The 449,289-nt window shown below is 68.0% G+C and carries 394 protein-coding genes, 7 tRNA genes, 3 pseudogenes and 1 riboswitch (1 of these 405 cut by a window edge); of the genes and pseudogenes, 216 read left to right on the forward strand and 188 right to left on the reverse strand.

Features of this window, described 5'->3' with window-relative positions; all coding sequences use genetic code 11:
- The 4 genes in view from ACU4E7_RS13520 to ACU4E7_RS13535 are tightly spaced (at most 21 nt apart) and all read left to right on the forward strand, a layout consistent with a single transcriptional unit that may run on beyond the window.
- A protein-coding gene (locus ACU4E7_RS13520; protein ID WP_447019158.1) for an AMP-binding protein crosses the window boundary here: on the forward strand, positions 1-1,539 show its 3' portion. 201 nt of this gene lie to the left of the window's left edge; the window shows 1,539 of its 1,740 coding nt (coding positions 202-1,740); the start codon falls outside the window, past its left edge; the stop codon is at positions 1,537-1,539.
- Positions 1,540-1,560: 21 nt separating this feature from the next.
- Positions 1,561-2,748, forward strand: a complete 1,188-nt coding sequence (locus tag ACU4E7_RS13525) for an acetyl-CoA C-acyltransferase (RefSeq protein ID WP_238121481.1) — start codon at positions 1,561-1,563, stop codon at positions 2,746-2,748.
- A 3-nt stretch (positions 2,749-2,751) separates the two neighbouring features.
- Positions 2,752-3,948, forward strand: coding sequence for an acyl-CoA dehydrogenase family protein (locus ACU4E7_RS13530; RefSeq protein ID WP_447019159.1), 1,197 nt, complete (start codon positions 2,752-2,754; stop codon positions 3,946-3,948).
- 10 nt (positions 3,949-3,958) lie between these two features.
- Positions 3,959-5,113 (forward strand): acyl-CoA dehydrogenase family protein, encoded by a 1,155-nt coding sequence (locus ACU4E7_RS13535; protein WP_447019160.1) that lies wholly within the window; start codon positions 3,959-3,961, stop codon positions 5,111-5,113.
- A gap of 235 nt (positions 5,114-5,348) precedes the next feature.
- Here ACU4E7_RS13535 and ACU4E7_RS13540 read toward each other — a convergent pair whose 3' ends face one another.
- The 8 genes from ACU4E7_RS13540 to ACU4E7_RS13575 form a co-directional block, all read right to left on the reverse strand.
- Positions 5,349-6,518, reverse strand: coding sequence for an acetyl-CoA acetyltransferase (locus ACU4E7_RS13540; RefSeq protein ID WP_447019161.1), 1,170 nt, complete (start codon positions 6,516-6,518; stop codon positions 5,349-5,351).
- Positions 6,519-6,540: 22 nt separating this feature from the next.
- Positions 6,541-8,346 (reverse strand): TRAP transporter large permease, encoded by a 1,806-nt coding sequence (locus tag ACU4E7_RS13545; RefSeq protein WP_238122011.1) that lies wholly within the window; start codon positions 8,344-8,346, stop codon positions 6,541-6,543.
- 325 nt (positions 8,347-8,671) lie between these two features.
- Complete coding sequence (locus tag ACU4E7_RS13550; RefSeq protein WP_238121488.1) at positions 8,672-9,229, reverse strand: NADPH-dependent FMN reductase; 558 nt, start codon at positions 9,227-9,229, stop codon at positions 8,672-8,674.
- A 101-nt stretch (positions 9,230-9,330) separates the two neighbouring features.
- On the reverse strand, positions 9,331-10,452 hold the full coding sequence (locus ACU4E7_RS13555; protein ID WP_447019162.1) for a DUF1513 domain-containing protein: 1,122 nt from the start codon (positions 10,450-10,452) through the stop codon (positions 9,331-9,333).
- A gap of 79 nt (positions 10,453-10,531) precedes the next feature.
- Positions 10,532-11,647, reverse strand: coding sequence for an imelysin family protein (locus ACU4E7_RS13560; RefSeq protein WP_447019163.1), 1,116 nt, complete (start codon positions 11,645-11,647; stop codon positions 10,532-10,534).
- A 20-nt stretch (positions 11,648-11,667) separates the two neighbouring features.
- A complete protein-coding gene (locus tag ACU4E7_RS13565; RefSeq protein WP_447019164.1) occupies positions 11,668-12,933 on the reverse strand; it encodes a di-heme oxidoredictase family protein in 1,266 nt (421 codons plus the stop codon).
- On the reverse strand, positions 12,930-14,426 hold the full coding sequence (locus ACU4E7_RS13570; RefSeq protein WP_238121496.1) for a multicopper oxidase family protein: 1,497 nt from the start codon (positions 14,424-14,426) through the stop codon (positions 12,930-12,932). Before ACU4E7_RS13570 ends, ACU4E7_RS13565 begins: the two co-directional genes overlap by 4 nt.
- Before the next feature lie 36 nt (positions 14,427-14,462).
- On the reverse strand, positions 14,463-15,737 hold the full coding sequence (locus ACU4E7_RS13575) for an imelysin family protein (RefSeq protein WP_238121497.1): 1,275 nt from the start codon (positions 15,735-15,737) through the stop codon (positions 14,463-14,465).
- A gap of 551 nt (positions 15,738-16,288) precedes the next feature.
- On the opposite strand from ACU4E7_RS13575, the gene ACU4E7_RS13580 reads away from it, so the two are divergent.
- Entirely contained in the window at positions 16,289-17,131 is an 843-nt protein-coding gene (locus tag ACU4E7_RS13580; protein ID WP_447019165.1) for an FTR1 family iron permease, read from the forward strand.
- A gap of 239 nt (positions 17,132-17,370) precedes the next feature.
- Positions 17,371-17,775: a winged helix-turn-helix domain-containing protein gene (locus tag ACU4E7_RS13585; protein WP_238121501.1), complete on the forward strand. Its 405-nt coding sequence runs from the start codon at positions 17,371-17,373 to the stop codon at positions 17,773-17,775.
- Here ACU4E7_RS13585 and modC read toward each other — a convergent pair.
- The 4 genes from modC to ACU4E7_RS13605 all read right to left on the reverse strand — a co-directional run bounded on the left by modC (position 17,699) and on the right by ACU4E7_RS13605 (position 21,311).
- Positions 17,699-18,883, reverse strand: a complete 1,185-nt coding sequence (gene modC, locus ACU4E7_RS13590) for a molybdenum ABC transporter ATP-binding protein (RefSeq protein WP_447019166.1) — start codon at positions 18,881-18,883, stop codon at positions 17,699-17,701. The two genes, ACU4E7_RS13585 and modC, sit on opposite strands and share 77 nt — an antisense overlap.
- The gene (gene modB / locus ACU4E7_RS13595) at positions 18,880-19,572 is read right to left on the reverse strand and encodes a molybdate ABC transporter permease subunit (protein WP_447019167.1); all 693 of its coding nucleotides are present in this window, start codon (positions 19,570-19,572) and stop codon (positions 18,880-18,882) included. Before modB ends, modC begins: the two co-directional genes overlap by 4 nt.
- A gap of 165 nt (positions 19,573-19,737) precedes the next feature.
- Positions 19,738-20,547, reverse strand: coding sequence for a molybdate ABC transporter substrate-binding protein (gene modA, locus ACU4E7_RS13600; protein ID WP_238121503.1), 810 nt, complete (start codon positions 20,545-20,547; stop codon positions 19,738-19,740).
- A 236-nt stretch (positions 20,548-20,783) separates the two neighbouring features.
- On the reverse strand, positions 20,784-21,311 hold the full coding sequence (locus tag ACU4E7_RS13605) for a DedA family protein (protein WP_238121504.1): 528 nt from the start codon (positions 21,309-21,311) through the stop codon (positions 20,784-20,786).
- 401 nt (positions 21,312-21,712) lie between these two features.
- Here ACU4E7_RS13605 and ACU4E7_RS13610 point away from each other — a divergent pair, with 401 nt between their 5' ends.
- The 7 genes from ACU4E7_RS13610 to ACU4E7_RS13640 all read left to right on the forward strand — a co-directional run bounded on the left by ACU4E7_RS13610 (position 21,713) and on the right by ACU4E7_RS13640 (position 27,894).
- Positions 21,713-23,377: a DEAD/DEAH box helicase gene (locus ACU4E7_RS13610; protein ID WP_447019168.1), complete on the forward strand. Its 1,665-nt coding sequence runs from the start codon at positions 21,713-21,715 to the stop codon at positions 23,375-23,377.
- A gap of 123 nt (positions 23,378-23,500) precedes the next feature.
- Positions 23,501-23,776, forward strand: coding sequence for a translation initiation factor IF-1 (gene infA / locus ACU4E7_RS13615; RefSeq protein WP_238121507.1), 276 nt, complete (start codon positions 23,501-23,503; stop codon positions 23,774-23,776).
- A gap of 124 nt (positions 23,777-23,900) precedes the next feature.
- Positions 23,901-24,395, forward strand: a complete 495-nt coding sequence (locus tag ACU4E7_RS13620) for a DUF2165 family protein (RefSeq protein WP_238121509.1) — start codon at positions 23,901-23,903, stop codon at positions 24,393-24,395.
- A gap of 273 nt (positions 24,396-24,668) precedes the next feature.
- Positions 24,669-25,451: an ABC transporter ATP-binding protein gene (locus ACU4E7_RS13625; RefSeq protein WP_443266049.1), complete on the forward strand. Its 783-nt coding sequence runs from the start codon at positions 24,669-24,671 to the stop codon at positions 25,449-25,451.
- Positions 25,448-26,260 (forward strand): ABC transporter permease, encoded by an 813-nt coding sequence (locus ACU4E7_RS13630; RefSeq protein ID WP_238121513.1) that lies wholly within the window; start codon positions 25,448-25,450, stop codon positions 26,258-26,260. The genes ACU4E7_RS13625 and ACU4E7_RS13630 overlap by 4 nt, the downstream gene beginning before the upstream one ends.
- Before the next feature lie 14 nt (positions 26,261-26,274).
- Complete coding sequence (locus ACU4E7_RS13635; protein ID WP_238121514.1) at positions 26,275-27,297, forward strand: ABC transporter substrate-binding protein; 1,023 nt, start codon at positions 26,275-26,277, stop codon at positions 27,295-27,297.
- Between the two features lie 390 nt (positions 27,298-27,687).
- Positions 27,688-27,894 carry a cold-shock protein gene (locus ACU4E7_RS13640; protein ID WP_238121517.1) on the forward strand — a complete coding sequence of 69 codons (207 nt, stop codon included), beginning with the start codon at positions 27,688-27,690 and terminating at the stop codon, positions 27,892-27,894.
- 74 nt (positions 27,895-27,968) lie between these two features.
- On the opposite strand, the gene ACU4E7_RS13645 is transcribed toward ACU4E7_RS13640, so the two are convergent.
- Both ACU4E7_RS13645 and ACU4E7_RS13650 read right to left on the reverse strand, forming a co-directional pair.
- Positions 27,969-28,598, reverse strand: a complete 630-nt coding sequence (locus ACU4E7_RS13645) for a L,D-transpeptidase (RefSeq protein WP_238121519.1) — start codon at positions 28,596-28,598, stop codon at positions 27,969-27,971.
- Positions 28,599-28,767: 169 nt separating this feature from the next.
- Positions 28,768-29,610 carry an alpha/beta fold hydrolase gene (locus ACU4E7_RS13650; RefSeq protein ID WP_447019169.1) on the reverse strand — a complete coding sequence of 281 codons (843 nt, stop codon included), beginning with the start codon at positions 29,608-29,610 and terminating at the stop codon, positions 28,768-28,770.
- Positions 29,611-29,774: 164 nt separating this feature from the next.
- On the opposite strand from ACU4E7_RS13650, the gene ACU4E7_RS13655 reads away from it, so the two are divergent.
- Positions 29,775-31,103: a hypothetical protein gene (locus ACU4E7_RS13655; RefSeq protein ID WP_447019170.1), complete on the forward strand. Its 1,329-nt coding sequence runs from the start codon at positions 29,775-29,777 to the stop codon at positions 31,101-31,103.
- A gap of 24 nt (positions 31,104-31,127) precedes the next feature.
- On the opposite strand, the gene ACU4E7_RS13660 is transcribed toward ACU4E7_RS13655, so the two are convergent.
- From ACU4E7_RS13660 to ACU4E7_RS13670, 3 genes are read right to left on the reverse strand one after another with little or no spacing between them, the layout of a single operon-like run.
- Positions 31,128-31,991: a siderophore-interacting protein gene (locus ACU4E7_RS13660; RefSeq protein WP_447019171.1), complete on the reverse strand. Its 864-nt coding sequence runs from the start codon at positions 31,989-31,991 to the stop codon at positions 31,128-31,130.
- A complete protein-coding gene (locus ACU4E7_RS13665; protein ID WP_447019172.1) occupies positions 31,988-32,953 on the reverse strand; it encodes an alpha/beta hydrolase in 966 nt (321 codons plus the stop codon). The genes ACU4E7_RS13660 and ACU4E7_RS13665 overlap by 4 nt, the downstream gene beginning before the upstream one ends.
- Positions 32,950-35,238 (reverse strand): TonB-dependent siderophore receptor, encoded by a 2,289-nt coding sequence (locus tag ACU4E7_RS13670; protein WP_447019173.1) that lies wholly within the window; start codon positions 35,236-35,238, stop codon positions 32,950-32,952. The genes ACU4E7_RS13665 and ACU4E7_RS13670 overlap by 4 nt, the downstream gene beginning before the upstream one ends.
- Before the next feature lie 302 nt (positions 35,239-35,540).
- Here ACU4E7_RS13670 and ACU4E7_RS13675 point away from each other — a divergent pair, with 302 nt between their 5' ends.
- The 5 genes from ACU4E7_RS13675 to ACU4E7_RS13695 all read left to right on the forward strand — a co-directional run bounded on the left by ACU4E7_RS13675 (position 35,541) and on the right by ACU4E7_RS13695 (position 40,285).
- Positions 35,541-36,593 carry a helix-turn-helix transcriptional regulator gene (locus tag ACU4E7_RS13675; RefSeq protein WP_447019174.1) on the forward strand — a complete coding sequence of 351 codons (1,053 nt, stop codon included), beginning with the start codon at positions 35,541-35,543 and terminating at the stop codon, positions 36,591-36,593.
- Between the two features lie 104 nt (positions 36,594-36,697).
- Positions 36,698-37,144, forward strand: coding sequence for a MarR family winged helix-turn-helix transcriptional regulator (locus tag ACU4E7_RS13680; protein ID WP_238121529.1), 447 nt, complete (start codon positions 36,698-36,700; stop codon positions 37,142-37,144).
- Positions 37,141-39,216 carry an FUSC family protein gene (locus tag ACU4E7_RS13685; protein WP_447019175.1) on the forward strand — a complete coding sequence of 692 codons (2,076 nt, stop codon included), beginning with the start codon at positions 37,141-37,143 and terminating at the stop codon, positions 39,214-39,216. Before ACU4E7_RS13680 ends, ACU4E7_RS13685 begins: the two co-directional genes overlap by 4 nt.
- Positions 39,213-39,416, forward strand: coding sequence for a DUF1656 domain-containing protein (locus ACU4E7_RS13690; protein ID WP_447019176.1), 204 nt, complete (start codon positions 39,213-39,215; stop codon positions 39,414-39,416). Before ACU4E7_RS13685 ends, ACU4E7_RS13690 begins: the two co-directional genes overlap by 4 nt.
- A gap of 2 nt (positions 39,417-39,418) precedes the next feature.
- On the forward strand, positions 39,419-40,285 hold the full coding sequence (locus tag ACU4E7_RS13695) for an efflux RND transporter periplasmic adaptor subunit (protein WP_447019177.1): 867 nt from the start codon (positions 39,419-39,421) through the stop codon (positions 40,283-40,285).
- Between the two features lie 28 nt (positions 40,286-40,313).
- Here the strand turns inward: ACU4E7_RS13695 and ACU4E7_RS13700 are convergent, their stop codons facing one another.
- Together ACU4E7_RS13700 and ACU4E7_RS13705 are read right to left on the reverse strand one after the other, a co-directional pair.
- Positions 40,314-42,527 (reverse strand): transglycosylase domain-containing protein, encoded by a 2,214-nt coding sequence (locus tag ACU4E7_RS13700; protein ID WP_447019178.1) that lies wholly within the window; start codon positions 42,525-42,527, stop codon positions 40,314-40,316.
- Positions 42,528-42,779: 252 nt separating this feature from the next.
- Positions 42,780-43,238 (reverse strand): annotated as a pseudogene (locus ACU4E7_RS13705) (YidB family protein); the annotation flags it as partial.
- A 168-nt stretch (positions 43,239-43,406) separates the two neighbouring features.
- On the opposite strand from ACU4E7_RS13705, the gene ccmI reads away from it, so the two are divergent.
- From ccmI to ACU4E7_RS13725, 4 genes are all read left to right on the forward strand, one after another.
- A complete protein-coding gene (ccmI, locus tag ACU4E7_RS13710; protein ID WP_447019179.1) occupies positions 43,407-44,564 on the forward strand; it encodes a c-type cytochrome biogenesis protein CcmI in 1,158 nt (385 codons plus the stop codon).
- A 125-nt stretch (positions 44,565-44,689) separates the two neighbouring features.
- Positions 44,690-45,166, forward strand: coding sequence for a cytochrome c maturation protein CcmE (gene ccmE, locus ACU4E7_RS13715; protein WP_238121540.1), 477 nt, complete (start codon positions 44,690-44,692; stop codon positions 45,164-45,166).
- Between the two features lie 5 nt (positions 45,167-45,171).
- On the forward strand, positions 45,172-47,154 hold the full coding sequence (locus ACU4E7_RS13720; RefSeq protein ID WP_238121541.1) for a heme lyase CcmF/NrfE family subunit: 1,983 nt from the start codon (positions 45,172-45,174) through the stop codon (positions 47,152-47,154).
- On the forward strand, positions 47,154-47,660 hold the full coding sequence (locus tag ACU4E7_RS13725) for a cytochrome c-type biogenesis protein (protein WP_447019180.1): 507 nt from the start codon (positions 47,154-47,156) through the stop codon (positions 47,658-47,660). Before ACU4E7_RS13720 ends, ACU4E7_RS13725 begins: the two co-directional genes overlap by 1 nt.
- A gap of 35 nt (positions 47,661-47,695) precedes the next feature.
- On the opposite strand, the gene ACU4E7_RS13730 is transcribed toward ACU4E7_RS13725, so the two are convergent.
- From ACU4E7_RS13730 to ACU4E7_RS13740, 3 genes are all read right to left on the reverse strand, one after another.
- Entirely contained in the window at positions 47,696-49,189 is a 1,494-nt protein-coding gene (locus ACU4E7_RS13730; RefSeq protein WP_238121543.1) for a carboxypeptidase M32, read from the reverse strand.
- 157 nt (positions 49,190-49,346) lie between these two features.
- Positions 49,347-49,682, reverse strand: coding sequence for an antibiotic biosynthesis monooxygenase family protein (locus ACU4E7_RS13735; RefSeq protein ID WP_447019181.1), 336 nt, complete (start codon positions 49,680-49,682; stop codon positions 49,347-49,349).
- A gap of 44 nt (positions 49,683-49,726) precedes the next feature.
- Complete coding sequence (locus ACU4E7_RS13740) at positions 49,727-51,850, reverse strand: TonB-dependent hemoglobin/transferrin/lactoferrin family receptor (protein WP_447019182.1); 2,124 nt, start codon at positions 51,848-51,850, stop codon at positions 49,727-49,729.
- A 359-nt stretch (positions 51,851-52,209) separates the two neighbouring features.
- Here ACU4E7_RS13740 and ACU4E7_RS13745 point away from each other — a divergent pair, with 359 nt between their 5' ends.
- Genes ACU4E7_RS13745 through ACU4E7_RS13755 form a run of 3 tightly spaced genes read left to right on the forward strand, consistent with a single transcriptional unit; the run spans position 52,210 to position 54,999 of the window.
- Positions 52,210-53,121 (forward strand): heme/hemin ABC transporter substrate-binding protein, encoded by a 912-nt coding sequence (locus ACU4E7_RS13745; protein ID WP_238121546.1) that lies wholly within the window; start codon positions 52,210-52,212, stop codon positions 53,119-53,121.
- On the forward strand, positions 53,118-54,206 hold the full coding sequence (locus ACU4E7_RS13750; RefSeq protein ID WP_447019183.1) for a FecCD family ABC transporter permease: 1,089 nt from the start codon (positions 53,118-53,120) through the stop codon (positions 54,204-54,206). The genes ACU4E7_RS13745 and ACU4E7_RS13750 overlap by 4 nt, the downstream gene beginning before the upstream one ends.
- Before the next feature lie 4 nt (positions 54,207-54,210).
- Positions 54,211-54,999 (forward strand): heme ABC transporter ATP-binding protein, encoded by a 789-nt coding sequence (locus ACU4E7_RS13755; protein WP_447019184.1) that lies wholly within the window; start codon positions 54,211-54,213, stop codon positions 54,997-54,999.
- 43 nt (positions 55,000-55,042) lie between these two features.
- Here the strand turns inward: ACU4E7_RS13755 and ACU4E7_RS13760 are convergent.
- A pseudogene (locus ACU4E7_RS13760) lies at positions 55,043-55,495 on the reverse strand (peroxiredoxin); the annotation flags it as partial.
- 261 nt (positions 55,496-55,756) lie between these two features.
- Between ACU4E7_RS13760 and ACU4E7_RS13765 the strand changes: the two are divergent.
- A complete protein-coding gene (locus tag ACU4E7_RS13765) occupies positions 55,757-59,323 on the forward strand; it encodes a YhdP family protein (RefSeq protein ID WP_447019185.1) in 3,567 nt (1,188 codons plus the stop codon).
- 36 nt (positions 59,324-59,359) lie between these two features.
- Here the strand turns inward: ACU4E7_RS13765 and tyrS are convergent, their stop codons facing one another.
- Positions 59,360-60,607 carry a tyrosine--tRNA ligase gene (gene tyrS, locus ACU4E7_RS13770; RefSeq protein ID WP_447019186.1) on the reverse strand — a complete coding sequence of 416 codons (1,248 nt, stop codon included), beginning with the start codon at positions 60,605-60,607 and terminating at the stop codon, positions 59,360-59,362.
- Between the two features lie 151 nt (positions 60,608-60,758).
- On the opposite strand from tyrS, the gene ACU4E7_RS13775 reads away from it, so the two are divergent.
- Both ACU4E7_RS13775 and ACU4E7_RS13780 read left to right on the forward strand, forming a co-directional pair.
- Complete coding sequence (locus tag ACU4E7_RS13775) at positions 60,759-61,892, forward strand: anhydro-N-acetylmuramic acid kinase (protein WP_447019187.1); 1,134 nt, start codon at positions 60,759-60,761, stop codon at positions 61,890-61,892.
- 97 nt (positions 61,893-61,989) lie between these two features.
- Complete coding sequence (locus ACU4E7_RS13780) at positions 61,990-63,588, forward strand: APC family permease (RefSeq protein WP_238121553.1); 1,599 nt, start codon at positions 61,990-61,992, stop codon at positions 63,586-63,588.
- A gap of 65 nt (positions 63,589-63,653) precedes the next feature.
- On the opposite strand, the gene ACU4E7_RS13785 is transcribed toward ACU4E7_RS13780, so the two are convergent.
- Positions 63,654-64,316: an alpha/beta hydrolase gene (locus ACU4E7_RS13785; protein WP_238121554.1), complete on the reverse strand. Its 663-nt coding sequence runs from the start codon at positions 64,314-64,316 to the stop codon at positions 63,654-63,656.
- A 386-nt stretch (positions 64,317-64,702) separates the two neighbouring features.
- Here ACU4E7_RS13785 and ACU4E7_RS13790 point away from each other — a divergent pair, with 386 nt between their 5' ends.
- From ACU4E7_RS13790 to ACU4E7_RS13815, 6 genes are all read left to right on the forward strand, one after another.
- Entirely contained in the window at positions 64,703-65,881 is a 1,179-nt protein-coding gene (locus ACU4E7_RS13790) for a cysteine desulfurase family protein (RefSeq protein WP_447019188.1), read from the forward strand.
- A 48-nt stretch (positions 65,882-65,929) separates the two neighbouring features.
- Positions 65,930-67,402 carry a Fe-S cluster assembly protein SufB gene (sufB, locus tag ACU4E7_RS13795; protein WP_238121556.1) on the forward strand — a complete coding sequence of 491 codons (1,473 nt, stop codon included), beginning with the start codon at positions 65,930-65,932 and terminating at the stop codon, positions 67,400-67,402.
- Positions 67,403-67,486: 84 nt separating this feature from the next.
- Positions 67,487-68,236 (forward strand): Fe-S cluster assembly ATPase SufC, encoded by a 750-nt coding sequence (gene sufC, locus ACU4E7_RS13800; RefSeq protein ID WP_238121557.1) that lies wholly within the window; start codon positions 67,487-67,489, stop codon positions 68,234-68,236.
- Positions 68,237-68,246: 10 nt separating this feature from the next.
- Positions 68,247-69,551 carry a Fe-S cluster assembly protein SufD gene (gene sufD / locus ACU4E7_RS13805; RefSeq protein ID WP_238121558.1) on the forward strand — a complete coding sequence of 435 codons (1,305 nt, stop codon included), beginning with the start codon at positions 68,247-68,249 and terminating at the stop codon, positions 69,549-69,551.
- Positions 69,552-69,878: 327 nt separating this feature from the next.
- A complete protein-coding gene (locus tag ACU4E7_RS13810) occupies positions 69,879-70,256 on the forward strand; it encodes an SUF system Fe-S cluster assembly protein (RefSeq protein WP_238121559.1) in 378 nt (125 codons plus the stop codon).
- A 4-nt stretch (positions 70,257-70,260) separates the two neighbouring features.
- Positions 70,261-70,677: a VOC family protein gene (locus ACU4E7_RS13815; protein WP_238121561.1), complete on the forward strand. Its 417-nt coding sequence runs from the start codon at positions 70,261-70,263 to the stop codon at positions 70,675-70,677.
- Positions 70,678-70,742: 65 nt separating this feature from the next.
- On the opposite strand, the gene ACU4E7_RS13820 is transcribed toward ACU4E7_RS13815, so the two are convergent.
- Positions 70,743-74,405: a sensor domain-containing protein gene (locus ACU4E7_RS13820; protein WP_447019189.1), complete on the reverse strand. Its 3,663-nt coding sequence runs from the start codon at positions 74,403-74,405 to the stop codon at positions 70,743-70,745.
- A 235-nt stretch (positions 74,406-74,640) separates the two neighbouring features.
- Here ACU4E7_RS13820 and ACU4E7_RS13825 point away from each other — a divergent pair, with 235 nt between their 5' ends.
- Together ACU4E7_RS13825 and ACU4E7_RS13830 are read left to right on the forward strand one after the other, a co-directional pair.
- On the forward strand, positions 74,641-75,042 hold the full coding sequence (locus ACU4E7_RS13825) for a HesB/IscA family protein (RefSeq protein ID WP_238121565.1): 402 nt from the start codon (positions 74,641-74,643) through the stop codon (positions 75,040-75,042).
- Between the two features lie 78 nt (positions 75,043-75,120).
- Positions 75,121-75,205 (forward strand) — tRNA-Leu (locus ACU4E7_RS13830).
- 178 nt (positions 75,206-75,383) lie between these two features.
- Here the strand turns inward: ACU4E7_RS13830 and ACU4E7_RS13835 are convergent.
- Complete coding sequence (locus tag ACU4E7_RS13835; protein ID WP_238121566.1) at positions 75,384-76,187, reverse strand: hypothetical protein; 804 nt, start codon at positions 76,185-76,187, stop codon at positions 75,384-75,386.
- A 244-nt stretch (positions 76,188-76,431) separates the two neighbouring features.
- Here ACU4E7_RS13835 and ACU4E7_RS13840 point away from each other — a divergent pair, with 244 nt between their 5' ends.
- Both ACU4E7_RS13840 and ACU4E7_RS13845 read left to right on the forward strand, forming a co-directional pair.
- Entirely contained in the window at positions 76,432-77,028 is a 597-nt protein-coding gene (locus ACU4E7_RS13840) for a superoxide dismutase (RefSeq protein WP_238121567.1), read from the forward strand.
- 380 nt (positions 77,029-77,408) lie between these two features.
- Entirely contained in the window at positions 77,409-79,079 is a 1,671-nt protein-coding gene (locus ACU4E7_RS13845; RefSeq protein WP_447019190.1) for an ArnT family glycosyltransferase, read from the forward strand.
- A gap of 30 nt (positions 79,080-79,109) precedes the next feature.
- Here ACU4E7_RS13845 and ACU4E7_RS13850 read toward each other — a convergent pair whose 3' ends face one another.
- Positions 79,110-80,093 (reverse strand): zinc transporter ZntB, encoded by a 984-nt coding sequence (locus tag ACU4E7_RS13850; RefSeq protein WP_238121569.1) that lies wholly within the window; start codon positions 80,091-80,093, stop codon positions 79,110-79,112.
- 91 nt (positions 80,094-80,184) lie between these two features.
- Entirely contained in the window at positions 80,185-81,048 is an 864-nt protein-coding gene (locus ACU4E7_RS13855; RefSeq protein ID WP_447019191.1) for an amino acid ABC transporter substrate-binding protein, read from the reverse strand.
- A 214-nt stretch (positions 81,049-81,262) separates the two neighbouring features.
- Between ACU4E7_RS13855 and ACU4E7_RS13860 the strand changes: the two genes are divergently transcribed.
- Genes ACU4E7_RS13860 through ACU4E7_RS13870 form a run of 3 tightly spaced genes read left to right on the forward strand, consistent with a single transcriptional unit; the run spans position 81,263 to position 83,848 of the window.
- The gene (locus ACU4E7_RS13860; protein WP_447019192.1) at positions 81,263-82,261 is read left to right on the forward strand and encodes an ABC transporter substrate-binding protein; all 999 of its coding nucleotides are present in this window, start codon (positions 81,263-81,265) and stop codon (positions 82,259-82,261) included.
- Positions 82,262-82,271: 10 nt separating this feature from the next.
- Positions 82,272-83,063, forward strand: a complete 792-nt coding sequence (locus ACU4E7_RS13865; protein ID WP_238121572.1) for an ABC transporter permease — start codon at positions 82,272-82,274, stop codon at positions 83,061-83,063.
- 2 nt (positions 83,064-83,065) lie between these two features.
- Positions 83,066-83,848, forward strand: coding sequence for an ABC transporter ATP-binding protein (locus ACU4E7_RS13870; protein ID WP_447019193.1), 783 nt, complete (start codon positions 83,066-83,068; stop codon positions 83,846-83,848).
- An 18-nt stretch (positions 83,849-83,866) separates the two neighbouring features.
- Here the strand turns inward: ACU4E7_RS13870 and ACU4E7_RS13875 are convergent, their stop codons facing one another.
- From ACU4E7_RS13875 to ACU4E7_RS13910, 8 genes are all read right to left on the reverse strand, one after another.
- A complete protein-coding gene (locus ACU4E7_RS13875; RefSeq protein WP_447019194.1) occupies positions 83,867-84,775 on the reverse strand; it encodes an NAD(P)/FAD-dependent oxidoreductase in 909 nt (302 codons plus the stop codon).
- 151 nt (positions 84,776-84,926) lie between these two features.
- Positions 84,927-85,703 (reverse strand): ferredoxin--NADP reductase, encoded by a 777-nt coding sequence (locus ACU4E7_RS13880; protein ID WP_447019195.1) that lies wholly within the window; start codon positions 85,701-85,703, stop codon positions 84,927-84,929.
- Positions 85,704-85,881: 178 nt separating this feature from the next.
- Positions 85,882-86,772: a dTDP-4-dehydrorhamnose reductase gene (rfbD, locus tag ACU4E7_RS13885; protein WP_337927119.1), complete on the reverse strand. Its 891-nt coding sequence runs from the start codon at positions 86,770-86,772 to the stop codon at positions 85,882-85,884.
- Entirely contained in the window at positions 86,772-87,833 is a 1,062-nt protein-coding gene (gene rfbB, locus ACU4E7_RS13890; RefSeq protein ID WP_447019196.1) for a dTDP-glucose 4,6-dehydratase, read from the reverse strand. The genes rfbD and rfbB overlap by 1 nt, the downstream gene beginning before the upstream one ends.
- Positions 87,834-87,905: 72 nt before the next feature.
- Positions 87,906-88,871 (reverse strand): class I SAM-dependent methyltransferase, encoded by a 966-nt coding sequence (locus tag ACU4E7_RS13895; protein ID WP_238121578.1) that lies wholly within the window; start codon positions 88,869-88,871, stop codon positions 87,906-87,908.
- 7 nt (positions 88,872-88,878) lie between these two features.
- Positions 88,879-90,258, reverse strand: a complete 1,380-nt coding sequence (locus ACU4E7_RS13900; protein WP_238121579.1) for a cytochrome P450 — start codon at positions 90,256-90,258, stop codon at positions 88,879-88,881.
- On the reverse strand, positions 90,255-91,436 hold the full coding sequence (locus ACU4E7_RS13905; protein WP_238121580.1) for a glycosyltransferase: 1,182 nt from the start codon (positions 91,434-91,436) through the stop codon (positions 90,255-90,257). Before ACU4E7_RS13905 ends, ACU4E7_RS13900 begins: the two co-directional genes overlap by 4 nt.
- A gap of 90 nt (positions 91,437-91,526) precedes the next feature.
- A complete protein-coding gene (locus tag ACU4E7_RS13910) occupies positions 91,527-92,906 on the reverse strand; it encodes a cytochrome P450 (RefSeq protein ID WP_447019197.1) in 1,380 nt (459 codons plus the stop codon).
- An 853-nt stretch (positions 92,907-93,759) separates the two neighbouring features.
- Here ACU4E7_RS13910 and ACU4E7_RS13915 point away from each other — a divergent pair.
- Positions 93,760-94,551 (forward strand): annotated as a pseudogene (locus tag ACU4E7_RS13915) (LTA synthase family protein); the annotation flags it as partial.
- A gap of 26 nt (positions 94,552-94,577) precedes the next feature.
- Here the strand turns inward: ACU4E7_RS13915 and ACU4E7_RS13920 are convergent.
- The 5 genes from ACU4E7_RS13920 to ACU4E7_RS13940 form a co-directional block, all read right to left on the reverse strand.
- Positions 94,578-96,023: a glycosyltransferase gene (locus tag ACU4E7_RS13920; protein WP_238121581.1), complete on the reverse strand. Its 1,446-nt coding sequence runs from the start codon at positions 96,021-96,023 to the stop codon at positions 94,578-94,580.
- 138 nt (positions 96,024-96,161) lie between these two features.
- Positions 96,162-97,517 carry an aminotransferase class I/II-fold pyridoxal phosphate-dependent enzyme gene (locus ACU4E7_RS13925; RefSeq protein WP_447021635.1) on the reverse strand — a complete coding sequence of 452 codons (1,356 nt, stop codon included), beginning with the start codon at positions 97,515-97,517 and terminating at the stop codon, positions 96,162-96,164.
- Between the two features lie 23 nt (positions 97,518-97,540).
- Positions 97,541-105,007: an SDR family NAD(P)-dependent oxidoreductase gene (locus ACU4E7_RS13930; RefSeq protein ID WP_447019198.1), complete on the reverse strand. Its 7,467-nt coding sequence runs from the start codon at positions 105,005-105,007 to the stop codon at positions 97,541-97,543.
- A 596-nt stretch (positions 105,008-105,603) separates the two neighbouring features.
- Entirely contained in the window at positions 105,604-106,929 is a 1,326-nt protein-coding gene (locus ACU4E7_RS13935; protein ID WP_238121584.1) for a glycosyltransferase family 4 protein, read from the reverse strand.
- On the reverse strand, positions 106,926-108,080 hold the full coding sequence (locus ACU4E7_RS13940) for a polysaccharide pyruvyl transferase family protein (RefSeq protein WP_447019199.1): 1,155 nt from the start codon (positions 108,078-108,080) through the stop codon (positions 106,926-106,928). The genes ACU4E7_RS13935 and ACU4E7_RS13940 overlap by 4 nt, the downstream gene beginning before the upstream one ends.
- 235 nt (positions 108,081-108,315) lie before the next feature.
- Between ACU4E7_RS13940 and ACU4E7_RS13945 the strand changes: the two genes are divergently transcribed.
- Entirely contained in the window at positions 108,316-110,175 is a 1,860-nt protein-coding gene (locus ACU4E7_RS13945) for a capsular polysaccharide export protein, LipB/KpsS family (RefSeq protein WP_447019200.1), read from the forward strand.
- Between the two features lie 12 nt (positions 110,176-110,187).
- Here ACU4E7_RS13945 and sseA read toward each other — a convergent pair whose 3' ends face one another.
- From sseA to ACU4E7_RS13965, 4 genes are all read right to left on the reverse strand, one after another.
- Positions 110,188-111,027 carry a 3-mercaptopyruvate sulfurtransferase gene (gene sseA / locus ACU4E7_RS13950; RefSeq protein WP_447019201.1) on the reverse strand — a complete coding sequence of 280 codons (840 nt, stop codon included), beginning with the start codon at positions 111,025-111,027 and terminating at the stop codon, positions 110,188-110,190.
- Positions 111,028-111,115: 88 nt separating this feature from the next.
- Positions 111,116-112,147: a cysteine synthase A gene (locus tag ACU4E7_RS13955; protein ID WP_447021636.1), complete on the reverse strand. Its 1,032-nt coding sequence runs from the start codon at positions 112,145-112,147 to the stop codon at positions 111,116-111,118.
- A gap of 72 nt (positions 112,148-112,219) precedes the next feature.
- Complete coding sequence (locus ACU4E7_RS13960) at positions 112,220-113,686, reverse strand: cryptochrome/photolyase family protein (protein ID WP_447019202.1); 1,467 nt, start codon at positions 113,684-113,686, stop codon at positions 112,220-112,222.
- Between the two features lie 181 nt (positions 113,687-113,867).
- Positions 113,868-114,749, reverse strand: a complete 882-nt coding sequence (locus ACU4E7_RS13965; protein WP_238121589.1) for a LysR substrate-binding domain-containing protein — start codon at positions 114,747-114,749, stop codon at positions 113,868-113,870.
- A gap of 223 nt (positions 114,750-114,972) precedes the next feature.
- Here ACU4E7_RS13965 and ACU4E7_RS13970 point away from each other — a divergent pair, with 223 nt between their 5' ends.
- Positions 114,973-115,299 carry a DUF1127 domain-containing protein gene (locus ACU4E7_RS13970; protein WP_447019203.1) on the forward strand — a complete coding sequence of 109 codons (327 nt, stop codon included), beginning with the start codon at positions 114,973-114,975 and terminating at the stop codon, positions 115,297-115,299.
- 110 nt (positions 115,300-115,409) lie between these two features.
- Here the strand turns inward: ACU4E7_RS13970 and ACU4E7_RS13975 are convergent, their stop codons facing one another.
- From ACU4E7_RS13975 to ACU4E7_RS13985, 3 genes are all read right to left on the reverse strand, one after another.
- Positions 115,410-116,522: a DUF937 domain-containing protein gene (locus ACU4E7_RS13975; RefSeq protein WP_447019204.1), complete on the reverse strand. Its 1,113-nt coding sequence runs from the start codon at positions 116,520-116,522 to the stop codon at positions 115,410-115,412.
- 267 nt (positions 116,523-116,789) lie between these two features.
- Entirely contained in the window at positions 116,790-118,631 is a 1,842-nt protein-coding gene (locus tag ACU4E7_RS13980; protein WP_447019205.1) for a monovalent cation:proton antiporter-2 (CPA2) family protein, read from the reverse strand.
- Between the two features lie 165 nt (positions 118,632-118,796).
- Positions 118,797-119,384 carry an invasion associated locus B family protein gene (locus tag ACU4E7_RS13985; RefSeq protein WP_238121595.1) on the reverse strand — a complete coding sequence of 196 codons (588 nt, stop codon included), beginning with the start codon at positions 119,382-119,384 and terminating at the stop codon, positions 118,797-118,799.
- A 537-nt stretch (positions 119,385-119,921) separates the two neighbouring features.
- On the opposite strand from ACU4E7_RS13985, the gene coxB reads away from it, so the two are divergent.
- The 9 genes from coxB (at position 119,922) to ACU4E7_RS14030 (ending at position 127,974) form a co-directional block, all read left to right on the forward strand.
- Complete coding sequence (gene coxB, locus ACU4E7_RS13990; RefSeq protein WP_447021637.1) at positions 119,922-120,758, forward strand: cytochrome c oxidase subunit II; 837 nt, start codon at positions 119,922-119,924, stop codon at positions 120,756-120,758.
- A gap of 152 nt (positions 120,759-120,910) precedes the next feature.
- Positions 120,911-122,515 (forward strand): cytochrome c oxidase subunit I, encoded by a 1,605-nt coding sequence (ctaD, locus tag ACU4E7_RS13995; RefSeq protein WP_238121597.1) that lies wholly within the window; start codon positions 120,911-120,913, stop codon positions 122,513-122,515.
- Between the two features lie 132 nt (positions 122,516-122,647).
- Positions 122,648-123,553 carry a heme o synthase gene (locus ACU4E7_RS14000; RefSeq protein WP_447021638.1) on the forward strand — a complete coding sequence of 302 codons (906 nt, stop codon included), beginning with the start codon at positions 122,648-122,650 and terminating at the stop codon, positions 123,551-123,553.
- A complete protein-coding gene (locus ACU4E7_RS14005; RefSeq protein WP_447021700.1) occupies positions 123,550-123,828 on the forward strand; it encodes a hypothetical protein in 279 nt (92 codons plus the stop codon). The genes ACU4E7_RS14000 and ACU4E7_RS14005 overlap by 4 nt, the downstream gene beginning before the upstream one ends.
- Positions 123,829-123,838: 10 nt before the next feature.
- A complete protein-coding gene (locus ACU4E7_RS14010; RefSeq protein ID WP_447019206.1) occupies positions 123,839-124,435 on the forward strand; it encodes a cytochrome c oxidase assembly protein in 597 nt (198 codons plus the stop codon).
- Positions 124,436-124,545: 110 nt separating this feature from the next.
- On the forward strand, positions 124,546-125,379 hold the full coding sequence (locus tag ACU4E7_RS14015; protein ID WP_447019207.1) for a cytochrome c oxidase subunit 3: 834 nt from the start codon (positions 124,546-124,548) through the stop codon (positions 125,377-125,379).
- Positions 125,380-125,424: 45 nt separating this feature from the next.
- Complete coding sequence (locus tag ACU4E7_RS14020) at positions 125,425-125,811, forward strand: DUF983 domain-containing protein (RefSeq protein WP_238121600.1); 387 nt, start codon at positions 125,425-125,427, stop codon at positions 125,809-125,811.
- The gene (locus ACU4E7_RS14025; RefSeq protein WP_238121601.1) at positions 125,808-126,644 is read left to right on the forward strand and encodes an SURF1 family protein; all 837 of its coding nucleotides are present in this window, start codon (positions 125,808-125,810) and stop codon (positions 126,642-126,644) included. Before ACU4E7_RS14020 ends, ACU4E7_RS14025 begins: the two co-directional genes overlap by 4 nt.
- Before the next feature lie 85 nt (positions 126,645-126,729).
- Positions 126,730-127,974, forward strand: a complete 1,245-nt coding sequence (locus ACU4E7_RS14030; protein ID WP_447019208.1) for an NAD(P)/FAD-dependent oxidoreductase — start codon at positions 126,730-126,732, stop codon at positions 127,972-127,974.
- A gap of 46 nt (positions 127,975-128,020) precedes the next feature.
- Here the strand turns inward: ACU4E7_RS14030 and ACU4E7_RS14035 are convergent, their stop codons facing one another.
- Complete coding sequence (locus tag ACU4E7_RS14035; RefSeq protein WP_238121603.1) at positions 128,021-128,581, reverse strand: hypothetical protein; 561 nt, start codon at positions 128,579-128,581, stop codon at positions 128,021-128,023.
- A gap of 10 nt (positions 128,582-128,591) precedes the next feature.
- Positions 128,592-129,605: a P1 family peptidase gene (locus ACU4E7_RS14040; RefSeq protein WP_447019209.1), complete on the reverse strand. Its 1,014-nt coding sequence runs from the start codon at positions 129,603-129,605 to the stop codon at positions 128,592-128,594.
- Between the two features lie 205 nt (positions 129,606-129,810).
- Between ACU4E7_RS14040 and ACU4E7_RS14045 the strand changes: the two genes are divergently transcribed.
- Positions 129,811-130,542 carry a cytochrome c biogenesis CcdA family protein gene (locus ACU4E7_RS14045; protein WP_238121605.1) on the forward strand — a complete coding sequence of 244 codons (732 nt, stop codon included), beginning with the start codon at positions 129,811-129,813 and terminating at the stop codon, positions 130,540-130,542.
- Positions 130,543-130,607: 65 nt separating this feature from the next.
- Here ACU4E7_RS14045 and ACU4E7_RS14050 read toward each other — a convergent pair whose 3' ends face one another.
- From ACU4E7_RS14050 to ACU4E7_RS14075, 6 genes are all read right to left on the reverse strand, one after another.
- Complete coding sequence (locus ACU4E7_RS14050; protein WP_238121607.1) at positions 130,608-131,708, reverse strand: branched-chain amino acid ABC transporter substrate-binding protein; 1,101 nt, start codon at positions 131,706-131,708, stop codon at positions 130,608-130,610.
- A gap of 90 nt (positions 131,709-131,798) precedes the next feature.
- Positions 131,799-132,257 carry a DUF6867 family protein gene (locus tag ACU4E7_RS14055; RefSeq protein ID WP_447019210.1) on the reverse strand — a complete coding sequence of 153 codons (459 nt, stop codon included), beginning with the start codon at positions 132,255-132,257 and terminating at the stop codon, positions 131,799-131,801.
- A 1-nt stretch (position 132,258) separates the two neighbouring features.
- A complete protein-coding gene (locus ACU4E7_RS14060; protein WP_238121611.1) occupies positions 132,259-132,981 on the reverse strand; it encodes an ABC transporter ATP-binding protein in 723 nt (240 codons plus the stop codon).
- Complete coding sequence (locus ACU4E7_RS14065) at positions 132,978-133,901, reverse strand: ABC transporter ATP-binding protein (protein ID WP_238121612.1); 924 nt, start codon at positions 133,899-133,901, stop codon at positions 132,978-132,980. Before ACU4E7_RS14065 ends, ACU4E7_RS14060 begins: the two co-directional genes overlap by 4 nt.
- The gene (gene livM, locus ACU4E7_RS14070) at positions 133,901-135,388 is read right to left on the reverse strand and encodes a high-affinity branched-chain amino acid ABC transporter permease LivM (RefSeq protein WP_447019211.1); all 1,488 of its coding nucleotides are present in this window, start codon (positions 135,386-135,388) and stop codon (positions 133,901-133,903) included. Before livM ends, ACU4E7_RS14065 begins: the two co-directional genes overlap by 1 nt.
- Complete coding sequence (locus ACU4E7_RS14075) at positions 135,388-136,305, reverse strand: ABC transporter permease subunit (protein WP_238121614.1); 918 nt, start codon at positions 136,303-136,305, stop codon at positions 135,388-135,390. The genes livM and ACU4E7_RS14075 overlap by 1 nt, the downstream gene beginning before the upstream one ends.
- Positions 136,306-136,511: 206 nt before the next feature.
- On the opposite strand from ACU4E7_RS14075, the gene ACU4E7_RS14080 reads away from it, so the two are divergent.
- The 12 genes from ACU4E7_RS14080 (at position 136,512) to ACU4E7_RS14135 (ending at position 151,667) form a co-directional block, all read left to right on the forward strand.
- The gene (locus ACU4E7_RS14080; RefSeq protein ID WP_238121615.1) at positions 136,512-136,976 is read left to right on the forward strand and encodes an SRPBCC family protein; all 465 of its coding nucleotides are present in this window, start codon (positions 136,512-136,514) and stop codon (positions 136,974-136,976) included.
- A 25-nt stretch (positions 136,977-137,001) separates the two neighbouring features.
- Positions 137,002-138,057 carry a bile acid:sodium symporter family protein gene (locus tag ACU4E7_RS14085; RefSeq protein ID WP_447019212.1) on the forward strand — a complete coding sequence of 352 codons (1,056 nt, stop codon included), beginning with the start codon at positions 137,002-137,004 and terminating at the stop codon, positions 138,055-138,057.
- A 151-nt stretch (positions 138,058-138,208) separates the two neighbouring features.
- On the forward strand, positions 138,209-138,766 hold the full coding sequence (locus ACU4E7_RS14090) for a (2Fe-2S)-binding protein (protein ID WP_447019213.1): 558 nt from the start codon (positions 138,209-138,211) through the stop codon (positions 138,764-138,766).
- 101 nt (positions 138,767-138,867) lie between these two features.
- Positions 138,868-141,237, forward strand: a complete 2,370-nt coding sequence (locus tag ACU4E7_RS14095) for a xanthine dehydrogenase family protein molybdopterin-binding subunit (protein ID WP_447019214.1) — start codon at positions 138,868-138,870, stop codon at positions 141,235-141,237.
- 9 nt (positions 141,238-141,246) lie between these two features.
- Positions 141,247-142,047, forward strand: coding sequence for an FAD binding domain-containing protein (locus tag ACU4E7_RS14100; RefSeq protein WP_238121619.1), 801 nt, complete (start codon positions 141,247-141,249; stop codon positions 142,045-142,047).
- Positions 142,048-142,137: 90 nt separating this feature from the next.
- Positions 142,138-143,055: an AAA family ATPase gene (locus tag ACU4E7_RS14105; protein WP_447019215.1), complete on the forward strand. Its 918-nt coding sequence runs from the start codon at positions 142,138-142,140 to the stop codon at positions 143,053-143,055.
- A 19-nt stretch (positions 143,056-143,074) separates the two neighbouring features.
- A complete protein-coding gene (locus tag ACU4E7_RS14110) occupies positions 143,075-144,259 on the forward strand; it encodes a vWA domain-containing protein (RefSeq protein ID WP_447019216.1) in 1,185 nt (394 codons plus the stop codon).
- 248 nt (positions 144,260-144,507) lie between these two features.
- Positions 144,508-146,646: an EAL domain-containing protein gene (locus ACU4E7_RS14115; protein ID WP_447019217.1), complete on the forward strand. Its 2,139-nt coding sequence runs from the start codon at positions 144,508-144,510 to the stop codon at positions 146,644-146,646.
- Positions 146,647-146,874: 228 nt separating this feature from the next.
- Positions 146,875-148,824 carry a sensor histidine kinase gene (locus ACU4E7_RS14120; protein WP_447019218.1) on the forward strand — a complete coding sequence of 650 codons (1,950 nt, stop codon included), beginning with the start codon at positions 146,875-146,877 and terminating at the stop codon, positions 148,822-148,824.
- Positions 148,825-148,958: 134 nt separating this feature from the next.
- Positions 148,959-149,579 carry a Maf-like protein gene (locus tag ACU4E7_RS14125; RefSeq protein ID WP_238121624.1) on the forward strand — a complete coding sequence of 207 codons (621 nt, stop codon included), beginning with the start codon at positions 148,959-148,961 and terminating at the stop codon, positions 149,577-149,579.
- Positions 149,576-149,785 (forward strand): DNA gyrase inhibitor YacG, encoded by a 210-nt coding sequence (gene yacG, locus ACU4E7_RS14130; RefSeq protein WP_447019219.1) that lies wholly within the window; start codon positions 149,576-149,578, stop codon positions 149,783-149,785. The genes ACU4E7_RS14125 and yacG overlap by 4 nt, the downstream gene beginning before the upstream one ends.
- A 397-nt stretch (positions 149,786-150,182) precedes the next feature.
- Positions 150,183-151,667: an aldehyde dehydrogenase gene (locus ACU4E7_RS14135; protein WP_447019220.1), complete on the forward strand. Its 1,485-nt coding sequence runs from the start codon at positions 150,183-150,185 to the stop codon at positions 151,665-151,667.
- A 38-nt stretch (positions 151,668-151,705) separates the two neighbouring features.
- Here the strand turns inward: ACU4E7_RS14135 and tmpT are convergent, their stop codons facing one another.
- Both tmpT and ACU4E7_RS14145 read right to left on the reverse strand, forming a co-directional pair.
- Entirely contained in the window at positions 151,706-152,344 is a 639-nt protein-coding gene (gene tmpT / locus ACU4E7_RS14140) for a thiopurine S-methyltransferase (RefSeq protein WP_447019221.1), read from the reverse strand.
- A 93-nt stretch (positions 152,345-152,437) separates the two neighbouring features.
- A complete protein-coding gene (locus ACU4E7_RS14145; RefSeq protein ID WP_238121628.1) occupies positions 152,438-153,358 on the reverse strand; it encodes a hypothetical protein in 921 nt (306 codons plus the stop codon).
- Between the two features lie 358 nt (positions 153,359-153,716).
- Between ACU4E7_RS14145 and ACU4E7_RS14150 the strand changes: the two genes are divergently transcribed.
- Positions 153,717-155,132, forward strand: coding sequence for an aspartate aminotransferase family protein (locus ACU4E7_RS14150; protein WP_447019222.1), 1,416 nt, complete (start codon positions 153,717-153,719; stop codon positions 155,130-155,132).
- A gap of 71 nt (positions 155,133-155,203) precedes the next feature.
- Here the strand turns inward: ACU4E7_RS14150 and ACU4E7_RS14155 are convergent, their stop codons facing one another.
- The 4 genes from ACU4E7_RS14155 to ACU4E7_RS14170 all read right to left on the reverse strand — a co-directional run bounded on the left by ACU4E7_RS14155 (position 155,204) and on the right by ACU4E7_RS14170 (position 158,070).
- On the reverse strand, positions 155,204-155,800 hold the full coding sequence (locus ACU4E7_RS14155; protein WP_238121630.1) for a glutathione S-transferase N-terminal domain-containing protein: 597 nt from the start codon (positions 155,798-155,800) through the stop codon (positions 155,204-155,206).
- An 80-nt stretch (positions 155,801-155,880) separates the two neighbouring features.
- Positions 155,881-156,729 carry a 23S rRNA (adenine(2030)-N(6))-methyltransferase RlmJ gene (locus tag ACU4E7_RS14160; protein WP_238121631.1) on the reverse strand — a complete coding sequence of 283 codons (849 nt, stop codon included), beginning with the start codon at positions 156,727-156,729 and terminating at the stop codon, positions 155,881-155,883.
- 25 nt (positions 156,730-156,754) lie between these two features.
- Positions 156,755-157,393, reverse strand: coding sequence for a ribonuclease T2 (locus tag ACU4E7_RS14165; protein WP_238121632.1), 639 nt, complete (start codon positions 157,391-157,393; stop codon positions 156,755-156,757).
- 149 nt (positions 157,394-157,542) lie between these two features.
- A complete protein-coding gene (locus ACU4E7_RS14170) occupies positions 157,543-158,070 on the reverse strand; it encodes a hypothetical protein (RefSeq protein WP_238121633.1) in 528 nt (175 codons plus the stop codon).
- A gap of 306 nt (positions 158,071-158,376) precedes the next feature.
- On the opposite strand from ACU4E7_RS14170, the gene ACU4E7_RS14175 reads away from it, so the two are divergent.
- Positions 158,377-159,618: an ornithine decarboxylase gene (locus ACU4E7_RS14175; protein ID WP_447021639.1), complete on the forward strand. Its 1,242-nt coding sequence runs from the start codon at positions 158,377-158,379 to the stop codon at positions 159,616-159,618.
- On the opposite strand, the gene msrP is transcribed toward ACU4E7_RS14175, so the two are convergent.
- The 5 genes from msrP to ACU4E7_RS14200 form a co-directional block, all read right to left on the reverse strand.
- Entirely contained in the window at positions 159,615-160,580 is a 966-nt protein-coding gene (msrP, locus tag ACU4E7_RS14180; protein WP_447019223.1) for a protein-methionine-sulfoxide reductase catalytic subunit MsrP, read from the reverse strand. The genes ACU4E7_RS14175 and msrP overlap by 4 nt on opposite strands.
- A 141-nt stretch (positions 160,581-160,721) precedes the next feature.
- A complete protein-coding gene (locus ACU4E7_RS14185) occupies positions 160,722-161,348 on the reverse strand; it encodes a DUF992 domain-containing protein (protein ID WP_238121635.1) in 627 nt (208 codons plus the stop codon).
- Between the two features lie 36 nt (positions 161,349-161,384).
- Positions 161,385-161,897 carry a DUF992 domain-containing protein gene (locus tag ACU4E7_RS14190; protein WP_238121636.1) on the reverse strand — a complete coding sequence of 171 codons (513 nt, stop codon included), beginning with the start codon at positions 161,895-161,897 and terminating at the stop codon, positions 161,385-161,387.
- Positions 161,898-162,133: 236 nt separating this feature from the next.
- Positions 162,134-162,601: a DUF992 domain-containing protein gene (locus ACU4E7_RS14195; protein WP_238121637.1), complete on the reverse strand. Its 468-nt coding sequence runs from the start codon at positions 162,599-162,601 to the stop codon at positions 162,134-162,136.
- Between the two features lie 137 nt (positions 162,602-162,738).
- Positions 162,739-163,941 (reverse strand): pyridoxal phosphate-dependent aminotransferase, encoded by a 1,203-nt coding sequence (locus ACU4E7_RS14200; RefSeq protein ID WP_238121638.1) that lies wholly within the window; start codon positions 163,939-163,941, stop codon positions 162,739-162,741.
- Positions 163,942-164,245: 304 nt separating this feature from the next.
- Here ACU4E7_RS14200 and ACU4E7_RS14205 point away from each other — a divergent pair, with 304 nt between their 5' ends.
- From ACU4E7_RS14205 to ACU4E7_RS14220, 4 genes are all read left to right on the forward strand, one after another.
- Positions 164,246-164,869 (forward strand): glutathione S-transferase family protein, encoded by a 624-nt coding sequence (locus ACU4E7_RS14205; protein ID WP_238121639.1) that lies wholly within the window; start codon positions 164,246-164,248, stop codon positions 164,867-164,869.
- Between the two features lie 165 nt (positions 164,870-165,034).
- Positions 165,035-165,457 carry a hypothetical protein gene (locus ACU4E7_RS14210; RefSeq protein ID WP_238121640.1) on the forward strand — a complete coding sequence of 141 codons (423 nt, stop codon included), beginning with the start codon at positions 165,035-165,037 and terminating at the stop codon, positions 165,455-165,457.
- Positions 165,429-166,673 carry a PQQ-dependent sugar dehydrogenase gene (locus tag ACU4E7_RS14215; RefSeq protein ID WP_447019224.1) on the forward strand — a complete coding sequence of 415 codons (1,245 nt, stop codon included), beginning with the start codon at positions 165,429-165,431 and terminating at the stop codon, positions 166,671-166,673. The genes ACU4E7_RS14210 and ACU4E7_RS14215 overlap by 29 nt, the downstream gene beginning before the upstream one ends.
- Positions 166,674-166,755: 82 nt before the next feature.
- Positions 166,756-168,147: an 8-oxoguanine deaminase gene (locus tag ACU4E7_RS14220; protein WP_447019225.1), complete on the forward strand. Its 1,392-nt coding sequence runs from the start codon at positions 166,756-166,758 to the stop codon at positions 168,145-168,147.
- A 4-nt stretch (positions 168,148-168,151) separates the two neighbouring features.
- On the opposite strand, the gene ACU4E7_RS14225 is transcribed toward ACU4E7_RS14220, so the two are convergent.
- Positions 168,152-168,514 (reverse strand): DMT family protein, encoded by a 363-nt coding sequence (locus ACU4E7_RS14225; RefSeq protein ID WP_238121643.1) that lies wholly within the window; start codon positions 168,512-168,514, stop codon positions 168,152-168,154.
- A gap of 183 nt (positions 168,515-168,697) precedes the next feature.
- On the opposite strand from ACU4E7_RS14225, the gene ACU4E7_RS14230 reads away from it, so the two are divergent.
- The 3 genes from ACU4E7_RS14230 to ACU4E7_RS14240 all read left to right on the forward strand — a co-directional run bounded on the left by ACU4E7_RS14230 (position 168,698) and on the right by ACU4E7_RS14240 (position 173,139).
- A complete protein-coding gene (locus tag ACU4E7_RS14230) occupies positions 168,698-169,381 on the forward strand; it encodes a hypothetical protein (protein WP_447019226.1) in 684 nt (227 codons plus the stop codon).
- 71 nt (positions 169,382-169,452) lie between these two features.
- Positions 169,453-172,266: an excinuclease ABC subunit UvrB gene (uvrB, locus tag ACU4E7_RS14235; protein ID WP_447019227.1), complete on the forward strand. Its 2,814-nt coding sequence runs from the start codon at positions 169,453-169,455 to the stop codon at positions 172,264-172,266.
- A gap of 243 nt (positions 172,267-172,509) precedes the next feature.
- Positions 172,510-173,139, forward strand: a complete 630-nt coding sequence (locus ACU4E7_RS14240; RefSeq protein ID WP_447019228.1) for a trimeric intracellular cation channel family protein — start codon at positions 172,510-172,512, stop codon at positions 173,137-173,139.
- A gap of 21 nt (positions 173,140-173,160) precedes the next feature.
- Here the strand turns inward: ACU4E7_RS14240 and ACU4E7_RS14245 are convergent, their stop codons facing one another.
- Positions 173,161-173,586, reverse strand: a complete 426-nt coding sequence (locus tag ACU4E7_RS14245; protein WP_447019229.1) for a DUF930 domain-containing protein — start codon at positions 173,584-173,586, stop codon at positions 173,161-173,163.
- Between the two features lie 238 nt (positions 173,587-173,824).
- Between ACU4E7_RS14245 and ACU4E7_RS14250 the strand changes: the two genes are divergently transcribed.
- Positions 173,825-174,379, forward strand: coding sequence for a DUF2478 domain-containing protein (locus tag ACU4E7_RS14250; RefSeq protein WP_238121648.1), 555 nt, complete (start codon positions 173,825-173,827; stop codon positions 174,377-174,379).
- Positions 174,380-174,500: 121 nt separating this feature from the next.
- On the forward strand, positions 174,501-175,211 hold the full coding sequence (locus tag ACU4E7_RS14255) for a hypothetical protein (RefSeq protein WP_447019230.1): 711 nt from the start codon (positions 174,501-174,503) through the stop codon (positions 175,209-175,211).
- A 6-nt stretch (positions 175,212-175,217) separates the two neighbouring features.
- Here ACU4E7_RS14255 and ACU4E7_RS14260 read toward each other — a convergent pair whose 3' ends face one another.
- The gene (locus ACU4E7_RS14260) at positions 175,218-175,664 is read right to left on the reverse strand and encodes a GtrA family protein (RefSeq protein ID WP_238121650.1); all 447 of its coding nucleotides are present in this window, start codon (positions 175,662-175,664) and stop codon (positions 175,218-175,220) included.
- 271 nt (positions 175,665-175,935) lie between these two features.
- Here ACU4E7_RS14260 and carB point away from each other — a divergent pair, with 271 nt between their 5' ends.
- Together carB and greA are read left to right on the forward strand one after the other, a co-directional pair.
- Entirely contained in the window at positions 175,936-179,301 is a 3,366-nt protein-coding gene (gene carB / locus ACU4E7_RS14265) for a carbamoyl-phosphate synthase large subunit (RefSeq protein ID WP_447019231.1), read from the forward strand.
- A 213-nt stretch (positions 179,302-179,514) separates the two neighbouring features.
- Positions 179,515-179,988: a transcription elongation factor GreA gene (greA, locus tag ACU4E7_RS14270; protein ID WP_238121652.1), complete on the forward strand. Its 474-nt coding sequence runs from the start codon at positions 179,515-179,517 to the stop codon at positions 179,986-179,988.
- Between the two features lie 110 nt (positions 179,989-180,098).
- Here the strand turns inward: greA and ACU4E7_RS14275 are convergent, their stop codons facing one another.
- A complete protein-coding gene (locus ACU4E7_RS14275) occupies positions 180,099-181,016 on the reverse strand; it encodes a LysR family transcriptional regulator (protein ID WP_238121653.1) in 918 nt (305 codons plus the stop codon).
- 109 nt (positions 181,017-181,125) lie between these two features.
- Here ACU4E7_RS14275 and ACU4E7_RS14280 point away from each other — a divergent pair, with 109 nt between their 5' ends.
- Both ACU4E7_RS14280 and ACU4E7_RS14285 read left to right on the forward strand, forming a co-directional pair.
- On the forward strand, positions 181,126-181,560 hold the full coding sequence (locus ACU4E7_RS14280; RefSeq protein ID WP_238122019.1) for a CidA/LrgA family protein: 435 nt from the start codon (positions 181,126-181,128) through the stop codon (positions 181,558-181,560).
- On the forward strand, positions 181,547-182,245 hold the full coding sequence (locus tag ACU4E7_RS14285; RefSeq protein WP_238121654.1) for an LrgB family protein: 699 nt from the start codon (positions 181,547-181,549) through the stop codon (positions 182,243-182,245). The genes ACU4E7_RS14280 and ACU4E7_RS14285 overlap by 14 nt, the downstream gene beginning before the upstream one ends.
- Here the strand turns inward: ACU4E7_RS14285 and ACU4E7_RS14290 are convergent.
- On the reverse strand, positions 182,230-183,354 hold the full coding sequence (locus ACU4E7_RS14290; RefSeq protein WP_447019232.1) for a COX15/CtaA family protein: 1,125 nt from the start codon (positions 183,352-183,354) through the stop codon (positions 182,230-182,232). The two genes, ACU4E7_RS14285 and ACU4E7_RS14290, sit on opposite strands and share 16 nt — an antisense overlap.
- Positions 183,355-183,474: 120 nt before the next feature.
- On the opposite strand from ACU4E7_RS14290, the gene ACU4E7_RS14295 reads away from it, so the two are divergent.
- A complete protein-coding gene (locus ACU4E7_RS14295) occupies positions 183,475-183,687 on the forward strand; it encodes a DUF2842 domain-containing protein (protein ID WP_238121656.1) in 213 nt (70 codons plus the stop codon).
- A gap of 4 nt (positions 183,688-183,691) precedes the next feature.
- Here ACU4E7_RS14295 and ACU4E7_RS14300 read toward each other — a convergent pair whose 3' ends face one another.
- Both ACU4E7_RS14300 and ACU4E7_RS14305 read right to left on the reverse strand, forming a co-directional pair.
- Complete coding sequence (locus ACU4E7_RS14300) at positions 183,692-185,233, reverse strand: hypothetical protein (RefSeq protein ID WP_447019233.1); 1,542 nt, start codon at positions 185,231-185,233, stop codon at positions 183,692-183,694.
- A 92-nt stretch (positions 185,234-185,325) separates the two neighbouring features.
- On the reverse strand, positions 185,326-186,159 hold the full coding sequence (locus ACU4E7_RS14305) for an enoyl-CoA hydratase (protein WP_238121658.1): 834 nt from the start codon (positions 186,157-186,159) through the stop codon (positions 185,326-185,328).
- Between the two features lie 128 nt (positions 186,160-186,287).
- Between ACU4E7_RS14305 and ACU4E7_RS14310 the strand changes: the two genes are divergently transcribed.
- The 4 genes from ACU4E7_RS14310 (at position 186,288) to rpsI (ending at position 189,154) form a co-directional block, all read left to right on the forward strand.
- Positions 186,288-186,749, forward strand: a complete 462-nt coding sequence (locus tag ACU4E7_RS14310; RefSeq protein WP_447019234.1) for a PaaI family thioesterase — start codon at positions 186,288-186,290, stop codon at positions 186,747-186,749.
- Positions 186,750-186,786: 37 nt separating this feature from the next.
- Complete coding sequence (locus ACU4E7_RS14315) at positions 186,787-187,974, forward strand: GGDEF domain-containing protein (RefSeq protein ID WP_447019235.1); 1,188 nt, start codon at positions 186,787-186,789, stop codon at positions 187,972-187,974.
- A gap of 234 nt (positions 187,975-188,208) precedes the next feature.
- Complete coding sequence (gene rplM / locus ACU4E7_RS14320) at positions 188,209-188,670, forward strand: 50S ribosomal protein L13 (RefSeq protein WP_238121661.1); 462 nt, start codon at positions 188,209-188,211, stop codon at positions 188,668-188,670.
- A gap of 1 nt (position 188,671) precedes the next feature.
- Positions 188,672-189,154, forward strand: coding sequence for a 30S ribosomal protein S9 (rpsI, locus tag ACU4E7_RS14325; protein WP_238121662.1), 483 nt, complete (start codon positions 188,672-188,674; stop codon positions 189,152-189,154).
- Positions 189,155-189,246: 92 nt separating this feature from the next.
- On the opposite strand, the gene ACU4E7_RS14330 is transcribed toward rpsI, so the two are convergent.
- The gene (locus ACU4E7_RS14330) at positions 189,247-189,846 is read right to left on the reverse strand and encodes an alpha/beta fold hydrolase (protein WP_447019236.1); all 600 of its coding nucleotides are present in this window, start codon (positions 189,844-189,846) and stop codon (positions 189,247-189,249) included.
- A gap of 48 nt (positions 189,847-189,894) precedes the next feature.
- Positions 189,895-190,188 (reverse strand): hypothetical protein, encoded by a 294-nt coding sequence (locus ACU4E7_RS14335; RefSeq protein WP_238121664.1) that lies wholly within the window; start codon positions 190,186-190,188, stop codon positions 189,895-189,897.
- 220 nt (positions 190,189-190,408) lie between these two features.
- Between ACU4E7_RS14335 and ACU4E7_RS14340 the strand changes: the two genes are divergently transcribed.
- Positions 190,409-191,287: a histidine phosphatase family protein gene (locus ACU4E7_RS14340; protein WP_447019237.1), complete on the forward strand. Its 879-nt coding sequence runs from the start codon at positions 190,409-190,411 to the stop codon at positions 191,285-191,287.
- Here ACU4E7_RS14340 and ACU4E7_RS14345 read toward each other — a convergent pair.
- The 4 genes from ACU4E7_RS14345 to ACU4E7_RS14360 all read right to left on the reverse strand — a co-directional run bounded on the left by ACU4E7_RS14345 (position 191,284) and on the right by ACU4E7_RS14360 (position 193,774).
- Positions 191,284-191,733, reverse strand: a complete 450-nt coding sequence (locus ACU4E7_RS14345; RefSeq protein ID WP_447019238.1) for a DoxX family protein — start codon at positions 191,731-191,733, stop codon at positions 191,284-191,286. The genes ACU4E7_RS14340 and ACU4E7_RS14345 overlap by 4 nt on opposite strands.
- Positions 191,733-192,527 (reverse strand): HvfC/BufC family peptide modification chaperone, encoded by a 795-nt coding sequence (locus ACU4E7_RS14350; protein WP_447019239.1) that lies wholly within the window; start codon positions 192,525-192,527, stop codon positions 191,733-191,735. The genes ACU4E7_RS14345 and ACU4E7_RS14350 overlap by 1 nt, the downstream gene beginning before the upstream one ends.
- A gap of 1 nt (position 192,528) precedes the next feature.
- Entirely contained in the window at positions 192,529-193,404 is an 876-nt protein-coding gene (bufB, locus tag ACU4E7_RS14355; RefSeq protein WP_238121668.1) for an MNIO family bufferin maturase, read from the reverse strand.
- Between the two features lie 94 nt (positions 193,405-193,498).
- Entirely contained in the window at positions 193,499-193,774 is a 276-nt protein-coding gene (locus ACU4E7_RS14360) for a BufA1 family periplasmic bufferin-type metallophore (protein ID WP_238121669.1), read from the reverse strand.
- A gap of 168 nt (positions 193,775-193,942) precedes the next feature.
- On the opposite strand from ACU4E7_RS14360, the gene ACU4E7_RS14365 reads away from it, so the two are divergent.
- The 7 genes from ACU4E7_RS14365 to ACU4E7_RS14395 all read left to right on the forward strand — a co-directional run bounded on the left by ACU4E7_RS14365 (position 193,943) and on the right by ACU4E7_RS14395 (position 199,526).
- The gene (locus ACU4E7_RS14365; protein ID WP_337927124.1) at positions 193,943-194,515 is read left to right on the forward strand and encodes a sigma-70 family RNA polymerase sigma factor; all 573 of its coding nucleotides are present in this window, start codon (positions 193,943-193,945) and stop codon (positions 194,513-194,515) included.
- Positions 194,512-195,150, forward strand: coding sequence for an NrsF family protein (locus ACU4E7_RS14370; protein WP_238121670.1), 639 nt, complete (start codon positions 194,512-194,514; stop codon positions 195,148-195,150). Before ACU4E7_RS14365 ends, ACU4E7_RS14370 begins: the two co-directional genes overlap by 4 nt.
- A gap of 256 nt (positions 195,151-195,406) precedes the next feature.
- The gene (locus ACU4E7_RS14375) at positions 195,407-195,583 is read left to right on the forward strand and encodes a hemin uptake protein HemP (protein WP_238122021.1); all 177 of its coding nucleotides are present in this window, start codon (positions 195,407-195,409) and stop codon (positions 195,581-195,583) included.
- Between the two features lie 239 nt (positions 195,584-195,822).
- A complete protein-coding gene (locus tag ACU4E7_RS14380; RefSeq protein WP_238121671.1) occupies positions 195,823-197,562 on the forward strand; it encodes an ArnT family glycosyltransferase in 1,740 nt (579 codons plus the stop codon).
- On the forward strand, positions 197,559-198,452 hold the full coding sequence (locus tag ACU4E7_RS14385) for a phosphatase PAP2 family protein (protein ID WP_238121672.1): 894 nt from the start codon (positions 197,559-197,561) through the stop codon (positions 198,450-198,452). Before ACU4E7_RS14380 ends, ACU4E7_RS14385 begins: the two co-directional genes overlap by 4 nt.
- A 41-nt stretch (positions 198,453-198,493) precedes the next feature.
- Positions 198,494-199,195 carry a glycosyltransferase gene (locus tag ACU4E7_RS14390; RefSeq protein ID WP_447019240.1) on the forward strand — a complete coding sequence of 234 codons (702 nt, stop codon included), beginning with the start codon at positions 198,494-198,496 and terminating at the stop codon, positions 199,193-199,195.
- Position 199,196: 1 nt separating this feature from the next.
- On the forward strand, positions 199,197-199,526 hold the full coding sequence (locus ACU4E7_RS14395; protein WP_238121674.1) for a lipid-A-disaccharide synthase N-terminal domain-containing protein: 330 nt from the start codon (positions 199,197-199,199) through the stop codon (positions 199,524-199,526).
- 82 nt (positions 199,527-199,608) lie between these two features.
- Here ACU4E7_RS14395 and ACU4E7_RS14400 read toward each other — a convergent pair whose 3' ends face one another.
- Entirely contained in the window at positions 199,609-200,532 is a 924-nt protein-coding gene (locus tag ACU4E7_RS14400; RefSeq protein WP_447019241.1) for a bestrophin family protein, read from the reverse strand.
- Between the two features lie 9 nt (positions 200,533-200,541).
- A complete protein-coding gene (metC, locus tag ACU4E7_RS14405; protein ID WP_447019242.1) occupies positions 200,542-201,732 on the reverse strand; it encodes a cystathionine beta-lyase in 1,191 nt (396 codons plus the stop codon).
- Between the two features lie 171 nt (positions 201,733-201,903).
- Here metC and ACU4E7_RS14410 point away from each other — a divergent pair, with 171 nt between their 5' ends.
- The 5 genes from ACU4E7_RS14410 (at position 201,904) to ACU4E7_RS14430 (ending at position 207,026) form a co-directional block, all read left to right on the forward strand.
- Positions 201,904-202,914 (forward strand): amino acid ABC transporter substrate-binding protein, encoded by a 1,011-nt coding sequence (locus ACU4E7_RS14410; RefSeq protein ID WP_238121677.1) that lies wholly within the window; start codon positions 201,904-201,906, stop codon positions 202,912-202,914.
- A gap of 117 nt (positions 202,915-203,031) precedes the next feature.
- Positions 203,032-204,324, forward strand: a complete 1,293-nt coding sequence (locus ACU4E7_RS14415; RefSeq protein ID WP_238121678.1) for an amino acid ABC transporter permease — start codon at positions 203,032-203,034, stop codon at positions 204,322-204,324.
- Position 204,325: 1 nt separating this feature from the next.
- Complete coding sequence (locus ACU4E7_RS14420) at positions 204,326-205,711, forward strand: amino acid ABC transporter permease (protein WP_447019243.1); 1,386 nt, start codon at positions 204,326-204,328, stop codon at positions 205,709-205,711.
- Between the two features lie 47 nt (positions 205,712-205,758).
- Complete coding sequence (locus tag ACU4E7_RS14425; RefSeq protein WP_447021640.1) at positions 205,759-206,520, forward strand: amino acid ABC transporter ATP-binding protein; 762 nt, start codon at positions 205,759-205,761, stop codon at positions 206,518-206,520.
- A gap of 206 nt (positions 206,521-206,726) precedes the next feature.
- The gene (locus tag ACU4E7_RS14430; protein ID WP_447019244.1) at positions 206,727-207,026 is read left to right on the forward strand and encodes an HdeA/HdeB family chaperone; all 300 of its coding nucleotides are present in this window, start codon (positions 206,727-206,729) and stop codon (positions 207,024-207,026) included.
- Positions 207,027-207,239: 213 nt separating this feature from the next.
- Here the strand turns inward: ACU4E7_RS14430 and panC are convergent, their stop codons facing one another.
- Positions 207,240-208,088, reverse strand: coding sequence for a pantoate--beta-alanine ligase (gene panC, locus ACU4E7_RS14435; RefSeq protein WP_447019245.1), 849 nt, complete (start codon positions 208,086-208,088; stop codon positions 207,240-207,242).
- 187 nt (positions 208,089-208,275) lie between these two features.
- Between panC and ACU4E7_RS14440 the strand changes: the two genes are divergently transcribed.
- Positions 208,276-209,016, forward strand: a complete 741-nt coding sequence (locus ACU4E7_RS14440) for a VWA domain-containing protein (RefSeq protein WP_447019246.1) — start codon at positions 208,276-208,278, stop codon at positions 209,014-209,016.
- A gap of 64 nt (positions 209,017-209,080) precedes the next feature.
- Entirely contained in the window at positions 209,081-209,845 is a 765-nt protein-coding gene (locus ACU4E7_RS14445; protein ID WP_447019247.1) for a DnaJ domain-containing protein, read from the forward strand.
- A gap of 16 nt (positions 209,846-209,861) precedes the next feature.
- Here ACU4E7_RS14445 and ACU4E7_RS14450 read toward each other — a convergent pair whose 3' ends face one another.
- Positions 209,862-211,709, reverse strand: a complete 1,848-nt coding sequence (locus ACU4E7_RS14450) for a serine hydrolase (protein ID WP_447019248.1) — start codon at positions 211,707-211,709, stop codon at positions 209,862-209,864.
- A gap of 308 nt (positions 211,710-212,017) precedes the next feature.
- Here ACU4E7_RS14450 and ACU4E7_RS14455 point away from each other — a divergent pair, with 308 nt between their 5' ends.
- The 4 genes from ACU4E7_RS14455 to ACU4E7_RS14470 all read left to right on the forward strand — a co-directional run bounded on the left by ACU4E7_RS14455 (position 212,018) and on the right by ACU4E7_RS14470 (position 216,304).
- Positions 212,018-212,350: a phasin family protein gene (locus ACU4E7_RS14455; protein WP_238121685.1), complete on the forward strand. Its 333-nt coding sequence runs from the start codon at positions 212,018-212,020 to the stop codon at positions 212,348-212,350.
- A 376-nt stretch (positions 212,351-212,726) separates the two neighbouring features.
- Complete coding sequence (clpS, locus tag ACU4E7_RS14460; protein WP_238121686.1) at positions 212,727-213,053, forward strand: ATP-dependent Clp protease adapter ClpS; 327 nt, start codon at positions 212,727-212,729, stop codon at positions 213,051-213,053.
- A gap of 250 nt (positions 213,054-213,303) precedes the next feature.
- Positions 213,304-215,757, forward strand: a complete 2,454-nt coding sequence (gene clpA / locus ACU4E7_RS14465) for an ATP-dependent Clp protease ATP-binding subunit ClpA (RefSeq protein ID WP_447019249.1) — start codon at positions 213,304-213,306, stop codon at positions 215,755-215,757.
- Between the two features lie 181 nt (positions 215,758-215,938).
- Positions 215,939-216,304, forward strand: coding sequence for a hypothetical protein (locus tag ACU4E7_RS14470; protein WP_238121688.1), 366 nt, complete (start codon positions 215,939-215,941; stop codon positions 216,302-216,304).
- Here ACU4E7_RS14470 and ACU4E7_RS14475 read toward each other — a convergent pair.
- The 3 genes from ACU4E7_RS14475 to pabB are packed head-to-tail and all read right to left on the reverse strand — an operon-like array spanning position 216,277 to position 219,064.
- Positions 216,277-216,882: a GNAT family N-acetyltransferase gene (locus tag ACU4E7_RS14475; RefSeq protein WP_447019250.1), complete on the reverse strand. Its 606-nt coding sequence runs from the start codon at positions 216,880-216,882 to the stop codon at positions 216,277-216,279. The genes ACU4E7_RS14470 and ACU4E7_RS14475 overlap by 28 nt on opposite strands.
- Positions 216,879-217,670 (reverse strand): aminotransferase class IV, encoded by a 792-nt coding sequence (locus ACU4E7_RS14480; protein WP_447019251.1) that lies wholly within the window; start codon positions 217,668-217,670, stop codon positions 216,879-216,881. Before ACU4E7_RS14480 ends, ACU4E7_RS14475 begins: the two co-directional genes overlap by 4 nt.
- Positions 217,667-219,064: an aminodeoxychorismate synthase component I gene (pabB, locus tag ACU4E7_RS14485; RefSeq protein ID WP_447019252.1), complete on the reverse strand. Its 1,398-nt coding sequence runs from the start codon at positions 219,062-219,064 to the stop codon at positions 217,667-217,669. Before pabB ends, ACU4E7_RS14480 begins: the two co-directional genes overlap by 4 nt.
- 206 nt (positions 219,065-219,270) lie before the next feature.
- Between pabB and ACU4E7_RS14490 the strand changes: the two genes are divergently transcribed.
- Entirely contained in the window at positions 219,271-220,038 is a 768-nt protein-coding gene (locus tag ACU4E7_RS14490) for an AzlC family ABC transporter permease (RefSeq protein WP_238121692.1), read from the forward strand.
- On the forward strand, positions 220,035-220,382 hold the full coding sequence (locus tag ACU4E7_RS14495) for an AzlD domain-containing protein (RefSeq protein ID WP_447019253.1): 348 nt from the start codon (positions 220,035-220,037) through the stop codon (positions 220,380-220,382). Before ACU4E7_RS14490 ends, ACU4E7_RS14495 begins: the two co-directional genes overlap by 4 nt.
- A 45-nt stretch (positions 220,383-220,427) precedes the next feature.
- Here the strand turns inward: ACU4E7_RS14495 and rfbC are convergent, their stop codons facing one another.
- The gene (rfbC, locus tag ACU4E7_RS14500) at positions 220,428-220,988 is read right to left on the reverse strand and encodes a dTDP-4-dehydrorhamnose 3,5-epimerase (protein WP_238121694.1); all 561 of its coding nucleotides are present in this window, start codon (positions 220,986-220,988) and stop codon (positions 220,428-220,430) included.
- Between the two features lie 143 nt (positions 220,989-221,131).
- Positions 221,132-221,240, forward strand: a riboswitch (TPP riboswitch).
- 73 nt (positions 221,241-221,313) lie between these two features.
- On the opposite strand from rfbC, the gene thiC reads away from it, so the two are divergent.
- Together thiC and ACU4E7_RS14510 are read left to right on the forward strand one after the other, a co-directional pair.
- A complete protein-coding gene (gene thiC / locus ACU4E7_RS14505; RefSeq protein ID WP_447019254.1) occupies positions 221,314-223,185 on the forward strand; it encodes a phosphomethylpyrimidine synthase ThiC in 1,872 nt (623 codons plus the stop codon).
- Between the two features lie 152 nt (positions 223,186-223,337).
- Positions 223,338-225,311 (forward strand): FUSC family protein, encoded by a 1,974-nt coding sequence (locus ACU4E7_RS14510; protein ID WP_447019255.1) that lies wholly within the window; start codon positions 223,338-223,340, stop codon positions 225,309-225,311.
- 35 nt (positions 225,312-225,346) lie between these two features.
- Here the strand turns inward: ACU4E7_RS14510 and ACU4E7_RS14515 are convergent, their stop codons facing one another.
- The 5 genes from ACU4E7_RS14515 to ACU4E7_RS14535 form a co-directional block, all read right to left on the reverse strand.
- Positions 225,347-226,345: an aldo/keto reductase gene (locus ACU4E7_RS14515; RefSeq protein WP_447019256.1), complete on the reverse strand. Its 999-nt coding sequence runs from the start codon at positions 226,343-226,345 to the stop codon at positions 225,347-225,349.
- 30 nt (positions 226,346-226,375) lie between these two features.
- The gene (locus ACU4E7_RS14520) at positions 226,376-227,254 is read right to left on the reverse strand and encodes an NAD(P)-dependent oxidoreductase (RefSeq protein ID WP_447021641.1); all 879 of its coding nucleotides are present in this window, start codon (positions 227,252-227,254) and stop codon (positions 226,376-226,378) included.
- A 195-nt stretch (positions 227,255-227,449) separates the two neighbouring features.
- A complete protein-coding gene (locus ACU4E7_RS14525; protein WP_447019257.1) occupies positions 227,450-228,811 on the reverse strand; it encodes a (Fe-S)-binding protein in 1,362 nt (453 codons plus the stop codon).
- A 58-nt stretch (positions 228,812-228,869) separates the two neighbouring features.
- A complete protein-coding gene (locus ACU4E7_RS14530) occupies positions 228,870-229,874 on the reverse strand; it encodes an LLM class flavin-dependent oxidoreductase (RefSeq protein WP_447019258.1) in 1,005 nt (334 codons plus the stop codon).
- Between the two features lie 85 nt (positions 229,875-229,959).
- A complete protein-coding gene (locus ACU4E7_RS14535; protein ID WP_238122025.1) occupies positions 229,960-230,472 on the reverse strand; it encodes a MerR family transcriptional regulator in 513 nt (170 codons plus the stop codon).
- Positions 230,473-230,568: 96 nt separating this feature from the next.
- On the opposite strand from ACU4E7_RS14535, the gene ACU4E7_RS14540 reads away from it, so the two are divergent.
- Entirely contained in the window at positions 230,569-232,833 is a 2,265-nt protein-coding gene (locus tag ACU4E7_RS14540) for a heavy metal translocating P-type ATPase (RefSeq protein WP_447019259.1), read from the forward strand.
- A gap of 9 nt (positions 232,834-232,842) precedes the next feature.
- On the opposite strand, the gene ACU4E7_RS14545 is transcribed toward ACU4E7_RS14540, so the two are convergent.
- Entirely contained in the window at positions 232,843-233,247 is a 405-nt protein-coding gene (locus ACU4E7_RS14545; RefSeq protein ID WP_447019260.1) for an autotransporter outer membrane beta-barrel domain-containing protein, read from the reverse strand.
- Between the two features lie 112 nt (positions 233,248-233,359).
- Between ACU4E7_RS14545 and ACU4E7_RS14550 the strand changes: the two genes are divergently transcribed.
- Positions 233,360-233,938: a recombinase family protein gene (locus tag ACU4E7_RS14550; RefSeq protein WP_447019261.1), complete on the forward strand. Its 579-nt coding sequence runs from the start codon at positions 233,360-233,362 to the stop codon at positions 233,936-233,938.
- A 97-nt stretch (positions 233,939-234,035) separates the two neighbouring features.
- On the opposite strand, the gene ACU4E7_RS14555 is transcribed toward ACU4E7_RS14550, so the two are convergent.
- From ACU4E7_RS14555 to rlmB, 3 genes are all read right to left on the reverse strand, one after another.
- A tRNA-Thr gene (locus tag ACU4E7_RS14555) sits at positions 234,036-234,110 on the reverse strand.
- A 190-nt stretch (positions 234,111-234,300) separates the two neighbouring features.
- Positions 234,301-235,968: an MFS transporter gene (locus ACU4E7_RS14560; RefSeq protein ID WP_447019262.1), complete on the reverse strand. Its 1,668-nt coding sequence runs from the start codon at positions 235,966-235,968 to the stop codon at positions 234,301-234,303.
- Positions 235,969-236,277: 309 nt separating this feature from the next.
- Positions 236,278-237,135, reverse strand: coding sequence for a 23S rRNA (guanosine(2251)-2'-O)-methyltransferase RlmB (gene rlmB, locus ACU4E7_RS14565; protein ID WP_447019263.1), 858 nt, complete (start codon positions 237,133-237,135; stop codon positions 236,278-236,280).
- Positions 237,136-237,510: 375 nt separating this feature from the next.
- On the opposite strand from rlmB, the gene ACU4E7_RS14570 reads away from it, so the two are divergent.
- From ACU4E7_RS14570 to rpoC, 12 genes are all read left to right on the forward strand, one after another.
- Positions 237,511-237,595: transfer RNA gene (locus ACU4E7_RS14570), tRNA-Tyr, on the forward strand.
- A gap of 66 nt (positions 237,596-237,661) precedes the next feature.
- Positions 237,662-237,735, forward strand: a tRNA-Gly gene (locus ACU4E7_RS14575).
- 131 nt (positions 237,736-237,866) lie between these two features.
- Positions 237,867-239,057, forward strand: coding sequence for an elongation factor Tu (tuf, locus tag ACU4E7_RS14580; RefSeq protein ID WP_238121703.1), 1,191 nt, complete (start codon positions 237,867-237,869; stop codon positions 239,055-239,057).
- Between the two features lie 530 nt (positions 239,058-239,587).
- Positions 239,588-239,664 (forward strand) — tRNA-Trp (locus ACU4E7_RS14585).
- Between the two features lie 253 nt (positions 239,665-239,917).
- Positions 239,918-240,115 (forward strand): preprotein translocase subunit SecE, encoded by a 198-nt coding sequence (gene secE / locus ACU4E7_RS14590; RefSeq protein ID WP_238121704.1) that lies wholly within the window; start codon positions 239,918-239,920, stop codon positions 240,113-240,115.
- Between the two features lie 18 nt (positions 240,116-240,133).
- Positions 240,134-240,667 (forward strand): transcription termination/antitermination protein NusG, encoded by a 534-nt coding sequence (gene nusG / locus ACU4E7_RS14595; RefSeq protein WP_238121705.1) that lies wholly within the window; start codon positions 240,134-240,136, stop codon positions 240,665-240,667.
- A gap of 178 nt (positions 240,668-240,845) precedes the next feature.
- Positions 240,846-241,295, forward strand: coding sequence for a 50S ribosomal protein L11 (gene rplK, locus ACU4E7_RS14600; protein ID WP_238121706.1), 450 nt, complete (start codon positions 240,846-240,848; stop codon positions 241,293-241,295).
- Positions 241,296-241,300: 5 nt separating this feature from the next.
- A complete protein-coding gene (gene rplA, locus ACU4E7_RS14605) occupies positions 241,301-241,999 on the forward strand; it encodes a 50S ribosomal protein L1 (protein ID WP_238121707.1) in 699 nt (232 codons plus the stop codon).
- A 674-nt stretch (positions 242,000-242,673) separates the two neighbouring features.
- Complete coding sequence (rplJ, locus tag ACU4E7_RS14610) at positions 242,674-243,192, forward strand: 50S ribosomal protein L10 (protein WP_238121708.1); 519 nt, start codon at positions 242,674-242,676, stop codon at positions 243,190-243,192.
- Between the two features lie 83 nt (positions 243,193-243,275).
- Positions 243,276-243,653, forward strand: a complete 378-nt coding sequence (gene rplL / locus ACU4E7_RS14615) for a 50S ribosomal protein L7/L12 (RefSeq protein WP_238121709.1) — start codon at positions 243,276-243,278, stop codon at positions 243,651-243,653.
- 273 nt (positions 243,654-243,926) lie between these two features.
- Positions 243,927-248,003, forward strand: coding sequence for a DNA-directed RNA polymerase subunit beta (gene rpoB / locus ACU4E7_RS14620; protein ID WP_447019264.1), 4,077 nt, complete (start codon positions 243,927-243,929; stop codon positions 248,001-248,003).
- 104 nt (positions 248,004-248,107) lie between these two features.
- Positions 248,108-252,322: a DNA-directed RNA polymerase subunit beta' gene (gene rpoC / locus ACU4E7_RS14625; RefSeq protein ID WP_238121711.1), complete on the forward strand. Its 4,215-nt coding sequence runs from the start codon at positions 248,108-248,110 to the stop codon at positions 252,320-252,322.
- Between the two features lie 70 nt (positions 252,323-252,392).
- Here rpoC and ACU4E7_RS14630 read toward each other — a convergent pair whose 3' ends face one another.
- From ACU4E7_RS14630 to ACU4E7_RS14640, 3 genes are all read right to left on the reverse strand, one after another.
- On the reverse strand, positions 252,393-252,863 hold the full coding sequence (locus tag ACU4E7_RS14630; RefSeq protein ID WP_447019265.1) for an SRPBCC family protein: 471 nt from the start codon (positions 252,861-252,863) through the stop codon (positions 252,393-252,395).
- A 47-nt stretch (positions 252,864-252,910) separates the two neighbouring features.
- Positions 252,911-253,300: a thioredoxin gene (gene trxA / locus ACU4E7_RS14635; protein ID WP_447019266.1), complete on the reverse strand. Its 390-nt coding sequence runs from the start codon at positions 253,298-253,300 to the stop codon at positions 252,911-252,913.
- Positions 253,301-253,422: 122 nt separating this feature from the next.
- A complete protein-coding gene (locus ACU4E7_RS14640) occupies positions 253,423-253,812 on the reverse strand; it encodes a hypothetical protein (protein ID WP_447019267.1) in 390 nt (129 codons plus the stop codon).
- A gap of 540 nt (positions 253,813-254,352) precedes the next feature.
- Between ACU4E7_RS14640 and ACU4E7_RS14645 the strand changes: the two genes are divergently transcribed.
- Complete coding sequence (locus tag ACU4E7_RS14645) at positions 254,353-254,697, forward strand: hypothetical protein (RefSeq protein WP_447019268.1); 345 nt, start codon at positions 254,353-254,355, stop codon at positions 254,695-254,697.
- Positions 254,698-254,701: 4 nt separating this feature from the next.
- Here the strand turns inward: ACU4E7_RS14645 and ACU4E7_RS14650 are convergent, their stop codons facing one another.
- Positions 254,702-254,914, reverse strand: a complete 213-nt coding sequence (locus tag ACU4E7_RS14650; RefSeq protein WP_447019269.1) for a type II toxin-antitoxin system HicB family antitoxin — start codon at positions 254,912-254,914, stop codon at positions 254,702-254,704.
- Entirely contained in the window at positions 254,911-255,153 is a 243-nt protein-coding gene (locus tag ACU4E7_RS14655; RefSeq protein WP_238121717.1) for a hypothetical protein, read from the reverse strand. The genes ACU4E7_RS14650 and ACU4E7_RS14655 overlap by 4 nt, the downstream gene beginning before the upstream one ends.
- Positions 255,154-255,404: 251 nt before the next feature.
- Between ACU4E7_RS14655 and ACU4E7_RS14660 the strand changes: the two genes are divergently transcribed.
- Entirely contained in the window at positions 255,405-256,835 is a 1,431-nt protein-coding gene (locus tag ACU4E7_RS14660) for an exopolysaccharide biosynthesis polyprenyl glycosylphosphotransferase (RefSeq protein WP_447019270.1), read from the forward strand.
- A gap of 2 nt (positions 256,836-256,837) precedes the next feature.
- Entirely contained in the window at positions 256,838-257,695 is an 858-nt protein-coding gene (locus ACU4E7_RS14665) for a glutamate racemase (protein ID WP_447019271.1), read from the forward strand.
- Between the two features lie 12 nt (positions 257,696-257,707).
- Here ACU4E7_RS14665 and ACU4E7_RS14670 read toward each other — a convergent pair whose 3' ends face one another.
- The 10 genes from ACU4E7_RS14670 to ACU4E7_RS14715 all read right to left on the reverse strand — a co-directional run bounded on the left by ACU4E7_RS14670 (position 257,708) and on the right by ACU4E7_RS14715 (position 267,537).
- Positions 257,708-258,871 carry an AGE family epimerase/isomerase gene (locus ACU4E7_RS14670; protein WP_447019272.1) on the reverse strand — a complete coding sequence of 388 codons (1,164 nt, stop codon included), beginning with the start codon at positions 258,869-258,871 and terminating at the stop codon, positions 257,708-257,710.
- An 11-nt stretch (positions 258,872-258,882) separates the two neighbouring features.
- Positions 258,883-260,109 carry an HAD-IIIA family hydrolase gene (locus tag ACU4E7_RS14675; RefSeq protein ID WP_447019273.1) on the reverse strand — a complete coding sequence of 409 codons (1,227 nt, stop codon included), beginning with the start codon at positions 260,107-260,109 and terminating at the stop codon, positions 258,883-258,885.
- A gap of 31 nt (positions 260,110-260,140) precedes the next feature.
- Complete coding sequence (locus tag ACU4E7_RS14680) at positions 260,141-261,190, reverse strand: GHMP family kinase ATP-binding protein (RefSeq protein WP_238121722.1); 1,050 nt, start codon at positions 261,188-261,190, stop codon at positions 260,141-260,143.
- A 173-nt stretch (positions 261,191-261,363) separates the two neighbouring features.
- Positions 261,364-262,269: an alpha/beta fold hydrolase gene (locus ACU4E7_RS14685; RefSeq protein WP_238121723.1), complete on the reverse strand. Its 906-nt coding sequence runs from the start codon at positions 262,267-262,269 to the stop codon at positions 261,364-261,366.
- 28 nt (positions 262,270-262,297) lie between these two features.
- On the reverse strand, positions 262,298-263,212 hold the full coding sequence (gene mepA / locus ACU4E7_RS14690; RefSeq protein ID WP_447019274.1) for a penicillin-insensitive murein endopeptidase: 915 nt from the start codon (positions 263,210-263,212) through the stop codon (positions 262,298-262,300).
- A gap of 2 nt (positions 263,213-263,214) precedes the next feature.
- Positions 263,215-264,258, reverse strand: coding sequence for a L,D-transpeptidase (locus ACU4E7_RS14695; protein ID WP_447019275.1), 1,044 nt, complete (start codon positions 264,256-264,258; stop codon positions 263,215-263,217).
- A gap of 135 nt (positions 264,259-264,393) precedes the next feature.
- A complete protein-coding gene (der, locus tag ACU4E7_RS14700; RefSeq protein ID WP_447019276.1) occupies positions 264,394-265,767 on the reverse strand; it encodes a ribosome biogenesis GTPase Der in 1,374 nt (457 codons plus the stop codon).
- A 45-nt stretch (positions 265,768-265,812) separates the two neighbouring features.
- Positions 265,813-266,076, reverse strand: coding sequence for a hypothetical protein (locus ACU4E7_RS14705; RefSeq protein ID WP_238121727.1), 264 nt, complete (start codon positions 266,074-266,076; stop codon positions 265,813-265,815).
- Positions 266,077-266,088: 12 nt separating this feature from the next.
- A complete protein-coding gene (locus ACU4E7_RS14710) occupies positions 266,089-266,919 on the reverse strand; it encodes a tetratricopeptide repeat protein (protein WP_238121728.1) in 831 nt (276 codons plus the stop codon).
- A 132-nt stretch (positions 266,920-267,051) separates the two neighbouring features.
- Positions 267,052-267,537, reverse strand: coding sequence for a YaiI/YqxD family protein (locus ACU4E7_RS14715; RefSeq protein WP_447019277.1), 486 nt, complete (start codon positions 267,535-267,537; stop codon positions 267,052-267,054).
- 207 nt (positions 267,538-267,744) lie between these two features.
- Here ACU4E7_RS14715 and ACU4E7_RS14720 point away from each other — a divergent pair, with 207 nt between their 5' ends.
- The gene (locus ACU4E7_RS14720; RefSeq protein WP_447019278.1) at positions 267,745-268,512 is read left to right on the forward strand and encodes a phosphatase PAP2 family protein; all 768 of its coding nucleotides are present in this window, start codon (positions 267,745-267,747) and stop codon (positions 268,510-268,512) included.
- A gap of 137 nt (positions 268,513-268,649) precedes the next feature.
- On the opposite strand, the gene ACU4E7_RS14725 is transcribed toward ACU4E7_RS14720, so the two are convergent.
- Entirely contained in the window at positions 268,650-269,993 is a 1,344-nt protein-coding gene (locus ACU4E7_RS14725; RefSeq protein ID WP_447019279.1) for a sigma-54-dependent transcriptional regulator, read from the reverse strand.
- Entirely contained in the window at positions 269,993-271,867 is a 1,875-nt protein-coding gene (locus ACU4E7_RS14730; RefSeq protein ID WP_447019280.1) for a sensor histidine kinase, read from the reverse strand. The genes ACU4E7_RS14725 and ACU4E7_RS14730 overlap by 1 nt, the downstream gene beginning before the upstream one ends.
- A 271-nt stretch (positions 271,868-272,138) precedes the next feature.
- Between ACU4E7_RS14730 and ACU4E7_RS14735 the strand changes: the two genes are divergently transcribed.
- Positions 272,139-273,479 carry a dicarboxylate/amino acid:cation symporter gene (locus tag ACU4E7_RS14735; protein WP_238121732.1) on the forward strand — a complete coding sequence of 447 codons (1,341 nt, stop codon included), beginning with the start codon at positions 272,139-272,141 and terminating at the stop codon, positions 273,477-273,479.
- 94 nt (positions 273,480-273,573) lie between these two features.
- Here ACU4E7_RS14735 and ACU4E7_RS14740 read toward each other — a convergent pair whose 3' ends face one another.
- Positions 273,574-274,275, reverse strand: a complete 702-nt coding sequence (locus tag ACU4E7_RS14740; RefSeq protein ID WP_447019281.1) for a pirin family protein — start codon at positions 274,273-274,275, stop codon at positions 273,574-273,576.
- Positions 274,276-274,397: 122 nt separating this feature from the next.
- Between ACU4E7_RS14740 and ACU4E7_RS14745 the strand changes: the two genes are divergently transcribed.
- Entirely contained in the window at positions 274,398-275,333 is a 936-nt protein-coding gene (locus ACU4E7_RS14745) for a LysR family transcriptional regulator (protein ID WP_447019282.1), read from the forward strand.
- Positions 275,334-275,430: 97 nt separating this feature from the next.
- On the opposite strand, the gene ACU4E7_RS14750 is transcribed toward ACU4E7_RS14745, so the two are convergent.
- The 3 genes from ACU4E7_RS14750 to ACU4E7_RS14760 form a co-directional block, all read right to left on the reverse strand.
- A complete protein-coding gene (locus tag ACU4E7_RS14750) occupies positions 275,431-276,384 on the reverse strand; it encodes a ribose-phosphate pyrophosphokinase (protein WP_447019283.1) in 954 nt (317 codons plus the stop codon).
- Between the two features lie 85 nt (positions 276,385-276,469).
- Positions 276,470-277,183: a hypothetical protein gene (locus ACU4E7_RS14755; RefSeq protein ID WP_447019284.1), complete on the reverse strand. Its 714-nt coding sequence runs from the start codon at positions 277,181-277,183 to the stop codon at positions 276,470-276,472.
- Positions 277,184-277,278: 95 nt separating this feature from the next.
- Positions 277,279-277,830: an RBBP9/YdeN family alpha/beta hydrolase gene (locus ACU4E7_RS14760; protein ID WP_447019285.1), complete on the reverse strand. Its 552-nt coding sequence runs from the start codon at positions 277,828-277,830 to the stop codon at positions 277,279-277,281.
- A gap of 297 nt (positions 277,831-278,127) precedes the next feature.
- On the opposite strand from ACU4E7_RS14760, the gene ACU4E7_RS14765 reads away from it, so the two are divergent.
- From ACU4E7_RS14765 to pbpC, 3 genes are all read left to right on the forward strand, one after another.
- Positions 278,128-278,715: a glycosyltransferase gene (locus tag ACU4E7_RS14765; protein ID WP_238121738.1), complete on the forward strand. Its 588-nt coding sequence runs from the start codon at positions 278,128-278,130 to the stop codon at positions 278,713-278,715.
- A 269-nt stretch (positions 278,716-278,984) separates the two neighbouring features.
- Positions 278,985-284,294 carry an alpha-2-macroglobulin family protein gene (locus tag ACU4E7_RS14770; protein ID WP_447019286.1) on the forward strand — a complete coding sequence of 1,770 codons (5,310 nt, stop codon included), beginning with the start codon at positions 278,985-278,987 and terminating at the stop codon, positions 284,292-284,294.
- Entirely contained in the window at positions 284,291-286,417 is a 2,127-nt protein-coding gene (gene pbpC, locus ACU4E7_RS14775) for a penicillin-binding protein 1C (protein ID WP_447019287.1), read from the forward strand. Before ACU4E7_RS14770 ends, pbpC begins: the two co-directional genes overlap by 4 nt.
- 197 nt (positions 286,418-286,614) lie before the next feature.
- Here the strand turns inward: pbpC and ACU4E7_RS14780 are convergent, their stop codons facing one another.
- Positions 286,615-286,830 (reverse strand): DUF1127 domain-containing protein, encoded by a 216-nt coding sequence (locus ACU4E7_RS14780; RefSeq protein ID WP_238121741.1) that lies wholly within the window; start codon positions 286,828-286,830, stop codon positions 286,615-286,617.
- A 226-nt stretch (positions 286,831-287,056) separates the two neighbouring features.
- On the opposite strand from ACU4E7_RS14780, the gene ACU4E7_RS14785 reads away from it, so the two are divergent.
- A tRNA-Gln gene (locus ACU4E7_RS14785) sits at positions 287,057-287,130 on the forward strand.
- Positions 287,131-287,332: 202 nt separating this feature from the next.
- Here the strand turns inward: ACU4E7_RS14785 and ACU4E7_RS14790 are convergent.
- The 11 genes from ACU4E7_RS14790 to ACU4E7_RS14840 are packed head-to-tail and all read right to left on the reverse strand — an operon-like array spanning position 287,333 to position 295,636.
- A complete protein-coding gene (locus tag ACU4E7_RS14790) occupies positions 287,333-287,899 on the reverse strand; it encodes an amidase family protein (protein WP_447021642.1) in 567 nt (188 codons plus the stop codon).
- On the reverse strand, positions 287,880-288,704 hold the full coding sequence (locus tag ACU4E7_RS14795; RefSeq protein WP_447019288.1) for an amidase: 825 nt from the start codon (positions 288,702-288,704) through the stop codon (positions 287,880-287,882). The genes ACU4E7_RS14790 and ACU4E7_RS14795 overlap by 20 nt, the downstream gene beginning before the upstream one ends.
- Positions 288,704-289,075 carry a nitrile hydratase accessory protein gene (locus ACU4E7_RS14800; RefSeq protein ID WP_238121762.1) on the reverse strand — a complete coding sequence of 124 codons (372 nt, stop codon included), beginning with the start codon at positions 289,073-289,075 and terminating at the stop codon, positions 288,704-288,706. Before ACU4E7_RS14800 ends, ACU4E7_RS14795 begins: the two co-directional genes overlap by 1 nt.
- The gene (gene nthB / locus ACU4E7_RS14805) at positions 289,059-289,721 is read right to left on the reverse strand and encodes a nitrile hydratase subunit beta (RefSeq protein WP_447019289.1); all 663 of its coding nucleotides are present in this window, start codon (positions 289,719-289,721) and stop codon (positions 289,059-289,061) included. The genes ACU4E7_RS14800 and nthB overlap by 17 nt, the downstream gene beginning before the upstream one ends.
- Complete coding sequence (gene nthA, locus ACU4E7_RS14810) at positions 289,718-290,359, reverse strand: nitrile hydratase subunit alpha (RefSeq protein WP_447019290.1); 642 nt, start codon at positions 290,357-290,359, stop codon at positions 289,718-289,720. The genes nthB and nthA overlap by 4 nt, the downstream gene beginning before the upstream one ends.
- A gap of 44 nt (positions 290,360-290,403) precedes the next feature.
- Positions 290,404-290,892 carry an ester cyclase gene (locus ACU4E7_RS14815; protein ID WP_238121765.1) on the reverse strand — a complete coding sequence of 163 codons (489 nt, stop codon included), beginning with the start codon at positions 290,890-290,892 and terminating at the stop codon, positions 290,404-290,406.
- A gap of 39 nt (positions 290,893-290,931) precedes the next feature.
- Positions 290,932-291,963 carry a branched-chain amino acid ABC transporter permease gene (locus tag ACU4E7_RS14820; protein ID WP_447019291.1) on the reverse strand — a complete coding sequence of 344 codons (1,032 nt, stop codon included), beginning with the start codon at positions 291,961-291,963 and terminating at the stop codon, positions 290,932-290,934.
- Between the two features lie 2 nt (positions 291,964-291,965).
- Positions 291,966-292,829 carry a branched-chain amino acid ABC transporter permease gene (locus tag ACU4E7_RS14825; RefSeq protein WP_238121767.1) on the reverse strand — a complete coding sequence of 288 codons (864 nt, stop codon included), beginning with the start codon at positions 292,827-292,829 and terminating at the stop codon, positions 291,966-291,968.
- Between the two features lie 48 nt (positions 292,830-292,877).
- Complete coding sequence (locus ACU4E7_RS14830) at positions 292,878-293,588, reverse strand: ABC transporter ATP-binding protein (protein ID WP_447019292.1); 711 nt, start codon at positions 293,586-293,588, stop codon at positions 292,878-292,880.
- Positions 293,575-294,375, reverse strand: a complete 801-nt coding sequence (locus ACU4E7_RS14835) for an ABC transporter ATP-binding protein (protein WP_447019293.1) — start codon at positions 294,373-294,375, stop codon at positions 293,575-293,577. Before ACU4E7_RS14835 ends, ACU4E7_RS14830 begins: the two co-directional genes overlap by 14 nt.
- Positions 294,376-294,379: 4 nt before the next feature.
- Complete coding sequence (locus tag ACU4E7_RS14840; RefSeq protein WP_447019294.1) at positions 294,380-295,636, reverse strand: ABC transporter substrate-binding protein; 1,257 nt, start codon at positions 295,634-295,636, stop codon at positions 294,380-294,382.
- A gap of 351 nt (positions 295,637-295,987) precedes the next feature.
- Here ACU4E7_RS14840 and ACU4E7_RS14845 point away from each other — a divergent pair, with 351 nt between their 5' ends.
- From ACU4E7_RS14845 to ACU4E7_RS14860, 4 genes are all read left to right on the forward strand, one after another.
- Positions 295,988-296,896, forward strand: a complete 909-nt coding sequence (locus ACU4E7_RS14845) for a LysR family transcriptional regulator (protein WP_447019295.1) — start codon at positions 295,988-295,990, stop codon at positions 296,894-296,896.
- 386 nt (positions 296,897-297,282) lie between these two features.
- The gene (locus tag ACU4E7_RS14850) at positions 297,283-298,443 is read left to right on the forward strand and encodes a glycosyltransferase family 61 protein (protein WP_447019296.1); all 1,161 of its coding nucleotides are present in this window, start codon (positions 297,283-297,285) and stop codon (positions 298,441-298,443) included.
- Positions 298,444-298,503: 60 nt separating this feature from the next.
- Positions 298,504-299,850, forward strand: coding sequence for a hypothetical protein (locus tag ACU4E7_RS14855; protein ID WP_447019297.1), 1,347 nt, complete (start codon positions 298,504-298,506; stop codon positions 299,848-299,850).
- 126 nt (positions 299,851-299,976) lie between these two features.
- Complete coding sequence (locus ACU4E7_RS14860) at positions 299,977-301,563, forward strand: sensor domain-containing diguanylate cyclase (protein ID WP_447019298.1); 1,587 nt, start codon at positions 299,977-299,979, stop codon at positions 301,561-301,563.
- 161 nt (positions 301,564-301,724) lie between these two features.
- On the opposite strand, the gene ACU4E7_RS14865 is transcribed toward ACU4E7_RS14860, so the two are convergent.
- Both ACU4E7_RS14865 and gph read right to left on the reverse strand, forming a co-directional pair.
- Positions 301,725-301,799 (reverse strand) — tRNA-Val (locus tag ACU4E7_RS14865).
- Positions 301,800-301,907: 108 nt separating this feature from the next.
- Positions 301,908-302,639: a phosphoglycolate phosphatase gene (gph, locus tag ACU4E7_RS14870; RefSeq protein ID WP_447019299.1), complete on the reverse strand. Its 732-nt coding sequence runs from the start codon at positions 302,637-302,639 to the stop codon at positions 301,908-301,910.
- Positions 302,640-302,803: 164 nt separating this feature from the next.
- Between gph and ACU4E7_RS14875 the strand changes: the two genes are divergently transcribed.
- The 3 genes from ACU4E7_RS14875 (at position 302,804) to ACU4E7_RS14885 (ending at position 304,717) form a co-directional block, all read left to right on the forward strand.
- Entirely contained in the window at positions 302,804-303,268 is a 465-nt protein-coding gene (locus ACU4E7_RS14875) for a hypothetical protein (protein ID WP_238121776.1), read from the forward strand.
- Positions 303,269-303,423: 155 nt separating this feature from the next.
- On the forward strand, positions 303,424-304,131 hold the full coding sequence (rpiA, locus tag ACU4E7_RS14880; protein WP_238121777.1) for a ribose-5-phosphate isomerase RpiA: 708 nt from the start codon (positions 303,424-303,426) through the stop codon (positions 304,129-304,131).
- Between the two features lie 181 nt (positions 304,132-304,312).
- Positions 304,313-304,717 (forward strand): DUF2059 domain-containing protein, encoded by a 405-nt coding sequence (locus tag ACU4E7_RS14885; RefSeq protein WP_447019300.1) that lies wholly within the window; start codon positions 304,313-304,315, stop codon positions 304,715-304,717.
- Between the two features lie 77 nt (positions 304,718-304,794).
- On the opposite strand, the gene ACU4E7_RS14890 is transcribed toward ACU4E7_RS14885, so the two are convergent.
- On the reverse strand, positions 304,795-306,969 hold the full coding sequence (locus tag ACU4E7_RS14890) for a glycosyltransferase family 2 protein (RefSeq protein ID WP_447019301.1): 2,175 nt from the start codon (positions 306,967-306,969) through the stop codon (positions 304,795-304,797).
- Positions 306,970-307,151: 182 nt separating this feature from the next.
- Between ACU4E7_RS14890 and gor the strand changes: the two genes are divergently transcribed.
- A complete protein-coding gene (gene gor, locus ACU4E7_RS14895) occupies positions 307,152-308,519 on the forward strand; it encodes a glutathione-disulfide reductase (RefSeq protein WP_238121780.1) in 1,368 nt (455 codons plus the stop codon).
- Between the two features lie 68 nt (positions 308,520-308,587).
- On the opposite strand, the gene ACU4E7_RS14900 is transcribed toward gor, so the two are convergent.
- Positions 308,588-309,820, reverse strand: a complete 1,233-nt coding sequence (locus tag ACU4E7_RS14900; RefSeq protein WP_238121781.1) for a multidrug effflux MFS transporter — start codon at positions 309,818-309,820, stop codon at positions 308,588-308,590.
- A gap of 314 nt (positions 309,821-310,134) precedes the next feature.
- Between ACU4E7_RS14900 and ACU4E7_RS14905 the strand changes: the two genes are divergently transcribed.
- Positions 310,135-311,571, forward strand: a complete 1,437-nt coding sequence (locus tag ACU4E7_RS14905) for a class II 3-deoxy-7-phosphoheptulonate synthase (protein WP_447019302.1) — start codon at positions 310,135-310,137, stop codon at positions 311,569-311,571.
- Between the two features lie 131 nt (positions 311,572-311,702).
- On the opposite strand, the gene ACU4E7_RS14910 is transcribed toward ACU4E7_RS14905, so the two are convergent.
- From ACU4E7_RS14910 to ACU4E7_RS14925, 4 genes are all read right to left on the reverse strand, one after another.
- Complete coding sequence (locus ACU4E7_RS14910) at positions 311,703-312,773, reverse strand: DUF3616 domain-containing protein (protein WP_447019303.1); 1,071 nt, start codon at positions 312,771-312,773, stop codon at positions 311,703-311,705.
- A gap of 226 nt (positions 312,774-312,999) precedes the next feature.
- Positions 313,000-314,211, reverse strand: coding sequence for an ABC transporter substrate-binding protein (locus tag ACU4E7_RS14915; protein ID WP_447019304.1), 1,212 nt, complete (start codon positions 314,209-314,211; stop codon positions 313,000-313,002).
- 36 nt (positions 314,212-314,247) lie between these two features.
- The gene (locus tag ACU4E7_RS14920) at positions 314,248-315,054 is read right to left on the reverse strand and encodes an SDR family NAD(P)-dependent oxidoreductase (protein WP_238121785.1); all 807 of its coding nucleotides are present in this window, start codon (positions 315,052-315,054) and stop codon (positions 314,248-314,250) included.
- Positions 315,055-315,135: 81 nt separating this feature from the next.
- Positions 315,136-316,683, reverse strand: coding sequence for an AMP-binding protein (locus ACU4E7_RS14925; protein WP_447019305.1), 1,548 nt, complete (start codon positions 316,681-316,683; stop codon positions 315,136-315,138).
- Between the two features lie 216 nt (positions 316,684-316,899).
- On the opposite strand from ACU4E7_RS14925, the gene ACU4E7_RS14930 reads away from it, so the two are divergent.
- Both ACU4E7_RS14930 and ACU4E7_RS14935 read left to right on the forward strand, forming a co-directional pair.
- Complete coding sequence (locus ACU4E7_RS14930) at positions 316,900-317,457, forward strand: LuxR C-terminal-related transcriptional regulator (protein ID WP_447019306.1); 558 nt, start codon at positions 316,900-316,902, stop codon at positions 317,455-317,457.
- Positions 317,458-317,497: 40 nt separating this feature from the next.
- A complete protein-coding gene (locus tag ACU4E7_RS14935; protein ID WP_447019307.1) occupies positions 317,498-317,950 on the forward strand; it encodes a DUF6790 family protein in 453 nt (150 codons plus the stop codon).
- Positions 317,951-317,979: 29 nt separating this feature from the next.
- Here ACU4E7_RS14935 and ACU4E7_RS14940 read toward each other — a convergent pair whose 3' ends face one another.
- On the reverse strand, positions 317,980-318,474 hold the full coding sequence (locus ACU4E7_RS14940) for a GNAT family N-acetyltransferase (RefSeq protein WP_238121789.1): 495 nt from the start codon (positions 318,472-318,474) through the stop codon (positions 317,980-317,982).
- A gap of 382 nt (positions 318,475-318,856) precedes the next feature.
- On the opposite strand from ACU4E7_RS14940, the gene ACU4E7_RS14945 reads away from it, so the two are divergent.
- The 3 genes from ACU4E7_RS14945 to ACU4E7_RS14955 all read left to right on the forward strand — a co-directional run bounded on the left by ACU4E7_RS14945 (position 318,857) and on the right by ACU4E7_RS14955 (position 321,194).
- Positions 318,857-319,315, forward strand: coding sequence for a PACE efflux transporter (locus ACU4E7_RS14945; RefSeq protein ID WP_238121790.1), 459 nt, complete (start codon positions 318,857-318,859; stop codon positions 319,313-319,315).
- Between the two features lie 115 nt (positions 319,316-319,430).
- Positions 319,431-320,408, forward strand: a complete 978-nt coding sequence (locus ACU4E7_RS14950) for a glutathione S-transferase family protein (RefSeq protein ID WP_447019308.1) — start codon at positions 319,431-319,433, stop codon at positions 320,406-320,408.
- An 84-nt stretch (positions 320,409-320,492) separates the two neighbouring features.
- Positions 320,493-321,194, forward strand: coding sequence for a VIT1/CCC1 transporter family protein (locus tag ACU4E7_RS14955; RefSeq protein WP_447019309.1), 702 nt, complete (start codon positions 320,493-320,495; stop codon positions 321,192-321,194).
- 9 nt (positions 321,195-321,203) lie between these two features.
- Here the strand turns inward: ACU4E7_RS14955 and ACU4E7_RS14960 are convergent, their stop codons facing one another.
- Positions 321,204-322,391, reverse strand: a complete 1,188-nt coding sequence (locus tag ACU4E7_RS14960; protein WP_238121793.1) for an FAD-dependent monooxygenase — start codon at positions 322,389-322,391, stop codon at positions 321,204-321,206.
- Positions 322,392-322,424: 33 nt separating this feature from the next.
- Positions 322,425-322,700, reverse strand: coding sequence for a zinc-finger domain-containing protein (locus ACU4E7_RS14965; RefSeq protein WP_447019310.1), 276 nt, complete (start codon positions 322,698-322,700; stop codon positions 322,425-322,427).
- A gap of 517 nt (positions 322,701-323,217) precedes the next feature.
- Between ACU4E7_RS14965 and ACU4E7_RS14970 the strand changes: the two genes are divergently transcribed.
- From ACU4E7_RS14970 to ACU4E7_RS14990, 5 genes are all read left to right on the forward strand, one after another.
- Positions 323,218-325,050: an ABC transporter ATP-binding protein gene (locus ACU4E7_RS14970; RefSeq protein WP_447019311.1), complete on the forward strand. Its 1,833-nt coding sequence runs from the start codon at positions 323,218-323,220 to the stop codon at positions 325,048-325,050.
- Between the two features lie 71 nt (positions 325,051-325,121).
- Positions 325,122-326,408 (forward strand): hypothetical protein, encoded by a 1,287-nt coding sequence (locus ACU4E7_RS14975; protein ID WP_447019312.1) that lies wholly within the window; start codon positions 325,122-325,124, stop codon positions 326,406-326,408.
- A 69-nt stretch (positions 326,409-326,477) separates the two neighbouring features.
- Complete coding sequence (locus ACU4E7_RS14980; RefSeq protein ID WP_447019313.1) at positions 326,478-327,230, forward strand: alpha/beta fold hydrolase; 753 nt, start codon at positions 326,478-326,480, stop codon at positions 327,228-327,230.
- A gap of 179 nt (positions 327,231-327,409) precedes the next feature.
- Complete coding sequence (cysE, locus tag ACU4E7_RS14985; protein WP_238122028.1) at positions 327,410-328,267, forward strand: serine O-acetyltransferase; 858 nt, start codon at positions 327,410-327,412, stop codon at positions 328,265-328,267.
- A 109-nt stretch (positions 328,268-328,376) separates the two neighbouring features.
- Positions 328,377-328,589 carry a DUF3126 family protein gene (locus ACU4E7_RS14990; protein WP_238121799.1) on the forward strand — a complete coding sequence of 71 codons (213 nt, stop codon included), beginning with the start codon at positions 328,377-328,379 and terminating at the stop codon, positions 328,587-328,589.
- A 209-nt stretch (positions 328,590-328,798) separates the two neighbouring features.
- Here ACU4E7_RS14990 and ACU4E7_RS14995 read toward each other — a convergent pair whose 3' ends face one another.
- From ACU4E7_RS14995 to ACU4E7_RS15020, 6 genes are all read right to left on the reverse strand, one after another.
- Complete coding sequence (locus ACU4E7_RS14995; RefSeq protein ID WP_238121800.1) at positions 328,799-329,029, reverse strand: formate dehydrogenase subunit delta; 231 nt, start codon at positions 329,027-329,029, stop codon at positions 328,799-328,801.
- Positions 329,019-329,903, reverse strand: coding sequence for a formate dehydrogenase accessory sulfurtransferase FdhD (gene fdhD / locus ACU4E7_RS15000; RefSeq protein WP_447019314.1), 885 nt, complete (start codon positions 329,901-329,903; stop codon positions 329,019-329,021). Before fdhD ends, ACU4E7_RS14995 begins: the two co-directional genes overlap by 11 nt.
- A 457-nt stretch (positions 329,904-330,360) precedes the next feature.
- A complete protein-coding gene (fdhF, locus tag ACU4E7_RS15005) occupies positions 330,361-333,201 on the reverse strand; it encodes a formate dehydrogenase subunit alpha (RefSeq protein ID WP_238121802.1) in 2,841 nt (946 codons plus the stop codon).
- Between the two features lie 566 nt (positions 333,202-333,767).
- A complete protein-coding gene (locus tag ACU4E7_RS15010) occupies positions 333,768-335,330 on the reverse strand; it encodes a formate dehydrogenase beta subunit (protein ID WP_447019315.1) in 1,563 nt (520 codons plus the stop codon).
- A complete protein-coding gene (locus ACU4E7_RS15015; RefSeq protein ID WP_238121804.1) occupies positions 335,330-335,824 on the reverse strand; it encodes a formate dehydrogenase subunit gamma in 495 nt (164 codons plus the stop codon). Before ACU4E7_RS15015 ends, ACU4E7_RS15010 begins: the two co-directional genes overlap by 1 nt.
- Positions 335,825-336,087: 263 nt before the next feature.
- Entirely contained in the window at positions 336,088-337,017 is a 930-nt protein-coding gene (locus ACU4E7_RS15020; RefSeq protein WP_447019316.1) for a LysR family transcriptional regulator, read from the reverse strand.
- Positions 337,018-337,228: 211 nt separating this feature from the next.
- On the opposite strand from ACU4E7_RS15020, the gene ACU4E7_RS15025 reads away from it, so the two are divergent.
- From ACU4E7_RS15025 to ACU4E7_RS15035, 3 genes are all read left to right on the forward strand, one after another.
- Positions 337,229-337,534, forward strand: a complete 306-nt coding sequence (locus ACU4E7_RS15025; protein WP_238121806.1) for a hypothetical protein — start codon at positions 337,229-337,231, stop codon at positions 337,532-337,534.
- A 214-nt stretch (positions 337,535-337,748) separates the two neighbouring features.
- Positions 337,749-337,913, forward strand: a complete 165-nt coding sequence (locus ACU4E7_RS15030) for a hypothetical protein (RefSeq protein ID WP_238121807.1) — start codon at positions 337,749-337,751, stop codon at positions 337,911-337,913.
- A gap of 249 nt (positions 337,914-338,162) precedes the next feature.
- Complete coding sequence (locus ACU4E7_RS15035) at positions 338,163-339,074, forward strand: DUF2865 domain-containing protein (protein WP_447019317.1); 912 nt, start codon at positions 338,163-338,165, stop codon at positions 339,072-339,074.
- Positions 339,075-339,173: 99 nt separating this feature from the next.
- On the opposite strand, the gene ACU4E7_RS15040 is transcribed toward ACU4E7_RS15035, so the two are convergent.
- From ACU4E7_RS15040 to cysQ, 3 genes are all read right to left on the reverse strand, one after another.
- Entirely contained in the window at positions 339,174-339,929 is a 756-nt protein-coding gene (locus ACU4E7_RS15040) for a hypothetical protein (protein WP_238121809.1), read from the reverse strand.
- Between the two features lie 128 nt (positions 339,930-340,057).
- Positions 340,058-340,672, reverse strand: a complete 615-nt coding sequence (locus tag ACU4E7_RS15045) for a DUF1134 domain-containing protein (RefSeq protein ID WP_238121810.1) — start codon at positions 340,670-340,672, stop codon at positions 340,058-340,060.
- A 180-nt stretch (positions 340,673-340,852) separates the two neighbouring features.
- Positions 340,853-341,692 carry a 3'(2'),5'-bisphosphate nucleotidase CysQ gene (cysQ, locus tag ACU4E7_RS15050; RefSeq protein ID WP_238121812.1) on the reverse strand — a complete coding sequence of 280 codons (840 nt, stop codon included), beginning with the start codon at positions 341,690-341,692 and terminating at the stop codon, positions 340,853-340,855.
- Positions 341,693-341,875: 183 nt separating this feature from the next.
- Between cysQ and chpT the strand changes: the two genes are divergently transcribed.
- Positions 341,876-342,568, forward strand: a complete 693-nt coding sequence (chpT, locus tag ACU4E7_RS15055) for a histidine phosphotransferase ChpT (protein ID WP_238121813.1) — start codon at positions 341,876-341,878, stop codon at positions 342,566-342,568.
- Between the two features lie 119 nt (positions 342,569-342,687).
- Here the strand turns inward: chpT and ctrA are convergent, their stop codons facing one another.
- Positions 342,688-343,389: a response regulator transcription factor CtrA gene (gene ctrA, locus ACU4E7_RS15060; RefSeq protein WP_238121815.1), complete on the reverse strand. Its 702-nt coding sequence runs from the start codon at positions 343,387-343,389 to the stop codon at positions 342,688-342,690.
- A gap of 452 nt (positions 343,390-343,841) precedes the next feature.
- Here ctrA and ACU4E7_RS15065 point away from each other — a divergent pair, with 452 nt between their 5' ends.
- The 3 genes from ACU4E7_RS15065 to ACU4E7_RS15075 all read left to right on the forward strand — a co-directional run bounded on the left by ACU4E7_RS15065 (position 343,842) and on the right by ACU4E7_RS15075 (position 347,058).
- The gene (locus tag ACU4E7_RS15065) at positions 343,842-344,237 is read left to right on the forward strand and encodes a flagellar export protein FliJ (protein WP_447019318.1); all 396 of its coding nucleotides are present in this window, start codon (positions 343,842-343,844) and stop codon (positions 344,235-344,237) included.
- A 155-nt stretch (positions 344,238-344,392) separates the two neighbouring features.
- Positions 344,393-344,932, forward strand: a complete 540-nt coding sequence (locus ACU4E7_RS15070; RefSeq protein WP_238121818.1) for a sigma factor-like helix-turn-helix DNA-binding protein — start codon at positions 344,393-344,395, stop codon at positions 344,930-344,932.
- Positions 344,929-347,058 carry a hypothetical protein gene (locus ACU4E7_RS15075; RefSeq protein ID WP_447019319.1) on the forward strand — a complete coding sequence of 710 codons (2,130 nt, stop codon included), beginning with the start codon at positions 344,929-344,931 and terminating at the stop codon, positions 347,056-347,058. The genes ACU4E7_RS15070 and ACU4E7_RS15075 overlap by 4 nt, the downstream gene beginning before the upstream one ends.
- Before the next feature lie 290 nt (positions 347,059-347,348).
- Here ACU4E7_RS15075 and ACU4E7_RS15080 read toward each other — a convergent pair whose 3' ends face one another.
- Positions 347,349-348,560 carry a diguanylate cyclase gene (locus ACU4E7_RS15080; RefSeq protein WP_447019320.1) on the reverse strand — a complete coding sequence of 404 codons (1,212 nt, stop codon included), beginning with the start codon at positions 348,558-348,560 and terminating at the stop codon, positions 347,349-347,351.
- Positions 348,561-348,772: 212 nt separating this feature from the next.
- On the opposite strand from ACU4E7_RS15080, the gene speB reads away from it, so the two are divergent.
- From speB to ACU4E7_RS15100, 4 genes are all read left to right on the forward strand, one after another.
- Positions 348,773-349,753: an agmatinase gene (speB, locus tag ACU4E7_RS15085; RefSeq protein WP_447019321.1), complete on the forward strand. Its 981-nt coding sequence runs from the start codon at positions 348,773-348,775 to the stop codon at positions 349,751-349,753.
- A gap of 66 nt (positions 349,754-349,819) precedes the next feature.
- The gene (locus tag ACU4E7_RS15090; RefSeq protein WP_447019322.1) at positions 349,820-350,935 is read left to right on the forward strand and encodes a calcium:proton antiporter; all 1,116 of its coding nucleotides are present in this window, start codon (positions 349,820-349,822) and stop codon (positions 350,933-350,935) included.
- Positions 350,936-351,025: 90 nt separating this feature from the next.
- A complete protein-coding gene (locus ACU4E7_RS15095) occupies positions 351,026-351,436 on the forward strand; it encodes an NADH:ubiquinone oxidoreductase subunit NDUFA12 (protein WP_238121823.1) in 411 nt (136 codons plus the stop codon).
- A gap of 167 nt (positions 351,437-351,603) precedes the next feature.
- Positions 351,604-352,239 carry a DUF2155 domain-containing protein gene (locus ACU4E7_RS15100; RefSeq protein ID WP_337927127.1) on the forward strand — a complete coding sequence of 212 codons (636 nt, stop codon included), beginning with the start codon at positions 351,604-351,606 and terminating at the stop codon, positions 352,237-352,239.
- Here the strand turns inward: ACU4E7_RS15100 and aat are convergent.
- Positions 352,170-352,847: a leucyl/phenylalanyl-tRNA--protein transferase gene (gene aat / locus ACU4E7_RS15105; RefSeq protein WP_238121824.1), complete on the reverse strand. Its 678-nt coding sequence runs from the start codon at positions 352,845-352,847 to the stop codon at positions 352,170-352,172. The genes ACU4E7_RS15100 and aat overlap by 70 nt on opposite strands.
- A gap of 67 nt (positions 352,848-352,914) precedes the next feature.
- Complete coding sequence (locus ACU4E7_RS15110; protein WP_447019323.1) at positions 352,915-354,090, reverse strand: pyridoxal phosphate-dependent aminotransferase; 1,176 nt, start codon at positions 354,088-354,090, stop codon at positions 352,915-352,917.
- 358 nt (positions 354,091-354,448) lie between these two features.
- On the opposite strand from ACU4E7_RS15110, the gene ACU4E7_RS15115 reads away from it, so the two are divergent.
- From ACU4E7_RS15115 to ACU4E7_RS15145, 7 genes are all read left to right on the forward strand, one after another.
- Positions 354,449-355,903 carry a M48 family metalloprotease gene (locus tag ACU4E7_RS15115; protein WP_447019324.1) on the forward strand — a complete coding sequence of 485 codons (1,455 nt, stop codon included), beginning with the start codon at positions 354,449-354,451 and terminating at the stop codon, positions 355,901-355,903.
- 25 nt (positions 355,904-355,928) lie between these two features.
- Complete coding sequence (locus ACU4E7_RS15120; protein WP_238121827.1) at positions 355,929-356,699, forward strand: DsbA family protein; 771 nt, start codon at positions 355,929-355,931, stop codon at positions 356,697-356,699.
- Positions 356,700-356,875: 176 nt separating this feature from the next.
- The gene (gene aroQ, locus ACU4E7_RS15125; RefSeq protein ID WP_238121828.1) at positions 356,876-357,313 is read left to right on the forward strand and encodes a type II 3-dehydroquinate dehydratase; all 438 of its coding nucleotides are present in this window, start codon (positions 356,876-356,878) and stop codon (positions 357,311-357,313) included.
- 63 nt (positions 357,314-357,376) lie between these two features.
- The gene (gene accB / locus ACU4E7_RS15130; RefSeq protein ID WP_447021643.1) at positions 357,377-357,841 is read left to right on the forward strand and encodes an acetyl-CoA carboxylase biotin carboxyl carrier protein; all 465 of its coding nucleotides are present in this window, start codon (positions 357,377-357,379) and stop codon (positions 357,839-357,841) included.
- 25 nt (positions 357,842-357,866) lie between these two features.
- Positions 357,867-359,225, forward strand: coding sequence for an acetyl-CoA carboxylase biotin carboxylase subunit (accC, locus tag ACU4E7_RS15135; RefSeq protein WP_447019325.1), 1,359 nt, complete (start codon positions 357,867-357,869; stop codon positions 359,223-359,225).
- Positions 359,226-359,996: 771 nt separating this feature from the next.
- Complete coding sequence (locus ACU4E7_RS15140; RefSeq protein WP_447019326.1) at positions 359,997-361,088, forward strand: polysaccharide biosynthesis/export family protein; 1,092 nt, start codon at positions 359,997-359,999, stop codon at positions 361,086-361,088.
- 170 nt (positions 361,089-361,258) lie between these two features.
- Positions 361,259-361,822, forward strand: coding sequence for an invasion associated locus B family protein (locus ACU4E7_RS15145; protein ID WP_238121833.1), 564 nt, complete (start codon positions 361,259-361,261; stop codon positions 361,820-361,822).
- 54 nt (positions 361,823-361,876) lie between these two features.
- Here ACU4E7_RS15145 and ACU4E7_RS15150 read toward each other — a convergent pair whose 3' ends face one another.
- The 5 genes from ACU4E7_RS15150 to ACU4E7_RS15170 form a co-directional block, all read right to left on the reverse strand.
- A complete protein-coding gene (locus ACU4E7_RS15150; protein WP_447019327.1) occupies positions 361,877-363,487 on the reverse strand; it encodes an acyl-CoA synthetase in 1,611 nt (536 codons plus the stop codon).
- A gap of 176 nt (positions 363,488-363,663) precedes the next feature.
- On the reverse strand, positions 363,664-364,344 hold the full coding sequence (gene rpe, locus ACU4E7_RS15155) for a ribulose-phosphate 3-epimerase (RefSeq protein WP_447019328.1): 681 nt from the start codon (positions 364,342-364,344) through the stop codon (positions 363,664-363,666).
- Positions 364,345-364,427: 83 nt separating this feature from the next.
- The gene (locus ACU4E7_RS15160) at positions 364,428-365,417 is read right to left on the reverse strand and encodes a class 1 fructose-bisphosphatase (protein WP_238121835.1); all 990 of its coding nucleotides are present in this window, start codon (positions 365,415-365,417) and stop codon (positions 364,428-364,430) included.
- Between the two features lie 109 nt (positions 365,418-365,526).
- The gene (gene folB / locus ACU4E7_RS15165) at positions 365,527-365,964 is read right to left on the reverse strand and encodes a dihydroneopterin aldolase (protein WP_447019329.1); all 438 of its coding nucleotides are present in this window, start codon (positions 365,962-365,964) and stop codon (positions 365,527-365,529) included.
- Between the two features lie 142 nt (positions 365,965-366,106).
- Complete coding sequence (locus ACU4E7_RS15170) at positions 366,107-367,072, reverse strand: ATP-grasp domain-containing protein (RefSeq protein WP_447019330.1); 966 nt, start codon at positions 367,070-367,072, stop codon at positions 366,107-366,109.
- A 53-nt stretch (positions 367,073-367,125) separates the two neighbouring features.
- Here ACU4E7_RS15170 and ACU4E7_RS15175 point away from each other — a divergent pair, with 53 nt between their 5' ends.
- The 10 genes from ACU4E7_RS15175 to ACU4E7_RS15220 all read left to right on the forward strand — a co-directional run bounded on the left by ACU4E7_RS15175 (position 367,126) and on the right by ACU4E7_RS15220 (position 375,855).
- Positions 367,126-367,836 (forward strand): HisA/HisF-related TIM barrel protein, encoded by a 711-nt coding sequence (locus ACU4E7_RS15175; protein WP_447019331.1) that lies wholly within the window; start codon positions 367,126-367,128, stop codon positions 367,834-367,836.
- Positions 367,837-367,921: 85 nt separating this feature from the next.
- Positions 367,922-368,905 (forward strand): ACP S-malonyltransferase, encoded by a 984-nt coding sequence (gene fabD, locus ACU4E7_RS15180; protein ID WP_238121840.1) that lies wholly within the window; start codon positions 367,922-367,924, stop codon positions 368,903-368,905.
- A 281-nt stretch (positions 368,906-369,186) separates the two neighbouring features.
- A complete protein-coding gene (fabG, locus tag ACU4E7_RS15185; RefSeq protein ID WP_238121841.1) occupies positions 369,187-369,930 on the forward strand; it encodes a 3-oxoacyl-[acyl-carrier-protein] reductase in 744 nt (247 codons plus the stop codon).
- 284 nt (positions 369,931-370,214) lie between these two features.
- Positions 370,215-370,451, forward strand: coding sequence for an acyl carrier protein (locus ACU4E7_RS15190; protein WP_238121842.1), 237 nt, complete (start codon positions 370,215-370,217; stop codon positions 370,449-370,451).
- A 178-nt stretch (positions 370,452-370,629) separates the two neighbouring features.
- Positions 370,630-371,892, forward strand: a complete 1,263-nt coding sequence (fabF, locus tag ACU4E7_RS15195; protein WP_238121843.1) for a beta-ketoacyl-ACP synthase II — start codon at positions 370,630-370,632, stop codon at positions 371,890-371,892.
- An 85-nt stretch (positions 371,893-371,977) separates the two neighbouring features.
- Positions 371,978-373,132: an endolytic transglycosylase MltG gene (mltG, locus tag ACU4E7_RS15200; RefSeq protein WP_447019332.1), complete on the forward strand. Its 1,155-nt coding sequence runs from the start codon at positions 371,978-371,980 to the stop codon at positions 373,130-373,132.
- A gap of 121 nt (positions 373,133-373,253) precedes the next feature.
- A complete protein-coding gene (locus ACU4E7_RS15205; protein WP_238122030.1) occupies positions 373,254-374,129 on the forward strand; it encodes a YicC/YloC family endoribonuclease in 876 nt (291 codons plus the stop codon).
- A 92-nt stretch (positions 374,130-374,221) separates the two neighbouring features.
- Positions 374,222-374,827, forward strand: a complete 606-nt coding sequence (gmk, locus tag ACU4E7_RS15210) for a guanylate kinase (RefSeq protein WP_238122031.1) — start codon at positions 374,222-374,224, stop codon at positions 374,825-374,827.
- Positions 374,828-374,900: 73 nt separating this feature from the next.
- Positions 374,901-375,200, forward strand: coding sequence for a hypothetical protein (locus ACU4E7_RS15215; protein WP_447019333.1), 300 nt, complete (start codon positions 374,901-374,903; stop codon positions 375,198-375,200).
- A 199-nt stretch (positions 375,201-375,399) separates the two neighbouring features.
- The gene (locus tag ACU4E7_RS15220; protein WP_238124992.1) at positions 375,400-375,855 is read left to right on the forward strand and encodes a hypothetical protein; all 456 of its coding nucleotides are present in this window, start codon (positions 375,400-375,402) and stop codon (positions 375,853-375,855) included.
- 104 nt (positions 375,856-375,959) lie between these two features.
- Here the strand turns inward: ACU4E7_RS15220 and guaB are convergent, their stop codons facing one another.
- The gene (guaB, locus tag ACU4E7_RS15225) at positions 375,960-377,480 is read right to left on the reverse strand and encodes an IMP dehydrogenase (RefSeq protein ID WP_238121847.1); all 1,521 of its coding nucleotides are present in this window, start codon (positions 377,478-377,480) and stop codon (positions 375,960-375,962) included.
- Positions 377,481-377,731: 251 nt separating this feature from the next.
- The gene (locus tag ACU4E7_RS15230) at positions 377,732-378,241 is read right to left on the reverse strand and encodes a L,D-transpeptidase (protein WP_447019334.1); all 510 of its coding nucleotides are present in this window, start codon (positions 378,239-378,241) and stop codon (positions 377,732-377,734) included.
- 181 nt (positions 378,242-378,422) lie between these two features.
- Between ACU4E7_RS15230 and ACU4E7_RS15235 the strand changes: the two genes are divergently transcribed.
- Both ACU4E7_RS15235 and panB read left to right on the forward strand, forming a co-directional pair.
- The gene (locus ACU4E7_RS15235) at positions 378,423-378,989 is read left to right on the forward strand and encodes an NnrU family protein (RefSeq protein ID WP_238121848.1); all 567 of its coding nucleotides are present in this window, start codon (positions 378,423-378,425) and stop codon (positions 378,987-378,989) included.
- Between the two features lie 74 nt (positions 378,990-379,063).
- Positions 379,064-379,903, forward strand: a complete 840-nt coding sequence (gene panB / locus ACU4E7_RS15240) for a 3-methyl-2-oxobutanoate hydroxymethyltransferase (protein WP_238121849.1) — start codon at positions 379,064-379,066, stop codon at positions 379,901-379,903.
- A gap of 37 nt (positions 379,904-379,940) precedes the next feature.
- Here the strand turns inward: panB and ACU4E7_RS15245 are convergent, their stop codons facing one another.
- The 5 genes from ACU4E7_RS15245 to ACU4E7_RS15265 form a co-directional block, all read right to left on the reverse strand.
- Positions 379,941-380,498, reverse strand: a complete 558-nt coding sequence (locus ACU4E7_RS15245; protein ID WP_447019335.1) for a TetR/AcrR family transcriptional regulator — start codon at positions 380,496-380,498, stop codon at positions 379,941-379,943.
- Positions 380,498-380,968 carry a nuclear transport factor 2 family protein gene (locus tag ACU4E7_RS15250; RefSeq protein ID WP_447021644.1) on the reverse strand — a complete coding sequence of 157 codons (471 nt, stop codon included), beginning with the start codon at positions 380,966-380,968 and terminating at the stop codon, positions 380,498-380,500. The genes ACU4E7_RS15245 and ACU4E7_RS15250 overlap by 1 nt, the downstream gene beginning before the upstream one ends.
- 86 nt (positions 380,969-381,054) lie before the next feature.
- Positions 381,055-384,171, reverse strand: coding sequence for an efflux RND transporter permease subunit (locus tag ACU4E7_RS15255; protein ID WP_447019336.1), 3,117 nt, complete (start codon positions 384,169-384,171; stop codon positions 381,055-381,057).
- Positions 384,171-385,379 (reverse strand): efflux RND transporter periplasmic adaptor subunit, encoded by a 1,209-nt coding sequence (locus ACU4E7_RS15260; protein ID WP_447019337.1) that lies wholly within the window; start codon positions 385,377-385,379, stop codon positions 384,171-384,173. The genes ACU4E7_RS15255 and ACU4E7_RS15260 overlap by 1 nt, the downstream gene beginning before the upstream one ends.
- Positions 385,380-385,489: 110 nt before the next feature.
- Positions 385,490-386,167 carry a TetR/AcrR family transcriptional regulator gene (locus ACU4E7_RS15265; protein ID WP_238121854.1) on the reverse strand — a complete coding sequence of 226 codons (678 nt, stop codon included), beginning with the start codon at positions 386,165-386,167 and terminating at the stop codon, positions 385,490-385,492.
- Between the two features lie 204 nt (positions 386,168-386,371).
- Here ACU4E7_RS15265 and ACU4E7_RS15270 point away from each other — a divergent pair, with 204 nt between their 5' ends.
- Positions 386,372-387,085, forward strand: coding sequence for a sulfate transporter family protein (locus ACU4E7_RS15270; RefSeq protein ID WP_238121855.1), 714 nt, complete (start codon positions 386,372-386,374; stop codon positions 387,083-387,085).
- 12 nt (positions 387,086-387,097) lie between these two features.
- On the opposite strand, the gene ACU4E7_RS15275 is transcribed toward ACU4E7_RS15270, so the two are convergent.
- The 4 genes from ACU4E7_RS15275 to ACU4E7_RS15290 all read right to left on the reverse strand — a co-directional run bounded on the left by ACU4E7_RS15275 (position 387,098) and on the right by ACU4E7_RS15290 (position 390,534).
- On the reverse strand, positions 387,098-388,450 hold the full coding sequence (locus ACU4E7_RS15275) for an ABC1 kinase family protein (RefSeq protein WP_238121856.1): 1,353 nt from the start codon (positions 388,448-388,450) through the stop codon (positions 387,098-387,100).
- Between the two features lie 84 nt (positions 388,451-388,534).
- Positions 388,535-389,029 (reverse strand): DUF6790 family protein, encoded by a 495-nt coding sequence (locus ACU4E7_RS15280; protein WP_238121858.1) that lies wholly within the window; start codon positions 389,027-389,029, stop codon positions 388,535-388,537.
- Between the two features lie 124 nt (positions 389,030-389,153).
- On the reverse strand, positions 389,154-389,813 hold the full coding sequence (locus tag ACU4E7_RS15285; protein ID WP_447019338.1) for a DsbA family protein: 660 nt from the start codon (positions 389,811-389,813) through the stop codon (positions 389,154-389,156).
- Between the two features lie 214 nt (positions 389,814-390,027).
- Positions 390,028-390,534, reverse strand: coding sequence for a DUF721 domain-containing protein (locus ACU4E7_RS15290; protein WP_238121860.1), 507 nt, complete (start codon positions 390,532-390,534; stop codon positions 390,028-390,030).
- Between the two features lie 109 nt (positions 390,535-390,643).
- On the opposite strand from ACU4E7_RS15290, the gene mutY reads away from it, so the two are divergent.
- The gene (mutY, locus tag ACU4E7_RS15295) at positions 390,644-391,756 is read left to right on the forward strand and encodes an A/G-specific adenine glycosylase (RefSeq protein ID WP_447019339.1); all 1,113 of its coding nucleotides are present in this window, start codon (positions 390,644-390,646) and stop codon (positions 391,754-391,756) included.
- A 15-nt stretch (positions 391,757-391,771) separates the two neighbouring features.
- Here the strand turns inward: mutY and ACU4E7_RS15300 are convergent, their stop codons facing one another.
- The 3 genes from ACU4E7_RS15300 to ACU4E7_RS15310 all read right to left on the reverse strand — a co-directional run bounded on the left by ACU4E7_RS15300 (position 391,772) and on the right by ACU4E7_RS15310 (position 394,878).
- Entirely contained in the window at positions 391,772-392,977 is a 1,206-nt protein-coding gene (locus ACU4E7_RS15300; protein WP_447019340.1) for a DNA methyltransferase, read from the reverse strand.
- A 78-nt stretch (positions 392,978-393,055) separates the two neighbouring features.
- Positions 393,056-393,697, reverse strand: coding sequence for a hypothetical protein (locus tag ACU4E7_RS15305; RefSeq protein ID WP_447019341.1), 642 nt, complete (start codon positions 393,695-393,697; stop codon positions 393,056-393,058).
- A 53-nt stretch (positions 393,698-393,750) separates the two neighbouring features.
- Positions 393,751-394,878: an OpgC family protein gene (locus ACU4E7_RS15310; protein ID WP_447019342.1), complete on the reverse strand. Its 1,128-nt coding sequence runs from the start codon at positions 394,876-394,878 to the stop codon at positions 393,751-393,753.
- A 330-nt stretch (positions 394,879-395,208) separates the two neighbouring features.
- Here ACU4E7_RS15310 and ACU4E7_RS15315 point away from each other — a divergent pair, with 330 nt between their 5' ends.
- On the forward strand, positions 395,209-396,030 hold the full coding sequence (locus ACU4E7_RS15315) for a TrmH family RNA methyltransferase (protein WP_447019343.1): 822 nt from the start codon (positions 395,209-395,211) through the stop codon (positions 396,028-396,030).
- A gap of 44 nt (positions 396,031-396,074) precedes the next feature.
- Here the strand turns inward: ACU4E7_RS15315 and ACU4E7_RS15320 are convergent, their stop codons facing one another.
- Positions 396,075-396,791, reverse strand: a complete 717-nt coding sequence (locus tag ACU4E7_RS15320; RefSeq protein WP_447019344.1) for an MgtC/SapB family protein — start codon at positions 396,789-396,791, stop codon at positions 396,075-396,077.
- Positions 396,792-396,886: 95 nt separating this feature from the next.
- Here ACU4E7_RS15320 and ACU4E7_RS15325 point away from each other — a divergent pair, with 95 nt between their 5' ends.
- The 6 genes from ACU4E7_RS15325 to ybaL all read left to right on the forward strand — a co-directional run bounded on the left by ACU4E7_RS15325 (position 396,887) and on the right by ybaL (position 402,957).
- Complete coding sequence (locus tag ACU4E7_RS15325) at positions 396,887-397,108, forward strand: hypothetical protein (protein ID WP_238121866.1); 222 nt, start codon at positions 396,887-396,889, stop codon at positions 397,106-397,108.
- Between the two features lie 89 nt (positions 397,109-397,197).
- Entirely contained in the window at positions 397,198-398,625 is a 1,428-nt protein-coding gene (gene leuC / locus ACU4E7_RS15330) for a 3-isopropylmalate dehydratase large subunit (protein WP_238121867.1), read from the forward strand.
- Positions 398,626-399,113: 488 nt separating this feature from the next.
- Positions 399,114-399,566 (forward strand): metallopeptidase family protein, encoded by a 453-nt coding sequence (locus tag ACU4E7_RS15335; protein WP_447019345.1) that lies wholly within the window; start codon positions 399,114-399,116, stop codon positions 399,564-399,566.
- A 68-nt stretch (positions 399,567-399,634) separates the two neighbouring features.
- Positions 399,635-400,189: a cytochrome b gene (locus ACU4E7_RS15340; RefSeq protein WP_238121870.1), complete on the forward strand. Its 555-nt coding sequence runs from the start codon at positions 399,635-399,637 to the stop codon at positions 400,187-400,189.
- A gap of 80 nt (positions 400,190-400,269) precedes the next feature.
- Positions 400,270-400,875, forward strand: coding sequence for a 3-isopropylmalate dehydratase small subunit (gene leuD, locus ACU4E7_RS15345; protein WP_238121871.1), 606 nt, complete (start codon positions 400,270-400,272; stop codon positions 400,873-400,875).
- Positions 400,876-401,124: 249 nt separating this feature from the next.
- Positions 401,125-402,957: a YbaL family putative K(+) efflux transporter gene (gene ybaL / locus ACU4E7_RS15350; protein WP_447019346.1), complete on the forward strand. Its 1,833-nt coding sequence runs from the start codon at positions 401,125-401,127 to the stop codon at positions 402,955-402,957.
- Between the two features lie 225 nt (positions 402,958-403,182).
- Here ybaL and ACU4E7_RS15355 read toward each other — a convergent pair whose 3' ends face one another.
- On the reverse strand, positions 403,183-404,559 hold the full coding sequence (locus ACU4E7_RS15355; protein ID WP_447019347.1) for an amidase family protein: 1,377 nt from the start codon (positions 404,557-404,559) through the stop codon (positions 403,183-403,185).
- A 249-nt stretch (positions 404,560-404,808) separates the two neighbouring features.
- Between ACU4E7_RS15355 and ACU4E7_RS15360 the strand changes: the two genes are divergently transcribed.
- The 11 genes from ACU4E7_RS15360 (at position 404,809) to ACU4E7_RS15410 (ending at position 419,148) form a co-directional block, all read left to right on the forward strand.
- Positions 404,809-405,180 (forward strand): hypothetical protein, encoded by a 372-nt coding sequence (locus ACU4E7_RS15360; protein WP_238121874.1) that lies wholly within the window; start codon positions 404,809-404,811, stop codon positions 405,178-405,180.
- Between the two features lie 81 nt (positions 405,181-405,261).
- Positions 405,262-405,900, forward strand: coding sequence for a maleylacetoacetate isomerase (maiA, locus tag ACU4E7_RS15365; RefSeq protein WP_238121875.1), 639 nt, complete (start codon positions 405,262-405,264; stop codon positions 405,898-405,900).
- Between the two features lie 52 nt (positions 405,901-405,952).
- Positions 405,953-406,561: a TRAP transporter small permease subunit gene (locus ACU4E7_RS15370; protein WP_447019348.1), complete on the forward strand. Its 609-nt coding sequence runs from the start codon at positions 405,953-405,955 to the stop codon at positions 406,559-406,561.
- Between the two features lie 49 nt (positions 406,562-406,610).
- Positions 406,611-408,515, forward strand: a complete 1,905-nt coding sequence (locus tag ACU4E7_RS15375; RefSeq protein WP_447019349.1) for a TRAP transporter large permease — start codon at positions 406,611-406,613, stop codon at positions 408,513-408,515.
- Between the two features lie 148 nt (positions 408,516-408,663).
- Entirely contained in the window at positions 408,664-409,752 is a 1,089-nt protein-coding gene (locus ACU4E7_RS15380; RefSeq protein ID WP_238121879.1) for a TRAP transporter substrate-binding protein, read from the forward strand.
- A 126-nt stretch (positions 409,753-409,878) separates the two neighbouring features.
- A complete protein-coding gene (locus ACU4E7_RS15385; RefSeq protein WP_443266042.1) occupies positions 409,879-412,266 on the forward strand; it encodes a xanthine dehydrogenase family protein molybdopterin-binding subunit in 2,388 nt (795 codons plus the stop codon).
- Positions 412,263-413,078, forward strand: a complete 816-nt coding sequence (locus ACU4E7_RS15390) for an FAD binding domain-containing protein (protein ID WP_238121880.1) — start codon at positions 412,263-412,265, stop codon at positions 413,076-413,078. The genes ACU4E7_RS15385 and ACU4E7_RS15390 overlap by 4 nt, the downstream gene beginning before the upstream one ends.
- Positions 413,075-414,211, forward strand: a complete 1,137-nt coding sequence (locus ACU4E7_RS15395; protein WP_447019350.1) for a xanthine dehydrogenase family Fe-S subunit — start codon at positions 413,075-413,077, stop codon at positions 414,209-414,211. The genes ACU4E7_RS15390 and ACU4E7_RS15395 overlap by 4 nt, the downstream gene beginning before the upstream one ends.
- A gap of 79 nt (positions 414,212-414,290) precedes the next feature.
- Positions 414,291-417,182: an FAD-dependent oxidoreductase gene (locus tag ACU4E7_RS15400; RefSeq protein ID WP_447019351.1), complete on the forward strand. Its 2,892-nt coding sequence runs from the start codon at positions 414,291-414,293 to the stop codon at positions 417,180-417,182.
- Positions 417,183-417,192: 10 nt separating this feature from the next.
- Positions 417,193-417,711 carry an aromatic-ring-hydroxylating dioxygenase subunit beta gene (locus ACU4E7_RS15405; RefSeq protein ID WP_447019352.1) on the forward strand — a complete coding sequence of 173 codons (519 nt, stop codon included), beginning with the start codon at positions 417,193-417,195 and terminating at the stop codon, positions 417,709-417,711.
- 3 nt (positions 417,712-417,714) lie between these two features.
- Positions 417,715-419,148 (forward strand): amidase, encoded by a 1,434-nt coding sequence (locus ACU4E7_RS15410; protein WP_447019353.1) that lies wholly within the window; start codon positions 417,715-417,717, stop codon positions 419,146-419,148.
- Positions 419,149-419,197: 49 nt separating this feature from the next.
- Here the strand turns inward: ACU4E7_RS15410 and ACU4E7_RS15415 are convergent, their stop codons facing one another.
- From ACU4E7_RS15415 to ACU4E7_RS15425, 3 genes are all read right to left on the reverse strand, one after another.
- On the reverse strand, positions 419,198-419,974 hold the full coding sequence (locus tag ACU4E7_RS15415; protein ID WP_447019354.1) for an ABC transporter permease: 777 nt from the start codon (positions 419,972-419,974) through the stop codon (positions 419,198-419,200).
- A 98-nt stretch (positions 419,975-420,072) separates the two neighbouring features.
- Entirely contained in the window at positions 420,073-420,864 is a 792-nt protein-coding gene (locus ACU4E7_RS15420; RefSeq protein ID WP_447019355.1) for an ABC transporter ATP-binding protein, read from the reverse strand.
- 8 nt (positions 420,865-420,872) lie between these two features.
- On the reverse strand, positions 420,873-421,811 hold the full coding sequence (locus ACU4E7_RS15425) for an ABC transporter substrate-binding protein (RefSeq protein ID WP_238121889.1): 939 nt from the start codon (positions 421,809-421,811) through the stop codon (positions 420,873-420,875).
- A gap of 341 nt (positions 421,812-422,152) precedes the next feature.
- Here ACU4E7_RS15425 and ACU4E7_RS15430 point away from each other — a divergent pair, with 341 nt between their 5' ends.
- The 3 genes from ACU4E7_RS15430 to serA all read left to right on the forward strand — a co-directional run bounded on the left by ACU4E7_RS15430 (position 422,153) and on the right by serA (position 425,837).
- Complete coding sequence (locus tag ACU4E7_RS15430) at positions 422,153-422,719, forward strand: MarR family winged helix-turn-helix transcriptional regulator (protein WP_447019356.1); 567 nt, start codon at positions 422,153-422,155, stop codon at positions 422,717-422,719.
- A 144-nt stretch (positions 422,720-422,863) separates the two neighbouring features.
- The gene (locus ACU4E7_RS15435) at positions 422,864-424,039 is read left to right on the forward strand and encodes a phosphoserine transaminase (RefSeq protein WP_238121891.1); all 1,176 of its coding nucleotides are present in this window, start codon (positions 422,864-422,866) and stop codon (positions 424,037-424,039) included.
- 211 nt (positions 424,040-424,250) lie between these two features.
- The gene (gene serA, locus ACU4E7_RS15440) at positions 424,251-425,837 is read left to right on the forward strand and encodes a phosphoglycerate dehydrogenase (RefSeq protein ID WP_447019357.1); all 1,587 of its coding nucleotides are present in this window, start codon (positions 424,251-424,253) and stop codon (positions 425,835-425,837) included.
- Positions 425,838-425,879: 42 nt separating this feature from the next.
- Here the strand turns inward: serA and ACU4E7_RS15445 are convergent, their stop codons facing one another.
- Together ACU4E7_RS15445 and ccrA are read right to left on the reverse strand one after the other, a co-directional pair.
- A complete protein-coding gene (locus ACU4E7_RS15445) occupies positions 425,880-426,839 on the reverse strand; it encodes a DMT family transporter (RefSeq protein WP_447019358.1) in 960 nt (319 codons plus the stop codon).
- 438 nt (positions 426,840-427,277) lie between these two features.
- Positions 427,278-428,552 carry a crotonyl-CoA carboxylase/reductase gene (gene ccrA / locus ACU4E7_RS15450; RefSeq protein WP_238121894.1) on the reverse strand — a complete coding sequence of 425 codons (1,275 nt, stop codon included), beginning with the start codon at positions 428,550-428,552 and terminating at the stop codon, positions 427,278-427,280.
- 387 nt (positions 428,553-428,939) lie between these two features.
- Between ccrA and ACU4E7_RS15455 the strand changes: the two genes are divergently transcribed.
- Together ACU4E7_RS15455 and ACU4E7_RS15460 are read left to right on the forward strand one after the other, a co-directional pair.
- A complete protein-coding gene (locus tag ACU4E7_RS15455) occupies positions 428,940-429,176 on the forward strand; it encodes a GlsB/YeaQ/YmgE family stress response membrane protein (protein ID WP_238121895.1) in 237 nt (78 codons plus the stop codon).
- A 114-nt stretch (positions 429,177-429,290) separates the two neighbouring features.
- On the forward strand, positions 429,291-431,264 hold the full coding sequence (locus tag ACU4E7_RS15460; protein WP_447019359.1) for a methylmalonyl-CoA mutase family protein: 1,974 nt from the start codon (positions 429,291-429,293) through the stop codon (positions 431,262-431,264).
- Between the two features lie 169 nt (positions 431,265-431,433).
- Here ACU4E7_RS15460 and ACU4E7_RS15465 read toward each other — a convergent pair whose 3' ends face one another.
- On the reverse strand, positions 431,434-431,817 hold the full coding sequence (locus ACU4E7_RS15465; protein ID WP_447019360.1) for a YbaN family protein: 384 nt from the start codon (positions 431,815-431,817) through the stop codon (positions 431,434-431,436).
- Between the two features lie 95 nt (positions 431,818-431,912).
- Positions 431,913-434,006, reverse strand: coding sequence for an ATP-dependent DNA helicase RecG (recG, locus tag ACU4E7_RS15470; protein ID WP_447019361.1), 2,094 nt, complete (start codon positions 434,004-434,006; stop codon positions 431,913-431,915).
- A gap of 121 nt (positions 434,007-434,127) precedes the next feature.
- Here recG and ACU4E7_RS15475 point away from each other — a divergent pair, with 121 nt between their 5' ends.
- The 7 genes from ACU4E7_RS15475 (at position 434,128) to ACU4E7_RS15505 (ending at position 440,877) form a co-directional block, all read left to right on the forward strand.
- A complete protein-coding gene (locus ACU4E7_RS15475; RefSeq protein WP_238121899.1) occupies positions 434,128-434,787 on the forward strand; it encodes a protein-L-isoaspartate(D-aspartate) O-methyltransferase in 660 nt (219 codons plus the stop codon).
- 138 nt (positions 434,788-434,925) lie between these two features.
- Positions 434,926-436,164, forward strand: a complete 1,239-nt coding sequence (locus ACU4E7_RS15480; RefSeq protein WP_447019362.1) for an alpha/beta hydrolase — start codon at positions 434,926-434,928, stop codon at positions 436,162-436,164.
- Positions 436,165-436,418: 254 nt separating this feature from the next.
- Positions 436,419-436,766 (forward strand): preprotein translocase subunit YajC, encoded by a 348-nt coding sequence (gene yajC, locus ACU4E7_RS15485; protein WP_238121901.1) that lies wholly within the window; start codon positions 436,419-436,421, stop codon positions 436,764-436,766.
- Between the two features lie 20 nt (positions 436,767-436,786).
- Entirely contained in the window at positions 436,787-438,394 is a 1,608-nt protein-coding gene (gene secD / locus ACU4E7_RS15490; protein ID WP_447019363.1) for a protein translocase subunit SecD, read from the forward strand.
- A gap of 13 nt (positions 438,395-438,407) precedes the next feature.
- Complete coding sequence (gene secF / locus ACU4E7_RS15495; protein ID WP_447019364.1) at positions 438,408-439,505, forward strand: protein translocase subunit SecF; 1,098 nt, start codon at positions 438,408-438,410, stop codon at positions 439,503-439,505.
- Positions 439,506-439,509: 4 nt separating this feature from the next.
- Positions 439,510-439,890: an Mth938-like domain-containing protein gene (locus ACU4E7_RS15500; RefSeq protein WP_447019365.1), complete on the forward strand. Its 381-nt coding sequence runs from the start codon at positions 439,510-439,512 to the stop codon at positions 439,888-439,890.
- Positions 439,891-439,962: 72 nt separating this feature from the next.
- Positions 439,963-440,877 carry a phytoene/squalene synthase family protein gene (locus ACU4E7_RS15505; RefSeq protein ID WP_447019366.1) on the forward strand — a complete coding sequence of 305 codons (915 nt, stop codon included), beginning with the start codon at positions 439,963-439,965 and terminating at the stop codon, positions 440,875-440,877.
- Between the two features lie 89 nt (positions 440,878-440,966).
- Here the strand turns inward: ACU4E7_RS15505 and ACU4E7_RS15510 are convergent, their stop codons facing one another.
- From ACU4E7_RS15510 to ACU4E7_RS15530, 5 genes are all read right to left on the reverse strand, one after another.
- Positions 440,967-442,070 (reverse strand): serine/threonine protein kinase, encoded by a 1,104-nt coding sequence (locus tag ACU4E7_RS15510; protein ID WP_447019367.1) that lies wholly within the window; start codon positions 442,068-442,070, stop codon positions 440,967-440,969.
- Between the two features lie 9 nt (positions 442,071-442,079).
- Positions 442,080-443,510 carry a methylenetetrahydrofolate--tRNA-(uracil(54)-C(5))-methyltransferase (FADH(2)-oxidizing) TrmFO gene (gene trmFO, locus ACU4E7_RS15515; protein ID WP_447019368.1) on the reverse strand — a complete coding sequence of 477 codons (1,431 nt, stop codon included), beginning with the start codon at positions 443,508-443,510 and terminating at the stop codon, positions 442,080-442,082.
- A gap of 273 nt (positions 443,511-443,783) precedes the next feature.
- On the reverse strand, positions 443,784-443,948 hold the full coding sequence (locus ACU4E7_RS15520; RefSeq protein ID WP_447019369.1) for a DUF1127 domain-containing protein: 165 nt from the start codon (positions 443,946-443,948) through the stop codon (positions 443,784-443,786).
- A gap of 1,020 nt (positions 443,949-444,968) precedes the next feature.
- Positions 444,969-448,088 (reverse strand): excinuclease ABC subunit UvrA, encoded by a 3,120-nt coding sequence (gene uvrA / locus ACU4E7_RS15525; protein ID WP_447019370.1) that lies wholly within the window; start codon positions 448,086-448,088, stop codon positions 444,969-444,971.
- A 40-nt stretch (positions 448,089-448,128) separates the two neighbouring features.
- Positions 448,129-448,287: a hypothetical protein gene (locus ACU4E7_RS15530; RefSeq protein ID WP_447019371.1), complete on the reverse strand. Its 159-nt coding sequence runs from the start codon at positions 448,285-448,287 to the stop codon at positions 448,129-448,131.
- 294 nt (positions 448,288-448,581) lie between these two features.
- On the opposite strand from ACU4E7_RS15530, the gene ssb reads away from it, so the two are divergent.
- Complete coding sequence (ssb, locus tag ACU4E7_RS15535) at positions 448,582-449,133, forward strand: single-stranded DNA-binding protein (protein ID WP_238121909.1); 552 nt, start codon at positions 448,582-448,584, stop codon at positions 449,131-449,133.
- Positions 449,134-449,289 lie beyond the last annotated feature (156 nt).

Raw genomic sequence — 449,289 nt, forward strand, 5'->3', positions numbered from 1 at the left:
GCCCTGGCCCGGGAGGTGGAGCGCCTCGCCAGCGGCTTTGCCGCCGAGGGCGTGGGGCACGGGGACAATGTGGCCCTGCTGCTGCCGAACACGCCCTATCACCCGCTCGCCTTCTTCGCCTTGACCCGGCTGGGCGCCAGGGTGGTGCACATCTCGGCGCTCGATGCGCGCCGGGAGATCGTCCACAAACTGAAGGTCACCGGCGCGCGGCGGCTCATCACCACCAATCTGCCCGGCTTCCTGCCGCACGCGCTGGAGATGCTGGCCGAAGGCGTCGTCGACACGGTGCTGGTGGGGGACGACGCCCGCTTCGGCGCCGGCGAGGTGCCGGCTCTGCCCATGCCCGACCAGCCCGGCGTCCGCGACCTTGGCGCCGTGCCGCGGGATGCGCCGCTGACCGCGCCCCTGCCGGCGGTGGACGACATCGCCGTGCTGCAATTCACCGGCGGCACCACCGGACTGCCCAAGGCGGCCATGCTGAGCCACGGCAACCTCACCGCCGCCGTCGCCATGTACCGGCTGTGGCGCGATGGTGGGCGGCCGCTGGTGGCAGGCCAGGAGCGCATCATCGCGGTGCTGCCCCTGTTCCACATCTACGCCCTCACCACCGTGCTGCTGCGCCACCTGCGCGACGGCAACGAGATCCTGCTGCGCCAGCGGTTCGACGTGGAGACGCTGATCCACGACGTGAGCGCGCTGAAGGCCAGCCAGTTCTCCGGCGTGCCCACCATGTGGGTGGCGCTTTTGAACCGGCCGGGGGTGGAGGCGGTGGATTTCTCGTCGCTGAAATCCTGCGTCTCCGGCGGCGCGCCGCTGCCGTTCGAGGTGCAGGCGCGCATCGAACGGCTCGTCGGCCTCCAGCTCAACAATGGCTGGGGCATGACCGAGACGGCGCCGGCGGGCTCGCGGGTGCCGGAGCGGGTGCCGCGCCGGCCCGGCCTCATCGGCGTGCCGCTGCCGGGCCTCGCCCTGCGCATCGTCGCCATGGATGACCCCGCCCGCACCCTGCCGGTGGGCGAGGTGGGCGAGATCGCCATCCGTGGCCCCAACGTGTTCAAGGGCTATCTCGACGACCCGGCGGGCACCGCCGGCGCGTTCCACGACGGCTGGTTCCTCACCGGCGACATGGGGCGCATGGACGAGGAAGGTCTGTTCGAGATCGTCGACCGGCGCAAGAACATGATCATCTCGTCCGGCTTCAACGTCTATCCGGCGGCGGTGGAGAACGCCATCTACGAGCATCCGGCGGTGGAGGAAGTCATCGTCATCGGCGTGCCGGATGCCTATCGCGGCCAGTCCGCCAAGGCCTATGTGAAGCTGAAGGCGGGGGCGGCGCCCTTCACGCTGGACGAGCTCACCACCTTCCTGGCCGATCGCCTGGGCCGGCACGAGATGCCGCGGGCCCTCGAATTCCGCGAGGCGCTGCCGCGCAGCCCGGTGGGCAAGCTCCTGCCCAAGGTGCTGATGGCGGAAGTCGCCGCCGACGTCGAGGCCGCGGCCGCCGCCGCCATCGCCCGCACCACTCCTGAAACACACTGAAATCAAGACGAGGAAGCGTTCATGGTCGATGCCGTCATCGTCTCCACCGCGCGCACGCCCATCGGCAAGGCGCAGCGGGGAGCCCTCAACATCACCAAGGGGGCGGACATGGCCGCCCACGCCATCCGCCATGCCCTGGCCCGCGGCGCGGTGGATCCGGCCAGCGTGGAAGAAGTGGTCATGGGCTGCGGCTATCCGGAAGGAGCCACCGGCGGCAACGTCGCCCGCCACGGGGCGCTGGTGGCCGGCATTCCGGTGACCGCCACCGGCGTCACCGTGAGCCGCTTCTGCGCCTCGGGCCTGGAGGCCATCGCCCACGCCGCCAAGCGCATCGTCATGGATGGCGTGCCGGTGGCCGTGGCGGGGGGCGTCGAATCCATATCGCTGGTGCAGCCGGTCAATCGCGAGCTCTATCGCAACGACTGGCTTTCCGCCCACAAGCCCGACGTCTACGTCTCCATGATCGAGACCGGCGACACCGTGGCCAAGCGCTATGGCGTCACCCGCGCGGCGCAGGATGAATTCTCCTTCGCCAGCCAGCAGCGCACCGCCGCCGCCCAGGCGTCTGGCGTGTTCGACAATGAGATCGTTCCGATCACCGTCGAGAAGGAGCTGACCAACAAGGACACCGGCGAGACCCGCCGCGAAACGGTGACCCTCGCCAAGGACGAGGGCAACCGGCCCGAGACCACCCTGGAAGGCCTTTCCAAGCTGAAGCCGGTGCGCGGCGAGGGCGAGTTCGTGACCGCCGGCAATGCCTCCCAGCTCTCCGATGGCGCCTCCGCCTCGGTGCTCATGTCCTCCACCGAGGCGGCGCGCATCGGCGCGCCGGTGCTCGGCATCTTCCGCGGCTATGCCACCGCCGGCTGCGAGCCGGACGAGATGGGCATCGGCCCGGTGCATGCGGTGCCGCGGCTGCTGGCGCGCCAGGGCCTCAAGGTCTCTGACATCGGCCTGTGGGAGCTGAACGAGGCGTTCGCCTCCCAGTCGGTCTATTGCCGCGACACGCTGGGCATCGATCCTGAGATCTGCAACGTCAACGGCGGCGCCATCTCGGTGGGCCATCCGTTCGGCATGAGCGGGGCGCGCCTGGTGGGCCATGCGGTGCTGGAAGGCCGGCGGCGCGGCGTGCGCTATGCGGTGGTCACCATGTGCATCGCCGGCGGCATGGGGGCGGCGGGCCTCATCGAAATCAATCCGGAGGCCTGAGCCATGGATCTGCGCTTCACCCCCGAAGAGGTGGCCTTCCGCGAGGAGGTGCGCACCTTCTTCCGCACCGAAATCCCCGCCGAGATCCGCGCCAAGGTCTCCGAGGGCCGCAAGATGGCGCGGGAAGACTATGTGTCCTCCCAGCGCATCCTGAACGACAAGGGCTGGGCCGTGCCCCACTGGCCGGTGGAACATGGCGGCCAGAACTGGAGCGCCGTTGAGCGCTACATCTTCATGGAAGAGCTGATGCAGGCGGCGGTACCGCTGCCGCTGCAGTTCAACTGCCACATGGTGGGCCCGGTGATCGCCACCTTTGGCAACGAAGCCCAGAAGGCGCGTTTCCTGCCGCGCATCAAGAGCCTGGAGGACTGGTGGTGCCAGGGCTTCTCCGAGCCCGGCGCGGGTTCCGACCTCGCCTCCCTCAAGACCCGCGCGGTGCGCGAGGGCGACCATTACATCATCGACGGGCAGAAGACCTGGACCACGCTTGGCCAGTATGCCGACTGGATGTTCTGCCTCGCCCGCACCGATCCCGCCGCCAAGAAGCAGGCGGGCATCTCCTTCATCCTCATCGACATGAAGAGCCCGGGCGTCACCGTGCGCCCCATCATCACCATCGACGGCCGGCACGAGGTGAACGAGGTGTTCCTCGATGCCGTGAAGGTGCCGGTGGAGAATCTGGTGGGCGAGGAGAACAAGGGCTGGGACTATGCCAAGTTCCTGCTCGCCAACGAGCGCACCGGCATCGCCCGCATCGGCATGTCCAAGGAGCGCATCGCCCGCATCAAGCGGCTTGCCAAGGCGGCCCCCGCCGGGGCCGGCACCATGTGGGACGATCTCGACTTCCGCTCCCGTCTCGCCTCCGTCGAGATCGAGCTGAAGGCGCTGGAGATCACCCAGATGCGGGTGGTGGCGGCGCAGGCGACGCGCGATCCCACCAAGCCCGATCCGGCCTCCTCCATCCTGAAGATCAAGGGCTCGGAACTGCAGCAGGCGACCACCGAGCTGCTGCTGGAGCTGGCTGGGCCGCAGGCGCTGGCCTCCGGTCGCGCGGAGGCCGGCCACAATGACGCCGAGGCGCTGTTCGCCTGGGCCGATACCGCCGCGCCGGTCTATTTCAACACCCGCAAGGTGTCCATCTATGGCGGGTCCAACGAGATCCAGCACAATGTGATCGCCAAGGCGATCCTCGGCCTGTGAGGAGAAACTGATGGATTTCGATCTCACGGACGAGCAGTCCCTGCTCAAGGATACCGCCCAGCGCTGGGCTGCCGACACCTACGCGGGCATCGAGGCGTTGGACGCCGCCCGCGCCGAGCCCCTGGGCTTTGCGGAAGCGAAATGGGCGGAGCTGGCGGAGCTCGGCCTGCTCGGCCTGCCGTTCGCGGAGGCCGATGGCGGCTTCGGCGGCGGACCGGTGGAGACCCTGGTGGTGATGGAGGCGCTGGGCCGGGCGCTGGCGCCGGAGCCCTACCTCGCCAGCGTCATCCTCGGTGGCGGCGCGGTGCGGCTTGCCGGCACCGAGGCCCAGCGCGCGGCGCTGTTGCCGGGGCTGATCGACGGTTCGGCCCGCCTCGCCTTCGCCCATTCCGAATTGCAGGCCCGCTACGATCTCAATGACGTGGCCACCACCGCCCGGGCGGTGGACGGCGGCTTCCGCCTCGATGGCCGCAAGAGCGTGGTGCTGAATGCCGATGCGGCGAAGACCCTGGTGGTCAGCGCCCGCACCGCCGGCGCCCGGCGCGACGCCGCCGGCATCACCCTGTTCGTGGTGCCCTTGGATGCGGCGGGCGTCTCGCTCACCGCTTATCCCACCCAGGATGGCGGGCGCGCGGCGGATGTGGTGCTGGTCGACGTGTTCGTGCCCGCCGATGCCGTGCTCGGCGCCGTGGATGGCGGCCTGCCGGTGGTGGAGCGGGTGGTGGAAGGCGCCATTGCCGCGGTCTGTGCCGAGGCGGTGGGCCTGATGGAGGCGCTCACCGATCTCACGGTGGAGTATCTCAAGACCCGCAAGCAGTTCGGAGTGGCCATCGGCGCCTTCCAGTCGCTCCAGCACAAGGCGGTGGACATGTTCGTCGCCCTGGAACAGGCCCGCTCCATGGCGCTCTACGGGGGCATGATGGTGGCGGCCGAGGACGCGGACGAGCGTCGCGTGGCGCTCTCCGCCGCCAAGGTGCAGATCAACCGCTCGGCGCGCTTTGTCGGGCAAACCGCGGTGCAGCTGCACGGCGGCATCGGCATGACCATGGAATATATCGGCGCTCATTACTTCCGGCGCCTCGCCATGATTGAGCTGATGTTCGGCGACACCCCATATCACCAGCGCCGGGTCACCGACGCCGGAGGCCTGGTGGCGGCCGCCTGAGTGACTGCAGGGCGCGGGGGCGAGGCCCCTGTCCCCTCAGATTAACGGCCCCGGTGTTTCATCGGGGCCGTTTTGCTTTGGTGGCCCCGGGGCTCGGCGGCGAGGTCTGACCGGTGCGGCTTCCGGCTCCATGCGCATGTGCCGCGATCCCCCCCTGTCGACGTCCCTCGCTCTTGGAGCGGGGACGGCGGCAGGGTTTTCGCTCCAAGCGGTGCCGGCTATCGGCGGGCGGGGCTCACTTCAGCCGTTCCAGGATCGACACGTAATTGGCCACCGCCGCGCCGCCCATGTTGAAGATGCCCACCGTGTCGGCATCCTTGATCTGCATGTCGCCGGCTTCGCCCAGAAGCTGCATGGCGCCCAGCACATGCATGGACACGCCGGTGGCGCCGATGGGGTGGCCCTTGGCTTTCAGCCCGCCGGAGGGATTCACCGGCAGCTTGCCATCCTTCTGGGTCCAGCCCTCGCGGATGGCCTTGTAGCCTTCGCCCGGTGCGGTGAGGCCCATGGCTTCGTATTCGATCAATTCGGCGATGGTGAAGCAGTCGTGGGTTTCCACCAGGCTCAGGTCGTCGAGGGTCATCTCGGCGTCGGTCAGGGCCTTGGCCCAGGCCCGGCGGGCACCGTCGAAGGCGATAGGATCGCGCCGCGACATGGGCATGATGTCGTTGGCCTGGGCGCGGGCGCGGAACGCCACCGCGCGGGCCATGGTGCGGGCGGTTTCCTCATCGGCGATGACGAGGGCGGCGGCGCCGTCGGACACCAGCGAGCAGTCGGTCCGGCGCAGCGGCCCGGCCACCAGCGGGTTCTTCTCCGACACCGTGTTGCAGAAGTCGAAGCCGAGGTCCTTGCGGAACTGGGCGAACGGGTTGGCCATGCCGTTTCTGTGGTTCTTGGCGGCGATGTGGGCGATCTCCGCCGAGCGGTCGCCATAGCGCTGGAAGTAGTTCTCGGTGATGCGGCCGAAGACCCCGGCAAAGCCGCCGGCGATGTCCGCTTCTTCCTTGCGATAGGAGGCGTTGAGCAGGATGTCGCCCACCTCCGCATTAGGCTTGGCGGTCATCTTCTCCGCGCCCACCACCAAAGCGATGCGACCGCGCCCGCTTTCGATGAAATCGAGGGCCCCGTTGATGGCGGCCGATCCTGTGGCGCAGGCATTCTCGAACCGCACCGCCGGCACCGGGCCGAGCTCGGGCACCGACAGGGCCGGCATGGCGCCCTGGAAATCCTGCTTCTGGAAGCCGGCGTTGAACACGCCGACGAAGATGCCATCCACCTGATCGGGGGTGATGCCGGCATGCTCCAAAGCGGCGCCGGTGACGCGGCCCATGAGGGCCTCGGTGTCGGGATCCTCCAGCTTGCCGAAGGGGGAATGGGCAAAGCCCACGATGGCGGCGCGCGTCATGGCATGTCTCTCATGTTGGGGATCACAGGAAGCCGATGGAGAACCAGGGCACGGCGGCGACCACCACCAGGCCCAGGAACAGAGCGACGAGATAGGCGAGGATGGGGCGCATGCCGGCCACCGGGTCCACCCGGCCGATGGCGCAGGCGGCGTAATAGCCAACCCCGAACGGCGGGGCGAACAGGCCGATGCCCATGGCGAGGATCACCACCATGGCATAATGCACCTCGTGGATGCCCACCGCCCGGGCGATGGGGAACAAGAGCGGCCCGAACAGCACGATGGCGGGAATGCCCTCCAGCAGCGAGCCGAGCACGATGAAGGCCAGCACCGATACCGCCATGAAGGTGATGGCGCCGCCCGGCAAATGGGTCATGGTGTCGGCCAGCGCCCGCGAGAAGCCCGATTGGGTGAGGCCCCAGGCCATGGCGGTGGCGGTGCCGATGATGAGCAGGATGGCACCCGACAGGGAGGCGGTCTCCACCAGCATGGGCACAAGCCGCCGCCACGCGAACCGGCGATAGACGAAGAGGCCCACCAGCACCGAATAGGCGATGCCGATGGTGGAGACCTCGGTGGCGGTGGCCACCCCCTCGATCACCGCCGCGCGGATCACGAACGGCAGCGCCAGCGCCGGCACGGAGATGACGAAGGCCCGGCCGATTTCGCCCCAGGCCGCCTTCTTCACATGGCTCAGATCCTCGTGCCGGTAGCGCGACCACACCACCAGGCACAGGGTCACCGCCAGCACCAGGCCGGGCAGCAGGCCGCCGGTGAACAGAGCGGCGATGGAGACGCCGGTGACCGAGCCGATGGTGATGAGGACGATGGACGGAGGAATGGTTTCGGTCTGGGCGCCGGTGGCCGAGAGCAGGGCGACGAGGTCGCCCTCCTTGGCGCCGCGCGCCTTCATCTCCGGGAACAGCACCGGGGCCACCGCCGCCATGTCCGCCGCCTTGGCGCCGGAGATGCCGGAGACCAGATACATGGCCCCCACCAGCACATAATGCAGGCCGCCGCGCACATGGCCCAGCAGGCTGGCGAGAAAGGCCACCATGGCCTTGGCCATGCCGGTCATCTCGATGAGCTGGCCAAGGAACACGAACAGCGGCACCGCCAGCAGAATGAGGTGGCTCATGCCCTCGTCCATACGGCCGACCAGGGTCAGCATGGGGGTGCGGGTGGTGAGCGCCAGATAGCCGAAGGTGGCCAGGCCGAAAGAGAAGGCGATGGGCACCCCGGCGAGCACGCACACCGCCACCACGCCGACGAAGAAGATGAGGAGGTTGTAGTTGCCAAGCCCTTTCAGGCTCGGCCCCAGCAGCCAGAAGCCGGCGATGATGGCACAGGTGACGAGCAGCGCCTGCGCCACCAGCAGCGGCCGGCCCAGCTTCACGAGCTTGAGCACCGCGAACGCCACCATCAGCGCGAGGCCGGTGGCGAGGGCGCTGGCCCGCCAGGAATTCTCAAGGTCCAGGGCCGGGGTGCGGATGAAGGCTTCCTCCTCCGCATAGTCCAGCGCATGGGGCAGCACCATGAGGCAGAAGGCGAAGGCGAAGGTGATCGCGCACACCTCCAGCAGGGCGCGGCCCTGCGGTCCCACCATGCCGGCGACGATGTTCATGCGCATGTGCTCGCCGCGGCGGAACGCCACCGCCGCGCCCAGCATGGCGAGCCACAGGAAGAGGATGGAGGCGAGCTCGTCGGACCAGATCAGCGGGCTGTGCCAGACGTAGCGGGACAGCACGCCGGCGAACAGGATGACGATTTCCGCCGCCACCAGCAGCGCCACCGGGATCTCCACCATGCGGCCGAGCACGGTCTCCATGCGGCCGGCGAGGCGCGTCAGGGCCGTCGGCGGGCCCTGCCAGGGGGGCGCGGCGCTGGAATGGAGGCTGGCGGCGGGTGGGGCGGTCGATGGGGTGGTCTGAAGGCCGGCCCCATCATAAGCGGTGGCCGGGGCGTGGCCATGAGCGGGCGCGACAGTCCCGTCGCGCCGGTCGAATCCCTGCATTCGGCATGTCCTTCCCGGGGGCGCCGTCTTGGTTGCGGCGCATGGAGGTTCCGGCTGGCACCGGCCTCGCTTTTCGGGAACGCATGCTGGCGGAGCCCACGGGGGATTGCAATCCCCCGTGGGCCGCGGGACGGGGGCCTCAGGCCCCTTCAGCCAGCTTGTGCTTGCGCACGAAGTCGTGGAATGCCGCCAGCTGCCCCTCGATGAAGGACAAGGTGCCCTGATCGGTGAGCACGCCGTCGGTGACCTTGGTGTGGACGCCGCCCACCATCACCTCGGGCACGTTCATCACCGCCATGTCGAGGCATACCAACACCTGGCGCAGGTGATACTGGGCCCGGGCGCCGCCGATGACGCCCATGGAGGCGGACTGGATGAGGGCCGGCTTGCCCTTCAGCGGCTTGGTGGGCACCCGCGACAGCCAGTCGATGGCGTTCTTGAGGCCGCCGGGAATCGAGTAGTTATACTCAGGTGTGACGATCACCAGCGCATCAGCGGCGGCGACGGTGGTGGCGAGCTGGGCGACGCTGTCGGGAATGCCGGCGGCTTCGATGTCGCCGTCATAGATGGGCAGTTGTGCGATGGAGGGCAGCAGCTCCACGCTCACGCCCTCGGGCGCGATGCCGGCGAGCGCGCGGGCGACGGCCGCGTTGAAGGATCCCTTGCGCACGCTGCCCACCAGAACGACCCATTTCATGGTTCGACCTCTTGTCTCTCACGCCGGCATGATGCCGACACGGAACATGAGCACAAAGCCGCGGTCATGTCAGGCGTCTGCAGATTGCACGCGGGGCCGGGTCAGCCGATCCGCACCATGTGATTGTCGAACCGCGGGCCGCCGGTGCGCCGGCCGGTGATGCCGACGCCGTCGTCATGGGCGGCGATGCGGATGACCTCGCCATAGCCGCTGGCGGCGATGAAGGTGCCGGCCTCATAGGTGGACGCGAGGCTGCAGCCGTCCATCAGCGGCACCATGCCGATGTAGCGTCCGTCGGCGCGCCACACCCCCACCCGGCCGCCCCGCGGCGAGGAACAGGCGACATAGCGCCCCGAGGCATCATAGGCCACCGAGCCCACATAGCCGCGCAGCTCCCGCCAGGCGGTCTCCGGGGCATCGAAGGGCCGCAGCGCGCCATCGGCATAGATGCCGAACAGCAGCGGCCGGGCGACGCCGTCATTGAGCAGGTCCTGCGCCGCCACCACCGTGCTCCGCGCGCCGTCGCGCGCCAGATGGCGCAGGGACAGGCTGGCAAGGTCGTCCGACAGGCGGCCCTCGCCGCGCTGGCCGCCGGAGGCGGGATCGAGCACGGTGATGGAGGAGCCGGTGACCTCCGCATCCCGCGCTTCGGGCGTGTGAGGCTCGATGCCGCCATTGGCCACCACCAGCATGTCGCCGGAGCGCAGCAGGTCGTGCGGTCCGTCGCCCTGGGTCGGCCATTCTTCGATGATGGCGAAGCCTCCGGCCACGTCGCGCCGGGCGATGATGCCCCGGCCCATGGTGCGCCGTCCGTCCGCGTCCTGCGGCCGCTCGATCTCGTTGGTCAGGAAGAAACGCCCATCGGGCGTGAAGCGGCCATGGCCGGAGAACACCCGCCCGGCGCCGGGGGTGAAGGTGGAGACGGGGGCGCCGCCCTGGTCCCAGCGGAACACCACCGCCACGTGGCCGGGCCGCCGCCCCACCGCCACCGCCAGCGGACCGGTGGGGCTGGCTTCCACCCCGTGCAGGCGGGCCGGCGCCGGGGCGCGGACATCGGCGGCGTTCGCGGCATCCACGCAGACGGCGGCGAAGCCGTCGTCGATGCCGGCGGTGGAGAGCCAGCCGCCGGTGGGGCCGCGCGCCTCGGCGGCGCCCAGCTGTGTCCACGCCGGCAGGGTGAGCAGGGCACCGAGGGTGAAGCTGCGTCGAGAAAGAAGGCTCATGAACGGGTCTCCCGCAGGGCGAGGGGGTGCGGGTCAATCGGCCCGGTGCGGATCATGGTGCCGGCGCGTCGGCATCGGCTCAGTCGCCATCCAGGGCATTGAAGCCGAGGGAAATGCCGAAATAGGAGGCCATCGGCCGGTAGACGGTGAGCTGGGCGGCCTTGAAGGTCTTGATGTCGGCCTGCAGGGCGGCGGCGCCGGCGGCGGTCTCGGCGGCGGCGCCGAGGTCGGCCGGCAGCTTGTCAGCGGCCGCGTCGGCGGCACCGGCGGCTTTGTTCACCACATATTGTGGTCGGCTCGGCATCTGGGTGGCGACGGCGCGCAGGAGATCGTCGGCGCTCTTGACCATGTTGGCCACTACCCGGCCGGAGCGGCCGGAGCGCCAGCTGTCGGCCAGGGCCGGCTTGGCCGCATCGGGCCCGGCGCCCAGCACCGGCAGCAGCTTGGTGTCGGTGACCCGCTGGAAGGCGCCGGAGAGATCGGTGAGGATCATGCCCGGCAGCGCCGCCGCGTCGGGGAACAGGGCCGGGTCGCCCTTGCCGGCGGCCAGGGCGGCCAGCAGGCCGGTGCTGCGATCGCCCCAGGCGCCCCGCACATCATGGGCGATGGTGGACAGGTTGGTGGCGATGGCGCGGCCGAAGGCGCAGCGCCGCTCGGCCTCGGCGCCCGACACCAGCGCCGTCTCCGCCTCCTTGTCGAACAGCAGCCGCTCCAGCGCCGGCAGGCCCTGCACTGCGGCGCTGGTCTGGTCGAAGCGCTCGGGGGAGAGGCGGCCGGCGTCGGCATCGGCGATCACGTCGGCCATGCCGCGGGCGATGCCGTTGCGACGATCCGGGAAGAAGCTGAAGCGGTCGGCCCGCAGGTTCTGGCTGATGGGGCCGAAGGTGATGAACTCCACCGCGTTCCAGGCATCCGCGGTCTTGCCATAGGCGGCCTTCAGGGCCGGCACGCCGGCGGCATCGGGCTTGTCGCAGAAACTGGTCCAGGCCGCCTTCTGGGCGTCGGCGGCGCTGGCGAGGGCGTCATAGCGCGGCAGCAGCCAGGTTTCGAGGATGGGCACCGCATCGAGCTTGGCATCGGCGGCCGATGCGGCGAGCGGCAGGCCGGCGAGGGCCACCAGGGTGGTGGCTGCACCGAGCCGGGTGAGCACCTTGCGCGCCGTGGCGAAGGCTGGGCGGGCAATCATCTCAAGCATGCGACACCGTCTTCCGACACCTAGAGGGATGAAACGTACTTCAACAATATAGCTTGCTGGCGCGCGGGCAGGGACTGGAAGCGGGCCGCGGCGGCGGCGGCCTCGCCCCCATGCCAGCGCACCGCCTCGGCCACCGTGCGGGCGCGGCCGTCGTGCAGCAGACCCGTATCATGGGCGAGGGCCTGCGACACACCCGCCAGCGGCGCGGTGCGCCACTGGGACGCGCCGACCCCCGGCTCCGGCATGGTGTCGCCGAGATCAGGCCCCATGTCGTGCAGCAGCAGGTCGGAGAACAGGCGGGCCCGACCGCCATCGGCGGTGGGCAGTTCCGGGCGATGGCAGGCGGCGCAGCCGCTGCTGGCGAACAGCGCGGCGCCATGTTCCAGGCTGGCTTCGGACAGAGGGTGGGGCGCGGGCACCGGCAGCGACGCCACATAGGCCACCACGCGGTTCAGCACCTCGTCGCCGATCTCCAGGCCCGGGCTGCCGTCGGTGCCCGGCGCGTGGGCGCCGTGCGGCGCCGCCAGGCACGCGGCCTGCGCCGGCGTGCAGTCGCCGGCGGGCGAGGGATGATGCGAATTGGACATGCCCATGTCGAGGAAGAACGCCTCGGCGCTCTGGCTGGCGAGATCGGGCTGGCTCGCCTTCCAGCCGAACCGGCCGATACGGACGCTGCCGTCGGGCTGGGGAATGCGACGGGCCAGCCCGTGCACGCCATCGGCGCCTTGGGCCTGCTCCGCCTCCAGCGCCATGAGGGTGGCATCGGACACCGCCGCCATGGCGCCGCGCCCATGCATGTCTGGCGCCACCCGCAGCGACAGGCCGCTCTTGGCATCGAGCGGGCCGTAGGCCAGCGCGTCGAGCCGTGGCGCCCGTTGGCGCCGCCCGTCGGGCAGGGGGGTGTCGGTTGTGGCGATGATGCCTTCGGGGGGAAGCCCGGGCACCGCATCGATCTGCAGCCGGCGGCCATAGACCGGATCGGCGGCCCCGTCCGCCTGGCCGATCATGACGATGACGCCGCGCCCGTCCAACTGCCCCCGGGCATCGAACACCGCGCGGGCCCGTCCGCTGGCGGGATGGCAGGAGGCGCAGGAGCGGGCATCGAACAGCGGGCCGAGGCCGTCGTCCGCCGTGGTGGAGGAGGGGGCCGGCACCCAGGGACGTTTGAACAGCGCCTTGCCGATATGCACGTCGAGGGAATCCAGCGCCAGCGCCGGGGTCACCCCCAGCAGCAGCGTCAGCACCAGCGCCGCGGCGCCGCGGGGCCGAAGGCGCCCGCCCATCATGCCACCCGGAACCAGCCCATGAGGCCGGAATCCATGTGCTCCAGAATGTGGCAGTGGAACACCCAATTGCCGCTGGCCGCCTTGAAGGCGATGTCCACGGTCTCGTTGGGCTCGACGATCACCGTGTCGGCGAGAAACTGCGGCAGGGTCTTCTTCTTCGATGATGACAGCACCTTGAACACATGCCCGTGCAGATGCATGGGGTGCACGTGCTTGGTGACGTTGGTGATGGACAGGACATAGCTCTGCCCGGCCTTCAGCACGTTCAGCGGCGGCGGCAGCCGCAGGTCGGCGCCGGCCCCCCAGGAGGTGCGGTTGATGGCCCAGAAGGTCTTGTCGCCCACGCACCGGGACTCGATGAGCGCCTTGGCGAGGGGATCGTCCGGCGGCAGCGGCGGGGCGATGGCGGTGGCGCCCGCCGAGGTCTGCACCAGAAAGTCGAGATGGCTCGCCCCGGCGATGTCCGGCAGCGGCAACTCCTTCGGCACCGGCAGGGCCTTGGGCTTGAAGGCGGTCTTCTTCCGGCCCTTGTCCACCGCCACCAGGGTGGTGAGCAGATAGGGCTCGGCGGTGCGGTAATCGTAGATCTTCACTTCCTGGCCTGGTCCGGGCATGCGCACATGCACGTCAACCCGCATGGCCGGGCCCATGCGCCACACATTGTCGGGCGCGTCGTTGAGCAGGAAGGGCCTGGTCGCCTGGCCATCGCAGGCGATCACCGCCGCCTCGTCCACGTCACAGCCGAAATCGATGACGCGGGTGGCATCGGCGACGATGGTGCGCACCCGCACGTCGCCATAGGCGGGGGCTTCCACCCGCGGCGGGATGGGCGAGCCATTGACCGCGCGCACGGTGCCGAAGCTGCCGGCGGTGGAGGCGCCTTCATCGGTGAACATGGTGAGGAAGCGACCGGCCTCGTCGAGGCGCCAGTCCTTCACCGCGATGATGTGCTCCAGGTCGAAGCCGAGCTTGCGGTCGGCCGGGTCCTCCACGAACAGGAGGCCGACGAGGCCGCGGCCCACCTGGCCAGTTTCGTCGCAATGGGGATGGAAGAAATAAAAGCCGGGGTCCGGTAGCGGCACGTTATAGGCGAAGCGGCCGCCGGGCGGCACCGTGGGCTGGGTGATGGGGGCGACCCCATCGAAAATATAGGGGCCGCGGATGCCGTGCCAATGCACGGTGGTGGGGTCCGGCAGCCGGTTCTCGAAATCCACCATCAGCCGCGTGCCCTGGGGCGCGCGCAGGGTGAGGAACGGGGTGGTGTTGTAGGCACAGAAGCGGGACGTGGCGGGCTTGCCCGCCCCCAGCAGGGGCACCTCGGTTTCCGCCGCCACCAGCGACAGGTGCCGTTGGGGCGCGTCCGGGGGCAGGGTGTCCACGGCCTCGGGGAGACCCTCGCCAAGGGCGGAGGGGGCGGCCAGGGCCGCGGCGCCCGCCGCAGCCCCTCCCAAGATCAACGCACGACGTGAGATCAACGCACGACGCGAGATCATGGCTTCGGCCTCACTTTCGCGACGGGCGCGCCCGCCTCACTTCTGACCGACCGAGGACGGGTCGTCGAGGCTGGCGGAGCCCTCCATCTTGATCTGGAGCTTCAGCACAGCCACCCCGCGCTCGATGGCGTGGGCCTGGGCCACCAGGGCATCGACGCCGGCCTGGATGAGCTTGGCGCCCTTCTCATTGCCCTCGCCGAGCATCTGGTCGTAGGCCATCTCGCCGGAATCCGCCGTGTCCTTGATGGCCTTGAGGGCCGCCAGCGCCGCGTCGGACTTCTGGTCGATCTCGTCGGCGACCTTGGGGTCGGCGGCGCGGATCAGGTCGGCCACCGAGGGGCCGGTGACAGCGCTGCCATCGGGCTTGGTGAAGCGGCCGTAATAGACGTCGCGGATGCCCACTTCGTCGTAATAATGGGAGTTGTGGGTGTTGTCCGAGAAGCAGTCGTGCTCTTCCTCGGGATCGTGCAGGATGAGGCCGAGCTTCATCCGCTCGCCGGCGAGCTCGCCATAGGAGAGCGAGCCGAGGCCGGTGAAGATGGTGGCAAGGCCCGCGTTGTCCTTCTTCTTCAGGAGCGCCTTGCGGGCCGCGCCCTTGGGCGCCCACGAGTCGGACATCTCCTTGAGATCGTCCACCAGGGTCTGGGTGGCGACCTTGAGATACTGGCCGCGACGATCGCAATTGCCGTTGGTGCAGGCCTTGAGGTCATAGTCGGTCCAGGAGCGGACGCCGGCGCCCGGGCCGGTGCCGTTCAGGTCCTGGCCCCACAGCAGGAACTCGATGGCGTGCCAGCCGGAGCCCACATTGGCCTCGACGCCGCCGGCGGTGTTGAGATCATGCAGCAGCTTCGGCGTGATCTTGGTGACGTCCACCGTCTTCTTGCCGATGCGGATGGACTTGGAGGCGATCACATTGGCGGTGTAGAGCGGATTCTCATCGGAAGTATCGCCATACTTGGCCTTGTCCACGTAATCGATGAGACCCTCATCGAGCGGCCAGGCGTTCACGTTGCCTTCCCAGTCGTCGACGATCTTGTTGCCGAAGCGGAACGCCTCGGTCTGCTGGTAGAAGGTGCGCGCGCTCTTCCAGGCGTCCTTGGCCTTCTGCTGGGTCTCGGCGCTGGGCGCCGCGACGAAGGCGTCGATGGCCTGCTGCATCTCCTTCGCCGTGGCGTACGAGGCATCGTACATCACGTGAGCGAGATCGGCATAATGGGTGATCACATCGCGGGCCTTCGGCGCGTCGGCAAACGCCGGGGGCGCAAAGCTCACCACGGCGGCGACCGCGCCGGCAATCCAGTGCGCGCGCATCAACCTCTTCTCCTCATTGGAACATGGCATAAACGATAGGGCGAACGACAACCCGTGAACCCAGCGGCAGATTAGGCAGGCGGGCGCGCCGGGCGCAAGGCGCTGTCCAAATAATGGAATCGTTCTACGGAAAGCTCTCGCTGGGTCATTTGTAGCAAAAGAGTCGCGTGGCCAAGCAAAAGTGCATGCTGGCTGCTGCTGCGGATGGCGCCATTGCTCCGCTGCGGGGGGGGGGGCGCAAATGCGCCGCAAGCGCTTGCGGGCAGGCCCGCGTCCGCCGCTGCCGCGCGCCGGGCGGCAGCGGCGCACAAGTCTGGAGAGATTCTAATAAATGGGGCCGCGGATGACAGTCGGCAGGGGCGGGTGTAGGGACTTGTCTGCTGGAACCACGGCTTGAGGCGCCAAAGGCGTCGCCAATCCTTGGGCTCCGACCTTTTTTGAGTATTTCTAAACTGAAATTTCCAGCCGCGGGTTCCGGTGTCGGGCCTGCGGTGAGCAGATGCCGAGGCCCAGTTGCTTCATCGCGGCGCGGCGTGAATGGGAGATCTGTGATGTTGGCGGCCCTCCTCGTCGTGTTTCGTGAAGTGCTGGAAGCGGGCATCGTCATCGGCGTGGTGCTGGCCGCCTCCGAAGGCATCCGCGGCCGCGGCCTGTGGATCAGCGCCGGCGTTCTGGGCGGCGTGCTCGGCTCGGCCCTGCTCGCCATCTTCGCCGAGCGCATCTCCAATCTGTTCGACGGGTCCGGCCAGGAGGTGCTCAACGCCGGCATCCTCGCGGTGGCGGTGGTGATGCTGGTGTGGACCGTGGTGTGGATGGCGAGCCACGGCCGCGAGATGGTCATTCAGATGCAGGCCATCGGCAAGGATGTGCAGGAAGGCCGCAAGCCACTCACCGCTCTGGCGGTGGTGGTGGGCATGGCGGTGCTGCGCGAGGGCGCGGAGATCGTGCTGTTCGTCTATGGCATCATGTCCACCGGCATGGAAACCGTCTCCAACGTGCTGATCGGCGGCTTGCTTGGGCTGGCGGCCGGCGCCGTGGTGGCGTTCGTGCTGTATCGCGGCCTGGTGGCGGTGCCGCTGAAATACCTCTTCAAGGTGACCGCCGCGGTCATCACCCTGCTGGCTGCGGGCCTGTCGGCTCAGGTGGTGGGCATCCTGCAGGATGCCGGCTTCATCCAGTCGCTGGCGGATCCGGTCTGGAATACCAGCTGGCTGCTCGCCGATGACGGCGCGGTGGGACGGGTTCTGCGCACCCTGGTGGGCTACCGCGCCGAGCCGACCGGCATGCAGGTGATCGCCTATCTGGCGACGGTTGCGGTGATCGTCGCGCTGTCGAGCATCGTCAACACGCGGATTGCCCGGGCCAAGCAGCTGGGCCGCCCCGCGCGGGCCTGAGCTGCCCGCCGGCGCGGGAGTGCCCCCGGCAACCCGCGCCGCGACATGTTCGCCTCGTCTCGATGGCGCGGGCAACGCGTGGCGGGCATCCTCTGGCGAGCCTCCCACTTCGGAAGTTGGCCTTTGGTGGCATGAATGGCGGATTCGCGCTATGTGGGAGCAGCGCCTGGGCCGTCGGTCGGCGCTCCGCAGATGGCGCGGCCCGATCGCCGGCGCCGCCCGCACGCAGAGGAGACACCGTGACCCAGGACTCTTCATCGCGCCTGTTTCTGCGCGTGGATTTTCCGGATGGCCGCCGGCTGGGCCCCGGCAAGATCCGGCTCTTGGAGGCCATCCGCGAGCATCGCTCCATCCTCGCCGCGGCGAAGGCCATCGGCATGAGCTATCGCCGGGCCTGGCTGCTGGTGGATGAACTCGACCACATGTTCGAGCAGAAGGTGATCCTCACCTATCCCGGCCGGCGGGGCGCCGGCACCGAGGTCACCGCCTTCGGCGAGCGCGTCATCGCCCTCTATCGGGCCATGGAGCGGCAGGCCGCCAAGGCGGTGCGCAGCTCGCTGGATGAGCTCACGAGCTCTCTTGCGGCAGAGAGCGGGCAGACACGAGACGCAGACCCGGCGCCGCTGAATGCGAAGGCGGGGTGAAAGGCTCGTCGCGCGCCTCGAAATGGGGCGAGCGGCTGTCCACGGCGACCGCCTTGATCATCGCCCAGACCGGCATGCCGGGCTCGAGGGCGAGCCGTTCCACGCTTTCGACGGTGACGAGGGCATGCAGCAGACCTTTGTGCGGTAATTCCACCGCCACATCGGCATAAGGCCCCTCCTCGCGGCGGATGTCGCGGATGACGCCGGACAGGCGGTTGGTCACCGAAACGTCGATGGGCCGGGACAGGGAGAGCGCCACGTCGCGCGAGCGGATGCGGGCCCGCACCGGCGCACCCGGCGGGCGATCCACCAGTGGCACCCGCAATTCGCCGTCGGCGAAGGTGATGGTGGACAGGGCGAGGCTGGTGTCGTGGCTCTTCACCTTGCACTCGAAGATGGTGCCGAGATCGAACCGCCCCAGCACCGGCAGCAATTCGCGCCGTGACAGCACCTCGGACAGGGGGCCGGCGGCGATCACCGTGCCGTTCTGCACCGCCGCCACCACGTCGGACAGGCGCAGCACCTCGTCGATGGAGTGGCTGACATAAAGGATGGGCAGGCGCAGGTCGTCGCGCAGCCGCTCCAGATAGGGCAGGATCTCCGCCTTGCGCATCTCGTCGAGGGAGGCGAGGGGCTCGTCCATCAGCAGCAGGCGCGGCTGGGCCAGCAGCGCCCGGCCGATGGCCACGCGCTGGCGCTCGCCGCCGGAAAGGGTGTGCGGCCGCCGCTTCAGCAGCGGCTTGATGCCCAGCATGTCCACCACCGCATCGAAACCGATGGACTGGTCGTGCCGGGCGCGCCGCTGGCCGTAGCGCAGGTTGTTCTCCACGCTGAGGTGGGGGAACAGGCGCGCATCCTGGAACACATAGCCCACGCGGCGCTTCTCGATGGGCAGGTCGATGCCCTTGGCGGAATCGAAGAAGACCTCGTCGCCCACCTGGATCCGCCCCTTGTCGGGCTTCACCGAGCCGGCCACCACCTGGATGATGGTGGTCTTGCCCGAGCCGGAGCGGCCGAACAGGGCGGTGACGCCCATGCCGGGGGCGTTGAAGTGGGCTTCCAGGCTGAAGCCGGTGCTGCGGGTGAGGCTGACGTCGATCTCGATCATATCCGCCCCAATGCAATCTTGATGCGCCGATCGGCCATTTCCGCCAGGATCAGGGCGCTGAGGGCCAGGACCACGGACACCACCGTGAGCCGCAGGGCCATGGCGTCACCGTCGGGCATGTGGGTGGCGCTGTAGATGGCGAGCGGTATGGTGCGGGTCTGGCCTTCCACGTTCGACACGAAGGTGATGGTGGCGCCGAACTCGCCCAAGGCGGAGGCCAGGGAGATCAGCGCGCCGGACAGGATACCCGGCAGCATCAGCGGCAGCGTCACGGTGAAGAAGGCGTCGAGCTTGCTGGCGCCCAGGGTGCGGGCCGCCGTCTCGATGCCCTTGTCGACCCCGTCGATGGCGAGGCGGATGGCATTGACGGAGAGCGGAAAGCTCACCACGGCGGCGGCCACGGTGGCGCCGGCGGTAGTGAACATGAGGCTGATGCCGAACCAGTCGTACAGATATTGGCCGAGATAGCCGCGGGTCCCCAGAGTGATGAGCAGGATATAGCCGACCACGACTTTGGGCAGCACCAGGGGCAGGTGGACGATGCCGTCGAACAGGCCTTTGCCGGGAAACTCGACGCGCGAGAGAATCCAGCCCACGAAGATGGCCGGCGGCATGCTCCAGACGGTGGCCCAGAACGCCACCCTCAGGCTCAGAACCACCGCTGTCCATTCATCCGGTGTCAGCAGCATGAGAAAAATCCGGCCAGCAATGTCACAAAAATTCTAAACCGAACGGAGCGTCGAGGCGATGCGTAATGCCCCGCTCCGGCAAATGCGGCAGCTCACGTCCGTCGGCCAAGCAGCGGGCGGCGCCGCGCTCGGGTCCGGCCAGGCAGCCGGACCCGATGGCATCCCTCATTTCACGACGAAGCCGTACTTCTTGTAGATGTCCTTGGCCTCGGGGCTGGTCAGGAAGGCGAAGAAGGCCTTGGCCTCGGGGGTGTCTTGACCCTTCACCAGGGCGAACGGATATTCCACCGGCGGGTGGCTGTCGGCCGGGAACACGGCAACCACCTTTACATTCTTGGCGATGGCGGCATCGGTGGCGTAGACGACGCCATAGGGCACCTCGCCACGCTCCACCAGGGCGAGGGCGGCGCGCACGCTCTCGGCGCCGACGATGCGGGGCGCCACCTTGTCCCAGACACCGAGGTTGGTGAAGGCGGTCTTGGTGTAGATGCCCGCCGGCACGCTGTCGACGAGGCCGGTGGCGATGCGGCCGTTGGGACCCAGCAGCGCCTCGATGTCCATGCCCTTGGTGATGGTCACCGGCTTGGCCTTGTCGGCGGGGGCGATCAGCACCAGCGCGTTGCCGATGGGCACCACCCGCGAGGAGGGAATGATGAGGTCCTTCTTCTCCACATAGTCCATCCACTTGATGTCAGCGGAGGCGAAGATGGAGGCCGGCGCACCCGCTTCCATCTGCTTGGCCAGGGCGGAGGAGGCGGCAAACGAAAATCTCACATTCGGCTTGCCCATGGCCTCGTAGGCCTTGCCGATGTCCTGGAAGGCATTGGTGAGGCTGGCGGCGGCGAAGGTGGTGACGGTGGCGCTGGCGGCGGTGGTGGCCGCGACGGGCTGTTCCGCCCGGGCGGTGCCGACGAAAGCGGACGCAACCAGCAGGCCCAAAACCAGGCCGCGCCGCGGGAAGGCAAAATTCATCATGGCAATGATCCCCCTTTTGGTATGTTCTTTCATATATAGGATAGGCTAGTGAGACAAGGTTGCTGATGCCGCACTGCGGTAGGCGTTTCAGACCCCTGCGGGTCGCGCTGCTGGGGGCGAGGCTAGCGCCTGTTTCCGGTGCCTCGCGCATCGGTGGCTGGCGCGGCAAAACGCCCGCGACAGGGGTGTCGCGGGCGTGGGTGTCGGTGAGGGGATCGAAGGGCCGGGGTTGGGCCTCAGGCGAGCCCCATCCATTTCAGGGCCAGGGCGCCGGGCGCCAGCATGGCGAAGGCCCAGAGCCCCGCACTCGCGACGTTGGCGATCTGGAAATGGCTCTGGCGCATGGCCAGCACCCCGGCGACCAGCGGCACCACCGCGCGCACGGGGCCGAAGAAGCGGCCCACGGCCACGCCCCAGACCCCGAAGCGGTGGAAGAAATCCTCCGCCCGCACCACCAGGTCGGGCCGGCGCGAGAGTGGCCAGAAGGTCTTCGCCCGTTCCTTATAGTGGAAGCCGAACCAATAGGAGACGGCATCGCCCAGCGAGGCGCCGGCGGCGGCGGCCAGCCAGATGGGGAAGAAGTGCAGGCCCGAGGCTTCGATCAAGGCGCCGATGGCCAGCAGCAGCACCGTCGCCGGGATGAAGAAGGAAATGAGCGCCAGGGACTCGCCAAAGGCGAGACCGAACACCACGGCCGGCGCCAGGTGCTGATGCTCCTTCACGAAGCTGACGGTCAGGTCGATCAGGGTCTGCGGGTCGAACATGGGGCCTCCGCCCGCCATGTGGGGCGGCGCGCGCGCGGGGTCAAGGAGACATCCGGCGGCGGCGCCGGCAGGGCGGTGTCTGCGCGCCCACTGCGGCGAAAAAACGTGCGGTGGCGCCGTTCGGTCTAAAAAAGCGCGGGGGCTGGCTGCGGCTGCCTTGAAATCGTCATGGGAATGCGTCATATGCGCTGCCGTAGCCCGGCATCGGGTGGCGACGTTTTCGCCCCACACTGTGATGCCGGCGCTTTCGGGCCGCGTAGCGGAGACCGCTCGGAGCTTCTCCTCGAAGTGTCGCAGGCGGCTTTGCCCGAATTCAATGTTTTCGATTGGACACCCCTGGCCACGCGGGATGTCGAAGATCCCGCGAACCGCGTGTTCGCGGCCGCTTTCGGCCGCGCGCGATGCCGTTCGCCCATGAAAGACAGAGCTTGACCTCTTTTTCTGCTCTCGGCCTCGCCGAGCCCATCGTCCGTGCCCTCACTGAAGAACAGCACGTGACGCCGACGCCTATTCAGGCCGAAGCCATTCCCCAGATTCTCGCCGGCCGCGACCTCATCGGCATTGCCCAGACGGGCACCGGAAAGACCGCCGCCTTCGCCCTGCCCATCCTCGATCGCCTGGTGCGCCATGGGCGCCGCCCGGAGCCGCGCAGCGCGCGGGCCCTGGTGCTCTCGCCCACCCGTGAGCTGTCGGGCCAGATCGTCGACAATTTCGAGAAGTTCGGTCGCCACAGCCGCATCTCGGTGGCGCTCGCCATCGGCGGCGTGCCCATGGGCCGGCAGATCCGCGCCCTGGCGCGTGGCGTCGACGTGCTGGTGGCCACCCCCGGGCGGCTGCAGGATCTGGTCGAGAACAACGCCGTGCGGCTCGACCAGGTGGAAGTGTTCGTGCTCGACGAGGCGGACCAGATGCTGGACATGGGCTTCGTCCATGCCATCCGTGCCATCGTCAAGCGGCTGCCGCAGAAGCGCCACTCGCTGTTCTTCTCGGCCACCATGCCGCAGGCCATCTCCGATCTCGCGGGCTCCATGCTGCACGAGCCCGTGCGCGTGGCGGTGACGCCGGTGGCCAAGACCGCCGATCGCGTCGATCAGCGGGTGATCCTGGTGGACAAGTCCAACAAGGCGCAGCTGCTGGCCGAGGTGCTCTCCAAGGAGCAGATCGACCGCGCCCTGGTGTTCGCCCGCACCAAGCACGGCGCCGACAAGGTGGTGCGCGTGCTCGCCAAGGTGGGCCTCGCCGCCGAGGCGATCCACGGCAACAAGTCGCAGAACCAGCGTGACCGCGTGCTGGCCGCCTTCCGTGAAGGCACCGTGCGCACCCTGGTGGCCACCGACATCGCCGCCCGCGGCATCGACGTCACCGGCGTCAGCCACGTCATCAATTTCGACCTGCCGAACGTGCCGGAAAGCTATGTGCACCGTATCGGCCGCACCGCCCGGGCGGGACGGGAAGGCATTGCCATCTCGTTCTGTGACCAGGAGGAGCGCGCTTATCTGCGGTCCATCGAGCGGCTGATCAAGATGCAGATCCCGTCCGAGGATCGGCGGGGGTCGGCGGCCACCTTCGCGGTGCCGGAGGGCGAGCCGATCACCTCCGCTCTGGTGGATGAGCCGCGCGAGCAGCGTCGCGGGCCGCGGGGCGCCGGGCGTCCCAATGGTCAGCGTCCGGGCGGTCAGCGCTCCGGTGGCGCGCGCGGGACGGGGCAGCGCCCCGCCGGCGAGGGCCGCCGCAGCGACGACAACCGCGGCAACGGCCAGCGCGCCGAGCGCGACGGGGCGACCCGCCGCGAGGGGGCGCCCGCCGGTGGTCGCGGCAAGGATGCCCGCGCCGATGCGGCCGGCGCCGGCCGTGATGCCCGCAAGGCGGGCCCCGCCCGTGAGGCGCGGCCCCACGGCGCCCGCCCGCAGCAGCCCCGCTCGGAAGGGCGGAGCGCCGGCCGTGGCGACGACGCCCGTTCCTCCGGTGGAGAGATGGGCGGCATCGGCTTCATGAAGGCCGTGTCGAACCGATCGGGCCAGCGCAACCCGCCGCAGGGCGGCGGCGCCAAGCGCCCGGCACGGTGATTGCTGGGGTCCGGGCCGGCGGAAAAAGCTGCCGCCCGGACATCTCACCTATGGGCCGATGCGCGGATTCGTGACATAAGCCCGCCACGTTTGCCCCAACGGGGCCATTGGAGACGAGTCTATATGGCGAAGGAAGAACTGCTGGAGTTCGAGGGAACCGTGACGGAAGTGCTGCCCGACGGCAACTTCCGCGTGCGTCTGGACAACGACCATCAGATCCTGGCCTACGCGGCCGGCAAGATGAAGAAGAACCGCATCCGCACCATCGAAGGTGATCGGGTGGTCGTGGAGATGTCGCCGTACGATCTCGATCGCGGTCGCATCAACTTCCGTCACAAGGCCGAAGGGTCTGGTCCGCCTCCCGGCGCCCGTCGTCAGCAGAATTTCCGGCGGCGCTGAGCGAGCCTGTTCCCGGCCCGTCCGGTTAGGGTGTCGCGGACCACGGCGTCCGCGCACCCCTGCTTGCGTTGTCTCGCTTTGCGTTATCTTGCGGGCGCGGCAGTGGAAGACGGGGGAGGCGGGGATGGAACTACGCTTGACCAAGGTGGTGCTGGTGGCGGCGCTGGCGGCCTATGCGCTGCTGGTGGCCTACGGCAACCTGACCGATTACGCCTCGAACTATGCCTTCGTGTCCCATGTGCTGAGCATGGACACCACCTTTCCCGGCAACGCGCTGATGGGCCGGGCCATCACCGATCCGCGCCTGTGGCAGGCGGCCTATGCCGCCATCATCGCCGCCGAGGCGCTGTCCGGCCTGCTGTTGGCGCTGGGCGCCGTGCAGCTGCTGCGCACCCTCAAGGCGCCCGCGCCGGCCTTCGAGCGCGCCAAGCGCTTCGTCTATCTGGGCGCCAGCCTCGCCTTCCTGCTCTGGTTCTTCGGCTTCATGGTGGTGGCGGGCGAGTATTTCGCCATGTGGCAATCCCATGACTGGAACGGCCAGGAGAGCGCGTTCCGCATCTACATGGCGGTGCTCGGCGTGCTGCTCCTGGTGGCGCTGCCAGATCGCGACCCGGCCTGAGAGCACCCTGCCGGGCCCCTTTGAGCGTCCTCCACAGCTGAGATGCTTGCTTCTCCTGCCCGGCCCCCGCTAGGTTGCGCGCCCCGGTCCGAATGGGCCAATCATGCTGCCCCAAAGGTGTCGCCGTAACAGCGCGCTACAGGGGCGCGGCCCCACTGGACCGGACGGATAACCGCCGGAAGGGCGAGGGAGGAAAGGGTGTCGCCAGTCGTCAACGCGATCCGCACGCAGGCGGATGCGGCGCCATGCGCCGTGTCCCTGGAGGGGGTGCGCATTGCTTTTCCCAATGCCAAGCCCGGCGGTGCGCCTTTCATTGCCGTGGATCAGGCCAGCCTCGACATCGCCGATGGCGAGTTCGTGGCCATCGTCGGCCCCACCGGCTGCGGCAAGTCCACTCTGCTCAACGCCACCGCCGGGCTGCTGACGCCGGCCTTCGGCCGCGTCTCCATCTTCGGTGAGCCGCTCTCGGGGCTCAATCGCAAGGCCGGCTACCTGTTCCAGGCGGAAGCGCTGTTTCCCTGGAAGACGGCGGTGGAGAACGTGGCCATCGGCCTCGACATTGTCGGCACCCCCAAGGACGAGGCGCGGGCCGAGGCCCGCAAATGGCTGGCGCGGGTGGGCCTTTCCGCCTTTGCCGATCGCTATCCGCACATGCTCTCGGGCGGCCAGAGGAAGCGCGTGGGCCTCGCCCAGGTGCTGATCCGCCACCCCAAGATCCTGCTCATGGACGAGCCGTTCGGCCCGCTCGACGCCCAGACCCGGCAGATCATGGGCAATTTGCTGCTGGACCTGTGGAGCGCCGACCGTAAGGCGGTGCTGTTCGTGACCCATGACCTGGAGGAGGCCATCGCGCTGGCCGACCGTGTGGTCATCATGGGCGCCGGGCCGGCGGCCCGCATCATCGGCGAATGGCGGGTGCCCATTCCCCGTCCCCGTGACATCGACGTGCGGCTCGATCCGGTGTTCCACCAGCTGCACCGGGAGATCTGGGCGGCGCTGAAGGAAGAAGTGGTGAAGGGCTACAAGCAATCCGAATCGGCGGAGCAGGGGGCATGACGCGCAATCGGTGGTCTCTCCTGGCCCTGCAGCTCCTGGTCGCGGTGGTGCTCATCGGCCTGTGGCATGTGGGCGCCACGGTGAAGTGGAATCTGCCCTCCCTCTCCGCCAAGCCGTTCTATGTGCTGGACCCGTTCTTCTTCTCCACGCCGGGGGCGGTGTTCGCCCGCACCTGGGCGGATTTCTATTCGGGGGCCATCTGGTATCACCTGGGCATCACTTTGCTCGAAACCCTGCTGGCCTTCTTCATCGGCGCGGCCGGCGGCGTGCTCATCGGCTTCTGGTTTGCCCGCAAAGCAGTGCTGGCGGCGGTGTTCGATCCTTATGTGAAGATGGCCAATGCGCTGCCACGGGTGGTGCTGGCCCCCATCTTCGCCTTGTGGCTCGGCCTTGGCATCTGGTCCAAGGTGGCGCTGGGGGTGACGCTGGTGTTCTTCATCGTCTTCTTCAACGTCTATCAGGGCGTGAAGGAAGTGAGCCCGACCCTGCTGGCCAATGCCCGCATGCTGGGCATGAGCGAGCGCCAGCTCATGCGGCACGTGTTCTGGCCCTCCGCGCTCACCTGGATGTTCTCCTCGCTCCACACCGCCGTCGGCTTTGCGCTGGTGGGCGCGGTGGTGGGCGAATATCTCGGCTCGGCGGCGGGGCTCGGCTATCGCATCCACCAGGCGGAAGGGGTGTTCGACGTCACCGGCGTGTTCTCGGGCATGCTGGTTCTGTCCATCTTCGTGATCCTGATTGATACGCTGGTGAGCGCCATTGAAAAACGGCTGTTGGTGTGGCGTCCCGCGCCCGCCACGGCCCAATGAGGGGGAGGAAACCCATGGGTGTGTTCAAGACGATGACGGCCGGCGTGCTGGCGCTGGCGGGATTGGCGGCCACCTTTGCGGCGCCGGCGGCGGCGCAGCAGGCGGAGAAGCCGCAGGTGACCATCGGCGTCGGCGGCAAGCCGCTGCTCTATTACCTGCCGCTGACCGTCGCCGAGCGGAAGGGCTTCTTCAAGGACGAGGGACTCGACGTCTCCATCAACGATTTCGGCGGCGGTTCCAAGTCGCTGCAGGCGCTGGTGGGGGGCTCGGTGGATGCGGTGACGGGGGCCTATGAGCACACCATCCGCATGCAGGCCAAGGGCCAGGACATCGCCGCGGTGATCGAGCTCGGCCGCTTCCCCGGCATCGTGCTGGTGGCCGGCAAGGACAGCGGCATCAAGAGCGTGAAGGACCTGAAGGGCAAGAAGGTGGGCGTGACCGCGCCCGGCTCCTCCACCAACTTCTTCGTCAACTTCCTGCTCGCCAAGGACGGCCTGAAGCCCGAGGACGTGTCGTTCGTGGGTGTCGGCGGCGGCGCCTCCGCGGTGGCGCAGATGAAGCACGGCGGCATCGACGCCATGGCCAATCTTGACCCGGTCATCACCAAGCTGGAGACCGACGGCGACGTGGTGGTGCTGGCCGACAGCCGCACCGAGGAGGGCAGCACCGCGATCTTCGGCGGCGCCAACCCGGCGGCGGTGCTGTATCTGAAGCGCGATTTCGCCACCCAGAATCCCGTCACCACCCAGAAGCTGGTCAATGCCTTCCACAAGGCGCTGGAATGGCTGAAGACCGCGACCCCGGAGCAGGTGGCCGAGGTGGTGCCGCAGGAATATCTGCTGGGCGACAAGGCGCTCTATATGGCGGCGGTGAAGAACTCCATGCCCATGTATTCGCTCACCGGCGTCATTCCCGAGGACGGCATGAAGAATGCCCTGGGCATGCTGGTGGAGTTCGATCCCGAGCTCAAGGCGGCCAATGTGGACCTGTCCAAGACCTTCGACGGCTCCTTCGTCGCCAAGGCGGGACAGCACTGAACGACACGGATTCACCGGCGGGGCCCCCGCCGGTGATCTTTGTGCAAGATCTTTCGCTCTTGCCCTTGAAACGCCGCAGTTGGTCCCTATATTCCACTCAACCCAGTCGCAACGCGCGTTTTCAGCGCGTGCGGGAGACGGACGGATGTACTCCGATCTCGCTGTGGCAAGGGTGTTCGTTCCTCCGCTTGCATTTTTCGATATGCGCGGAGGAGCGGACCGACTGGGACAGTTCGTCGTTCGGCCTGCTTTCTCTCGTTTCCTTCGGGCCACGACACAAAAGCCTTCCTTCTTCGGATTGTCCTGCACCGGGCGTTGGCAGCGCCGGGCCGTTCATGGCCCCGCGCCAACGCCGGGCTCGCACGCCGAGCCTGAGCAAGGAGGCCTGTCATGGCCACGGGAACTGTGAAATTCTTTAATGCCCAGAAGGGCTTCGGCTTCATCCAGCAGGATGAGGGCGGTCCGGACGTGTTCGTCCACATCTCCGATGTGGAGCGTTCCGGCATGTACGGCCTGAACGACGGGCAGAAGGTGTCTTTCGACGTCGTCCCCGACAACCGGGGCAAGAGCAAAGCGGCCAATCTCGCCGCGCTCTGATCTCGTATCCTCTGCACTGCAGACGAAAGCCCGGGCCTCAGGCCCGGGCTTTTTGCGTTCCGGAGGGCGCGCGTTCAACGCTGGACGTAGACGGTGGCGCCCACCCGCACCCGATTGTAGAGGTCCACCACATCGTCATTGGTCATGCGGATGCAGCCGGAGGACACCGCCTGGCCGATGGTCTCCGGCTCGTTGGAGCCGTGGATGCGGTAGAGGCTGGAGCCCAGATACATGGCGCGGGCGCCGAGCGGGTTGTCGATACCGCCGGGCATGTAGCGCGGCAGGTCCGGGCGGCGCTTGAGCATCTGCGGCGGCGGGGTCCAGCCCGGCCATTCGCGCTTGGCGCTCACCGTCTTCACCCCGGACCACCGGAAGCCGTCGCGACCAACCCCCACGCCATAGCGGATGGCCTGGCCCGGCGCCGTCACATAATAGAGCCGCCGCTCCGAGGTGCGGATGACGATGGTGCCGGGGCGATACTTGGAATCGAATGCCACCGACTGGCGCGGGATGGGCGAGGAGCCGCTCACCATCCCCACGTCGGCGGAGTTGGTGTTGAACAGCTTGTTGAGGTTGAACGGATCGAAGGGAAAGCGGTCGTCGGCCTGGGCCGGAGCGGCCAGCAGGAAAGCGGAGGCCGTTGCGGCGGCGATCAGAGAGGGGCGCCGCAAGACGTTCCGCAGCAGCTTCGTCACATGCATCATGGCGTTCGGTCTCGTCTCAAGGGCCAGCCGGAAAGCTGGCCGGTCTCAGCGACACGCACCGCCCCCGCGTGTGCGACTTCACGTTGTCGCCACAAATGGGGCATGCCTGCAACTTCTTTGTGGCATCGGCGTTCCCCGGTGCACGCGAGTGTGATGGCGCCTGGCGCCCTCAATCGCCGGCCCCATCCGTGTTCAGGAAGTGCAGCAGCGCGCCATTGAAGGCCTCCGGCGCCTCCAGGAACGGGGCGTGGCCCACGCCCTCGAACAGGGCGAGGCGCGCGCCGGGGATGATCTCGGCGAGGAAGTGGGCCATGGCCGGCGCCACCACCTCGTCATGAGTGCCCTGGGTCACCAGCACCGGCACATCCAGCGCCCGCAGCACCGCGTCGTAATCGGCGGTGCGATCGAACAGGTTGGCGCGCACCTGGGCGGGCACCACCATATTGAAGGCCAGCAGGGTTTCCATCAGCTCCCGGGGCTGCTCGGCGGCGAAGCAGCGACGGAGAAAGGTGCGGGTGGCGGCGATGTTATCCGCGAGGTCGGCCGAGCACATCTGCCGCATCAGCCGGTTGCAGGTGCCGTAGAACTCCCGCGCATTGTGGGTGGCGGCATCCACGAACACGATGCCGGCGATGTCGGCGGTGCCGTGATGCAGGAGATAGTCGCCGATGATGCGCCCGGCGTAGGACCAGCCCACCAGCACCGGGCGGCTGAGGCCCGCGGCGCGGATCACCGCTGCCAGCTCGTCCGCCCACAGGCGGCCATCCCTGTAGGCGGCAGGGTCGAGCGGCTTGTCGGAGCCGCCATGGCCCCGAAAATCATAGGTGACCCTGCGGAATGGAGCCAGGACCTCGGCGCCGGTCTGCTGCGCCCAGCACAGGCCGCATTGGGAGAAGCCGTGGATGAACAGCAGCTCGGGCCCGCTGCCCGCTCCCCATTCCTGCACCCGGATGTCGAGTTCATCGGGGGTGCGGACGGCGAGGGTGCGGGTGGCGGTGGGGAGCAGGGTCATCGGGGCCTCGCGGCAGGAGGGGGAAGGCGGTGGCTCGGCTCTTATGCGGGAGGGTGCGTTAAAGCATCTGCAACCGGTTTCCGGCAGGAACAGACACCACGACGCGCAGTGCGGGCAAGGCCCGCCGTGTCATGCTGGAAACGGCGCACCAGAGGGAGCCCATCATGTCGAGACGCCTCATGCCACAGATGCCGGTGCCGCGATCGTCCGCACCCCGCATCGTCGCGGCGGCCCTGGCCGGCCTGCTGGCCGGCGCGACGTTCAGCGCCCCGGCGGCGGCCGCCGAACATTACATGGCGCTCGGGCTGCCCTTCTTCGAGCCCTATCGGGTGGGCATCGCCACCCTCGATATCAATGCCGGCAAAGTGAGTGGCACCCTGGCGCCGCCCGCCGGTGATCCGCGCGCGCCGGTGCCGGTGTCCGGCACCCTCACCGACGGCGTGCTGAAGCTCACCGTGGGCAGCGGCAACGAGGCCTATGACCTCGCCTTCACCGAGGACGAGCGCGGCCTGCATCAGATCTGGGACGAGACCATCAACCTCGGTGGGGTCGATCCGGTGAACCTGTTCCGCCCGGCCGGTGATTTTTCCGCGCCGGCCCTGGCCCTGCAGCATCTGGACGAGAGTTGGTGCGGCCAGATCTATGGCGGGCTGTCGGTGGTGCTGCGCGCCAGCGCCCTGCACGCCACCCCGGTGGCCCCGGCCGCGCTGGGCGACCTCAACGTGCCGGTGTCGAGCATGACCCACGGCACCGGCACCATGAAGCTCAAGGATCTGTGGAGTCGCCTGCGGCTGGCCGCCAAGGGTGATGACGACGACCTCACGGTGGATGTCGTGGTGCCGGTCGGCGCCGAGGCCGAGCTCGCCAAGACCCTGCGCGGCGACGCCGCCGTGGCGGCGGTGGCCCTGCCCAACGGCTGCTCCGAGACCGCGCTCGCGGTGGTACCGCGCACCCGGCTGGCCGATGGCGCCGCGGTGTCCGATGCCAAGCTGAAGACCTATCTGGAAGGCGCCCTGAACCGGCTCTATTCCGGCCTTGCCGCCGATGGCGCGGGCATCGGCGGACGCAAGTTCCAGCTCACCGGGGTCAGTGTCACCAAGGGTGCCAACGGCATGCCGGTGTTCAACGCCACGGTGACGGCGGACACCGAGGCGAGCCGGGTGGAGAAGGGGGGGTGGGATCAGTTCAACCTGTCCATCCTGCCCCTCGTGACCGCCACCGATGCGGGCGACACCATGTCCCTCATTCCCACCGTCACCGACCTGAAGACGGCGAAGAAGAGCGGCCCGCAGCTGCCGGCCGATGCCGCCTTCAAGGTGGTCGACGACAGCGCCTACGCGGCGGCGATCGCCCACCGGCTGGTGTCGTGGCTGGCGGCGGCGGAGGGCTCGCGCTGCGCATTCCTCACCCGTTCGGCCTTCGATGAGCCGGATGGGGCCTACAGCTGCACCAACCAGGTGCTGGACGACGTGCCCCATCCCGACGACAACTGATCGCGCCGCCGCCGGCGCCTGGCCTCAGGCGCCGGCGGCCGTGGCGCGTGCGTCACCGGTCTTGTGGTCGTCGTGCTCATGATCATGCTCATGATCATGAGCGGCGTGATAGGCGGGCTCGCTCATGCCGCGCTTCCAATAGCCGGCGACCGCGAGCATGGCCGCGGCCATGTTGCGATCGGCCCGCAGGTGCCCCCGCAGGGCGCGGGCGGCGGCGGATTCGGTGGCCACCCAGGCGGCCCAGCCCGGGCCGCCGATGCCATGCGTGCCCCGCACCGCCGCTTCCAGCAGATCGGTGGTGCCGGGGGCCGCGCCATCGCGATACAGATAGGTGATCTGCACCCCGGCCGGTCCCTCCAGCGGCTGCGCATCGGCGGCTTCGGCCACCTCCAGAAACGCATGGCCGCGCACATGGGCCGGCAGCTCTTCCAGGATGGCGGCGATGGACGGCAGTCCGGTCTGGTCTCCGGCCAGCAGAACGTGATCCGCCGGCGGCAGGGTTCGTCCACCGGGACCACCGACCCCCACCAGATCGCCACGACGGGCGCGGCGCGCGAAATCGGCACCGGGCCCGCCCGCCTCATGCAGCGCGAAATCCACCCAGAGCTCGCCGCGCGCGGCGTCGAAGCGGCGCACGGAATAGGTGCGCGGCACGGGACGGAAAGGGGCGGGCGGCCAGATGGCGCCGCCGTCCTTGTCTGGCATGGGCCATTGCGGCGTGGCCAGCCCCGGCGGCGGAATCAGCAGCTTGATGTTGGGGCCGCTGCCGAAGCCGGCCAGCTCCGCGCCGCCCAGCACCACACGCCGCATATGCGGCGTCACCTGCTCCGCCCGCCGCACCTCGAGTTCGCGCATGCCGCGATAGCGACCGGTTGGCGTTCCGCTCACAGCGGCTTCTCCCTGCTTTCGGGACCAAGAAAGAACTGCAGGCCCCGCAGCAGCGCATAGGGGGCGGCCGAGCCATGGGTCTGGCCCGGGAGGACCTCCAACTGCACCTCGACTGGCCGGCCGGGAATGGCGGCGATGCGCGCCTCCAGCTCACGGGCGGCGTCCACCATGCGGCGTGCGGCCATGCGACGGGCCCTGGCGGGGGCATCGGGCGCGGCGCGCAGGGCGGGGTGCAGCTCCTGCTCATAGGCGCCCACCGTCAGCAGCAGTCGCGGATGGTTCTGCGGGGGATGCGCGCAGAAGGCCGCCGCCTCCTTCAGGATGGCGCCGTCGGCCCACCAGATGGAGGGGCTTGCGGCGATGTAGGTGGAGAAGGCCTGGGGCCGCGTGAACAGCACATGCAGGGTGAACAGGCCGCCGAACGAATGCCCCATCAGGCCCTGGCGGGCGGTGTCGATGGGAAAGGAGGCGGTGAGCGCGGGCTTTAGCTCATCCTCGATGAAGGCGAGGAAGGCATCCGCCGCGCCGGTGTCCTCCGCCTTGAGATAGGTGCCGCTGCCGGCCGTCGTCGGCACCGGCGTGAGGTCGCGGGCCCGGCGCCGCATGTTGATGGCGAGATCGCCGGGATAGCCGATGGCCACCAGAATGGCCGGCTCCAGCAGGCCGCCCATGGCCCCACCCTGGGTGCGCGAGAGATCGGACAGGGTGCCGGCCACCGCATTGCCATCGAGCACATAGAGCACGGGATAGCCGCCGCGTGGCGGCGGCTCGGTGGGCAGGGCGATGAAGATGCGATAGGGCAGGCCGGCCTTGGAGGTGAGCTGCAATTCCTGGGAATGGGGCAGCACCACCGGCCCCGCTGTGGCGGGGCCGGCGCCGGTGAGGCTGGCGAGCGCGCTGGTGAGGATGCCGGTGGCCACGGCGGCGCTGCGCGCCAGACGCGAGAGCAGGGGAATGGTCAATAGCTTGCCTTCACCTTCAGCCAGTAGCCGCGTGGCTCGCCGTAGAAATTAAATACGGAGACCGAGCCGACACGCTGGTAATAGACTTCATCGAAGATGTTCGTGACCGTGAAGGTCGCGAGCCAATTGTCGTTGAATTTGTAGCCGATCTGTCCGTCGACCACCGTATAGCCATCAGCCGTAAGCTTCACGCCGGCCGACTTCGTATAGAAGCTGGAGAGGATCTTCAACCCGCCAGCCAGATGCAGGCCCTGCAGCGGCCCGTCCTGGACTTCATATTTGGCCCACAGATTATAGTTGTTGCGCGGCGTGTAGGTGCTGAACCCGGCGAGCAGCTGGGCCGCGGTGGCGGTGAGATATTGGGTGTCGGTGTAGGTGTAGCCGGCATAGATCTCCCAGCCCGGCGCCGGCTTGCCGCTCACCTCCAGCTCATAGCCCTTCACCTCGACCTCGCCGGACGCGACATACACATTGGCGGTGTCGGTGGAGAGCGCGCGATTGTTGTCGCGGATCAGGAAGGCGGCGGCGGAGGCGTTGAGCGCGCCGTTGAAGAAGGAGCCCTTCACGCCGCCTTCATACTGGAAGCCCTCGCGCGGCTGCAGCGCGGTGCCGGCGGCATCGAGCTCGGTCTGCGGCACGAAGGTCTTGGTGTAGCTGCCGTAGAACGACACGTCCTTGGTGACGTCCAGGACGAGGCCGACATAGGGCAGGAAATTGCCGTCCACATCCACCGAGGAGCGGGTCTGTGTGATGGCGCCGGCATTGGCGACGGTGACCGTGGACGTGGAGTCGTACCAGGAGAAGCGGCCACCCAGCAGCACGTGCAGCCGGTCGAACGGGTTGATCTTGGTCTGGGCGTAGAGGCCGTACTGGGTCGGATCGGTGACGCTCTGCTGATTGTACACCGTGGTCGGCTCGGCCACTGCCCACGGATTGAAATTATAGAGGTTGTAGGTGCCGGCAATGCTGGTGGAGGTGGGCGACAGCTGGGTCTGGTCCACCAGGCGGAAATCGGCGCCGACGGTCAGGCTGTGGCTCTGGCCGAACAGCTCGAACGGGGTGGCCACGTGGGCATCGCCGGAGAAGGAGGTTTCAGACACCTGCGCCGCCGTGTAGCGCATGGTGAAATCGCCGAGGGCGCCCGGTGTGGTGCGCAGCGCCGAGCCGCTATAGGCGTATTTGTAGTCGATGTCGCGATCGGAATAGCGCAGCGAGGCCTTGGCCTCGCCGCCATTGTCGAGGTCGTGCTTCAGCTCCACCAGATAGTCGGTGGTCTCGTTGTTGAAGCGGTTCCAGCCGGCGCCGATGAAGGTGGAGCGGGGCACGTTCAGGAGCTGCCCGGTGCCATTGCCGAGGTTGATGGCCGGCAGGCCGTTGAAGGGCAGGATGTCCCGTTCCTGGTGCCAGGCATAGAGCGAGAGGGTGGTGTCTTCCGTCAGGTCGAAGTCAAGGGCGCCATAGCCGACCCAGACCTGGTTCTCGTTCACGTCCACGAAGCTGTTGCGGTTCTGGAAGGCGCCGCCGATGCGGGCGCGCACGGTGCCGGCCTCGTTCAGCTTGCCGCCGGCATCCACCTCGGCGCGCACGAAGTCCCATGAGCCGTAATCGAGGGTGGAGGTGATGAAGGGCTTGGCCAGCGCCGGCTTCAGCGTGCCGTTGATGATGCCGCCGGGCCCGGCGTTATTGCCCGCCGAGCCCCCGTAGAACAGGCCCGCCGGTCCCTTCAGCACGTCCACCCGATCGAAGATGAAGAGATCCGGCTGGGTGCCGAGGATGGAGGAGAGCGGCGCCGGCAGGTTGTTCACCAGTAGCGTGTCGATCTCGAACCCGCGCGAGAAGATGGAGGAGCGCCCCGGGTCGTTGGAGAGCACCACCATGCCGGTGGTGTGGCGCATGGCATCTTCGAGCTGGGTGAAGTTCTGATCGTCCATGCGCTGGCGCGTCACGGTCGAGATGGATTGCGGAATCTCGCGCACCGGGGTGGGGCTGCCGACGCCGATGGTGGTGACGTTGGCGGTGTAGGTGTCCAGCCCTTCGGTGAACACCTCCTGCTGCAGCTTCTTCTCCTCCTGCACCTGCACGGTGTCGAGGGCGATGGCATTGGCGCCGGCCTCCTGCGCCTGTGCCGGCAGGGCGGTCAGCAGGCCCAGGGCGACGCCGGAGAGCACGCAGCGCGACAAGAGTGTGCCCGAGAACAGCGGGCCCGAGAACAGCGCGCCCGACAGAACCGTGCCGGACATGAGGTGGGCCAGCCGCATCGCTGAGGTTCGCTCAAATGCCATCATGAAAATCCCCACTTCGCGCAAGTGTCGCCTGAAATGCGCCGGGCGTGGCGCCGGTGTCTCTCGGCCTGCCGCGGCTCGTGGGGTTCTTTTACCGGAGAGCTTCCCGCCACCTCCAGACGGAAGGGCTTTGCCGGAGCGGAGAATGTGTTTGCGAAATCATCATCCCCTTTGAATTCGAGTGGTCAATGACAAAATTCGTGTTGGCCAATGGCGCAGTCTTCAGTTCTAATTTTGGAATAATACTAAATTCAATGGAATGGTGCGGCCTTGACAGGGGCCTGCGGACTGCCTCTTGTCGGATCATGAGTGATCCCGACGCGCCCTCGTCCTCGCGCCCATCGGCGCCGGCGCCGATCGCGCCCGCGACCGGCGCCGCGCGCACGGCCCTGGTGCGTCAGTCGGACATTGCGGCTCTCTCGCGCCTGACCGGGCGCGATTTTCGCGTGGTCACGCCGAAGCTGGGCGCCGACGGGGCGCTGCTGCGCGGGCGCTATGTGCTCGGCCCGCTGCGCTCCGGCCTGGTGCTGCACGCCACCGATGCTCGCGACCTGCATGACACCACGACCCGGGTGGTGCATGGCGCCGGCCTCACTGTCAGCCTGTTCCTGGAGGGGGAGGCCGACATTCAGATCGGCGGCCGGGGCCTCCATCTGGGGGTGGCGGACGGGACGGCCGGCTCGCTGATGGCGCGGGCCGAGCCCGATCTGTTCGTGCGCCACGGCCGGCGGGGCACCCGGGTGCGCAAAGTGAATCTCTTCATGCCGGAGGGCTGGCTGGAGCAGGTGCAGCGCGATGATGTCGCCCACCGCGCCGTGCTGGCGTTCGCGCAGGATCATCGCGCCTGCGCCCAGTGGCGGCCCAGCGCGCACATGCTGGCCCTGGCCGAGCAGATCCTGGCGCCGCCCCAGTATGGTCCGCTGCTGGCGGGGCTCTATGTGGAGAGCCGCGCCATGGAGCTGGTGGGCGAGAGCCTCGCCGCCCTGGGGGCGCCGCTGCTGGAGAGCGCGGCGGCCGCTCGCCCGCGTGAGCGGCAACGCATGTGGGCGGTGCATGATTTCATCGAGGCGCAGCTGCATCTGGACCTCAGCCTCGACGAGATCGCGCGCGAGGCGGGGATGAGCGTGAATTCGCTGCAGCGGGCCTTCCGCGCCGCGTTCGGCACGACGGTGTTCGACTATGTGCGCCGGCGCAAGCTGGAGCGCGCCCGCGACGGCCTTACCGCCGAAGGGCTGACGGTGGCTCAGGCGGCCTATGTGGCCGGCTATGGCTCCGCCGCCAATTTCGCCACCGCCTTCAAGCGCGCCTTCGGCGTCTCGCCCAAGGCCTGGCGGGACCGGGGCGGGCGCGGCAACTGATCCATCATGGGGGAGCGCGTGCTGGCGGCTCCCGGACGGTGAGTTATATCCTAATAGATTGCATATTATCTATTGTGATGTTATCGAAACTCATGTCTCCACATATGGCTCCCCGACCCGATCGCCTCATCTTCGGCCAGCTCGTCACCCGCGTGGCGCGCTATTGGCGGCGCGCGATCGACCAGGCGCTGGCCGAGAACGGCCTCTCCCAGGCCACCGCTTTGCCGCTGCTGGTGCTCTCGCGCCTCGGCGATGACCTGCGCCAGGGTACCATTGCCGACGAGCTGGGCCTGGAGGGGCCTTCTCTGGTGCGGATCGTCGAGATGCTGGTGGCGGAGGGCCTGGTGACCCGCCGCGAGGATCCCACCGACCGCCGCGCCAAGCTGCTGCGGCTGACCCCGCAGGGGCGGGCCCAGGTGGAGCGGATCGAAGCCACGATCGCCGCGCTGCGCACGCGGCTGTTCAGCGAGCTCACCGACGCGGAAGTGTCCGCCACGGTCCAGGGCCTCAGCAAGCTGGAGCGCGCCTTGAGCCCGGAGCGCGGCACGTGAGCGCCGCGCCCTTCGGCATCGGCCGCCACGAGCTCATGTTCTCGCTGAAGGCGTTCCTGGCCGCGGTTCTGGCCTTGTGGGTGGCCCTCAGCCTCGATCTGTCGAAGCCCTATTGGGCCATGGCCACCGCCTACATCGTCATGCAGCCGCTGGCGGCCGCGGTCACCGCCAAGGCGGTGTACCGGGTGATGGGCACGGTGCTCGGTGCCGGCGCCGCGGTGGTGATGGTGCCGAACCTGGTGGCGGTGCCGGAGCTCCTGTGCCTCGCGCTCGCCGCGTGGGTGGGGGGGTGCCTGTTCATCTCCCTGCTGGATCGCACGCCGCGCAGCTATGTGGCCATGCTGGCCGGCTACAGCGCCGCCATCATCGCCTTCATGGCGGTGACCGCTCCGGAGACGGTGTTCGATGTCGCCCTGTCGCGCACCCAGGAGATCATCGTGGGCATCGTCTGCGGGGCCCTGGTGAGCCGGGTGGTGGCGCCGCGCCATCTCGGCCCGTTGCTTACGGCGCGGCTCGACGGCTGGCTGGCCGATGCCGGCCGCTGGGCCGGCGACGTGCTCGCGCCGCGGCCCGAGCCGCAGGCTTCCGCCCGCGATCGCCGGCGCCTCGCCACCGACACGGTGGAGATGCTCGCCCTCACCACCCATCTGCCTTACGACACCTCTGAGCTGCGGCATCTGGCTGGCCAGGTGCGGGAATTGCAGCAGCACATGACGGCGCTGCTGCCCATCCTGTCCGGGCTCGAGGACCGCCTTGCCGCTTTGCGCGCGGGCGGCCCGCTCGATCCACGCCTCGACGCGCTCATGGGCGACATCGCCGAGTGGATCGCCAGCGATTGCGCCGCGCCGCTTCCGCCGGCCGACGAACTGCGCGCGCGCCTGGAGGTCCTGGCCGAGGCGCTGCGGCCGGAGGCTGCTGCCGGCGCTTGGCGCGGACTTCTGGTTGCCACGGTGCTGGATCGCCTGCGCGAGCTGGTGGAGGTGTGGGCCAATGCCCGGATGCTGCGGGCCGATCTGCGCGACGGCCGCGCTCGTGCCCCCCGGTTCCGTGCCGTCATCGCCCGTTATGCCGGCGATCCGCAGCTGCATGTGGACGTGCCGCTGGCCGCCCTCGCCGGGCTGGCCGTGGGTATCAGCATTCTGATGTGCTGCGCCCTGTGGATCGCCACCGGCTGGAGCGAGGGCAGCGGCGCCGCCCAGATGGCCGCCATCTTCTTCTCCCTGTTCGCCGTCATGGACAATCCGGTGCCGGTGATGCGGCTGTTTGCCCGCTATACCCTCCTGGCGACCATCGCCGTGGGCCTGTTCGCCTTCACGCTGCTGCCGCTCGCCGACAGTTTCACCGAGCTGGTGCTGCTCATGGCGCCGTTCCTGCTGGTGTTCGGCGCGTTGATGGCGACCCCCCGGCATGGGCCCCTGGGCTTTCTCATGTGCGTGAACATGCCCCTGGTGACCATGCTCGACACGCGCCTTCACCTGGACCTGGCCGCGCTGATCAATGCCAGTGCCGCGTCCCTGGTGGGCATGGTCATCGCCACCCTCACCGCGGCCGTGCTCACCGCCATGGGCGTCGAGCAGAGCGTCGCCCGGCTGCGTCGTGCCAACAGCCGCGATCTCGCCGGCATCGCCGGGGGGCAGGGCGGTCGCGACACCGCGGCCCTGGTGCGGCGGCTGGTGGATCGCTTCGGCCTCATGGTGCAGCGGCTGGTGGCCCTGCCCACGGGGGCGGCGCCGCATCCCGAGCAGGCGCTGGTGGACCTGCGGATGGGGCTCAACATGGCCGATCTGCAACGGGTGCGCGGGCAGCTTCCGGCGGCGCCGCGGCAGCAGGTGGAGGCTCTGCTCGAGGCCCTTCGGCGCCACTTCCGCCAGCGCGAGACGGCGCGGGTCGCGGACCCGGGCCTCGCCGCTGCGCTCGACACCACCATTCGACTGCTGGCGCAGGGGCCGCAGGCGTCGCCGCCCGTGGCCACCGCGCTGCGGGCCCTGGTGGGGCTGCGGCACGGCCTGCTGCCCGGCCTTGCCCCGGATCCGCAACCCGCGCCCGCCGCCACCTGGAGCCTTGCCACATGAGCGGCGATCTCGATCTCTACGGCCTGTTCGTGCCCGAACTGCTGGTCGCCGCGGTGCTGGCGCTGGCGGTCCAGGGGCTGCTGCGCCGGCTGCTGGCCCGGGCCGGTCTCTACCGCCTGCTGTGGCATCCGCCGCTGGCGGATGTGGCGCTGTTCGTCATCTGCCTCGGCGGCCTCACCTTCCTGATGCATCGGATCTGACGATGAACCCGTTTCTGTCCCGCCTCGGCCGGCTGCTGCCCACCCTTGCCCTTGTGTGCGCGGCCGGCGTCGTCGCCCACGGCCTGTGGCTCTATTACATGGACGCCCCCTGGACCCGGGATGGCCGCATCCGCGCCGATGTGGTGCGGGTGGCGCCGGACGTCTCGGGCCTGGTGGAGCGGGTGAGCGTCACCGACAATGCCCATGTGAAAAAAGGTGACCTCCTGTTCGCCATCGACGGCACGCGCTTCAAGCTGGCGCTGGAGCAGGCCGAGGCCGCAGTGGCCAGCGCCGAGGCGGTGCAGCGGCAGGCGCAGCGCGATCTCGACCGCTATCGCCAGCTCACCGAGACCGCCGTGAGCCGCCAGAAGATGGAGGAGGTGACCACCGCTGCCGCCCAGGCCGAGGCGGCTGCCCAGAAAGCCCGGGCCGATCGCGATCTGGCGCGGCTGAACCTGGACCGCTCGCAGGTGCGCGCCCCGGTCAATGGCGTCATCACCAATTTCACGCTGCAGCCCGGCAACTATGTGGCGGCGGGGCAGGCGGTGACGGCCCTGGTGGATGATGACAGCTACCACGTGCAAGGCTATTTCGAGGAAACCAAGCTCGATCGCATCCATGTGGGGGATCGGGCTGTGATGCGGCTCATGGGCGCGTCGACCCCCATCGAGGGACATGTGGTGAGCATCGCCGCCGCCATCGAGGATCGTGACCGCACCGATTCCGCCAATCTGCTGGCCAATGTGAACCCCACCTTCAGCTGGGTGCGCCTCGCCCAGCGGGTGCCGGTGCGGGTGAGCATCGATGCGGTGCCCGACGACGTGAAGGTGGTGGCGGGCCGCACCGTGTCGGTCAGCATCGTCAACTGACGCCATCGGGCCGTGGACGACGCAGGGCTCAGCTGCGCGACGTGTCCGTCGCGGCGCCGGTCCGCACCGGCTTGGCTGGCGGCAAAGGCGCGCCCGCCGGGGGCAACCGGCTTCCGGGCGCTGGCGCCGGCGTCGCTTTCGCCGCCTCCGCATCCTTCATCAGGCGCTCCAGCTGGGCCAGCTGGCTCGCCGCCTTGGGCGAGAGGGTGAGCGGGCGCATCGCGCTGGCCAATCCCGGCACCTCGATGGGCGCCGGCGCCGGATCGAGCTTGGGGATCGGCGAGGAGACCCCGGGGATCGGCTTGATCTCGATGCCCTGGTGGGCATAGGCCATCACCTTCTGCCAGGTCATGGCCGGCAGGGCGCCGCCGGTCATCTTGTTCATGGATGCGTAGTCGTCATTGCCGAACCAGACGCCGGCCACGTAATTGCCGGTGAAGCCCATGAACCAGGCGTCGCGATAGGCATTGGTGGTGCCGGTCTTGCCCGCCACCTTGGCGTTCACCAGCCGGGCACGGCGGCCGGTGCCATTTTCCACCACGTTGTTCAGCATGGAGTTGATGTCGACCAGCTGTGGCCGGGGAATGATCTGCACCGGTGCCGGTGCATCGTGGTCGAAGCGCCAGACCACGTCGCCATTGCCGATGCGCATCTCCACCACCGCATGGGGGTAGACGGAGTGCCCGCCATTGGCGAACACCGAATAGGCGGTCACCATGTCCACCAGCGTCACCTCGGCGGCACCGAGCGGCAGCGGGGCGGAGATGGGCAGCGGCGTGCGCAGGCCCATCTTATGGGCGAGATCCACGATCTTCTTGCGTCCGAACTTCTCCGCCAGCCGCACCGCCACCGTGTTCAGCGAATGCTGCAGCGCCGTCTGCAGGGTGATGGAGCCCATGTAGGAGCGACCGTAATTCTGCGGGCACCAGTTGCCGAGGCAGATGGGGGCATCCTGGACGATGGTGGACGGCTTGAAGCCGTTCATCAGGGCGACGGTGTAGACGAACGGCTTGAACGAGGAGCCGGGCTGGCGCAGGGCATCGGTTGCCCGGTTGAACTGGCTCTCGCCATAGTCCCGCCCGCCCACCATGGCGCGCACGGTGCCGTTGGGCTCCATCACCACGATGCCGCCCTGGGTGACCTTGTAGTCGCGCCCGAATTCCCGCAGCGACTGGTCGATGGCGGCTTCCGACACCTTCTGGATATTGGGATCGAGGCCGGTGCGCACGACGAAGTTGCGCTCGGTGACCGAGGAGGGCAGCTGGTCCACCAGCTTCTTCACCTCGCCGAAGGCGTAATCGAGATAATATTCGGGCACCGCTTCGTCGCGACGATCCACCGGGGTGGCGGGATTGCGCCGGGCGCCGAACACCTGGCCCTCGGTCATGAAGCCGGCTTCCACCAGATTGTCGAGCACGGTGGAGGCGCGGGCGCGGGCCGCCGGCAGGTTCACGTGCGGGGCATATTTGGAGGGCGCCTTGAACAGGCCGGCGAGCATGGCCGCCTCGGCCAGATTCACCTCCCGCACCGATTTGCCGAAATAATAGCGGGCCGCCGCATCCACCCCATAGGCGCCGCCGCCGAGATAGGCGCGGTCGAGATACAGCTTCAGGATCTGGCTCTTGGTGAGCCGCGCTTCCAGCCAGATGGCCAGGAACGCCTCCTTGATCTTGCGCTCCAGGGTGCGCTCGTTGTTTAGGAACAGGTTCTTGGCGAGCTGCTGGGAGAGCGAGGAGCCGCCCTGCCGCACGCCGCCGGCCCGCGCGTTGGTGACCAATGCGCGCAGGGTGCCGGAGAGGTCGATGCCCCAATGCTCGTAGAAGCGGCGGTCCTCGGTGGCCAGCGTCGCCTTGATGAGATTGTCGGGGATCTCGTCCAGCGGCACGGTATCATTCTGCTTCACCCCGCGCTCGCCGATGACGTTGCCATAGCGATCGAGGAAGGTGACGGCGAGCTCGGTGCGCTTCAGCCAGTCGTCGGAGGTCTCGTGGAAAGCGGGAATGGCGAGGGCGAGCAGGACCACGGCGCCCACCGTGCCCAGGGTGAACGCTTCGGAGGCGAGGCCGGCGAAGAAGCGGCTGGCGCCGGTGAGGTTGAAGCGTTCGGTGAACGCCGCATAGGCCGACAATGCGCGCCGGGTGCGGCTGCCCAGGGTGAACAGCGACGAATCGAGCAGCGCGTCGAAATCCAACAGCGCATGGCGCAGCCGGGCGAGAAAGGAGGGGCGCCGGGGCTCGGTCACGGCATCTGGCTCAGCATTTACGGCCGCGCGCGGCCGGGTGTGGCCGTGTCCGTGCCGGAAAAGATCGTCCCATCATCTGCCGCGCCTCGAAGGTGGCGATTTCGCGATCCCCGCGCCCGCGCCGCCCCCCGTGACAGGCGTCGCCGGGCGATGAGCCCCGCCGCTGGCGGCTACGATAGCCTGAAGCCCCGCCGAGCGCGAGCCGCGCGACAGCTCGCCCGGTCGCGCCTGGCGGTTCGCACCGTCCCGGCCTCAGGCCGCCGGATCCTTGAGCACGCCGTCGGGGCTCAGCTTGTCGATGAGGGTGGGGAGGTATTGAGAGAGGAGATTCGGCAGGCTGTCCGCCGACAGGCCGAGGCCGGCGGCCATCTGGCCGAGCTGGGTGTCGCCCAGTGCGGTGACGATCTGCTCGGCGCTCACCGGCGCATTGGGGCCGCTCGACAGCCAGCTCGCCACCTGCTCGCCGAGGCCGGAGGCATTGAGCTGCGCCAGCAGGCCTTCGAGATTGCCATAGGGGGTCTTGGCGAGGGCCTGATCCAGGAGGCCGGGCAGCGCCTGGGTGATGGCGCCGGCCATGGGGCCGTTCATGGCCGACTTCAGCAGGTTGCCGAGGCCTTCGGAATTACCGGCCTGCGACAGCATGTTGTTGAGCACGCCGCCCACCATATTATCGAACAGTCCCATCGCCGGTCCCTTCTGTGCGGAGCATGAGGCCGAAGCCGGAGCGGGATGCCGCCGGGCACCCCGGGCCTCTCGACGGCCATCTACCGGAACGACGGTGCAAAGTCGATCACAACTCGCTGCGCCCCTGCGGCTCGGCGCCGCTGGGACCCGATGTGGCCTTTGCTTTCGCGCACAGGCCGGCTAACGGCTACATCCATGATGTCCACGTCCCTGTTCGCCGTGTTCGCGCTCATGACGGCGCTCGCCGCCCTGGCGGTTTTGTGGCCGCTCAGCCGTGCCCGCCCCCTCAAGGGCGAGCGCGAGGCGGATCTCGCCGTCTATCGTGACCAGTTGGCGGAAATCGACCGCGATCGCGACAGCGGCCGGCTGGCCACCGAGCAGGCCGAGGCGGCCCGCGCCGAGGTGGCCCGCCGCATGCTCGCCGCCGATACCGCCCGCGCCGCCGACCCGGAGCCCGCCGCCTCGCCCACCGATGCACGCCGGCGGGCGGCGGCGGTGCTGGCGCTGGTGCTGGTGCCGCTGCTCGGCGCCGGTCTTTATCTCTACATCGGCTCCCCCGGCCTGCCGGGCGCCCCCCTCGCCGAGCGCATGGCCGCCTCGCCGGATCGCGGCGACGTGGCGATCCTGGTGCGCCGGGTGGAGGAGCATCTGGCGGCGCACCCCGATGACAGCCAGGGCTACGAGGTGCTGGCGCCCATCTATCTGCGGCTCGGTCAGCCCGATGACGCAGCCCGCGCCTATGGACAGCTGATCCGCATCCAGGGCCCGTCCGCCGAGCTGCAGTCGGCGTTGGGGGAAGCGCTGGTGCTCGCCGCCAACGGCATCGTCACCGCCGACGCGGCCGCAGCGTTCCAGGATGCGGTGCGTCGCGAGCCCACCGATCCGCGGGCCAATTATTTCCTGGGCCTGGCCGCCGAGCAGGATGGCCGCGGTGCCGATGCGGCGCGGATCTGGAGCGAGATGGTGGCGCGCGCGCCGGCCGATGCTCCCTATCTGCCGCAGCTGCGCAAGGCGCTGGCCCGGGTGCAGGGCGCCGGCGCGGCGCCGGCTTCGGGCTCGACCGCCGGTCCGGCGCCCGGGCCCAGCGCCGAGGACGTGGCCAACGCCGCCTCCATGTCGACCGGCGATAGAAGCGCCATGATTCGCGGTATGGTGCAGCGTCTGGAGGATCGCCTGAAGGAGAGCCCCGACGATCTCGAGGGCTGGCTGCGCCTGGCGCGGGCCTTCAAGGTGCTCGGCGAGCCGGACAAGGCCAAGGGCGCGCTGCAGTCGGCGCGGGCGCAGTTCGGCGGCAATGCCGAGGCGGTGGCCCGCATCGATGCGGCCAGCAAGGATCTCGCCCTCGGCGATTGAGGGCGACGGGTTGGCGCAGGCGCGTGGGGCCACCGGAGGCGGTGAGCCGCGGGGCCTGCGATGAGGATCAGGTGGAGCGGATCCGCTGCCGGTGATAAGGCGCGGCGCTCTCGGAAGGAGAGACCATGACGCGCAAGGGCCGTCGCCTCGTGCTCATCGCCGCCGGACTGGGCGTGCTGGCGCTCGCCGCCGGGCTCATCCTGTCGGCGCTCAATGACACCATCGTGTTCTTCCGCACCCCCACCGAGGTGGCGCAGCAGCAGGTGCCTCCGGGTGCTCGCCTGCGCCTGGGGGGGCTGGTGGAGACCGGCAGCGTCAATAAGAGCGGCACGCTGACCACGTTCATCGTCACCGATGGCAATGCGGGGGTGAAGGTGGCCTATTCCGGCATCCTGCCAGACCTGTTCCGCGAAGGGCAGGGCGTGGTGGCCGAGGGCGCCTTGCAGGCGGACGGCAGCTTCCGCGCCGACAGCGTGCTCGCCAAGCATGACGAGCGCTACATGCCACGCGAGGTGGCCGACGCCCTGAAGAAGCAGGGGGTGTGGAAGGAAGGCGAGAACGGCACCGTGGTGCCCGCCCGCGCCGCCAACCCGGGGAGCTGACCGCCGTGATCGCAGAACTTGGCCAATATGCCCTCGCCCTCGCCTTCGTGCTGGCGCTGCTGCAGGTGATCCTGCCCGCCTGGGGGGCGCGGCGCGGCGATCCGGTGCTGATGGGCACCGGTTCCTACATCGCGGTGGGTTTCCTGGGCTTCATCACCTTCGCCTTCGGCGCCCTGGTGCAGCTCTACGTGACCTCCGACTTCACCGTGATCAACGTGGTGGAGAACTCGCACTCGCGCATGCCGCTGATCTACAAGATCACGTCCACATGGGGCAATCACGAGGGCTCCATGCTCTTGTGGGTGTTCGTGCTGGCAGCCTTCGGCGCCTGCGTGGCGGTGTTCGGCGGCAATCTGCCGGATCGGCTCAAAGCTCATGTGCTGGCGGTGCAGGGGCTGATCGGCGCCGCCTTCCTCTCCTTCATCCTGTTCACCTCCAATCCGTTCCTGCGGATGATGCCGCCGCCCGCCGAGGGGCGCGACCTCAACCCCATCCTGCAGGATCCCGGCCTCGCCATTCATCCGCCGCTGCTCTACCTCGGCTATGTGGGGCTCTCCATCTCCTTCGCCTTCGCCATCGCCGCCTTGATCGAAGGCCGCATCGATGCGGCCTGGGCACGCTGGGTGCGGCCATGGACGCTCGCCGCCTGGGTGTTCCTCACCCTCGGCATCGCCATGGGCTCTTACTGGGCCTATTACGAACTGGGCTGGGGCGGCTGGTGGTTCTGGGATCCGGTGGAAAATGCCTCGCTGATGCCGTGGCTGGCCGCAACCGCGCTGCTGCATTCCGCGGTGGTGATGGAAAAGCGCGACGCCCTGAAGGTCTGGACGATCCTGCTTGCCATCCTCGCCTTCTCGCTGTCGCTAATGGGGACCTTCCTGGTGCGGTCCGGCGTGCTCACCTCGGTGCACGCCTTCGCCACCGATCCGGCGCGGGGCGTATTCATCCTCGCCATCCTCACCTTCTTCATCGCCGGCGGCTTCACCCTGTTCGCGCTGCGCGCATCGGAGCTGAAGCAGGGCGGCCTGTTCGCGCCGGTCTCGCGCGAAGGCGCCCTGGTGATGAACAATCTGTTCCTCACCGCGGCCACGGCGGCGGTGCTGGTGGGCACCCTCTATCCGCTGGCGCTGGAGGCGGTGACCGGCGCCAAGATCACGGTGGGACCGCCCTATTTCAATCTCACCTTCGGTGGTCTGATGCTGCCCCTGGTGTTCGCCATTCCGTTCGGGCCGCTGCTGGCCTGGAAGCGCGGCGACCTCTTGGGCGTGGCCCAGCGCCTGATGCTGGCGGCGGGCCTTGCCGTGGTGGCGGCGGTGGTGACCGCGGCGGCCAGCGATGGCGGGCCGGTGGCGGCGCCGCTGGGGGTGGGGCTTGCGGTGTTCATCATGCTGGGCGCCCTCACCGACATCATGGAGCGCGCCGGCCTCGGACGTGTGCGAGCCAAGGTGGCGCTGGCGCGGCTCGCCGGCGTGCCCCGTTCCGCCTATGGCACTGCGGTGGCCCATTTCGGTGTCGGCGTCTGCCTCCTGGGCATCGTCTGCGGCACCGCCTGGAGCTATGAGAAGATCGTTTCGGTGAAGCCGGGCGACCACATCACCATCGGTACCCGCGACCTCACGTTCGAGCGCCTGGAAAATCGCACCGGTCCCAATTTCAGCGCGCGCACGGCGGTATTCTCCATCCGCAACAATGGCGCCCCCGAAGGGGTCATCGAGGCGTCGCGGCGCATGTTCTCCGCCCGGCAGATGGCCACCACCGAGGCGGGCATCCGCACCTTCGGCTTCAGCCAGCTCTATGTGAGCATGGGCGAGGAGATGCCCGATGGCGGCATGTCGGTGCGCGCCACCTACAAGCCCAATGTGACGCTGATCTGGCTGGGGGCGGTGGTGATGGCCCTGGGCGGCGCCCTCTCGCTCGCCGATCGCCGGCTGCGCGTCGGCGCGCCCAAGCCGGCGCGGCGCCGCGCCACCCCGGTTCCCGCGGAGTGATGATGATGCCGCGCGCCCTCCACCGCCTGCTGCTGGTCCTCTCCTGCGCCCTCGTCATGCTGGGCAGCGGGCTGCCGGCCGGCGCGGTGCAGCCCGACGAGATGCTGAAGGATCCGGCGCTGGAAGGGCGGGCCCGTACCCTCTCGTCCGAACTGCGCTGCCTGGTGTGCCAGAACCAGTCCATCGACGATTCCGACGCGCCCCTGGCCCATGATCTGCGCGTGCTGGTGCGCGAGCGCCTGGTGGCCGGTGACAGCGACCAGCAGGTGCTCGACTATCTGGTGTCGCGCTACGGCGAGTTCGTGCTGCTGCGGCCGCGTCTGTCCTGGAGCAACGCCTTGCTGTGGGTTGCTCCTTTCGCGGTGCTGATCATCGGCGCGGTGGCGTCCATCCTCGCCTTCCGCCGGCGCCGGCAGGCGGCGGTCGCCGCCCAGGCCGCACTGACACCCGAGGAAGAAGCGCGCTTCAAGCGCCTGCTGCGCGAGACCCCGCCCTCGCCGCAATAAGGCGCGGCGCGCTCTGCCGCTCGGCTCCCCGCCGCCTATGGCGCCGTGGCGTAGCGGCGCGTCAGGTGCGCCTTGAACACACTCGCGTCCAGCGGCCGTCCGGTGGCGCGGGTCAGCAGATCGTCGGTCTCCAGAAGCGAGCCCTGGCTGTGGACATGGGTCCGCAGCCAGGCGAGCAGCGGGGAGAACTGGCCTGTCGCCAGCCCGGGGAGGATGTCCGCATCGGCCCGGCAGGCGGCATCGAACAACTGTGCGGCGGTCATGGCCCCCAGCGTATAGGTGGGGAAATAGCCCCAGCCGCCGCTCGGCCAATGGATATCCTGCAGGCACCCCAGCCGATCATCGGGCGGCACCACGCCGAGCAGATCGCGCATGCCCTCGGCCCAGGCGCCGGGCAGGTCCTTGAGGGCCATGTCGCCGCCGATCAGCGCCTTTTCCAGCCGATAGCGCAGGATGACATGGGCCGGGTAGGTCACCTCGTCCGCATCCACCCGGATGAAGCCGCGGGAGACCTTGGTGTAGAGCCGCCACAGATTGTCCGCCCCCCAGGCCGGGCCGGTGCCACCGAATGCCGCCTGCATGCGCGGGGCGGCGAAGGTGATGAATTCGCGGCTGCGGCAGGCCTGCATTTCCATCAGCAGCGATTGGCTTTCATGCACGCTCATGGAGCGGGCCTGGCCCACCGGCTGGTTGAGATAGGCGGCGGGCCGCCCCTGCTCGTAGAGGGCGTGTCCGGTCTCGTGCAGCACCCCCATGAGGGCGCTGGAGAAATCCGCCTCGTCATAGCGGGTGGTGATGCGCACGTCGTTGTCGGCGCCACCGCAGAAGGGATGGGTGGAGACATCGAGCCGGCCGCGGTCGAAATCGAAGCCCACCACCTTCATCATCTCCAGGCCCAGCGCCCGCTGGGCCTCCACCGGGAACGGCCCTTCCGGCTCCATCAGCGCCGGCCGGCGCGCCTGGATCTCCAGCACCTGTTCGGTGAAGCCGGGCAGGAAGGCGGCGAGGTCGTCGAACAGGGCGTCGATGCGGGCGGAGTGGCCGCCGGGCTCATAATCGTTGAGCAGAGCGTCATAGGGGGAGAGGCCGAGCTTCTCGCCCTTGGCGGTGCCGATCTCCCGCTGCAGCCGCAGCACCTCTTCCAGCAGCGGCAGGAGGCTGCCGAAATCGGCTTCGGCGCGGGCAGTGCGCCAGGCCATCTCGCAGCGGGACACCGCCTGGCTGGAGGCTTCCACCAGATCCGCCGGCAACGCGGTCTCCACCGTCCACAGGCGGTGGATCTCGCGCAGATTGGCGCGCTCCCAAGCACCGAGGGCATTGTCCGCTTCCGCCGCCGGCAGCCAGTCGCCGATGCGCGGATCGGTCACCATGCCGTGGTGCAGCACCCGCAGCAGGGCGAGGCTGTCGGCGCGGGTGCCGGCCGCGCCCTTGGGCATCAGCGTATCGCTGTCCCAGTGCAGGATGCCGATGGCGTTGGACAGGGCGGAAGCGCGGCCGAAATGGGCGGCGAGGTCGGCATAGGCGGTCATGGCGTCCAATCCTGAGGGAGCGGCAACGGGGCACGGGCAATGGGGTGAGGGTAGTGCGGGCGCGGCCCGGGGGAAAGGCGGGAGCCGGGACGAAAAAAAGCCCGGTACGACAAGCGTACCGGGCGGAGGCACGATGAAAACGTCAGCGCAGGCTGGCTCAGGCCGCCTTTTCGCCGGGGGTCAGGGAGACGACGGACTCGAAGCCCTCGAACTCGGGACCACCGATGTAGTTCACGCTGTTGCTGCTGGCGCCGGCGTTGCGGTGGGCGAGGCGGAAGGCATCCGACTTGGTCCAGGCCTCGAAATCGGCCTTGGCGGCCCACACGGTGTGGGAGATGTAGAGGGTGTGATCCTCCCGTTCCGGGCCGCGGCACAGATCAAAGGCGACGAAGCCGGGGACGGAGGCGATGTAGGTGTCGCGCTCGCGCCAGATCTTCTCAAAAGCGGCTTCCGAACCGTGCTTCACTTTGAACCGGTTGGTGGCAATGAACATGATGTCACTCCGTGCTGAAAAATGGGGCCGACCGCGCCGCGGGGCTACTTGACGATTTTCGCAGGTGTTGCCGCCGCAATTGTGTCGCCACCCAGCGTGACCTTCAACCCGGCCTTGAAGGTGATGCCGGCGGAGGGCACGAACTGCTGATACTGGGTGTATTGCTCGTTCAGGAGGTTCTCCAGGGCGAACTGGGCGGTCACCCATTCATTGGCCTGGTAGCTCATATAGGCATTGACCAGGTTGAAGCTCGGGGTGGGCTCCAGGGCGCTGCTGGAGGGCAGGTCCTCCAGGTTCTTGGCCGCCACCCACTGCCAGCGCACCGACATGGTGAGCCGCTTGTCGAACAGCCGGGTGCCCACGGTGGTGGCCACGTTGTTCGGCATCACCGAGGTCAGAGGCTCGCCGGTGGTCTTGTTGTCGCCGGATGAGACGGTGGCATTGAAGCCGACGAACCACAGGCCCGTGTCATACATGCTCTCGAACTCGAAGCCTTCGAGCTGGGCCTGGGCCACGTTCTGATACTGGTAGCACAGGGTCCAGCCCGCAGCGGCGCAGCTTGCGGCGGCCGAGGTCATGTAATCGATCTCGATATAGTCATCGACATCGTTGCGATACAGGTTCGCCTTGGCGCGGACCTTGTCGCCCTTCATGAACAGGTCGTCATACTTCACGTTGACGCCGATTTCCTTGTTCTTGCCCACCTCGGCCTTGAGGTTCGCATTGGGCAGGAAGCCGAAGGAGAAATACGGGCTCACGGACGGATGCTCGCCGTTCACCAGCGCCTCGGTGACGGAGGGGGCGCGGTAGCCTTCCGCATAAGTGGCGTAGAAGGTGATCCACTCGAACGGCGAGACACCCACCGTGATCTTCGGCGAGAAGCGATCGCCGCTGGTGCCCTCGGCGGTGTCGCTGGACAGGTCGTAGGCGTCGTAGCGGACGGCGGCGATGGTCTGCAGCCAGGAGGTCCAGTCGGCCTTCCACTGCACGAAGGCGCCGCCCACGGAGCGCTCGCCCGACGGATTGTAGCCGGCGCCGAAGCCGTAATTGTCCTCGTTGGACACCTCGTCGTGGAAATAGTCGCCGCCGATGGTGAAGGCGTTCTTCACCGAGCCGAAGGTGGCGCGAGACGTGTTGTTCACGTCGAAGCCGAGGGTGTCGATGGTGAAGGAGCGCGGATCGCCCACGCAGCCGGTGGTGTTGGAGCAGGTGCCCGCCACCTTGGTCTGGTCCTGCTTCATCTGGTTCCAATAGGCGGTCGAGCGCCAATCGATGATGTTGTTGTCAGGGTTTGAGTAATTGTAGCTCGCGGTGACCGTGCGGTTGGTGACGTCGGTGCCATACTGGGTAGTGGTCGACGCCGCCGGCCAGGTGTTGGAGGTGGTGTAGGAGGTGTCGAGGTTGAGAGCGGTGAGCTTCACCTCGTGGAAATCGGCCGGGCGCACGGTCAGTTTCGCAAGGCCGGTCCAGGTGTTGTAGGCGGTGCCGGGCACCACGTCGCCGTCACCATCGGAATATTCCGACTGGGCGCGCACGGTGCCGCCGAAGAACAGGTCCACATTCTGGCCGATATGGGTGCCGACGAAGGCCGAGCCAAAGCCCATGGGGCCGTTGGAGCCGAACTCGCCGGTGGTCTCCATGCCCCAGGTCTGGCCGGGCTTCACCACGTCCGCCACGTCCTTGGTCTGGAAGCTCACCACGCCGCCGATGGCGCCGGACCCGTAGATGTTGGCCACCGGGCCGCGCACCACGTCCACCGTCGAGAGCAAAGCGGGCTCCAGGAAGAAGGAGCCGGCGCCGTCGTTATGGCCGAGCTGGGTGAAGTTCTGGCGGGCGCCGTCGAGGATCACCGCGACGCGGCCGAAATCCTGCAGGCCGCGGATGTTGATGGAGGCCTGGGTGGAGTTGCCGTTCTGCAGCACGGTGGTGCCCGGCATGCCGGTGAACACCTGCTGGGTGGTGGACGGCAGCAGCAGGTTCAGGTCTTCGAGGGTCACCACGCTAACGCCGGCGAGGGCGTCCACCGCCCGCTCCTCCGTCAGGGTCGGGGCGACCGTGATGGCATCGAGGCTGATGATGCCGTCGCTGCCGTCGGCGGCAGGGGCGGTTTGCGCCAGGGCGCTGCTGCCCGTCGCCAACATCAGCGCCGCAGCCGCGACGCCACCCATCAGGGACGCCTGAAAACCAAAAGAAGGGTGTCGCCGGAACGCCCCGCGCGCCATGTCGCTCTCCACTCATGATGTCGGGGCTGGCTCGCGTAGGGCGATGCTGGCGTACGCAGGCACCTTCTGCCCGCTTCTTTCGGCTATCGCGCCGCCACATTGTGGTCAAGTAATTTTCATTTTTGTTGCCAATCGACGGGAACAATTCCATGGATGTGTGTGCGATTTGCATCGCAATGAGGCATGGTTAAAATTTGAATGACTCTATAAAATGGAGTCATGCCGAATCGAATGACAGGCGAATGATAGATTTTAAGTATTCTAATTCGAAGTCTGTGCGGCGTCTGCTGTCTTTGGTGGGCGCGATGTTTGTGGCTGGCGCCGTTTCCCTCTCCGGTTCCGCATGGGCGGCCACCGTGGTGGATGGGCAGGGCCGGACGGTGGAGGTGAAGGACGCCTCCCGCATCCTGTCCATCGGCGGTGCCGTCACCGAGATCCTGTTCGCTCTGGGGCTGGGGGACCGGGTAGTCGCGGTGGACCAGACCAGCCGCTACCCCGCCGCCGCCCGCGCGCTGCCCAATGTGGGCTATTCGCGCACCCTGGCGCCGGAGGGGGTGCTCTCCGTGGCGCCCAGTGTCATCCTCGCCATGGAGGGCGCGGGTCCGCGCTCCACGCTGGACGTGCTGGAGAATGCCTCGGTTCCGGTGGTGATCATCCCCGATGCCCATGATGCCGAGGGGGTGGTGCGCAAGATTGAGGCGGTGGCGGCCGCCGTCGGCGAGCCGGAGAAGGGCAAGGCCCTGGCCGATGCGGTGCGCGCCGATTTCGCGGCTGTCGGCACTGCGGTCGCGGCGCTGAAGGATCATCCGCGCGCGGTGTTCGTCCTCTCCGTCGGCAACGGCACGGCCGTGGTGGGCGGGCACGACACCAGCGCCGATGCCATGTTCAAGCTTGCCGGCGTCACCAACGCCATGGCCGGCATCAAGGGCTACAAGCCGGCGGTGGATGAGGCCGCCATGGCCGCCGATCCCGACGCGGTGGTGGTGATGCGCGGTGGCGGCCAGGTGTTCGATGCCGAGAGTGTGTTCGCGCTGCCGGCCTTCAAGACCACGCCGGCTGCCCGCGATAACCGGCTGGTGGTTCTGCCCGGCTCCTATTTGCTCGGCTTCGGCCCGCGGGCGCCCCAGGCGGTGCGGGATCTCGCCGTGGTGCTGCATCGCGATGCAGCCATTCCTGCTCTTCCGGCGCGGCCCTGGGCGGCGGAGCCGGACGAATGAGCGCGGAACCGGCAAACCCGGCCCTCGCTCTGGCGCCGCGGGCCGCGTCCCGCCCGGTGGTGGCCGGGCTCATTTTATTCGCGGCGCTGGCAGCCCTCGCCTTCCTGGGGGCGCTCGCCATCGGGCCGTTCGCCATCCCGCCGGGGCGGGCCATCACCGTCTTGTGGGATGCCCTCACCGGGGCACCCGCCGGCGGGCTGGTGCGCGAGCGCATCGTCATCATGGATGTGCGGCTGCCGCGGGCGGTGCTCGGGGCGCTGGTGGGCGCCGGCACGGCGGTGGCCGGGGCGGTGATGCAGGGGGTGTTCCGCAATGCCCTGGCGGATCCGGGTCTGATTGGCGTCGCCCCCGGCGCGGCGCTGGCTGCGGTGGCCTGGGTGGTGTTCGGTGGCGCCCTGGGCGCGCTTTTGCCTGCGTCGCTCCAGCTCCTGGGCCTGCCGTTGGCGGCCTTTCTGGGCGGGCTGGTGACCACGCTGGTGATCGGCCGGCTGGCCACCCGCGACGGGCGCACCTCGGTGGCCACCCTGCTGTTTGCCGGCCTGGCGCTCGGCGCGCTGGCCAGCGCCGGCACCGGCGTCATGGTGTTCATGGCCTCCGAGCAGCAGACCCGCGAATTCCTGTTCTGGACCATGGGGAGCCTCGGCGGCGCCACCTGGATCAAAGTGGGGTTGGCCGCGCCGTTCGTCATCGCCCTCATTGCCGCGGCGCCGCTGCTGGCGCGCGGGCTCGATGCCCTGGCGCTGGGCGAGGCGGAGGCGTTCCATGTGGGCATCGGCGTCGAGCGGCTGAAGCGCTATGCCATCATCGGGGTCGCCGCCGGCGTCGGCGCCTCGGTGGCGGCCGCCGGCGTGGTCGGTTTCATCGGCCTCGTGGTCCCCCATCTGGCACGGCTCGCCCTGGGGCCGGCCCACCGGGTGCTGCTGCCCGCCTCGGCGCTGCTGGGGGTGGCGGTGCTGCTGGGGGCCGACATTCTCGCCCGCATGCTGGCGGCGCCGGCCGAGCTGCCGCTCGGCGTGGTCACCGCTCTGGTGGGCGCGCCGTTCTTCCTGTGGCTGCTGCTGCGCCGCCGCGCATTCGTGGGGTGAAGCCATGCCAAGTGTTCAGGGCATTTATCGCGGCCAGGGGGTGAAGGTGACGGCTGGCGGGCGGCTGCTGCTCGACGGCGTCGACCTCGCCATTCAGCCCGGCGCGGTCACCGTGCTGGTGGGGCCCAACGGCGCCGGCAAGTCCACTTTGCTCAAGGCGCTGTCCGGCGAGCAGCGGCTGGCCGGCGGGCAGGTGACGCTGGACGGCGCCGACATCCATCACATGGCGCCGCTGGATCTGGCGCGCCGCCGCGCGGTGCTGCCCCAGGCGGCGGAGGTGGCATTCGCCTTCAGCGTCGGCGAGGTGATCTCGGTGGGGCTGATGGGGGGCGCCGGTGGTGCCGCTCGTGTCGCCCACCTGCTGCAGCAGGTGGACCTGCCGGGCTTCGCCGAGCGGCGCTATGACAGCCTGTCCGGCGGCGAGCGCCAGCGGGTGCAATTGGCCCGCGTGCTGGCCCAGCTCGAATGCGGCACCGGGGCCGGGCCGTCCTATCTGTTCCTGGACGAGCCCACCGCCAGCCTGGATCTCGCCCACCAATTGGTGGTGCTGCGCCTCGCCCGGGCCCATGCGGATGCCGGCGGCGGGGTGCTGGCGGTGCTGCACGACCTCAACCTCGCCGCCATGGTGGCCGACCGCATGGTGGTGCTCGCCCATGGGGGCGTGGTGGCGGAAGGCACGGTGGCCGAGGTGCTCACCGACGCGGTGCTGCGTCGCGCATTCGGGGTGACGGTGCGGGTGGGGGTGGCGCCGCCCGGCCCGTTCATCCTGCCGCAGAACATCGCGGTGGCCTGAGCGGCCACCGCGCGCGGATCATGTCAGGCAAGAGGCGTGGGGCTCAGGCGAGAGCCTGTGCCGCCTTGAGCACCGCCTCGGCGTGGCCGTCCACTTTCACCTTCGGCCACACCTGGGCGATGGTGCCGTCGCGGCCGATCAGCAGGGTGGCCCGGGTGATGCCCATGAACTTGCGGCCGTAGAGGCTCTTCTCGCCCCACACGCCATAGGCTTCCAGCATGGCGTGGGTTTCGTCCGAGCCGAGGGGGAAGGCGAGGTCATGCTTCGCCTTGAAGCTGTCCTGGGCCTTCACCGGATCGGCCGAGACGCCGAGGATGTCGGTGTCGGCGGCGGCGAAGGCGGCCTTGAGGCCGTTGAAGGCAATGGCCTCCTTGGTGCAGCCGGACGTATTCGCCTTCGGATAGAAATACAGCACCAGCTTGCGACCGGCGAAATCGGACAGCGAGACCTCGCCGCCGCCGTCCCGTTTGAGGCGGAATGCCGGTGCTTTCGTGCCAACTTCTGGAATCTTGCTCATCCGCCTTCCTTTCGACGTCTTCCCCGCCATACAGCCAGGGGGCAGAACCGGGAAATGATAAGCCTCTTGTTGCGCGTGGCGGTATGCTGAGTGCAGTTTGATCCACCTCATCTTTACGGCCGATGGGGAGATTAGGCTCCATCTGGCGGACGGGGGCGAATCGGCGCGGGGGCGCAGGCGCGGTTCGCCGCGAACAGGCCGTGGATCGGGCGTTCAGAGTTGCGGGAGGACCTCAGGGGGATGGACGAGACGGGATCGACGCCCGTACCGCCGCGGCGCAAGCCCCGGCACGCGCACATCCGCAGCCTGATGGGCGCGCTGGTGCCGCGCGGGCGCGTCGCGCGGGTGTGCGCCAGCATCGTTCTCATCGCCATCGCCCTGGCCGGTGTCGCCGCGCTCGTGCTCTATGCCCTCATTGCCACCGGCACCGTCACCGCCAATGTGGCGACACCCTATATCGAGCAGGCACTCGAAGACCGCATCGGTGGCGGGCACAAGGTCTCCATCGGCGCGACCACCGTGGAGACCGCCACCGGCGGCGCCACCACGTTGGTGGTGCACGACATCAAGGTCTATGGCGCCGATGGGGATCTGGTGGCCAGTGCCCCCAGCGCTGAGGTCGAGCTCGAAGGTTCCCTGCTGTCGCTGATGCCGCGGGCCCGCCGGGTGGATCTGATCGGTGCCGAAATGACCGTGCGCATCGGCGCCTCGGGTGATCTGGCGGTCGCCACCGGGCGCGGCGCCAAGCCGCTGTCGACGGCGCGCGCCCGTGCCGCGGCGACTGCCACCGCGCCCGCTGGCGGGCAGGCGGGGCAGGCCGGGCCGAGCGGCTCGTCTGCCGCGCCCGCCGCCGCACCGCCAGCGGGCCCGACCGTCGCGGACCCTGCGGCCGATCCTATGGCGGACGTGGATCCGCTGCGCCTCGCCTTCCTCGCCCGCTGGCTGCAGGATCTCGACGCGGTGGGGTTCGACGGCGGCGCCCTTGCCGATGTGGGGCTCAAGGACGGTTCGCTCATCGTCGAGAACGAGAGCTCGGGCCGGCGGATCACCTTCCAGCACATTTCCATCCGGCTGGCGCGGCCGCCGGCCGGCGGGGCGGTGCTCACCTTCACCTCCCAGGGCCCGCAGGGCATCTCCACCGCGGTGGCGCGCATCGCTCCGGCCAAGGATGGCGAGCGGTCGGTGACTCTCACCATCAACGACGTGTCGACCCGCGACCTGGTCCAGGCCTTCAGCCAGGATCATCGGCGCTTCTATATGGACACGCCGCTGGACGCGACGTTCTCCGCCCGGCTCGGGTTGAATGGCGATCTTCTGGCGGCATCGGCCGAGATCGACCTCGGCGCCGGCGCCATCGGGAATGGCGAGGAGCCCACCGAGCGCTTCATGATCGATTCGGCGCGGCTGGTGGCCCATCTCGATCCTCAGCGGCGCATCATCGTGGTCGATCCCATCGTCGCGGTGAAGAACGAGAACAAGGTGGCGCTCAAGGGGGAGATCACCGTTCCCGCCCACGCCCGCGAGCCCTGGCCGTTCGAGCTCGGCGCCGCCGAGGTGGTGCTCAAGGGGCCGGAGATGAGCGAGCCCGCCCTCGTCATCGAGCAGGTGATGGTGGCGGGCGCCTACGATACGGTGGCGCACCGGCTGAACGTGGATCGGGGCCTTCTGGGCAGCAAGGCCGGCTCCTTCTCCTTCACTGCCGCGCTCGATTTCGGCATCGCCGTTCCGAGCCTCAAGCTCAACGGGGTCGCCTCGCCCATGCCGGTGGCCACGGTGAAGCGGTTCTGGCCGGTGTCCATTGCCCCGCCGGCCCGCCAGTTCGCCATCGAGAATGTCTCCGGCGGCATGGCCGACGGCATCACCCTGGCGGTCGATATGCCGCTCGACCTCATCGGCCAGAAACAGGTGCCGCTGCCCGAGGACAGCGTGCGCTTCACCATCAACGGCAAGGGCGTGTCGCTGCGGCCGGTGAAAGGGCTGCCGGCGGTGAGCGACGCCAGCCTCGCCATTCTGGTGACCGGCCGCACGGTCCGGATCGATATGCCGGACGGCACCATGGTGACCCCGCGGGACCGCAAGATCGCCGTCAGCGACGGCGTGATGTTCATGCCGGACTATTTCCCCCGGGAGCCCTCGGCGCAGATCTCCGTGCGCTTCGCCGGGCCTGCCGACGCCGCCATCGAGGTGCTGGGCATGGAGCCCCTCAAGGGCCCCACCGGCACGGCCTTCGATCCCTCGACCACCCGCGGCAAGTTCTCCGCCCTGCTGCAGCTCCACATGACCTTCCGCAAGGTGCCGCTGCCGGAGGACCTGGACTATTCGCTGGAGGCGACCCTGACCGACTTCGGGGTCGACAAGGTGTTCAAGGCGCAGCGGCTGGAAGGCGCCACGGTGCAGGTATTCGCTTCACCGGCGGGCATTTTGCTGCGCGGCGACGGCAAGCTGGGTGGCGCCCCCATCGCCTTTGAATATGAGAAGAAGAAGGACGTGGCCGACGCCGACATCCGGGTCAGCGCCAATCTGGACAATGCCGCCCGCACCCGCCTCGGGGTGGATATTCCCGGCATTTTCGGCACCGTGGGCGTGCGGCTGGTGGGCACCACCAACAACAAGGACACCCAGGCCTCCATCGAGCTGGATCTCACCAACGTCCGCATCGCCGACCTGATCCCCGGCCTGTCGAAGCCCGCCGGCAAGCCGCTCAAGGCCCGCTTCGTGGTCAACGACAAGGGCACCACCGTGCGCCTCGCCGACCTGGTGATGGAGGGGTCGGGAACGCTGTTGAAGGGTTCCCTTGAGCTGTCCGACGAAGGGGATCTGCTGGCGGCTCAGTTCCCCATCTTTCAGCTTTCCGACGGTGACAAGGCCTCGCTGAAGGCGGACAAGTCCGGCGACGTGCTGAAGATCCACATCACAGGGGAGGTGATGGATGCGCGTGGCATCATGAAGAGCATCATGAGCCCGCCGACACCGGCCACCGGCAATGGGGCGGCCGCCGCCAACGGCCGTCGCTCGCCGAAGATTCCCGACGTGGATGTGGATGCCAAGATTGGCGCGCTGACCGGGAACAATGGTGAGGTGCTGCGTCAGCTCGATCTTTTCGTGGCCCGCCGGGGCGTGCAGATCGACAATTTCAGCCTCAGCGCCAAGGTGGGGCGCGAGGGCACCGTGGGCGGGCAGATGCGGCCCTGGCAGGGCAAGCCCAAGGCGCTCCAGGTGGCCACCACCGATGCCGGGGCGCTGCTGCGCTTCCTGGATGTCTACGCCAAGCTCCAGGGCGGCGATGCCTGGCTGGTGGTGGATCCGCCCCGCAGCGACAGCGCCCCGCAGGAAGGCGTGCTGCATGTGCGGAACTTCTTCGTGAAGGGCGAGCCCGGGCTCAGCCAGCTGTCCAGCGCGGCGCGGGATTCCTCCGGCAAGATCGTCGACGGCTCCGCCGCCTTCGAGAAGGCCGAGGCCCAGTTCGTTCGCTCGCCGGGCAAGGTGTCGTTCAAGGATGGCGCCATCTGGGGCACCTCGGCGGGCGTGACGTTCGACGGGCTGCTGGATTTCGCCGCCAACCGCATTTCCATGCGCGGCACCTTCGTGCCGGCCTATGCCCTCAACAACATGTTCTCCAAGCTGCCGGTGATCGGCATGTTCCTGGGCGGTGGCCCCAACGAGGGACTGCTGGGCGTGACCTTCGAGGTGGTGGGCTCCATGAGCGCGCCGACCTTGCGCATCAATCCCATCTCGGCCGTGGCCCCGGGCTTCCTGCGCAAGATCTTCGAATTCCGCGGCACCAACGACACCCCGCCGAGCCGGTGAGGCGGGCGGCGCGCGGGAGGCGCTGCGGCAGCCGGATCAGACCGGCTTCAGGAGCACGTGCTTCTTCTTGCCGAGCGACAGCTTGATCACCCCTTCGGCGGTGAGATCGCCCTGGGCGAGCACTGCCTTTTCGTCGCTGATGGCCGCATCGTTCACTTTCAGGCCGCCGCCCTTGATCTGCCGCCGCGCCTCGCTGGTGGAAGCCACCAGGCCGGCGCGCACGAAGGCATTGGCCACCGCAAGGCCATCCAGCTCCGCCGCCGGCACCTCCACCGTCGGCAGGTTCACATCCAGCGCGCCCTGCTCGAAGGTGGTGCGGGCGGTGTCGCGGGCCTGCTCGGCGGCCGCGCGGCCATGCAGGAGGGCGGTCGCCTCGGTGGCCAGCACTTCCTTGGCGAGGTTGATTTCCTGGTCCTTCAAAGCGGCAAGGCGGGCGATCTCGTCCAGCGGCAGCTCGGTGAACAGCTTCAGGAAGCGCTCCACGTCCGCGTCACCGGCATTGCGCCAGTACTGCCAGTATTCGTAGGGGCTCAGCAGCTCCGCATCGAGCCACACGGCACCGCCGGCGGTCTTGCCCATCTTGGCGCCGGACGAGGTGGTGAGCAGCGGGGTGGTGAGGGCGAACAGGTCGGCGCCGTGCATGCGGCGGCCGAGCTCCATGCCGTTGACGATGTTGCCCCACTGGTCGGAGCCGCCCATCTGCAGGATGCAGCCGTGGCGCTTGGAGAGCTCCACGAAGTCATAGGCCTGCAGGATCATGTAGTTGAATTCGAGGAAGGTGAGCGGCTGCTCACGATCCAGGCGCAGCTTCACGGAATCGAACGTGAGCATGCGGTTGATGGTGAAGTGGGGCCCGACTTCCCGCAGCAGCGGGATGTATTTCAGCTCGTCCAGCCAATCGGCATTGTTGGCCATGATGGCGCCGCCCTCGAAATCGAGGAAGCGGGCGAACACCTTGCGGATCGAGGCGATATTGCCGTTGATCTGCGCATCGGTCAGCATCTGGCGTTGGGTGTCCTTGCCGGACGGATCGCCGATCTTGGTGGTGCCGCCGCCCATGAGGGCGATGGGGTTGTGCCCGGTGCGCTGCAGGGTGCGCAACATCATGATGGAGAGCAGATGCCCCGCATGCAGGCTCGATGCGGTGGCATCGAAGCCGATATATGCGGTGATGGGCCCTTCCGCCGCCTTGGCATCGAGGCGCTCGAGGTCCGAGCACTGGTGGATGTAGCCGCGCTCGGAGAGCGTGCGCAGGAAGTCGGAGCGGAAGGCGGGAGCGGTCATCACGGATCTGGTTTTCGTTCTGCGGGTCTGAAGGGCCCGGTGTGTTGGCAAGGTGGAAAGGTGCGCTGGTGTATCAGGTCCGGCGCCGGTTTGCATCGGGCAACAGGCCGGCGGTCCCGGAACGGACCGCGACAGGGAACGGAACAGGCAGATGCGTGTGGTCGGCTTGATGAGCGGCACCTCCTTGGACGGCGTCGATGCGGCGCTGATCGAGACCGATGGGGAGGCTATCTTCTGGCTGGGCGCCGCCCAGACGCTGCCCTATGACGCGTCGACCCGGGCGCAGCTGCGCCAGGCGCTGGAAGATGCCCACGGGGTGAACGCCCGCACCGACCGCCCCGGCGTGCTGCGGGCGGCCGAGCAGCGCATCACCGATCTGCACGCCGAGGCGGTGCGGGCGTTGCTGACGCCCCTGCGCCTGTCGCCGTCGGACCTCGACCTCGTCGGCTTCCACGGCCAGACGGTGATTCATCGCCCTGATGCCGGGCTGACCGTGCAGATCGGCGAGGGCCAGCGGCTCGCCAGCGCCCTCGGGGTGCCGGTGATGGCCGATTTCCGCGCCGCCGATGTGGCCGCTGGTGGTGAGGGGGCGCCGCTGGTGCCGGTGTTCCACGCCGCCTTGGCGGCCCGGCTCGGCGGGCCCCGGCCGCTGGCCATCCTCAATGTGGGCGGCGTCGCCAACGTCACGATCGTGGGAGAGGACGGGCTGCCGCAGATGGCCTGCGACACCGGGCCGGGCAACGCTCTTCTGGATGACTTCATGGCGGCCCGCACCGGCGCGCCCTTCGATGCCGATGGCGCCTGCGCCGCGCAGGGGCGGGTGGATGAGGCGGTGGTGGCGGCGGTGCTGGAGCATCCCTTCTTCCGCCTGCCGCCGCCCAAGTCCCTCGATCGCAACGCCTTTCGCGCCTATGTGGCGGCTCGGGGCGGGCTCGATACGCTGTCGGTGGAGGATGGGGCGGCGACCCTCACGGCGCTGACGGCGGCCAGCGTCGCCAAGGTGCTGGAGCACGTGGCGGTGCCGCCGCGCCAATGGATCATCGCCGGCGGCGGCGCCCGCAATCCCACCCTGTGCGCGCTGCTGGCGGTCCGGCTCGGCGTGCCGGTGCACACGGCGGCGGCGGTGGGGTGGGACGGCGATGCGCTGGAGGCCCACGCCTTCGGCTATCTGGCGGCCCGCGCCGCGCGGGGCTTGCCGCTGACCTTCCCCGGCACCACCGGCGTGCCCCGTCCGCTCACCGGTGGCGTGCGCTTCGCGCCTTCCGCGTCGGCGGCTGGCGATTGATTTCCTGCGCCAGGCGTTTCGCGGCAGATGCGAGCGCGGTGTTTGCGGCCTAAGCTTAGCCAGGGCGGAAGCGGTCGCATCAGGGGCGTGGAAGGTCATGGGCAAGCTCAAGCGGGAGATCGGCCTCATCGGCCTGACCTTCGTCGCGGTCAGCGGCATCATCGGGTCGGGCTGGCTGTTCGCGCCGCTGCTGGCGGCGCAGCACGCGGGCCCGGCGGCGCTCATCGCCTGGCTGGTGGGCGGCATCGCCATGCTGCTGCTGGCCCTCACCTTCGCCGAGATCTCGGCCATGCTGCCGGTGGCCGGCGGCATCGCCCGGGTGCCGCAGTTCAGCCATGGCAACGTGGTGGCCATGGCCATGGGGTGGAGCGCCTGGGTGGGCTACAACACCACCGCCCCCATCGAGGTGGAGGCGATGCTGCATTATCTCGCGCCCCACCTGAGCTGGCTCTATTCGGCACCCGGCAGCGGCAAGCTCTCCTGGGGCGGGGTGGCGGTGGCCATGGGGCTCATGGCCTTGTTCACGCTCATCAACGCCTTCGGCGTGCAGGTCTTTGCCCGGGTCAACACCGCCATCACCTGGCTCAAGCTCGCCATTCCCTTCATCATCATGGCCGCCCTGATGGGCTCGCGCTTCGAGACCGCCAATTTCACGGCCCAGGGCGGGTTTTTCCCGTTTGGCGTGGCCGGCGTGTTGGCGGCGGTCTCATCGGGCGGCATCGCCTTTTCCTACATCGGCTTTCGCCACGCCATCGACATGGCGGGGGAGGTGAAGAACCCCGGCTTCACCATTCCGACGGCGCTGATCCTCTCCCTGGTGATCGCCTTCGTGGTCTATGGCGGCATCCAGGTGGCCTTCACCGGCGCCCTGTTCCCGAGCGATCTGGCCAATGGCTGGGCGCAACTGGCGCTGCCGGGCGATTTCGGGCCGCTGGGGGCGCTCGCCGCGGCGCTGGGCCTCGTATGGCTGGTGAGCCTGCTCAATGCCGGGGCGGTGCTGGGGCCGTTCGCCGGCGGCCTGGTGGCGGTGGGCTCCAACGCGCGCCTCGCTTTCGCTCTGGCGGAGAACGGCTTCTTCGCCAAGGCCTTCACCGGCGTTTCGGAGCGCGGCGTGCCCCTGCCGGCGCTGCTGCTGAACTTCGTGGTCTCTGCTTTGGTGTTCGTGCTTCTGCCCTTCCGCGAGGTGGTGCAGCTCAATTCCTCGGCGATCATCCTGTCGTTCCTGGTGGGGCCGGTGGCGGTGGTGGCCCTGCGCCACCTGCTCCCCACGGCGCGGCGTCCCATGCGGGTGCCGGCGGTGGTGCCGGTGGCCGCGCTCGCCTTCATCATCGCCACGCTCATCATCTATTGGAGCGGCTGGCCCATCGTCTGGCGGCTCGGGGTCTGCCTGCTGGTGGGGCTGCTAGTGTTCCTCGCCCGCGCCGGCCATCACGGCCTTTCCGGCCTCGATCTCAAGGAGGCCCGCTGGCTCGTGCCCTATCTCGGGGGCATGGGGCTGTTTTCGGCCCTGGGGGGCTTCGGCGGGCTTGGGGTGATCCCCTTCGGCGTCGACATGGCGCTGCTGGTGGTGTTCGGCGGCGCCATGTTCGCGCTGGCGGTGCGCGGGCGCCTCGATCAGCAGACCTTCGATCGCTACATGAAGGATGAGCCTGAGCTCGCGCATGTGGCGCGGGGGCAGGATGTGGACGCCGGCTGAGGCAGCAAAAAGCCCGCGCCTTCGAGGGGAAGGCGCGGGCTTTTTGAAAGGCGATGGAGGCGCCGTCAGGCGGCGCTGGTGCTGCGGGTGCCGGGCAGGCGCTTGTCGAGATAGGTCCCGACCACGCCCATCAGCTCCTCGGTCTTGCCATCGAAGAAGTGGTTGGCGCCGGGCACCACCTGCTGCTCGATGACGATGCCCTTCTGGGTCTTGAGCTTCTCCACCAGGGTGGCCACCGCCGAGGTGGGCACCACCGCGTCCTTGTCGCCATGCACGAACAGGCCGGACGAGGGGCAGGGGGCGAGGAAGGAGAAGTCGTAGAGATTGGCCGGCGCGGCGATGGAGATGAAGCCCTCCACCTCGGGCCGGCGCATCAAAAGCTGCATGCCGATCCAGGCGCCGAAGGAGAAGCCGGCGATCCAGCAGGCGCGGGCGTCCGGGTTCACCGACTGGGCCCAATCGAGGGCCGCGGCGGCGTCCGACAGCTCGCCTTGGCCGTGGTCGAACGAGCCCTGAGAGCGGCCGACACCGCGGAAATTGAAGCGCAGGACCGAGAAGCCCCGGTTCACGAACTGGTAGTACAGGTTGTACACCACCGGATTGTTCATCGTTCCGCCGAATTGCGGATGGGGATGAAGAATGATGGCGATGGGGGCATTGCGGGTCTTGGCGGGCTGGTAGCGGCCTTCAAGGCGCCCCTTTTCGCCGGGGAAGATGACTTCTGGCATGGACGTCCGCAACCTCTGGGTGGCGATCTCATGGAGTCTGTCCGCCGACGGCGGGCCGTCCCCGGGGGATCCGCTGGGGGCGCTGCGGGCGCCCGGCCACCGGAGCCGCTTCCGGAAAACGCCATGGCGTTCAGAAAGCTATCGGGTCGACGCTCCCGCTGCGGACGGTGCCGTACGCTGAGCGTCTTGACTTCATGACGGGCTCAACCCATCATTTTGTAATCATTCTAATATGTTCCGGATCCAGCGTCGCGGGTGTGGATTTTGCGCCAACGGGGCAACGGGCAGGAACAGTTGGAATTTGACCTATGGCTGAGATTGCTGGCAATTGCAAGTCTCCCGCCCCAGGCGTGGGGCGGAGCTGCTGAGGGTGGATCGAGACGGAAATGGGTGAGGCGCAGGCCGCCAGCGCGCGGGTCTATCTGGATCACAACGCCACCAGCCCGCTGCTGCCGCAGGCGCGGCAGGCGGTGCTCTCGGTGCTGGACGCGCCGGGCAACCCCTCGTCCGTGCATGGCGAGGGGCGGCAGGCGCGGGCGTTGCTGGAGCGTGCCCGGGGCGCGGTGGCGCGGCTGGTGGGTGGGGCGAGCCGCGGGGTGGTGTTCACCTCCGGCGCCACTGAGGCGATCGCCCTCGCTCTGCATCCGGAGCTGGAATTCGCCGGCCGTGCCCGCCCGTGCGACGTGCTGCTGGCCGCCGCGGTGGAACATCCGGCGGTGCTCAGGGGCCATCGCTTCGGCCTGATGGAGCAGGTGCCGGTGGACGCGTCCGGCCGCCTCGACCTCGATGCGCTGGAGTCGCGGCTGCGCCACCACCGCGAGGCGGGACGGCGGGCGCTGGTGGCGCTGATGGCGGCGAACAACGAGACCGGTGTGCTGCAGCCGGTGGCCCAGGCGGGCCGCCTGGCGCATGCCTATGATGCGGTGATGTTCTGTGACGCTGTTCAGGCCGCCGGCCGGCTGCCGCTGGATATGGCGGCGCTCGATGTGGACCTGCTGGCGCTGTCCGCCCACAAGATCGGCGGTCCGCAGGGGGCCGGCGCGCTGGTGGCGGCTGACGCGGATTTCCGCGTGCGCCCGCTGGTGGCCGGGGGCGGCCAGGAGCGCAATCGCCGCGGCGGCACGGAGAATGTGGCGGCCATCCTCGGTTTCGGCGCCGCTGCGGAAATCGCGGCGACCCGGGCGGACGTGGCCCGGCTGGCGGCCGCTCGCGACCGGCTGGAAGAGGCGGTGCTGGCGGCGATCCCCGGTGCCTCGGTGGTGGGAGCAGCGGTGGAGAGGTTGCCAAATACCTCAATGCTGGCTTTTTCGGGTGTTCGCGCGGAAACACTGGTGATTGCGCTCGATCTCGCCCACATAAGCGTCAGTGCCGGCTCGGCCTGCTCTTCGGGGAAGGTGGGGCCGTCTCACGTGCTGCAGGCGATGGGGGTGGATGCGGAGCGCGCCGCCGGTGCCATCCGCCTGTCATTCGGCTGGTCGAGCCGTGAGGAGGATGTGGATAGAGCGGTTGAGGCCTTGCAAAAGGTCGTGCCGCAGGTGAGAGGCCGCACCACACAAGCGGCTTGAGAACTTGACCCGCGGGCCTTGACCCCGCGTGGGAGAGGAGACGAAGGCATGTCTGCCGTTCAGGAGACCGTCGCGCAGGTCCGCGCGATCGACGTCGATCAGTACAAGTACGGGTTCGTCACCGATATCGAGAGCGAGAAGGCGCCCAAGGGCCTGTCCGAGGACACGGTGCGTTATATCTCCGCCAAGAAGGGCGAGCCGGAATGGATGCTGGCGTGGCGGCTCGACGCCTATCGCCGCTGGCTGGGCCTGCAAGAGCCCACCTGGGCGCGGGTGAGCTATCCGCAGATCGATTTCCAGGACTATTACTATTTCGCGCAGCCCAAGCGGGCACCGCAATCGGTGGACGAGATCGACCCCGAGATTCTCAAGACCTATGAGAAGCTGGGCATTCCGCTGCGCGAGCGCGACGCTCTGCTGGGCATCGAGGGCGCTTCCGGCTCGCGGGTGGCGGTGGACGCGGTGTTCGACAGCGTCTCGGTGGCCACCACCTTCAAGGCGGAGCTGGCCAAGGCGGGAGTGATCTTCTGCTCCATCTCGGAAGCCCTGCGCGAGCATCCGGACCTGGTGCGTCAGTATCTGGGCTCGGTGGTGCCGGCCTCCGACAATTTCTATGCGACGCTCAATGCGGCGGTCTTCTCCGACGGCTCCTTCGTCTATGTGCCGAAGGGGGTGCGCTGCCCCATGGAACTGTCCACCTATTTCCGTATCAACGAGCGCAATACCGGCCAGTTCGAGCGCACCCTCATCATCGCCGACGAGGGCGCCTATGTGAGCTATCTGGAAGGCTGCACCGCCCCCCAGCGCGATGAAAACCAGCTGCACGCCGCCGTGGTGGAACTGGTGGCGCTCAAGGATGCGGAGATCAAATATTCCACCGTCCAGAACTGGTATCCCGGTGACAAGGACGGCAAGGGCGGCATCTACAATTTCGTCACCAAGCGGGGCGACTGCCGCGGCGACAATTCCAAGATCTCCTGGACCCAGGTGGAGACCGGCTCGGCCATCACCTGGAAATATCCGAGCTGCATCCTGCGCGGCGACAATTCCCGCGGCGAGTTCTATTCCATTGCCATTTCCAACGGGCACCAGCAGGTGGATTCGGGCACCAAGATGGTGCATCTGGGCAAGAACACGTCGAGCCGCATCATCTCCAAGGGCATCTCGGCGGGGCGCTCCAACAACACCTATCGCGGCCTCGTTTCCGCCCATCGCAAGGCCACCGGCGCGCGCAACTTCACCAATTGCGATTCGCTGCTGATTGGCGACACCTGCGGCGCCCATACGGTGCCCTATATGGAGGCGAAGAACGCCTCCGCCGTGTTCGAGCACGAGGCCACCACCTCCAAGATCTCCGACGACCAGCTGTTCTACTGCCTGCAGCGGGGCCTCTCGCAGGAGGAGGCGGTGGCGCTCATCGTCAACGGCTTCGTGCGCGATGTGCTCCAGCAACTGCCCATGGAGTTTGCGGTGGAAGCCCAGAAGCTCATTGCGGTGAGCCTGGAAGGCTCGGTGGGCTGACACGCCCGGACCCGCGCGCGGGCCATGCCCTGCGCGTCTCGATTTTTCGCCCGGCCCGGCCGGTGCGCACCAACGGACACAGCAATGCTCGAGATCAAGAACCTGCACGCCCGCATCGGCGACAAGGAGATCATCAAGGGGCTCGACCTCACCATCCCCGCCGGCGAGGTGCATGCCATCATGGGGCCCAACGGCTCCGGCAAGTCCACCCTGTCCTACGTGCTGTCTGGCAAGCCCGGCTATGAGGTGACGCAGGGGTCGGTGACCTTCCTGGGCGAGGACCTGCTGGCCCTGTCCGCAGACCAGCGGGCGGCCGCCGGCATCTTCCTCGCCTTCCAGTATCCGGTGGAAGTGCCCGGCGTCGCCAACATGACGTTCCTGCGCTCCGCCCTCAACGCCCAGCGCCGCACCCGCGGCGAGGAGGAGATCTCCACCCCCGACTTCCTCCGCCTGGTGAAGGAAAAGGCGCCGCTTCTGGGCATTTCCCAGGAGATGCTGCGCCGGGGCGTGAATGTCGGCTTCTCCGGCGGCGAGAAGAAGCGCAACGAGATCCTGCAGATGGCGCTTCTGGAGCCGAAGCTGTGCGTTCTCGATGAAGCGGATTCCGGCCTCGACATCGACGCCCTCAAGGTGGTGGCGGATGGGGTGAATGGCCTGCGCGCGGCGGACCGCGCGTTCCTGGTCATCACCCATTATCAGCGCCTGCTCGATTACATTGTGCCCGATGTGGTGCATGTGTTCGCCGCGGGCCGCATCGTCCGCACCGGCGGCAAGGAGCTGGCGCTGGAGCTGGAAGAGACCGGCTATGCCGCCTACAGCCAGGACGCAGCGTGAGGGGGCGCCGATGAACGCCAATCTTCGTCCGGTGCGGACCGCGGCCGAGCAGAGCCTGATCGACATGCTCGACGCCCGTCTCGCTGCACCCCCCCTTGGCTCCGCGCGCCTGAACGATCTGCGCCAGGAGGCCCGGGCCGCCTTTGCCGACAATGGACTGCCGACCCGGCGGGTGGAGGACTGGCATTATACGGATCTGCGCGCGGCGCTGCGCGGCGTGTCGCCGCTGGCCGGTGATGCGGCAGAGCCGGCGGCGCCATCGGCTTTTGTGGAGGCGCTGCGCGTCACCCTTGTCAATGGTCGTCCGCAGACGCTGCCGTCCGATCTGCCGCCGGGGCTGACGCTGCTGTCGCTGGCCGACGCCATCGCGGCTGATCACCCGCTGCTGGAGCTGATCGCCAGCGACGGGCCGGCGCAATATGATGCGGCACTGGCGCTCAACACCGGCTTTCTGGGTGAGGGCATCATCCTGCACGTGGCCGCCGGCGCGCAGATTCCGCAGGCGGTGGAGATCGCCCAGCTGTTTTCCGGCGCCGAGCCGGGCTGCATCTTCACGCGGATCCTGGTGGTGGTGGAGGATGGGGCCGCGCTCCGGCTGATCGAGCGTTTCGAGGGCCCCGCCGAGCGCGCCTATCTCGACAATGCGGTGATCGAGCTGCGGCTGGGCGACGGCGCGCGGGTGGATCATGTGCGGGTGCAGGCGGAAGGCGAGGCGGCCACCCACCTGGGCACCCTCGCCACCACCCTGGGGCGCGAGACCCATTACGACCTGTTCGTGCTCACTCTGGGCGCGGCTCTGTCGCGGCTTACGGTTTATGGCCGCTTCGCCGGCCATGACAGCCACATGGGCGTGCGCGGCGCCAGCCTCCTGGCGGGGGCGCGGCACGCGGATGTGACCTTGTTCGTCGACCATGCGGTGGCGCGCTGCGAGAGCCGCGAGCTGTTCAAGACGGTGCTGGCGGACCGTGCCCGGGGCGTGTTCCAGGGCAAGATCATCGTGCGGCCCGATGCGCAGAAGACCGACGGGCGTATGATGAGCCAGGCGCTGCTGCTCTCCGACGATGCGGAGATGGACAACAAGCCGGAGCTGGAGATTTTCGCCGACGACGTGCAGTGCGGCCACGGCGCCACCGCCGGCGCGCTGGACGACACCACGCTGTTCTATCTGATGTCGCGCGGGCTGCCGGAGAAAGAGGCCGAGATGCTGCTGATCCAGGCCTTTGCCGGCGAGGCGGTGGAGTTCGTGGCGGATGCCGAGATGCGGGAGGCGATCACGGCGCGCCTCACCGCATGGCTCGCGCTGCGAGCCGGGTGAGCGTGGCGCCATGGCGGTTTCCGTAGCACCGTCCATTGGCCGATTGAGCGGTGGTGGGGCCTGGAACCGGCGGCGCCGTTCACGCTGCGGCGCGAAAACGCAAGGGCAGAGGGTACGACACCATTGCATGGCGCGCCCTTTCGCCCGATATGAACCGCGTCGATCCGTCGATGTCCCGTGCGTGCCCCGCCTCTGGTGGGCCGGAGGGGGCCGGCGGACCCTGGTGCCTAGCTCCCAAGGCCGTCGGGCCCAAGGCCGTTACACCGTTACCCGTTTGACCGCAGCCCGCCATACCGGCGCCGGGCCCACGGCACAGGACGTGTTCGCATGACCCAGACCAACGCCACCGAGGCCACCAACAACCAGCCGCTGATCCACTCGGCCATTCCCGAGGCGGAGCTGACGCAGCTGACCGATGGCATCGTTGCCGCCCTGAAGACGGTGTTCGACCCCGAGATCCCGGTGGACATCTACGAGCTTGGCCTCATCTACAAGGTCGACATTGCCGACGACCGGTCGGTCGCCGTGGAAATGACCCTCACCACCCCCAATTGCCCCGCCGCCGCCGAGCTGCCGGGCATGGTGGAAAATGCCATCTGCGCGGTGCCGGGGATCTCCGGCGTGAAGGTGGACATCACCTTCGATCCGCCGTGGGAGCAGAGCCGCATGTCGGATGAGGCTCGCGCCACGCTCAATCTGTGGTGATGCCATGGACCGGCCGCCACCGCCCGGACGGGTGCTGGAGACCGGTCTCTACGTGGACGATCTCGCGCGCGCGGCGCATTTTTACGAACATGTGATCGGCCTCGTGCCGATGCGGGCGGATGCCCGCTTCATCGCCTATCCCGTGGGCGGAACGGTGCTGCTGCTGTTTCGTCGCGGCCAGAGCGACAGCCCCATCGGCCTGCCGTTCGGGGGCGTCATCCCGCCCCATGACGGCTCTGGGCGGGTCCATTTCGCCTTCGCGGTGGCACATGTCGCCCCCTGGCGCCGGCATCTCGCCTGCCACCAGGTGCCCATCGAGGGTGAAGTGGTCTGGCCCGGGGGCGGGGAGAGCCTCTATTTCCGGGATCCGGACGGACATCTGGTGGAAGTCGCCAGCCCCGGTCTGTGGCCGAACTACTGAGCACCGAACAACCGGGCAACGAACCACCAAGCGCGCCCCGCTCGCGGTTCGCGGCCGCTTCGGGATCAGAGCGCCGACGGCACGACCTTGCGGGCAAACAGACGCTCCAACTCCTCCGCCGGCCGGGGGCGGCTGAACAGGTAGCCCTGGCCGAGGTCGCAATTGCGATCCCGCAGGAAGTCGAATTGTTCCGGGGTCTCGATGCCTTCGGCCACCACCTCCAGCCCCAGGGCCTTGGCGACGGCGATGATGGCCACTGTGATCTCGCCGTCGGCCGCCGATTGCGGCAGGTCGCGCACGAAGCTGCGGTCGATCTTCAGCTTGGCGATGGGGAAGCGCTTCAGATAGCCGAGCGACGAATAACCGGTTCCGAAGTCGTCGAGGGCGATGCGCACCCCCATGTCGGCCAATTGCTGACACTTCTGCTCGGCGGCGGCGCGGGCCTCGAACAGCATGCTTTCGGTGATTTCAACTTCTAGGTGCTCGGCGTCGAGCCCGGTGCGCGCGAGCACTTCCTCGATGCGTCCACACAAGGTGTCGCGGCTGAACTGGCGCGGCGAGAGATTGACCGCCACATAGTCACAGACCGTGCCGTTCTCCAGCCAGGCGACCATCTGCCGGCACGCCTGCTCCAGCACCCAGTCGCCGAGCTGAACGATGAGGCCGGTCTCTTCCGCCAGCGGAATGAAACGATCCGGCATGATGAGGCCGTGGGTGGGGTGGCGCCAGCGCACCAGCGCTTCCACCCCGAGGATCCGCCGGCTGGCGAGGTCGACGCAGGGCTGGTAGTGCAGCTCGAACTCCTCGCGCACCAGCGCCCGGCGCAGCTCGGTCTCCATCTCGATCCGGCTCTTGGCCGCCTGGGTCAGCGCCTGGGTATAGAAGCTGGAGGTGCCCCGGCCGTTGTCCTTGGCCTCGAACAGCGCGGAATTGGCATGCTGCACCAGATGCTGGGCGCTGTCCGCGTCCTCCGGATAAAGGCTGATGCCGACGCTGGCGCCCACATAGACCTCGGTGCCGTCGGGGAACAGGTAGGGCTCGGCGAGGGTGTTGATGATGTCGCGGGCTATGGTGCCCGCCTCCTCGGGCGACTTCAGATCCTCGACGATCACCAGGAATTCGTCGGCTCCATAGCGGCCGACGCTGGCGCGGGCGCCGATGACGAGGCGCAGGCGTTCCGCGCACATGCGCAGCACCTGGTCGCCGGCCATGTGGCCGAAACTCTCGTTCACCGTCTTGAAGCGGTCGAGGTCCACGCACAGCACCGCGCAATGGGCGGTGGGCCGGTTCACCGCATGATCGAGCAGCGAAGCCAGGAGCGTGCGGTTGGGCAGATCCGTCAGCGGATCGTAATGGGCGATGTGATCCAGCTCGAATTCGGAGCGTTTGATCTCGGTGATGTCGTGGAAGGCGCCGATGTAGTTCTGCGGCTTGCCGGCGCTGTCGATGACGGTGCTGATCATCAGCTGCTGCAGGAACACCTCGCCGTTCTTGCGCCGGTTCCAGACCTCCCCCTGCCAGCTGCCCTCATCGAGGATGGCGTGCCACATGGCGCGGTAGAAGGCGCCGTCGTGGCGGCCCGAGCGCATGAGGCGCATGTTCTGGCCCACCACCTCCGCTTCCGTGTAGCCGGTGATGCGGGTGAAGGAGGGGTTGACGGTGGAGATCACCCCGTCGAGGTCGGTGACCACAAAGCCTTCATGGGAGTTCATGAATACGGCGGCCGCCAAGCTCAGGCGCCGTTCGGTCTGCTTGCGTTCGGTCACGTCCGCCAGCATGCCCACCAAGCGATCCACATGCCCGTCGTCACCGTGGCTGGCAAAGCCGCGCAGGGTGAATTCATGGTAGGTCTGGTCCTTGTGCCGGATGCGCAGATCGATCTCGAACTGCTGCGATGCACCGGAGCTGAGCTTGTGCCAGGCCTCGCGGAAGCGATCGCGATCATCATGATGGATGAGGGACGCCCAGAGAGCCCTGAGATCGATGGGTTCGTCGGGGCCGAGGCCCAGCAGCACGCGCCCGCGGGGTGAGATGTAGAGGTGTCCGCTGTGGCGGCTCCAGTCCCACACACCTTCCTCGGTGCTGCGGACCGCCAGCTCGAACCGCTGCTGGCTCTCCTTCAGTGCGCTGTCCTGGGCCCGGCGCTCGGAAATGTCCTGCCCCACCATGATGAAGTAATCCGGTGCGCCATTGTCGTCGCGGGCCAGGGAGGTGGTGCAGGTCATCCAGAGGCTGGATCCGCTCTTGCGCAGGTAGCGCTTCTCCATCTGCACATTGGTGACGCCGCCCCCGAGCAGCCGGGCGCGGCCCTCGACCACCTCCGCGGCATCCTCACCAACGCGCACCTGGGAGCAGGGCATGCCCTCCAGCTCCGTCCGCGAATAGCCGAGCATGGTGCACAAGGTGCCGTTCACCCGCAGGAACCGGTCATCGAGGCCCACATGGGCGATGCCCACGGCCGCCTGCTCGAAAGTGGCGCGAAACCGCGTCTCCGCCTGGCTGAGCGCCCGCGCCTGCGCGATCATGCGGCTCGAGGCGCGCCGCTTGATGGTTTCGTTGACCGCCGCGCCGATGGCGAAGGCCAACAGTACCGCGAGCCCGGAGACCGCCGCCGACAGGGCCGCGATGGTGCGGGCGGAGCTGAGTACCTCATCGGTGCTGATCTTCGCGACGATTTCCACCGGTGTGCCAGGGACCGCCCGCCGGATGGCCAGCACCCGATCGCCGAGATGGTCGCGGCCCACATGGGGCGGGTCCTGATCCGTGGTGACGCTGGCGAAATCGTAGATGTGCGGATCAATGGGGGTGGTGAGCGGCTGCGCTCCGCTGTGGCGTTGCGGCGTGGTGATCAGCCACCCCTTGTTCTCCACTGGCCGCATCATGAACACATCGGTGGAGCGCGAGCCCCGCATGCCGATGGCGAGGGTCGGGTAGAGGAAGTCGGAGGCCGCGTTCTCGCTCAGCAGCGCGCCTTCCAGCCCACCGCCCTGCTCGGGCGGCGCCAGGATCGGGACCAGAATGCCGTGATGGGTGTCGAGATCGGCTGCGGTCCACAGCGGCACGAAGGTCGGCTGGCGGTCGCGCCGCATCTGCGCCAGCAGCGTGGGCAGCTCGGGTGGAATGGTGGAGCCCTCGGCGCTGGTGCTCAGCCGGCGGCCCTGGGGATCGAACAGTTGCAACGCGGTGAAGCCGAAGCTCTTGGCATCATCGGCGAGCATCGCGCGGGCTTGCGTCTGCAACTTTTCATTGTTAGTGCTGGCTGGCGCTCGCAAAAGCTTCACAAGCTGGACGATCTCGGGGGCGATCGCGATGGCGTGGGTGGTGCCGAAGGCCTGCTCCCGCTGGCGTTCAAGCGCGCGCAGCTGGATGTCGGTGAGGCTCTGCAGATAGCGCTGGTTGTCCACCAGCAGGCGCTGCGCCGTGACCCGGTAAGTGTAGGTAATGGTGAGCAGGACGCCGATGCTGAGCAGAATGGTGATCACGAGGATCGGCAACACCCGCAGTTGAAAGCTCCTGGCTCCCGGCCCCGCCTTGGCGATGCGTTCGAGGGTGAAAAACAGCAGAACCGAGGTGATGGCGATGAACACACCGTTGGTGTAAGGCGCAACGGTTCCGGCAACGCGGGGGCAGACGAACACGGTCAGCAGCACGTCGGACAGCAGCAGCCAAATGGTGGCGCCTATCGCATAGGCGATGGTCAGGCGAAGAATTTGGCTGTGTACGATCATGGAGCGCCGGGAGGTCGGTCCCTTCGGGAGAGGGGAACTGCACGGAAGCGGAGACTCCCGCCGGAACGGGAGCCTAACGTTCTAGTTTTAAAGCTAAAACTTGACCATATGCCACAGGCGAAGAGGCCAAGGATTGGCGGGCATCGTTACTCTGCGCCTTGTGGGTGGCGCCCACATCCACCATTTAGGTGAAGATCCGCGCTCGCATCGCCTGGGCGCCGGCCGGAGTTGCATCATGAGTGACACTTCCCCTCCTTCTGCGAAGACGCGTGCGCGTCCTGCTGTTCTGAGCATCACCGAGGCCGCAGCTGCGCGCCTGCACGAGATTCTGTCGCAGCAGGAGGCGGGTGCGGCCGTGCGGCTCGGTGTGGCCAATGGTGGCTGCGCCGGCATGTCATACACGATGGAGTATACGAACGAGATCGCGCCTTTGGATACCGTCGTGGAGGAAAAAGGTGTGCGCGTCGTGATTGATTCCAAGGCGTTACTGTTTCTGCTGGGCACCGAGATGGACTTCAAGGAGGACAAGCTCGCGGCTCAGTTCGTGTTCAACAATCCGAATCAGGTTTCCGCCTGTGGCTGCGGCGAGTCCGTCTCGCTGGTGCCGGCGGATGCGTCTGCGGTTGGCGACGCCTGAGGCGGGACGACCCATCGCGCAGTTGGCGCGGCGCGGCAGACCCGCTAAGAAGCCCAGCGCGCTGATGCGCGCCGCGTTGTGGGCGTGGCGAAACTGGTAGACGCAAGGGACTTAAAATCCCTCGCCTTTAGGCGTGCGGGTTCGATCCCCGCCGCCCACACCAGGGCCCGGGTCGCTTCGGTTCTGGTCGTTTGAATGACTCCCCGCCGCGAACGAGCCTGTGGCCGATCGGCGTCTCGCATGGCGGCCGCTGGCGCTGCGCGGCTGCGACCCGGCTCATCAGGACACGCCCGTTGAATCAGGCTCGGCGGGCGACCTCTGGCGCCCGCCGTCTCGCGCACCTACTGGGTGCGCGCCACGTGGTCGCGCAGTTCCTGCAGCGAGGCGAAGCGCACCACGCCATCGGGCAGCTCCGCCTGAATCGACCCATCCGAATAGAGCGTATAGGCCATGCCGCCGACGATGCCGGATTTGAGGATGCGCGGCTCCTCGGGTGCCGGCTCGGCTTCGACCGCCGGTGCGGCGGGCTTTGGTTCGCCCGTCCGGGGCGGCGGCTCATAGCCGGTGCGGGGCAGGGGCGGCAGGGCCGGTTCGGGCGTCGGCCGCGGCGGTGCCTCGCCACGGCGGGCAAGGTGCGCCCGGCGCGCGTCGAGCATGGGATCGGCCACCGGGGCCTCCACCGGACGGGCCGGCGGAGCGCGGCGGGGCTGGGGCTCCTGCGGGGGAGCCGAGGTGGCTTCGGGCGGCAGCAGGTCTTCCACCGAGAGCGCGGGGGCGCGGCGCTGGGGTTCGCGGCTCACGGTGCGCACCGGCTCGGCCGGCGGCGCCTCCTCGATGGCGGGCTCCATCGCGTCGTCCATGGGGATCTGGGGCGCGAGGGCAGGTTCGTCCTCCATCTCCTCATCCATATCGGGCGCGCCGCCGCGGCCGCGGGCGATAGCGGTCTCGATGCGCTGGGACAGGCGCTCCATCTGTCGCAGCACCAGGCCCATGGCGATGATGACCAAGCCGCCGGATGCCGCAACCGCGCCCGTCGTGATCAGCGTGTTGCCGAAGGTGGAGATGAAGATGGAGACGCCGAGGGCGATCACCGAGACGCCGGATAGCGTGATCAGCACACCGAGAAGGACTAAAAACCACCACATCCCGCTACCCCATTTCACTGAACCGGCATGGCGCGGCTCGCGCCCGGAAGGCGCCCCCATACCCCAATGGGGACGCATCGTATGCATAGGCGTGGTGGCGCCCACAAAATTGGCGAGATCAAGGTTGTTTGGAGACCGGCCCGGCCCTATCTAGGTCCCAGCTCGGACGCTCTGCACCTGCCGACCAAACCGACATGGGGCCCTTGCGTCGAGCCTGTCGCCGGATCGTTTGCGGAGATGTTTCATGTCCTTTACGCTGCCCGACCTGCCGTACTCCTATGACTCTCTCGCCCCCTTCATGTCGCGGGAGACCCTCGAGTACCACCACGACAAGCACCACCTCGCTTATGTGAATAATGGCAATAATCTCTTAAAGGGAACTGAATTTGAAGGGAAATCCCTTGAGGAGATCGTGAAGGGCTCGTTCGGCAAGAATGCCGGGCTCTTCAACAATGCCGGCCAGCACTACAACCACCTGCACTTCTGGAACTGGATGAAGCCCAACGGTGGCGGCGCCATTCCCGGTGAGCTCGAGAAGAAGATCATCGAGGACATCGGCTCGGTCGAGAAGTTCAAGGAAGACTTCGTCGCCGCCGGCACCACCCAGTTCGGCTCCGGCTGGGCCTGGCTGTCCGTGAAGGACGGCAAGCTCGAGGTCTCCAAGACCGCCAATGGCGAGAACCCGCTGGTGCACGGCGCGACCCCGATCCTCGGCGTCGACGTGTGGGAGCACTCCTACTACATCGACTACCGCAACCGGCGGCCCGACTACCTCAAGGCGTTCGTCGACCAGCTGGTCAACTGGGAGTATGTGGCGGAGCTGTACGCCAAGGCCGTCTGATCCCGGCCGACGTGGAATGAAACGCCCCGGCCATCGGCCGGGGCGTTTTTTTGGCCTCGATCCCCTCGGGACCCGCCGGAGTCATGGCGTGCGATGCAATAACCGCCTGGGTTGCGTCTTTTTCTCACCTGCCATTGAGCAGCAGTAGCAATACCCCTCCAGATTGGAGCAAATGCCGCGTTCGCGGACGTAAAAAACCGCAATTTGGGCCACCCCCGGCATAATCTTGTTGCAGTTCCAAGTTAGCCGATCTTATGTGCGCTCTCCTTCGCGAGACGGACCCGAGACGCGACCCTGCGGCGTGCCGCAGGTGGTGGTGGGATAGGGACGGCGGCGGATGGGCGCTCAGTTCAGGTGTCTCGTTTTGGGGTCCTCCGTCCATGTGGGTGCTGCTTAACAGCCGGCGGCCGGGTGCGCGCGCTGATGCCTGTTCCATCGCTTTGCTGCTGGTGCTCGCGGCCATTGCCGCATTCACCTTCGCCGACTACGGGCTCGGCTGGGATGATTTCACCCATTCCCAATACGGCAGCCTGCTCTACAACTATTTCGCGTCCGGGCTGACCGACCGGAAGGTCTTCTCCTTCGTCAACCTCTACTATTACGGCGGCGGCTTCGACGTGATCGCCGACATGCTGGCCAAGGTCCTGCCGTTCGATGTGTTCGACATCCGGCGCTTCCTGGGGGCGGCGGTGGGGCTGGCGGGCTTCGTGGTGGTGTGGCGGCTCGCCCGGCGTCTGGCGGGCCCGGTGGCGGGTTTCGCGGCCATCGCCTTGCTCGCCATCTGTCCCCTCTACTATGGCCATATGTTCATGAACGCGAAGGACATTCCCTTCGCTGTGGCGGTCATCGGCCTGATCTATGCGGCGGTTCGCGCGTTTGATGAGTTCCCCAATCCCACGCCGCGCACGGTGACTCTGTTCGGCATTTTCGCCGGCCTCGCGGTGGGCACGCGGGTGGTGGGGGGGATGACGGTGATCTATCTCGCCCTGGCCCTGGCCTTCGTGTTCGTGAGCGAGTGGCGCAGCCAGGGTCTGCGGGCCAGCGCCGCGCGTATGGGGCGGTTTGTGCTGCTGCTGGCGCTGGGGCTGCCGCTCGCCTACTTCGTGCTCGGCATGGTGTGGCCGTGGGGCGTGGCCCAGCCGGACAATCCCTTCCTGGCGTTGAAATATTACTCGAAGTTCTGGGAAGTGCCGTGGCGCGAGATGTTCGAGGGGCGGCCGATCCTCGTGCCCGACATGCCGCGCAGCTATGTGCCGACCCTATTCTCGGTGCAGATGCCGGAGCTGTTCCTGGGGCTGGCCGTGGCCGGAGCGGTGGGGTCTGTGGTGGCGGTGTTCGCCGGCCGCGACACGCCGGCGCGCCGCGCGCGGCTCATTCTGGTGGTGATGGCCGCCCTGTTCCCCATCGCTCTGGTGGTGACGACCCGGCCGGTGGTCTACAACGGCATCCGCCATTTCGTGTTCGTGTCGCCGGCTCTGGCGGTGCTGGCCAGCCTCGCCGCCGCGTGGCTGTGGCGCAAGGCCGAGGCGCTGCCGGGTCTGGTGCGTGTCCATCTGGGGGCGTGGCAGCCGAGCCGCAGCGCCGTGGGCCGCGGCGCGCTGGCAAGCGTCTTCGTGGTCGGAGTGCTGTTCCCGGCCGCCAACTTCTTCAAATTGCACCCTTACGAATATACCTATTACAACCACATCATCGGTGGCATCCGCGGCGCCCAGAAGATGTTCATGCTCGATTATTGGGGCCTGGCGTTCAAGCAGGCCACTGAAGAGCTTGATGAATATGTGGATGCGCACACGCGGACCCTGCCGCAGGGGCGCAAGCTGCGGGTGGCCGTGTGCGGGCCCTATTTCGCCGCCGCTGCCGAGTTGGGCCCGCGCTACGAGACCACCTATGACAGCCGGCATGCCGACTTCTATCTGGCGCTGGGCGAGTTCTATTGCGCCGACGTCAAGGCGCCGGTGCTGGTGAAGATCGAGCGCGATGGCGTCACCTACGCCCGCGTGTTCGATGTGCGCGGCCGGCCCTTCCCCAGCGTGTTCGCCGCCGGCCAGTAGCCGGCGGTCCGAGGCCGCTGGGCGGATCGCTCAGATCCAGCGCAGGCGGCGGAATGCCCACAGGAAGAAGCCGCCGAGCCCCAGCAGGATCACGCTGACGATCCAGAAGCCTTCGCCATCCGTGGAGCCGGGAATGCCGCCCACGTTCATGCCGAACATGCCGGAGATGAGGGTGAGCGGGGCGAACACCACGGTGACCACCGCCAGAACCAGCATGGATTGATTCATCTGCTCGGCGCGCCGGTCCACCATCTGGTCGCGGATCACGGCGGCGCGCTCGCGCACGCTGTCCAGCTCCTCGGTGAAGCGGGTGACGCGGTCCGCCGCATCGCGGATGCGGTTGCGGTCCTTGGGGCCCAGCCAGTCGTCGTCTTCCAGCGAGAAATGGTTGAGCGCCTCCCGCTGCGGGGCGATGTGGCGCCGCAGCTTGATGGCCACCCGCCGCAGCACCGCAACCTGGCGCAGCAGCTCGGAACTCTCCGCGGACTGAACCGCATCCTCGAGCTCGTCCGCCTCGTCGATCAGGCTGTTCACCACCGCATCGAGCCGGTCCACCAGCCGCATGGACAGTTCGGCGATGAACTCGCCCTGGCTGCGCGGGCAACGGCCGCGCTTGAGCATGTCCTCATAATCGGCAATGGCCGACAAGGGTTCGTGCTGCACGGAGATGATGCGGCGCGCATCCACCCACAGGTGGACGGTGATCAGCTCCTCGGGCAGTGCATTGCGTTGCAGATTGATGCCGCGCAGGGAGAGCAGGGCGCCATCGGCGAACACTGCGCAGCGCGGCCGCGCCTCCGATTCCACCAGGGCCTCCACGGCGGAGGGATCCACGCCGCTGGTCTGCCGCAGCCAGACTTGGTCGGCCCGCTCGATGTGGCGGAAGTGAAGCCACAGGAAGCCGCCCTCGGCGATGGGCGTGCGCAGGATCTCATGCCAGCCGATGCGCGTTCCGGCCCCCTTGCCGTCGAAGGACCAGGCGGTCAGCAGGCCTTCAGCGTCGAGCGTGTTCATGTGCGTTCCGTGTGCGGATCAGTCGCCTCCCCTTGGCACGATTGCATGAAGGGGAAAAGGCGGTACCGCAGGGGAGAGCGGAAACCCTCTGCTATTTCGGCACGCCGTTGATCACGAACAGGGCGTTCAGGAATTGGTCCGGCGGAAATTCGCCGAAGGTGCGGGCATAGATCTGGCGGATCTGCTCGCTGCGGTAGAGATCGGCCAGGGTGCTGTCCACCAGCAGACGAAACGCCTGGTCACCCCGGGGCAGGGCCAGGGCATAGGTCTCGAAAGTGAAATACTGGTCCGACAGGGCCAGGCTGCCGGCATAGGGGCTGTTGGTGATGAGGTAGTGCAGGATGCCGCGGTCGCCGAAATAGGCATCGAGCTTGCCATCGGCGAGCTGGCGCAGGCCCTCCGGATGGTCGGAAACCGCCACCACGTCCGCCTTCACCCGCATCTGCGCCAGGGTGGAGCGCAGCGTCTCCTCGGTGGTGGTGCCCTTCAGCACCCCCACCTTGCGCCCCTCCAGCTCTTCGAGCCCCTTCACCGGCTTGCCGCGGGTGACGACGCCGGCGCCATCGAGAAACGTGGGCAGGGAGAAATCCACCAGCGCCCGCCGCGACATGGTCATGGAGCTGGGCTCGCACAGCACGTCTATCTTGCCGTCGTGCACCGCCTGGAACCGATTCTCGGCGGAGACCTCGACATATTCGATGTTCAGCTTCGGCAGCTTGAGGGCCCGCTGCACGTTGGCCGCCACCTCCCGGCACAGATCGACAATGAAGCCCGCCGGCTTGCCGGTGCTGGCGGCATAGGAATAGGGCGGGGCGAAGTGGCGATAGCCGATGCGAATGGTCTTGTCGGCGGCGATGCGGTCGAGGGTCTGGGCCGATGCCGCGCCCGCCAGCGCCGGCGTGGCGAGTACCAGCAGCACCATCACAAATCGCAGTCGGTCCCTCAGTGCCGCCATGTCGCCCCCCTTGCGCTGTCGTGTCCGATGTTCTGGCCAATCGCGCGGCATGCTGCCATTGCGCGCGGCAAAAGGCGAGGCCGCCAATGCGCCGCTTGGTCGCGGCGGTGGCGCCTGTGTGCACTTGCGGAAAAGACCGGAATGGGCGCAGCTATATTTCATTGAATATAACATGGGTGGATCGCGCCCGCCCGCCATTTCATGAGGTTGGTTCATGCAAGCTTTGCTTTCGCGCCGGCAGATGCTGGGCACGCTCGCCGCGGCGGGCTGGGGAGTGGCCGGGGCCGGGCTGGGCCGGGCCTTCGCGGCGCCGGCGACCGGCCTCGAGGTGCTCGGTGCCCCGAATGGCTCGACCGTGGTTCTGGCGCGGCTGATGGCCTCTGGCGGCCTCGCTGCGGCGGCCCCTGGTGCCACCTTCCGGCTGTGGCGCGATACGGATGACCTGCGCGCCGCCATCGTATCCGGTCGTACCCGCCTGTTCACCACGCCCACCCATGTGCCGGCCAATCTCGCCAATCGCGGCCTGCCGCTCAAGCTGCTGTGCATCCTGTCCATGGGTCATCTGACGGTGGTCAGCGCCGACCCGAATATCAAGGATATCAAGGATCTCGCCGGCAAGGACGTGCTCGGATTCTTCCGCAACGATATGCCGGATCTGGTGTTTCGGGCCTGCCTGAAGGGCGCCGGCATGGATCCCGACAAGGATGTGAAGCTCACCTATGTGCAGACCCCGATGGAGGCGGCGCAGATGCTGGCCGCCGGGCGGGTCACCACGGCCGTCTTGTCGGAGCCGCCGGCCACGGCCGCCATCATGATGGCGAAGCAGGCGGGCCGCCCGCTCTATCGCGCGGTGAACCTGCAGGACGTCTGGCGTGCGCAGCATCACGGCCTGGGCCTGCCCATGGCCGGTGTCGCGGTGCATGAGAAGCTGATCGAGGACAATCCGGAGGTCATGGCAGCGCTGCGCGCGGGCCTTGGTCCGGCCCGCGACTGGGTGCTCGCCAATCCCGGCCCCGCCGGTGAGCTGGCGCAGGCCCAGATGGGGATGAAGGCACCGGTTTTCTCCGCCTCCCTTTCCCATTTCAATGTGGTGGCGGATGGCGCCAAGCAACTGCAGGCGGGCCTGGTGGCGTTCTACGAGACCATTCTGGCCATGCAGCCGGAAGCGCTCGGCGGCAAGCTGCCGCCGGACGATTTCTATCTGAGCATGTGAGGGGGCCGCCATGCCGGCCCATGCAGGCAAGATGGCACGGTGGGGCTGGGGCGCGTTCGGGGTGGCGCTGCTGGCGGCCGCCTGGCAGTGGGGCTTCCACGCCCTCGGCCCCTTCGTGCTGCCCTCGCTCCAGGAGACGGGGCGCGCCCTGTGGGCCTTGATCGTGGAGGGGGCGGCGCTGCCGGCGCTGCTGGCCACCGCGGGCCACGCGCTGGGCGGCTTCGCGGTGGGCGGCGCGGTGGGGCTGCTGCTCGGCCTCGCCGGGGGGCTGGTGATGCCGGTGGGCGCCATGGCGACGCCGGTTCTGATCATGATTCTGGGCACGCCCCCCATCGCCTGGGTGGTTCTGGCGCTCTTGTGGTTCGGCCCCGGCGGCGCCGCGCCGGCCTTCACGGTGGCGGTGACCGCGGCACCCATCGTGTTCCTGGCGGCGATGCACGGGGTGCGCAGCCGCGATCCCCGGCTGGAGGAAATGGCCCGGGTGTACCGGGCGCCGCTGTGGCAGCGCACCACGGATCTCATTCTGCCGGCGCTGGCGGGGCAACTGGTGCCGGCGCTGGCGACCGCGCTGGCCTTCTCCTTCAAGGTGGCGGTGATGGCCGAGGTGTTGAGCGGTGCTGATGGGGTCGGGGGAGGTATCGCCAATGCGCGGGCCTATCTCGACCTCGCCCAGACCATGGCCTGGATCGTGCTCGTGGTGGTGGTGCTGCTGTGCGCCGATGCGATTCTGCTGGCGCCGCTGCGGGGCTGGCAGGCGGCGCGCAGCGACCGGCCGCAGGTGCTCGCGGCGGCAGGGGGCTGACCATGCTCGCATTCGATGAGGTGCGCCTCGCTTATGCCGATGGGGTGGTGCTGGATCGCATTTCGCTGGCGGTCCGGCCCGGCGAACTGGTGGTAATCCTGGGCCGTTCTGGCTGCGGCAAGACCACCTTGCTGCGTCTTGCCGCCAAGGCCGAACGGCCGAGCGCCGGCCGTCTGGCCAATGGCTTCGACGATATCGCCATGGTGTTTCAGGAGCCCCGCCTGCTGCCGTGGGCGGATGCGCGGGACAACGCCGCCTTTGGGCTCAAGGCCCGGGGCGTTGCCCGTGCCGCGCGGCGGGGCATGGCCAACGACATTCTCACGCGCTTCGGCTTCGCTCCGGCGGATCTCGACAAGCGGCCGTCCGCCCTGTCCGGTGGCATGCAGCAGCGCGTCGCCATCGCCCGGGCGCTGGCCGTGGCGCCGCAGCTGGTGCTGATGGACGAGCCGTTCTCGGCGCTGGATGTGGGGCTGCGCCAGGACCTGCAGGGTCTGGTGCGCCAGGAGGTGGAGCGGGCGGGAACGGCGGTGTTGTTCGTGACCCATGACATCGCCGAGGCGGTCCGCCTCGCCGATCGGATCGTGGTGCTGTCACCGCGCCCGGCGCGGGTGGTGGCGGATGTGGCCCATGTGCCGGTCAGCGAGCCCAGCGCCATCTATGCCGCCGCCGCGGCGCTGCTGCGCCGGCCGGAGGTGGCGCAGGCGCTGTCGACGCAGCCCGCCGCGCCGGCCCGAGGCCTTGGGTGCGTACCGCTGGGCCGCCTGGAACCCCTGCCGGGAGAGTGATTTAAGAGACCTTCACGGTTACGGTGCGGTGACGGCGCCCCGCACCCGATCCACGAAGCGGGCGACGGCATCCTCCTCCAGTGTGCGTTGAATCGCCTTGGCGGCAACGATGCCGTCGGCCATGGAGGTCACGCAGCACGGGTGCATGCGCTGCGCCAGTTCGCCGATGGCATAAAGGTTGGGGATGGAGGTCTGGCACGCGGCATCGGTCTCCACGAAACCGCGCGGCGTGCGGGCGAGTTCGAGATCCCGCGCATAGGGCAGGTAGGGCTCCCAGCCATAGAGCACCACCAGGCGATCATAGGCCCGGTCGGCGACCGCCGGCGTTTCCGGTTCCACCGCATAGGGGCCGAGGCGCACGTCGCTGGCCGGCACATTCTCCAGGAATTCGCGACGTGCGCGGATGGTGCGGGCGTAGATGTGCACCGTCGTGGCGCCGCGCTTGCGCACGAAGATGTAGTTCTCGAAGGCATTGTCGCCGCCGCCGAGGATGGCCACGTGCTGCCCTTCAAACGCGGCATTGAACATGGTGCGGCCGGGACCGATGAGCACCTGCTCGGACGCCGAAAGGCCGCCCTTCACCGGTCGCACGCCGCTCGCCAGCACCGCGGTGCGTGCCAGGATCAGGGCGCCGTTCTCTGTGGTGACGCGGAAGCCGCCCGCCACCACCTCGAGGCTGGCCACCGCTTCGCCCCGGCGGCAGACGATGCTATGGCTCGCGAGGTGGGCATCAAGGTCATGGGCCACCTCATATCCGGTCTTGCCCATGACCGAGGCGATCCACTCGTTGGGATAGGGATTGTCGTTCTGCAAACCACCGAGGGCAGGCCGGCGCTCGATGAGGCAGGGGCGGAATCCCAGCATCTTGAGCCACAGGGCGCAGGAGGCCCCGGCCGGTCCGCCTCCGATGATCACCGCATCGAACATGCCCGTGTCGTCCCGCGCCCCCGCGTGCGACCCCGGCCGAACATCGGCCGTGGAAAAGCGGCCCCGAACATCGACGCCTCGGATGCAGACTAAGCGAGGATGGGCGGCGCGGCCATAGAGCCGCGACCCTTTGGGCGACCGCGGCCTCGCCTCAGCGCTCCACGAACGCCTTCTCGATCACATAGTGACCCGGCGCCGACTGGCTGCCTTCCTGAAAGCCGCGCTCTTCCAGAATGGCCACCATGTCCTTCAGCATCTGCGGGCTGCCGCAGAGCATGAGGCGATCCTCGGCCGGCGACATCACCGGCAGGCCAATATCGGCGAAGAGCTTGCCGGAGGTGATGAGATCGGTGAGGCGCCCCTGGTTGCGGAACGGCTCGCGGGTGACCGTGGGGTAGTAGATGAGCTTCTTCTTCACCTCTTCGCCGATGAACTCGTTGTTCGGCAGCTCGTTGGTGAAGAAGTCCTCATAGGCGAGCTCGGCCACGGTACGGGTGCCGTGGATGAGAATGATCTTCTCGAACCGCTCGTAGGCGTCCGGATCCTTGGTCACCGAGAGGAACGGCGCGAGGCCGGTGCCGGTGGAGAGCAGGTAAAGGCGCTTGCCGGGCAGCAGGTTATCTTGAATGAGCGTGCCGGTGGGCTTGCGGCCGACCAGGATCTTGTCGCCCACTTTCAGATGCTGCAGCCGCGAGGTGAGGGGGCCGTTCTGCACCTTGATGGAGAAGAACTGCAGCTCTTCCTCGTAATTGGCGCTGGCCATGGAATAGGCGCGCAGCAGCGGGCGGCCGTCCACCATCAGGCCGATCATGGTGAACTGGCCGTTCAGAAAGCGCAGGCCCGGATCACGGGTGCAGGTGAAGGTGAAGAGGTTGTCGGTCCAATGATGGACGCTGGTGATGGTCTCTTCGTTGAAATTGCTGCTCATCTCGAAATCCGACGCGGCGAGCCCGCACGGGTCCATGGTGGACCTCAGCCGTGGCTCGGACAGAAACGGGGGCACCCTACAGGATGCGCGCAGTGCACAAAAGGACCAGCCGCAGCCGGCACGGCGGGACCAGTTGGGCCCACGGTGATGTCGATCAGCGCGGGGAGCCGAAGGTCCGTCAGGCGGAAACGGGGGTCTCCGCCAGCAGCCGCTCCACCACCTCCTGAACACGCTGCTGCCACGGCGCCGCGCGCAGGCCGAAGCTGCGATGGAAGAGGTCGCTGGCGAGCTGGGAATTGGCCGGCCGCTGGGCGGGGGTGGGATAGTCGGCGGTGGTGATCGGCGCCACCTCCGGATGGCGGCCGAGCTTCGGCGCCGCCACGCGGACGATCTCACTGGCGAAGCCGTGCCAGGTGGTCGCACCGTCGCCGGCGAAGTGATAGGTGCCCCAGCGGGCGCCGCCGGTGGCCGCCGCCCGGGCGGCGGCGAGCAGCGCTTCGGCCAGATCGTGCGTGGCCGTCGGGCAGCCGATCTGATCGGCGACGATGGTGAGGCGATCCCGTTCGCGGGCAAGCCGCAGCACGGTCTTGAGGAAATTGGCGCCGTACGCGCCGTAGACCCAGGAGGTGCGCACGATGATGTGCCGCTCCATCGCCGAGCGGACCGCCGCCTCGCCGGCCGCCTTGGTGCGCCCGTAGACGCCGAGGGGCGCCACCGGGTCCTGCTCCACATAGGGCGTGGGCTTGGTGCCGTCGAACACGTAATCGGTCGAGACGTGGATCAGCGGCGTGCGATAGCGCGCGCAGCGCTCGGCGATGTGGGCTGGCGCGAATGCATTGATGCGCGCGGCGAGTTCCGGCTCGCTCTCCGCCTTGTCGACGGCGGTGTAGGCGGCGGCATTCACCACCACATCGGGGCGGTGGGATTCCAGCGCGCGGGCCACGGCCACCGGATCGCTGATGTCGAGGTCAGCATGGGTGAGGCCGGTCAGGGACAGGCCCTGCTTGGCGGCATGGTCGGAGATCTCGCGGCCGAGCTGGCCGCCGGCGCCGAGCAGCAGGATGTGCATCAGGATGCCTTTTCCACGGGGGCGAGGCCAAGCCGCTGGCCCTGGTAGCGCTGGCGCAGCGGCTCCCACCAGGGACGATGGTCGAGATACCACTGCACCGTGTCGGCGATACCGCTCTCGAAGGTGTGCCGGGGCGACCAGCCGAGCTCGCGGTTCAGCTTGGAGAAGTCGATGGCGTAGCGCGCGTCATGGCCGGGGCGGTCGGCGACGAAGGTGATCAACCGCTCGCGGGGACCGCGCGGATCCGGCACCCGCTCATCCAGCGCGGCGCAGATGGTGCGCACCACGTCGATGTTGCGGCGCTCGCTGGCGCCGCCCACGTTGTAGCTCTCGCCGGGACGTCCCTGGGTGGCGATGAGGAACAGGGCCTCGGCGTGGTCCTCCACGTAAAGCCAGTCGCGCACGTTCTCGCCAGTGCCATAGATGGGCAGCGGCGCGCCATCCAGGGCATTGAGAACGACCAGCGGAATCAGCTTCTCCGGGAAGTGGTAAGGCCCGTAATTGTTGGAGCAGTTGGACATCACCGCCGGCAGCCCATAGGTGTGGTGCCAGGCGCGGACCAGATGGTCGGAAGCGGCCTTGGACGCGGAATAGGGCGAGTTGGGCTGATAGGGGGTGTCTTCCCGGAACAGCCCCTCCGGCCCGAGGCTGCCGAACACCTCGTCGGTAGAGATGTGGTGGAAGCGGAACGCCTCCTTGGCCGGGCCTTGCAGGCCGCGCCAATAGGCCAGGGCCTCCTGCAAGAGGATGAAAGTGCCGACGATGTTGGTGTCGACGAACGCCCGGGGGCCATCGATGGACCGATCCACGTGCGATTCCGCGGCGAGGTGCATCACCAGGTCGGGCTTGAAGCTCTCAAGGGCGGTGCGCACCGCATCGGCATCGCAGATGTCCGCCTGCACAAAGCGGTGGCGCGGATTGTCCGCCACCGGCGCGAGGGATGCGAGATTGCCGGCATAGGTGAGCTTGTCGAAGGTGAGCACCTCGTGGCCCAGCCCCATCACGTGCCGCACCACGGCAGAGCCGATGAAGCCCGCGCCTCCCGTCACCAAAACCCGCATGGCACCGCGTCCCTCTTCGTTGAGCGCTGCTGCTATACACTATCGCGCGTGGTCCCGTCTCCCGCCAATGGGTTAGACCTTTCGTGCGACAAGGTAGGCGTCTACCGGACGGGCGGTGGAAGGCATGGGCATGAACCGGCCGACGGCCTGCGAGCCCAGATAGGCCAGCGCGATGCTGGCATGCCACGCCCAGCGATGGGCGAAATACCGCTCATCGGGAGAATCCGAGGTGCGCCGGAACAACAGCTTGTGCAGCCAGAAAAAAAAGATCTGATGCGGCGAGGGCGGCAGCTCGGACGCCTCCACCACCTCAAGCCCCACCTTCTGCGCCAGCGCCGAGAAGGCCCGCGGGTTCCACCAGGTGACGTGGTGGGGCGGCATGTTGATGGGCAGGTTGGGGATCTCGGTCAGGGGCGAGGGGAACAGCGGCGCCGCCAGGATGACGAGGCCGCCGGGCCGCACCAGCTGCGCCATCAGCTGCACATGGCGCAGCGGATCGGGCACGTGCTCCACCACGTGAAAGCACACCGCCACGTCATAGGCGCCGGGATTGCTGGAGGCGTGATGCTCCAGCGTCTCGCGGATGACCACGTCGTCCACGTCCGGGCTGGCATAGGGGTCGAGACCGGTATAGCGGGCATGCTTCACGTGATTGCGGAAGATGCCGGGCCCGCAGCCGATGTCGATGACCTTGGCGCCCTCGGGCACATAGGTCGCGGTGCGCAGGAAGTCGACCCGGGTCTGCCAGCGGAAGGTCAACGCCTTGTGCACCTCCCACTTGTCGTAATAGCTGCTGTAGAAGGCGCCGTCGCCCACCACCATGGGGTCGAAATAGACGAGGCCGGTGGGCGATTCGTAGAGGCTGAAGCCTTTGACGTCCTTGAACAGGGCGCTGACATCCACGCCCTGGCCATACTTCCAGATGTCCTGCATCAGGCTTTTGGACATGGTCTGAATGCGACGGACCGGCGGCGCGCCGGTGATCGGGCAGGGCAGGGCGCCGGCGAGGCTGGAATCGGATGCGGGCGTGGTGGACACGAGGCGTTCAGCTCCGTTCTGCTGGGTCGGCAATCGGCGGGCGGGGGGTCACCGTCAGCACGATGTCGGGCTCGGGCCGCGACGTCAGGTTGCCGAGAGGACGTGGCGCGGGACCCGCTGTCAAGGCGAAGCGGGCGCGGGTCAGCAGAAGCCGCGTGATTTCCGCCATCTCGATATTGGCGAACTGCGCCCCGGGACACACCCGCGCCCCCATGCCGAAGGGGATGAACGCGGTACGGGCCGGTGGCTCCGGCTTGTCCAGCCAGCGCTCGGGATAGAAATCGTCCGGGCGCTTCCAGTATCGGCGATGGCGATGCAGGGCGCGTGGCGCCACCACGACGAAATTGTCCTTCGGCAGGGTGCGCGTTTCCAGCTCCACGTCCTTGCGGTTCTCGCGCAGGAAGAAGCCGATGGGCGGATAAAGGCGCAGCGCCTCCTGGGTGAGCGCAAACCCCACCTCCGCACCGCTGTGACCGGAAAAGCGCTTGCGCCGGCCCGTTTCGCCTCGGAGCGCGGCGGCGGCGCTCTCCTGCATCTGCGGATCCTGGGCCAGGGTGTGAAGCAGCCAGCTCAGGGTCGAGGCGGTGGTTTCGTGGCCGGCGAGCAGCATCACCGCGATCTCGTCGAGGGCCCGATCGTCCTGGCCCGGAGCGGCGAAGCCGGAATCGGCCAGGGCCTTGGCGAAGATGCCCGGGGCGGCGCCCGGCCCATGGGCGAGGGGCGCCGCAAGGAAGCACTGGCGGATGAGGGCGCGCATGTCCGCGCCGATCTCCGCCAGTTCCAGCTCGGCGATGATGCGCGCGCGCACCTTCGGGTCGTCATGGGCCAGCATCAGCAAGGTGGCCTTGGAACGCTGGTGATAGAGCGAGAAGAGCTCGGTGAATCGCAGCGATTCCGCTGCCGAGAAGCGCCGGCCCAGGGTGCAGATGGAGACCACATCCACGGTGAGGCGCGACAGGTCCACCCCCACCGGCGCCGGCGCGCCGGGGTTCTGCAGCCAGCCCTCCAGATATTCGAGGGTCACGGCGCGGGTAACCTCGGCGATGTGCTCGGGCGGAATGGCCGCCAGTGCGCGTGCCAGAAGCCGCCGCGTTTCCTTCACCGTGTCGCCGCCCGGCTGCCCGAACACCCCTTCGCCGATCAGCGGGCGCAGCAGGGTGTAGACGACGGCGCTCTTTGGGAACGTGCCGGCACGGTCGAGCATTACCGTTTCGGCGGTGGCGTTGTCGTTGACCACGGCCAGCTGGCGATAGGGCAGGCGGAACACCGTCTGCCAGCCTTCCAGCGGCTTGTTGCCGAGCAGCGGCATGGGATCGCCCAGGAACCGCCCGGCGATCTTGGCCGCGAAGGGGATCCGCCCGAAGGCGCCGGCGCAGGCGCGGATCAAGGTGTGAATGGCCGCCTCTCCTTCACCCGGATACGGTCGGGAGCCTGGACTTCATAAAGCACATGGCCCCAGCGCACGTGCCGCGTCCATACCGCCGCCAGGATGACGCTGGCGTGGAACACGTCGGTTACGGGTTGTATCACGCCAAGCGCCAGTTGGCCGAGGCGAACCGCCGCAGGATCGGCAATGCCGACCCGGTCGGCGACCCGCGCAACCAGATATTGCTTGGCAAGCCCCAGGCCGCAGAGCAGCACGATCGCGACGCCGAACGGATGCCCCATACCCAGCAGCGCCGTCGCCGCGATCCACGCCAGAAGGCGCGTGCCAATCAGGGTCAGGGCCAGCCGCCAGAGCCAGGGTCGGTAGATGTGGCAGATCTGATATTGCCGGCGCGCGAAGCGCCAGGCCGGGCCCAGGCGCGCATCCGACGGCGAGGCAATGAACAGGGCGCCACGGGTGACCACGCGCAGCTCCGCTTCCGCTGCTCTGGTGACAATGGACAGGTCATCGGACAAGGTATGGTCGAGACTGCCCGCGAAATCCATGCGCGCCGCCGCCGCCACGGAAATGGCCATGCTGCCGCCCCACACCACCCGCGTGCTGTCGCGATCGAGGCGCGGGGTCAGGGTCACGGCCCGGTCGATAGCGGCGATGAGATGTGCGCCAAGCCGCGGCGCCGCCACCTGCTGCCATCGGTGCCCGGTGACCAGGTCGAAGTCCTCGTTGCGAATAGGGGCTACCAGGGCTGACAGCCAGGTGGGATGGGGGCGGATGTCGCCATCCATGCAGACAATGATCTCGTCATGCGCGTCGATATGGCGTAGCGCGGCCTGCTGGTTATGGCATTTCTGGGCCTGGTCGACGGCGGGTCCCGCAATCACGATCTCCACCGGAAAACCTGCGTCCGGCGCGGCGGCGCGAGCAGCGGCGCAGGCCGGGTCATCCTGTGATTCCACCACGACGATCAGCCGGCGGGGACGCAGCGTCTGCGCTGCCAGTCGGGCGAGCAGGTGCGGCAGGTGGGGCGCCGGCCCGGTCAGCGGCAGGATCACCGAGACCCGCGCGCTCGCCGGCTCGGTGGGCAGGTGCAGCCACAACAGCTTGCGCGCCGCGGTGAACACGGACAGCACGCTGACGATCACCCCCAGCACGACGAGCGCGATCAGCACGCCAACCATCGCTTCCCACTCCCCTGTTGTCCCTCGCCCTGCACCGGCGTCGCTCTCGTCGCGCAGTTTCGCCACCTGCGGGCGGTGTGGCCGGCCTCTTCACGAGGCGCGCGGCGCCGGCACGCGCACTCCGGTGGGCAGCACGCGGCGCTGAACCCGCATCGGCAGCCCCGGGCTCGGTCGCAGGGTGTGGTGGCACACCGGCTCGACCACGGTGCCGGGCTTGAGCCGGAACTGATAGCGGTGGCTGAGCGCGGCAACGCAGACGGCGGCTTCGGCCAGGCCAAGGGCGGCACCGGGGCAGGCCCGAGGGCCGATGGAAAAAGCCACGAATGCATTCTCTCGCAGCTTCCGGCGGGCATTCGGCAGAAAGCGCTCCGGCTGAAACAGATCCGGCTCGTGCCACAGGTTGCGGTGGCGGTGCAGCAGCCAGGGGATGACGACCACCAGCGCTCCGGCCGAGATCTTCCGCTTGTTGATCTCGTCGGCCGCCTGTGCCTGGCGGGCGAACATCGGTACCGGTGGATAAAGCCGTGCCGCCTCGCAGAGGATGGCGCGTACGAAGGGCAAGCGGGCCAGCTCCTCCGCCGGCTTCAGCTGCGGGCCGACGAAGGCGTAAAGCTCTTCCTCCAGGCGCGCCTCCACGTCGCGCGCCTGAGACACCAGATAGAACACCCAGGCGAGCAGCGCACCGACGGTGTCGTCGCCTCCGAGATAGAGTGAGATCAGTTCGTTGCGCAGGGCTGTGGGATCCAGTTGCCCGCTGTCGCGTAGGACGCAGGCAAGGCCGCTGCCACTGTCCAGGCTTGCCGCCAGCAGGCGCTCGAACAGGGCGTGGACCGCGCCGGCGCTGCGGAGGATCGGCGTGTTCTGGCGGAAGGGTTTCCAGCTGGGCAGCCCGAGCAGCAGGGGCAGGTCGCTGCGGTCGGTATGCTTCTGATAGTCGGCGATAGCGGCGCGGATGGCCGCCGCCTCGGCAGCGCCGAAGCTCGGGCCGAACAGCAGCCCGCCGATGATGCGCGCGGACAGCGTCGCCGTGGCGTCCAGCATGTCGATGTCCTGCGCCTGCGGGCCCTGCGGCCAGTCGGCGGTCACGGCGTCGACGATGGCGAGCACCTCGGGCAGCAGCGCCTGCGTGCGGCTGACGCTCAGCACGCCCTCCACCAGCGCGCGCCGCTGTGCCCACGCCGGGCCATCGCTGATGGCGAGGGCATCGCCGATCAGCGGTGCAAGGCCGGAGCGGATCTGTGGGCTCTTGCGCTCGAAATTTGCGGCCTTCTCGACAAAGGCTTCGTTGATGCTCTCGGGACTATTGCAAATGAACACCTGGCGCGTCAGGACCTGCAGGGACATGGTCTGATGCACGAAGGCACTTTCTTCGAAAATACTGATGAAGTTTGTCGATCCGCGGCGCAACATCTCCACAATGGACAGGGCCTTCTCAGGCCGAGGGGGAAATGGCGGGATGAAAACCGACATGAACGCCCTTTCTCCATTTCCAGCGTGCCGGGTCGACTGAATAGCGAGTCATGAATGCCGAGCGGTTGCACGAGGCATACCATATAAACGCCTAGCTTCAATTTCATTTGGCGGTGCAGCATAAGGCTATGGCGTGGTCGCACGCGTGTGAACAGTGGAGACCGACGCGCCGGGCGCTTGTGAAGAAGACGCAGGGGTGCGGCATGATGGTGGTCTCGGTGAGTCGTCGGTCCGGCCTGGTGCGAAGGTGGCCGGGGCTGGCCACGATGGTGGGGATATGATGGCTGGGAGCGGGGCGATCACGGGCGTTGCCTGGGTGATGGCCGTGTTGGTCTGCGAGGGGCTCGATCGCTGGGCGGTGGGGCGCGGCGCGGTGGCGATCCGGCGCGATGCACATCTGGTGCTGCGCGGCTGCGCCTATTCGCTGCTGTTCCTGTTCTGGCTGGCGCTGTCCGCGCGCGCCGCGTTCGCCGCTACCGCCGCCGCCATCACCACCGCGGTGTTCCTGGTGATTTCCGGGGAGAAGCGGCGGCACCTCACCGAACCCCTCGTGATCACAGATCTCGCCTTCATCACCCATCTGGTCCGCCATCCCGAGCTGTTCTACCTCGGCTGGCGCAAGACGTTGGGCGTGGCGGCGGTGGCGTTGGGGCTCGTCGCTCTGATCGTCACCTGGATGCAGCTCGAGCCGCGATCCTTAAGCGGAGCGCTGCAGGCGGCGCTGGCGGCAGGCCTCGCGCTGCTGGTGCTGGCGGCCTACGGGTGGCCGCGGTGGGTCCTGGGGCTGGCGACCCGCGCGCAGGCTGCGGTGGCCCACGAGCCGGCACACGATTTCGTGGCGCGCCTGGGGCTGATGCCCTCCCTGCTGGTGTCCGCCGTGGCGCTGCGTGCCCTGCCGCCGCCCGCACCTCGGGCCGCAGCCGTCCCCGCGTCCCCGCCGCGCCCCGCCGCGTCGGTGCCTCTGGATGCGGTGGTCGTCATCCAGTCGGAATCCTTTTATGACCTGCGCCGCCATGGCGGCCGGGTGCTGCTGCCCGCCTTCGATGGCCTGAAGGGCCGTGCGCTCGCCCATGGCCGGCTGCTGGTGCCCTGCTACGGGGCCTATACGCTGCGGCCGGAGTTCGCCCTCGCCACCGGCCTGCCGTTCACCGCCCAGGGGGTGGATCGCTTCCACCCTTATCTGCGACCGCATCGCTTCGCCGGTCATGCCTTACCGGCGGACTTGGCCCGGGCCGGGTGGGATACGGTGTTCATGCACCCCTACGATCGGCACTTCTTCGGCCGTGCCCGCGCCATTCCGGCACTCGGCTACGGCCGCTTCCTCTCGGAGGCGGACTTCGCCGGGGCCGAACGCTTCGGTCCCTATGTGGCGGATCGGGCGGTGGGCGCGCGCATGGAGGCGGAACTGCTGGAGGCGCGCCGGCGGAAACAGCCTTTGTACATGATGACGGTGACCATGGAGGCGCACGACCCCTATGGCCCCGGCCGGCTGACGGCGACCGATGATCCGGTGGAGCAATACTGCCAGCACATCGCCAATGCGGATGCCCTGCTGGCGTCCATGGCGGCGTCGCTCGACGCCCACACGGAGCATTCGCTGCTGGTGTTTTACGGAGACCACGCGCCGCTGCTGCCTGGTTTCGGACAGCTCGCGGCCGATGCCCGCACGGATTATATCGTGGTCGAGTGCGGCAGCCGGGCGCCGATGAGATCCTCGGCTCCAGCCGCTTCGAGCGAGTGTTCGCCCGCCGGCCTCAACGAGATCTTGCGCCGGATGGTCGACAGCAGCTGCTGATGGGGCGCCGGGCGGGGCTGGGCCACATCGGCGATCAGTTCGTCGACCGCATCGAAGTGCTGCTGCCAGGTGGGGGCCGCAAAGCGATCGATCTTGGCCATCTGCGCCTGGCGCAGCGAGGAGTCCGGCAGGGCGAAGTCCTCGATGACCTTCAGCCAGCTCATGCCGTCGATGGGGTCGAGATAGTAGGGAATGTTCCCGGCGATGTCCTGGAATACCTCGAGATTGGAACAGATCACCGGCACGCGCAGGGACAGCGCCTCGGCCAGGGGCAGGCCATAGCCTTCGGCGAAGGAGGGGAACAACACGGCCCGGGCCCCGGACAGCAGCCGCGTCAGCTGCCAGTCGGGCAGGCGATTGCATTCGATCAGGTGCTGCTTGAGATTGCTGCAGCGGTCGATGACATCGATGATGTTCTCGTTTTCCCAGCCGCGCCGGCCGACGATTACCAGCTTGGGGGCCTTCGCCCCGTGCCGCTCCACCAGATGGCGCCACAGGTTGAGCAGCAGCAGATGGTTCTTGCGCGGCTCGATGGTGCCCACCACCACGAAATAGGGGTCGCCGCCCACCGGCGGCAGGTCGGCGGCGCGCTCCTGCCCCTTCTGGAACTTCTCCTCCACCCCCAGCAGGCTGACGATGCCGCGCGCCGGCTTCATGTCGGTGGACATGGCGAAGCTGTTCATCATCCGCTCGGTGTGAGCGGAATTGTAGATGACCGCCGAGGCCGAGTTCAGCACCGTCTTCATGCGCTGGGTGTGCTTGGCTTCGTCTCCGGGGCGCACATATTCGGGGTGGGTCACGGGGATGAGGTCGTGCACCAGGTAGATGGGCTTCCAGTCGAAGGTCCGTACCAGCCGCTCAATCCGGCCGGGGGAGTTCAGCCCTTCATGGGAGACGTTGAGATAGACCGCGCCTTTGGCGATGGGACGGCGGAACAGCCCGGGCAGAATGTTGATGGGCGACAGCAGGGAGGGCAGGGCGGAGAGGATCTCCGGCATCTCCTTGCGCGGCACGTGCGGGCCCGGGGGATGGGCCATGGCGCCGCGGCGCAGGTTCAGGAACTCCTCCAGCCGGCGCAGCTCGTTCCGCGTCACCAGGGCATTGGAGAGGTCCCAGCGCGCGGCCAGGGTGTTCACGAAATAGGGGACGGCTGAGGGATTGAGCTGCCACACCCGCGAGCGAAACCGCCCGACAAAGGTGGAGCTGTCGGGGTAATGCGCGATCAGGTGCTTCGCATAGGCCAGCTCCACCCGGTCGATGCCCGTGGGGGTCATCTGACCCGAGCGCCGCAACAGGCGGGTGATGTCCAGCAGAATCTTCATCGCATCGACCCCCGAGGTCGTGTGTCTTGCGCCCGTCCTGATGAACGAACCCTTAAAGTGGGTCCGATCCATATTGCGCCGCGAAACGAATGCTCCGCAACCGCCTCGGGCACGATGCTGGCGTCTGTTTCCATTCGGTCACACTTTGCCGAGCTCGGCAGCGCTTTCTAGCATGTCGCCGAGCCCTGACGAGGCCAACCTCTGGATGAAGGCGCCGGTCTCGTTCAATTCCTGCGTCAAGATTGCAATAGTGGCGTCAATCTGCTCCTGCGTGTGCTCGGATGTCACGAAGAAGCGCAGGCGCGCCGCCTTGTTCGGCACCGCCGGGTGGATGATGGGCAGCACATTGACCCCCCGCTCCAGCATCCGATTGGACAGCACCGCCGCTTTCAGCGAATCGCCGACGATCACCGGAACGATGGCGTAGCCTTCCGCCTGTCCCGTATCGAGGCCGGCCGCCTGGGCGCCGGCGATGAAGCGGGCGGTATTGGCCTGGAGGCGCGCCACCCGTTCCGGCTCCCGCTGCAGCAGGCGCAGCGCGCTCAGCGCCGACAGTGTCGCGGGGGCCGACAGGCCCACCGAATAGACGAAGCCGGGGGCCGACAGCTTGAGATAGTCCACCAAGTCCTGGGCGCCGGCGATGTAGCCGCCGCAGCTGGCCAGGGTTTTGGACAGGGTGCCCATCCAGATGTCCACGGCCTTGGGGTCGACACCGGTCTTCTCGAACAGGCCGTGGCCGCGCGCGCCGAGGACCCCGAGGCTGTGCGCCTCATCCACCATGAGCCAGGCGCCAAAGCGCCGCTTTAGCTCGACCAGACGGGCGAGGTCGGCGGTGTCGCCGTCCATGGAGTAATTGCCCTCGACCACGATCAGCGCGCGGCCGAAGTTCCCCCGCTCCGCCGCCAGCAGGGTCTCGAGTGCATCGAGGTCGTTGTGGGGGAACCAGCGCCGATGGGCGCGGGACAGCTGGGCGCCGACGATGGCGCTGTTGTGCATCAGCTCATCGTGGAACACCACGTCGCGCGGGCCCACCAGGGTGCTGATGGTGGTCACGTTGGCGGCGTGGCCACTGACATAGACAATGGCATCATCGGCGCCATAGAGCGCGGCGAGTTCCTGTTCGAACTCCCGATGAAAACCGCGCTCCCCCGCCACCACCCGGCTTGCCGATACCGAGCAGCCGAACGCCTCCACTCCCTCCCGGGCCGCCGCCAGCACTTCCGGGGCGCCGTTGAGGCCGAGATAGTCGTAGGAGGCGAAGTTGATCACCTCCTTGCCGTCGATGATGCTGGTGGCGCCCGCGCGCCCGTCATGGCTGCGGAAGAACGGGCTGGGAATGCCGAAAGCACCGGTGGCGGCGCGCATGAGCTTCAATTGCTCGAAGCCCGGCAGGGTGGAGAAGGCCGTGTCGTAGTGCCGTTCGGCCGGTGCAGCGGCGGGGGCGCCGGTCTGGCGCATGCGCGAGAGCAGGGCCGCCTTGGTATCGGCCGCCATCCGGCCGGAGGGAGGGGACGTCGTCACAGCAGGCCTTCTCCCGCGTGCTCGCGTTCACTGACGACCTTGGCGCTCAACCGCTCCAGGGTGGCGGCGTCGAGGTCGAGATTGACGTGTTTTTCCATGATGCCTGCCTCGGCGATCACCTGGGCGGCGGCGTCGCCCTCCATATCCTCGGCACCACGCACCCGCTGGAGCACCTTCTCGGCCACGTCCATGAGGGTGGAGCCCGCGCCGAGGGCGAGCACCGGCAGCTCCACACCGAAGCGCCGCTGCACCTCCATGTCGAGCTCCAGGCTCATCAGCGAATCCATGCCGATGTCCGTGAGCGGCCGGGTGAGGTCGATGCTCTCGTGGGGCAGGCGCAGGATTTTGCCGATCTCCTCCGCCAGCAGGCGGGCGATGGTGAGCCGGGCGGCCTGATCGCTCTGCCCGGCGATCAGGTGCTCCAGGTCGGAGGTCTGCCCCATGCTGCGCTCGCCGCCACCGGTCATCAGCCCGGAGAAGGTCGGCGCCTTCACCACGCGGAGCTCACCGGCGCTGGCCCAGTCGATATAGGAGCAGGTGACCACCGCGGGCTGCTCGGCCGCCGGCAGGGCCAGCAATTGGCCCAGGTGGCCGAGGGCGGTGGCGGCGGTCATGGCATGGCGCCCGATCCGCCGCTTGAGCTTTTCGTTGATGGCGGTCTCGCGCGCCAGCACGCCCACATCGGCGATGGCGCCCCAGGCCACCGCCAGCCCTGCGCGGCCGGCCGCGCGACGGCGCCGGGCCACGCCCTCCAGGAAGGCGTTGGCGGCCACGTAATTGCCCTGCCCGGGATTGCCCACCAGGGTGGTGGCCGAGGAGAACATCACGAAATAATCGAGGTCGAGATTGCGCGTGGCGGCGTCGAGATGGCTGGCGCCGTCCATCTTCGGCTCCAGCACCTTGAGCATGCGGGCGCGGTCGAGATCGCGCAACAGGCCGTCGTCCAGCACCATGGCGGTGTGGACGAGCCCGGCCACCCGGCCGAAGCGGGCCACGAGATCGTCGATGAAGGCCTGGCAGGCGGCGGCATCGCGCACGTCGAGCCGGGCCACCTCCACGGTGATGCCGCGCGCCGACAGGGCCGCCACCCGCGCGGCGGCCTCCGGGGCCAGCGCGCCGGAGCGGGAGGCCACCACCAGAGCGGTGGCCCCATGTTCCGCCAGCCACAGGGCGGTCTCGAAGCCAAACCCGCCGGTGCCGCCGACCACCACGTGCACCCCATCCGCCGCCGCCCGGAAGGCGGGCGCCGGGGCCGCCAGTGGCGGTGGCGCCAGCGGCGGCGTCAGCAGAATCTTGCCCACATGCCCCGCGCCCTGCATGAGGCGGAACGCCTCCGGCGCTTCCACCGCCGGGAACTCGCGATAGGGCAGCGGTGTGAAAGTGCCGTCGGCAAACCGGCCGATGAGATCGGCGAAAAGCTCGTTCAGGGCATCGGGGCGCGCGGCGATGAGCTGGTCGGTGTCGACGCCGAAATAGGACAGGTTGCGGGCGAACGGGCGCAGGCCGATCTCGGTGTTGCCGATGTAGTCGCGCTTGCCCAGCTCCACGAACCGGCCGAACGGCTTCAGCACGGTGATGCTGCGGGCCATGGCTTCGCCGGCCAGCGAATTGAGCACCACATCCACCCCACCGATGCTGGCGCGGATGTCGTCAACGAAGCTCAGGGAGCGGGAGTCGAACACCAGGTCCGCCCCCGCCAGCCGCGCCAGCGCGCGCTTTTCGGGGGTGCCGGCGGTGGCCACGATGCGGGCACCGAGCCATTTGGCGATCTGCAGCGCCGCGAGGCCGACACCGCCGGCCGCGCCATGGATGAGCACCCACTCGCCCCGGCGCAGGCGTGCCTGGGTGACGAGGCCATACCAAGCGGTAAGGAACGCCACGGGAATGGTGGCGGCGGCCTTCAGGTCCACCCGCTCCGGCACCGGCAGCACCAGGTCGCCGCGGATGACCACATGGGAGGCGAAGGCGGCGGAGGCAAAGGCCATCACCCGGTCGCCGACGCGCACACCGTGCACCTCGGGGCCCACGCGGGAGATGGTGCCGGCGCACTCGAAGCCGAGGGAGGGGCCGGTGAATCCATTCTCCAGCATCTCGTCACCGATCACCCCTTGGGCGAACATGACGTCGCGGAAATTGAGGGCGCTGGCCGCCACCTCGATCTCGACTTCGCCGGCGGCAAGGGTGCGCCGGGGGACGCCGATCCAGGTCAGGCGATCCATGGAGCCAGGGCGCGCCTCCAGCAGCGCCATGTGATCGGCGCCGGAGGACGCCGTCGACGCGCGCGTGGCCGCGGCCTCAGGGCCAATGGTGGTGCGCACGGCCTGGAGGCCGGTGTCATCGGCGCTGAGCTCGCGCTCGTCCGGCGGCGCGATCATCAGCGCCGCCAGGCTGGCGCCGGCGGTGGCCGCGTCAAGCGCGGGTGCCAGGTCGAGCAAGCGCAGGTCGATGTCGGCGAACTCATTCATGGCGACACGGCCGAAGCCCCACGCCGCGCTTGCCTCGGGGCTGCCCTCTACCGGGGCGCCGCCACGGGTGAGGAACCAGACCTCGGCTCCGGCGCCGGCCGCCCGCACCCGTTCCAGCAGCTGGGTGGCGCGCAGCAAGGCGTCGGCCATGGCGTCGGGGGTCGGTGCCGGCATCAGCGGATGCACGATCAGGGTGCGGGTGCCTTCCGCCGGCGACAGGGGCGCCTCCCAATCGGCCGGTGCGGTGGCCGCGTCCAGCAGGTGCGCCTGGGGTTGTGCATCCTGCCCCCGCAGCGTCACCGCCAGGCTTGCGCCGGACAGGGTGAGCAGCTCCTCGATGCTCCGGGCCAGCGGCGCTGTCGCGGCGGCGGGAACCTCCTCGTCCGGCAGCGGCGCGCGGGCCATGAGGGCTTCCACCGGCGCGCGCGGCGTGCCGGCACGGCTGGTCTTGATGGCCAGGAAGCCCCGCGAGGCCAGTCGCCGGGCGGTCTCGGCGATGGGGGCGATGGGCGAGGCCCCGTCATGGTCGGCGGCGGCCAGCAGGGTGGCCAGGGGATTGGCCTGGATCTGCAGCGCGCACAGCACACCACCGGGCGTCACCAGCGTCCCCAGCCGCGTCGCCAGGGCCTCGTTATCGGCAATGAGACCATAGAGGTCGGCGCACAGCACCAGGTCATGCCCGGGGGCGGCCTCCCCGGAGGCTGCCAGAAGCGGGGCGAGGGCGGGATGGCGCGCGGCCAGGGCTTCGCGGGTGGCCGTGTCGGCGCCGTCCACCGCAAGGCGAATGAGGCCGCGTTCGGCGAGCGGCAGCAACGACAGCGCGAGGGCGCCGTGGCGTTCCACCACCAGCACCCGCGGCGGCTCCGCGTCGTTGCCGATGGCGTCCACCACCGTCCGGGCCACGGTTTCCAGGGCGCGCGCAGCGGGTGATGCGGTCTGCCAATGATCCACCAGCGCGGCGGTCAGGGCGAGCGGAGCGCCGCTGCGCAGGGTATCGGCCACGGCCTCGGCCAGACGGGCGCCAAGGGTGACCTCGGCGGCGCGATCGGGACAATCTGCAAGCACCTCACCGAGAATGGAGGCGCTGGCGGGCAGGCCGGAATCGGCGTTGACGCTCCAGATCTGCCCCTGCCGCTGGGCGAGTCCGGCGGCGGCCAGTATGTGGAGCAGGGTCAGCAGCAGCGCGCGGCTCTCGTCGGCGACGTACCCGTCGCTGACCAGCGTCTCCGGATCGATCTCGCCCGTGGCGCCCGCGGCGCTCTGGACCGCGGTCACCGCCTCATGGGCGAGTGCCGTGGCGAAAGCGGAGAGCAGAATGAAATCATCGCTGCTTGCCACGTCATCCTGGTCGAGCGCCGCGAAGGCGGCCTCGGCCGCCTCCACCACCGCCACCTGCGCGATCGGCTGGGGCAGGCGCTCCAGATGCTGGCGGTAATCGGTCTCCAGCGCCGCCTGGTTGGACAACACCGCTGCCCGCAGGCGGGCATGATCCAGCCGGGCGACAAGCACGTCGTCGGCATCGAACAGCTGAATGTCGAGCAGCAGGGAGCGGCGGCTGGCGCGCACCACTTCGAGCTCCGCCCGCACCACCGGTCCGCCGCCAAACACGTGGAGCGCGCCGAAGCGCGCCGGCAGATACACCCGGTGCTCGGCGAACGCCTGTTCGTCCACCGCCAGCAGCAGGCCGTGCAGGCTGGCGTCCAGTACCGTGGGGTGCAGCACGTGGGGCAGCCGGTAGGCCCCCTGGTCCGCCGCTTCCGGCGCCAGGGTGAGGGAGATGCGCCCGTGCCGCGCCTCGGCGCTGGTGACCAGGCGGAACTGGGGGCCGTAGTTCAGCCCCATGAGCGCCGCGGCGGCGTAGAGGTCTTCGGCCGCGAGGCAGCGCATGCCCTGGTCATCCGCCGGGGCGGCAAGGGTTTTCGCCGCCCGCGTAGAGGCGGAAGGGCCGATATGGCCGCGCGCGTGGAGGCTCCAATCGACCGTGAAGCGCGGCCGGCTCAGGATTTCCACCTCGCCGCCGGCGCTGACCCGCACCAGGGTTTCCCGGGCGCCCTCGTCATTGAGGGTGAGGGCATGGAGGATATCGAACTCCTCCAGCGCCAATGGACCCTCGCCGAACAGTTCACGGCCGGCGGCCAGCGCCATCTCGGCGAGGGCCGTGCCCGGGACGACGACGGTGTCATTGACCTTGTGATCGGCGAGATAGGGCACAAGCTGGGCATCCAGCAGGCCGCTCCACTCGCGTGAATCTGCCTTCAGGCGACCGCCGAGCAACGGATGTAGCGGGCGGCTGCCGCCAGTGTCCACGGCCTCGGTGGTCGGTGGGACAACGATGGTCTGGCGCTGCCATGGGGTGAGCGGCAATTGGATGGCGCCGAGCGGGCGACGCGCTCCGAACAGGCTGCCGCGGTCGAACGGGGCACCTTCCACCGCGCAGGACAGCAGCGTGTGCAGCACCGGGTCGCGATGGGCGGGGGCTTTTTCCTGCAGCGTGCTCAGCACCACCTGCGCGCCCAGCAGGGGCTCCAGGGTCTCGCGCATGTGCCCGGTCAGCACCGGCCGCGGGCCGATTTCCAGGAAGATGTCGGCCTTTTCCTGCTCCGCCGCCTGGGTCACCGCCTCGGCGAAGCGCACCGGCTCGCGCACATTGTGCCACCAATAGTCGGCGTCGAGGCCCGCGGTGTCGAAGCGGGCGCCGGTAACGGTAGAGAAATAGGGCAGGGCGCCGGTGCGCGGGTGAAGCCCCGCAAGGGCCTCCTTCAGGGGCGCTTCCACCGGTGCCATCAGTGGCGAATGGAAGGGATAATCCAGGTCCATGCGCTTGCCGGCGATGCCGGCCTTGCGGGCGCGGCGCAGGATGGCGTCCACCTCAGCGCTCGGCCCGGCAATGGTGACCACGCTTGGGCTGTTGATGGCGGCGATGACCACATCCTTGGTCAGCAGCGGCGCGGCGTCATCCGGCGCGGCCATCAACACCGCCATGCTGCCGGAGCCGCGGGTGGCCTCCTGCAGCTTCGAGCGCCAGTAGATCAGCTCCACGGCCTCCTTGAGGTCGAGGGCGCCGGCCACATAAGCGGCGGGGATCTCGCCCACGCTGTGGCCGAGAATGGCGCAGGGCTGGCATCCATGCGCCATCAGCACCTCGGCGATGCCGACGCCGATGGCGAACAGCAGCGGCTGTGCCACCTCGGTGGCATTCAGGCGCTCCTGGCTTGCCGGCGCGGTGATGGCGTCGGCAAGAGACCAGCCCGCCAGCGGCGCGAACAGCGCGTCGATGCGCTGGATCGAGGCCCGGAACGACGCATTGGCGAGATAGGCCGCACGGCCCATCCCCACATGCTGGCCGCCGTTGCCGGCGAAGACGAAGGCGATCTTCTGGGGCCGGTCGGCGATGCCGCTGGCGATGCCCGGCTCGGGCTGCTCGGCGGCAAAGCGGCGCAACGCTTCCGCCGCCGGAACACCGCCCTTCAGCGGCACCGCCAGCCGATGCGGCAGCAGGGAGCGGCCATAGGCGGTGGCATGGGCGAGGCGGGCGCCATCGGCCCCCTGCGCGAGCGCCTGCGCATAGGCGCTGGCGAGCTCGACCAGAGACTGGCGGCTGGATGCGGACAGCAGCAGCGCCTGCGGTCCGGGTTCTTCCCCAACGGCAGCGGCCGCGGGCGGCAGCTCATCGGCGCGGGGACGGCGTACCACGGCATGGGCATTGGTTCCGCCGAAGCCGAACGACGAGACGGCAGCTAGGTCGGCCGTGTCTACGGTGAGGGGCACTTCCTCCTGCGCCGGCGCGAGGTTCAGGGCGGCGAAGGGGATGGTCTCGTTGGGCTCGTGCAGATGCAGCGACGCGGGCAACACCCGATGTTCCAGCGCGAGCAAAGCCTTGAGCAGTCCGGCGAGGCCCGAGGCCGGCTCCAGATGGCCGAGGTTGGACTTGACCGAGCCGATGGGTAACGGCGTGCTGCGCCGCAGGCCGATGGCGTTGCCGATGGCGTTGGCTTCCGCCGGATCGCCCACCCGCGTGCCGGTGCCGTGCGCCTCCACGAAGGCGAGGCGCTCCGGATCGATGCCACGCGCGGCATAGACGGTTTCGATGAGGGCCCGCTGGGCGTCGGAATTGGGCAGGGCGATGCCGACCGTCCGCCCGTCGGAATTGGTGCCCGTGCCCATCACCACCGCGCGCGGCGCCTGCAGCGCCTGGGTGGCCGAGGCGAGGCGCCGCAGCACCATCACCACCGCCCCTTCCGAGCGCACATAGCCATCCGCCTGGGCGGAGAAGGGGCGACAGCGACCGGTGGGCGAAAGCATGCCGGCCCGCGCGAAGCCGACGAAATTGTAAGGCGCAGCCAGGATGTTGACGCCGGCAACCACCGCGACGTCCACTTCCCCGCTCTCGATGGCGCGCACCGCGCGATCGAATGCGACGAGCGAGGACGAACAGGCGGTGTCGATGGTCAGGCTCGGCCCGGTGAAGCCGAAGGCGAACGAGATGCGGTTGGAGATGATCGACAGGGCATTGCCGGTCACGAAATGCGGATCGACGGAACTCACGTCCGCCGCGAACCGCACGGAATAATCAAGCGAGGACGCTCCCACGAACACGCCGACCCGTTCGCCCTCGAGCTCCGACAGCGGCATGTTGGCGTTCTCGAACGCCTCGCGCGTCAACTCCAGCAGAATGCGCTGCTGAGGGTCCACCTGCTCCACCTCGCGCGGCGACAGGCCGAAGGCGCCGGGATCGAAGGCGTAGATATCCGGCAGCACGCCGGCCGCGAAGGTATAGGTGCGCCCGGGCTCGCCGGGATGGGGATGAAGGAACCGCTCTTTGGCCCAGCGATCCGGGTCGATCTCGGTGACCGCACATTGCCGTGCACGCAGCAAGGACCAGAAAGCGTCCACCGTCGGGGCACCCGGCAACCGGCAAGCGTAGCCCATGATGGCGGCGGCGTGGTTCAATCCGGTCTCAGGCATCGGCGTCTGAACGCGGCTGATGCGGTTCGTCATTCATTCCCTCTTCGGCCCGGATCCGTCAGGCCCGACGCTCATGGTCCCAAGATCCACCCGTCCGCCGGTCTGGCCTGCGAACACTGTGGTCTTCAACTGTCCCTGGTGCTGGCGGTGGCGCCATGCTGCCGTTTCACGCCCGGCCCCTCCAGGGCCGGCCATCACGGCGCGCATTCAGCGAACGGCTCCGTAGATGTGCGAGGAGATCGACGTCCGACACGGCGCGCGCGCCGTTCGTCGAATGCGACATGCAACCGGATATCGCCCAATGTTCCGGTCGACTGACTGCGCCCGCCCTCCCTTGCGTTCTGGGGTACGGGGACCGCGAGAAGGCGTTCGAATGCAGCAACCAGACGTCTGCTGGCCACTCCATGACGTGGGCCCCCTCTATGATCCGTCGCCCCCTTGCCGAAACACCTTGCCCAGCGATTCCTCTCGTACAACCCGCGCAGCCCGGTTTCAAGGCATGCAACCGTGCAGCTGCCGACGCCGAGGAATGCTCATTTCACATCAGTCTGCGGACCTTTGGTAACACAAACAGCCCCTCCGGCACATAGTGTCCGCTGCACTGCACCCTTTTGTGGTATCAAGAAACCTCACATCGTGGGCTCCAGCAAGCGGTCGTAGAGCGCGGACACACGATCGCGGTAGCGCTCCGGCGAGAAGTTCCCGGCTTGCTGGCGGCCGCGGACACCAAGATCGCGCAGCAGGTCCGCGTTGCTGGACAGGGTCTGGATGCCTTCCGCGATGGCGCGGGTATCATAGGGGTCGACCAGCAGGGCGGCCCCGGCGGTGATCTCCGGGATGGAGGCGCAATTGGAGCTCAGCACCGGGGTGCCCAGCAGCATCGATTCGAGAACCGGCAGGCCGAAGCCCTCGTAGAGCGAGGGAAACAGCACGGCCTTGGCGCCGCGGATCAGGCTGGTGAGAAACGGGAACGACGTGTACGCGAACCGTCTTACCCGATCGCCGTGGGAGGTTTCGCCGAGCACCTGCAGTTCCCGCTCCGCCTTCCAGGCCGGCTTGCCCACAAGAACAAGTGGCTCCTGCACCTGGCTCGACAGGTATCCTTCGATGAGGCGCCCCACATTCTTCTTCGGCTCGATGGCCCCGAAAAACAGGAAATAGCCCTTGTAGGGGAGGTTGAAGATGCCCTCGACCTCCTGGCGCACCGCATCGTCTGTTTTCTCCGTAATGGATTTCGGCAGGAAGACAGATTGATAGGTGTTCGTGATCTTCTCTTCCGGGTATCCGAAGATATCGACAATATCGCGCTTGGACGATTCGGAAACTGTGACGATATGGTCCGCCTGCTTCAGTAGCCGCTTCATCAGGCTAAAGTAGTAGGCGCGGTTATCCAACGTCGTGTACGGCAGGCGCAGCGGAACCAGATCGTGAAAGGTGTAGATGTTCTTCGTCCCCTTCAGCCGGATGGGTAGGGGATAGGTCCAATGCATGATGTCCGGCGTGGTGGTGCCGGCCACGGTGCTGAACATCCGGTAGGCGTAATAGAGGGTGAAGGCGCGATCGAACAGGTTGGGCGCGTTCCAGATGGTGTCGAAGTGCGGCATCTGGTTGGCGAACTGGTCGATGATCACTTTGCCGGTGATCGGGATCTCAAGCGCCTTCGGATTGAGGAAAAAGGTGGTGAGGCTTTCGATGTCGCGCCGCAGGGCCGTGAGCGGCCGTGGCTTCTCGCCCTGGTTGGCGAAAAAGGCGACCTCGCGAAAGAACGGGTCCTGCGTCGGCGCGATGGGTTTGCCGTAGAGAATCTCGGTGCGGTAGCCCGAGGTGCCGCACGCATAGCTGAGGTTGCGGGCATAGGTGGCGACGCCGGTGCCCTTCTCGATGGCCAGGTTATAGCCGTCGAGCATCACGGTGCGGTTCTGCCCGGTGCTCCCGGTGCGCTCTTGCATGGTCATGGCTCACCCGTGGAGGGAGGACGGTCGGCCCCGGCCGGGCGGGCTGTGCGGCCGCGGGTGGCGGGCTTGAGCAGCCGTGCCGCCAGTTGGCGCAGGCGTGGCGTCCCGGTTCGGGCGCTCGCGGCGGCATCGGCCGGTCGGAACGGCAGGTCGCGGATCAGCGGGTGCTCGAAAATGGTCTCGCCCGGCCGGGGGTGCAGGGGTGTCACGTCGAACGGAAAGGCCGAAAGCAGCGGTTCATAGTTGAAGGCTTTTGGGGTCCACGCGCGATCGATGGCAGCCATCAGCGCCCTCCAGTCGGTGGCGCGGTTCCGCGCCTGCACATAGACCGGCAGGCGGCTGAGGCCGAGGCCCTGATACAGATCCGTGATGCGCAGGTCGTTGCCGTCTTCGGGGTCGAGCGGGCGTTCGATGAGGCCCTGCTGGCGGCCGCGGGGCGCGAAATACAGACAGGGAATACCGTAGCTCTCCGCGAACACCATGCCGTGCAGGCTGGTGGAGACGATGCGCCGGCAGGCCAGGATCTCGTCGAGCCGGGCCTTGAGGCTGTCGGCGGAGATCGGCGTGCGGGTGCGGATGATGTGGACGTGCTCCAGCAGTTCATCGGGGAGATGGTAGCGCGTCAGTTCGCGCCGCACCGGGGCGTTCAGCCCCTTGTCCTTGAGCTCGGAGAGGTGGACGATGACCCCCAGATCCCATTTTTTCTCGATCGGCGGCTGGTAGAATTGCGGCAGCAGCCACACCGGATCCCCGAACACCGCGGGGCTGACCGCGGCGGCCTCCCCGAACAGGGCGCGCGAAACGGGACCGCGGGTGGCGTGCACCCGGTAGCGCGTGTTGGCAGCGGGCTGGAAGGCTTCGTGGGCTTCGCCGGCGGCGCGGTGGGGATTGGCGTGCGGCGAGCATCCGGTGCCCCACACGGTCACGTCTCCATTGCGCAGCATGTGGCCGATGGTGCCCACCGCCGCCATGCGCGGCACCTTGGCATCATGGCCGGTATGCGCCACCGGCAGGCTGGAGAGCAGCGCCACCATGACCGGGCTCAAGGCGTCGCCGAGGTTCACTGCGCTCTGCTCGCGTGTCGCCGCTGCCCACACCAGCGGGATGGCGCCGAGCGCCCGTGCACGTTCGCGAAGAGGAGATGACTGCATCACGTCCCTATACGACCTTCCCACCCTTGCCGGCAGCCCCATCTCCCGCGCGGGCGAACCCGTGGGTCCATCCTGCCGGTGATAGCCTGATTTGGCGGTCGCGGCATCCCCATCCCGCACTGCAAAAGCACAAGGGGCGCGTGCAAGGCATTGGGCATGCGCGCGTGAACCGCCTATATGCTGAGCATCTTCTTCCGCGCATGGGCGGATGGCGGCGGCTGGTGAGAGCGTGAGGATGGTCGAGGACGGGGCACGGCGAGCGCTCATCTTCCGGATGGCGGGAGAGGAATCCTACACCAATGGGGTGCAACTGGCCCGCACGGTGGAGCGGGCGGGCTTCCAGCCGATGCTGGTCCCGTTCTGGCCGGATCTCCAGCAACCGGCGGACTCCCCAGGAGCGCGGGCGCTGTTGGACGGCGGCTTCGATCGGGCGCCAAGAGTGTCGGCCTTTGCCTTTGCGCGGCGCTTTGGATTCGCGCCGGATCTCATCGATCTCTCCACCCACAACCTCGCCATTGGCGATGCCCGAATCGATAACCTCATCACGGAGTCGGCCTGGAACCAGCAGATGCGCGGCACCGCTGCCCGCGCCGCCGCGCTGATGGCCGAACTCGCGCCGGACGTTGTGTTCGTGCCCCATGGGGGCGAAGTGGTCTCGCGGCTGCTGGCCGTCATGGCGGCCCATCTGCAGCTGCCGTATGTCTATTGGGAAAGTCCCTTCTTTCCCGGCTACCATTTCGTGGATGCCTTCGCGCCACACTTCTTTCGTGGCGCCTGCCGCATTGATCGCAGCTGGCGGGAGCTGGGGGCGCCGGCGGATGCGGCCGCGCTTGCGCGGGCCGATGATTTCGTGCGCGCCTGGCGCGCCCAACGCCTCTCCAAATATGCGCAGACCACCGATCCGCGGGCGCTGGCCGCCCTCAGCACCTGGCTGGGGCAGGAGACGGGACCGGTGGTGTTCGTTCCGGGGCAGGTGCCGTTCGATGCCACCATTGCGGTGAGCCTGCGTGAATACGACGACCTTGGCGCCATCTATCGGGCGGTCCTCGCCGGGCTGCCGGCCCCCTGGCGGGTGATTTTCAAGCCGCATCCGCGCAATCCGGATCCGATTCCGGAGGTGTCCGGCTCGGAACGGGTGTTTCTCGCGGCCGGCCTGTCCATCCACGATATCTTTCCCCATTGCCAGGCGGTGGCGCTGCATTCGTCCAATGTGGGCCTGGAAGCGTTGATGGTCGGTTTGCCGGTGATCGCTTGGGGAGAGCCCTATTACGGCCGCAAGGGCCTCACCATCGACCTCGACGATGCGGCCGATGTGGCGCGGGTGCTGGCGGCGGGTGTGCCGCCGGCTCCCGATCCGCTCCGGGTGCGGGGGCTGGTGGCCCATGTGCTCGAGCGTGGCCTGGTGCGCCAGGACGACGGCGCGGAGATGGCCACGCGGATCGCTGAGGCCAGCGCTGCGCCCCCGCCGGCCCGTGCATCCTGGTATGGGGCGCCTCTGCAGAGGTTGCTGGCGGTGGGCTACCGCCTGGATGCGGCTTTGGCACGAAATCTGGGGATGCAGCGGGCCTTGGCCCAGCTGTCGCGGGATGAGCGCCGGTTGCTGGAACGTCGGTTCGGTGCACGGGCCATTTGGCATCTGCGAGGGTGGGCTGTCGCACAGCACGGCTTGGTGCGGCGGCTTCTGCTGGCGCGTCTGTTCCGCCGCCGGCTGGGGCTGCGGGTGGTGGTCAGTCCGGTCAATCTGCAGGCCATGGCCGATCCGCGCGTGGCGCTGCGGCGTCTGGCGGCGATGGCCCGTCGGCGCCCGGTGGTGGCGGTACTGCCGGCGGCAGGGGCCGATCGCCATGCGATGCAGCGCCTGACGGTTGCTGAGGTCCGGGAATTGGCTGCTGCCTGGCGGCTCAGGGTCGAGGCCTTCCCTGGAGCCGGGGCTGCATCCACCCCTGCGCCGGCCACCGTACTGCTGCTGCGCCCGCAAGGGGCGCAGCCGGTGTCGGCGGAGGATGAGGTATGGCTCACCGGCCAACTGCGTCGTGCGAACGCCCCCTGGCACCGCGGCCGCGCCGGCGCAGCGCCGCAGGATCCTGAGCGCTGAATCTGGCCGGCGTCAGCCGACGGCGACGGGCTTGTCGCTGGCGCCCCATTCGGTCCAGGAGCCGTCGTAAAGCGCCTGGGGCCGCTTGCCGATGCGCTCCAGCGCTACCCACAGGATGGCCGCCGAGACGCCCGAGCCGCAGGTGGTGATCACCGGCTTCGACAGGTCGAGCCCGGTCTCGGCGACGATGGCGCGCACCTCGTCCGCCGGCTTCAGGCGGCCGTTGTCCACCAGTTGGCCCCAGGGCAGGTTGAAGGCGCCGGGCATGTGGCCGGAGCGCAGGCCGGCACGGGGCTCCGGCACCTCGCCGCGGAAGCGGGTGTCCTGGCGGGCGTCCAGCAGCTGGGCGGAGCCGCTGGTGAGGGCCCGGTCGACGCTGTTGATGTCGGCCACCATGGAATGGTCGAGGCGGGCGGTGAAGGTCGCTGGCGGGCGGGTGGCGGGGCCCTGCGCGGTGGGCCGATCCTCGGCCAGCCATTTGGCAAGGCCGCCGTCGAGGATGGCGACGTCGGCGGCGCCGAACACCCGGAAGGTCCACCACACCCGCGGCGCCGAGAACAGGCCGAGGCTGTCATAGACGACGATGCGATGGCCGTCGCCGATGCCCAACGCCCCCACCGCGTGGGCGAAGGCGTGCGGATCCGGCAGCATGTGGGGCAGATCGGTGGAATGATCGGCGATGGCGTCGATGTCGAAGAACACCGCGCCGGGAATGTGCCGTTCGAGGAATTCGCTGGCGCCGCTGCGGCCGGCATCCGGCATGAACCAGGAGGCGTCCACCACCACCAGGTCCGGCGAGCTCAGGTTGGCGGCGAGCCACTCCGTGGAAACGAACGTCGGGCTATCGGGCATGGCGGATCCTCCTGTCGCCCCGTTATGCCCCATCCGCCGTCGGAGCGGAGGGGGCCGGGCGCGTCATCCACAAGCGGGCGGTGGCGCGTCACAGTGTGACGTCGGGCACCTCGATCTTGCGCTCCAGCCAGGCCGGCACCGGCAGCGCCTTGCTGCGCAGGAACTCCGGGTTGAACAGCTTGGACTGATAGCGGGTGCCGTAATCGGCGAGGATGGTGACGATGGTGTGCCCCGGCCCCATCTCATGGGCGAGGCGGATGGCCCCGGCCACGTTGACGCCAGACGAGCCGCCCACGCACAGGCCCTCGTGTTCCAGAAGGTCGAACACGATCGGCACGGATTCCGTGTCGGGGATCTGGAAAGCGGTGTCGATGGGCGCGCCCTCCAGATTGGCGGTGATGCGGCCCTGGCCGATGCCTTCGGTGATGGACGAGCCTTCGGCGTGAAGGGTGCCGGTGGTGTAATAGGAATAGAGCGCTGCCCCGGGCGGATCGGCGAGGCCGATCTGGATGGCTGTGTTGCGCTCCTTCAGGGCGATGGCGATACCGGCGAGAGTGCCGCCGGAGCCCACCGCGCAGATGAAGCCGTCCACCTTGCCATCGGTCTGGGCAAAGATTTCCGGGCCGGTGGTGTCGATATGGGCCTGGCGGTTGGCCACATTGTCGAACTGGTTGGCCCAGATGGCGCCATTGGGCTCGGTCTTGGCCAGGGCCTCGGCGAGGCGGCCGGAATATTTCACGTAATTGTTGGGGCTGGAATAGGGGGCCGCCGGCACTTCCACCAAGGTGGCGCCGGCGAGCTTCAGCATGTCCTTCTTTTCCTGGGACTGGGTCTCGGGAATGACGATGACGGTGCGAAAGCCGAACGGCGCCGCCACCAGGGCAAGGCCGATGCCGGTATTGCCGGCGGTGCCCTCGACGATGACGCCGCCGGGCCGCAGGGTGCCCTTGGCGATGGCATCGGTGATGATGCCGAGCGCCGCGCGGTCCTTCACCGACTGGCCGGGATTGAGGAATTCGGCCTTGGCAAGAATGTCGCAGCCGGTTGCCTCGGAGGCACGCTTCAAGCGGATCAACGGGGTGTTGCCAATGGATTCCACGAGGCCATTGCGGATCATGATGGATAAATCCTTCAATCAAACGTGGGTTTCATATAATCCGCAAATCGGATGTATATCAAGAAATAAGATCCATCAATTTTGTGTGGATTTAAGCGCGCGCAATGCGCGCTCCCGTGCTGCCGCGTGGTCCACGATGGGCTTGGGATAGGTGGTGCCGAGGGTGACGCCAGCCCGGCGGAGGGTGGCGGCGTCGGCGGCCCAGGGCTTGTGCAGCACGCTCGCGGGCAGATCGGCGAGCTCGGGCACGAAGCGGCGCACATAGGCGCCGTCCGGGTCGAATTTCTCGCCCTGCAGCACCGGATTGAAGATGCGGAAATACGGCGCAGCATCAAGCCCGGTGCCCGCCACCCATTGCCAGCTCGCCGGATTGTTGGCGGGGCAGGCGTCCACCAGCGTGTCCCAGAACCAGGCTTCGCCGGCCCGCCAGTCGATCAACAGGTGCTTGGCGAGGAACGAGGCCACCACCATGCGCACCCGATTGTGCATGAAGCCGGTCTGCCACAATTCGCGCATGCCGGCATCCACCAGCGGATAGCCGGTGCGGCCGCGCTGCCAGGCCTTCAGCTCGCCGGGGGCCTCGCGCCAGGGGAAATGGTCGAGCGCCGGCTGGATGTTGCGCAAAGCGATGTCCGGCTCGGCCTCCAGCAGATGGTGGCTGAACTCGCGCCAATAGAGCTCGCTGATGAATTTCTCCGCGTCGGCGCCGGGCACATCGCCGGCGGCCTGCGCATGGGTCACCGCCGCCAGGATCTGGCGTGGCGAGATCTCGCCGAACCTGAGATAGGGGGAGAGGCGCGAGATGTGCGGCGCTGCCGGCCGGTCCCGGCCTTCGCCATAGCCGCGCAGCCCTTCGGCGATGAAATCGGCGAGGCGGGTCTCCGCCGCCGCGGCGCCGGGCCGCCAGGTGCGCCGCAGGCCCCCGGCCCAGTCCGGATGCTCCGGCTCGAGGCCCCAGCTGTCCAATGTGGCGAGGAGATCAGTGTCCAGCGTATCCGCCGCACCGGAAAGGTCGGCAGCGACGGGATGGGGCGGTGCCGGCAGCGGCTGGCCCGGCGCCGGCAGCTGGCGGGCCGCCCGCTGGAAGGCGGCGAAGGTGCGGGGCAGCCGGCCGCTGGCGCCATGCACCGTGCCGGGCGGATGCAGCAGCCGCCCGTTGAACATCTGCACCTTGCGCCCGGCGGTCCGCAGCCGGGCGGCCACCTCCGCATCCACGGCAGCGGCTGCGGCTCCGGGTCGCTGGTTGAGGGTGATGAGCCCGGCGTCCAGGGCGCCCGCCACCTGCGGCACCAGGTCCGCCGCCGGCCCGCGCCGCAGGATCAAGGGAAGGCCCATCTGGTGGAGATCATGGGCCAGCTGGCGCAGGGCGCCGGCCAGCCACCAGCGGGCCGCGCCGCCAAGCGGGCGCAGGCCCGGGCTGTCTTCGTCGAGCACGAACAGCGCCGCCACCGGCCGACCCTCGGCGGTGGCGTGGTTGAGGGCGGGATTGTCCGACAGGCGCAGATCGTCGCGAAACCAGATCAGGGCCGGAGCGTTCGTCATCGTCGTCTCGCGCACGTCAGAGCGGGGAGCGACACTCCCGCCGTTTGTCGCGGCGCGCAAGCGGGGCCGAAGCTCGCCGCGAGAGCATGTCATCGCTTCATGGAAACGATGACATGCTCTCTCCCATTGACCTCTCGCATTTTCTTCACGCGAACCGGTATCCACTTCGCTCGAAAATGCTCTATTGGGCGGCTTCCGCCTCATTCAGATTGTCGAGGCCCTGAATGACGTGCTGGGCCAGCGCATCGGCCAGGGGCGAGGGCTCGTGGCGGTTGCGGAGCAGGCCGATGTCGCAGGGCGGCAGGGGCGGGTAGCCATCGGCGGTGCCCAGCACCCGCATGCCTGGCCGCAGCGCCGATTCGGGGAACACCGAGACCGCCAGCCCCGCCAGCACCGCCGCCGCCACGGCGCCGGAATTTGGGCTGGTATAGAGAATGCGATGGGGCCGCCCGGCGGCGGCGAGGCGGGCCACCGCAATGTCGCGCCACTGGCAGGTGGGCCGGCCCAGCGCCAGGGGCACCGGCGTTTCCAGGTGGATGGCATGGCGCGCCGAGGACACCCACAGCAGCCGCTCGCGGCGGATCACATGGGCATTGCGGGCGGTGATCTCGGTGGCGGTGATGATGGCGATGTCGACGGCGCCGGTGGCGATGCGCTGCACCAGATCGCTGGAGGGCTCGCACAGCACGGTGAGTTCCACCGAAGGGTGGGTGCGCCAGAAGCGGGCCATGATGTCCGGCAGGTAGCGGTCGGCATAATCGTCCGGCACGCCCAGGCAGACGCGGCCGGAGAGGGCGGTATCGGTGAACGAGCCGATGGCTTCGAGATTCAGCTTCACGATCCGCCGCGCATAATCGAGCAGGCGCTCGCCATCCTCCGTGAGGCGCGAGGCGCGGCCGTCGCGGGTGAAGATGGGCCGGCCGACCCGGTCCTCCAGCCGCTTCATCTGCATGGACACCGCCGACTGGGTCTTGTGCACCACCTCTGCCGCGCGGGTGAAGCTGCCGGTTTCGGCGATGGCGACGAAGGTGCGCAACTGGTCGGGATCGAGCAGGACGGTCATGGCGATTTCACCGGGCGTTTCAACGGCTGTTATGGCGTCTCTTCGGGGCGCTCATTCATCACGCAGAATGATATGAGGAATGAATAACATTCGCTAGCGTGATTTATCGGGGCGCGCCACAAAGAGCGCGCCGACGTGATGCGATGCGAAATCGGGTGGTTGAAACGCCACCTGCAGGCCCAGGAAAGGAGGCCCATCCGCAGTCCCGGCAACGGAGATGAACATGAGCGTTTATGGCGAAACCCGCAGGATCATGACCGCCCCCGTGGGAGGGGCGCTGGCCACCCTCGTCATGCTGGCGGTGGCCGGCGTGCGTCAGGGGGCCAAAGCTGTGGTCAATCTGAGCCGGACGCTCGAGCATCGCCGCGTGATCTCGCAACTCGCGGGGCTGGACGATCATATGCTGCGCGACATCGGCATCACCCGCGCCGACCTGCGCGACGCTGCGGCGGAGCCCCTCGGTGCAGACCCCACCCGGGTTCTGGTGCTGCGCAGCACCGAGCGCCGCGTGGCCCAGCGCCTGAGCCAGTGGGCCCGCGCGGGCCACTGAACCCGATCCTCTTCGGCGGGTAGACCCCTCGAACCCGCCGCTCCTGGACCCGCGCCGACCGCAACCGGCGCGGGTCCTTTTATTGGGCTCTGCTGATGCTCGCCCGGCGGCTACTGCCCACCGTCCTTGCCTTTCACGAGGCGCGGCTTCTCGGGCGGCAGGATTTCCGCTTCTGGGGCGCGGGCGGAGGGGGTCCGGTTGATGAGGTCGAGCCAGAATTCGGGGAAGGAGTAGGGCGGGCGCTCGCCCGCCGTCAGGCCGGGAAACGCCGGGGGAAAGCCCTGGGCGAACATGCGGGCGAAGAATTCCTGGAAGGGCTGCAGCGGATTGTTCATCAGGTCCGGCGCGGTGCCCATGCGCGGGGTCCCACCGGCATGGGCCGGTTGTGCCATGGCCGGTGCCGGCTGCGGGTTCATCTGCTGTCCAAGCTGCTGCCCGAACTGCTGGCTCATGGCGTTGGCGGCCTGCCCACCGGCCTGGGCCATGGTGTTGGCCATGGCATTCACCACATCCTGCCAGGCGTTGCCCGATGACGCGGGCCGCGCCGCGGCGGGGGGCTGCGCCTGCTGGAACATCATCTGAGCGAAGGCGTCGGCCCACGGGTTGCCGCTGCTCTGCGGCCGGGTGTTGGCGCTGGTGGTGGAGAATGCCATGAAGGCGTCGATCCAGGGGTTGCCCGAGGAGATGGGCGCCGGCCGCGTGGCCGGCTCGCCGATGGGCAGCCGGCTCAGCATGGCGGCGGTCATGGATTGCAGCGCGCCGGAGGCGGCGAGGGATTTGGCCAGTCCACCCACCACGAGGCTGGCGTAGGCCGGCATGATCTGCCGCACCATGGCGATGCCGAGGCCGGTGGTGGCCGCCACATGGCTGGCCACGGCGCGGCTCACCTCGGATGAGCCGAACACCGTGTTGAGCGCATCGGTGCCGGCCTGGTTGAGATCCGGTGTCGGCGGCGGCGTGTAGCTGGTGCCGGGAAACGGCGCCGAAGGCGTCGGCGCCCCCTGGCTGTAATAGGTGCCGTAGGGGCCGCTGAGCATCAGCGCCATCAGCGATGCCATGGCCTCGGGCGACTGGGTGATGTGGCGGAAGCCGTCCGCGAAGGCCGGCATCATCGCGTCCGCGATGGCCTGCGCCTGCTGTGTGGACAGCCCGTAGACCCGTGCCAGGTTCTCCATCCCGTGTCCCCCCTGAGCGGCGCGCAGCAGCTCCACAAAATGATCCATCGCCACCTCCGCCCGGGTTCGGTGGGTCGGCTGCGCCACCCTCCTGGACCCGCCAGTCGTCCGTTTCCTCAGATGCGCGGAGCCATGGGCTCCGTTCGGCCCGTCTGCCGCGGGCTCTTGTCGCGCGCTGCCGCCGGTTCGCCACCGCTCATGCGACCCGTGCAGAGGACCACAAGGTGCGGCGTGCGTCACTTACCCGTTAGGCGCTTGTGAGGGAGCTTAAGCCATCATGTCACCGAAATCACGACAGGATCGGAAAGGGGGCCGTCAGCCGGAGAATTCGGTCTCGTGGGTGAGGATGTCCTGCGCCTCGGCATTGAGCGGCCGGGCCGGCTTGCCGGGGGTGGTCAGCGGCTCGGGCTCCACCTTGTGGCCCCGCACCAGCTCCGGTGCGGCAAAAATGCCTTCCTGCATCTGCCGCTCCAGCCGGGCGCGATCGCGGGTGCGCACATCATCGATGCGGGCGCTCGCTGCCTCGGCGGCGACGCCCAGCGCGCGCAAGGTGCGATTGCCGAAGGTGAGGGCCGATTCGAGCGTCTCGCGGATCTCGAACGCCACCCCCATCCGCAGCAGCTCCATGGAATGGATGCGATCGAAGCTGCGCACGAACAGCTTGGCGCCGGGCATGGTGGCCTTCACCACCTCGACGATTCGGTTGGCGTCTCCCTTGTCGTCCACGCACACGCAGATCACCTTGCAGGTGTCGGCGCCGGCGGCGCGCAGCACTTCGGGCCGGGTGCCGTCGCCATAATAGATGTGCACGCCGAAGCGGCCGGCGCTCTGGATCATCTCCACGTCGTTGTCGATGATGGTCACGCCGATCCCTTCCGCCAGCAGACATTGGGACACGATCTGGCCGAACCGGCCGAAGCCGATTACCAGCACCGAGCCGTCGGCATCGGAAAAGTCGTCGGGTTCCGGCTCGGGGGCCGGGGTGCCGAAGCGGGGCAACATCAGGCTGATGCCGGCGAACAGCAGCGGACCAAGGATCATGGACAAGGCGGCCAGGGCGATCAGCAGATCGGCTTGGGCCGGCGTCAATATCCCGTTGGACAGGCTGAGAGGAAACAGCACGAAGGCGAACTCGCCGGCCGGCAGCAGTGCCACTGAGGCCAGCAGCGATTGCTGCCCGCCGATGGCATCGGCGCGGAACACGCTGAACACCACGATGCATTTCACCACCGCCACCAGCGCGGTGCCGAACAGCAGCAGTCCCACGTTCTGCACCACCACCGCCACATTGAGCGACATGCCGACGCTCATGAAGAACATGGCCAGCAGCAGCCCGCGGAAGGCATCCACATTGGCTTCCAGCTCATGACGGAAGGTGCTTTCCGACAGCAGCAGCCCGGCGAGGAACGCGCCCAGCGCCATGGACATGCCGGCCGCCTGCATCAGGCCCGCCGCCCCCAGCACCACCAGCAGCGCCGCTGCCGTCATCGCCTCCCGGGCGCCGGAGCGGGCCAGCACCCGGAACAGAGGATTGAGCAGATAGCGCCCCGCCACCACGATGACGGCGATGGCGGCGATGGCGGTGCCGGCGCGCATGAGCGCGATCAGCGGGTCCTGGGCGAGCTTGCTTTCCCCCGGCGCGAGCAGCGGCACAAGGGCGAGCAGCGGCACCACCGCGATGTCCTGGAACAGCAGGATGGAGAAGGTACGCTGTCCGTAGGGCGTGTTGAAATCGCCGCGCTCATTGAGGAGTTGGAGGGCGATGGCGGTCCCGGACACCGATAGGGCGAGGCCGCTGACCACCGCTGCGGCCAGTCCGAATCCGAATTCGAAATAGGCGAGGAGCGAGAAGCCGAGCGCGCTCAGCAGCAATTGCGCGGTGCCGAGGCCGAAAATATAGCGGCCCATGGACAAGAGCCGTGAGGGCTTCAATTCCAGGCCGATCAGAAACAGCAGCATCACCACGCCGAGTTCGGCGACGGTGGAGACCACCGTGGGGTCGGCCACATTGAGCCCGACCGGGCCGATGGCGATGCCCACCAGGAGATAGCCGACCACCGGGGAGAAGCCGAGGCGCTTGGCGAGGGGAACCGAGATCACGGCAGCGGTGAGAAACGCGAGCGCTGCCATGAACAGCGCATGATCTTCGCCGTGCATCCCCAGATCTCCTGCGTCACCCGTCCAGCGACGCCTTCACGAAACGCCCCGCTCTATGAGGGGCGTTTTGTCCATCAAAGCGTGTTCAAACCGTGCCGACGGTGCGGCATGTGCAGGGCAGGGAGCAATCCGCGGAGCAGTGCGGCACAACGGCCACGCTGCAGATCACTTCAGCGTGTCGAAGCCCGGGCCGAAGCCGTCGAGGCTCAGCGGCACGCCGATGCCTTCTTCCGGGGTCTGGAAGATGATGAAGGTGGCCTGTTTGCCGCTCTTGAGGCGCGAGATGAGGGTGTCATCCATCACCACCTCGGCCACGCAGCCATTGGGCAGGCAGCGCACGAACGGGGTGCGGCCCACGTCCTGGTCGTCGACCTTGAGGCCGAGCCCCGCCGGCAGCAGCACGCCGAGCGGCGCCAGCACGCGGAGCAGCCGGTTCTTCTGGTCAGCGGTCTTCAGCACGATCACCGTGAGGCCGACATTCGGCCGATCCTCGGCCTGCACCGACTGCAGCAGCACGCATTGCTCGCTCTGGGCGCCGGGCGGCGTATCGCAGCGGATCTGCCACTCGCCGTGCACGGACTTCACCACGCCCTGCGCCGCAGCCGAGCGGGGCGCGAGGCATGTGGCGCCGAGCGCGGCGATGGCGAGAAGGGCCAGTCCGAGCAGGCGCTGGAGACGCGCCGGCGTCCCCGGCCGTCCGGCGCCGCCAATGAGGGCCGGAAAAAGGAGGACACCACGGGACGACACGACCATCAACACGACTCCGGAAGCGACGAGCAGCGCGCCCGGGGGCCGGGCTCCTCTCGAATAGCGGGATTTCGCAACGATTGCCTTAATGCTCAGGCGTTCCTGTCAACAATGGGGCGATTCCGGTGCCGTTCCGCCCTTCGCCCCCGCCGGCGTTTCCAGGATCGCCCATGGACGCCGCCATGGCGATACGGGCGGATATCCGCCTAACCTGCGGTGAATTGTCTCATGCAGACGCGGCAGCCGGTTGACGCCCGACCAACCCAGGCAGGTGCGCAGACGCGGCACAGAATTGATTTGGAACAATTTTTAGCGTACCGCGACGTCGAGCCGCACCGGCGTGGGCGGGCTGCCTGAGAGAGGGGCAGAGTGTCGCATTGCAGCGACGCTCCAGTTCTGGGCCGCGTGGAGGTGATTGTGTTTGATGATCGCCGGGGAACGTGGCAGCCTGAACTCAGATCGGCAAAAGCCGACGAATTGCGGTGAAAGCCGGAACGGACATCGGCACTGACGAGCCGAGCCAGGGAAGAGGCGTTCGAGATGATGTCGCGCATCGGCACAGCCGTCTGCGCCGCGTCGAGTTTTTCCGCGGTGCTGTTCGCCGCTCCGGCGGCTTTCGCCGGGACGGGTCAACCCTCTCCGTGGCAGATGAATCTGCAGGGCGCAGCCACGCCCGTCATGGAGAGTATCCGGTCGTTCAACAGCTTCTTGCTGGTGATCATCACATCCATCGTGCTGTTCGTTCTGGTGCTGCTCGCCATCGTGGTGCTGCGCTTCAACGAGAAGGCCAATCCCACGCCCTCGCGCACCAGCCACAACACCTTGATCGAGGTGGCGTGGACCGTGGTGCCGGTGATGATCCTGGTGGCCATCGCCATCCCCTCGTTCCGCCTGCTGCATCTGGAACTCAAGGTGCCGACGGCGGATCTCACCGTGAAGGCGGTGGGGCACCAATGGTATTGGTCCTACGAATACCCGGACGATGGCGGCTTCGGCTTCGATTCCATGCTGGTGGCCGACAAGGACCTGAAGCCCGGGCAGCCCCGGCTGCTGACCGTCGACAATGAGCTGGTGGTTCCCGTCGACAAGGTGATCCGCGTTCAGGTGACCGCCGCCGACGTGATCCATTCGTTCGCCGTGCCATCGTTCGGCATCAAGATCGATGCCCTGCCCGGGCGGCTGAACGAGACCTGGTTCAAGGTCACCAAAGAGGGCGTCTATTACGGCCAGTGTTCGGAATTGTGCGGGCGGGATCACGCCTTCATGCCGATCGCCGTCCGCGCCCTCAACGCGCAGGATTACGAGGCGTGGCTGGCCAGCGCCAAGGGGCGCTTCGCTTCCGCCGAAGATGCCGCCGGGCAGCTCGCCGACGCGCGCTAGGCCCGCCGGTTCGACACGTTTCCCGGGCGGCCGCCGGCGGCCCGGACCAGAGGGAGCAGGGGCTTGATCGGGGCGGCAGAACTCCGACAGCCCTTGCCACCACCGGCGCCGAAGCCGGTGTGAGGGATGGATCCAAGAAAAGGACCACGGGCATGGTTAGCGAGGCCGTTTCCGCTGTCGATCACGCGCCCATCCCCACTGGATGGCGGCGTTGGCTGTTCTCGACCAATCACAAGGATATCGGCCTCATGTACCTGATCTTCGCCATCGTGGCGGGGGTCATGGGCGGCGCGCTTTCCATCGCCATCCGCATGGAACTGCAGCAGCCGGGCATGCAGATCTTTGCCGATCCGCAGATTTTCAATGTCTTCACCACGGCCCATGGCCTCATCATGATCTTTTTCATGGTGATGCCGGCGCTGATTGGCGGCTATGGCAATTATTTCGTTCCGCTGATGATCGGCGCGCCGGATACCGCCTTTCCGCGCATCAACAACATCGCCTTCTGGCTGCTGCCGCCGGCCTTCATCCTGGCGATTTCCTCCCTGTTCGTGGAGGGGGCCCCGGGCTCCAACGGCTTCGGCGGCGGCTGGACCATCTATCCGCCTTTGTCGTCCAAGGTCGGACACCCCGGGCCGGCCATGGATCTGCTGATCTTCGCCTTGCATCTGGCCGGCGTGTCGTCGTTGCTCGGCGCCATCAACCTCATCACCACCATCTTCAACATGCGCGCACCCGGCATGACCCTGCACAAGATGCCGCTGTTCGTGTGGTCGCAGCTGGTCACCGGCTTCCTGCTGCTGCTGTCGCTGCCGGTGCTGGCGGGCGCCATCACCATGCTGCTCACTGACCGCAACTTCGGCACCACCTTCTTCGATCCGGCGGGCGGGGGTGATCCCATCCTGTTCCAGCATCTGTTCTGGTTCTTCGGCCATCCGGAAGTCTATATCCTCATCCTGCCGGGCTTCGGCATCGTCTCCCATATCGTGGCGACTTTCGCCCGCAAGCCGGTGTTCGGCTATCTGGGCATGGCCTACGCCATGGTGGCCATCGGCGTGGTCGGGTTCGTGGTGTGGGCGCACCACATGTATACGGTAGGCCTGTCCGCCGGAACCCAATCGTATTTCGTGGCCGCGACCATGATCATCGCGGTGCCTACGGGCGTGAAGATCTTCTCGTGGATCGCCACCATGTGGGGCGGATCCATCCAGTTCCGCACCCCCATGCTGTGGGCGATCGGCTTCATCTTCCTGTTCACCGTAGGGGGCGTGACCGGTGTCGTTCTGTCCAATGCGGGCATCGACCGGTCGCTGCATGACACCTATTATGTGGTGGCCCACTTCCATTATGTGCTGTCGCTGGGGGCCGTGTTCGCCATCTTCGCCGGCTGGTACTATTGGTTCCCGAAGATGTTCGGCTACATGATCCCGGAATTCTGGGGCAAGCTGCATTTCTGGGTGACGTTCGTCGGCGTCAACCTGGTCTTCTTTCCGCAACATTTCCTCGGGCTCGCCGGCATGCCGCGCCGCTATGCGGATTATCCCGACGCCTTCGCGCCCTGGAATTTCGTTTCGTCCATCGGCTCCTACATCTCGGGATGCGCGGTGCTGATCTTCCTCACCGGCACCACGCTGGCTTTCCTGCGCAAGGAGAAGGCGGGCAACAACCCCTGGGGCGTGGGCGCGACCACCCTGGAATGGACCTTGTCGTCACCGCCGCCATTCCACCAGTTCGAGGTGCTGCCGCGGATCAAGTGAGGGCGGCCGAGGGCGGCGAGCGCCGCCCTCGGGTTGCCTCCGGCTTAAGGGTGTCGAGCGCGAAAGGGCGCCATCATGAGCGACGTGGATGCGAGCCTGGGACATGTGACCCGCTCCGGATTCGCCGGGGAGATGGGGCAGGGCGTGGCGACGCCGCGCGACTTCATCGCTCTGCTCAAGCCACGGGTCATGTCGCTGGTGGTGTTCACCGCCCTGGTGGGGCTGCTGCGGGCGCCGGGTGACTTACATCCGGTGCTCGGTTTCACGGCGCTGCTGTGCATCGCGGTGGGGGCGGGCGCGGCGGGGGCGCTCAACATGTGGTGGGATGCGGATATCGATGCGGTGATGGCGCGCACCGCTGGCCGCCCCATTCCCGCCGGCCGGATCGCACCGCGCGAGGCTCTGGCGTTCGGCCTCACCCTCTCCGCCTTTTCGGTGGGGGTGCTGGGGCTGGTGGTCAATGCCCTTGCCGCCGGCCTTCTGGCCTTCACCATCTTCTTCTATGTGGTGATCTACAGCATGTGGCTGAAGCGGACCACGCCGCAGAACATCGTCATCGGCGGCGCGGCGGGGGCGTTGCCGCCACTGGTGGCCTGGGCGGCTGTGGCGGACAGCGTCTCCCTGGAGCCGGTGTTGCTGGTGGCCATCATCTTCTTCTGGACACCGCCGCATTTCTGGTCGCTGGCGCTGTTTCGCGCCGATGACTACGCCCGGGCCGGCGTTCCCATGTTGCCCGTAGTGGCCGGGCCGGACCAGACGCGGCTGCAGATCCTGCTTTACACCCTGTTCCTGGTGCCGCTGGCGGCCAGCCCCGCGGTGCTGGGCTTTGCCGGCCCCCTTTATGGCGCGGTGGCACTGCTGTGCGGCGGGCTGATGGTGACGCGGGCGCTGCGCGTGTTCCGGCTGCGCGAAGGCGAGGCGGCGGTGAAGGCGGCCAAGGGCCTGTTCGGCTTTTCCATTCTTTACCTCTTCGCGCTGTTCGCCACCTTGCTGGCGGAGGCGCTCATGGGGCCGGTCTCGACGGGAGGTTTGTGGTGACGCGACGCGGACACACCAAGGGCAACCGTGCCATGCCGCCGCCGGCGGTCGATCGCAGCCGCGCGCGGGGCCTCCCCGCCGCCCGGACGGTCGCACCGGTGGTGCCGCTGCGCCCCACCGGTGTCGAGCCGGGGGTGGTGCTGACGCCGGAGCAACTGCGCAGCCGCCGCGCGCGCAGTCTGGCCATCGCCCTCACCCTGGGGCTGCTGGCGGTGTTGTTCTACGTGGTCACCCTGGTGAAGCTCGGCCCCGGCGTGCTGGTCCGTCCCTTGTAAGGAGAGAGCGATGGCTCGGCAGGCGCCAATATCGGGGGATCGGGGCCGGCGGCGGCTCGTGGCGCTGTGCTGCCTGGCATTCATCGGTGCCATGGTCGGGGTCACCTATGCCTCGGTCCCGCTTTACGCGGCGTTCTGCTCCCTGACCGGTTTCGGCGGCAGCACCCGGGTCGGGGTCGCGGCGCCGGCGGCCGTGAGCGAGCGGCAGATCGTCATCCGCTTCGATGCCAACGTGGCAGCGGGCCTGCCCTGGTCGTTCACCCCGGATCAGCGGGAGATGTCGGTGAAGATCGGCGCCACCAGCCTGGCCCATTACACCACCCACAACACCTCCACGGCCGCGACCGCCGCCAATGCCACCTACAATGTCTCCCCACCCCAGGCGGGGGCCTATTTCGTGAAGCTGCAGTGCTTCTGTTTCGAGGAGCAGCATCTGGGGGCCGGCGAGCGCGCCGACATGCCGGTGGTCTTCTATGTGGACCCGGCCATTCTGGACGATCCCGACCTGAAGGCGCTGCCCGCCATCACCTTGTCCTACACCTTTTTCCCGGCCAAGCCGCAGGCCCAGCGGGCGGCGGGCCGGACGGCGGGAGCGGCGCAGCTTTAGCCGCCCGCAGGGCGCCGATCCCCGTCCCGGGTCGGCGCCGTTCTTGGATGGGACGGGAGAGAGAACGCCAAGATCGATGCCGTTGACGGCACAAGAAGGAGGCCGCCACCATGGCCGAGGCACACGTCAAGACGCACGATTACCATATGGTTCCTCCGAGCCCGTGGCCGATCATCGGCTCGGTCTCGGCCCTGCTGCTCACCGGCGGCGCGGTGGTGTGGCTGCACGGGGGCACCAGCCTTGTCATGCTGGCCGGGTTGCTGGGCGTGCTCTACACCATGTTCGGCTGGTGGCGGGACGTGATCCTGGAAGGCTACCGGGGCTTCCACACTCAGGTGGTGGATCTGGGCCTGCGCTATGGCACCATTCTCTTCATCGCCTCGGAGGTGATGTTCTTCGTCGCCTGGTTCTGGGCCTTCTTCGATGCCTCCCTGTTCGCCGGGGAGGCGATCAATTTCCAGCGCGCGGAGGTCACCGGCGGGGTCTGGCCGCCGCAGGGCATCGAGACGCTGGACCCCTGGCACCTGCCGCTGCTCAACACACTGATCCTGCTGACCTCCGCCACCACCCTCACCTGGGCGCACCATGCGCTGATCGAAGGCGACCGTGAGGGGTTGCGGCTGGGCCTGTGGTCCACGGTGGGGCTGGGTGTGCTGTTCACCTTGTGCCAGGTCTACGAATATTGGCACGCACACTTCGCCTTCGCCGGAAACATCTATGGTTCCACCTTCTTCATGGCCACCGGCTTCCATGGTTTCCATGTGATCGTCGGCACCGTGTTCCTGGCGGTGTGCCTGCTGCGCGCCTATCTGGGCGACTTCCGGCCGGAGCGGCATTTCGGCCTGGAGGCGGCGGCCTGGTACTGGCACTTCGTCGACGTGGTGTGGCTGTTCCTGTTCGTGTTCATCTATGTGTGGGGGTCGGTGGGCGCGTCCGCCCACTGACGGAGCCGGAGGCAGGAAGCGCGGGCACGAAGCGGAGGCTAGACCATGGCGCGCCATTCTCCCCATGACGTCATTTCCCCGCTCGGCGCGGGGCTCATGGGTCATTGCCCGCGTTGTGGTCGGGGCCACCTCTTCCGCGGCTTCCTGGATCTGGCGCCCCGATGCGACGTGTGCGGGCTCGACTATGGTTTCGCCGATGCCGGCGACGGGCCGGCGGTGTTCGTCATCCTCATCGGCGGTTTCGTGGTGGTGGCGCTGGCCTTCTGGGTGGAGGCGGCGTTCGAGCCGCCCCTTTGGGTGCACGCGGCACTTTGGATACCCGCCATCCTCGTGCTCACCCTCGGCCTGTTGCGCCCGCTGAAGGGGCTCATGGTGGCGCTGCAGTATCGCAACAAGGCGGCCGAGGGGCAGCTCGACCGTCGCGTGCCATGAGCCGTCGGTCGTCGCTGCCGCTGGATCGGCTGGATCGGGGCGAGGGGACGGGCCACCCGGGGGGGCTGCCGTTGCGCCTCGCCACGCTGTCCGCCCCGTGGGCCACAGGGCGCGCACTGGTGGCGCTGCTGGCGGTGGGGGTGGCGCTCGCCGTGCTGATCGGTCTCGGCACCTGGCAATTGCAGCGGCGGGCCTGGAAGGAGGACCTGCTGGCGCAGGTGGAGGCCCGCGCCCATGCCGAACCCGCTCCCGTTCCGGCGCCACGGGAATGGCCGCAATTGACCCGGGAGCGGGATGAATATCGCCACGTTCGGGCGCGCGGCGTGTTCGATCACGCCCGCGAAGCCCTCGTCTATACCGTGCGCGGCTCGGACGAGCCGGAGCCGCGCGGCGCCGGGTATCTGGTGATCACTCCCCTGATGCGCGCCGATGGTCCTCCGCTTCTCATCAATCGCGGCTTCGTTCCTTTGGCTCTGCGTGATCCGCATGCGCGCGCCGATGGCCAGATCGCGGGTGAGGCGGAAGTGGTCGGGCTGCTGCGCATGCCCGAGGCCGCCAGCTGGTTCGTGCCGGCCAATGACGAGGCCGGCAATGCCTTCTATCGGCGCGATCCCGGTTCCATCGCCGCTGCCCGCGGGCTCATCGATGCCGCCCCCTTCATCATTGATCAGGACGCCCCAGTTGCGCCCGGGGGGTGGCCGCGCGGGGGCGCGACGCGCCTCGTCTTTCCCAACCGCCATCTGGAATATGCCCTTACTTGGTATGGGTTGGCGACGACGCTGGTGGCGGTCAGCCTGGCCGTGGCGTGGTCGCGACGCCGGGGTCGCCGGTGAGGGGCGCCGCGCTGGCGGCGCGCGCGGTCGAAGATTGGGGGGAATGATGTAAGATCGGTGGTGTCGGCGAGAGGAGCCACCGAACATGGCGCGTTGCGATGTGGTCGTCCTGGGCGCGGGAATCATCGGGGTCAGCGTCGCCCTGCATCTGCAGGCGCGGGGATTGTCGGCGGTGCTCATGGATCACGCGCCGCCGGGGGAAGGGACCTCGTTCGGCAACGCCGGCTGCATCGAAGGCAGTGCGCTGTTTCCCGTGGCCTTCCCGCACGATCCTCTGGTGTTGCTGCGCCACGCGCTGAAGCAGGCGCCGGAAAGCAATTACCACCTCGCGGATCTGCCGGCCCTGGCGCCCTGGCTATGGGCCTATTTCCAGAAATCGGCGCCGGCAGCGCTCGTCGCCACCGCGCGGGAGCTGCGGCCCCTGTTGGCCCGTGCCCGCGCCGAGCACCACCTTCTGGCGGAGCCAGCCGGGGCCATGGATCTGTTGGCCCCCACCGGATGGCTGAAGCTCTACCGCACGCCGGCGCTGTTCGCCGCCACGACCGCCGAACGCGCGCTCGCCGATGATTTGAAGGTGGCCTACACGGTGCACGACACCGCCGGCGCCCTGGCCCTGGAGCCGGCGCTGCGTCCACGCTTCACCCATGCCATTCATTGGCACGATTGCGATAATTGCTCCGACCCCGGCGGCCTCGTGAAGGCCTATGCGGCGCTGTTCGAGCGGCGCGGGGGACTGCTGCTTTCAGGGGATGCGCGCAGCCTGCGGCGTGCTGGTCCGCGCTGGCGGGCCGAAACCGCAGAAGGGCCGGTGGACGCGGAGGAGGCGGTGGTGTGTCTCGGCCCCTGGAGCCTCGACCTTCTGGCGCCGCTCGGCATCCAGCTGCCGTTGATCTCCAAGCGCGGCTATCACGTGCATCTGGCGCCTGAACAGGGCCTGCAGCTGGGGCGGGCGGTGGTCGACGTAGCCGGCGGCTATGCCTTGCAGAACACCCGCTATGGCATTCGCCTCACCACCGGTGTGGAGTTCGCCGGGCGCGATGCGGCGCCGACCCCGCGGCAGGTGGAGCAGGACATTCCCATGGCACGGGAGCTGCTGCCCCTCGGTGCGGTGCGCGAGAGCGAGCCATGGCTGGGGCGGCGGCCTGCGCTGCCCGATTCCAAGCCCATCATCGGCCCCGCGCCGGGCCTGGCGGGCCTTCATCTGGCCGTGGGTCACGGTCATTGGGGGCTCACGCTGGGGCCCGTCACCGGCCTGCTGCTGGCACAGATGATGGCCGGGGACACCCCCTTCACCGATCCCAAGCCGTTTTCCGCGCGTCGCTTTCTGTAAAGCGGCGGGGCGGACGGCCGGCAGCCGCCCGCCCGGTCGGCGCGCCTCAGCCGCGGTTGTAATAGGCCTTCGGGCGGGCGCCGTCGCGGAAGTAGCCGAACAGGGCGGCGGTCGCCACCACCTGGGCCAGGATGCCGGGCGTCAGCGCTGCGAAATCGGCCAGGGTGGCGCCGTCCGGTGCCATGGCCGCGCGCATGGCGAACTGACAATAGGCGCTCACCGCCACCCAGGCCGCCAGCACAACCGGCGCCACCATCAGCGTGATGCGCGCGCGCATCACCGTCAGCACCACGAAGCTAATGCCCCAGGCGAACAGCACCAGCTGCGGCCAAAGGCCGAGGCGCAACACATGGGCCTGCAGGGTCGCGCCGGCGAAGGCTTCGGTCAGCGCCCAGGAGGCGCCCGACACGCCGGTGTTGGCCACCAGAGCGAATAGCCCGGCCAGCGGCAAAGCGGTGATGCCGCAGGCGCACCAGAAGACCACCATCAGGGCTCCGCCGAGACCGGGATTGTCCGGCGGCCGGCGCCGGGTGCGCGTCTTGGGCGCGGAAGTCGAACCCGGGCCTGGAGCGGCGCTCGGCGGAACGGCGGAACGGGTCTCGCTCATGAATTTTCTTTCAGGGCTGGAGGGTGGCGGCGGGCGCACCATAGAGGTCCCGCCAGCTGGGCTGGGCATTGGGGACCGGCAGCGCCTTGGCGGTGAATACCGCCCGCGCCACCGCCCGCGCCAGCACCGTGGCTGCGCATGCGCCAAGACGGGTCAGGTCCACCACCGGCTCCGCCAGGGCGCGGCGGCCGGTGGCGAGGGCGAATACGCAGTCCCCGTCGAGCGGGGTGTGGATGGGGAACAGCGACAGGGCGAGCCCATCCTGAGCCATGACGGCAAGACGCTGGGTCTGTGCCTTGCTGAGGATCGCATCGCAGGCGACAACGGCGATGGTGGTGGCGGTACGTGGCAGGTGCCCCTTGAGGGCGGGCGCCAGGGCTTCGTCGGGGATGCGTCCGGGCAGGCCGAGGTCGCCGAACTCGCCATCGCGCTCGTAGGGCGCGGCTCGGAAGTGGGGACCGGGGCCGAACAGCGGGGAACCCACTGCATTGACCGCCACGATGGCGCCCACCACATGGCCCGAGGCCAGCACCGCCGAGGCCGAGCCGAGCCCGCCCTTGACGGTGGCGGTGGTGGCGCCGAGCCCGGCGCCGACGCTGCCGAGCGGCACGTCGAGCCCGGCGGCGGCCACCGCGGCGCGCCCCAGCGCCCGATAGGGCGGATCCTCGCCCCAGGATTTGTCGCCACCGTTGAGGAGATCGAACATCACCGCGGCGGGAACGATGGGCACCCGCGCATCGCCCACGGCGAACCCGCGCCCCTGGGCCGCGAGGGCGCCCATGACGCCCGCCGCCGCATCCAGGCCGAAGGCCGAGCCGCCGGACAACACCACGGCGTCGACTCCATCCACGGTGGCGACGGGCGCCAGCAGGTCGGTCTCCCGCGTGCCGGGACCGCCGCCGCGCACGTCAACGGCCGCGACGGTGGGGGCGTCGCACACCACCACCGTGACGCCGGTGGCATGGGCGAGATGCTCGGCATGGCCCACCTTCAGGCCCGCGACATCGGTAATGAGGTTGCGCATCGGGTCCCTCCATCGGCACTGTTTTAGAGTGCTTTGTCGCGTCGAGGGAATGGGCTGCGGCCATCTTTGCCGCCTGCCTTGGGGACGGGAACTGCGCCCGGCGCCGCTCACAAGCCGGCGAGCGCGGCGATGTGCGGCTTGCCGCGGCCGTCCGGGCGGCCCATGACGGGCGCCACATGTCGTTTTCGTCCTGCGTCAGGGTTCCATGACCGACGTTACCCTTCCCGCCGCCTTTCTGGCCGGCCTCGTGAGCTTCGTGTCGCCATGCGTGCTGCCGCTGGTGCCGCCCTATCTGTGCTTTCTCGGCGGCAGCACGCTGGATGATCTGGCGGGCGACGAGCCGGTGAAGGAGGTGGGCCGCCGCGCCATGGTGGGCGCAGCCCTGTTCGTCAGCGGCTTCACCGTGGTGTTCGTGCTGCTGGGGGCGGGGGCTTCGGCCCTCGGCGACCTGCTGCGGGCCCATCTCGATATTCTGTCCATGGTGGCGGGCCTCGCCATTCTGGTCATGGGCCTCAACTTCCTGGGCGTGTTCAAGATCCATCTCCTGCATCGCACCGCCCGGCCACACGTGAACGAGCCGTCCGGCCTGTGGGGGGCCTTTGTCATGGGCCTCGCCTTCGCCTTCGGCTGGACCCCCTGCCTGGGGCCGGTGCTGGGAGCCATCCTTGCCGTGGCCGGTTCCGAGGCGACCGTCTCCAAGGGCGCTCTGCTGCTCGCCACTTATTCCCTCGGCCTCGGCGTGCCGTTCCTGCTGGCGGCCATGGCGGTGCGGCCGTTCCTGGCCAGCCTGAAGCATGTGCGCAAGATGCTGCCGGTGGTGGAGAAGGTGATGGGCGCGCTGCTGGTGCTCACCGGCATCGCCTTCATGTCCGGCTGGATCGCTCATGCCAGCTACTGGCTGATCGAGACCTTCCCGGTGCTCTCCACGCTCGGCTGAGTAAACAAAAAGCCCGCGCCGGAGCGCGGGCTTCCTGATGGGACCAGGCGCTACGCCCGGGCTGGTCACAGCTGCTTGTAGCTGCCGTCCTTCCACTCATAGACCACGTAGTCGAGCTTGGTGATGTCGCCCTTCTTGTCGAAGGCGAGCGGGCCGAGCACGGTCTCGAAGGTCATGCCGGAGTGGATCTTGTCCGCCACCTTCTTGGGGTCGAGGGACTTGGCCGCTTCCGCCGCCTGCTTGATCACCTGGGCGGCCGCGTAGGAATAGAGCACATAGCCTTCCGGATCGACGCCCTTGGCCTTGAAGGCGGCGACGATGTCCTTGGCGGCCGGGTTGTTGCGCGGATCGGGGCCGAAGGTCATCAGCGTGCCTTCGGCGCCGGGGCCGGCGATGGTCCAGAACTCCTTGTCGGTGATGCCATCGCCGGAGAAGAGCACGGTCTTCATGCCCTGGTCGCGCATCTGCCGCACGATGAGGCCGGCTTCCGGATGCAGGCCGCCGAAATAGATGAGATCGACGCCATTGGCCTTCAGCTTGGAGACGAGGGCCGAATAGTCCTTCTCACCGGGGTTGATGCCCTCGTAGAGCACTTCCTTCATGCCGCCCTTGTTCATGGCCTTCTGGGTCTCGTCCGCGAGACCCTTGCCGTACGGGGTCTTGTCGTGGACGATGGCGACCTTCTTGCCCTTGAAGTTCTTCACGATGTAGTCGCCGGCCACCGAGCCCTGCTGGTCGTCGCGGCCGCAGGTGCGGAACGTGTTCCACATCTTGCGCTCGGTGAAGGTCGGGTTGGTGGACGCCGGGCTGATCTGCAGCACGCCGGCTTCCTCGTAATCGGTCGAGGTCGGGATGGAGACGCCCGAGTTGAAGTGACCGATCACGAAGGTCGCGCCGTCGGAGATGAATTTGTTGGCGGCGGACTTGCCCTGCTCCGGCTTGCCGGCATCGTCACCGACCAGGAGTTCGATCTTCTTGCCGAGAATACCGCCGGAGGCGTTGATGTCCTCCACCGCCTGCTCGGCGCCGGTCTTCAGCTGGGCGCCGAAGGCGGCGTTCGACCCGGTCATGGGACCGCCGACGCCGATTTTCACCTGGGCGCTGGCCTGTCCCGCCAGGGCGAGGCCGGCGCCCAGCGCCAGCGACGCCAACAAGAGCTTCCTCATCTGATCTCTCCCCTCGTATAGCGGATCGACCCGCGATCCGATGCTGCTGGGCCGGGCACCCGTTGTGCCGCGGTCCTGGACCCCAGAACTTCAACCGGCGACCTCGGGCGCGCTGCCGCCCGCCTGGCGACGCCAGCTCAGAAAGCCGGAGGGTGCGAACATCCACCCATATTGAACACTCATCTGCTGCTTGCGCACCGCCCGGAAGCCGAGCGTCGCGATCGCGATCAGGAACAGCACCTCCACCAGGGAGGTCAAAGGTTCGAACAGCGCGTCTTCGAACAGCGCGAAATGCGCGAAGCGCACCGCGGCAGCCAGCAGGACGCAATAGACCAGCAGGTGGAGCAGCGAGCCCCAGCCCCGGGCCACCGCCTTGCCGGTCAGCCAGGCGGCGCCTCCCCCGAGGATCAGCGAAACCAGCAGGAAGTCGCCCAGCGAGGGGCCCATCAGCACGGCAGGCGCCACCGCGACGGCCAGCGCCAGCACCACCAGCAGCGCCAGGGGACCGATCAGCAGCGGCGAGGACGGGCGGCCCGGATCATGGGTCATGTCAGCGGCCTCCCTCAAGATAGGCGGCCCGCACCTCTGGCCGGGCCAGAAGCTCGGTGCCGGTGCCGGACAGGGTGATGCGCCCGTTGACCATCACATAGCCGCGATGGGCGAGCTTCAGCGCATGATAGGCGTTCTGCTCCACCAGGAACACGGTCAGCCCCTCGGTCTGGTTGAGGGTTCGGATGGCCTCGAAGATCTGCCGCACCACCAGTGGCGCGAGGCCGAGGGAGGGCTCGTCCAGAAGCAGCAGGCGCGGCCGGCTCATGAGGGCGCGGGCGATGGCCAGCATCTGCTGCTCGCCACCGGAGAGGGTGCCGCCGCGCTGGCCGATGCGCTCCTTGAGGCGGGGAAACATCTCGAACATGCGTTCGAGATCCGCCTCGAAATGGGTGCCGCCTTCCACCGCGGCGCCCATCTGCAGATTCTCGTAGACGGTCATGCGCGGGAAGATCCGCCGGCCTTCCGGCGACTGGGCGATCTTGAGCCGCATGATCTCGTGGGTGGGCAGGCGAGTGATGTCCTTCCCCGCGAAGGTGACCGCGCCCGCCCGCGCCTGGGGCGCGCCGCAGATGGTCATCATCAGCGTGGACTTGCCGGCGCCATTGGCGCCGATGAGGGTGACGATTTCCCCCTCGTTGACGTCCATGTCGACGCCCTTCAGGGCCATGATGTTGCCGTAGAAGGTCTCGACCCCCCGCACGGCCAGCAGCGGCGCGCTCATGCGGGGGCTCCCATTTCGGCTTCGGCCTCGGCTTCGTCCTCCACCCCGAGATAAGAGGCGATGACCTTGGGATCGTTGCGCACCGCCTCTGGCGTGCCGTCGGCGATCTTGCGGCCATATTCGAGGACCACCACGTGGTCGGAAATCTCCATCACCACGCTCATGTCGTGCTCGATGAGCAGGATCGAGGTCTGGTGGTCCTTGCGGATGCCAAGCAGCAGGGCATTGAGCTCGGCGGATTCGCGCGGGTTGAGGCCGGCCGCCGGCTCGTCGAGGCACAACAGTGCCGGCCGCGTGCACATGGCGCGGGCGATCTCCAGGCGCCGCTGGTCGCCATAGGGCAGGTCGCCAGCGGGATCATCGGCGCGGGCGGTGAGATGGATGCGCTCCAGCCAGTAAAGGGCGTGCTCCACCGCCTCCTTCTGCTGCCGCCGCCAGGACGGCAGGTTGAACAGCGCCGCGGGGTTGAGAAGCCCGGCCTGGGTCAGCGACATGTGCTGCGCCACCAGCAGGTTTTCCAGCACCGTCATGCCCGAGAACAGGCGGATGTTCTGGAAGGTGCGGGCCACTTTGGCGCGGGCGGAGACCTTGTGGTCCGGCAGGCGCTCCAGCAGGTAGGTGGCGCCGTTGACGGTGCGGCTCCAGGCCAGGCCGCCGGTGGTGAGGGCATCGAGCTCATCGTCGCTTGCCGGCCCCCCGTGCATCAAAGCGAGGCGCCCGGTGGAGGGCTTGTAGAAGCCGGTGATGCAGTTGAATACCGTGGTCTTGCCGGCGCCGTTGGGGCCGATGACGGCGGTGACCTCGCCGCGGCCGGCGCGGAAGGTGACGTCGCCCACGGCGACAAGGCCGCCGAAGCGCATGGACAGGTGGTCGACCTTGAGGATTGGGTCGCGATCCCAATGGGGGGCGAGCGCATTCATCAGCCGTGCCCCTCCTTCACCAGAGATCCGGACACCGCCTTGCGCGTCTTGAAGAAAATGGTCGGCATGCGGGTCGCGACGAGGCCCCGCGGGCGCCACACCATCACCGCCACCATGGCAAAGCCGAAGATCAGCATGCGGTAGAGGGCGGGGTCGAAATCCGAGCCGAACAGGAAGTCCGATTTCAGGAAGGTGAGGTTGCGCAGCATCTCCATGCCGCCGATGAGCAGCACCGCCGCCGCGGCCACCCCCATCTGCGAGCCCATGCCACCCAGCACCACGATGGCGAGGATCACCGCCGATTCCATGAAGGTGAAGCTCTCCGGCGAGACGAATCGCACCCGCACCGCGAAGAAGGCGCCGGCGAAGCCGCCGAACATGGCGCCGGTGGCGAAGGCGGTGAGCTTGGTCAAGGTGGTGTTGATGCCAAGCGAGCGACAGGCGATCTCGTCCTCGCGCAGCGCCTCCCAGGCCCGACCCACCGGCATCTGCCGCAGCCGGATGGTGGCCAGCGCCGTGAGCGCGGCGAGGCCCAGGATGATGAAATAGAGGAAGATCATCCGGTGCATGGGGCTGAAGGACAGCCCGAACACCGCGGCAAAGCCGGTGTCGTCCCGGTCGAACGACATGCCGAAGAAGGTCACGGGCGGGATTGAGGAAATCCCGGCGCCGCCATTGGTGAGCGACACCCAGTTGATGAGCACCAGACGGATGATCTCGCCGAAAGCCAAAGTGACGATAGCGAGATAATCGCCGCGCAGCCGCAGCACCGGAAAGCCCAGGATGACCCCCCACAGGCCGGCAAGGATGCCCGCCACCGGCAGGCACACCCAGAACGACCAGGAGGCCCAGAAGCCTTCCGCCACATGGGCATCGAAGAAGGCGTTGAGCGGCACTGAGGTGGAGAGCAGTGCGAAGGTGTAGGCGCCCACTGCGTAGAACGCCACGTAGCCGAGGTCGAGAAGGCCGGCGAGGCCCACCACGATGTTGAGGCCCCAGCCGAGCATCACATAGGTGAGGATGTAGATGCCGAGATCCACCCAATAGCGGCTGGGGGAAAGGCCGCCGGACAGCAGGATGGCGAGGAAGGGATAGGCGAGGGCGAGGGCGAAGAAGGCGGGCTTGAGCAATGGCGCCACGCCCGCACGCAGCCGGATGGCGAGCGGCGAACTGGATTTGCCCGCGCGCCGGCGGTCCGGATGCCACACGGTGAGGTTCAGCACCAGCCGGAGCCCCGCCACCACCGCCGCCAGCACGGCCACCAGGCCGAAGCGATAGGTGAGGGTGAGTGGCCCGGAGCCGCTTTCGGTGGCGCGGAAGCCCACCAGGGGCAACAGCAGGAGCCCGGTGATGATGCCACTGGCCACCGCGTCCTTCAGCGCCGGCAGCAGCGCCGCCTCCCGGGGCGTGGGGGCCACCGGGTGGATTGTCACTTGCGGCGCCTTATCGTCATCTTCCCAGAGGTCGGAGGCGTGCGGCGCCGCCATCACACCTTCTCCACTTCCGGCCGGCCCAGCAGGCCCTGGGGCATGAAGATGAGCACCACCACAAGGATGGAAAAGGCCGCTACATCCTTGTATTCAATGGAGAAGTAGGCGGACCAAAAAGTCTCGATGAGGCCGATGAGAAGGCCGCCGAGCACGGCCCCGGGCAGCGAGCCGATGCCGCCCAGCACCGCCGCGGTGAAGGCCTTCACCCCCGGCACGAAGCCATCGGCGAAGTTCACCACCCCATAATACATCAGGTACATCACCCCGGCGACGGCGGCGAGCGCGGCACCGATGACGAAGGTGAGGGAGATGGTGCGGTCGACATTGATGCCGAGCAGCGCCGCCATCTTGCGGTCCTGCTCACAGGCGCGCTGGGCCCGCCCCAGAGGCGTTTTCTGCACCAGCCACCAGAAGCCGAACAGCAGGCCGGCGGTGACCGCCATGATGATGATCTGCTTGTAGGCGAGGGTGACCTGATAGCCGTTGCGCTCCATCAGCACGATCACGTCCGGCACCAGCGGCGGCAGCGGCTTGTTGCGCGGGCCCTGGGCCACCTGCACGAAGTTGGACAGGAAGATGGACATGCCGATGGCCGAGATCATCGGCGCCAGGCGGAACGAGCCCCGCAGGGGGCGGTAGGCCACCCGCTCGATGGCCCAGCTGGTGAGGCCGGTGAACAGCATGGCCACCACCAGCGTGATGGCGAGCACCAGGAAGATGGAGCTGATGCCGACCACGGTGGTGAGCAGCAGCACGCAGATGAGGCCGATGAAGGCGCTCACCATGAATACGTCGCCGTGCGCGAAATTCACCATGCCGATGATGCCGAACACCATGGTGTAACCAATGGCGATCAGGCCGTAGATCGACCCAAGGGTCAATCCGTTGATGAGCTGCTGGAGGAAGATATCCATCCGCCGCTGGACCCCTCTTGTCTGGTGGCTGCGCCTACAAATTCATCCTGCACGATGTTTGGGCGAAGCTCTTTTATCGACTCATAACCCGGCCCGGCCGGAGTGACAATTCTCGTGCGAACAGCGCACGAACATCTTCACGCCCCGCACGTGAGCGCGCACCATGCTGCCATGACAGCGTCTCAAGACGCGGATGGAGGAGCGCCATGGCCCTGGAAATGAATGGGAGCGTCGAGATTCCGGCCCCCCGCGCGGCAGTGTGGGCGGCGTTGAACAGCATCGACACGCTGAAAGCCTGCATTCCCGGCTGTGAGGAACTGGAGCAGGTGTCCGGCAGCGAATTGAAAGCCCTGGTGGTGGCCAAGATCGGGCCGGTGAAGGCCAAGTTCAAAGGCACGGTCATATTGAGCGATCTGATGCCGCCTGAAAGCTACCGGATTTCTGGGGAAGGGGAGGGCGGCGTTGCCGGATTCGCCAAGGGCGGCGCCCAGGTGCGGTTGACCGAGACGGATTCAGGGACCAAGTTGGACTATACCGCCGAAGCACAGATCGGTGGAAAGCTGGCTCAGCTCGGACAGCGTCTGGTGGCCGGGGCAGCGAAAAAAATGGCCGACACGTTCTTCCAGAACTTCGCTGTGGCCGTAGGTGGCGAAACGGTCCAGGGTCCATGACATTCACGCCTGCTGCCCCGGGACCATGTTCAAGCGCCTGAAAATCGATCCGTTCCTGCCCGCCCTTGTCGCTGTCGTTGTTCTCGCCCTGCTCTGGCCGGAGCCGGGGACGACCGGCGGCGTGCTGCATGCCGACAGCGCCGCCACCTGGGGTATCGGCCTCATTTTCTTCCTCTACGGCATCTCGCTGGCCACACGCCGGCTGCTGGAGAGCGCCACCCGCTGGAAGCTCCACATCGTCGTGCAGCTCGCCACCTTCGCGCTGTTTCCGCTGGTGGTGGTGCTGGCCATGCCGCTCATCTCGCGGCTGATGCCGGAAGAGGTGGGCATCGGCTTCTTTTTCCTGGCGGCGCTGCCCTCCACCGTCTCGTCCTCGGTGGCGATGACCTCGCTTGCCAAGGGCAATGTGGCGGTGGCCATCTTCAACGCCTCCATCTCCAGCCTCATCGGCGTGTTCGTGACGCCGCTGCTGATGGCCTGGTATCTCCACGCCACCGGCGGCTCCATGGCGCTGGGCGACGTGATCCTGAAGCTGGTCATCATCGTCATTCTGCCGCTGGTGGCCGGCCAATTGGTGCGGCCGCTGCTGCTCTCCTTCGTGGAAAAGCACAAGGTGATCGTGAAGGTGGCGGACCGGGCGGTCATTCTCGCCATCGTCTACAACGCCTTCTGCGACAGCGTCGTCGCCGGCGTGTGGAGCGGCCAGAGCCCGGCCATCATCATCGAGATCATCGTCGGCGCGGCCGCGCTGTTCTTCGTGGTCTATGCGCTCCTGGACGTGTTCTGCCGGCTGGTGGGCTTCAACCATCCCGACACCACGGCGGTGCTGTTCTGCGGCTCCAAGAAATCTCTGGCCACCGGCCTGCCCATCGCCAAGGTGATGTTCGGCACCTCGCCGCAGCTTTCTCTCATCATCACCCCCATCATGATCTACCACTTCTTCCAACTGGTGGTGGTGGGCGTCATCGCCGGCCGCCGGGCGGCCAAGGGGGACATGCTGGAGGCCATCGCCACCGAAGAGGCCGCCGAGCCGTCGCTCATGGCCGACGAACCGCCGGACGACGACCGCAAGGTGGTTTGAACGCCGTCCCGATCCTGGCCGCAGGCGCCGCTTGACCGCGCGCCGCCTGCGGCCGCACACTGGGTTCACTTCAGTCCGGCGACACGCCGGAGGCGGACGCGGAGACCAACTCCGTGCCGCAAAAGGGGCTTCGACCCCGCGGAGGTGAGGAATGACCCAGGCGCACGTTTCTGTGCAGACCCAGGATTCTGCCCAGGCCCGTCACAATGCTTCTGCCACCATCGCCATCTCGCTCACGGTGAACGGACGCGCCGTTTCCGCCGTGGTGGAGCCGCGCACCCTCTTGGTCCAGTTCCTGCGCGAGGCGCTCGATCTCACCGGCACCCATGTGGGCTGCGACACCAGCCAGTGCGGCGCCTGCGTGGTGCATCTCGATGGCGAGGCGGTGAAATCCTGCACCACCCTCGCGGTGCAGGCGGACGGCCGCGCGGTGACCACCATCGAGGGCCTCGCCACCGGTACCACCCTGCATCCCATGCAAGAGGCCTTCCGCGAGCATCACGGCCTGCAGTGCGGCTTCTGCACCCCGGGCATGATCATGAGCGCGGTGGATCTGGTGGCGCGCTTCGGCCCCGGCCTCGACGAGCCGACCATCCGCGACAATCTCGACGGCAATTTGTGCCGCTGCACCGGCTACCACAACATCGTCAGGGCCATCACCGCCGGTGCGCAGGCCATGGGCGCCCCGCGCGATCTCGCCGCCGAATAGCCGCGCGCGTTCCAGCGGGCCGGCGCGCTGTGTCGCGTGGCCCCCTAAGACCTCAGCTTTGCCGCGCCAGCCGTCCGGGCCGGGCGCCTCGGGAGGATGCCATGAGCACCGCCACCATCACGCCCATCGGCGCTGCGGTGCGCCGCAAGGAAGACCACCGCTTCATCACCGGCAAGGGCCGTTACACCGACGATCTCGACCGCCCCGGCCAGGCCTACGCCTATTTCCTGCGCTCACCCTTCGCCCATGCCGCCATTCGCGGGCTCGACATCGCCGCGGCCAAGGCCATGCCGGGGGTGGTGGACATCCTCACCGGCGCTGATCTTGCCGCCGATGGCATCGGCGATCTCATTTGCGGCTGGATGATCCATTCCAAGGACGGCAGCCCCATGAAGATGGGGTCCCATCCGGCCCTGGCGAAGGACAAGGTGCGCTATGTGGGCGACCACGTGGCGGTGGTGATCGCCGAAAGCCTCAACGCCGCCAAGGACGCCGCCGCTGCCATCGCGGTGGATTATGAGGAACTGCCCGCGGTGGCCGATCTCGCCCATGCCCGGGAGGGCGCGCAGATCCACGACTGCGCGCCGGCCAATACGGCGTTCGAGTGGGAGCTGGGCGACAAGGCCGCCACCGAGGCCGCCTTTGCCCGTGCCGCCCATGTGACCACCATCGACCTCGTCAACAACCGCCTCGCGCCCAACCCCATGGAGCCGCGCGCCGCCATCGGCGACTATGACAGCGGTGACGAGGCCTATACCCTGTGGACCACCAGCCAGAACCCCCATGTGGCGCGGCTGGTGCTCTCCGCCTTCGTCGGCATCGCCCCCGAGCATAAGCTCCGGGTCATCGCCCCAGATGTGGGCGGCGGCTTCGGCTCCAAGATCTTCATCTATGCGGAAGAGACGGTCTGCGCCTGGGCGTCGCGGCGGGTGGGGCGGCCGGTGAAATGGACCTCCGACCGCTCGGAGGCCTTCCTCTCCGATGCCCATGGCCGCGACCACCGCACCCATGCCGAGCTGGCGCTCGATGCCGAGGGCAAGATCCTCGGCCTCAGGGTGCACACCCGCGCCAATATGGGCGCCTATCTCTCCACCTTCGCCTCGTCCATTCCCACCTATCTCTACGCAACCCTGCTCTCGGGCCAATACGACATCCCGGCCATCTATTGCGAGGTGGATGCGCTCTACACCACCACCGCGCCGGTGGATGCCTATCGCGGCGCCGGCCGGCCGGAGGCCACCTTCCTGGTGGAGCGCATCGTCGAGAAGGCGGCGCGGGAGCTGGGGCAGGATTCCGCCCAATTCCGACGTCGCAACTTCATCACCGCCTTTCCCCACCAGACCCCGGTGATCATGAATTATGACGCCGGTGACTATGGAGCCGCCCTCGACAAGGCGCTGGAGCTCTCGGATTACGCCGGCTTTCCCGCCCGCCAGGCGGAGGCGGCGCGTCGCGGAAAGCTCCGGGGCATCGGCCTGTCCAATTATATCGAGGCCTGCGGCATCGCCCCCTCGGCGGCGGTCGGCTCCCTCGGGGCTGGGGTGGGGCTGTGGGAGAGCGCCGAGGTGCGGGTGAACCCCACCGGCAATGTGGAGGTGCTCACCGGCTCCCACAGCCATGGCCAGGGCCATGAGACCACTTTCGCCCAGCTGGTGTCCGCCCGGCTCGGCATTCCGATCGAGCAGGTGAGCGTGGTGCATGGCGACACCGACAAGGTGCAGTTCGGCATGGGCACCTACGGCTCGCGCTCCGGCGCGGTCGGCATGTCGGCCATCTCCCGGGCCCTCGACAAGGTGGAGGCCAAGGCGAAGAAGATCGCTGCCTACATGCTGGAAGCCTCCGAAGGGGACATCGAGTTCAAGGACGGCCGCTTCACCGTGGCCGGCACCGACCGGTCGCTGGCGTTCGCCGAGGTGGCCCTCAACGCCTATGTGGCGCACAAATTCCCCACCTCGGAGATCGAGCCGGGGCTGAAGGAGGGGGCGTTCTACGACCCCACCAATTTCACCTTCCCCGCCGGCTGCCATGTCTGCGAGTTGGAGGTGGACCCGCTGACCGGCGTCACCACCATCGTGAACTTCACGGCGGTGGACGATTTCGGGGTGGTCATCAATCCCATGATCGTCGAAGGCCAGGTCCATGGCGGCATCGCCCAGGGGGTGGGGCAGGCGCTGCTGGAAGGGGTGGTCTATGACGCCGACGGCCAGCTCGTGACCGGCTCCTACATGGACTACACCATGCCCCGGGCCGGCGACCTGCCGGCGTTCCAGGTGGGGATGACGCAGACCCGCTGCCCGTCCAATCCGCTCGGCATCAAGGGCTGCGGCGAGGCCGGCGCCATCGCCGCCCCGGCTGCCGTCATCAACGCCCTCACCCAGGCCCTTGGCACCGAGGAGGTGCCCATGCCGGCCACTCCGGCGCGGGTGTGGGAGATCATCCAGGCTCGCGCCGCGCGCGCCGCCGCGGAATAGGAGGAGCCCATGTTCGCCTTCACCTATCAGCGCCCCGAGGCGCTGTCCGACGCGGTGGGTGCGCTCGCCGCCGATGGCGAGGCCAAGCTGCTCGCCGGCGGGCAGACCCTGCTCCCCACCCTGAAGCAGCGGCTCGCCCAGCCGAGCGCGCTGGTCGATCTCTCGCGCATTCCTGGCCTCGTCGGCATCACCCGCACCGCCGAAGGCCTCGCCATCGGCGCCATGACCCGCCATGTGGAGGTTGCGTCATCCCCGGTTGTGCGTGAGGTCATCCCGGCGCTGGCGGACCTGGCCGGCGGCATTGGCGACGTGGCGGTGCGCAATCGCGGGACCCTTGGCGGTTCCCTCGCCAATGACGATCCCACCGCCGATTATCCGGCCGCGGTGCTGGCCCTCAATGCGATCGTGGTGACCGACCGGCGCGAGATCCCCGCCGGCGACTATTTCCGGGGCCTGTTCGAGACCGCGCTGGAGGAGGGCGAGATCATCACCCGGGTGGATTTCCCGCAGGTAGAGTGTGCCGCCTACATGAAGTTCCGCAACCCCGCCTCGCGCTATGCCATGGCCGGGGTGTTCGTCGCCAAGACCGCCGCCGAGGTGCGGGTGGCGGTCACCGGGGCCGGCCAGTCGGGTGTGTTCCTCTGGACCGAGGCGGGGGAGGCGCTCACCTCCGATTTCAGTCCTCAGGTCCTCGACACTCTTACTCCCGATCCGGACGAACTGATGAGCGATCTGCACGGCAGCGCCGCCTATCGCGCCCAATTGGTGAAGGTGATGGCCCAGCGCGCGGTGGAGAAGGCGGCCCGCTGAGGCCGCGTTCGCGGAGGCCGGCGAAGGGGGACGCCTCCGTTTGCCTCTAGTCGCGCCGAGTTCCTTCCGGCCTCTGGTTAAGTTGATGTCATGACAGCAACCGCTCCCGCCTCCATCGACGCCACCATCGGCCTGCTGCGCGGCGCCGGCTATGTGGCCGACCGGCCGCTCGCCACCGTGCTGTTCCTCGCCTTGCGCATGGGCCGGCCGCTGCTGCTGGAAGGAGAGGCGGGCGTCGGCAAGACTGAGGTGGCGAAGACCCTGGCCACGGCGCTGGGGCGCCGGCTGATCCGCCTGCAGTGCTATGAGGGGCTCGACCAGTCCGCCGCCGTCTATGAATGGAATTATGCGGCGCAGATGATCGCCATCCGCCTCGCTGAGGCGGCGGGTGAAAGCGACAAGGGCGCCATGGCGGCGGATGTGTTTTCCGAGCGCTATCTGCTGCGCCGGCCGCTGCTGGAGGCCCTGGAGCCGCATCCCGAAGGCCCGCCGGTGCTGCTGGTGGACGAGCTCGACCGCACCGATGCGGCGTTCGAGGCCTTCCTGCTGGAGGTGCTGGCCGATTTCCAGGTGACCATTCCGGAGATCGGCACGGTGAAGGCGCCGGCACCGCCCATCATCCTCCTCACCTCCAACCGCACCCGCGAGATCCACGATGCCCTGAAGCGGCGCTGCCTCTATCACTGGGTGGATTATCCCGACGCCGAGCGGGAACTCGCCATTCTGCGTTCCCGCCTGCCGGGTGTCGGGGCCACCTTGTCGCGGGAGGTGGTGGCGTTCATCCAGGCGCTGCGGAAAGACGATCTGTTCAAGGTGCCGGGGGTGGCGGAAACCCTCGACTGGGCCTCGGCACTGGTGGAGCTCGACGCCGTCGCCCTCGATCCCGGTCAGGTGGGCGATACGCTGGGCGTGCTGCTCAAATATCAGGACGACATCGCCAAGACCGACGCGGGGCGCATCGAGCGGCTGATCGAAGAGGCGCGCCGCGCCGTGCGGGCGGCGGAATAACCATGGAGACGCAGTAGCCATGGAGCCTGCGGCTGCGGCAGCCGGGCGGCTCGCCGACAATATCGCCTATTTCGGCCGCGCCCTGCGCGCCGCCGGCCTCAAGGTGGGGCCGGGCCGGGTGGTGGATGCGGTGGAGGCGGTGGCCGCCGGTGGCATCGGCGACCGGGCGGATTTCTACTGGACCCTGCACGCGCTGTTCGTCTCGCGCCATGAGGATATGCCGGTGTTCGACCAGGCCTTCCGCCTGTTCTGGCGCCGGCGGGGACGAGAGGACAAGCTCATGGCACTGCTGTCGCCGGCGGCGGTGCCGCTTTCGGGCGGGCGGCGGGAGACCATTCTGCGGCGGGTGGAGGAGGCGCTGCTTCAGGGAGGTGCGCCCACGGCACCGCCTCGGGAAGAGCGGCTGGAGATCGAGGCGCGGCGCCTCGCCTCTAGCGAGGACGTATTGCGCACCAAGGATTTCGCCGCCATGAGCGCGCAGGAGATGGCCGAGGCCCGCCGCCGCATCGCCGCCTTGCGGCTGCCGGTGGAGACGGTGCCGAGCCGTCGCCTCGTGCCGGCGGCGCGGGGCCGGCGGCTCGATCTGCGGGCCATGCTACGCCAGGCGCCGGCAACGGGCGGCGCCGTTCTGCCGCTGCGGTGGCTGCGGCCGCGGGTGAAGCCGGTGCCGGTGGTGGCGCTGGTGGATATCTCCGGCTCCATGGCCGATTATTCGCAACCCATCCTGCATTTCCTCCACGCGCTGGGTGAACGCAGGCCGGTGGCGACCTTCCTGTTTGGCACCCGGCTGACCCCGGTGACGCGGGCGCTCGCCCGGCGGGACCCGGAAGCCGCCCTGGCGGCGGTGGCGCGGGCGGCGTCCGACTGGGCGGGGGGCACGCGCATCAGCGCCAATCTCCACCAGTTCAATCGCCGCTGGTCGCGGCGGCTCATGGCGCAGGGGCCCGTGGTTCTTCTGTTCAGCGACGGATTGGAGCGCGAACCCGACGGCTGCCTGTCCGAGGAAATGGCGTGCTTGCAGCGCAATTGCCGACGGTTGGTGTGGCTCAACCCGCTGTTGCGATACGAGGGCTTCGCGCCGAAGGCGCAGGGCATCGCCGCCATGCGACCCCATGTGGACGATTTTCGACCGGTGCACTCTCTCGCCAGCTTTGAAGGCTTGATTGCCGCGATGGACTCGACGGAGGTATCCCGTAGGGTATAGACTAAAGTAGATCCCCACGCAGGGCTGTGCCGCCGGAAGCGCTCGCAAAAGAAATCGGTTGATTCAAGCCGAAATTGCGCTTTAGGTTGTAGAAAATAGTCATTTTGTCGCAGCGGGGGCCTTTCGTCGTACGAGGGAGGTCGAGCATGCATACGGGTGACGTCGTCCGAACTGGCGTTCGAGATCAGGAGGACGACTTTTTCGAATTCTCGGAGGAGGCTCGCGTCGACCCCTGTCTCAGCTGTCACGTGAAACCCTCCTTCGTGATCCTGAGCGTCGACGACGACGAGCTGTTTCAACGCTCGCTACGTCAGTCCTTGACGCGGTTTCGCTACCGCGACGCGGAGGTGGTTTTTCTGTCGGCCAATTCGGCCGGGCAGGCGGCCAAGGTTCTGTCCGAGCGCAGCGACATCGCCCTGGTGCTGCTTGATGTGGTGATGGAAACCGACGACGCCGGCCTGCGGCTCGTGCGGACCATTCGGGAGGTCATGGGCAATGCGGAGATCCGCATCATTCTGCTGACCGGCCAGCCGGGCATGGCGCCCATGCAGATGTCCCTCGAACAGTTCGACATTTCTGATTATTGGCTGAAGACGGATCTCAGCAACGCGCGGCTCCATTCCATCCTGGTGAGCAATCTGCGCACCTGGGAGCAGATCCGCGCGCTCAACCGCGCCCGCCGCGGCTTGCAGGGCATCGTTGAAGCCAGCAACTCGCTAGCCCGGGCTACGGGCTTCCAGGATTTCGCCTGCCGCATGATCCTGCAGCTCGCCACCCTGTTCGGGGTGCAGGCGGATGGGATCGTCTGCGTGCGTGGCGACAGTGGCGAGCCGGGTGTCGCGCGCATCATCGGTTCCGCCGGGCGGTTCCAGGAGGCGGTCGGCCAGCCGTTGGAGGCGTTGGAGGATGACGGGATCCGTGGGCTGCTCCACGAGGCGCTGTCGTCCCGCCAATCCCTGGCGTGCGACGACAGCCAGGTGATCTTCCTGGCGGGCACCGAGCTGGAGCACGATCACGCCGCCGCCTATCTGGCGACCGGCCGGCCGTTGGACGACACCGAGCCGGAGCTGCTCGGCGTCTTCACCTCCAACATCAACACCGGTCTGGTCAACGTCGCCCTGGCCAGCCGCCTGGATCATCTTGCCTATCAGGATCAACTGCTGAACATCCCCAACGGCAATGCCCTGCGTCGGGCGTTGGAGGCGGCGCTGGATCTGCCGGTGCCGCGCAACCGTGTGCTGCTGCTCCTGGAGCTGGACCAGTATGCGCAGAGCTGCGTGGCGCTGGGTGTCGAGCAGGGCAATCTGATGCTGAAGAACGTGGCGGCGCGGCTCGCCGACCTGTTTCCGGCGCCCTGCATGCTGGCGCGCCTTTACGAGGATACTTTTGCGGTGCTCGGGCCCGCGGATGCCATCCGTCCCGAATTGCTCAGCGGTGTCGAGATGGGGGCGGCGGTGGATGACGCGCCCTTCATCGGGGTGGATTCCGCGCGCCTTGATCTCGATCAGGTGCACGGTTCGGCGCAGAACGCGCTGGCCACCGGCCTGCTCCTGCTGAAGCGCGCGACCCTGCTCGGCGGCGAGCGGACGCTGAGCTACGAGCCGGATCTCGATGAGGAGGTGCAGCGCCGCTTCTCCCGCTCCCGCGACCTCTACAGGGCCCTGCAGCGGGACGAGATCTCGGTGGTGTTCCAGCCCCAGGTGGACCTCAGCACGGGGCGGATTGTGGGCGCCGAGGTGCTGGCGCGCTGGACCCAGCCCGATGGCACGGTCATTCCACCGGGGCAGTTCATTCCCCTGGCGGAAGCCAATGGACTCATCGTGCCGCTGGGGCAGCGCATTTTGCGTAAGGCCTGCGAGGCGCAGGCGCGGCTGATGGCCGAAGGCTTCGATCTCGTGTTGGCCGTCAATGTGTCGCCGCGCCAGCTCGATCGCGAGGTCTTCGCGGCCGAAGTTGCAACCAGCTGCAGTGAGTTCGGGGTGGCGCCTCCCACCATTGAACTGGAGATTACGGAGTCCATCGCCGTCCAGGAGCAGAAGTTCGCGCGTGGAATTCTCGACCAGCTCACTGCATCCGGCTTTCCGTTGGCCATAGACGATTTCGGAACGGGGTATTCGTCTCTGACATTGCTTCGATCGTTGCGGCCGACAAAGCTAAAAATTGATCGTAGCTTTGTGGCCCGCTTGGATGATGCGGAAGAGGACAATAGTATTACTGAAATGATGGTGCGCCTGGGGGCCCGCATGAATATGGTGGTGCTGGCCGAGGGCGTGGAGACCGAGGCACAGGCGCAGTGGTTGCGGCAGAACGGATGCGGCCTGGCCCAGGGCTATCTGTTCGGCCGGCCGGACAGCCTGGGCGCGCTGCTCAAGCGGCTCGCGGCATAGGGGGCGGATCTGGTGGCCCTACCGGGCGGCCAAGGAGAGAGCGGGTGGCGGCTGGGCGGGCAAATGGCGGCGCTCCTGCGCCGCGCGCCCCGCCAGACCGGTGGTATTGCAGCGGGGGCTCTGGTGACGAACATTCCTGAGCGTGGCGAGCTGTCCGGAGTCTCTTTGGCCCCTCGCGAGGGCGAAAACCATGGGGCGAGTGCGGCGCGCCCCGGGCGGATTGAGGCCGTGGCCCGGGAGCTGATCGGCTGGTCGGCCGGCGTGATCTCCCTGCTGCTCCGGCAGCGCAAGCGCATTGGGCTGTTTCTGCTGCCGTGGGCCGTTCTCATCGGCCTCGCCTTCCCTTTGTTGTGGTGGCAGGTGGAGGAGGGCCCCCGGGAGGCCCGCACGGCGCGGGGGCAGGACCTGCTGCGCAGCGCCGACGACATCATTCAACGCGTGCTCGATCGGCTGGGGCGGGATATCCTGTTTCTCAGCTCGATCGCGGTGCAGCTTCCTCCGCAGGATCTGACGCCCGGAGGCATCGGCGGACGCATCTTCGCCAGCTTCGCGTCCTCCTCTCCGGATTATGACCAGGTGCGGTGGCTGGACGAGGCGGGTCTGGAACGGCTGCGGGTGGATCGGGCGGCCGGGGCGGTGGGCATCGTCTCCCTCGGCGAGCTTCAGGACAAGGCGGATCGCCCCTATTTCAAGGACAGCCGTGATCTGCCGGCCAAGGCGGTCTATTTCTCTGCCATCGACCTCAACGTGGAGCACGGCGTGGTCGAGCAGCCGTTCAAGCCCATGCTGCGCGTGGCGACGCCGGTGGTGCCCTATGGCGTGCGGCGGGGCATCGTCATCATTAACTATGCCATGGCCAGCCTGCTCGCACGGATCCAGAAGATCGCCGGCGACGAGCCCGCGCTTTCCCTGTTCCTGATCAATTCCGATGGCTATTGGATCCGTGGGCCCTCGGCGGAGGACGACTGGGCGTGGCAGCGACCGGGGGATCGCGGCAGTGTCTTCAGGGATCTGCCGGAACTGTGGCAGTCCATGCAGGCCGAGCCTCACGGACAGTGGCAGCAGGGATCCCATTACTGGCTGTTCCGCCGTGTCACTTTTGGCAACCGGCTGATCACCGCCGGCGAAGCGTCGACCATTGCCGGGCCTGGCACCACCCTTTACGTGGCGGTGCGCATGAATGAGGCCCATGCGGAATGGCAGGAACTCGAGGCCAAGATCCTGCTGTCGGTGATGGCAGTGGTATTCGCGGTGATGATGCTGGTGATTGGCGTGCGCCTGGCTGGGAGCCTGGAGCGGGAGGCCAGCCACCGGCGGGCGCTGGTGGCGGCCAATGCGGATCTGCGTGATGCCAACCGGCACCTGCAGGAGGTGCAGCAGGAGATCGCCCGCGCCGAGCGCCTGTCCTCCCTGGGCCTGATGGTGGCGGGGGTGGCGCATGAGCTGAACACCCCGCTGGGTAGTGCCACCTTGACCCTGAGCAAGGCGGATGAAGACCTGAGCCATCTGGAGCGGCGCATGGTCGAGGGGCTCCGTCGCTCCGACCTGACGGATTTCGTCGGTGCCAGCCACGGCAATATCAGTCTCGCCCGCGACGCCATCCAGCGCTGCTCGGAGCTGGTCCGCCGCTTCAAGCAGGTGGCGGTCGATCGCGCCACGGTGGCGCGGCGCAAGATGGACCTCGCGGAGACGGTGCTCGATGCCGACCCGCGTCTGCGCCGATGGTCGCCGAGCGAAGGCATCGCGCTGCATCTCGAGCTGGAACCCGGCGTGGAGATGGACAGCTATCCCGGCCCCCTATCGCAGGTGATCTCCAATCTGCTCAACAACACGCTCAAGCACGCCTTTCCGGAAGGCCGGCACGGCACGATGCACCTGCGCGCCGTGCGCAAAGGGCGGACGGCGGTGACCATCGAGATCCGCGACGATGGCGTCGGCATTCCCGCGGAGATCCTGCCGCGCATCTTCGAGCCCTTCTTCACCACGGCGCGGGGGCGCGGCGGCACCGGACTCGGATTGCACATCGTGCATCAGATCGTGACCGATCTGCTGGGCGGGCGGATCTCCGTCGAGAGCCCTGTTGCGGGCCTGTCCCGTGGCACGTGCTTCACGCTGGAGCTCCCGCTGGTGGCCCCCGATCCGCGCTCCGCAGCGGAAGACCCGCGGCGGCCGGCGTGAGGGGCCGTGCCGACTGGGTTCTGGCTGGCAGGCGGCTCCGCCCCTTTGTCATCTGCGGCGTTCACACGCCGCCTCGTTTCCAGTAGCGTGCCGCCCACTTGCGCCGGCCTCGCCGGCCGCATGGGGAGATGGTTGTGACGGATCAATTGAAGCTCGTCCTGGCGTCCGGCTCGCCGCGCAGGCTCGCACTGCTCAACCAGGCCGGCATCGAGCCGGACCTGCTCATGCCGGCGGAGCTGGATGAGAGCCCGGAGCGCGGGGAGCTGCCACGGCGCCTGGCGCAGCGCCTGGCGCTGGAGAAGGGCAAGGTGGTGGCCGCCCGTGCCCGCGAGGCCGGTATGGAGGCGTTGGTGCTTGCCGCGGATACGGTGGTGGCGGTGGGCCGGCGCATTCTGCCCAAGCCCGATCTGCAGGACGAGGCGCGCGACTGCCTGCGGCTGCTGTCGGGGCGCACCCATCGGGTGTACACCGGCGTCTGCGTGGTCGATGCGAAGGGCCGTGATCACAGCCGGCTGGTGGAGACCCGCGTTCGCTTCAAGCGCCTCTCGCGGGAGGAGATGGACGATTATCTGGCGTGTGGCGAGTGGCGCGGCAAGGCCGGAGGGTACGCGATCCAGGGCATTGCCGGCAGCTTCGTGGTGAAGCTGGTGGGCTCCTACACGAGCGTGGTCGGCCTGCCGCTGATCGAGACGATTCAATTGCTGGCCGGTGAAGGCTATCCGGTTCGCGCCGGCTGGGTGGAGCGTGCGCAATGAAGGGGGCCAACGACAACGAGGCGGCCGACGTGCCACGCACCAAGCCCTGCCCGATCTGCGGCAAGCCAGCGGTGGAGAAGTATCGTCCGTTCTGCTCCAAGCGGTGCGCCGACATCGACCTCAACCGCTGGCTCTCCGGCGCCTATGCCATTCCGGTGACGGCGGAAGAGGACGAGGACGGCGCGCCACCGGAGGCCAGGGGCTAGGCGAGACAGAAGTGCCTATTGCCATCCCTGGTCGTTGATCGCCCCGCACCGTCATCTTGCTCCATGCTAAGCTCGTCGCCGGGAATTGGGGGGCGATATGACGGTGCTGGAGCGCATAGGTGATTTCATCAAGGACAGGGCGTCGAAACCTGTTTGCGATGATTGTATTGCTGAACAGCTTGAGCTTTCAGTTCGGCAGCATGCGAATCATAAGACCCGTGAGCTTGCAACACGGCACGGCTTTGAACGTGCCAGTGGGACGTGTTCCATCTGCAAGCGGACAAAGAAAGTCATCCGATATCTAACAGGGGTGGAGGCGAAAACGGGTCACGTGGACGGAGCTCCCAGCTCGGCTGTGACCCCTGCTTCAGCCCCTCAGGCGAGCCGAGGAGTGATCATGTCGGCGTCGGTCGAATCCCCCTCTCCAGCCCATCCATCGTTCCGGACTGACGCGTTCATCGACGGGCGGTTTGCGCCGGCGCAGTCCGGCCGCACCTTTGCCGCGGTCAATCCGGCCACCGGACGACACCTGGCGGACGTGGCGGCCTGTGACCACGCCGACATCGACCGCGCGGTGGGCGCCGCCCGTCGGGCGTTCGAGGACCGGCGCTGGGCCGGCCAGCGCCCGCTGGAGCGCAAGCGCACCCTGCTGCGGTTCGCCGAGCTGATCCGGGCTCATGGGGATGAGCTGGCGCTCACCGAGACCCTCAACATGGGCAAACCCATTGCGGATGCCCGGGCCATCGACGTGCGCGCCACCGCCGACTGCTTCGCCTATTACGGCGAGTGCTGCGACAAGATCTATGGGGAGGTGGCGCCCACCACCAATGATAATCTCGCGCTCATCCTGCGCGAGCCGCTGGGGGTGGTGGGCTGCGTGACGCCCTGGAATTTCCCCATGATCATGGCCGCCTGGAAGGTGGCGCCGGCCTTGGCCATGGGCAATTCGGTGGTGCTGAAGCCGGCGGAGGAATCCCCCCTCACTGCCTTGCGACTCGCCGAGCTCGCCCAGGCGGCCGGGCTGCCGGATGGCGTGTTCAACGTGGTGCCGGGTCTTGGTGCCGAGGCGGGCAAGGCGCTGGGGCTCCACATGGATGTGGACGCCATCGCCTTCACCGGCTCCACCGAGGTGGGCAAGTTTTTCATGCGCTATTCCGCCGAGAGCAATCTGAAGCGGGTCGGGCTCGAATGCGGTGGCAAGACCGCCTTTGTGGTGGCCCACGACGTGCCGGATCTCGATGCCGTTGCCGAAGCGGTGGCGTCCGGCATCTTCTTCAATCAAGGGGAGATGTGCACGGCAGCCTCCCGTCTGCTGGTGGACAATCGCATTCGCGATGACCTCGTGGCGCGGGTCGCGGCCCTGGCGCCGCGCTGGATGCCGGGCGATCCACTGCTGTCGACCAGCCGCGCCGGGGCGGTGGTCAGCCGCCAGCATCAGGAGCGCATCCTGGCGGCCATCGATCGCGGCCTTGGCGAGGGTGCGCGCCTGGTCACCGGCGGTGCCGCCATGCTGGAGGAAACCGGCGGGGCGTTCGTGGCGCCGACCGTGTTCGATGGGGTGGCGCCCAAGTCGGCTCTCGCCCAGCAGGAGATTTTCGGCCCGGTACTATCCGTCATCGGCTTCGATGGCCTGGATCAGGCGGTGGAGATCGCCAACGGCACCATCTATGGCCTGGGTGCATCGGTGTGGAGCGGCGATCTCGGCGCCGCCCACAAGGTGGCGCGGCGCTTCAAGGCTGGCGTGGTCTATGTGAACTGCTTCGATGCGGACGATATCACCACGCCCTTCGGTGGCGTGAAGCAGTCTGGCTTTGGTCGCGACAAGTCGCTGCACGCGCTGGAGAAATACTCAGACCTCAAAACCGTCTGGACGCGTTTGTGACACCCACGCGGGCCGCTTCGGAGCGGCCCGCGCCAGATTCAGGGGCGGCGGAGGAGCCAGGCGTGTTCCAGCGCGTCATATTTCCCCTTCAGGCCGCCGGCGAGCGGTGTACTGGCCAGAAGCGAGACCTTGTAGCTGTCCGCATAGAGGGTGTGGGTCTCCTCCGGTGACACGGAGAACGGCGGGCCGGGCACCAATGACTGGTCGTAGGTGAAGCACAGCAGCAGCTGCGGGGCCGAACCGGTGATCTCGGCCAGGTGCCCGGCATAGCGCCGGCGCATGGCTTCGGGCAGCGCCACCAGCGCCGCGCGGTCATAGACGGCGTCGACCGGGCCCAGCGTGGCCTGGTCGAGGTCGAAGATGTCGCCCTGATAGATGTCGATGGCGGGGCCGCTGTAGCGGGTCAGCGGGCCGGAGGCGGTGACCACCGGGGGGACGCCCAGCTCGTCGAACAACTGCTCCACCGCAATGGGGCTCAGCTCCGCGCCGACCACCTGGAAGCCGCGCGCGAGCAGCCAGGCGATGTCCCGCGTCTTGCCGCACAGGGGCACGAACACCCGCGCGCCCGGCGCCAGGGTGAGGCGGTCGAAATGTTCGGTGAGAAAGGCATTGGGCGTGCCTTCGTGAAAGCCGATCTGGTTATTGAGCCAGCGCGTGCGCCAAAAATCCGGTTCCATGCGGAACGGCCTTTCTTTTCCGGTGCTGTATCCCTGCGCGCCAGATTAGAGCATGCGGGGAGGTCTCGGAAACCGCCAGATGCAGCGCCGGCGTTACATGGCAAGGCGTGCGTCGACTTCCACAAGCGGCTCAGCATGTTGGACAATGGCGGCCAGAGTGTCCGCCAGGTCCTGCTGGTTCTGTGCCGCCATCAACGACCCTCCGAGCCGAGGGTTGATCTCGAACACGCAGACCGTGCCATCCTCGCGAATGACATAGTCGAAGTTGCATGGGCCGCTGAAGCGCAGGGGAAGCAGGAAGCTCTCCAGCATCGACAGTTGCGCCTGCGTCAGGGTGACGGACTGGCAGGTCTGCGTGCAGTTGGGACGACGGATGAGGACGTCCTTCTTCAGGGTCATTCGATAGGTTCGATGCAGCAGAATGCGGCCCTCGCGGCAGACTGCATGCGTCACATACTCCTGCGTATGTGGGACATAGGCCTGTAGCAGGACAGGAAAGCCCGCCCACGGCGGGCGCGCGGCAAAGCGCTCCAGCTGCGCCTGCGAGGTTGCCATCTCGACACCGGTACCGGAATTCAGATCGAGCCGCTTGATGGTGCAGGGCATCCGGGCGGCCTCGATGGAGGCGAATATTTCCGGGCAGTAGCGCTCCAGGCCTTCACGGATCACATAGGCCGCAAATGCGCTCTTGTCGGCCAGGGTGCGGACCGCGTGGGGCTGGGGGAGCAAGCCATGATGCTGATCCCGCGGGCAAGCCAGCAGATGTCTTTCCATCACCGGCAAGACGACGGTGCGCAGGTCGTCGCGCGGAGGCGGGAGTGGCCGGTGCGAACCTCTGATGGTGATCACGTCCACCAGGCCTGACACTTTGCTCCACGCCACCCCACCAGCCGCGAGGGTCTGGTTCCAGGTGGCGCTGTGCCCTCCAAAGACGACCACCCGCACGGGCAGGGCAGGGGCGCCGTCACGCGCCGCAGGCGGGACCATCGCGGGGGAAGGAACGGTGACGGACACGGCAGAGGACGCTCACGGACAAAGGCTAAGGACGAGCTTGGCAGGCATCGCACGAGCCTGCACCAAGGTAAAGGGATGTTCTGATTTTCCAATCTGCTAGCGCGTCCCTCTCGGGGCGGCAGCCGGGGGTGCAACGGGCGCCTCAGGGCGGGGCCAGCGGCCGTTTCACCTTTCTTGACGGGACATGGGAATTCACCTCTTCTGAGGTGCAGGAGGTCTGCGCCGCGCGCTGCCGCTCCAACGGTGCAGGGCGCGGAACGGATCCTTCATACCGCCCCTCCGTGCCGTGGGCGTGCCGGGATTTGCGTTTGCAAGGCCCGGTCTGCCCGGTGCGGCTCGTCTCTGGAGAGCCTCCGTCGTGTCATCGGCCCCCCTGTCCAACTCGACAGCCCATTGGCGTGCGCTCGACGCCGCGCACCATCTGCACCCGTTCTCGGATACCAAGGCGCTCAATGCCGAAGGGGTCCGGGTCATCACCCGGGCGGAAGGGGCCTATGTCTTCGACAGCGAGGGCAACAAGATCCTGGACGGCATGAGCGGCCTGTGGTGCTCGCAGATCGGCCACGGCCGCAAGGCGATCGTCGAGGCCATCGCCACTCAGTTGAGCCAGCTCGACTATTACAACACCTTCTTCAAAACCACCCATCCCGCCGCGGCGGAGCTCGCTGCCGCCATCGCCGGGGTGGCGCCGGAGGGCATGAGCCGGGTGTTCTTCACCTCCGGCGGCTCGGAGGCAGTGGATACGGTGCTGCGGCTGGTGCGGCATTATTGGGCGGCTATGGGCCGGCCGCAGAAAACCATCTTCATCTCCCGCAAGAATGCCTATCACGGCTCCACCATGGGCGGCGCGTCGCTGGGCGGCATGGCGCCCATGCATGCCCAGGGCGGCCTGCCCATTCCCGGCATCATCCATGTGCAGCAGCCCTATTGGTGGGCCGAGGGCGGCACCATGGACCGGGACGAATTCGGCCTGTTCGCCGCCAATGAGGTGGCCCGCGCCATCGACGAGGCGGGGCCGGAGAATGTGGCCGCTTTCATCGGCGAGCCCATCCAGGGCGCCGGCGGCGTGATCATTCCTCCGGACAGCTACTGGCCGGCGGTGGAGAAGATCTGCCGGGAGCGCGACGTGCTGCTGGTCTGCGACGAGGTCATCTGCGGTTTCGGACGCACCGGCGAATGGTTCGGCAGCCAGTTCATGGGCGTGAAGCCGGACCTCCTCACCTTCGCCAAGGGCGTCACCTCCGGCTATTTCCCTCTCGGCGGCGTGATCGTCGGCGATAAGGTGGCCGAGGGCTTCATCGCCAACGGCGGTGAATTCAACCACGGCTACACCTATTCCGGCCATCCCGGCGGCTGCGCGGCGGCGCTCGCCAACCTCAAGATCATGCATGAGGAAAAGCTGGTCGAGCGGGTGAAGTTCGACATCGGCCCCTATCTCCAGGAGCGTTGGCTGAAACTTGCCGATCACCCCCTGGTGGGCGAGGCGCGCATGGTGGGGCTCATCGGTGCGCTGGAGCTGACCCCCGACAGGGCGAGCCGCGCCGCCTTCGCCGCCGAGGAGGGCACGGTGGGCCTCATCTGCCGGGATTTCTCCTTCCGCGAGGGGCTGGTGATGCGTGCCGTGCGCGACGGCATGATCCTGGCTCCACCCTTCACCCTCACCCATGCCGAGGCCGACGAACTGGTGGCCATCGTCTGGCGGGTGCTGGATCTGACCTATGCGGAGCTGCAGCGTCGCGGCCTCCTGGTGCCGGTGCCCCGCGTCGGAGCGTGACGCCGCGATCACCCAAATAAAAAGGCCGGCGGAGCAGCTCCGCCGGCCTTTTTTCATCTCATGCGCTCCGATCAGTGCGGGGCGGTCTCTTCGAAGGACGGGCAGCGGGCGGCAAAGGCGGTCTGCCAGGCCACCAGCCGGGGATGGGCGGCCCGCCATTCCCCGCCAAAGCGGAAATCCAGGAAGCCGAGGGCGCAGGCCAGCGTGATGTCCGCCGCGCTGATGGGGCCATCGGCGGCGGGCGGCGCCGCTTCCAGGGCCTCGAGCGCGCGGGCCATCTTGTCCCGCTGGTGGGCGAGCCACTTGGCGTCGTGCTTTTCCTCGGGGCGGAAGCGGCCTTCGTAGAGCACCAGCACGCCGGCATCCATGAGCCCGTCGGCCAGCGCTTCCGCCTTCATGGCGGCGATGCGGGCCTTGGGCTCCAGCGGGATCAGCTTGCCGCCGCCGGCCACCATGTCGAGATAGGCCAGGATGACGCGGGAATCATAGAGGCAGTCGCCGTCCTCGGTGAGGAGAGTCGGGATCTTGCCGAGCGGGTTCTGGCGGCGCAGCGTGTCGTCGGGATTGAGCGTGTCGGCCAGTTCCAGCTCCAGCGGCAGGCCCAGCACGGCAGCGGCGAGCCGCGCCTTGCGGGCGAACGGAGAGGTGAGGGAATAGCGCAGGCGCATCTGGGGGCATCCGGCTTGAGGAAGGGCGATTCTGCCTAGAGCATTTTCGCCTTTGGTTGAATGGCAAAAGCGCGGGCCGGTCAGCGCTCGGCGGTGAGCCAGGAGACGCGGGCGCGGCCCTTGCCGTCACGGGCCATCAAGGGGGCGATGGCGGTGAGGATGGTGCGGGCCTCATCGGCCAGGGTGAAGGGCGGGTTCACGATGATGAGGCCGCTGCCGGACAGGGTGTCGAGGCTGCGCACCTCGGCGAAATCCAGCTCCACCCGCAGCGTCTTGGGCATGCCGAGATGGGCCACCTCGCGGCGGAACTGGTCCACCGCCCGCAGATTCTTGATGGGATACCAGAGCATGAAGATGCCGGTGGCGAAGCGCGCATGGGCGGCCTTCAGCCCTTCCACCATGCGGTGGAATTCGCCCTCCTCCTCGAAGGGGGGATCCACCAGCACCAGGCCGCGCCGTTCCCGCGGGGGCAGATGCGCGGACAGGGCCTGATAGCCGTCCTGCGGCAGGATCTTGGCGCGGGCATCGTCGCCGATGCGCTTTTCGAGCTTGGCTCGCTCTTCCTTGTGCAGCTCGCAGAACAGGAAGCGATCCTGCGGCCGGGACAGCGCCAGCGCCAGCGCCGGCGAGCCGGGATAAAGGCGGCGCCCCTCGGCGCGCAGGGCCCGCACCGTGTCGAGATAGGGGGCGAGCAGCGCCGCGGCCTTCTCCGGCAACGGCGCGGCCAGCAGCGCTTCGATGCCGCTGTCGGCCTCCAGGGTGCGCTGGGCGTTGGCGCCGTCGAGGTCGTAGATGCCGGCGCCGGCGTGGGTGTCCAGCACGCGGAAGGGGGCATCCTTCTTGGTCAGATAGGCCAGCACACGGGCCAGCAGCGCATGCTTCATCACGTCGGCCGGATTGCCCGCGTGGAAGGCGTGACGATAATTCATGGAATCCTGCGCAGTCTGTCGGGGCTCATCGGCCGCCGCGCACGGGCGGCATCACCATCTTGTCGAGCCGGCAGGTGCGCCGGTCCACCTCCGGGCAGGGGCGGAAGCTGAACGACTTGCTCATGCAGATCCGTACCTCACGCAGCCGACGCCGGTCGCAGTCGACCGCGATCATGTCCGGTTGCAGCCCCGGGTTGGCGGCGCGGAAGGCGGCCTCCAGTGCGCTGGGGGACACCATACGGTAGTCGTCGAGATGGGTGAATTCGGCGGGGATCGTCACCTTGGCGCGGGCGGCGCGGATGGCGTTGAAATAGCCGCCGGCATCGAGACCGGAGCAGGTGCCGTGCTTCTTCCATTCGTGAATGACGAGGCCCCGGCTCGGCATGATGTCCAGCATCGACCGCACCAGAGGGTTGGGCACGTAGGGCGGCGGAACCTGGCAATATTGCGGGGCGCCCTGCTCATATTGCGGCCACAGGCCATGCACCACAAAGGCGTAGGGCCGGGCCGCCGCGCATTGCGCCTCGTTGGCGGCACGGCTGCCCCGCGACTCACAATAGGTGGGCGACCAGCTCAAGGAGAGCACATAGAAGTCGAACGCGCCCGGCGTGTTCGACTGGGCGTGCGCGAGAGTGGTGATGCCTGGTGCAAGCGTCGTCGCCAACGCCAGGACGACCGTGCGCAGCGTCCGCCAGAGGGGTACGGAGCGACGCCGTGCTGGAACGCGGCTTGGAACGCGGCAGGCCTGTGGTATCGGGGCCGCGGGCGCGCCTGCGCGCTCAGCGGCGGCCCGGCGCCACGCCGACCATAGCCTCACGGCTGCGCCATCTTGCAGGACGGCGCATCGGCATAGTTGCGATCAAGGCCGACGATGCACCACTGGACGCCCCAGCTGGCGCCGATGAAGCCGCCGTCCTCGACGATGGAATAGTAGATGGCGCGCTTGCGGGCGTCGTTGGTGTAGACGGTGCCCTTGCAATAGCGGCGCGGCAGATATTCCGGCCCCCAGGGGCGGAAGGCGATCTCTTTCGGCTGCGAAAACTCGGTGATCGCGAGATTCGACGACCAATACTGGCGCTCCGTCTCGGCGAAACGCTGAGCGATGAGATTGAGGGCGGAGGGCTCGTCGCAGGCGGGAATCTGGCCGGTATAGTTGGGGCCGGACAGCCAGAAGTTCATTTCCAGCCAGTTGGCGGCCTCGGCGCGTGGCGCCACGGCGCACAGGGCGAGCGCGGCCGTCGCGGCGGCGGCCCAGCGCGCCATGCGCCGGGTGCCGTTGGCGGCAGGCGCGGAGCCCGAACGCTTCGCCGTGGCGTTCACAGTGCGCGTCCGATCACCCATAGTCCTCTCCACTCAACGATGTCGATGCCGGGCCAGCCGGACGTTCCGGCGGACGATGGGGCGAGCGAACCGATCGGTCAAGCGCAGCGGAGCCACAGGTCTTAAGAAAATGTCACGCCTTGGCGCCCACCCTGTCGAGCGGGGCGGGTGTCTGTCGCGTCGCTGCCCGAAAGCTGGGCTAGTCAGGAGGTTGCCGCCACCAGTCCACAGCGGCTGGCTGCGCTGCCGAGGAACGTGTGAGGACCGCCTATGCCGCCATTTCGCGTCGCCGCCGATCGGAACGAACGCCCGGAGCCGGCCGCCGTGCTGCCCCGCTTCGCCACCGGCCGCGCTGCGGCGCTGGAGCTGCGGCCGGATCATCCGGTCTATTGCTTTCGCCCCGCGGTGCTGCGGGCCGATGCCCAGGCCTTCCTGTCCGCCTTTCCAGGCAAGACCGCTTATGCCGTGAAGACCAACGGCGAGCCCATGGTTCTCGATGCCCTGGCCGATGCCGGGCTGGCCGCGTTCGATGTGGCGAGCCCGGCGGAATTCGCGGCGGCCCGGGCCGCGGCGCCGGGGGCCGAGTTGCTCTACATGCACCCGGTGAAGGCCCAGTCCGACATCCGGCTGGCGTTGGAGCAATATGGCATCCGCACCATGGCCCTCGATCACGAGGACGAGGTGGCCAAGATCCTGCGCATCGTGCGGGCGCTGGATCTCGATCCGGAAGACCTCACCTTGTTCGTGCGCCTCGCCACCAAGGGCGAGGCGGCCTATGAGCTCTCCCGCAAGTTCGGGGCGGCGCCGGGCCATGCGGCGGAGTTGCTGCAGCGGATCCACGGCGTTGGTCTGCGCTGCGGCCTGTGCTTCCACGTGGGCAGCCAGGTGGAGGACCTCGGGACTTACGAGCGGGCGGTGGCCCTGGCGGCCGAGGTGCGCGAGGCGGCGCGCGTTCCTATCGCGGGTCTCGACGTGGGCGGTGGCTTTCCCGCCGCCTATGCCCGCGATCCCCGGCGGGCGGAGGCCGGCCAACCACAGAGCCTACCCCCCTTGCCGGAGATTGTCGCCGGTCTCATGGGCGCAGTCGAACGGCATGGTTTCTCGGGCATGCCGTTGGTGGCGGAGCCGGGGCGGGTGATCGTTGCACGCGCGTTTTCCGTCATCGTGCGGGTTCTGTTGAAGAAGGGGCAACGCCTCTACATCAACGACGGCATCTGGGCGTCGCTTTCAGACTCCTGGACCGGCAAGATTCTCCTGCCGGTGCGCCATATTCCCGATCCCGCCCGGCGGCGGCGCCCGGGGCGGGCGCAGGCCATCGAGCCGTTTCGCATCTATGGCGCCACCTGCGACAGCGTGGATGTGCTCTCGCGTCCCTTCTTCCTCCCGGCGAGCGTGGACACCGGGGATTGGATCGAGATCGGCCACATGGGCGCCTATTCCCTGTCGCTGCGCACGCGCTTCAACGGCTTTTATCCGGACACCTTCGTTGCTGTGGATGCGCCGTTCGAGGCGGGGGACGCTCCCCAGGGATATGCCGAGCCCGAGCACCGTGGTGGGGCGGAAGGCTAGAACCAGATGCGCTCTGTCTCGCGGCCGGCATAAAGGCTGGCCACATATTCGCCGTAGCCGTTGTAGAGCAGGGTGGGGCGGCGCTCGCCGGTGGCGATGTCCTCCTCGCTCGCCTGGCTCCAGCGCGGGTGGGGCACCTTGGGGTTCACATTGGCCCAGAAGCCATATTCCGATCCCTGCACCTCTTCCCAGAAGCTCACCGGCTGGGTGTCGGTGAAGGTGAAGCGCACGATGCCCTTGATGGATTTGAAACCGTATTTCCACGGCAGGGCGAGCCGCAGGGGCGCGCCGAACTGGTTGGGGGCGGGCTTGCCGTAGGCCCCGGTCACCAGGAAGGCGAGGTCGTTCTGCGCCTCTGCCAGGGTCAGCCCCTCCACATAGGGCCAGGGGTAACGGAAGTCCTTCTGGTTCGGCGCAACCTTCGGGTTGCGGAACGCCTCGAGCTTGATGAACCGGGCGCCGCTCGTGGGTTTTGCCAGATCCACCAACGTCTTCATGGGAAATCCCGTCCACGGAATGGCCATGGACCAAGCCTCGACGCAGCGGTGACGATACAGCCGCTCCTCCAATTGCACCTTCTTCAGAAGATCGTCGAAATCGAACTCCTGGGGTGCCTCCACGAGGCCATCGACGACGATCCGCCAGGGATGCCGCTCAAAGCGGCCCATGGCGGGGGCGACGTTCTTCGCGTAGCTGAATTCGTAGTAATTATTGACCGTTGACGCGCGCGCCTCCGGCGTCAGCGGACGATCGAGGGTGAATTTCGGATTGCGCTGCGCGGGGTAAAGAGCCACCCCGTCTGCGGAGGGGGCGGCCGCGGCGTGGGCCGCACCGCCGGCGAGGGTCGCCGCGCCGAGAAGGGCGGTTCCCGTGGCCATGAGATCGCGCCGGGATAGATAGAGCGCCTCCGGGGTCGCTGCCGATTCCGGCAGGGACCAGCCGCGCCAACGCCGCACATGCATGAGAAATCTCCGCGTCCCGTTCATCCCCGCCCACCGGCGAACGGCCGGCGTCGATGGCTGGGGAGGATCCGGTCCCCGCGCGGCGCCGGCAAGTCACAGCGGCGTGTGACCGGTCACAGCTTCGCCAGCGGGCGGCGGATCTCAGCGTCGCGAGGGCGGCGGATCGCCGGCGATGAGGGCGGTGGACGGCTCCAGGGTCAGGGTGGCGCTGGCGATGGACAGGCTCAGGCCGCTGTCGGACGAAATGCTGAGCGGTTGCAGTGTGATCTGCCGGGTGGCGTCCTTGGCGGCCAGAATATTGGCCGAGAAGCCCGGGCCGAGCGCGAAGCCGGAGGTGAAGCCCACATAGGTCCCCGCCAGCGCGCCGCGATCGATGTTGGGCGACGTGGCGAAGACGCCCCACAGCATGCTGCCCTGATCGGAGACGCCGATATCGAGGCCGGTGCGCTCCAGGGTGCCGATGTAATAGTGATTCTGGCCCATGGAGGGGCGGAACTCGCAGCGCACTTTCCGGCTGGAGCCGAAGCCGGTGGCGGTGGCGAAATCGCCGCGGCACTCCAGGAGCCCGGCCGATACGCTCGGCATCTGCAGGCCGCCCGCGCCCGGGGAAGGCGGTGGGTCCACATTCATCTGCGGCAGCGCCTGCGTTTGGCCCGGGGCCGTCGAGGCGCCAGCGGGCGCCGGCTGTGCGCCGGCGCCCGTAGCCAAAGCGAATGTCGTGCAGGCGCCGATAAGGCCGGCGCGCATCATGGGGTGAAAAGGCATCATGAACAGCTCCTCACCGCATTGTGCACGACTTTCAGGTCATTTGGTGATCTTCGCCTTCGGCGCAGCCACCTGCTCCAGCTTCATGTCGGCGACGCCGGCAGCCACGGCGGCGCCGGTCATGCCTTCGAACGACAGCGGCTGCAGGGCGACGGTCTGGTGGGAACCGCCGAGCAGCACGTTCACGCCACCGCCGATGGCCCAGGCGGCATTGGCGGACACACCCACATAAGTGCCGGCGAGGGCGCCGGGGCCGGCGTCCACGGAGGGAGCGAACACGCCCCAGGCCAGCACGTTGGCGGAGGTCACGCCGATGTCGATGCCGAAGCGCGACACGGTGCCCTTGTAGTTGCCCTTCACGGTGTAGGGCATGGTGCGGGCGCTGCGCAGCTCGCAGGTGAGGTCACGCACCGAGCCGAGCACGAAGCCCACCGACGGGGCGACATTGCACACCAGCACGCCGATCTGGACCTTCGGCGTTTCCGCGGCGGCGGGCGTGGCGGCAGCGGCAGCGATGGCGGCAAGGCCGATGAGGCCGGACTTGAGACGCATGGGATCCCCCATAAGAGGTGTGAGTTGGAAGGTTGGAGCATCTTGCGGGTGGTGCTGTCATGTCCCTTCCGTCGAGCGAGCAGAGCATCGGTCGACTGCGGACACAACCCGACCTCCGGCGCGCGTGAGGACGCGGACCAAGAGCACCGCGCGGCGCAAGGGCATTCCAGCGGGCGGACGCAGCCGAAAAGGCGACACGCGGGTGCGAATCACGCTTCCGGCTGCATCAATTCGGATCAACGCAGGGTCAGGTCCGAAACGGTCAGGCCGAGGTTGATACCGGTCTGGGCTTCCACCGACAGCGGCTGCAGGGCGATGGTGTTGTTGTTGCCACCCACCAGCACGTTGGCGCCAAGGCCCGCACCGATGGCGGCATTGGCCGACGCGCCGACGTAGGAGCCGCGCAGGGTCTCCGGACGGATGTTCGAGCTCGGAGCGAACACGGCCCAGGCGAGCACGCCCTTGCCGCTCACGCCGATGTCGAGGCCGAAGCGGCGCACGGTGCCTTCATAGCTGCGGGTGCGGCCATGGCGCGGCTTGAAGCTGCAGGACATGTCGCGGATCGAGCCGATGATGAAGCTCACGTTCGGCGACAGGGTGCAGCTCAGCGTGCCCACCTGCACGCGCGACTGGGCGGACGCAGGCACGGCACCGATGGCCAGCAGCGCAGCCGCGGCAAGGCCAGCCTTGAAAACAGTCTTCATGATGTCGTTCCTCCTAGGGAAGCCGGCGGAATTCCGTCCAGCGCCAGACGACAGCAATGCCATAGCTCAGACTTTGCTGCCGCGCCAACGCTTCTAAGGAAGGGTCAGTTCCTTTTCCGGCCGCCGTGTTCTTTGGGTCAGACGAGGTTGCCGCAGAACCGCTGAATGCGGCGGCAGGCATCCTCCAGCTCGGAGGTGGCGGTGGCGTAGGAGATGCGGAACGCCGGGCCCAGGCCGAACGCCGAGCCGTGCACCACGGCCACGCCTTCGGCTTCCAGGAGCTGGGTGGCGAAATCCTCGTCGCTGGTGATCTTTACGCCGTTGGTCGTGGTCTTGCCGATGGTGCCCGCGCAGGAGGGGAACACGTAGAACGCGCCTTCCGGCTTGGGGCAGGTGAGGCCCTTGGCCTGGTTGAGCATGGCCACGACGAGGTCGCGACGTTCCTTGAAGATCGCGTTGTTCGCGGCGATGAAGTCCTGAGGGCCGTCGAGGGCCTCGACCGCCGCCCACTGGGCGATGGAGGAGGGATTCGAGGTGGACTGCGACTGCAGGGTGCCCATGGCCTTGATGAGCGCCTCGGGGCCGGCGGCGTAGCCGATCCGCCAGCCGGTCATGCAATAGGCCTTGGAGACGCCGTTCATGGTCAGCGTGCGGTCGTAGAGCTTGGGCTCCACCTGGGCCGGGGTGACGAACTTGAAGTCGTCATAGACCAGGTGCTCATACATGTCGTCGGTGAGGATCCACACGTGCGGGTGCTTCAGCAGCACGTCGGTGAGGGCCTTCAGCTCGTCATGGGTATAAGCGGCGCCCGAGGGGTTGGAGGGTGAGTTGAAGATCAGCCACTTGGTCTTGGGCGTGATGGCCGCTTCCAGCACCTCGGGGCGCAGCTTGAAATTGTCTTCCAGGCGGGTCATCGCCGGCACCGGGGTGCCGCCGCAGAACTGCACGATATCCGGATAGCTCACCCAGTAGGGGGCCGGGATGATCACTTCGTCGCCGGCGTCCACGGTGGCCACCAGGGCGTTGAACAGCACCTGCTTGCCGCCGGTGCCCACCGAGACCTGCGAGGGCTTGTAGTCGAGGTCGTTGTCGCGCTTGAACTTGCGGCAGATGGCCGCCTTCAGCTGCGGGATGCCGTCGACGGCGGTGTACTTGGTCTCGCCACGGCGGATGGCGGCGATGGCCGCTTCCTTGATGTTCTCCGGCGTGTCGAAGTCCGGCTCGCCCGCCGACAGCGCGATGATATCCCGGCCCGACGCCTTCAGCTCCCGCGCCTTGTTGGAGATGGCGATGGTGGGGGAGGGGTTGATACGCTTCAGGGCGGACGAAATCAGGCTCATGGCCGGCGGCTCCGGACGCGCCCGCCCGCGGCGGCGGATCCGCGGCGGCTCAGGGCGCAAGGTGGGACACGATGAAACGCCGGGCTCAGGCCGGCGCGGGCGGACACTAGTTCAGCGCGCGCAGCGGAACAAGCAATGATCATGAATGAAAGGGGGGCGGTCCGGTGATGGATCGCCGCGGGGCCGCTTTGATGCTCCGCCGCGGGCCTCGCTCCGGCGTTCCCCCTTGCGGCGATCTTCCGGGGCCGCCACATGCCCCTGCAAGGGCCGGATGTGACGCGATGCGGGCGCGGGGAGATTGGGCGTGCTGAAGCTCTATTCGACGCAATCGTCGGGGAATTCCTACAAGGTGCGGCTGCTGCTGGCGAAGCTGCGGCAGCCGTTTCACCTGATGGAGGTGAACATTTTCGCCGGCGAGCACCGCACGCCGGAGTTTCTCGCCATGAACCCCGAAGGACGGGTTCCGCTGCTGGAGGCGGACGGGCGCCTGCTCGCCGAATCCAACGCCATCCTGTTCTATCTGGCCGAGGGGTCGCGGTTTCTGCCCGACGACCTGTTCGATCGGGCCGAGACGCTGCGCTGGATGTTCTTCGAGCAGAACAGCCATGAGCCCGGCATTGCCGCGGCCCGGTTCTGGCTGACCCAGGTGCGCGGCGGCCGCGAGCTGCGCACCCATGACGTGGACCGCTGGATGGAGGAGGGCTATGCGGCGCTCAGCATCATGGAACGCCATCTGGCTGGCCATGATTTCTTCGCCGCCGACCGGCTCACCATCGCCGATCTGGCACTCTACGCCCACACCCACGTGGCGGAAGAGGGCGATTTCAGCCTCGCGACCTTCCCCCGGGTGCGGGCCTGGCTCGCGCGGGTGGCGGCGGACGCCGGGCATGTGGACATGGCCTGGCGCCCAACTGTCGCGGCGGCATAGCGGGGAGAACTCGCGATGGCGTGAGCAGCCGTCATGATGTTGCCATGGTGTGCGCTGTCGCGGCCGCAGCGCAGCCATAGTCTTCCGCGACCTTCCGTTGTGTCGGCGGAACTGATTCGTCGAACTGAACGTTGCGTAGCCACGATTCATCTTGGTGAGAGCATCATGTCCAAGCCGGTCATTGCCCATCGTCCCCGGGTTGCAGGTTTTGCCGCGTCCTCGCACGGCCTTCAGGGCCACGGACAGGGCCACGGGGAAGGCTTCGATCTGCCGCGCTCGGCGACGTGGCTCGACGCGGAGATCGGCACCCGCTCGGCGGCCGATCCCGATACGCTGGCCCGCGCGGTGCGGGCCCACAAGGCCGGCGACGCTTTGGCGCAGGCGGCGCTCACTGTGGCGCTCATGATGGCCATCGGCGCCGTGGCGGTGGTGCTCAGCGTCGAGCGGGCGGCCGCCGCGGGGCTGCTGGTGCGTGGCGTGATCGACCATTCGGCCACCCTCGCAGGGGTTGCGGTGATCGGCGGACTGCTGCTTGTGGCCACCCGCGCGACCCTGCGCCATGCGCGCGTGCGCGCCCGCCGGCGCTGAGGGCATCGGCGTGTCGCGAAGGGGCAAGGACGGTTCTGGCGCTTCTTGCGGTTCTGTTCAAAAAATCGCCGCGCTGGCGGTCGCCCTGCTGGTGCTCACTGTTGGAGCGGCTGCGCCGCTGCCGGCTGCGGCTCAGGCAAGCGGCGTTTCGGCGGCCCAGCCGTTCGCCGGCGCGCGGGTGCGGGTGGTGCCATTCGCCTCCGGCCTCGACCATCCCTGGGCCATGGCATTCCTGCCGGACGGCCGCCTGTTGGTGACCGAACGCCCCGGGCGGCTGCGGCTGCTGGATCAATGGGGCAAGATCATTGCCACCGTGAGCGGCGTGCCCGAGGTGGTGGCCGAGGGGCAGGGCGGCCTCCTGGATGTGGCGCTCGATCCGGATTTTGCGCGCAACCGCTATATCTATCTGAGCTATGCGGAGCCGCGCGGCGGGCGCATGGCCGCCACGGCGGTGGCCCGCGCCTGGCTCTCGCCCGATGCCACCCAGCTGCGCGACCTGAGCGTCATCTTCCGCCAGGAGCCGGCCTGGACCGGCCGCAACCATTTCGGCTCGCGGCTGGCGTTCGCGCCCGACGGCACCTTGTTCGTCACGCTCGGCGACCGGTTCGACTTGCGCACGCGGGCGCAGGACCTCTCCACCACCGTGGGCAAGATCGTCCGCATCAACACAGACGGCAGCATTCCCGCCGACAACCCCTTGCGCAACCGCTCCGGCGCCCGGCCGGAAATCTACAGCTACGGCCACCGCAACGTTCAGGGCGCCGCCATTGAGCCGGCGAGCGGCCAGCTTTGGACGGTGGAGCACGGCGCGCGGGGCGGCGACGAGGTGAATGCGCCGCGGCCGGGCCTGAACTATGGCTGGCCGGTCATCAGCTACGGACGGGATTATTCCGGCGCCAAGATCGGCGAGGGAACCGAGAAGGTGGGCATGGAGCAGCCACTGTTCTATTGGGATCCGTCCATCGCCCCGTCGGGTGCGGCCTTTTACACGGCGGACCTGTTGCCGACCTTCAAGGGACATCTCTTCATCGGCGCCCTGGCCGGTGAAGCGCTGGTGGAAGTCAAGCTGCGCGGTGGCGTGGTGCTGGGGGAGGAGCGTCTGCCCCTGGGTAAGCGCATTCGCGATGTGCGGCAGGGCCCTGACGGCGCCCTGTGGCTGGCGACCGATGCCGAGGATGGCGAGATCCTGCGCGTGGTGCCGGTGGCCGACAAGTGAGGCGGCTGGTTGGCGTAAGCGGAGCTGCGCCCTAGGATCGCCCGCCGCCATCTGGGCGCGGCGCAGGTCCGCAAGGGTTGCCATGGCCCCCACCTCTCCCGCCAAAAACCTGCTTGCCAAAACCCTGCTCGCCAAGAATGCCCTGGTGCTGGTGACCATGGATGGCGCGCGCCGCGAGATTCCCGGCGGCGGGCTTTATGTGGAGGATGGCCGCATCGTCGCGGTGGGGCCGGCCCATGAGCTGCCGGCCAGCGCCGACGAGGTGATCGACCTTACCGGCCATGTGGTGCTGCCGGGCCTCGTCAACACCCACCATCACATGGTGCAGAGCCTCACCCGGGCGGTGCCGGCGGCCCAGGATAGCGAATTGTTCGGCTGGCTGCGGGCGCTCTATGCCCTGTGGGCGGGCCTGACGCCGCAGATGGTGGAGACCGCCACCCTCACCGCCATGGCCGAGCTGATCCTCTCCGGCTGCACCACCTCGTCGGATCATCTCTACATCTACCCCAACGGGGTGCGGCTCGATGATTCCATCCGCGCCGCGCGGCGCATCGGCATGCGCTTTCATGCGGCCCGCGGGGCCATGAGCGTGGGCGAGAGCCAAGGCGGACTGCCGCCCGACCGGGTGGTGGAGGACGAGGGCTTCGTGATGGCCGACACGCGGCGGCTGATCGACGCCTATCACGACCCCGCCCGTTTCTCCATGCTGCGGGTGGTGCTGGCCCCCTGCTCCCCCTTCACCGTGAGCGAGGATCTCATGCGCGAAACGGCGGTACTGGCCCGCCGCGAGGGGCTGCGGCTGCACACCCACCTGGCCGAGAACGACAGCGACATCGCCTTTTCTTTCAAGACCTTCGGCAAGAGCCCCACGGATTATGTGCGGGAATTGGGCTGGGTGGGGCCGGATGTGTGGCACGCCCACTGCGTGAAGCTGGATGATCCCGGCATCGCATTGTTCGCGGCCACCGGCACCGGCATCGCCCATTGCCCGTGCTCCAACATGCGGCTCGGCTCCGGCATCGCGCCGGTGAAACGGTTCCGGGCCGAGGGCATTCCCGTGGGGCTCGGGGTGGACGGCTCCGCATCCAACGACGGCGGCCACATGCTGGGGGAGGCGCGCCAGGCCCTCTTGCTGCAGCGTGCCGCCTTCGGGCCCGATGCCCTCACCGCCCGCCAGGCGCTGGAGATGGCCACCCTGGGCGGCGCCCGCCTGCTCGGTCGCGACGACATCGGCGCCCTCGCCCCCGACATGGCGGCGGATTTCGTCGCCTTCGACATGAGCGCGCCCGCTTATGCCGGAGCGCTGCACGATCCGGTGGCGGCGCTGATCTTCTGCGCCCCGCAGCAGGTGGCGCTGAGCGTCATCAACGGCGCGGTGGTGGTGCGCGATGGCCGGCTCGCGACCATCGACCTGCCGGCGGTGACCCGCGCCCACAACGCCATGGCCGCGACCCTGGCGGCGCAGGCCGGCTGACCTCTCAGAATTTGTGGAAGATGAAATAGGCGCCGGCGGCGATGAAGGCGAACCCCACCAGATGGTTCCAGCCCAGCGGCTCCTTCAGATAGAGCGCCGAGAATACGGCGAACACCACCAGGGTGATGACCTCCTGGGCGGTCTTCAGCTGCGCCGCCGAATAGACCTCGGAGCCGAGCCGGTTGGCGGGCACCGCCAGGCAATATTCAAAAAAGGCGATGCCCCAGCTGGTGACGATGACCAGGAACAGCGGCGCCGATTTGAATTTCAGGTGCCCATACCAGGCAAAGGTCATGAACACGTTCGAGGCGATGAGCAGCACGAACGGGGCAATCTGCGGCGGCAGCAGGGAGGCGAGGGCGGGCATCGTGGCGCTGTTCCTAAGCGCAGTGAGGTCTCCTCTTCCTAGGATGTAGTTGGGCATGAGGAAAGGGGGGCCGTTGGAGCGCAAGGGCCGCGTGAGCCGCGATCACTATTTCGCGAACCGCGATGTTGACTCTAGTTGCATATAATACAAGATATAACCAAAAATTGTATTTCTGGGGGCACCATGTTGAAGCGAGCCATCGTGGGAGTGGGCTTGTCGCTGTTGCTGGGAGGTTGCATCACGGATCGTGGCCCATCGTTTGGTGCGCGCGAACTGGTGCCTCCGCAGCGAGGGATTTATGTTGGCTCGATCTATTATGCGGCAGAGGCCCCTACAAATCGGCGGGATGTCCCTACTGCTCTTGAGCCTCTTTGTGATACTCGCCCTGATCTCTCGGCTTTCGGCGTCGCCAATCCCAAGGCCGACCCTGTAGCGGATATCAATTTGCTCTTTGACGCTCGGCTGCAGGGTGAACTGGGAGGAGTGTCCACGAAACTGGTGTCTTTAGGCCTCTCTGGCAATGTCTCCGATTACTACGAGTACAAACTGACGCATGTCAGCAAATATGCCATCTCGGAAGCTGCGGCGCAGACGGTGTTCGAGGGCATGATGCGGGATCGTCGTTGTCGCGCGGCCGTCGATCGCAACAGAGCTTTCGGCATCTATCAGGTGCAGGCCACATACGTTGGCGACATTGTGTTTCGGCGTAAGCAGGCCGCGGCCTCGGACGCCTCTGTGTCCGCGCGGCTGAGCAAGATTGAGCCCACTATCAAATCAACCTTCTCACGTACCCTGGATCTCGGCTTCTCCGGCGAGGGGCTGGTGTTTTCCTTCGTTCCAATCCTGAGGTCGCCTTCGGGAAGCTGATTGAGAGGGCGAGGGGAGCGATTACGAGGCAGGGGCTTTTCGAAGGCGCCGGAGCCGCCCATATTCCCGCCATGGCCAAAGCATCCCGTCCCGGAAAGCTCGGTGAGCGTTCGCAGCGTCATTTCGAGCCGGCGCCCCAGCAGGCGCTCGATCCCGCCCTCGCCAAGTCCCTCTCCGAGTCCCTCGGGCTGGAGCCCGGGGACCTCGCCATGGATTTCGAATCCGGTGGCGCCTCCGCCACCGTGCAGGCGCTGGCCAGCCTGATCGAGAACGGCCGGCCGGAGGTCAACGGCCAGACCTGGGTGCCCCACCGCCCGCCGCGCCCGGAAAAGTCCGAGGGCGGCGTCGCCTTCACCATGAAGAGCGCGTTCACCCCCTCCGGCGACCAGCCCCAGGCCATCGCCGAATTGTGCGCCCAGGCGAGCGCCGGGGAGCGCGACCAGGTGCTGCTGGGTGTGACTGGCTCGGGCAAGACCTTCACCATGGCCAAGGTGATCGAGCAGCTGCAGCGCCCGGCCATCGTGCTCGCCCCCAATAAGACGCTGGCGGCCCAGCTCTATGGCGAGTTCAAGAGCTTCTTCCCCGACAATGCGGTGGAATATTTCGTTTCCTACTACGATTATTACCAGCCGGAAGCCTATGTGCCCCGGACGGATACCTATATCGAGAAGGAATCCTCCATAAACGAGCAGATCGACCGCATGCGCCATGCGGCCACCCGCGCGCTGCTGGAGCGTGATGACGTGATCATCGTCGCCTCGGTCTCGTGCATCTACGGTATCGGCTCGGTGGAAACCTATTCGGCCATGACCTTCGATCTGAAGGTGGGCGAGCGCATCGACCAGCGCGCGCTTCTGGCCGATCTGGTGGCCCTGCAATACAAGCGCATCCAGTCGGATTTCGCCCGCGGTACCTTCCGGGTGCGCGGCGACGTGGTGGAAATCTTCCCCGCCCACTATGAGGACCGCGCCTGGCGCGTCTCTTTGTTCGGCGACGAGATCGAGAGCATCGCCGAGTTCGACCCGCTCACCGGCCAGAAGAGCGGCGACATGAAGAGCGTGCGCGTCTACGCCGCCTCCCATTATGTGACACCGCGCCCGACCCTCATCCAGGCCATCACCGGCATCAAGGCCGAGCTGAAGGTGCGCCTGGAGGAGCTTTATAAGATGGGCCGCCTCTTGGAGGCCCAGCGGCTGGAGCAGCGCACCCGCTACGACCTGGAGATGATGGAGGCCACGGGTTCGTGCGCCGGCATCGAGAATTATTCGCGCTGGCTCACCGGCCGCAAGCCCGGCGAGCCGCCGCCCACTTTGTTCGAATATGTGCCGGACAACGCCCTCGTCTTCATCGACGAGAGCCATGTGACGGTGCCGCAGATCGGCGCCATGTATCGCGGCGACTTCCGCCGCAAGGCGACGCTGGCGGAATACGGCTTCCGCCTGCCCAGCTGCATGGACAACCGCCCGCTGCGGTTCGAGGAATGGGAGGCCATGCGGCCGCAGACGGTGCATGTTTCCGCCACCCCCGGCCCCTGGGAGATGGACCAGACCGGTGGTGTGTTCGTGGAGCAGGTCATCCGCCCCACCGGCCTCGTCGATCCGCCGGTGGAGGTGCGCCCGGCGCGCAGCCAGGTGGACGACCTCCTGGGCGAGGTGCGGGCGGCGGCGGCCAAGGGCTATCGCACCCTGGTCACCGTGCTCACCAAGCGCATGGCCGAGGACCTCACCGAATATCTCCATGAGAATGGTATCCGCGTGCGCTACATGCACTCGGACATCGACACCATCGAGCGCATCGAGATCATCCGCGACCTGCGGCTGGGCGCCTTCGACGCGCTGATCGGCATCAACCTGCTGCGCGAGGGCCTCGACATTCCCGAATGCGGGCTGGTGGCCATTCTCGATGCCGACAAGGAGGGCTTCCTCAGGTCGGAAACCTCGCTGGTGCAGACCATCGGTCGCGCGGCGCGCAACGTGGATGGCCGGGTGATCCTTTATGCGGACCAGATTACCGGTTCCATGAGCCGCGCCATGGCGGAGACCACCCGCCGCCGCGAGAAGCAGATGGCCTATAATCTGGAGCACGGCATCACGCCCGAGAGCGTGAAGAAGGCCATCGGCGACATTCTCAACTCGGTCTATGAGCGCGATCACGTGCAGGTGGATACGGGGGTGATGGAGGAGGGGGCGGCCTTCGGCCACAACCTCAAGAGCGTCATCGCCGATCTGGAAAAGCGCATGCGCGCCGCCGCCGCCGATCTCGATTTCGAGACCGCCGCCCGCCTGCGCGACGAGATCCGCCGCCTGGAGGCCACCGAGCTCGCCGTCGCCGACGATCCCATGGCGCGGCAGGAAGCGGTGGACGACCGCACCGGCGGCTATCGCGGGCCGCGCAAATACGGCACCGCCGCCAATCTGCCGCCGGAAACCGCCGCCAAAGGGAACGCGAAGGGGCGTGCCCGCAGCGGTGGCAAGATGGGTGGCAAGATGGGGACAAAGGGCGGAGCCGCGTCCGCGGGCCGGGCCGCGCCAGAAGCGCCACCAGAAGCGCCGCGGGTGACGGGCACGGCCACCGGGCCCCGCTCCGCCCGCCTGCCGCCGCCGGAGACGCCCATGGCGGCCTCGGAGGCTGGAGCCGCCCCTTCCGCCGCGCCGCGTCCGTCGCGCGCGAAGACCAAGCTTGAGGCGGCGCTGGAAGGGCTGGCGGAAACCCAGACGCCCTATAGCGCGCCGCGTTCGGCCTCCCGGGCCCATAAGCCCTCCCTGGACGACATGGGCCCCGGCTCCGATCGCGCCGTGCCCCTGACTGAGGACAGCTTCCGCCCCGGCCCCCGCCCCGATCCCGGCACCAAGGGCTATCGCAAGGGCGGCCGCCGCAAGGGGTAGCGTCGGGCTCGCTCGAGCTTCACCACCCGTGGCGCGGGCGATGCTCGACCACCCATCTGTTCTGGCCCGATCTAGCCCCCCTCCACATTTCTCTGTGTTGAATGTCGACGGAGCCTGGGGGAAGGCCGCTGTGGGATCCGGCGGTGCGCTCATGGCCTGGTCCGCGCCGGCGGCGTTGTGCTGGCCGTGAGTTCCAACCCTATGGTAGTCCCAGCCGAGGGAGAACAGGCGGGAGGCGGGGACATGGAAACGGCGCTGCTCTTCAAGATCCTCTACATCATCGCCATCGTCGCCGAAGCCATGACGGCGGCGCTGGCGGCGGGGCGGCGGCAGATGGATTGGGTGGGGGTGTGCCTGCTGGGCTCCATCACCGCGCTGGGCGGCGGCTCGGTGCGTGATGTGCTGCTGGGGCGCCATCCGCTCACCTGGATCGAGCATCCCTCCTATCTGCTCATCACCTCGGGCGCGGCGCTCGCCACCATCATCATCGCCCGCTACATGCATCACCTGCGCTACCTGTTCCTGTTCCTGGATGCGGTGGGGCTGGTGGTGTTCAGCATCATCGGCTGCAACATCGCCCTCGGGCTCGGCATGCCGGTCATCATCGTCATCGCCTCGGGCATGATCACCGGCTGCGTCGGCGGCGTGCTGCGGGACGTGCTGTGTGCCGACGTGCCCCTGCTGTTCCGGGCCGAGCTCTATGCCACCGTGTCCATCGTCACCGGCGGCCTCTATGTGGGCGGCGGGGCGCTGGGCCTGCCGCATGAGCCGCTGATGATCGGCGCCATGCTGGCCGGCCTCGCCTTGCGCCTGCTTGCCCTGCGCTTCAACTGGCACATGCCGAAGTTCGTCTACACCCAGGATCTGCACTGAGCCCGCGCTGGGGCCCGCGCCTCAGGGGACGAGATAATGGGCCGACCAGTCGGCCCGCGGCACCTCTTGTCCCAACTCATAGCTGAACGACCGGATGTCCATGCCATCGGCCGAGGTCTGGCAGCGATAGGAAAGGCGGTACCAATGGCCGGCGCTGCGCACCGCGGCGCCGGGAGCCGAGACCGTGTCGGCCCCCACCTTGGTGTCGGCGAAGGCATAGGCGACCAGCTCATCGGGGCGCATGCCCTGGTGCTGGCGCTGGATCTCCCCCATGGCGCGGGCGTTGCAGCGCTGTTCCACGCGGGTGGCCGGGCTCAGATGCAGCATCATGGGGTCATGCTGCGGCTTCGGGTCATGCTGTGGCTTCGCAAGGGCGGGCAGGGCGGTGAGGCCGGCGCAGAGAAGGCCGGCCGCGCAGGCGGCGGCGAGGCGGAAGGCGCGTGTCACGGGGTGGGATACCTCCTCGATTCGGTCCTGCTTAGGGACGATCTGTGGCGAGGATGGGACGAAATCTGCCTACCGTTTGGGCAGGTGGCGCCCATGCCGCGCAACGCGGCGGTTGGTCCCAGCCATCGGGCTTGGATTGAGAGTGCTATTGTTGCTTATATATAGGTCGCGGAGGGGCGTGGGCGGCGCATGGGCCAGCCGGTGCCCTCCCGGAACCGTTTGAAGCTGAGAGCGCGCCATGGCGGAGATGCCGCACAGACCCACGATTCTTGCCGTCCAGGGCGGTGACCGGGAGGAGATCCAGCATCTCCTCATCGCCGCGGCGGAACGGCTGAAGGCGGCGGGGGTGCGGGTGCTGGGCGTGGTGGAGGACATGGCGCCGGGTGTCTCCCATCATGACATCATGCTGCTCGATCTCGCCACCGGCGACACCCATCGCCTGCATCAGGACCTGGGGCCGGGCGCGGCCGGCTGCAGTCTGGATCCCGAGGGGCTGGCAGCGGCCTGCGCCGGGGTCGAGACGGCCATCGCCGCCCGGAGCGCGGAGGGTGGCGCGGCGGCGGATACGGTCGTCATCCTCTCCAAGTTTGGCCGGCAGGAGGCGGAGGGGCGCGGCCTGACTTCGGCTTTCTATGCGGCGGTGGCGGCGGAATTCTCGGTGCTGACGTCGGTGTCCCCGTCAGTCTCGGGGGAGTGGGGCGATTTCGTCGGCGATATGGCCCGCGTGGTGCCGGCGCACCTGTCTGAGGTGGAGGCGTGGTGGGCGGGGGTGCCTGAGCTGGTGGCGGAGTAGGCGGGGGCGGGCGCCGCTGGCCGCCGGATGCGGAACCGGCTATGAACCTCGCAAGGCGCCGCTGGCCTCTCGCCGGCGGTGCCGACGCGCCGTTCATCCCACCGCCTGCCCGAGGCCCGTCATGGACCTGTGTCGCCCCGTTCGCCTTCGCGTCCTGATGCTGCTTGCGGGCGGCGCGCTTGGTCTGGCCGCCTGCCAGGGCTCGCCCGACAGCTGGGGCACCGGCGTCGTCAAGCAGAGCGATGCGTTCGGCGATTACTCTGAAACCATCGTCGCCATTCCCAAGCCCACCGCCGGGCCGCGCCAGTTCCAGTGCACCGGGCCGTTCGCGCCCGACACGACGGCGGTGAACCTCGCCGCCGATTTTGGCCAGGCGAACGTGGCCACCGGCACCATCACCTCGCCCGATGGCAGCACCTCCCCCGGCCTCATCGTGCTACCCAATGATCCCGGGCTCGCCATGGAAATCGCCTGGAAGGATCCCGGTGCCATGGCCGCGCCCCGCCGCATTTCCTTCACCGAGGAGAGCGCCTGGAGCGTCAACGGCATCGGCATTGGCACTTCGCTCGCGGATGTGGAGAAGGCCAATGGCGGCCCGTTCCGCATCCAGGGTTTCGGCGGTGAGAACGGCGGCGTGGTGGCCGATTGGCAGGGTGGCCGGCTTGGCAATATCGGTGGCGGCTGTCGGGTCGGGCTGCAGCTCGCGCTGCCCGCCACCGTGGGGGATGCCGCCCTCGGCCCGCTGTCCGGTCCGCGCCGGGTGTCGTCGCGCGATGCCAAGCTGCGGGCGGCCAATCCCACCGTCGGCCTGTTCTGGATCAACTACCGCTGAAGCGCCTCAGCCGCGGTGGAGCGAGCGATCGGCGAATGCCCAGATGCGGTAGCCGGAGAAGGTCCAGATGAGGGTGATGCCGGTGGCGACCACCTGGGCGGCCAGGTAATAGACGCCGAGCCGGTGCACCAGAAGATCCATCAGCACCGCGTTGAGGACGAAGGCGCCCAGGGCGACCACCGCGAATCGCGGCACGGCCCCCGCGTGGGAGCGGGTGGAATCGAAGGTGAACAGCCGGTTCAGCACGTAGGACACCACTGCGCCCACCAGCGAGCCCATGACCGAGCCGGTCACCGGGCCAGCGATGCCGCGTTCCACGGTGAAGGCGAGGGTGGCGAAATGGGCGCCGGTGGCCACCAGCCCCACCCAGCCGAAGGACAGGATCTGCCGCAGCAGGGGGCGGTAGCGGCGGATGCCGTTGCGGAGCGCGGCCACCGGACTTGTGAACACCACGGGAGGCTCTCATGCGTGAGGAGCGGGCAAGGCGTCTTCCGTCGCCCGGAATTATGGTCTAAGGAAGCCCATCTAAGAGCCGGCACGCGCGATTTTTCGCGGGTCTCGCCGGCTTGAGCCGTATCTGTCGCCCTGCGGCAGGTGCCATCCTGCAGGGGGCGCGTGACCCGCGGCCCTTTTTTTGCGCCTGAAGCATGTTGCGATCCGCGCCCGGTGGCGTCGGGTCGCGCCGCATGCGGGGGGCCAAGATGAGCCAGAGCGCTAAAGCGACATGCCGAAACGCACAGACCTCGAGACCATCCTCATCATCGGCGCCGGCCCGATCGTCATCGGCCAGGCGTGTGAATTCGACTATTCCGGCACCCAGGCGGTGAAGGCGCTGAAGGAGGAGGGGTACCGGGTCGTTCTGGTCAATTCCAACCCGGCAACCATCATGACCGATCCGGACATGGCGGATGCCACCTATATCGAGCCCATCACCGCCGAGATCGTCACCAAGATCATCGAGAAGGAGCGCGGCGACCGTTCCAAGGGCTTCGCTCTGCTGCCGACCATGGGCGGGCAGACCGCGCTCAACTGCGCGCTCTCGCTCAAGAAGATGGGCACGTTGGAGAAGTTCGACGTCGAGATGATCGGCGCCACCGCCGAAGCCATCGACAAGGCCGAGGATCGCGAGCTGTTCCGCGAGGCCATGACCAAGATCGGCCTGTCGACCCCCAAATCGCGGCAGATCAAGACCCTGCCCCAGGCGCTGGAAGCGCTGGAGGAGGTGGGGCTGCCCGCCATCATCCGCCCGTCCTTCACCATGGGCGGCACTGGCGGCGGCATTGCCTACAACAAGACGGAGTTCATCGAGATCATCGAGCGCGGCATCGATGCCTCCCCCACCAACGAGGTGCTGGTGGAAGAGAGCGTGCTCGGCTGGAAGGAGTATGAGATGGAGGTGGTCCGCGACAAGGCGGACAACTGCATCATCATCTGCTCCATCGAGAACATCGACCCCATGGGCGTGCACACCGGTGATTCCATCACGGTGGCCCCGGCGCTGACGCTGACCGACAAGGAATACCAGATCATGCGCGACGCCTCGCTGGCGGTGCTGCGCGAGATCGGGGTGGAAACCGGCGGCTCCAACGTGCAGTTCGCGGTCAATCCCGAGGACGGCCGGCTGATCGTCATCGAGATGAACCCGCGGGTGTCGCGCTCCTCGGCGCTGGCCTCCAAGGCCACCGGCTTCCCCATCGCCAAGGTCGCCGCGCGTCTCGCCGTGGGCTACACCCTGGACGAGATCGCCAACGACATCACCGGCGGCGCGACGCCGGCCTCCTTCGAGCCCACCATCGATTATGTGGTGACGAAGGTGCCGCGCTTCGCCTTCGAGAAGTTCCCCGGCGCCGAGCCGACCCTCACCACCGCCATGAAGTCGGTGGGCGAGGCCATGGCCATCGGCCGCACCTTCCCGGAATCCCTGCAGAAGGCCCTGCGCTCGCTGGAAACCGGCCTCAGCGGCCTCGACGACATCGAGATCGAGGGCCTCGGCCTGGGCGACGACAAGAACGCCATCCGCGCGGCGCTGGGCACCCCGACCCCCGACCGGCTGCTCTATGTGGCCCAGGCCATGCGCCTCGGCCTCACCAACGAGCAGATCCACGCGGCCTGCAAGATCGACCCCTGGTTCCTGGGCGAGATCCGCGCCATCGTCGATGCCGAGGAGAAGGTGCGCAAGTTCGGCCTGCCCGCCACGGCCGGCGCCTTCCGTGGCCTGAAGGCCATGGGCTTTTCCGATGCCCGCCTCGCCACCCTGAGCGGGCGGCATGAGGCGGACGTGCGCGCCCAGCGCCACGCGCTCGACGTGCGCCCGGTCTATAAGCGCATCGACACCTGCGCCGCCGAGTTCGCCTCGCCCACCGCCTATATGTATTCGTCCTACGAGGCGCCGTTCGCCGGCGTGCCCGCCGATGAGGCGCGCCCCTCGAACCGGGAGAAGGTGGTGATCCTGGGTGGCGGTCCCAACCGCATCGGCCAGGGCATCGAGTTCGACTATTGCTGCTGCCACGCGGCCTTCGCCCTCAAGGACGTCGGCTACGAGGCCATCATGGTCAACTGCAACCCGGAGACCGTCTCCACCGACTACGACACCTCAGACCGGCTCTATTTCGAGCCGCTGACCGCCGAGGACGTGCTGGAACTGCTCGACCGCGAACGCACCAACGGCACCTTGAAGGGTGTCATCGTGCAGTTCGGTGGGCAGACCCCGCTGAAGCTCGCCAAGGCGCTGGAGGCGGCCAATGTGCCGATCCTCGGTACCTCGCCCGACGCCATCGATCTCGCCGAGGATCGCGACCGGTTCAAGCACCTGCTGGAGCGGCTCAACATCCGCCAGCCGGCCAACGGCATCGCCTATTCGGTGGAGCAGGCGCGGCTGGTGGCCTCCGAGCTCGGCTATCCCATGGTGGTGCGCCCCTCCTACGTGCTGGGCGGCCGGGCCATGCAGATCATCCGCGAGGACAGCCAGCTCGGCGATTACCTGCTGGAGACCCTGCCGGGCCTGGTGCCCCAGGAGATCAAGGCGCGCTATCCCAACGACAAGACCGGCCAGATCAATACGGTGCTCGGCAAGAACCCGCTGCTGTTCGACCGCTATCTGTCGGATGCCATCGAGGTGGACGTCGACGCTCTGTGTGACGGCAAGGACGTGTTCGTCGCCGGCATCATGGAGCATATCGAGGAGGCCGGCATCCACTCGGGTGACAGTGCCTGCTCGCTGCCGGCCTATTCGCTGAGCCCGAAGATCCTGGACGAGCTGAAGGCGCAGACTGCGGCCATGGCCCTGGCGCTGGGCGTCGGCGGCCTCATGAACGTGCAGTATGCCATCAAGGACGACGACATCTACGTCCTCGAGGTGAACCCGCGCGCCTCGCGCACGGTGCCGTTCGTGGCCAAGGTGGTGGGCCTGCCCATCGCCAAGATCGCGGCGCGGGTGATGACCGGCGAGAAGCTCGAGAGCTTCCATCTCAAGCCGCCGGTGTTCGACCACATCGCCATCAAGGAGGCGGTGTTCCCGTTCGCCCGCTTCCCCGGCGTCGATACGGTGCTGGGCCCGGAGATGCGCTCCACCGGCGAGGTGATGGGGCTCGATACCGACTTCGGCGTGGCCTTCGCCAAGAGCCAGCTGGGGGGCGGCACCAAGGTGCCCAAGTCCGGCACGGTGTTCGTCTCGGTGCGGGAGCAGGACAAGGCCCGCATCCTGCCGTCGGTGCGGATGCTGCAGGAACTGGGCTTCAAGGTGATCGCCACCTCGGGCACCCAGCGCTTCCTCGAAGAGCATGGGGTGACCGCCAGCAAGATCAACAAGGTGCTGGAAGGCCGACCGCACATCGTCGACGCCATCAAGAATGGCGAGGTGCAACTGGTGTTCAATACCACCGAGGGTGCCCAGGCTCTTGCGGATAGCCGCTCGCTCCGGCGGGCCGCCCTCTTGCAGAAAGTGCCGTATTACACCACGCTGTCAGGTGCCGTCGCGGCGGCGCAGGGGATCAAGGCCTATGTGGGGGGCGACCTGAAGGTGCGTCCACTCCAGGATTATTTCCACGCCGATCACAACCCTCTCGCGCGGAGCAGCGCCGCCGTCCGCTGACGGCGTGATGGAACGCGCGGGGATTACGTCCCCGCGCATTTGCGTCGTGCGATCACCCTTGCGAGGCGCGCCGTTGGCGGCGGGCGCGCGGGGGCGGGCACGAGGAGCCGTGCCGCGCGTCGTGCGTTTTGCGGTGACGGTGCATTTCAGGCGTGGCGGGCCGAAAGCGGCCGGCTGCGCGTTGATCAGTTTCGGGAGGTCTTGAAAGGACCCATGGAGAAGATTCCCATGACCGCCGGGGGCTATGATGCCCTTGTGCAGGAGTTGAAGCAGCGCCAGCAGGTGGAGCGTCCGCGGATCATCGCCGCGATTTCCGAGGCGCGCGCCCACGGCGACCTGTCGGAGAACGCGGAATATCATGCCGCCAAGGAGCAGCAGTCGCTGAACGAAGGGCGCGTTGCCGAGCTGGAGGACAAGCTGTCCCGCGCCGAGGTCATCGACGTGTCCAAGCTCTCCGGCGATATCGTCAAGTTCGGCGCCACCGTCACCCTGGTGGATGAGGATACGGAAGAAGAGAGGGTCTGGCAGATCGTCGGCGACAGCGAGGCGGATGCCAAGGCTGGCCGCATCTCCATTTCCTCGCCCATGGCCCGGGCCCTGATCGGCAAGCAGAAGGGCTCCTCCGTCGAGGTGGTGACCCCCAAGGGCGCCCGTTCGTTCGAGATCGTCGAGGTCCGCTGGGCCTGATCGTCTGAAACCGGTTCCGACCGCAGGCGCGCCTGCGGTCGGTTCGCACCGATCTGGCCGGCATCAGCGCCGGCTGCGTGCGACGCCTTCGGCCGCCCCGCAGGGCCCGGTTACGGCGCCGGGGTCGCGGGCATGCCGCTTCCCCCCTCTGCTCCATAGATCTCCCGGGTCAGTTCCACCCACGCCCGCGCCGCGTGGGAGAGATAGCCGCCGCGCCGCCACACCAGGGCCATGTGCCATTGGGTGCCGGGCTCGTCCAGCAGCACCAGCTTCACCGCCGGGGTGCTGCGCTGCCGGGCGATGGTCTGCGGCAGGAAGGCGATGCCGAGCCGCGCGCCCACCAATTCCACGATGAAGTCGATCTGCCCGCTGCGCGCCGCCACCGTGGGGGCGAAGCCGTTGCGCTCGCAGGCGTCCACCAGCACCCGATTGAGGGCGAAGCCGCGCTCGAACAGGATGAACGGCGAGGCGGAGAGGGCACCGATGCCGATGCGCTCCTGACCCGCCAAAGGGTGATCCTTGGGCATCACCACCATCAGCGGCTCGCAGCGCACCGGCTGGAAATCGAAATCGTCGGTGGTGGGCAGCAGCGAGCCGGCCAGCTCCACCTCGCCGGCCAGCACGATCTCTTCCAGCCGCTTGGAGCCCTGCTCGGTGAGGCGGATGTCGATGCCCGGATAGCGGGCGCGATAGACGGCGAACAGCGGCGCGAACAGGGTGCTGGCCCCCAGCGGCGGCAGGCCGAGCCGCAGCGAGCCGGTCTTCAGTCCGCGCAGATCGGCGAGCTCGGCCACCAGATCATCCCGCTCTGCCAGCATGGTCAGGGCGCGGCGGTAGACGATCTCGCCGGCGGTGGTGAGCATGCTTTTGTGGCCGATGCGGTCCAGCAGCGGCACGCCCAGCTCGTCCTCCAGCTGCTTCACGGCCTTGGAAATGGTGGGCTGGGTGGCGAACACCACCTTGGCCGCCTGGGAGAAGCCCCCTTGGCGCACCACCTCGACAAAGGCCCGGAGCGTCCGCAATTCCATAATATGCCTATATGGAATGAATTGAATTCAGTCAATTCATTTTCATTATAGTCGGGGCGTGACTATCTTAGCGGTGTCGGCACTGGAGGTGCCCACCATGTTTACCAAAATGCCCGCTCCCGCGCGCGCGTTCCGGCGCAGCGCCCTTTATTTCCGTTCTGTGCTCCATCGCTCGGGGCTGCTGCAGATCGTCGTGCTCGCATTGTTCTGGATGCTGGGCGAGGCCATCGTCCGGCTGGCGCAACTGCCGCTGCCCGGCGGCATTGTCGGCATGGTGGTGGTGCTGGCGCTGCTCGCCAGCGGCTGGATCCGCCCGGCGGCGGTGCGGCGTGGTGCTTACTGGCTGATCGCCGAGATGCTGCTGTTCTTCGTGCCGGCGGTCATGGCGGTGCTGGACCATCATGAATTCGTCGGCCTGCTCGGCCTCAAGATCGTCGCCGTCATCCTGGTGGGCACGGTTCTGGTGATGGGCGGCACGGCGCTGACGGTGGACCTGTGCTACCGCTGGCGCGCCCGGCGGGAGGCACATCATGCCGGCGCTTGATCCCTTCGAAGCCACCCTTCTGTGGTCGGCGGTCACCATCGGCTGCTACCTCATCGCCCGGGTCATCGGCCGTCGCTGGCGGTTCTGGTGGACCTCGCCCCTGCTGCTGACGCCCATCATGGTGGGGCTCATCGCCCTCAGCCTCCATGCGCGCTACGCCGACTACATCCGCTCCACCCATTGGCTGGTGCTGATGCTGGGCCCGGCCACGGTGGCCTTCGCCATTCCCATCTATGAGCAGCGGGCGATGATTTTGCGCCATTGGCCGGTGCTGCTTTTGGGGGTGCTGGTGGGCTCGTCCATCGCCATGGTGGCCGCCTTCTTCATGGCCTCCTGGCTCGGCCTTTCCCACACGGTGCAGCTCAGCCTGATGCCGCGCTCCACCTCGACCCCGTTCGCCATGGCGGTGTCCGATGACATCGGCGGCATTCCCGATCTCACGGCGGTGTTCGTGGTGCTCACCGGCGTGGTCGGCGCGGCGCTGGGCGAGATCCTGCTGAAGGTGATGCCGCTGCGCTCCACATTGGCGCGGGGCGCGCTGTTCGGCATGGGCGCCCATGGCGCCGGCGTCGCCAAGGCGCACCAGATCGGGGGCGAGGAAGGCTCCATCGCCGGCCTGGTGATGGTGCTGGCGGGCCTGTTCAACGTGATGATGGCCCCGGTGGTCGCCTATCTGCTGCGCTGAACGCGCAGCAGGGGCACGCCGGCCTGCTCCGGGCGGCGGGCCGCGAGATCCGTGGCATGGATGGCGGCGGCGCCGAGCACCAGGGTCGCGCCCAGCTGATGCGCAAGGGCCACCGGCAGCGGCACCATCAGCAGCAGGGTCGCGATGCCGAGCCCCGCCTGCACGCTCACCAGCACAAACAGGAGCCAGGCGCCACGGGCGGCGCGGGGATCGGCGCGGCCGGCATCGAGCGCGTGCACGAGGCTGAAGCCCCAGAGGGCATAGGCGATCATGCGGTGATCGAACTGCACGGTGAACGGGTTCTCGAACAGATTGACCCAGCCGGGCCGCTGCGGCGCCAACTGGTCGAGGGGCGGGATGAGGCGCCCGTCCATGAGCGGCCAGGTGTTGAAGGCCATGCCCGCATCGAGGCCCGCCACCAGCCCACCGGCGAAGATCTGCACCAGCACCAGAGCGAGTAGCGCCAGCGCCCCCCAGCGCACGCGCGTGGCGACCGGGGGCAGGGCGGCCCGGGGCGTGAGGCTGCGGGCGACCGCGACAACGGCCGCCAGGATCAGGCAGGCGAGGGTGAGGTGTACGGCGAGCCGATACTGGCTCACCGAGGTGCGCAGGGTGAGGCCGGAAGCCACCATCCACCAGCCCACCGCGCCCTGCAGACCCCCCAGCAGAAACAGGCCGAGGCAGCGCCGCAGCAGGCGGCCGCGCAGCAGCCCGCGGGCGGCGAAGTAAAGGAACGGCAGCAGGAAGGCGGCGCCGATCAGCCGCCCCAGCAGCCGATGCCCCCATTCCCACCAATAGATCCGCTGGAACGCGGCGAGCCCCATGCCCTGGTTGAGGATCTGGTATTGGGGAATGGCCTTGTATTTCTCGAACTCGGCCTGCCACTCGGCCGGGGACAAGGGCGGCAGGGCGCCGGTCACCGGCTTCCATTCGGTGATGGAGAGGCCGGATTCGGTGAGACGGGTGGCGCCGCCCACCACCACCATGGCGATGATGAGGGCCGCGACCGCATAAAGCCACAGCCGCACCGGCCGCAGCGCATCGGTCGATGGCGTCTCTGATCGCGCGGCGTCACGCGGCCCCGCGACGGGTCCACTGGGCTGGAGCATGGCGTTCTCTCCCGCCGGCGGGCCATTCTGCCGTGGCTCTCGCGGCCAATCCGTTATAGAGGGCGGGAGCGGCGCGCCACAAGGCGCGCGATCGTCCATGGAACAGGAGGCCCCGCGACCATGCCCCAGCGCGTTCGCAAGCTCATCGGCACCGTGCTGATGCTGGCTCTGGTGGTGGTGTGGGCCCTTGGCGCCATGGCACTGGCGCAAGGCCGGGTCACCGAACTGCACTGGGCGCTGCAGACCGTGTGCTACGTGCTGCTGGGCAGCCTGTGGGTGCTGCCCGCCGGCGTGCTCATCTCCTGGATGGAACGGCCCGACCGCAAGGCCTGAAGGTTCAGGCGGCGCCGCGCAGGGCCGGCAGCGGCTCGTCTTCCATATGCGCCGGTTCCGCCGGTGCGCTTTCGGCGTCCGCCGTGGGCGCGGGGCTGGGCATCGGCAGGGGGCCGGTGATCGGCGCCGCGACGAGGAGATCGTCGCCCAGCGGGGCATCCGCCGGCGGCTCGCCGGTCTCGTGGCGCAGCATCACCACCCGCGAGAAGCGCATCCGGGCCAGGGCGTCGAAACTCTCCACCGCCGCTGTCGCCGGGGCGCTGTCCGCGTGCAGGCAGACCACCAGCGGGTCGAGGCTGGGCAAGGCCGTGTCGTCGGCCAGCAGGGGCGGATTGGCCACCACCACATAATCATAGGTGTGCCGCAGCGCCTCCAGCACCGCCGCCAGGGGGCTGGCGCTGGCCGGGTCGAGGCCCATGGCATTGGTGCTGCCGGGGGGCAGATGACCGGGCGGGATGATGTGGGCGCGGGAGTGGGGATCGCGATGCAGGGTCTCGCCGAAGCGGGCGCGCCCGAGCAGCAGCTCGCGCATGCCCGGCGCGCTGACCTCGCAGCCGAGATCGGCCAGCATCTCGGTGCCGTTGCCGGTGTGGCCCAGCACCACCAGCACCACGCCGGCTTCATCCGCCAGCCGGCGGGCGAGGGTGGTGGCGCAGGCGTTGGCGGGCTCGGGCAGGCCATCGGATGTGACGAGCAGCAGGCGCCCGCGAATGCGCCCGGCGGCGGCCGACGGCACCGCCCGGGCATGGGGCACCAGCAGTGGCACCGCATCGGCGATGGGCAGGCCACGGCTCTCGGTGCCATCGAGCCAGCTGATGCGATGGTGGCTGGAAAGCTCGCGGGGCAGGTCGGACGGATTGAGGCGCCCCTGCCGCGGCGGCTCCCGTCGCCGGCGACGGCCCAGGCCGAAGGTGCCGATGGCGGCGGCCAGCAGCGCCAGGGACACCGGCCCCGGCAGATCGGGAACGAGGCGCGGTGTGGCGGGTATTCCCGCGCTCAATCCCGGCAGCCGGGCGGCGCCGGCCCCGCTGGTGGCCCGGGTGCCCGCATTGAGGTCGACGGCGGCGGTGACATAGGCATTGGCCAGGCGGGCCGCCAGATTGGGGGTTGGGGTCGATACCGAGATGCGCAGGGTGCGCCCGCCGTCCTGGGCGGAGATCTCCACCGCCTGGACGGTGCGCCGCGCCGCCTCGTCGGCGAGGGTCTTCGCATCGGATTCGGCGGCTGCGGCGAACAGGCTGTCGCCCGCCGCGAGCCGCGCCACGTCGTCGGCGGACAGGTGAGCCATCACATCCCGCGCCATCTCGCGCGAGGCCAGAACCTGGCTGATGCCCTTCACCATCGCGGCCGGGGGCTGCGCACCCACATCGAAGGTCACGGCGGCGGTGGCCGAGAAGCGAGGTGGCAGGGCGCTGGCCAGCGCCAGTGCCGCCAGCACCGCCGCGCCCGCGCCAAAGCCGCCCACCCGGTGGGGCGTCGCGACCAGGCGGGACCACCGGGCGCCAACTCCTTGGGGGAGCTTCGGGACCGTGATGCGCGGGACCATGGGGCTTGTCCTGCCGTTGCCCCGGCGCAGTGCTGGGGCCTCTCCTGGCAGAAGAGCCGATTTATGGTTGAGAGAAGGTTAACCGCGCCGCCTCAGCGGTCCTCCCACTGCGGCGCGCGCTTGGCGAGCACCGCCGAAATGCCTTCGTCCGCGTCGCGGGCCAGCATGTTCTCGGTCATGACCCGCGAGGCATAGGCATAAGCGTCGTCGAGCCCCATTTCGGCCTGGGCGTAGAAGGCGGCCTTGCCGAGCTTCACCGGCACCTGTGACTTGGCGGCGATGCGCCCGGCGAGCTCGGTGGCGGCGGTGACGGCGGCGCCCCGTTCCACCACCCGGTTCACCAGGCCCATGCGATAGGCATCCTCCGCCAGCACCCATTCGCCCAGCAGCAGCATTTCCAGCGCGTGCTTGGGCGCGAGGTTGCGCGTCAGGGCCACCATGGGGGTGTGGCAGAACAGGCCGATATTGACGCCGGGCGTGCAGAAGCGGGCATCCGCGCCGGCCACCGCCAGATCGCAGCTCGCCACCAACTGGCAGCCGGCCGCGGTCGCCATACCTTCCACCGCTGCGATCACCGGCTGCGGCAGCCGCACGATGGCGGTCATGAGCGTGGAGCAGCGCTTCAGCACGTCCTCGAAATAGGCGCGGCCCCGATCGGCATCGCCGCGATGACCCTGGATCTCCTTGAGATCATGGCCGGCGGAGAACACCGGCCCCTCGGCGGTGAGCACCACGGCGCGGACGGCGTCGTCCCGGGCGATCTCCGCCAGCGCCCCTGTGAGGGCCGCCATCATGGCTTCCGACAGGCTGTTGCGCGCCTGCGGGCGGGCCAGGGTGAGCGTGGCGACGCCGTCCCGAAGCTCCGTCTTAAGCACGGCTTCCGGGGTGGAAGAGGTCTCGGCGTGGGCGGCGGTGGGAACGGGCATGGGCGATCTTCTCCCGGTGGTGCTGCGTTTGCTCTTGGTTCGCGGCATTCTATGCGCAAGCGCGGCGCGAGCCAAAGCTCGGCCGGCATATAAGCCGGCATCGTGGGGCAGCGATGGGGAGGCGAGGGATGACGGGCATGGACGCAGGGGTGGCGCAGGCGGCGATGAGCCAGGCGGCGATGGAGCGGTTTCTCCACGCCGAGTTTCCCCAGGCCTTCGGCCCCGGGCGCGCCCACCACATCGAGCGGGTGGGCACCGACCTCGTGACCGTGCGGCTCGATGCGGCGGACGAGCATCTGCGCCCGGGCGGCACCGTTTCCGGCCCCGCCCTGATGGCGCTGGCCGACATCGCGGTTTATGTGGCCCTGCTGGCGCGGATCGGGCCGGTGGCACTGGCGGTCACCACCAGCCTCAACATCAATTTCCTGCGCAAGCCGGAACCGGGTGCCATCTTCGCCGATGCCCGGCTGATCAAGCTGGGGAAACGGCTGGCGGTGGGGGATGTGGGCATCCGCGGTGCGTCCGACCGCGACCTCGTGGCTCATTGCGTGGCGACTTACTCCATTCCGGAACGCCGCGCGAAGGTCTAGAACGGACGCGCTGCCCGCACCTCTCGCTGCTGTTACCATGATCGACATCCAAACCCTCATCATCTGGAATGGCGTCGCGCTCGCCGTCCTGGGGAGCCTGTTTCTGTTCTACTGGTTCTGGCAATCGCGCACCGGCGGCCTGCTGTGGTGGTGCCTGCCGTTCGTCTTCGGTCTGCTGGCGGCGGGCGCCAGCGCCGGCCACGATGCCTTGCCGGATGTTCTGGCGCCGCGGCTGGCCGTGGTGCTGATCATGCTGGCCTATGGCGCCGTGTGGCAGGCGGCGCGCGTGTTCAACGGTCATCGCGGGGTGCTGCTGCCGGTCGTGGCGGTCATCGCCGTGTGGTGCCTGCTGCCGGGCATCGGCGCCCCCGGCGCCCCCGAGGCTTATGTCAGCTCGGTGGTGCGCGGCCTGGTCATCGGCGCGTTCAACGGGCTGGCCGCTTATGAGTTCTGGCGCGGCCGGCAGGAAGAGCCGCTGCCCTCGCGGGCGGCGCTGGCGGCGATTCTCGGGGCGAACGCCGTATTCCAGGTGGTCAGCCATCTTTATGCGCCGGTCCTGCCGGCCCCCCTGGGGCTGGGCCCGACGGAAGCCTGGGCCGCCATCGCCTATAATCTGGCGGTGCTGCTGGTGGCGCTGGCGGTGACCATTCTGATGGTCTCCCTCTCGCGCGAGCGGGTGGCGGAGCAGTATCACCAATTGGCCCTGCACGACCAATTGACCGGGCTGCTGAACCGGCGCGCCTTCGATGCTGCCGGCGCTGAGAACCAGGCGCCCTATGCCCTGCTGGTGATCGACATCGACCACTTCAAGAAGATCAACGACGGCTTTGGCCATCACGTGGGCGACGCGGTGCTGGTGGAGGCGGCGCGGGCCATTGAACGCTGCATCCGCCGCAGCGATCAGGCTTTTCGGCTGGGGGGCGAGGAGTTCGTCTGCCGCCTGCCCCACGCGGCGCTCGGGCAGGCCGAGGTGGTGGCCGAACGCATTCGCCGGGCCTTTGAAGCGCTGATCATCACTCTGCCGGAAGGCGAAGTTCACGCCACTTTGTCGGTCGGTGTGGCCGCGTGCGCCGATGGCGGGCGGCCGCAGGACGAGCTGTTCGCCGATGCGGATGCCGCTCTCTACATCGCCAAGCAGAGCGGTCGAAACCGCGTCACCCTCTCCACCTATGCCCGCCCGGCAGTGGACACCGCCACGCCCGCCCGGCCGCAAGTCGGGGCCTGAGCGGAGGTCTGCGGTGGTCGAACGGCAGGGGGGCGGAACCCTTCGAATTTTCGGCACTTTTTTGATGGTGTTAAATTACCATTTTTCTAAGTAATTGATATTCATATATAAATTGTGGCACAATGACGTTGACGCGCCTTTGGGGGTCCGCTACAAGCCGCCTACATCGCCGGAGCGTGGGGTGGGTTCTTGGACCTGCCGTCTGGGCCGGCCTTTATAATCGGAAACCGACCCATGAAGACGTATTCGGCCAAACCCGCCGATATCGAAAAGAAGTGGGTGGTGATCGACGCCAGCGGCCTCGTAGTGGGCCGTCTCGCGACCATCATCGCCATGCGCCTGAAGGGCAAGCATCTGCCCATCTACACCCCCCACGTGGACTGCGGTGACAACGTCATCGTCGTGAACGCGGAGAAGGTGGTGTTCACCGGGCGCAAGAAGGACCAGAAGGCCTACTACCACCACACCGGCTTCCCGGGTGGCATCAAGGAGCGCACCGCCAAGTTCATCCTCGAAGGCCGCTTCCCGGAGCGGGTCATCGAGAAGGCGGTGGAGCGCATGCTCGCCCGCGGCCCGCTCGGCCGCAAGATCCTCGGCAACCTGCGTGTCTACAAGGGCCCGTCCCACCCGCACGAGGCCCAGCAGCCGGTCGCTCTCGACGTGGCGGCTCTCAACCGTAAGAACGTGAGGAACTGACATGGCCGAGGTTCTCCAGTCCCTCGACGCCCTCGGCGCTGCGTCCATCGCCACCGAGGAGTCCTCTGCTCCCGTGCATGTCCAGAAGCTGGACAAGTTCGGCCGCGCCTATGCCACCGGCAAGCGCAAGGACGCCGTGGCCCGCGTGTGGGTTCGCCCCGGCACCGGCAAGATCACCGTCAACGACCGGGATATCGAGGTGTATTTCGCCCGTCCCGTGCTGCGTCTGATGATCAACCAGCCGTTCCAGGCCGCGGCCCGTGAAGGCCAGTATGACGTGGTGTGCACGGTGGCCGGCGGCGGCCTCTCCGGCCAGGCCGGTGCGGTGCGTCACGGCATCTCCAAGGCGCTCACCTATTACGAGCCGGAACTGCGCTCCCCCCTCAAGAAGGGCGGCTTCCTCACCCGCGACAGCCGCGTGGTCGAGCGCAAGAAGTACGGCCGGGCCAAGGCGCGTCGTTCGTTCCAGTTCTCCAAGCGCTGAGCGCGGACGAGCGGTTCAGACCGGATGTTTGGAAACGGCGGGGATGTCCCCGCCGTTTTCTTTTTGCCCGCGGCGTCGCCCTGTCCGCGATGTCAGGAGCCGGGGACGAGGTGGGCGCGAACCTGCGCCGCGACCTCCTCCACATGGGTCTGCGCCAGGTCATGGTCGCCGCCGGCCACCACATGCAGCCGCGAATCGGCGGGCAGCAGGGCGGCCAGCCGCTCACCCACCGGCAGCGGGCTGATGGCATCACGATCCCCCCACAGCAGCAGGGTTGGCGTGCGCAGGGTCGCGATCTGTGCGGAGAGGTCGGCGCCGGCGGAGGCGAGCCAGCGCGCGGCGCGAGGATAGGTGCGGTCATAGTTCGGTCGCCAGTCGATGGCGCCGAGCGGCGTGGTCGGAATGCCGCCAGAGGTGGCGGTGAGCACCAGTCGCGCCAGCCGGTGCGGCGCCGCCAGGGCGGCCTTGACGGCGATCAGCCCACCCATGGACTGGGCGACCATATGGACGGGCTCGTCCATCTCCCGCAGAACCAGCGCCACCAGGTCGTCGAGGCCGCTCACATCAGCGCGGGCCGGCTCATGGCCGAGCCCGGGCCAGGAGAGGAACATCCCCTCGATCCCGGCGCACCGGGCCACCGGTTTCCAGAAGTCCGCGCTGGCGCCGGCGCCGGGCAGAAACAGGGTCTTCATCGCGCCCCTGTTCTGCTCAGCAAAAGGGAGCTGCTAGGCGGCAAGCCCTCAGAAGCTCGGCGTGTTGCCGGCGAGCGGGCTCCAGGAGCCGTTGTTGGTGGGATCGCCGGGCGGGCCACCGCCCCAGCCGCCGGTGAGATCCGGCGGGAAGGCGTAGTTCATGTTGCGGTCGTTGCCGATCTTCACGTCGGGGCGGATCGCCGGACCAGGGCCCGGATCGAGGTAATTGCCCTGGGGAATGACCGGCAGCTGGATGACGCGCGGGGTGATGACCACGTGGGGGCGCGAGTTCTGCGCCACGGCCACGGCGCTCAGGCCGGTGAGGCCTGTCAGCAGCATCATGGCCCGAGCGCTGGATGCCAACCTGATAGTGAGCATGGACGTGCCCCGCCTCCAATCCGGACCTTGCACTTGACTGCTCGCCTTGAAGCACGTTCGCGCCGGAGTGTGAAGGGCCTTGCCGCAACGGGGGTGATGGGGCGATGGGTCCTGAAATTGACGCTGCGTGTGGTGCGGCCAGTCGTTAAGTTGCTCTCCGGCTTCGATTCTGGGGAGATGGGGGATGACGATGCGCACGGTGGAGGGTCGCGGCGCGGCTGTCGGAAGGCTTGCCAGGGGCCGCACGGGCCTTGCTGTCGCGGCGCTTGCGGGTGTGTTCGGGCTCGCCACCACGGCGGCTATGGCGGCCCCGGCCCGCATCATCCTGCTGCGCCACGGCGAGAAGCAGGATGCCTATCGCCTGTGCGCGACCGGCGCCGAACGGGCCCAGGCGCTGGCGGCGCGCTATCTCGGCAAGAGCGCGACCCAAAGCCTGTTTCGCCCCGGCGAGACGCCCAAGGCATTCTTCGCCGTCACCCTGCACACGCTGGAGACCATTTCACCCTCGGCCATGTCGTGGGCCATGCCGGTGACCCTCTATTCGAGCCTGCCCGGCGGCAGCGCCCAGGCGCTGGATGACACCATCGACGTGCGGACCGGGCAGTTGGTTCAGAACCTGCTCGCCGACCCGATCTGGAACGGCAGCACCGTGGTCATCACCTGGGAGCACGACCACATCGCCAAGAAGGAGAAGGCCCCGGCCGCCGGGGCGGCGAAGGCCCACGGCGATGCTCCCCATGACAGCGGCCAGACAGAGGGGGCACACAAGGGCGGCGGGCACAAGGATGGCGCAAAGGCCTCGGGCCATCGGCCGGAAGCCCCCTCCACCCTCTATGGGCTGCTGGGGCTGAAGGATGTGCCCGGTGCCCTGGCCTCCTGGCCGGGGGCTACCTACGACTATTTCTGGATCATCGATTTCGATCCCGCTACGGGCCAGGTGACCCAGTTCGCCAAGCAGAAGCAGGTCTATGACGGGCCCTATGCGAACCTGCCGCAGAACGATTGGGGCGCGCCCAACGGCCTCACCGCGGCCAGCGGCTGCGCCCTCGCCCACGGCGGCTAGGGGCGCGGCTCGCCGGCCGCCTCACGGCGCCGGGCCCACCAGCGCGCGAGCAGGTGGTCGAGGGAGAGCCGGCCGGGGCCGCGCAGCACCAGCAGCAGGAACAAGGTGGCCCAGGTGCCGTGGGTGGGCCAGGCATCGGGATAGACGAAGATCTCGATGACCAGGGTCATCACCAGCAGGGCGAAGGCGGCGGGCCGGGTGGCGAGCCCGGCCACCAGCAGCACCGGCAGGCCGAGCTCGGCGGCGCTCGCCATGTGGGCGGCCCAGGTGGGGTCCAGCAGCGGCAGACGATACTCTTCCCGGAACAGGTAGATGGCGCTGTCGGAGACGTGTCCGTTGGCGTCGAGCTTGGTGAGGCCCGACTGAAAGAAGACGCCGGCCGGAAAGATGCGGGCGCCCAGCGCTAGGACATCATCCCAGAAGCGGGACAGGGGCAGCGTGGTCATCACGAGGCACCTCCCGGTCGCGGTTGGCTTGTGGTTGGCCAGGTGAGGGCCCCCCGATCGAGCAGCGGGGGCAGCACGGTGGCGAGATCCGCCGGTGCCGCGAGCCGCTCCGCCAGGGCGCCGAGCGTGCGCGGCGTCGCCAGCTCCTCCAGCAGCCGTTCGCAGTGCGGGGGGAGCAGCGACAGTTCCACGTCCAGCTCCGGCCGGGTGACCAGGGCCGCCTCGGCGGTCCACTGGTCCAGCGGGCGCAGTGGCAGGTGGCCGCTGTTCATGCGCCACAGGGTGACCACCGGCCAGGGCGAGCGCAGCCAGCGGGTGGCGGGATGGCGGGCCAGAGGCAGGGTGGCGGCGGCGGCGAGGGTCTCGGCCGCGAGGTCGGCTCGGCACGCGGCGCGGGCATCGGCGGCGTGATAGGCCTCGATCATCAGCCGTTCCAGGCGCGCCACGTCGGGCAGATAGGGCAGCGGCGCGGTGCCCGGAAGCTGCGCCAGATGCTCGGGAAACTCCTGGCCGTAATGCGCCAGCACCGGTGAGCGCGGCGGGCTGTGCGCCACGAAAGCGCCGGCGGCGGCGACGAAATAGGCGTCGCCCACCAGCGCCCGCACCACCGGAAACGCCACCGCCAGGGCATCAATCAGGGTGACGCGCACGGTGGTGCGGTGAATGGCGAAGCGCCGGGCCACGGGATCGCCCCCTGCGGCGCGCAGGCCTTGGGGCGGCGGCGCCGCGGGGGTGAGGCAGGCGTGGGCGAAGGCGGCATCGCCGGTTTGCGGGGGCAGGGCGGGCGCGGTCATCTCAAGCCGCCTTCCGGCACCGGGCGAGCACCGCGCCGGCACGCTCGGCCTCGGCCCGCAGGACGGGCCAGGCGGGGACGTCATTGTCCCATTCGATCAGCGTGGGCAGTGGACCCGTGCGGGCGATGACGGTCTCGAAAAGTGCCCAGACGGGATCTGCAACCACCCCGCCATGGGCATCCAGCAGCAGCGGTGCCGGGCCCGCGCTGGTGGCAGAGGCGTGGCCCGCCAGGTGGATCTCGCCCACCGGCGCGAGGGGAAAGGCCCGCAGCAGCGCCTGCGGGCTCAGGGCGTGATTGGTGGCGGAGACGAACAGGTTGTTCACATCCAGCAGCAGGCCGCAGCCGGTGCGGCGGGCGATCTCGCCGAGGAACTCGGGCTCGGGGATCGTGCTTTCGGCGAAGGTGAGATAGGTGGCCGGGTTCTCCAGCAGGATCTGGCGGCGGAGCGCCTCCTGCAACTGGTCCACATGGGCCACCACCTGATCGAGCCGCTCGGGCGTGTAGGGCAGGGGCAGCAGATCATTGAGGAAGAGTCCGTCGTGGCCGGCCCAGGCCAGGTGCTCGGAGAAACGCTCCGGCTGGTGGCGATCACACAGCCGCACCAGACGGGCGAGGTGGGCCGCATCCAGCGGCGCGCTGCCGCCGAGGCCAAGGCCGACGCCGTGGATGGACACGGCATAATCCTGGTGCAGCCGCGTCAGGTCCGCATGGGGGCGGCCCCCGTCCCCCATGTAGTTTTCTGCGTGCACCTCGAAGAAGGCGAGCGGCTGGGCGGCGGCGGTGATGGCCGCGAAATGCTGCGGCTTGTAGCCGACGCCGGGGCCGGCGGGCAGCGCGCCAACGGCGACGTCGTGACGGGGCGGATGCGCGGGCATGGGGCTCTCCTGTGACACGGTGTGCGCCGGCCACCACCCGGGCCGCGGGGCGCCCGGATGGTGGCGGCGCGGCGGCCGGACGCGGCCGCCGGGGTCAGGACTTGATGGGGGTGAGGGAGCCCATGCCGTGGGGGGTCTTGAGGGTGGTGCAGGTGCCCGCCGGCACCAGCTTCCAGGCATTGCCCTGATAGTCCATCTTGGCGGTGCCGGCGCAGGTGGTGCCGGGACCGGCGGCGCAATCGTTCTGGCCCTTGAGGGCGACGCCGAAGCACTTCTCCTTGCCCGCCTCCTGGGCGGCGGCGGGGGTGGAGACGGCGGCGAGGGTGGCGGCCAGGCTGCCAAGGATGGCGAGGGTGGCGACAGGCTTCATGGGATTGCTCCGTGTGAGAAAGGCCGCGTCCATCGCGACCTCATCCGCACTTCGCGGCCACCGGGGGCGGCGTTACCGGCATCACGCGCCTGTGTTCGCATCGGCGGCGATCGTCGGAAATTCTGCGGGCGGCTGTAACGTCGGTGCGCCGGCGTGCGAACAAGGGAGGTGAACATCGTCGCTTCCATGCGCGAGGACTGGGCCCAGCTCATGTGTGCCGGACTGGACGGCGACACGGCGGCCTACCATCGCCTGCTCAGCGAACTCGCGCCGGTGCTGCGGCGCGTGGCGCAACGCATGCTCGCACGCGCCGGACAGGGCTCGGGCGAGATCGAGGATGTGGTGCAGGAGACCCTGCTTGCCATTCATCTGAAGCGGCAGACCTGGGACCGCAGCACGCCATTGATGCCCTGGGTATGGGCTATCACCCGCCACAAGGCGCTCGATGTGCTGCGCCGCCAGGGGCGTCGCGCCGAGGTGCCCCTCGACGCCCTGGACTCGGTGCTGGAGGAGGTGGCCGCCCCGGAGCCGGCCGAGGCGGGGTTGGCGGAACGCGATGTGGCCCGCCTCACCCAGAGCCTGTCCGACCGCGAGCGCGCGGTGGTGGAGGCGGTCTATCTCTCGGGGGCGAGCGCGCGGGAAGCCGGCCAGCGCCTGGCCATGAGCGAGGGGGCGGTGCGGGTGGCACTGCACCGCGCGCTGAAGCGTCTCGCCGCGGCCTATGGAGGAGCCAAGCCATGAAGACCGACGACCTGATCCTGGCTCTCGCCGCCGATGCCCGCCCCCATGGGCCGTCACTGGTGGCGGGCCTCATCGGCGCGGTGATCGCCGGCGGGCTGCTGGCGGCGGTGGCGCTGCTGCTCACTTTGGGGCCCCGTCCTGATTTCGCGGCGGCGCTGGCATCGCCACGCTTCCTGTTCAAGTTCGCGGTCACCGCAAGCCTTGTGGTGACGGCGGCACGCCTGGCTTTGGTGCTGTCGCGCCCGGGTGCCGATCACCTGCGCGCGCTGCGGCTTTTGTGGCTGCCGGCGGTGCTGCTGGTCGGCGCGGTGGTGGTGGAACTGCTGAGCGTGCCGGCCACCGGCTGGCAGGCGCGGCTGGTGGGCACCAATTGGGCGGTGTGCCTGGTGGCGGTGCCGGGCCTGTCGTTGGCGCCGCTGGCGCTGGCGCTCTGGGCGCTGCGGCGCGGCGCCCCCGCCCAGGCGCCGGTGGCCGGGCTGGTGGCGGGCCTGCTCGCCGGCGCCATCGGCGCGTTCTTCTACGCCGCCCATTGCCCGGACGATTCGCCGTTGTTCGTGGCCGTCTGGTACACCCTTGCCATCGGCGCGGTGGGGGCGCTGGGGGCGGTGCTGGGCGCGCGCCTGCTGCGCTGGTGAGGGGTTAAGCGGGGCGCTTGCGGCCGGTGCGCGATGCCCGCGTGATTGAGAATGTCTCCATATCGTCGCATGCCATGTTGATCCACGCGACAGCACGTATTATCCAAACAATACGGCTGAAGACTGTAATATTGAATGCTTCTAAAGTAGCCGAATGAAGCTTGAATACTGCGGTTCATGGCAATCAGTGATCTGGAGTGATTCAAAAATGACCAAGCAAGAATATCTCCGCGCCGCCTGGTCAGACGCTCAGCCCATGGGCGAGGGGTGGTCGGGCGGCGGTTCCGGCCCGGTGCGGGCCATTCCGATGGTGGATACCCAGCTCGACAGCCGCGACCTGTTCGTGGCCGGCCGGCTCATCACCATCGCCCATGGCGACCAGACCTATCAGCTGCGGCTCACCGCCCAGAACAAGCTGATCCTGACCAAATAGGCCCGGTGCCGGGTCGCGGCGCGGCGCGTCGAGGCGGCGGGCCGCGGCTGTCCGCAGGGGCGGGCGCCGTGGCAATTCGCGCCTTTCCTTTGCCCTGTTCCTTTGCCACGAGGTGCCGCTGGCACGGGTCGATGGCGTGAGGCGGGGCGGGGGCACCTTCCTGCGGTCGGGTCGGGTCTTTCCGGGGCGGGGCTTTCTGTTATTGTCCGCGCCCAATTCAACCGGGTCCGACCACAAGCATGGCCATCTCAGAGCCCGCCCCCCATAAGGGCCGGGCGTCCGTCCTCGACCTTCCGCACCGTCTGCCGCGGGCGCTGGATCTCGCCGCCACCAGCCACGGGCGTGCCTGCTTCGTGCTGGTGGTGGTGGCACTGCTGGCCTTCCTGCCGGGGCTGTTCTCGCTGTCGCCCATCGACCGGGACGAGGCGCGCTTCGCCCAGGCCACCAAGCAAATGCTGGAGAGCGGCAATTACGTGGACATCCGCTTCCACGTGCAGGCGCGCCACAAGAAGCCGGTGGGCATCCACTGGCTGCAGGCCGCTTCCGTGAAGCTGGGTGAGGCCGTGGTGGGCCCTTCCGCGCGCACCTCCATTGCCTTCTACCGCCTTCCCTCGCTGATCGCCGCCATCGGCGCGGTGCTGCTCACCTATTGGACGGCGCTGGTGTTCGTCACCCGGCGCGGGGCGCTGCTGGCCGGCCTGATGATGGCCACCTGCGTGCTGCTGGGGGTCGAGGCGCGCCTCGCCAAGACCGATGCGGTGCTGCTGTTCACCATCGTCGCCGCCTTCGGCGCGCTGGCCCGGGCCTATCTGCGGCCGCCCAATCCCCGGGTGGGAGACTGGGGCCTGGCGGCCATTTTCTGGACCGCCATGGCTGCCAGCATCCTGGTGAAGGGGCCCATGGGGCCGCTGTTCGTGGGCCTGGCGGTGCTGGCGCTCGCCATCACCGAGCGCTCTGGCCGCTTCCTCAAGCCACTGAAGCCATTGGTGGGTCTGCTGTGGTGCCTGCTGCTGGTGCTGCCGTGGTTCATCGCCATTTACATCGTCACCGACGGCGCCTTCTACCAGCACGCGGTGGGCGTCGACATGCTGGGCAAGGTGACGGAAGGCCAGGAGGGACATTGGGGTCCCCCCGGCACCTATCTCCTGGCTGTATGGGGCACCTTCTGGCCGGCCATCGTGCTGGTGGCCATGGCGGTGCCGTTCGCCTGGCGCATGTGGCGCGCGCCACGGGTGCGCTTCCTGCTGGCCTGGGTGGTGCCCGCCTGGATCGCTTTCGAGCTGGCGGCCACCAAGCTGCCCCATTATGTGCTGCCGCTCTATCCGGGCCTCGCCATCCTGGCGGTGCTGGCGATCGAGAAGAACAGCCTCGCCAAGGTCGGCAGCCGGCTGGCGGGCCTGGTGTGGCTATGGCCCATCCTCGCCGGCGTGCTGGCGGTGGTGCTGGGCGGCGGCTATGTGGTGCTGGGCAGCGGCTTCGCCTTCGGCCTCGCCGCCTGGCCGCTGCTGCTGGTGGCGGTGCTGCTGGCGGTGCTGGCCGCGCGCGCGCTTCCGGGAGCCGGGCCCGAAGGGGCGTTCCTGACCGCCGCCTGCGCGGCCCTGGTGCTCTATTTCACGGTCTATCAGCTGCTGCTGCCGCAGATGCGGGCGGTATGGATCTCCGAGCGGCTGGCCGCCATCGCCGCCGAGAGCGGGTGCCCGGCCGGCAATATTGCCTCCATCCCCTATCAGGAGCCGAGCCTCGTCTTCCTGGTGGGAACGGACATCCGCTACACCTCGGCCGCCGCCTCGGCCGATCTGCTGAAGCAGGGCGGTTGCGCCTTGGCCTTCATCGGCCAGAAATTCGAGAAGCCATTCCAGAGGCGGGCAGCGGAGCTTGATCTGAAGTACCGCGCCATCGCCACCGTGGAGGGCTTCACCTACAACGGCGGGCGACCCATCAGCATCACCGTCTACCGCTCCATGGAGCCGGCCCGGTGAGCGCCACGAGCGGGCAGGCCGCCGCACGGGTGATCGAGGGCGGCCGCGCCGTGGTGGCTGGGCTCGTCTCGGGGCTGGCCTATCTGTTGCGCCGCCCGGCGCACCGGGTGCCGGCGCCGCGGGTGGTGCGGGCCGGCTGGCCGGAAATTCTGGCGGGCCTGGCGGTGGGGATAGGACTGGTGGTGGCGGCGATGCTGCTGGTCGATCCGCTGGTGGCGGGGCTGCGCAGCCGGCTGGCGGCGCCCGTACTGGTGGTGGCGGAGCGGCTGACCGACCTTGGCCTCGGCGGGGTGGTGCTGTGGCCGCTCGGGCTCCTGCTGGCCTATGTGCTGGCGCTGCGCGGCACCCTGGACGACATGGGCCGCCGCGTCGCCAGCGCGGTGATCGCTCGCCTGGGCTTCCTGTTCCTGTCCATCGCCGGGGTGGGACTGCTGGTGACCGTGGTGAAGCGGCTGCTCGGGCGGGCCCGTCCCTATGCGGCGTGGCACCTGCCGGGGGAATATCCGCAGTTGACGTTCCACTGGCTGGCGTGGAAATCCACGTTCGCGTCATTTCCCTCGGGTCATGCGACCACCGTGTTCGCGACGGCTGTCGCCTTCGGTGCGCTCTACCCGCGGGCCCGGCGCGCGCTGTTGGCGCTGGCGGTGGTGGTGGCGGCGACCCGGGTGGTGCTCGGCTCCCATTTCCCCAGCGATGTGATCGCGGGGGGCGTGGTGGCCTGCGTGTTCGTGCTGTGGATGGTAAAGGTATTTGCCGCACGCCGGCTGGTGTTCCAGGTGGACGCCGAAGGGTGTATCGCCCCCATGGCGGGGCCCTCGGCGCGGCGGCTCGGTCTGCTGCTGCCCTGGTGCCGCCGCTCTCCCGTATCCCTTGAAGAGGCGAGATCGTGACCTCCGCTGATCCAAGTACCGCTGTCGTCCCCCGCCTCTCGGTGATCATCGCCGTTCGGGATGAGGCGGAGAATGTGGCGCCGCTGATCGATGAGATCGATCAGGCGCTATCGTTCGAGCCCTTCGAGCTGATTTTCGTCGACGACGGCTCGTCCGATGGCACCCTGGCCGCGCTGCGGGTGGCGGCCGCGAGCCGCCCCTACATGCGCATCTTCGTGCATGAGACCTCCTGCGGGAAGTCCGCGGGCCTGGACACGGGCGCCTGGGCGGCGCGGGGCGAACTGCTGCTGCTGCTCGACGGTGATGGCCAGAACAATCCCGCCTATCTGCCGGAGATGGTGCGGGTGATCGATGCCGGCGGTCCCATCGTCGGCATGGTGCAGGGCGAGCGGCAGGGCCGCAAGGACACCGCCTTCAAGCGCTTCCAGTCCCGCCTCGCCAACGCGGTGCGCCGGGCGCTGCTCAATGATGGCAATCGCGATACTGGCTGCGGCTTGAAGGTGGTGCGTCGCGACGTGCACCTGCGGCTGCCCATGTTCGACGGGCTGCACCGCTTCATGTCGGCGCTGGTGCGGCGCGAGGGCTATGAGATCCGCACCGTGCAGGTGGTGGATCGCGAACGCTGGCACGGCGTCTCCAAATACGGTTTCTGGAACCGCCTGTGGGTGGGCATGGCCGATCTCATCGGGGTGTGGTGGCTCATTCGCCGCCGCCGCATGCCCCGCGTGGTGGAGCACGGCTGAGATGGTCTATTACCTCTCGGAGATCGTCCGGTACTTCCACGAGGTGTTCGTGGAGCAGTTCGACTGGTGGACGGTGCTGGGCCTGGTGGCCCAGTTCATGTTCACCATGCGCTTCGTGGTGCAGTGGATCGCCTCGGAACGGGCCCAGCGCTCGGTGATTCCGTTCGCCTTCTGGACCTTCTCGCTGGGTGGCGGCACCCTGCTCCTGGTCTATGCCCTCTATCGGCGTGATCCGGTGTTCATCGCCGGCCAGGCGCTGAGCACCTTCATCTATATCCGCAACCTGCAGTTCGCCCTGCGCGAGCGGCGGGCGGCCCGGGCGGTGACCTGAGCTCTTCTCATTCACCGGCACATGATCTACGGCCCGTACAGCAGCCGCTGCGCGGGCCGTTGTCCCTTATGCGCGTGCAACGTCAATGCAGGATGTGGTCCACCGGCTGCGGCAGCGCCGGCAGGTCGCTCTCACCCCGGGTCTCCCGCAGGCCGATCTCCATGGCCGTGGCGAGCGCCGCGATGGGCAGGTCATTGGGCAGGGTGCCGAACGGCTCCTCCAATTCGCTGCCCAGCGCATCGAGGCCGAAGAAAGTGTAGGCGACGAGGGCCGTGGCCACCGGCGTGCCCCAGCCCAGCACGTCGGCGAAGCCGAACGGCAGCAGGAAGCAGAACAGATAGGCGGTGCGATGGAGCAGCAGCAGGTAGCCGAACGGCACCGGCGTGCTCTTGATGCGCTCGCAGGCGGCCAGAACATCATTCATTCGCGCCACCACATCGTCGATGGTGCGGTATTCCACGTCGGACAGCACATTCCGGGCGCGCAGGCGGGCCAGGGTCTCGCCCATCTCGCGCAGCAGCCGCTCGGGCGGATTGGGGCTGGCGGCCATCGCCGCCGCGAGGCCGGCGGGCATTACCCGGTCTAGCGCTGTGGCGGCGGCGCCGGGGCGCAGGTGGGCCACCAGCGCATGGGGGAAGGCAATGGCGAGATCGATCAGCCGCCCCCGCGCGGCGGCGGCATCCGGCCCGTAATGCTCCAGCAGCAGCGTGCGGCGGGTGAGGTCACGCAAGGCGGCGACCAGCGCGCCCCAGGCTTTGCGGGCCTCCCACCAGCGGTCGTAGCAGGCATTGTTGGAGAAACCGAGGAACACCGACAGGGCGATGCCCAGCAAGGCGAAGGGGGCGCCGCTGAAGGTGGGGAAGGCCCCCGGTGCCCGCCCGTGGGCGAACACCACCACCGTAGAAAGCGCCATCACCACAAGCACCTGCGGGAAGATCCGCTGCAGCACGGAGCCCCTCAGAATCAGGAACAGGCGCACCAGGCCGGGACGCTCGCGGACGATCATGGCCAGGCCTCAGGCGGCGGCGCGCATCTTGGCGAAGGCCTGGTCGAGGTCCGCCTTCAGGTCGGTCGTGTCCTCGAGGCCGATATGCAGGCGCACCGCCGGGCCTTCCACATTCCACGCCGTGGCGGTGCGGTAGTCGCTGCAATCGAACGGGATGGCGAGGCTCTCAAAGCCGCCCCAGGAATAGCCCATGCCGAACAGCTTCAGGGAATCGAAGAAGGCCGCCACCGCCTGCTCCGGCACCGGGTTCAGGATGAGGCTGAACAGGCCTGAGGCGCCGGTGAAGTCCCGCTTCCAGATGGCATGACCGGGATCGGAAGGCAGCGCCGGATGCAGCACCCGGGAGACCTCGGGCCGGCCTTGCAGCCATTGCGCCATCTCCAGCGCCGCCTGCTGGTGATGGGCGAGCCGCACCGCCAGGGTGCGCAGCCCGCGCGCGCCGAGCGCCGCATCGTCCGGTGAAATGGTGATGCCCAGGTTGCCGTGGGTGGTGATGACCTTCTTCCAGGCCGGCCCCACCGCCGAGATGGTGCCGAGGTTCAGGTCCGCGTGGCCGCCGATATATTTGGTGCCGGCCTGGATGGAGATGTCGACCCCGGCCGCGTGCGGCTTGAAGAACACCGGCGTCGCCCAGGTGTTGTCGATAAGGGTGGTGACGCCGCGCGCCCGCGCCACCGCGGTGATGGCGGGCACATCCTGCATCTCGAAGCTCTGCGAGCCCGGGGCCTCCAGGAAGATGGCCCTGGTGTTGTCGCGGATGAGGCTTTCGATGCCGGCGCCGATCAAAGGATCGTAATAGGTGGTCTCCACGCCCATGCGCTTCAGCACCGTGTCGCACACCGTGCGGGTGGGGCGATAGGCGGTGTCCACCATCAAGAGGTGGTCGCCGGCGTTCAGCACCGAGAGCAAAGCGATGGAGCAGGCGGACAGGCCCGAGGGGGTGAGGGCGACGCCGTCGCTGCCCTCGATGGCCTGCAGAGCCGCCTCGAAACCCTCGGTGGTGGGATTGCCGCGCCGGCCATAGCTGTAGCGGCCGCGGTGGTGGATGAGATCGTCATAGCTGGCGGACAGGACGGTGGAGCCGCGCACCACCGGCGTGTTGACGAAGCCGTCGAAGCGCTGGGGATCGCGGCCAAGGAGGACCAGCTGGGTGGCAGTCTTCAACCCTGCCGTGTCGATCCCGTCGTGTCCATCCGCCATTTCGAGCTCCTGTCATAAGTCCCGGATAAGCCGTGCGTCGCTATTGACCGTACCGCAACATCGGTTTGTGATGGGCGGGATAGACGTCTCGGGCCGCGGCGTCGAGCCTTCACCGCAGCGGGAAGGTCCGCCCGGCAGTGGGCTCGGATTTATCCAAAGAAGGAACCTTCCGTGAAACGCATCCTCCTCGCAGCCGCCGGCCTCCTGTCCCTGGTCGGTGTGGCTCATGCCTCCACCCTCGACGAGGTCAAGGCACGGGGCGCGCTCAACTGCGGCGTGTCACAGGGCCTGCCGGGCTTCTCCTCGCCGAACGACAAAAATGAATGGACCGGATTCGACGTGGATTTCTGCCGCGCGGTGGCGGCGGCGATCTTCAACGATCCCACCAAGGTGAAATTCACCCCCCTGTCGGCCAAGGACCGCTTCACGGCCCTCACCTCCGGCGCCATCGACCTCCTGTCGCGCAACACCACCTGGACCATGTCGCGCGACACCACGCTGGGCTTCAACTTCGCCGGCGTCACTTACTATGACGGCCAGGGCTTCCTGGTGCGCAAGTCGCTGGGGCTGAAGGGCTCCAAGGAGCTGGAGGGCGCCTCCATCTGCGTGCAGACGGGCACCTCCAACGAGCTGAACGTGGGCGACTATTTCCGCGCCAACAACATGAAGTATCGCGAAGTGATCGCCTTCGCGACCCTCGACGAGACCGTGAAGGCCTATGAGTCGGGCCGATGCGACGTGTTCACCTCCGACAAGTCCCAGCTCGCGGCGGTGCGCCTCAAGCTCACCAATCCCGCCGACCACGTGCTGCTGCCCGAGACCATCTCCAAGGAGCCCCTCGGCCCGCTGGTGCGCCATGGCGACGACCAGTGGTTCGATCTCGTGAAGTGGACCTATTTCGCCCTGCTCGATGCGGAGGAACTGGGTGTCACCTCCAAGAACGTGGGTGAGATGGTCAATTCCGCCAATCCGGAAGTGAAGCGGTTGCTGGGCACCGACGGCAAGTATGGCGAGGGTATCGGCCTCACCGCGGACTGGGTGGTGCGGATCGTGAAAGCCACCGGTAACTACGGCGAGATCTACGACCGCAACGTGGGTCCCTCGACGCCGCTCGGCATCGAGCGCGGCCTCAACAATCTGTGGAACCACGGCGGCATCCAGTACGGCATGCCGGTGCGCTGAGGCGCGGCATTTCCTCACCGAAAAGGAAGCGGGCGCCGGTGTGCCCGCTTCCACAGCATAAAAATTGCATAAAATAAGAATTGGAAGCCGAAGAGCTTCCGCACCTTCGAGGGTTTCATGTCGGATGCTCGCCTCTCTGACCCCGCCCTCGGGCGGCGGCGTTGGTCGTGGACGGATCCGAAGCTCCGCTCATCTGTTATTCAGATCGTGCTCGGGCTCGTTCTCGTCTGGCTTGTGTGGTCCTTCTATGCCAATGCGCAGGGCAACCTGTCGCGGCTCGGCATCGCCTCGGGCTTCGGCTTTCTTGAAGACCGCGCCGGCTTCGCCATCAGCCAGACGCTCATTCCCTATAATGAGAACATGAGCTATGGGCGGGCCTTCCTGGTCGGCCTGCTGAACACCCTGCTGGTCGCCTTCCTTGGCGTCATCCTCGCCACCATCCTCGGCTTCCTGGTGGGCGTGGCGCGCCTTTCCAAGAATGTGGTGATCAAGGCGCTGGCCTCTGCTTACGTGGAGGTCACCCGCAACCTGCCGCCTCTGTTCCAGATCCTGTTCTGGTATCTGGCGGTGCTGGCGGCCCTGCCCACGCCGCGGCAGAGCTGGGGTGTGGGGCTGCAGCCGCTGTTTGGTGCCCTCGGCTCCGGTCTGTCGGCCATCGGCCTTGGCTTTCTCGGCGCGCCCCTCAGCGCCTTCGCCGCGGACCTGGGCGCCCCGGCGGTGTTCATCAACAACCGCGGGCTGATGATGCCCAAGCCCATCTTCGGCGAGGGCTCTGGGCTGATCCTGGCCGCCCTGGTGCTGGCGCTGGTGGTCAGCTTCCTTATCGCCCGCTGGGCCCGCAAGCGGCGGGAGGCCACGGGTGCGCAGTTTCCGGTGTTCTGGTCGTCCCTCGGCCTGATCATCGTGCTGCCGCTGATCGCCGCGGCGCTGGTGGGCTTTCCGGTTCACATGGATGTGCCACACCTGCGCGGCTTCAACTTCCAGGGCGGACTTTCGGTCATCCCCGAATTCGTGGCGCTGCTGCTGGCCCTGTCCACCTACACGGCCGGCTTCATCGCCGAGATCGTGCGCTCGGGCATTCTCGCGGTCTCGAAGGGACAGAGCGAGGCCGCCCATTCGCTGGGGCTGCGCACCGGGCCCACCTTGCGCCTCGTCATCATTCCGCAGGCCATGCGGGTAATCGTGCCGCCCCTCACCAGCCAGTATCTGAACCTCACCAAGAATTCATCGCTGGGCGTGGCGGTGGGCTATCCGGACCTGTTCGCCATCTTCGCCGGCACCACCCTCAACCAGACCGGACAGGCCATCGAGATCATCGCCATGACCATGGCGGTCTATCTGGCGATCTCGATTGTCACCTCGCTCATCATGGGCTGGTACAACAAGCGCGTCGCGCTGGTGGAGCGGTAGCATGACCAGCGAAACCATCTTCGTCTCCTCCACATTCCGCGAGCCGGAGCCGCCGCCGGTTTCCGATCGCGGCCCGGTGCGCTGGGTGCGCGCGCACCTTCTGGGCTCGGTGCCCCAGGTGCTGCTCACCCTGTTCGGCCTGTGGCTGCTCTATGTGGTGGTGCCGCCGCTGGTGCAGTTCTTCTTGGTGGACGCGGTATGGAGCGGCACCAACCGCACCGCCTGCCTGCCCGCCGACGTGGGCCACCCGGTGGGGGCCTGCTGGCCGTTCATCTGGGCCAAGATCAACCAACTCATCTATGGCTTCTACCCCGCGGGTGAGCGCTGGCGGGTCAATGTGGTCTATGCCCTCGGCGCCCTGCTGCTGCTGCCGCTGGTTCTGCAGCAGGTGCCCTACAAGCGCCTCAACGCCATCGCCTTCTTCGGCGTCTATCCGGTGGTGGCGTTCGTGCTGCTCACCGGCGGCAATTTCCAGCTGCGCCACTTCCTGCTCGGCTATCTCGGGTTCGATGCGCTGTTCCCGCGTGTGGCGCCGGGCGTGAGCGTGTCGTGGGTGTTCTGGACCGATTATGTCCTCTCCAGCGTGCTGCTGGCGGCGCTGGCCGGCGGCATCGCGCGGGTGGTGGCGGGGCCCGATGCGGTGCGCGGCGCCGTGCGGACCGTGGCGACCATCATGGTGCCGCTGGCGCTGGTGCTGCTGGCGGTGGATGTGAACTTCGGCCTGGAGCCGGTGGAAACCCGCCTGTGGGGCGGCCTGCTGGTGACGCTGGTGATCGCCGTGAGCGGCATCACCGTGTCGCTGCCCTTCGGCATCCTGCTGGCGCTGGGGCGGCGCTCCTCGGTGCCGCTGGTGAAGATCTGCTCCATCCTCTTCATTGAGTTCTGGCGCGGCGTGCCGGTCATCACCGTGCTGTTCTTCGCCACCTACATGCTGCCCCTGTTCCTGCCCGACGGCATGACCATCGATGGCCTGTTGCGGGCCCTGGTGGGTGTCGCGCTCTTCGCCTCGGCCTATATGGCGGAGGTGGTGCGCGGCGGCCTGCAGGCCATTCCCAAGGGCCAGTATGAGGGGGCCATGGCGGTGGGCCTGCGCTATGGGCCGATGATGCGCCTCGTGGTGCTGCCGCAGGCGCTGAAGCTGGTGATCCCGGGCATCGTCAACAACTTCATCGGCCTGTTCAAGGACACGACGCTGGTGTTGATCGTCTCCATCTTCGATCTGCTCGGCGCCATGCGAGCCGCCTTCACCGATCCCAATTGGGCGACGCCGACCACCCTGTTCACGGGCTTCGGCTTCGCCGGTCTCATCTATTTCGTCTTCTGCTTCGGCATGTCCCGCTATTCGATGGCGCTCGAGAAGCGTCTCGATCGGGCCCAACGTCACTGAAAGGGCCGCAGGCCATGAGCACCGACCCGATGATCGCCAAAGATCCGATGATCGCCAAGACTGAAGCCGAGGCCCCGAAAGTGGCCATCGAGCTGGTGGGCGTGAACAAATGGTATGGCGAGTTCCATGTGTTGCGCGACGTGAACCTCACCGTCACCCGCGGTGAGCGGCTCGTCATCTGCGGGCCATCCGGTTCCGGCAAGTCCACCCTCATCCGCTGCATCAACCGGCTGGAGGAGCACCAGAAGGGGCGCATCATCGTCGACGGCATCGAGCTCACCGACGATCTGAAGCGCATCGACGAGGTGCGGCGCGAGGTGGGGATGTGCTTCCAGCACTTCAACCTGTTCCCCCATCTCACCATTCTGGAGAATTGCACGCTCGCTCCCATGTGGGTGCGCAAGATGCCGAAGAAGGAAGCCGAGGCGCTGGCCATGCACTTCCTCGAGAAGGTGAAGATCCCCCACCAGGCCAACAAATATCCGGGCCAGCTCTCCGGCGGCCAGCAGCAGCGCGTGGCCATCGCCCGCGCCCTGTGCATGCGCCCGCGTATCATGCTGTTCGATGAGCCCACCTCGGCGCTCGACCCGGAAATGGTGAAGGAGGTGCTGGACACCATGGTGGAGCTGGCCCAGGACGGCATGACCATGCTGTGCGTGACCCATGAGATGGGCTTCGCCCGGCAGGTGGCCAATCGGGTGATCTTCATGGACGCCGGCCAGATCATCGAGATGAACGAGCCCAACGCCTTCTTCTCGAACCCGCAGCACGAGCGCACCAAGCTGTTCCTCAGCCAGATCCTGCACTGAACGTTCTGCGCTGGGCGGCGGCCGTGTTCGCCGCCGCGTGCCCCGCGCCGACCGGACGGGCCGGCGCCGTCGCCGATGCCGAGATCGGGCCGATCCGAAGCAGGCGGGACGGCGGGGGCAGCCGTGGCGGCGTCTTTCAGGCTGTGGTAGCGTCAGGATGTCGCAGTCGTCATCGGCGACATGAGTGCTGCTCACGGGTGCCCATCATGAAGTGCCCTGCCATCCTGGTGCCAGCGATGCTGGCCGCGGCCGTTTGCATCTCCACTCCCGCATTTGCTGAGAAATGGGATCTGTCGACCATGACCTGTCGGCAGTTCGTCACCAGCGACAAGACCACCATCATGGTGATCCTCACCTGGCTCGATGCCTATTACAAAGACGGCGACGCCCCGCCGGTGATCGACACCGACACATTCACCAAGAACGCCGAGCGGCTGGGCGAGTATTGCGCGGCCAATCCGGACATCGGCCTGATCACCGCCGCCGACCATCTGTTCGACGACTGAGGCCAAACGGCCTTGGTGCCGCTCCATGCCAGCGCTGGCCGCGCGCGACAGGCCGGAGGCTGTTTGGAACGGCCTCCGGTGCACGCCGGCGCGGACTCCTTCCGACCGCGGCATGGGGTGGCGGGTGCGTCGGGGCAGGCTTGAAGCTGCGCCCAGACGGCCAGGACCAGTGCATCCGCCTGTATCGGCGCTCCGTGACCTGGGCGCGAAAGATCAGGCGGGCATGTTGTCGATGAGCCGGGTCTTGCCCAGCCAGGCCGCCGCCAGCAGACGGATGGGCTCGCCCGTGGCGCCGGTAAGCGGGGCCAGGGTCTCGGCGTGGCGGGCCACCACATAATCCACCTTCAGCCCCTTGGCGGCGATGGTCTCCGCCGCCTTGGCCACCGCCGCATCGGGTGTGGTGCCGCCGGCGATGTTGAGGGCGGCATGCTTCAGGGCATCGTGGATCACCGGCGCCGTGGCCCGCTCGTCGGCAGAGAGGTAGGCGTTGCGGGATGACAGGGCGAGGCCGTCCGCCTCGCGGGTGGTGGCGACCGGCACGATTTCCACCCCGAGGTCGAGATCGCGGGACAGGCGGGTGACCACCTTCAGCTGCTGATAGTCCTTCTCGCCGAAGGTGGCGATGTCCGGCCGGCACTGGATGAACAGCTTGCCCACCACGGTGGCGACGCCGGCGAAGAAGGTGGGCCGGAAATCGCTCTCCAGCCCCTCGGCCGGGCCGGCAAGGCTGATCTTGCTGCAGAAGCCTTCCGGATACATCTCGGCGGGGGAGGGGGCATAGACCACGTCCACGCCCATCTCGGTGAGCTTGGCGAGATCCGCCTCGAAGGTGCGCGGATAGCGCGAGAAATCCTCATTGGGGCCGAACTGGGTGGGGTTCACGAACACCGAAACCACCACCTTTTCCACCAGCTCCTTGGCCTGGCGCACCAGCGCCATGTGGCCCGCGTGCAGCGCCCCCATGGTGGGCACCAGGGCGATGCGGGCGCCATCAGCGCGAAACGCCGCCACCGTGGCCCTGAGATCCCGAACCGTTTCCACCACTGCCGGCTTGTTGGTCATGTTCTCGCGACTCCCCGCGCTTCAAGCGGGCCGGACCCTAGATCGGGAGGCGGCGCGAGGGAAGCGGCACCCGCTGCCCGGTGCAGACCCGGGCATCGGGGGCCTTGGGCGCTTTCTTGGTTCCGGCTGCGGCAGGCCCTATGGTCCGTGTGTTGGCGACGGTTCACGAGAGGAAGGGCGAGGCAGCATGGCGCGCGCAGACGACAAGACGGCGGCCGGTCTTTCGACCCGGCCGGGCACCGCGCCGCCGCAGCCCTCCAGCGGCGCCGACATCGCCCGCTTCCTGGCGGACGTGAAGAGCCGGGCGCCGGTGCGGGGGGGCGCGGGGGAGGGGCGGCTGGCCTTCGCCCTGGATGCCACCGCCTCGCGTCAGCCCACCTGGTCGCTGGCCTGCGAGATCCAGGCGGACATGTTCGCCGCCGCCGCTGAGCACGGCGGCCTCGCCATGCAGATCATCTATTACCGCGGCCATGACGAGTGCCGGGCCTCGCCGTTTGTGGCCGATGCGGCCACCCTGCGCCGGCTGATGGGGCGCATCAGCTGCGAAGGCGGGCTCACGCAGATCCACCGGGTGCTCGGCCATCTGGGCAAGGAGGCGGAGCGCTCTGGGCTCAAGGCCGCGGTCTTCATCGGCGATGCTCTGGAAGAGGACGAGGACGCCCTGCATGCGGCGGCCGGGCAGCTCGCCTTGCGCGGCGTGCGCCTGTTCATGTTCCAGGAGGGGCGCGACCTTCGGGTGGAGCGCGCCTTTCGGGGCCTGGCGCGGGTGACGGGCGGCGCCTATTGCCAGTTCGACGCCCGCGCCGGCGCGCAGTTGCGGGCGCTGCTGTCGGCGGTGGCCGCCTATGCGGCTGGTGGCACACGCGCCCTGGAAGCGCGCGGCGATGCGGAGGCCCGGCGCCTGCTGACGGCCTTGTCGAAGCCCTAGCCTCGTCCGGTGACGCGACAATGCAGCCGCGCTGCGTGCCTTCGTCGGGGCGGCACGGCCTGCTATGGCTGTCGATGACCGGCTCGAACTGGGGCCGGCGCAGGAGCTTGATGTGATCAGTCTTATCGCCGGCGCGCTGCTGCTGGCCATCGGCCTTTACGGCCTCAAGGTGTGGACCAAGGCCGATCCGAAGGTGCTGGCCGAGATGCTGATGCGGACCCTCGCTTATGCGGCGCTGCTGGGGGCTGCCGGCGCCCTGGCGCTGGGCCGGGTGGGCGCGGCGATCCCGCTGGCGGCGGTGGGGCTGGCGCTGCTGGGGCGGCTCGATCCTGGTGGGATTGGTGGCTGGCTCGGCGGCCTGTTCCGGTCCCGCCGGACGCCGAAGACGTCTCAGGTGCGGTCCGCCTGGTTCGAGATGGAGCTGGACCACGCCAGGGGAACCTTGAGCGGGCGGGTGGTGGCGGGGCCCCATGCGGGCAGCAGCCTCGATCAGCTGGACCTGCCCACCTTGTTGTCGTTGCGCGCGGTGTGCGACGCGCAGTCCCTGGCCCTACTCGAAGCTTATCTCGACCGCCGGGCGCCCGCTTGGCGTGAAGACGCTCAGGCTGACGCGGGTGGCGGGCAGATGGGCGGTGCGGCGAGCAGCGGCCCGATGACCGAACAGGAAGCCTACGAGGTCCTTGGGCTTCAGCCGGGTGCGGATGCCGCGACGGTGCGCGCCACCCACCATGCGCTCATGAAGAAGGTCCACCCCGATGCCGGGGGCTCCAGCTATCTGGCCGCGCGGATCAATCAGGCCAAGGATGTGATCCTGCGCAGACATCGCTGATTCTCCTGCGTGACGTTCAGTTCCGGATAGTCATGCAGGCGAAGGCGTTACGCTGTAGTAAACGGCAGGCCGCCTCGGCGCTCTTCTTGTCGAGCCCGGCGAAACGGGCCCGATAGAGCGCGGAGTTTCCTTTGGTGACCTTCTCCGTATAGGGATCGGCGTTGCCCAGCAGGGACTTGGCCTTGTTCTGCGCGAGGTCGAGACGGGCGCGGGCCTGGCTCTCGGCATCGAAGGCGCCAATCTGGATCTTCCAGCCGCTGCGCACGGCCGTGGGCTGCGGGCGCGGCGCCGGCAGGCTCACGGGGGCGATGGAAGCCACCTGCACCGGCCGTTCCGTGATGGTGCGCGGCTGGCTGCGTGCGGGCTCCTGCGAGGCCACCTGGGCGGCGCGGGTGGCGAGATCCGCCGGGCGCTGCTGCGGGATGAAACGGGAGTCGTCCTTGCCGCCATCCGCCTCATCAAGCATGGCCACTTCCATGCGGGCCGGCGCCGGCGTGGGCGCCGGGGCACGGCCCCGTGCGCGGCCTTGTGCCGCCTGGGTCGCCGCTTGGGTCGCGGGCGAAGCGCCGGCATCCGACGGGCCGAGATAGCCGAGCACCCCGGCCGGCATGGCAAAGCCGCGGCCCGCGGCGTTGGCGGAGGCTGCGGCGGCCTGCGGCGGCGGCGCCGCAACGGCGACCTGCCGCTGGATGGACACGGTCTTCACCGCCACCGGCTTGATGGGCTCCACCGAGCCCGACTTGGCGCGGGCCGCGAGCGAGGCGGTGATCTCCGGATCGTCGCTGAACACCGCCAGGGCGGGCTTCGGCAGCGGTGCCACCTCGTGGGCCGGGATCGCTTCGCGCTCCACCGGCTGGGGCAGCGGCGCATTGAAAGCCAGGCGATTGCCGTTCTCGGTGATCTTCGGAACGGTGCGCCCGCCGGCATAGGCGCGCGGCAGGTTGTCGTTCAGGATGTCGCGCATGCGGGCGTCGCGGGAAGAGGCAGTCCGGCCGCCGAGCACCACGCCGATCAGATAGCGGTTGTCATCCTTGAGGGAGGTCAGGAGGTTGAAGCCCGAGGCGTTGGTGTAGCCGGTCTTGATGCCGTCCACGCCTTCCATGCGGCCGAGCAGGCGGTTGTGATTGCCGATGGCTTCGCCCCGATAATAGAAAGTGCGGGTGGCGAAGTAACGGTATTGCTTGGGGAAGCGATCCTGGATCGCCCGGCCGAGGATGGACAGGTCTCGGGCGGTGGTGAGCTGGTTGGGGTTGGGGAGGCCGGAGGCGTTGCGATAGGTGGTGCGCTCCATGCCGAGCGCCCGCGCCTTGGCGGTCATCATCTCGGCGAAATTGCTCTCGGTGCCGCCGATGGCCTCGGCGATCACCACCGCCACGTCATTGGCGGAGCGGGTCACCACCGCCTTGATGGCATCCTCCACCTCGATGCTGGAGCCGGGGCGCAGGCCGAGCTTGGACGGCGACTGAGCGGCGGCCTTGGAGGAGACCGGCAACTGGCTGGTGAGCTTGAGGCGGCCGTTCTCCAGCTGCTCGAACAGCATGTAGAGGGTCATCACCTTGGTGACCGAGGCCGGATGGCGCAGGGCGTCGGCGTCCTGCTCGTAGAGCACGCGGCCGGTGTTGGCATCCACCACGATGGCGGCGGAACCATAATGCCAGCGGCTCGTTTCTGCACTGGAAGGGGCGGAACGGCTGACCACCTTGCGCGGCTTGCTCTTGCCCCGCTCCTTGGAGCGCTCGATCTGCGCGCGCTTGCGCGGCTTGGCATCGGCCGTGGTGGCCGAAAAGACAAAGCCTGCGAGCACCGCCATGGCGACGGTCTTGGTGAGGAGCGAAAGGCTCGCGGAAGCTGTACGCATGAACATTGCCCCGTATCGTCGGTCGCTCACTCGGCCCAGCCCTGCGCCTCATTTGCCCATACGCGGCTTGCCGGGAGGTTGCACGGCAACATGAGGGGCAGGGTAAAGCGACCTGAAAGGGAGCCTAAGAAGTCGGAGTTACCAAGGCGTGAATCAGGCGCGGACAGGGCGCGTCTCGGCCTTTTGTGCAGTGCACAAATTTTGTTGACATCTATGCTGCGGTGCATATTCTTAGCTTCGGGCGAGACGGAGAGCCCGCCCGCTCGGAAATGGCAGGTCCGGCCTTGCGCCGGCGCAAAGGAATGAGGACACCCATGGTGCAGAGCACGGAAGAGCTCCAGCAGCTCAGCAAGGACAATATCGAGAACGCGATGAAGAGCTTCGGCCTGCTCTCGAAGAGCGCCCAGGCGATCGCGGTCGAAGTGGCCGATTACACCAAGAGCTCCTTCGAGCAGGGCACCGCCGCCCTCGAGAAGCTGCTCGGCGCCAAGTCGCTGGATCAGGCCATCGAAATTCAGCAGACCTATCTGAAGTCGGCCTATGAGGGCGCGGTCGCCCAGGCCACCAAGATCGGCGAGCTCTATACCGAGCTGGCGAAGGAGGCCTACAAGCCCTTCGAGACCGCTCTGAGCAAGGTCAAGAGCTGAGCCTTTCGCGCTCCGGCTGTCTTCCTCCGGCGTTCAACCTGCCCCGGCGCCGAGGGACGAAAGTTCAAGAGGCCCGACCTTGCGTCGGGCCTTTTCCGTTGCGACATCAAGAGTGCCGCATGTTTTCGGCGCCATTCCCGCGCCGCTGCCGGCGGGAGGATTCGCAGTGCGGTGCCGTGCAGCACTGGCAGCGGACAGCTCCCTTTCTTATTATTGCAGGGAATGGATTGCGCTGAAGCGCCGCCCCCGGGCCGGTGCTGCGGGCCAGGCCGCGACGGACATGATGCACGACACCACTTTTCTTTTTTCTTCGGTGGCCATTGCCGGCCCCCTTGTTTCTCCAGCGCCCCGGGCCACCACGCCGCGGGGACCCACCATGGCGGGGCCGGACAACACCCGCCGCGATGGCAGCGGCACCGCCGTGATCACCCGCACCAAGCCGCAGACCAAGCGGCCGAGCCTCTATCGGGTGCTGCTCATCAACGACGACTACACCCCGATGGACTTCGTGGTGCATGTGCTGCAGCGGTTCTTCAACAAGAATCAGGATGAGGCCAATCGCATCATGCTCCATGTCCACCACCACGGCGTGGGGGAGTGCGGCGTGTTCACCTATGAGGTGGCCGAGACCAAGGTGACGCAGGTGATGGATTTCGCCCGCAAGCACCAGCACCCGCTCCAGTGCGTGATGGAAAAAAAGTGAGCGCCTGACCTCGGCTTGACGCAAGGGTTGGAGCAAGGCTCAGCGCACGGCTTGGCGCAAGCCTCGTCTGTTGCAATCGGTGGCGGAAGGGGAGGTCGCAGGGGCGGATTTCGCAACGGTGATGCGGCGATCCGTATCGGGGGACTTGCGCACTGCGGCATCCAGTACGAAGTTTGTATGAATGGTGCACATGCCTTCGAGGTCTGCGGCCCCTCCGCAGATCCGCGGGTGATGCGCGGAAGAGGTGTCGATGCCTACATTCTCTCGCAGCCTCGAGCAGTCGCTTCATCGCGCTCTGGCCCTCGCCAACGAACGCCACCACGAATACGCCACCTTGGAGCATCTTCTGCTCTCCCTTGTCGATGACCAGGATGCCGCCGCCGTCATGCGGGCCTGCAACGTCGACATGGACAAGCTGCGCCGCAACCTCGTCGAGTATGTGGATGCCGAGCTGGAGAACCTCGTTCAGTCGGGCTCGGACGATTCCAAGCCCACGGCCGGTTTCCAGCGGGTCATCCAGCGGGCGGTGATCCATGTGCAGTCCTCGGGCCGCGAGGAGGTGACCGGCGCCAACGTGCTGGTGGCCATCTTCGCCGAGCGCGAGAGCCATGCCGCCTATTTCCTGCAGGAGCAGGACATGACGCGCTATGACGCGGTCAATTACATCTCCCACGGCATCGCCAAGCGTTCCGGCATGTCCGAGAGCCGGCCCGCCCGCGGCGCCGACGAGGAGACGGAGACCAAGTCCGGCGACGACAAGCAGAAGAAGGCCGATGCCCTCGAAGCCTATTGCGTGAACCTCAACAAGAAGGCGCACGAGGGTAAGGTGGATCCGCTGATCGGCCGTGACGCCGAGATCCAGCGCACCATCCAGGTGCTGTGCCGCCGACAGAAGAACAACCCGCTGTTCGTGGGTGATCCCGGTGTCGGCAAGACTGCCATCGCCGAGGGCTTGGCCAAGCGCATCAATGACGGCACCGTGCCGGAAGTGCTGGCCACCGCCACGGTGTTCGCCCTCGACATGGGCGCGCTGCTCGCCGGCACCCGCTATCGCGGTGACTTCGAGGAGCGCCTCAAGCAGGTGGTGAAGGAGATCGAGGCCTATCCCAACGCCATCATGTTCATCGATGAGATCCATACGGTGATCGGCGCCGGTGCGACCTCGGGCGGGGCGATGGATGCCTCCAACCTGCTGAAGCCGGCGCTGGCCTCCGGCTCCCTGCGCTGCATGGGCTCGACCACCTACAAGGAATACCGCCAGTATTTCGAGAAGGACCGGGCGCTGGTTCGTCGCTTCCAGAAGATCGACGTGGCCGAGCCCTCCGTGGCCGACGCCATCGAGATCCTGAAGGGGTTGAAGCCCTGCTTCGAGGACTATCACAAGCTGCGCTACACCACCGAGGCCATCAAGGCGGCGGTGGAGCTGTCCGCCCGCTACATCCATGATCGCAAGCTGCCTGACAAGGCCATCGACGTGATCGACGAGAGCGGCGCGGCGCAGATGCTGCTGCCCGAGGCCAAGCGCAAGAAGACCATCGGCCTCAAGGAGATCGAGGCGACCATCGCCACCATGGCGCGGATTCCACCCAAGTCCGTCTCCAAGGACGACGCCGAGGTGCTGGCCAATCTGCAGACCACCTTGAAGCGCGTGGTGTTCGGCCAGGACAAGGCCATCGATGCGCTGGCGGCCTCCATCAAGCTCGCCCGGGCGGGCCTGCGCGAGCCGGAGAAGCCCATCGGCAACTATCTGTTCTCCGGCCCCACCGGTGTCGGCAAGACGGAAGTGGCCAAGCAGCTCGCCTCCATTCTGGGGGTGCCGCTGCTGCGCTTCGACATGTCCGAATATATGGAGCGCCACACCGTGAGCCGCCTCATCGGCGCGCCTCCCGGCTATGTGGGCTTCGACCAGGGTGGCCTGCTCACCGACGGGGTGGACCAGAACCCGCACTGCGTGCTGCTGCTGGACGAGATTGAAAAGGCCCATCCGGACCTCTTCAACATCCTGCTGCAGGTGATGGACCACGGGAAGCTGACCGACCACAATGGCAAGCAGATCGACTTCCGCAACGTCATTCTCATCATGACCACCAATGCGGGTGCGGCCGATCTCTCCAAGCCCGCCTACGGCTTCACCCGCACCAAGCGGGAGGGGGACGACAGCGAGGCCATCAACCGCACCTTCGCGCCGGAGTTCCGTAACCGGCTCGATGCAGTGATCCCGTTCGGCCATCTGCCCACCGAGGTCATCACCCAGGTGGTGGAGAAGTTCGTTCTCCAGCTGGAGGCGCAGCTGGCCGACCGCAACGTCACCATCGAGCTGTCGGACGATGCCGGCCGCTGGCTGGTGGAGCGCGGCTACGATGAGCAGATGGGTGCCCGGCCCATGGCGCGGGTGATCCAGGAGCACATCAAGACCCCGCTCGCCGATATGGTGCTGTTCGGCGCCCTGAAGCACGGCGGGCACGTGCGGGTGGTGGTGGAGGGCGAGGGCCAGGAGTCCAAGCTCGGCTTCCAGTTCCCGGAAGGGCCGGTCACGCCCAAGCCGGAGAAGATCACCGACGAGCCCAAGCGGGCGGCGCGCCGCAAGCCGGCGGCTGCAGCCAAGGCGGCGCCCAAGGCCGGTTCCGGTCCGAAGTCGGGGCCGAAATCTGGCCCGAAATCTGGTCCGAAGTCGGGTCCCAAGCAGCCGCTGGTAAAGGCCTGAGGGCGGCGCGAGAACGCACAAAAGGTGGGATCGGGGCGGCTTCGGCCGCCCCTTTTCGTTGCGATCGCGGTGTTGCCACCTGACGGACGGGATCACCCGCGCGGATCTGGCATTTCTCTCACAGGTTGCATTCGGCCCGGCATCTGAGACACTCGCGGGTATGGATCTCAGAGAGGCGCAGATGGCGACGTTCAAGCTGCCGTTGTCCGGCGACGTGACCCAGTTCTTTCGCTTGCTCACCTCCAATCTCGCGGCGGTGGGCAACCAGATCGGTTTCATCAACATCAACCTCGGGTCGTCGAAGGCTCCGGAGGTGGAAGAGCAGGTGCTGGATGAGGTGGGCAGCTATGGCACCCAGCTCGGCCGCATCAATGATGCGCTGGCGGTGCTCGTCACCCATTTCCATCCCCAGAAGCCGCTGACGGAGAAGGAGATAGATGCGCTGGACGGGTTGCGGGTGATGTTGAACGGTATCGCGGAGATCAAGGAGCGGCATAAACGCAGCGCGATGCGTATTCCCTATGGCGCAGGCACCGGTCTGCGCTGATCGTGCGGCGCCGCGCTGGCGTCGGGCTCCGGCGCCTCGCGGCTCATGCGGTAGAGCACGTGGTGGCGCAGCCGATGGCCGACGGGCACGGTGGGCATGTCGAAATCGTCGCGCGGATCGTGGGTCATCCCGAGCCGTTCCATGACCGCCCGTGAGCGGCGATTGCTGGGCACGGTGATGGCGACGATCTCCTCCAGCCCGAGCCTCTCAAAGCCGAAGCCGAGGCAGGCGCGGGCGGCCTCGGTGGCGTAGCCGTGGCCCCACGAATGGCGCAGGAAGCGCCAGCCCACCTCAATGGCGGGGGTGAAATGCGCCGCATAGGGCACGTGCACCAGGCCGGTATAGCCGGCGAACGGGGTCACCCCCGGCACCTCCACCACCCAAAGGCCGAAGCCGTGATCGGCGAAATGGCGGGCAATGCGATCGGCAACCGCGTCGCTGGCAGCCCGGTCCGCCACCGGCATCAGGAATTCCATCACCTGCGGATCGGATTGCATGGCCCATAGGGCGTCGCGATCGGCGTCCCGCCACGGGCGCAACAGCAGCCGTGGGGTCGTCAATGTGGGGGGCGTGGTCACCCTTCCCCCAGGTGGGCGGAGAGGCGCTCGGCCACGGGGAAAAGGCTGTAGTCGCGGCCGGCGAGATGCGCCACCGGACGGATGCCGAGGCTGGACGTAAGGAAGATTTCGTCGGCCAGGGCGAGATCGGCGGCCGTCAGCGGCCGTTCCTCGGCGCCCTGCGCCTTCACCGCGGCACGCATGATGCCGGGCAGGGCGCCCTCCGACAGGGGCGGGGTGACGAGCCGCCCGTCGATCACCGCGAACAGGTTGGCGATGCTGCTTTCGGCCAGGCGCTCCTGGGTATTGAGCAGCAGCGCGTCATCGGCGCCGGCCCGCGCCGCTTCCTGGCGGGCGAGGATATTGTCGAGATAATTGAGCGATTTCACCTGCGCCAGCGGCGAGCGCTCGTTGCGGCGGGTGACGCTGGCGATGATGAGCCGCGCCGGCGGTGGCGGTGGCGCCATGGGGGCGGCGGTGATGAGCACGGTGGGGTGCGGCTCCACGGGCGGCAGCACCCCGCGTGGCCCGCTACCCCGTGTCACCGTCAGGCGCAGCACCCCGTTGTCGAGGCCGTTTGCGGCGCGCACCTGTTCCAGCGCCGCGCCGAAATCCAGCGCCGGCAGGGGCAGGCCCAGCACCGCGGCGCCGCGGGTGAGGCGGGCGAGGTGCGCCGGCAGGCGGCGCAGGAAGCCGCCCCGCACCCGCAGGGTCTCGAACAGGCCGTCGCCCAGGGTGAAGCCGCGATCGCCGGGGGCGATATGGGCCTCTTCGGGGTTTATCAGGGCGCCGTTGAGGAACAGCTTCATGGCCGCTCTCCGGACAGGGCGCGCCGCATGGGGGCGAGCTTCACGAGGCTTTCCTCATATTCGTCGGCCGGGTCGGAATCGGCGACGATGCCGCCCCCCGCATGGGCCAGCAGGGTCTCGCCCGCACGGGTGATGGTGCGGATGACGATGGAGGAATCCATGGCGCCGTTGAAGCCGATCCAGGCGATGGAGCCGCAATAGACGCCGCGCGGAAACGGCTCCATCTCATGAATGATCTCCATGGCGCGGATCTTCGGGGCGCCAGTGATGGAGCCGCCGGGGAAGCAGGCGGTGAGCAGATCCACCGGCCCCAGCCCCGGCTTCAGCCGGCTTTCCACCACCGAAACCAGATGATGGACGCTGGAGAAGGTTTCCAGCGCGCACAGCGCCGGCACCTTCACACTGCCCACCACGCTCACGCGGGAGAGATCGTTGCGCATGAGGTCGACGATCATCAGGTTTTCCGCGCGGTCCTTCACCGAGCGCTGCAGGGCGGCGGCGAGGGCCTGGTCGGCCTGCGGATCGGCGGCGCGCCGGCGGGTGCCCTTGATGGGGCGGGTCTCCACCCGGCCGTCGGCGCTCAAGCTCAGGAAGCGTTCCGGCGAGGCGCTGAGCACGGCGAAATCGGTGCCGCAGCGTAGGAAGGCGGCGAACGGCGTCGGGCTGGTGGCGCGCAGGCGGGCATAGAGGGTGAGGTCGTCCAGGCCTGCGGGTACGGGTGCGCGCATCTGCTGGGTGAGATTGGCCTGGAAGATGTCTCCGGCATAAATAGCGTCGATGACCCGCTGGATCGACGCTTCCACCGCAGCGCGGGGCTGGTCCGGCGTGAAATCCGCGGTCACCGACCAGTCGGGTGCCGGTGTGGCCAGGGGCGCGGACTGGAGACGGGCCATCATGGCTTCGGCGCGGGCTTCGGCGCGCCGGGCGCGGGCGTCCGCCGTCGTTTCCGGCAGGCCGCTGGACAAAAGCCAGGCGCGCTGCTGCTGGTGGTCGAACGCCAGCACCACGTCATAAAGGCCGATGGCCATTTCGGGGATCGGCGGATGACCCGCACGGGGCGGGGGCAGCCGCTCCAGGTGGCGGCCGAGTTCGTAGCCGAGGAAGCCCACCGCGCCGCCCAGGAAGGGCACGGGCCCGTCGACCGGGCGGGCCGATGCGGGAATCCGTAGGGCGGCGGCGAGCGCCGCGAACGGGTCCGTCGGCACCGCGCGGCCGTCGATCCGCGTGCCCGCGGCATCGGCGGTGATCACCCCATAGGGGTCTGCAACGATGTAGGAATAGCGGGCGCGGGCGTCCCCCGTGGCGGCGCTGTCGAGGAACGCGCAGAAGGGAGCGTCGGCAAAGGCGTGGAAGACGGCGAACGGGTCGCGATAGGGAAAGTCGAGGCAAAGCACGGGCAGGCGACCGATTCGAGCGAGAATGCCAAGGATGGCCGAGCCACGCCCCTGCGGCAACATCCGGTTCGGCGCGCGCCGGTCGGCTGCATGGCGGGCGTGGCCAGCTCTGCGCAAAGTGTGCCTGTCGGCACTCCCATGTAAATGATATGGCTCCCTTACGAGGCCTCTCCTCCATTTGTTTTCAGCTGTCGCCAAGACCCGAGATGTCCAGCCTGATTTCCTCCCCTGAGCCGCCGTCTTCCGCGCCCCATCCGGGCCCGCGCCACCGCTCGGCGCCGGGCTGGTTCTTGAATGGCATGCGCCACGGCATCTCAGTGCCGGCGCTGGTGCTGTTCGCCAGCTACACGGGCTTTGGCGCGCTGCTGCAGGGGGTGAATTTTCCGCTCGGTGCGGGTCTGTTGTCCACCCTGCTCATCTGGGCCCTGCCGGCGCAGGTCATTCTGGTGGGAGGGCTGGTGGCCGGCACGGCGCTGCCGGCCCTGGCGCTGGCCATCGGCCTGTCGTCCATGCGGCTACTGCCCATGGTGGTCTCGGTGGCGCCCTATATGCGCGGGCCGCGTCGCAACGTGTTCGCCGAGCTCCTCTGCTCCCATTATGTGGCCATGACCCTGTGGCTGGAGGGCCTGCGCCTGCTGCCCCATCTGCCCGGGGAAGCCCGGGTGCCGTTCACCCTGGGCCTCGGCAACATGCTGCTGTCGGTGAGCGTCACCGGCACTGCCGTGGGCTATCTCATCGCCGGCAGCCTGCCGGGTCCCATTGCGGCGGCCTTCCTCTTCCTCACGCCGTTGTCGTTCTCGGTGCTGATGGTGCGCAATGCGGTGGGGTTCACCGATTGGCTGGCGCTGGCGGCGGGCTTCCTCATCATGCCTTTCGCTCTTGGCCTCGATGGCGGGCTTGATCTGCTCATCGCCGGGGTCGGGGGTGGTTCGCTGGCTTATGTGGCCGGCCGGCTGCGACGGGGGCGCGCATGAGCGGGCAGCTGGGCGAGGGCGCCGCCATCCTCATCGTCGTGCTGGTGGGGTTCTTGCCCACTGAGGTGTGGCGCACCCTGGCGGTGCTGGCCGGCCGCCGGGTGGAGGCGGGCAGCGAGGTTTTTCTGTGGGTGAAGGCGGTGGCCGCGGCGCTGCTGGCGGCGGTGGTGGCGCGCCTGCTGTTCGATCCCGCCGCGCCGCTGCAGGTGGTGCCGCTGGCGGTGCGCCTGGCGGCGGTGGCGGGCGGCGTGCTCGCCTTCATGCTCACGCGCCGCTCGGTGTTCGTCGGGGTGCTGGTAGGCGAGGCCCTGCTGGTGGGCGCGATCCTCGCCTTCGGCGGCTAGACCGGCGCGGGGCGCCGGTCCACGTGAAGCGCCGGTGCGCGCGGCTCAGCCGTAGCGGAACAGCGGCGGCAGGTCCTTCAGCCGGGGATGCTTGCGGTCCTTGTCGGAAAGCACCACCTCCGCGGCGGCGACCGGCCAGGCGATGCCGATATCGGGATCGTCCCAGGCGACGCCGCCATCATCGGCGGCGCTGTAATAGTCGGTCACCTTGTAGACCACCTCGCAATTCTCCTCCAGCGTGCAGAACGCATGCAGGAAGCCGGGCGGAACCCACAATTGGGCGCCGGTGACCGCATCGAGGGTCACCGCCACGTGGCGGCCGAAGGTGGGGGAGCCATGGCGGATGTCCACGGCCACGTCGAAGATGGCGCCGCGCACCACGCGCACCAGCTTGCCCTGGGCGGTCGGGGGCTTCTGATAATGCAGGCCGCGCAGTGTGCCCTTCTGGGCCGAGAGTGAGTGGTTGTCCTGCACGAAGCCCATGTCGGCCACTTCGGCGCGGAAGGCGCGATCACTCCACGTCTCACTGAAAAAGCCGCGATGGTCCCCGAACCGCTTCGGTGTCACGAGCTTCACATCGGGAATGTCGAAGGTCTTCACGTCCATGAAATGTCCTCGCGCGCTGGCGGACGCGGCCCGGCGCGCCCGGCTTGTGTTTGAGCCCTGCACCGGCAATGGGTCAAGGCCCCGGACTTGGGCAGCTTCCCCTACGCCCACATTGACAAAGCCGCGCCAGCCCCTGACAGTTGCAGCGTTCCGAGGGGGGCCCCGAGTTCGGGGGCTGAGATTGGGCGCGCCGCCCTGACCCTTGAACCTGATCCGGCTCATACCGGCGGAGGGACGGGAACCTGCGGCATTCGCGCGTTGTCGCGCGCCGGCACCCAATCTGCCCCAATCGAGTGCGGATCGCTCGTGTCAGAGAGGATGCGCCATGAATACAGCCGTCGATCCGAACCAGTTGCACACGGGTGATCCCAAGACCGTCACCACCGGCCCCATCATGGGCTCGCGGAAGGTCTATGTGGAGGTCCCCGGCCAGGCCGATATACAGGTGCCCCTGCGCGAGATCGCCTTGTCCGATCCCGCCGAGGCCCCGGTGCGGGTCTATGATTCCTCCGGCCCGTATACGGAGTGCGATCCGCGCATCAATCTCGAACAGGGCATCCAGGGCCAGCGCGAGGCCTGGATCGCCAAGCGCGGCTATGAGGTGGTCACCCCTCGGGAGGTGAAGCCCGAGGACAACGGCTTTGCCGGCGACCGCCTGGTGGCGGCCTGTCCGGCCACGCGGGTGGTGCGCCGTGCCGCGCCGGGCCAGATGGTGACCCAATATGAGTTCGCCCGCGCCGGCATCATCACCGAGGAGATGATCTTCGCCGCGCACCGCGAGAACCTGTGCCGGGCCGAGCAGCTGGAGCGGGCTGAAGAAGCGCTGGCCCACGGCGAGACCTTTGGCGCCGAGGTGCCGGCCTTCGTGACCCCCGAGTTCGTGCGCTCCGAGATCGCGCGCGGGCGGGCCATCATCCCCGCCAACATCAACCACACCGAAATCGAGCCGATGATCATCGGCCGCAATTTCCTGGTGAAGATCAACGCCAACATCGGCAATTCGGCGGTCACCTCCTCCGCCGCCGATGAGGTGGAAAAGATGGTGTGGGCCATCCGCTGGGGCGCCGATACGGTGATGGACCTCTCCACCGGCCGCAACATCCACAACATCCGCTCGTGGATCGTGCGCAACTCGCCGGTGCCGATCGGCACGGTGCCCATCTATCAGGCGCTGGAGAAGGTGGGCGGCGATCCGCTCAAGCTCGATTGGGAGGTGTTCAAGGACACCCTCATCGAGCAGGCTGAGCAGGGCATCGACTATTTCACCATCCATGCCGGCGTGCGGCTCGCCCATGTGCCGCTGACCGCCCGGCGCACCACCGGCATCGTCAGCCGCGGCGGTTCCATCATGGCGCGCTGGTGCCTCGCCGGGCACCGGGAATCGTTCCTCTACGAGCGGTTCGACGAGATCTGCGACATCATGCGGGCCTATGACGTCTCCTTCTCTTTGGGCGACGGCCTGCGCCCCGGCTCCATCGCCGATGCCAACGATGCCGCCCAGTTCGCCGAGCTGGAGACCCTGGGCGAGCTCGCCACCGTGGCGTGGGACAAGGGCTGCCAGGTGATGATCGAGGGACCGGGCCACGTGCCCATGAACAAGATCAAGGCCAATATGGACAAGCAGCTCAAGGCCTGCGGCGAGGCGCCGTTCTACACCTTGGGCCCGCTCACCACCGATATCGCGCCTGGCTATGACCACATCACCTCGGGCATCGGCGCCGCCATGATCGGCTGGTTCGGCTGCGCCATGCTTTGTTATGTGACGCCCAAGGAGCACCTGGGCCTGCCCGACCGCGACGACGTGAAGACCGGCGTCATCACCTACAAGATCGCCGCCCACGCCGCCGATCTCGCCAAGGGCCACCCGGCGGCGCAGATCCGCGACGATGCGGTGAGCCGGGCCCGGTTCGATTTCCGCTGGCAGGACCAGTTCCACCTGGGCCTCGATCCGGACACGGCGCAGAAGTTCCACGACGAGACCCTGCCCAAGGACGCCCACAAGGTGGCGCACTTCTGCTCCATGTGTGGGCCGAAGTTCTGCTCCATGAAGATCACCCAGGAGCTGCGTGCCGAAGCCAAGGCCCTGGAAGGCATGGATCCGGCACTCACCGCCGATGTGGTGGCCGAGGGCATGCGGCAGAAATCGGAGGAGTTCCTGGCCGAGGGCGGCAAGCTCTATGTGAGCGCCGCCGAATAGGTGTGGTCCGCGTATTCGCGCGTGTGATGGCCCGGCTGGCTTGTGCCAGCCGGGTTTTTTGTGCTCATCCATGGGTGATTGCCCCGGCGCGGGGACAAGGCGCGTGGTTTCATATAACCTCTGGGTTCGGCTGCAGCGCGTAGAGGGCAGGGATGGACGCAGAACGGGCCGCCACGGCGGCGGAGGACAAGAGCCGCGGGTTTTCGCATCCGGGGTCATGGCTGAGGGAACTGGCGCGGAGCAAGCCGGCGCCGTGGCTCTGGGGCAAGGCGATTCGGGCGGCGTTCTGCATCGGTTTGCCGTTCTCCCTGGGCTATGCTTTCGATGCCACCACCACGGGCATGTGGGTGTCCCTGTCAGCGCTGATGATGACGGCGGGCGAGCCTGTCGGCGGCTACCGCTTCTCCGCCCGCTTCCTGGTGCTGTCCGGCGTCATCGGCGCGCTGGGCTTTCTGGCCGGCTATCTCACCGTTCTGCCCTGGGGCGCGGTGGTGGCGGCGATGGCCGTTCTCGGCGTGGTGGCGGGCCTGCTCAGCAGCTATGGCGCGGTCTGGTCCATTGGCGTCATGCAGGCTTTGCTGCTGGCCTCCATCGCCATCGGTGTTCCCGATATCGGGCCCTACTGGCGGCTGAGCCTGCTCTACCTCGTCGGCGTCGTGTTCTATGTGGCGGCGCTGGGCGTGCAGGCGCTGGTGGCGCGGGAGCGCCCGCAGCACCAGGCGACGACCGCGGCGCTGCGCGCGCTCGCGCAACTGGCCGCAGCGCTCGCCGGTGAGCGGGAGGACGCCAGCCGCGTGGAAGCCGCCCGCACACAGGTCACCGATGCCTATCGTGGCCTCACCACGGTGATGATGGAGGTGCAGTCGGGCAATGTCGGCCGCAGCAGCGCCGCCGATCATCTGGCGGTGCTGGTGCAGCGCTGCGACGCGGTGTTCGCCGCGCTGATGGCCACCGCCGATCGCACCACGCTACTCCGTGCGCGTGACGTGCTGCTTGCCGGTGCCGCGGGCGATGACGGTGCGCGCCGTACCGGCGGCGATCGGTTGATTGCGGCGGCGGAGGATCTGGTGGAGGCCGTGGTCGGCCGGGCGGATGGCGGGCCGGTGGCGACCCCTTCCGGCGCCCCGGCCCGACACGATTGGAGCGGCTGGCTGGGTCGGCTCGCGCCCGGCGCCGATGCGGTGCGTGCGGCGCTGGCGCTGGGCCTGTGCATGGGCCTCGCCTATGCGGCGCACTGGCTGGATCGCGAAAACCACTGGTTCTGGATTCCGCTGACCGTCGCGCTCGTGATGAAGCCGGATCTGGGCTCCATCTTCGCCCGGGCCGTGCTGCGTACCGTCGGCACCATGGGAGGCGCGGCGCTCGGGGTGGCGGCCCTGCTGTTGGTGCCCAAGGGCCAGGGCATCGTGCTGGTGCTGGCGCTGTTCGCGGCGGTGCTGCCCTGGGCCAAGCGCTATTCCTATGTGGTGCAGGCGGTGGCGCTGACGCCGCTGGTGCTGCTGCTGGTGGACATTATCGAACCCGGGCCGCGCAACGTGGATTATGCCGTGCAGCGCGTTGTGGACACCGCGATCGGTGGCCTTATCGTTCTGGTGTTCGGCTATTTCCTATGGCCCCGCACCCAATCCCGGCATCTGGCCAAGACCTTCCAGGGCGCGAAGAGTGCGTTGGCTGATTATCTGCGCGCCGCCTGCGCGCTGAAGCCGGCGGCCTCGGCGGCGGGCCTCGCCGCATATCGCTGGCAGGCCTATGGCCAGCTGGCGGACATGCGGGGCCACCTGCGCACGGCGGCCATGGAGCCGCCGCCCGCAAGCACCGAGGCGGCCGCCTGGTTTCCGCTGATTGCCGTGGCCGAGCGGATCTGCGATCACGTGACCACCTATGCCGGGGGCGGGTGGCCCGCCCCGCCGCCCGACGACGCGGCCGCCTTGGAGGCGCTTGCCGTCTATGTGGCGGCGACACCGGCGGAGCGCGCGGGCCTGCCACTGCCGCCGCGCCCCACATCCCCCGCCGCCGCGGTGCTCGCCGATGCCATTGGCGAGGAGCTGGCCCACATGGCCCGGCTGCAGGAGGACAATGGGGAAGTGCTGGGCCGGGCCTTCCGCCTGGTGGACCAGAGCCATTGAGGGCGCCGCCCCGCCTGATGTGGGGCGGCTGAGCCTCAGGGGGTGCCGGCGGGGCGCCGGGTGGGCGGCGCCATGAAGGCCGGGGAGACAGGATCGGTCACCGTGCGGGCCAGGATGGTGTCGATCTCAGCCTTGGTGTCGGCGTCGATATGGAAGCCGTCCACGTCACCCACCGGGTCCAACTGGCCGGGGTGGCGGGCACCCCACAAGGCGATGGTCGGTCCCTGGTCCAGCACCCAGCGCAGGGCCAGTGCCAGCACCGATTTGCCATAGCGCACCTTGGCCAGCGCCTTCAGCTCCTCCACCGCCGCGAGATATTGGGCAAAGCGCGGCGGGGTGAACTTGGGGTCCACCTTGCGCAGGTCGTCGCCCTCGAAGGTGGTGGTGGCGCTCATGCGACCGGAGAGCAAACCCCGGCACAACGCGCCATAGCTGAGCACGGTGAGGCCGGTGCGCGTCGCATAGGGCAGCACATCCGCCTCAATCTCCCGCTCGAACAGATTGTAAGGCGGTTGCACCGCATCGAGCTGCGCCACCGCGCGGAAGGCCTCCATCTGCGCCGGCGCGTAATTGGAGACGCCGATGGCGCGGATCTTCCCCTCCTGGCGCAGGGCGTCCAGGGTGCGGGCGGTGTCCTCGAACGGCGTCTCGAGGTCCGGCCAGTGCACCTGATAAAGGTCGATGACATCGGTGCCGAGCCGGCGCAGGGAGTCTTCGATTTCCTGGCGGATGCGGGCCGGCCGGCTGTCGCGGAACACCTTGCCGTCGGCCCAGGCAAGGCCGACCTTGGTGGCGATCTGCACCTTGTCCCTGAGCCCGCCGGTGAGCGCCTTGCCGACGATCTCTTCCGAACGGCCGAAGCCATAGACCGGGGCGGTGTCGATCAAGGTGATGCCGCGCTCCACGGCGGAGCGGATGGTGGCGATGGCGTCCTTCTCGTCGGAGCCGCCCCACATCCAGCCGCCGATGGCCCAGGTGCCGAGGCCGATGCGGGAGGTGGCGAGGCCGCTGGTGCCGATCTCGATTTGCTCCATGGCAATGTCTCCTTGTGGGTCAGGACGGGATCAGGGTTGCCCGGAATCGCGGGCGGCGAGGCGGCCGATTGCGGACCAGTCCTGATCGGCGCCGCCGGTGGCGAGCAGGGTGAGGAAGCGGTCGCGCAGCAGGCTCGCCAGAGGCAGCGGCACTTCCAGCGCCTCGGCGGCGGCGAGCGCCAGCTTGATGTCCTTGAGGCCGAGCGGCGCGGCAAAGCCCACCGGCGCGTCGCCGGGCTCCGCCAGCAGGCGGCCGTAATTCTTGTAGACCGGCGCGCCGAACAAGGTGGTGGTGAGCAGCTCCAGATATTGGGTCTTGTCGAGCCCCGCCTTGCCCACCAGCGCCATCGCCTCGCCGAGGGATTCGATGACGCAGGCGATGAGGAAATTGCCGGAAAGCTTGATGAGATTGGCGCGGCTCGGCTCCTGCGCCACCACGAAGGTCTTCTGGCCCATTGCGTCGAGCAGCGGCTGGGCTGCATCGAGCGCCGCTGTCGCGCCGGCGGCCACCACGAACAGGTTGCCCGCGGCCGCCACGTCGGGCCGGCCGAACACCGGGGCGGAGAGATAGAGCTGGCCGGCGGCCGCGTGGGCGGCGGCGAGCCGCTCCGACAAGGCGACGGAGATGGTGCTGGCGGAGACGTGCACGGCGCCCTTGGGCAAAGTGGCGAGCAGCCCTTCGGCGCCGAACACCACCTCTTCGGCGGCCGCATCGTGGGCCAACATGGTCACCACCGCGGCGCCCCGGCAGGCATCGGCGACGGTGGCGGCGCGGTGCGCCCCCTCGGCCACCAGGGCCTCGGCCTTGGCCGGGGTGCGGTTGAAGACGGTGACGGTATGGCCGGCCTTCATGAGGTTGCGGGCCATGCCCGAACCCATCTGGCCCAACCCGATGAACCCGACCTGCAATCCAATCTGCATGGGCTGCATCCTCTCCGGCTGTGGTCCCAAGCGCCGCCGGCACGGCCACCGCCGACGCAATCGGGGGCACCATGGTCCGGGGCGGCCGATCCATCAAATGGATTGTGGAGATGGGACTCATCGCCATCCGGCATGGATCACCGGCGCTGGCCACTCACGGCAAGTGCCTGACGCAGCGAGAGTTCAGCGCAGCGGATGGGCAAGGGCGTCCTGGAGCAGGAGGGCAATGTGGCGGGCCTTGCGGCCGGTGCCGTGCTCGATCTGGTGGCGGCAGGAAAAGCCGTTGGCGATCAGCGGGGTCTCGTCGCCGGCGGCGCGCACGGCTGGCAAGAGCGCCAGCTCTGCCATCCGCATGGAGGCGTCATAATGCTCCGCCTCCAGGCCGAACGATCCGGCCATGCCGCAGCAGCTGGTCTCGACGATGTCGTAGGAGAAGCCGGGGATCCAGGACAGCACCTTGCGGGTCGCCTTCATCACCCCGAAGGCTTTCTGGTGGCAGTGGCCGTGCAGCAGGGCCCGGGGCAGGTCGAGGGGCTTTAGATCCAGCCGCAGGCCCTTGTTCTGATGTTCGCGGGAGAGGAACTCCTCCAGCAGATAGAGCTGTTTGCCCAGATCCCCCACCTGCGGGCCGAGGCCCAGGCTGTAGAGCTCGTCGCGCAGCGATAGCAGGCAGGAGGGTTCGAGGCCGATGATGGGGGTCTTGGCGGCGATCTCGTTCCGGAAGGCGGCGAGCACGCGCTTCGCTTCGCCGCGGGCCTTCTCCACCATGCCGGTGGTGAGATAGGTGCGCCCGCAGCACAGGGACCGGTCGGGTTCGGCATCGTCGGCGGCGGGGCGGGCGATGCGCACACGATAGCCGGCGGTCTCCAGCACGTTCTGGGCGGCGGCCGCCACTTCCGGATCGAAATGGTGGCAGAAGGTGTCCACGAACAGGATCACCTCGCCCCGCGGCGCCGCGTCGGCGGCGAGGGTCGGGGTCGGGGTGAACGGGCGGGCGCTGGGCTCGGGAATGGGCCGGCGGGCGGTGATGCCGAGCCACCTTTCGGCCACCCCGGCGGCGAGCCGCCAGCGGTTGCGCAGACGGATGGCGGCGCGCAGCAGGCGGCGATGCCGGCCGGTCCATTCCGGCACCCCGCCGAACAGGCGGGTGCGGGTGGGCACGCCTTTGATCTCGTGCCGCTGGGCGAGGTATTCGGTCTTGATGAGCGTCATATCCACGGCGCTCGGGCATTCCTTCTTGCAGGCCTTGCACGACACGCACAGGTCCATGGCCGCATCGAGCCGGGGATCGGCGAAGGCGGTGGCGCCGGAGCCGTCGTTGAGGGCGGCCTTGAAGGCGGCCACCCGCGCCTCGGTGGAATGGGCCGTGTCGCCGGTGATGCGGTACGACGGGCACATCACTCCTTTGCCGGTATTGCGACAATCGCGGCTGTGCATGCACACCGCCACCGCCTTGGCGTAATTGCCTCCGGTTGCAGGAATTCCGGAGTAGGCATCGCCAATGCCGTAGGTGTCGTAAGCCGACCAGTCGAGGAATGTCTTCATGCCGCACGCTCCCGCCGACGCGCGCAAGCAAGAAGCACGCCGGCGGGAGGGGGAAAGCCTACACTGGCGGGGTCACCCCGGTGTCGAGGCCGAGGCCGGCGATGATCTCGAACGCGCGCAGCCGCAGGATGGGGTCGTAGATGTCCGACACCACCATCACCTCATCCACCCCGGTCTCGGCGATGAAGGCGGAGAGGCCTTCGCGCACGGTCGCGGGGCCGCCCACCACGGTGCGCGCCAGCATGCGCATGGCCTGGGCCTTTTCCATGGGGCTCCAATAGGTCTCGATGTCGTCGATGGGCGGCTGGCTGAGGCCGCGGGCGCCGCGGAAGATGTTGGTGAAGGACATCTGCTGGGTGGTGGCGAGCCGGCGGGCCTCCGCATCGCTCTCCGCGGCGATCACGTTGATGCCGGCCATGGCATAGGGCTTGTCCAGCACCGCCGAGGGCTTGAAGCGCTCGCGATAGACCGCCAGCGCGTCCATCAGCTGGTCCGGCGCGAAATGGGAGGCGAAGGCGTAGGGCAGGCCGAGCTCGCCGGCGAGATAGGCGCCGAAGGTGGAGGAGCCGAGGATCCACAATGGCACGTCGGTGCCTGCCGCCGGCACCGCCTGCAGGGTCTGGCCGGGCTGGACGGGCTGGAAATAGGCCTGCAGCTCCAGCACGTCCTGGGGGAAGCGCTCGGCATCGGCATAGGAGCGGCGCAGGGCGCGCAGGGTGGTCTGGTCAGTGCCCGGTGCGCGGCCGAGGCCGAGATCGATGCGGCCGGGAAACAGGCGGGCCAGGGTGCCGAACTGCTCGGCGATGACCATGGGCGCATGGTTGGGCAGCATGATGCCCCCGGCGCCCACGCGGATGGTGTGTGTGCCGGCGGCGATATGGCCGATCACCACCGAGGTGGCGGCGGAGGCGATACCCGGCATGTTGTGATGCTCCGCCACCCAGAAGCGGCGATAGCCCCACTTTTCGGCATGGGCGGCGAGGTCACGGGCATTGTCGAGGGCGTCGCGGGCATCGGCATCAATGCGCACCCGCACCAGATCGAGGATGGACAGAGCAGCCATGGATAAGCCTTGAGTTCGTCGCGACAGGTGCGGCCTGTCGCGTGGGGAGGGGTGACGGTGCCGGGACCGGCGTCTCGCGAATGGGTCAGCGCGGCGCTCGCCGTTTCGGCGTCGCCTGCGGTGGTCGGGTCTGAGGCGCGTGGGGCGGCGGCGCGGGGCGCTCATCCGTCTCCGTGTGGAAACGGCAGTGGGTGTGATCGGCCAGGGTTTCGATCACCCGGCAGTCGCCGATGCGGCCGTGGTCGCAGGCGCGCACCATGAGGTCGAGCTCCGCCTCCAGGGCCTTCAGCGCGGCGATGCGCCGGCGCACCTCGGTGAGCCGCGCGCGGGCGATGGCGTCCACCTCGGCGCACGACTGGTCGGGATGGCCCTGCAACTGCAGCAGGGCGCGGATGGCATCGAGGTCGAAGCCCAGCTCACGGGCATGGCGGATGAAGGCGAGCCGCTGCACCTGCGCCGTATCGTAGAGCCGGCGGTTGCCGTCGGTGCGCGGCAGAGGCGGCAACAGGCCCGCCTCTTCGTAGAAGCGGATGGTGGGCACTTTCACCCCGCTGGCCCGGGCTGCCGCGCCGATGGACAGAAGATCGCAGGGGGGAATGCTCTCGGCAGGGGACACGGGGCTTGCTCCTCTAGTCACTAGAGGATTTAGGGTGCCCTTGGTGAGAATGAAAGGCAGTGCGAGGAAGGTTTCGTCATGACCGCTCCGCAGGTTCAGAGCCGGTTCCGTGTCACGGGCATGGATTGCGCCGCGTGCGCCACTAAAATCGAGGGTGTGGCCCGGCGCATCGACGGCGTCGACGAGGTGAATGTCTCGGTCACCGCCGGCACCCTGGTGATCCGCCACACGGCGGAGGCAGACCTGTCGGTTCTCGCCCCGCGCCTGAAGCCCATGGGCTATGAGATCGCGCCCGCCGCCTCCGGCGCCGCGCCGGCCGAAAAAGCGTCCTGCTGCGGCCATGACCATGATCATCACACGCATGACCCCGCTCACGACCATCCCGGCTATGATCATGCGAACCATGATCACGCGGCGCATGATCATTCGGGCCACGACCACGGGGCGGAAGAGGCCGAGACGGCGCCGGGCAGCTTCTGGCGCAGCGCCAAGGCGCGCCTGACGCTGGCGAGTGGCGCCGCCCTGGGGGGCGCCTTCATCGCCGGGCTGGTGCTGCCGCAGTTGCAGGGCGGTGCGCACAATGCCCTGTTCATCGCCGCCATGCTGGTGGGCCTCGTGCCCATCGCCCGCCGGGCCTTCGCGGCGGCGATGAACGGCATGCCCTTCACCATCGAGATGCTGATGACCGTGGCCGCCCTCGGCGCCGTGGTGCTGGGCGCGGCCGAAGAGGCGGCGGCGGTGGTGTTCCTGTTCCTGGTGGGCGAACTCTTGGAAGGGGTGGCGGCCGGCCGCGCCCGCGACGGCATCCGCGCCCTCACCGCTCTGGTGCCCAAGACCGCCCTGGTGGAGCGGGATGGCGCCTTGAAGGAGGTGCCCGCCGAGCGCCTCGCCGTGGGCGAGGTGGTGCATGTGCGCCCCGGCGAGAGGGTGCCGGCCGATGGGCTGATCCTGGCCGGCGAGAGCGGCATCGATGAAAGCCCCGTCACCGGCGAGAGCGTGCCGGTCCTCAAGGGGCCCGGCGCTTCGGTATTCGCCGGCACGGTGAATGGCGAGGCGGCGCTGTCCGTGCGCGTGACCGCCGCGGCCGCCGACAACACCATTGCCCGGGTGGTTAAGCTGGTGGAGGAAGCGCAGGAGGCGCGCGCGCCCACCGAGCGCTTCATCGATCGTTTCGCCCGCTATTACACCCCCGCCGTGGTGGTGGTGGCGGCGCTGGTGGCGGTGGTGCCGCCCGTGGCCTTCGGCGGCAGCTGGGATGAGTGGGTCTATAAGGGCCTCGCCATCCTGCTCATCGGCTGCCCGTGCGCCCTCGTCATCTCCACCCCGGCGGCCATCGCCGCCGGCCTGTCCGCCGGTGCCCGGCGCGGCCTGCTGCTGAAGGGCGGCGCGGTGCTGGAACAGGTGGGTAAGGTGAATGTGGTGTGCCTCGACAAGACCGGCACCCTCACCGCCGGCCGGCCGCAGGTCACCGACATCATCCCCCTCGCATGGAGCGAAGCGGAGGTGCTGGCGGGCGCGGCGGCGCTGGAGACCGGCTCCACCCATCCCCTCGCCACCGCCATTCTGGACCGCGCCGCCGCCGACGGCCTGCAATTGGCGCCCGCGACCGATGCGCGGGCGCTGGGCGGCAAGGGTGTGAGCGCGCAGGTGGCGGGGCGCACGCTGTTCCTCGGCTCCCCGGCCAGCGTCGCCGACATGGTGCCGCTTGGCGCGGCGCTGGACGCGCGCATTGCGGAGCTCAATGATGCGGGAAAGACGGTGTCGCTGCTGGTGGCCGATGGGGCCATCGCCGGCGCCATCGCGCTGCGCGACGAGCCGCGCGCCGATGCCTTGGAGGGGCTCAAGGCGCTGAAGGCCTTGGGGATCCGCACCCTCATGCTGACCGGCGACAATGTGCGCACCGCCACCGCCGTGGGCGAGGCTCTGGGGATCGAGGTCAAGGCCGGCCTCCTGCCGCAGGACAAGCAGAAGATCGTCAATGATCTGAAAGCCACCGGCGCGGTGGTGGCCAAGGTGGGCGACGGCATCAATGACGCACCGGCGCTGGCCGCCGCCGACGTGGGCATCGCCATGGGCGGCGGCACCGACGTGGCGCTGGAGACGGCGGATGCGGCGGTGCTGCACAGCCGGGTGAAGGACATTGCCGCCATGGTCGCCCTGTCGCGGCGGACCATGGGCAATATCCGCCAGAACATCACCATCGCCCTGGGGCTGAAGGCGGTGTTCCTGGTGACCACCATTGCCGGCATCACCGGCCTCTGGCCAGCCATCCTGGCCGACACCGGCGCCACCGTGCTGGTGACCGCCAATGCCCTGCGCCTGCTGGCGCAGCCGGCGCGCTGAGCGGCCGGCTCAGAACTGCAGCGTGAAGCCGCCCTCCACCGCGTTGATGGTGGTGCCGGCGGCCAACTGGCCGGAATAGGTCAGCCGCAGGCTGGCGGTCGCGCTGGGGCGCAGCCGAATGCCGGCCTCTACCAAGGCGGCATCTTCGGCAACGGGGGCGCCGGCGACGGTGAATGGGGCCAGCCCCGCCCCGAAGCCGAGGGTGGCCACCGGCTCCACATCGCCGAAGGCGTGCTGCCAGGCGAGCAGCCCCACCACCTCTACCGGCAGGCCCCACAGGGGGAGGGGCACGGCGGCGCGTGCCCCCAGGGTGGAAGAGGTGACGCCGGTCTGGCCGCCGAAGCCATGCAGCGCCGCCACGCCGCCCGTTTCCTGGAACGCGGACATGTCCACGTTCACATAGGCAAGCCCCATTGGACACGTCCGCTGCGGCGCCTAACGGGCGTCCAATAGGGTGCTGTTGACAATTTGGACGTGACGCCGTTCAATGCCTAGACCCTATTGGACGTTTAGGCGGGAGGCGAGCATGTCGGGCGCACTGGTGGGATACGGACGGACCCCAACCACCGAGCAAGAGGCAGGTCTTGAGGCGCAGCGCCGTGACCTCGTTGGGGCCGGATGCGGAAAAGTCTATCTGGAGCGCGCCTCTGCCGTGCGCGAGCGGGCCATACTCCGCCAGGCCCTCGACTGCGTGCGCGAGGGCGACACCCTCGTCATTACCAAGATCGACCGCCTTGCGCGATCCACGGTCAACCTTTGGGAGATTGTGCGCGACCTCGATGCCAAGGGCGTTGGTCTTCGGGTGCTTAACCTGGGTGGGGAGGTGGTGGACACGCGCAGTGCCACCGGCCGCTTGATCCTGACGATCTTTGCGGGCTTCGCTCAATTCGAGCGGGAGATGATGTTGGAGCGCCAGCGCGAAGGCATTGCCAAGGCGAAGGCGGAAGGAAAGTACGCCGGACGCAAGCCCACCGCGCGGGCCAAGTCTGCCGAAGCCCTGAAGCTGCACGCGCAAGGCAAGACACCCACCGAGATTGCGAAAGCCCTCGGAATCGGCCGCGCCTCAGTCTACCGGATCATCGACGCTGATGCCCCTGCCGATTGAGCCGTGAACGCCTTTTCGGTGGCGACACAGATCTATTTGGAGCGTTGGCGCCTGTTGTGCAGAATAAAAATACACACATAAAATCAATAGCTTATGATGGTGCCGGCTGAGGGGATCGAACCCCCGACCTTCGGTTTACAAAACCGCTGCACTACCGCTGTGCTAAGCCGGCATTCCGGTGAGCCAGGCTGGCCTCGGATCGTCCAAAGCTCTAGCAGCGGTGCCCGGCGGGAACAAGACCGGGACTGGCGTGTCCCATGGTGGTTCACGTCCCATGGCCGGTCATGTCTCACCGACAGATGAAAACGGCCCCGCGCGGGGCGGGGCCGTTTCCGGAACAGGTCAGACCGGCGCTGCGGCTGTCAGTGCCAGTGATCGATGTTGCGATCCTTGGTCTCCGGCACGAACAGGAGGCCGATGACGAAGGTCATCAGCGCGATCACGATTGGGTACCACAGGCCGTAGTAGATATCGCCGGTGGCGGCCACCATGGCGAAGGAGGTGGCCGGCAGCAGGCCGCCGAACCAGCCGTTGCCGATGTGATAGGGCAGCGACATGGAGGTGTAGCGGATGCGGGCAGGGAAGAGCTCCACCAGCGCCGCCGCGATCGGCCCGTAGACCATGGTCACGAACAGCACCAGGATGAACAGCAGTCCGATCACCGCCGCCACCTGTGGGCGGAAGATGTCGAACGGATGCGCCATCTTCACGACCTCTTTATTGGTGGCGGTGGTGGGATAGCCCGCCGCCTGCAGGGCGGCGCTGGCGGTCTTGGCGAAGTCGGGCCCGTAGGGCACCACCTCATTGTTGATCCTCAACTCTACCGGCGTGCCGGCGGGGGCCGCGGTGGTGGCGTACTTCACGCCCGCTTTCGCCAGGAAGTCACGGGCGAGATCGCACGGCGCCGAATAGATGCGGGTGCCCACCGGATTGAAGAGGGAGCCGCATTCGCCGGGACTGGCCACCACGCTCACCCGCACCGTCTGCACCGCCCGTTCCAGCGGCGGATTGGCATAGGTGGTGATGAGGTTGAACAGCGGGAAATAGCTCGCCGCCGCCACCAGGCAGCCGGCCAGGATGATGGGCTTGCGGCCGATCTTGTCCGACAGCCAGCCAAAGAACACGAAGAAGCCCGTGCCGAACACCAGCGACCACGCGATCAGCAGGTTGGAGGTATAACCGTCCACCTTCAGAATGCTCTGCAGGAAGAACAGGGCGTAGAACTGGCCCGTGTACCAGACGACGCCCTGGCCGGCGACGAGGCCGAACAGGGCGATCAGCACGATCTTGAGGTTGCCCCAATGGCCGAACGCCTCCGACAGCGGCGCCTTGGACGTGGTGCCTTCTTCCTTCATGCGCTTGAAGGTCGGTGATTCGGACAGTTGCAGTCGGATCCACACCGAGACGCCCAGCAGCAGCACCGACACCAGGAATGGCACGCGCCAGCCCCAGGTGCGGAATGCTTCCTCTCCGGTCAGCGTGCGGGTGAACAGGATGACGATCAGCGACAGGAACAGGCCGAGGGTGGCCGTGGTCTGGATCCACGAGGTGTAGAAGCCGCGCCGCCCATGGGGGGCGTGTTCGGCCACATAGGTGGCGGCGCCACCATATTCGCCGCCGAGGGCCAAGCCCTGCAGCAGGCGCAGCGCGATCAGGATGACCGGTGCGGCGATGCCGATGGAGGCGGCATTGGGCAGGATGCCGACGATGAAGGTCGACAGGCCCATGATCAGAATGGTGACGAGGAAGGTGTATTTGCGCCCGACGAGATCCCCCAGCCGGCCGAAGACCAGCGCGCCGAAGGGGCGAACCAGAAAGCCGGCGGCGAAGGCCAGCAATGCGAAGATGTCACGGGTGCCCGGCGGATAGGCCGAGAAGAATTGCGCGCCGATGATGGCGGCCAGTGACCCGTAAAGATAAAAATCATACCACTCAAAGACGGTGCCCAGTGACGAGGCGAAGATGACCTTCTTCTCCTCGCGGGTCATGGGGCGCGGCGGTGCGGCCGCTGTCGCGGTCGTGATGCTCATGGACATGTCCTCCCACGTCGGTACCACGCGCATCTTTCGGCGCGAGGCTTGAGCCAGGCTGTGCACTGCCGCAGCGGGCCGACGTCGGGCCATGTCAATACATCCGCGCGCCACGAGGGCGCCGGTGACGGGGCGTTCCTCAGTTGGCTCACCTTTCCACTATTTTGGCGTGTGGTTCGGCGGCGCAGGGCGCTTTTGCGCCTGGTCACCATTCTGGCGAAAGAATGGCGCTACGACGATAGTCTATTGGTCTTAGGTGCAATGCCGCAACGGGAGGGTGGCGGTATCGTGGGGGCGCTTGTGCGCCTCTCAGCGGCTTCGCAGGGCCTGGCGCGCCATGCCGAGGGACAGGGCGGCGGCATTGGAGACGTTGAGGCTCTTGATGACGCCGGGCAGATCGATTCGCGCCAGCACATCGCATGTCTCGCGGGTGAGCTGACGCAGACCCTTGCCCTCGGCGCCCAGCACGAGGGCGAGGGGCGCCCGCAGGGGCGTGTCAGCGAGATCGGCCGCGCCCTCGCTGTCGAGCCCCACCACCAGCATGCCGTTGTCCTTGAGCTCGTTGAGGGCGCGGGCGAGATTCTGCACCAGGCAGATGGGCACATGCTCAAGCCCGCCGGACGCGCTCTTGGCGAGCACGCCGGTGGCGGCGGGGCTGTGCCGCGCGGTGGTGACGATGGCGGAGACCGCGAACGCCGCCGCCGAGCGCACGATGGCCCCCACATTGTGGGGGTCGGTGATCTGGTCGAGCACCAGCACCAGGTCGGTCTTGGCGATGTCCTTGAGCCGGGGGGAGGGCAGGTGGTCCACCTCCGCCAGCAGCCCCTGGTGCACCGCATCGGGCCCGAGCAGCTTGTCGATCTCCGAAGGCCGCACGATCTCGGGCGCGACGGGCAGCGGGAGGTTGGATTCGGCCAGGCGGTTCACCGCATTCTCGGTGGCGAGGATCTTGCGGAAGCGGCGCTGCGGATTGGCGAGCGCCTCGGCCACTGTGTGCCAACCATAGAGCAGGGCGACATCGTCCTCGCCCGCCCAGGTCGGGGCCCCGCCCTTGCCGGAACGACCACGGCCGCCGGGCGCGGCGTGGGGCTTGCCGCCGAACTTGCCGGCAAACGGGCGGCGGCCGCCAGGGCCACGCGGGGGGCGGGGAGACGATGGATCGGACATGAGCGAGGCTTTGTCAGAGCCGGGCGCACGGCGCAAGAGGGCAGAGGCAAAGAGGGCAGAGGCAAAGAGGGCAGACGCGAGAGGGCCCATGCCGGTGGGCCGGGGCGACTGCGTCGTTGACGCTTCCCGCCTGCGTGCCGGCAGCAGGCCAGGAGCCTTCCGGCGTCGTCCACAGGCTTCTCCACCGGCGGCGATTTGCGGTTGACTTGCGGCCGGCTGGCTTACATAAAGCCGCTCCTCGGACGGCGGTTTGAGCCAGCTCGTCGCCGTCCCAGCCAGTGCCCGCTCCTTGCGAGATCGCGGTTGCGACACACTGGCTCACATAGCGGAGTTGCAGTGGAGTGGCCTTTGGCCCATCCAATGCGATGACGGGGCGGAGGGGTGCCCGAGTGGTTAAAGGGGACGGACTGTAAATCCGTTGGCTCTGCCTACGTTGGTTCGAATCCAACCCCCTCCACCACCCGTCAATCCGAAAGACAGAAGCCGGGGCGACGAGCGTTCGGTTTCGGGCCTCGTTCCCGGTTAAGCGGGTGTAGCTCAATGGTAGAGCAGCAGCCTTCCAAGCTGAATACGAGGGTTCGATTCCCTTCACCCGCTCCATTCTTTTCCTGATTCGCGCGATAGGCGCAGGCCCGGCGACGCGGGGCTCTTGCATCCGCGCGCGAAACCACCTATCCCACGGCGGCTTTTTTTGCGGCCCGCGCGGGCGCCCGACCGAGTGAGAGAGAACGATGGCCAAAGAGAAGTTTAACCGTTCGAAGCCGCACTGCAACATCGGCACCATTGGTCACGTTGACCATGGCAAGACCTCGCTGACCGCTGCGATCACCAAGGTTCTGGCCGAGACCGGCGGCGCCACCTTCACCGCCTACGACCAGATCGACAAGGCGCCGGAAGAGAAGGCCCGCGGCATCACCATCTCCACCGCCCACGTGGAGTATGAGACCCAGAACCGCCACTACGCGCACGTCGACTGCCCCGGGCACGCCGACTATGTGAAGAACATGATCACCGGTGCGGCCCAGATGGACGGCGCGATCCTGGTGGTGTCCGCCGCCGACGGTCCCATGCCGCAGACCCGCGAGCACATCCTGCTCGCCCGTCAGGTCGGCGTGCCGGCCCTGGTGGTGTTCCTGAACAAGTGCGACATGGTCGACGATCCGGAGCTGCTGGAGCTGGTCGAGATGGAGGTGCGTGAGCTCCTCTCCAAGTACGACTTCCCCGGCGACGACATCCCGATCGTGCGCGGCTCGGCCCTGGTGGCCCTCGAGAACGGCGACCCCGTGCTCGGCCGTGACGCCGTCCTGGAGCTCATGACCCAGGTCGACGCCTACATCCCGCAGCCGGAGCGTCCGGTGGACCTGCCGTTCCTGATGCCGATCGAGGACGTGTTCTCGATCTCCGGCCGTGGCACCGTTGTGACCGGTCGCGTGGAGCGCGGCATCATCAAGGTCGGCGAGGAAGTGGAAATCGTCGGCATCCGTCCCACCGTGAAGACCACGGTGACCGGCGTCGAAATGTTCCGCAAGCTGCTCGACCAGGGTCAGGCCGGTGACAACGTCGGCATCCTGCTGCGTGGCACCAAGCGCGAGGACGTGGAGCGCGGCCAGGTGGTGTGCAAGCCCGGCTCGGTGAAGCCCCACACCAAGTTCAAGGCCGAAGCCTACATCCTGACCAAGGAAGAGGGCGGTCGTCACACCCCGTTCTTCACCAACTACCGCCCGCAGTTCTACTTCCGCACCACGGACGTGACCGGCGTGTGCACCCTGCCGGAAGGCACCGAGATGGTGATGCCCGGCGATAACGTGTCCATGGACGTGGCGCTGATCGTGCCGATCGCCATGGAAGAGAAGCTGCGCTTCGCCATCCGTGAAGGCGGTCGTACCGTCGGCGCCGGCGTGGTGGCCTCCATCATCGAGTGAGGCCTCGCGGTGGGCCTCCGGTTGACCTTTGGCATTGGGAAGGGGCGGCGCCTGTGCGCCGCCCTTTTCTTTTGCGGCGGTGTTTCGCTGGCGGCGCCGGCCGCGGCGGAGACGCGCTGCCCGGAGCGGCCATCCTGCCAGGGCTGCGGCTGCAAGGGCGGGCCGGGCTATCGTGGTCCGGACGGGCGATGTGTCAGTTTCAAGAATCTGGAGCGGGTGTGCGGCCAGCCGCCGGGCCCGCCCTGTGTGTTCGAGAATGCGCCCGGAACGGGGGCGAATCGCGCCTGTACCCTGGGTGAGGCCGATGCCGCGACCTCGCCGCGCCGCCGGCCGGCCGTCCCGGCGCCTTGAGTGGCGCGACTTTGCCGGCGCGCGCCTGGGGATGGCGCCGATGCGGCGACGCGATCCCCTTTACAGGCGATCCGCATCCCTCTAAAGACACGTCACCGATGCGCTGGGTCGCTTCCCGGCGCGGTGGGCTTTACCCTCGAATGCAGCGCCTTACAGGCCGCGCAGACGAGGGCCGGCCTAGGAGTGTAGCTCAACTGGTTAGAGCACCGGTCTCCAAAACCGGGGGTTGGGGGTTCGAGTCCCTCCACTCCTGCCATTTTCCGGAACACGGTTCCGGTGGGTGGTGGGCAGCGCGGCGGTTCAGGGAATGATCCACGCCCGGGGCATTGGCCCGCGATCGGATCGATTTTCCTTCAACCCGGTTCGGTTCAGCGTTCGCGGCCTTCCGAAATCGGGCCCTGAGGGCTATTGGGTTTGGCGAAGGTGTGCGGCGCAATCGGGCCTGCCACCATCGAACAGGGAGAGGTGGCGGTCACCGGGGCATGCCTCAAGGAACCGTCCTGTGGCACATGGCGAAGAACAGTCCTGTCGAGTTCTTTCAGCAGGTCCGTGCCGAAACGGCGAAGGTGACCTGGCCGAGCCGGCGCGAGACGCTGATCACCACGGCCATGGTGTTCGCCATGGTGTTTCTCGCCGCCATCTTTTTCCTGGTCGTCGATCAGGTCATTCGTTTTGGCGTCTCCACGCTCCTCACTCTTGGGCAGTGAGGCGGAAGGGAGGCAACCATGGCGAAGCGCTGGTACATCGTTCACGCTTATTCCAACTTCGAGAAGAAGGTCGCCGACTCGATTCGCGAGCAGGCGGAGCAGCGGGGTCTCACCGATCTGTTCGAACAGATCATGGTGCCGACCGAAAAGGTGGTGGAGGTGCGCCGCGGCCGGAAGGTCGATACGGAGCGCAAGTTCTTCCCCGGCTATGTGCTGGTGAAGATGGACCTCACCGACGAGGCCTTCCATCTCATCAAGAACACCCCGAAGGTCACCGGCTTCCTGGGTGCCGACAACAAGCCCATGCCGATCTCCGAGGGCGAGGCCATGCGCATCCTGCAGCAGGTGCAGGAAGGCATTGAGCGGCCGAAGCCCTCTATCTCGTTCGAGGTGGGCGAGACGGTGAAGGTCGCCGATGGTCCGTTCGCGTCCTTCAACGGCATCGTGGAAGAGGTGGACGACACCCGCTCGCGTCTCAAGGTGGCGGTGTCCATCTTCGGTCGCGCGACGCCGGTGGAGCTCGAATTCAATCAGGTTGAGAAGGTCGCCTGATCCGGTTTCGGCCGTGCTTCGGCGCGGCTGGATGCGGCGCAAGCCGCAAGTCGGCGTCCCTTCGGGGGTGCCAGCGTGGGAGGGGATGGCGCGTCTCGCCAAGCGCGCCGCGAACCGCACCACGCATCCCTGCCGCGCTGGCTTCTGCCGGCGTCTGGCTTAGTTGGGAGAAGTTGAAATGGCGAAGAAAATTGCAGGTTTCATCAAGCTGCAGGTGCCCGCCGGCAGCGCCAATCCGGCCCCGCCGATTGGTCCCGCGCTGGGTCAGCGCGGTCTCAACATCATGGAGTTCTGCAAGGCGTTCAACGCGCAGACCGCCCAGATGGAAAAGGGCATGCCCATCCCGGTGGTGATCACCGCCTACCAGGATCGTTCCTTCACCTTCGAGATGAAGACCCCGCCGGTCTCCTACTTCCTGAAGAAGGCCGCTGGCCTCGACACCAAGAAGAAGCCCGGCTCCGGTTCGAAGACCCCCGGCAAGGGCGGCTTCGCCGGCAAGGTCACCCGCGCTCAGCTCGCGGAGATCGCCGAGAAGAAGATGAAGGATCTGAACTGCGACTCCGTCGAGGCGGCCGTTCAGATGATCGAAGGTTCGGCCCGGTCCATGGGCCTTGAGGTTCAGGGGTGAGCGCCATGGCAAATCAGGGCAAGCGCATCCGTGCCGCGCATGAAGGCATCGACCACGTCAAGCTCTACGGGCTCGACGAGGCCATCGCGCTCCTGAAGGAGCGGTCCACCGCCAAGTTCGACGAGACCATCGAGGTCGCGATGAACCTCGGCGTCGATCCCCGCCACGCGGACCAGATGGTGCGTGGCGTGTGCAACCTGCCGAACGGCTCCGGCCGGACCGTGCGGGTGGCCGTGTTCGCCCGTGGCGCCAAGGCCGACGAGGCCAAGGCGGCGGGCGCCGACATCGTGGGCGCCGAGGACCTGCTGGAGACCATCCAGGGCGGCACCATCGATTTCGACCGCTGCATCGCCACCCCGGACCTGATGCCGCTGGTCGGTCGTCTGGGTAAGGTGCTCGGCCCGCGCGGCCTGATGCCGAACCCCAAGGTCGGCACCGTCACTATGGACGTGAAGGGCGCCGTTGGCGCTGCCAAGGGCGGCGCGGTGGAGTTCCGCGTGGAGAAGGCCGGCATCATCCACGCCGGCGTGGGCAAGGCCTCCTTCTCCACCGAGAAGCTCGCCGAGAACATCCGCGCTTTCGCGGATGCGGTGGTCAAGGCCAAGCCGACCGGCGCCAAGGGCACCTATGTGCAGCGCATTGCCGTGTCGTCCACCATGGGCCCGGGCATCAAGGTGGAGCCCTCCACCGTCCTGACCGCCTGATCGGCACACCAAGTCGGACCTGAGGCCGCAGCGTTCCATGCGCTGCGGCCTCGGTCGTTTGATCGGCGTGCCGGGCCTTCGCGCCGGGCACGCGCCGTCGCCGCACCGAGAGGGGCGGGCGACGGTTAGCGAAAAATGTGCCAAGGGACGTGACAAGCGGGGTCCGAGGCATTATATGGGCTGTTTCCTAGCCGGCATGCTGGCGGGAAGAGGATTTGAGCTTCCCCCTTGACCGGGTGGAAGGGCTGGGAGGGTTCGCCCGCCCGGCCTTATCGTCTGTCTCGATGGTGATTCTTAACGGAATCTCTCGCGAGACGGTCGAAGGTCCTGTCCGAGACTGCAGGTGTCGGTGTCACCGCAAGGTTGGCATCGGTTTAAATCTCATGGCCCGGCCTGGTGTCGGGTGGCGGGAGCCCGCATAGACGGGGAAAACCGGAATTCAGGTCGGTGGTCGCTGTGGCGGTCACTGAAGAGATCGGTTCGAACCAGCGCCTTGTGTTCCATGTCGAGCCTCGAGCTTCGTCGGGATCCGAGGGGACAGGGCATGAGCGCCGCGCGCTGCGGTCGGCATGCCGTTCTAGAACGGGTCGGCCGCAACGGGCGGCAAGGCGCAACCGGTGGAATTTCGCTCCGCAAGGAGTGGCGTTCCGCCACAGGCTTAAAGAGAGCCAGACGTGGATCGAGCGGAAAAACAAGAGCTCGTCACGACGCTCACGGAAGTGTTCAAGACCACTTCCGTCGTCGTGGTCGCCCACTATTCCGGTCTCACCGTGGCCCAGATGTCGAAACTTCGTCGGCAGATGAAGGCTGAGGGTGCGACCGTGAAGGTGGCCAAGAACCGCCTCGCCAAGATCGCTCTGGAAGGCTCCGACGTCGCCCATGTGGCGTCCCTTCTCAAGGGACCGACCTTGATCGCTTATTCGAGCGATCCGGTGGTGGCGCCGAAGGTTGCTGTCGAGTTCGCCAAGGCCAACGACAAGTTCGTGATCCTTGGTGGTGCGATGGGCACCACGCCCCTGAATGCAGATGGTGTGAAGGCGCTTGCCACCATGCCGTCTCTGGACGAACTGCGCGCGAAGCTGGTTGGCCTCATCCAGGCCCCGGCGACCAAGATCGCCCAGCTCTCCACCGCGCCGGCGGCGAAGCTCGCCCGCGTGTTCGGGGCTTATGCCAAACAGGACGAAGCTGCGTGAGGCCCGGGCGGCCCGGATGCGCATCCGTGGCGGCCTGATCTCGCAAATCTCGAAATCGAACCTATCTCTTAAGGAAGAATCCCATGGCTGACCTGACCAAGCTCGTTGACGAGCTCTCCGCCCTCACCGTGCTCGAGGCCGCCGAGCTCGCGAAGCTCCTCGAAGAGAAGTGGGGCGTCTCCGCCGCTGCCGCCGTGGCCGTGGCTGCCGCTCCCGGCGCTGGCGTTGCTGCCGCCGCGGTGGAAGAGCAGACCGAGTTCACCGTTGTCCTGGCTTCCGCCGGCGACAAGAAGATCGAGGTCATCAAGGAAGTGCGCGCCATCACCGGTCTCGGCCTGAAGGAGGCCAAGGATCTGGTGGAAGGCGCTCCGAAGCCCGTCAAGGAAGGCGTGGCCAAGGACGAGGCTGAGAAGCTTAAGGCCCAGCTCGAGAAGGCTGGCGCCAAGGTCGAGCTCAAGTGAGCCTTTGACGTTCGCGCTCCGGGCCTCGGCCCGGAGCGCTTTCGGAAGGGGTCGTCCGGGCCGGTGGTCAGGGCGATGGAGTGAGAGAGACGGTTCTCCCGGCCGCCGGTGGGCAAATCCCCGGCGGCCGGGAGAACCGTCATGGCGCTGGAGAGGGATGGCGTGCGCGCCCCCACCTCTTCAGGCCGACGGTGAAGTGGTTCCGGTGCCGGCGCGGCGAGCCCTCAAAGCAGGGTGCCGGCCCGAATGGGACCTGGACGGACGAGGATCGAGATGGCGCAAACGTTCACCGGTCGTAAGCGGATCCGCAAGTTCTTCGGGAAGATCAAGGAAGTGGCTGAGATGCCGAACCTCATCGAGGTTCAGAAGGCATCCTACGACCAGTTCCTTCAGATTGAGGAACCCAAGGGCGGGCGCGACGACGACGGTCTGCAGGCGGTGTTCAAGTCTGTATTCCCCATCTCCGATTTCTCTGGCGCATCGATGCTCGAATTCGTGCGCTACGAGTTCGAGCCGCCGAAATATGACGTGGACGAGTGCCGCCAGCGTGGCATGACCTTCGCCGCCCCGCTGAAGGTCACGCTGCGTCTGATCGTGTTCGATGTGGATCCGGATACCGGCGCCAAGTCGGTCAAGGACATCAAGGAACAGGACGTCTACACCGGCGACATTCCGCTGATGACCATGAACGGCACGTTCATCGTCAACGGCACGGAGCGCGTCATCGTCTCGCAGATGCACCGCTCGCCGGGCGTGTTCTTCGACCACGACAAGGGCAAGACCCACTCTTCGGGCAAGCTGCTGTTCGCGGCCCGCATCATTCCCTATCGCGGCTCCTGGCTCGACATCGAGTTCGACGCCAAGGACATCGTCTATGCGCGCATCGACCGGCGCCGCAAGATTCCGGTCACCAGCCTGCTGCTGGCCCTCGGCCTCGACGCTGAAGAGATCCTGGATACCTTCTATGAGAAGATCCAGTTCTCCCGCGACAAGGGCGCTTGGCGCATGCCGTTCGATCCCAAGCGGATGAAGGGCTACAAGGCCGTTGCCGATCTGATCGACGCGGACACCGGCGAAGTGGTGCTGGAGGCGGGCAAGAAGCTCACCGTCCGCGCCGCCCGTCAGCTGGCCGAGAAGGGCCTCAAGGCCCTCAAGATCTCCGACGAGGAGATGGTGGGCCAGTATGTGGCCGAGGATCTGGTGGATCTGCAGACCGGCGAGATCCATCTGGAGGCTGGTGACGAGCTGACCGAGAAGAACCTCAAGCAGCTTGAGGAGCTCGGTTACGACGAGATCCCGATCCTCGACATCGACCACGTCAATACCGGCGCTTATATCCGTAACACCCTGGCGGCCGACAAGAACGTAACCCGCGAGGACGCGCTCTTCGACATCTACCGCGTGATGCGCCCGGGCGAGCCGCCGACCATCGATTCGGCGCAGGCCATGTTCCATTCGCTGTTCTTCGATGCGGAGCGCTACGACCTCTCCGCCGTGGGTCGCGTGAAGATGAACATGCGCCTCGACCTCGATTGCCCCGACACCGTGCGCGTGCTGCGCCGCGAGGACATCCTCGCCGTCATCAAGACGCTGGTGGAGCTGCGCGACGGCAAGGGCGAGATCGACGACATCGACCACCTGGGCAACCGCCGCGTGCGCTCCGTGGGCGAGCTTATGGAGAACCAGTACCGCGTCGGCCTGCTGCGGATGGAGCGCGCCATCAAGGAGCGCATGTCGTCCGTCGACATCGACACCGTGATGCCGCAGGACCTCATCAACGCCAAGCCGGTGGCGGCTGCGGTGCGCGAGTTCTTCGGCTCCTCGCAGCTGTCGCAGTTTATGGACCAGACCAACCCGCTCTCCGAGATCACCCACAAGCGGCGTCTCTCGGCCCTGGGCCCGGGCGGTCTGACCCGTGAGCGTGCCGGCTTCGAAGTGCGCGACGTGCACCCGACCCACTACGGCCGCATCTGCCCCATCGAGACGCCGGAAGGCCCGAATATCGGCCTCATCAACTCGCTGGCGACCTTCGCCCGCGTGAATAAGTACGGCTTCATCGAGGCGCCCTATCGCCGGGTGGTGGACAGCAAGGTCACCGACGAGGTGGTTTATCTGTCGGCCATGGAGGAGGGGAAGTACTACGTCGCCCAGGCGAACGTGCCCCTCGATACCGACGGCAAGTTCACCGAGGACCTCATCATCTGCCGCCACGCCGGCGACGTGCTGATGGTCTCCCCGGACCGTGTGGACTTCATGGACGTGTCGCCGAAGCAGCTGGTTTCGGTGGCGGCGGCGCTCATCCCGTTCCTTGAGAACGATGACGCGAACCGCGCGCTCATGGGCTCGAACATGCAGCGTCAGGCTGTGCCTCTGGTGCGCTCGCAGGCGCCGCTGGTGGGCACCGGCATGGAAGCCGTGGTCGCCCGCGACTCGGGTGCGGCCATCGCCGCGCGCCGCACGGGCATCATCGATCAGGTGGACGCCACCCGTATCGTGATCCGTGCCACCGAGGAACCGGACCCGTCCAAGTCGGGCGTGGACATCTATCGGCTGATGAAGTTCCAGCGCTCCAACCAGTCCACCTGCATCAACCAGCGTCCGCTGGTGCGGGTGGGCGACCAGGTGCGTAAGGGCGACATCATCGCCGATGGGCCGTCCACCGAGCTGGGCGATCTGGCGCTCGGCCGGAACGTGCTGGTCGCGTTCATGCCGTGGAACGGCTACAACTACGAAGACTCCATCCTGCTCTCCGAGAACATCGTCAAGGACGACGTGTTCACCTCGATCCATCTTGAGGAATTCGAGTGCATGGCCCGCGATACCAAGCTTGGGCCGGAGGAAATCACCCGCGATATTCCCAACGTCTCGGAAGAGGCGCTGAAGAATCTCGACGAGGCGGGCATCGTCTACATCGGCGCCGAGGTGAACGCCGGCGACATCCTGGTTGGCAAGATCACCCCCAAGGGTGAGAGCCCGATGACCCCGGAAGAGAAGCTGCTGCGCGCCATCTTCGGCGAGAAGGCGGCGGACGTGCGCGATACCTCCCTGCGGCTGCCCCCCGGCACCAAGGGAACCATCGTCGAGGTCCGGGTGTTCAACCGCCATGGCGTGGACAAGGACGAGCGTGCGCTGGCCATCGAGCGCGAGGAGATCGAGCGGCTCGCCAAGGACCGCGACGACGAGCAGGCGATCCTGGACCGCAACGTCTACGGCCGTCTCACCGAGATCCTCGACGGCAAGACCGCCATCGCCGGCCCCAAGGGCTTCAAGAAGGACAGTGTGGTGACCCGCGATGTCCTCGGCGAGTTCCCGCGGTCGCAGTGGTGGCTGTTCGCTGTGGCGGACGACGCCATCATGAGCGAGCTGGAAGCCATCCGCGCCCAGTATGACGAGTCGAAGAAGCGTCTTGAGCAACGCTTCCTCGACAAGGTGGAGAAGCTGCAGCGCGGTGACGAACTGCCGCCCGGCGTGATGAAGATGGTGAAGGTCTTCGTCGCGGTGAAGCGCAAGATCCAGCCGGGCGACAAGATGGCCGGTCGCCATGGCAACAAGGGCGTGGTCTCGCGGATCGTGCCGGTGGAAGACATGCCGTTCCTGGAGGACGGCACCAATGTCGACATCGTGCTGAACCCGCTGGGCGTGCCCTCGCGCATGAACGTCGGACAGATCCTTGAGACGCATCTGGGCTGGGCCTGCGCCGGGCTCGGCAAGCAGGTGGCGGCGGCGGTGGAAGCCTATTACGGCAACCAGGACCTGAAGCCTCTGCGCTCGCGGCTTGAGACCATCTACGGCAAGCCGGAGATCGATGCCCTCAAGGACGAGGAATTGCCCGAGCTGGGCGAGAACCTCCGCAAGGGTGTGCCGATCGCGACCCCGGTGTTCGACGGGGCCCACGAAGACGACATCGAGCATTCGCTGGAGATGGCGGGTCTCGATCCGTCGGGCCAGTCGACCCTGTTCGACGGGCGCACGGGCGAGCCGTTCGATCGTAAGGTCACGGTGGGCTACATCTACATGCTGAAGCTCCACCACCTGGTCGACGACAAGATCCACGCCCGTTCGATCGGTCCCTACTCGCTGGTGACCCAGCAGCCGCTGGGCGGCAAGGCGCAGTTCGGTGGCCAGCGCTTCGGCGAAATGGAGGTGTGGGCTCTCGAAGCCTACGGCGCCGCCTATACGCTGCAGGAGATGCTGACCGTGAAGTCGGACGACGTGGCTGGCCGCACCAAGGTCTATGAGGCCATCGTGCGCGGCGAGGACACGTTCGAGAGCGGTATTCCCGAGAGCTTCAACGTGCTCGTGAAGGAAATGCGCTCGCTCGGCCTGAACGTCGATCTCGAGAACACCTGACGGGGGCTCGCCCCCGTCGCTCCGCCCCCCGGCGGACGGCCTGCCCGGCGATCGTGCCGGCCAGGCTTTACGAGACAAGGCCCACTTCGTTTGGGAGCCAGCTTATGAACCAGGAAGTCCTGAACGTCTTCAATCCGACCGTTCCGGCCCCGAGCTTCAATCAGATCCGCATCTCGATCGCGAGCCCGGAAAAGATCAAGTCCTGGTCCTACGGTGAGATCAAGAAGCCGGAGACCATCAACTACCGCACGTTCAAGCCCGAGCGTGACGGCTTGTTCTGCGCCCGCATCTTCGGTCCCATCAAGGACTATGAGTGCTTGTGCGGCAAGTACAAGCGCATGAAGTACAAGGGCATCATCTGCGAGAAGTGCGGCGTCGAAGTCACGCTGTCGCGGGTGCGGCGCGAGCGCATGGGGCACATTGAGCTCGCCGCCCCGGTGGCTCACATCTGGTTCCTGAAGTCGCTGCCCTCGCGCATCGGCCTGCTGCTCGACATGACCCTTAAGGATCTCGAGCGCATCCTGTACTTTGAGTATTTCGTGGTGATCGAGCCCGGCACCACCAAGCTCAAGTATCGCCAGCTGCTCTCGGAAGAAGAGTATCTGCGCGCTCAGGACGAGTATGGCGAGAGCAACTTCACGGCGCTGATCGGCGCCGAGGCCATCCGTGAGCTGCTGCGCTCCATGGACCTGGAGAAGATCGCCGCCGATCTGCGCCAGGAGATCGCCGAGGCGACCACCGAGCTGAAGCCCAAGAAGCTCGCCAAGCGGCTGAAGATCGTCGAGGCCTTCCAGCTTTCCGGCAACAAGCCGGAGTGGATGATCCTCACGCATGTGCCGGTCATTCCGCCGGACCTGCGTCCGCTGGTTCCGCTGGACGGTGGCCGCTTCGCGACCTCCGACCTCAACGATCTGTATCGTCGCGTCATCAACCGCAACAACCGCCTCAAGCGGCTGATCGAGCTGCGCGCGCCGGACATCATCATCCGCAACGAGAAGCGCATGCTTCAGGAGGCGGTGGATGCCCTGTTCGACAACGGGCGTCGTGGCCGCGTCATCACCGGCGCCAACAAGCGGCCGCTGAAGTCGCTGGCCGACATGCTCAAGGGCAAGCAGGGCCGGTTCCGCCAGAACCTGCTCGGCAAGCGCGTCGACTATTCCGGCCGTTCGGTCATCGTGGTGGGCCCGGAGCTGAAGCTGCACCAGTGCGGCCTGCCCAAGAAGATGGCGCTGGAGCTGTTCAAGCCCTTCATCTACTCGCGCCTCGACGCCAAGGGCCACTCGGCCACGGTGAAGCAGGCCAAGAAGCTGGTGGAGAAGGAGCGTCCGGAGGTTTGGGATATCCTCGACGAGGTCATCCGCGAGCACCCGGTGATGCTGAACCGCGCGCCGACGCTGCACCGCTTGGGCATCCAGGCCTTCGAGCCGGTGCTGATCGAAGGCAAGGCGATCCAGCTGCATCCGCTGGTGTGTTCGGCCTTCAACGCCGACTTCGACGGTGACCAGATGGCCGTGCACGTTCCGCTGAGCCTTGAGGCCCAGCTGGAAGCGCGCGTGCTGATGATGTCCACCAACAACATCCTGCACCCGGCCAATGGTCAGCCGATCATCGTGCCGTCTCAGGACATCGTGCTCGGCCTCTATTATCTCTCGCTGATGCGGGAGAAGGAGCCCGGCGAGGGCATGGCGTTCGCCACCATGGCGGAGATCGACCATGCGCTGAACGCCAAGTCGATCACGTTGCACACGAAGATCAAGGGCCGCTACATCGGCGTGAATGCCGAGGGCAAGGAATATTCTAAGATCTATGAGACCACTCCCGGTCGCATGAAGATCGCCGAATTGCTGCCCCGCGACCCCAAGATCACCTTCGACGTCGTCAATAAGCTGATGACGAAGAAGGAAATCTCCAACATGATCGACACGGTGTATCGCCACTGCGGTCAGAAGGAGAGCGTGATCTTCTGCGACCGCATCATGTCGCTCGGCTTCTACAACGCCTTCCGCGCCGGCATTTCGTTCGGCAAGGACGACATGGTGGTGCCGAAGAAGAAGTGGGACCTGGTGGAAGAGGCGCGCGCCCTCACCAAGGAATACGAGCAGCAGTATAACGACGGCCTGATCACCCAGGGTGAGAAGTACAACAAGGTCGTCGATTGCTGGGGCAAGTGCACCGACCGCATCGCCGAAGAGATGATGAAGGAAATCTCCTCGGTGAAGAAGGACCCGGAGACCGGCCGCGAGAAGCCGATCAACTCCATCTATATGATGAGCCACTCCGGTGCCCGTGGGTCGCCGACCCAGATGCGTCAGCTGGCGGCCATGCGCGGACTGATGGCGAAGCCCTCCGGCGAGATCATCGAGAGCCCGATCATCTCGAACTTCAAGGAAGGCCTGACCGTGATGGAGTACTTCAACTCCACCCACGGCGCCCGTAAGGGCCTGGCCGACACCGCCTTGAAGACCGCGAACTCGGGTTACCTCACCCGCCGTCTGGTGGACGTGGCGCAGGATTCCATCATCACCGAGCGCGATTGCGGCTCGGACAAGGGAATCCACATGCGCGCCATCCTCGACGCGGGCCAGATCGTGGCGTCGCTGGCGTCCCGCGTGCTCGGCCGTACCGCGGCGGAAGACGTGGTGGAGCCGGCCACCGGCACCGTGCTGGTGCCCAAGGGCACCATGATCGAGGAGCACCACATCGCGCAGATCAACAAGTCCAGCATCCAGGAGATCAAGATCCGGTCGGTGCTGACTTGCGAGACGCGCAACGGTGTGTGCGCCACCTGCTATGGGCGCGACCTCGCCCGCGGCACGCCGGTCAACATGGGTGAGGCGGTCGGCGTCATCGCCGCCCAGTCCATCGGCGAGCCGGGCACCCAGCTCACCATGCGCACCTTCCACATCGGCGGCGCCGCGACCCTCGCGGACAGCTCCTATGTGGAAAGCAACTTCGAGGGCACCGTCCGCATCCGCAACCGCAACGTGGCGCGGAACTCGGATGGCGACCTCGTGGTGATGAGCCGCAACCTCGCCGTGGTGATCGTCGATCTCGACGGCACCGAGCGCGCGGTGAACCGCATTCAGTACGGCGCCCGCCTCAAGGTGGACGAGGGCGACACCATCAAGCGCGGCCAGCGCATCGCCGAGTGGGACCCCTACACCCGTCCGATCCTCACCGAGGTGGACGGAACGGTGGCCTTCGAGGATCTGGTGGAAGGCGCGTCCATGAACGAGACGGTCGACGAATCGACCGGTATCGCCAAGCGCGTGGTGACCGACAGCCGCTCGGGACGTGGGCCTGAGTTGCGTCCGGCCATCCTCATCAAGGGGCCGGATGGCAAGGTCTCGAAGCTGCCGCGCGGCGGTGACGCCCGCTACGCGCTGCCGGTTGAGGCCATCATCTCGACGGACCCCAACCAGCACATCAAGGCTGGTGACGCGGTGGCCCGCGTGCCGATGGAAAGCGCCAAGACCCGCGACATCACCGGCGGTCTGCCGCGGGTGGCGGAGCTGTTCGAGGCCCGGCGTCCGAAGGATGCGGCGATCATCGCCGAGATCTCCGGCACCATCCGCTTCGGCCGTGACTACAAGAACAAGCGCCGGCTCTCCATCGAGCCGACCGAGGGTGGAGATCCGGTCGAGTACCTGATCCCGAAGGGCAAGCACATCCATCTCCAGGACGGCGACGTGGTGGAGAAGGGCGATTTCATCGTCGACGGCAATCCGGCGCCGCACGACATTCTGGCGATCAAGGGCGTGGAAGAGCTTGCGGCCTTCCTCGTCAACGAAATCCAGGAGGTCTACCGGCTGCAGGGCGTGACCATCAATGACAAGCACATTGAGGTGATCGTCCGGAACATGCTGCAGAAGGTCGAGATCGACGACGCCGGCGAGACCGACTTCCTCGACGGCGAGCAGGTGGACCGTATCGAGTTCATCGAGGCGAACGAGAAGGCGGCGGAAGAAGCCAAGAAGCCGGCCACCGGTCATCCGGTGCTGCTGGGCATCACCAAGGCCTCGCTGCAGACCCGCTCGTTCTTCTCGGCGGCCTCGTTCCAGGAGACCACCCGCGTGCTCACCGAAGCTGCCGTGAACGGCAAGGTGGACCCGCTGGAAGGCCTCAAGGAGAACGTCATCGTCGGCCGGCTGATCCCGGCGGGCACGGGCGCGCAGATGAACAAGCTGCGGGCCGTCGCGAACTCGCGGGACGACCTCATCGTCGCCACCCGCGACGAGCAGACGGAAGCCCCGGTGGCGCTCGTGGAGGGCCCGGCGGAAGCGCCGGCGCCCAGCGAGCCGGCTGGCCCCGCGGAGTGATCCGCAGCGCGTGAGAATGGAAAAGGGCCGCCCCAGGGCGGCCCTTTTTCGTTTGCGGACCGAAGCGCGTTCAGGCGCCGTGGGTCACGAGGTCGGGCAGGCGCTTGGCGAGGGTGCGCAACACGCTCTCAGCCCCCTTGGACATCACCTCGAACACCGCATCGGTGCCGGCATCAGTGGTGAAGCCTTCGTGCAGGAAGGTGAAGTGGGTGCCGGCCTCGGTCGCGGCCAGCCGCCAGGTGACGGTGGTGTCAATATAATGGCCGAAGCCCTTGAGCTCCTCATGGCCGCCGCTCCAGCGGAAGGAAATGAGATGCTGGGCCTGCACCTCCTTCACCTGGCATTGGAACTCGCCGTCCCAGCGCTCGATGGGCCGGCCCCAGATGGTGAACCGGTGCCCGGCCACGGGTTGGATGTCGTTGGGAAAGAACCAGACGGCGAGCCACTCGGAATCGGTGAGCGCGCGCCAGACGGTATCCACGGGAAAATCGAAGTCCGCTTCCTTCATGATGGCGCGGGTCTCGGCAACGGTCGTGGTCATTGGGGCAACTCCCATGGGGCAAAAAGGGTGGAGGGGGATCGGCTGAGTCAGCCCGTCGCGGCCTCGGTGCCTGTCGCTTCGGACAGGGCGCCATAGAGCCAGCGGCGCAGATCACCGGCAAACAGCGCGCCGGCGATGCGTGCCACCTCCCGGCGATCATGGACGAGGCTCAGCGTGGGGATGGTCCGGATGCGGAAGGCGGTGGCCAGATCGCCTTCGCTGTCGGTGTCCACCTTGGCGAAGCGCACATGGGGCTCGAACTCGGCGGCGAGGCGCTCGAACACCGGCGCCATGCTCTTGCAGGGGCCGCACCACGACGCCCAGAAGTCGACCAGCAGCGGCAGGCCGTCGGCGGCGGTGTGGGCGTCGAAATTGGCGGCGGTCAGGGTCAGCGGAGTGCCGGTGAAGAGCGGCCCGCCGCAGTGTCTGCAGCGCATGCTCCGAAAGGTTGCCCGAAGATCGGTCCCGGCGGCGTTGGCCCCGTTGCAATGCGGGCAGGCGATGGTGGCTGGCGATGACGCGGCGGTCGGCGCGGGCGGGGCGGCGTTCGAGGGGGGGCTCATGGCTGCGGCTCCGAGGATGGTGACGGGCATGGGGCGCCGTGCCCCGCGAGCGCCGGGGCGAACTGGCGACGAAGGGCGTCCCAGGGGGCGAACGTGGGGAATCGCGCTTGAGCCCACCATTCGGTGGTGCGCGTGCCATCGGGCCAGTCGTACGGACGCGCCTGCCAGGTGAGGGCGGGCCAGAGGGGATTGCGGATGGGCCGGTCCGCCGCGTCACGCTGGGAGGGGCGGCCGACCAGGCCGGTCAGGGCGGAGACGATCTCCGGGCGCAGTGCCAACGCGAAGGACACACCGTGGCGATTGAGCCGCTCGGGCGCGCGGAGCAGGTGCTGCTCGATCCGCGCGAAGGCGGGCGGGGCATCGGCTGGTCGGAATTCGCGTAGCACCAGGACCTCAAAGCCCCAGGGCCGGAGCCGGGCCGGCACGGCATGGATGGCGGTGGCGTCGGTGTGCGCCGGGGCCGACAGCGTGGGGGCGGGTTGGAGCGCGGGGGTCGTCATGGGTGCAGGCCCGCCCGGTCAATGAACGGCTCCGCCTCCGCGTGGGTGGTGGCGAAAGTGGTCGCCGGTCGGCGGCCGGCGGGCCCCACGGGCGGCGCAAGCTCGTCGTAGCCGTGCGCGCCATGGCGGCGCAGCGCAGGGGCGGTGCACCGAGGGAACACGCGCACGATCGTGTCGAATCGGCGCGGGAAGGGGAGGTCGCGCTGCCCGAACAGGGCATCCGCCCCCTTAGAGCACGCGCGCTCCATCGCGGCCCGCCGCAGGGCTTCCAGGATGGGGGTGGCGACGGCACCCCTAGTGTCGTTGGCGCAGTGCATGGCATCAAACGTGCAAGAATGCGGCCGCGCGCCAGTTCGCGCCGGCGCCGGGCCGCCGCCGGCGCGGACTGGCGCCATGGGAGCGGGGGCTGGCAGAGAAGGGGCCTGTGTGACGAAGGTGGATTACATTCCAGAATTGAGCGAGGTGCGCATGGTGCGGCGCGCTCCGCAGACGCCATTTCCCCTCGGCGACGATGACCGGGCCTATGTGGCGGCGTGCTTGGCCGACGTGGAGGCAGCGTTCGGTCTCCAGGCCTTTCCCGGCCTTGCTTTTGGACAGGTTCCGGGGCGCGCGCTGATCGAGCGCTTCATCGTCTGGTGGCGGACGCTGGAGCCGCAGACGCCGGCGCAACAGCAGGCCCATGCCCAGTTGCCGGCGGCGATCCGGTTGTTGGACACGGTGTCAGCCTGGCTGGAGGAGCAGGCGGAGAGGCGTCACCCCGACGGTGGCTGACGGGTCAGCGGGCGGATGGCGCGGGCGGCTCGCGGTCGGCCGCCTTCAGCGCATCGATGCAGGCGAACAGGGCCTCGAGGCCGTCCGCCATGGCATCCTCTGGCGTATCACCGACACCCAGGCAGCCGGGAATGTCGGGAAAGCGCACAATGAAGCCACCGCCCTCATCGGCCGGCAGGGGGGCCAGATCGTGGGGATATGTGTTGAGGTCGCTCATTGGTCCATCTCGTCCATGCGGTCGATCATCTCGACGAAAGCCCGCACATGGGCGGGCCGGATCTTCTTCTTCATCGGCACGGCGACGCAATTGGGCACCGAGGGATGGGTGAAGACCACATGGGTTCCCGTGACCTTGCGAAATTTCACGGCATATTGGGAGGCGGTGATCTCAAGATCTGCCGGGATCCAATCCCCGCCTGGATTGCTGCGCAATGCTTCAAGGCGCTTGTTGTACATGGTGAAAATCCGTCATTCGACAAAATGGATGCTGAAAACCTGTCCTGCGGCAAATGTCGCCCGTGGACAGCGCGAGTGTGAACCTTCGCGCCGGAGGCGTCCAGCGCCGGACCGGCGCCGCCGCGTCCCGTCGCGTTAAGCAAAGCTTAAAGTGAGTGGCCGGTTACCCTTGACGCTCCAGCGCCGATTAAGCAGAAGTTGACCATAAAGCACCATCGCACAGACGGTTGGGCGGGCTGGACATCACAACTATGACACGTTGGACCCACGGGCTCATCAATCGCTTCGTTATCGTGTGCGATGTGGTCATGTCGCTCCTGGCGGCGATCATCGCGCATGTGGCGTGGGATTTCCTGTCCTGGAGCCAGATCGGCATTCTGTGGCTGATCGGCATCTTCAGTTTCGTGCAGATCCTGCAGTTCGGACGGGCTTACCGGGTTGAGCATTATTCGCGCCTGCGGCGGCAGATCGGCCACGTGGTGGTGGGCGGCGTGCCGGCCGGCTTCGTGGTCGGCGTCTGCTATTACGCGCTCATTCCGACCGAGGCGACGAACTTCAAGGCCCTCATGGGCTGGGGCGCGGTCACCGCTGCGGCGCTGCTGTTCGGCCGCCTGGTGCTGGTGCGGCTCGGCATGGTGCTGGTCCGCCGCAAGGCGGTGCTGCGGCGCCACGTGGCGGTGCTCGGTGAGCGCGACAGGGCGCGCGCGCTGGTGGATCGCTACGAGGAGGAGGAAGGCGCCAAGGGCCTCATGTCCTTCGTCGGCATCTTCACCGATGACGGCGGGACGGAGGGCGACGGCGCCCCCGTGCTCTCCGAGGTGACCGGCAAACCCTATCCGCCGGAGCGCGGCGGCATCGCGCAACTGCTCGAATACGCCAAGGACGAGCACGTCGACATGGTGGTGGTCACCAAGTCGTGGGCCGAGCCGGCGGCCATCAGCGCCGTGGTGAGCCAGCTGCACCAGATTGCCGTCGATGTCATCGTCGAGCTCGATCCGCGCAGCTTCTCGCTGAACTATGCCAACCTGACCATGGTGGCGGGCGAGCCGGCGCTGCAGGTGCAGCAGCAGCCCTTCAAGGGCTCCCTGGGCCTCATGAAGGCGATCGAGGACTATGTGGTCGCCACGATCGGCCTCCTCATCACCTCGCCGATCCTGCTGGCGGCGGCCCTTGCCATCAAGCTGGAATCGCCCGGTCCCATCCTGTTCAAGCAGCCGCGCGTGGGTCGCAACAACAAGGTCTTCATGGTCTACAAGTTCCGCTCCATGACCGTGGACCTGACGGATGACGGCTCGGCCGGCACCAGCCGCGACAGTCCCCGCATCACCCGCGTCGGGCGCTTCCTGCGGGCCTCCTCCATCGATGAGCTGCCGCAGCTCCTGAACGTGCTCAAGGGCGACATGTCCATCGTCGGCCCGCGGCCCCACGTGCCCAATATGCTGGTGTCGCCGAACGTGGTCTATGAGGCGATCCAGCAATATGTCTCGCGCTATCGTGTGAAACCCGGCATCACCGGCTGGGCCCAGATCAACGGGTCGCGCGGCCCAATCCAGTCGGTGGAGAAGGCCGAGCGCCGGCTGGCGCTGGATCTCTATTACATCGAGAACTGGTCGATCTGGCTGGACCTGCGGATCATGCTCCTCACCATCACCAAAGGCATGGCCGGCCCCGGGGTGTTCTGAGCGTGGCCATCGGCATCTTCGATTCCGGCAGTGGCGGCCTCACGGTGATGCGCGCCCTCGATCGGGCGCTGCCGGCCCATGATCTCGTCTATCTCGGCGACCACGCCAACGCACCCTATGGGGACCGCGCGGCGGGGGACATCTACGCCCTCACCGTGCAAGGGGTGCAGCGGCTGTTCGAGGCCAATTGCCGGCTGGTGATCCTGGCCTGCAACACCGCTGCCGCCCACGGCCTGCGCCGGCTGCAGCGCAATTGGCTGCCGCGCGCCCATCCGCATCACCGGGTGCTCGGGGTCATCGTGCCGGTGGTCGAGGAGGTGACCGGGGTGCCCTGGGTGGCCGATGCCGTGCCAGTGCCGCGCCCCCCCGCCGCCGCGCAGGTCGCCGTCGCCGTGTTCGCCACCCGCCATACGGTGGAGAGTGGCGCGTTCGCCGGCGAGATCCACAAACGCACCGCCCATGTCGACGTCTGGCAGCAGACCTGTCCGGATCTGGTGCCGCTGATCGAGGCCGATGCACCCGAGCCGGTGCTGCGCGCGGCGGTGGAGGCCTATGTGGGGCAGCTGGCGGCACAGATGCATGGCCGGCTGCCCGATGTGTGCATCCTGGGCTGCACCCATTATCCGCTGATCGAGCCGGTGTTCCGCGCGGCCCTGCCGGCAACGACCCGCATCCTGTCGCAGCCGGAGGTCACCGCGCGCAGCCTTCTGGCCTATCTGGAGCGCCATCCCGACTTTGCGGCCACCGGCAGTGGGCGGCGGGTGTTCCTCACCACCGGCGATCCGGCCCGCGCGGGGCAGATCGCCACCCGCTTCTATGGTCGCCCGGTAGTCTTTCAGGCTCTGGCCGACCACCGCTGATGGCGGCGCGCCTCAGGGGCGGCCGTCCACCGTGTCGATCAGCTCCGCCATGGCGCAGGTGATGTGATAGAGCGAGGAGCCGGGCGCCGGCATCTCCACCCAGCTGCCATCGGGATTGGATACATCCTGCCAGGTGCCAGGCACCGGCATGTCGAGATAGAGCTTGAGGCCGGTATAGGCGCGCCGCGCTTCCTCGGCCTCGGCGGCGGTGCCGAGCCGGCGCAGGCGGGCTAGCGCCGCCTTGAGGCGCTCGGTCTGCGGCCAGAGCCGGGCGGTGGCCTTGTGCACGGTGCCGGCGGTGGTCACCTCGTTGATGGCGACATTGCGCACCGGGTCGATGCCGAAGGTGCGGCCGAAGGCGGTGAGGCGATCGGAGATGCCGGCGGCGCCGGGCCAGCCCCACAGCTCCAGCCCCTCGAACAGCCACGCCCATTCAAAGCAGTGGCCCGGCTCCACCAGAGTGCCGTCCAGCCCGGGGGCCGGCGCGAGGTCGTCGGTGAAATATTCGAGCAGCGCGCCGCTCGTCGGGTCGATGAAATGGTCGCGGCACAGCCCGGCCATGGCCTCGGCTCGGGCCTTCCATTGCGGCCGGCCGCTCAGCACATACAAAGCCGAAAAGGCCTCGAAGAAATGCATGTGCGGGTTCTGGTGGCGGAACGGGCGTGGAATGTCCCGTTCCACGAAGCCGCCGGCGGGGTGGGCATGGGTCGCCGCGAGCACCGCATAATGCGCCTCCGCCACGTCGAGCAGTTCAGGGCGGTCCAGCGCCTTGGAGGCGTGGCCGAGGCAGAACAGCATGAACGCCTGGTCATAGAGGTCGGCGCGGGCGTCATGAACCGCACCGTCGGTGGTGAAGGAGTGGATGAACAGGCCATCGGCGCGCCGGCCATGGGCGAGCAGATAATCCACCGTCGTGTTGGCGAGCGCGCGCCAGGGCCCGTTCCAGCCGAGCCGGCCGATCTCGCCGAACGAATAGACATCGCGCGCCTGCACGAACAGCCGGCGTGGGGCGTCATCGGGTTCGCCGGTGCGTGACAGGCGCTCTACGAACAGGCCCTTGGGCAGGCGGCCGCGTGTGGACCAGAGCGGCGCCGCCACATCCAGCAGCCAGCCGCGGGCATCGGCGGCGAGGTCGGCCAGGCTGGCCACGGCGGACGAGGCGACGACGGTGGACATCGGGCAGGCCTTCAGCGGTTGGGGGCCGGGTGGGCGGCGCCGGGGTGCAGTCCTTCAACGAATGTCAGCAGGTTGCCGCCGGTGAACAGATGGCCGGGGATGCCGGCACCGGTAGCGGCCTCGAGATCCGAGCCTTTGTCGCCGATCAGCAAAGCGTGGGCGCGGTCTACAGGCCAGTGGGCCAAGAGGTCCAGCAGCATGCCCGGCGCGGGCTTGCGCCAATCATGGACCTGCCGGTAGCGCTCCACCGTGCCTTCCGGGTGGTAGGGGCAGTAGCGCCAGTCGTCGATGGAGGCGCCGACCGCGCGCAGTTCCTCCTGCATCCAGGCATGCAGGCGCCCCACCTGCGCCTCGTCATAATAGCCGCGGGCGACACCCGCCTGGTTGGTGACGACGAAGGTGTAATAGCCGAGGTCGTTGAAGCGCTTCACCGCCGCCTTGGCGCCGGGGATCCAGGTGAAGTCTTCCGGCGCGTGGACATAGCCGGTGTCCACGTTCAGCACGCCGTCACGATCGAGGAACACCGCCGGCCGGCAGCGCTGCGCTGGCACGGAGGTCTGGGCAGCCGCATAGGTTTCGGGAATGCCGATGTCGATGAAGAAGCCGTCATAGGAGACGCCGGCCATGCGCCCCTCCGCCACCAGGGCGGGCAGCAGGTCCGCCTCCAGCGAGGAGGGCATGGCGAGCCGCTCCAGGCAGGCGCGGCGCAGCACATAGACGCCGCCATTGATGAGCGCCCGCGCCAGCCCGGCCGCGCGCGGCCGCACGGCGCGCACCCGCGCGCCTTCCAGAACGATGGTCTCATAGCGGTCCGGCTGCTCCACCAGCCGCAGCGCCATGCCGAAATCGGCGCCGTGATCGAGGGTGGTGGCCACCAGATCCAGCCAGTTGAAGTCGAACCAAGTGTCGCCGTTGAGCAGCAGGAAGGTGTCGTTCAGCAGCGGCAGGGCGTTCACCAGGGCGCCACCGGTGCCGAGCGGGGTGGGCTCCACCGCGATTTCCACCGTGGCATCGAAGCGGCCGCGTACGTCGGTGCTGTCGATATAGTCCCGCACCACCTCGGCGCGGTGGCCGGCAAGCAGCAGGAAATGGGTGAAGCCGCGCCGGCGCGCCTCGGCGATCAGGACCTCGACGAAGGGAATGTCACCCACCGGAAGCAGGGGTTTGGGTGTATCGGCGGTGAGCGCGCCGAGGCGCGTGCCGAGACCACCAAGGAGAATGACACACTGCTTCACCACGATCCCCACCCCTTCTTTCGCGTGCCGCCGGTCACAGGCAGATCGGCCAGCCTTCGGCGCCCTCGAAGGTGAACTTCACCGAACTGGCCTGGCCGCCGGCGGCGTTCAGCACCTGCTTGAGGCGATAGGCGTTCTCCGGGTCGGTCAGGAACATCAGGAAGCCGCCGCCGCCAGCGCCGGAAACCTTGCCGGCCCACGCATCCGCCGCCATCGCCTCGTCATACAGCCGGTCCACGGCCGCGGTGGCGACGCCGGCGGCGGTGGCCTTCTTGGCAGCCCAGGAGCGGCCGAGGATCTCGGCGGTGCCACGAATGTCGCCGCGCAGCAGCGCGAGCTTCATCTCGATGGCGTCCTGCTTCAGCTTGTGCATGTTTTCGACGGTCTTGGTGTCCATCTGCTTCAGGCCGGCCACCTGTTCCTTGATGATGGTCTCCGACTGGCGCGACTGGCCGGTAAAGCAGATCACCAGGGAGGCCTCGAACTCGTTCAGGAACTCACGGCGAATACGCAGTGGATTGACGATGACCCGATCGGACGGCAGGAATTCGATGAAGTTCACCCCACCGAAGGCGGCCGAATACTGATCCTGCCGGCCGCCGGCAAGGCCGAGATGCTCGCGCTCGATCTCGAAGGCGAGGCGCGCCACGTCATAAGGGCCCAGCGGCAGGTGGAGCGCGTAGCGGAACGCCTCGATCAAGGCCACCACCAGCGCCGAGGAGGCGCCGAGCCCGGAACCGGCCGGCACGTCGATGGTGGTGGACATGGTGAGCGGCAGCGCCACCCCGTCACAATAGGTCCGCATCATGTGCGTGTAGACGGCGCGATGCAGGATCAATCCCTCGCGGATGGGGTGATCCAGGCTCGGCTCCAGCACCTCTTCGGTGCCCACGTCCCGGGCGCGCAGCACCAGCGCGCCGATGCGGTTGGTGCGAACATGCGCATAGGCGAAGCGGTCGATGGTGGCATTCAGCACATTGCCGCCGAACTCGTCGCAATACGGCGACAGATCGGTGCCGCCCCCGGCAAGGCCGAGGCGGAGGGGAGCACGGGCGCGGACGTTGAGCGCATCGCCGATGGCCATGGGTGCGATCCTTAGGTGCGACTCTTGGGAACGTTTCTTGGGAGCGTTTCTTGGGAGCGATCTTGGGGGAGTGGTCGGCAGAAATCGGAAAGACGGAACTCAGGCTGCCATTCTAGGTCGGCGCGCCAGCCATCGACATTGACCCTAGGCAATGCCGATGGCTGGCGATGCCGTCAAGCTTTGGTGAGGAACGGCAGCACCGTATCAAGGGTGGGGCCGGGGGCCTCCTCGCACATGAAGTGGCCGCCGGGCACCGCGGCCCCGGTCACCTCCGGCGCCAGCACCCGCCAGGCATCCAGCGGATTGGCGCCGCGTCCGGGAATGCCGGCCTCTCCCCAGGCAAGGAACGTGGGGCAGGAGAGGGTGCGGCCGGCAGCGATGTCGGCCTCGTCATGGGCGAGATCGAGGGTGGCGCCGGCGCGATAATCCGCACACATGGCATGGAGCCGGTCCGGCGAGGCGTAGGCGGCCCGGTAATAGGCGAGGGCGCGGGCGTCGAAAGCGGAGAGGTCTTTTGTGGCGGTCCAGCTCGCCAGCGTCCATTCGAGATAGAAATCGGATCGGCTGGAGATCAGCTTCTCCGGCAGCGGTGCCGGCTGGGCGAGGAACGACCAGTGATAGACCTGCAGCGCCCGCGCCCGGTCCATCTTGTGCCACATGATGTAGGTGGGGGCGATGTCGAGCAGCACCAGGCGGTCGAGCCGGCCCGGATTGTCGAGGCCGAGGCGGTAGCCCACCCGGGCGCCGCGGTCATGGCCCATGAGGTTGAAATGGGCGAAGCCGAGATGCTCCATCAGCTCCACCATGGCCGCCGCCATCGCCCTTTTGGCATAAGGGAAATGGTCCGGGCCCGGTTCCGGCGCCGCGCTCCAGCCGTAGCCGGGCAGGTCGGGGATCACCAGGGTGAAGTGCTCGGCAAGGCGCTGCGCCACCTGGTGCCACATCACATGGCTCTCGGGGTAGCCGTGCAGCAGCAGCAGCGGCGGCCCCTCGCCCCCCTGCCTCAGAAAGATGCGGCCGGCCTTGGTTTCCACATAATGGGAGGCAAAGCCCGGGAAGAGATCGGAGAGGTCGGCCATGGCGGGCTCCCTGGTTGGCGTTTCGGCCCTATTTCCCGTTGAGGACCACCGCGCATGCGGGCGGCAGGTCCTTGAGCGTTAAAGGCGGTTTGGGCTTTGCGGGTTCCTTGTCGGGCTTGGGGTGCAGCACCGCGTCGGAAAACCACCAGTCGAGTTCACTGCCGCAGCCGTCACCGGGGGGCGGCGCCTCTTGGGGCCGGCAGTCGGCATTGCCGGTGGGGCAGGCCAGGCGCACGTGCATGTGGTAGTCGTGACCCCAATAGGGGCGCACCTTGGCGAGCCAGGCGCGATCACCCGAAGCATCCCGGCACAGCGCCTTCTTGATGGCGGCGTTGACGAAGATGCGCTCGACGCCGGGATCGGTGGCGGCGGCGCGGATCACCTTCCAATGGTCCGGGCGCCAGTTCGCCGGGTTAATGTCGCGCCGGTCGGCGCGCACCATCATGGTGGCGGAGATCTTCTCCCGCTCTTCGGTGGTCAGGACGCGGCCGGGGCTGGGGGTGAGCCAGATGTCGGCATCGAGGCCGATCTGGTGGGAGGCATGGCCAGTGAGCATGGGGCCGCCACGCGGCTGCGACATGTCGCCGACAAGAATTCCACTCCAGCCCGAGACCTGGGGCACCTTCTGGGCGAACCGTTCGAGGAAGGCGATCAACTGCGGGTGGCCGAAATTGCGATGGCGCGAAAGCCGCATGACCTGCCACAGGGGCCCGTTGGCCTCCGGCCCGGTGATGGCCAGGGCCTCGCCACCGGCCAGGCATCCCTTGGAGTAGAAGCCGATGGCTTCCGGCAGGAATTCGCTGGCGGGCGCCCGGGCGCGTCCGAACAATTCCTTGGCGGGCGGCGCCTGCTCGGCGTGGGCGCCCGTCGCCAGCAGCGTCGCCAGCGTGGCGGCGCCGAGCCGCAGGGCGCGCCGGAGGCGGCCGGGCGAGGCTGGCGCCATGCTCAGCTCACCATCTTGTGGGTGAGCACCACGAAATCGCGGCCGGTGCGGGTGCCCGGATGGGCCGGAAGATCGGTGACCAGCAAGGTGGCGCCAGGGTGCATGAGGCTCGCCACCTGGCGGTTGATGGAGGGATCCACGGTGATGCGGGCCAGCGCCTGCGCGGCCTCTCCGGCGGGCGCGGCGTTGCCTTCGTAGGAGATGGCGCTCCAGCGCGGGGTGCCATCGCGGCTGGCCAGCACGTAGACCACATTGCCCAGGGGCGCGCTCGGATCAGCGATGGCGATGGGGCCCTGCAGCACCACCTGGCCGCCCCGCAGCACGGTGAGGGACTTGTCGGCGGCGCTCGCCACCATGGCGACCGCGGTCTCGGCCGCCGCCATGTCCTCCGGCGCGCCGGCGCCGGTGGCATTCACCGCCAGCTCCTGCTCCAGCCCTTCGCTCATGATGAGGCCGGGATGAAGCACATCCTGCGGCGCGGTGTGGTTGTCGGCGATGATCACCGGCGTGCCCACATGGGTGATGGAGAACAGCTCCTTGGCGAAGGCGAGCGGCAGGTGAACGCAGCCGTGGGAGGAGGGATAGCCCGGCAGGCCGCCCGCATGCAGCGCCACGCCCGACCAGGTCAGGCGCTCGGTGAACGGCATGGAGGCGTTGTTGTAGATGGAGGAGTGGTGATCGGCATCCTTGCCGAGGATGGTGAACACGCCGGTGGGCGTGTCGTGCCCCTCGCGACCGGTGGAGACCGTGGACACGCCGATGCGCACGCCGTTGCGATAGACATAGGCGCGCTGATCGTCGAGGTTCACCACCACCGCCACGAAGCCCTCCGGCGCCCGCTCGGGATGCCAGACATACTGGCCCGGCTTGAGGGCGGCGATGGCGGCGAGGTCCGGATCATCAGCGGCCTGTACCGGCCACAGGGCGTCGAGGGCGAAGCCGCCGCTCAGCGCCATGCCGAGCTGCAGAAAGCGGCGGCGGCTGAAGCCGTGCGCCAGCTTCGGACGGCTGGAGGGCGCAGGCACGGACGGCGAATCGACGGACATCAAGCGGTCTCCGCAGGGGCGAAATCCGCGCGATTATGCCGTCGAGAGCTTAATGCCGTCTCTCCATTCGCCACCCATCATGCCCTTGCGGTGCCCTGAAGGAGGCCCTTGCGGCCGCGCCGCTGCAGACACGGCTCAGTCGGCGTAGGGATTGTCCTTCTGGCGCAGGGTCAGGCGGATCGGCACGCCCGGCAGATTGAAGGTTTCCCGCAGGGCATTGGTGATGTAGCGGATATAGCTTTCCGGAAGCGCATCGGCCCGTGAGCAGAACAGCACGAACGATGGCGGGCGGGCCTTCGGCTGGGTCATGTAGCGCAACTTCACGCGGCGTCCCGACACCGCCGGCGGCGGGTGGTTGTCGACGATCTGCTGCAGGAAGCGGTTGAGCGGGTTGGTGGCGACGCGCTTGTTCCACACCTTGTGGGCCTGGGCGATGGCGTCCACCAGCTTGTCGAGGCCATGCCCGGTGAGGCCCGAGAGCGCCACGATGGGTACGCCCCGCAGCTGCGGCAACAGGTGGTCCGCTTCCTCCCGCAGCCGGGTGGCGAGGCCGCCACGGGCGATGAGGTCCGACTTGTTGTAGCCGATCACCACGGCGCGGCCTTCGCGCGCCACCAGATCGGCAATGCGCAGGTCCTGTTCCTCGAACGGGCGGGTGGCGTCGATCAGCACCACCACCACCTCGGCGAACTTCATGGCCCGCAGGGCATCGGCGGCGGAGAGCTTCTCCAGCTTGTCGTCGATGCGGGCGCGCTTGCGCAGGCCGGCGGTGTCGAACACCTCCAGCCGGGTGCCGTGGAACGTCACCTCCACGGCGATGGAATCGCGGGTGATGCCGGCTTCCGGGCCGGTGAGCAGGCGATCCTCGCCCAGCAGGCGGTTGATGAGGGTGGACTTGCCGGCATTGGGCCGCCCCAGCACCGCCACCTTGATGGGACGCTTGGGCGCGCCGTCATCGGCCTCGCCGGCATCCGCCTCTTCGTCCTCGTCCTCGTCTTCCGGCAGCTTGGTCTGCTCTGGCAGAGCGGCGCAGATGGCGTCGTAGAGGTCAGACAGGCCTTCGCCATGCTCGGCGGAGAACGGCACCGGCTCACCCAGGCCCAAAGCGAAGGCCTCGATGGCACCCGCCTCGCCACCGCGTCCCTCACTCTTGTTGGCGACCAGGATGGTGGGCTTGCCGGAGCGGCGCACCAGGCTGGCGAAGGCCCGGTCGGTGGGGGTGAGCCCCACCCGGGCGTCGATGAGGAACAAGATGGCATCGGCATCGCCGATGGCCGCCTCGGTCTGGGCCCGCATGCGGCCCTCGAGGCTGGCGGCGCTCGCCTCTTCCAGGCCGGCGGTATCGACGATGCGGAAGGTGAGATCGCCCAGATGGGCCTCGCCTTCGCGGCGGTCGCGGGTGACGCCGGGACGATCGTCCACCAGCGCGAGCTTCTTGCCCACGAGGCGGTTGAACAGGGTGGACTTGCCCACATTGGGGCGGCCGACGATGGCCAGGGTAAAGCTCATGGAAAGAGGCTCAAAAGCAGGGCCATCGCCGACGTCGGCACAGGGTCAGCGCGAGGAGGTCGCGCCGGATGCCGACGGGGCAGGCAGATCAATGGGGGCGTTGGCGTTGGTGGGCTGGCCGGGGCCTGTTGAATAGTCGACACCGGGCACCCCGGTCGGGAACACCGCATGGCGCTCGCCGGGCAGGGGCTTTTCCTTCTCCTCGAAGGGATTGAACTTCTCCAGGGTCTCGCAGCCGGTGGCGGTGAGGGCGAGACCGAGGACGAGTGCCAGACGCAGTGGTCGCAGCAGGCCGGATGACGACTTCATGGCGGGCCTCTCTTACTGGGCCGCAGGCGGCGCGGCAGGCATCGTCGCGGCGGGCGTCGTCGCGGCGGGCATCGGTGAAGCAGGCGCGGCCGGAGCCGTCGCCGGTGCAGCAGCCTTCGACGCACCATCCTCGGGCGCAGCATCCTTGGACGCGGTGCCGCCGGTAGTGGCGGGCGCGGTAGCAGGTGCGGCGGGCGCTGCGGCCTCGGCGGTGATGCGGCGGATCAGGTCGGCGCGCGAGCGGACGCCCGGCGCGCTGCCGGCATCCTCGGTAATGTCGGTGGCGGTCTTGTAGGCGGCGGCGGAATCGCCGGCCTTGAGCTGGGCGAGGGCCAGAACCTCACGGGCGGAATTGCGCAGGGCGCCGGTGCCGGCGGCCAGGTCGCCCACCCGCTTCTTCACCTCGCCGAGATCGGCGGTGTCGAGCAGAATCATGCCCGCGCGCAGCTGGGCCATGTCGCGCAGCAGCGGCTCCACGCTGCGGTTGGCGGCGATGGCATCGAACGCGGCCACGCCGGCTGCCGGGTCGCGGGCGGCGGCGGCACCGGCGGCACGGAAGGCGGCGATGGCGCGGTAGCCCTCGGGGCCGGTCTTGGCGATGGTCTCGAAGGCGGCTTCGGCCTCGGCGAACTTGCCGGCATCGGCAAGGGTGACCGCCTGCTGGAATTCCGCGCCGGCGGCGATGGCCTGCTGGGTGCGCCAATAGCGATAGCCGCTCCAGGCTCCCGCAGCGACGATGACGAGCACCACCGCGGCAATGATGAGGGCGCCGAACCGGTCCCACAGCTTGCGCAGGCGCTCGCGGCGCAGGTCTTCCTGGATTTCGTGAAAAATATCGGTCATCGGCGGTCCGCGGCTACAAAGTGCCGGCGTACCGGCAGTGGGCGCGTAACCTATCCATGCGGCTTCATCGTGGCAAACCCTCAGCGCAGATCCTGTGGGCAGCGGCGTGCGGAGGGGCGCTGTCGCTGGTTCTCACAGGCCGGTCTGGAAGCCGGCGCGCTTGAGGCGGACGATGGCGAGATCGAGCTTCTCCAGGAATGTGGAGCGGTCGCGCGCGGAGAAGGGGGGCGGCCCACTGGTGGCAAGTCCGGCACCGCGCAGATCTTCCATCAGATTGCGCGTGGCCAGGGCCATGCCGATGGAATCGCGGGTGAAGGGGCGACCGGTGGGGCTAATCACATCGGCGCCGGCCTTCACGCAGCGGTCGGCCAGGGGCACGTCGGCGGTCACCACCACGTCGCCGCGACAGACCCGCTCAGCGATATAATCGTCAGCGGCATCGGGGCCGCTCGGCACCACGACGCGAAGGATCAGTGGATCCTGGGGCACCGCGATCGCCGTGTTGGCCACGACATGGGCGCGAATGCCGTGGCGCCAGGCCACCTTGTAGGCCTCCGCCTTCACCGGGCAGGCATCGGCGTCGATATAAAGGGCGATGGGCGTGGTGCGGGCGATCATGGGGCCCACATGGCAGCTGCAGGCGCGCGCCGCAAGGGCGAGCGCCGCGAGGGTGGGTGGACGATCAGGGTGCGCCGCGCCTTTTGGTTTCTGACCTAAGGGTATGTGGCGCCGTGTCCGCATCGGTCTGGAAAAGCGCGGGGCAAAGGCTGGCGGCACGCATCGGCCCTGTTGACGGCGGCGTCGGCGCGCGCCAACCCTGGGCGCATGACTTCGCTGATCACCCGCGGCCGCCGCCGCCTCGAATCCATCCCCGTGCTCGGCCCATTGCTCGCCTCGGTGAGCCACATGGAGCGCATGACGCTGGCGACCCTGGGCTTCACGGCCTGCGCGCTCTACGCCTTCGTCAAGGTGGCGGACGAGGTGCTGGAAGGGGACGCGGGGAGCCTCGATCGCTCGATCCTGCTGGCGCTGCGCGATCCCAACAACCTTTCCGATCCCCTCGGCCCGCCTTGGTTCGAAGAGATGATGCGGGACTTCACCGCCCTGGGCTCGACCGGGGTGCTGACCCTCCTCACTTTGGTGGTGCTGGCGTTCCTGATGATGACCGGCAAGCGCCACGCGGCGCTGCTGGTGGCGGTGTCGGTGGCCGGTGGAACGGCGCTGTCGCAGGTGATGAAGTGGGGCTTCGATCGGCCGCGGCCGGATCTGGTGCCGCACGGGGTGGCGGTCTACACCCAGAGCTTCCCCAGCGGCCACGCCATGCTCTCCGCCGTGGTCTATCTCACTCTCGGCGCGCTGCTGGCGCGCACCCAGGCGCGAACCCGGGTCAAGGTGTTCCTGCTGGCGGTGGCCGCCACCCTGACGGTGATCGTCGGCGTCAGCCGCATCTATCTGGGCGTGCATTGGCCCACCGACGTGCTCGGCGGCTGGATGCTGGGCGCGGCGTGGGCCTGCCTGTGCTGGCTGGTGATGCTGTGGCTGCAGCACACGGGTGAGGTGGAAACCCCGCGGGGCGAGGAGACCGACGCCTGAGGCCTTTCGGGTGGTCCGGACAGCCGTGAAAAGGCGCTCGCGTATGGAATGAGCGCCGTCTCGTCGCCGCGCCGCTATCCACCTGGCTCGAAATGCCGCTCGAACCTGGGCCGGGCGTGCCACCGGCCTAGGTGCCGTCAGCGGTCGGGCCGGTAGCTGGCCTGGTCGATGCCATGCCGGCGCAGCTTGTCATAGAACGTCTTGCGCGGAATCCCGAGGGTGCGCACCGCCGCCTGCACGTCGCCCCGGGTGGCCGACAGGGCGGCGCGGATCTCCGCCGCCTCGAATGCCTCCACGCGCTCCGGCAACGGCAACGGACTGGCGAGGTCTGCGTCCGCGGGCGGCGGGGCGCTGCGTGGACCGGGCAGGCCGAGGGCCACGCGCTCGGCGAAATGAGCCAGCTCGCGCACATTGCCGGGCCAACTGTGGGTGTCCAGATGGTGACGCACCGCCGCCGTGAGCGCCGGCGGCTCGCGACCGAAGCGCTGGGCCGCCTGGCCGAGGAAATGGCCGAACAGCACCGGCAGATCCTCCCGCCGCTCGCGCAGGGGCGGCACGTGCACGGCCGCCACGTGCAGGCGGTAATAGAGATCCTCCCGGAAATCCCCCTTCCGCACCAGGTCGATCAGGTCGACCTTCGACGCCGCCACCACCCGCAGGTTCACCGGCCGGATCTCATTGGTGCCGAGCGGCTGCACCTCGCGCGCCTCCAGCACCCGCAGCAGCTTCACCTGCAGCGCCGGCGACATGGCCTCGATCTCGTCCAGGAACAAGGTGCCGCCACTGGCGTGCTCGATGCGGCCCACACGCTTCTTCACCGCGCCGGTGAAGGCACCGGCCTCGTGTCCGAACAATTCGCTCTCGATCATCGCCTCGGGCAGGGCGCCGCAATTCACCGCCACCAGATGCTGGCCGGCACGCCGGCTCCAGCGGTGCAGCGTGTGCGCCACCACTTCCTTGCCGGTGCCGGTTTCGCCTTCCACCAGGACATCGACATCCGCGTCGGCGAGCTGGCGCAGCACCTGCCGCAGCCGGTCCATGGCCGGACCGATGCCGAGCAGCGGCAGGTCGGCGCTGGCCGCCTCCGCCTGTCGCCTCAGTTCGCGGTTCTCCAGCACCAGACGCCGCTTTTCGAGGGCATGGCGCACGGCGCTCAGCAGCCGCTCCATGGGGTAGGGCTTGGCGACGAAGTCATAGGCGCCCTCGCGCATCGCCTCCACCGCCATGGCGATGTCGCCATGGCCGGTGATGAGGATCACCGGCAGGTCGCCATCCAGGCGCTTCAGCTTCTGGAACAAAGTGAGCCCGTCCATGCGCGGCATCCGCACGTCGCTCACCACCACGCCGGGGAAATCCGCATCGAGCTCGGCCAGTGCCGCCTCGGCCGAGCCATAGGCCGCTACCGTGAGGCCCGCCAGCATCAGCGCCTGGACATTGGCCGCCCGCAGCACCTCGTCGTCATCGATGAAGGCGACGTCCATTAGTGGGCCTCCGGCAGGGTGAGGGTGAAGCGGGCGCCGTGGTCGTTTTCAACGGTGATGGCGCCGCCGAATTCGCGGATGATGTCCTGGCAGATCACCAGGCCCAGCCCGAGCCCATTGGGCTTGGTGGTGGTGAAAGGCAGGAACAGCGCTTCCATCACTTCCGCGGGCAGGCCCGGGCCGTCGTCCGCCACCACGATGCGCACATCGCCGCCCACCCGCCCGGCGCTGATGTGGATGTTGCCGTGCGGCTGTCCGGTGAGCGCCTCGGCGGCATTCTGCAGGAGATTGACGAACACCTGCTCCAGCCGGGCGCGATCGGCGCGCACCCGAAGCTCGGGCGGGTTCACCTTCACGCTCAAGCTGATGTCCTGCTGGCGCAGGCGGTAGCCCATGAGCAGCAGGGCTCCGTTGATGGCCGCCTCCACCTCCACCGGCCCCACGTCGCGGGCGCGCTTGCGGGCGAAGGCGCGCAGCTCCTGGGTGATGGTGCCGATGCGCTCGGTGAGGGCGGCGATGGTGGTGAGATTGGCCCGGGCGGCGTCGGGCTGGTGCTGGTCGAGAAAGGTGCCGGCGTTGTCGGCGAACACGCGGATGGCCGCCAGGGGCTGGTTCACCTCATGGGCGATGCTGGCGGCGATCTGGCCCAGCACCGCCAGCTTGGAGGCCTGGGCCAGCTCGTCCTGGAGCACCTCCAGGGCGATGCGGGCGCGGCGCCGCTCAGCCATTTCGGCGCGCAGCTGCTCGTTGGCATCCTGCAGCTCGGCGGTGCGGGTGGCCACCCGTTCCTCCAGCTCCCGGCGGGCCGCGGCGCCCCGGGCCTTCTCTCCCTTGAGCTGGTGGCGCCGGGTGAGGACCAGGCCAGCGGTGCCGAAGCCGACCACGCCCAGCAGCAGCGCCAGCGAGCGGGTGGCGGTGGCGGCGAGGGCCAGCGCCGGCGCGGTGGGGGAGAGCACGTGCAGGGTCCAGCCGGTGGTGGGCACCGCCGCCTCGGTTTCCACGAAGGTCTGGGCCGTGCGGGCGCCGGGCAGGGTGGTGCGCACGGTGTCGGCGCCCTCGGGGCCTGGCTGCAGGGGGAGCGGATCCAGCGGCGCCTCGCCGAACTGGAGGCTGTTGCGCAGCGCCGCTTTCTCCGCCGGGGCGAGCGGCCCCAGTGCTCTGAACCGCCAGGCCGGCTCGCTGGTGATGAGGACGATGGAATGGTTGTCGGTCACGAAGGTGGGGGCCGGCAGGGGCAGCCGCCGCCAGTCGTTCTCCATCTCGTCGAACTCGGCCTTCACCACCAGCACCCCGAGGGGGCCGTCGGGTCCGTCCACCCGCCGGGTCAGGTAGAGGCCGGGGTGAAGGCTCACGGTGCCGAAGGCGAAATGCTCCGCCGCCCCCTCGGCCATGGCCCGCACGAAATAGGGGCGGAAGGAATAATCCGAACCCACGAAGCTCATGGGGGTGCCGGCATTGCTGGCCGAGATGCACAGCCCGTGGGGATCGAGCAGGTAGATGACGCCGGTGCGGGTGGCGGTGGCGAGGGACCGCAGCTTGTTGTCGAGGGCCTGGATGCTGGCGGCGTCGCCGTGGTCCAGGGCCGCATGCACGTCCGGATCCTGCGCCAGCACCACCGGCAGGGTGCGCTGCTTCTCGATCTCCGCCCGCAGTGCGGCCACGCGCAGGTCGGCGGCGAAGACGCCTTCCCCGTGCACCCGCGCCAGCGCCAGGCGCTCGGCCCCATAGACCGCCAGCCGGTCGAGGCCCACCAGCGCCACCAGCGCGACCGCGATGAAGCCGAGCGCCGGGCGCAGGCGCGTCCACCGGCTGGCCCGGCCCGTGCCCGGCGCGGCCAGGGCGTGCCCGGCGGATCGAAACCGAAAGAACGTCACGTGGGCACATCCAAAATGTGCGGATTTCCGCACGGCAGGAGGGGCGAGTTGTGCGGCAGGCCACACGAAAAGTCGAGGCTGCTGGCGCCACCCTCGCGGTGTTAACGTTTTTTCAATGGCTTATCGGTGGCGCGCCACCGGCCGGCGCATGGCATGGGGCTTGCGAAAGCGCAACGCTCGCAGGCAATCCCCCGCGAGCGTTGCGCAACCCATCCTGCTGCGACGCCCCCCGACACAAGAGGTGCGACGCGGCTGGCGGAGGAAACGGTCCATGGCCCCAGTGCTCCCGGCGGCGGCGCCTGCTGCGCCCCGCAGGCTCCATCAGCATCTCTATGTGCAGGTCCTCGTCGCCATCGGCGCGGGCATTCTGCTCGGCCACTTCTATCCAAGCCTCGGCGCGGACATGAAGCCGCTGGGCGACGCCTTCATCAAGCTGGTGAAGATGGTCATCGCGCCGGTCATCTTCCTGACGGTGGTGACCGGCATCGCCGGTATGCGCGATCTCGGCAAGGTGGGGCGCGTGGCCGGCAAGGCCATGATCTACTTCCTCACCTTCTCCACCCTGGCGCTGATCATCGGCCTGATCGTCGGCAATACGATTCAACCCGGCGCCGGCCTCAACATCGATCCGGCGACCCTCGACCACAAGGCGGTGGCCGGCTACGCCGCCAAGGCCCACGACCAGTCCATCATCGGCTTCCTGATGGGCATCATCCCCAACACGCCGGTGAGCGCGCTGGCCTCGGGCGACATCCTGCAGGTGCTGTTCTTCTCGGTGCTGTTCGGCATCGCGCTTGGCGGCATCGGCGAGCGCGGCGAGCCGGTCATGACGGTGCTGCAGTCGGCGGCCCAGGCCATGTTCCGGCTGGTGGCGATCTTGATGAAGGCGGCGCCCATCGGCGCGTTTGGCGCCATGGCCTTCACCATCGGCAAGTACGGCATCGGCTCGGTGGCGAATCTCGCCTTCCTGATCGCCACGTTCTACTTCACCTCCATCATTTTCGTGGTGGGCGTGCTGGGGCTGGTGGCGCGCTACAACGGCTTCTCCATCTTCGCGCTGCTGCGCTACATCCGCGAGGAGCTGCTGCTGGTGCTGGGCACCTCTTCTTCCGAGGCGGCGCTGCCGAGCCTCATGGAGAAGATGGAGCGGGCCGGCTGCGGTAAGTCGGTGGTGGGGCTTGTCATTCCCACCGGCTATTCGTTCAACCTCGATGGCACCAACATCTATATGACGCTGGCCTCGCTGTTCATCGCCCAGGCGGTGGGCATCCAGCTGTCGCTCTGGGATCAGCTGCTGCTGCTGCTGGTGGCCATGCTGTCGTCCAAGGGCGCGGCGGGCATCACCGGTGCCGGCTTCATCACCCTGGCCGCCACCCTTTCGGTGGTGCCCTCGGTGCCGGTGGAAGGCATGGCGCTGATTCTCGGCATTGATCGCTTCATGTCGGAATGCCGCGCACTCACCAATTTCGTCGGCAATGCGGTGGCCACCATCGTGGTGGCGGGCTGGGAGAAGGACCTGGATCGCGACCAGCTGAACGCGGCGTTGTCGGGCCGGATACCCGATGCCACGGACCAGCTGGCCCTCGCCACCGCCGACGGTCCGGAGGACTGAGAGGGATCGGCCTGCGGGAGACGGTTCGCGTTCACGACGAACGGCCGGTGAGATCACTCACCGGCCGTTTTGTATTTGGGTCTCTCGCAGGTCGTCAGGCGGCGTCCACCAGGATGACTTCCGCATCCTCAAGCGCCTTCACCTCGATCCGCGCCTCGTCACGGATGGCGGCGCCATCCCGCTCCGCCACCGGCGTGCCGTTGACCTCCACCGATCCGCGGGCGGGCACCAGATAAAGGTGGCGACCGGCCTCCGGCTCATAGACTGCGCTCTCGCCTGCCTTGAGGGTGGCGGCCACGAGGCGCGCGTCGGCGCGGATCATAAGGGCGTCGTCGGCGTCGCCATCGCGGCCGCTCGCCAGAGTGACGAACCGGCCGGAGCGCTCGCCCTTCGGGAAGGGCCGGGCGTCCCATCGCGGCGCGCCGCCGCGGCTCTCGGGGATGATCCAGATCTGGAAGATCTTGGTGGGACCTTTCTCCAGATTATACTCCGAGTGGCGGATGCCGGCACCGGCGCTCATCACCTGCACATCGCCGGCCTCGGTGCGGCCGCGATTGCCCTGGTCATCCTGGTGGGTGATGGCCCCTTCACGCACATAGGTGATGATCTCCATGTCGCGGTGGGGATGCAGCGGGAAGCCGGTGCCAGGGGCGATGTCGTCATCGTTCCACACCCGCAGATTGCCCCAGTGCACGCGGTTGGGGTCGAAATAATCCGCGAATGAGAAATGGTGCTTCGTATCGAGCCAGCCGTGGTCGGCGCCGCCGAGACGCGAGAAGGGACGCAGGTCGATCATGGGGTGAACTCCTCCCGGCTGGCGTTGCCGCACAAGGGCGCGGGCAGCGCTTCCGGTCCCGTTGGACATGGAGGGAATATGGCATTGATCTCGTGGGCCAAAAGTGGAAACAATCGAAACCCATGGTTTCCATTTCTATGCCACAGCGCCTGCCGGATCTCGAAGCCTGGGCGATCTTCGCCAAGGTTGTCGAAGTGGGCTCGTTCGCCCGTGCCGCGGCGGATCTCAACCTCTCCAAGGCGACGGTCTCCAAGGCCATCGGCCGCTTGGAACTGCGGCTTGGCACCCGCCTGCTGAACCGCACCGCGCGCCATCTCTCGCTGACCGCCGCCGGGCGGGCCGCTGCGGTGAGCGCCGGGCGCCTGCTGGCGGAAGCGGAGGCGGCGGAGGCCGAGGCCCTCTCCCAATCCGTGGAGCCGCAGGGGGTGGTGCGGCTGGCGGCTCCCATGTCGTTCGGCCTGCGCCACGTGGCGCCGCTGTTGCCGGAGTTGCTGGAGACCTTTCCCAAGCTCTCCATCGACCTGCATCTGGCCGATGCGCAGGTGGACCTGTTGGCGGACGGGTTCGATCTGGCCCTGCGCATCGCCAGCCTGCCGGCCTCAAGCCTGAAGATGCGGCGCATCTGCACCGTGCGGCGCATGCTGGTGGGGGCCCCGGCCTATTTCGCCCGCGCCGGGCGGCCGGAGCATCCCCGCGATCTGAACAGCCATCGCTGCCTGGGCTATGCCTATCTGCCCGCCCCGGACCGCTGGCGCTTCGTGAATGCCGCCGGCGAGGTCGAGACGGTGACGCCTTCGGGGCCGCTGCGCGCCAACAATGCCGACGCGCTGACGCCCATGCTGCTGGCGGGGCAGGGCATCGCCGTGCAGCCGGAATTCATGGTGTGGCAGGATCTGGCGGCTGGTCGGCTCGAACGGGCATTGTCCGGCTGGTCGATGCCGGACGTGGATCTCAGCATTCTGCTGCCTCCGGGTGGCCTGAAGCCGGCGCGGGTCACGGTGGTGGTGGATTTTCTGGCCGCGCGCCTGGCCGCCGCGCCCTGGGCGGAGGCGGGCTGAGCCGCTGCCGCGTCACATCGGAGAGGCGCGGACAAAAGAAAACCTCCGCCGGAGGGCGGAGGTTTAGCGTGGGGCAGCCTTGCGCGGTGTCGTCGGTTCAGTCGAACAGGCTGGAGACCGATTCCTCATGGGCGGTCCGCGCCACCGCCTCGCCGAGGAGGCCGGCGATGGAGAGCACGCGGATGTTGCGGGCCACCCGGACCGCTTCGGTCGGCAGGATGGAATCGGTGATCACCAATTCCTTGAGCTTGGATGCGGTGATGCGGGCCACCGCGCCGCCGGAGAGCACGCCATGGGTGATGTAGGCGGTGACTTCCTTGGCGCCGCGCGCGAGCAGCGCCTCGGCGGCGTTCACCAGGGTGCCGCCGGAATCCACGATGTCGTCCACCAGGATGCAGGAGCGGCCTTCCACATTACCGATGACGTTCATCACCTCGCTCTCGCCGGGGCGCTCGCGGCGCTTGTCGACGATGGCGAGCTGGGCGTCGATGCGCTTGGCCAGGGCGCGGGCGCGCACCACGCCGCCCACGTCGGGCGACACCACCATGAGGTTGGAGAGCTCGAACCGCTCCTTGATGTCGCGCACCATCACCGGGGCGGAATAGAGATTGTCGGTGGGGATGTCGAAGAAGCCCTGGATCTGCCCGGCGTGGAGGTCGAGGGTCATCACGCGGTCAGCGCCGGCGTGGGTGATGAGATTGGCGACCAGCTTGGCGGAAATGGGGGTGCGCGGGCCGGGTTTGCGATCCTGGCGGGCGTAGCCGAAATACGGCAGCACCGCGGTGATGCGCTTGGCCGAGGCCCGACGGAGCGCGTCGATGATGATCAACAGCTCCATCAGGTGATCATTGGTGGGGAACGAGGTGGACTGGAGGACGAACACGTCCTGGCCACGCACGTTTTCCTGGATCTCGACGAAGATCTCCATGTCCGCGAAGCGCCGCACCACCGCTTTGGTGAGGGGGGTCGCGAGATAGGCGGCAATAGCTTCCGCGAGCGCGCGGTTGGAATTGCCCGCGACGAGCTTCATAGGACCATTTTCCGCTGACATCTGACGCTCCGCCCCGGCGTTGCGGGTCTCTCAAGGCTTGGGACGCTCTGATAGGCGCCTCGTTCGGACCTTGTAAAGGTCCAGTTCACTGAGCTGCATAGGCAAGTGCGGCCGGTGAGGAAGGGGCCAGCGCTGCGGTTGCATCAGCCACCGGCCCGGTGGCTGTGGCGGCCGACGCTGCCGGTGCCGCGTCGGCACCCGTTGCCGCCGGCGCGGCTGTCGCGGCGGTTTCCACCGGCGCCGGCTGGGCCGCCGGGGCGGTGCTGCCTCCGACGCCGAGCGCCTGCGCGAAATCGGCCATTGAGCGATCGGCGATGCGGGCCAGAACCGCGTCGTCACAGGCCGACCAATTGGCGGAACCCTTTGTCGAGGCGCCCTTTTCCTCGCCGGTGATGCGCACGACACGGGTCTTGCCGGGGTCGTAGACATCCCAGGCATAGGCGCAGCTCGCCTTGCCCCGTTCCACGTGCATGGACAGGTAGCCCTTGACGCGATAGGCGCCCTGGTCCTCCCGTGAGGCCACCTTCACCTGCCGGCTCTGGGCCTCATCGGACAAGTGGCCCACCAGCTTGTCGAACGTGGCCTTGGGCGGTCCGTCGATGGAGTCGAAGGCAAGCGCGCCGTTGGCGGACATCCCGGCTCCGTCGGTCTGGCATGCGGCGAGCGCAAGGCTCATCAACAGCATGCCGGTGCGCAGCACGGGGGGTGCGGCACGCAGGCCGTTCGACGGGTGGCGTGAGGGGTGGTCGGGCGTGGCGGGGGCCTTCGGATTGTCGACCATGGCCTCTGGTGCCCGCATGACGGCTCCTGCTCGCTGTCCAATGGCGCAAGAGGTAGCGGCAAACGCGGGCGCGGTCCACAAAAACGGTTAAAAGGTTGTTAACGCCCCCGGGCCTAGCGGAGGGATTGCAGCAAGCCCATGAACCGCATGGTGCCTTCCGGCCAGGGGCCGAAGCCGGCGCCGCCATTGATGTGGCCGGCATCGCCGGCATCCACCAGCTCGCCGCCCCAGGCTGCAGCCAACTTTTCGGCCGCCTCGTAGCTGCAATAGGGGTCGGTGCGGCTCGCCACCACAACGCTGGGAAAGGGCAGGGGCTGGCGTGGCATGGGGACGAAGCTGGCGAACAGCGGGTTGCGCGGCTCGGCCTCCAGGTCCGGCGGCGCCACCAGGAAGGCGCCCACGACTTTGCCGGCCGGCAGCAGGGGCGCGGCATGGGCGAGGGTGGTGACGCCGAGCGAGTGGGCGACGATCACCACCGGCCGCGGCGCCGCGGCCACCGCCTCCACCACGGCCTGCGTCCAGGCCGTGCGGCTCGGCTGGGAGAAATCCGCCTGGCGCACGCGGGTCGCGGTGGTCAGCCGGCTTTCCCAACGGCTCTGCCAGTGATCGGCATCGGAATCGTTCCAGCCGGGGACAATGAGGATGGACGTGTCGGACGATTTCATAGCGGCTTTCCGGCATGGCTTGGAGGACGCGAATCTCACGGCGGCACCCTCACCCGAGGGCTTGCCACATCGCCGAGGCCAGGGCGAGGCGGCTGACGGGTCATGCAATTACAGATTGCGCGTATGCAAATAAGTGGCTTCTGGCTGTGATGATGGGCGAATGGCGCAGGGCTGGGGTCGCAGAGCGGTGATTTTGCGCCATTCCGGTACGGTTTCACGCCCCTTCGGTTGCATTGCGGCATCGACGTTGCCATGCACAGGAGATATAGCTGTCACAAAGTTGCGGAGCCCTTGTCCTTGCTGTCGGTCGTCATCGCCACGCACAATTCCGAACGCCAGCTGGTGCCGGTGTTGTCGGCCCTCGTTCCGGGGGTCACGGCCGGCGTGCTGCGGGATGTGGCGCTGGTGGACAACGGCTCCACCGACGACACCGCCGCCATCGCCGATGCGGCGGGCTGCACCTTTCTGCATACGGTGAGCGACGTAGGCGTGCGGCTGAAGCAGGGCGCTGCCCAGTCGCGCGGGCGCTGGCTGCTGTTTCTCGCCCCCCAGTCTCTGCTGGAAGAAGGCTGGGTGCGCGAGGTGGCCAATTTCATCGAGACCGCAGAGCGTCGCGGGCAGTCCGAGCGGGTGGCCGCCACCTTCCGCCTGGCGGTGGATGGCTATGGCCTGCGCCCGCGGCTGGGCGAGGCCATGGCGGCGGCTCGGCTGGCGCTGCTGGGGCTGCCCCAGCCCCCCCAGGGCCTGCTCATTTCCCGCAAGCATTACGAGAGGCTGGGCGGACATCCTGCAGGGGTGCGGGCGGAGCGGCGGCTGGCATCGCGCATCGGCCGGCGCCGCATCCATTTGCTGCGGACCCACGTGCTCCTGCCCGATCCAACCTGAGCGGCAGCGAAATTCCGCGAGGGAACGATTCCCCCTTGGCGAGCGACGCGGCTTGCGCCTAGATGACGGCGCGGGGTCGGGCCGGTTCGTCGCGGGATGCGGGGAGCCGGTGCCGGTGAGCCATTTCTGATGACATGAGGGGATGACGCGCAGCGCGGAGCCCATGTGCCGGAAGTGCCCTGAACCCGCACGACCATCGCACCCTTGCCCGGACCACCGCCCGCGCGCAGACCCTCCAAGCCACGGCGCATCGCGTCGAGGGAGGGGCCATGGAACGTCGTCTCGCGAAGGCTGAAGGGCGCCGGCGTGCCCGGGCGATGAAGGGCCTGCTCACGGGCGTTCTGGCGGTCGGCTGCGTGGTCGCGTCCAGCTGGATGGCCGGCCTTGCCTGGGCCCAGCCGCAGCGCCCGCCGGTGCCGCGCCCGGCGCCGGCGACCATGGCACCGGCGGAGCCCGCCGGCGCCAAGACCTTCCAGCGGAGCGACCTGGTCACTGGCGCCAGACGTTACGAGCGTCAGCTGCGGCGCGAGGCCCGGCCGCTCGCGGTGCCGCTGGAGCGGGCCCGGCGGGAGGCGGACCAGGCCTTCCAGCGCAACGATGCCCGTTCCGCCGCCGCGGCCTATGCCGCCCTGGCCCTGGCGACGCCGCAGGATGCCACGGTGTGGATGCGCCTCGCCCGGTCGTTGGCGGCCATCCGCCCCACCGACACGGAAGACGGCAGCGCCTTCACCGACAACGCGTTTGCCGCTGCCTACATCGCCTATCGCCGCGCCCCGACCCGCGCCGGCGAGGCGGAGGCGCTGGCCTTCCTGGCCCGCCAATATGCGGCGCGAGGGCTGTGGAGCGCGGCGCTCGAGACCATGAAGACGGCGCTCGCCCTGCGCGACACACCGGAGGAGCGGGCGTTCTATGACAAGCTGCGCGACGAGCACGGCTTTCGGCTGGTGGATTACACGGTGGAATCCGATGCCGCCGTGCCCCGGGTGTGCGTGCAGTTTTCCGATGACCTGGCGCCGGCGACGGATTTCTCGCCCTTCCTGCAGGTGCGCGATCGCGACAAGCCGGCCCTCACCTCAGAGGCGCGGCAGATCTGCGTGGAGGGGCTCACGCATGGCGAGCATTACACGCTGAATGTGCGGCCCGGGGTGCCCGCGGCCAATGGCGAACGCACCCGCCGTCCCACTGAACTCTCCATCTATGTGCGTGATCGCCGGCCCGGCGTGCATTTCACGGGCCGCAACTATGTGCTGCCCCGCACCGGCCAGAAAGGCATTCCGCTGGTGTCGGTGAACACACGGGCGGTGGCGGTCAACATTCTGCGTATCGGCGATCGGGCCCTGGTGCCCACGGCGCTGCAGGGAGATTTCCGCCAGGGGCTCGACAGCTATGTGCGCGAGCGCCTGGCCGACGGCAGCGCCATCACCGTCTATTCCGGCGTGCTGGAGGTGGACAGCCCGCTCAATACCGATGTCACCACGGCGGTGCCCATCACCGAGGCGGTCGGGCCGCTGCTGCCGGGCGTCTATGTCATGACCGCCAAGCCCGAGCACGAGCTGGGTGAGGACGATTATGGCGCCGAGGCGACCCAATGGTTCATCGTCTCCGACATCGGCCTGACCGCCTTGTCGGGCCAGGATGGCGTGCATGTGCTGGTGCGGGCGCTCAGCAGTGCCGCGCCGATGGCCGGTGCCCGCCTGCAACTGGTGGCGCGCTCCAATGAGGTGCTGGGGGAGGTGACCACCGACGCCGCCGGCTATGCCCGCTTCGACCCCGGCCTGTCGCGCGGGCCCGCGGGGCTGGAGCCGGAAGTGGTGATCGCCCGTACCACGGCCGGCGACTATGCCTTCCTTTCGCTCAAGGACAGCGCCTTCGATCTGACTGACCGGGGTGTGGCCGGGCGCGAGGCGCCGCGCGCCCTCGATGCGTTCCTGACCTCCGAGCGTGGGGTCTACCGTTCCGGCGAGACGGTGCATCTCACCGCGCTGCTGCGCGACGCCCAGGGCCGCGCCTCCGACGTGCCGGTGACCCTGGTGCTGCAGCGGCCGGATGGGGTGGAGGACCGCCGGCTGGTGCTCAACCCGCGCGCCGCCGGCGGGCGGGTGGTGGATCTCGACCTGCTGAAGGGCGCCATGACCGGCACCTGGCGGGTGAAGGCGTTCAGCGACCCCAAGGCGGCGGCCATCGGCGAGACCGCCTTCCTGGTGGAAGACTATGTGCCGGACCGGGTGGAATTCACCCTCTCCACCGGTGCCCCTCAGGTGTCCCGTGGCCGGCCGGTGGAGGTGCTGCTGGAAGGGCGCTTCCTGTTCGGCGCACCCGCCGCCGCCCTCGATGTGGAGGCCGAGACGGAGATCCGCCTGGCCAGCGCGCGCAAGGGCTTCGACGGCTATCGCTTCGGCAATGGGGATGACGAGGTGCTGGCCGATCGCCAGCCGGTGGCGGAGACGCCCCGCACCGATGCCACCGGCCGCTCCACCCTGCGGTTGACCACCGGCGACCTGCCGCGCACCGACCGGCCGCTGGAGATGCAGGCGCTGGTGCGACTGGTGGAGGCGGGGGGCCGCGCAGTCCAGCGCACCCTGGTGCTGCCGGTGGCGCCCGCTGGCAGCGTGATTGGCGTGAAGCCGCTGTTCTCCGACCGTGTGCGCGAGGGCGAGGCCGCCAGTTTCGACGTGGTGGTGGCCGGCGTCGACGATACCCTGCTGGCGGCGCCCGGCCTCACGTGGCGCCTGTCGCGGCTGGAGACCCGCTACCAATGGTACAAGGTTGGCGGCTCGTGGGATTACGAGCCGGTCAAGATCGTCACCCGCGTTGGCGAAGGGCAGATGGATGCGGTGGCGGGCGGCCCCGCACGCCTGAGCGTGCCCACCACCTACGGCCGCTACCGGCTCGACTTCACCGGCGACGGCCTGCCGCTGACGAGCCTCTATTTCGATGCCGGCTTCGGTGGCGACGGCACCGCCGACACCCCGGACAAGCTGGAGCTCAGTCTGGATCGCTCCGCCTATCGCAGCGGCGATACGGTAAAGGCGACCCTCACCGCCCGCACTGCCGGCACCGCCACCGTCATGGTGGTGAACGAGGGCCTGCTGGCGCAGCAGACGCTGCCGGTGCGGGCCGGCGCCAACGGGGTGAGCTTTACCGCCGACCCGAGCTGGTGGCCGGGGGCCTACCTGGTGGCCTTCATGCACCGGCCGCTGGACGTGGCGGCGGGCCGCATGCCCGGCCGCGCCATCGGCCTCGCCTGGTTCTCGGTGGATCGAGCCGAGCGTACCTTGCAGGTGGAGCTGACCCCGCCGGCGCAGATGCGGCCCGATGCCGATCTTGCGGTGCCGGTGCGGGTGAGCGGAGTGGAGCCCGGCGGCCGTGCCTTCATCACCATTGCGGCGGTGGATGTGGGCATCTTGAACCTCACCGGTTTCAAGACTCCCGCGCCCGATGACGTGATCTTCGGCCAACGGCGGCTCTCCAGCGAGATCCGCGACCTTTACGGCGCTCTCATCGATGGCATGCAGGGCAACAGCGGGCGGCTGCGCTCGGGCGGCGACGGCATGGAGCAGGCGCTGCAGGCGAGCCCGCCCACCCAGGCGCCCTTCGCCCTGTTCTCGGGCATCGTGCCGGTGGCGGCCGATGGCACCGCCCTCGTCACCTTCCCCATCCCCGCCTTCGACGGCACCGTGCGGCTGATGGCCATGGCCTGGAGCGCGGAGAAGCTCGGCCATGCCGCCACCGACGTGGTGGTGCGCGACAAGGTGGTGGTGCTTGCCACGCTGCCGCGCTTCCTTGCCGCTGGGGATCGTTCCACCCTCACCCTGGACCTCACCAATGTGGAGGCGCCGGCCGGCACCTATGCCTTGGACGTGACGGCCAGCGGTGGCGCGCGCATCACCGCGCCGACACCGGCGGTGAGCCTCGCGGAAAAGCAGCGGCAGACCCTTCGGCTGCCGGTGGAAGGCCAAAGCGTCGGCCCGGCGCATGTCGATGTGCGGTTGAGCGGGCATGGGGTGGACCTGGTGCGCCGCTTCGCCTTCACCGTGCGCCCGGCCTATCCGGAGATCGAGCGGCGCACGGTGCGCAGCCTTGCGCCGGGGGAGAGCCTCACCCTGTCCAAGGCCCTGCTGGGCGATGTGCTGCCCGGCACCGGCGCGGTGGCGGTGAGCGTGAGCCCCGACAGTGCCCTTGATGTGCCGGCCCTGCTAGCCGCCCTCGATCGCTATCCCTATGGCTGCTCCGAGCAGATCACCAGCCGGGCGCTGCCGCTGCTCTCCTTCAACGAGCTGTCGGCGCTGGTGGGCCGCGCCAGCGATCCCGACGCCGGCGGGCGCATCCGCGATTCCATCACGCGGCTGATGGCGCGCCAGGGCTCGGACGGCTCATTCGGCCTGTGGGCGGCGGGCGGCGATGATGCCTGGCTCGACGCCTATGTGGCGGATTTCCTGACGCGGGCGAAGGAGAAGGGCTATGCGGTGCCGGACCAGGCCTTCGCCCTCGCCCTTGATCGCCTGCGCAACGTGGTCAACATGGCCGGGGCCAATATGCAGTCCTCCGGCGAGGGGGTGGCCTATGCCCTCTACGTGCTGGCGCGCAACGGCCGGGCTCCGCTGGGCGATCTGCGCTATCTCGCCGATACCCGACTGAAGGATCTGTCGTCGCCTTTGGCTCAGGGGCAGGTGGGTGCCGCGCTGGCCCTGCTGGGCGACCGCACCCGGGCGGAGCGGGTGTTCAACACCGCCCTCGGCGGCCTGCCGGCGACGCCGGTCGCGCCCGTGGCCGGGCGGGCGGATTTCGGATCGCTGCTGCGTGATGCGGCCGCCCTCACCGTGCTGGCCCGCGAGGCCGGCTTCACCCAGGACGCCAGCCGCGCCCTGGCCCGGGTCGACGCGGCGCGGAGCGTGACCGGGCGCACCTCCACCCAGGAGAATGCCTGGATGGTGCTGGCGGCGGCGTCCCTGGTGGAGCGCGCCAAGGCCATGACGCTAGAGGTGAACGGCGCGGTGGAGCACGGCGTGTTCGGCCGCACCCTGTCTCGGGCGGACCTGGATGCCGGCACGGTGACCCTTCGCAACACCGGGGCGGAACCGGTGAAGGTGGTGGTCTCCGTGCTCGGCGCGCCGGTGGCGCCCGAACCTGCCACCGCCCATGGCTTCAGCCTGGAGCGGCGCTACTACAGCCTCGACGGCAAGCCCGCCGATCCCGCCAAGGCGGCGCAGAACCAGCGCTTCGCCGTGGTCCTCAAAGTGGAGGAGACCGAAAGCGCCCGGGCCGACATCCTGCTGGTGGACTATCTGCCGGCCGGCTTCGAGATCGAGAATCCCAGCCTGGTGCAGGGGGGCGCCGATGGCGGTTTCGCCTGGCTCGATGAGACCAGCGAAACCAGCCACGTGGAGTTCCGCGACGACCGCTTCGTCGCCGCCGTCACCCGCCAGGAAGGGGATGCGCCGTTCGTGGTGGCCTATGTGGTGCGCGCAGTCTCGCCGGGCCGCTATGCCCATCCTCCGGCGGTGGTGGAGGATATGTACCGCCCCGATCGTTTTGCCCGCACCGGCACCGGCATGGTGGAGGTGGGAGCGGCGCGATGAGCCCGTCGTGTCCACCCCCCTCGGGTGTGCCTCGGTCCGCCGACCCGGTGCGCCACGGCGCTGTGGCGCGGGGGGCTGGCATCGCGTTCATCGTCGCTGCCTGCGCGGTGGGGGCGGGCGTCGCCGGCCTTGCCGGGGTGCGGGCCGCCGCGCCGCGCGCGCCGCAGCCGGAGGTGGCGCGCGAGGTGGTGGACCGGGATGGCCAATTGCTGCGCCCGTTCGCTCTGCCTGATGGGCGCTGGCGTTTCGCCGCCACCGTCGACGCGGTGGACGCACGCTTTCTCACCCTGCTCGGAGCCTATGAGGACAAACGCTTCTTTCGCCATGGCGGCGTTGATCCCCTGGCGCTCCTGCGGGCAGCGGGGCAGGGGCTGGGGGCGGCGCGGGTGGTGTCCGGCGGATCCACCCTCACCATGCAGGTGGCGCGCCTGCTGGAGCCGCCGCGGCCGCGCACCCTCGCCGCCAAGCTCGCCCAGATGCGCCGGGCGCTGGAGCTGGAGGCGCGGCTGTCGAAGGCGGAGATTCTCACTCTCTACCTCACCCTTGCGCCCTACGGCGGCAATATCGAGGGCATCCGCGCGGCGACCCTGACCTATTTCGGCAAGGAGCCCCGGCGGCTCACGCTGGGGGAAATGGCGCTGCTGGTGGCGCTGCCCCAGGCGCCGGAGGCGCGCCGGCCCGACCGGCATCCCGAGCGCGCCCGCGCCGCCCGCGACCGGGTGCTGGAGCGCCTGCTGCGCGAAGGGGTGCTCTCCGCCGATGAGGTGCGGGTGGCGAAGGCCGAGCCGGTGCCCCGGGCGCGCCGGCCCATGCCGCAGCGGGCGCCGCATCTGGCCGAGGACATGGTGGCAGCGCGGCCCACCCTGTCCCGGCATCACCTGGCGCTGGACGGTGGCTTGCAGGAGCGGCTCGAAAGCCTGGTGCGGGACCGGACGGCGGCGCTGGGCCGGGGCCTATCGGCGGCCATGGTGGTGGTGGACAACGCCAGCGCCGAGGTGCGGGCCTATGTGGCGGGTGCCGATTTCACCGATCGCACGCGGGCCGGCGAGGTGGATCTCGCGCGCGCCGTGCGTTCGCCCGGCTCCACCTTGAAACCCTTCATCTATGCCCTCGCCTTCGATGACGGCATCGCCCACCCCGAAACCCTTATCGAGGATCGGCCGGTGCGGTTCGGGGCGTGGCGGCCGGAGAATTTCGACCGCGGATTCCAGGGCACGCTGTCGGTGCGCAAGGCGCTGCAATTGTCCCTCAACGTTCCCGCCGTGCGCCTGCTGGATGCGGTGGGGCCGCAGCGATTGGCAAGCCGGTTGGGCGAGGCCGGTGCCCATCTGGAACTGCCGCCGGGCGCCGCCCCAGGGCTGCCCATGGGGCTCGGTGGCGTCGGCATCCGCCTGGTGGATCTCGCTATGCTCTATGCCAGCCTGGCGCGCGGGGGAACGGCGCATCCGCTGGTCTACCGGCTGGACGAGGGGGCGCTGGCAGCACCGCGGCGGGCGGAACTGGTGGGCGAGGTGGCCGCCTGGTACGTCGGCCAGTGCCTGCTCGGCACCCCGGCGCCCGAGAACGCGCTCGGTGGACGGATCGCCTTCAAGACCGGCACCTCTTACGGCTACCGGGATTCGTGGGCGGTGGGCTTCGACGGCCGGCGCACCGTGGCGGTGTGGGTGGGGCGGCCCGATGGACAGCCGGTGGCCGACCTCACCGGGCGGGCCGCCGCCGCGCCGCTGCTGTTCGATGCCTTCGCGCGTATCGTTCGCCGCCCGGCGCCGCTGGCGCTGGCCCCGCGCGGCGCCGTGGTGGCCGCCAATCCGCGCCTGCCGCCGCCGCAGCGGCACTTTGCCAGCGATGGCCGCGGGGGTGGCCTGCAACTGGTCTATCCGCCGGAGGGCGCTCGCCTCTCCCAGGATGCGGACGGCGCCGCGGCGGGGCGTGACGTCGACGGGCTGGTGGTGAAGGTGGAGGGGGGCGTTCTGCCGCTGACCTTGCTGCTCGACGGACGTCCGGTTGCAGCGGCCAGCCAGCGCCGGGTGCTGTTCTGGACCCCACGTGGCAAGGGCTTCGCACGGCTCACCGTGATCGACGCCGCCGGGCTGACCGACAGTGTCATGGTGCGGGTCGAATAGGCGTCAACTGGGCCGTTGCAACTGGGCCGTTGCGGCCAAAGAAAATCCCGCGCACCGAAGGTGGCGGGATGAGGCACTGGGAGGAAACGATAAAGAGCAGGCCATCAACGGGTGAAGCACATCGGCGCCACCTATTATAGATCCCGTGCTGTGGTCTTCCGGGACATGGCCCCGGAAGTGGAACACCACAGCTACCGTCAATGATGACCGAAAACGACGACCTGCGGAATGTCTTCCTGCTTCAGGCCCATCTGCTCCAGCTCGCTGTTGCTCAGATGCGCCAAGTCTTCGTAGCGGTCAGCCATGCGCCGAGCTTCAGCAACCGCACCAAAGAACTCCACCATTGCGGTGCCGATACGCGCCAGGAACCCATGATGATGAATGTTCGCCATGTCGGCGGTTACGGAAGCCATCGTCATCTCCATCTGTTGACTTTGAGATAGGCCTCTTGCGTGCAATGCAACAGATGGATTTGTGCATAGCACCATTGCGGGCGCCGAATGCGTGAAGCAGGCAGCTGGCCTGTGGATGACGTCAAAAGGGGCTAGACCGGCTGCGGAGGATTGCGTATAGAGCCCTCCTCCTCTTGAGGAGCTAGCCAATTGGTTCGCCGCCGAAGCGCGATCCGGAGCCAAATGGTGGGGGATAGTTCAACGGTAGAACCGCGGACTCTGACTCCGTTAATCCAGGTTCGAATCCTGGTCCCCCAGCCAAAGTGTTTCATATCCAAAAAATGAATGTCGGGGCGTGTCGGGCCCTCAGCGCCGAACGGGCTGGATGCCCGCTGGGGCGTTTCCGTGTTCCGACCCAAGGGGCCGCGCGCGGGTGATCCGGCATGCCATGCCCACGCCGCCCATGCCCACCCCGCCGGGCGCCGGTCGCCTGGCCGGTCACCGGTTCCGTTTTCTGAGGCGATCAGGCCGGTTGGAGCAGAGCCAGGCTCGGGAGGTTGTGGGCGAAGGGGATCGCAGCTTCGCAGGCCCGACCGATGGCGAGGGCGGTCGGCTCGTCGTCCGGCCGGCAGACGATCTGCAGGGAGGTGGGAAGGCCCGACGCGGCCATGCCGCTGGGCACCGCCAGGGCGCAGAAGCCGATCTGGTTGACGAAGCGGGCGAGGGTTGCCGATGTCGTCGTCTCGTCCACGGCGCTGAGGGGAATGGGCAGGGTGCGCGCCGTTGGCGCCAGCAGGGCATCACAGCCCGCTATGGCGGCGAGCATGGCACGCTTGTCCGCCTCCGCCCGCCACCGTGCGCGGATATAGTCCTGCGCGGGGAGGCGTCCGGTCAGCACCCGGGCGCGCACGGCGGGATCCATGGGGGATGCCGGATCCTCGGCCAGCGTGCCGTAGAGGGCATAGGCCTCGGCCATCATGATTTCTGAATCGCGCTGATAGTCCGCCAGTGGCCGGGGTAAACTGGGGGTGACGATGCGTGCGCCCCGGGCTTCCAGCGCGCGCAGCGCCTCAAGATAACGGGCTGTGATCTCGGCATCGACCCCATCGAGCTCCGCCGACCCGACCGAGGGTCATGCCCGCAACACCGCGGGCGAGCTGGTCGACGGTCGGCACCAGCGGCGGCACATCACGCAGCACGTCATAGAGCAGGGCGGCATCGGCGACGGTGCGGGCGATGGGGCCCACCGTGTCGAGGGAGGGGCTCAGCGGCACCACGCCTTCAAGGCTGATGCGGCCGGGCGTGGTCTTCAGGCCGACGAGGCCGTTGAAGCCGGCGGGCACGCGCACGGAGCCGCCAGTATCGGTGCCGATGGCGAGGGTCGCCATGCGCGCCGCCACCGCCGCCGCCGAACCGCTGGAGGAGCCGCCCGCGGTGAAGGGGACCTGCGATACCCAAGGGTTGCGCGGGCTGCCCAGATGGGCGTTGGTGCCCCAGCCACCGAGGGCGAATTCGACCGTATGGGTCTTCCCCAGGATGACGGCCCCCGCCGCCTCAAGTCGCGTGACCACCGGCGCGGTCGTTCGGGCGATCCATCCCCGCCGGGTGGCGGAGCCGGCCGCACAGGCCTTGCCCGCGATCTCGATCAGGTCCTTGATCGCGACGGGAACGCCATCGAGCGGCCCGAGCGGGGCATCGGCGGCGTAGCGGTCGGCGGCGGCCCGGGCTGCCGCCCGCGCCTCGTCGACGAACACCTCGGTGAAGGCATGGATGATGGGATCAAGCGCGGCAATGCGGGCGAGGTGGGTCTCCGTGACCGCCACCGGCGAGAGCCGTCCGGCGCGGTAACCGTCGGCCAAGGCGGTGGCGGGGAGGAAGCACAGGCCGTCGGACATTACGGTTCGCTTCGAGATGGTGCCAGGGATGCGAGCAGCTCCGGCGCCAGGGTAATGGGCTGCCCGTGGGGCGTCGCCTCCGCCGCGGCCTGCCAGGCGTCGCGCAGCATGTCGATGAGGCCGCGGCTGGCGGCCGCCTTGGTGATGAGGAGGCCTTCGAGCGTGTCGAGCCACACGTCGTAGGTGGCCTCGCCGCATGGTGAGGCCTTGGTGCGTGCCACCAGCGCCTCGGTCCATTCCGGCCATGTGAAGAGGCCGGACCGGCTGAGGGAGACGGCGAGCGCGAACACCCGGGCCTCCCAGGGCTCCTGGAAGATCGGCCCTTCGGTCGGCAGGCCGGCGGGGGAGAGGGGATCAGGCGAGAGGTTCAAGATAGCTCTCCCAGGCTTCGATGGTGACCGACAGGGTGGGATCGGCATCCGCGCCCCACAGCTCGCGGCCCGCAAAGCGGACCGTGTAAAGCCATTGGGGCTGGGGCCCGAAGCCCTGCGCATTGGCATCGGCGAACACGAAAAAGCCGCGCACGGCGGCGATCACCCCGGCCTTGCCGCGTGCATATCGGGGCAGGCGCGTGTGGTGGGAGGGGTTCATCTCGCGGGTGCGAACCGGTGCGCCGACGGCAAAAGCGGCAGGGCGGTCCGGATCGCGGGTGTATTGCGAGCCGGCCGCGAGCGCCGGCGCCACCTTGTCGGCGGTGAAGACGTTGGGCACCGGCCGACCCGGCTCCATGGCGACGCCGCTTTCCACCTCGGTCGCGGTCACGAGCCCCTCCTGGATGAGGCGGGAGACGAGGCCCTTGAACCAGATTTCGTAGTAGGACGAGGTGAGGTATTCCGGTGGCGGCAGGTTCTCCCGGCTGGCGCGCATGGCGTCGATGTTCCACACGCCCATGGCCATGCAGGCGAGGGTGTTGGCGAGCACGCGGCGCTCCCATCGGGCATGGAACGGGGTGTGCGTGGGGTCGGGTATGACCGGGCCGAAGCCCTCCATGCCGCCGAGATCGTGGGCGCCGTTCATGCCTTCGCGCCCGGCAGGGTGACGAGGCCGGTGCCGATCATGGAATCGCGCGTGACGATCGCCGCGAGCGCGTCATGCGCCCAGCCCTCGGTGCCGGCCGGCCGCTGCGGGATGACGAGGTAGCGCACCTCGGCGGTGGAATCCCACACCCGGATCTGCTTTTCGGCCGGCAGGCTCATGCCGAAATCCGCCAGCACGCCGCGCGGGTCGATGACCACGCGGGAGCGGTAGGCGGCGCTTTTGTACCAGGCCGGCGGCAGGCCCAGCACCGGCCAGGGGTAGCAGGAACACAAGGTGCACACGACCATGTTGTGCACGCTGTCGGTGTTCTCCAGCGCCACCATGGTCTCGCCCTGCCGGCCGCCATAGCCGAGCGAGGCGATGGCGGCCGAGGCGTCCCGGCGCAGGAAGGCCATGAAGTCCGGATCGAGCCAGGCGGTGGCCACGACCCGCGCGCCGTTGCGCGGGCCGATACGGGTTTCGTAGCTCTCGATGATGCGGTCGAGGGCCTCCGGGTCCACATAGCCCTTCTCCACCAGCAGCGTCTCCAGCGCCCGGACCCTCAGGTCCATCTCGGACAGCGAGCTGCCTTCGTGGTGGTCATGGTGGTCCTGGTCGTGCTCGTGATGGCCCGACATGCTGTTCCTCCCTGGCTGCGGACGCTTCCGGCCCAGCTTGCGGCTTATGCGACGGTCCGGAATTCCGGCTCGGCCAGCGCATTGTCCTCAATTCGGTTGATGAGGCCATAAACATCGCCCAGCACCCACAGATCACGCACGAGAGGCCCCTCGAAGGTGAAGATGGGCGCGCCGTTCCACCATACGTGCCGGCCACTGGCCGCGTGGCCGAACATGGATTGGCGATGGATGCCGTGAAAGCGCAGCTTGGCGGAAACCTTCGCGCCCTCCTCGATCATCACGAAGATGTCCGAAGTATAGTTGTCGAGGCACGCGGTGACCCAGCGTACATAATCGGCGAACTGCGCGTGGCCGACGACAGTCGGCCCCAGCGAGCCGCGGAAGGTGAAGTCGGGGTGGAAGATTTCAGGGATCAGGCTCACGTCCGCATGGTCCCACATGTCCTTGTAGAACTTGCGCACGATCTCTTTCTGGGGGCTGAGGGCGCCCCCCTTGAAGGTCATCGGTACCTCATCGTCCATGGTCGGGTTCATCTCTGCCTCTTAGGTTGAAAGGGAACAGGGGCGGGGCGCTCAGCGGCTCGGTGCGCCAGCGGTCGCCTCGTCATGGGTCATAGCCTCAGGGGCCGGGTTGTCGGGCGCGCGGGGGTGGTCCGTCTGGTCTTCCAGGCTGCGCAGGGTGCCGATCACTCCGCGCCCAAAGAACAGCGAGACGATGATGAGCACCAGGCCTACCAGGATCGGCACGTAGATGAAGTAGAGCGAGATCACTTCGGTAATGGGATAGATCAGCAGCACGCCCACCAGCGGTCCGAAGGCGGTGCCAAGACCGCCGATGGCTGCATAGAGGATGGCGTTGATGGAGAGGCCGACCTCGAGGCTCGACGTGCTTACATGCTGCATCATCAGCGCGTAGAAGACCCCGCCGAGTCCGGCGATGGCGGCGCTTGCCGCGAACAGGATGAGCCGCCAGGCCCGCGCGTCGAAGCCGAGCTGGCGGGCGCGGGTCTCGTTCTGCGCCACCGCGCGCACCAGCATCCAGGTTTCCGTGCGCTGGAGCAGCAACCGCCCCACCACCAGGGCGACCAGGGGAATGGCCGCTAGGTAATAGAGCGCCATGGTCGGCCCCATGCCGATCTCCAGCCCCAGAAAGCCGATGGTGCGGGCATGGATGATGAGGCCGTCCTCCCCCCCGGTCACGCTGGTCATGGAATTGGCGGCCAGCAGGACGATGGAGGACAGGATGACGGTGGCGATGGTGGGGTTGTGGTTTTCCATCCGCACCAGCACTGCCCCGCTCACCAGCCCGGCGAGACCGGCCGCCGCCGTGGCGACGAAGAGGGTCGCGGGCAGCGACCAGGGCGCTGCGGAGACCAGCGGCACCGCCAGATAGGCCCCGAGCCCGAAGAACAGCGCATGCATGAAGCTGAGGATGCGCGCATAGCTGTAGGACAGGTCGAAGCCGATGGCGAGATAGGCCATCACCACCATCTGGAAGAAAAAGAACCGCCAATAGTCACCCGCCAGGAGGGGCGCCAGGAGCAGCAGCCCGACGGCGGCGGCCTGGAGGGCGTTGACGACGGTGGAGATCGCGTTGCGGTGCATGGTCAGCGTCTCCCGAAGATGCCGTTGGGCTTGAAGTAGATGACGCAGAGCAGCGTCGAGAAGGCCGCGACCTCGGACCAGGTGGGGCTGAGCACGGTGCTGTAGAGGCCGCGGATCAGCCCCAGCGCGATGGCCACCACCACCGCGCCCCACAGATTGCCCATGCCGCCGATGACCACGACGATGAAGCAGGCGGCGATGACCGACAGGCCCATCTGAAAATGGGCGCCACTGATGGGGGTGGCGAGGGCGCCGGCCAGGCCGGCCGTGAGCCCGGCGAGGGCCGCGGTGATGGCATTGACCTTCAGGATCGGGATGCCGGTGACGGCGGCGAGGTCCCGGGCTTGGGGCACGGCGCGCATCCACAGCCCGTAGCGGGTGAAGCGCAGGAACAAGGCGACGGCGATGAGCGTCAGCAGCGCGATCCCGGCCGCCACCAGGCGGTAGACCGGATAATAGATGCCGGCGAATTCCAGCACGTCGAAGATGGGAGGCATGACGCTCTGCGGATCGGCGCCGGCAAGGGCGAGCACCGTATTGTCGAGGGTCAGGAACACGCCGGCGGTGGCCAGCAGGCCCACCGCCGGGTCGCGGTGCAACACCCGCTCGAAGATGGCGGTGTTCAAGGCCAGGGTCAGCAGGCCCACGGCCACGGCGGCGATGGGCAGCACCAGCCAGAAATCGAGCCCGGCGCGGTTGATGAGAAGGGCGGCGCACATGGCCCCCGCCATGTAAAGCGAACCATGGGCCAGGTTGATGATGCCCATGAGGCCGTAGATGAGGCCGAGCCCGAGGGCGATGATGGAGAGGATCAGCCCCCATACCACCCCGTTCAGGAGCTCGAAGAGAATCTGGTCGAAAGCCATTTGAGACAGCGTCCTTCGGCAGAGCCGCGGGAAAGGGAGGATGAGGGCTCAGTGGGGCGCGTCGCTGACGCCCAGATAGCGCTCCAGGAGGCCGCCGGAGACGATCTCCCGCGGCGTGCCTTCGGCCACGAAGCGGCCCTTCTCCAGGATGTGGATGCGGGTGGAGATGGCGAAGGTGAGCTCCACGTTCTGCTCCACCAGAAGCACCGCCACCTGGCTCTCGGCGAGCCGGCGCACGATCTCGCCGATGCGCGTGACGATGGAGGGCATCAGGCCTTCGGTGGGCTCGTCGAGCATCAGAACCCGGCAGCGCACGGTGAGATTGCGGGCGATGGCGACGAGCTGCTGCTGGCCGCCGCTGAGACGACCCGCGGCCCGGCGCCAGTGGGGCTTCAGCTCCGGGATCACCTCCAGCACCTGTTCCAGCGGCAGGGGCTCCCGCACGGTGGCGGCGGCGGCGCGGCAGTTCTCTTCCACCGTCAGCTCCGGAAATACCCGCATGTCCTGGGACATGAGGGCGAGGCCGGCGCGTGCGCGGGCATCGGCAGCAAGGCCGGTGAGGGGCGCGCCGAACAGCTCGAGCTCGCCCTCCACCCGCGCCTGGAGGCCCATGATGGCGCGCAAGAGCGTGGTCTTGCCGGCGCCATTACGGCCGATGATGCCCACCACCGTGCCGGGCTCCAGTGCCAGGTCCACGCCCTGGAGGATATGGGCCTTGCCGTAGAAGGCATTCAGGTGGCGAAGCTCAAGCGCGGCCAAGATAGGCCTCCCTCACGAAGGGGTTCTGCATGATGTCCTGTGGCGCGCCATCGGCGAGCACGGCGCCGTCGGCGAGCACGCAGATGCGGTCGGCGGTCCCCATCACCACCGCCATGTCGTGCTCGATGAGGACGATGGTGACCTTGCCGCGCAGGCGCGCGTTGACGAGGCCGATGAAGGCGCGGGTTTCCGCCGGGCTCATGCCGGCGCTCGGCTCGTCCAGCAATAGGAGGCGCGGGCGTGCCGCCAGCGCCACGGCCACCTCCAGCAGCCGCTGGTCGCCGTGGGAGAGGACATCGGCCTTCACCGTCGCCGCCCATTGAAGGCCGACCGATGCGAGGAGACCCACGGCGGTGGTCGCCTCAGCCTCGGCACGCTCGGCGGCGTCAAGCCGTGCGAAGCGGTGGCGCCGCGTGCCCGCCAGCGCCACCTCCACGTTCTCCCGCGCGGTGAGGTCGCCGAACAGGTTGGTGATCTGGAAGGTGCGCGCCAGCCCGCGCCGGGCGCGGTGATGGACCTCAAGCTCGGTCACGTCCTCGCCGGCGAAGGCGATGGCGCCGCCGGAGGGGCGGTGCACCCCGGTGATGACATTCACCAGGGTGGTCTTGCCGGCGCCATTGGGGCCGATGATGGCGTGCACCGTGTTGGTTCCGACCTTGAGATCGACCCCCTTCAGCACGCTGTGTGCGCCGAAGGATTTGGTCAGCTCGCGGATCTCCAGGAGGGCGGGCAGGAGGGCGGACGGCGTGCCGCCCGGCCCCTGGCTGGTGGTGGCGGATGCGCTCATGACCTCAGCCGGCTGCAAGGTTCATCTTGGTGGGGTAGAGGCCGGCGTCGGCCGGCAGCACGCGGCGGGTGCGGATGCGCCCCTGTTCGATCTGCAGGAGGTCGATTTCCGGAAAGGCCTGGTGGTCCTGCGGGCGCAGATAGAGCGGGCCTTGTGGGAACAGGTCGCTTTCGGCGTGCGTGGGGTTGGCTTCGATAAACCTGATGAGGGCAGGGGTGTCGTCGCGCCCCTTCCAGTTCGCCCCTTCCACCGCCAGTTTCAGCACCGAGAGGCTTTCCCAGACCGGCCAGGTCTCGCCCATGGCCACATTGCGGCCGGTGCCCACCTCGCGGCCGTTGGTATCGATGCCGAGGCGTTCGCGGAACGCCTTGAGGGTGGGGGTGTCCTTGTCGGCCAGCTCCCAGGGCAGGGTGTCGATGCCCCAGACGCCTTCCACATATTTCCCGTTGCTGAGAGGGTCGAAGGCGCCAAAGACGAAGTCGGCGGTGACAATGGGCTTGCGGGTGAAGCCGAGCTGCGGCAACGCCACGAACGCTTTTGGCAGATCGGTGCCGATCAGCGCCACGAAGATGCCCTCCGCCGAGCGATCGAGCTTGGAGATGTAGGAGATGGGGTCGTTGCTGTTCAGGGGCAAAGCAATGGACTGCACCACCTCGCCGCCGGCCGCGGCCATGGCCTCGCTCCAGGCGGTGTTGTGGGACTGGCCCCAGACATAGTCGGCATAAAGCACCGCCCACTTCTTGCCGACCATGCCCGCCATGGCCTTGGCGGCGGCGAGATCGGTCTGGCGGGTGTTCACGATCAGCCGGAAGACGAAGGGGTTGCCCGAGCCCTCGGTGACGCCGTCGCTGCGGCTCATGGACATGTAGGGCACCCCTTCGTCCCGCACGATGGTGGTGCTGGCGAGGGCGATGCCGCCCTGCTGCGAGCCGACGACGAAGTCCACCTTCTGATCCTGGATCAGCTGGCGCAGCCGGGCGATGCCGACATCCACCTTGGTCTCGGTGTCGATGCCGACGATCTCGATGGGCCGGCCGCCGAAGCCGCCATTGGCGTTGAACCAGTCGGCCGCCACATTGATGGTCTTGCGGTGCCAGTAGCCCGAGCTGGCGAGGCCGCCCGTCACATCGCATTGGTGCCCGATGCGAATGGGCTCACCCGCGGCCGCCTGCACGCGCCGGGGCGCGGCAAACAGGCCGGCAGTGGCGGCGGCTGCGGTTCCAAGCAGAACGGATCTGCGGCTGGGATGCCAGGGGGTCATCGACAGGGTCTCCAGTGATGCGGCCCACTATATTCAGAGAATATTCGCATTAAAGACGAAATGATTGGCATCATATGTCTAAATATTCGCCAATTAATTTATATAGTTTAGTATAGATAAGCCAAATTAAGCGGATAGCAGAGCTATCCACTTCCATATGTGCAGTATGGTAGATGGGTGTTGCCGTCGGCGGCGGGTGCGCGCCGACGCAACATCCTTACCGTCGGTCCTGGTCGCGTGTGGCAGGCCAGGAGACCGCTGGGTTCAGAAAAGATAAGCCGTGCAAATATGCTGTTCTATGGATAATTATGCATTTTATGCGGGCGTTTTCGCCGTTGTTTGGAGTGCTTCATGGCGACCGGCTTGAAGCGGTTCGACTGGACCGATCTACAGACCTTTCTGGAGGTGGCGCGCGGCCGGGGCACCGCGCCGGCGGCGCGCGCGCTCAGGGTGGACGCCACCACCATCCGCCGCCGCATCGCCGCGCTGGAAGCGTCCATCGGGGTGCGCCTCCTGGTGCGCAACGGCCGCACGCTCCAGCTCACATTGGATGGCGAGCGCATCTTCGCCATCGCGCAGCGGATGGAAGAGCACGGGGATGACATCGCCCGCGACGCCACCGATGCCGCGCGGGAGCTGAGTGGCGTGGTGCGGGTGTCCACCATGGAGGGCTTCGGCAGCAGCTATCTGGCCGGCCGCCTCAGCGAGTTCGTGCGGCAGCATCCAAATCTGACGGTGCAGCTCGTCAATGCTCAGCACATCCTCAATCTGTCGGAGCGAGAGGCCGACATCTCGATCAACATGATCAATCCGCAGCGCGGTCGGCTGATGGTGCGGCGGGTGGGGCAGTTCGGTGTCGGCCTTTATGGCGCGCGCTCCTATCTGGAGCAGGCCGGGACACCGCAGACCATAGAGGACCTCGCGGCCCACACCTTCATCACCTATGTGGACGAGCTCATCGCGGTTCCTCATGTCCGCTGGCTGCCGGATGTGATCGAGGCGCCGCGCACCCGTTTCGCCTCGACCAGCCTGATTGCCCAGCAGGCGGCGGCCCAAGAGGGCGCGGGCCTCGTCATGCTGCCCCATTTCATGGGCGAGAGGGATCCGCTGCTCGTCCGCCTTCTGCCGCAGGACATCAATCTGTCCCGCGACTGGTGGCTGGTGGTGCACCAGGATCTGCAGTCGGTGCCGCGGATCCGGGCGCTGATCGACTTCATCGTCGATGTCATGCGGCGGGATCACAAGATCCTGCAGCGCTGAATGGGCGGCAGGTGCCTGTGTGCGGATGGACAGGAGGTCGACGCGGATCGGAAGAGGGCGTGTTGCAGGTCGTTCATGCCCGTAGGCTGAATTTTTTCAGTATTCGATGCTTATATGCGTCGTTATTCTGTCTGATCTATGTAAACGACATGTTGTCGATTGCGCTTCAACCATGGGGTGGTGGTTGACTGAGCCATCAGCCGATGATAGCTAGCTCGCCGCTGCAGCCGGGGCCGGCGCCCGGGATGCCTGCTTCTTCTTGGGCGTGGCGCGTCTTTTTGCCGGTGTTTGGCTCGCGGTCAGAGCGGTTCCACCGGAAGGGGGCTGAAGGTTTGCTTCGCACGAGCGCTTCCGGCGTACGACAGGTCATTGAGCAGGGTTTGAGCATGGGCACGCGCGCCGCCACGTGGCGACCGATCCGCTGGGGATCCGATGTGGAGCCCGCCGCCTGCATCATCGAGACCCGCGATCCCAAGCTGAGGGTGCATTATACCGCGCGGGCGGCGGATGTCGCGCCGGTCGGCTGCTTCGGCAAGGTGGGCACGCCCTCGGAGGCCAGCCGCTACGAGGGCAGCTACAACGACTTTCTGGATCTGAACCCGTCAGGTTACGCCCCGGGGCGCGATTTCGTGCTGGAGGCGCGCCAGGCCCGGGGCGTGTTCGTGTCGCCCTCCATTCTCTATGTGCTGGGCGAGAGCACGTTCTATCGGGTCGGGCGCAAATATCTTGAGCGTGAAACCGCGGTTCTGGCCTCCAAGGACGTGGCGCGCATCACTGCTTTCGTGGACGATCTGCTGGCGAAGGGCCCGGAGCCTGTTCAGCACATTGCCGGCACCACCATCGTGCTGCAGGGGTGGTCGAATTTCGACCATTTCATCCGCCAGCCGCTGTCGTCCCTGCTTTTGAGCCTGGATCTGTGCGACGCGGATGCGCGCGCGCAGGTGCACCTGCTCATGAGCAATCTGGACGAGCGCATCATCGCGTTTCTCGAGATGCTGGGTTTCGACCGCGGCAAGATCCTGCCGTTCGGCGGTGCCACCTACAGCTTCGAGCGGCTGTTGTATTCGCCGGACGGAAGCCGGCTCAAGCGGCCGAGCGATCTTTATCGCCGGACCGCGGCATTCCTCAGCGGCTGCGTGGATCTGCCCAGTTCCGGCGCCGAGCGGATCTATGTGTCCCGCGCGCTCGCGCGGCGCCGCAAGATCGTCAACGAAGCCGAGCTCGAAAGCCGGCTGGCGACGTTCGGCTATGTGTCCGTCGACCCCGGGCAGTTCACCTATGCCGAGCAGATCGCCTTCTTTCGGCAGGCCCGCTGCATCGTCGGACCCCACGGTCAGGGGCTGGCCAACGCCATCTTCGCAGCGCCGATGCAGTGCCTGGTGGAGATCATGCCCACCACCTGGATGCGCCCGAGCTATCTGCGCACCGCACAGATGTATGGCGCGGCCTATGGCGCCTATCTGGTCAATCCGCGCAAGGATGGACATTGCGAGGTGGATGTGGACGCCTTTCTCGATTTCATTCGCCCGCTGGGCGCGCTCGACTGAGCCGCGCAGCGGGCAAGGGATGCTGAGGCGCGATGCTGAGGCGGGGGATGGTGAGGCGGCATGATGATGGCCAGGGCGCGCGGCGATGACGCAGATCCAAGCCGCATCATCTATGAGGACGACCATCTGGTGGCGGTGTGGCACCCGGGTGCCTCGGATTTCGCGCTGATCACCTTTGGCGATCTGATCGGGCTGGCCAATGGCCGTGCCTTTTTCGCCAAGGGGCCGGTGGTCAAGCTCGGCTGGGCGTGTCTCGGCTTCATGGCCAAGAGTGGCAACTGGTATCCGCCCGAGAGCGTCAGTGCGGCGATCGCGCGGGCCGCGCCCTATCTGGCGCCCTTTGCGGAGCGCATCACCTACGGCACCTCCATGGGGGCCTATGCCGCCATCAAATTCTCCGCCCGCCTGGAGGCGACGGCGGTGCTGGCGCTGTGTCCGCAATGGTCCATCGACCGCGCCGAATGCGATGGGCATGATCCCGGCTGGCAGCGTCACTTTCTGCCGGCCATGCGCGGCATGGGCATCGTGGGTGCGGATGTGGCGGGGCAGGTGGCGCTGTTTTCGGACCATGGCGATCGGCGCGATCGCTTCCACACAGAGAAGATCGCCGCGCTGGCGCCGCAGGTGCAGGTGATCAACGTGCCCAGCCTCGGCCATCACGTGTCCAAGGCCTTTGCCGGCACCGACAATCTGCAGGCCATGGTGCACCTGCTGCGGTCAGGTGATCTCGCCGGCTTGCGCCAGCTTGGCCGCATGGTGCGTCGGCGGAGCCCGGTGCGCATCCGGCGGCTCGTGGCCTTTGTGGAAAAACGCGGCACGCCGGGCCTGCTGCGCCGCCTGGCCGGCTTGCCACAGCTCCATCCCTGGGTGGCGGAGTGGAATCCCGAGCTGTGTTGGGCGCTGGTGGGGCTCGATGCGGCGGCGGGACAGGTGGAACGCGCCGCGCAGGGCATCGCCGCGCTCGCGGCGACCGAGGAAAACCCCACACGATATGTGCTGGCCATGAGCCAGGCCGCGGAGATGCAGGGGCGCAAGGTGGCGATCACCACCCATGATGGGGCTTGGTTGGTCTTTGATGCCTATCGGGGCATCTGCCAGACCACGACGGGCCCTCTGAGCGCCCTGCAGCATCCCGTGCAGCTCGAGCTGGATGGGGATTGTGCCCGTTTCGTCGTCACCCTCGGTGCCACACGGGTGTATCTGCAGCAGACCGCGAACCGCGAACTGGCGCCGCGCGGGGAAGGGAGCGCGGAGGGCGCCACCCGTTTTCAGGTCCATTGGGCGAAGGAGGGCTTAGCCTTTGCCCGGGGCGACCTGTTCCTCAGCGCCCGGACCGGAGGTAAGCTGCTGGTCTGTGGCGTCTCTCCGCGGCTGTGGGAGCGGTTCCGCTTGGCGGTGTTTCCCTAAGGTTCACTTGGTCGCCCCCGCGGATTTTGGCGCGCAGGGCGCCCTCTCCATTGACGCCGGCGTGATTGGTGCGCACCAATGTTCGTCTTTATCGTGGGCGCGCATGTGATGCGGGAGGGGCGGTGAGTGTCAATCGGACTTCTGCGGCAGTTGGCCCGGGGCCCGGCAATCGGTGGTCTCACCGCGATCATCATCTTCCTGATCGTCGCCGTTCAAGCCTATGCGCTCTGGCGCTCGCGCACCGATGCTCTGCGCGATGCCACCCGCGCGGGTGAGAATGTCCTGGCGACCTTCGCCGGGAGCATCGAGCGCAATCTCGCCATCGTCGAACTCTCCCTCAGCGGCCTGGAGGATGCGCTGCGTGAGCCGGGGCTCGATGACCTGCCGCCGCACACCCGCCAGATGCTGCTGTTCGATCGGGCCGCCAGCGCCGAGTTTCTCGGTTCCATGCTGGTGATTGGTCCCGACGGGCAGGTGCGGTTCGATTCGGGCGCGGCGCAGGCGCGGCCATTGGATCTGTCCGATCGGGATTATTTCCTGGCGCAGCGGGATGGAAACGTGCCCCGCTTCATCAGCCGTCCCTTCGCCAGCCGCGTGCGCGGAGGCGACCCGAGCATTGCCATCAGCCGGCGTCTCTCGGGGCCCGACGGGCGCTTCGATGGCCTGGTGATGGCCACCATTCGCCTGTCCTACTTCCGCTCCCTGTTCGGCAAGGTGGATCTGGGGCCGGCCAGCGTGGTGACGCTGGTGCGCACCGACGGAACCATCGTGTTCCGCAGCCCATGGGGCGATGGTGACGGTTACGCCGGCGTCAATCTCGCCAATTCTCCTGTATTCCGGAAGATCCTTGCCCATACCGGAGAGAGCTTCATTAGTTATTCTGTCATCGATGGCGAGAAACGAGCTTATTTCAGTCAGAAAGTCGGAAGCTTTCCTCTTATTCTCGTGGTTGGCGTGTCCCTCAATGACGCGCTCAGGGCCTGGTCTGTACAAGCCATCATTCTTTCCGCCTTGACCGTGCTGATCTGTGCGCTGTTGATCTACGTGGTCGTCAATCTCAAGCGAGCCTTGCTCGAGAGTTATGACATGGAAGAGCAGTTGTCGGTGATGGCACTGAACGACAGCCTCACCGGCCTGCCCAACCGGCGCGGCTTCGGGATGGCGGCGGAGACGGAATTGCGGCGCGCGGCCCGGGAGAAAAAGCCGCTCGCCGTGCTGGTGATCGACGTGGACCACTTCAAGCGGATCAACGACAGTTGGGGCCACCCCTTCGGCGACGAGGTGCTGGTCCAGATTGCCCAGCAGATTCAAAGATCCATCCGCAGGCCTGGAGATTTCGCGGCGCGCTTTGGGGGCGAGGAATTCGTTGTCCTGCTGCCGGCCACCGGGAGGGAGGGCACGGCGTACCTGGCTGAGCAGATTCGCACCAATGTGGAGGGCCTGCGCATCCACGCGGGTGGTGGCCACTATGCCAGCCCCACCGTGAGCATCGGGGCGACCTGCGCCGAGGTGAAGCCCGGCGACCGCATCGCTCCCCTGCTGCGGGCGGCCGACGAGGCGCTCTACGAGGCCAAGGGCGGCGGTCGCAACCGGGTGGTGATGCGCGAGGCGGAGCAGGCGGAAGCAGGCCGCCTGACGGACGGAGGTGTCCCGGCGACCACCGCAACGGCGCCTGATGGGGCCGCGCAGAACGCCAGCCAGCCCGCCTCCTGAGGCGCACGTCGGCCCTTTCCGGACGCAACGCGGAGCGCTCCAGCCTGGGAGCGCCGCCGCCAGGGCACGCCGGGTGCGACAACACAAGCGCAATACGCGCGTGATCTGCCGCCAGCGCGGCGCAAGCATTCTGTTGTGGGAGGCTGAGGTTCGGCGCGGAATGGTGGGCGATGCAGGGATTGAACCTGCGACCCCTCCCGTGTGAAGGGAGTGCTCTCCCGCTGAGCTAATCGCCCATTCCGTCGCGGAGGTCGGCTGTTTAGGGCGGGGCGGTTACGGTGTCAAGGGAGGCTGTGGAGAATGCGCCCCAGCCCCCCATTCATCCACAGGCTGGCACCGCGCCGTCAGGTGGCTGAGGCTGGCAGAGTGGCCTCAATGGCTTGCTCCAGCTCGGTAAAATGGTGAATGAGCTGGTCCGCGCCGAGTTCCGGCGGGGGAATGTCCGTATAGCCGAACGACACCGCCACCACCGGCACGCCGGTGGCGCGGGCGGTGCGCACATCGGTGATGCTGTCCCCCACCATCACCGCCTGAGCGGGTACGCCGCCGGCGGCGGCGATGGTGGAGAGCAGGGGTAGCGGATCGGGCTTGGCCTTGGCATAGGTGTCGGCGCCGGTGATCACCGCAAATCGCCTTGTGAGGTCGAGTGCTTCCAGGAGCTGTCGGGCGAGGTGCTCCAGCTTGTTGGTGCATACGCAGAGCTGCGCGCCTGCCTCCGCGAGCCGGTCCAGGGTCGGCAGCAGTCCGGGAAAGGGTTGGGATTCGTCGGCGATATGGGCGCTGTAATGGGCGAGAAACTGCCGGTTCATGTCGGCCAGCTCCGCGTCGGACACGGTAACGGCATCGCGGGCGAGGGCACGCTGAATGAGGACGCGGGCGCCGCCGCCGATCATGTTGCGGGCCTCGGCGCGGTCCACCGGCGGCAGGCCGCGCGCGGCCAGGATGACATCGAGGGTGTTGAGCAGATCGGGCGCGGTATCCACGAGGGTGCCGTCGAGATCGAAGGTGATCACCGGGCGCGGCGCGCGGGCGGTGAGGGCAGGCTTCGACAGGTCAGGGGTCAATAGGGCGGACAACGGGACGTTCCTCGGCTGTGCTGTTGAATGGGGGCGCGGGTGGCCCGCTTCAATCCTGCCGTTTTTCAGCGCCAGCGTCGCCTCCGCAGGCGCACCTGCGGCCACAAGGCGCGGCCAGAGGGCATGCCAGGACGGAGGCTGCGACAAGCGAGATGGAGATGCAGATGCACGTGAAGCCGGGCTCGGGGCCAGTCATTGCCGTTCGAGGGATAAGGAAGGGCGGGGCGCGCGCCGTGATGGTGGCGGCGGTGGCCGGGCTCGCCCTGGTGTCGGCGGCCGGGGCGGCCCGCGCGCAGGCGTTCGGCGCTTATGATTTTGCGGCGCCGCCCTCGGCGGACGCCAACCGCGTCTATGGGGTGGATCGCAAGACCGGAGAGATGTCCGCCTGCCAGTTCGAGCGGCCGGAGGGCAGCGCCGTGGGCGTCACCCGCTGCTTTGCCCGGGGGCCGGGCGCCGGGCCGCAGGCACCGGGCCGCTACAGCCTGGTGTCCACCAACTATCGCGGCGAGACCGGGGTGTTCCGCGTCAATGCCAAGAGCGGTGAGATGAGCATCTGCTACGTGCGCGATCTGCCGGGGCCGGATGGCAAGCTGCAGACCACCATCCTGTGCACGCCGCAGGCCCGCTGAGGGCCGGATCGGGCGGCGCGGCTGCCGGCGACGTGGCGTCAGGGCGCTTGTCGGCGGCGGCGAAGGGGGTTAGACGCGGAAGGACACAAGAGGCGTTGCACCCGGCGCGGGGTGCGCGCCCCTCCCATCCTTGAGCGCCACAACGGAAACTCCCGATGGTCCAAGCCGAAGACTTCAAGCGCCGCGCTGCGGCCCGCGCCCTCGACTATGTCACCGATGGGATGCGCCTCGGCCTCGGCACCGGTTCCACGGCGCGCCATTTCGTGGAGCTGCTGGCCCAGAAGGTCTATGCCGGCCTCAACGTCATCGGTGTGCCCACCTCCGAGCAGACCCTCGCCCAGGCGGTGGAGCTCGGCGTGCCGATCGGTACCCTGGACGAGGTGGGCGCGCTGGATCTGTGTGTGGACGGCGCTGACGAAATCGGGCCCGATCTCGCCCTGGTGAAGGGCGGGGGCGGGGCGCTGCTGCGCGAGAAGATCGTGGCGCGGGCGGCCAAGGAGATGATCGTCATCGCCGATTATTCCAAGAAGGTCGACATGCTGGGCCGCTTCCCGCTGCCCATCGAGGTGGTCGATTTCGGCCTCACCTCCATCGGCCGCAGCCTCGAGGAGGCGATCCGCTCGGTGGGCTGCACCGGTGAATTGCGCACGCGCAAGGATCGCGACGGCCATTCTTTCGTCACCGATCAAGGGCACCTGCTGCTGGATGCTCACCTTGGGCGCATTCCAGATCCCGCCGCGCTTGCGCGCGCCATCGCGGAAGTGCCTGGCGTGGTGGAGCACGGATTGTTCCTTGGTCTTGCAACCAGGGCGATCCTGGCCGGCCCCGATGGGGTGGTCGTGCTGGATCGCCAGGGCGCGTGAGGCGGCCCCGGTGGATGAAGTCTCGGGTTTTTCGGAGAAGATGATGCGCATTTCCAGATTCGCCCATCGGGGCGTCGGCGCGTTCGTGGCGGCGGCCGTTTCTGTGTCGGTCCTTGCGGGTGCTTCATTCGGGGCTTCGTCCGCCTGGGCGCAGCAGGCGGCGGCGCCAAGCGCGGCCCAGATGGCTCTCGCCAAGGATCTGGTGATGGCCAATGGGGAGGCCCGGGCCTTCGACGGCGTGATCGCCAATATCGTCGATGGGGCAGCGCTGTCGTTCCTCTCCACCAATCCCGATCTCGCCAAGCAGCTGCGCGATGTGGCCATCGCGCTGCGGCCGGAGTTCGAGAAGCGCCAGCCGGAGATCCTGCAGATCCTCGCCAGTGCCTATGCGGCGCGCTTCTCGGAAAGCGAGCTGAAGGAGGCGCTGGCCTTCTATCGCACCCCCACCGGCAAGAAGCTGGTGGCGGATCGGCCGGCCATCGTCCAGCAGGCGGTGCAGGGCATTCAGGGCTGGGGTGCCCAGGTGAATGCCGAGGCCGTGGAGCGGGTGCGCGCCGAGATGAAGAAGAAGGGCTTCGATCTGTGATCGCAGCCGGCTCGGCCGGCGCGCAGATCAACCGGAACGAGGGCGCGTCCTGCGGGCGCGCCCTTTTTCTTTGCTGCTCAGCGCACCGCGTCGGTGCGGGCGCTGCGCGGGCCGTCCGGGCGCTCCGCCAGGGCCGCGAACAGGTTGCGCCGGCTGAGGTTGGGGTTGTAATGGGGGTCGACCCGCTGCCCGGCGTGCCAGATGGCGTCGAAACGGGCCTGTTGCGCCTTGAGCCGGGCCCGGTGCTCGGCCGTGCGGGAAGAGCCCCGCGAGGCGGATTCGTGGTGGATCATCAGCGCGAAGGGGGTGAAGATCACCCCGTGGCCGGCGGCGCGGGCGCGCATGCACAGGTCGATGTCGTTGCAGTCCTCGGCGAAGCGCTCGGCATCCAGCGGGCCGATCTCGTCCCACACCGCCTTGCGGATGAGCAGGCAGGCGCCGGTGACGGCGGACAGGTTCTGCCGCACCAGCAGGCGGCCTTCCAGCCCCGCCGTTTCCGGCGGGCAATGGGCGAACCAGTGGGAGGCATAGCCGAACAGGCCGACAACGACCCCGCCATGCTGAATGGTGCGATCGGGATAGAGCAGCTTGGCGCCCACCACACCGGTATCCACCCCATGGTCGCTGCGGGAGATCAGCGCCACCATCTCGTCGAGCCAGCCGCCGTCGATCACCTCGATGTCGTTGTTCAGCAGCAGCAGCAGGTCGCCGGTCATCACCGCGACGCCGGCGTTGCAGATGCGGGGATAGTTGAAGTCCCCGTCGTCGCGCACCACCCGTGTGGCCGGCCACAGGGCTTCGATCTCGCGGAACAGCGCGAAGGTCTCGGGCTCCACTGAGCCGTTGTCGACGATGATGATCTCGAAATTGCGATAGCGCGTGTTGGCGATGAGCGTGCGCAAGGTCATGCCCATGAGGTCCGCCCGATCACGGGTGGGAATGACGATGGAGACCTTGGGAGCCGGTGCCGGAACCGGGAAGCGGGGGGCCAGGAAGCGGCCATCCGCAGTCGTCTCCACCGGCACGCCCAGGTGGTCCACCAGGGCTTCGGCGGCCGCGGCGGCGCTGGTCGCGTCGGCGAACCCGGGCGCAGTGTCGGGCCGGGCATAGGTGATGCGCGGCAGGTGGCGGATGGCGGCGCCGTCCACGCCGTCGAGATAGCGCAGCAGCGCGTCGTAGATGACCGCGTCGCCAAAGGCGGCGCGCAGGCCGGTGTCCCGCAGGCGGGTCAGGCGCAGCACCGTGAGGGCGCCGAAATAGGGCCAGGCTTCCAGCAGGTGGCGGTTGAAGGCGGGCTTGAACACCCCCTCCAGCGGCCGGCCCTCGGGGTCGAGCCGCTCCTCGTCGGTGTAGAGCAGCTGGCAGTCGGGGCAGCTGGCGAAGGCATCGCGCACCAGCGCCACCGCATCGCGGGTGGGGTGGCCCACGGGATCGAGCAGGCACACCAGGGCATCGTCGGGCGTCGCATCGGCCAGCGCTGCCCGCAGGCCCGCCACCGGATCGCCCTGGAACGGCACCAGCCGGCCGATGCCCGCCACCAGATCATTGAGGGCGGCCCGCTCGGCGTCGGGCCGGTCCGCCGGCACCGCCAGCAGCCAGAGGAAGGCGGAATCGGTCTGGGCCCGCAGTGCCCGCGCGCAGGCGGCGACATCGTCGCGGGCCCCGGCCAGCGAGATGAACACCAAGGGCGGCGCGTCGGCAGCCGCCGGAACCGTGGTGAAATCCTCCACGAAGCGGTCGCGATAGGCTTGATAGGAGGCTTGGTCGAGGGCGCGCTGGAGCGGCGAGCTGGCGAGCTTGGCGGCCAGCAGCAGGCCCAGGTGGCGGGCGGCTTCGGCGGCGGTGCGCCAGCGCGCGGCGAGACCCGTGGCGCCTTTGCCCGTGGCGCCTTTGCGCGCGTCGAGACGGCCGCGCAGGAATGCCTGCAGCTTCAGCAGCAGGCGGCCGAGCGGAAACTGGCCGCGGATGGGATAGAAGCCGGGCTGCGCCGTGCCCGCCTCCACCAGCACCAGTCCACGCGCGCCGGCCGGCACTTCCACCAGATTGAGCGCATCGGGCTCCAGGCGAACCGGGGCGTGCGTGGCGCCCTCGAAATGGCCACGCAGGGGTGTCGTCGCCCCGCGCAGGGTCATCACGACGATGGCTGGGCGGGCGAGGCTGGTGAGCCGCAGCAGCAGGGGCAGACGGAACCGCTGGCCGTCCGCCGTCCGCCCCGCGCGCCGCAGGGCCAGGGGAGGGATGTCATCGGCCATGGTTCGCCACTCGTGGTGTTGTTATCGCCTGCCTTAGACCACCCCAGCCGCGGCCGAGGCAAGGGGGCTGCGGCGTCAAGGGTGCGGCGTGAGCGGTAGCGGCTTCGGTCTCCCATGGCTTGACGTGAGGCGGCGGGCAGACTTGTTTGGGCGCACCCTGTCGGCCGAGAAGGTGGAGCGCGATGTCTCGCAAAGAGGTGGATCTGTTCGTCATCGGGGGAGGCTCGGGCGGTGTGCGCGCGGCGCGGATCGCCGCCCAGCATGGCGCCAAGGTGATGATGGCGGAGGAGTATCGCTTCGGCGGCACCTGCGTGATCCGGGGCTGCGTGCCCAAAAAGCTGTTCGTCTACGCCGGCCGCTACGCCCACGATCTGGAGGACATGGCCGGATTCGGCTGGCGGGTGAGTGGCGTCGAATTCGACTGGCTCACCCTGATCGCCAACAAGGACAAGGAGATCGCCCGTCTCGAGGGGATCTACCAGCGCAATGCGGAAGGCGCCGGGGTCGAGACTGTCGCGTCCCGGGCGGTGGTGGTGGATGCCCACACGGTGCGGATCGTCTCCACCGGCGAGGAGGTGAGCGCGAAATACATCCTTCTGGCCACCGGCGGCCAGCCGGCCCTGGGGCCGGCCATTCCCGGTGCCGAACTGGCCATCACCTCCAATGAGGCCTTCAACCTGCCCCGCTTTCCGGCCCGCATTCTGATTCAGGGCGCCGGCTATATCGGCGTCGAGTTCGCCTGCCTGTTCCGGGCGCTGGGGGCCGAGGTCTCTCTCGTCTACCGCAGCCAGGGCGTGCTGCGCGGCTTCGACGATGAGGTGCGCGCCCATCTGATGCACGAGATGACCGCCGCCGGCATCCGCCTGCTGCCGGGCTTGTCGCTCAATGCCATCGAGCCGGAGCTGGAGGGCGGCGGCAAGAAGGTGAGCCTGTCCGACGGCTCCACGGTGGAGGTGGACGAGGTGATGCTGGCGATCGGCCGTCTGCCCAACAGCCGCAATCTCGGCCTGGAGGCGGCGGGCGTCGCCCTCGACAAGGTGGGCGCGGTGGTGGTGGACGATCAGTCCCGCTCCTCGGTGCCCTCCATCTATGCGGTGGGCGACGTCACCAACCGGGTGAACCTCACCCCGGTGGCGATCCGCGAGGGCCATGCTTTTGCCGATACGGTGTTCGGCAACAAGCCGTGGACGGTGGACCACAGCCTGATCCCCACCGCCGTCTTCTCCGAGCCGGAGATCGGCACCGTGGGCCTGACCGAGGAGGCAGCCCGCGCGGCCGGCCGTCCGGTGGATGTCTACAAGTCCGAGTTCCGGCCCATGAAGGCCACCCTGTCCGGCCGGCAAACCCGCATGTTCATGAAGCTGCTGGTGGATGGCGAGACCGACAAGGTGCTCGGTTGCCACATCGTCGGCGAGGGGGCGGCGGAGATGATCCAGCTCGCCGGCATCGCCCTCGGCATGGGCGCCACCAAGGCCGATTTCGACCGCACCGTCGCCGTGCATCCTACCGCGGCGGAAGAGCTGGTGACCATGCGCACCAAGGCGCGCTGAACCACGCGTCGGCGGCGCGCGCTGCGCGGGCCGCCGACATGCACGATCCGGCGTCTCAGGCCGGCGTCTCAGGCGTGGGCGAACAGGCGCCAGCGCTCCGACCACAGGACGGCCACGAGGGCGAGGCCGCACAGGATCAGATAGGTGAGGCAGAGCGGCATGACTGTGCCGTCGAAGGCGCGGCCGGACATGAGGGCGAGCCAGGCGGCAATCAGGGTGGTGTAGCTGCCGATGAACGACGAGGCGGTGCCCGCCACCGGCCCCAGCGGCTCCATGGCCATGGAGTTGAAGTTCGGCACCGTCAGCGCGAACAGGAACTGGCTGATGCCGATCAGGACGCAGAACAGCACCACCGGCGGGTGGCCGTCATAGCTGGCCGCCGCGATCACCAGCAGCACCGAGGTCAGCAGAAAGCCGCAGATGCCGCCATGGGACAGCCGGCGCATGCCGATGCGCCGCACCAGCATGGCGTTGACAAGGGACGCCAGCGCCATCACCCCGGCCACCGCCGCGAAGACGATGGGAAACAGGTGGCCGAGCTTGTAGACATCGGTTTGGAACACCTGTGAGGCCGAGCCCACATAGGACATGAGGCAGCCCATCATCAGCCCCATGGCGGTGGAATAGCCGATGGACCGGCGGGTGGTGACCGTGAGCTTGAGGCCCGAGAAGATGGCCCGCAGCGAGAACGGCATGCGATAGTCCGGATGCAGCGTTTCCGGCATGCGCAGGCCGAACCACAGGCCGAGCAGCAGGGCGAGGCCCACCATGGCCACGAAGATGTGGCGCCAGCTGCCGAACAGCAGGATGGCGCTACCCAGCGCCGGGGCGAGGATCGGCACCGCCAGGAACACCATCATGGCGAGCGACATGATGCGCGCCATCTCCCGTCCCTCGAAGCGATCGCGCACGATGGCCACCGCCAGCACCCGCGGCGAGCCGGCCCCCAGGCCCTGGATGACCCGGGCGACGATGAGCCAGGTGAAGTCGTCGGTGAGCAGCGCCATGACGCCGCCCGCCAGATACAAAGCCAGGCCCACCATCAGCACCGGTCGGCGCCCCACCACGTCCGACCACGAGCCGTAGAAGAACTGTCCGAGGCCGATGCCGATGAGATAGGCATAGACCGCCATCTGCACGTCATTGGGGTTGGTGAGGGAGAAGTGGCTTTGGATCTCGCCGAAGGCCGGCAGCAGATTGTCGATGGAAAAGGCGGTGATCCCCATCATCAAGGCGATGAGGGCGACGAACTCGACAAAGCCGGGAGCCGAGCGGGAGCCGGCGCGGTCGGGATGGGACATGACGCACTCGGGGAAGAGGTGTCCCGCAACAGACACTCAGGCAGGGAAGGGGCCCGGCAGACCCAGGTCCGGGGCGCACACTCATAGGCGAAGGCGGCGGGATTGAGAAGGGTTGGCGTGCGTGGTGGCCCTGATGCCGTGGTGGGGGATTGCGCAATGCAGCATCGATCCTAGGTTTATGGCGGCCCCCGCTGCCTTCCGGAAGCCATGCTGTTCGTGTATAAGCCCGCCTTCCGGCTGGGCGAACACAAGAGGAACGCCAGCCCGGGTCCGGCGAGGGGCAGTCCCTCACCGGGGAACAGATGGAGAGTCAAATGGTGACCCGCCCGCAATCCGCACCTCTCTCTGGCGCCCAGGCTCCCCGCCGCGCCGAAGGCTGGCGTCCGGATTCCTGGCGATTTTATCCTGGCGTCCAGATGCCCGAGTATCCGGACAAGGTGGTCCTCTCCGAAGTCGAGGCGAAGCTCGCCTCCTATCCGCCGCTCGTGTTCGCCGGTGAGGCGCGCAAGCTGAAGGCCGAGCTCGCCCGTGTGGCGCAGGGCGAAGCCTTCCTGCTGCAGGGCGGCGATTGCGCCGAGAGCTTCGAGGAGCACTCGGCCGACAACATCCGCGATTTCTTCCGCGTCTTCCTGCAGATGGCGGTGGTGCTGACGTTCGCCGGCTCCTCGCCGGTGGTGAAGGTGGGCCGCATCGCCGGTCAGTTCGCCAAGCCGCGCTCCTCCGACCTGGAGACCGTGGACGGGGTGACGCTGCCCAGCTATCGCGGCGACATCATCAACGACATCGCCTTCACGGAAGCGGCCCGCGTGCCGGATCCGCGCCGCCAGCTCGAGGCCTACCGCCAGGGCGCGGCGACGCTGAACCTGCTGCGCGCCTTCGCCAATGGCGGCTATGCCAACCTCGCCAACGCCCATGCTTGGATGCTGGGGTTCGTGAAAGATTCGCCCCAGTCCTCCCGCTACCAGGAACTGGCGAACCGCATCACCGAGGCGCTGGACTTCATGCGCGCCTGCGGGATCGATCCGAAGAGCCATCCCGAATTGAGCTCCACGGATTTCTTCACGAGCCACGAGGCGCTCCTGTTGGGTTATGAGCAGGCCTTGACCCGGGTCGATTCCACCTCCGGCGACTGGTACGCCACCTCCGGCCACATGCTGTGGATCGGCGATCGCACCCGCCAGCCGGACCATGCGCACGTGGAGTATTTCCGCGGTATTCGGAATCCCATCGGCATCAAATGCGGCCCGTCGCTGACGCCGGAGGGCCTCATCCGCCTCTTGGACATCCTCCAGCCCGACAATGAGGCCGGCCGCATCACCCTGATCTGCCGCTTCGGCGCGGACAAGGTGGGCGACCATCTGCCGGCTCTGGTGCGGGCGGTTGAGAAGGAAGGCCGCACCGTAGTGTGGTCGTGCGATCCCATGCACGGCAACACCATCAAGGCGGCGTCCGGCTACAAGACCCGGCCGTTCGACCGGGTGCAGGCAGAAATCCGCGCCTTCTTCGACGTGCATGCGGCCGAGGGCACCTATCCCGGCGGCGTGCATCTGGAGATGACCGGCAAGGATGTCACCGAATGCACCGGCGGCGCCCGCGCCATCACCGACGAGGGGCTGCGCGATCGCTATCATACGTATTGCGATCCGCGCCTTAACGCGGAGCAGGCCATCGAGACCGCGTTCCTGGTGGCCGAGCTGCTGAAGCGCGACCGGCAGGCCCGTGGCCGCTCCCAGGTGGAAGCCGCGGAGTGAGCCGAAGCCGCTGAGTGAGCGGATGCGGCATGGGCAGACCTCGCCGGGCCTGATCGGGGCGCGCGGGGATCGCCAAGGCCGATGAAACGAGAGGCGCCCGGCGTGTCACACGCGCCGGGCGTTTTTCTTTTCTATTTCTTGATGATGAATTCGGCCGGCGCACCATCGGCCTTGCCGTCGAACAGCACCAGGACCCGATAGGAGGTCTCGTCTTCGCTGAGGACGAGCAGGGTTTCCGCCGCCATGTCGTCGGAGACCCCGGGCAAGGTGCCGAGGGGCTTGGCAGGGTCGCCCGCGACGCCGCTCCAGAACCACACCGCCGGCAGCGGGCGGGCGCCCGGTCGGCCGCAGGCCCCGCTGCGCTCGGCGCGCTCACTGCGCTGGTCATCACTGCGTCCGCTGAGGAGGAGCACGCCGTCTATCACGCGCGCCAGATCACGGATGCCGGCATTGTCGCCCAGGGCCAAGGGGGTGGCGGAGGCCGCGAGCGGGGTTGTGGCGTCGAACAGCCCGGCGAGGGGCACCTGGACCACGAAGGCGTGGCGGTCGATGCACGGGCTGCGCAGGCCGAACAGCGCGGTGCGGCCCACAACCGTCAATCCTTCGATGGTTATGCCGTTCTCGTTCAGCTGCTCCTCGGCAAAGCGCCCCACCTTCGGCAAGGCGCGCAGCGCCGCGCGCAGGCGGTCGGTGCGGGCGATCTCCGGGGCCGCGGTGTCGGCGCTAAAGGCGAAGGTCGGCTGGCCGGTCGCCGCATCCACTGGGAAACGCAGCACGAAGAAGCGAGAGGTCTGCAGCTTGCCGCCGCGGGACAGGCCGTGGGACCCGGTGACGTAGTAATGGCCGGGCGCGCCGGGCTGTTCGGGTGGGACGTAGGCGACGCCCTCCGCATCGAGCTCCTTCTGCTTGCCATTATTAATCACGGCCGGCAGCAGGCCGATGATGGCGCCGGGGGTGATGGTGCCGGTGCCAAGGGTGAAGAATTGGGCGAAGCGGCCTTCGTCGTTGACGGCGAGGCAATGGGGCGTTCCGGTCACGCAGGCCGCGCCGCTCAGCGCCTTGTTGGCGGAGAGCGGCTTTCCGTTATCCGCCCCCGGCGCGAACGGTGGCGCCACGCTCCAGGGTTGTGAGGCGGGTATGATGTCCGCATGGGCGGCATGGAGACCAAGACCGAGCAGCGCAATCGTGACCAGGATCCGCAAAGCAGCCTCCCGCAAGGATAGTGCGATGGATAAATCTATATCAAAAGCTGTAGCTGACGCCTATCGGCCGCATCGCCCGTAAGGCTGAATATTTTCGATCATCTCTTTGTTGCGAAGACGAAAAAAGGCCCTCCACAAGGGAGGGCCTGGAGGTCCCGGGTCCGCCGGGCAGCAAAGGGGCAGAGGCCGCTTTTTCGTTGGCCGCTTTGTTACGTGCCCATCTTCCTTATTTGGCCTGGGTCACCAGCGGGCAGCCGCCATCGGCCAGCGGCCGGAAGGCTTCGTCGGCGGGAATGGTGGCCACCAGCTCATAGAGGTCCCAAGGGCCCTTCGAGTCCGACGGCTTCTTCACCTTGAACAGATACATGGGATGGGTCGCGCGGCCGTCGATGCGCACCTCGCCCTTGCCGAACAGCGGATCGTCGATGGGGGTCGTGCGCATCTGCGCCATCACCTTCGGGGCATCCTTGGTCTTGGCGTCCTTGATGGCGTTCAGATAGTGCATGGCGCTGGAATAGACGCCGGCCTGGGTGGAGGTGGGCATCTTGCCATTGAACTTGTCAGCGAAGCGCTTGGAGAAGGCGCGGGTGTCGTCGTTCAGGTCCCAATAGAAGGCTTCGGTGAGCAGCAGTCCCTGGGCCGCCTGGAGGCCCATGGCCTTCACGTCGGCCGAGAAGATCAGCAGACCGGCCAGGGACTGGCCGCCTTCGGTGATGCCGAATTCAGAGGCCTGCTTGATGGCGTTGATGAGGTCGGAGCCGGCATTGGCGAGGCCGATCACCTTGGCGCCGGACGACTGCGCCTGCAGCAGGAAGGAGGAGAAATCCGTGGCGCTCAGCGGATGCTTGACCGCACCCTTCACGGTGCCGCCGGCCTTCTTCACGGCGGCGGAGGCGTCGCGCTCCAGCGCCGCGCCGAAGGCGTAGTCGGCGACGATGAAGAACCAGGGCGTTCCGCCTTGGCGGGTCAGAGCGGCGCCGGTGCCGTTGGCCAGCGCCCAGGTGTCATAGGTCCAGTGCACGTTGTTGGGCGAGCACTTGGCGCCGGTGAGGTCGGACGAGCCGCCGCCGGAGATGAGGAACACCTTGTTCTTCTCGCGCGTGACATCGCTCACCGCCAGCGCCACCGACGAGGTCGTCACGTCCATGATGGCGTCCACGCCGTCCTGGTCGTACCACTTGCGGGCGATGGCCGAGCCGACATCCGGCTTGTTCTGGTGGTCGGCGCCCACCACCTCGACCTTGAAGCCCTTGTTCTTGGCCATGAAATCATCGGCGGCCATCTGCGCGGCCACCACCGAGCCGGGCCCGGAAATGTCGGCATAAAGCCCGGACATATCATTGAGGACGCCGAGTTTCACAGTGCTGTCATCAGCCCGCACAGTGGAAGTGGCGAGGCCGCAGAGTGCTGCTGCCAGCAGCAGAGAACGCATTTTCATATTATTCCTCCCGATAGGGACAACTGTTACTGCATCTCAGGCCATTTTCAAGGTGACGCCGCCATCCACCACCAGATCGAGCCCGGTGACGTATTTGGATTCATCGCTGGCCAGGAACAAAGCCGCGTGGGCCACATCCCATGCGGTGCCCATGTGGCCCATGGGCACCTGCGCGTCGCGGGCCTTCCACATGGCCTCCACGTCGCCCCCCGCATAGCTCTTGGCGAGCCCGGCGGAGACCTCCACCATGGGCGTCTTCATGAGGCCGGGCATCACGCAGTTCACGCGGATATGCTTGGGCGCATATTCCACCGCGGTGGTGCGCGAGAGGTGGTTCATGGCCGCCTTGGTGGCGTAATAGGTGGCGTAGGGCACGCCGGTGTAGCGCAGAGAGGCGATGGACGAGATGTTGATGATGGAGCCGCCGCCCTGGCGCTCCATGATCGGAATGACATGCTTCATGGCCAGGAAGCAGCTCTTGAGGTTGATCTGGAACATGCGGTCCCAGGTCTCCTCCGGCAGCTCCACCACGCCGCCCACTTCGGCCAGGCCCACATTGTTGTCGAGCACGTCGATGCGCCCGAAGCGCGCCGCGCAGGCGGCCACGAAAGCCGCGATGTCCTCATGCTTTCCCACATCCGCCTGAAAGGCTTCCGCCTCGCCGCCCTCGGAGCGGATGATCTCGACGGTTTCCGCCGCCGCGTCCGGGTTGCGATCCACGCAGAAGACCTTGGCGCCCTCGCGGGCGAACAGCACGGCGGTCGCCTTGCCATTGCCCCAGCCAGGCCCTGCCGAGCCCGCGCCGACCACCAGCGCCACCTTGCCGGATAGCCGCTCTCCCATGATGTTCTCCTCCTGATGGTTCGTGCCCGCCCGTGTCTCCAGGCGTGGCGGCGCGCCGTTTCGCGACGCGCGTCATTGGTCTCAAGAGGCTGTGCCGCGGGCGGCGATCTCGGCCCGCAGCACGGTCTTGAGGATCTTGCCGTAATTGCTCTTGGGCAGTTCCTCGCGCCGCTCGTAGCGCTTGGGGCGCTTGAAGCGGGCGATGTGGGCGAGGCAATGGGCGTCGAGCTCGGTGTCGGACACATCGGCGCCGGGGGCGGTCACCACATAAGCGACGACATTCTCGCCCCATTCCGGGTCCGGCTCGCCCACCACGCAGACCTCGCTGACCGCCGGATGGGTCAACAGCGCCTCTTCCACCTCGCGCGGGTAGATGTTGGTGCCGCCGGAGATGATCACGTCCTTGGAGCGGTCGGTGAGGGTGAGGAAGCCGTCGCCATCCAGCCGGCCGAGGTCGCCGGTGAACAGCCAGCCGTCGCGGATGGCATCGGCCGTGGCCTTGGGGTTGCGCCAGTAGCCGAGCATCACGGGCGATCCCTTCACCAGGATCTCGCCGGTCTCGCCGGCCGGCACCGGCGCGCCGCTGGCGTCGGCGATGCGCACCTCCACCACGCTCTGCGCCGTGCCCACCGAGGCGAGGCGGGCGCGGCCGGTGGCGGTCGCCGTGTCGGCATGGAAGGCGCGGGCGAGGGCGGTGATGGTCATGGGGCTTTCGCCCTGGCCATAGATCTGCACGAAGCGCTGGCCCATGACGGCGATGGCCTCTTCGAGATCGGCCAGATACATGGGCGCCCCGCCATAGATGATGGTCTTGATGCCGGTGCCGGTCTCGCCCCGCTTCTTGGCCGCATCGGTGAGGCGGCGGACGATGGTGGGGGCGGCGAAGAAGGTGAGGTTGCCCAGCGCGTGGCCGAGATCGAGCACCTCATCCGCATCGAACCCGCCGGAGGCGGGCACCACGTGGCGGGCGGCCACCCGCACATGGATGAAATTGTAGAGCCCCGCCCCATGGGACATGGGGGCGGCATAGACGATGGCATCCTCGGGCCGCGCCGTATCCACATCGGCGAGATAGGCGAGCGACATGGCCACCATGTTGCCGTGGCTCAGCATCACCCCCTTGGGGCGGCCGGTGGTGCCGGAGGTATAGAACAGCCAGGCGAGATCGTCGGCCTCCTGCGGACAAGGTTCGCCGAGAGGGCCATTGACGAGCGTGCGCATGGCCTCGAATTCCGCGCTCTCCACATCCACCAGCTGGGGCAGGCTCTCGCTATCGGCCACCTCGACCAGCGCCTCCAGGGTGTGGTCGGCGGCGAAGGCGAGGCGGGTTTCCGCATTGGCGAAGATCCAGGCCGCTTCGCGCCCGTGCAGCTTGGCGTTCACCGGCACCGCCGCCGCGCCCGCCCACCAGATGCCATACAGGCATTCGAGGTAGCGGGTGCGGTTGGTCATGAACACGCCGATGCGGTCGCCGGGCACCACGCCGTAGGTGGTGGTGAGCGCGCGGGCGATGGCGGCGGCACGCCGGGCGAAAGTGGCGTAGTCCGCCTCCACGGTGGTGCCGCACAGCAGGGCCGGGGCTTCAGGGTGGAGATGGGCGCTCGCGAGCAGCCAGCGGGCGACGTTCATCGCGCAGGCCGGGCCAGATGGGCGCAAGAAGGGCGGGGGGCGGCAATGCGGCCGCAGCGCTGTGGCGTCATGGATCCTTCCCGGGGGGAGCGATGCTTCCCGTTTCCTGCCTGAGGGCGCGCCGGTGGTCCGGCGTCGCGTGTTGTGTGCCGCCAGCAAAGCCCGGGTGACAGGGCCGCGGCAATGCGTAAAATTACGTGATGCGATGGGGGGAGCATGAGCGGCGACGATCAGGATCTCGCGATTGGTTTCCTGGAGGCCCCGGTGGCCCTCGCCTTGTCGCGCCACCGCATCATTCAGGCTTGCAATGGCGCCTTCGCCCTGTTGTTCGGCCATGCGGCGGATGCGCTCATCGGTCGTTCCCTGGTGCAGATCTACCCGTCGGTGGATACCTTCGCCGATGTGGCGGACCGCTGGATGGCGCCGCTGCGGGACCGCGGGCAGTTCGTCGACGAGCGCTTCATGCGGCGCAGCGACGGTGAATTATTCTGGTGCCGGGTGGCGGGTCGCACCTTGACCCCGGCCGATCCTCTGGCGCGGGCGGTCTGGAGCTTCACCGAGCTGCCGACCCCGGCCCATCTCGATGGCGCCCTGTCGCGGCGGGAGCGGGATGTGGCCTGCCACGTGGCGCGCGGGCGCACCTCCAAGGAGATCGCCAAACTGATGGGCCTGTCACCGCGCACGGTGGAAGGTCATCGCCTGCGCCTGATGCGCAAGCTGAAGGTGCGCAACGCCGCCGAGCTCAACGCCCGCATCAAGGGCGGGCTGGGCTGAGCCCCGCGCCGGGCATGGTCATACCGAATTGAGGGGGCGGATGTATCTCGCTGTCATCGTGCTGACCATGCTGGCGCTACCGCTGCTGGCCACCGTGCTTGAGCTGGCGGTGGGGGGCGGGGCGCCGGCGGCGGTGGCGCTCGGCTGGTTCGTAGTCTTCGGCATCGGCGTGCGGCTGCTGCTGGCGGGGCTGAAGCAGATGGCCCAGCCGGACTTCACCGCGCGCCTGCTCGATATTGCGGATCCGCGCGCGCGGGTGGTGATCCGCGAACTGGGCTTCGCCAACACGTCCATCGCCTTGTTGGCGCTTCTCTCGGCGGTCTCGCCCGCCTTCACCGTGCCGGCGGCCGTCACCGGCGCGCTCTTCTTCGGTCTCGCCGGCCTGCAGCATGCGACCGTCAAGGCGCGCAACGGCAAGGAGACCATTGCCATGGTTTCCGACCTCGCCCTGGCGGTGGTGCTGGCGGCGCTGCTGCTGGCGCGGATCGGCTGAGGGCCGAACTCCGTTTCAACCGTTCAGCTTTAACCATTCACTTGGCCGGAGACCCCGGCGAAGGCGCCCTCCACCAGTTCCGCCACCAGCAGGCGGGCGGGGTCCACCGGGCCGGGCAGGGTGACGGCGCCGGGGGGCACCCGCTTGAAGCCGAAGCGGGCATAATAGGGCTCGTCCCCCACCAGGATCACCAGCCGGTGGCCGGCGGCGCGGGCGGCGGTTAGGGCGGCATCCATCAGCCGCGCGCCGATCCCTACCGATTGAAACGGCGGCTCCACCGTCAACGGGCCCAGCAGCAGGGCGGGTGTGCTACCGATATGTACGGCCGTGAGCCGCACCGAGCCCACCAGCATGGTGCCCACCCGCGCCGTGAAGGAGAGCGCGCGGGCGTGCCCCACCTGCTCGCGGATGCGGAAGGCGGTGCGGGCGAACCGGCCGGGGCCGAAGGTGCGCGCATGCAGCCGGTCGATGGCCGTATCGTCGTTGGGTGTCTCAAGGGCGATGGTGAGCGGAAGTTCGGTCATGGGGCCGGGAATCTGATCTCAGGCGGTGCGATCGCCGGAGGCGCCGGACAAAGGCCGGACGGGTCGCGGGGCGGGCGCACACGGGGCGAAGGGGCGGGTGGAGGCTTGCGAAAGGGCGCCGGGCGAAAAGGCGCGATCGCGCGCGAAAGGCACGTCACATCCTATCGTCGTCGCTGCAGCCGCACGCCCATCTTTGCTGTCCCGCCTGCTGTCTCGTCTCCGGACACGCAGCGCCGATAGCATGGCGGCCGGCCCGGGTCCAGCGGCTGTGGTTCCCCCGTGCGGGCCGACGGCGCCTTTTCCGCGCGCAACGCGGCGTTGCGGCGCGGTGGCCGCTTCGCATAGGGTGCCGGCACTGTCGCTTCAGTGGACCACGGAGAGCATGTCACCACTCATCCGCCGCACCCTTTATGTCGTCCTGTTCGAGGCGGTCGGGGTGGTGTTCGTCAGCCTCGGCCTTGCCGTGTTCGCCGGTCATGAGGTGGACCAGACGGTGGGGGTGGCCATTGCCAGCTCCACCATCGCCATGGTCTGGAATTTCGCCTTCAACAGCGTGTTTGAAGCCTGGGAGCGGCGACAGAGCGTGCGTGGCCGCAGCTTTCGACGCCGCGTGGCCCATGCGCTGGGGTTCGAGCTCGGCCTGGTGCTGCTGCTGGTGCCGCTGATGGCCTGGTGGCTCGACGTGTCCCTGCTGGAAGCCCTGGTCTACGATATTGGCCTGGTAGCCTTCTTCGTCGTCTACGGATTCAGCTTCAACCTGGCATTTGATACGGTCTTCGGCCTGCCGGCCTCTGCCCGCCCGCTGGAGGCGCCGACGGAGGGAACCTCGCGCGGCGCCTGAGGGGCGCGCGGGTTTCTGCATCGCTGCAAGCGGGCTTTTCCGCCGTGGGGCTGGCCAGCCGCGCGCTGGCGGGGCAAGAGGAGCGCAGGCTTCACCGGTCAGCGGAGGAACGCGCATGGGCCTTCTCGTCGACGGCGTCTGGCACGACCAATGGTACGACACCGCGGCCACCGGTGGCCGGTTCCAACGGCAGGCCTCCCGCTTCCGCAACTTCATCACCGCCGACGGCGCCTCGGGCCCGACCGGGGAGGGCGGCTTTCCCGCCGCGGCCGGCCGCTATCACCTCTATGTCTCGCTGGCCTGCCCCTGGGCGCACCGCACCTTGATCATGCGGGCGCTGAAGAAGCTCGACGCGGTGATTTCGGTCAGCGTGGTCGATCCCTTCATGGGGAGCGAGGGCTGGACCTTCGATACGCCTGAACCGCTGCTGGGCAAGACCCGGCTGCATGAGATCTACACCGCCGCCGACCCCACTTATACTGGCCGCGTCACCGTGCCGGTACTGTGGGACAAAGAGCGGGCCACCATCGTCAGCAATGAATCGGCGGAGATCATCCGCATGTTCAACAGCGCCTTCTCGGCGTTCACCGATGTGACGGACGATTACTATCCCGAGCCCCTGCGCCCGGCCATCGATGCCATCAATGCGGTGGTCTATGACGAGGTGAACAACGGCGTCTACAAGGCCGGATTCGCCACGACCCAGGCCGCCTATGAGGAGGCGGTGGGCGTGCTGTTCCGCCGGCTCGATGCCCTGGAGGAGATCCTGGCCGGCCAGGCCTATCTGGCCGGCGATGCCTTCACCGAGGCGGACATCCGCCTGTTCACCACCCTGGTGCGGTTCGATGCGGTCTATGTGGGGCACTTCAAGTGCAACATCCGCCGCATCGCCGATTATCCGAGCCTGTCCAGCTATCTGCGCGCGCTCTACCAGCGCCCGGAAATCCGCCCCACGGTGAATTTCACCCATATCAAGCGGCACTATTACGAGAGCCACAAGACCATCAACCCCACCGGCATCGTGCCCGTCGGCCCACTGCTGGATCTCGACGCGCCCCATGATCGGGATCGCTTTCGGAATCGCGTCTCCTAGTTTGAAAGTCCTCTAAAGTGTCGTACGGCTGTCAGCGCCCGTGTGCAGGAAGGGTCTGTTCCGGCGATCATTTAGAGGCTTTGCGTGAACCCGCACCATCCCCATTCCGAACGCCATCTGGTGGATCGCATCGGCTGGCTGCGCGCCGCCGTGCTCGGCGCCAATGATGGCATCATCTCCACCGCCAGCCTCATGGTGGGCGTCGCCTCCGCCGCCAATTCGGCGGAAGAGGTGCTGGTGGCGGGCATCGCGGGCATCGTCGCCGGCGCCATGTCCATGGCCGCCGGCGAATACGTCTCGGTGAGCTCCCAGGCCGATACGGAAGAGGCGGATCTCGCCCGCGAGCGGCGCGAGCTCGCCACCATGCCCGAGCATGAGAAGCGTGAACTTGCGGCCATCTATGTGGAGCGGGGTGTCGCGCCGGATCTAGCCCTGCAGGTGGCCGAGCAACTCATGGCCAAGGATGCGCTGGGCGCCCATGCCCGCGACGAACTGGGCATTTCCGAGGTGGTGGCCGCCCGCCCGATCCAGGCGGCGCTCACCTCTGCCGCCACCTTCTCCGGCGGCGCCATTGTCCCCATCATCGCCGCGGCGGTGACGCCCCATCATCTGCAGGCCATCGTCATCTCGGCGGTGTCGCTGGTGCTGCTGGCGGTGCTCGGCGCGGTGGGCGCGAAGATGGGCGGGGCGAGCGTGCTCAAGCCGACGGTGCGGGTGGCCTTCTGGGGCGCGCTCGCCATGGCGGTCACCGCCGTCATCGGCCATCTGGTGGGCGCGGCGGTGTGAGCGGCGGCGTCAGGCGGCGTAGATCCAATCGTAGCGGTCGAGCAAAGCGTTGCCCTGCCGGCGGATCACCAGATCGCGGGCAAAGCGCGGCGGGCCGGAGAGGTGGTAGATGATGCCGTTGCGCCGCGCCTCGCGCTGGATGCGGGCGGTGCGGCTGCGGCGGGCCGCCTCATAGGCCTTCAGCGCGGCGCCGGCATCGCCATGGGCGGAAAGGGCCGCGGCCAGCGCCGCTGAATCCTCGATGGCCTGGGCGGCGCCCTGGGCGAGGAATGGCAGCATGGCGTGGGCGGCGTCGCCCAGCAGGGTCACCCGGCCCGAGCTCCAGCGCGGCAGCGGGTCGATATCGTAGAGGCCCCAGCACAGGAAGTGCGGGGCGCTCTTCAACAGCTCGCGGACCTCGGGGGCCCAGCCGGCGAATGCCGCGTGCACCGCGGCGCTGTCGCCGGGCGCGTTCCAGCGCGCCACCGGCTGGGGCTCGTGGACGATGGCGACGAGATTCAAGGTGGTGCCGCCCTTCACCGGATAGCACACCAGATGGGCGTTGCGCCCGAGATAGAGCCGCACCTCGGAGGGATAGCCGGCGGGCAGGTTCACCGTGGCGCGATAGGCGACACGATGGGCGAATACCGGCGCCGCCATGGCCCCCATATGGGCCCGCACCGCCGAGCGCACGCCATCGGCTCCCACCAGGATGTCGGCGCCGTGGGCGATGAGATCGCCGCCTTGGTTCACCACCGCGCGCACGCTGCCGAAGGCGGGCTCCACACTGGTGAGATCGGCCCCGAGGGCGATGGCGCAGCCGGCTTCCCGGGCGGCTTCCGCCAGCAGGTTCTGCAGATCGGCCCGGTGCACCACCAGGAAGGGAGCGCCGAAGCGGCTGGCGGCGGGCGCATAGTCCGCCCGCGTCAGCGGCGCGCCGCTGCGCCCGTCGCGCACCTCCAGCGCCAGCGGCGCCACCGCCACCTCCTGGAGGCGATCGAGAAGCCCGAGATCCCGGATGATTCGCGTGGCGTTGGGCGTGAGCTGGAGGCCGGCGCCTACCTCGCGCAGCTTCTTCGCCCGCTCGACCACCTGAACGGCGAGCCCTGCCCGCCGCAAGGTGAGGGCACAGGCGAGGCCGCCAATGCCGCCCCCCACCACCACCGCGCTGCGGGCGGCGGTCTTCGGCCGGGGGCGAAAGGGAATGGGATCTGTCATGGTCACGACCGCCGGCTCGGGCCGGCTGATGGTTCAGGCGGCAGAGCGCGCGTCGCCCTCATGAGCGTCGCCCTCATCATGCCACACACACGCCGCCGGCTGGGCGGCGCCGGCGGCAAGGGCCGGATTGTAGCGGTAGAGGGTGGAGCAATAGGGGCACACCTTCTCGGTGTCCTCGCCGAGATCCAGGAAGATGTGCGGATGGTCGAACGGCGGCTTTGCGCCGATGCACATGAACTCCTTGCTGCCCACCTCGATGACCGTGAGGCCGAGGTCGTTGCAGAAATGAGGAATGCCGGTGTCCGCCATGGTCCTGCCTGTAAAGGATCTAGAAAGCCGGCGCGACCTTACCCCCTGAGCCGCACGGATGAAAGGGGGCCCGCGGGCGCACCGGGCGCGGATGCGCCATGCGGATGGCGCCGGGGTTGAAGAGCACGGCGCGCTCCGTTAGCCTTGCCGCTTACGTTCCACGCAGCAAGGGAGGATGGATCCATGCCGCATGCCCGTATCGTCCTCTCTTCCGTCGCGCTCTCCTCGATCCGCGCCCTTTTGGCGCGTGCGAACGTGCCGGTGGCGTCCCATCGCCAGCCGGCATGATGGGCGCAGGGTGAGACGGATCGCTCGAGGCCGATAGCCCGCAGTTGATCGCTCGCACGTTGGAAAAGCCCGTCGCTGGTTTCCCGCCCGGGTCGTCGCGGTCCCGCTTGTCGTCGCTGCGACGTCTTTCCGCTCCATCGGTTTTTCATTCCACAGGTCGCGCCGTCGCAGTGTTCGCGCGCGACCTCATCAGGGCCGGTGGGCGCCGCGGGCGCTGCCGGATTTGGTCATGTCGCTTCTCTTCTCCAAAAGGCGGTCCAAGAGCCGGTCCAAGAGCCGGGGCCGGAACCAGACCGGTGCGGTTCTCGCCTTCCTGTGGCGCCATTGGCGCCGGCGTCCGGGGCTCATCTTCGCCACCGGCAGCGCGGTTCTGGTCTCCACCCTCGCCGAAGTGCTGGTGCCGGTGTTCGCCGGGCGGCTGGTGGAGGCGGTGGCATCGACGGCGCTGACGCGGGATCAGGCCCGCACGGCGGCGGTGGATGCCTTCCTCGTCATGCTGGCGCTGGGGGCGGTGATGCTGGTGGCGCGGCACCTGTCGTTCATGGCCATCATGCGCCTCACCCTGGGTTCCATGGCGGACATCGCCGCCGAGGCATTCGCCCGGGTGCAGCGCTTCTCCGCCGACTGGCATGCCAACAGCTTCGCCGGCTCCACCGTGCGCAAGATCTCGCGCGGCATGTGGTCGCTCGACCTTCTGGACGACACCCTGCTGGTGGCGCTGTTGCCCTCGGTGGTGGCGCTGGTGGGCTCGGCGGTGCTGCTGGGCTGGTTCTGGCCGGTGATGGGGCTGATCGTGGCAGTCGGGGCCGTCGGTTTCGTCGGCCTCACCCTGGTGCTGTCCGTGCACATGGTGGCGCCGCGGGCGCGGCTCTCCAACAGCTGGGACACCCGCATGGGCGGCGTGCTGGCTGATGCGGTGGGCTGCAACACGGTGGTGAAGGGCTTCGGCGCCGAGGCGCGGGAGGAGGCGCGCCTGTCCCGCGTGCTCGACAAATGGCGCGGCCGCACCCGTCGCACCTGGATGGCCGGCACCTGGGCCGGCACCCTTCAATTGGTGGCGCTCCTGGCGCTGCGCGCGGCCATCATCGGTGCGGTGCTGGTGCTGTGGTGGCGGGGGGAGGCGAGCCCCGGCGACGTGGCTTATGTGCTCACCACCTATTTCGTGGTGCATTCCTATCTGCGCGACATCGGCATGCATGTGCACAATCTCCAGCGCTCAGTGAACGACCTGGAGGAATTGGTGGGCCTGCATCACCAGCCGGTGGGCGTCGCTGACAGGAAGGACGCCGTGCCGGCCCGCGTCAGCGAAGGCCAAATCGCGTTCGAGCACGTGACCTTCCACTATGGCGGCCACGCGACACCGCTCTATCGCGACCTGTCGGTGACCATTGATGCCGGCGAGCGGGTGGGCCTCGTGGGTCATTCGGGCTCCGGCAAGACCACCTTCGTGAAGCTCATCCAGCGGCTCTACGATGTCACCGACGGGCGGGTGTGCGTGGATGGGCAGGATGTGCGATCGGTCACCCAGGGCTCCCTGCGGCGCGCCATTGCGGTGGTGCAGCAGGAGCCCATCCTGTTCCATCGTTCGCTGGCGGAGAACATCGCCTATGCCCGGCCGGAGGCCGCGTTCGCCGAGATCCACCGGGCGGCGGAACTGGCCAATGCCTCGGGCTTCATCGAACGGCTGCCGCGTGGCTATGGCACGCTGGTGGGCGAGCGCGGAGTGAAGCTCTCCGGCGGCGAGCGCCAGCGGGTGGCGCTGGCCCGCGCCTTCCTGGCGGATGCGCCCATCCTGATCCTGGACGAGGCCACCTCCAGCCTCGATTCGGAATCGGAAGCGCTGATTCAGCAGGCCATGGAGCGGCTGATGGTGGGCCGCACCACCCTGGTCATCGCCCACCGCCTCTCCACCGTGCGCGCCCTTGATCGGCTGCTGGTGTTCGACAAGGGGCGCATCGTCGAGGAAGGCGACCACGACGCTTTGGTGCAGATCGAAGGCGGCCTCTATCGCCGCCTGTTCGAGCGCCAGGCCCTGGAGCTGGCCAAGGGGCTCGCCGCGTAAGCCCGCGCGCGACCCAAAAAAGTCCCGCTCCGCGTTTACGACGGCTCGCGGGGTGGGACGTGCCTGCCCATATGGACCGAACCATGTTGCGCCTGTTCGCCCTGTTCACTGTTCTCGCCAGCCTCATCGGCGCGGCGCCCTGGCTGTTGCCGGTGGCGAAGAGCAGCGTGCGGCTGATTGCGGCCCATGATGATCCGGCCACCCTGGCGGATCTCGGCCTTGCCGGCTTCGATACAACGGCGGCAAGCCGCGCCATTGCGGATGCTCTGGCCGCCGATGACGGGGCGCTCGCCGCCTCCTTCGTGGAACTGGCGGACGCCCGCGGGGTGGCTCTTTCCCCCGAGCTGCGGGCGCAGGTGGCCGCTGCCAACAGTGGCACCGCTCAGGCGTGGCGCAGCGCCAAGGCGTTCGGCGGCGGCTTCATCACCGGCACCCCGGAGGATGCGGCGGGCCTTGCCGGCGCAGCGGTGGGTGATCTCACTTTATGGGGCGATCTGCGCGATGCCTCCCGCGAGGGGCTGAAGCTGGCCCGTGGCGAGGACCCCGACGAACTGATTCTCGGCCTCTCCGCTGCCGGCCTCGCCTTGAGCGCCGGCACCTATGCCACCCTCGGTGCCGGCCTGCCGGCACGGGCGGGGGTGACGCTGCTGAAGGGGGCCAAGCGGGCCGGCATGCTTTCCGCAGGCCTTGCCCGCAGTATCGGCCGGGCGGTGCGCGACAGCGTGGATCTCGCCGCCGTGCGCCGGCTGGCCAGCGGGACCGCGCCGGTGGACGCCGCCGCGCTCAAGAGCGTGGTGCGGGGCGAGCGCATGGGCCGGCTGGGGCGGATGGTGGAAGATGTCGCCACGGTGCAGGCCAAGGCCGGCACCCGGACCGCGCTGGACGGCCTGAAAGTGGCGGAAAATGGCGGCGACCTTCGCCGTCTCGCCCGCCTCGCCGAGGCCAAGGGCGGCCAGACCCTGGCTATCGTGAAAACTCTCGGCCGGGGCGCCTTGGTGGTGACCGGGGCGCTGCTGAAGCTGGTGGGCTGGGCCTTCGTTCTCATGGCCTACGCCTATGTGCTGGTGTCCACGCTGAACGGCTTCTGCGTCGCCTGCGCCCGTCGCCTCTGGCGGGGCGGGCGCCGCCGCAAGGCCATGCACTCCGGGCACCGTCTTGATGCACGGGACATCCGCCTCCGGCCGTCGCCGGCCAACGGGGCCGTTTCGCAGGGACGCGACGGGGTGGACGGCGACGCGGATCAGGTCTTCGTCCGGGTGCAGCGGGCCCTCGATGGCGCGATGGCCCTGGCGGCGCGGGATGCGCGCCACGCCGCGGCGATGACGGCGGGGGTTGGCAGCCCGGCGCCGCGGTTCTAGGTTCCCGCACCTCCCCACGCCCCGGCAGGCCGCACACCCGTGTGCAGACGGCCCGCGCGAAAGAACGCCATGCCCCATTTCAATTCCGATGGCATCGACATCGCCTATCTCGACGAGGGCGCCGGCGATCCGGTGCTGCTCATCCACGGCTTTGCCTCCAACAAGGAGATCAACTGGGTCGGCCCGTCCTGGATGACGACCCTGAAGGGCGCCGGCTATCGGGTGATCTGCTTCGACCATCGCGGTCATGGGGCGTCCGGCAAGGTCTATGAGCCGGGCCTCTACAACACCGCCCGCATGGCGGAGGATGCCAAGCGGCTGCTGGATCATCTCCACATCCCCCGCGCCGATGTGATCGGCTATTCCATGGGCGCGCGCGTTGGGGCCTATATGGCGCTGCTGTTTCCGGATGCGGTGCGCTCCCTGGTGCTGGGCGGGCTCGGCATCCATCTGGTGGACGGTGTGGGCCTGCCCCAATCCATCGCCGATGCCATGGAGGCGCCGAGCGTGGAAGCCATCGCCGACCCCATGGGCCGCATGTTCCGCACCTTCGCCGATGCCAACAGGCAGGACCTGCGGGCGCTGGCCGCCTGCATCCGCGGCTCGCGCCAGGTGCTGAGCCGGGACGAGGTGGCGCGCATCTTCCAGCCGGTGCTGGTGGCGGTGGGCACCCGCGACAAGGTGGCGGGCGATCCCCGGCCGCTGGTGGAGCTGCTGCCCGATGGCGAGGTGCTGGACATTCCCAACCGCGACCACAACCCGGCGGTGGGCGACAAGGTGTTCAAGCAGGGCGTGCTCGATTTCCTGAAGCGGCGGCCCTGAGCACGGCGCACCCGCGATGCCCCTCTCGCGGCGCTGCGGCATGTGCTAAAAGAGAGGGGATTTCCCGGCGCTGCCGGATGACCAGATTGAAGGAGGCAGGCATGGCGCAGACACCGGTGCCGGTTTCGCCCGCACAGCTTCAGGATCAGGCCGTGAGCCCCGTTACGCCGTCCATCGAGATGGACACCAGCACGGTGCGGCTCACCAAGGCGCCGGCGGATCGCTGGCACGACGTGGTGGATCCCGTGTGGGCGCGGGTGCGGGCCGAGGCGGAGGACGTGGTAGGTCGCGAGCCGGTGATGGCTGCCTTCCTCACCGGCGCCATCCTCGGGCAGCCGAGCCTCGAGGCGGCCATCGGCCAGCGCATCGCCAGTCGCCTGGATCATCCCGACGTGCCTGCGCCGGTGCTGCAGGCGGCCTATCTGGAGGCGACCACCGACGACAAGAGCATCTCCCAGGCGCTGCGCGCGGACGTGATGGCGGTGGTGGATCGCGACCCGGCGGCCACGCGGGCGCTGGATCCGGTGCTGTATTTCAAGGGTTTCCACGCTATCCAGACCCATCGTCTGGCCCACTGGCTGTGGCAGCGCGGCCAGCTGGATCTGGCGCTCTACCTGCAGAGCCGGGCCTCATCCGTCTACGGGGTGGATATTCACCCGCAGGTGCCCATGGGGCGCGGCATCTTCTTCGATCATGCCACCGGGGTGGTCATCGGCATGACGGCGGTGATCGAGGACGACGTGTCCATCCTTCAGGGGGTGACGCTGGGCGGCACCGGCAAGGAGACCGGCGATCGCCATCCCAAGATCCGCCGGGGCGTGCTCATCGGCGCCGGCGCCAAGGTGCTGGGCAATATCGAGGTGGGCCGTTGCGCCCGCGTCGCCGCCGGCTCGGTGGTGCTGAAGCCGGTGCCGCGCAACACCACGGTGGCCGGCATCCCGGCCAAGGTGGTGGGCGAGGTGGGTTGCGTGGAGCCCTCGCGCTCCATGGACCAGATGTTCGAGGACAGCTTCATCTTCGCCGGCGCCGATATCTGAGCGCAAAGACGACGCCGGCGCACTGATAACTGGGATTTGTGCGCCGTCCTGCCTTGAATGCGCCCGGCTGCACGGCCATAAGGCGGCGGTCCGACTTCAGGAGGCCCTCTTGGACAAAAACGACATCGAATCCGTGCAGCGTTATCTGCGCAACAAGTTCGGTAATCCGCAGATCAAGGTGGTCGCACGGCCCAAGAAGAAGGACTCCGCCGACGTGCTGCTCGGTGACGAGGACATTGGCGTCATCTTCGAGGACAAGGAAGACGGCGACCTCTGCTATCATTTCCAGATGACCATCTTCGATATCGATCTCGAAGACTGATGAGCCGGCGCCGGCACCTTCAGGTCTCGGGGCGAGGGGCGAAAACGGTCGCCCGCCCCGCACCGATGGTGAGGTCGCCGGATCGGATCGCTGCGGTGGCGCCACCGCAGTGCGGCCCGTCTCCCAGAGCGGGCGGCGAGATGTGATCGCCGGTGATGCGGCGGGCCCGGACCGGCGGTCCGGCCCGTCAGGTGCGGCGCGTTAGACGTTCAGGCCGCCTTCACCGGCGGCAGGCCGTCCACCGCTTCCTTGGCGATGGGCGAGAGGCCGGCGCCGCCGGCCGCCGCGTGGGCGGTGATTTTGGCGCGCATGCGCGGATCCCAGAATTTGGCGATGTGGGTGCGGGTCGCCACGACCGCGGCATCGTGCTTCTGCTGAGCGAAGGCGGTGGCGATCTGGTTGGCCATATAGACCAGCTTCTCATCGGAATTATGCGACATCGGGGGACCGCTCCTGGGCGGGATCGAGCGCGATGCGCCCGGCATGGGTGAAAATCTCGAAGCCGTCGGCACGCACGATGGCACACAGGGTGAGGCCCGCCGCGTCCGCCGTGCGCAGCGCCAAAGCGGTGGGGGCGGAGACGGCGGCGATGATGCCGGTGCCGAGCACCGCCGCCTTCTGCACCATCTCGATGGAGACGCGGCTGGTGAGCAGCAGCACCCCGCGCGCCGGGGTGAAGCCTTCCAGCGCCGCGCGGCCCACCAGCTTGTCGAGGGCATTGTGGCGGCCCACGTCCTCGCACACCGCGCGAATGCCGAGGCCAGGTTCGTAATAGGCGGCGGCATGCACCGCCCGGGTTTCGTGGTTGAGCGGCTGGCGCGGCGAGAGAGCGGCCATGGCGGCGAGGATCTCGGCGGGCGCGATGCGCGGGCCGGTCTCCACCCGTGCCGCCGGCTTCACCGCCTCGGCGAGGCTCTCCACCCCGCACAGGCCGCAGCCGGTAGGCCCGGCCAGCGCCCGGCGGCGGGCGGAGAGGCTGCGCATTTTATCCTCGGCGATCCAAACCCGCGCTTCGATGCCGTCCTCCACCACGATCTCCTCGATGGAGAGGATGTCGGCGGGGCTGACGACGATGCCCTCGGTGAGGGCGAAGCCCAGCGCAAAGGCGCGGATATCGGTGGGGCTCGCCATCATCACCGCATGGGTGGTGCCGTTGAAGGTGAGGGCCACCGGGGTTTCCTCTGGCACCGCACGGCTGCCCGTGGTGACGGTGCCATCGCGCACCTGCACGCGCGCCACCCGCAACGCCGGGGGCGGCGCGGAAAGGGGCGTCTGCGAACCATCGCAGATGTGGGGCGCGGGGAGCTCGGTCATGACGCTGGCGACCTTCGGTCGGGGGTCCTCTGTCGGGCCCATCGGGGCCGTGGTGTGTGTTCGAGGCGGACGCCCTTGCCGCCGGTGCACCCTCTCCCACCTGCGGGGGAGGGCAGGGAGGGGGCGGAGCCTTTCCGCTCGCCACCCCGCTGGGTTTTGAGGCCGGCTGGCCCCCACCCCAACCCTCCCCCGCAAGCGGGAGAGGGAGTGGCGTTGCGCCGGTGGTTGGCGCTGGCGTCTGACGCTGGCCGGTCGACCTCGGCGGCCCGGCGCGGCTGTCGGGCCGAGCCTTCCGTTGGCGAACCATCTCCCGCCTGCGGAGGAGGGCAGGGAGGGGGCGGAGCCTTTCCGCTGACCGCCCCGCGGGGTTTTGAGGCCGGCTGGCCCCCACCCCAACCCTCCCCCGCAGGCGGGAGAGGGAGTGGCGTTGCGCTTGGGGCGGGCGGGTGGCGCCGGGCTACTCCGCGGCTTCGGCGGCGATGCGGCGGCTCTTGCGGCTCAGGTCCTCATATTCCTCCTGCCACGGGGTCGGGCCGTTGGAGCGGGAGACCTGCACGGCGGTGACCTTGTATTCCGGGCAGTTGGTGGCCCAGTCCGAGAAGTCGGTGGTCACCACGTTGGCCTGGGTCACCGGGTGGTGGAAGGTGGTGTAGACCACCCCCGGCGCCACCCGCTCGGAGATCACCGCCTTCAGGGAGGTGGAGCCCGAGCGGCTCTCCAGCTTCACATAATCCCCTTCGTGGATGCCCCGGTTCTCGGCATCGGAGGGGTGGATCTCCAGCACGTCTTCCGGATGCCAGGCGACGTTCGCGGTGCGCCGGGTCTGGGCGCCCACATTGTATTGGGAGAGGATGCGCCCGGTGGTGAGCAGCAGCGGGAAGCGCGGCCCGGTCTTCTCGTCGGTGGGCACGTATTCGGTGAGCATGAACTTGCCCTTGCCGCGCACGAAGCCGCCGATATGCATCACCGGGGTGCCCGTGGGCGCCTTCTCGTTGCAGGGCCACTGCACCGAGCCCAGCTCGTCGAGCTTGGCATAGCTTACGCCGGTGAAGGAGGGGGTGAGCGCGGCGATCTCGTCCATGATCGCGCCCGGATGGGCATAGTCCATCTTGAAGCCCAGCGCGTTGGCGAGCATCTGGGTCACTTCCCAGTCGGCATAGCCGTTCTTCGGTGCCATCACCTTGCGCACCCGCTGGATGCGGCGTTCCGCATTGGTGAAGGTGCCGTCCTTTTCCAGGAAGGTGCAGCCCGGCAGGAACACGTGGGCGTAATTGGCGGTCTCGTTCAGGAACAGGTCCTGCACCACCAGGCATTCCAGGGCGGCAAGGCCGGCCGAGACATGCTTGGTGTCGGGATCGGACTGCAGAATGTCCTCGCCCTGCACATACATGCCCTTGTAGGTGCCCTCCACGGCCGCATCGAACATGTTGGGAATGCGCAGGCCCGGTTCGTCGTCGAGATGCACGCCCCACATGGCCTCGAATGCGGCGCGGGTGGCATCGTCGGAGATGTGGCGATAGCCCGGCAGCTCATGGGGGAACGAGCCCATGTCGCACGAGCCCTGCACATTGTTCTGCCCGCGCAGCGGGTTCACGCCCACGCCCTCGCGGCCGATGTTGCCGGTGGCCATGGCAAGGTTGGCGATGGCCATCACCGTGGTGGAGCCCTGCGAGTGCTCGGTGACGCCGAGGCCATAATAGATGGCCCCGTTGCCGCCGGTGGCATAGAGCCGGGCGGCCCCGCGCACCAGCTCCGCCGGCACCTTCGTGTATTTTTCCACCGCCTCGGGGGAGTGGCGCTCATCGGCGACGAACGCCGCCCACTCCTGGAAATCCTCCCAGTCGCAGCGCTCGCGCACGAAGGCTTCGTTCACCAGGCCCTCGGTGACGATCACATGGGCCAGCGCGGTGACGATGGCCACGTTGGTGCCGGGCTTCAGCGCCAGATGGAAGGCGGCCTCGATATGGGGCGAGCGCACGATGTCGGTGCGGCGCGGATCCACCACGATGAGCTTGGCGCCCTCGCGCAGCCGCTTCTTCAGGCGCGAGCCGAACACCGGGTGGCCGTCGGTGGGGTTGGCGCCGATGATCAGCACCACGTCGGACTGTTCGACGCTGTCGAAATCCTGGGTGCCGGCGGAGGTGCCATAGGTCTGCGAGAGGCCGTAGCCGGTGGGCGAGTGGCAGACCCGGGCGCAGGTGTCCACATTATTGTTGCCGAAGCCGCCGCGGATCAGCTTCTGAACGAGGTAGGTCTCTTCATTGGTGCAGCGGGACGAGGTGATGCCGCCCACCGCGCGCTTGCCATACTTCTCCTGGATCCGCTTGAATTCCGAGGCGGCGTATTGGATCGCCTCCTCATAGGTCACTTCCTGCCACGGCTCGGAGATGGACGAGCGGATCATGGGTTTCAGGATGCGGTCCTGGTGGGTGGCGTAGCCATAGGCGAAGCGGCCCTTCACGCAGCTGTGGCCGCGGTTCGCCTTGCCGTCCTTGTAGGGCACCATGCGCACCAGCTCGTCGCCGCGCATCTCCGCCTTGAAGGCGCAGCCGACGCCGCAATAGGCGCAGGTGGTCACCACCGCATGCTCGGGGGTGCCGATTTCCACCATGGACTTCTCATTGAGGGTCGCGGTGGGGCATGACTGCACGCAGGCGCCGCAGGACACGCATTCGGAGGTGAGGAAGGGCTCGTTCATGCCCGGCGACACGCGGCTGTCGAAGCCCCGGCCGGAAATGGTCAAGGCGAAGGTGCCCTGCACCTCCTCGCAGGCGCGCACGCAGCGATTGCAGACGATGCACTTTGATTTTTCATAGGTGAAATAGGGGTTGGATTCGTCCTTCCCCAAATGCGTGTGGTTCTCGCCCTCATAGCCGTAGCGCACGTCGCGCAGGCCCACCACGCCGGCCATCTCCTGCAGTTCGCAATCGCCATTGGCGGAGCAGGTGAGGCAGTCGAGCGGATGGTCGGAGATGTAGAGCTCCATCACCCCCTTGCGCAGCTGCTTCAGCCGCTCTGTCTGCGTCTTCACCACGATGCCGTCGGCCACCGGCGTGGTGCAGGAGGCGGGGGTCCCGTTGCGGCCCTCGATCTCCACCAGGCACAGGCGGCAGGAGCCGAAGGCATCGAGCATGTCGGTGGCGCACAGCTTGGGGATCTTGTTCCCCACCTCCATGGCCGCCCGCATGATGGAGGTGCCTTCGGGCACGCTCACCTGCATGCCGTCGATGGTGAGTGTCACCAGCTTCTCGGATTTGGAAACCGGCGTGCCGTAGTCGATGTCGGAGATGAGGGACATGGGGCGTTCCTCTCAGGAAGGACGATGGCGCCGGGGGCGCGGAAATGGTGTCGAGCCGTCGAACCCTGCAGCGCCGTCACGCTCCGGCTCGACCGGAGCATCCATGGCGCTGCGGGTGCCGGCTGCGGCGGCGGTAGGCCCTCCGGTCAAGCCGGAGGGCGACGGGGGGGCGAGCGGCGACGGGGGGAGGAGCGGTGACAGCGGTGGAAAGGCGGATGTTGGCGATCGGCGCGGCCGTCGCGCCGTGCTTCCCCCTAAGCTACCGTCATGCTCCGGCTCGACCGGAGCATCCAGGACGCTGCGGGTGCCGGCTGCGGCGGCGATGGGCCCTCCGGTCGAGCCGGAGGGCGACGGGGGGAGGAGGGGAGACGGTGGTGGGAAGGCGGATGCTGGCGATCGGCTTGGCCGTCGCGTCACGCCCTGCCAAACCCCGCCGTCATGCAACAAGCCGCCGTCACGCTCCGGCTCGACCGGAGCATCCATGGCGCTGCGGGTGCCGGCTGCGGCGGCGGTGGGCCCTCCGGTCGAGCCGGAGGGCGACGGGGGGAAGGCGAAGCCCATCACCCTTACTCCGCCGCCGCCGGCAGACTGGGCGCGGCGCCGAAGTCTTCCGGGAAATGGTTGAGGGCGCTCAGCACCGGATAGGGGGTGAAGCCGCCCAAGGCGCACAGGGAGCCGAGCTTCATGGTGTGGCAGAGATCGCGCAGCAGCACGAGGTTCTGCTCGCGCTTCTCGCCGGTCACCACCTTGTCGAGGGTCTCGACGCCGCGGGTGGAGCCGATACGGCAGGGGGTGCACTTGCCGCAGCTTTCGTGGGCGCAGAACTCCATGGCGAAGCGGGCCATGTGGGCCATGTCCACCGTGTCGTCGAACACCACGATGCCGCCATGGCCGATCAGCGCATCCTTGGCCGCAAACGCCTCATAGTCGAACGGCGTGTCGAACTGGGAGACCGGCATGTAGGCGCCCAGCGGCCCGCCCGCCTGCACCGCCCGCACCGGCCGCCCGGAGGCCGTGCCGCCGCCGATGTCGTTGACCAGCTCGCCGAGGGAAATGCCGAATGCGGTCTCGAACAGGCCGCCATATTTGATGTTGCCGGCCAGCTGGATGGGCATGGTGCCCCGCGAGCGGCCCATGCCGAAATCGCGGTAGAAGCTGCCGCCCTTGTCCAGGATCACCGGGACGGTGGCGAGCGACACCAGATTGTTGATGACGGTGGGCTTCTGGAACAGGCCCTTGTGGGCCGGCAGCGGCGGCTTGGCGCGCACCAGGCCGCGCTTACCCTCCAGGCTTTCCAGGAGCGCCGTCTCCTCGCCACACACATAGGCGCCGGCGCCCATGCGCATCTCGAGCTCGAAATCGTGCCCGGAGCCGAGGATGTTCTTGCCCAGCAGGCCGGCGGCGCGGGCCTTCTCGATGGCCTTTTCCATCACCACGAACGACAGCGGATATTCGGAGCGGGAGTAGACATAGCCCCGGGTCGCGCCCACCGCGAAGCCGGCGATGGTCATGCCCTCGATGAGGCAGAACGGGTCCGCCTCCATGATCAGCCGGTCGGCGAAGGTGCCGCTGTCGCCCTCGTCCGCATTGCAGACGATATAGCGCTGGTCGGCCTCGGCGGCGGCGACGGTGCGCCATTTGATGCCGGTGGGAAAGCCGGCGCCGCCGCGGCCGCGCAGGCCGCTTTCCACCACCTCTTCCACCGTCGCGGCCGGCCCCAGCTCCAGTGCCCGCTTCAGGCCGCGATAGCCGCCATGGGCCTCGTAATCGGTGAGGGAGAGGGGATCGATGATGCCGACGCGGGCGAAGGTGAGGCGGGTCTGCTTCTTGAGATAGGGGATCTCATCCACGAGCCCGACGCACAGGGGATGCTCGCCGCCATGGAGCAGGCCGGCGTGGAGCAGTTCCTCCACGTCGCCGGGCTTGACCGGGCCGTAGCCCACGCGGCCCTTCTCGGTTTCCACCTCGATCAGCGGCTCCAGCCAGAACAGGCCGCGCGAGCCGTTGCGGGTGATGTCGGCGGTGACGCCGCGGGCGGAGAGGCCCTTCTCCAGCTTATGGGCGACCCGATCGGCGCCGCAGGCGATGGCGGTGGCGTCGTTGGGGACGAAGATGCGGGGCGACTTCATCAGGCGTCTCCGAAGCTTTTGCCGGCGGCGAAGGCGTCGGCCATCTCGTCGATGGCTTGCGGATCGAGGCGGCCCACCAACTGGCCGTCCACCAGCGCCGAGGGGGCGCAGGCGCACAGGCCGAGACAATAGATGGGCTCAAGGGTGATGGCGCCATCAGTCGAGGTCTCGCCCATGGCGACGCCGAGCTTGTCCTCGGCATAATCGGCCAGCGCCTTGCCGCCCATGGATTGGCAGGCCTCGGCGGCGCACAGCTTCACCACATGCCGGCCCGGCGGCTCGCGGCGGAAGTCGTGATAGAAGGTGAGGACGCCATAGACCTCGGCGCGGGAGAGGTTGAGGCTCTCGGCGATCAGCGGCACGGCGGGATCGGGCACGAAGCCGAAGGTCTCCTGCAACGCGTGCAGGATGGGCATGGTGGCCCCCTCCAGGTGACGAAGCTCGCCGATCACCTGCGCCGCGCGCTCGGTGCTCCAATCCTCATAGACCGCCATGGGCGTCTGCCTTCCCACGTCACCGGAGCCGTATGCACACGGCCCTTCCTTGTGATGATTTCAAACAGACTGTCACAATTGCGGAGCTGATCAATGCAGCTGTAGGATGTTGCGATAGAACATTTCTATGGAGCGGCGCGCGAGGCATTGGCTACCCCCCGATCCATCAGCCTCCAAGCTGCGGCAAAATGGACGTTAAGGGACGGGCGCGCCACCAGCGATCGGACTTTTCTATGTGTACCGGCGTGCGCTCCGGAATGGCGTTATTGCATTGCAGCGAGGGCGGGGTCGGCCAGCACCTGCTGATCGAGCTTGGGGGCGATGCGTCGGGCCTCCGCCACCAGGGCGGAGATGATCGGGGTGGTGGGTTCGCGATGGGGCACCACCAGGCCGATGGAATGGGAGATGTCCGGCTCGATGATGGGAATGGCCCGCACCACCGCTGTCAGCCCCAGGGAATCGGCCAGCATGGCCGGCATCACGCTGGCCCACAGGCCGGTGCGCACATGGGTGAACAGAACCGTCATGGAATTGGATTCGAGGGTCGGCTGGGTGCGGGCGCCGACCGTGGCTAGAAGGCCGTCGACGATGCGCCGGTTCTGCATGTCCGGGGTGAGCAGGGCCAAGGGCAGCTCGGCCACCTCCGCCCAGGTCACGCGCGCCCGATCGCCGAACCGGGCCTCGGGCGAGGTGACGAGCCGGTAGCGCTCGCGGTAGAGCGGCACCGTGTTGACCCGGCCCAGGGGCTCGTTGTCGAGATAGGTCAGGCCCGCGTCGATCTCCAGATTTTCGAGGTCGCTCAAAATCTCCAGGGACGTGCGCGAGATCACCGTGAAGCGCACGTCGGGGTGGCGGGCGCGGAACGGGGTGGTCAGCGCCGCCACCATGGGCAAAGCGGTGGGAATAGCGGCGATGCGCAGTGGCCCGGAAAGGCCGCGCTTCAAGGCGTCGATATCCTGGCGCATGGCGCGGGTGTCGGAGACGATGCGCCGCGCCCACTCCAGCGTGCGCTCGCCTTCCGGAGTGAACCCGAGGAAGCGGGATCCGCGCTGCACCAGCAGCACGCCCAAGGTGTCCTCCAGCTGCTTGATGCCGGCGGACAGGGTGGGCTGGGTGACGCCGCAAGCCTCGGCGGCGCGGCCGAAGTGGCGTTCCCTGGCGAGGGCGATCAGATATTCGAGCTTGTCGATCATGGCGCCATATCAGGGCCTCGCCGCAGCGGACGCAACCGGTCGTCGTTGCTGCAATGCAGCGGGATAACGCTTTGTTAACCCTACACGTGATTATCAAAATACCGTTCAGGTCTCGCCGCAATCGCCGCCCAATTCAGCCGGAATGCCGGTGTCATCTGCATCCCGCGAGTGGGAGCGCGGTGCGTTCCGAGACTTGCAAAGGGGAGTTGTCATGCGACTTGGGATTCTCGCCCTCGGGGTTGCCGCGGCCATCGGCCTCGGCGCGGTGATGGTGGATGGCGCGAGCGCCGCACCGCTGACCCCGGCGACCGCTGCGGCGGCGCAGGGGGGCGTTGATGTCGCCGCCGAAAACGTGGGTTGGGTCTGCAACCGCAATCGCTGTGTCTGGGATCCGCGGTTCCGCGGCCCGGTCCCGCCCTACGCCCGCGGCTGGGGTCGGCCGCGCCATCCCTGGTGCCGCTGGGAGCAGGTGCGCACCCCGCGTGGCTGGCGCTGGGTGGAGGTGTGCCGGCGCTGAGGGGCCTCGTGGCGTCCCTCTTCATCCCCTGATTTTTAGGGTGACGAGCACCGCGTCGGATCGCATCGGTCCGGCGGGGTACTCGCGAAAACGTGAGGCCTGGTGCGGGAACAGCCGCCCCGTCTTCAACCTTTTGGCAACATCTCTGCGGACGGCGCGGCGGGCCGGGCAGAGAGCCGAGGACGAAGGCAAGGGGTAGCAGAGGAGACCCGCCATGACCGGCCAGCTTCAAGGCTCAGTGTTGATTTCTCTGGTCACCATCCTGTTCGCCGCGCTGTTGGTGGCGACCCCGCCCCTGGCCTTGATGACCCTGCCCCGTGACGCGCCCGCCGCGGCGCCCGCCTCGCGCACCATCGTCGGTGTGTCAGCCCTCGTGTGAGCCCGGGTGCGGTCCCGGCGCCATCCCCTATGGTCATGCCTCGTGGACGATCGGTGGTTGTCCGGTGTAGAGAGTGCGGCGCTGGCGTGCGCGCGAAGCCGGCCCTGCCGGCGGGCGTAAGGCCGGGGGTGGGGGCGTCATCGCGCGGTTGCGCCCGGCCATGATGGTCGAGCTGGTTCTGGCGTCGATGACGTTCAGCCAACGACGACCTTCAGGACGAAGGCGTTCATACCGCTGGGGGGAAGCCTCATGACCGGATCGACCCTGGGTGATGCGTCTCCCCTGTGGCATCGTGTTGTGTATCGTGTCGTTTATCTTGGTCGCTCCAAGATCGGGGTGGCGGGCCTTGTCGGCGCATGTCTGGCCTTGATGGCCGCGCTGCTGATGGGGCCGGCGCGGGCCCAGAATGTGGACGCGAGCCGCCTCTTCATCCTGCAGCAGAGCAAGGATCACACACATCGCGCCGGGCGCGGGGAGGCACGGACCCCCCCACGGCTGGTGCAATGGGGAGGCCCGCGGGCCACCAGCCGCGCGGCCCCCGCCTATCGGCCGCCGGCATCGCCCTTTGATTTCTTCGCCGCGCTGTTTGGCGTCGCGCCGCAGCGCCGGACTCCGGACGCCGACCGCCTGCCGCCGCAGTATCCCGTTGGCGATGACGGTGGCTATGTGGACGCGCCGCGCGGCGGCACCTTCGCCTATTGTGTGCGCAGCTGTGATGGCCGCTATTTTCCGCTCGGCGCCCGGGTGCGTGATCCCGGCAGCCGGGGCGCCGCGGCCTATTGTGCCGCCCTGTGCCCGGCAGCCCACATGGAGGTGTTCACCACCGCCAGCGCCGCCAGCAGCATCGACAATGCGGTGGACAACGTCGGCCGCAGCTATTCCGAGATCCCCAATGCCTTCGTCTATCGCAGCCGGCTGGTGGACGGCTGCACCTGCACCGCCGATCAGGTTGGCGGGCTGCAGACCATGGCCATCACCGATGACCCCACCCTGGAGAAGGGGGATGTGGTGATGACGGTGGACGGCGCGCGGGTGTTCGCCGGCAAGCGCCAGGGGCCGCCTTTCGTCACCGCCGATTTCGTGGCGCCCGATCGCTTCCCCGGCCTGCCGGCGCAGTTGCGCCGGCGCATCGAGGAGCTGGAGGTGGCGACGGCGCGCTGATCGCACCGGTCTTTGCTGCCTCACCGGTCTTTGCTGCCTCCTGGCGCGCCTGTGCGCGCGGCGGCTCTGGTCGGCGATCGGGGGCGTGGGGTGAGGCGATCAGGCGGAGGCGGCCAGCGGCGCCGCCGGCTCGGTTTCGGCCTCGGGGGTCAGCTGGTCGCGGATGCGGGCCGCCAGGCTTTCGTGGTCATCGCTCTGCGCGTCGGCGACCAGCGCGGGAATGGGCGAGGCGACGCCTTCCATGCGGGCCACCATGGCCGTGAGCCGCGCCGCCACGTCCTTCAGCTCGGTCTTGAGATGGGCGGGAGGGGTCTTCGCAGGCGCGGCGGCGAGCACCGCCGCCTGCAGGCGCTCCTGCTCGGCCCGCAGGGGGGCGATGGAAAGGGCGATGGCCGCCTCCTGCAGCTCGCGCTCCTCGCCGGGGCGCGGCGCCAGGGGCGGAGTTTCAGGGATCTGGGCACTCTGGGCGTCGGCCAGTTGGTCCTGCACCTCGCCCAGCAACACGCTCTGTTCCGCCAGCGTGCCTTCGAGCTGCTGGCGCTGCCGCTGCAGATCCGACAGGGCGGCTTCCAACTGGGCGACGCGCTGGCGCTGGTGCTCGATGGTGGCGGCGTGCCCGGCGATGGTCTCGCGCATGGCATCGGCCTGCAGTTCAAGGCGGCGCTGGTTGAGGGCAAAGAAGGCCCGCTGCTGGTCCTTGTCCGCCTGAATCTCGAAGATGGAGACGGGCACCGCCGCTTCCACCCGGCGGGTGGTGAGGCGCACGGCGCGGTGCCAGACCGCCGGCAGCACCAGCAGCGCAACGAACGTCGCCACCAGCGCGCCCAACGCGAAATACATGATCTGTTCGATCATGTTGGCCCGGTCCTCCAGCCTCGAAGCAGTCCGTCATTCATGGTGCGCCATTCATGGCACGACATTCATTGCACGAGTGGCGCCAGGGCACCAGCCGCCTTCAGTCGCGGGCGGCCGGCGCGCGGGGATCAGAAGGGGTTCCAGGTGGGCTGCGCGGTGAATTTGAGATAGCCGAGGTTGGCGCCGATGCGTACGCCCACGCCCGAGCGGATGGGCACCACCACGATGCCGTCGGCGCCCAGGGCGGTCATGCCGAAGCCGGCCACCACATAGGCCGAACCGGAAATGCCACCGAAGCGCCGGAACACGTCCTGCACGCTGCGCAGGTTGTAGACCAGGATCATGGTGCGGGCGCCATCGCCGCCGAAGTCCCAGCCCACCGATGGGCCCTGCCAATAGACCTTCAGGTCGCCAGCGTTGCGGGTATAGAGCACGCCCTCGCCATAGCGCAGGCCACCCACGAACGCGCCGGAGCCTTCCTGGCCGAGAATGTAGCCATTGGGCTGGCCCCACTGGGAGACCGCCTTCTCGATGCTGAGGGCGAGCCCGCGCGAGACGCTGCCGAAAAAGGAGTGGCCCCGACTCACCAGCTCACCAGTGGAATAGTTCTGCGGCGCCTGCTGCTGCTGGGCGAGGGCGGGCGCGGCGGCCGCGAGCGGTGTCGCCAGCACGGCGGCGGCCGCCAGATGCCGGAGGAGGGCGCGGCGGCTAACCCTTGAAAAGAAGCTCGATGAGAAGCGCATGGGGGATCTCGCAATGGGCTTCGGAAACGGCAAAGGCCGCGAATCGCGCCTTCGATTATGGCCAGCAGTGTGACCTGGGAAAGGCGCGGCCGGCAGCCGGTCTGCGCCCGAGCTTCCCCACCGGGGCTTAGTGTGGGGTTAACCGGTGGCGACGACCGGTGTGCGGTCTCCGCTCTGCGATCACCCCGCCTTCGGCGCTGGAGGCTGACCGGCGCCCCAGGCGAGGAAGCCATGCACCTTGAAGCCGGCATTCGCATGCCCATAGGTGAGGGGGCTGCCGTCCGGCCGGGTGACGCGGCCGCCTGCGGCGTTGATCACCGCATGCCCGGCGGCGCAATCCCATTCCATCACCGTGCCCAGGCGGGGGTAGAGATCAACCAAGCCTTCCGCCAGCAGGCCGAACTTCAGCGCCGAGCCGGCCGAGATGCGCTCGGCCACGTCATAGCGGGCGATGAGCGCATCGGTGGCCGGGTCGCCATGGGAGCGGCTGGCGGCGATCACCATGGGGCCCGAGGGCAGGGGGCGGCAGGAGATGGACTCCCAGTCCTGCGCATTCACCGCCGCGCCCGGCGCACGGATGGCGCGGAAGGCCGCGCCCGGGCGGCCCGCGAACAGGGTCGCCCGGGCCGGCGCATAGACCACACCGAGCACCGGCGTGCCGTCTTCCACGAGCGCGATATTGACGGTGTACTCGCCATTGCCGGAGATGAACTCGCGGGTGCCATCCAGCGGGTCCACCAGCAGGAAGCGGTTGCCGCAGTCCACATGGGCGCCGGCGGACATGGCCTCCTCGGCCACCACCGGCACGCCGGGCAGCAGCTCCGCCAGGGCGGCGCAGATGATGAGCTCGGCGGCTTCGTCGGCGGCGGTGACGGGGCTCAGATCCGCCTTGGCATGGGCCTCAATGCCCTGAGCTTCGATGCGGCGGATGGCGACGCCCGCCGCCAGCGCGGCGGCGGCGAGGCCGGCGAGGAGGGGCGCGTCGGTGGGCGCGGGCGCGCGCGGGAACGTGCTGGTCATGGCCGGGTCATATCCGCTCGCGCCGGGCCTGTCGATGGCGGCGACGCTTGTGAGGGGGCCGTCCCCGGGTGTATCAGAGCCGACCCTGCACCATGCGGTCTCCCCCCGCAGCCACGGGCCGGCCCACGGTGGCGGCGCGGCGGCCGCGATGGCGGGATCACAGCACGCCCGGAAGCCCGACCCATGTCCGACGCGCCCAAATTCGACGCGCTCGCCCCGATCCTCTCCCCGGCCGCCGACGCCGCCGTCATTTCCGCCCTCGATCTCGCGGCCTTGCTGTGCTCGCGGGTGTGCCACGATGTCATCAGCCCGGTGGGCGCGGTGGTCAACGGCATCGAGGTGCTGGAGGACGAAGGCGCCGCCGACATGCGCGAGGTGGCGCTCGATCTCATCGCCAAGAGTTCCCGTCAGGCCTCGGCGCGGCTCCAGTTCACCCGGCTGGCGTTCGGCGCCGCCGGGTCGGCCGGGGCGCAGCTCGATCTCGGCGATGCCGAGCAGGTGGTCCGCGGCATGATCGAGGACGATCGCACCAAGATCGACTGGCGCCTGCCCCGCGAGTTCCAGGCCAAGAACAAGGTCAAGCTGCTCCTGAACCTGGTGCTGATCTCCACCACCACCATTCCGCGCGGCGGGCTCATGACGGTGTCGCCGCTGGGCAGTGGCGAGGCCATGGGGTTCGAGCTCGCGGCGCGGGGCACCAGCGCTCGCATCCCAGCCGGCGTCGAGGCGCTGATCGCCGGCGTGGCGCCGGCCGGCGGGCTCGATGCCCATGTGGTGCAGCCGTTCTATGCCGGCCTGCTGGCGCGCGCCTGCGGCGTCACGGTGAGCTTCGCCCAGGATGGGGATCTCGTGACCCTCACCGCCCGGCCGGCCTGAACGCGCTTCAACCCGCCATGGGGCGAGCCGATGGCGGCCCCAAAGCAAAATGCCCCACCGAACGGCGGGGCATCCTCACTGCGAGGCGCGGGATCGGCGGTCGCGGGCGAAGGGGTGGCCTAGACGGCCATCCGCTCGGCGCCCAGCACGGGCTCGCGCAGCACATAGCCGCGGCCCCAGACGGTCTCGATGTAGTTCTTGCCGGCCGATGCGTTCGCCAGCTTCTTGCGCAGCTTGCAGATGAACACGTCGATGATCTTCAGTTCCGGCTCGTCCATGCCCCCATAGAGATGATTGAGGAACATCTCCTTGGTGAGGGTGGTGCCCTTGCGGAGCGAAAGCAGCTCCAGCATCTGGTATTCCTTGCCGGTGAGGTGCACCCGGTTGCCTTCCACCTCCACCGTCTTGGTGTCGAGGTTGACCACCAGGTCGCCGGTCTGGATCACCGACTGGGCATGGCCCTTGGATCGGCGGACGATGGCATGGATGCGCGCCACCATCTCGTCCTTGTGGAAGGGCTTGGTGAGGTAGTCATCGGCGCCGAAGCCGAAGCCCTTCACCTTGTCCTCGGTGTTGGCGAGGCCCGAGAGGATCAGGATGGGGGTCTTGACCTTGGCGACGCGCAGCGAGCGCAGCACCTCGAACCCGGACATATCCGGCAAGTTCAGGTCGAGAAGGATGATGTCGTACTCGTAAACCTTGCCGAGATCGACGCCTTCTTCACCGAAACTCGTCGTATAGACGTTGAAGTTTTCGGTCTTAAGCATCAATTCGATGCCCTTGGCCGTTGCACTATCGTCTTCGATGAGCAAGACGCGCATGGCAATCCCTTTCCTCGCAACTACCCGAAAGGCGGCGCTGCCGACTTTCGTTGCTCGGCCGACGGGGTGATTCGCGCTACGTGTGAAGAATCAGTAGCAGACCCTGATTCTCTCGGACAAGCCCTTGTGGGAAAACATTTGTGCACGGTTCGGAAGACTGAATCTCCACCAAGCACTTAACTGTTTTTCCGCCGGCGCGCGCCGCGTTCACCCGTTTCTCGATACCTTTCGTCGACCTTCGAGCGGGCACTTTTTGCGCGTCGCTCGAACCGTAGCCTCATGATTAACGAAGGCGGTAAACGATTGGTTTCTGAGCTTCAGGTTCGTTGTATTTTTCTCCAGCTTCCTGCGCGGCGGTAAGAAAGGGGCAACCGTGAGACGCCATTGTGGCGGCGTTGAGTGGCCGGGGGTGCTCGGCCGACATTGCCCTTTGCGTACCGGAGTTGATGGCGATGAAGTCGCGAGAGCCCTTGATCCGCGCCAAGAAGTTTCAGATCGACGACATGCGCCGGCGGGTGGCGCAGATCGACACGATGATCGCCGATTTCGAGCGGATGGCCGTGGACCTCGATCGCGATATCGCCGCCGAGGAAGGACGCACCGGCGTCAACGACCCCAATCACTTCGCCTATTCCCCGCTGGCCCTGGCCTCGCGCGGGCGGCGCGACAACCTGCGACGCTCGGTGGATGACCTCGTCGCCCAGCGCGATGCCGCCGCCAAGACCCTGGCCGAGGCCGAGGCGGAGCTCGTGCTGGCGGAAGCCGCCGACAGCCTCGATCGCACCGCGAAGCCGGAATTGGGCGCCACCCGTGGCGCCTGGCGGCCGCTGGATATGCCGCGCCATTGAGCGCCGAGCGGGCTGCGCGCGCGAAATTCAGAGGTTCTGAGGTAGCATGCTGCAGCGCGGTGCGCTGCAGCATGTTTTTTTGTGGTCTCCCGCCCGCAGCCTGCGTTTGAATGGCGCGGGGATCCGGCGTGTCCGGGAGGGGAGGGATCAAACGGGTGACGCCGCATCGCGAGTTGCGCGGCCTCCTGGCGGCCATTGCCGCGGGTGATCTGAGCGCATGCGAACGCCTTTATGAGCTGTCCAGCCCGAAGCTGTACGGGCTGGTGCTGCGCCTGGTGCGCCAGCCGGGGCTCGCCTCAGAGGTGTTGCGGCGCGCCTATGGGCAGATCTTCGTGGAAGCGGCGCGCCTGTCGCGGGAGAAGGCGCCCCTCGGCGCCATGACCGCGATGGCTCGGGCGGCCTCGCTCGATGCGGTGCGGGCGCGCGGTGGCCCGGATGCGTGGGAGCCGTTCCAGGTGGGGCGCGCGGCGGCCGATCCTCTGGCCCTGTCCGGTCGCAGCCCGGCGCTCATGCGGGTGCTGGCGGCCCTGGGGCTCCTGTCGGAGGAGCGTCGGCGCATGGTGCTGCTCGCTTATTATGACGGCTGGACCCGCGATGCGCTCGGCGTCTATTTCGATATTCCCGATACGGGCGTGAGGGCTTGGCTGGCGCGCAGCGCGCAGGAAATCGCCGCGCATCTGCGACGTCCCACATGACCGCCGACGATCTTCTGGCCGCCGAACTGGTGATCGGGACGCTGGAGGCACCGGAACGGGCCCAGGCGCGGGCCCGCCTGCAGCGCGATCCCGACTTCGCGCGCCTGGTGCGGCGCTGGGAGCGGGATCTGGCGCCCCTGCATGAATTGATCTCCCCCATCGCGCCGCCGCCGGCCATCTGGAACGCCATCGCCCAGGATCTGGCCCGGGCGCAGCAGGCCGGCCGAGGCGCCGCGCCCGCCTCCGCGCCGCCTCCGGCGACAGGCGGCGGCATCGGGGTGGAGACGGGGGCGGAGACGGGCGCGCGCTCCGGCACGGTCTCGCGGCGCGGGCTGGCCGGGCGACCGGCCGTTCCGGCGTCGCCGCCGGCCGCGCCACCGCCCGCCGGCGCGCGGGGCCTCACGCGCATGCTGCGGGCGCGGCTGGGGGGCGCGCAGAAGGTTCCGGCCAGCGCGCTGCCGCGGGAAGCGGCCCGCGTGGAGCCACCCCGGGCGCTGCGCCGGCGGCTGGCCGCTGCGTTGGCGGCGGATGCGCCGCCAGACGATCGCATCCCCCATTCTCCGCCACCCCTGGAGGGCGCCGAAACACCGTCCGCTTCCGAGCCATGGCCTGAGGATGCCCCCGACCTGTCGCCGGCCGAGGATGTCCCCCTTGAGACGCCTGCGGACGCTGGCACGACGTCCGGCGGTTCGGAGGTGCAAGAAAGCGTCGAGCAGGAGAGCGTCTCGCAAGAGAGCGTCGCGCAAGAGGCGAGCGGGCAAGGGGAGGCGCGGCGAGAGCAGGGCTTACAACAGACGGCGGTTCTTGCCGCTCCTGAACGCTCGGGTGGCGCTGAGGGGGGCGCACGGGAACAGCCTGTTGCAGGCGAGGCCGTTGAAGCCGCCGCGCCGGGCCCTGTGGTTGAAGGGAGTCCGGAGACGCCGGCGCCGGAGGGCGCGCCTCCCGGCGCCTTGGGCCCCACCCGGCCGTCGCTGGTGGACGCAGGCTCTGCCGCCGAGCGTCCGGAGGCGCCGCGTCCCGAGGCGCCCGTGGGGCCGGACGGAGCCGGGGCGGCGGCAGAGGGGGCGGCGGTCGATGATCCGTCGCCGCCCCTGCATGCGCCGGTTCCAGGTCAGGGCCTTTCTGCGCCTGCGCCCCCGCTGCCGCACCATGGAGGCGGCACCTCCGCCGCAAGTGCCGCCGCAAGTGCGGCCGTAACTGCCGCCGCAACTGCCGCTGTCCCTGGCGATGGAGCGCCCGTGTCGCCGCCGGCCGCCGTCGGGCCGGAGATCGCGCCCGTGTCTGAAGGCGGGGCGGCAGTGCGTGTGGCCGATGGCGTGGCCCCGGCCACCGGGACGGACGGGGGCACCGCGACCGACGCGGCGGCCGTCTCGGTCAGCGCTGCGTCGTCGCTCTCCCCTTGGCATGGTGAGGGCACGGACGCGCCCTCGGGGCCGATGCCGGGCGACGCCGCGCCCGCGGCGGAGCAGGGGACGGCGAAGGCGGAGGTCGACGCCGTAGCCGGCGCCGCAACCACGACTGAGGACGATGGGGCTGCCAAAAGTGCCGCCGAGGCTGTGACCAGATCGGGCGTGGGAGCGGCCTTGGGCGCCCGGGCGGCGGTCGCTTTCGACCAGGCTCGGCGGGCCCTGCGGGGCCGTCCCGCCAGGGGCGGCGATGGGCCGTCGCGGCGGCTGGCGCTGCGCGGGCTGGCGGCGGCGGCCGCCGTGGTGATGGTGGTGATCACTCTCGATGTGATGATGCACCAGGGGGGCTGGAGCGGCGATCCGGCGCCGCGCATGGTGATCCTCCGGCCGGTGCTGGCGCCGTCCGGGGCGCCGGAGGTGCGGGTGTGGCTGGAGCCGGCTGCGGGCCTGCTCGAGGTGCAGGCCATCGCCGTTCCCGCCATGGCAGGGCAGGTCTACCGGTTGGAACTGCGCACCCGCGATGCCGGCCGCCATCTGCTGGGGACCTTCAATGCCCGCCTGGCGGCGGAGAGCGATCTGGTCCACGCCCTGGGCGTCCCGGCGATGGAGGGCGCGCACCTGTCGGTGATCACGGTGCCGGTCGGCGCCGATGGCGTCCTCGAGGCCGAGGGCGAAGAGGTCTATCGGGGAGAGCTGTCGTTTCAGCGACGCGTACCGTGAGGGCCCGCATAGCGGCCGCGCCGGTTCGACGCCCGCGAGTCCGGCGGCCCCTTGGGCAAGCCGGACCCTGGGCAAGCCGGACCCTGGGCAAGCCGGACCCTGGGCAAGCCGGACCCTGGGCAAGCCGGACCCTGGGCAAGCCGGACCCTGGGCAAGCCGGACCCTGGGCAAGCCGGACCCTGGGTGAGCCGGCCCTTGGGTGAGCCGGCCCCGGGGCAAACGCGCTGCTGGCGACGGCCTGTCCATCCCGCTTCGTCGCGCCTCGGTGAGGGGCGTCGCGCGGGGCGGGGTCAGGCGCGGGCGGCCTGGCGCTCGACCGTGGACAGGCTCAGGGACGCGGTGAGGCCGGCGGCCAGGCGGGCGGCGCTGAGCACGCGGTTCCGGCCCGCCGCCTTGGCATAATAGAGCGCGTCGTCCGCCTCCTTGATGAGGCCGCTGATGGATGGCGCATCATCGGGCGCCACCGCTGCCAGTGTGGAAACGCCGACGGTCACCGTCGCGCGGATGGCGCATTGGTCCACTTCCCAGAGCTCGGATTCGGCGGTGGTGCGCAGCCGTTCGCCGATCTCCAGTGCGGCCTTGCCGTCGGCTCCCGGCAGCACCACGCAGAATTCCTCACCGCCAATGCGGCCGATGAGATCCTGCGCCCGCACGCTCTGGCGGGCGACCTCGGCGAACCGGCGCAGCACCGCATCCCCCACCTGGTGGCCAAAGCGGTCGTTGACCGTCTTGAAGTGGTCGAGGTCGAGCATCAGCACTGAGAGGGGGTGGCGCTGGGCGCGCGCCTCTTCCAGCAGCAGGCGCCCCTGCAACAGGGTGGTGCGCCGATTGAGCAGGCCGGTGAGGTCGTCGCGGGAGGCCAGCCGGTCCAGCACCAGATAGAGCGAGGCGAAGTTCCAGCCCGTCACCAGGGCCAGGGAGGCGAGCAGCACCAGGCCCTGGGCGGACCCGGACAACGCATTCATGGGCATGATCCAGCCCACGGCGACGCCCAGCGCCCGCGCCACATAGAACAGGCTGAGCAGCACCAGGAGCAGGGCGAAGGTGAGCCGCGCCCGCGAGCGCATCTCGCCCGGCCGGCGCTGGAGCATGATCCACGTGCCCACGCCGCACCAGACGGCGATGAGCAGCGAGCCGATGACGATGCGCTGCCCCAGATTGTCGCCCATCAGGTAGGAGATGAGCAGAAGGCCGGTGCTGGCGAGGGCCGCCGCGAGGGAGAGGGCGAGCAGGGGACGCTGGCCGTCGAACGCGCGGATGCCGGTGATCAGCAGGCCCAGCCAGACATAGATCAGGCCGTTGCCGACCACCACCACGAAGGCCAGGGGCAGGTCGGCGCGCAGCGCCAGCACCAAGGCGCCAGCGGCGCCGGTGACATTCGCCGTTCCCCAATAGCCCAGCGCGGACACGTTGGTCCGGTATTTTAACACCATCTGGACGCCGGCAATCAGACAACACACCACGGCCGCGGTCATCAGAAGCGTCGGGACATGGAGGATCATGCCGAAAAACCACGGTTCGGCTGGAGGGCTGAGGCTAACAACTAGTCATGCATGAAATCCCAGGGGGCACAAGCTGGCCGTGTGTTGAGCGTGTACCCTCAAATCCGCTGAGGGCGGCGCAGGGTGGATCTGGTCGCGGATTCAAGGCGCTGGCGTTGGAGGGGCGGGTCGCTATCATGCCCGCGCCGGCCGAAGGAGCCGAGAGGTGCCGCATGACCGAATCATCTCTGCCGCGTCCCGTGGATCGGGCCCTGGATCCGAGCTTCCGCCATGGCCAGTCCACCGAGCCCAATTATTCCGGCGTCACCTCGTTCCTGCGCCGGCGCTACGCGCGCGATGGCGGCGGCGCCGAGGTGGTGGTGTGGGGCGTGCCGCTGGATGTGGCGGTGTCGAACCGCCCCGGCACGCGGTTTGGGCCGCGGGCCATCCGCGCCGCCTCCAGCATCCTCGATGGTGATCCCTTCTATCCCTTCGGCCTCGATCCCTTCGCCACCCTCGATGTCGCCGATGGCGGCGACTGCGTGTTCGATTACGGCCTGCCCGCCGGCATTCCCCAGGCCATCGCCAGCCAGGCGGCGGCCCATTATGCCCGCGGCAGCCACCTCATCACCCTCGGCGGTGACCACTTCCTCACCTATCCGGTGTTGCAGGCGCTGGTGGCGCGGCTCGGCGAGCCGGTCGCCTTGATCCAGTTCGATGCGCACCAGGATACCTGGGGTGACGGCGGTGACCGGGTGGATCATGGCACCATGATCACCCGGGCGGTGAAGGATGGGCTGATCCGCACCGATCGGTCGGTGCAGGTGGGCATCCGCACCCATGCGCCGGAAACCTATGGCATCGAGATCATCGACGCGCTGACGGCGGGGGAGATCGGCCCGGCCGCCCTGGCCGCGCGGATTGCCGCGCGGGTGGGGTCGGCGCCGGTCTATCTGTCCTTCGACATCGACGCGCTGGATCCGGCGTTCGCCCCGGGCACCGGCACGCCGGTCTGCGGCGGCCTCACCAGCCGCGAGGTCATTGCCTGCCTGCGGCAGCTGGGCGGGCTCGACTTCAAGGGTTTCGACGTGGTGGAGGTGTCGCCGCCCTATGACCATGCCGAACTCACCGCGCTCGCCGGCGCCACCCTGCCGTCGCTCTACCTGTGCCTGCTGGCGCAGCGGAAGGCCGCGGGGCACCGGATCGCCCTGTGAGGCAGCCCTTGCAGCTTGCGCGGCCATATGGGACACGCCCGGCGGATCTGTGCTGAGGGGGGCGACATGGGGAGAGACCGATCCGGCGTTGCGCCGTATGCGCTGCCGCTGGCGGGGCTGGTGTTCGCCGCCCTGCTGGCCAGCTTTGCCGCCTGGACGCCGGAAGCGGCCGCGGCGGCGCACAGCGGCGTTCTCGAAGCCGTCATCGGCGTGGTGTCGGTGCTGCTGTTGTGCGGCGCCGCCTTTTCGGCGGTGAGCCATTCCGACGTGGTGGCCGAGCGGCTCGGCCAGCCCTACGGCACTTTGGTGCTGACCCTTTCAGTGACGCTCATCGAGGTCTCGGTGATCGCCTCCATGATGCTGCACAACGCCGCCAACCCCACCCTGGCGCGCGAGTCGGTGTTCTCGGTCATCATGATCGTCACCACCGGCATTGTCGGCCTGTGCCTGCTGCTGGGCAGCCTCAAGCACCGCGAGCAGGCGATCCAGCAGCAAGGGGTGTCCGGCTTCCTCTCGGTGATCATTGCGCTGGGGGTGCTGCTGCTGGTGCTGCCCAGCGAGACCCATGACGGTGCCACCGGCGAGTTTTCCCCGGTGCAGCTGGTCACCATGGCGTTCGTGGCGGTGGGGCTCTACGGCACGTTTCTCTACATGCAGACGGTGCGCTACCGCGAGCATTTCGCCAGCCAGCCGCCGGAGCACGGGGAGCAACGTCCCTCGCTGCGGCGTTTCTGGATCGCGACGGTGATGCTGCTGCTGTCGCTGGCGGCGGTGGTGTCGCTGTCGCACCATGTGGCAGTGGCGTTCGAGGATTTCCTGGCCCTGTTCCCTCTGGCCGATCCCGATGCGGTGACCGGGGCGCTGGTGGCCATCCTCTTGTTGATGCCGGAGGGCATCACGGCGGTGCGGGCGGCGGCGGCCAATCATCTGCAGCACAGCCTCAACATCGCGCTCGGCTCGGTGCTCGCCACCATCGCCTTGACCATTCCGGCCATGGCGGCGCTGAGCGTGATGCTGGGGCTGCCCATGGTGCTGGGCCTGGAGAACGAGGACCGCACCATGATGGTGCTGACCTTCGTCATGTGCATCCTGTCGTTCGGCACCGGGCGCACCAACGCCCTCAACGGCGTGGTGCATCTCATTCTGTTCGGGGTCTATGTGCTGCTGCTGTTCGTGCCGTGAGGCGGGCGGCGGTCTTTGGTGGCGGTCTTTGGTGGACATGGGCGGGGGCAGGTGGCATGTTCCGCCCGATTTCGGAACGAGGCGCGGGCCGTGAAGACTCTCCTGACCTACATCTTCACCTGGTGGAACAAGCAGACCATCGGCACTTGGTGGTGGACCAAGCGCTATGGTGAGTTCGTGGGGCAGGACGAGCTCGGCAACCGCTATTTTCGCACCAAGGGTGGCGCCATCGATCCCACTCTCGGCTTCGAGCGGCGCTGGGTGATCTATCCGGGCTATGCGGAAGCCTCCTCGGTGCCGCCCGGCTGGTGGGGCTGGCTCCACCATCGGGTGGACACGCCGCCGGTGGATGAGAGCTACACCCCGTTCCCGTGGCAGAAGCCCCACCGCGCGAACATGACCGGCACCCCGGCCGCCTACCATCCCAAGGGCTCCGTGCTCACCGGCGGCCATCGGCCCAAGGTGACCGGCGATTACAAGGCCTGGACGCCCGGCGAGTGAGGCCGGGCCCGGGCATGTGGCGCAGGGGGCAGGGGGATGCCATGCCCTGTTCAGGCCTCATTGTCGGTGCTAGTCGCAACGGTCATCGGGATCGGACCGGTCCGGATGACGCCGCGGGTGCGCCCGTGATTCTTTTGTCAGCGCGGTGCGCCTGAAGCATGAAGCGGATGTCCCAAGGCTCTCGTTCTCCTCGCTCCCGTTTTGACGGTGCCCGCACTTTCGGCCTGCCAGTGCTGGCCCTGCTGGCTATCGTGACGGGCGCGGCGCCGGCCGCGGCGCAGCTGCAGCGTTCGGGCATCGAGCAGTCGCCTCTGCCGCCGCCGCCCAGCAGCGGTATGCCCACCGCGCCCGATCCCCGTCGCCTGCCCAACCGGGTGCCGCAGCCGGCGGCCGCCACGGCGGCGGTGCCCACTGCACCAGGGGGTGTGGAAGGGGATGTGGTGGTGGTGCGTCCGCCGTCGGTGCGCATCCATAATCGCTATGCGGTCTATGCCGGCCTCGACAAGATCACGGGCCGCACCACCACGTTCGATGTGGCCATCGGCGAAACCGCCCAGTTCGGTGCGCTGCAGGTGACCCCGCGGGTCTGCTACACCCGCCCGGAGGACGAGACCCGCAACGTGACCTCCTTCACCGAGGTGAACGAGGTGACCCTGAAGGGTGAGGCCAAGCGCATCTTCACCGGCTGGATGTTCGCCTCCAGTCCCGGCCTGCACGCGGTGGAGCACCCGATCTATGACGTGTGGCTGATCGGCTGCAAGGCGCCGGAACCGGTCACCGCGGCGCCCGCGGGCCAGCAGTAGAAATCCCCCTCCGCCGCCAGGGCGTGGTCGAGCAGCCGGTGATACTGGCGGCGCGACACCTCGATGGCCCCGAACGTGGAGAGGTGGCTGGTCACGAACTGGGTGTCCAGCAGGCGGAAGCCGCCGGCGATGAGGCGGCCCACCAGATGCACCAGCGCCACCTTGGAGGCGTCCCGCTCGCGGTGAAACATGCTCTCGCCGAAGAAGGCGGCGCCGAGCCGGACCCCATAAAGCCCGCCCACCAGCTGGCCGTCGCGCCAGGCTTCCACCGTGTGGCAGCGCCCGCGCGCGAACAATTCCCCATATAGCCGGCGGATGCGGGTGTTGATCCAGGTCTTCTCGCGGCCATCCTGCGGTTCGGCGCAGCCGGCGATCACGCCCTCGAAATCGCTGTCGACCCGTACCTCGAACTTGTCCGAGCGCACGGTCCGCGCCAGCCGCGACGAGATGCGGAAGGCATCCAGGGGGATGATGCCGCGCCGCTCGGGCTCGATCCAGTAGAGCCCCGGGTCGTCGGCATTCTCGGCCATGGGGAAGATGCCGCAGGCGTAGGCCTTCAGCAGCACTTCCGGGGTGATCTCGACGATCTGGTCGTTGGGGCGGCTCATGCGATGGGATCCTCACCGACAATTGGCGCAACTCTATGGCGCTGCGCCGCCCGCCGCCCACGAAAACCTATTCGCGTTGCAGGAAGGCGCCGATGCGCGCCACCGCCTCGCGCATGTCGGCGGCGGAGCCGGCATAGGACAGGCGCAGGAACTGTTTGCCCCGGAAGGGATCGAAATCCACGCCGGGGGTGGTGGCCACGTGCACGGCATCGAGCATGCGGGTGGCGAAGGCGGCGGAATCGCCGGTGAAGGCGGAGACATCCGCATAAAGATAGAAGGCGCCGTCGGCGGGCAGGAAATGGCGCAGGCCGACCTGCGGCAGGCCTTCGGTGAGAATGCGCCGGTTTTCCAGATAGCTCGCCTTCACCCGGTCCATCTCCGCCCGCCCGTCGAAGGCCGCCGCCGCGGCGATCTGCGACAGGGTGGGCACCGAGATGGACAGGTTCTGCTGCAGCCGCTCCATGGTGCGCACCAGGGTGGGGGGCACCACCATCCAGCCCACCCGCCAGCCGGTCATGCAGAAATATTTGGAGAAGGAATTGATGACGGTGACGTCCTCGCCGATCTCCGCCGCGCTCACCGCCGGGAAGGCATAATCGAGGCCGTGATAGATCTCGTCGGACACGAAGGCGATGCCGAGATCGCGGGCGCAGGCGTGGAGCGCGGTCAGCGCCGCCCGGTCCATCATGGTGCCGGTGGGATTGCCGGGGCTCGCCACCAGCACGCCCTTCAGTGGCGCGGCGCGATGGGCTTCGATGAGCTGGGCCGGGGTGAGCGCGAAGCGATCCTCGGCCCGGGTCTCGATCAGCACCGGCTCGCAGCCCAGGGCGGACAGCACATGGCGATAGGGCGGGTAGCCGGGGGCGGCAATGGCCACCCGGTCGCCCGCCTCGAACAGGGCCAGGAAGGCGAGAATGAAGCCGCCGGACGACCCATTGGTCACCACCACCCGCTCGGGGTCGAGGGTGAGGCCATGGGCATATTGATAGTGTTCGGCGATTCGCGTCCGCAGCGCCGGCATGCCGAGGGCGGCCGTATAGCCCACCTGTCCGGCTTCGAGCGCAGCGGTGGCGGCCTGGCGGGCAGTGAGGGGCGCCGGCGCCGCCGGCTGCCCGACCTCCAGATGCATCACCGTGGCGCCGGCCGCTTCCAACCGCGCCGCGTGCTCCATCACGTCCATGACGATGAAGGGGGCGACGGCACTGCGGCGTGAAGGCGTAACGCCTGCGGGAGAAGAGGTCATGATGGAAATCCTTCGGGTCGAACCGCGGCGCGAGGGGCGCGCCGCCGTGCTGCCGCCGTAATCTCGCGGTCCTTGGACGAGCTGTCGCCCCAATGTGAAGTGGCGCCCGTTGACCCAGCGGCCGCAAGGCGCCAGTGTCCGGCCGCTTCGTAGCTCGGGCGGCGCCGCTCGCCAAGGGGTGGCGTGGGTTCAGGGCGTTGCGGCCCGGTGCACCCAGCATCTTCGGCGGCCGGACGTGGGACGAGGGACGTGGGACGAGGAGCGTGGCCGGCGGCTGCGGCGGTTGAGGATCAGGGCAGGCGCCGGTTCGCGCGGAGCGGGTCGGGCCACGAACCAGCGAGGCGAAGCGTCGGCAACAATGGCGGTGTCAATCTCCTCCCGATCTGCAGGCGACGCCCTGCGTCTTGTCGGGCGACGGGCCTGCCAGGCCCTCGCCGCACTGGCCGTGGCGGCGCTGCCCTGGCACGCGGCGCAGGCCCAGCCGGCCGGCGGGCAGGGCCGGGTTTCCACCATCCGCGACACGGAAATCGAGAATCTGCTGCGCGACTACACCCGGCCCATCCTGAAGGCGGCGGGGCTGGCGCAGCAGAATGTGGAAGTGGTGCTGATCAACGATCGCTCCTTCAACGCCTTCGTGGCCGACGGCCGCCGCATCTTCGTGAATACCGGCGCGCTCATCGATTCGAAGACGCCCAACCAGATCATCGGCGTGCTGGCCCACGAAAGCGGCCACATCGCCGGCGGGCATCTGGCCCGCATGCGCCAGCAATTGGCCGGCGCCCAGACCATGGCGGTGGTGGCCATGCTGCTGGCCGGCGCCGGTGTGGCGGCGGGCGCGGCCAGTGGCATGGACGGTCGCAATCTCGGCAATGTCGCCGCCGCTGGCATGAGCGCGCCGCAGGAGATGATCCGCCGCTCGCTGCTCTCCTACCAGCGCAGCGAGGAGCAGGCGGCAGACCGCTCGGCGGTGCGATATCTCGACGCCACCAAGCAGTCGTCCAAAGGCATGCTGGAGACGTTCGAGCGCTTTCAGAACGACCAGCTGTTCATCAGCCAGCGCATCGACCCCTATCTGCTGAGCCACCCCATGGCGCGCGAGCGCATCGCCGCGCTGGAGCAACTGGCCAAGAGCAGCCCCTATTACAACGTCAAGGATCCGCCGGCGCTGCAGGAGCGGCATGACTTGATGCGCGCCAAGCTGATCGCCTTCACCGAGCGGCCGGAAGCGGTGGCGCGCCAATATCCTTATTCCGACGCTTCCCTGGCGGCACAATACGCGCGGGCCATTTCCGCCTATCGCTTCGGCAATGTGAACGGCGCGGTGGCGCAGATCGATGCCTTGATCGCCCGCCAGCCCAATAATCCCTATTTCTACGAGCTGAAGGGCCAGGCGCTGCTGGAGGCCGGGCGCGCCGGCCAGGCGGTTCCGGTGCTGCGCAAGGCGGTGGACCTGTCCAATGGCGCGCCGCTCATCCGGGCTATGCTGGGGCAGGCGCTGGTGCAGACCGGCAGCGGCGGCAAGCCGGAGGATGCCATTCCGGAACTGATCCAGGCCACTCAGCGCGATCCCAATTCAGCGGGCGCCTGGCGCTCCCTGTCCATCGCCTATGGCCGCAAGGGCGATCTGGCAAATGCCGATCTGGCGGCCGCCAACGCGGCCATCGCCAGTGGCGACGCCAAGCTCGGGCGTGAGTTGGCGGCGCGGGCCCGCAAGCGCTTTCCCACCGGCTCGCCCGGTTGGCTCCGGGCCGACGACCTCGTGAACTTCAAGCCGCCGCAGAGCGCCCAGGGCGGGCGCTCCGATGACCGCTGAACCCATTCATTCCATGGAGAGTCTCATGTTCTCGCGCCTCGGCCTTCGCGCCGGTCTGATCCCGCTGGCCCTGGCCGCGCTGGTGTCCGCCACCCCGGCGTCCGCCTTCACCGACGAGGAGAAGAAGGAGCTCGGGCCGGTCATCCGAGAGTATCTGCTGCAGAATCCCGAGGTGCTGCAGGAGGCCATCGCGGTGCTGGAAGCGCGCCACAACGAGGCCGAGGCCAAGTCCCGCAACCAGGCCCTGAGCCAGATCAAGCCGTTGCTGGAGAGCCCGCGCGGCGTGGTGGTGGGCAATCCCAAGGGTGACGTCACCCTGGTGGAGTTCTTCGACTACAATTGCGGCTACTGCAAGCGGGCCCTCTCCGACCTGCAGGAGCTGATCAAGGAAGACCCGAACCTCAAGGTGGTGCTGCGCGAATTCCCGGTGCTTGGCCCGGGCTCGGTGGAAGCCGCCCAGGTGGCCGTGGCGGTGCGCATGGTGGCGCCCGAGAAGTATATGGACTTCCACCAGGCGCTGCTGAACGGTCGTGGCCAGGCGGATCGGGCGAAGGCGTTGGCGGCGGCCAAGCAGGTGGGCATCGATCCCGCCCTGCTGCAGAAGCAAGCCACCTCGCCGGAGCTCAACGCCACCCTCGACGAGAGCATGAAGATCGCCGAGGCGCTGTCGCTCAACGGCACGCCCTCCTACGTGGTGGGCGACGAGGTGGTGGTGGGCGCTGTGGGCTTCGACAAGCTCAAAGCCGCGGTGGCCGCCACCCGCGCCAACGCCAAGGGTGCGGCCGGCGCCAAGTGATGTGCCGCCAGTGAGGCGGTCGGAGCGGGCGAGCGGGGCGCATCGGCCGGCCCGCTGGTCAGCCTTGGTTTACCAGCCATGACGGGCCCGCGCCGCGCTCCCCTTTCCTTGCGTGGCGCGTGACCCTATAACGACGCCGACCCGGCCATGTGGCGCCGGCGGCAGATGTTTTGCGGATGCTCCCTCTCATCCACGTCCTGAACGGGCCCAATCTCAATCTTCTCGGCACCCGGGAACCCGGCATCTACGGTGCGGCGACCCTCGCCGACGTGGAGGCGCTGTGTCGTGCCGCGGCCGAGCGGCTGGGCTTCGACATGGTGTTCGCCCAGACCAATTCCGAAGGCGCCCTGGTGGATCTCATCCAGGCGGCGCGGGGCGCCCGAGGCATCGTGCTGAACGCGGCGGCCTACACCCATACCTCTGTCGCCGTGCGCGATGCGGTGGCGGCGGTGGGCGTGCCCACCATCGAGGTGCATCTGTCCAACGTGTTCAGCCGCGAGCCCTTCCGCCACCACTCCTATCTGTCGCCGGTGGTGCGTGGGGTGATCTGCGGCTTCGGCCCGCAGAGCTACGCACTCGCCATCGCGGCCCTGGCCGATCTTCCGCCGCCCTGACGGCGGCTTGTCGAACCCTCAAGAGCCCTCGTGCGGCCCCATGGCCGGCAGAGCAGGAACATGATGAAGCCTACCAAACCCCAGATCGACACCGACCTCGTCAAGGATATCGCCAAGCTGCTGTCCGACAGCGATCTGACCGAGATCGAGGTGGAGCACGAAGGCCTGCGCATCCGCGTCGCGCGCGCGCCGGCTCCGGTCACCGTGGCCGCCGCCCCGGCGGCGCCGGTCGCGGGCGCCGCGCCGGTGGCCGCGGCGCCCGTCGCCGAGGCGCCGGCCGACCTCTCCAAGCATCCCGGTGCCGTGGCCTCGCCCATGGTGGGCACCGCCTATCTCGCGCCCGAGCCCGGCGCCGCCAACTTCGTCGAAGTGGGCGCCAGCGTGCGGGAAGGCCAGACGGTGCTGATCGTCGAGGCCATGAAGACCATGAACGCCATTCCCGCGCCCCGTTCGGGCACGGTGACGCGGATCCTCGTGGGCAATGCGCAGCCGGTGGAATACGGCGAGCCGCTGATGATCATCGAGTGAGCGCGTTTTCCCGAGGGCAGGCCTGATGTTCAAGAAAATCCTCATCGCCAACCGGGGCGAGATCGCGTTGCGCATCCTGCGTGCGTGCAAGGAGCTCGACATCGCCACCGTGGCGGTGCACTCTACCGCCGACGCCGACGCCATGCATGTGCGGCTCGCCGACGAGAGCGTGTGCATCGGCCCGCCGGCGGCGCGGGACAGCTATCTCAACATCCCGTCCATTCTCGCCGCCTGTGAGATCACCGGCGCCGATGCGGTGCACCCGGGTTATGGCTTCCTGGCCGAGAATGCCCGCTTCGCCGAGATCCTGGCCGACCACAACATCGGCTTCATCGGCCCCAAGGCGGAGCACATCCGCATCATGGGCGACAAGATCGAGGCCAAGAAGACCGCCCAGGCCTTGGGCATTCCGGTGGTGCCCGGTTCCGAGGGCGGCATCCGCGACGATGCCGAGGCCCATCGGGTGGCGGAAGAGATCGGCTATCCGGTGCTGGTGAAGGCGGCCGCCGGTGGCGGCGGGCGCGGCATGAAGGTGGCGCTCAGCAAGGAAGAGCTCTCGCAGGCCCTCTCCACCGCCCGCATCGAGGCCAAGGCGGCGTTCGGCGACGATGCCGTCTATCTGGAGAAGTATCTGTCCACCCCGCGCCATATCGAGGTGCAGGTGCTGGGCGACGGCCGCGGCAACGCCATTCATCTGGGCGAGCGCGACTGTTCCCTGCAGCGGCGCCACCAGAAGGTGTGGGAGGAGGCGCCCTCGCCGGTGATCACCCCCGAGCAGCGGGCGGAGATCGGCGAGACCTGCGCCAACGCCATGCGGCAGCTGAAGTATCTCGGCGTCGGCACCATCGAGTTCCTGTATGAGAACGGCCGCTTCTATTTCATCGAGATGAACACCCGCATCCAGGTGGAGCATCCGGTGACGGAGATGGTCACCGGCATCGACCTCATCAACGAGCAGATCCGCGTGGCGGCAGGCGAGCCCATGGGCCTCACCCAGGCTGATGTGGCGATCGACGGCCATGCCATCGAATGCCGGGTGAATGCCGAGCACCCCACCACCTTCCGGCCCTCGCCGGGCAAGATCACTCACTACCACGTGCCGGGTGGCCTGGGCGTGCGGGTGGATTCCAACGCCTACCAGGGCTATGTGATCCCCCCCACCTATGACAGCCTGGTGGGCAAGCTGATCGTCTACGGCAAGACCCGGGACGAGTGCCTGCGCCGCCTGCGCCGGGCACTGGACGAGTTTGTGGTGGACGGCATCGACACCACGCTGCCCCTGTTCCGCACCCTGGTGCGGACGCCGGACATCGCCGCGGCCCAATACGACATCCATTGGCTCGAGCATTTCCTGGCCGATCGGGCCGGCGAAGGCATCGGCTGAAGCTGTCGAGTGAGCCCGACGCGCCCTGGCGCGCCGGGCACACCTGCTGGTCCCATCTGACGGCCACAGTGCCCTGGTCCCCTCTTTCGGGCGAGAGCGGGGGCCGGTCGTCTTCGCCGCCCGCCGGTGTCTGCGCCGCCCGGCCCCGCTGTCGTGGTTGTGTTGACCTTGCGTCCTCTCACCGCGTGCAGATGTTGATGGGTCTCGGCGTGAAGAAAAATCTTAACACTTCATCGACAACTTCACCTGCTCTGTGAGAGCCGGGCGCCCGCCGCTCGCGGAGGGGTTGGATACAGTGCCGCGACGTTGTTGCGTCAAGGACACACCGCCCGATTGATTGCCGTGATGCCGCCACTTGGGTACCGGGGTCGCCAGATCGTAGGTGCTTCTTCATCCTCAGGCGGCATAATGCGGAATCGAGGCAGAGGGTGCGGTGAGAGGCGATCGAGGTGCCACAAGGCACTGATTTCGATTGCTACCTTGCCGTTTGCCGAGCGGGTGGGGCGTGCTAAAGGCTGTCCTCTCCGGCCGATGCCGCGGTGCGCTGCGGCGTGAGTCGTGGCGGATGGGGCCGTGAGAGATTGGGTTCTGGCGCGGGTTTGGGTGATCGTTGAAGTCAGCGAGAAGGCCGGGGGAATGGTGTTGAATTGGTTCCGCAAGTGCCGGCTCGCATGGGGCAATGCCTCGAGGACCGCACCTGCGCTCCTGGTGCTGGCGCTAACGGCAGGCTTTGGCCTCGCCAGCTGCGACGCGCTGCCGCGATCGGGGCCGATGGCGACCCAGATCCAGATGGAAAGCCAGAGTCCCGGCGATTTTCCCTTCCGTCTCGTGCCGGTCGACGTGGCCGTGAGCCGGGTGCTGCTGCAGGTGCCGGACAACAGCATGTCCACCAGCGGCTTCTTCCGTCCTGATCGGGGCGGTCACGCCGGGTCCGGGCCGGTGCTCGGTCCGGGTGACGTGCTCTCCATCACCGTGATGGAGCCGGCTTCGGGTGGCGTGTTCTCGGGGATCAGCTCGGTCACCGCGGGTGGCCAGTCGGCAGCCCTGGTGACGCTGCCGGAGATGCCCATCGACAGCCAGGGCATCATCACGTTCCCGCTGGTCGGTGCCTTGAACGTCTCTGGCAAGACCACCCGCCAGGTCGGTCAGATGCTGGAAGAAGAGCTCAAGAGCCGGATCATCCAGCCGCAGGTCATCGTGCGCCTGGTGGGCAACTTCTCCAACAAGGTGATCATTGCCGGTGCCGTGCGCACGCCCGGCGAGTTCAACATCACCGCCGCCGGCGAGACCTTGCTGCAGCTGGTGACCCGCGCCGGTGGGCCGGCGATCTCGCCCGGCAATGCCATGGTGGAGCTCACCCGCAACGGCACCACCAAATCGGTGCGTCTGCAGGCGCTGATCAATCAGCCCACCGCCGACGTGCGTCTCAAGGGCGGCGATTTCATCAATATCGCCGACAAGCCCCGCACCTATCTCATCATGGGCGCCGCGGGCCGGACCACGGAGGCGACGCTGCCGGTGACGACGCTCTCGCTGGCCTCGGCTCTGGCCCGCGCCGGTGGGCCGATCGACACCCGCGCCGACGTGAAGGGCATCTTCGTGCTGCGCTACGAGCCGAAGCGCGTGGTGGAGATGCTGACGCCGGAGCAGCCGGTGGAAAGCGCCTATGTGCCGGTGGTCTTCCAGCTGGATCTGTCGGAGGCTTCCGGCTTCTTCCTGGCCGATAGCTTCGTGGTGCGTGAGCGCGACATCATCTATCTGTCGAATGCCTCCTCGGTGGAACTGCAGAAGCTTCTGGAGCTGTTCCGTGTCGCCGCCGGCCCGGTGATCAGCGGCGCCACCGTCGCCAACGATTTCAACTGATCTTGTGCGAACCCTCGCCCCCGCGGGCGAGGGGCGCCTTCTCGCGCGGCTGGCGTGCGTCCGCGCGGCCAGCCGCTCAAGGCGGCCAATGGGTGTTGCCCGACGCCGCGCAGATCGGATATGCCGGGCCTGTAACGTGGCCGGCACGGCCGCTGACTGGGAATGGGTGGATGAAGACCATGTCGCAGCAGGCTTCTCAGCCGCAGGGGGCGCAGATGGGCAAGCGGATTGCCGCCATTGCCGCGCTGGCGGGCGCGCTTCTCGCGGGCGCTCCCGCGCGCGCAGAAACGCCGACGGCCACTCCTGCGCCAACGGAAACGTCCTCGACGCATGACGACTGGACCGTGCGCTGCAAGCCGGAGGCGAAAGGCCGCTCCTGCGAGGCGGTGCAGACCCTGCAGACCGAGGACCTCAAGAACATTCTGGCGCACATGGCCGTGCGCGCCATCAAGGACGGGCCGGTCTATCTGATCGTCCAGGTGCCGCCGGGCGTTTGGCTGCCGGCCAATGTGACCTTCAAGGTCGGCGGCGTGCCGGATCTGGTGCTCACCTACAAGCGCTGCGGCCAGAGCTGCATTGCCTCGCTCAAGCTGGAGCCGGCGCAGGTGGCGGCGCTGAAGGCCAGCGCGGGCAAGGGGGAACTGCTGTTCGAGAACGGCTCGCGCAATCCGGTCATCCTGCCGATCTCCTTCAAGGGGCTCGGCGAGGCGATGGCGGCGGCCCTCAACAAGTGATGACAGAACGGGGCCGCAAGGCCCCGTTTTTGTTTCCCGCGCCCGGAAGACCCCTCAGCCGCGGGCCCGCAGCTCGCGGCGCAGGATCTTGCCCGTGGCGGTCATGGGCAAAGTGTCGGTGAAGGCCACCTGGCGCGGATATTCGTGGGCGGACAGCCGCTCCTTGACGTGATCCTGGATCTCGCGGGCCAAGGCATCGTCGCCGGTGAAGCCGGGCTTGAGCACCAGCCAGGCCTTCACCGCCTCGGTGCGTACCGGGTCCGGCACGCCGACCACCGCCGCCAGCGCCACCGCCGGATGCTTCAAGAGGCAATCCTCGATCTCACCGGGGCCGATGCGGTAGCCGGCGGAGGTGATCACGTCATCGGCGCGGCCGAGGTACCACAGATAGCCGTCCGCATCGGCCTTGCCGCGATCGCCGGTGAGCAGGAAGTCACCCGCATATTTCTGCGCGGTGGCGTCCGGATTCTTCCAATATTCCAGCATCATCACCGGGTCGCCGCGGCGGATGGCGATATGACCTTCCGCGCCCACCGGCAGCTCGGTGCCGTCATCGTCGACGATGCGCACGTCATGGCCGGGCATGGGCTTGCCCATGGCGCCGGGGCGGATGGGGAAGAAATTGGAATTGGAGCCCACCACCAGATTGCATTCGGTCTGGCCATAGATCTCCCGCGCTTCCACCCCCAGCCGCTCGGCCACGAAGGCGCCCAGCTCCGCCCCGAGGGTCTCGCCACCGGTGAGCAGGGAGCGCAGCTTCAGCCCGTCATGGCGCACATCCGCCTGTCGCAGCAGCTTCAGGGCGGTGGGCGGCAGGAACACGTTGCGCACGGCGTGGGTGGCCATCAGCGCCATCGCCGCCTCGGGATCGAACTTGCGGGCCCGATGGGCCAGCACCGGCACGCCGAGGTGCAGGGTGGGGAACAGCACGTCGAACAGCCCGCCGATCCAGGCCCAGTCGGCCGGGGTCCAGTGCAGGTCGCCGGGCTGCGGCATGTCCTGGTGGATCACCTGCAGGCAGGGCAGGTGGCCCAGCAGCACCCGGTGACCATGCAGGGCGCCCTTGGGGTTCCCCGTGGTGCCGGAGGTGAAGATGATGATGCCGGGATCATCGGGGCCGGTGTCCACTGGCGTGAAGCGATCGGAGGCCATCTCCAGCGCCGTGTCGAAGCTTCGGGCGAAGGCCGCGCCGACATCGTCGCCGATGACGAACACATGGGCGAGTTCCGGCAGGCGGTCGCGCACCCGCTCCAGCTTCGCGAGGCCGGCAAGGTCGGTGATGAGGGCGCGTGCGCCGGAGGCGGCAAGGCGATATTCCAGCGCTTCATCGCCGAAGAGGGTGAACAGCGGCACCGAGATCATGCCGGCCTTGAAGGCGGCGATATGGGCGATGGCGGTTTCTGGGGCCTGGGGCAGGAACACCGCCACCCGATCGCCCCGCTGGAGCCCACCGGCCACCAAAGCGTTGGCGAATCGGTTGGAGAGGGCCTTGAGTTCGTCGAACGAATAGGTACGGGTGGCGCCGCTTTCCTCCACGAACATCAGGGCCGGCTTGCCGGAGCCATCGGCATGGGCATCGGCACAGGCGACGCCCATGTTGTAGCGGGCGGGAATGCGCCAGGAGAACGCGCGGCGCAGGGCGTCGTAGGTGTTGGGATCGGCCATGGGTTTCCTCCGCCGGCGCCTCTTGGGGGCGCCTTCGTGGCGATTAGGAAACGATCGAACGTTTTTTTCCTGAGATGGTCAAGAGGGCACGCTGCGTCATCCGCGCCACCGAAGGGGGCGGATGGGAACAGGTGGACGGGTGTTGGGGGGCGGCGCGAAAGCTCAGGCCATCCGGCTCAGACCATCAGCCCCATGGCATCGGCGGCGGCGGCGCGGATGGCGGCGATGTTGGTGCGGTAGCCCTCGATGCCGCCCTTGAACACGGCGGAGCCGGCCACCAGCACATCCGCACCGGCCTGGGCGCACTGGGCGCCGGTGAGCGGATTGACGCCGCCGTCCACTTCCAGGCGGATGTCGCGGCCGCGGATCATGTCGCGGATGCGGGTGATCTTGGGCAGGACGGCGGGAATGAAGGCCTGGCCGCCGAAGCCCGGGTTCACGCTCATCACCAGCACCAGGTCCACCTTGTCGAGCACATAGTCGAGCGTGCTCTCAGGGGTCGCCGGATTGAGCGCGACGCCAGCCTTCTTGCCGAGGCCGCGGATCACCTGCAGGCAGCGGTCGAGATGGGCGGTGGCCTCCGGGTGGACGGTGATGATGTCCGCGCCGGCGGCGGCGAAGGCCTCCAGATAGGGCTCCACCGGCGAGATCATCAGATGCACGTCGAACACCTTGTCGGTGTGCGGGCGCAGGGCCTTGATGATGTCCGGGCCGAAGGTGAGGTTCGGCACGAAATGGCCGTCCATCACATCAAGATGGATATAGTCCGCCCCCGCGCTCACCACGTCGCGCACCTCTTCGCCGAGCCGCGAGAAATCGGAGGCGAGCATGGACGGGGCGATCAGCGGCTGGTTCACGGCGGGGCTCCTGGCAGGCGATAAGGAAGGGGTGGGCGGGTGTTGGTCCCGCCCGAAAGGGCCGCGCCGTGGCGCGGCACCGCTCAATAATAGGAGGCGATCTTCTCCACCTCGGCCTTGGAGCCGAACACCAGCGGAATGCGCTGGTGGATGTGGTGGGGCTGGATGTCCAGGATGCGGGTCTTGCCGTCGGTGGCGCCGCCCTTGGCCTGCTCGGTAAGGAAGGCCACCGGGTTGGCCTCATAGATCAGCCGCAGCCGGCCGTTCTCATAGCCCTTGCGCTGGTCGGCCGGATAGATATAGACGCCGCCGCGGGTGAAGATGCGGAAGGCATCGGCCACCATGGAGCCCACCCAGCGCATGTTGAAATCCTTGCCGCGCGGGCCCTCCTTGCCGGCCAGGCAATCGGCGAGATAGGCCTTCATGGGCGCCTGCCACTGGCGCACGTTGGACTGGTTGACGCCGTATTCCTTGGTCTCCGCCGGAATCTCCACCGCCGCCCGGGCGAGGAAGAACTCGCGCTTGTCCCGGTCGTAGACGAACACCTGGGTGCCGGCGCCGAAGGTCGCCACCAGGATGGTCGCCGGCCCATAGGCCAGGAAGCCGGCCGCCAGCTGCTCGCGGCCCGGCCGCATCACCGCATCCACCGGATTGGCGTGGGTGGCGGTATCATACGGTAGGATGGAATAGATGGTGCCCACCGACACGTTGGTGTCGATGTTGGAGGAGCCGTCCAGGGGGTCCACCGCCACCACGAGGCGTCCCGTGGCATTGATGGGAACGAGGTCCTCGCTCTCCTCCGAGGCCAGGAAGGCCACTTCGGTGCCCTTCAGCGCGGCGACGATGCGCTCTTCGGCGATGACGTCGAGCTCTTTCTGGGTGTCGCCACCGCCGTTGGGATCGGTGCCGTGGATCTTGCCGAGGCTTTCCTCGAGCGGCCCGCGGGCCACCAGATCGGCGATGCCCACCCCGGTGGTGGCGATGGTGCGCACGGCTTCCGCCACCGCCTGCCGGCCGGCATCGGCGCCCGCCCAGTGATTCAGGAACGCCTGAAGGGTCACGATCTCACTCACCACAATCTCTCCGTGCAGCTCCGGCGGCCGCCCCGCCCGCCGCCGTTATGACCCGGCGGGAGGCAAACGGCAAAGGCCTTGCCGGTTCAAGCTCTTAGAAGGGCAGCCATCAGCGGCTGCGGAAGACCTCGATGCCCACATCGCCGAACACGCCGGTCACTGGCGCTCCCGGCTTGTGCACCACCACCCGCACCTGCTCGATCTGCTCGAAATGGTCCAGAAGCCGGCTGGCAATGCGCTCCGCCAGGGTCTCGATGAGGTGCACCGGCGCATCGGTGACCACCGTGCGCACATGCTCGAAGACCTGCTGATAGGAGACGGTGAGGGCCTCATCGTCGGCCCAGGCCGCGGGCCGGGTATCCAGCCACCAGTCCACATCCACCACGAATCGCTGGCCCAGCTCCTGCTCCGCCTGGTGCACGCCGTGGTGCGCGTAGAAGGGCAGGTTGCGGAGGAACAGGCGGTCGGAGCGCGGTGGGCGGGGGCCCCCGGAGGGATCGGCCATGACCGCGCTCTCGGTCAGCATATCTGGATCATCAGGTGTCATTCACGCCTCGCGCGACAGCAGGTGCCGGCTCGCGGTCATAGCCAGGAACCCGGCCACCACCGTGAGGCGATAGTCCGGCCCCGCCGGGTGCCGCACGCATCTGCGCAATCTTCTGTCTTCCTATTGTGTTCCACGACACCTTTCAACGCATCTTCAGCACCACCGGCCGGGCCGGCGGCAACGCGGGCAGGGCCGGCGGCCGTCCCGAGCGCATCAGCTGCGGTAGGAAGGTGGCCGGGTTCACCCCCAGCGCGGCATGCAGCGCCGCATAGGTGGGGGTAGGGCGGGCATTGATCTCCAGCACTTTGGGGCCATCCGACGTGAGGATCACGTCGATGCCGATGATGCCGGACAGGCCCGGAAGCGCATCCACCACCTGCCGCGCCAGGGCGGCGAGGGTGCCGTTGCGGTCCGGCTCGGCGCCGACGGTGGCGCCGGTGACCGCCAGCACGCCGACCAGATGGTGGATCTCCAGGGGATTGGCGGTGAGCAGCCGGGCGCCATCGGGATGCACCAGAACGCTCAGTTCGAGCACTGGGCCGGGCACGAACGGCTGCACCACCAGGTGTGTGCCTGCGGGCAGGCTGGCGCGGTCCGGCCACAGGTGCACCTGTGCGCAGCCGGAACCCTGATCCGGCTTGGAAATCAGCGGCCCGGCAAGGTCCGTCGGCAGCGCGGCCATGGGGAAAGCGGGGACGCAGGGGATGCCCGCCGTGGCGAGGTGACGCGCCGTCGCGCCCTTGCTGGTGGTAATGGCGAGCGTGTCCGGCGCAGAGGCGATGCAGCGGCGGGTGAGGGGCGAGAAGGTTGCCACCATCCGTTGCAGGATGCCGTCGCTCTCCGGCCCCACCGGCCAGACTGCATCCACGTGCCGGGCGAGCTCGGACCAGACGGCGAAGGGATCTTGTCCCGCCGCCACCGGTACGCTGCCGGTGGCGGCGGGCGGCAGGCGATCATCATGGGCGACGACGATCTCGATCCCCGGCAGTTCCTCCACGTCGGCGATCAGGGCGTCGCGGATCAAGCTGGCGCCGGGCAGCAGCAGCTCGGGCAGGCGCTTGTCGCGCAGCCCGCCGGATGTCACGTACTCGCAGATAAAAACGCGCATGGGGCTCCTTCCCGGCGCCGGGGATGGATCGAGAGCGAGTGAGAGAGGGCAGCATGCAGCTTATCCCTGTTATCGACCTCAAGGGAGGCGTGGTGGTGCACGCGCGCCGTGGCATGCGGGCCGCCTACGCGCCGCTGTCCACACCCTTGGCGCCCTCTTGCGAGGCCGAGGCCGTGGTGGCGGGCCTTCTCTCGCTCGCTCCGTTCCGCACCCTCTACATCGCCGACCTCGATGCCATCACCAGAATGGGGGACAACGCCGCCATCATCGCCCGCCTGCGGCGCGCCTTCCCCACCATTGAGCTGTGGGTGGATGCGGGCGATGCCACGGTCGAGGCGGTGCGCGCCCGCGCGGCGGCCGGATTGGGGGTGAGCGTGGTGGGCACCGAGACCCTCTCCGACGTCGCCACCGCGCGGGCGACGCTGGCCGCAGGTACGACGGTTTTGTCCTTGGATTCCAATGGGGAGGGTCCGCTCGGCCCGCGCGACCTGCATGAGGACGCGGCCCTGTGGCCGCCACGGGTGATCGTGATGACCCTGGCCCGGGTCGGCTCCGGCGAGGGGCCTGACCTCGAAGCCCTCGCCCGGGTGCGTGCGCGTCATCCGGGCGGGGCGATCTTCGCCGCCGGGGGCGTGCGCGGGGCGGCGGATCTGGACGCTTTGGCCGAAGTGGGCGTCGCCGGCGTGCTGGTGGCATCGGCGCTGCATGATGGGCGCATCGGACCGGCGGAGGCGCGGCGCTGGCTGCCCGCCGAGCCGGGCTGAGTGGGAGGCGCCGGCGGCGCTGCCTTGACTCGCCCACAATCCGGGTGTCTCTGCGCTCCCCAAATTTCCAAGCGGAGGGCCGCCTATGAGCGACGGGCCACACACTGGGTCACACACTGCCTTCATCTTCCCCGGCCAGGGCAGCCAGGCGGTGGGCATGGGCAAGGCCCTTGCCGAGAATTTCCCGGCCGCCAAGGCGGTGTTCGATGAGGTCGACGCGGCGCTCAACGAGAGCCTGACGCGGGTGATGTGGGACGGCCCGCTGGAGACCCTGACCCTGACCGCCAACGCGCAGCCGGCGTTGATGGCGGTCTCGCTGGCGGCGCTGCGGGTGCTGGAGACGGAAGCCGGGCTGGACCTCGCCCGCGACGCCGCCTTCGTGGCCGGTCATTCGCTGGGCGAATATTCGGCCCTGGCGGCCGCCGGCGCGCTGACGGTGACGGAAGCCGCGCGCCTGCTGCGGATTCGCGGTCGCGCCATGCAGGAGGCGGTGCCGGTGGGCGAGGGCGCCATGGCGGCGCTGCTTGGCCTCGATTACGAGCAGGCCGTCGCGGTTGCCGCGGAAGCGGCCGGCGACGACGTCTGCGAGGCGGCCAACGACAACGCCCCCGGCCAGGTGGTGGTGTCCGGCACCAAGGCGGCGGTGGATCGCGCCATCGTCATCGCCAAGGAGAAGGGCGCGCTCAAGGCGATGCTGCTGCCGGTGTCCGCGCCGTTCCATTGCCGGCTCATGGGGCCGGCGGCGGAAGCCATGGAAGTGGCGCTGTCCGGTTCCACCGTGATGACGCCCCGGGTGCCGGTGGTGAGCAACGTGCGCGCCTCGCCGGTGACCGACCCGGCCGAGATCGTGCGGCTGCTGGTGGAGCAGGTGACCGGCACCGTGCGCTGGCGTGAAAGCGTCATCTACATGGCCGGGGCCGGCGTGAACCGCATGGTGGAAGTGGGCGCGGGCAAGGTGCTGTGCGGCCTGGTGAAGCGCATCGATCGCTCGATCGCCAGCAGCAATGTGGGCACCCCCGAGGACGTGGCCGCCTTCATCGCCGCCGTCCGCGCCGCCTCCGCGGCCTGAGTGCTTCGGCCCGTGGCGCGTCCGGATAGCGCGTCGCGGGCCCTGTGTGGTCGGCGGCGGGCGCGCCGTGCCCGGGCGCCGTGGGTGACGAAATTTCGGCTAGGTGCCCCATCGTCGCTTGCGGCGGCGCCGGCAGACGGGGCACAAGTCCCGCAAGGACGGGTCCGGCCCGTCATCGCGCCGGCTCGAACCGCGGGCCATCCGGGGCGCGCCATCGCTCTGGGCGCGCAGCCATATGAAACCGGCCACGACGCCGGAACCAACCAAAGGACTGGGGTCTCATGTTCGATCTGACCGGCAAGACCGCCCTTGTCACCGGCGCGACCGGTGGCATTGGCGGCGCCATCGCCAAGGGCCTGCACGCCCAGGGCGCCACCGTGGCCATTTCCGGCACCCGCCGCGAGGCGCTCGATGCCCTGGCCGCGGAGCTGGGCGGTGAGCGGGTGGTGGTGCTGCCCTGCAATCTCGGCGACACGGACGAGGTGGAAAAGCTGGTGCCGAGCGCTGAGGAGGCGCTGGGGGGCCATATCGACATCCTGGTCAACAATGCCGGCATCACCCGCGACAACATCTTCATGCGCCTTTCGGATGAGGCGTGGGACCAGGTGCTGGCGGTGAACCTGACGGCGGTGTTCCGGCTCACCCGCGCCGCCGTGCGCACCATGATGCGCCGCCGCTCCGGCCGCATCATCTCCATCACCTCCATCGTCGGCGTCACCGGCAATGCCGGGCAGGGCAATTATGCCGCGGCCAAGGCGGGCATGATCGGCATGTCGAAGTCGCTGGCGCAGGAAGTGGCTTCCCGCGGCATCACCGTGAACTGCATCGCCCCGGGCTTCATCGCCACGCCGATGACCGATGCGCTCAATGACAAGCAGCGCGAGAGCATCCTGAAGGCGGTGCCCGCGGCCAAGCTGGGCACGCCGGAGGACATCGCCGCCGCCTGCGTCTATCTCGCCTCCAGCGAGGCCGGCTACGTCACGGGGCAGACGCTGCACGTCAACGGCGGCATGGCGATGATCTGAATTGCGCCGCGCGGCGCCTCGGCCTCGCTGGTCAGGGCGCCGCGAGTATGATACGAGCCGCTCAGCCGGTCCGGATTCGTAGTGCCCGTGGGCACTGCCGATCCGCCACGCAGCGCCAGGAAGCTGCGGCGCGGCGCCTCCTCCCGCGGAGTTTCCGCGTGGATGGCGCGACGCCCATGCACCGGACGCGGGCGAGGGGGCTGGGCACGGCGGAAAAAAGGCATTATGCCCACCTCCAGCCGCCGAACGGCAACGGGATTATCTGAACAACGAGGGTTGCATCGATGAGTGACATCGCCGAGCGGGTGAAGAAGATTGTCGCTGAACATCTGGGCGTGGAACCTGAAAAGGTGACGGACGCTGCCTCTTTCATCGACGATCTCGGCGCCGACAGCCTCGACACCGTCGAGCTCGTGATGGCCTTCGAGGAGGCCTTCAACTGCGAGATCCCGGACGATGCCGCCGAGACCATCCTGACGGTGGGCGACGCCATCAAGTTCCTGGAAAAGAACGCGGCCTGAGGCCGGCGTTGAAAAACGTGGCGGTCGCGCGGCGCCGGGCGCCCGCGGCCGTTGTCGTAACGGGGTGCGCGGCTGCGGCGGCCGTCGCGCCGGGGGTAGGGCGGTCGCCCGGGTGCGCATGGCGCCTCCAGGTTCACGCTGAATGAACGCTTTTCGAGCGTCTGCCGGAGTTTTTCCCATGAGACGTGTCGTCGTCACCGGTCTCGGCATGGTGACGCCCCTGGGCTGCGGCGTGGAACCCACGTGGCAGCGCCTTCTCGCCGGCGAAAGCGGCGTGAAGGCTGTGACGCACTTCGACGTGTCGGATCTCGCGTGCAAGATCGCCGCGAATATCCCGCGCGGCGACGGTTCCGACGGCACCTATAATCCCGATCAGTGGATGGAGGCCAAGGAGCAGCGCAAGGTCGACGAATTCATCGTCTTCGCCATGGCTGCGGCCCAGCAGGCGCTGGATGATGCCGGCTGGCATCCCTCCACCTATGAGGATCAGATCACCTCGGGCGTGCTCATCGGTTCGGGAATCGGTGGCATCGAGGGCATCGCGGAAGCGTCGCTGATTCTGAAGGAGCGCGGCCCGCGCCGCATCTCTCCCTTCTTCATTCCCGGTCGGCTGATCAATCTCGCCGGCGGCTATGTCTCCATCGCCCACGGCCTCAAGGGGCCGAATCATGCGGTGGTCACGGCCTGCTCCACCGGCGCCCACGCCATCGGCGACGCCGGCCGGCTGATCGCCCTGGGCGATGCCGACGTGATGGTGGCGGGCGGGACCGAATCGCCCATCAACCGTCTGGCCCTTGCCGGCTTCGCCGCCTGCAAGGCGCTCTGCACCGCCTTCAACGACGAGCCCACCCGCGCCTCGCGTCCCTATGACAGGGACCGTGATGGCTTCGTGATGGGCGAAGGCGCCGGTGTCGTGGTGCTGGAGGAGCTGGAGCACGCGAAGGCTCGCGGCGCTCGCATCTATGCGGAGCTGGTGGGCTATGGCCTGTCGGGCGATGCCTATCACATCACCGCCCCGTCATCGGACGGCGACGGCGCCTATCGCTGCATGTCGGCGGCGCTGAAGCGGGCGGGTCTGTCCGCTGACGAGGTCGATTACATCAACGCCCATGGCACTTCCACCATGGCCGATGAGATCGAGCTGCGCGCCGTGGAGCGGGTGCTGGGCAATGCGGCCGGCAAGACGGCCATGTCGTCCACCAAGTCGTCCATCGGCCACCTGCTGGGTGCGGCCGGGGCGGTCGAGGCCATCTTCTCGGTGCTCGCCATCCGCGACCAGATGGCGCCGGCGACGCTGAATCTTGAGAATCCTTCGGTGGAAACGCCGATCGATCTGGTGCCGCAGAAGGCCCAGTCGCGCAAGATCGACACGGTGCTGTCCAATTCCTTTGGTTTCGGTGGCACCAATGCGTCGCTGATCTTCCGGCGCTACGCGGCCTGATCCGGCACGACAGTGGTTCCCGACAAGGCGGGCGGCCGCGCCCGCCGGGGCCGAGACGATCACCCGGCTCCAGGGAGGCCCTGTCATGGAAACGTCTGAGAATCCGCCGCCGGAAAGCCCCGAGCGCAGCGTGGCGCCGGCTCACCATGTGCGGCGGCGGGACCGGAAGGCGAGCGCAGCGAAACGCCCCTCCCGCACCGCGCGTCATCCGGCGGTGACCATTGGCAGCGGCATCTTCACCTTTCTGCTGTTCGTGCTCATCGGCGGCGGCCTCGCCGCCTGGTATGGGGCGCACGAGTTCGAGGGCCCGGGGCCGCTCACCGCCGAGAAGACCGTGCTCATCCCCCGTGGCGCCGGCGTGCGCGACATGGCGGAATCCCTGGAGCGCGAGGGGGTGATCGACAATTGGCTGGTGTTCATCCTCGGCCAGAAGATCACCCGCAGCGACGCTAAGATGAAGGCGGGCGAATACCTGTTCAAGCCGGGGCAGTCCATGGCCAGTGTGGTGGACACCATCGCCTCCGGCAAGGTGGTGCTGCACCAGGTGACGATTCCCGAAGGTCTCACCAGCCAGCAGGTGGTGGACCGGCTGATGGCCAATGAGTTTCTGACCGGAACCCCGGTGGTGCCGCTGGAAGGCACGCTGCTGCCGGAGACCTACCGCATCCACCGCGGCATGTCCCGCGACGAGGTGCTGAAGCTGATGGCGGATGCCCAGCAGAAGGTGGTGAAGGCGGTGTGGGAGAAACGCGCGCCGAGCCTGCCGCTGAAGAATGTGCAGGAGCTGATCATCCTGGCCTCCATCGTGGAGAAGGAGACCGGCGAGCCGCAGGAGCGGCCGCAGGTGGCGGCGGTGTTCATCAACCGCCTGAACAAGCGCATGCGCCTGCAGTCGGATCCGACCATCATCTATGGCATCGCCGGCGGCAAGGGCACGCTGGGCCGTCCCATCAGCCGCACCGACATCACCACGCCGACGGCCTATAATACCTACGCCATCGACGGCCTGCCGCCGGGCCCCATCTCCAATCCCGGCCGCGAGGCGCTGGAGGCGGTCGCCAACCCTGCCGCCACCAAGGATCTCTATTTCGTGGCCGACGGCACCGGCGGCCACGCCTTTGCCGAGACCCTGAACGACCACAACAAGAACGTTGCCAAGTGGCGCGCCATCGAGGCCACGCGCTCCAATTCCGCCAAGCCGGATGGCGCCGCGCCCGCGACGCCCAGCCCGGCCAATTGAGAAGGCGCGCGGCGGTCGACCTGGCGCGCGAATGCACATGAGCTCATCCACCCCGCCCGCCGCGGCGACCAAGCCCCCGGCGGGTCGCAAGTCCCCGGCGGGCACCAAGCCGCTGGCCAGCATGACGGCCTTCGCCCGGGTCGCGGGCAGCGACGGGCCGTGGCGTTTCTCCTGGGAACTGCGCTCGGTCAACGGCAAGGGGCTGGACCTGCGCCTGCGCCTGCCGCCGGGCCATGAGGATCTGGAAGTGCAGATCCGGGCCCGCGCCGGCGCCGTCCTGGCGCGCGGATCGGTGGCGATCAATCTGACCGCCGTGCGCGAGGGAGAGAGCGTGTCCATCCGCCTCAACCAGCCGGCCCTCGAAGGCTTGCTGGAGACACTGCGTGGCAGTGCCGAGCGGCTCGGCACCCCGGCCCCCACCCTCGACGCGCTCCTGGGCATCAAGGGCATCGTCGAGGTGGCTGAGGTGGAGGAGACAGCGGCGGAACGGCGCGCCCGCGGCGCTGCCGTCCTCGCCGCGTTCGATCATGCCTTGACCGAGCTGTGTGCCATGCGGGCCCGCGAGGGACAGGCGCTGGAGGCGGTGCTGTCTGCCCGGCTCGACTCCATTGCCGCTTTGGTGGCGACGGCGGAGGCACTGCCGGAGCGGACGGTGGAAGCCATCCGCACCCGCCTTGCCGAGCAGGTGCGGGTGCTCCTCGATGCCTCCGCCCACCAGCTCGATGCGGAGCGGCTGCATCAGGAGGCGGTGCTGCTGGCCACCAAGGCGGACGTGCGCGAGGAGCTGGACCGGCTTAACGCCCACGTGGCCGCGGCGCGGCAGCTTCTGGCCCAGGGCGGCCCGGTGGGGCGCCAGCTCGATTTCCTGGCGCAGGAGTTCAATCGGGAAGCGAACACCCTGTGCTCGAAGGCCAATGCGGTGACGCTGACGCAGATCGGCCTTGACCTCAAGCTGCTGGTGGATCAGTTCCGCGAGCAGATCCAGAATCTGGAATGACGCCCGTGACCAGCTCGTCCTCCCTCTCGCCCCATTTCACGCTGCCGGGCTGGAAGCCCGGCGCCACCAGCGGCCTTGCCCGCCGCGGGCTGATGCTGGTGTTGTCGTCTCCCTCGGGTGCCGGCAAGACCACCTTGTCCCGCCGCCTGCTGGAAGCGGATTCGCGCATCACTATGTCGGTGTCGGTCACCACCCGGCATCCGCGCCCCGGCGAGGTGGACGGCAAGGATTACTTCTTCGTCGACGTGCCGACCTTTGAGCAGATGCGGGACCGGGGCGAGCTGCTGGAGCACGCCACCGTGTTCCAGAATCTCTATGGCACGCCCCGCCGCGCGGTGGAGGAGGCGCTGTCCGCCGGCCGCGACGTGCTGTTCGACATCGATTGGCAGGGCACCCAGCAACTGGGCGAGAGCGCCCAGCAGGATCTGGTGAAGGTGTTCCTGCTGCCGCCCACCGCCGCCGATCTCGAGCAGCGCCTGCGGTCACGGGCGCAGGATACCGATGACGTGGTGCACCAGCGCATGGCCAAGGCCTCCGACGAGATCAGCCATTATGACGAGTATGACTACATCCTGATCAATCACGAGGTTGAGGACAGCCTGGCGAAGCTGCGGTCGATCCTGCAGGCCGAGCGGCTCAAGCGTCGCCGGCTCACCGGCCTTTCCAGTTTCGTGAAGCAGCTGCGCGACGCGCTCTGAGCGGCACGCCGGTGGGCGCCGGCTTCAACGTGCGGTCTCAAGTCCGCCCGAATGTGCCGTTAAGGTGTGAAGCATGAGACAGCTCCTCACCCTGTTCGGCGGTTTCGCCGGCCTCGCCGTGGCGGCCCTGGTGGGCTTTGCCCTGTTCACCGTGGTTGGCGGCCTCATCATCGTTGCCGGTGTGGTCATCACCGCCCTGCTGCTGGGCGGTGGGCTCTACGCGCTCATCACCGGGCGCGGCAATGTCTCCATGCGCCGCGCGAACTTCGGTGGCGTGCAGGTATTCGATCTGCGCACGGGCCAGGAGGTGCGCCCCTCCATGGAGTCCGAGATGATCGACGTGACGCCGCCGCGGCGCCCCAAGGGGGAGTAAGCGGGGGAGTAAGCGGCGAGGAGCCGCGCGCAAAGCGCCCGCCCGCAATCGCAGAACGGTGCGCCGCAGCGGGCCGTAAGCGGCGGGTGGGGCGCGTCATCCCCAGCCTTGGCGCTTCGGGTCGGGGCGCCATTCGCCTTTCGTCCATGGAACACACTAACCTGCGCCGGTGATTCACCGTCGTGGGAGGCGTGGACGGATGTCTGTGGCTATGGATTACCTGTACGTGATCGCCGTGAGCCTGGTGCTGGCGGTCGTCACGGTCTTTGTCCACATGTATGCGCTCTATGTGGTTCGAATCGGCATTCGCAGGCTGCTCAAAATGCGCAGCTTCAACCACCACGTGATGCGGGACACGGTGGTGGTGAGCGGCCTCATGGTGGCGCTGTGCAGCATCCACATCTTCGAGATCGTCCTGTGGGCCATTGGCTACGTGTCCATTGGCGCCTTTTCCGATATGGGCAACGCGACCTATTTTTCGCTCACCATGTACACCACGGTGGGGCCGGATGGTCTCAGCATCAGCAAGCTGTTCCGCGGCATCGCCGGGTTCGAGTCGCTGCTCGGGCCGATGATGGTGGCGTGGTCCACGGCCTTCCTGGTGGAATACGTCACCGCCTTCCGGGCCCAGGAACGCGCCGAGGCGCCCAAGTAGCCGATCGCGGCAGTAACCGAGCGCGGCAGTAACCGATCTTCACAAGAGAAAAGAAAAGGCCGGCGGGGTGCGCCGGCCTTTGTGTTCGGTGCTGGGCTGAAGCCTCACACGCTGGTCGGGTAGTTGGGGCTTTCGCGGGTGATCAGCACGTCATGCACGTGGCTTTCCCGCAGGCCGGCCGAGGAGATGCGCACGAAGCGGGCCTTCTCGCGGAACTCCGGCAGGGTGCGCCCGCCCACATAGCCCATGGCGGCGCGCAGGCCACCGGCAAGCTGGTGCAGCACCGCGCCCACCGGCCCCTTGTAGGCCACCTGGCCCTCGATGCCTTCCGGCACCAGCTTCAGGGTGTCGCGGACCTCGGCCTGGAAATAGCGGTCGGCGGAGCCGCGCGCCATGGCGCCCACCGAGCCCATGCCGCGATAGGACTTGTAGGAGCGGCCCTGATACAGGAACACCTCGCCCGGGCTCTCATCGGTGCCGGCCAGCAGCGAGCCGACCATGGCCGCAGACGCGCCGGCGGCCAGCGCCTTGGCGAGATCGCCCGAATACTTGATGCCGCCGTCGGCCACCACCGGGGTGCCGGTGGCGAGCGCGGCTTCCACCGCGTCCATCACCGCGGTGAGCTGGGGCACGCCGACGCCCGCGACGATGCGGGTGGTGCAGATGGAGCCGGGCCCGATGCCCACCTTCACCGCATCGGCGCCGGCGTCGATCAGCGCCTTGGCGCCCTCGCGGGTGGCGATGTTGCCGGCCAGGATCTGGGTGGTGTTGGAGAGGCGCTTGATGCGGCTGACCTGGTCCAGAACCTTCTTGGAATGGCCGTGGGCGGTGTCCACCACCACCAGATCCACGCCGGCGTCGATCAGGCGCTCGGTCCGCTCGTAGCCGTCCTCGCCCACGGTGGTGGCGGCGGCGACGCGCAGGCGGCCCTGCTCGTCCTTGGCGGCATTGGGATAGGCCACCGCCTTCTCGATGTCCTTGACGGTGATGAGGCCGACGCAGCGGTCATCCGCATCCACCACCAGCAGCTTCTCGATGCGGTACTGGTGCAGCAGCCGCTTGGCGGCGTCCTGGTTCACCTCGCCCTCACGCACGGTGATGAGGCGTTCCTTGGTCATCAGCTCGGAGACCGGCTGGTTCGGATTGTGGGCGAAGCGCACGTCGCGGTTGGTGAGGATGCCCACCAGCCGGCCGGGGAGGTTGCCGCTGGACCGCTCCACCACCGGAATGCCGGAGATGCCATAGTGCTTCATGAGCGCCAGGGCGTCCGACAAGGTCTCGTCCGGATGGATGGTGACCGGGTTCACCACCATGCCGGATTCATACTTCTTCACCAGCCGCACCTGCTCGGCCTGCAGCTCGGGGGTGAGGTTGCGATGGATGACGCCGAGGCCGCCGGCCTGGGCCATGGCAATGGCGAGGCGGGCCTCGGTCACCGTATCCATGGCGGCGGAGATGATGGGCAGGTTGAGGGTGATGGACTTGGTGAGCTGGGTGACCGTGTTCACCTCGCCGGGCATCACTTCGGAAGGGCCGGGCTGGAGCAGCACGTCGTCGAAGGTCAGCCCTTCACGGAAAACGCCACCGGAGATGGGGGAGGACGAGGGGGCGAGTGGGGCAGTCATGGCCAACTCCTGATGGCGATTGCGAAAGTGCATCGCGTCTGATGTCGGAACGGGGCACAGCGCCAAACGCCAGTGTGAGCCCTCATTTCGAGTTGGCAGTGGCCGATACCATGAGTGCACGACGAAAAGAAGACCCGTCGGGCAAGGATTTCGCGCATTTGCGCCATGCGCGTGCAACATACGTGCCGAAATGCCTGTCGGAGCAGGGGCAAGCGGCGGCGTCCGGCCGCGTCGCCAGGTGCCGCCGGTCGTCAGCGGGTGATCTGGATCAGCGTGTCGCGGGGGCCGTAGTTCTGCACCAGGCTGTAGAGAGTCGCGGCGTTGCTGGGGTGCAGGCGGATGCACCCATGGGAGGCCGGCGCCCCCAGCTGGCGGATCGCATAGCTGCCGTGGATCGCATAGCCACCCCGGAAGAAGATGGAGTAGGGCATCGGCGAGTTGTCATACTTGCGGGAATAATAGCTGCGGTAGAGCCGCTGGGGGCGATAGGTGCCGGTGGGGGTGACATAGCCGCGCCGGGCGGTGGAGACCGGCCAGTTATAGCGCGGCACGCCGTTCACATAGACCACCATGCGTTGGCTGGAGAGGTCGATCCGGGCGACGACGCCGGCGTGGGCGGGCGCGGTGCCGCCCCACAGGCCACCGGCCAGCAGCACGAGGGCGACGGCCAGCGCGCGGATCCACACCCTGAGGCTGACGGCAGGGTGGGGCGCGTGGCGCGGCGGCATCCCGTGGCGGGACAGGGTCCACATGTGGCGCATGGTCTTCCCCTCCGTCAGCCATACTGCCACGGTAAAGCCATAATGCAACCCGCGAGGGTGATGGCGGCCTGCGTGACCAGGAGGCGCATGCCCGTCTCGGCCTGTGGCGACCTGGGCTCTTGCCGCCCGGCGCCGGGCATGCTCTGGAGACGCGGGGCTTGCGCCATTGGGAGTGCGTTTCATGGCCATGATGCTGCTGGGCCTGGTGGTGTTCATTGGTGTCCATCTGGTGGCGAGCGCCCGGGGCCTGCGCGCCCGGCTCATCGCCGATGTGGGCGCGGGCACCTACAAGGCGTTCTTCTCGCTGGTGGCGGTCAGTGGGCTGCTGCTCACGGCCTATGGCTTCGCCCTGTGGCGGGCCGCCGGTTCCGCCGTGCTCTGGGATCCGCCGCTGGCGCTGCGGCATGTCACGCTGCTGCTGATGCTCATTGCCTGCATCGCCGCCGTGTCCGCTTATGTGCCGAGCCATCTGCGCAGTTGGCTGAAGCATCCGCTGCTGGTGGCGGTGAAGACCTGGGCCTTCGCCCATCTCCTGGCCAATGGCGACGTGGCCTCGGTGGTGCTGTTCGGCGCGGTGCTGGCCTGGGCGGTGTATGACCGGATCGCGCAGAAGCGGCGCGGGGTGGTGGTGCCGGCGGCGCCGGCGGGCTGGAGCGGCGATGCTCTTGCGGTCGTGGGCGGGCTGGTGCTCTATGCGGCTCTCGCTTTGCTGTTCCACCCTTATGTGATCGGTGTTCCTGTCATCTGATCCGGGTGGGGCGCGGCCGCTGGCCGTAGCGGGAACAGGGCAAAGGTGCCCGTCGCAAAACATAGAGGAACGTCATGTCCAGCCAGGCAGAGAACCGCCGCATCACCGCGCCGGAGATCCAGGCCCGCAAGGGGGGCGATCCCATCGTCTCCCTCACCTCCTACCACGCCCACACCGCGCGTCTGCTCGATCGCCACGTGGATGTGATCCTGGTCGGCGACAGCCTCGGCATGGTCATGCATGGCCTGGAAACCACCGTGCCGGTGACGGTGGAGATGATGATCGTGCACGGCCGCGCCGTGGTGCGCGGCACCAAGCGGGCGCTGATCGTCGTGGACCTGCCGTTCGGTAGCTACGAGGCGAGCCCCACCGAGGCGTTCCACACCGCCGCCCGGGTGCTGAAGGAGACCGGCGCCGGCGCGGTGAAGCTGGAAGGCGGCCGTCGCATGGCCGAGACCGTGCGCTTCCTGGTGGATCGGGGCATTCCGGTGATGGGCCATGTGGGCCTCACGCCTCAGGCCATCAACACCCTCGGCTCGTTCAAGGCCCGCGGCCGCGATGATGCCGAGGCGAGCGTGATCCTCGACGATGCCCGCGCGGTGGCCGAGGCGGGCGCCTTCGCCGTGGTGCTGGAAGCCATCGCTGAGCCTTTGGCCCGTCGCATCACCCAGGAGGTGGCGCCGCCCACCATCGGCATCGGCGGCTCGCCGGCCTGTGATGGCCAGGTGCTGGTGCTGGAGGACATGCTGGGCCTTGGCGACCGGGTGCCCAAGTTCGTGAAGAAGTATGCCAATCTCGGTCCGGAGATCGAGAAGGCGGTAGCCTCCTATGCGGAGGACGTGCGGGCCCGTGCCTTCCCCGGGCCGGAGCATGTCTATGCCCCGCGTCTGGTGCAGAAGGCCAAGGCCTCCTGAGGCTGAACGAGGACGGGGCCGCGACGCGGTCCCGTCCTCAGCCGAAGAGGCGGTGCTCCAGGCGCGCCAGGGCCCGCGTGAACACCGCCGGATCATCGAGGGCGCGGGCCAGCACCAGTGCCCCCTGGATGGCCAGCACCGCGTCTTCCGCCGCATCTCGGGCCTCCGCTTCCGGCCGCCCGGCCCGCTGAAGGGCCGCCGCCAGGGCGGCGCGCCAGCGGGCGAAATAGCCCTCCACCTCATCCGCGAACCGGTCCCGCACCTCGCCCAGAGCAAACACGCCGACCAGGCACACCCGCCGGCCAGAGCGGAAATACTGCTCCACCGCCGCCAGACTCGCCCGGATGGCCGCGGCCGCGTCCGGCTCGTCGCGCAAGGGCGCGAAGACCGCGCGCTCGAACCAGCCGTCGATGTCCTGAAGCACCGCCGCCGCCATCTCCTCCTTCCCGCCCGGGAAGAAGTGATAGAGGCTGCCCTTGCCGAGGCCGGTGCCGGCCGTGATGGCGGAAAGGCTCGCCCCCTCGAAACCGTGCGCGCGGAACACCTCCCCGAGGAGGGGAATGACATCCGCCCGCTCCATCACCATCCGCGCCATCACATCCCCAGCTCGGTCAGGCCCGGGTGATCCGCCGGACGCGGGCCGGCCGGCCACAGGAAGCGGCGGTCCTCCAGCCGGATCGGCACGTCGTTGATGGAGGCTTCGCGCCGGCGCATCAAGCCGTTCTCGTCGAACTCCCATTGCTCGTTGCCGTAGGAGCGGAACCACGCCTCCTCGGCGTCATGCCACTCATATTGGAAGCGCACGGCGATGCGGTTGCCGTGGAACGCCCAGAGCTCCTTGATGAGCCGATAATCCAACTCGCGCCGCCACTTGGCATCGAGAAAGGCGACGATAGCGGGGCGTCCGGACAGGAAGTCGGAGCGGTTCCGCCAGCGGCTGTCGGGCGTATAGGCGAGGGAGACCCGCTCGGGATCCCGCGTGTTCCAGGCGTCTTCTGCCATGCGCACCTTCTGCGTGGCGGTCTCAAGGCTGAAGGGCGGCAGCGGTGGACGTGAGGTCATGATCTGTACCAATCAGTTTTGTGTGTACTGATTGGTACAGAGTCGCGCGCGCCAGTCAAGGGGCGGTTCGTCACCGCCCCTTGGGTCGCTCAGTGCGCGGGGTGCTGGGTCCCGGCCGCGTCCGGCTCGTCCCGGCTGCCGACGAAGCGCCCGAACAGCCGGCCGAGCAGGTGGCTCAGATCGTCCATCACCGTGAACACCGCCGGCACGAACACCAGCGACAGCACCGTGGAGGTGATGAGGCCGCCGATGACGGCAATGGCCATGGGCGCGCGGAAGGAGCCGCCTTCGCCGAGCGCCAGGGCCGAGGGCACCATGCCGGCCACCATGGCGATGGTGGTCATGACGATGGGCTGGGCGCGCTTGCGCCCGGCTTCCAGCAGCGCCGTCGTGCGGTCGGTGCCGGCGCGCATGGCCTCGATGGCGAAATCCACCAGCAGGATGGCGTTTTTGGTGACGATGCCCATCAGCATCAGGAAGCCGATGACCACCGGCATGGAGATGGAATTGCCGGTGATGAGCAGAGCGATGAAGGCCCCGCCCACCGACAGCGGCAGCGAAATGAGGATGGTGATGGGCTGCAGCACATCGTGGAACAGCAGCACCAGCACCGCCAGCACCAGCATCAGCCCAGCGCCCATGGCCAGGGCGAAGCCGGAGAACACTTCGCCCATGATCTCGGCGTCGCCCGCCTCCTTGAGGGTGACGCCGGTGGGCAGGTTGCGGGCGGTGGGCAGCGCCTTCACCGCCTCCACGGCGGTGCCGAGCGGAGTGTCGCCCACCAGGTCCGCCTCCACCGCCACCCGGCGGGCACGGTCGTAGCGGTCGAGGGCGGTGGGGCCCTTGCCGAACCGGATGTCCGCCACCGCCGAGAGGGGCACCGCGCCGCCGCTGGCGGTGGGCACCTTCAGGGCATCGAAGGTGGCGATGCTGGTGCGGGCCTTCTCATCCAGCTGAACGCGGATGTCGATCTGCCGGTCCTTGGCGGAGAATTTGGCGAGGTTGGCGGAAATGTCGCCGATGGTGGCGATGCGCACCGTTTCGGCGATGGTGTCCACCGACACGCCCAGCTCCGCCGCCTCGTCCAGCTTCGGCACGATGCGGATTTCCGGCCGGTCGAGGGCGGCCGAGGAAACCACGTTGGTCAGCACCGGCACGGCGTCGCGCATGTCCTTTTCCAGCGCCAGGGCCGCCTTTTCCACCGCCGCGCCGTCATTGCCGGAGAGCACCATCTGGAAGCCGCGCTGGGCCGCCTGGCCGTTGGAGCTCCAGGTGAAGCGCATGTCGGGGAGGGCCGTCAGGCGGTCATGCAGGGAGGCCTCGAAGCTCTTCTGGTCCTGGCCGCGCTCGGCCCGTGGCTTCAGATTGATGACGATCTGCCCCTTGCGGATCTCGCTCGCCATCATGGCGGCGGCACCCGCGCCGCCGGCTCCGGCGGTGGCGTAGACGCTCGCCACCTCCGGCTGTTCCAGCATCATCCGGGTGATCTGGTCGGACACCCGTTCCGTCTCCGCCAAAGTGGTGCCCGGCGGCAGCTCGATGGAGAGCATGGAGCGCGAGATGTCGATATTGGGCAGGAAGCCCGACGGCAGCAGGGTGGAGAGAAAGACTGTGCCGATGAAGATGCCGATGCCGGCGGCAATGGTGAGGAAGCGGCGCCGCAGCGACCAGCGCAAAAGCCGCACATAGGCGCGCATGATGCGGCCGTCACCGGACTGGCGATGGCCGGTATCGCGCAGGAAATAGGCCGCGAGCAGGGGGGTCACCAGCCGCGCCACCGCCAGCGAGAACAGCACGGCAATGGCGACGGTGAGGCCGAACTGCTTGAAATACTGGCCGGCGATGCCCCCCATGAAGGACACCGGCACGAACACGGCGACGATGGTGAGGGTGGTGGCCACCACCGCGAGGCCGATCTCGTCCGCCGCCTCGATGGCGGCGCGATAGGGCGAGATGCCCTGTCGCATGTGGCGGACGATATTTTCGATCTCGACGATGGCGTCATCCACCAGAATACCGGTCACCAGAGTGATGGCCAGCAGGCTGACGCCGTTCAACGAGAAGCCCAGCATGTCCATCACCCAGAAGGTGGGGAGGATGGAGAGCGGGATGGCCAGCGTGGTGATGATGGTGGCGCGCAGATCCCGCAGGAACAGGAACACCACGATCACCGCCAGGATCGCCCCTTCGATGAGCGTCTGCATGGCGGAGCTGTAATCCGCCTTGGTGTAGCGCACCGTGGTGTCGATCTCGGTGATGGTCACGTCGGGATGCTGGGTGCGCAGCTCCTCCAGCGCGCTGTTCACGAGGTCATAGACGGTGACGTCCGAATAGCCCTTGGCGCGATAAACGCCGAAGGCCACCACCCCCTTGCCGTCGAGGCGCGCGAACACCCGGGGCTCGGCCGCCCCGTCGGTGACAGTGCCGAGCTCCTTCAGCCGCACATAGCGCCCGTTGGTGAGGGCGATGCGGGTCTCCCCCAGAGCGTCGACGCTGCCAGCGCCGGCCAGGGTGCGGATGGATTGCTCCTGGGTGCCCACCTCGCCGCGGCCGCCGGAGACGTCGAGATTGGTGGCCCGCAATTGCCGGCTCACCTCCGCGGCGGTGATGCCCAGGGCCATCAGCCGGTCGGGATCGAGGGCGACGCGGATCTCGCGGTCGACACCCCCCTCGCGCTTCACCTGCGCCACGCCGCGCACGCCCTGCAGGGCGCGGGCCACCGTGTCATCCACGAACCAGGAGATTTCCTCGGTGCTCATGGAGGGGGAGGAGACCGCCAGGGTGATGATGGGCAGGCCTTCGATGTCCACCCGCTGGATCAGCGGCTCGTCGATGGAGCGCGGCAGCTCGGAGCGGATCTTGGTGACCGCGTCGCGGGTATCGTTCACCGCGCGATCCACCTGGGTCTCCAGATAGAATTCGATGGTGGTGACCGAAGTGCCCTCGGAAATGGAGGAGGTGATGTGCTTCACCCCGGCGACGCCGGCGATGGAATTCTCCACCTTCTTCGACACCTGGGTTTCCAGCTCCGAGGGCGCGGCGCCGGTCTGGGTGATGGTGACCATGACGATGGGCACGTCGATGTTGGGCATCTGCGTCACCGGCAGCGAGCGGAAATGCACGATGCCGAGCACGGTGAGGATGACGAACATCACCAGGGTGGGAATGGGCTTGCGGATGGCCCAGGCGGAGATGTTGAGGGCCATCAGCGCACCTCACCCACCGACAGGGGCATGTCCACGGCGCGCACCCGGTCACCTTCCCGCAGGAAGCCGCCGGCCCGGGCCACCACCCGATCGGCCCCCGTCAGCCCCTCGGACACCAGCACCTGGCCCCGGGTCTTGAGCAGAGGAGTGATGCGCCGGGCCGAGATCAGGCCGTCGTTGACCAGCAGCACGAACGCCCCGTCGGCATCGAACATCACCGCCGATTGCGGCACCATGAGCCCGCTGCGCGCGCCCAGGTTCACCAGCGCCCGCCCATAGGCACCGGGCTTGAGGCGGGGATCCGCCGGCAAGGCGATCTTGATCCGTCCCAGCCGCGAGGCCTTGTCCACCTCCGGCGACACCAGACGCACCGTGCCGGTGAGGGGGGCCTCGAAGCCGGCCGGGGTCACTTCGGCCGCAAGCCCGGTCTTCATGCGCGGCATGGCGTCTTCCGGCACTTCCGCATCGAGGTCGATGGCGCCGTCCTCGGAAATGCGGAACAAGGGCGCCGTGCGCGCCGAAAGGGCGATGGCGCCGAGGCGCGCATCTCGCGAGAGGATGACGCCGGCGGCCGGGGCGCGAATGTCCGTGCGCTTGAGCTTCACCTCGATCTCGTCCCGCTGCGCCTTCACCAGCACCGCTTCGGCCTCCGCCGCGGCGAGGGTCTCGCGGGCGGCGGCCACCTGGGCGGTGGTGACCTTCATGGCGCGCTCGCGCACATCCAGGGTCTCCTGGGAGACCGTGCCGGTCTTGCTCAACTGGCGCGCGCGCTCCACCGCCGCCGCTGCCTCCGTCTCCTGCGCCAGGGCCTGGTCGAGGGCGGCGCGCTGCTGCGCCACCGCGGCCCGGGCCTTCGCTGCGGTGGCCGTGTTCTGCGCCAGCTGGGTCTCCAGAACCTCGCGGGAGAGGCGCGCGAGCACCTGGTTCTTCTCCACCCGGTCTCCCGCTTCCACCAGAATCTCGACCAGCCGCAGGCCCTCCACCTCCGGGCCCACCTCGATCTCCTCGCGAGGCTGCAACGAGCCGGTCACCAGCAGGGTTTCCGCCAGGCTCTGCGTGCGCGGTTGGACCACGGACACGGTGAGCGCCGCCGGGGCCGCTTCCTCGGCATGGGTGGCCGTGACACCGAGAGCGGGCGCCCAAAGGCCGGCCATGGCAAGCAGGGCGGCGCGGGCGGATGGGGCCAGAGAGCGGCGGAAGGCGGACATGGTACGGGGGGCCTCGGCTGGGAAACCTGACGCTTGGTGAGGGAAAATGACGGCAGTCCCGTGACAGGGGGAACGGTCTCCGGGCGCGGGATTGGAACCGGGTGAGGCGCTCATGGCCGCCCCTCCGCTTCCGCCACCGGCGTCAGCATGCGCTGCAGCAGCCGGGTCAAAGCGGGCAGGCGGCCCGGCACGCCCCATTCGGGGTGCAGCTGGTGATGCAGGATGGCGCCATCGGCCAGCATCTGCAGGAAGATCATGAGATCGTCTGTGTCGATGGCGGGGTCGATCTCCCCACGGGCGGCGGCATTCACCAGCGCCTCGCGCAATTGGGCGCGGCTTTCGTCCTCGCACGGCTCGATGGCGGCCCGCAGCGGGGCGTTGCGGATGGCTTCGGCCATAATCTCCGGCCCGAGCTGCGCGGTGGGCAGGGTGGGCTCTTCCAAGAGCTCGCGCATGCAGCCCATCAGGGCCTCGATGAGGCTGGGGGCCCGCACGAGCGTGTCGAGAATATGCAGCCGCTGGCTGCGCTCATCGGCGACGATGGCCGCGATCAGCGCTTCCTTGGAGGGGAAATAACGGTAGAGCGCCCCGGGGCTCATGCCCGCTTCGGCGCAGATCTTCTGCATGGAGGTGCCGTGGAAGCCCTCCCGCGCGAAGCAGGTCATGGCGGCGGCCAGAATGCGCTTCTGCTGCTCGCTGCGGCGCGCCGGCACGTCGCTGCCATGCGACGGCGCGCCGGCCTCGGTTGGCGGGTGCGGCGCGCCGTCCGCGAGGGGGGATGAGGTCATGGGGCGGCATCCTTGAGCGCCTGCGGGGCGGCCGGAGCGAATGTTCGTTCGCGGCAGATCTAGCAGATCCTGCCGCCGGAGTGAACGTTCATTCGCGCGATGCTGCGCCGCACCCCCGCGCCGGCCCGCCCTCTTGAGGTGGCGGGGGCCGCACCCTAACTGTAACAGGTCATTGGGAGCCGTCTCCCGGAGCCGCCCGCCACCATGCTCTCCGCCTTCCTCGAAGCCCTGCGCCAGACCTTTTCCCCCCTGCTGCGCGGGGTGCTTCTGAAGTCCATCGGCCTCGCTCTGGCGCTGCTGGTGGTGCTGGCCATCGCCCTGGAGGCGGTGCTCGCCCATTTCGTCGACGTGCCGTCCTACCCCTGGGTGGAGACCACCCTCGCGGTGGTGGCAGGGCTGGGGTTGGTGTTCGGCATCTTCTATCTCGTCCCGGCCGTGTCCTCGCTGGTGGCCGGCCTGTTTCTCGACGACGTGGCCGAGAAGGTGGAGGGGGAGAGCTATCCGAACGATCCGCGCGGCCGGCCGCAGCCGGTGCTGACGGCGCTGATCTATTCGGCCCGCTTCTTCGGCATCGTGCTGGTGGTGAACCTTGCCGCATTGCTGCTGTTGCTGGTGCCCGGCGTGAATGTGGTGATCTTCTTCATCGCCAACGCCTATCTCATCAGCCGGGAATATTTCGAGCTGGCGGCCATGCGCTATCGCTCGGCGGAGGAGGCCCGCGCCCTGCGCCAGGCCAATGCCACCACCATCTTCCTCGCCGGGCTCCTGATCACCCCGATCCTGTTCGTGCCGGTGCTGAACCTCATCATGCCGGTGTTCGGCACCGCCTTCATGGTGCATCTGCACCGCCGGCTGGCCCCCCTGCCGGCCCAGCGCGGGGCCGACGGCCATCTGGTCATCGAGGGCAAGACGCTCTGAGGCGTCGCGCGTTCAGTGCAGGCCCACGGCGGCCAGCGCCGCCATCTGCCGAACCGCCACCCGCCCGGCATCGAAATCTCCCACAGCGGCCTCGAACAGGCGATGGAAGTTGAGCTGCGCCCGCAGGTGCAGGAACACGGCGCCGAGCCCCACCGCGGCCCGATCCATGAACACGAACTCCCGCGGCACGGTCACCGGCCCCAGGCGCTTCAGCTCCTGGTGCACCTTGAAGGCTTCCTTGCGGCCATATTGGCCCGGCGCCACCCCATCGGCGATGGTGCGGACCCGGTCGTCCAACAGTGGGCCATAGATGAAGCGGGCCCAGATGTTCAGGGCGGCGATCAGGTCGCGATTGAGGCCCTTGAAGCCCCATGTCTCATAAGCGTGCACCACCCGCGCTTCATCGCCGGTCTGGAGGCCGCGATAAAGATCCACCACGCCGGCGACGAACAGCGGCGGGAAGATGCGGATGCAGCCGTAATCCAGCAGATTGATGCCGCGCGGCGGGCCGGGATCGTCCGTGAAGACCGTGTAATTGCCCAGGTGGGGGTCGCCATGGATCACCCCGAACCGGCTGAACGGCTGCCACCATGCGGTGAACAGGGCTTCGGCCAAAGCGTTGCGCTGGTCCAGCGGGTGGCGGGTGAAGTCCAGGATCTTCTGCCCCTCCAGCCACTGCATGGTGAGCAGCCGCCCGGTGGAGAGGTCGGCCCGCACGCTGGGCACGCGGACACGGGGCTCGTCCTTCAGCATCAGCGCATAGAGAGCGGCATGGCGGGCTTCGCGCTGGTAGTCGAGCTCCTCGCGCACCCGTTCGCCGATCTCCCGGGCGATCTCCCGGGTGTCGAGGGTGCTGTCCATGCGCCGGTGCAGGGAGAACAGCAATTGCAGCTGGTTGAGGTCGGCTTCCACCGCCGCCTGCATGTCGGGATACTGGAGCTTGCAGGCCACAGTTTCGCCGTCGAGGGTCACCGCCTTGTGCACCTGGCCGAGGGAGGCGGCGGCGGAGGGCTGGTGCTCGAAGCGGGCGAAGCGCTTTTCCCAGTCGCGGCCGAGCTCGGCGCTCATGCGGCGCTTCACGAACGACCAGCCCATGGGTGGCGCATCGGCCTGCAGGCGCCGCAGCTCCGCGGCATATTCCGGCGGCAGCAGGTCCGGCACGGTGGCCATGAGCTGCGCCACCTTCATCAGCGGGCCCTTGAGCCCGCCGAGGGCGGCGGCAATGGCCGCGGCATCATCGCCACGATCGCCGCGGCCGATCAGCCGGCTGCCGGCGATGCGGGCGGCCACGCCCCCCACATTGGCGCCCACCCGCGCATAGCGGGCGGCCCGGGCGGTGAAGCGGTTTCTCTCGTCATCAGCCATCGCGGTCGCGCCTCGCTCAGCGCCGCAGCGCCGTCGCTGCCCTTATAGCACCCCGGCCGGGCGGCGTGCTGCGCTGCGGCGTATTCACGCCCTTGCCGGCCCGCCGCGCCAGCGCAGGGCCAGCAGTACCACCAGCGCCAGGGGGGTGAGAATGTCGGTGTAAAGAATGGGGCCGGCATTGCCGGCGGCGAGGTTTCCGGTTTCCGAGATCTGCACCAGATGGCCGATGGCGGCCCCACCCAGGAAGCCGCAGGTCATCACCGCCACAGCCGCCCGGAAGCCCCAATCCCGGGCAAAGGCGGCGATGACGCCGGCAAGGCCGATGCCGAGGTTGGCGACCCCGACCTCGAACTGGAACGGGCTCGTCGCCCAGCCGATGGACTGGGCGCTCTGCGCCGGGAACACGATATGGCCGAGCGCCGCCCAAAGCCCCATGAGGCCGACCGGAAACAGATTGATGTAGCGCAGCAGCTGGTCGGCCAGCAGGCCCGGGCCGCGCGGGCCCGGAGCGCGGGAAAAGGCGAGCCCGGCGCAGATCAGTGCCGCCAGCCAGGCGAGGATGGGAACCCAGAAGACCATGACGCCGCCCCTTCGGAAAACCTCGTGCAGGGTGGCAGATCGGTTGGGCGCTCGCCAGCGCCCGCAAAGAAAACGGCCCGGGCGCGGGGCGCCGGGCCGTTTCCAAATGACAGGCGGCAGGTTCTCACTTGGCGGCGAGGAGCGGCTCCAGCTGCTTGTCCCATTCGGCGATGCTCATGGCGCCGGACATTTCCTTGCCATTCACGAAGAAGGTGGGGGTGGCCTTCACGCCCAGCTCGGCATTGGCGTAGCGGGCGCTCTCCTGCACCTTCTTGGCCAGTTCCTGGTCGGACAGGCACTTCTCGAAGTCCGCCTGGCTCATGCCGGCCTGACGCGCCACTGCCAGCAGGCCCGCGGCGGGATCCTTGCTGTAGGCCCAGCTGCGCTGGGTCTCGAACAAAGAGGAGACCATGGGGAAATATTTGTCGTCCGGCATGCAGCGGGCCAGCATGAAGGCGGCGGTGGCCACCGGATCGAACGGGAACTCACGGAAAACGAAGCGCACCTTGCCGGTGTCCACATATTTGGCCTTCAGCTCGGGGAAGGTCTTGGTGTGGAAGTCGGCACAATGGCTGCAGGTCATGGAGGCGTATTCCACCACCGTCACAGGGGCGGTATCGCTGCCGAGCACCTTGGCGGGCAAGGGCGAGGCAGCCGGCGCCATCACCTTGGCCTCGGTGGCCGACTGGGCGAGGGCGGCGCCGGTGGAGGCCGGCAGGCCGAGACCAGCGAGAAGGGCGGCAACGCCGGCTCCGGCAAGGACGCGGCGGCGATCGAGGCTCATGGTCGTCTCCATGGGAACGCCGGACAGGACCGTCCCGGCGTGAACAATGCGGGTGTCTCGGCCCCGTTGGCAGCCGGGCCCGACACAGACCCAAGCGCGCTACCATGTCCGGGGTGTGGCGGCAAAGCCCCGGCCGATCACAGCTCGGTCAACGGCGCAGCTTTTCAACCGCGGCGCACGAAGCGCCAGCGCTCGAACCCTCAACGCTTGAAGCCTAACGCTTGAAACCTTGCCGCTCGCGGCGCACCAGGGCGCCGAGCTTGGCCAGGGAGGCGCCGAGCGCCTCGTTTTCGAACGGGCCGATCTCCCGCTCCACCGCGCGCACGGTGTCCGGCTCCGGCGGTGGCATCACGGGCGGCCGGCTGTGGCGGGGCGGCACCGGGCCCTGGCGCAGGGTGATTCGGCCGACGCAGCGCCAGCCGAAATAGGTGTTGATGCGTTCCATGACGGTGGCTGCCGCATATTGCATCTCGATGGCGTAGGCGCCTTCCACCCGCACCACCAGGGTGGCCGGCTCGGTCTCGTGGCCACGGGCCCATTGCAGCTTCAGGGGCAGGCTGCGGGGGCCGAGGTCCGGGCCGACGATCTCATCCCAATGGGTCACCACCTCCACCACCGAGAAGCCCGCCTTGCCGCACACGTCGGCGATGGTGGGCGCCACGAAATCCGCCAGCGGACGGGCCCCCTTGGGGCGGAAGGAACGGCGGGGTGTCTCGGTCATCGGTAGGTCTGGGGTCTCGAATTCAGGACAACAAGCATGCCGCAAGGGCGGTTGCGCACAGGGGTGGCACCGCCTTGCTCTTGGGCGCGGCGAACGCCACTGTGCGCCCATGACATCTTCGTCCGCCGCCGCCACCGGGACAAGGCCGCTCCGCGTGCCCGACCCGCAAGCCCTGCTCGCCTGGTACGACACCCATCGCCGCCGCCTGCCGTGGCGGGCCGAGAAGGGCCGGCGGGCGGATCCCTACCACGTCTTCCTGTCCGAAATCATGCTGCAGCAGACCACGGTGAAGGCCGTGGTGCCCTATTTCGGCGCCTTCCTCACCCGCTGGCCCACAGTGTCGCATCTCGCCGCCGCGCCGCTGGAGGAGGTGCTCTCCGCCTGGGCGGGCCTCGGCTACTACGCCCGCGCCCGCAATCTGCACGCCTGCGCGCAGGTGGTGGTGGCCCGCCATGGCGGGCGCTTCCCCGCCGAGGAGGCGGCGCTGCTCGATCTGCCGGGCATCGGGCCCTATACGGCGGCGGCCATCGCCGCCATCGCCTTTGATCTGCCGGCGAGCCCGGTGGATGGCAATATCGAGCGGGTGGTGTCGCGGCTTTATGCGGTGGAGGAGGCCCTGCCGAAGGCCAAGCCGCGCATCAAGGCGCTGGCGGCTGATCTGGTGCCCGTTGCCCGCCCCGGCGACCACGCCCAGGCGATGATGGATCTTGGCGCCACCATCTGCACCCCCAAGAGTCCGGCCTGTGCATTGTGTCCCTACCACGATCCATGCGTGGCCCGGGCCGAGGGCACCATGCAGCTGTTTCCGGTGAAGGCGAAGAAGGCGGCGAAGCCGGAGCGTGCCGCCATCGCCTTCCTGGCGGTGCGGGCGGATGGGGCGGTGCTGCTGCGCACCCGGCCGGACAAAGGCCTGCTCGCCAAGATGACGGAAGTGCCCGCGACGCCCTGGTCGGCCTCCATTGGCAGCATTCCCGGCGATCCGGCCCGCGCGGCTCCGGTGGCGGCGCAGTGGCGGGCGTTGCCGGGGGTGGTGCGGCACGTCTTCACCCATTTCGCGCTGGACATGACCGTCTGGCGGGCCGACCTGCCCGCCGGCGCGGTGGCGCCCAAGGGCTTACGGTTTGTTTTGCCACGGGATTTCGAGGCGGAGGCGCTGCCCTCGCTCATGCGCAAGGTGCTGGCCCACGGCCGGGCCGATCGCCCGCCGCGCAAGCCGGGCTGAGTGGGAAAGGGGCACCTATTCGGCGGCGATGCCCATCTCGGCCCGCAGCCGGGCGCGCAGCACGTCGATGGGATGGCGGCGGCCTGCCTCTTCCACGTGCCAGAAGGTCCAGCCGTTGCAAGCCTCGGCACCCTGGGCGAGGGCGCCCATGCGGTGGATGGAGCCGACCTTGGCCGGCTGGGGCTGCTCGGCGCCGGCGAGGGCGATGGTGCCATCGGCACGCACCACGGCGCGGAAGCGGCCCTTGGCGTCGGTCAGCTCCGATCCGGGCGTGACGAAGCCGCGCTCCACCAGGGCGGAAAAGGCGACCCGAGGTGCTTCGCGGGCGCTCGGCGGCGCAATCAGCACCTCCTCGGCCAGAGGCTCCACCGCGTCGATGCGGGCTCGGGCGGCCTCGGCATAGGCCTCTTCACGCTCGATACCGATGAACGAGCGGCGCAGGCGCTTGGCCACCGCGCCGGTGGTGCCGGAGCCGAAGAAGGGGTCCACCACCACGTCGCCGGGCTTGGTGGCGGAGAGCAGAACACGGGCCAGCAGCGCTTCCGGCTTCTGGGTGGGATGCAGCTTGCGACCCTTTTTGTCCTTCAGCCGCTCCTGCCCGGTACACAGGGGGAACAGCCAGTCGGAGCGCACCTGCACATCCTCGTTGCCGCCCTTCAACGCCTCGTAATTGAAGGTATATTTGGATTGGGGGCTGCGCGCCGCCCAGATCAGGGTTTCATGGGCATTGGTGAAGCGCCGGCCCCGGAAATTGGGCATGGGATTGGCCTTGCGCCAGATGATGTCGTTGAGGATCCAGAAGCCCAGATCCTGCATCAGCGCGCCGACGCGGAAGATGTTGTGATAGGAGCCGATGACGAACAAAGTGCCGTCCGGCTTCAGCGCACGCCGCGCCGCCAGCAGCCAGGCGCGGGTGAAGGAATCATAGGCGGCGAAGCTCTCGAACTGGTCCCAGGCGTCGTCCACCGCATCCACCCGGCTCTCGTCCGGCCGCTTGAGCTCGCCGCCCAGCTGGAGATTGTAGGGCGGATCGGCGAAGACGAGATCGACGCTATGGGCCGGCAGCTTCGACAGCTCGTGAATACTGTCGCCCACCAGCACCTGGTTCAGCGGCAGGCGCGGGGTATCCGTTGTGGTCAAGGGGGACGCCGCGAACCTCTCGGCGCGCTCGTCAGACCGGCTCACCGCCCGTTCGGGCGCCCCCTTGATCACACTACGCATGACGCAACCCTACGCAACGCTCACTCACGAAGGGCAGTGTGGCGGCAACGGGTTAAGGGGGGGTGAAGGGGGCTGGCCTTACCGCGTCACCGCGCGGACGATGGCTTCCGCCACCAGCTCCGGCATGCACAAGCGCCCCTTCTGATCCAGCGGCGGCTCCTGCTGGCCGGCGGTGGGATGGGCGAGGAGATAGCTGGTGGCCGCATACTGCTGCACCACGTTCATCTTCTCTTGATCGGAGAGGGTGTCGATCTGATCGACGATGCGACCGTATAGCTTTTCGTGCGGAACGTTGGGGACGAACGGCGGGTCGATCAGCACCAGGTCGATGTCGCGCCCTTTCAGGAAGTCCGCGGCCTGCTCCAGGGTCTGGGCGAAGTCTTCCGGCTGGGTGGCAGCCAGGGCATCGCCGGTGCCCACCTGCCAGATCACGAGATCCGGCTCCACCTGCTCGATGGCCGTGCGCATGCGCTGGAACGCCTCGCTGGCGAGGCCCGCCTGGGGGCCTTCCTCGATGATGGTGAAGTCGATGTCCGGCAGCCGCCGGCGCAACTCCACTTCCAGGCGGCTGCGCTTCTTCTGCGACATGGCAAGGCGATCGGGCTGCGGGCCCACCAGGAGGATCCGCACCGGCTGGGAACGGTCCACCAGGCGCTCGGTGCGCTTCAGGTCGCTGTCGAAGGTGAGCAGGATCTCCGGCACCCGGCAGGCACGGGACATGTCCGCCTGCCCAGGGCCGGCAAAGCCCAGAAGAATGGCGCAGACGAGACCCATCAGGCGCGCGGTGCCAGCCGCGCCGCCGCTGACGTATCCACCGTGCGCCCGGCCTGCTGCCATTCGAGCACCCATGCGAGCAGCCACTGGAGAAAGAAGCCGACGAAAACGATTAACAGGTCGAATGACACGGCGCCATCGAATTGCGGTCGCAACACTTGCGCCCCAAGGCTCAGGACCGTGCCCAGGCAGAACACCGGCAGCGCGTGGCGGCCGATGACCGTGAGTGGCGCGCTCGCGGCGCTGGCGCGCAGCCACCGTTCCACCGGCAGGCGCGCCACGCAGTAAGCAAGGGCCAGCACGTGCAGCAGACGGGGCAGAGCGAGATTGGTCTTGTCGAAATCCCAGACGAAGGCGGGCAGGGGCCAGACTTCCAGCGACGCGGGAAACGACAGTTGCGCCCAGACGAGCGTCGCCAGGAGGTAAGACGTGGCAATGACGTCGAGGGCGCGATGGGCAATCCGCACCCCGCCCCTGTCGATCATCACGCCGATGGCAAGGCCGCAGGTGAACAGAAGCTGCCACGCCAGGGGATTGAAGGACCAGCGGCCGGCGCCGGGCCAGACCGGTGGTCCGAGGTGGGCGAATTGCGTCACCAGATACAGGGCGAGGGACACCGAAAGGCCGAGGGCGATACTGCGGCGGGTGAGAGCCACCAGCAGCGGCGCCAACAGCAGCAGGCTCACATAAAGAGGCAGGATGTTGAGATAGGCCGGCTGGAAGGTGAGCAGCGCGATCCCCACCAGCGATTCCAGTGGTGCCTCGGTGATGAGGTCCAGATGGTACCAGGTGAGGACGCGCGTATCCCCCGTCTGCACCACGAAGCCGCCGATGACCGCCACCGCCACCAGCAGCAGCGCCAGATGGGCGGCATAGAGGTTGAAGGCGCGGGTCCAGATGCGCGCGGTCACGCGCATCCGCGCACCGGGCGTGAATGGGCGCACATAGGCGAAGGCCGCGGACACGCCCGCCAGCAGGACGAACAACTCGGCCGCGTCGGAGACCCCGAAGTTCCGAAAGGTGTAGCGGCCCAGCAGGTGGCCGGGCACGTGGTTGATGAAGATCGTCAGCAAGGCGAAGCCGCGCCAGAAATCGACGCTGACGATTCGCCTGTCGTCACTGCCCATCCCCGCCTCTCCGTCCCTGCCTGAGCACCGCCCGCTGCGCGGTGGCGGCCCCTTTCCATCCGACGCGGAGGTTAGGCCCCTCTGGAGGCCAGATTGTGAACGCCGCGTGGCGTCGACATGCTTGTGCACGCCTTGCGGCGTCGGTGCACGCGCCGGGCGCTCCGGCCGTTGCCACGAGGCCAGATCTTCTCATTGCGCCGGTCTTGGCCGCTTTTCGTGAAGGCTGCCGGAGCTGCGCGAGGGCAGGGCACGGAGCCCTGCATGGTGCGGGTAGACCGCAGGCCTCGCCGGATGCTACGCGCTCCAAGTTTTGCGAACTCCTGCGGCGCGATGATGATGTTTTCCGTAACCGATGCCGATGACCCCCGGATCGCCGATTATCGCGCCGTGCGTGAGCGGGATCTGGTGGGCCGGCAGGGGCGGTTCATGCTGGAAGGCGAGGTGGTGCTGCGCCTTTTGGTGCCGCGCCTCGACCGGGAAGGGGCGACGCCCCTCGGCCATCGCATCTCGTCCTTGCTGCTGTCGGAATCGCAGGCGGCGCGCCTTGCCGATCTCATCGCGACCGTCCCGGCGCCGGTGCCCGTTTATGTGGCGACGCAGGCGGTGATGGACCAGGTGGTGGGCTTTCCCATCCATCGCGGCATTCTCGCTCTCGGTGTCGCGCGGGCGGTCCCGGACGTGGAAGAGCAGCTTGCCGCGCTGGGGCCGCGCGCCCTGGTGGTGGCGGTGGCCGGCATCACCAATCACGACAATATGGGCGGCATCTTCCGCAATGCGGCGGGCTTTGGCGCCGATCTGGTGCTGCTCGATGCGGCCAGTTGTGATCCGCTCTACCGCAAGGCGATCCGGGTCTCGGTGGGGGCGAGCCTGATCGTGCCGTTCGCGCGCATGGGCTCGCTCTCGGCCATGATGGCGGCACTGGAGGCGGCGGATGTCGACGTTGTCGCCTTGTCGCCGGCCGGGCGTGAGCCCTTGTCGCGGCTGGTGCGTCCGCCTCGTGTGGCAGCGCTGTTCGGAACCGAGGGGCCGGGCCTGCCGGAGACCGTGCTGGCGCGGGCGCGCACGGTGGCCATTCCCATGGCGCCGGGGTTCGACAGCCTCAACGTGGCCACCACCTCCGGCATCGTGCTGCACCATCTGACGCAGGGGTGAGGTTCGGCGCCTCCGGTGGGGGCGATCGCGGCGCGCCTTCCGGCTCAGTCCTGGGTGGAGCTTTCCCACGTGGCGTGGGTGACCCGCGGCAGGCGCTCCAGCGCCTCCACCACCGCGTCGAGCTCGGCGCGGTTGACGGCCGTGCTGACCAGCTTGGCGATGATGTCGACGCCGCCATCGGCCTGGGTCTCGGTTTCCACATCGCCGGCGGGATATTTGGCGGCGTCCAGTACCTCGGTGACCTGATCGCGGACGGAGGAGACCGCGGCGGCATCGGTGGAGACGCGCACCTCATAGCTCACTTCCGAGCTGCGCTCGTCGATGGGGATGCGGTCGATGACGGCGGCGAGGGGGCGCAGCAGGGTGTTGCCGGCGATGACGATGAAGGTGATGAGGAAGGCCTCGCCCAGCATGTCGGCGCCGGTGCAGGCGCCCACCGCCGCCGAGCACCAGAGGGTCGCCGCCGTGTTCAGGCCACGCACGTTGAGCCCTTCCTTCATGATCACACCGGCGCCGAGGAAGCCGACGCCGGTGACTACGTTGGCGACCACCCGCATGGCATCCTGCGAGGATCCCACGCGCGCGGCGAGATCGGTGAATGCGGCCGCCCCCACCGCCACCAGCACGTTGGTGCGCAGGCCCGCCGTGCGTTGGCGATACTGCCGCTCGGCGCCGATCAGGGTTCCAAAGATGAAGGCTGCGCCCAGGCTGACGATGGTGTCGAGAAAGTTCTGCAGGTCGAAATTGGCGATGAACTGCACCGTTTGGTCCCCAGCCTGGTCCCGAATCCGACGGTCTGATCCGGTTGAGGATGCGCCGGCAACGCTCCCGTGTCGCGGCAAAGCATGACAGGAACATGTCGCAGCGCATGATTGTCGACACAGCATGGAACTGCTACAAACCCGCCATGCTCCACGTGTGCGCCATATCCGCGAATGTCAGCCGGGCCGCTTTCTGCGCCGCCGGGCCGTTCGCGCGCACCACCATGGAATTCGCGGCGGTGCCCGATCATGTGCGCCTGCCGGGCCGGTTCTTCGGCCGCTTCACCACCGCCGCCTCGGCCGTGCTCGCGCGCTGACGCGCGTCCCTTCTCCGTTCTTCGCATGCGGACCGGCGCCCTTTCGTGCGCCGGCCTTCCACTCGGCTCAAGCCTTTGAGGATACATCCATGACCGCACCCGCCGGCAGCCCCCGCACCCTCTACGACAAGATCTTCGACGACCACGTGGTGGCGCGCCAGGAGGATGGCACCTGCCTGCTCTATATCGACCGCCATCTGGTGCATGAAGTGACGAGCCCGCAGGCGTTCGAGGGGCTGCGCATGGCCGGTCGCCCGGTGCGCGCGCCGGCCAAGACCCTGGCCGTGGTCGACCACAACGTGCCCACCACCGACCGCACCCTGCCGAATCCCGATCCGGAGAGTGTCGCGCAGATCGCCGCGCTGGCCGAGAACACCAAGGAATTCGGCATCGAGTATTACGACGGCTTCGACAAGCGCCAGGGCGTGGTGCATGTGGTGGGCCCCGAGCAGGGTTTTACCCTGCCCGGCACCACCATTGTGTGCGGTGACAGCCACACCTCGACCCACGGCGCGTTCGGCGCACTCGCCCACGGGATCGGCACCTCGGAGGTGGAGCATGTGCTCGCCACCCAGACGCTGATCCAGAAGAAGGCGAAGAACATGCGTGTCACCGTCGACGGGAAGCTTCCCGAAGGCGTGGGCGCGAAGGATGTGGTGCTCGCCATCATCGGCACCATCGGCACCGCCGGTGGCACCGGCTATGTCATCGAATATGCCGGCGACGTCATCCGCGACCTGTCCATGGAAGGGCGCATGACGGTCTGCAACATGACCATCGAAGGCGGCGCCCGCGCCGGCCTGGTGGCGCCGGATGAAAAGGCGTTCGCCTATCTCATGGGTCGCCCGAAGGCCCCGACCGGCGCCGATTGGGAGAAGGCGGTCGCCTACTGGCAGACCTTGAAGAGCGATGAGGGCGCCCATTTCGACAGCGAGATCCGCCTCGATGGCGCGGCTCTGCCGCCCATCGTGTCGTGGGGCACCAGCCCCGAGGACGTGATCTCCGTGGAAGGTCTGGTGCCTGATCCGGAGCTGATCGCCGACGAGGTGAAGCGGGCCGCCAAGAAGCGGGCGCTGGCCTATATGGGGCTCACCGCCGGCACCAAGATCACCGATATCGGCATCGATCGGGTGTTCATCGGCTCCTGCACCAACGGCCGCATCGAGGACATGCGCGCGGCCGCGGCGGTGGTGGCCGGCCATCAGGTCAATCCGAAGGTGTCGGCCATGGTGGTTCCCGGCTCGGGCCTGGTGAAGGAACAGGCGGAGGCCGAGGGTCTCGACAAGATCTTCACCGCCGCCGGCTTTGAATGGCGCGAGCCCGGCTGTTCCATGTGCCTGGCCATGAATGCCGACCGGCTGAAGCCGGAGGAGCGCTGCGCGTCCACCTCGAACCGGAATTTCGAGGGGCGCCAGGGCTTCAAGGGGCGCACCCACCTGGTGTCGCCGGCCATGGCGGCTGCCGCGGCCATCGCCGGTCACTTTGTGGACGTGCGGTCGTTCCCGAAGGCCGGCTGATCTTCGGCAGGCGTCTCTCAGGCGGGCGTCCGCGCCCGCCTGTGGCACGTGGGTGACGCGCCAGAGTTCACGGCGGTCGGCGCCGTCACAACAGCGTGATCATGCGGGGCGCAAAAGCCCCGCGCGATCCAGCGCCCTTAGAAGGGAAGCGCGCCAGCGCCCGAGATGATCGTGGCGTTGGCCTCGTGGGGCGCGAAAAACGCAGCGATTCCAAGGATGGTCACCAGCGCACCGGTGACCGCAATCTTGCGAAGCATGGTCACTCTCCCTTGTCGCTTTCTGTCTGTTCAACGACGGAAGGCGATTAAGAGTTCCTTAACCAAGTCCAGCTGAACGCCTCTTAAGATCTCCGTTCAGAAACCGTTCATCGGCCTCACGCCGTCGTGAGGCGCGCGGTGCGACGGGCGAATGGGGCGGGCGCTGGATCCACACACCAGCCCCGAATCTGCGGGCGCAAGACAGGCGGGGCCACCCGCCGGGAGCAGCTCATGTCGGATCAGGCGCCGTCAGGCGTGACACCGCTGGCGCCCGCCGCCAACCCCTGGCGGGATCGCGTCGCGCCCGGGCTCGCGGACCTGGAGGAGCTGGCCGCCGCGGCCCTCGCGCGGTTGCCCGAGAGCTTTCGGGCGCTGTGCGCCGACGTGGTGATCGCGGTAGAGGATTTCCCGACCGACGAGGTGCTGGACGCCATGCAGCTGGACAGCGAGTTCGATCTGCTGGGCCTGTTCCAAGGGATCGGCCGAGCACAGGGTGGCGCGCTCGCCCAGACCGGGCAGATGCCGAACATGGTGTTCCTCTATCGCCGGCCCATTCTCGATTATTGGGCGGAGCATGAGGAGACCCTGGGTGACCTGGTGAGCCATGTCCTGGTGCACGAGATCGGCCACCATTTCGGCCTGTCCGACGCCGATATGGAAGCTCTGGAGGCGGAGGCCGACTGACCGGCCGGGAGGCCCTGGTCCGCTGCGGGGCATATTATTAGAATAACTCCAAAGAAATGGAGCTTCCGATGTCTGTCGATCCGACGCTGACCCGCTACCCGCCCACCCTGCGCGCCCTGCACTGGCTCACCGTGCTGGCGGTGGTGGTGGTTTATGGCGTGACCTATCTGGAGGGCTTTTTCGCGCGCGGCACGCCGGAACGGGCGTGGATCTGGTGGACCCATATCTCGGTGGGGCTGCTGCTGATCGCCTTTCTGGCCGTGCGCATCCCGGTGCGCGTGCTCGGGCGCGTGCCCGGTCCCTCGCACCAGATCAGCCGGCCGGTGGCGATCGCCTCGGCCAGCGCCCATGGGCTGCTTTATCTGCTGCTGATCGCCACGCCGCTGGTGGGCATCTACCTGACCTTCCTGCGGGGCGGCACCGTGTCGTTCTTTTCCCTGTTCACCATTCCCTCGCCGATTGCGGTCAACCGCGACCTGGCGGGCACCGTGAAGGAGGTGCACGAAACCCTGGCCAACGCATTGGTGCTGCTGGCGCTGCTGCATGCTGCGGCGGCGGTGGTGCATCATGTGGTGTTCAAGGATGATGTGCTGAAGCGCATGCTCCCCGAACGCTGCGGCTGAAGGGACGGATTTTTTCATCGGAGCCGGGCGGCTGCCGGCCGGTCTCCTTATGGCTCACACCATCGAAAGCTCATCGTGTCATGGATAAGTTCACCGTTCTGGAAGGCGTGGCCGCGCCGCTGAAGCTGGTCAATGTCGATACCGACATGATCATCCCCAAGCAGTATCTGAAGACCATCAAGCGCACCGGCCTGGGCACCGGCCTGTTCTCGGAAATGCGCTACAAGGAAGATGGCTCGGAGAACCCGGATTTCGTTCTCAACCAGCCCGCGTATCGCAAGGCGAAGGTTCTGGTGGCGGGCGACAATTTCGGCTGCGGCTCGTCCCGTGAGCATGCCCCCTGGGCGCTCATGGATTTCGGCATCCGCTGCGTGATCTCCACCTCGTTCGCGGACATTTTCTACAACAACTGCTTCAAGAACGGCATCCTGCCCATCGTGGTGTCCAAGGAGGAGCTGGAGAAGCTGTTCGAGGATGCCGAGCGCGGCGCCAACGCCACCTTGACCGTCGACCTTGCCGCCCAGGAGATCCGCGGGCCCGACGGCGGCACGATCCATTTCGAGATCGATCCGTTCCGCAAGCGCTGCCTGCTGGAGGGGCTGGACGACATCGGCCTCACCCTGGAGAAGGCTCCGGCCATCGACAGCTACGAGACCACCAAGGCGGTCGAGCAGCCCTGGCTGTGACGGACGCCGTTTGAAGGGTTCCCGCACATGTGTGCGGTGTTTCAGGGGACGCCGGCGGCGTCCCCTTTTGCATGCTGGCCTGGTCGCAGGGGTGGTAATCCCCTGCGACCATAGCGCCCTCCCGCATGGAAATGCTGGACCCGCCTTCTCATTTCCCTAATCTTTGATCATTCCATTCATGATGGCGTCGCCGCGCACGGGTGCGTGTGGTGCCGTGTTGATTCAATCCATTTCTGCCGGAGGTGATGCTTGCCCCACGATACGCCGCTGATCGCGACCCTCGTCGGGGCTTTCGTTCTGGCTTTCGTCTTCGGCGCGCTGGCCCAGCGGCTGCGCCTGTCGCCGCTGGTGGGCTATCTTCTGGCTGGCGTCATGGCCGGTCCCTTCACGCCCGGCTTCGTTGCCGACCAGCACATCGCGGTGGAACTGGCGGAGGTGGGCATCATCCTGCTCATGTTCGGCGTGGGCCTGCATTTCTCGCTGCGTGATCTGCTTTCGGTGAAGGCCATCGCGGTGCCCGGGGCCGTGCTGCAGATCGGCGTGGCCACCTTGATGGGCATGGGCCTTGCCTATGCCATGGGCTGGAGCCTGGGCGGCGGCATCGTGTTCGGCCTCGCGCTGTCGGTGGCGAGTACGGTGGTGCTGCTGCGCGCGCTGCAGGAACGGCGCATGATCGAGAGCGAGCAGGGCCGGATCGCGGTGGGCTGGCTCATCGTCGAGGACCTCGCCATGGTGCTCGCGCTGGTGCTGCTGCCGGCGGTATCTGGCGCGCTCGGCGGCAAGTCGGTGGAGGTGGGCGCGGCCGGCGCATGGTTCGGACCCATGGATGTGTGGACCACCCTCGGCGTCACCCTGGGCAAGGTCGCGGGCTTCGTTATCTTCATGCTGGTGATTGGGCGGCGGGTGATTCCCCTGGTCATGCACTGGGTGGCCCATGTGGGCTCGCGCGAACTGTTCCGGCTGGCGGTGCTGGCCATCGCGCTCGGGGTGGCGTTCGGCTCGGCCAAGCTGTTCGGGGTGTCGTTCGCGCTGGGGGCGTTCTTCGCCGGCATGGTGCTGAGCGAGTCGCCACTGTCCCATCGCGCCGCCGAGGAGACGCTGCCGCTGCGCGATGCCTTTGCGGTGCTGTTCTTCGTCTCGGTGGGCATGCTGGTGGATCCCACCATCATCCTCACCAATCCTTTGCCGCTGCTGGCCACCCTGGCGATCGTGCTGGTGGGCAAGTCGCTTGCGGCCTATCTGCTGGTGCGGGTGTTCGGCTATTCCAAGCTCACCGCTTTCACCATCTCCGCGTCGCTTGCGCAGATCGGCGAGTTTTCGTTCATCCTCGTGGCCCTGGGGGTGAGCCTCGAATTGCTGCCCAAGGAAGGGCGCGACCTCATTCTGGCGGCGGCCATTTTCTCCATTGTCGCCAATCCGTTCTTTTTTCTCATCCTGGACCGCTTTCGCACCAAGGTGGCGGCCAAGGCCGCCAAGGCTGCGGACCAGCCAGCGGAGCCCGTGCCTGTGCCCACCCTGCCGGTGACCGAGAAGAGCGACCACACGGTGATCGTCGGTTACGGGCGTGTCGGCAGGCTGGTGGCCGATGGGCTCAAGGCCGCCGGCCTGCCGTTGCTGGTGATCGAGGATCAGGAGGACCGTGTGGAGGAACTGCGGGCCAGCGGTTTCGAGGTCATCGACGCCAATGCCGCTTCACCCGCGGCCATCACCGCCGCCAATGTGGAGGGGGCGAAGCGCCTCATCCTCGCCATTCCCGATGGCTTCGAGGCCAGTGGGGTGCTGAAGAAGGCGCGGGCGGTCAATCCGCAGATCGAGATCATCGCCCGTGCCCACACGGATGCGGAAGTGGATCGCCTGCGGCAGACCGGCGCCAATTTCATCATCATGGGCGAGCGGGAAGTGGCGCGCGGCATGCTGGGCCATGTGCTGAAGGAAGAGGAGGAGGCCGCCCCCACGGCCGCCGGCCCGACTCCGCCGCCGGAGGCGCGATCCGCCGTGGCGGAAGCCGGCCCGGAAACCGCGCCCGAGGCCGCCGGCGCGGCGCCTGACGCACAGCGTTCCGACACGGTCGCGGACGCCTAGGGGCCTCGATCGTCGGCGCCCGCCGCTCCGCTCGTGCCGCGTTGCCCGCGTGTTCCTCATGGGGCCGCATGGCCCCACGCCCATTTCGGCTTGGAGGGCGCCCCCGGCGGGGGCAGGAGGCGGTGAGGCGATGGGCCGTATCGTGACGACCCATCTCTCTTGAATCTCGACGGACTTGGGATGCCCTCCGTTTCCCCGCGTTGAGTGATCGAGACTCATCAGCCCTCATTCAAGGGGCGCCAGCGCGGCTTCCAGCGCCGGCCCGATGGCCAGCAGCCGCTCATCATGACCTTCGGCGGCGCTGGCCAGCAGGCTCGCCGGGCCGGCCGGCAGCGCCAGGCCGGGCAGGCGCAGGTAGCTGCCGAGCATGGTGTTGCGCAGGGTCCGCAGGTTGACGGCCGCGAAGCGCGCGGGATCCGACAGCAGCGGCGCACATTCCGGCGCCAGATGCGGCACTGTGGGGCACACGAGGATCGCCTCGCCGATATCGGCGGCGAGGTCCGCGGCGAGCCGGGCGCGCTGCGTCACCAGTGCCGCATAATCCTCGGCCGGGCGTCGTGCTGCCTGTTGCAGCCGCTGGCGCACGTTGGGATCGATACGGGCCAGGCGGGCGGGGGCGGCCAGCAGCGCGGCATGCACCTTCACCGCCTCGAATCCCACCATCGCCCCGTGCTGGCTCAAGGTCATCTGCGCCGCTTCGATGGCGGGAACCGGCCGCCGCTCGATGCGGCCGCCGGCGGCCGCGATCCGCTGCAGGGCGATCTCGAAAGCCGCGGCGACAGGGGCCTCCAGGTCCTCGGTGAGGACGCCTTCAGGCACGATGATGGGCCATCGTGACAGGTCGCGGCCCGCCGCGCGGGAGGTTATTCGTCCTGCATCGCCGGCCAGCACTTCGTCCACCAGGGCGATGTCGCGGGCACGACGTGCCAGGAAGCCCAGGGTGTCCAGCGACGGGGCGAGGGGAAAGACCCCCGCCATGGGATAGCGGCCGGGGGAGGGCTTGAAGCCCGCCAGACCACAGAAGGCGGCCGGCACGCGGATCGAGCCCGAGGTGTCGGAGCCGACGGCGATGGTGCAGGCGCCGCGGGCGATGGCCACCGCCGCCCCGCTGGAGGAGCCGCCGGGCACATGGCCAGGGTGCCGGGGATTGTCCGGCGTGCCGAAGTGCGGGTTCACACCCAGCACCGAAAAGGCGAATTCGGCGAGATTGGTCTTGCCGATGGCGATGGCGCCGGCATCCGTGAGCGCGCTCACTATGGGGGCGTCGGCCGCTGCCGGCTGGCGCTCGGCGCCAAGCGGGGAGCCCGCGGTGGTGCGCGTGCCGGCGCAGTCGATGATGTCCTTATAGCTGACGACGATGCCATCCAGGGGCCCGCGCGGCTTCCCGTCGGCATGTCGGGCGTCGCTGGCGGCGGCCTCCGCGCGGGCTCGCTCTTCCATCAAAGTGATGAAGGTCGCCGGGGTGCTGCGGGCGGCGGCAAGGCATCGGTTGAGACGCGCACTCGGGGCGAGGGTACCGGAGCGGAAGGCGGCCTGCAGCGCCGCGATATCGCCACCCGCCGGGTCTTCGGCGGGTTGGAAGTGTTCTTTGCTGTGCGACACGATCCTCTCCTGCGCGCCTCATCGGTGGCTTTCTTCGCCACCCTAATTGATCAGTGTACGGTGTATTATGCCGGTTCGGAGGCTAAGTCTGCGGCACATCTATGCGTATAGATTGGCCATTTTGCACATTGTTTTAGCATTTTTGAGACTTTTGATTTGGCGCATTGACAGGAAAAATGTTCAGTGTACCTCTATTAAATGATCTCCGCCGCGGGGCGGTGTCATCATACGCCAATGAGGAGGACGGGCATGGCGCAGGAGCCGCTCGCCAAGAAGGGCAACTATTTCCACATTTATGATTTCCGGATCGCGCCCGGTGTGGAAGAGGAATTCATTCGCGAATTCGAGGCCTTCGACTATTCCGAAGGCAATCCCATGCACAAATCGTGGGCGCAGGTGAAGGACGGTGTTCTGTTGCGGGATACTGAAGATCCGCTGCGCTTCTATTTGATCGCCGAGTGGTCCGACATCGAGGAACACGCGCGGATCCGCAAGGTTCTGGCGGAGGAGATCAAGCCGTCGTTCATCCGGCACATCGTGGGGGGCAAGTTCATTCCGCGCTATGCGCAGGTCGTGTCCTCCACGCCGGAAGAGATCCTGAACAAGGCCGCCGAGGCCTGAGCGGGGCGGGAGGGGTGTGCTCCCCTCCCATGCCGCTGGCCCAATGCCTTTTCCCTTTCCTGGATCTTTTAGAGCTGGCTGATGGAACTGTACGGTTTTTTCCGGTCTTCCGCGTCCTACCGGTTGCGCATCGCTTTGGCGTTCAAGGGGCTCGATTATGTGCCCCATTTCGTCAGCCTGCCGAAGATGGAGCACAAGTTGCCGGCATATCTGGAGCGTAATCCGGAAGGTCTTGTGCCCGCGCTGGTCGATGGCGACGGGGTCTTCACCCAGTCAATGGCGACCATGGAATACCTGGATGAGGCCTATCCGCAGCCCTCGTTGCTGCCACAGGGGGCGCGGGAGCGGGCTTACGTCCGCGCCGTCAGCCAGATCATCTGTTGCGATATTCATCCTCTGAATAACGTACGGGTGCTGAAGTATCTCGGTCATCGCTGGGGGCTCTCGGAGGCGGAGCGCAACGAGTGGTATGGCCACTGGATCGGGGAAGGTTTTCAGGGTCTTGAAGCCACCTTGGCGGCGCGGGGCATGGCTGGTCGGTTCGTGTTCGGCGACGCGCCGACCCTCGCGGATGTTTGTCTGGTGCCGCAGGTGTTCAACGCCAATAGATTTCATTGCGACGTCTCTGGCTTCAAGAAAATTGGCGAGATTTTCGAGAATTGCATGGCGCTTCCGTGCTTCGAGAGTACGCAGCCGAAGTATCAGGCGGACGCATTCTAGTTTAGAATAATTATTATTATTTGTTTATCCCGAGCCCTCAAGGGAGTCCGTGATGGAAGGGTTGCTGAAAGCGTCTCGGGTGATTGACGCGACCAATGCCTGGGTCGGGCGCGTGGCGTGCTGGGCGATCTTTGTCGCCGTCATCGTCTCCTCGGTGAATGCGGTGGTGCGGAAGCTGTTCGGGGTCTCCTCCAACGCCTGGCTGGAGCTGCAATGGTATCTGTTCGGCGTGGTCTTCATGCTGTGCGCGCCATGGACCCTGCAGCTCAACGAGCATATTCGCATCGACATCGTCGCAAGCAAGTTCAGTCGGCGGGTCGCCAATATCGTCGAGATCTTGTGCATCATCTTCTTTCTTCTCGTGTTTTGCGGCGTGATGGTGTGGCTGTCGCTGCCCTATGTGACAGACTCCCTCGCATCCGGTGAGTTTTCTCCCAATGCCGGCGGGCTCATCCTGTGGCCGGCCAAATTCATCATTCTTCTCGGCTTCGCGCTGATGCTGCTGCAGGGCATCAGCGAACTCATCAAGCGCGTCGCCATCATGCGGGGCGATCTGCCCGATGGGGGGCAGCCCGATCTGCACGAGAACGAGGCCGAGCGCCTGTTGCATGAGCTGGCGGAAGTGGATCCGCGGGTCAGCGAGGGAGGATTGCGCCCGTGAGTGTGACGTCGCTGCCCATTTCTCTTTTTGATGTTCAGGCCCGCCCCCAATGATCGAGTTCATTGCCCAAAATCTTGCGCCGATCATGTTTGCGACGCTCGTCGTCTTCATGCTGCTCGGGTATCCGGTCGCGTTCGCGCTGGCGGCCAATGGCCTGCTCTTCTTCGTCATCGCGGTGGAGCTGTCGCCCTATGCATCCGACAGCATCACGCTGTCGTGGCCGCTGCTGCAGGCGCTGCCGGATCGCATGTTCGGCACCATGTCGAATGAAGTGCTGCTGGCCATCCCCTTCTTCACCTTCATGGGGCTCATCCTCGAGCGCTCTGGCATGGCGGAAGACCTGCTGGAAACGGTGGGGCAGCTGTTCGGCACGGTGCGTGGTGGCCTGGCCTATGCGGTGATCTTCGTGGGTGCGCTGCTCGCGGCGACCACCGGCGTGGTGGCCGCCTCGGTGATCTCCATGGGCCTCATCTCCCTGCCCATCATGCTGCGTTATGGCTATGACCGGCGTCTGGCCTCCGGCGTCATCGCCGCCTCGGGCACGCTGGCGCAGATCATTCCACCCTCGCTGGTGCTGATCGTGATGGCGGACCAGCTGGGCCGCTCCGTGGGTGACATGTATGAGGGCGCCTTCCTGCCCGGCCTGGTGCTCACCGGCATCTATGCGCTGTTCGTCTTCCTGGTGACCCTGATCTTCCCGAAAATGGCGCCCGGCCTGCCGCCGGAAGCGATCACCAATCGCGAGCCGTCGGGGGCCCGGGGTTCCTGGCAGGTGGGGCTGCTGGCCCTGTTCTCGGGCGTGGTGGCCGTCGCCATCATGAAGCAGACGGGGGTGAAGGCGGGTGCCGATTTCGTCATCCTCTCCATCTGCGCGGGCACCGTGGTGGCGCTGGTCTGCGCGTTGCTCAACCGCTTCCTCGGGGCGCGGCACATCGGCCTTTCGGCGGCGCTGACGGCGGTTCTGGTGGGGCTTTACGTGCTGGCGGGCCAGAGCGGGCATGCCACCCTGCAGGTGCTGGCGGATGTGGTCGGGGCCGGCGCAGTCTATGCGTTCGTGGTGGGCGTGGTGGAGCGCTTCACCGGGGTGCGGCTGGTGTCGCGGCTGGCGGAGCAGATCACCTTCGTGATGGTGCCCCCGCTGCTGCTGATCTTCCTGGTGCTCGGCACCATCTTCATCGGCGTGGCGACGCCGACCGAGGGCGGCGCCATGGGCGCGGTGGGTGCCATCGTGCTGGCGGCGTTGAAGCGGCGGCTGGAGAACAATCCGAAGCGCTTCAGTCTTTCCATCCTGACCCATGCGACCCAGGCCACGGCGAAGCTCTCCGCCTTCGCCATCTTCATCGTGCTCGGCGCGCGGGTGTTCTCGCTCACCTTCTACGGCATCAACGGCCATCTGTGGGTGGAGCATCTCCTCACCAGCCTGCCGGGTGGGCAGGTCGGCTTCCTGCTGTTCATCAACACGCTCATCTTCTTCCTGGCCTTCTTCCTGGATTTCTTTGAGCTCGCCTTCATCATCATTCCGCTGATCGCGCCGGCCGCCGAGAAGATGGGCATCGATCTGATCTGGCTGGGGGTGATCCTGGGCGTGAACATGCAGACGTCCTACATGCATCCGCCGTTCGGTTTCGCGCTGTTCTACCTGCGCTCGGTGGCGCCGAAGGTGCCGTATCTCGACAAGGTCACCCGCCGGCGCATGGAGCCGGTGACCTCCGCGCAGATCTATTGGGGCGCCATTCCCTTCGTCATCGTCCAGCTTCTGATGGTGGGCGTGGTGGTGCTCTTTCCCTCGCTGGTCATGCACTACAAGAGCGCGGCCTCGACGGTGGATCCGGCCGCCGCCCAGCGCCAGCTCGATGCTCTCGACGGCCCGGCGAGCCTGGGCGGCGGAGCCAAGAACGATCCGTTCGGCATGCCCGACGCCGGCGGGCTGCCGAAACCGGGCGCGGGGTTCTGACCATGGACGGCGCGCGCCGAACCTCAAGAGTTTCTGCCGCCTTGGCGGCCAACAACAGGCGCCGCACGCACGGCGCCAAAGATAAAACCTTGCCTTCCACAACAAGGCCTTGAACGGCCGCGCGACAAGACCATCGAGAGGGATTCAGATGAAGCGACGTCAATTCCTGACCACCGTGGCCGCCGGTTCCGCTGCCACGGTGGTGGCGGCTCCCGCCATCGCCCAGAGCGAGCCCAGCATCAAGTGGCGCATGGCCACGTCGTGGCCGAAGAGCATCGACACCATGTATGGCTCGGCCGAAGCCATGTGCAAGCGCATCGGCGAGCTCACCGGCGGCAAGTTCGAGGTCACGCCGTTCGCGGCCGGCGAGATCGTCGGCGCGCTGCAGGTGTTCGATGCCACCAAGAACAAGACGGTGGAGTGCAGCCACACCCTCACCTCCTTCTTCACCGGCAAGAACCCCGCCTATGCCTTCGACGGCGGCCTCGCCTTCGGCACCAATGCCCGCCAGCAGACCGCCTGGTATTTCTTCGGCGGTGGCCGGGCGCTCATCCAGGAGCTGTTCGGCAAGGAGAACATGGTCACCTTCCCCTGCGGCAATAATGGCGTGCAGATGGGCGGCTGGTATCGCAAGGAGATCACCAGCGTCGAGGACCTCAAGGGCCTCAAGATGCGCATCGCCGGCCTCGGTGGCCGCATCATGAGCAAGCTCGGCCTGGTGCCGCAGCAGATCGCGCCGGGCGACATCTATCCCTCGCTGGAGCGCGGCACCATCGACGCGGCGGAGTGGGTGGGCCCCCATGACGACGAAAAGCTCGGCCTCTACAAGGTGGCCAAATTCTATTACACCCCCGGCTGGTGGGAAGGTTCGTCGCAGATCACGTCGCTGGTGAACAAGGAAGCCTGGGACGCTCTGCCGCCCACCTACAAGGCGGCCTATGAGGTGGCGGCCACCGAGCAGAACCAGATGATGCTCGCCGATTACGACAACAAGAACCCGGCCGCCTTGCGTCGCCTTCTGGCGGCGGGCGTGGAACTGCGGGCGTTCCCGCAGCCGGTGATGGAGGCGGTCTACAAGGCCACCACCGAGACCTTCCTCGAAATCGCGGCCTCCAACCCCGAGTTCAAGAAGATCTACGAGCCCTGGAAGACCTTCCTGAACGAATCCAACGCTTGGATGCGTGTCGCCGATTATCGTCTCGACACCTTCCGCTTCTCCGCGCCCAAGTGGCCGTGAGGCCAGTGGCCGCGAGCGCAAAGTCTGAGAGACTTGCGGCAACCTGAGCTGCTCAACCGGGGCGGTCCGCCGCCCCGGTTCTCGATGTGACGGGAAAGGATCTGCCCCATGTCCGGCGACGCACAGATGTCCGGCGACGCACAGATGTCCGCTGACAACCCCACGCACCCGGCCGCCAAGGGCGAAGGGATCGGCGCGCGGGTCCGGCGCAAGGAGGATGCCCGCCATCTCATGGGGCGGGGCCGTTTCGTCGGCGATATCCGCATGCCGGGCCTCGCCGACGTCGCCTTCCTGCGCAGCCCTGTGGCCCATGCCCGCATCCTCTCGGTGGCGAAGCCGCAGGGGCATGAGGACGTGGTGTTCGCGGCGGAGGATGCGCCGGGCGTCGGCGCCATCGTCACCCGCTCCACGCTGCCCACCTACAAACTGTCCGCCTACCCGCCGCTGGCGAAGGACAAGGTGCGGTTCGTGGGCGAGATCGTCGCCATGGCCTATGCCCCCACCCGCGCCGAGGCGGAGGATCTGTGCGAAGCGGTGGCGTTCGACTACGAGGAACTGCCCGCCATCGTCGATTGCGACAGCGGCCGCGCCGCCGGCGCCGCGCTGGTGCACGAGGCCTGGGGCGACAATCTCTTTCTGCAGACGAGCTTCGACAGCGGCGGGGTGGACGAGGTGGCGCGCACCGCGCCCATCCGTGTCGAAAAGCGCTTTCGCACCGCCCGCCAGTGCATGCACCCCATGGAAGGCAAGGGGGTGCTGGCCTATTGGGATTTCCAGGCGAACCAGCTGGTGGTGCACACCTCCACCCAGGTGCCGCACATGATCCGCACCGGCCTCAGCGAGACCTTGAACCTGCCGCAGGCGCAGATCCGCATCGCCCCGCCGGATGTGGGCGGCGGCTTCGGCTACAAATGCCTGCTGCAGCCCGAGGAAGTGCTGGTGGCGTGGCTGGCTCTCACTTTGAAGCGCCCGTTCCGCTGGATCGAGGATCGGCGCGAGCACCTCACCGCCGGCGCCAATGCCCGTGAGCATGAATATGTGATCACCGCTTATGCGGACGAGCGGGGCAAGCTGCTCGCCCTCGATGCCGAGGTGTGCGTGAACGTGGGGGCCTATTCGGTCTGGCCGTTCAGCGCCTGCCTGGAGGCGGCGCAGGCGGGCGGCAATCTGCCGGGGCCGTATATCTGGCCGCAATATCGCTGCAAGACCTATTCGGTGGCCACCAACAAGCCGCCCTTCGCGCCCTATCGCGGCGTGGCGCGGCCGGGCGTGTGCTTCGCCATGGAGCTCACCATTGATGCCATCGCCGCCGCCGTGGGGCGCGAGGCGGCGGACGTGCGCATGGAGAACCTCGTTCCCGCCAGCGCCATGCCCTACACCAACATCACCAAAAAATACTACGACAGCGGCGACTATCAGGCCTCCCTCGCCACCGCCCGGGAGATGATCGCTCTCGATGCGGTGCGCGTCCGCCAGCAGACGGGCGAAGTCGATGGCCGGCTGATCGGCGTGGGCTTTTCCACCTATACGGAGCAATCCGCCCACGGCACCAAGGTATTCGCCTCCTGGGGCACGCCCCTGGTGCCGGGCTACGAGCAGGCCACCATCCGCCTCAATCCCGATGGCAGTGCGGATGTGAAGGCGGGCATCCACACCATCGGCCAGGGCCTGGAGACCACCCTCGCCCAGGTGGCGAGCGAAATCCTGACCCTGCCGGTCTCGAAGATCCGGGTGGTGCTGGGGGATACGGCGGCGACGCCCTTCTCCACCGGCGCCTATGCCTCGCGCGGCATTGTCATGGCCGGCGGCGCCGTCTCCAAGGCGGCGGAGAAGCTCGCCGAGCGGGTGCGCCTGCTCGCCGCCCACCTCATGCAGTGCGCGCCGGAAGAGATCCGCTTCGAGAATGGCGCGGTGGAAGGCCGCAATGCTTCCCTGACATTGGAGGAGGTGGCGCGGGCCTGGTATCTCACGCCGGAAGTGCTGCCCGACGGGGTGGAGACCGGCGGCCTCGAGGTCACTGAAGGCTATAAGCCGGACGTCGACACCGGCCTGTTCTCTTATGCCACCCATGCGGCAGTGGTGGCGGTGGACCCGGCCACGGGGGCCACTGAGATCCTCGACTATGTGGTGGTGGAGGATTGCGGACGCATGGTGAACCCCATGATCGTCGAAGGCCAGGCCTATGGCGGTGTCGCCCAGGGCATCGGCAGCGCCCTGTTCGAGGAAAGCACATACGACGCGCAGGGCCAGCCGCTGGCCTCGACCCTTATCGACTATCTGCTGCCGGGCCCCACCGAGCTGCCCAAGGTGCGCATTTCCCATACCGAGACGCTTTCGCCCTTCTCGGCCCACGGCATCAAGGGCGTGGGGGAGGGCGGCGCCATCGCCCCAGCCGGGGCGTTGGTCAACGCCATCAATGACGCGCTGAAGGGCTTCGGGGCGACCGTGAACGAGATTCCGGCCACGCCCGAGCGCGTGCTCGACGCCATCGCTGCCGCCAGGAGCGCCGCATGAAGCCCGCCGCCTATGACCTGACCCTTGCCACCAGCCTGCCCGATGCGGTGGCCGCCCTCGGCGCGCACGAGGGGGCGAAGGCGGTGTCGGGGGGCTGCTCCCTCGGCCCCATGCTCAACCTGCGCCTGGCGCGCCCCAGCCTGCTGGTGGACCTGCGCCGGGTGGAGGCGCTGCGCGCGCTGAAGCGCAGCGATACCCACCTGGAAATCGGCGCCGGCTGGACCCATGGCGAGATCGAGGATGGAGTGGTGCCGGATGTCACCGCCGGCCTCATGGCCCGGGTGGCCCATGGCATCGCCTATCGGGCGGTGCGCAACCGCGGCACCATCGGCGGCAGCCTCGCCCATGCGGACCCGGCGGCGGACTGGGTGTCCACCATGGCGGTGCTGGATGCGCGGCTCGTCATCACTGGGGCGGGCGGAACGCGCCTGTCGCGCCTCGGCGATTTCATGATCGCCGCTTACACCACCAGCCTGGCTGACGACGAGATTTTGAGTGCGGTGCAGGTGCCGGTGCTCTCCGCCACCGCGCGCGCCGGCTACCACAAGGTGTGCCGCAAGACCGGCGAATTCGCCCAGGCCATCGGCGCGGTGGTGCTGGATCGCGAGGCGGGCCTTGCGCGCGTGGTGTGCGGGGCCATCGAGGCACCGCCGGTGGTGCTGGAAGCAACGTCCGCCGCCCTGCTCAAGGGCGAGCCGGTGGAACGCGTGGCGGATGAGGAGGTGGAGGCGGCGCTGGCGGGCCATCCCGCGAGCTTCCGCGCCATGCATCGGGCGGCGGTGGCGCGCGCATTGAACGAGGTGGGAGCATGAACGCCATTACCCTCACGGTGAACGGCCGGCGCGTGAGCGCGCAGGTGGAACCGCGCACCCAGCTCGCCGATTTCCTGCGCGAGGAACTCAACCTCACCGGCACCCATCTGGGCTGCGAGCAGGGGGTGTGCGGCGCCTGCACCGTGCTCATCGACGGCAAGCCGCAGCGCTCCTGCATCGCTTCCGCCGCCGCCTGCGACGGCGCCGATATCCGCACCATCGAGGGCTTCGATGGGGATGCGGTGATGGGCGAGCTGCGCGAGGCGTTCTCGGCCAACCACGCTCTGCAGTGCGGCTTCTGCACCCCGGGCATGCTGATGTCGTCGCGGGATATCGTCACGCGCCTGGGGGCCTGTTCCGAGCGCACCATCCGCGAGGAATTGAGCGGCAATCTGTGCCGCTGCACCGGCTATGTGGGCATCGTGAATGCGGTGCATTCCGTCGCCTGCGGCAAGACGGCCCGCGGGGGTGCCGTTGCCGTGGCGCCTGTGGAGGCGGTGGCCGAGGTGGCGCCAGCCCCTTCGGCTTCCGCCTCCCCGTCGCTCGCGCTCGCCCGCTCGGTGGCGGAAGGGGCGGCGGCGCCCGCCGGCAAGGAGGGCTGGACCGCACTGAGCCAGCGGGTGCGCATTCCCGCCCCGCCCGCGCAGGTGTGGCCGGCGCTGAAAGACATGAACTTGCTCGCCCGCTGCCTGCCTGGCGCCGAGGTGACCGCCTTCGATGGCCAGGCGCTGCAGGGCCGCATGGTCGTGAAGTTCGGCCCCATCAAGGCCGCCTTCGGTGGTGACGCCACCGTGGATTTCGATGATGCGGCGCAGACCGGAACGGTCTCCGGCGCCGGCCGCGACAGCGGGTCCGGCTCGCAGGTGAAGGGCGAGATTGCCTTTGCCCTGGCGCCGGAAGGGGAGGGCAGCGCTCTCGATGTCACCCTGCGCTATCGCATCGCCGGGCCGCTGGCCCAGTTCTCCCGCGGGGCGCTGGTGCAGAATCTGGTGGGGCACCTCGCTGGCGTCTTCGCCGGTAACCTCTCCGCCCAGCTCTCCGGCGCGCCGATGGCCGAGGCGCCTGCGTCCTTGAGCGTGTGGCAGATGCTGAAGGCGATGCTCAAAGGCTGGTTTGCCGGCAGAAAAAGCTGACGTCGGCCGTTGCCGGCCTTGTTTTGGATCAAATAGAAAGTATACTGAGTAAAATCCGAAATCACTCTGGAGCATGGGGATGGCCTGGCAGAGGGTTGCCGCCCTGGAATCATTGCGCGACGGCGGCGTGGTGGGTGTGGAGCTGGAGGCGACCTCGATCGCCCTCTACCGCTTCGGCGCGGAGGTGTTCGCCACCCACGGCATCTGCACCCATGCGTTGGCGTTCCTCAAGGATGGCTGGGTGGAGGATGGCACCATCGAATGCCCCCTGCACCAGGGCGTGTTCGACATCCGCACCGGCCGGGCCCTGTGCGCCCCGCTCACCCGCGACCTTGCAACCTATGCCGTGAAGGTGGAGGGCGGGGATGTCTATGTGGATCTCGAAATAAGCAGTATACATCCTAATAGTGCGGCCGAATGCCCGGCTGCCGGTGCGCATTCCGAGGGGGCCTCCGCAGCGCTTCCGCTGGTGATTATCGGCGCGGGGCAGGCGGCTGCCGCTGCCATTCGTGCGGCGCGCGCCGCGGGATTCGCGGCACCCATCCATCTGGTGGGCGAAGAGCGCCACGCTCCTTATGAGCGGCCGCCTTTGTCCAAGGCGGCCCTGGCGGAGGGGTTCGATGCGGCCAGCTGCATGCGCCTGTCGCCCGCCGATGCGCAGGCGCTGGGCGTCACGTTGCATCTCGGGGTGCGGGCCACGGCGATCGATCCTGTGGCCCGTACGGTCACGCTGAGCGATGGCGCGGCCCTCGCCTATGGCGCGTTGCTGCTCGCCACCGGCGGGCGGGCGCGGCGCCTCACCGTGCCCGGCGGCGATCTGCCGGGGGTGCATTATCTGCGGACGCTGGAGGATGCGCAGGCGATCGCCACGGCGCTCAAGGGCGCCGGGCGGGTGGCGGTTATCGGCGGCGGCTTCATCGGCCTGGAACTGGCCTCCGCCGCCGTCGCGCGCGGTGCGGAGGTGGTGGTGCTGGAGCGCGAGCCGGAGCTGATGGCCCGCTTGCTGCCGGCCCCTCTGGGCGCGGTATTCCGACAGGTGGCGGAGCGGGCGGGCGTCTCCATCCGCCGCGATACCGCTGTGACCGGGATCACCCCGGAGGGTGCACACCTCGCCATCGCCACGTCGGCCGGGCCGGTGATGGCGGATGTGGTGTTGGTGGGCGTCGGCCTTGAGCCGGAGACGGGGCTGGCCGAGGCGGCGGGCTGCGCTGTCGATGGCGGCATCGTGGTGGATGGCGAAGCGCGCACCAGCGTCGAAGGCATCTGGGCCGCCGGCGACTGCGCTTTGCATGCCACGCCCTTGCGGGGGCGTGTGCGCCGGCTGGAGAGCTGGCAGAATGCGGAAGAGCAGGGCGCGGCCGCGGGCCGCTCCATCGCCGGCGTGGCAGGCGTAGCCGAGGCCAAGGCGCCCTGGTTCTGGAGCGATCAGTTCGGCTTCAACATTCAGATGCTGGGCATCACCGCACCTGACGATGCGGTGGTGGTGAGCGGGCCAGATGCGGCCGCCGGAGCGGTCTATCGCACTCTCGACCCCCAGAGCGGTCGGGTGACGGCGGTGCTCGCCTTCGACGATCCGGCCGCCATCCGCGCCGCCCGCGCGGAGCTGGACGCCGAGGCCCCCTTCGATGGGGCCGCCCATGACGCGCGGCCGGTGACCCTGGATGCCGCGTGCGATGACGAGAATTCAGACGCGATTTCGGAGGACGACGACATGAGCGCGGATCCTGCCGCCCAATTCGCTAAGAAGTATGCATGGCCGAAGGACGGTCTCTCCATCATTCCCGACTGGGTTTACACGGATGAGACCATCTACCAGCGCGAGGTGGAACGGATCTTCCATGGTCGCACCTGGAATTTCGTGGCGCTGGAATGCGAGGTGGAGAATCCCGGCGATTTCATTCGCTCCAACGTCGGCCCCACCCCGGTGGTGGTGTCGCGGGCCGAGGATGGCACCATCCACGTGTTCGAGAACCGCTGCGCCCATCGCGCGGCCGAGTTCTGTCGCGAATTGTCCGGCACCGCCAAGGAGTTCGTGTGCCCCTATCACCAGTGGTCCTATGATCTGAAGGGCAATCTGGTGGGCGTGCCGTTCCGCCGGGGGGTGGATGGCAAGGGCGGCATGCCGAAGGACTTCAAGCCGGCGGAGCATGGCCTGCGGCAGTTGAAGGTGGAGACCCATCGCGGTGTCGTCTTCGCCTCCTATGCCGAAGACATGGAGCCCTTGGCCGATTACCTCGGCCCCGAGGTGATGCACGAATTCGAGACCACATTCGATGGCCGCAAGCCCAAGCTGCTGGGCCATTACCGCCATTCGTTGCCGGGCAATTGGAAGCTCTACCACGAGAACCTCAAGGACCCCTACCACGCCACCTTGCTGCACACCTTCCTGGTGACGTTCGGCCTGCTGGTGGCCGGCAACAAGTCGCTGATGCTGGCCGATCCCAGCGGCCGCCACGGGGTCATGGCCTCGGCCAAGTCCGAGGCCGGCAATGTGGATGAGGACAAGAAGAAGGAGATGCGCGCCTACAAGGAAGGCATGAGCCTCGAAGAGCCGCGCTTCATGAACTTCATCGACGAGTTCGACAGCCCCTGGTCGGTCACCATGGCCACCATCTGGCCGAACCTGATCGTGCAGCGGGAGATGAACACGCTGGGCATCCGCCACATCATCCCCAACGGGCCCAATGAGTTCGTGATGAAGTGGACCATGTTCGGCTTCGAGGGCGATGATGAGGAGATGACCCGCCATCGCCTGCGCCAGGGCAACCTCATGGGTCCCGCCGGCTTCCTCGGCCTCGAGGACAACGAGGCCATCAAGTTCGTGCAGGATGGCATGCTGCGGGTGACGGACGGCGAGCATCTGGTGAAGCTCGATCCTGAGACCGAGGCGGGCACCGCCGACACCCTGATCTCCGAAGCCGCCATTCGCGCCATGTACAAGCATTGGCGCGATGTGATGGGCATTGCGTGAGGAGCGCCAGATGTTGACCATGGAAAAGCCGGCGCAAACCCGCGACGATCTGATTGATGCGCTGCTGCTGAAGGCCGAGGTGGATGAGTTCAACGCCCGCTATTGCGCGGCACTCGACGCCCAGCACCTCGCCGATTGGGCGGCGCTGTTCACCGAGGATGCGTTCTACACCATCATTTCCCGCGAGAACCATGATCGCGGGCTGCCGGTGGGGCTCATCTATTGCGAAAACGGCGGCATGATCCGCGATCGCGCCTTCGCTCTGGAGAAGACGGCCATGTTCGCGCCGCGCTATCTGCGGCACATGGTGAGCAATCTCTCGGTGCGCGAGGCGGCCGATGGCAGCTTCACCGCAAACGCCGATTATGTGGTGTTCCAGGTGCTGTTCGATCGCCCCGCCGCCACCATCCACCAGGTGGGGCGCTATGACGACGTGTTCGTACGCACGCCGAGCGGGCTGCGGCTGAAGTCGCGTACCTGCATCTATGACAGCCTGTTGGTGGATAACGCTTTGTGCATTCCGGTGTGAGCCATGCGTCCCGTTGATCTCGCGGTGACGCCCGGAGCCGCCGCCCCCCTCGCCGAGGACCATGCGCGCGGTGCCCGCAGTGTGCGCGACAGTGTGAGCGAAGCCCTGGCCCGCGCCCACGCCGCCCAGGCGGCCTGCAACTGCTTCGTGGTCATCGACGACGACGGCGCCCTGGCCGCCGCCGATGCGCTCGACGCCGCCATCGCCGCCGGTGCACCGCAGGGGCCGCTGCTGGGCGTACCGGTGGCGGTGAAGGACATTCTCGACAGCGCCGGCCTGCCCACCCGCTGGGGCGCGCCATCGTTCCGCGATGCGGCCCCCGCCAAGGCCGATATCGCCGCCGTGGCGCGGCTGAAGGCGGCGGGCGCGGTGGTCATCGGCAAGACCACCACCACGGAATTTGCCCATTCCCCGCTCGGCTTCTCGCCGTTGACGGGCCTCACCCTCAATCCGTTCGCGGCCGGGCTCACCTGTGGGGGGTCATCGGCCGGCGCGGGGGCGAGCATCGCACTCGGAGTGACTCCGCTGACCCTTGCCACCGATGCGGGCTGCTCGGCGCGCCTGCCGGCGGCGGCCACCGGCGTCTATGGCTTCAAGCCCACCTTGAGCCGGGTGCCCCACGAGCGGGTGCCCGATGCCTTCGGCAGCTTCATCCACCTGGGCCTGATGGCCCGGCATGTGGCAGATCTGGCGCTGGGGCTGGATGTGGCGTCCGGGCCGGTGGCCAATGATCCCTGGAGCCTGCGCGGCGCACCTGAGCCGGCGAATTTCGCCATGGGCGACAACCCGTTGGAGGGCGCGCGGGTGCTGCTGTGGCTGCGCACCGGCAACAGCCGGGTGGCCGGCGAGGTGGAGAGCGCCACCCGGCGCGCTGCGGCGGTGCTGGAGGCGCTGGGCGCCCGCGTGGAGGAGGAGGCCTACGACCTCGCCCATCCCGATCCCATCTGGAAGACCCTGCAGCAGACCAATTGGGCCTCTCGCTTCGCCAGCGCCGGCGACGCCGAGCTGGCGCAGCTCTCGCCGGCCCTGGCCGCCGGCATCAGGGAGGCCCAGGCCTATAGCGCCCTCGATCTCGCCCGCGCCCAGATCGGCCGGGCACAGCTGTTTCGCGCCGTGCAGGGGCTGCTGGAAACGCGGTTCGATTTCATTCTGACGCCCTGTGTCTCGGCGCCGCTGGTGGCCGCGGATTTCGATCTTTCCGCCCCACTGGTGGTGGATGGGGTGGAGGCCGGCCCGCTGCGCGCGGAGTGGACGGCGGCCCTCTCTTTGTTCGATCTCACCGGCCATCCCGCCATCGCGCTGCCGGTGGGGCTGGCGGCCAACGGCGGGCCGCTGGGGGTCCAGCTGGTCGGCCGCTGGAATGCCGATGCAACGCTGCTGGCGGCAGCCGCCGCCTTCGAGACGGCGTTGCCCCCGCCCCCTTGCCCAGGCGTATAGGCAAAAGAAAAGGCCCGGCACTGCCGGGCCTTTTTTTGTCACGGAGGCTTCAATGGCTGTCGGCGGCCCGGCGGTGGCGCCAGGGCAAGGCGAAGCGCTCCGCCACGTCGATGGCGGCGATCAAAGCGACGCCCAGCACCGCCAGGATCAGCAGAGCGGCGAACACGCGCGGCGTGTCGAACATGCCCTGGGCGGTGAGGATGACATAGCCCAGCCCCTGTTGGGAGGAGACGAACTCACCCACGATGGCGCCCACCAGCGCCAGCGACATGGTGACCTTGAGCCCGGCGAAGATGTGGGGCAGCGCGCATTGCAGCTTGATGCGCCACAGCACCTTGAGCCGCGATCCGCGCAGCGCCCGGGCGAGATCCAGCGTGTCCTGGGGCACCGAGCGCAGGCCGAGCGCCGTATCCACGACAATGGCGAACACCGCCACCAGGAACGAGATGGCGATCTTGGGTTGCGCCCCGGTGCCGAACCAGATGATGAACAGCGGCGCCACCGCCACCTTGGGCACCGAATTGAACGCCACGAACAGCGGAAACAACAGCCGGTCCAGCAGCTTCCATTCCACGATCAGCACCGCGAACAGCACGCCGAACACCGCCGCGCTGGCAAAGCCGGCAAGGGTGATGAGGGCGGTGAAGGCGGTCTGCTGGGCGAACCACAGGGGCGCGGCGGCAATGTCCGCCAGCACCAATGAGGGCGGCGGCACCATGATCGGTGAAACGCCGGTGCCGCGCACCACCACTTCCCACAACACCAGCGCCGAAATGGCGCCGATGAGCGGTGTGAGCGCGCTTTTCAAAAGATCTGATGGGGGCATCACAGCTCCTCTGCCAGGCAGACGCATGCGTCGCGAAAAAGAACGCGGCCCATGCCGTTAGCGATTGAAATCACGGGCCCGTCTTCGCGTGTGGCTGCTCAGTCATGGATCAGGCCCATGGTCTCGAACAGGTGCCGGAAATGCCGGGTGTAGCTGAGGAATTCCGGTGTCTCCTTCACCGCGAGCCGCCGTTCTGCCGGCAAATCCAGCACCACGTCCTCGACGATGCGGCCGGGGCGGGGAGAGAACACCACGATGCGGGTGGAGAGAAACACCGCCTCCGAAATGGAATGGGTGACGAACACCGTGGTCATGCGCCGGGCCTGCCAGATGTGGTGCAGATCCACATTGAGCTGGTCGCGGGTGAGGGCATCGAGGGCGCCGAACGGCTCGTCCATGAGCAGGAGATCGGGGTCGAGCAGCAGCGAGCGGCAGATGGCCGCCCGCTGGCGCATGCCGCCCGAAAGGGCGCTGGGGTAGGCCTGGGCGAAATCCGCCAGCCCCACCATGCGCAGCAGCTCCTGCGCTTTCGGCTTGAAGTCGGTCTTGCGCAGGCCGGCGAAATCCGCCGGCAGCAGCACGTTCTCCAGAATGGTGCACCATTCCAGAAGGGCATCGCGCTGGAAGGCGATGCCGAGCCCTGCGGGCGGGCCGGCGATGGCCTCGCCCTCGAATTCCAGGCGGCCGGTGCTGGGCGTTTCGAGGCCGGCAAGGCAGCGCAGAAAGGTGCTCTTGCCGCAGCCGGAGGGACCCAGCAGGCTCACGAATTCCCCCGCGCCGATCTTGAGGCCGATGCGGTCGAGGGCGAGGACGCCACTGGCGCCCCCGAACCTCTTGCTCACATCCGCCGCGACGATGATGGGATCGGCCACGGCCGTGCCGGTGGTCACATCCGGCCTCATTGGCCGCCAGCCGCGACCTTGGCCACCAGGGCGGGGTCGATGAAGGCGTTGGTGAAATAGGCGGGGGCCGATTGGCCGGCGGGCACCAGGCCGCCTTCGGCCAGCACCTTCAGAGCCTGCGCCCAATCGCTCTCCGCCATCACGCCCATGGGCTTGCCCTCGGTGGCCGGGGTGCTCACGAAGGTCTTCAGCGTGTCGATCTGCAGGCGCAGCGCGGCGGGGTTGAGCTTGGCCTGCGGGCGGGCGGCGATGATCGCCGCGATGGCCTCATCTTCGTGGCCGTTGAAGATATAGGTCCAGGTGCCGGCCACCACGCTGGCGAAGCGGCGCAGAGCATCGCCCTTCTCGGCGATGGTCTTCTCGGTGGCGAACAGGCCGAAAGAGGGGAATTCCAGCCCGTAATCGGCAAAGCGGATGGCGGTGGAGGGGCGCTGCGTGTTCACCACCGCCAGCAGGAAGGGGATGGAGGAGAAGGCGCCATCGGCACGGCCCATCATATAGGTGCCGGCCTTGGCGGCGGCGTCCACCGCCACCAGGTCCACGTCGGCGCGGGTGAGACCGCCGGCGGCCAGGAAGCGGTCGAGGAAGGGGGCTTCCAGCGAGCCGGCGGTGAACGCCAGCTTCTTGCCCTTGAGATCGGCGGGCTTGGTGATGCCGCTGTCCTTCGGCACCAGGAGGCCGATGTCATTCTGCCGCACGAAGCCGGCGATGGCCTTCACCGGCAGGCCCTTGGCGCGGGCGATGGCCATGGGGGCGAGAGAGGCGTGGCCGACGTCATATTCACCATTGCCGACGATCTGCACGGTGGCCACCGAGCCGTTGCCGTCCACGATCTCCACATCGAGGCCGTTGGCGGCGAATAGGCCTTTCTGGGCGGCAAGATGGAAGGGCGCCTGATTGCCCCACGGCGTCCAATCCAGCCGAAGGCGGATCAAATCCGCGGCGGATGCCGGAAATATAGTCAGCATACAGCTTATTGCGAAGGCAAGGAGCGCAAGGGCAGACTTTTCGCGCATCTCGTTTATCTCCAGTTTTAAAGAGAGACTTCTGTGAGGCTGAATGCCGCCACTTCTTTCCGAAGGCGGATCGTGCGGTATACTGCATGAATCGTGCCTCTCTCGGCCCGTTTCCCGTGCTCTCCGCCGGGATGGAGCCAGGCGGTGCGAAACGAGAGCGCGGCGGCCACCCGGTTTGGGCTATGCTGCCGCCCGGCAGTCGCGTGGGATGCGGCCGGCGGGCCCGCCACGCGCGGACGGAGCATAAGGAAGGCACAGCGTTGAAGGCGATCGAACCTGGCTCCGGGAGTGATGATGCCGCGGCGATCGCGGCGGCCGAGGCGGAGGCGCGGGTTCCCCTCTGGGGGCGGCCCGGCTTTCTGGTGCGGCGACTGCACCAGATCCACTCGGCGCTGTTCCTGGAAGAGTGCAAGGCGTTCAACATCACCCCGGTGCAATACGGGCTGATGAGCACCCTGCTGCAGCATTCCGGATCAGACCAGCGCTCCCTTGGGGTGGAGATCGGCATCGATCGCACCAACGTGGCCGATGTGCTGGAGCGCCTGGCGGAACGCGGGCTGGTGCGCCGCGAGCGCTCGGAGACCGATCGCCGATCCATGAACGCCTATCTCACCGATGAGGGGCGCGAGCTGGTGGAGCAGATGTACGCCAGCATGACGCGCGCACAGCAGCGTCTGCTGGAGCCGCTGGCGCCGGAATTCCGCCCCGCCTTCCTGGCCATGCTCACCCAGCTGGTGGAGGGCAACAACAAATACAGCCGCGCTGAGCTCAGGATCGACTTCAAAGGGCGCAAGGGCGCGCGGCGCAAGTCCGCCGAGGACGATTGACCGCCGCGCAGCCGCGGCGTGCCGCGGGCCGTCCTGAGGCCTGCCGCTGAGACAGCCCCTTGACGCGCTCCGGTGCGCGGGCGTATCGCCGTCCGCGGGACACCTCCCCCCAACGGGAGGCGCCCATCTGTAAGGATGGATCACATGACGGCGAACCCCGCTCCGGTCACGCGGCCGGAAAACCCCAACTTTTCCTCGGGCCCCTGCGCCAAGCGTCCCGGCTGGACGCTCGAAGCGCTTGCTGACGCGCCCCTCGGCCGGTCGCACCGCGCCAAGGTGGGCAAGGTCAAGCTCAAGGAAGCCATCGACCTCACCCGCGACGTGCTGGACGTGCCGGCGGACTACCGCATCGGCATCGTGCCGGCATCCGACACCGGCGCGGTGGAGATGGCGCTGTGGTCCATGCTGGGCGCCCGCCCGGTGGACATGCTGGCCTGGGAGAGCTTCGGCGAAGGCTGGGTCACGGATGTGGTGAAGCAGCTCAAGCTCGACAATGCGCGGGTGCTCAAGGCCGATTACGGCGCGCTGCCGGACCTGTCGCAGGTGGATTTCAGCCACGACGTGGTGTTCACCTGGAACGGCACCACCTCCGGCGTGATGGTGCCGGACGGGGAATGGATCCCCGCCGATCGCGAAGGGCTCACCTTCTGCGATGCCACGTCCGCTGCGTTCGCCCAGAAGCTCGATTTCGCCAAGCTCGATGTGGTCACCTATTCCTGGCAGAAGGTGCTGGGTGGTGAAGGCGGCCACGGCATGATCATCCTCTCGCCCCGCGCCGTGGCGCGGCTCGAGAGCTACACGCCGGCCTGGCCGCTGCCGAAGATTTTCCGCCTCACCAAGGGCGGCAAGCTCATCGAAGGCATCTTCGTGGGCGAGACCATCAACACGCCGTCCATGCTGTGCGTGGAAGACTATATCGACGCCCTGAAATGGGCCCGCAACATCGGTGGCCTTCCCGCCATCCAGGAGCGCTCCAACCGCAATTTCGAGGCCATTGCCCAATGGGTTGCGGTGACCCCGTGGGTGGATTTCCTGGCCATCGATCCGGTGACGCGCTCCAACACCTCGGTGTGCCTCAAGGTGGTGGATCCCGACGTGACGGCGCTGCCGGCGGAAGCCCAGGCGGCGTTCGCCAAGGCCATCTCCTCGGGTCTCGACAAGGGCGGCATCGCCTATGACATCGGCTCCTATCGCGACGCCCCTCCCGGGCTGCGCATCTGGTGCGGGGCCACGGTCGAGCGTTCCGATGTGGAAGCGCTGACCCATTGGCTGGACTGGGCCTTCAACGAGGCCAAGGCTGCGCTGCCCCAGGCGGCGTGAGCCCCGGCCCATTGCCGGGCAGGCGGCCCTGCGCCGCCTCTCCTCTCCCATGCTGGTCGTGTCCGGATCTCCGGGCACCTGCGCCACGCCGCTCGGCCCCCGAGCCTGAGGCGGGAACGGCCGCTCCTTGCGAGCGGCTGGGACCTGCCATGGCCTGCTGCGTCGGCATGGGCGGACCGGCATATCCCCGCGCAATTTCCGGAGTCCGTCCATGGCACCCCGTGTTCTCATTTCCGATAAACTGTCGCCCGCTGCCATCGAGATCTTCAAGGCACGCGGCATCGACGTCGATTACCTGCCGGAGATCGGCAAGGATAAAGACAAGCTCGCCGAGATCATCGGTGATTACGATGGTCTCGCCATCCGCTCGGGCACCCGGGTCACCCCGAAAATCCTCGCGAGGGCGCAGCGCCTGAAGGTGATCGGCCGGGCCGGCATCGGCATCGACAATGTGGATCTGCCGGCGGCCACCGCCAAAGGCGTGATCGTGATGAATACGCCGTTCGGCAATTCCATCACCACCGCCGAGCACGCGCTGGCGCTGATGTTCGCCCTCGCCCGCCAGATCCCGGCGGCGGATGCCTCCACCCAGGCCGGAAAGTGGGAAAAGAACCGCTTCATGGGGGTGGAGCTGACCGGCAAGACGCTAGGCATCGTCGGCTGCGGCAACATCGGCTCCATCGTCGCCGATCGCGCGTTGGGGCTGAAGATGAAGCCCATCGCCTTCGATCCGTTCCTGTCGGTGGAACGAGCCCTCGACCTCGGGGTGGAGAAGGTGGAGCTGGACGATCTGCTCGCCCGCGCCGACTTCATCACCCTGCACACACCGCTGACGGACAAGACCCGCAACATCCTCTCCACCGAGGCCCTCGCCAGGACCCGGCCGGGGGTGCGCATCATCAATTGCGCCCGTGGTGGGCTCATTGATGAGGCGGCGCTCGCTGCCGCCCTCGACAGCGGCCATGTGGCGGGGGCGGCGCTCGATGTGTTCGTGGAGGAGCCGGCGCTGGAAAGCCCGCTGTTCGGTCGCGACAATGTGGTGTGCACGCCGCACCTCGGCGCCGCCACCACCGAGGCGCAGGAGAATGTGGCGCTCCAGGTGGCCGAGCAGATGAGCGACTATCTCAACTCCGGTGCCATCTCCAACGCGGTGAACTTTCCGGCCATCACCGCCGATGAGGCGCCCAAGCTCAAGCCTTTCATCGCCCTGGCGGAAAAGCTCGGCTCATTCGCCGGCCAGCTTACCGATACCGACATCAAGACCGTGCGCATCACCTATGAAGGTGCGGTCGCCGCGCAGAAGGTGAAGGCGCTCACCGCGGCCGCCGTCGCCGGCCTGCTGCGGCCGGTGCTGGCGGAGGTGAATGCGGTGTCGGCGCTGGCGGTGGCCAAGGAGCGGGGCATCGTCATCGAGGAGACCACCCGGGCGGCCACCGGCGATTACGAAAGCCTGGTCACGCTGGCGGTGGCAAGCGAGCGCCACGAACGCGGCGTTTCCGGCACCGTCTTTTCTGACGGGCATCCGCGCATCGTCGACATCAAGGGCATCAAGATGGAGGCGGAATTCGCTCCCTCCATGCTCTATGTGACCAATTCCGACCGGCCCGGCTTCATCGGCAGTTTCGCCGGAGCGCTGGGGGCGGCGGGCCTGAACATCGCCACATTCGCGCTCGGCCGCGACCGCGAGGGCGGCGACGCCATCGCGCTGGTGGCGGTGGATGGGCCGGTGCCGGGGGCGTTGCTGCCGCAATTGCAGCACCTGCCCCATGTGGTGCAGGTGCGCGCGCTCACCTTCTGAAGCGCGCGCCTTCAGCGCGCACCCCATCCAGGACGGCCCGCCTCAGTGCGGGCCGTTTTCGTCTGCGGTGGGCGGGCTCTTGCGACGGCCGCGGGCGGAAAGGGTGGCGAGGGTGATGCCGCCGATCACCAGCGCGTAGCCGCCGAAATGGAACCACGCCACCTGCTCGCCCAGGAACAGAATGGCCAGCGCGGTGCCGAACACCGGCATCAGATGCAGGAAGGGGGCGGCGCGGTTGGCGCCCACCAATTCGACGCCGCGGTTGAACGCGAGATAAGCGATAATGGACGGGCCGATCATCACATAGGCGAGCACCGACAGAGTCTCGCGGTTGAACACCAGCGTCTTGCCGAGGGAGAGCTCGATGAGGGTGGCGGGGATCAGCAGCACGGAGCCGATGCCCATGATGACGGTGAGGAACGACAGCGGGCCCAGCTGCGGCCGGTTGCGCAGCATGGTGGTGTAGAAGGCGTAGACGAACAGCGCGACGATGATCCAGATGTCGCCCATGTTGGGCGTGAAGTGCAGCAGCGTGTCCATATCGCCGCGGCTGATGATGAGAACCACGCCGCACAGGGAGATGAGGATGCCCGCCACTTGGCCCATGGAGAGGCGGTCGCGGTAGAGCACGAAGCTCCACACCCCCACCAGCAGCGGGGCGGTGGACTGCATGAGCAGGCCATTGACCGCCTGCGTGTATTGCAGGCCGTAATAGCTCATGGCGTTGTAGGTGGAGATGCCGGTGCCCGCCAGCAGGGTCAGCGCCGGTAGGCTGCGCCGGATCAGCGGCAGGTCGCGCCGGATCTGCGGCAGCGCGAAGGGGAAGATGATGAGGGTGGCGCCGATCCAGCGCACGGTGGAGAGCGTTATCGGAGGAATGTGCCCGGCCACATAACGCCCGAGCACGATGTTGCCGGCCCATAGCAGCGCGGCGAGCGCCAGCAGCAGATAGGGTGCATCAGTCACCCGGGCAAGGAACGATCGGGGCGGCCGGGCCAGCATGAGTCCTCCTGGGCATGGCCTTGGTCCGTGGCCTGGGCCGCGGATCAATGTCGCGAGATGTTCGCGCCTGTCCTGCACAGGCTGGGGCAGGGCCATGCGCGCGAGGGGTGCGCGGCGCGCGAGCGTCGAGCGACCAAAGCGGAAGGTGCGGCGCCGGTTGAGTGCCGGGACACGGACCCGCATGCCCTTCGCAAGGGCACGGTGCAGCCGATGGAATTGGCGCAAATGGGGTCCGTGCCGATCCGGCCCGGAGCAGGGCTGTATGCCCCATGCCCCTCTGCTTTAGCGGCTGCGGGTCTTGCTGTGAAATTGTTTCTTACACACAATTCATCAGCGGTGGTGATGACCGGGTGGCGGGCATGGACGCCGGCGGCCGGACAAAAAAGACTGCCGCGCTCCAGGCGCGGCAGTCTTGATTGAAGTGCGTTGGGGGAAGGCTCAGCTGCCGCAGGCTTCCAAGACGTCGTCGAAAGTGCGCAGGCCCACCCGCGGCGAGTTCACCAGCACGGCCATGTTGCCCGGCGCATGCTTGTTCTGCCACATCTTGGTGTGCGCCTCGGGAATGCGATCCCAGGGGAACACTTCCGACATGCAGGGATCGACCCGCCGGTCGCAGATGAACTCATTGGCGGCGGAGGCCTGTTTGAGATGGGCGAAATGGGAGCCCTGGATGCGCTTCTGGCGCATCCACACATAGCGGGCGTCGAAGGTGATGTTGAAGCCGGTGGTGCCGGCGCAGAACACGATCATGCCGCCGCGCTTGCCCACCAGGGTGGAGACCGGGAAGGTGGTCTCCCCCGGGTGCTCGAACACGATGTCCACGTCGCGCTTGCCGGTGATGTCCCAGATGGCCTTGCCGAACTTGCGGGCTTCCTTCAGCCAGTCATTATATTCGGGCGAATTCACCTTGGGCAGCTGGCCCCAGCACTTGAACTCCTTGCGGTTGATCACGCCCTTGGCGCCGAGGCCGAGCACGTAGTCCCGCTTGGATTCATCGGAGATGACGCCGATGACATGGGCACCGGAGGCGGCGGCGAGCTGGACGCCGAACACGCCGAGGCCGCCCGAGGCGCCCCACACCAGCACATAGTCACCGGGCTTCACGGTGTGCGGCGGGTGGCCGAACAGCATGCGATAGGCGGTGGCGAGGGTGAGGGTGTAGCAGGCGCTCTCTTCCCAGGTGAGGTGCTTGGGGCGGCGCATGAGCTGGCGCGCCTGCACCCGGCAGAACTGGGCGAAGGAGCCGTCCGGCGTCTCATAGCCCCAGATGCGCTGCGAGGGGGAGAACATCGGGTCGCCGCCGTTGCACTCCTCGTCGTCGCCATCGTCCTGGTTACAGTGCACGACCACTTCGTCGCCCACCTTCCAGCGCTTCACCTTGGAGCCCACCGCCCAGACGATGCCCGAGGCATCGGAACCGGCGATGTGGTAGGGCTCCTTGTGCACGTCGAACACGGAGATGGGTTCGCCAAGGCCCGCCCAGATGCCGTTGTAGTTGACGCCGGCGGCCATCACGAACACCAGCACGTCGTTCTCGCCGAGCTGCCAGGTGGGCACCACCTCGAGCTGGAAGGACTGTTCTGGCGGCCCATGGCGATCCCGCCGGATGGCCCAGGCGTACATCTTCGCCGGCACATGGCCGAGCGGGGGGATCTCACCCAGCTCGTACAGATCCTTCACCGCAGCACCGTCCGCAGCTGCCGTCTGGCCCATAGCGTCCCGTCCTCTCTTGTGTTCCGCTGACTCTGTTGGTCTCCGCCCATTGGGCATTGCCCAGGTCGTTCTCGCAATGCAACGTAGCAGAGAAGAATTCCAAGTCGATAGCCCGCCTTTGGGTGCGGCCCGCTGTTTTCGGCGTCCGTCGCGAAAACGTCGCGGGAACCGCGAGGGGCGGGAAGAGAACAAGATGACGGCGCGCGCGTTTCATCCCTTGTGGTGCAAGGGTTTCGTTCGGTGATCGACATCCCATCGGTGCCCTCTGCCGGCGCTTTTCAGCGCGAGGACCAGGGTGAAGATGGCGTGGCGATGTGGCTTCATTGGCGAAGTTTGTTTGTGTAAAATGCATCAATGCCTTGATGCAAATGGCAGCAGGAGAATGGAATGGCCATCTTGTGGATGATCCTCATCGGCGCTATCGCCGGCTTCCTGGCGGGGCAGTTGTTCCGTGGCTACGGCTTCGGCTTCGTCGGCAATGTGGCGGTCGGCATCCTGGGCGCCGTGATCGGCGGCTTCCTGTTCGGCAACGTGTTCGTGGTGGGTGGGCTCGTCGGCCAGATCATCAGCGCCACCATTGGCGCGGTGATTCTGCTGTTCGTCATCTCGCTGGTGAAGCGGTGAGGGCGCGGCGAAAATACAGGCCAGGGTAGAAACGGGGAAAATTTCCCATCGACGCGCCGCACATTGCGACGCACAATCGCGCTTCCAGAGCGAAGCCAACAACGGGGATTTGGGATGGTGGTCCGCGACAAGCCTTGGCTCTTCCGCACCTATGCGGGGCATTCGACGGCGTCGGAGTCCAACAAGCTCTACCGCTCGAACCTGGCCAAGGGGCAGACGGGTCTGTCCGTTGCCTTCGACCTGCCCACCCAGACCGGCTACGACAGCGACCATCCACTCGCCCGTGGCGAGGTGGGTAAGGTGGGCGTGCCCATCTCCCACCTCGGCGACATGCGCACCTTGTTCGAGGGCATTCCGCTCGCGAACATGAACACGTCCATGACCATCAATGCCTGTGCGGCGTGGCTGCTCTCCCTCTATATCGCCACCGCCGACGAGCAGGGGGCGGACCGCACCAAGCTGCAAGGCACCACCCAGAACGACATCATCAAGGAATATCTCTCGCGCGGCACCTATGTGTTCCCGCCGGCGCCCTCCATGCGTCTCACCAAGGACACCATCATCTTCACCACCGGCAACCTGCCCAAGTGGAACCCGATGAACGTGTGTTCCTATCACCTGCAGGAGGCGGGAGCGACGCCGGTGCAGGAGCTGGCGTTCGCGCTGGCCAATGCCATCGCCATCCTCGACACCGTGAAAAAGTCCGGTGAGGCGGAAGGCCCCGTTTTCGGCGAGGTGGTGGGCCGCATCTCCTTCTTCGTGAATGCGGGCATGCGCTTCATCACCGAGATGTGCAAGATGCGCGCATTCGTGGATCTGTGGGACGAGATCTGCGTCAACCGCTACGGCATCACCGACGCCAAGCAGAAGCTGTTCCGCTACGGCGTGCAGGTGAACTCCCTCGGCCTCACCGAGCAGCAGCCGGAAAACAACGTCTACCGCATCCTCTTGGAAATGCTGGCGGTGACCTTGTCCAAGAAGGCCCGTGCCCGCGCCGTGCAACTGCCGGCCTGGAACGAGGCGCTGGGCCTGCCGCGCTCGTTCGACCAGCAATGGTCGCTGCGCATGCAGCAGGTGGTGGCCTATGAGACCGACCTCCTGGAATATGGCGACATCTTCGACGGCTCCACGGAGATCGCCCGCAAGGTGGAAGCGCTGAAAGAGGAGGCGCGCGCCGAGCTCGCCCGCATCGAGGCCATGGGCGGTGCCGTCGCGGCCATCGAGAATTCCTACATGAAGCAGGCGCTGGTGGAATCCAACACCCGCCGGCTTGAGGCCATCGAGAGCGGCGAACAGGTGGTGGTGGGCGTCAACCGCTGGACCGAGAGCGAGCCCTCGCCCCTCACCACCGGCGAAGGCGCCATCCTCACCGTGCCGGAAGGCGTGGAGGCCGAGCAGGTCGCCCGCCTGCAGGCCTGGCGCGCGGCGCGCGATGCCAAGGCGGTGGCCGCCGCCCTTGCCGACCTCAAGAGCGCGGCCCAGGAAGGCCGTAACATCATGGATCCGTCTATCGCCTGCGCCAAGGCGGGGGTGACCACCGGTGAGTGGGGCACCTGCCTGCGCGAGGTGTTCGGCGAATATCGCGCACCCACCGGCGTCGGCCGCGCCGCCCGCGCCGATACCCAGGGCCTGGAGGAGGTGCGCACCGCGGTGGACGCCGTTTCCGAGAAGCTCGGCCGCCGGCTGAAATTCCTGGTGGGCAAGCCGGGGCTCGATGGCCATTCCAACGGCGCCGAACAGATCGCCGTGCGCGCCCGCGATTGCGGCATGGAGGTGGTCTATGAGGGCATCCGCCTGACCCCCGCCGAAATCGTGAACGCCGCGCTCGAAGAAGGCGTGCACGTGGTGGGCCTCTCCATCCTCTCAGGTTCCCACGTGCCGCTGGTGCGGGACGTGATGGAGCGCATGCGGGCGGAGGGGCTGTCCGACGTGCCGGTGGTGGTGGGCGGCATCATCCCGCCGGAAGACGAGGCGCAGCTCAAGGGCTTCGGCGTGGCGGCGGTCTATACGCCGAAGAATTTCGAGCTCAACCGCATCATGGCCGACGTCGTCTCCATCGTGGACCGGGAGAGCCAGAAGGCGGCCTGACCTTTCGCGCCGGGGCGTCCGCGCCCCGGCGCCGCGTCTGATGCCAGTGGTCGGGTGAGGCTTCAGATGGTGATGCGCTCAGTTTTCCCCGCACATGAAGTGCGGGAAATTATGGTTAAAAATCAGTAAATTATCGCTTATTTCTCAAGCATCGAGTCGGTCTTGCATCTCACCCGTTGGGGCGGGTGATGATGAAGGCGGCGAGGGCGGCGAACAGCAGGCCGAGGAAGATCAGCACCCCCTGCGGCGCGCCGAAATACCAGGAGCCGCCGAAGGTGCCCACGAAGCTGGACAGAGCGAACAGCTTGGCCACCGGCGGAATGGCACCGGTCTCGCGCCAGCGGGCGACGCTGGGCCCCAGATAGCGATGGTTCAGCAGCCACGCCTCGAACCGGGGCGAGGAGCGGGTGAAGCACCAGGCGGCCAGGATCAGGAACACCGTGCCCGGCAGCATGGGCACCACCATGCCGATGCACCCGATGACCAGGAACACCACGCCGGCGGCAAACAGCGCCTGGCGGTAGAGGGCGGCGCGCAGCGCACGCGAATCCATGCGCCGTCGGCCGGAAGGCGCTTCGGGGCGGCCCTCGGCGGCAGATGGGGAGGGGCGTTCGCCCGGCGCGGCGCTCATGGCGGGACCATGCCGCCTCAGCCGGCGGAGAGCAAGCGCACCGCAGCATCCTTCTCATAAAGGTGCAAAAGGGTATGGAGCGCCTCCGCCGCGGGATCGGAGAGATCGGGATCGGTGCGGATGATGGCGGCGGCCGCGGTGCGCGCCGCCTCGGCCTCGGCGCCGTGGAACTCCATGCGGGCGACGCGAAAGCCGGGCATGCCGCTCTGCCGCGTGCCCAACACGTCGCCTTCGCCGCGCAGGCGCAGATCCTCCTCCGCCAGCCGGAAGCCGTCCTGGCTCTCGCGCAGGATGGCGAGGCGCGACTTGGCCGTTTCGCTCAACGGGCCGCGATAGAGCAGCAGGCAGGTGGAAGCCTTCTCGCCACGGCCCACCCGGCCACGCAACTGGTGTAGCTGGGCGAGGCCGAAGCGCTCCGCATGCTCAATTACCATCAAGGTGGCGTTGGGCACGTTCACTCCCACCTCGATCACGGTGGTGGAGACGAGCAGGCGCGTCTCGCCGGCGGCAAAGCGGGCCATGGCCGCATCCTTGGCGCTGCCGGACATGCGCCCGTGCACCACATCCACCTTGGTTCCGAAATGGGCCTTGAGGCTTTCGAAGCGCTCAGTGACCGAGGTGAGGTCGGAGGTCTCGCTTTCCTCCACCAGGGGGCAGATCCAATAAGCTTGGGCGCCCTTGACCAGGGCCCGGCCCACCGCGGCCACCACGTCGTCGAGCCGCTCCATGGGCAGGGCGCGGGTGTCCACATCCTGCCGGCCCGGGGGCTTCTCCCGCAGCTCGGACGAATCCATGTCGCCGAACAAGGTCAGCACCAGGGTGCGGGGAATGGGGGTGGCGGTCATTACCAGCATGTCCACCCCCGGTCCCTTGCGGGCGAGGGCCAGGCGCTGCTCCACCCCGAATCGGTGCTGCTCGTCCACGACAGCTAAAGCGAGGTCGTGGAAGGCCACATCGTCCTGGATCAGCGCATGGGTGCCCACCACCAGGTCGATCCTGCCGGCGGCGATGTCGGCCAGAAGGGCGGCGCGGGTCTTGCCCTTCTCCCGGCCGGTGAGCACCGCCACCGTGATGCCCGCCGCCTCCGCCAGTGGCGCGATGGTCTCCACGTGCTGGCGGGCGAGGATCTCGGTGGGTGCCATGAGCGCCGCCTGGCGGCCCGCCTCCATGGCGGTGGCGGCGGCGAGCAGGGCCACCACCGTCTTGCCCGAACCGACATCGCCCTGCAGCAGCCGCAGCATGCGCGTTTCGGCGGCGAGGTCGGCGCGGATGGCGGCGAGGGCCTGCTGCTGGGCGCCGGTCAAGGCGAAGGGCAAAGCGGCGAGGATGCGCTGGGCGATCCGCCCATCGCCGATGGTGGCGCGCCCGCCCGCCTTCTCCTCCCGCGCCCGCACCAGAGCGAGGGTGAGCTGATGGGCGAACAGCTCGTCGAAGGCGAGCCGGCGCCAGGGCGCACCGGTGGGCACCGCCTCGGCTGGGGTCGCCGGCCGGTGCAGGCGGGTGAGGGCATCGCGGAAGGCGGGCCAATCCGGGGCGGCAGCGACCGTGTCGGGGATCCACTCGGGCAGCTCAGGCACCCTCTCCAGGGCGCCGGCCATCGCGCGGCGCAGCGTGCCCGCCGGCAGGCCTTCGACCAGGGGGTAGACCTGCTCTACCGGCGGCAGGCGGGCGAGGCCGGCGGCATCCAGCACCCGATCCGGATGGGTCATCTGCCGCATGCCGTCATAAAGGCTGATCTTGCCGCACAGCCAGCGGGTCGAACCCTCTGGCAGCATGTGCTCCAGCCGGGCGCGCTCCATCTTGAAATGCACGACCACCAGATCGCCCGTGGCATCGGACACATAGGTGCGATGCGGTGCTCGGCTACCAGACGGCGGACTCTGGTGCCCATCCACATGCACTTCGAGGGTGAGTTCGGTGTCGGGAATGGCCTCGGCAATGGTGGGGCGGGCGCGCCGGTCCACGAATTGCGTCGGCATGTGCAGCAGAAGGTCGATCACCCGCGGGTTTTCGCGCCCGAACAGGCGCGCAAACGGCCGCAGGAGCTTGGGGCCGATGCCGGAGAGCGTGTCGAGCGACGCGAAAAGCGGGTGGAGCGAAACCGGGCGCATGGCGGGGGAGGGTAGGGGGATCTCTTAAAGTGACGCAAGAACTTAAAGTTAAGAGTGAACTTGAGGTATGGCTTAATTTTCTGTTATTTCAATGGCTCCGGCCAGAATGCGGATGCGCTGCATGAGTGTTGATGACGGCGAGGGCGAGAAGGCCGAGCGGATGGCCTTCATCTTGGGGCTGCGTCAGCGCGGGATCCGGGATGTGTCCGTGCTGCGGGCCATGGAGCTGGTGCCGCGGCCGCTGTTCGTCGATCCGCAATTGCGCCGCCACGCCTATGACGACGTGGCCCTGCCCATCGGCTGCGGTCAGACCATGTCGCAGCCCAGCCTGGTGGCGGCCATGACGGAGGCGCTGAATGTCACCGCCGAGCATGCGGTACTGGAGGTGGGCACCGGTTCCGGCTACCAGGCCGCGGTGCTCGCCCATCTGGCTGGACGCGTGGTGACGGTGGATCGATACCGCACTCTGGTGGGCGAGGCGCAGGCGCGCTTCCAGGTGCTGGGACTGCGCAATCTCGCCGCTTATGTGGGTGACGGCCGGTTGGGCCTGTCGACCCGCGCGCCTTACGATCGCATCATGGTCACGGCCTCCGCGCTGGACGTGCCGCCGGCGCTGATGGAGCAGCTGCGGTTTGGCGGGGTGCTGATCATGCCGCTGGGGCCGGCCGATGAGGTGCAGACCCTGGTGCGGGTTGTGAAGGAGCAGTCGGGCACGCCGCGGCGCGAGCTGATGCCGGTGCGCTTTCCACCTTTGGTGGCGGGCACGGCGGCAACACTTTAATAAGAATCGTCAATCCGGCCAGGAAATGCCGCTTCCGGCGCATTGTCGCGCCGGCGTGGGTGCCATATCCACAATCAGGTTCTGCGGTGGCGGAAGGTGGGGACAGTGCGGTTGCTTTCGGCGCTTCGGCTACGTGGTGTGTTCGCGTCCATGATGGTGCTGGCCCTGGCCGCCGGATGCGCCGGGCGCCCGGATGGGGCGTTGATTCCGGTTCCCGATACGGTGCCGGGCACCTCGCGCGTGAACATGGCGGTGGCGACGGTGCGCCAGCGCACCGATGGGCCGGACGTGTTCACCGGTGAGCGGGGGGCCAAGCCCAGCTTCATGGAGATCGACGTCTCCATTCCGCCCGACAGCACCCGTGCGGCAGGCGATGTGCAATGGCCGAAGTCCATTCCCGGCAATCCCGCCACCGATTTCGTGACCACCCGGCTTGAGGATCTGACCCAGGAGCAGGCGGTCAAGTGGTTCAACGCCCGCATCAAGCGCACGCCCGGCCGGCAGGCGCTGGTGTTTGTGCATGGCTATAACCAGCGGTTCGACGATGCGGTGTTCCGCTTCGCCCAGATCATCCACGATTCCGGGGCGGACGTGACGCCGGTGCTGTTCACGTGGCCCTCCCGCGGCAGTCTGCTCGCCTATGGTTATGACCGGGAGAGCACCTCTTATTCCCGTGACGTCCTGGAGCGCCTGCTGACCTTCATGGCCAAGGATCCGAATGTGGGGGAGATTTCCATTCTCGCCCACTCCATGGGCAATGTCGTCACCCTCGAAGCGCTGCGGCAGATGGCCATTCGCAACGGCCGCATCCTGCCCAAGATCAAGAATGTGATGCTGGCGGCCCCCGACGTGGATAGCGACGTGTTCCGCGTCATCTTCACCGAGCTCGGCACCCCCCGGCCCAATTTCACGGTGTTCGTCTCGCAGGACGACAAGGCCCTGGCGGTCTCCAAGCGGGTGTGGGGCGGCGTGCCGCGCATCGGCCAGGTGGACCCGACCCAGGAGCCCTACCGGACCGAGTTCGAGAAGAACAACATCACCGTTATCGACCTGACCAAGCTGCGCACCGACGATCCGCTGAACCATGGCAAGTTCGCCGCCAGTCCCGAAGTGGTGCAGTCCATCGGCGCGCGCCTTGCCCAGGGCCAGACCATGACGGATTCCCGCGTGGGCATTGGCGAGCATCTGGTGCAGATGACCACGGACGCGGCCTCCACCGTGGGCACCGCGGCCGGCCTGGTCATCGCCGCGCCCGTCGCGGTGGTGGATCCCAACACCCGCGAGCATTATTCGGCGCATGTGCGGGAACTGGGCAACAACATCTCCGACACCGCCGATTCCACCCGCGACGTGGTGACGCCGCAGACCGGCCATTAAGGCCGCTTCGGGCGGGATGTTTGGGATTTGACGTAACGTAAGGTATCGGGCGGGGGTGTTTCGGGTCCGGCCGAGGTGCTCACCGCCGCCAGCGCGGGCCGATCGCGGGCATTGCCGTCAGGTCGCGTTTGCATTCGACAGGCCGGTGGGTATAGTCCGGCCGCTTCGCCTTTCCGGCATCGCTGCGGAAACGGCCGTTCCGGGCCGCTGCTGCAATCTCGACAGCTCACTTCAACAGACGAACGAGGACGCAAATGTTCATCACGCCTGCTTTCGCCCAGGGCGCTCCGGCTGCCGGCGGCGGGGCCGACATGCTCATTCAGCTTGCCCCGTTCCTGCTGATCTTCGTGGTGATGTACTTCCTCATCCTGCGGCCGCAGCAGAAGCGGGCGAAGGCCCACCAGGAGATGGTGACCGCCCTGCGTCGCGGCGACGTGGTGGTGACCGCCGGCGGCCTCGTGGGCAAGGTGGCCCGCGTGGTGGACGAGAACGAGATCGAGCTGCAGGTGGCTGACAACGTGCGCGTGCGCCAGATGCGCTCGCAGATCGCCACCGTCCGCTCCAAGGGCGAGCCTGCCAAGGACGAGGCTGCGGCGTCCTGATTCTATAGATTGCGCGCGACATGCTGCATTTCTCCCGACTTAAGACAGTGGCGATCCTGTTCACGGTCGCCCTTGGCATTCTGTTCGCGCTGCCCAATGTGCTGCCGCAGAGCGTGCTGCAGCACCTGCCTGCGTGGCTGGCATCGAGCCGTGTGACCCTCGGCCTCGATCTGCAGGGCGGTTCCCACATCCTGCTCGAGGTGGATGGGGCCGCGCTCCGTAAGGAGCGCGCCGAGCAGCTGCGCGATGAAGTACGGCGTGTGCTGCGCGATCAGAAGATCGGCTACAGCAACCTCGCCATCCGCGACACGGCGGTGACGCTGCGTCTGCGCGATGCAGCCGATACGGACAAGGCCCTGGCGGAGCTGCGCAAGCTCGCCGCGCCGGTCACCAATACCCTGTTCGGGGGTGGCACCGGCGAGATGGATCTCACCGTGTCGTCGGGCAGCGAAGGGGCCATCACCCTGCAGCTGACCGAGGCCGGGCTCAACGCACGCATGCGTGCCGCGGTGGATCAGTCCATCGAGATCATCCGCCGCCGTATCGACCAGTTGGGCACGGTGGAGCCCAACATTCAGCGCCAGGGCGTGGACCGTATCCTGGTCCAGGTCCCCGGCCTGCAGGATCCCCAGCGTCTCAAGGCGCTGCTGGGCCAGACCGCCAAGCTCAGCTTCCGCATGGTGGACCAGTCCATGTCGCCGCAGCAGGCGATGGAAGGGCGCCCGCCGCCCGATTCGGAAGTGCTGCAGGGGCAGGACGGCCAGCCCTATCTGGTGGAGAAGCAGGTTCGCGTCTCTGGCGAGGATCTGGTGGATGCCCAGCCGGGCTTCGATCAGAACTCGCGTGAGCCCATCGTCAGCTTCCGCTTCAATTCCAATGGCGCCCGACGGTTCGCCGCCACCACCCAGGATGCGGTGGGCCGGCCGTTCGCCATCGTGCTCGACAATCAGGTGATCTCGGCGCCGGTGATCCGCGAGCCCATCCTCGGCGGCTCGGGGCAGATCTCCGGTGCGTTCACCGTGCAGCAGGCCAACGACCTTGCCATCCTCCTGCGGGCCGGCGCACTGCCGGCGCCCCTGAAGGTGGTGGAAGAGCGCACCGTGGGCCCGAGCCTCGGCGCCGATTCCATTGAGGCAGGGAAGGTGGCGGGCTATGTGGCCACCGGCCTGGTGGCGGTGTTCATGATCGCCGTCTATGGCCTGTTCGGGCTGTTCGCCCTCATCGCCCTGGCGGTTCATGTCACCTTCATGTTCGCCCTGCAGTCGGTTCTGGGTGCGACGCTGACCCTGCCGGGCATCGCCGGCGTGGTGCTCACCATCGGCATGGCGGTGGACTCCAACGTGGTGATCTTCGAGCGCATCCGCGACGAGGCCCGCGAGGGTCGGGCGGCCATCTCGGCCATCGACAAGGGCTTCGTGAATGCGCTCGGCACCATCGTGGATGCCAACGTCACGTCGCTTGCGACGGCGCTCATCCTCTTCCTCATGGGAGGCTCGGGACCGGTGCGCGGCTTTGCCGTCACCTACATCCTCGGCCTTCTGACCACCATGTTCACGGCCTACACCCTCACCCGCCTGATGATTGCCTGGTGGGTGAAGTGGCAGCGTCCGGCCAAGCTGCCCATCTGAAGGTGCGCCGCTCATGCCTTTGATCGATTACATTCCGGCGCACACCCATATCGGGTTCATGAAGCTGCGCCGTTACAGCTTCCCGTTCTCGGCGATCATGTCGCTGGTGGCGGTGCTGCTGTTCGCCACCGTCGGCTTCAACCTCGGCATCGATTTCCGGGGCGGCACGCTGATCGAGGCGCAATCCAGCCAGCAGGCGGCGGATCTCGCCTCCCTGCGCGAGCATCTCACCGATCTCGATGTCGGCGACGTGCAGATCCAGGAGTTCGGCTCACCGCGCGATGTGCTGATCCGCCTTGGCGAGGTCGGCACCACCGATGAGGCCCAGCAGGCCATCGTCGCTCAGGTGCGCGGGGCGCTGGGCTCGGAATACGCCATCCGCCGCGTGGAATCGGTGGGGCCGAGCGTATCCGGCGAACTGGTGCGCCAGTCCATTTTGGCCATGGTGCTGGGTGCCGTCGCGGTGCTCGCCTATCTGTGGTTCCGCTTCGAGTGGCAGTTCGCAGTGGGCGCCATTGTGACGACGATGCACGACATCTTCGTCACCTTGATGATCTATTCCCTGTTCGGCATCGACTTCGACCTGACGTCCATCGCCGCCATCCTGACCATCATGGGCTATTCGCTCAATGATACGGTGGTGGTGTATGACCGTATCCGGGAGATGCTGCGGCGCTACAAGAAAATGCCGCTGCCGGAGCTGCTGGATGTGGCGGTGAACGCCACCTTCTCGCGAACCATCATCGTTTCCACCACCACCTTCTTTGCCACGCTGGCCCTCTACTTCTTCGGTGGCGAGGTGCTGCGCGGCTTCTCGCTGGCCATGACGGTGGGCGTGGTCATTGGTACCTATTCGACCATTTTCGTGGCGGCGCCCATCCTCATCCACCTGGGCCTGCGCGCGCGTGTGGTGGAGCCCAAGGCGGAGCCGGTGGCGGAAGGGCCGGAGGATGTGCTGAACGTGGCCGAGGCCGCCGAGTTCATCGAGGCGGAAGAAGTGGTTGAGGGGCGCTCTGCCCCGGCTCCCGTGAGCGCCCCGGCCGGCGCCTCCTCCAAGAGCGGCCGCAAGTCCGCGCCCAAGGGCGGACGAGGCGGCAAGCGGAAGGGCTGACCTCATGGTGTCGAGGCCGGACGTTCCGTTCCTGCCACGGCAGGTGCCCATCGATGGCTATGCGGCGAAGTTCTTTCACTTCGCCGGTATGTCCCATGGCGGCTCGCTTCTGGCGCTGCCGTCCGGCATTCGCCCCTGGGCGCCACTGCGCATGGCGGATCTCGATGCGGCGGCCTTCGCCCCCATCATCGCGGAGGCGGGCCGCTTTGAGCTGCTGCTGATCGGCACCGGGCAGGATCCGGCCCATCTCAAGGCGCCGCTGCAGCAGCTTCTGCGTGATGCGGGCCTGCGGTTCGAGCTGATGCCGACCGGCTCGGCTGCCTCCACCTACAATGTGCTGCTGGGCGAAGGCCGGCCGGTGGGCGCGGCGCTGATCAGCTTCTGAGACCGCGCGCCGGTCCGTCCCTCCGCGCCGCCGCAGCTGGCGGCAGTGCCATTTCCGGCGTATCCATCGCAAATGTCAGCCTCCCCCAGCTCCACCGCCCTGCTTGATGCGGCCTACGCCCATTGCACGGATCTGGTGCGCCGCCAGGATCGCGATCGCTTTCTCGCGGCGCTGTTCGCACCTGCCGCGCTGCGCCAGCACCTGATGGCGCTCTACGCCTTCAATTACGATGTCGCCCGTGTCCGCGAGGTGGTGCGGGAGCCGCTGCCCGGCGAGGTGCGCCTGGCCTGGTGGCGCGAGGTGATCGAGGGCGAGGGCCGTGGCGCTGTGGAGGCCCATCCCGTGGCCCTGGCCCTGATGGATACGAAAGCGCGCTTTGCGCTGCCGGCGCAGAGCCTGATCAATCTGGTGGATGCCCGCATCTTCGATCTCTACGACGATCCCATGCCCACCCTTGGCGATCTGGAAGGCTATGCGGGGGAGACGGCGGGGGCGCTGCTGCAGCTCTCGGCCCTGGTGCTGGGCGGGGCGGAGGCGGCGTGCGCAACGGATGCCTCGGGCCATGGCGGCGTCGCCATTGCGCTCACGGGGTTGATGCGGGCGTTTCCCATCCATGCGGGGCGTGGGCAGTGCTATCTGCCCCTTGATCTTCTGGCCCGCCATGGGCTCGATCGGGAGGGGGCGGTGAGCGGTGTGGTGACGCCGCAGCTGCAGGCGGCTCTGGGCGATCTGCGCGACATCGCCGCCGACCATTTCAGAGAGGCGGCCGCGGTCCTGCATGGCTTGGCGCCCGCCGAGCGGATCGCAATGGCGCCGCCCTATCTGACCTTGTCCCTGGTGACCGGCGACCTAAGGGCCCTGGCGAAAATCCGCGATCCGTTCCGCGAGGTGGCCGGGCTGGCCGGCTGGCGTCGGGCGCTCGGGGTGTGGCGCGCCGGACGGCGGGCCGCGACCGGACGCAGCTGGCTCCAGGCAAGCACCCTCTAGGCAAGCACCTTCTCGGCAAGCACGCTCTCGGCGCGCGGTCAGGGGCCGCGTCTGAATGCGGACGGTTAGGGCGCCGGCCGGTGCTGTCCTCAGGCGGCGGAGCGGGTGATGCGATCGGTGAGATTGAGCCGCGCCCGGGCGATGTCGGCCACCTGCGCCCGCAGGGCATCGGAACCGGCGAGGGCATCCAGCATCTCGATCTGGTTGCGGGCGATCAACAGCAGCAGATCATCGCGCACCGTTCCATCCGCAGCGCGCGGCAGAGCCGGCACCAGCTGCAGGTGGTCGAGATGGGGGCGGTCCGGCAGGGTCTGGGCGAGGTGCGCACGGAGATCGTCCACCGTCACCGCCGCGCGGGGCTCGACGAAGGCGTAAAGCCCCACCTTGCCGCCGAGGGTCTGGAAATCGGACATATGGGCGTCGGCCACCGCCGGGTGGGTCTTCAGCGCGGCGATGATGAGCGGGCCCACCTGCGTGACCCGGGGGCCGCGCCCCTCCGTATCCGAATAGGACAGCAGGCGACGGGTGACGAAGCGATAGACCTTCTTGCCGGTGGCCATCCAGATGCGCGTGGGCACGCTCTTCTTGGCCAGCATGGCCTTCTCGCGGGGCGTCAGCTCATCGGGACAATAGGTGCGCTTGTGCTTGAGCAGGTGGCGCAGGTCCTCATAGGCGAGCACCCGGCCGAGCTTCCACCGGCGGGAGATGGGCAGCGCCAGCTGGAAATCCATCAGCCAGGCTTCGCCATCGGCCCCGCGCAGCCAGTTCTGCTGCTTGGCGAGGTCATTGTGCACATAGCCGGCGCGATGGAGAATGTGCAGCGCCTGCCGGGCCGAGTGGAAGAAATGGCTGTCGCCGCTGGGCCGCGCGATCTGCAGCGGCACCCCTTCCACCCAGCCGCGCACCAGAAAGCGGTGGCCGACGGCGAGCAGCGGCGTGGTAACGCCGGTATCGGTCACCTTCTCCAGCGCCTTCACCTCATGGGTGGCGAGCTGGCGCGCGAGCGGCGCGAGCCAAGGCGAGACCTCGTTCCAGCGCCGGCGCACGGCGGGCCATGCGCGGCCCTCACGGTCGGCCCAGGTGCCGCGCTCGACAGTGGAGAACACGTCGCGCTTCAGCACCGTATCCACGGTGAAGCGAGCCGGATCGGCGCGATATTCGATGGGCGGAACGATGCTGACGGTGCGAGCCATCTGCGCCTCTTAAGCCGCTGGGGCCGTGGAGTCGAGCCACGCCGCCACATCGGCCAGGGCCCGCGCCGCCAGGGCGCGCTTTTTTGCGGCAGTCTTTTCGGCTCCGCGCAGGCGCTTGCCGCCTTCTCCCTTGGGGGCCTCGGTGAGGGGCGGGAACAGGCCGAAATTGATGTTCATGGGCTGGAACGAGCGCGGGCCTTCGCCCTCGGCCTCGATATGTCCACCGGTGATATGTCCGAGCAGCGCGCCCAGCGCCGTGGTGCCCGGCGGCGGCACGAGGGGCGTGCCGGCCCGCTCCGCCGCGGCAAAGCGGCCCGCCAGAAGGCCCACGGCGGCACTTTCCACATAACCTTCGCAACCGGTGATCTGCCCGGCGAAGCGCAGCCGGGGATCGGCCTTCAGCCGCAGGGTGGAATCCAGCAGGCGCGGGGAGTTGAGATAGGTGTTGCGATGCAGGCCGCCGAGCCGGGCGAATTCCGCCCCCTCAAGGCCGGGAATGGTGCGGAAGACGCGTACCTGCTCCGCATGGCGCAGCTTCGTCTGGAAGCCCACCATGTTGTAGAGGGTGCCGAGCTTGTTGTCCTGCCGCAGCTGCACCACGGCATAGGGCTTCACGCCCGGGGTGTGCGGATTGGTGAGTCCCACCGGCTTCATGGGGCCGAAGCGCAGGGTCTCCCGGCCGCGCTCCGCCATTACCTCGATGGGCAGGCAGCCGTCGAAATAAGGCGTCTTCTGCTCGAACTCGCGCAGCGGTACCTTTTCGCCGGCGATGAGGGCATCCACAAAGGCGTTGTATTGCTCTTCGCTCAGCGGGCAGTTGATGTAATCGGCGCCGGTGCCGCCCGGCCCCTCCTTGTCGTAGCGCGACTGGAACCAGGCCTTCTCCATGTCGATCGAATCGAAATGGATGATGGGGGCGATGGCATCGAAGAAGGCGAGGGCGCTTTCGCCGGTCTTCTCCAGCACCGCCGCCGCCAGCGCTGGCGAGGTGAGAGGGCCGGTGGCCAGGATCACCTGATCCCAGTCCGCCGGCGGCAGCGCGGTGAGCTCCTCGCGCACCAGCGTAATCAGCGGGTGGCCCTCCAGGGCCGCGGTGACGGCGCGGGAAAAGCCTTCCCGATCCACCGCCAGCGCCCCGCCGGCCGGCACCTGGTGGGCATCGGCGGAGGCAAGGATGAGCGAGCCGGCGCGGCGCAGTTCCGCGTGCAGCACGCCGACCGCGTTGCCATTGGCATCATCGGAGCGGAAGGAGTTCGAGCACACGAGCTCGGCGCAGCCGTCGGTCTGGTGGGCCTCGGTGGAGCGCGAGGGGCGCATCTCGTGCAGGATGACGGGAACACCGCGCTGGGCCAGCTGCCATGCGGCTTCCGAGCCGGCGAGGCCGGCGCCCACCACATGAACCGGCGCGCCGGAGGCGCGGAGCGTGGGGGTGGGGTCCATCGGCATCTCTCCTCCTGGTGCCACGCGCGGCCGGGCGATGGCCGACGCCGCGGCGCGCGCAGTGCGCATCGGCCGCATGTGGCAGGATGGGCTGTGTGCCACAGGCGGGAAGGCCGCTTCAAGTGCGATGCCGCCGCAAGGGCGCCAGCTAAAGGAGCTGCGACCCGCAGCTGAAAATAAAAATGGCCCCGACAGGGCCATTTTTCGCAAGGGGCGCTGCGCCCCTCCTTCGCCGATCTCTCAGGTGGCTCACGCCACAGACCGCACTGTGGCTCACGCCACGTGCAGAGAAGCTTCGCGGGCGACGTTGCGGATCTCGCTGCGACGCACATTGATGTCCGCAAGGCTGCGATCGTCCAGCTCGGAGAGCTCGGAAACGGTGCGATTATAAACCTGCCAGCGACGAAGCTGGCGACCCAGAAGGCCCAAAAGGAACATCTGTCTTCTCCTTCGGATGTCCGAGAGGCTGACCTTGCGGCGCCTCCCTGTTCGTGAGCTGCAACATATGCTTTCCCGCTGCGCCGCCAATAGGGGGTATCGCATCGCAGCAATGCGTAATCCGCATACAGAATGGGCAAAGTGGCGCTCTTCATGAATCATTCATTTTCAGATGTTTGTGGCGATGCAGGCCTAAAATTTAGTCATATCGCTTCGGGATAATGGGCGGATATGAGGCACGCTGTGCCCAGCGCCCTGCATGGCTGAGAGGCTCGCGGCTGCAGGGGCGGCGCAGCTGTCTGGGTGGGTGCTGCAGGGGGCAGGTCTCTGCTTGCTTTGCGGCCATCCGCTCGGCGGATGGCCGCTTCGCTTCGATCGCCAGGCCGTGGGTGGAGCCCGGCTATGGGTTGGTTAGGATGCCGCCCCTACGCCTGCCCTCGGGGATGCGAAGGAGATGGGGAGAACGTCAGGAAGCGGACCGGGTGGCGAAGGGTCGGGCTTCTAAAAACCGCAACCCCTTCAATCTCAACCGCTACGGCACCGGGATGGTCACGCGCCCGCCTTCACCGCTTTTAGGATGGGGCGCGTGCCGTGTGATACTCCGTCGGTCTTGAGTGCCGGTGAGGCCCGGAGCTGTCCATCGCACAATGTGCGCGGCACCGGCACAAGCGGAGCATCGCCGCAGCTTGCGAGCCGCGCCGGCCTTCCAACAGGGGGACCCACGCACGCAGGGCGCAGGCGCGGACCGGCCAGGCTCACCGTTTCGCAGCGATGGGGCTATCCCTCGCTGACCGTCGCGGATGAGACGGCTCCTCGCGCCTGTCCTTCATCCGCTGCGTCGGGCGCCACGCCTGTTGACGCCAGCGGTGCCGCGCTGGCGGGACGATTGCTGGGCCGTTGCCGGGCCTGGCGGAGATCTCGTTAGTCGAGCCGGCCGGCGATGCCCGTGACGGGGCCGAGATCCCGTCACGGGATGCGTCTCCAGACGAGGCGATTTCGGGTCGCCGTCGCTGGGACTGATCAGGCGCCGCGGATGCGGCGCCTGGCGGTGCGGTTCTTCTGCGGCGTCTCCGCTTGCGCGTCCTTGGGTCCATCCGGGACCCGGCCCGCGCTGGCGGCAGGGGTGGAGGCAGAAGCGGAAGCAAGCGGGGAGGCCAGGGGCGACGCGGGCTTGGATGCGGCGCGCGTCTTGGTGCCCTGTCCGCTGGCCGGGGCGGGATTGGGGCGGCGTGCCAGCACCTCGGCCAGATAATGGCCGGTATGGGAGCGCGGGTTCCGCGCCACCTCTTCCGGGGTGCCGGTGGCGACGATCTCGCCACCGCCATCGCCCCCTTCGGGGCCGAGATCGATCACCCAGTCGGCGGTCTTGATGACATCGAGATTGTGCTCGATGACCACCACCGAATTGCCCTGCTCCACCAATTCGTGCAGCACTTCCAGCAGCTTCTTCACATCATGGAAGTGCAGGCCGGTGGTGGGCTCGTCGAGAATGTAGAGGGTGCGGCCGGTGGCGCGCTTGGACAACTCCTTCGAGAGCTTCACCCGCTGCGCCTCGCCGCCGGAGAGGGTGGTGGCCTGCTGACCTACCTTGATATAGTCGAGGCCGACCCGCTTCAGCGTCTCCAGCTTCTCGCGCACCGAGGGCACGGCCTTGAAGAACTGGGCGCCTTCCTCCACCGTCATGTCGAGCACATCGGCGATGGACTTGTTCTTGAAGGTGACTTCCAGGGTCTCGCGATTGTAGCGCTTGCCCTTGCAGACGTCGCAGGTGACATACACGTCCGGCAGGAAGTGCATCTCGATCTTGATGACGCCGTCGCCCTGGCACGCCTCGCAGCGTCCCCCCTTCACGTTGAAGGAGAAGCGCCCGGCGCCATAGCCGCGGGCCTTGGCCTCCGGCAGGCCGGCGAACCACTCGCGAATGGGGGTGAAGGCACCGGTGTAGGTGGCCGGGTTCGACCGCGGGGTGCGGCCGATGGGCGACTGATCGATGTCGATCACCTTGTCGAGGTGCTCCAGCCCCTCCAGCCGGTCATAGGGGGCGGGCGCCTCGGTGGCGCCGTTGAGGCGCCGCGCCACCGCCTTGTAGAGCGTATCCAGCAGCAGGGTCGACTTGCCGCCACCCGACACGCCGGTGATGGCGGTGAACAGGCCGAGGGGGATCTCGGCGGTGACATTCTTCAGATTGTTCCCGCGCGCGCCCACCAGCTTCAGCATGCGCTTGGGGTTGGGTGCACGCCGGGCCGGCACGCCCACCGAGAGCGCGCCGGTGAGATATTTGCCAGTGAGGGAAGCGGGGTTGGCGAGAATTTCCGCCGGCGTGCCCTGGGCGACGATGCGCCCGCCGTGGATGCCGGCGCCGGGGCCCACGTCCACCACGTAATCGGCGGCGAGGATGGCATCCTCGTCATGCTCCACCACGATCACCGTGTTGCCGAGATCGCGCAGGTGCTTCAGCGTCTCCAGCAGGCGGGTGTTGTCGCGCTGGTGCAGGCCGATGGAAGGCTCGTCCAGCACGTAGAGCACGCCGGTGAGGCCGGAGCCGATCTGCGAGGCGAGGCGGATGCGCTGGCTCTCGCCGCCGGACAGGGTGCCGGAGGAGCGGGCGAGGGTGAGGTATTCCAGTCCCACGTCCAGCAGGAACCGCAGGCGCTCGCGGATTTCCTTGAGGATACGGCCGGCAATCTCATTCTGCTTGGCGGTGAGTTCGGCGGGCAGCGCCTCGAACCACTGCGCCGCCGCCTTCACCGACAATGCGGCGGCTTCGCCGATGTGCCGGCCGGCCACCTTCACCGCCAGCGCCTCCGGCTTCAGGCGGTAGCCGCCGCAGGCCTGGCACGGCACGGTGGAGAAATATTTGGAGATCTCTTCCCGCGCCCAGTCGCTGTCGGTCTCCTTCCACCGTCGGTCGAGGTTACGCACCACCCCTTCAAAGGACTTCTCGGTCTCGTAGGCGCGCATGCCGTCATTGTAGGCGAAGGTGATCTTTTCGCCCTCCGAACCATAGAGCAGCACCTGCTGCGCCTTTTCAGGCAGGTCGCACCACGGCACCGAGAGGGCGAAGTGATAGTGCTTGGCTAGCGCATCGAGGGTCTGGCCATAATAGGGCGAGGTGGACTTGGCCCAGGGGGCGATGGCGCCCTGCTTCAAGGAGCGCATCTTGTCCGGCACCACCAGGTCGGGGTCGATGGTCTGCTCGACGCCCAGGCCGTCACACGCCGGGCAGGCGCCCACGGGATTGTTGAAGGAGAACAGCCGCGGCTCGATCTCGGGAATGGTGAAGCCGGAGACCGGGCAGGCGAATTTCTCCGAGAACAGGATGCGGCGCGGCGCGCCGGTCTCGTCCTTCTCGTCGGCGAACTCAGCAATGGCGATGCCGTCGGCCAGGCCCAAGGCGGTCTCGAAGCTGTCGGCCAGGCGCTGGGCGAGATCGGGCCGCACGACGATGCGGTCCACCACCACGTCGATGTCGTGCTTGAATTTCTTGTCGAGGGCGGGGGCGTCGGCGATCTCGTAGAAGGTGCCGTCGACCTTTACCCGCTGAAAGCCCTTCTTCATCCACTCGGCGAGTTCCTTGCGATACTCGCCCTTTCGCCCGCGCACCACTGGGGCGAGGATGAACAGCCGCGCACCCTCGGGCAGGGCGAGGGTGCGGTCCACCATCTGCGAGACGGTCTGGCTCTCGATGGGCAGGCCCGTGGCCGGCGAGTAGGGCACGCCGGTGCGCGCCCACAACAGGCGCATGTAATCGTAGATCTCGGTCACCGTGCCCACGGTGGAGCGCGGGTTCTTGGAGGTGGTCTTCTGCTCGATGGAGATGGCGGGCGAGAGGCCGTCGATCTGGTCCACGTCCGGCTTCTGCATCATCTCCAGGAACTGGCGTGCATAGGCCGAGAGGCTCTCCACGTAGCGGCGCTGGCCCTCTGCATAGATGGTGTCGAAGGCGAGCGAGCTCTTGCCGGAGCCCGACAGGCCGGTGAACACCACCAGTGCGTCCCGCGGCACCTCGAGATCCACATTCTTCAGATTGTGTTCGCGGGCGCCGCGAATGGAGAGGGTCCGGGCGTCCCGCCGCGGTGCATCGGGGGTGGGCGTTGCGAGCGCGGGCAAGGTCCGCGAGGAGGAGGCGCGATCCGACATGAATTCCAGCCACGCGCGGCCAGGAGCCAGCGCGAGATGATCAGGGCAGGGGGAAGGCCGCCGCGCGTGCCGGGCACGCGCCTGCAGCGGTGACGAGAACAGCGAAAAGACGAACAGAACCACCGGCATTCCTGCCGCCGCTCACCCCATCGCCCGGCGTGACGATGGCAGCAAACAGCCAAGCTGCGTGGTCGCTCATGGTCATGCTCCAAATGTAGCGACGTGCGTGCGATGCGGTAGAGAACATAATAAGAACTTTGGTGCCGTGCGAGTCAAAAATTCGGGCACGCCGGGAAAAACACGCTTGTCGCGGTCATGGGGAGGAGATAGAACGGATGTAGAACATTTGGCGGGGCTTGGTGGTGTCCGGCAGCTGTGGAGTGCCTCTTTGCAGTGGACAACGCGGCGGGGCGCTCGCATGTGGCGTCGGGCCGGCTAGGGTGCGCGGCGAATGGGCGCCGCTCCGGTGGGCGCATGGAGAAGGAGGCGGGCGATGGCCGGCAGCGTCAACAAGGTGATCCTGATCGGCAATCTCGGCCGTGATCCGGAAGTGCGCACGTTCCAAAGCGGTGGGCGTGTCTGCAACCTGCGCATCGCCACCTCCGAGAGCTGGCGCGACAAGGCCACCGGCGAGCGCAAGGATCGCACCGAATGGCATGCGGTGACCATCTACAGCGAGAATCTGGTCAATGTGGCCGAGCGGTTCCTGAAGAAGGGCTCCAAGGTCTATATCGAGGGGCAGCTCGAGACCCGCAAATATGAGAAGGATGGGCGGGACGTCTACACCACCGAGGTGGTGCTGCGGCCGTTCCGCGGTGAGCTTACCCTGCTCGATGGCCGCTCCGGCGGCGAGAGCTCCGAGGACTACAGCGGCGGCTCCGATTTCGGCGCGCAGAGCCCCATGGGTGGGGGCAGTGGCGGGTTCGGTGGCGGCGGCTACGGCGGGGGTGGTGGCCGGCGTTCGGGTCCGTCCGGCGGTGGCGCGGCGGGCTCGTCCGGCGGTGGGCGTCCTTCCAATGATCTCGACGACGAAATCCCCTTCTGAGAACGGCTCCGGCGCTTCGTGTCGGGTGTTTGAGTGACGGCGGACATTCGTGTCCGCCGGACGAGTGTGTCGCGGGTCGGCGGGTGCGTCTGCTGACGGGCAACGACGGTGGCTGCGGGTGCCTTCGAGGGTGGTGCGCCGGGGCTCCGAGTGGTG

Source organism: Xanthobacter sp. ZOL 2024 (genome assembly GCF_052932325.1).

What these genes read in the sequence shown, in the direction of transcription:
- panB (WP_238121849.1), top strand. Translation starts at nt 379,064, where the DNA reads ATGTCCAGCCAGGCAGAGAACCGCCGCATCACCGCGCCGGAGATCCAG.
- ACU4E7_RS13765 (WP_447019185.1), top strand. Translation starts at nt 55,757, where the DNA reads ATGGACGAGACGGGATCGACGCCCGTACCGCCGCGGCGCAAGCCCCGG.
- ACU4E7_RS14680 (WP_238121722.1), bottom strand. Translation starts at nt 261,190, where the DNA reads ATGGCCATCGGCGATGCGCTCAACGTCCGCGCCCGTGCTCCCCTCCGC.
- ACU4E7_RS14685 (WP_238121723.1), bottom strand. Translation starts at nt 262,269, where the DNA reads ATGGCCGACCTCTCCGATCTCTTCCCGGGCTTTGCCTCCCATTATGTG.
- ACU4E7_RS15310 (WP_447019342.1), bottom strand. Translation starts at nt 394,878, where the DNA reads ATGGGCAGTGACGACAGGCGAATCGTCAGCGTCGATTTCTGGCGCGGC.
- ACU4E7_RS15075 (WP_447019319.1), top strand. Translation starts at nt 344,929, where the DNA reads ATGACCGCCGACGATCTTCTGGCCGCCGAACTGGTGATCGGGACGCTG.
- ACU4E7_RS15035 (WP_447019317.1), top strand. Translation starts at nt 338,163, where the DNA reads ATGACCGGATCGACCCTGGGTGATGCGTCTCCCCTGTGGCATCGTGTT.
- ACU4E7_RS14695 (WP_447019275.1), bottom strand. Translation starts at nt 264,258, where the DNA reads ATGTCCGTCGATTCGCCGTCCGTGCCTGCGCCCTCCAGCCGTCCGAAG.
- ACU4E7_RS14890 (WP_447019301.1), bottom strand. Translation starts at nt 306,969, where the DNA reads ATGGCCGATGACATCCCTCCCCTGGCCCTGCGGCGCGCGGGGCGGACG.
- ACU4E7_RS15110 (WP_447019323.1), bottom strand. Translation starts at nt 354,090, where the DNA reads ATGACCTCTTCTCCCGCAGGCGTTACGCCTTCACGCCGCAGTGCCGTC.
- ACU4E7_RS13630 (WP_238121513.1), top strand. Translation starts at nt 25,448, where the DNA reads ATGACGCGCAATCGGTGGTCTCTCCTGGCCCTGCAGCTCCTGGTCGCG.
- ACU4E7_RS14060 (WP_238121611.1), bottom strand. Translation starts at nt 132,981, where the DNA reads ATGAGCGCGCCGCTGCTGGCCGTGCGGGGGGTCGAGACCTTCTACGGC.
- ACU4E7_RS14330 (WP_447019236.1), bottom strand. Translation starts at nt 189,846, where the DNA reads ATGAAGACCCTGTTTCTGCCCGGCGCCGGCGCCAGCGCGGACTTCTGG.
- ACU4E7_RS14395 (WP_238121674.1), top strand. Translation starts at nt 199,197, where the DNA reads ATGGTCTATTACCTCTCGGAGATCGTCCGGTACTTCCACGAGGTGTTC.
- ACU4E7_RS13645 (WP_238121519.1), bottom strand. Translation starts at nt 28,598, where the DNA reads ATGATGCATGTGACGAAGCTGCTGCGGAACGTCTTGCGGCGCCCCTCT.
- nusG (WP_238121705.1), top strand. Translation starts at nt 240,134, where the DNA reads ATGGCGAAGCGCTGGTACATCGTTCACGCTTATTCCAACTTCGAGAAG.
- ACU4E7_RS13745 (WP_238121546.1), top strand. Translation starts at nt 52,210, where the DNA reads ATGTTTGTGGCTGGCGCCGTTTCCCTCTCCGGTTCCGCATGGGCGGCC.
- ACU4E7_RS13865 (WP_238121572.1), top strand. Translation starts at nt 82,272, where the DNA reads ATGCCGGCCCATGCAGGCAAGATGGCACGGTGGGGCTGGGGCGCGTTC.
- ACU4E7_RS14735 (WP_238121732.1), top strand. Translation starts at nt 272,139, where the DNA reads ATGGCCCCAGTGCTCCCGGCGGCGGCGCCTGCTGCGCCCCGCAGGCTC.
- ACU4E7_RS13905 (WP_238121580.1), bottom strand. Translation starts at nt 91,436, where the DNA reads ATGGTTGGCGTGCTGATCGCGCTCGTCGTGCTGGGGGTGATCGTCAGC.
- ACU4E7_RS13735 (WP_447019181.1), bottom strand. Translation starts at nt 49,682, where the DNA reads ATGTTCATTGCCACCAACCGGTTCAAAGTGAAGCACGGTTCGGAAGCC.
- clpA (WP_447019249.1), top strand. Translation starts at nt 213,304, where the DNA reads ATGCCTACATTCTCTCGCAGCCTCGAGCAGTCGCTTCATCGCGCTCTG.
- ACU4E7_RS13870 (WP_447019193.1), top strand. Translation starts at nt 83,066, where the DNA reads ATGCTCGCATTCGATGAGGTGCGCCTCGCTTATGCCGATGGGGTGGTG.
- trmFO (WP_447019368.1), bottom strand. Translation starts at nt 443,510, where the DNA reads ATGGACCCCACCCCCACGCTCCGCGCCTCCGGCGCGCCGGTTCATGTG.
- ACU4E7_RS14415 (WP_238121678.1), top strand. Translation starts at nt 203,032, where the DNA reads ATGTCGGATGCTCGCCTCTCTGACCCCGCCCTCGGGCGGCGGCGTTGG.
- ACU4E7_RS15290 (WP_238121860.1), bottom strand. Translation starts at nt 390,534, where the DNA reads ATGACCGAGACACCCCGCCGTTCCTTCCGCCCCAAGGGGGCCCGTCCG.
- serA (WP_447019357.1), top strand. Translation starts at nt 424,251, where the DNA reads ATGGCACCCCGTGTTCTCATTTCCGATAAACTGTCGCCCGCTGCCATC.
- ACU4E7_RS13730 (WP_238121543.1), bottom strand. Translation starts at nt 49,189, where the DNA reads ATGACCGCCTATGCCGACCTCGCCGCCCATTTCGGCCGCGCTTCCGCC.
- ACU4E7_RS14045 (WP_238121605.1), top strand. Translation starts at nt 129,811, where the DNA reads ATGACCGACGTTACCCTTCCCGCCGCCTTTCTGGCCGGCCTCGTGAGC.
- ACU4E7_RS13655 (WP_447019170.1), top strand. Translation starts at nt 29,775, where the DNA reads ATGTCGAGACGCCTCATGCCACAGATGCCGGTGCCGCGATCGTCCGCA.
- recG (WP_447019361.1), bottom strand. Translation starts at nt 434,006, where the DNA reads ATGCGCCCGGTTTCGCTCCACCCGCTTTTCGCGTCGCTCGACACGCTC.
- ACU4E7_RS14825 (WP_238121767.1), bottom strand. Translation starts at nt 292,829, where the DNA reads ATGGCTTTCGACCAGATTCTCTTCGAGCTCCTGAACGGGGTGGTATGG.
- ACU4E7_RS14740 (WP_447019281.1), bottom strand. Translation starts at nt 274,275, where the DNA reads ATGATCGACCTGCGTCCCTTCTCGCGTCTCGGCGGCGCCGACCACGGC.
- ACU4E7_RS13820 (WP_447019189.1), bottom strand. Translation starts at nt 74,405, where the DNA reads ATGATCGTACACAGCCAAATTCTTCGCCTGACCATCGCCTATGCGATA.
- ACU4E7_RS14230 (WP_447019226.1), top strand. Translation starts at nt 168,698, where the DNA reads ATGTTGAAGCGAGCCATCGTGGGAGTGGGCTTGTCGCTGTTGCTGGGA.
- ACU4E7_RS15235 (WP_238121848.1), top strand. Translation starts at nt 378,423, where the DNA reads ATGGCCATGATGCTGCTGGGCCTGGTGGTGTTCATTGGTGTCCATCTG.
- ACU4E7_RS14745 (WP_447019282.1), top strand. Translation starts at nt 274,398, where the DNA reads ATGGTTTCCATTTCTATGCCACAGCGCCTGCCGGATCTCGAAGCCTGG.
- ACU4E7_RS14940 (WP_238121789.1), bottom strand. Translation starts at nt 318,474, where the DNA reads ATGACCGAACTTCCGCTCACCATCGCCCTTGAGACACCCAACGACGAT.
- ACU4E7_RS13925 (WP_447021635.1), bottom strand. Translation starts at nt 97,517, where the DNA reads ATGGCGGCCGATACCAAGGCGGCCCTGCTCTCGCGCATGCGCCAGACC.
- modA (WP_238121503.1), bottom strand. Translation starts at nt 20,547, where the DNA reads ATGATGAATTTTGCCTTCCCGCGGCGCGGCCTGGTTTTGGGCCTGCTG.
- ACU4E7_RS15230 (WP_447019334.1), bottom strand. Translation starts at nt 378,241, where the DNA reads ATGCGCCACATGTGGACCCTGTCCCGCCACGGGATGCCGCCGCGCCAC.
- modC (WP_447019166.1), bottom strand. Translation starts at nt 18,883, where the DNA reads ATGATCGAGATCGACGTCAGCCTCACCCGCAGCACCGGCTTCAGCCTG.
- ACU4E7_RS14560 (WP_447019262.1), bottom strand. Translation starts at nt 235,968, where the DNA reads ATGAGCATCACGACCGCGACAGCGGCCGCACCGCCGCGCCCCATGACC.
- yacG (WP_447019219.1), top strand. Translation starts at nt 149,576, where the DNA reads ATGAAGGGGGCCAACGACAACGAGGCGGCCGACGTGCCACGCACCAAG.
- ACU4E7_RS15375 (WP_447019349.1), top strand. Translation starts at nt 406,611, where the DNA reads ATGATCGAGTTCATTGCCCAAAATCTTGCGCCGATCATGTTTGCGACG.
- ACU4E7_RS14110 (WP_447019216.1), top strand. Translation starts at nt 143,075, where the DNA reads ATGGAGCCTGCGGCTGCGGCAGCCGGGCGGCTCGCCGACAATATCGCC.
- tyrS (WP_447019186.1), bottom strand. Translation starts at nt 60,607, where the DNA reads ATGACCGCTCCCGCCTTCCGCTCCGACTTCCTGCGCACGCTCTCCGAG.
- leuD (WP_238121871.1), top strand. Translation starts at nt 400,270, where the DNA reads ATGGATAAGTTCACCGTTCTGGAAGGCGTGGCCGCGCCGCTGAAGCTG.
- ACU4E7_RS13750 (WP_447019183.1), top strand. Translation starts at nt 53,118, where the DNA reads ATGAGCGCGGAACCGGCAAACCCGGCCCTCGCTCTGGCGCCGCGGGCC.
- ACU4E7_RS14900 (WP_238121781.1), bottom strand. Translation starts at nt 309,820, where the DNA reads ATGTCCCATCCCGACCGCGCCGGCTCCCGCTCGGCTCCCGGCTTTGTC.
- ACU4E7_RS14495 (WP_447019253.1), top strand. Translation starts at nt 220,035, where the DNA reads ATGAGCGGGCAGCTGGGCGAGGGCGCCGCCATCCTCATCGTCGTGCTG.
- ACU4E7_RS14170 (WP_238121633.1), bottom strand. Translation starts at nt 158,070, where the DNA reads ATGGGTGATCGGACGCGCACTGTGAACGCCACGGCGAAGCGTTCGGGC.
- ACU4E7_RS15205 (WP_238122030.1), top strand. Translation starts at nt 373,254, where the DNA reads ATGACGGCCTTCGCCCGGGTCGCGGGCAGCGACGGGCCGTGGCGTTTC.
- ACU4E7_RS13935 (WP_238121584.1), bottom strand. Translation starts at nt 106,929, where the DNA reads ATGACCATGCAAGAGCGCACCGGGAGCACCGGGCAGAACCGCACCGTG.
- ACU4E7_RS13525 (WP_238121481.1), top strand. Translation starts at nt 1,561, where the DNA reads ATGGTCGATGCCGTCATCGTCTCCACCGCGCGCACGCCCATCGGCAAG.
- tuf (WP_238121703.1), top strand. Translation starts at nt 237,867, where the DNA reads ATGGCCAAAGAGAAGTTTAACCGTTCGAAGCCGCACTGCAACATCGGC.
- ACU4E7_RS13775 (WP_447019187.1), top strand. Translation starts at nt 60,759, where the DNA reads ATGCGTGTGGTCGGCTTGATGAGCGGCACCTCCTTGGACGGCGTCGAT.
- ACU4E7_RS13605 (WP_238121504.1), bottom strand. Translation starts at nt 21,311, where the DNA reads ATGTTCGACCCGCAGACCCTGATCGACCTGACCGTCAGCTTCGTGAAG.
- ACU4E7_RS14220 (WP_447019225.1), top strand. Translation starts at nt 166,756, where the DNA reads ATGGCCCCCACCTCTCCCGCCAAAAACCTGCTTGCCAAAACCCTGCTC.
- ACU4E7_RS13695 (WP_447019177.1), top strand. Translation starts at nt 39,419, where the DNA reads ATGAACCCGTTTCTGTCCCGCCTCGGCCGGCTGCTGCCCACCCTTGCC.
- ACU4E7_RS13980 (WP_447019205.1), bottom strand. Translation starts at nt 118,631, where the DNA reads ATGCACGGCGAAGATCATGCGCTGTTCATGGCAGCGCTCGCGTTTCTC.
- ACU4E7_RS14430 (WP_447019244.1), top strand. Translation starts at nt 206,727, where the DNA reads ATGAAGTGCCCTGCCATCCTGGTGCCAGCGATGCTGGCCGCGGCCGTT.
- ccrA (WP_238121894.1), bottom strand. Translation starts at nt 428,552, where the DNA reads ATGGGCCAGACGGCAGCTGCGGACGGTGCTGCGGTGAAGGATCTGTAC.
- metC (WP_447019242.1), bottom strand. Translation starts at nt 201,732, where the DNA reads ATGGCGGATGGACACGACGGGATCGACACGGCAGGGTTGAAGACTGCC.
- ACU4E7_RS15465 (WP_447019360.1), bottom strand. Translation starts at nt 431,817, where the DNA reads ATGGATTCGCGTGCGCTGCGCGCCGCCCTCTACCGCCAGGCGCTGTTT.
- ACU4E7_RS14705 (WP_238121727.1), bottom strand. Translation starts at nt 266,076, where the DNA reads ATGAAGTCGTCATCCGGCCTGCTGCGACCACTGCGTCTGGCACTCGTC.
- ACU4E7_RS15500 (WP_447019365.1), top strand. Translation starts at nt 439,510, where the DNA reads ATGGTGTCGAGGCCGGACGTTCCGTTCCTGCCACGGCAGGTGCCCATC.
- ACU4E7_RS14065 (WP_238121612.1), bottom strand. Translation starts at nt 133,901, where the DNA reads ATGAATGCGCTCGCCCCCCATTGGGATCGCGACCCAATCCTCAAGGTC.
- ACU4E7_RS14335 (WP_238121664.1), bottom strand. Translation starts at nt 190,188, where the DNA reads ATGATGCTGCTGACAGGCCTCACCGGCCTGAGCGCCGTGGCCGTGGCG.
- ACU4E7_RS14195 (WP_238121637.1), bottom strand. Translation starts at nt 162,601, where the DNA reads ATGAAGACTGTTTTCAAGGCTGGCCTTGCCGCGGCTGCGCTGCTGGCC.
- ACU4E7_RS13570 (WP_238121496.1), bottom strand. Translation starts at nt 14,426, where the DNA reads ATGATCTCGCGTCGTGCGTTGATCTCACGTCGTGCGTTGATCTTGGGA.
- rplM (WP_238121661.1), top strand. Translation starts at nt 188,209, where the DNA reads ATGAAGACGTATTCGGCCAAACCCGCCGATATCGAAAAGAAGTGGGTG.
- ACU4E7_RS13860 (WP_447019192.1), top strand. Translation starts at nt 81,263, where the DNA reads ATGCAAGCTTTGCTTTCGCGCCGGCAGATGCTGGGCACGCTCGCCGCG.
- ACU4E7_RS14820 (WP_447019291.1), bottom strand. Translation starts at nt 291,963, where the DNA reads ATGCACCGCAACGCGATCTCCACCGTCGTCAACGCCCTCCAGGCCGCC.
- ACU4E7_RS13555 (WP_447019162.1), bottom strand. Translation starts at nt 10,452, where the DNA reads ATGAGCCTTCTTTCTCGACGCAGCTTCACCCTCGGTGCCCTGCTCACC.
- gmk (WP_238122031.1), top strand. Translation starts at nt 374,222, where the DNA reads ATGCTGGTGTTGTCGTCTCCCTCGGGTGCCGGCAAGACCACCTTGTCC.
- cysQ (WP_238121812.1), bottom strand. Translation starts at nt 341,692, where the DNA reads ATGACCAGCACGTTCCCGCGCGCGCCCGCGCCCACCGACGCGCCCCTC.
- tmpT (WP_447019221.1), bottom strand. Translation starts at nt 152,344, where the DNA reads ATGGAACCGGATTTTTGGCGCACGCGCTGGCTCAATAACCAGATCGGC.
- ACU4E7_RS14155 (WP_238121630.1), bottom strand. Translation starts at nt 155,800, where the DNA reads ATGCGCCTGCGCTATTCCCTCACCTCTCCGTTCGCCCGCAAGGCGCGG.
- ACU4E7_RS14290 (WP_447019232.1), bottom strand. Translation starts at nt 183,354, where the DNA reads ATGCTCCAGCCCAGTGGACCCGTCGCGGGGCCGCGTGACGCCGCGCGA.
- ACU4E7_RS14795 (WP_447019288.1), bottom strand. Translation starts at nt 288,704, where the DNA reads ATGTCCGACGGCCTGTGCTTCCTCCCCGCCACCGCCTTGGCCGACGGT.
- pbpC (WP_447019287.1), top strand. Translation starts at nt 284,291, where the DNA reads ATGAGCCCGTCGTGTCCACCCCCCTCGGGTGTGCCTCGGTCCGCCGAC.
- aroQ (WP_238121828.1), top strand. Translation starts at nt 356,876, where the DNA reads ATGCTCCCTCTCATCCACGTCCTGAACGGGCCCAATCTCAATCTTCTC.
- ACU4E7_RS15215 (WP_447019333.1), top strand. Translation starts at nt 374,901, where the DNA reads ATGAGACAGCTCCTCACCCTGTTCGGCGGTTTCGCCGGCCTCGCCGTG.
- ACU4E7_RS15280 (WP_238121858.1), bottom strand. Translation starts at nt 389,029, where the DNA reads ATGGTCTTCTGGGTTCCCATCCTCGCCTGGCTGGCGGCACTGATCTGC.
- ACU4E7_RS15460 (WP_447019359.1), top strand. Translation starts at nt 429,291, where the DNA reads ATGGTGGTCCGCGACAAGCCTTGGCTCTTCCGCACCTATGCGGGGCAT.
- ACU4E7_RS14310 (WP_447019234.1), top strand. Translation starts at nt 186,288, where the DNA reads ATGACGGGCATGGACGCAGGGGTGGCGCAGGCGGCGATGAGCCAGGCG.
- ACU4E7_RS14950 (WP_447019308.1), top strand. Translation starts at nt 319,431, where the DNA reads ATGGGCCTTCTCGTCGACGGCGTCTGGCACGACCAATGGTACGACACC.
- rpsI (WP_238121662.1), top strand. Translation starts at nt 188,672, where the DNA reads ATGGCCGAGGTTCTCCAGTCCCTCGACGCCCTCGGCGCTGCGTCCATC.
- modB (WP_447019167.1), bottom strand. Translation starts at nt 19,572, where the DNA reads ATGCTGCTGACACCGGATGAATGGACAGCGGTGGTTCTGAGCCTGAGG.
- maiA (WP_238121875.1), top strand. Translation starts at nt 405,262, where the DNA reads ATGGAACTGTACGGTTTTTTCCGGTCTTCCGCGTCCTACCGGTTGCGC.
- yajC (WP_238121901.1), top strand. Translation starts at nt 436,419, where the DNA reads ATGTTCATCACGCCTGCTTTCGCCCAGGGCGCTCCGGCTGCCGGCGGC.
- sufD (WP_238121558.1), top strand. Translation starts at nt 68,247, where the DNA reads ATGAACGCCAATCTTCGTCCGGTGCGGACCGCGGCCGAGCAGAGCCTG.
- ACU4E7_RS13610 (WP_447019168.1), top strand. Translation starts at nt 21,713, where the DNA reads ATGCCGTTCGCCCATGAAAGACAGAGCTTGACCTCTTTTTCTGCTCTC.
- fabF (WP_238121843.1), top strand. Translation starts at nt 370,630, where the DNA reads ATGAGACGTGTCGTCGTCACCGGTCTCGGCATGGTGACGCCCCTGGGC.
- ACU4E7_RS15100 (WP_337927127.1), top strand. Translation starts at nt 351,604, where the DNA reads ATGTCCCAAGGCTCTCGTTCTCCTCGCTCCCGTTTTGACGGTGCCCGC.
- ACU4E7_RS14455 (WP_238121685.1), top strand. Translation starts at nt 212,018, where the DNA reads ATGGTGCAGAGCACGGAAGAGCTCCAGCAGCTCAGCAAGGACAATATC.
- ACU4E7_RS15025 (WP_238121806.1), top strand. Translation starts at nt 337,229, where the DNA reads ATGCGACTTGGGATTCTCGCCCTCGGGGTTGCCGCGGCCATCGGCCTC.
- ACU4E7_RS15370 (WP_447019348.1), top strand. Translation starts at nt 405,953, where the DNA reads ATGGAAGGGTTGCTGAAAGCGTCTCGGGTGATTGACGCGACCAATGCC.
- ACU4E7_RS15505 (WP_447019366.1), top strand. Translation starts at nt 439,963, where the DNA reads ATGTCAGCCTCCCCCAGCTCCACCGCCCTGCTTGATGCGGCCTACGCC.
- rpoB (WP_447019264.1), top strand. Translation starts at nt 243,927, where the DNA reads ATGGCGCAAACGTTCACCGGTCGTAAGCGGATCCGCAAGTTCTTCGGG.
- ACU4E7_RS14300 (WP_447019233.1), bottom strand. Translation starts at nt 185,233, where the DNA reads ATGGTCCCGCGCATCACGGTCCCGAAGCTCCCCCAAGGAGTTGGCGCC.
- ACU4E7_RS14285 (WP_238121654.1), top strand. Translation starts at nt 181,547, where the DNA reads ATGCCGGCGCTTGATCCCTTCGAAGCCACCCTTCTGTGGTCGGCGGTC.
- bufB (WP_238121668.1), bottom strand. Translation starts at nt 193,404, where the DNA reads ATGCCCGCGCATCCGCCCCGTCACGACGTCGCCGTTGGCGCGCTGCCC.
- ACU4E7_RS15335 (WP_447019345.1), top strand. Translation starts at nt 399,114, where the DNA reads ATGTCGGATCAGGCGCCGTCAGGCGTGACACCGCTGGCGCCCGCCGCC.
- infA (WP_238121507.1), top strand. Translation starts at nt 23,501, where the DNA reads ATGGCGAAGGAAGAACTGCTGGAGTTCGAGGGAACCGTGACGGAAGTG.
- rpoC (WP_238121711.1), top strand. Translation starts at nt 248,108, where the DNA reads ATGAACCAGGAAGTCCTGAACGTCTTCAATCCGACCGTTCCGGCCCCG.
- fdhD (WP_447019314.1), bottom strand. Translation starts at nt 329,903, where the DNA reads ATGACCGAGCTCCCCGCGCCCCACATCTGCGATGGTTCGCAGACGCCC.
- ACU4E7_RS13780 (WP_238121553.1), top strand. Translation starts at nt 61,990, where the DNA reads ATGGGCAAGCTCAAGCGGGAGATCGGCCTCATCGGCCTGACCTTCGTC.
- ACU4E7_RS15020 (WP_447019316.1), bottom strand. Translation starts at nt 337,017, where the DNA reads ATGATCGACAAGCTCGAATATCTGATCGCCCTCGCCAGGGAACGCCAC.
- ACU4E7_RS14850 (WP_447019296.1), top strand. Translation starts at nt 297,283, where the DNA reads ATGGGCACGCGCGCCGCCACGTGGCGACCGATCCGCTGGGGATCCGAT.
- ACU4E7_RS14350 (WP_447019239.1), bottom strand. Translation starts at nt 192,527, where the DNA reads ATGACCGCGCCCGCCCTGCCCCCGCAAACCGGCGATGCCGCCTTCGCC.
- ACU4E7_RS15170 (WP_447019330.1), bottom strand. Translation starts at nt 367,072, where the DNA reads ATGCGCGTTTTTATCTGCGAGTACGTGACATCCGGCGGGCTGCGCGAC.
- rfbC (WP_238121694.1), bottom strand. Translation starts at nt 220,988, where the DNA reads ATGGACGTGAAGACCTTCGACATTCCCGATGTGAAGCTCGTGACACCG.
- secD (WP_447019363.1), top strand. Translation starts at nt 436,787, where the DNA reads ATGCTGCATTTCTCCCGACTTAAGACAGTGGCGATCCTGTTCACGGTC.
- ACU4E7_RS13845 (WP_447019190.1), top strand. Translation starts at nt 77,409, where the DNA reads ATGTGGGTGCTGCTTAACAGCCGGCGGCCGGGTGCGCGCGCTGATGCC.
- ACU4E7_RS15400 (WP_447019351.1), top strand. Translation starts at nt 414,291, where the DNA reads ATGGCCTGGCAGAGGGTTGCCGCCCTGGAATCATTGCGCGACGGCGGC.
- ACU4E7_RS14650 (WP_447019269.1), bottom strand. Translation starts at nt 254,914, where the DNA reads ATGAGCGACCTCAACACATATCCCCACGATCTGGCCCCCCTGCCGGCC.
- uvrA (WP_447019370.1), bottom strand. Translation starts at nt 448,088, where the DNA reads ATGTCGGATCGCGCCTCCTCCTCGCGGACCTTGCCCGCGCTCGCAACG.
- ACU4E7_RS15510 (WP_447019367.1), bottom strand. Translation starts at nt 442,070, where the DNA reads ATGGCTCGCACCGTCAGCATCGTTCCGCCCATCGAATATCGCGCCGAT.
- ACU4E7_RS14490 (WP_238121692.1), top strand. Translation starts at nt 219,271, where the DNA reads ATGTCCAGCCTGATTTCCTCCCCTGAGCCGCCGTCTTCCGCGCCCCAT.
- ACU4E7_RS14815 (WP_238121765.1), bottom strand. Translation starts at nt 290,892, where the DNA reads ATGAACCCGACCATGGACGATGAGGTACCGATGACCTTCAAGGGGGGC.
- ACU4E7_RS15260 (WP_447019337.1), bottom strand. Translation starts at nt 385,379, where the DNA reads ATGTCCGCCTTCCGCCGCTCTCTGGCCCCATCCGCCCGCGCCGCCCTG.
- coxB (WP_447021637.1), top strand. Translation starts at nt 119,922, where the DNA reads ATGTCGCGCATCGGCACAGCCGTCTGCGCCGCGTCGAGTTTTTCCGCG.
- mltG (WP_447019332.1), top strand. Translation starts at nt 371,978, where the DNA reads ATGGAAACGTCTGAGAATCCGCCGCCGGAAAGCCCCGAGCGCAGCGTG.
- ACU4E7_RS14400 (WP_447019241.1), bottom strand. Translation starts at nt 200,532, where the DNA reads ATGATCGTCCGCGAGCGTCCCGGCCTGGTGCGCCTGTTCCTGATTCTG.
- ACU4E7_RS15270 (WP_238121855.1), top strand. Translation starts at nt 386,372, where the DNA reads ATGCTCTCCGCCTTCCTCGAAGCCCTGCGCCAGACCTTTTCCCCCCTG.
- ACU4E7_RS14250 (WP_238121648.1), top strand. Translation starts at nt 173,825, where the DNA reads ATGGCGGAGATGCCGCACAGACCCACGATTCTTGCCGTCCAGGGCGGT.
- ACU4E7_RS15305 (WP_447019341.1), bottom strand. Translation starts at nt 393,697, where the DNA reads ATGTCCCGTGCCTGCCGGGTGCCGGAGATCCTGCTCACCTTCGACAGC.
- ACU4E7_RS15190 (WP_238121842.1), top strand. Translation starts at nt 370,215, where the DNA reads ATGAGTGACATCGCCGAGCGGGTGAAGAAGATTGTCGCTGAACATCTG.
- ACU4E7_RS13930 (WP_447019198.1), bottom strand. Translation starts at nt 105,007, where the DNA reads ATGACGAACCGCATCAGCCGCGTTCAGACGCCGATGCCTGAGACCGGA.
- ctaD (WP_238121597.1), top strand. Translation starts at nt 120,911, where the DNA reads ATGGTTAGCGAGGCCGTTTCCGCTGTCGATCACGCGCCCATCCCCACT.
- ACU4E7_RS14760 (WP_447019285.1), bottom strand. Translation starts at nt 277,830, where the DNA reads ATGAAATCGTCCGACACGTCCATCCTCATTGTCCCCGGCTGGAACGAT.
- ACU4E7_RS14055 (WP_447019210.1), bottom strand. Translation starts at nt 132,257, where the DNA reads ATGACCCATGATCCGGGCCGCCCGTCCTCGCCGCTGCTGATCGGTCCC.
- ACU4E7_RS14530 (WP_447019258.1), bottom strand. Translation starts at nt 229,874, where the DNA reads ATGGCTGCTCTGTCCATCCTCGATCTGGTGCGGGTGCGCATTGATGCC.
- greA (WP_238121652.1), top strand. Translation starts at nt 179,515, where the DNA reads ATGGAGAAGATTCCCATGACCGCCGGGGGCTATGATGCCCTTGTGCAG.
- ACU4E7_RS14080 (WP_238121615.1), top strand. Translation starts at nt 136,512, where the DNA reads ATGGCCCTGGAAATGAATGGGAGCGTCGAGATTCCGGCCCCCCGCGCG.
- ACU4E7_RS14905 (WP_447019302.1), top strand. Translation starts at nt 310,135, where the DNA reads ATGGTGACCCGCCCGCAATCCGCACCTCTCTCTGGCGCCCAGGCTCCC.
- ACU4E7_RS15045 (WP_238121810.1), bottom strand. Translation starts at nt 340,672, where the DNA reads ATGCGCTTCTCATCGAGCTTCTTTTCAAGGGTTAGCCGCCGCGCCCTC.
- ACU4E7_RS13740 (WP_447019182.1), bottom strand. Translation starts at nt 51,850, where the DNA reads ATGGGTGGCGTCGCGGCTGCGGCGCTGATGTTGGCGACGGGCAGCAGC.
- ACU4E7_RS13680 (WP_238121529.1), top strand. Translation starts at nt 36,698, where the DNA reads ATGGCTCCCCGACCCGATCGCCTCATCTTCGGCCAGCTCGTCACCCGC.
- ACU4E7_RS14360 (WP_238121669.1), bottom strand. Translation starts at nt 193,774, where the DNA reads ATGAAGCCTGTCGCCACCCTCGCCATCCTTGGCAGCCTGGCCGCCACC.
- ACU4E7_RS14835 (WP_447019293.1), bottom strand. Translation starts at nt 294,375, where the DNA reads ATGAGCGCATCCGCCACCACCAGCCAGGGGCCGGGCGGCACGCCGTCC.
- ACU4E7_RS15015 (WP_238121804.1), bottom strand. Translation starts at nt 335,824, where the DNA reads ATGGCGGTCTATGAGGATTGGAGCACCGAGCGCGCGGCGCAGGTGATC.
- rplL (WP_238121709.1), top strand. Translation starts at nt 243,276, where the DNA reads ATGGCTGACCTGACCAAGCTCGTTGACGAGCTCTCCGCCCTCACCGTG.
- ACU4E7_RS13575 (WP_238121497.1), bottom strand. Translation starts at nt 15,737, where the DNA reads ATGCGCGCGCACTGGATTGCCGGCGCGGTCGCCGCCGTGGTGAGCTTT.
- ACU4E7_RS15390 (WP_238121880.1), top strand. Translation starts at nt 412,263, where the DNA reads ATGAAGCCCGCCGCCTATGACCTGACCCTTGCCACCAGCCTGCCCGAT.
- ACU4E7_RS14630 (WP_447019265.1), bottom strand. Translation starts at nt 252,863, where the DNA reads ATGACCACGACCGTTGCCGAGACCCGCGCCATCATGAAGGAAGCGGAC.
- ACU4E7_RS15435 (WP_238121891.1), top strand. Translation starts at nt 422,864, where the DNA reads ATGACGGCGAACCCCGCTCCGGTCACGCGGCCGGAAAACCCCAACTTT.
- ACU4E7_RS14040 (WP_447019209.1), bottom strand. Translation starts at nt 129,605, where the DNA reads ATGCGCAACCTCATTACCGATGTCGCGGGCCTGAAGGTGGGCCATGCC.
- leuC (WP_238121867.1), top strand. Translation starts at nt 397,198, where the DNA reads ATGACCGCACCCGCCGGCAGCCCCCGCACCCTCTACGACAAGATCTTC.
- ACU4E7_RS14345 (WP_447019238.1), bottom strand. Translation starts at nt 191,733, where the DNA reads ATGACCACGCTGCCCCTGTCCCGCTTCTGGGATGATGTCCTAGCGCTG.
- ACU4E7_RS13650 (WP_447019169.1), bottom strand. Translation starts at nt 29,610, where the DNA reads ATGACCCTGCTCCCCACCGCCACCCGCACCCTCGCCGTCCGCACCCCC.
- ssb (WP_238121909.1), top strand. Translation starts at nt 448,582, where the DNA reads ATGGCCGGCAGCGTCAACAAGGTGATCCTGATCGGCAATCTCGGCCGT.
- ACU4E7_RS15410 (WP_447019353.1), top strand. Translation starts at nt 417,715, where the DNA reads ATGCGTCCCGTTGATCTCGCGGTGACGCCCGGAGCCGCCGCCCCCCTC.
- rlmB (WP_447019263.1), bottom strand. Translation starts at nt 237,135, where the DNA reads ATGTCCGATCCATCGTCTCCCCGCCCCCCGCGTGGCCCTGGCGGCCGC.
- ACU4E7_RS14915 (WP_447019304.1), bottom strand. Translation starts at nt 314,211, where the DNA reads ATGAAAATGCGTTCTCTGCTGCTGGCAGCAGCACTCTGCGGCCTCGCC.
- ACU4E7_RS14090 (WP_447019213.1), top strand. Translation starts at nt 138,209, where the DNA reads ATGACCCAGGCGCACGTTTCTGTGCAGACCCAGGATTCTGCCCAGGCC.
- ACU4E7_RS14925 (WP_447019305.1), bottom strand. Translation starts at nt 316,683, where the DNA reads ATGAACGTCGCCCGCTGGCTGCTCGCGAGCGCCCATCTCCACCCTGAA.
- ACU4E7_RS13565 (WP_447019164.1), bottom strand. Translation starts at nt 12,933, where the DNA reads ATGATGGGCGGGCGCCTTCGGCCCCGCGGCGCCGCGGCGCTGGTGCTG.
- chpT (WP_238121813.1), top strand. Translation starts at nt 341,876, where the DNA reads ATGTCCGACGCGCCCAAATTCGACGCGCTCGCCCCGATCCTCTCCCCG.
- uvrB (WP_447019227.1), top strand. Translation starts at nt 169,453, where the DNA reads ATGGCCAAAGCATCCCGTCCCGGAAAGCTCGGTGAGCGTTCGCAGCGT.
- ACU4E7_RS13850 (WP_238121569.1), bottom strand. Translation starts at nt 80,093, where the DNA reads ATGAACACGCTCGACGCTGAAGGCCTGCTGACCGCCTGGTCCTTCGAC.
- ACU4E7_RS14255 (WP_447019230.1), top strand. Translation starts at nt 174,501, where the DNA reads ATGGACCTGTGTCGCCCCGTTCGCCTTCGCGTCCTGATGCTGCTTGCG.
- ACU4E7_RS15455 (WP_238121895.1), top strand. Translation starts at nt 428,940, where the DNA reads ATGGCCATCTTGTGGATGATCCTCATCGGCGCTATCGCCGGCTTCCTG.
- rplK (WP_238121706.1), top strand. Translation starts at nt 240,846, where the DNA reads ATGGCGAAGAAAATTGCAGGTTTCATCAAGCTGCAGGTGCCCGCCGGC.
- ACU4E7_RS14945 (WP_238121790.1), top strand. Translation starts at nt 318,857, where the DNA reads ATGTCACCACTCATCCGCCGCACCCTTTATGTCGTCCTGTTCGAGGCG.
- ACU4E7_RS13875 (WP_447019194.1), bottom strand. Translation starts at nt 84,775, where the DNA reads ATGTTCGATGCGGTGATCATCGGAGGCGGACCGGCCGGGGCCTCCTGC.
- ACU4E7_RS15115 (WP_447019324.1), top strand. Translation starts at nt 354,449, where the DNA reads ATGGCGGTGTCAATCTCCTCCCGATCTGCAGGCGACGCCCTGCGTCTT.
- ccmI (WP_447019179.1), top strand. Translation starts at nt 43,407, where the DNA reads ATGATGTCCACGTCCCTGTTCGCCGTGTTCGCGCTCATGACGGCGCTC.
- ACU4E7_RS14510 (WP_447019255.1), top strand. Translation starts at nt 223,338, where the DNA reads ATGGACGCAGAACGGGCCGCCACGGCGGCGGAGGACAAGAGCCGCGGG.
- ACU4E7_RS13560 (WP_447019163.1), bottom strand. Translation starts at nt 11,647, where the DNA reads ATGCTTGAGATGATTGCCCGCCCAGCCTTCGCCACGGCGCGCAAGGTG.
- ACU4E7_RS14715 (WP_447019277.1), bottom strand. Translation starts at nt 267,537, where the DNA reads ATGATCGCCCGCACCACGCCCATCGCCCTTTATATCGACGCCGATGCC.
- ACU4E7_RS14525 (WP_447019257.1), bottom strand. Translation starts at nt 228,811, where the DNA reads ATGAAGACATTCCTCGACTGGTCGGCTTACGACACCTACGGCATTGGC.
- ACU4E7_RS15065 (WP_447019318.1), top strand. Translation starts at nt 343,842, where the DNA reads ATGAAGTCGCGAGAGCCCTTGATCCGCGCCAAGAAGTTTCAGATCGAC.
- ACU4E7_RS15385 (WP_443266042.1), top strand. Translation starts at nt 409,879, where the DNA reads ATGTCCGGCGACGCACAGATGTCCGCTGACAACCCCACGCACCCGGCC.
- ACU4E7_RS14370 (WP_238121670.1), top strand. Translation starts at nt 194,512, where the DNA reads ATGAAGACCGACGACCTGATCCTGGCTCTCGCCGCCGATGCCCGCCCC.
- ACU4E7_RS13725 (WP_447019180.1), top strand. Translation starts at nt 47,154, where the DNA reads ATGATGATGCCGCGCGCCCTCCACCGCCTGCTGCTGGTCCTCTCCTGC.
- ACU4E7_RS14980 (WP_447019313.1), top strand. Translation starts at nt 326,478, where the DNA reads ATGCCCCATTTCAATTCCGATGGCATCGACATCGCCTATCTCGACGAG.
- ACU4E7_RS13790 (WP_447019188.1), top strand. Translation starts at nt 64,703, where the DNA reads ATGGGTGAGGCGCAGGCCGCCAGCGCGCGGGTCTATCTGGATCACAAC.
- ACU4E7_RS14875 (WP_238121776.1), top strand. Translation starts at nt 302,804, where the DNA reads ATGCACGTGAAGCCGGGCTCGGGGCCAGTCATTGCCGTTCGAGGGATA.
- panC (WP_447019245.1), bottom strand. Translation starts at nt 208,088, where the DNA reads ATGACCAACAAGCCGGCAGTGGTGGAAACGGTTCGGGATCTCAGGGCC.
- ACU4E7_RS14550 (WP_447019261.1), top strand. Translation starts at nt 233,360, where the DNA reads ATGTCGGGCGCACTGGTGGGATACGGACGGACCCCAACCACCGAGCAA.
- ACU4E7_RS14660 (WP_447019270.1), top strand. Translation starts at nt 255,405, where the DNA reads ATGACACGTTGGACCCACGGGCTCATCAATCGCTTCGTTATCGTGTGC.
- ACU4E7_RS14215 (WP_447019224.1), top strand. Translation starts at nt 165,429, where the DNA reads ATGCGCGCGTGCGCGCCCGCCGGCGCTGAGGGCATCGGCGTGTCGCGA.
- ACU4E7_RS14930 (WP_447019306.1), top strand. Translation starts at nt 316,900, where the DNA reads ATGAGCGGCGACGATCAGGATCTCGCGATTGGTTTCCTGGAGGCCCCG.
- ACU4E7_RS14095 (WP_447019214.1), top strand. Translation starts at nt 138,868, where the DNA reads ATGAGCACCGCCACCATCACGCCCATCGGCGCTGCGGTGCGCCGCAAG.
- msrP (WP_447019223.1), bottom strand. Translation starts at nt 160,580, where the DNA reads ATGCATGTGCGGCGTTGGCGCGGCTGGTCCCTGCCGGAATCGGCAGCG.
- ACU4E7_RS14960 (WP_238121793.1), bottom strand. Translation starts at nt 322,391, where the DNA reads ATGACAGATCCCATTCCCTTTCGCCCCCGGCCGAAGACCGCCGCCCGC.
- ACU4E7_RS15080 (WP_447019320.1), bottom strand. Translation starts at nt 348,560, where the DNA reads ATGATCCTCCATGTCCCGACGCTTCTGATGACCGCGGCCGTGGTGTGT.
- clpS (WP_238121686.1), top strand. Translation starts at nt 212,727, where the DNA reads ATGGCGGGGCCGGACAACACCCGCCGCGATGGCAGCGGCACCGCCGTG.
- ACU4E7_RS14720 (WP_447019278.1), top strand. Translation starts at nt 267,745, where the DNA reads ATGACTTCGCTGATCACCCGCGGCCGCCGCCGCCTCGAATCCATCCCC.
- rplA (WP_238121707.1), top strand. Translation starts at nt 241,301, where the DNA reads ATGGCAAATCAGGGCAAGCGCATCCGTGCCGCGCATGAAGGCATCGAC.
- ACU4E7_RS14755 (WP_447019284.1), bottom strand. Translation starts at nt 277,183, where the DNA reads ATGCGGGCACCAGAGGCCATGGTCGACAATCCGAAGGCCCCCGCCACG.
- guaB (WP_238121847.1), bottom strand. Translation starts at nt 377,480, where the DNA reads ATGACTGCCCCACTCGCCCCCTCGTCCTCCCCCATCTCCGGTGGCGTT.
- ACU4E7_RS14750 (WP_447019283.1), bottom strand. Translation starts at nt 276,384, where the DNA reads ATGTCAGCGGAAAATGGTCCTATGAAGCTCGTCGCGGGCAATTCCAAC.
- ACU4E7_RS15520 (WP_447019369.1), bottom strand. Translation starts at nt 443,948, where the DNA reads ATGTTCCTTTTGGGCCTTCTGGGTCGCCAGCTTCGTCGCTGGCAGGTT.
- ACU4E7_RS13940 (WP_447019199.1), bottom strand. Translation starts at nt 108,080, where the DNA reads ATGCAGTCATCTCCTCTTCGCGAACGTGCACGGGCGCTCGGCGCCATC.
- ACU4E7_RS13620 (WP_238121509.1), top strand. Translation starts at nt 23,901, where the DNA reads ATGGAACTACGCTTGACCAAGGTGGTGCTGGTGGCGGCGCTGGCGGCC.
- ACU4E7_RS14540 (WP_447019259.1), top strand. Translation starts at nt 230,569, where the DNA reads ATGACCGCTCCGCAGGTTCAGAGCCGGTTCCGTGTCACGGGCATGGAT.
- ACU4E7_RS14075 (WP_238121614.1), bottom strand. Translation starts at nt 136,305, where the DNA reads ATGGATATCTTCCTCCAGCAGCTCATCAACGGATTGACCCTTGGGTCG.
- ACU4E7_RS13945 (WP_447019200.1), top strand. Translation starts at nt 108,316, where the DNA reads ATGGTCGAGGACGGGGCACGGCGAGCGCTCATCTTCCGGATGGCGGGA.
- ACU4E7_RS13540 (WP_447019161.1), bottom strand. Translation starts at nt 6,518, where the DNA reads ATGACGCGCGCCGCCATCGTGGGCTTTGCCCATTCCCCCTTCGGCAAG.
- ACU4E7_RS15145 (WP_238121833.1), top strand. Translation starts at nt 361,259, where the DNA reads ATGAAGACCATGTCGCAGCAGGCTTCTCAGCCGCAGGGGGCGCAGATG.
- ACU4E7_RS14855 (WP_447019297.1), top strand. Translation starts at nt 298,504, where the DNA reads ATGATGATGGCCAGGGCGCGCGGCGATGACGCAGATCCAAGCCGCATC.
- ACU4E7_RS14545 (WP_447019260.1), bottom strand. Translation starts at nt 233,247, where the DNA reads ATGGGGCTTGCCTATGTGAACGTGGACATGTCCGCGTTCCAGGAAACG.
- ACU4E7_RS14515 (WP_447019256.1), bottom strand. Translation starts at nt 226,345, where the DNA reads ATGGAGCAAATCGAGATCGGCACCAGCGGCCTCGCCACCTCCCGCATC.
- accC (WP_447019325.1), top strand. Translation starts at nt 357,867, where the DNA reads ATGTTCAAGAAAATCCTCATCGCCAACCGGGGCGAGATCGCGTTGCGC.
- ACU4E7_RS15325 (WP_238121866.1), top strand. Translation starts at nt 396,887, where the DNA reads ATGTCGCAGCGCATGATTGTCGACACAGCATGGAACTGCTACAAACCC.
- ACU4E7_RS14965 (WP_447019310.1), bottom strand. Translation starts at nt 322,700, where the DNA reads ATGGCGGACACCGGCATTCCTCATTTCTGCAACGACCTCGGCCTCACG.
- ACU4E7_RS14185 (WP_238121635.1), bottom strand. Translation starts at nt 161,348, where the DNA reads ATGATGCCTTTTCACCCCATGATGCGCGCCGGCCTTATCGGCGCCTGC.
- ACU4E7_RS14420 (WP_447019243.1), top strand. Translation starts at nt 204,326, where the DNA reads ATGACCAGCGAAACCATCTTCGTCTCCTCCACATTCCGCGAGCCGGAG.
- ACU4E7_RS13535 (WP_447019160.1), top strand. Translation starts at nt 3,959, where the DNA reads ATGGATTTCGATCTCACGGACGAGCAGTCCCTGCTCAAGGATACCGCC.
- ACU4E7_RS15315 (WP_447019343.1), top strand. Translation starts at nt 395,209, where the DNA reads ATGATGATGTTTTCCGTAACCGATGCCGATGACCCCCGGATCGCCGAT.
- ACU4E7_RS15380 (WP_238121879.1), top strand. Translation starts at nt 408,664, where the DNA reads ATGAAGCGACGTCAATTCCTGACCACCGTGGCCGCCGGTTCCGCTGCC.
- livM (WP_447019211.1), bottom strand. Translation starts at nt 135,388, where the DNA reads ATGGCGGCGCCGCACGCCTCCGACCTCTGGGAAGATGACGATAAGGCG.
- ACU4E7_RS14480 (WP_447019251.1), bottom strand. Translation starts at nt 217,670, where the DNA reads ATGAAGCTGTTCCTCAACGGCGCCCTGATAAACCCCGAAGAGGCCCAT.
- ACU4E7_RS13810 (WP_238121559.1), top strand. Translation starts at nt 69,879, where the DNA reads ATGACCCAGACCAACGCCACCGAGGCCACCAACAACCAGCCGCTGATC.
- sufB (WP_238121556.1), top strand. Translation starts at nt 65,930, where the DNA reads ATGTCTGCCGTTCAGGAGACCGTCGCGCAGGTCCGCGCGATCGACGTC.
- ACU4E7_RS13785 (WP_238121554.1), bottom strand. Translation starts at nt 64,316, where the DNA reads ATGCCAGAAGTCATCTTCCCCGGCGAAAAGGGGCGCCTTGAAGGCCGC.
- mutY (WP_447019339.1), top strand. Translation starts at nt 390,644, where the DNA reads ATGACATCTTCGTCCGCCGCCGCCACCGGGACAAGGCCGCTCCGCGTG.
- ACU4E7_RS15030 (WP_238121807.1), top strand. Translation starts at nt 337,749, where the DNA reads ATGACCGGCCAGCTTCAAGGCTCAGTGTTGATTTCTCTGGTCACCATC.
- ACU4E7_RS15530 (WP_447019371.1), bottom strand. Translation starts at nt 448,287, where the DNA reads ATGAGCGACCACGCAGCTTGGCTGTTTGCTGCCATCGTCACGCCGGGC.
- ctrA (WP_238121815.1), bottom strand. Translation starts at nt 343,389, where the DNA reads ATGCGCGTCTTGCTCATCGAAGACGATAGTGCAACGGCCAAGGGCATC.
- ACU4E7_RS13580 (WP_447019165.1), top strand. Translation starts at nt 16,289, where the DNA reads ATGTTGGCGGCCCTCCTCGTCGTGTTTCGTGAAGTGCTGGAAGCGGGC.
- ACU4E7_RS14240 (WP_447019228.1), top strand. Translation starts at nt 172,510, where the DNA reads ATGGAAACGGCGCTGCTCTTCAAGATCCTCTACATCATCGCCATCGTC.
- ACU4E7_RS13675 (WP_447019174.1), top strand. Translation starts at nt 35,541, where the DNA reads ATGAGTGATCCCGACGCGCCCTCGTCCTCGCGCCCATCGGCGCCGGCG.
- sseA (WP_447019201.1), bottom strand. Translation starts at nt 111,027, where the DNA reads ATGCCCGATAGCCCGACGTTCGTTTCCACGGAGTGGCTCGCCGCCAAC.
- ACU4E7_RS15475 (WP_238121899.1), top strand. Translation starts at nt 434,128, where the DNA reads ATGAGTGTTGATGACGGCGAGGGCGAGAAGGCCGAGCGGATGGCCTTC.
- ACU4E7_RS14280 (WP_238122019.1), top strand. Translation starts at nt 181,126, where the DNA reads ATGCCCGCTCCCGCGCGCGCGTTCCGGCGCAGCGCCCTTTATTTCCGT.
- secF (WP_447019364.1), top strand. Translation starts at nt 438,408, where the DNA reads ATGCCTTTGATCGATTACATTCCGGCGCACACCCATATCGGGTTCATG.
- rpiA (WP_238121777.1), top strand. Translation starts at nt 303,424, where the DNA reads ATGGTCCAAGCCGAAGACTTCAAGCGCCGCGCTGCGGCCCGCGCCCTC.
- ACU4E7_RS13755 (WP_447019184.1), top strand. Translation starts at nt 54,211, where the DNA reads ATGCCAAGTGTTCAGGGCATTTATCGCGGCCAGGGGGTGAAGGTGACG.
- ACU4E7_RS15405 (WP_447019352.1), top strand. Translation starts at nt 417,193, where the DNA reads ATGTTGACCATGGAAAAGCCGGCGCAAACCCGCGACGATCTGATTGAT.
- ACU4E7_RS15265 (WP_238121854.1), bottom strand. Translation starts at nt 386,167, where the DNA reads ATGACCTCATCCCCCCTCGCGGACGGCGCGCCGCACCCGCCAACCGAG.
- ACU4E7_RS14920 (WP_238121785.1), bottom strand. Translation starts at nt 315,054, where the DNA reads ATGGGAGAGCGGCTATCCGGCAAGGTGGCGCTGGTGGTCGGCGCGGGC.
- ACU4E7_RS14050 (WP_238121607.1), bottom strand. Translation starts at nt 131,708, where the DNA reads ATGAGGAAGCTCTTGTTGGCGTCGCTGGCGCTGGGCGCCGGCCTCGCC.
- ACU4E7_RS15220 (WP_238124992.1), top strand. Translation starts at nt 375,400, where the DNA reads ATGTCTGTGGCTATGGATTACCTGTACGTGATCGCCGTGAGCCTGGTG.
- ACU4E7_RS14380 (WP_238121671.1), top strand. Translation starts at nt 195,823, where the DNA reads ATGGCCATCTCAGAGCCCGCCCCCCATAAGGGCCGGGCGTCCGTCCTC.
- ACU4E7_RS15040 (WP_238121809.1), bottom strand. Translation starts at nt 339,929, where the DNA reads ATGATCGAACAGATCATGTATTTCGCGTTGGGCGCGCTGGTGGCGACG.
- ACU4E7_RS14845 (WP_447019295.1), top strand. Translation starts at nt 295,988, where the DNA reads ATGGCGACCGGCTTGAAGCGGTTCGACTGGACCGATCTACAGACCTTT.
- ACU4E7_RS14210 (WP_238121640.1), top strand. Translation starts at nt 165,035, where the DNA reads ATGTCCAAGCCGGTCATTGCCCATCGTCCCCGGGTTGCAGGTTTTGCC.
- ACU4E7_RS14710 (WP_238121728.1), bottom strand. Translation starts at nt 266,919, where the DNA reads ATGACCGATATTTTTCACGAAATCCAGGAAGACCTGCGCCGCGAGCGC.
- ACU4E7_RS14015 (WP_447019207.1), top strand. Translation starts at nt 124,546, where the DNA reads ATGGCCGAGGCACACGTCAAGACGCACGATTACCATATGGTTCCTCCG.
- ACU4E7_RS14885 (WP_447019300.1), top strand. Translation starts at nt 304,313, where the DNA reads ATGGCTCTCGCCAAGGATCTGGTGATGGCCAATGGGGAGGCCCGGGCC.
- ACU4E7_RS13670 (WP_447019173.1), bottom strand. Translation starts at nt 35,238, where the DNA reads ATGATGGCATTTGAGCGAACCTCAGCGATGCGGCTGGCCCACCTCATG.
- sufC (WP_238121557.1), top strand. Translation starts at nt 67,487, where the DNA reads ATGCTCGAGATCAAGAACCTGCACGCCCGCATCGGCGACAAGGAGATC.
- ACU4E7_RS13835 (WP_238121566.1), bottom strand. Translation starts at nt 76,187, where the DNA reads ATGTGGTGGTTTTTAGTCCTTCTCGGTGTGCTGATCACGCTATCCGGC.
- ACU4E7_RS14670 (WP_447019272.1), bottom strand. Translation starts at nt 258,871, where the DNA reads ATGTCCACCGTCGTCGCCTCGTCCGCCGTGGCCAGCCTGGCCGACCTC.
- ACU4E7_RS14020 (WP_238121600.1), top strand. Translation starts at nt 125,425, where the DNA reads ATGGCGCGCCATTCTCCCCATGACGTCATTTCCCCGCTCGGCGCGGGG.
- ACU4E7_RS14000 (WP_447021638.1), top strand. Translation starts at nt 122,648, where the DNA reads ATGGGGCAGGGCGTGGCGACGCCGCGCGACTTCATCGCTCTGCTCAAG.
- ACU4E7_RS13920 (WP_238121581.1), bottom strand. Translation starts at nt 96,023, where the DNA reads ATGAAGATTCTGCTGGACATCACCCGCCTGTTGCGGCGCTCGGGTCAG.
- ACU4E7_RS13840 (WP_238121567.1), top strand. Translation starts at nt 76,432, where the DNA reads ATGTCCTTTACGCTGCCCGACCTGCCGTACTCCTATGACTCTCTCGCC.
- ACU4E7_RS13545 (WP_238122011.1), bottom strand. Translation starts at nt 8,346, where the DNA reads ATGGAGACCGTGCTCGGCCGCATGGTGGAGATCCCGGTGGCGCTGCTG.
- ACU4E7_RS13985 (WP_238121595.1), bottom strand. Translation starts at nt 119,384, where the DNA reads ATGGTCGTGTCGTCCCGTGGTGTCCTCCTTTTTCCGGCCCTCATTGGC.
- ACU4E7_RS14975 (WP_447019312.1), top strand. Translation starts at nt 325,122, where the DNA reads ATGGACCGAACCATGTTGCGCCTGTTCGCCCTGTTCACTGTTCTCGCC.
- ACU4E7_RS14085 (WP_447019212.1), top strand. Translation starts at nt 137,002, where the DNA reads ATGTTCAAGCGCCTGAAAATCGATCCGTTCCTGCCCGCCCTTGTCGCT.
- fabG (WP_238121841.1), top strand. Translation starts at nt 369,187, where the DNA reads ATGTTCGATCTGACCGGCAAGACCGCCCTTGTCACCGGCGCGACCGGT.
- ACU4E7_RS13640 (WP_238121517.1), top strand. Translation starts at nt 27,688, where the DNA reads ATGGCCACGGGAACTGTGAAATTCTTTAATGCCCAGAAGGGCTTCGGC.
- nthB (WP_447019289.1), bottom strand. Translation starts at nt 289,721, where the DNA reads ATGAACGGCGCCCACGATCTCGGCGGCATGGAGGGCTTCGGCCCGGTC.
- ACU4E7_RS13530 (WP_447019159.1), top strand. Translation starts at nt 2,752, where the DNA reads ATGGATCTGCGCTTCACCCCCGAAGAGGTGGCCTTCCGCGAGGAGGTG.
- ACU4E7_RS13970 (WP_447019203.1), top strand. Translation starts at nt 114,973, where the DNA reads ATGAGCGTTTATGGCGAAACCCGCAGGATCATGACCGCCCCCGTGGGA.
- mepA (WP_447019274.1), bottom strand. Translation starts at nt 263,212, where the DNA reads ATGGCGCCAGCCTCGCCCGGCCGCCTCCGGCGCGCCCTGCGGCTCGGC.
- ACU4E7_RS13635 (WP_238121514.1), top strand. Translation starts at nt 26,275, where the DNA reads ATGGGTGTGTTCAAGACGATGACGGCCGGCGTGCTGGCGCTGGCGGGA.
- ACU4E7_RS13550 (WP_238121488.1), bottom strand. Translation starts at nt 9,229, where the DNA reads ATGAAATGGGTCGTTCTGGTGGGCAGCGTGCGCAAGGGATCCTTCAAC.
- aat (WP_238121824.1), bottom strand. Translation starts at nt 352,847, where the DNA reads ATGAGCCGCCCCAACGACCAGATCGTCGAGATCACCCCGGAAGTGCTG.
- ACU4E7_RS13855 (WP_447019191.1), bottom strand. Translation starts at nt 81,048, where the DNA reads ATGGCGGCACTGAGGGACCGACTGCGATTTGTGATGGTGCTGCTGGTA.
- ACU4E7_RS15360 (WP_238121874.1), top strand. Translation starts at nt 404,809, where the DNA reads ATGGCGCAGGAGCCGCTCGCCAAGAAGGGCAACTATTTCCACATTTAT.
- ACU4E7_RS14995 (WP_238121800.1), bottom strand. Translation starts at nt 329,029, where the DNA reads ATGTCGCATAATTCCGATGAGAAGCTGGTCTATATGGCCAACCAGATC.
- ACU4E7_RS15340 (WP_238121870.1), top strand. Translation starts at nt 399,635, where the DNA reads ATGTCTGTCGATCCGACGCTGACCCGCTACCCGCCCACCCTGCGCGCC.
- ACU4E7_RS15275 (WP_238121856.1), bottom strand. Translation starts at nt 388,450, where the DNA reads ATGGCTGATGACGAGAGAAACCGCTTCACCGCCCGGGCCGCCCGCTAT.
- ACU4E7_RS14105 (WP_447019215.1), top strand. Translation starts at nt 142,138, where the DNA reads ATGACAGCAACCGCTCCCGCCTCCATCGACGCCACCATCGGCCTGCTG.
- ACU4E7_RS13825 (WP_238121565.1), top strand. Translation starts at nt 74,641, where the DNA reads ATGAGTGACACTTCCCCTCCTTCTGCGAAGACGCGTGCGCGTCCTGCT.
- ACU4E7_RS15120 (WP_238121827.1), top strand. Translation starts at nt 355,929, where the DNA reads ATGTTCTCGCGCCTCGGCCTTCGCGCCGGTCTGATCCCGCTGGCCCTG.
- ACU4E7_RS14035 (WP_238121603.1), bottom strand. Translation starts at nt 128,581, where the DNA reads ATGAGCGAGACCCGTTCCGCCGTTCCGCCGAGCGCCGCTCCAGGCCCG.
- ACU4E7_RS14840 (WP_447019294.1), bottom strand. Translation starts at nt 295,636, where the DNA reads ATGACCCCCTGGCATCCCAGCCGCAGATCCGTTCTGCTTGGAACCGCA.
- ACU4E7_RS14655 (WP_238121717.1), bottom strand. Translation starts at nt 255,153, where the DNA reads ATGTACAACAAGCGCCTTGAAGCATTGCGCAGCAATCCAGGCGGGGAT.
- folB (WP_447019329.1), bottom strand. Translation starts at nt 365,964, where the DNA reads ATGACACCTGATGATCCAGATATGCTGACCGAGAGCGCGGTCATGGCC.
- ACU4E7_RS14275 (WP_238121653.1), bottom strand. Translation starts at nt 181,016, where the DNA reads ATGGAATTGCGGACGCTCCGGGCCTTTGTCGAGGTGGTGCGCCAAGGG.
- ACU4E7_RS15140 (WP_447019326.1), top strand. Translation starts at nt 359,997, where the DNA reads ATGGCGACCCAGATCCAGATGGAAAGCCAGAGTCCCGGCGATTTTCCC.
- fabD (WP_238121840.1), top strand. Translation starts at nt 367,922, where the DNA reads ATGAGCGACGGGCCACACACTGGGTCACACACTGCCTTCATCTTCCCC.
- der (WP_447019276.1), bottom strand. Translation starts at nt 265,767, where the DNA reads ATGAGCTTTACCCTGGCCATCGTCGGCCGCCCCAATGTGGGCAAGTCC.
- ACU4E7_RS15445 (WP_447019358.1), bottom strand. Translation starts at nt 426,839, where the DNA reads ATGCTGGCCCGGCCGCCCCGATCGTTCCTTGCCCGGGTGACTGATGCA.
- ACU4E7_RS15300 (WP_447019340.1), bottom strand. Translation starts at nt 392,977, where the DNA reads ATGCGTAGTGTGATCAAGGGGGCGCCCGAACGGGCGGTGAGCCGGTCT.
- ACU4E7_RS14305 (WP_238121658.1), bottom strand. Translation starts at nt 186,159, where the DNA reads ATGCCCGTTCCCACCGCCGCCCACGCCGAGACCTCTTCCACCCCGGAA.
- ACU4E7_RS14190 (WP_238121636.1), bottom strand. Translation starts at nt 161,897, where the DNA reads ATGCGTCTCAAGTCCGGCCTCATCGGCCTTGCCGCCATCGCTGCCGCT.
- trxA (WP_447019266.1), bottom strand. Translation starts at nt 253,300, where the DNA reads ATGCGCTGCAGACACTGCGGCGGGCCGCTCTTCACCGGCACTCCGCTG.
- ACU4E7_RS13880 (WP_447019195.1), bottom strand. Translation starts at nt 85,703, where the DNA reads ATGAGCAGCAATTTCAACGAAGAGACCATCACCAGCGTCCATCATTGG.
- ACU4E7_RS14935 (WP_447019307.1), top strand. Translation starts at nt 317,498, where the DNA reads ATGTATCTCGCTGTCATCGTGCTGACCATGCTGGCGCTACCGCTGCTG.
- thiC (WP_447019254.1), top strand. Translation starts at nt 221,314, where the DNA reads ATGAATACAGCCGTCGATCCGAACCAGTTGCACACGGGTGATCCCAAG.
- speB (WP_447019321.1), top strand. Translation starts at nt 348,773, where the DNA reads ATGACCGAATCATCTCTGCCGCGTCCCGTGGATCGGGCCCTGGATCCG.
- ACU4E7_RS15245 (WP_447019335.1), bottom strand. Translation starts at nt 380,498, where the DNA reads ATGGCGCGGATGGTGATGGAGCGGGCGGATGTCATTCCCCTCCTCGGG.
- ACU4E7_RS14010 (WP_447019206.1), top strand. Translation starts at nt 123,839, where the DNA reads ATGGCTCGGCAGGCGCCAATATCGGGGGATCGGGGCCGGCGGCGGCTC.
- ACU4E7_RS14025 (WP_238121601.1), top strand. Translation starts at nt 125,808, where the DNA reads ATGAGCCGTCGGTCGTCGCTGCCGCTGGATCGGCTGGATCGGGGCGAG.
- ACU4E7_RS15395 (WP_447019350.1), top strand. Translation starts at nt 413,075, where the DNA reads ATGAACGCCATTACCCTCACGGTGAACGGCCGGCGCGTGAGCGCGCAG.
- ACU4E7_RS14440 (WP_447019246.1), top strand. Translation starts at nt 208,276, where the DNA reads ATGGCGCGCGCAGACGACAAGACGGCGGCCGGTCTTTCGACCCGGCCG.
- fdhF (WP_238121802.1), bottom strand. Translation starts at nt 333,201, where the DNA reads ATGTCCCTCATCTCCGACATCGACTACGGCACGCCGGTTTCCAAATCC.
- ACU4E7_RS14780 (WP_238121741.1), bottom strand. Translation starts at nt 286,830, where the DNA reads ATGGCTTCCGTAACCGCCGACATGGCGAACATTCATCATCATGGGTTC.
- ACU4E7_RS14225 (WP_238121643.1), bottom strand. Translation starts at nt 168,514, where the DNA reads ATGCCCGCCCTCGCCTCCCTGCTGCCGCCGCAGATTGCCCCGTTCGTG.
- ACU4E7_RS14135 (WP_447019220.1), top strand. Translation starts at nt 150,183, where the DNA reads ATGTCGGCGTCGGTCGAATCCCCCTCTCCAGCCCATCCATCGTTCCGG.
- ACU4E7_RS13975 (WP_447019204.1), bottom strand. Translation starts at nt 116,522, where the DNA reads ATGGATCATTTTGTGGAGCTGCTGCGCGCCGCTCAGGGGGGACACGGG.
- ACU4E7_RS15150 (WP_447019327.1), bottom strand. Translation starts at nt 363,487, where the DNA reads ATGGCCGATCCCAACACCTACGACGCCCTGCGCCGCGCGTTCTCCTGG.
- ACU4E7_RS13815 (WP_238121561.1), top strand. Translation starts at nt 70,261, where the DNA reads ATGGACCGGCCGCCACCGCCCGGACGGGTGCTGGAGACCGGTCTCTAC.
- nthA (WP_447019290.1), bottom strand. Translation starts at nt 290,359, where the DNA reads ATGTCGGGCCATCACGAGCACGACCAGGACCACCATGACCACCACGAA.
- ACU4E7_RS14450 (WP_447019248.1), bottom strand. Translation starts at nt 211,709, where the DNA reads ATGTTCATGCGTACAGCTTCCGCGAGCCTTTCGCTCCTCACCAAGACC.
- ACU4E7_RS14295 (WP_238121656.1), top strand. Translation starts at nt 183,475, where the DNA reads ATGCCCCAGCGCGTTCGCAAGCTCATCGGCACCGTGCTGATGCTGGCT.
- ACU4E7_RS14445 (WP_447019247.1), top strand. Translation starts at nt 209,081, where the DNA reads ATGGCTGTCGATGACCGGCTCGAACTGGGGCCGGCGCAGGAGCTTGAT.
- ACU4E7_RS14375 (WP_238122021.1), top strand. Translation starts at nt 195,407, where the DNA reads ATGGGCGAGGGGTGGTCGGGCGGCGGTTCCGGCCCGGTGCGGGCCATT.
- ccmE (WP_238121540.1), top strand. Translation starts at nt 44,690, where the DNA reads ATGACGCGCAAGGGCCGTCGCCTCGTGCTCATCGCCGCCGGACTGGGC.
- ACU4E7_RS13965 (WP_238121589.1), bottom strand. Translation starts at nt 114,749, where the DNA reads ATGACCGTCCTGCTCGATCCCGACCAGTTGCGCACCTTCGTCGCCATC.
- ACU4E7_RS14725 (WP_447019279.1), bottom strand. Translation starts at nt 269,993, where the DNA reads ATGGACGTCGCCTTCATCGATGACGACGAGGTGCTGCGGGCGGCCAAT.
- ACU4E7_RS13960 (WP_447019202.1), bottom strand. Translation starts at nt 113,686, where the DNA reads ATGACGAACGCTCCGGCCCTGATCTGGTTTCGCGACGATCTGCGCCTG.
- ACU4E7_RS15415 (WP_447019354.1), bottom strand. Translation starts at nt 419,974, where the DNA reads ATGCCCCCATCAGATCTTTTGAAAAGCGCGCTCACACCGCTCATCGGC.
- ACU4E7_RS15285 (WP_447019338.1), bottom strand. Translation starts at nt 389,813, where the DNA reads ATGAGCCTCGATCGCCGCCGCGTCCTTGCCGGAGCCGGCGTTGCCGCC.
- ACU4E7_RS14030 (WP_447019208.1), top strand. Translation starts at nt 126,730, where the DNA reads ATGGCGCGTTGCGATGTGGTCGTCCTGGGCGCGGGAATCATCGGGGTC.
- ACU4E7_RS15255 (WP_447019336.1), bottom strand. Translation starts at nt 384,171, where the DNA reads ATGGCCCTCAACATCTCCGCCTGGGCCATCCGCAAGCCCATTCCCACC.
- rfbB (WP_447019196.1), bottom strand. Translation starts at nt 87,833, where the DNA reads ATGCGGGTTTTGGTGACGGGAGGCGCGGGCTTCATCGGCTCTGCCGTG.
- ACU4E7_RS15175 (WP_447019331.1), top strand. Translation starts at nt 367,126, where the DNA reads ATGCAGCTTATCCCTGTTATCGACCTCAAGGGAGGCGTGGTGGTGCAC.
- gor (WP_238121780.1), top strand. Translation starts at nt 307,152, where the DNA reads ATGTCTCGCAAAGAGGTGGATCTGTTCGTCATCGGGGGAGGCTCGGGC.
- ACU4E7_RS14470 (WP_238121688.1), top strand. Translation starts at nt 215,939, where the DNA reads ATGGCGACGTTCAAGCTGCCGTTGTCCGGCGACGTGACCCAGTTCTTT.
- ACU4E7_RS14160 (WP_238121631.1), bottom strand. Translation starts at nt 156,729, where the DNA reads ATGAATTATCGTCACGCCTTCCACGCGGGCAATCCGGCCGACGTGATG.
- ACU4E7_RS14315 (WP_447019235.1), top strand. Translation starts at nt 186,787, where the DNA reads ATGATCGACATCCAAACCCTCATCATCTGGAATGGCGTCGCGCTCGCC.
- ACU4E7_RS14970 (WP_447019311.1), top strand. Translation starts at nt 323,218, where the DNA reads ATGTCGCTTCTCTTCTCCAAAAGGCGGTCCAAGAGCCGGTCCAAGAGC.
- ACU4E7_RS15090 (WP_447019322.1), top strand. Translation starts at nt 349,820, where the DNA reads ATGGGGAGAGACCGATCCGGCGTTGCGCCGTATGCGCTGCCGCTGGCG.
- ACU4E7_RS14770 (WP_447019286.1), top strand. Translation starts at nt 278,985, where the DNA reads ATGGAACGTCGTCTCGCGAAGGCTGAAGGGCGCCGGCGTGCCCGGGCG.
- ACU4E7_RS13690 (WP_447019176.1), top strand. Translation starts at nt 39,213, where the DNA reads ATGAGCGGCGATCTCGATCTCTACGGCCTGTTCGTGCCCGAACTGCTG.
- ACU4E7_RS14100 (WP_238121619.1), top strand. Translation starts at nt 141,247, where the DNA reads ATGTTCGCCTTCACCTATCAGCGCCCCGAGGCGCTGTCCGACGCGGTG.
- secE (WP_238121704.1), top strand. Translation starts at nt 239,918, where the DNA reads ATGGCGAAGAACAGTCCTGTCGAGTTCTTTCAGCAGGTCCGTGCCGAA.
- cysE (WP_238122028.1), top strand. Translation starts at nt 327,410, where the DNA reads ATGGACACCAGCACGGTGCGGCTCACCAAGGCGCCGGCGGATCGCTGG.
- accB (WP_447021643.1), top strand. Translation starts at nt 357,377, where the DNA reads ATGAAGCCTACCAAACCCCAGATCGACACCGACCTCGTCAAGGATATC.
- ACU4E7_RS14200 (WP_238121638.1), bottom strand. Translation starts at nt 163,941, where the DNA reads ATGAGCCTGATTTCGTCCGCCCTGAAGCGTATCAACCCCTCCCCCACC.
- ACU4E7_RS15010 (WP_447019315.1), bottom strand. Translation starts at nt 335,330, where the DNA reads ATGAAGTCGCCCCGCATCTTCGTCCCCAACGACGCCACCGCCATCGCC.
- rfbD (WP_337927119.1), bottom strand. Translation starts at nt 86,772, where the DNA reads ATGCACATCCTGCTGCTCGGCGCCGGCGGCCAGCTCGGCCGCGAGATC.
- ACU4E7_RS13910 (WP_447019197.1), bottom strand. Translation starts at nt 92,906, where the DNA reads ATGTCGGTTTTCATCCCGCCATTTCCCCCTCGGCCTGAGAAGGCCCTG.
- ACU4E7_RS14340 (WP_447019237.1), top strand. Translation starts at nt 190,409, where the DNA reads ATGACGATGCGCACGGTGGAGGGTCGCGGCGCGGCTGTCGGAAGGCTT.
- ACU4E7_RS14425 (WP_447021640.1), top strand. Translation starts at nt 205,759, where the DNA reads ATGATCGCCAAGACTGAAGCCGAGGCCCCGAAAGTGGCCATCGAGCTG.
- carB (WP_447019231.1), top strand. Translation starts at nt 175,936, where the DNA reads ATGCCGAAACGCACAGACCTCGAGACCATCCTCATCATCGGCGCCGGC.